This window comes from Alteromonas sp. CI.11.F.A3, from assembly GCF_032925565.1.
GTDB lineage: Bacteria > Pseudomonadota > Gammaproteobacteria > Enterobacterales > Alteromonadaceae > Alteromonas.
In genome coordinates, this window is sequence record NZ_CP136708.1 from 3285200 (window position 1) to 3746572 (window position 461373).

Sequence of the window (461373 nt, forward strand, 5' to 3'; positions counted from 1 at the left end):
AGATAGCAGTTTAATTCCCGAACTAGCATGGGCAACCAATAAAGATTGGACCTATGGTGGCGGTTTGTTTCATATTAATTGTGACTATCGCCTAATGGTGGATAATCTGATGGATCTCACCCACGAAACCTATGTACATGCCTCAAGCATTGGCCAAAAAGAAATAGACGAAGCGCCGGTTTCTACAAAAGTGGAAGGCAACCAAGTAGTAACTAGTCGCTTTATGGATGATGTGTATGCACCGCCTTTTTGGCAAAACGCCCTTCGCGCTAATGACTTGGCCGATGACGTAAAAGTGGACCGCTGGCAAATCTGCCGTTTCGATTTACCTAGCCATATTATGATTGAAGTGGGTGTGGCTCACGCAGGCTTAGGCGGATATCACGCCCCACAAGCATTCAAAGCCAGCAGTATAGTAGTTGATTTTATTACGCCGGAAAGCGACACATCAATTTGGTATTTCTGGGGTATGGCGCGTAACTTTAAACCCCAAGATCAAAAATTAACGGATTCTATTAGTGAAGGTCAAGGGGTGATTTTCTCTGAAGATTTAGAAGTATTAGAGAAACAGCAGCAAAACCTGCTGCTGCATCCTGATCGCAAATTGCTGAAGCTAGATATTGATGCAGGCGGCGTAAAGGCGCGACGGTTAATTGATCGAGCTATTAAACAAGAACAACTCCTTGCTCCCAAAGCACCTTAAAAACTGGAGAATTCTGTAGCATGATTAAAATGCCAGATATGGTTTATGCAGCGCTTGAATATACTTATTACCGTGCGTTTGCTTTAAGGCGCGTCAACAGGGTGAAGATTTGCAATAAAATAGTCTAAATGTAAAAACATCGGGAAAGCAATAATGCCAGCCCCGATGTTTTATCAAATAACCTGAATTGTGTTTAGATAATTGGTTTTACTGCCCAAGTTTATTTTTGCAAGGTAAAACGATCTAGGTCGTTAGCGATAGTAATATCACCCTTATAGAATTCAGCTACTTCATTGGTGTATTTTTCAAATTCAGCAGGTGTCACTAAACCAGGTGCCATATGCGTTACCACTAATTTTTTGACTTTAGCCTTGGTAGCTAATTGACCCACATCAGCCGGTACTAAATGATGTTTAGACAAATGTTGCTGCATGTGGCCAAGAGCTTTGGCTGGCATCATCGGGTTCATGCGTTTTACCAAATTTACTGTATGTTCAACGTCCATCATTTCACTAATCAATAGATCAACGTTCTGTGAGAGCAATTCAACAGCTTCACTCGGCCCAGTATCACCGGTATACACAACGCTATAGTCAGTCAATTCGAACTTAAATGATAGGGCTTGAAATTTATCATACTCCTCGCTGCCTTTTGGCCAGCTGTAATGACTATTGCGGATAACACTGAGGTTAAATCCATCAAAATCAATGCGTGAACCATCTGTTACTTCTACCACTTTAACATGACTACTTGGCGGCGGGGGCACTTGACCAGGTACTCCATAGTGGCCTAATGCGCCATAGGTCATATAAGCAAATATCCCATCTACGGTTTGTTTTGTGCCCGGAGGCCCGTAAATAGTTAATTCACTTTTAGTTTCAGTTTGCCAGCGTAAACTCAAAATAGCAGGAAGTCCGCCAGTGTGGTCAAAATGAAGATGGCTTAAAAAAATTGCATCAACCTTTTTAATATTCAAGCCAACTTTAGCTAACTGTCCAGCGGTCCCGTCGCCCGCATCGACTAAATAGGTCTTTCCATTAACTAACAAAGCATTTGCTGGTTGTGAGTGAGTCGCATTAGGAATAGGTCCAGCCATTGTACCCAGAGTTATCCATTCATTTTTTGTATTTGTTTCGCTGGCCGCCAAAACATGACTAAAAATACTCGCACCAATAAGTGTACTAACAATAATTTTCGACAGCTTCATTAATTTATCCTCTAATAATTCCTATTTATAGGTCCTGCAAATGGCGCTTCTTTCACCGCCATAATAATTAGTTAAATGCTAAAGCTCACAAACCTCAACACTTATTTAACACTTCATTAACTATACGTTACAAGGAACTATCGTGATAATTGATTTTATAGATACAATTAAGCTGTTATTGAAATACTTTTGAACTATTTACTATCAGTTTTCATGATAGTTAAAATCAGATTAATCCATTTTTAATATATACAAATATACAACATGCTTTTAACATAAACCTTTAACCAGCCTACTTAGTGTTAGTACTTGAATTCTGCATTACTCTAGAAAACAATCGTGTAATGTATGTAATAAAGGGTATTGAGGCTTAGTAAAAACATTTGGATATACCTTTATGTCGACTCACCTCGCTGATGTAAACCCAACAAATAATCAAGCCTCTGCTAAACACGGCATTATTCTTATTCTGGCAGCTATCATGCCGCCAATGGCAATTATTACTCTAATTCCTATTTTGCCTCTATTGATGAAAGAGTTTTCTGATGTTCAAGGATCAGCGTTTTTAGTTCCTATCGCCCTGACTATTCCAGCCCTATGTGTTGCGTTATTTTCGCCTTTAGCAGGCTGGATTTCAGATAAGATGGGTAGAAAGCCAGTATTGATATCAGCACTTTTGATTTACGCGATTATTGGTTTAGTACCTTATTTTCTAACCAACCTAACACAGATTATTATCGCAAGAGTTATATTGGGTATTGCGGAAGCGGCTATAATGACAGTAGCAACCGCGCTAATTGCTGACTATTTCAAAGGTAAAGCGCGGCAACGTTGGGTATCTATCCAAATAGCGTGTGTAAGTTTAAGTGCTATTGTACTGATTGCTATAGGTGGGCTATTAGGTGAATTTTTTGGCTCTCGGGGACCGTTCTTACTTTATCTGCTTGCCATTCCAATCGCACTATGTGCCGCTTTTATCCTTTATGAACCAATAAAAAGCCATGAGAAAGTCAGTTTAGATACGCCCAAAGTACCTTGGTCACGTGTTTTACCCTTACTGTTTATTACACTTTTTGTGGGTGTTGTCTTCTACACTATTATGGTTAAACTTGGAGCGATTTTAGCGTTAGCAAGTGAAGTATCACCTGCAATAATTGGTGGAATAGGAGCTGCAGCGAACATTGGCATGGCTTTAGGTTCAATGGCATTTGGTAAATTTAAAGGAGCTTCTGGCCCTAGGTTGATTAGCATCGGTTTAACATTATCGGCCATTGGTTATATAGGTGCCGCTTTCTCGACAGCGCTAATATTCACCTGCATAGCCATCTTTGTAGCCTCTTTCGGTTTTGGCATGTTATTACCTACCATGCTGAACTGGATACTTAGTGTGCTACCTAGAAATGTCTTAGGACGGGGGACTGGCCTGTGGACTGGCGCATTTTTCTTAGGGCAATTTACCGCGCCTATCATAGCTACTGCTTTGGAAAGCAAAGTAGGCGGACTCGAAAACGTATTAATAGTATATGCAGGTTTATCAATTATCGGTGTTGTCATGGCTTTAACTAAAATAAAAGGCGCTAAAGGATTGGTTAACCACTAATCCTATTTGAAACGATAGGCAAATAGCACACACTCATGATGACATAATCAATGTAATGACTGTGCACCCCATTGATGGGGGTTTGCCTGACACGATGTCCAATTAACGGTATCAGAATGAATAGTTCTGCCATAAGCGCCTTACGTCTTTGTTAGGATCATTCATTACCTTAGACTTTATATTGAATTGCATTGTCGCTCGAACATCCTGACTATATGAGGGCCAGTCGACGCTATCAGTTTTCGCAAAATGTAACCATTGGGTCTGCATGAAGTGAGTCAGAGAATCAGGCGGCTGGGTACCTACAAAATCTTTTGCTTCTTGACTATCAAGGGTGTTAAAGGTAAACGGAACATCAACAAAATGTGCCGCCCCCAAACGTCCATTGTAAGCAGGTGACTGCCATGCGAAATTATATTTCCACACCGGATTACCTTTAAGCGATAACCGCTCGGCAATATGTAATGCTGGCATTCGGAAAGTATAGTCTGACTGAGCCTGTGCATAGATATCACCAAACGAAACATTGCCAGCTTTCCCGTAAACTTCAGACGCTGCGCAACCAAGGTGTAAATCTTTCAGAAACAAGGATAACTCATCTTCTGTAATCCTATCAATTGTGCCATCTGGCACCAAATATAAACGTGATTCTTGATCTGTACTTCCCACGATAACCGGTATAGATGCATCGCCGTTATTCATTAAATCAGCCATAGGCGATATTTGAATAACATCACCATCAATAACCGGAAGAAAAGCCGTACCGCCCCATGACAACATCCCCCATTGAGTGCGATCTGTTATGGCATTTCCCATATCAACTACGCCAGTAACAAGTTGTGACAAGGGAATGTTAGAAATACCTGACATTGTGGCTTTTACATTATGTTGCTTTGCAAACGCAGTAGTTACTTTAGTCGCTTGCGTTCTGGTCATCGCTTGCATTGGCGGGCTTTGCATAATGGCTTTATGATATAGGCCGCTGGCTTTGGGGCTACCAAGCAAAATCGCTACGCTACCCGCTCCGGCTGATTGCCCAAACAAGGTTACCTGTCTAGGGTCACCTCCAAAATCTTGAATGTTATCTCTCACCCAGCGCAAAGCGAGAATTTGATCAAGAATCCCCCTATTGTCGGGCGCACCTTTTAGGTGCATAAACCCATCGACTCCAACCCGATAATTGACGGTTACCACCACTACGCCTTGCTCTGCAAAGCGACGCCCATCGTATACTCGCTCAGCTGCATCTTCGCGAATAAACGCCCCTCCAGGAATCCAAACCATAACAGGCACTTTATTGTCTGCTTGCATCGCAGATAGTGGCGCCCATACATTGACGGTAAGATCCCCTACACGACCGACTAATTCCACTTTTGTACCCCGCCCCGGCTGAGGAACAGGCGGTGTAATGGCAGTCGCATCCAAGGTTTCTTTCCAAGGTTCTATTGCTATAGGCGCCTGAAAACGTCGCTTTTTGGTGAAAGGGTTTTTAGCGTAGGGCACGCCATAGAAAATCCCCACCTTGTTAACGAGCTTCCCCTTTATTTGTCCTAGTTTAGTCTCTGCGATTAGTGAATTGTTAGCTTTCATAATCGAACCTGCCAATGTATTTGAACAAAATAGAATGAGAACGATAAATATACTTTTAATAAAAATGTGTTTCATAGATGCTCCATGGACTAGTAGCGGACATGACAGCTGACGAGTAGGTTAGAACGTTCTGAACAATTATATTGAAAGTATGCCTGAATTAGCACTACGGATCGGTAAAAGATTGAATAAAAACTGGTCGCAATATGTAATTCACATCCCGATAAAATTATGACAAAACAGACATCTATATCTAAGGAGCGAACTCCAGTGCGAAGGTGGCAACACTACCACCAACATAACGTCTGAAATGACTAAACCACTTCGGGTGTTTTTTAAAGATCCTAACTGTTATTGCAACAGTCAGGATGACGGGCGGTTAACTACTGCGCTAACCTAGATATTTGATCCAATCGCCCTGCCAATGGATCATTTTTTATCACTACTCCGTGGCTATTAAACTCAATCAGCTTTTCATCATTGGGTTTGAATTGCGGAAAGCGAGTTTTCTCAAGCGATGGGTTACCCGCTTTGGCAAAATTCACCCAAGCCTCATGCATCACCTCGGATAGCTGTTTGTCTGCCTCGCTAAAAGCATCTGCGTAACGTGCCTCTCCTGTACCAAAAACAAAAGGGATTTCACTAGCATGGTAAGCACCATCTACTTTGCCTTCTAAACTGGTAGGTACATAAGTAAAACGATAAAACCAGGTTGCTTGTCCATTGGCACTCGTTTGCCGCGCGATAAAACGAGCGGGCTCTAAAAAGCTTCGGTCACCAAAGATCATTGAGCCTAAAAACGCCCTATCCAACTGCTCATCTTTCATTGGCACAAAAGGTTGATAAGCCGCTAAAAATGTTTCTTGGTTTGTCGCTTCCGCTAAGGTCTTCTCTGCTATCATGGCGGCGCCAATGGCATTAAAATCCTTAAGAAAACCCCACTCGAAGTCATTACTACCAATAAAAATTGGGATAGCCACTTGATGGCCAGCCTTAAAGCCGGTTTCGTCATCTTCAACTACCACCTTGCCATCGATGATGGGTCCACTGTATGTAGGTGAATTCATAGTAGCCATGTTTAAATCACTGAGTACTTTTTCGGCTGGTAACGCTCGTAACTCCGCAAGCGCACTTTGCCCTTCGCTTTCGATCCCCACACTTTTTGCGAATGTTACTCCAACTTGTTCAGCAGAAGGTTTCCCCTCTTTATTCGGCTTATCTAGATAAACCACTGAGCCAATGGAATTACTTCGACCACCGCCAGATTGCATGATCGCTTTATGAAACAGTCCCTTTGCTTGTGGCGAAAGCATCATAACGTTTACTGAACGTCCTCCAGCAGACTCGCCAAATAAGGTCACGTTATTTTCATCCCCGCCAAATTGCTTAATATTATTTTTTACCCACTTAAGGGCCGCAATTTGATCCATAAAACCATAATTACCTAATGGCGAATCAGGATTTTCTTCACTTAGTGCTGGATGTGCAAAAAAGCCAAAGCGACCTAGTCGATAATTGAAACTAACAAACACAACACCCGATTCAGCAAACTTTTGACCGTTATAAACTGCGGGAGACCCGCCACCATTTACAAAACCACCGCCATGGATCCACACCATAACTGGGAGTTTTGTATCACCTTGTATTTTTGGGGTCCACACATTTAAATATAAACAGTCTTCACTTACCGGCTCACCTAGAGGTGCCGCGTCTCCGGGAAAAGGGATTTGCAAACAATCGTTACTAAAATGCGTTGTATCTCTAGTATCCTGCCACGTACTGACTGCTTGTGGCGGTTGCCAACGTAACTCTGCAACAGGTGCTTGTGCATAAGGGATGCCTAAAAACGCAGTTATTGGCTGTGCCTTAGTACCCACCAATTTACCTTTAACCAAACCGGACTCGGTCTGTACAACCAGTGGTTCGGCTATAGCCACACCCGTTTTTTTAGCATCACAGGCTAACAAGCTAAAGATTAAACACAGTAAAATAACCACGCGCTTTGCATTCTGATACAACATGTTATGTTCTCCAACGAGACTGTCCATAAATAAAGAGGTACTGATAAAGCATAAATCACCTTAGTTGCACCCGATTTGTTACATTTTAATTGAATAGCAATATCTACCTATTCTCTAAACACGTTATGGCTTAACCTTGATAGTTTCTTTCAGGGTAAATTGAGCACTTTGTAAGATCTCCCGTGACGACTTGCCAATTCTGATGACATATTCCCCAGCCTCAGCTAACCAAACATCTTGTTGTTTCGAAAAGGATGTTAGATCCCGAGCATTGAGTTCAAATTGTATAAGCTCAGATTCACCAGGCTGCAGTAATTGGGTTTTAGCGAAAGCCCGCAATTCACTCTCAGGCTTAACTAACTCACTCTGCGGCGCTGAAACATAGAGTTGTACAACTTCTTTGCCTGCTAACTTACCGGTATTTTTTACCCTAACTTTGGCAATCACCTTATCTGTGAATACATTGTTATCCAGCGTAATATCGGAATAACCAAAGTCGCTATAAGACAGTCCAAAACCAAAAGAAAACGCAACCTCTTTATTTTGGGTATTAAAATACCGATATCCCACCCAAATGCCATCATCGTAAGTCACTTCTGCAGGAACAGTTTGGGTAAAACCCGACGGCTTAATGTTAGGGTCAAGAACGGTACCGGGAAATGCCTTGGCTGCGGGATAATCTTTTAAGTCTACGGGCCAAGTATCGGTCAATTTTCCTGATGGATTAGTTTTACCCATTAAAATATCCACAATGGCATTTCCGGCTTCTTGTCCGGGTTGATGAGCAAGTAAAATGGCGTCGACTTTATCTTGCCAACTAGCAGTTTCAATTACACCGCCAACATTTAAAATAACAATGACAGGTTTATCTTGCTGGTGAAAAGCCTCTGATACTAACCCTAACATCTGAGTTTCTTGCTTGGTCAAATAGAAGTCAGCTTCAGGGCGATCGATAAACTCCCCTGAACTACGCCCTAAGGTAACGACTGCAGCATTATAGTGTTTGGCAGACGCTTTGAGGCGCTCAGGATCAAGCTTAAATTCGATTAATGCAGGCTTAGGCATAAAAGCCGCTAATGGGTTGGTTGAAACAGGTCGCTTGGCATTTTCACTTTCGATATGAGCTTTATAGGCACTTGCAAGGCCAGCTTGAGAGTTAACTCCTGCGTGTTGCAGCCCCTCTTCTAATGATACGACATAGGCTTCATTCACGTCACCACTGCCGGTTCCACCGATAAGGACATCAAAAGAATGATTGCCATACAAAGCCAACGACATGCTACTTTTAAACGGTAGTACTTCACCTTTATTTTTGAGTAATACCATACCTTCTGCAGCGGCAGTTCTAGCCAATTGAGCATGCTTGTTCAAATTGGGAGCATTACTATATTCATACCGACTAAAAGCAGGACTGGCCAATACAAGTTGAAGTATATTTTTCACATTACGATCTAGTATTTTTTCATCTAAGGCTCCGCTTTTAATGGCTCCAATGATCATGCCTTCTTGATGGTCCATACCCGGCATTAACAAATCGTTACCCGCTTGCATTTGTAACGTAGCATCTTTGCCGCCAAACCAATCGGTCATCACTACACCGTTAAAACCCCATTGCTCCCGCAATACTTCAGTTAAAAGGCGAGAACTTTCAGACGTATACTCCCCATTTATTTTGTTGTACGACGACATCACCGTCCAAGGATGGCTTTCTTTGATGGCAATTTCAAAACCCCGTAAGTAGATTTCTCGCAATGCACGCTCATCCACTTTTACGTTAATAGAATCACGGTTCCATTCGTGATTATTCGCCACAAAATGTTTGATTGACGTCCCTACACCTTTGGATTGCACGCCATTTACCATGGCTGCCGCCATCTTGCCGCTCAGTAAAGGGTCTTCTGAGTAATATTCAAAGTTTCTGCCCCCCAAGGCAAAACGATGAATGTTCAGCGCTGGTGCTAACAGTACATCCACCCCGTACTCTTTTGCTTCATCGCCGACGGCTCGGCCAATTTGCTTGACCAGCTCTGTGTTCCAAGATGAGCTGAGTGAATTGGCTATAGGAAAAGCAGTGGCGAAGTAAGATTTATCCTTATCTTCCTCACGATGTGGCGCAATTCTTAGTCCAGCCGGACCGTCAGCTAAGACTATTGATGGAATGCCTAAGCGAGGTATAGCAAAAGTTGTACCTGCGGCTCCTGGCACCTTATCTTTAGTCTCACCAACATTTGGACCACCATCGCCCAAATCCATGCCAGTACCACGGATCAGTTTGACTTTTTCCTGCAAACTCAAAGCTTGAATAACCTCATCTAATGAGTCAACTCCAAGAGTGGCTGCCGACACAGCCGTAGCAGGTAATATTGCCATGAAAGTAGCAACAAATAACGGAAAGAAAACAGGGCGCAGCCCTGTCATTTCAGAGAGATTTAAACGCATATTTTTTATCATTTCACCTATCCATGCAGGTTTTATTTCTGCATATAACTCATTAAGTTAATCAATTATCTTGGCGACCTTAAAAACAAAGCCCGTAAAGTGAGTTACGCGCCATGTTTTTAATTTAAATTCTTAGAACTCCAAACCAAAACGCACACCCGCGGTACGAGGGTCGGTGATATTTACTGTACCATCGACAAAGCCCGGAACAGGGGAATAACTGGCGTTTGCGATTGTCACTTCATCTTCAATGTTTTTAATAAAGGCTTGTACATACCAATCACCTTCTGATGAATGATAAGTCACTGAAACATCAGTTTTAGTAAATGAAGGTTGCACAAAATTCTGCGCTGTTCCAACGGCTAAAATGGAATACTCATCGCTATAGCGAGTAGACAAATCAAATTTGACCTCAGCGCCACTTTCCAGATCGAAAACATGTTGATAGCCAATTATCGCGGTATATTCTGGCGAGCGATTTAACTTTTCACCTTTTAAGTTTGTCGTTAAATCGACTTGATAGTCGGTATACTCAGCATCTAACCAAGTTAATGCGATATTCAATTTATCACTTGCTGTGATGTAATAACGTGCCTCTACTTCAAGCCCATTTATTTCGGCCGCCCCAGCATTTGTGGTCACTTGACATGTACCGCCACAAATATCCGATAAATTACTTAGCTGCATATTTTTATAGTCGTAATTAAATAGATTGATAAAGGTACGTAAACCATTATCTAAATCCATTTTTAAACCAATTTCATAAGCCGTAATAGTTTCGGGTTCATAGTAAAGGGCTGACTCTAGAATCGGATTGAAACAATCTGGGGTGCCTTCAATACAGCCATCGTTAAATCCACCCGCTTTGTAACCGGTGGATACTATGCCATACAACAGAAAATCATCATTAATGTCATAATCTAATCCTACTTTCCAGGTTGTTTCACTGTACTCAACTTCTGCGTTATTTAACGAATCAGGAATAGGATTAGTATCAGGGTCAAAGGTGAAATCTAAAGGCTCATCTAGTGTGAAATGATTAATCGCCGCACCAACACGAGATTTTTCATCGTCTGTGTATCTTGCGCCCAAGGTCAATCTTAAATTGGTATCTAAATTAAATGTACCTTGGCCAAATATGGCCAATGATTCTGATATGACCGGACCTTGAGGGAAGCCAAACACTGCCCCATCTGTACCTGGCTCGCCAAAGATCAAGTACTCTATATATGACTCTTCTTCAAAAGCATAAATGCCCCCCTGTAAATTCATAAAATCGTTCACATAAGTAAAGCGCAATTCATTGGAAGTTTGTTCATAGTCACCGGTAAACCTTTGTGGACCCGCTATATCGATAATACCAAAAGGTAAAACTAGCCCCCCATCATAGGTTTGGATGCTCTTATCTCTGCGCTCAAACTCTCGATATGAGCCAAGGTACGTCATGGTCAGCTCACTATTAATCGCCCAGTTGAGCTCGGTCATGACGCCCCAAGTCGAACCTCCGTAATCAGCTTGTTGTGTGTCTACCCAACCAATGGTTCTTAGCTCGTCTGAGCTTTTCTGGTTTCCGCTATAAACAGGTCCATTAGCAGGTATGGTAGATGGGTCTAACACATCGAAGAAATTAGATAATTTAACTGTATTACGCCCAGTACCATCTAATCTTGAATAATCACCTCTAACCAAAACGTTAACATTGTCGTTCAGCTCAAAAAAACCACTTAAACGGGCCGATAAAGCATCTTTTCCTGAACCGAGTTCGAATGGCGAGTCGGGGTTTTTGTTTAAATAAGTATCGCGTTTATCCCAATTTACCGCAGCACGGAGTGCAGCCGTATCAGATATGGGCAGATTAATCATTGCTGTAGCTTGTCGACGTGCAAAATCTCCTATCGCTCCATCAAACGAACCATACATTTCATCTAAAGTAGGTTTAGCCGAGATAACATTGACAATACCTGCCGTGGCATTACGGCCATATAGTGTCCCCTGAGGCCCTCTTAATATTTCAATTTGATCTAAATCGAAGAATGCAATTTCTTGTGCTTGCGATCGTGCGATATAAATTCCGTCCTGAAGAAAAGAAGCAGAAGGATCGCCTTTTTCAGTATTATCGGTACTTGAAACACCACGAATGGTTATCTGCAAACCGTTAGAACCGGCTCGGTCAATTGAAATGTTAGGAGCAAGATCTTGCAAGTTGGTCGGATCGCTAATACCTGCATCGGTCAATGCTTTTGAAGACAAAGCGGTCACCGCGACAGCAGTATTTGCTAGGTCTTTACCACTGCGGGTTGAGGAAACGATTATAACCTCAACATCTTCAGACGTATTTGATTGTGCTTGTTGAGCGTAAGACATCGGAGTTAAGGCAATAAAAGAAGCGCAAGCGCTTGAAACAGCGGTACTTAACAGTGTTTTTTTATAGTTTTTCATACATTTTCCCAGTAGTTATTCTTTCACACAAAAATCTACTCTATCAATGACTAAGTGCGAGCGGGTTAGCGGTGAATCAGTTGATGAATATTTTTATTGACCTTCTTGAGTCAGTTTTTACTAAGAACTTCAGATCCGTAGCATGGTAATTGCAACGACTAATTTTTAACTTTCAGTAAAAAAATGTAATTGATTACATTTTAAAACTCAAACCCATTTACATAATGAAAACAACTAATCAAAAAAATTAACAAAGGACAAAATAAATATTAACCCATAAATAACAATAACTTATAGGATTAATAAACAGAAAAAATGGATAAAAATAATTTTTAAAATCCAACATCTTAAATTTGGATACATTATATCTACAGAACAAATACTTAAATTTGTAACCGATTACAAATTACATAAAATCAAATTGACGGGTATAATGGGCAAGTAATATTAATTAAAGCGAAGTAGAATATGGCCAATATTAAAGACGTCGCCGCATTGGCAGGCGTATCTGTGGCAACTGTGTCGAGGTATTTCAGCTCGCCAGAAAAAGTGTCAAAAAAGAACATCACGAAAGTCGCAACTGCAATAGAGCAACTGAATTACGAACCCAACTTATTGGCTCGGAACTTCTCCCAATCACGATCTTACTCAGTCTTGGTTATCGCTCCTCTTGTAAATCACTTTTTGCTAGACGTCATTCATGGGATCCAAGAAGTGGCTCGTGTTAAAGGTTTTACCATACTATTAGTGGACGCCATTGAGCCGCAACAGGCCAAAGATAAATATTACAGAATGCTGGAAACCAGATTAGTTGAAGGTATTATTGATTTTAATGCGCATATAAAAGATGACAAAAAGCAAAGTGCAGGTTTACAGAATATCGTGACTTTGTGTGATTATAATGAAAACAGCGCCACACCTATTATTGCAGTAGATGATGTAAAAGCGGCCGAGAATTCCGTTAACTATCTGCTATCACTGGGGCACCAGAATATAGGCTGTTTAACGGGTTTAGATTTTGTTCATGCCACTCATCATCGTAAATTGGGGTATCAAAATGCGCTAACCAAAGCCGGTATCCCATTATCAGACAAGCTGATTATTAATGGCGATTTTTCCTTTGCCAGTGGTATCAATGCGGCCAAAGAATTTGCCAGAATGAAACCCCGCCCTACCGCTATATTTAGTATGAGTGACGAAATGGCGATTGGTCTTATACAAGGGCTTAAAGCACAAGGACTGCAAATACCAGAAGATATTTCAGTCACGGGTTTCGACGATATCGAGTTCGCCAAATATTGCGACCCACCGCTAACAACCATTAGGCAACCTGCCAAAGAGCTAGGCGCTAGTGGGATGAGAACTCTGTGCAACCTAATTGAAGATAATTATGATCAAGAAAGCATATTAACCGCGTATTTTTTGCCAACAGATTTAATCGTGCGAGGCAGTACCGCAGCTTTAAAAGTGAAATAGAACATTTCCGCCCATCGGGTTTGTTAGGTTATTGGTTTGGATAAAGCAGTGGTTAGCCGAGCTCTCAAACAGTTATTGGCACATCAACAGGTGGTTTATGACAAAGTATTTGAAATCGCCCTTGAAAGAGAAAATTATTGTTAAGTGGTATTTCTCATAAAGAATGAAATGTGCTTATTAAGGTATTACTCAAACTCAACAACAATGTGAAACAGGTTACCAACTATATCCCCCAAGTTTGAGTGTTAATTCGGGCAGTAAGCCGCTAATTAATCGAGCATAGAAAGTTTTTCTGCCGATGCCATTAATTGTATATATTCTGCGTTGTGCCATTCAAGAACACCAACTTTGTATGCATCTGTGGTTTGCACCCGAGTCAACCATGCATCAATTTGCGGGTAATCAGCCCACATACTTTTAAGCTGTAATTGTTCTAAACGCTCAATATAAGGTAAAAAAGCAAAGTCGACGAGACTAATATCAGAATTCAATATCCAGTGGTTACTTTCAAGAGCACTGGCTAAATCTTTTAGTAATTTTTTGTAAGCATAAATAGCCAAATTTAGACGGGGAGATTCAGTGCCATTGGTGACCATATCCCGCATCAGAACTTTACGAGCAGGGTCAGGAATATTAGCCAAAAACGACTCTAATGCGTCATCTGTTGTATAACGTTTTAATATTTGTTGACGAAAGGCAAGGCAAAAGCTAATAACCGCAATTTGCTCATGTAACCCTGCATCTAATCGGGTCAACCATACCCTCAATTCCGCTTTTTTAACTGGGCATTCGGGCATTAAAGGCGCTTCTGAAAATACTTCTTCAAGGTAATAACAGATAACATTTGATTCGGTAATTATGTGGCCATCGTCGACCAATACTGGAATGACCGCTTTCGGGTTTATTTTTAAAAATTCCGGGGTGAATTGTTCCCCTGCACGCAAATTCACATGCACACTATGGTAAGTCAATTGTTTGTACGCTAGCACTAGGCGCACTTTCTGAGCACAGACAGACATGTCATTGTGGTAAAGCTCTATCATGTTATTTTCGACTTATTTTAGAAAGTATAATTCAAGATTACCTTATGCCAACTGCAGCTAAAATTGGCTTTATAAGATACTAACTATTGGCATTGCTGATAGGTACTATGAAAATAGACGAATAGTGTTAGTGAACCAAATTCGCTATGCTCGTACTTTAGTAAAGTAAGCATTTTATGGTCCAAGCATTAACCCTCTGGGAGTTTCAGAATGAGTAATATAGTTCTTTATATGTCGCCAGGCAGTTGTGCTCGTGTGAGTGCCATTGTGTTAGAAGAATTAGAACTTGAATTTGAAACTCGTGTTGTGCGTTTTATGAAAGGTGAGCATAAATCTCCTGAATTTAAACTGAAAAATCCTAAAGGAAAAGTCCCTGCGCTTATCTACAAGGGCCAGACGCTTACTGAAAATGTCGCCATTATTACCTATTTGAATCAACTACATGGTCAACTGTTACCTGCAACTAACAATGCCCTAGACTTTGCAAAACAGATTGCCGATCTGTGTTTTTGTTCTGCAACACTGCACCCTTTGGTCACACGTATAAGAATGCCAGGATTTTTTGCAGGCGACGACAATGCAAAGACAGTGCAAGACATTGCCTTTAATGCCATGGATGAGTTTTTTCACCTAATTGATAACCAGTTAGCTGATCGGCAATGGTGGTATCAAGATCAATGGTCAGCTATGGATGCCTATCTTTTTTGGTGTTTTTGGCGTGTTCAAGGGGCTGGTTACCCTGTTGAAAAGTTTGCTCATTACTGCGCTCATGCGCAAAGAATGGAACAACGACCCGCTGTAAAAAGGGCAATTGCCCGTGATGATGAAGCGATTAAGATTTTGGAAAACGAAGGTTTGCTGTTTACACCCAAAAAGATTTTTCGTTAATTCATTTTATTTAAAAGGAAAATGTTATGGCTACTAGGCCCGCACCAAGAAATTTAGTTGTGATCAACAGCCGATATATCACACCTAATATGTTACGTATTACCTTAGGCGGCGAGGAGATGAGTGACTTTCCCGCAGATCAAGACAGCGCTTACGTGAAGTTAATTTTTCCAAGGGCCGATGGCGGTCGTCCTATGATGAGAACCTACACCGTTCGTAGCCAAACAGAGAATTCGATTGATGTTGATTTTGCTTTGCATGAAGCGAAAGGCCCAGCCTCTTCATGGGCAGTAAGTGCTAAAGTCGGCGATAAGATTATTGTTGGCGGGCCTGGTCCTAAAAAACTGCTTAACCAAGATGCAGATTGGGTAATTATCTGTGGTGATATGACAGCCTTACCGGCTATTAGTGTCAATCTTGCAATATTACCAAAAGACACAAAAGGTTATGCAGTTCTAGAAGTAGTTGATGATGCTGATATACAAGATCTCGTGCATCCTGACAATGTGCAATTAATTTGGGTTGTTAATAAACCCAGCGCTAATACGGAAGTTTTGCCTTTACTTGAACGCATCAAATCATTGCCTTCATTTGAAGGTAATTTATCCGTATGGGTTGCCTGTGAATTCAACACCATGAAAGCAATTCGTAAGTATTTGCGCAACACCTTTGAACTGCCTAAAAGTCATTTTTATACCTCAAGTTATTGGAAACTCGGCGTCTCTGAAGATGAGCATAAAATTGCAAAAAGGGAAGACAACGGATCCTAAGTGTAGGATCCAAACCTATCTATTAATACGACTTGCAGAGGCTATTCGTTTGACTCAAAAAAGTGAACCTCGATGCACTAAATTTTTCGATAAATTAGTCAAACTTAAATAAGTTGGCTACTGTTTTGAATTAACGACTGCATGTTGCTGGCTCTGAAATCTTCTAATTTTTTTACTAGTGCATTGTTTGCTAACGTTAATCATTTGGGTATTTCAATGGGATTAAGCCACCAAAATCCCATAACACTAAAAGCTATAAGTCTATCGTTAGCGTACTTGTTAATGCCCTTGAGCAACAAGGTGTAAATTGGTCATTTTTAGCTTTTTCTTCGCTAGATAAAAACTCATCTCTATGGTCGGGAACGCCATCTGTTACAGCGGTTAAACAAGCGCCACATATTCCCATTTCACAGGACATATCGATCTCAACACCAGCATCTTCAATGGCTTCTAGCGCTGTTTGATCGGATGCTACATCTATCTCTAAACCAGAACGACTTAAAATGAGTTTAAAAGGTATATCCCCAGTGTGTGACTCTTTAGGTTCAACTTTAAAAATTTCTTTATGTAGGTTTTGCTCATTCCATGAATGTGACTTCGCAATATCAAATATATAATCCATGTAGCCGACTGGCCCACATGTATACAAATGGGTATTTTCGGTAAAGTTTTTCAATGCCTGATTGATTGTCGCCGTATTGTTTTCCTCTTCATCTGAAAAAGAAAAAAACACCTTGGAGGCAAACGAACAAGTGGATAGTTGCTGATAAAAAGCGGTTTCAGATTTCGAACGTGTTCGATAGTGGAGTTCGAAATCTATGCCATGACTATCAAGTTCTATTGCCATTGACATAATAGGGGTAATTCCAATACCACCAGCAAAAAGTAACACTTTCTTACTTTGAACGTTGAGCGGGAACAGGTTCCGTGGTTCAGAAATAATCAGTTTATCTCCTACCGCAAGCTCATTATGCATTCTAATTGAGCCGCCCCGCGAGTTAGCATCCTTTAACACTGCAATTTTATAAAAAGCTTCAGCTTGTGGATGATTAATCAGAGAATAATGACGCAGCAGATTTTCCCCAAGGTGCACATCAATATGACTACCTGTTTCAAAAACGGGTAATTTCCCACCATCTTCACGCACCAACTCAAAGCTAGAAATATTAGGGGTCTCTTGCGTTTTCTTCTGAATAACAACTTCAAACATAATTTTCCTCGGTCTACATATTTTGCCTAAAGCAAACTAGATAAATACAACCTAATTGGTTTTTGTGCGGTTTAGCTCAGTTTTGATGACATTATCTAATGCCAATGCTCCTTGGCCTGAGAAGATGAAGTAAAAATACTCAAAACAGAACATGATTGTTTGCTCTCCCTCATTGACTACAGGGGACAAATCTTTTGTTGTATGAAACATAAAGTCGGTAACGGCCAGATAGCAAAAACGGTACGGGTACGCCATCCCAACAATATACGTAGCCCGCCAACGAATACTTACACGCCTGCAAATCCGGCTAAACTAAACCGTGCCAATGGACCTTGATGATGGATGGCCCCCTGCACGGTAATGAGACAGTTTCTGCGAGACGTGCTGATATCTATGCGTCTTCTAAAGGGATATTTTCCTCGGCTAACATAGCTTCAATTCTTCTACGAACTTGGACCGCTGGTTTATCTGCCCCCACTAAGAGTTCTCGTTGTTGAGTTACGGCGTAATCTAGTCTTTTTTCTACCGCATTGATGGCAATTTGATCCTGGCCTCTAATTTTTTGATCAGCGACAAGTTGGAATTGATCTAAATCTTTATCCCCTAATCTGAAATTGCGTGTGGAAAAACCAAAGTAGTGAGTGGTCTTGTCTGTTTCTGGGGTTGCGCCGTGGAGAATCATCAGTGTACCCAACTCCTTTGGAACCTCACTTTTACCAGGGACAGCTGTAACAATAGGTAAACTTGTTGACATAAATTCTGGACCAAAGAAGTCACTTTTTATCATGAAATCACAGAGCCCTTCGAATTCTGCTTCTGGACCAAATACCATCTTGAAATAATCGTTCCAAGGTGCTTTGCCATTTCGCGTTATGCGATAACTTCTTTCTCGCTCTTCTGTGTTAATAGGTATATCGGCCATCGCATCTTTACCTGATATGTGGTGATGCACATAAGGAAGGTGGGTAAGATCCATTAAGTTATCGACTAATAATTGCGAGCGACCTTCTAGGTGAAAGTAATTTTCGGAATGAAATTCCCACCCAGGCTGGTCTAATCCAAAATCTTCATATGGAGGAATTAAATCAATATCACATTTATCTTCATCACCCATCCAAATCCAACAGATTGGACCTTTCTCGACAATTTTGTATACCGGCTGACAAATTCTACCTGTGACTTTGGGCTGTGAAGGAATTTGAATACAATCGCCATTATCAGCAAATTTAAAGCCGTGATAGCCACATACAATGGCGTCACCTTCAAGTCGCCCTTGAACTAAAGGCAAATAGCGGTGTGGACATAAGCCATACATAGCAACAGGGGTGCCATCTTCCTTACGATACATCACAACAGGTTTGTTCAACATGGTACGTTCCATTGGCTCCCGAGTTATCTCTGTTGAAAACGCCGCCATATACCAACGATTAGTCACGATTGAACTTTTATATTTAAATGGATACATAATTTAATATTCCTCTATTCAATACTTTTAGTAAGCTTTGTTTACCCTGTTGTTTAGTAACGTCAAGACTTCGTACATCTTGTCTTCTATGACTTGTTCTGAAAACTATCAGTATAAAAAAAACTAAATACGCGTTCTAAGCGCAGCGCTTAAAACCTTACTATTTTTAATGCCTTTACGATTCTGATGTAATATATCAGCGCCTATTAAGACTCACCAATCCTTATCAACGCTAGTTGGTATCGGTAAATTCGATGGTATTATAAGCAATAAAAAATAACGCCCCAAAAAACCAAAAAACATTTTGAATTCATAATCTTAATTTCATTTTTAATATTTGAATCCACTGGTTGATTGACGGCAAAGCTCCTTTAAAATAGATTGGTATCATCTTTTGGTAGCGATAAAAATGATGGTGATGTGTGAATGCGCTTTAAAGGACTGGATTTAAATTTGTTAGTTGCGTTAGATGCACTTATTACTGAGCGCAACATTACCCGAGCAGGTGAGCGTATTAATATGAGCCAATCAGGAATGAGCTCAGCGGTATCTCGGTTACGCCAATATTTTGATGACGATCTATTTGTTCTTGTAGGTAGAGAACTTGTACCCACTTCTTTAGCTGAGACACTGGAAAAGCCAGTACGCCGCATCCTTATAGAAATGGAAAACACCATCATCAATCGTCAAAAATTTGACCCTAAAAGTGCGGATCGTAGTTTTAATATTAGCGCATCTGAATTAACTACCATGGTGTTAATGCCAAAGGTCATTAGTCGATTAGCTGAAGAAGCACCCAATATTCGCTTAGAGTTATCAACAATAGGTAACATTGAGCTGCTTGATAAAGGTGATATTGATTTAATGATAATCCCTCGTCAGTTTACCTTAGAAGGTCACCCCTACGACGAAATTTATCAGGAGGACTACAAGTGTATTTGCTGGCAAGAGAACATATCTATTGGTGACAAAATCACCTTTGAGGATTATCAATCGGCTGGTCATGTTGCAGTGAGCTATGGGAAAAATCACTCTCCAGCTTTTGATGGTTGGTTTATGAGTAATTATGGTATCAAACGCAAGGTCGAAATTACCACATCAAACTTGCTCGCACCGCCACTACTTGTCATAGGAACGCAGCGAATTGCCACTGTTCATAGCCGGCTAGCACAGTTTGTGAGCCAATCACTTCCCATCAAAATTATGGACCCTCCAATTGAAATTCCGGCGTTAATGCAAACCATGCAATATCATCGAAGTCGTGAAAATGATGCAGGGTTAAACTGGTTAAGACAATTGATTATTGATATAGCAAAAACAATTTAATGTTGTATCTCTTCGAACACATTTTTAGTACGTAAAAAAACCCCGATAATCGGGGTTTTTTACAAACAGGCTTATAGTCCAATTTTAATGCTAAGAATTCGCGGCTAACATTTATTGCGACTCTCTTGCGCCGGTCCTAATAGAAGTTTGCTCTTAAACGAAGCCCAAAGGTACGAGGTGGATTATGAATAGCGTACGTTAGCCCTCGGTTGTTGACATTTGAGTTAGCCACAAATAACTCATCGGTCACATTGCGAACAAACACAGATATAGCCCAGTTAATATCGCCTGAGGTAGACATAAGCGTGGCATCTAGGTCTAGCGTTGTATAAGACTTTGCTTCTGTCGCATCGACAAATAAGAAATTAGTTTCTTGCTCAGAACGATGAGAAACCTGTGCAGTCAAAGACAAATAATGTTCGTCAAACTCAATATTATGGTTTATTGCCATGCCAGCACCGAAATCAGGAGAATATAATAAGCTTTCTCCAGAACAATCATAGCTTTCGATTGCACCTGTTACACCTGTTGATGCACATCCAAACCGACCTTGTCCAGGGTCCGATACCAGCGTCAGCGAGTCGTAGGTCGAATCTAGGAATTGAGCATTGCCGCTTATCGTGGTGTCAACGCCGACTCTCCAAATCATATCTACATCTAAACCTTGAATGGTTGAGTCACCATTAGCAATCGGAAACGACGATGCGCTATCTAATGTAGTGAAATAAGTAACTTGCTGCCCATCATACTTCCAGTGAAATGCTTCTAAGTTAAGTTGAAGGGTGTTGTCTAAAAACCGATTTTTCGAACCTATTGTAAATGCATCAATATACTCTGGATCATAGGTAGGCGATACAGCAGATAAATCGACGCCACCTGCGCGATAACCCGTTTCGAAAGTTGCGTACAATAAATTGTCTTCGGCCACGTCATACTCTAGGCCAATTCGGTATGTTGTTTCGCTGTAGTCTAAGTCTGCCTCTATGAATCCCTCCCCCACATTTACCATTGTGCCTATTTGAGGAGTGATACCTCCTGGGATTGTTAAGTTATATGATGGAGGAGGCCCCATGCCGGGTATTGTCGCAACTGAGTCTGGTGCAATTAATCCTTCATTCACAAAGTACGCTATGAACTCATCCCGATCAGAAATGATAGGGTGAGCTGGCATAGCACCAGAGGCACACCCGTTACCAAAGCTTGCTGGCGGTGTTAGGAAGTTGCCGCTAGACGGCGCACCACCACAGAAGGTAACAAACGTATCGCTAATACCCTCAACGTACTTTTTATCTTCCGTGTATCGCAAACCTAGATTTATACGAAACGTTTCCGATATGTCATATGTTCCCTGACCAAATATAGCCCATGAGTCGCCACCATTTTCATAGTTTTGGATTGGCGAAGCATAGTTCTGCGCGAACACACCACTGGTTTGAATTTCTTCGTCAAAATAGAATGCGCCTAAAATACCATTAAAGGGACCTTCGAAATCAGTTGTAAAGCGGGTCTCTATACTCGTTTGCTCGTTTTCTTCACTCGTTTTAGCGGGTGCAAAGCCAGGACCAATAAATGTGTACTCTTGGTCTGATTTTCTGTACGCGGGGATCACACTTAATGTACCTAATTCAGTCGTGTAATTTAATTCAACCATTAAGCCTGAAAATGAAAGATCCTGACCTAAGTCGTCAATATTTAAAGGTTTGTATGGTGCAAACGATGGTGTGTGCAGCACACCCGTTCGAATGTCGTTAGCTTCATCTGAGGTAGGGCCAGAATAAAGAGCAATTCCTGAAGGAGTAAAATCAGTTAGACTGCCAGAGTCATTACTAAACGTACCTATCAGGTCACCGCCTTGGCCTATCCCTGAATTTTCAGAATAATCTGCGGCAAAACGAATGTTAAAATCATCAGTAGGTTCATAGTAAACTTGAGCTCGAACAGCAAACGTATCGGCATCGTTAGTGCCATCGTCAGAGTAACCATCGCGTTGTAACGAGTTAATTGATAATCTGAGCGCTGCATCATCGCCAATCGGTGCATTGTAAGCGCCTTGGAAACCTAATCTTGAATAATTGCCTACTTCAACTTGAGCGTAACCTGAGGTTTCACGTAACTGAGGCTTTACAGGGATGTAATTAACAACACCGCCCGTTGCGTTACGTCCATATAGGGTACCTTGAGGCCCTTTTAGAATCTCAACCCGTTCCAAATCGAAAAGCGCTTGTCCCGCAGCACCACTAGAACGCCCTAGATAGACCCCATCGACGTTCTGCGCAACGGCGGCATCTGTTAAAGGGTTGACTGTCAACGCCCCTACCCCACGTACAAAAATACTTGTCAGTGGGCCACCACCAGGACTTATCCCTAATGAAGGAGAAAGCCTGCCTAGGTCTTGTCCAGAATCAAGACCTTGACGAGTCAGTGAATCCTGATTAACCGCTAACATTGGTACAGCCGCGTCCTGTAACGACTCAGATTTGCGTTGAGCCGTGACCATAATTGTTTCAATGGCAGCGCTTTTGTCAGCCTCTACTTCTTGGTTTGCAGTCTCTTGAGCTGCAGCTTGAAGTGATAGTGCTGAAAATGCCAGAAGCGGAAAATATAACGATAGTTTTTTTAGTTTCATGTGACGTCCCCAATAATTATTGCTGTGCCAAACTCGTATATGTAGTGTTCGATGCTATAAAACAGTCTGATGTTAAAATTTAATAGCAAACGTGGTGTTTATTTAACGTTTTTGTTTCATACGATTAACATAGGGCAAATGTAGGAATTGATAAAATCGAATATTTTGATATTAACTATCTATGTAGGCGATACCACTATCCCTTAGTCGAAGTGGCATTTTGCTCAATCAGGCAATGTGTATGGCTGTCGTAAGCTCTACTATGACTTAGAAGATATTGGAGAAAAGTTCGGCATCAATGGTGTTCGCTAACTGAAGAAGTAAAAAGAGGCAATAGCCCAAGTCGTCTCTCGAAAGCGCATTATCTTAGGCATGGACAAGCAAGTGATGGCAGTTGTGAAATACAGTGATTATTAGGTAAGAAAAGCACTTAAGTCTGGAGTGCTACCGCTTCCTATAATAGTTGATTATCGTGTTATCCGATTTGAGGTAATTAATCAAGATTATCTGACAGATGGATTCGTTTTGCAGTGCTTACAAAGGCGTATTTTAAGTCGGTAATAATAGCGTTCCTAGATACATTAAATCGGCTTAATCCATTTCTCACATACAAGTTAGTTATAGTGTTTGAATTAGCTATTTAGTGGCATTGATACCTATTAAATATAAATAATTGAATAACAACACCCGAACACTACAGCTTCAAATGCTGACTAAACTGCACGAATAAAATAGGGCATCATTCTACGCAGCAAACGACTGCAAGCATCGATATATGTTATTTTTGAAAAGGTGAACAAGATAGGCTCTCTTCATTTGTGCGACCTACTCAACCAAGAGAAATCCTTCATGACAAAATACCTAGGTTGGCTTTAGAGAAAAATTGCTCTTGAGTGGAACATCAAAGTCAGATTTAGAGGTCGTCATTAGGTATTACCTTAGCTCAATTAAAACCTAAAACAAATTAACGCCTTTGCACCACTGTAGAAAATAACACTATACGTGACATAAAATGAGCCAAAAAGGCACTTGTCCTTTTTGGCATTAATATAGCCGCCTTAAATTGGCTGAGCCAAGGCCATCATTGATTCGCGCATAATTTGTGTATGCTCTTGCTTATCGCCGCCCTCTATTTCAATTTGTGCTAATCGAGCCGAATTTTCCACCACCATACGACAACGTTCCCAACGACGATCTTGAAATGTGGCGAGTGCTTTTTCCAGGCTCACATTTTTGGATAATTCTTCTGCTAAGACAATGGCACTTTCAATACCAATGCAAGCACCAGATGCTAGGTGAGGCGTGGTTGCATGTACCGTATCACCAATAAGTACGATACGATTCTTATACCAAGGAGCAGGCACAAGTAATTTCCCTATAGCACGAAAATCAATCAGTGAATCTTCGTTCATCATATCTTTAAATTGCTGAATGATTGGGGCGGGAAAAGTCGCCATTAAGGCTTTAAGCTTCTCTAAGAAATCAGCGGGCTCAACGTGTTGACGTTCTTTTTTGTCTTCAGTCAAAAATAGATACATTTCGTCCTTGGACATAGGGTTTACCCCTACTTTCAAATGAGGTCCGACCCACATCATAGTGTTTTTTACTTCTGGAAGACGAGGTAGTACCGCACGCCAAATTCCTTGCCCTACATATTTAGGCTCTTCAGCTTCGGGGAATTGAGTCTTACGTACTTGGGAAAACATGCCATCTGCGCCAATCACTAAGTCATAGCTTTGTGATGTACCATCGGCAAAGGTAACGTCTACACCATTCTCTGTCTGAGTCATTTCAGTGAAGGTGCAACCGAGCTTAACATTGGAGCCTGACTGTCGGGTTTTTTCTGCTAGTATTTTTGCCAGAGCTGGACGCATAATGGCCCCCGAATTAGGAATATCTGGATCACCAATCACTGGCGTAGGAATATGAGCCAAATGCACGCCATGGGGAGCGTGTATATCCAGACCATTATGGGCACTGCCCACTTTTAAAAAGTCCTCTAATATACCTAGCGTTTTAAAAGCCCGTAATGTGGCACCACCTATGCTGATACCCGCACCATCTGTTCGCCAATTAGGATCAATTTCAACTAAATCGACCTCGATATCATTTTTACGTAGCTCAATGGCAGCAGACATACCTGAAAAACCACCACCAACAATCAAAACTTTATTCACACATGGGCTCATGATTTGAACTCCTCTATTATTCTCAGGTCAACCCACATGTCATTGCAGGCGTTAACCTCGACCTCTATCTTTGCTAACGATTGGCCCTCACAAGCCCCCTGAATACACAGACCATTTTCTATATCAAACAGAGCTCCATGGGCGGCACAAACAATGTATTTGCAAGCGGCATCTAAATACTGATGCCGCTTCCAAGGCAAAGACGTACTGCCGTAGTGCGGACAGACATCTGAATAGGCATATACCATCCCCCCCTTTCGCACCACAAACAAGCTATCTTGACCTGTGCAACCAGGGTCAAATCCTCTGGCCTGTCCATCGGCAATATCAACAATATTACCTAAGCGTACTCTACTCATTTGACTTAGGACGCTTTAGACGGAGGTGGACCGCCTGGCGCCCACTTCTCTTCATAGTGCAATAAAAATACTTGAGAGTTATCTGCACCAGGCATGGCTTCACGTGCAACCCATTGATCGTCATGTAAGTCCATGTCTGCGTCATACTCAACATTGCAACCAAAGGGGCTTTTAAAATACCAAAACCAATTAGAGCCAAAGATGTGACGACCTGGTCCCCAGAAACTCTGGTAACCTTTTTCAACCAAGGCATTGCCTGCCTGTGCGACTTCTGTTGGGCCACTCATATGAAAAGTAAAATGCTCGACACCTTGCATGTGCGGCGGAGTATTTAAAAAGAATAAGGTATGATGGTCATTTGTGCCGGCAGGGCGCATAAATGGCCCCATATGTTTAAATCGGTCGGTAGTCACAAAGCCAAGGCGTTCAGCGAAAAAGGCTTCAGCTTTAACAGCATCAGGCACAAAATAAACCACATGAGACAAGCTTCGAGGTTTAGCCACAAACTCTTTGCTGACACCTGTTTCATTCACTCCTCGTTGAGGCGGTGCACCCGGTGCATTAATGGTTTCAGCTGGCAAGTCGAGGGCTTGACGAATAGTCACTTGAAACCCTAATACGAATCCCATGTCATCCATCGTTTCGATGCTGCCATCATCCAAGGTTTTGACTTCTCTATCTTTTGACAACTCGGCCTTTATTGCATCCACTGTTGCATTATCAGCAACACCATAAAGGGTCTTACGCAGCATAGAGCCGGTGCTAAGAGCTTCGGGAAGTGAGGCGTTATCTTTGCTGTGAATTTCAATGCCTGTGCCATCAAGGGCGACAAAGTTGACATCATCTAGCTGTGTTAGTCCATAATCGAGGGCGAACTGCTTACACGCGGTGACATCGTCGACAGCAAAAATAAGTTTGTCTGGTCCGATAATATTCATAATAGGACTCCTACTTTTCTTTTAATTCGTTAAAGGTTTCAGCCACCCAATCAGCGATGTAAGAACCCGCATTCGAACTGTTATCAAAACTTGAATGCTGCACGCCACCTTCACGTTCGGTAAATATTTTAAGTTCGCGTTTAGGGCTATTAACTAATTGCTCGTAGGTGCGCTCGGCCCATTTAAGGGGGATTTGCGAATCCTTCAAGCCATGAGTAACTAAAAAAGGCACTTTAATTTTTTCAATCTGACCATCAAGATGCACGTTTTCAGCAATATTCATGAAGTCATCCATATCTTTGGCGCCCCACACCCATTGGACATGTGCCCAATAATGGGGAACGGGGAAGTCACCTTCTTTCTCTAGGCGACGCTTTTGCACATCACGCCAGTCATGGTTAGCGCCCCAAATACAACCTAGGGCAAGTCTAGGTTCGTTGGCAACCGCACGAGGACAGTAATAACCGCCCAAAGACACCCCTTCCATACCAATTCGGTTGCTATCCACGTCTTCTTGTTGTTCTAGCCAATCGACCACTGGGCTGGCCCAATGTTCAGTATCATAACGAGCATGAAAACCTTGTAATTTTAACGCTTCACCTGTGCCGGGCTGATCCAAAATTAATGATGACACGCCGCGCTCAGCTAACCATGCGGGTAACCCCACGCGATATTTCATTTCTTTAGATGAATCAAGACCGTTAACTTGAATAAGGAGGGGCGCCGGGCATTCTACTCCCTCAGCTTTCACATAGAGTGCTGACAGGTGTTTTCCTTCATAAGGGATTTCAACACGCACACAATTTTCTTTACCAAGCTCAATAGACTTTTGGAAAAGCTCAAGTGAATGTTTATAAAGTTCTGTTCTGCCAGGGGCTCCATGAGCTTGAATACGCTCACAGGTAATAAGGTAGGTTGCTGCACGATTATATTTATAGCCTGCTGATAAGGTGCGCCCTTTAGCCAAATCTTCTTCTGCTAAGCCGCAAAGTTTATCAGCCATCTTGGCCCAGGTGTCTCTAAAGGCTTGCACTCCTTCTTTATCTGGTGATTTTGCAGCGTCTTGTAACGGACCACACATTTCTTCGATCTCACCGATGCGTGCGCCCATTTCTATGGCTAAATTGACTGATAAATTCCATACGTAGTTTGTTGGAAAGTACTTAAACATAATTTTTCCTCAATTTTGGAGATTCAAAATGAATGCTCAAAATTTCAAATGTTATGATTTTTCGATTAATGCAACGGCTCTGCAAAAGCCCGCAGATGCGTGTTTAATTTTGTAAGGGAAACAATTAATTAAAAATCCCGTTGACGGTAAAGTCTCTAAATTACTGAGTTTTTCCATTTGCCCATAGCCGATATCTCGGCCTGCTTTATGGCCTTCCCAGATAATAGAAGCATCGCCAGATTCGGCAAATCTCTCACGGGTGTATTTAAAGGGGGCGTCCCAACTCCATGCGTCTGTACCCACCACTTTTACGCCACGTTCTAATAAGTACATGGTTGCTTCACGGCCCATGCCCACCCCTGCATCAAGATAACCAGGCTGCCCAAACAGTTCACCTGCGCGAGTATTGACCACCACTATGTCTAATGGCTGCAACTCATGCCCAATGCGTGTTAACTCTTCTTCCACATCTTTGGCAGTGATAATGTAGCCATCTGCTAAATGCCTAAAGTCCAATTTCACACCTGGCTGAAAACACCATTCAAGAGGTAATTCATCGATACCAAAAGCTGGTTTTCCTCCGTCGGTTGTTGATGCGTAGTGCCAAGGTGCATCCATATGTGTACCGCTATGAGTGGTTATATCCAAGCGTTCCGCAGCCCATGCTTCATCTCCCGGCATTTGTGCTTTAGTTAGGCCGGGAAACATGGCGCCCATTTCTGGCCAGCCCTCTTGATGATCGGTATATTCAATTTTGGGTAATAGAGGCGGAGGATCGGTATAAGGGTTATTGTCTAGGGTGACGGACAAGTCGACAATGGTAAAATTTCTTGGGTTAAACATTATTGGTTCTCACTTTTATTACTGGCTGTAACGCGCTGTTCGATAGCACCAAATAGACTGTTACCGTTAGTATCAAAGACATTAAACTCAACCACTTCATCTTGTTGCATAAAAGGCGTTTGTGGCGCGCCGTGCTGGATCATTTCTTTTGCGCGAAGTTCAGAAATGCAGGCTTGTCCTTTAGATGGGTCAGCATTTGATACTGTACCTGAGCCAAAAACTGTGCCCGCATTAATCGGACGGGTTTGTGCCACATGAGCAATCAGTTCATGAAAACCAAAGTGCATCTCTTGCCCATCAGGTTGGCCAAATGCTTCACTATTGCGGGTTACTTGTAAGGGCAAGCACACACGACCATTCTGCCAATGCTCGCCAAGTTCATCTGGGGTTAGTGCAATAGGAGCAAACGCCGTAGCCCCTTTTGCTTGCACAAATCCAAAGCCTGTTTTCATTTCACGTGGGCCAAGGGCTCGATAACTAATATCGTTAAGCAGCACCACTAGGCGAATCTTCGAAAGCGCTTCTTGGGCAGAACACCCCATTGGAATGGCATCCACAATCACACCAAATTCACCTTCAAAATCGATACCGTGTTTTAAATCTGCGACCACTATGTCATCTCTGGCGCCAAGAAAGCTGTCACCAGCACCTTGATACACCAACGGAAATTTGTCTGCGTCAGCGATAGGGTCAAGATGAAATGCTTGCTGCATTAAATGACCATGATTGAGAAAAAGGGAACCATCTAGCCATTGCCAAGCTCTAGGTAGAGGAGCAAGAACAGATTGCCCAGCAAACACCGCCGCACTTTTTGCTTCGCCATTATTAAGACTTTGATACCTTGCGGTTAAAGCCTCACAGCAGCTTGACCAATTTTCTAGAGCCGACTGCATTGTTGCTGCAATGTCACTCACATCCACATAAAGGGCCTGATCGTGTGAAACGATAATTAGTTTGCCATCTGGATGGTCAGTTTTTAGCGATGCTAATTTCATAGATTAGACCCAGTTAAAATTGTTAAAAATTAATCAATTAAATTGAGTTTCAATGTTAATATTTTATTTGCAATTCAAAAAATTGAATGTTTAGATGGAAACCATCAGAAAACTGGATACCTAAAGTTCTCAAAATATTTTACAACTGAATGTCTGGTGAATGGCTTGGCTTGGCTTTTCTATGAGAAAATAATATGCGATTTGAACAACTTGACCTTAATTTACTTGTAGCCTTAGATATATTGCTTGAAGAGCAAAATATCACCCGTAGTGCAGAACGATTACACCTATCCCAGTCTGCAACCAGTGGCATCTTGTCTAGACTAAGAGCCTTTTTTGAAGATGACTTACTGGTACAGATTGGCAAAAAGATGCAGCCAACACCTTTTGCTTTAGAACTGCAGGAACCAATTGCTGGTGTACTCGCCACTGTGCGCGGCTCTATCATTGGTAAAAAAGCCAACAATCCTGAGCAAAGTGAACGTCACTTCAAGATCGTGGCTACTGATTATGTTGTGCAGGTATTGCTCCGACATGTTGTAGTGGCGGTCGCAAAATTGGCACCTAATGTCACCTTTGAGTTTATGTCACCTTTTGCCCATGAAATAAATGTCCTCTCCAAAGGTGGCGCGGACATGACAATTGCCCCTGAAGTTGCCATGTTAGATATATATTCATGTGCACCACTAACTACTGATGAATTGGTGTGTATTGCAGATATTAATAATAAACTGGTCGATGATGTTTTGACTTTAGAGCAATTTAGTTCTTTGGGCCACGTATCTGTTGGTTATGCCCGTACTAGCCACTTGAGTATTGAACATTGGTTGTTCGAACAAATGGAAATAACTCGTCGAGTCGAGATACTTACGAATGACTTTTCAACCATGATTTATACCTTGCTAAATACCAACCGTATTGCCATTTTGCCTCAGCACTTTGCCGAAACGCATGCCCAGCGTGAATTCTTCAAAATTGTTAAATTACCTTTTGAAACACCTCCGCTAAAAGAAATTATGATGTGGCACCCCACCTTAGAAAATGATCCTATGCACCGTTGGCTAAGGCAAAAGATCATCGAAAGTGCGGCTAAATTTAATTAGTAGTAACTAAAAACGGAATGATTCATGTAATTCTGCTTCGTCCGCTAATTTATTCATAGGTATGGCAATGTCAGCTGGCAGTTTATTATTGGTCTCAATGCCATCTAAGAAGTACCAGCACACAAGCCACCACGCCACCAAATATTGCCACTGACCTGCTTCAACATAAAACCTAAGATTTTACGTTGAAGCTCAAGTTCCTTAAAATTGTCCAGTATCTTCATCAAGCCTAATAGCTTATGCACTGGGCGCATTTGAATAGTAAAAGATTGAATACTTATTAAAGGCCTGTCACCGCGTTTTCTGCCGCTAACATGGCATCCACTTTTCTTCGTGCCTGAATTGCTGCTTTATCAGCACCAACTATTAACTCTCTTTGAAATAGCGCTGCTTGATCTATTCTTTTTTCCATATCTTCAATGGCATCAACATCTTGTTGGCGCACTTGCATTTCAGAATCATATTGGAATTTATCTAATGTTTTATCACCTTGTCTAAAATTACGAGTAGAAAAACCAAAATAGTGGGTGGTTGTTTCAGTTTCAGGAGTCAGTCCATGCAATATGGCCATATGACCCAACTCTTTAGGCACACCATCTCTACCAGGTATTTTGGTGATAGAAGGGATGCTTGTTTTGACTAGTTCTGGGCCATAAAAATCGCTCAAGTGAACAAAGTCAGCTAACCCCTTATACTCAGCTTTTTTTCCATAAATCGTTTCTAAGAAGGGGTTCCACGGCATTTTTCCCTTTCTGAGCACTCGGTAACTTTCATCACGCTCTAAGGTCTCCATAGGAATTTTTTTCAAGGTATCCCCCCCTTTACCCAATTGCTGATGTATGTAGGGCAAATGGGTTAGATCCATTAAATTATCGACCAATAATTGCGAGCGGCCTTCAACATGAAAGTAATTTTCCGAACTGTAATATGAGTCTGAATTATCTAATCCAATGTCATGATAGGGAGGGATTAAGTTAGTATCACACTTTTCGAGGTCCCCCATCCAAATCCAGCAAATTGGCCCTCGCTCTTCTAAAGGGTAAACTGGCTGGCAAAAATTACGGGGAACCGTATCTTGTGAGGGAATTTCAATACAATCGCCGTTATCGGCAAACTTAAAGCCATGATAACCACATACAATGTTATCTCCTTCAACCCGACCTTTTACTAACGAAAAATAACGGTGCGGACATAAGCCATACATGGCGACCGGAGTACCATCTTGTTTACGGTACATCACAACTGGCTTGCTTAAAAACGTGCGTTCTATTGGTTCACGGGATATCTCGTTAGAAAAAGCGGCCATATACCAACGGTTTCGTACGATAGATGTTTTGTATTTAAATGGGTACATAATGTCAATAATCCTATCTTATTATTCATTAACTTAGAGTTCATGCTCTGCCCAAAGTCGACGATTCAAATCCGAACCCACATTGTTTACTAGTGGTTCAAATGTATATTGCTGATATACCAAACATGCATTAAAAAGTTATTAATGGGCTATAATTGTTATTATTTTGTAACTTAGTGTAGTCTCTATATTACGGAGAATATATACTTTAAGGCCCCACATTTCGGCTAAATACTCTCATTATGGACTTACTTGGTGATGTACTTTGCTCATTAAATGTGTTTTCGCATTCAATTGGCACCTTTAGGTTAGCCCCCGCGATACATTTACATTTATCTGCGCTGCCAACCAATTTTGCCTATGTGTTTTCCAATATCGACAGAGACTTTTGGATCGAAGTTGACGGTAGCGAACCCTGCCATTTACAAACGGGTGACTCAATCTTAATTCTAGGTGGTAGAGCACACCGCTTTGGTGTTTCGTTAGACAGTGAACCGCAGTGTTTTGAAGAGATATGGGCAGCCAATGAACTGCCAAAATTTGGAGAAATTCGGAATAAACCAATGGATCTTAAAGTTGGCGATATCCAGAATTCTGTTTCTCTTCTTTCTTTGGCATTTACAGTAGATGAACCGGAGCAAAACTCACTATTGAAATTGCTGCCTCCCTATATTCTGATCCCCAAGGGAAATCAGCTCGATACATGGATAGCCGCAGCATACACTTTTTGCCAACGGGAACTTACTCACAACACGCCAGGTTTCAGCGCAACAGCAATGAATATCACTAATTTGATTTTTGGTGAGTTTATTCGCTCTTATCTAAACTCCGCAGATTTAACCCAAATGAGTTGGATGCGAGGATTATCTGACCCGCGAATTGGCGAAGCGCTAGCAATAATGCATACACGCAGTGAAGAACAATTAAGCGTCAGTATAATTGCCAAAGAAGTAGGCATGTCTCGAGCGAGTTTTGCGCGAATATTTAAAGACTTAGTAGGACAAACACCCATCGATTATCTGATTGATTGTCGTATGCAAAAGGCGGCACAGTTTTTACAGGTAGGCAAAGTTCCAATTGGCAAAATTAGCGAGATGATTGGTTACAATTCTGAACGGGCATTTAGGCAAGCTTTTATCAAGCGCACTGGTTTGTCACCCAGTCGTTATCGTAAACAAACACTCCAGATTTAAAGCCGTAATACTTCGTATAGACCGAGGTCAGATAAAGCTTAATAAACTTAGCTCAAATAATCAGGGACCCCATGTTGATTACATGAACCTTCTAGACAAGAGAAACTATTGAGCTTTAAGCGGCAACCGGACGGGCAAGGTTTACATTTAGACATATACCTGTTCTGCCCTCTTTACAATTGCGACAGCGGCCACTGACGATATTAAAGGGTACTGAAACCTAGTCACCGGGCTAAATAAATTCGACATCTCGCCCCATTTCAAGTACCCCTCCGGTAATTTCATGGCCTAAAACCAATCCAGAACAAGCATAATCTAGCCGCTTGACCTTCAAAAGGTCACTAAAAGCCTAACAATGTAAATATAAAAGAAATGGTTAATCTATAACTGTGCTCAATATTTATCAAATTCCACGCTCAACTGTTTTAAATAGCTAAACGGTGAGCGATCGCTTCTGAACCGACTATATCTCAAACACCATCGCTCACACTTATCAAATAGAGCGTTAGCGCTTGGTTACCATTCGGTTTTGAACGCACCATAAGTGACCGATTTACCTTCGGTATCCTCTTTGACAATATTGTTACGTTGACGGCCAAGGTAAGTAATTTCAGCTTCCATTACATCGCCTTCTTTAAGCCATGCTCCGCCAAAATTTGCAGCATTACCTGGAGGCGAGCCCATAATGAACAGATCACCAGGTAATAACCGAAGACGCTCGGATGCATGGGAAAGCACTTGACTTGGACCGAAGATCATATCTTCTGCAGGCCAATCTTGACGCTTCTCACCATTAACATTTAATCTAATTTGCATTTTGTTGCGATCGACAAATTCTTTTGGCACAGCAAAAGGACCAAATGGCTTGAAGTTAGGCTGGAATTTACTGACCCAATCAAAGTTAAATTTGATATCGGCACGTTTAAATTCATCAACCGTACCTATATCGTTAACCATTACGTATGCAGCGATCATATCTTCGGCATTTTCTGGTTTTACATAACGCTCACCTTTACCAAGGATAAATCCAAGCTCTAATTCCCAATCAGGTTGCTGACCGATTAAAGGCAAGGGAACGTCTTCATTCGCTCCACATAAAGAAGAATGTAAACCGGTAAAAAAGAAAGGAGTACCTTCGCGGCCACGACGATCTACTTCAGCGTAGTTACGTTTAAAGAAAGCTTCATCGTCTTCACCCGGTAAACGCTTGTCCTGATTGAATTTGTTGAAAGTCATCATTTCTGCAACATGTTGACGGTAGTTAGACGCTGCGCAAATGAAGTTGGGATGGGCTAACACAGGTAAAATGTTCAATTCTGTAAACGATTTTGCTGGACGATCTTGTTTCGCCGCTACTTCTTTCAACCAAACTAGGGCATTGTCCCAATCGTCAAAGATGGCATGGGTGTCTACATAACGGTCAGATACATCTAACACATCACCATTTGGCAAAACTAAACCTGGGAAAGCGGCTTCGCCTTCTACTTGGTAAGTACCAATACCAAAGGTTCCTTCGACTAAGCCCGTTACTGGGTTGATATTTTCTGGCTCTACTGCGGGCTTTACGTCGCCCATCATAAATTTACTCATTATTTATACCTCTATTCTGATATTTGTGTAGTGAAATGGCGATTATTCAAAATAGCGATCAGGTGGCTCAGAACTCCACACATCCATTTCCACTTCAGCAATATTATGCACCCGTGAACCATCACTAGCTTTTAAGCGATCGGTGTCAGAAAAAGTTTCAAAACGATTGCGATCTGGGTCGCGCCATACATCAAAAATATGACTACCATGGGGGTGACGGCCAACGCCCCAAACCAATTCGTATTCTTTAGATTCTAAATAACGATGGGTCATAAACTGGGCTTCAAAGTCTTGCGCTTCAAAACTAATATGGTGACAAGCCGCTTCACCGGTTTGACTTTGCATAAGGGCAATAACATGGTGATCCACCAGCTCTTCACCGCGGTCAAGACGACAAAAACCCACAATCTGTGCCTGGGGTTGTCCAGGAATGTGATACACATCACTAGGGATCAAACCCAACACATCTTTATACCAAGGCAAACTTTGGCCAAAACTCGGAATAAATAAACCTACATGACCTAAGCGAAAAAGTTTTGCTGGAGCCATAGGTCGTTTTGGCTCAAAACGTTCTTCACGGGTATATTGTCCCGGTGCATTCATAACAAGCTGGCCATAAGCTGGCTCTGCAGCCACTCGCTCAATGCCATAAACCAGATCAATTTTGAAACCGTTAGGGTCGGTTAATGTCACTCCGATACCGCCGCCTGGTGTGCTTAGTGCTTGAATGGGACTGGCACCGTGCTCGCTAATAGCGCTTTCAAGATCATCTTTACTGTCTACTTCAAACGCCAAGCCTACAAAACTCGCTTTATCGGCTTTTTCAGCGACATAAGCAAAAGCGTCTCCACCGCCGGTTCGCATAATCAAGTGTTGTTCATTACATTCTACGGTAAGCAAACCGAAGTCCTGAGCAAACGCTTCGGTTTGCACTAAATCAGGTACCTTAAACTTCACATTGTGAAGGCTTTTAATACGCATATACGGGTACTCCTTTTTGAATTTGATATTCTGCTTGAGTCAGTTAAGGGGTGACAACACTCCCCTTTAATGTCTGCCCAATCCAGCATTGGCAATAATATAAAGCCCCAACCTATCAGCGTCCAATGACAAATTACCCACTTAGGTATTCGTAATGCTTATAGGTCAAAAAACTATACGTTCGCGATTTATTTAGGTGTAATCAAACTTTCGGTACTAATCCCAATAGATCTGCTGCGTTCAAACCAAGTATCTTGGCTTTATCGTTTTCAGCTAGCTGATCATGAAATTCCACTGGGTTGGGTTCAGCCATATCAAATGGATAATCACTACCAAGACATAAACGATCAGAACCGTGGCTGCGCACTAGAGAATCTAGCTGCTCTTTGTCAAATACTAGGGTGTCGAACCATAGTTTGCGCAGATAACTTGAAGGCAAGTGCTTACAATGCTCACTGCAATCAGGACGGGCACGCCAACCGTGATCCATACGCCCCCAATACCCAGGAACATAACCACCACCATGTGCAACACAGATTTTTAATTCTGGATAACGATCCAACACTCCGCCAAAAATTAAATGGCCTACGGCAAGTGTGGACTCCAATGGATTACCAATTAGATTGTTAAAATAATACTCTTTCATGCGGTGTGCTTGGGTAAAACCCAGTGGATGTATAAACAATAAGATGCCAAGTTCTTCAGCTGCAGCAAAAAAAGGCTGCAACTCTTCATGATGTAAATCTTTGCCGTTTACATTGGTGCTTATCTCAATACCACGCAGATCCAATTCTTGGGCGCAGCGTCTCATTTCTGAGATCGCCATGGCAATGTTTTGCATTGGGACTGTACCCATACCCACAAATCTTTCTGGATTAGAAGCGACCGCTTCAGCAATACCATTATTCACTGCTTGTGAAGCAGCCAAACCAGTTTCATCGTCAGTATAATAAAAATACTGGCCGGGATTGGGCGATATCACTTGAACATCAACACCCAGTCTATCCATATCTGCAATACGTAAATCGATATTATTTAGGGTTGCGCCTATGGTACAAAATTGGGCCTTATTGACCTCGTTAGACTTGTCACTAGAAAATTCGTGGATACCTGGTGGTGGCCCAGGGTATTTAGATTGCACAATTTGATCTGCCGCTTTCACATTAAGGTGGCAATGAATATCCACCACTAAATGTTGCCCTTTTTTACTTACCGAAATTAAATTTTTACCTGTACAGCAATCAGCACTCATAAACGAAACCTAATAAAACAATATTTTTTAACGACAAATTTATGTGCAATATCCAACATACACACGACTCATATTTGTTATACCTATTTCACTTTTCAGAAATAAAAACAAAGTGTGGTATTTAACTCAACTAGAGGACATTAAATTTGCCTAACAATGGTCAATACCCTCAGTCCACAAACAGCAAAATCTTGGTGCATCACCATTTTTAACTAAGTACACAACCGCCTAATGGGCGGACACTCTACTCTCCCTCTAAAACCTATCAGCGTCCAATCACAATTAACCTTGTAAGCTATAAGTGGGGCTGATAGATTTATCACACATAACTTGATGAGTTAGATTTACCCATGCGATTTGACGGATTGGATTTAAACCTCCTAGTTGCTCTTGAAGCATTAATAGAAGAACGAAATGTATCAGCGGCAGCTCGACGTATACATTTAAGTCAACCTGCTGTCACCGGAGCCCTAAAACGCTTACGGGAATATTTCAACGATGAACTATTAGAACAAAGCGGGCGCCGCATGTTTCTTACTCCTAAGGCCGAAGCACTAGCTAGCCCTGTTCGCAGAGCACTGTTTCAGATAAGAGGTGAAATCACCCGGGCTGGCAGTTTTGATCCAACCACTACATCCCGACATTTTGTGATTTCAGCTTCTGATTACGCCTATACAATTTTACTCGCCAAGGTTATAGCCAAGGCCTCAACGCTCGCTCCCTTTGTCACCTTTGAAATCATGCCACCTAACGAACAAGTAAATGAACGTTTCGAACGTGCTGAAATTGATCTTTTAGTAACCGTCGATAAGTTCGCCTTACAGGGACACACATTTACTGAACTGTGGCGGGACGAAGAGGTCATTATTAGCTGTCAAAAAGCGGGCTTCGATAAAATTGATGAAGATACTTTTTTTGCTTGTGGACACGCCGTTGCTACCTTTGGACTTGAGCACAGGGCCTCTATTGCAGACAAACATGTAGATCAAAAAGGCAGGAAAAGACGGGTTGAGGTGCAGTTGCCGGAATTTGGCGCACTTTGCCAAGGAATAGTGGGAACCAAACGTTTGGCTACTATGCATCGTCGTTATGCCCTGCACTATGCTAAATTATACCCCATCAAACTTCACCAGACTTGGGAGCACTTTCCTGAAATCATTGAAGGTATGCAATGGCATAAAGTCAGAGATATGGACCCTGGCTTACTTTGGTTGCGAGGCCTACTAGAAGACGGCGGAAAAAATATCGACTAGCATCCTTCCCAGGCTAGATTCCAGTGTTGAAAGTACATCGAAGCCTCACTTAAAAAGTAATGAAAGCAACTTTGTTTAAACGCCCCTAATCGATGATTAAAACCAAAGGCACTCAATTACTTGCATAATTTATTTTGTGGGACTTTATGCCAAGCATTTAGTCACTTTTTGCCATTCCAGCCCTGTAGTTATATATTGACGGGTAGTAAAATCTTTATCTCAGGAGCCGATCATGATCTCACTGACAACAGCCTACATTTTTTTTGGGTTGGAGAACTCCACTGGGGATTGGCACATATGTTTGACATGATAAACGCCGCCAGGTTACAAGTCGGGTTACATGGTATTGGGCATATGGTGTCAGCGACTCAACAAGTCATTGAATATGCCAATGAACGTTTTCAACGTCGTAATGCCTTTTTTATAGACAAAGATCCCACGGCAGTGGCGATAAAACAACATCCAGCAATCAATATTTAGATAAAAAGAAAAAGACGGGGCAATACTACTTTGATTACCTATTACCTATTACCTATGGCCGGAAATACCAATAAATATACAGCCATGCTCATTGGTTTACACCATTTCGCTTTTTAAAAAATTCAATATTCAAAATGAATTCCTTGTAAAAAAAGCGAGGAGTACCATCCTCGCTAGTGCTAACTCAGCTCTCAACAACGCTAGAATACAATGCATGTTTCAGCACTTTACCACCGCCATTACGAGGCAATGCCTCTAACACAACAAGTGATTTAGGTACCTTATATTTAGCAATATGCGCTGTTAAATAATGCATTAAGCCGTCGTGATCTAAAGCGTTTATGTTCGTTTGACAAACAATGAATAGACAGCCTACTTCGCCCCATTTCTCGTCAGGCACACCAATCATGGCGCATTCCAATACATGCGGATGTTTTAAAGCGATAGCTTCAACCTCTGCGGGATAAACATTTTCTCCCCCAGAAATAAACATGTCTTTTTTTCTGTCAACGATACGGTAACAACCTAGAGAATTTTGCACCGCAATATCGCCTGTTTCGAACCAGCCATCAGCAGTAAAGCTGTTTTCAAACAAGGTCTCTTTCCCCCAATAACCAATAAACAGATTAGGTCCTTTTAACTGCACTTCCCCTAGCTCCCCAACTTTTATTGTCTTCCCCTGAGCGTCGTGCAAGCGTATCGATATTCTTGGAGGGTTGATACCAACACAACCCGCATTTTTGTCTATCAAATCAAGTTTATGCGGCATACCTAGCACGCTACCTGCCTCACTCATGCCATAACCATCGACAATAGCAATGCCATCATTGAGCCATCGTCTGATCTGTACTTCTGGATGTGGTGCACCACCGGTCAGCAACGCCTTTAAATTTTTCAACCTTGAGGGATCAAAAGAACTAACTTGGCGAAGCGAATTAGCCATTTGCGGTATACAAAAATAATGGGTAATATTTAAAATAGGATCAGAAAGCCTATCTAAGGTACGCTCAGGTATAAACCCATCAGAGATAACCAGCTTTCCGCCGTTGTATAACACTGGACGCACCGACGAAATTAAACCTATGATGTGAAACATAGGCGATTCGTTCAAAAATGCACTGTGCTGATCCACTTCATATAATAACGTTGAATTCAAAATCGTTTCCATCAACGATGCTTCAGTATGAATAGCCCCTTTGGGCTGCCCCGTGGTTCCAGAGCTATACAAAATTAAGCAAGCTGCATCGTTATCAAACTCTAGAGCATCATCAACAACAAGGTTTTCAGTATCCTCAATGAGGTTTCCAATAGGCTCAAAAGCAATGCCTATCTCCGCCGCTTTATCGTCACCGAAAACAATAGTAGGTTCACAATCTGCAAGTAAACTTTCTATTTCAAATAACGCCAGCCGCCAGTTCAAGGGCACAAAAATGGCCTTAGCTCGAGCGCAAGCAAAATGTAAGGCAATCACTTCTGCACGATTCTTACTAATACAGGCAACTCTATCACCGCGCTTAATGCCCCGTTTCAGCAAATAAGACGCAAACTTACCGACGAGTTGGTTAAATTCGCTGAAGCTCCATGCGCGAACAAAAGTAAGGTCATGTACCGCTAAGCTGTCAGGTCGAAATTTTGCCTGGTATGTCAGAAAGTCCATCGTGACTAAACTCCGTTATGCATCTTGTTTATTTTTGTCATAAGCCCCTAAACCAGGCTTATAAGACTTATCATCAATGAATTGTTTAATGCCTTCTTTACGCCCTTCATTATCAAAGCTATTAGCTGCTTCTTGCGCTCTAATCAAATAGTCTTCGGCATTATCGTAAGTCATTTCTTTCACGCGGCGAATCGCGTCTTTGGTCGCTTTAAGGGCTACCGGATTTTTCTCTAGTAAGACTTTACAGACAGCTTCAACTCGCGCTTTAAGCTGCTCTGCAGGCAAGGCTTCATTGATCAAGCCCCACTCAACTGCTGTGGTCCCATCGATATTTTCGCCCATCATGGCGTGATACATAGCTTTGCGCAGCGGCATCAAATCAGCCACAACTTTACTGGCTCCACCACCTGGTAATATGCCCCAATTAATTTCACTTAAACCGAAGGTTGCATCTTCAGCGGCAAATGCCAAATCACAGCCAAACAAAGGTCCATAACCACCACCAAAACACCAGCCGTTTACCATGGCTACAGTAGGTTTTTGATACCAACGCAAACTACGCCACCAACCATAAGCTTCACGTTGAGCTTGACGTGTAGCACCTAAACCTTTGCCTTCGTTTTCACGAAAGTACTCTTTTAAATCCATACCTGCAGACCAAGAAGTGCCCTCACCTGTTAGCACTACTACACCTACATCATCACGAAATTCCAATTCGTCTAATACACGCTGCATCTGTCGATTTAATTTTGGACTCATACAATTTCGTTTTTCAGGACGATTAAATTTCACCCAAGCGACATTATTCTCTACCACACATGCTACGGTTTCTTGTTCAGTTCTTTCTGTACTCACAGGACTTCCTCTCATATAAATTAATTTGTTTCAAAATGTTTAGGAGTATTTCACCCCTTCTTAGACTAAATAGGGTAATGACCCGGCTGAGTTTCAACCGTGATCCAACGTAATTCACTAAATTGGTCAATGCCGGATTTGCCTCCAAAACGGCCATAACCAGAAGCACCCACCCCACCAAAAGGCATTTGAGCTTCATCGTGCACAGTAGGGCCATTCACATGACAAATACCGCTGTTGATTTGTGCAGCCACGGTCATTCCTCTGGCCACGTCTTGGGTAAATACTGCAGCACTGAGGCCATAAATAGAGTCATTGGCAATATCAATAGCTTGTTGCTCGTCCTTTGCTCGGATAATAGCGACCACAGGCCCAAAACTCTCTTCACTGTATATCGCCATTTCTTTAGTGACCTTGTCCAATACCGTAGCTTGCATCAATATAGAGGTACTGGTGCCGCCGACTAAAATGTCTGCGCCTTTTGCTACAGCGTCTTCAATCAAACTATTAACCTTAGTTACAGTTTTTTCGTCTACTACTGCGCCTAATGGCGTTTTACCTTCACGGGGATCACCAGTGGCCATGGTTTGTACCTTTTGTCTAAACAGTTCACCAAATTGCTCGGCAACTTCATCAACCACGATCAGGCGCTCAGTGGACATACAAATTTGTCCTTGATTCATAAACGCACCAAAAGCAGCGGCTTTGACGGCCTCATCTAGATTGGCATCGGCCAGCACTAACATAGGAGCTTTACCCCCTAATTCGAGTAAACAAGGCTTCAGATTTTCCGCAGCCCGTTTAGCAATAATGCGTCCCACAGAGGTGGAGCCTGTAAAATTAATTCGTTTAATAATAGGGTGATCAACTAGCGCACCCACCACATCAGCCGCATCTTCAGGGGCGTTAGTCACTATATTCACAGTGCCCTCAGGGAAACCTGCTTCAGACAGAGCTTCAATAATCAATGAGTGAGTTTGCGGACAAATTTCCGAGGCCTTTAAAATAACCGCATTGCCACATGCTAAAGCAGTTGAAATAGCACGAACGCCTAATATAATCGGGGCATTCCAAGGTGCAATACCCAAAATCACCCCCACTGGAACTCGCTGTGCCATAGCCAGACAACCGGGCTTATCAGAGGGAATAACCTCTCCACTAATTTGTGTCGTTAATGAAGCCGCTTCGCGCAACATAGATACGGCCAAACCTAAGTTAAACATTGCCCAACCGGCAGTTGAGCCAGTTTCGTTCATCATGGCTTCAACAAATGCGTCTTGACGAGATTCAAGAGCGACAGCAGCAGCGTTAAGTACTGCACGTCTACCATTAGGCCCCACTGCAGACCAAAGATTAAAACCTGCCTGGGCTTTTACAGCTATAGGGTGAATATCAGTACTTCTCATTGCTAGAGCTTCACTAGCAACCGCGCCTGTAAGTGGATTAATTCGACTGAATTTCATAAAAACGTCTCTTTGTTTAAGTTGATGTCAAATAGGTTGAACTTGGCGCTTGTTAAAGTGAAACCTGATTACCTACATTGTTTTGTCGTCTCGCAATAAGAACGACTGCGGCGGCGGCCACTAAAGCACCTGCTCCCATGGCAATAGATACACCTTGCAAGCCCACGCCAGCAGTAAATAAATAACCAGCAATAATCGGGCTTAATGCTGCGCCACCTCGGCCAAAACCGATAACTACGCCTGTACCACTCGCCCGCACATCAGAAGGGAATGATTGCGCCATTAGTGCATACAACCCCACTACCCCTGCGTTAGTAAAAAATCCGGTAGCGGCAGAAATCCAAGCCAAGCTGCTTAAAGACTCATAACCAAGTCCAAAGGCCGAAACCATAAAAAATGATATAACCAGTACAGTTACCAATAGGTTGCGTAATTTAATTTTGCTGGATAATAAGCCCAACAAAATGGCACCTACGGCTCCGCCTACATTGGCCCAAACCAACACCTGTCCAGCCTGAGATGCTTCAAACCCCATATCAACTACAAATTTAGGGATCCATTTCAAGATAAAATAAAAGGTCATAATTTGCGTAAAATAAGCAAGTAACAGTAACAAAGTAAGTCCCCTAAGTTTTTCAGAAGCTAAAATCCTGAAACTTGACTGCTTGACTGTTTGAACTTGAGGGGGCAGCTCGTTAATTGCTGCAGCTCCCATTTTTAAGAGAATTTTGTTTAGGCGCTTGAGTGCATTAGGTGGCCGTTTGTTAGATAAATACTCAACAGACTCAGGTAACAGGAAGGCGACAACGAACAAAAATAGCCCACTCACTATTCCACCAAATATAAATATTGCCCGCCATGTTTGAGTTTCGAGTAATACTGATACAACACTCCCACCAATAATGGCCCCAATGGGGTAACCCGTAGCCATCAAAATTACACAGAAATGCCGAAAACGTTGATTAGCGAATTCGGCAACCATGGCATTCGTTGAAGCCAACATGCCACCAATACCCAAACCTGTTAAAAAACGCACTATAAGAAGCTGATTGACAGTCGTTACATAAGCCGCAAGAAACATTCCCAGTGTCATTAACAATAAACAAAACTGAATAGTTGGCTTTCTCCCAAAACGGTCAGCGGCGCCTCCTAACAATACAGAGCCGACGGCCATGCCAAACATTTCCATGGCTAAAACGATCCCTAGCTGAGCTCGATTAATGCCCCACTCCTGCGCAATGCCAGGTGAAGCAAAACTAATGGCCAAAACATCAAATCCATCTAACGCATTAAGAGCGATACAAATCACCACAGCTATGATTTGCAGGCTGCTCATAGGTGATGTATTAATAATACTGGCTGGACTTTTGTTCATTTATAACAGTCTCTTAGGTGAATCAATGTTATCCAATAGCCTAGTTGCACATCTAACGCTTGTGTCACTGAGGTAATAATGAATAACGTGCTGTAAATAAATACATACTAAGAATGTTAATATTTTGTTGAAAAATCTTAAATGGCATAAGACGACTAATTTACATGCAAATAATGACAATGATTATTTTTTGCACACAAATCGTATCCGATTAGAAAATAGAATCTGGGCTAGACAATAGTGGAGAACAAACGTTATTTACCAAACAATTGATTCTTAAAAATCGATCATCAAAGATAGTAAGCAAAAAAACTTCTTAATATTGAATATTTCAATAATCCTACGAATTACGCTGGGATTACTTTGCGTTCGGGTTTAATGCAAAACGTTTTACGATGAATATCGAAGCAAGATTCAAAATAGTTAAATGCAATAATAAAAATTAATGTTCATTCATTGCTAACTGTCTTTTATATTTTATTCATCAAGATTGCGATTAAAATTATCACGATATTGACGTGGGGAAAGGCCAGTCCAGCCTCGGAAGGCGCGAGTAAATACAGCAGGATCAGAAAAGCCGACTTTTTCAGCCACCTCTTTAATAGGCAAAGAATATAGGGTCAATAAACTGGTGGATTTGTCGCGCCGCACAATATCTTTAATCTCTTGGAATGACGCTCCCTCATCTTTTAACCGGCGCATAACAGTACGGGTTGTCATATACAACTGTTTCGCCACGTCCTCAATTGAGGTATTGCCATTGCTGATTGTGCTTTTCAATATACGTTTCACTTGAGCAGATACACTATAGTCGGCTTTATATTGGCGAAATAACTCTAAGGGGCAATGATGCATAAAAGATTTAAGTGAGCCTTCGTTCTGCTTCACTGGGCGAGACAAGTACTGAGTGGGAAATGCTATACTAAGCGTACTGCAATCAAATTTATGACGACCCGGAAATAAATAACTGTATTCTCTGGCATGTTGCGGACTAGGATAATTAAAACAAGTCTCAGTCAACGGCAAGGAATCAGCAATTAACCAAGATGCATAGCGATGCCAAGCCAACAAACATATTTCTGCAAATAAATGACCAGAATCCACCGCTGGAGTAACCCTATTAACAGATAGCATAGTATTTTCTGGCCTAATATCTAAACTAATAAATTCAAATCGAGTAACTAGATTGTAAAATCGCGCGCCTAATTCCAACGCTTTTTGTAAGGTGGGTTGATTGACGGTTAGCTTACCCATCATATAATATGTTCCGAGCTCTAATCGGGCCGGCGATAGACCCATACTTTCTTCTTGCGAATTATCCCAGCAGGCTTTTTGAAAGGCCGATAAGTATTCCGTTTTAACCCGAGTATCTGGTTTGTCGATCACTTCCTTAGCAATATTAGCCGAAGTGAGTAAGCCGTCACCATCTAATCCAATCTTATTAGCTAAGTGATACAAGGCGCTTATATAGTGATTACAAGCAGTCCCATATTCGCCTTTATTATGCATAAACACCTCTTAAAAACTCATAGATAGGAAAAATCGATAATAAAGGATATGTTAGCGATTTCCTCTAAAGGTTTTAATTTAAAAAATTTCCTTTCAGCATAGCCTTTTGCACTTAGCCAAATTGCAACTAACACATTCCAACCACCGGTAGAAAACAATTGAGTTATACCAATAGGAGGGCTTTTCATAACCCGAACGCTCACCACTAGATTTAAGTAAAACCTAAAGTTTGGAAATCTAATTTTTGCTCAATAACAATAAAAGCACACACTACCACAACTCTAGGCATTAAATTTACCATGTCATTATATATCAATTTTTTAGTCACTTTTGGCAATATAAGTTAGCACTCACGTTGTTAACATGAAGTTAACAATGATACATGGGATTAACATCTTGTTGTATTCATCAATGTATAATTATTAACAGGAGACCTTCCGTGATGCTATTTTTTACGACTTTATCTACCAACACTAGTCACCCTCGCCAAAGCAAATTAGCCAAATCAGCAGAGTCATCGAAGCATAGCTTCAATGTATTTAATACGAGTGTGATCGCTGCATCGATTGGTTTTGCGTGTATGGCGAACACTGCCTTTGCTCAAGAAGTTGAGCCATCAGAGGAAATACTGACAGATGGTCAATTAGAGGTCATTACAGTGAATGCCAGACGCCGACAAGAAAGTTTGCAAGATACTCCTATTGCAGTATCAGCATTCTCTGCAAAGGAATTGGAGAGGCGTGGAATAGAAAGTACCCAAGATTTAGATAGAGTGACTCCCAGTTTACAATTTGCAACAAGTGGACAATTATCAGGGAACAATTCAGCTGCTGTTGTGTTTATACGAGGTATTGGCCAGCTCGATCCCACTTCTTCGGTTGATCCTGGAGTCGGTATTTATGTCGACGATGTATACATGGGCCGTTCAGCTGGTGGCGCGATGGACTTTAAAGATATTGCCAGTGTTGAAGTTTTACGGGGTCCTCAAGGTACCTTATTTGGGCGCAACACTATTGGCGGCGCGGTGCTAGTGCGAAGTGCTGATCCCTCTGACGATTTTGGGGGTAAAGCGCGGGTTCGTATAGGCGAAGACAACTTAAAAGAAGGCTTTGTTGCGGTGGATTTACCCATTAGTGATGAGTTATTAACACGCTTCTCAGCAGGTATGAGAAAACGTGATGGTTACGTGACCCGTGAATTTGATGGACAAGATTTAGGTAATGATGATACCTACACCTTGAATGGCACTGTTTTATACCAACCCAGCGATAAATTCAAAATGACAATTAGGGGAGACTTTACTGAAGAGGACGAAAATGGTTCACCCTTTGTTTTTGCAGGAGTGAATGAATCGGCGCCAGTCGCCGCCATTGTCAGTGTTGCCGCAGGTTGTCCTGGCGCAACCATTCCTTTTGCGCCCTTAGTTCCCGGCGATCCGCGCTTTGGCGCACCGAATGTACCCAATATTGATGATCCTCGGTGTGCGAATGATTTCCAATACAAAGGTGAATACACCAACGGTGGTAATGCCCCAGTTGAGAGTACATTAACCGCTTGGGGATTATCAGCAGCTTTAGAATGGGAACTTAATAAACAATTTATCGTTAAATCGATTTCCGCTTATCGCTCAACCGAGTGGACAGGGATCCGTGATGCTGATAATACACAGCTTGAATTAATTACCACTGATGTGGCCAGTGATTCAGAGCAATTTTCACAAGAATTCCAAGTACTGTTCGAGAGTGACAAGGTCTCTGGCATAACTGGGTTATATTATTTTGATGAAAGTAGCGACGATAGATTATCTATTTTTCTAGGGTTTCCGCCATCCCCCCCGGTTATTGGATCGCTATTAAATGGTGGCCCTGCCACCCGAGACTTACAAGTGATTCACTTAGAAACTGAAAGTTATGCCATATTTTCTGAATGGGCTTATCCCCTCAGTGACGACCTGAGCTTTTCAGCAGGCTTACGCTATACGGAAGATGATAAGCGCTTTCAGGGAACCATTATGAATCTGTTCCCCTCAACCGCGCCTGATCCATCTCCATTGCCTACTTTGGCTACTAGTGAAGGAGGGCCTTTATTTATTTTTGATGAACTTTTTTCCGATACCTATTCAGCTACCACAGGTTCAGCATCGGTACGCTACAAGTTACAAGACAATATAAACACCTATTTAAGTTACAGCAGCAGTTTTAAATCCGGTGGTTTTAATAGCCGCTACAATGCACCAACACCAGATAATCTACCTATTTCTTTTGGTGAGGAAGAAGTGAGTTCGTGGGAAGTAGGTATTAAGGCTGATGTGACAAAAAATCTGCGTATTAATGCCGCAGCATTCATGTCGGAATATAAAGACATTCAGCTGATATTTCGTCAAGGCGTGGTACCGCTGTTATTCAACGCTGGTTCGGCCTCCATTGATGGTTTCGAGCTCGAGTTTACTTATATTCCTAGCGGCAATTTAATGATTGAAGGCGGCTTTAGTTACTTAAATGACAAAATCGATAGCGTGACTGATATTGATGGTGCCGCAGCGACTATTACACCGGATAATTCATTGCCACTCACCCCAGAATTACAAGGAAATATCGGCGCATCATACGCGGTAGAGGTGGGCAATAATTATGAGCTCACCACAAGAATTGATGTTTCCTATACCGATAGTCAGTATTTTGACTCGAGTAATACTGAGATTGTGGCGCAAAGTGACGCCGTGACCTATGTTACCGCCTCAATGAAACTCGATAATTTAGTCGGTTATTGGGATGTCACTTTAGGTATTAACAACCTAACTGATGAGCGTTTTCTGGAACAAGGCAATGCGTCTTTAGCAACTTTAGGTTATGCGGAAGTGATTTACGCCAGACCAAGAAATTGGTTTTTGTCTTTCTCTACCGAGTTTTAAGATATTGGCACAACGTTTAACCACTAATTAAACGATCCCCCACACACACTTTTTTAACACAAGACTTACACCACTAACATGAAGGGGTGCTGATAATTGCTTTTTGAACGTAGCAATAATGTTCGTGGATGAAAGTTTATAATGGCGCCCCTAACTATCCAATACAAGGGGCTATTTGAGAGAACTTAACCAGACTATAAAAGTGAGAAAACCATGATCCTACGTACGATTAAAGTTGTTGCAATTGGAGCATTAATATCTGGGTTAGCAGCGTGTAACTCTTCAGACGATGATCCACTACCAGTACCGCCTCCTGTGGCAGAGCCAGAACCATTACCACAACTTTCGGCAGCTGTTGGCGCAGCGTTTTCGGGTAACTGTAACGACTTGACAGCAAACCTAAGTGAGCTAGAAAATACTGAAATTACATCTAGTAGCGAGGTAGCTGCCGGTGAATTAACGGTAGCAGGCAATGACATAGCAGCTCATTGTTTAGTTACTGGGAATATGCACCAGCGAGTAAGTTCAGTTGATGGTAACGCCTATGCTATTGGCTTTGAGATGCGTTTACCCATCGATTGGAATGGCCGTTTCTACCATCAGGCGAATGGCGGAATTGACGGTAGAGCCTCTACAGCTATTGGTGGGGGAGGTCCAGGAGGCTTGACTAATGCACTTTATCAGGGCTTTGCAGTCTTAAGTTCTGACGCTGGGCATAGCGGCTCATTAGGGCCTACTTTTGGGGTGGATCCCATTGCTCGATTAGATTACGGTTATACTGCAGTAGAAAAATTAACCCCAATGGCTAAACAGTTGATTTCCCTTGCCTATGGTAAAGGCCCTGATCGTTCTTATTTTGGTGGTTGTTCTAATGGTGGGCGTCATACTTTTAATACCTTTGCACGGATGCCTAACGAATATGATGGCTACTTAGCAGGAGCACCTGGTTTCAGGTTACCTTATGCAGCCATTGCCAATATATTTGGCGCCCAACAATACCACTCTGTTGCCACTGATCCTGACGATCTTTCAACTGGCTTCACCGAAGATGAGCGCGGTATGGTCGCAGCAGCAGCCTTGGTGAAATGTGATGACCTTGACGGAGTGAATGATGGTCAAATTCACGCCTTTGAAGCCTGCCAAGAAATTTTCTCCTTAGACGATGTGCCAACGTGTATAGGTGATCGGGATGGAAGCTGTTTAAGTGCCGCCCAGAAAACAGCAATAGCGCCTATATTTAGTGGCGCCGTTACAAGCACAGGTGAAGAATTCTACGCGCCATTCCCGTTTGATACCGGTATTGCCACAGGAGGCTATGCTCAATGGGAGTTTGATATACCCACAACGCGAGATACAGGAGCGGTTGCCTTTATTTGGGGCGTGCCGGTAGCTGACCCGGCAACCTTTGATGATACCGACTTTGGTTTAAATGGCTCTATTGATGACATGATCACCAGTGTTGAGTCTACAGACGATATTTATACAGAAGCCGCTAACAGTTTTATGATCCCACCGAATAATGGTGAAGAACTATCTGCGGTACGTGAACGTGGTGCCAAGATTATGGTTTATCATGGAATGAGTGATCCGATTTTTTCACCTTTGGATACTGTTAATTGGTACAAGAACCTCAGTGCAAATAATAACGATGACGCAACAGACTTTGCACGTTTGTATATGATACCTGGGATGGGACACTGCTCTGGTGGGCCTGCGGTTGATCAAGTCGACTTATTGACTCCATTGGTAGCCTGGGTCGAAAATGGAACTGCGCCTGACAATCTAGTTGCGACGGCGCGCGGAGCAGGTAATGTAGGTGGTGAAAATGGCGATGTTCCTGCTGATTGGTCTGTAGATCGCTCACGTCCACTATGTCAATATCCGCTAGTTGCACACTACGATAGCAATAGCAGTGGCGATGTTGAGCTGGCTGCCAGCTTTAGTTGTCAGTAGACTAATATTCCATTCAATATAAGGGGCAGATGAAATGAGTCTGCCTCTTTTTTCGTTGAAAATAATCTACTAGAAGGACATTTTACAAAAGTATGCTTGCCAAATATATGTCTATCTAGGCTGGCTCGTTTAGGACTAGCAAGCTATTGTAGACACGTCCAACGAAGAAAATTGTCAAAGTGGTAGTGCTAGCTCACTACTTTATGCTGATTGTTATTATTCAGAATCCTGATTATTTAATACAGTAATGCTGTGCCAGCCTGCCATACCAATTGCAGGCATAAAAGAGGTAAAGCCGGCCAAGATAATTAGTATCCCACTAAGTGGGCGTACCAATTCCGCGGCTAGTGGCCCATTAAAACTCTTCAGTATCAATTTCCACTTGAGTTGCCGCGGGATAACGAGGACCATTGATCTTTTTATAATCAAAGACGTTATCTAATAAGGCTAGCTGTTTCTCGGATAAACTAATCTTACTGGCCGCTATATTTTCGGATAGATGAGATAATTGAGTCGTTCCAGGGATTGGAATAACGTGGTTACCTTGATGTAATAACCAGGCCAAACTCAGCTGCGCCATAGAGCAATTCAACGTTAAACTCATGTCTGAAATGTGGCTTAATAACTCTTGGTTAAGTTTGGCTTGTTCCGGCTGAAAGCGCGGCATACCTTTACGGATATCACCTTGCACCAAAGAGTTTGAATCTTGCACTTGGCCACTTAAAAACCCTCGACCCAAGGGAGAAAATGCCACGAAGGCAACATCTAGCTCTTGGCAGGTATTTAGTACCGCAATCTCGGGGTTACGTGTCCACAAGGAATATTCGGTTTGTAAAGCAGCAATAGGATGCACTTGATGGGCTTTACGTAAAGTGACGGCAGAGACTTCAGATAAACCAATGGCCTTGATCTTACCTTCTGTCACCAGCAGTGCTAACTCCCCCACGCTGTCTTCAATAGGTACATTTTTGTCCCAGCGATGTAAATAATAAAGGTCAATCACATCGGTTTGCAGATTTCTTAAGGACTGTTCAATAGTCGCTCTTATTGTGGCAGGGCGACCATCAATCACGCGTTTGCCATCCACACCTGTCATGCCACACTTACTGGCCAAAAAGAATTTGTTCCTATGGGATTTTAATGCTTTCCCAAGTAGCTTTTCGTTATTACCAAATCCATAAAGGGCAGCAGTGTCAAAGTGATCCACGCCTAAATCAATTGCTTGATGTAAAAATTGAATTGCCTCTTTTTCAGAAGGAGGCGTACCATAGGCATGGCTCAAATTCATGCAGCCCAAGCCAATTGGTTTGAGTTTTTTGTCGGCAATACTGCGCAGTGACATGGTTAGATTCCTGTTTGTTAACTGTTAAGCTGCTGTTCTAAATCGTGCAACACCTTATAACAAGCCAATACTTGACCAACGCTTGAATTAGGCTCACGGCCTTCTTTAATTGCACTAAAAAACTCACGATCTTGCAATTCAATACCGTCCATAGATACATCCACTTTTGATACATCTATGACAGTGCCTTTACCATCCTCTAAATCATCGTAACGGGCAATGTAGGTACCGTTGTCACAGATATAGCGGAAGAAGGTGCCCAGCGGACCATCGTTATTAAATGATAATGACAAAGTACAAATCGCCCCATTTTCAGCTTGCAACTGAATCGACATATCCAGCGCTATGCCTAACTCAGGATGAATTGGCCCTTGTACTGCATTGGCTTTAACAATTTTGCTGCCAGCCTGATATGCAAATAAGTCCACGGTATGAGCGGCATGGTGCCATAACAAATGATCGGTCCAAGAACGGGCTTCCCCTTTGGCATTGATATTTTTACGACGGAAAAAATAAGTTTGCACATCCATTTGTTGGATATTGAGTTCACCAGCGGTAATTTTTTGATTAACCCACTGATGGGAAGGATTAAAACGACGAGTATGACCCACCATGCACGTTAAGCCGGTTTCTTGTTGGGTTTTGACTACCGCTTGAGAGTCAGCCCAGCTATCAGCCAAGGGGATTTCAACTTGTACATGTTTGCCCGCTTGCATACAAAGAATAGATTGCTCAGCATGTTGCTGGGTAGGCGTGCATAGAATGACTGCATCAGCTTCTATTTTTAATGCCTCTTCTAAGCTGGTAAAAGTTTGTGCAATACCGTATTCATCAGCGACTTTTTGAGTCTTGTCTGGTGTGCGGCCTACTAAGGCGACGACTTCAACACCGTCGATATTTTTTATACCGTTTAAATGTTTTATACCAAAGGCACCTGGGCCTACTACTATTACTTTCATGTTAACTCTCCAAATCTATTTATTTTCTAACACCAGGTGGCCAACAGCCGTGTTTGAGGCGGGTACATGATAAAAGCGCTGTTTTACGTCAACATTGTCATTCAAAGCACCACGCATAATAAGCCACATGATTAACTCTATGCCTTCAGAACCTGCCAAATTGATGTAATCAAGATGGGGTTTTAAAGCTAGATTTTCAGGGTCATTCACAATGTCATCTAAAAATGCATTATCAAATTCTTTATTAATTAAACCAGCTCGTGGGCCTTGTAATTGGTGGCTCATCCCGCCCGTCCCCCAAATTTGTACATTTAGGTTTTCATCGAAACTTTCTACCGCTTTACGCAATGCTTTACCTAGGTTGTAGCAACGTTGACCTGATGGTGTAGGGTAAAGCACCACATTCACAGCAATGGGAATGACTTTACAAGGCCAGTTTTCTGGCTGTCCAAACATGAGTGACAATGGCACAGTTAATCCATGGTCAACATCTAAGGTATTCACTACTGTTAAATCAAAATCATCTTGGATTACCGACTGCGCAATGTGGGAAGCAAATTCAGGATGACCCTGAACATTAGGTACTGGACGCGGCCCCCAGCCTTCATCGGCAGGTTTAAATTCTTCGCCCGTTGCTATAGCGAAAGTCGGTACCAAATTAGAATCGAAGGCGGTAGCATGGTCGTTATAAACAAGTAAAACCACATCAGGTTTTTGTATTTTTATCCATTCTTTAGCGTATTCATAACCATCAAAAAGAGGTTTCCAATAGTCATTTTGTGTCAAACCATTATCGATAGCGGCCCCAATAGCTGGTACATGAGATGTCGCCACACCTGCTTTAATTTTAGCCATTGTTAACTATCCTTCTGTAGTGTGTTGCTGCTATCGGGAACTCGTCCACCTGACAACATCATTTGCGCATATTCTTCTTGCGTCATACCAGTCATCGTTGATGCTGCAGCTTGAAAACTAATACCGTCACTTGAAAATATTTTTGCCAGAAAATAGATATTGCCTCCATGGCTCATCATTTGATTATAATCTCGCGCCATGACCGCTTCTTTTTGTGCTTCACTCATTGGCCATTCATCAAGATAGGCTTTTTCATTCTGCTTGAATTTTTCGCGATTAGGCGCTTTCATTAATGACATACAAAACTGGTTTAAATGAAACCCTAAACGTGCCATATCGGCATCAAATATGGTGGTACCCGGCACATTTTTATAAGGTTTATCGATAGCCATCTGTGTTCCTTATTTCGACCAATACAAACGCATTGGATTATCGATTAATAGCTTTTGCTGTAACTCAGCAGTGGGTGCAAAAAGTGGGATCATGTCCACTAATTTACCGTCATCTGGCATATGACTTTTCATATTTGGATGAGGCCAGTCAGTCCCCCATAAAACACGGTCGGGGAAGTGTTCAACCACTTTACGAGCAAAAGGCACAACGTCTAGATAATTGTTGTCAGGACCTACAATAGAGATGCGTTCAGGACAACTGACCTTCGACCATACATTGTCATTTTCTTGCATAAATTTTAGGAATAATGCGAAGTCTTCACCATCTACAGGTTTACTCACATCTGGACGCCCCATATGATCAACGACTAAGGTGGTAGGCAAACTCGTAAAGAAGTCATATAGCTCAGGTAAATCTTGACTTTCAAAGTAGATCACTATGTGCCAATCTCGGCTAACAATTCGATCGGCAATTCGCTTTAAGGAATCAAAAGGCAGTGCATCAACTAAACGTTTTACGAAATTAAAGCGTACACCTCGCACACCAGCTGCGTGCAATTTATCAAGCTCAGCTTCTGTAATATCTTCTTTTATAGTCGCTACGCCGCGGGCCAAACCATTTGAGGCTTCTAAGGCATCAACCAAAGCACTATTATCAGCCCCATGGCATGTCGCCTGTACTATTACATTGCGGCTAAACCCTAAATATTGTCGTAGGTCCCAAAGTTGCTGCTTTGATGCATCACATGGGGTGTACTTACGCTCAGGAGCAAAACCAAATTCACTACCTGGACCAAATACATGACAATGAGCGTCAACTGCACCTGCGGGTACCTGAAAACTAGGTTTTGACGGTGATTGATGCCAGTGCAGCCAATTGGCATCCATTACAAATTCACTCACAATCCCATCCCCTTTAATTTTTTATCTAACCCCGGATACACTCGACGGGCATTACCTGAATATATTTGTGTACGTTGTGCTTCAGTCAGATTTAAACCGTCTACATAACGTTTGGTATCATCAAAATAGTGACCCGTTTCTGGATCTATGCCACGTACGGCACCTATCATTTCTGAACCAAACAATATATTTTTAAGGTCGATAACTTTAAACAGCAAATCGATGCCCGGCTGATGATAAACACAGGTATCAAAATACACGTTATTCATTACATGTTCTCGCAAAGGTGGCTGTTTAAGCATATCCGCTAAGCCACGATAACGGCCCCAATGGTATGGTACAGCGCCGCCACCATGAGGAATAATAAAACGTAATTCTGGGAAATCTTTGAATAAATTTCCTTCCAAGAACTGCATAAATGCTGTGGTATCGGCATTCATGTAATGAGCACCTGTAGCATGAAAATTAGCATTACATGAACCTGATACATGGATCATTGCTGGCACATCTAACTCAACCATTTTTTCGTAAAACGGATACCAACTAGGGTCTGTTAATGGTGCCGAATTCCAATGCCCACCAGATGGATCTGGGTTCAAATTACAACCGACGAAACCTTTTTCAGTCACGCAACGTTCTAATTCTTCGATTGAGTTTTTAATGGGAACACCTACCGATTGTGGCAATTGGCAAACACCAATAAAGCGTTCAGGGTACAAATCAACAACTCGTGCAATTAAATCATTACAAGCACTGGTCCATTGCTTAGATACAGCTTCGTCACCAATATGATGAGCCATAGCAGACGCTCTCGGCGAAAAGATTGTCATGTCTAAACCGCGTTCATCAAGCAATTTAATTTGATTCTTTTCTATGCTCTCACGGATTTGGTCATCGCTAATAAACGGTACTTCAGGTAATGCTTTACCTGCTTTAAACGCCTTAATTTGAGCTTCACGAAAAAGCTGTAACGGCTCTGGCGCTGTTGTGTAATGGCCGTGGCAATCAATGATCATATTATATTCCTTTTGATTCGGGGACTGGTTTGTTTCTCCGAAATAACATTAATAATTAGCAGCCATGGCTTGCTAATTTGCGATGGCTAACTAATTCGCCATGGCTTGCTAATTCACCATGGCTTCGCCACGCATCAACAACCGGGCGGTACGTAATAAAGCGGCGCGATGAATTGTAAAGTGATTGATGTTGGCACTGCCGCTCACTTCCATTTCTACATTAAATTGACCAGTAGGATGTTCGACTACTATTTCTACGCTGCCATCGGCAAAGTTTTGTTGTAATAAATCGTGGACAACAGTGCCCTTCAGCACACAGGCAGTAGCGACACTGACCGATCCTAAGACACCTATAGCATCATGTACCCTGTGGGGAATAAAGCTTCGAGTATTCAGTAAACCACCATGTAAAGGTTTAGAAATTAGAGTCATTTTGGGAACGGTTTTTTTACTGACATCACCTAAATTCATTAACTCCCCCGCTTGTAAACGGATAGCTTCAATTTTTTCTTTGAGGCTTTGATCGGACTCTAATTCAGCGGGCGATTCATGCCCTAACAAACCAAAATCACCGGCCTTGAGCAATACCACTGGCATGCCATTATCGATACAAGTCACAGCAATATCATTTATCAGGTCTTGGCTATTACCACTCGGGAACAAGCTGCCACAACTAGAACCTGCAATATCCAAAAAGTCGATTAATATTGGTGCACTAGCACCGGGAACGCCGTCTATTTTAGCTTCGCCGGTATAGGTCACTTTACCTTGTGGGGTTTGTACTCGTGTCACTGCATTAGAACCGGTATTGAGCATATGAATACGCACATCGGTATAGTTGTCTTTAGCTGCCACTAAACCTTGCTCTATGGCAAAAGGACCGACTCCGGCAAGAATATTCCCGCAATTTTGCGCGTCACTGACCTGAGCTTTATCCACCATCACTTGAAGAAACAAATAATCCACATCTGCATCGGCGCGAGTTGATTTACTCACAATAGCCACTTTGCTGGTAAGAGGATGACCGCCTCCCAAACCATCAATTTGGCGATCATCTGGTGAGCCCATTAGACTCAGTAATAGTGGGTCGCGTAAAGCAGGCTCAGCAGGCAAGTCTGAGGCAAGAAAATACAAGCCCTTAGACGTGCCACCACGCATGATGTAACAGGGGACAACTTGTCGGTCATGGTTTACATGCATCACTATTGCTCATCGAACTTAACGTATACCAAACCTTTGGCAGCAAGACGTTCACGCATGTTATAGATATCTAGGCCTAACTCCCCCTTTTCAAATCGCAGTCGTTTCGACTCTTCATTGGCAATGCGTTGCTCTACTTTCGACATGACACTCTCTGCTTCTTCCCGTTGCACCACAACCACGCCATCTTCATCGGCAACAATCATGTCGCCAGGACGGATATAAGCCCCAGCGCAAGTCATAGGTACGTTGACATTGGCAATGGTTTCTTTAACACAACCTTGGGAGAAAATGGCTTTTGACCAGACAGGGAAATTCATCTCTGTAAGGGTGGCAGTGTCACGCACTCCTCCTTCTATGATCAAACCGAGTACCCCACGCGCTTTAAGGGAGGTCGCTAATAAATCGCCAAAAAAACCATCAACACTAGGGCTGGTTGGTTTAACTACTAGTACATCACCTGGTTGACATTGTTCAACCGCAACATGGATCATCCAGTTATCACCAGGTGCGACTTCGCAGGTGATTGCTGGGCCGGCAATTTTAGCTGGTTTATAAATAGGTCGCATATATTCAGACAAGAGGCCTTTTCGCCCTTGCGCCTCGTGCACTGTAGCGACTTCAGCACCTTGATACTTAGCCACCACTGTGTTGTCTGGACGAGGAATATCAGTTACACAAATTGCCATAAATTCACCTAGAAAAGTCATTTAACGATAATGAGTATGGCCCAAGCCTACGCACAAATAACTTTAGAAAGCTGTCTTAGGCCATTAATTTTTTCTATAATGAAATGATTACTCTGTTAAAAGTTTTTAAGTATCTTTATATGCACATCAATACACGGCATTTACTTTGCGCCCTAAAGATAAAGGAATTTGGCACTTTGAGTGAGGCTGCTAGTCAAATCCATTTGACTCAATCTGCTCTCACCCAAGGTATTAATAAGTTAGAATCTGGGCTTGGTCATACACTTTTTAATCGCTCCCATGCAGGTATGCAACCTACTGAAGTCGGTGAGCTATTTTTGTTGCGTATAGAGCGTGCCTTTGAACACTTACACGAATTTGTCAGCATTTTATTTGCCAACGACAAAGCGAAACGCCAAACTTTTATACGCGCAATCACTAGTCGGCAACTGACAGCATTGCTCCACGTTGTAGAATTACAAAGTTATACCGCCGCCGCTCAATACTTAGGTTTGTCGCAACCTACTTTGCACCGCACCATCAAAGACCTTGAACAGTTTTGTGAACAAGCTTTATTGCAACGCTCTCCAACTGGCGTAGAACCCACTTGGCGCGCCAAACAACTGCGGCGTTACGCCAGTTTGTTTTTTGCAGAATTACAGCAAGGCATCGACGAAATGCATGAGTTTAATGGTCAAGTAAACGGTTCATTGCGCATAGGTAGTTTGCCTTTGGCTCGATCAGAGATTGTTCCCTTAGCAGTTTTACAGCTTAATGATGAGTTCCCCGAAGCGAGTATATCTATTGTAGATGGCCCCTACGGCGAGCAATTTAATAGCTTGTTACATGGGCAACTAGATTTAATAGTGGGTGCCCTACGCTCCCCCAGTCCAGATACCATGCAGCGCCAGTTGTTTAAGGATCAACTCAGTATAGTAGTGAAAGCTAATCATCCGCTGGTAACGCGCCAATCCATCACAGCAACCGAATTACAACAGTTCGATTGGGTAGCGCCAGCTAAAAGCACACCAGCACGTCATGTATTCAGCCAGATTTTTGTGAGCAGAGGCTTAGCGCCGCCATCCCATGTGATTGAATGTAGCTCTTTAGTAGCGGTGCGTGGCATTTTGCTTAACAGCGAACGCGCAGCTTTGTTACCCGCCCGACAAGTAGAAGTGGAAGTCCGCGCTGGCTTGCTTGCTGTTTGCCCTATGACTTTACCTGATACAGATAGAGAGATAGGCTTAACTATGCGTAAAAATTGGCAGCCAACGAAAATGCAAAGTAGATTTTTAGAGATTATTCAAATGATTGTAAAAAACTCTTAAAGTGTCCTGGTGCTTCTCGAAGTCATTACATTTAACCGTTGGTGATGTTTAAAGTTGCTCAATTAATGCTTTCTATGGTTTTCACATGGAGTTCTTAAGGTAAAGGTGTGAGCTCGCCAATTTGGGGGACCCACGAAACTGTAGGTGCCTTTTTACAGGTTATCTGCGCTTACTTTTTGATTATTTGGTTCAACTTTATCCATGTTTATATCCTTGTCTTTTATCAAATTACACTTGATGTGAAGAGCAAGCCATCTCGCGGTGTCATAGTCGGTAGTACCCTACGAAGCAACGAAATACTTGTCTTTAAGACAAACATGACATGTTTGATCAAAATTTCCGTATCGGATTCGAAAAAATAATTAGACGAGTTTTTGAATTTATATAGGTAAGTTGGTGAGCGGTTTTACATGCTTCTCTGCCTTTTTGTGACAGAGTTCTGTGACAGAGTATATTCTTAACCAAGAATCAAATACAACGAAGCCCCATAAATACGGGGCTTTTTGTTTATTTGGCGGAGAGAGAGGGATTCGAACCCTCGTTAGGTTTAACCCTAAACACACTTTCCAGGCGTGCGCCTTCAGCCACTCAGCCACCTCTCCAAATTTTGTGCTATCTGCAATGAATGCAAACAGCGAATTACTGCTAAGGCGATTAGTAAGTATTCACGCTATAAACTCTATGCGGCGAACAATTAACCTTGAGCGCGCGTATAGTAGGTAAAGCGAGTGCCTTTATCAAGACGTTGCGTAAAAAAACACGCTAACTGCTGATTTATTACTCGCCTTTACCTTATTAAACGTTATAGCCCGCCTTTTGCTTTCAATTCTTCCGAAAAATTGAGCATACGGTCGAGTGGGATTAAAGCGCCCTCACGCAGGCTGTCGTCAACGAATATCTCATGGCCTTCATACGTTACCCCTAAAGAAGCTTTTATCGCCTCAAGGCCGTTCATGGCCATCCACGGGCAATGGGCACAGCTCTTACACGTCGCCCCGTTTCCACCTGTAGGTGCTTCAATAAACGTTTTGTTTGGCGTGAGTTGCTGCATTTTATAAAAAATGCCTTTATCGGTCGCCACAATGAAGGTGTCATTATCCATGGTTTGCGACGCTTTAATTAGCTGGCTGGTTGAGCCTACTGCGTCTGCCATGTCTACCACACTGGCGGGTGATTCAGGGTGAACCAATACCGCTGCATTAGGGTATAGCGCTTTCATGTCAGCCAGCTTCTGTGCTGAGAACTCATCATGAACAATACATTCGCCCTGCCACATCAACATTTCTGCGCCAGTTTGTTTGGCAATGTACGAACCTAAGTGACGATCAGGGCCCCAAATAATTTTTTTGCCTTGGCTATCTAGGTGCTCAACAATCTCTAACGCAATACTAGAGGTTACCACCCAGTCGGCACGAGCTTTAACCGCGGCAGAGGTATTGGCGTATACCACAACAGTATGATCGGGGTGTGCATCACAAAACGCACTGAATTCTTCGATAGGACAACCGATATCTAGTGAACAGGTTGCTTCTAGTGTAGGCATTAGCACGGTTTTTTCTGGGCTAAGAATTTTTGCCGTCTCACCCATGAAGCGAACGCCCGCCACGATAAGGGTTTGTTCTGCTGCATCACGACCAAAGCGCGCCATTTCTAGCGAATCAGCCACACAACCACCAGTCTCTTCAGCTAATGCCTGAATTTCAGGATCGGTATAGTAATGCGCAACCAGCACAGCGTTTCGCTGTTTAAGCAAAGATTTAATCTCAGCTTTAAGCGCCGCTCTACGGGCATCTGATAATGGCTGTGGTTTAGCGGGAAAAGGATACTCTACCTGTTCCACTCGAAAGGCTACTGACATTGACCTACATCTCGGTTGTGACAAGGCCGTGGATTATACCCGACTGTCATAAAAAATACATACTACTTAGTTAAGGATGATTGACTAATTTTCAACCATGCCATCCTAAAAATCTGAGTTATAGATAAAAGAATTTGCCGTAAAGCGATTACGCGAATTGATATGAATTGATATGAATTGATATGAATTGATATTTAGTTAGTCGTCGCGAATCTGATAAAGCGGAGGAATTTAACTTGTATATTTCGCGCTGTAGCGAGCTTAACTTAGTATGATAATCGGTATAAGGGATTCGTGAAGATAACGATTCTTGAATTTGAGGCTTGGTAGAAAGCACTATAAGAAATGATGGTGGGTCGTGCTGGATTCGAACCAGCGACCAATTGATTAAAAGTCAACTGCTCTACCAGCTGAGCTAACGACCCATCAAATAACACATTTACTACTCACACATTCACAAGTGAAGCGGTGAGCAAACAAGCTGTTGGTATTAGCTTGATTGTACTTCGCTTTCAAATGATGGTGGGTCGTGCTGGATTCGAACCAGCGACCAATTGATTAAAAGTCAACTGCTCTACCAGCTGAGCTAACGACCCGTCATTTGGAGCCAGGAGAAGAATTGGTGGGTCGTGCTGGATTCGAACCAGCGACCAATTGATTAAAAGTCAACTGCTCTACCAGCTGAGCTAACGACCCAATCTTTCCTGTTGTTGCCTGTGTCTTGGCAACGGCGGCATATAATACTCAGATTTTTTTCTGACGCAACCCAAAAGGCGTTTTTATTTTGATTTTTGTAGTAAAAAGCATTCAACCGCTCAAAATCAACACAAATCGCGCATAATTCCTACCACAAAACCTGCATTAAACTTTTTTTGACCGAAAAATTACTACCGAATTAAGTCTAAAAAAATGCGTGTTTTTTGGAATTTCTTTGAAAATATACTCATAAATATTGTGACTGGTTCAGTACAACAGAGGTATAAAATTTCAAAAGGGCGAAAAAAAACCTCTCGTTACGAGAGGTTTTTTCATTATAGATTATTTAATCTAGATTCCGCTAATCGCTTTGCAGAAGAATTAGGGTATTCACTTATTACTTGCTGAAAGAAATTTCGTGCCCCGCTACTGTCGCCGGTACGTTCGGCAATGACACCTAACTTTAATAAAGCATCTGGACGTTTCACTGAATCAGAGAAACGGTTAGATACGATATTAAATTGCTCGATAGCGTCATCCCATTGCTGTTTGTTAAACAACAGCTGACCAAGCCAGTAGTGCGCATTTGGCGCATATTCGCTATTTGGAAACCGTTGTATGAACGACTGAAAAGCAGGAATTGCTTTATCGTACTCACGAGATTTCAAAATAAGATTAACAGCACTGTCGTACGCTTCGTCCTCACCCTCTTGTGGGGATGATGAGCCTGTAGAGGGGGTAACCCCTGCAGAATTACTTAGCGAGGCGCCAGCGCCACCAGCGTTAGCTAAACCGCCTTGTTTAAGTGCCTCAACACGCTTATCTATCTCAAGGTACAGTTCACGTTGACGTTCTAGCACCTTTTCCAGCTCGTTGGTGTTAACTTCAACAGACCCTCGCAATTGGTCAACTTCGTTTTGCATGCTGTCCAATTGGGTTTGTAAGCGGTGCTGCATTTCAGTCCGGCTTTTCACAATACGCTCTAAAACAGCAATTCGCTGTTCAAGGTTGCTGCCACCATTGGCATCAACCACTGGCGCCTGTGCAAAGGCCGAACTTGAAATAGCAAAGGCGGCACACAAGGTGACGCCTGCTTTAATAGATTTAATTGCTGTAAAAGCCATTATCGGTAAACAACCACTCCGCGACGATTTTGCGCGAATGCATATTCAGTTGAACCCATTACCGCAGACTTTTCTTCACCGTATGAAACAACCATAATTTGGCTACTGCTTACACCAGCGTTCATTAGGTAAGTTTCAACAGATTGTGCACGGCGCTCACCAAGTGCAATGTTATATTCTGGCGTACCACGGCTATCAGTGTGACCTTCAATAGTCACTTTCATGCTTGGGTTTTTCACCAAAAATGCTGCGTGTTTATCAAGCAAACGTTGGAATTCTGGTTTGATGCTAGCGCGGTCAAAATCGAAGTAAACGGTTTGTTCGTTTTTCAACGCTTCCATTTCTTGTTGAACCATTTCTTCTGAGCGCTTCATGCGTTGAGCAGCTTCTGCTTCTACGCGCTGAGCTTCAGCTTGGCGAGCATCTTGCTCTGCTTGTGCTTGTTCTTGTGCAAGACGATTACGCTCAGCAGCTAGCTCTTCTTCGCTAGGGCCAGACGAACAGGCCATCATGGTCACCACTGGCAAGGCGATAATGAAGCTCTTCATTAATTTATTCATTTGCATCCTACTAATCCTTAAATGTTATTGTTTGATATTTCAATTGTTAGAACAAAAATGGTGACCAACTTGGCGATTTCACTTGCCCATCGGCTGCTGGTAATCTGGCTTTAAAGCGCCCATCAAGTGAAACAAGTGAAAGTACTTGTGTCCCCTCATGAAGGGTACTGTAAATAATCATACTACCGTTCGGCGCTACACTTGGAGACTCATCCAAAAAGGTTCTTGTTAGTACCTGAGGAGAACCACCGTCTAACGCTTGCTTAGCAATATGGTAGTTTCCATTGGTTTGATTAACCACTACCATTTGCTTACCGTCGGGCGTTAATGTAGCACCCAAGTTCTGTTCGCCTACAAAAGTAACGCGTCTTACTTTTCTAGAACTTAAATTTACGCTATATATCTGGGGTTTACCACCCCGTTCAGAGCTAAAAATCAAACCACTACCATCGGGTAGCCATGAAGGCTCTGTATCAATAGCACGGTTGCGCGTTACTCTGGTCAAATTTTTCGTCGCAAGATCCATTACATAGATCTCTGGGTTCCCATCTTTCGACAAAACCATTGCAAGTTGCTTGCCATCTGGTGAAAACGCAGGACTTCCGTTAATTCCAGGGAAATCGGTAACCGTTGTACGTTTACTCGTGTAAATATCTTGTATAAATATTTGAGGTCTACGATTTTCAAAACTCACATAAGCTAGCTTTTCTCCGTCTGGCGACCAAACTGGAGACATTAATGGCTCTGGTGAAGACAACAAACGCGTCTCGTTTTCGCCGTCATAGTCAGCAATGACTAGCTGGTATGGTTTTTCGTACGCATCTCTGTCACGTACAATAACATAAGCAATACGTGTTAAGAATGCACCGCGTACACCTGTCAATTTCTCGTACACTACATCACTAATGCGATGTGCATATTGTCTGAAATCTCTAGGGCTAATAATAGACTGGCGCGCCGCAATAACGTGTTCGTTACTCACGACTAACTCACCATTTTTTAATACCTGAGACTGGCCGCCGTCTAGCTGGCCCTTTAATACATCGACCAATTGGTAAGAGACTAAATATTTATCCGCGCCTTCAGGTTTAATACTACCTACCAAAACAGTATCTACGCCAAGTGACGCCCACGCAGCGTAGTTAACCTCATCAGCAGTTTCAGGCATCTGTGGCATTTTACTTGTTGCAACAGGGCTAAATTTACCACTGCGCATTAGGTCAGCCATGATGACTTCAGAAATATCGCCAGGCAGCGCACCTGTACCCTTCCACTTAAACGGTACTACGCCAATAGGTCGAGCGCTGTTTATACCTTCAGTGATCACAATTTCTAACGTCGCGAACACCTTGGCACTAAATACCATCGCGATGGCGGCTATCCATAAACCTGTTTTTTTCATTGCACTACAGTTCCACTTTTAAGTTAATATCTTTTAATTGCTCATAGACGTCGGCCGCATCCGATACCGGCAGCTCTTCTGCACGGCGTACGGCACTTTCAGCGGCTCTGCACAAGGCATCATGCCCGCCTAAGATACGTATGCTAGTCACATAACCTGTGGTAGCCAATTTGATATTCAATCTACATACCTTACCTTTGAAGCTGTCATCGTCGTACAAGTTCCGTTTTATCGTTTGCTGAATTAACGCGGTATAGCGCTCTACTTCAGTCAGAACTTGTGCACGCCTTCGCTGTTGCTGAGCCGCTTGCTCTTGCGCAAGTTGCTCTTGCATAATTCTCTCCATCTCAGCATTTTCAGCCGCTTCTTTCTTTTTACGTTCTGCATCCGCTTTCGCTTTTGCTTCACGTTCTTTACGTTGTTGTTCCTTTTGCGCAGCTAACTGCTCGAGCTCTTTTTGACGTTTGAACTCTGCTTCTTCAGCTTGCTTTTTTTCTCTAGCTCGCTTCGCTTCTGCAGCCCTTTGACGTTTTGCGGCAGCAGCCTGCGCTTCTTTTTTCTTTCTTTTCGCTTCTACCTCTCTGGCTTGAGCCTCAGCTTGCGCCTGCTCTCGCTTTGTATCCGCGATGGCTTGCGCGTCAATAAAGGTGGCTTCAATAACTGGGGCACTCGTCGCCGTTGTAGGCAAAGGAGAAGGAGAAAAGCTGACGCTAATTAGCAACACTGCAGCTACACCTACGTGCAGTGCGATAGATTTATAAATGCCAACAGAACTTGCAGTCATCAATAAACCTACTCTGGCTCAACAGGATCTGTCATTAAACCTACAGAAGGCACACCTGCGCCTTGCAATAACACCATAAGTTGAATGACTTCATTATAAGCAACTTGCCCATCACCTTTTACTACCACTGGGGTATTAGGATCTTTTTGTAGCTGAGCTTGTACTAGGGCTGCTAAGTCTTCTTGCGCCAGTGGCGACTCCTGGTCGTCTCCCACATTAAGAAAGTAGCGGCCTTTAACGTCTACTGACGCAATAATAGGTGGATTATCTTCTTGTTCGATAGGGTTCGCACTCGCTTTAGGTAAATCGACTTTAACCCCTTGCGAAATAAGCGGAGCCGTTACCATAAAGATAATCAGTAGCACCAACATCACATCGATGTAGGGCACTACGTTAATTTCAGAAACCGGCCTACGGCGTTTTCTTACATACATAATTATTCCTCTCTCACCAGTGAGCTAAGCTCGCATCTATATTAGCATTTAAGCTTGCGGTTGCTGCGCTTGTCCAGATACCGCCTGACGATGAAGAATGGCAGAAAACTCTTCCATAAAGTTACCGTAGCTGTTTTCAAGCTTTTCAACTTGGTGACTAAAACGGTTATACGCAATAACCGCAGGAATGGCCGCAAATAAACCAATTGCCGTTGCGATAAGGGCTTCAGCAATACCTGGTGCAACCATGGCTAGCGTAGCTTGTTGTACTTCACCTAATGCGATAAAAGCGTTCATGATCCCCCAAACCGTACCAAATAGGCCGATATACGGGCTAATAGAACCGGCTGTTGCTAAAAACGGGAGACGACTTTCTAATTCTTCCACTTGGCGAGACATAGTTACGCGCATTGAACGGTAAGTACCGTCTACAATGGCATTGGTACCGGTATTTGATTTGCGTAAGCGGACAAACTCTTTGAAGCCAGCACAAAAAATAGTGCCAATACCTGATAAGTTAGGGCGAGCAGAAAGCTCTTGATATAGTCGATTTAAATCAGCGCCCGACCAAAACTTGTCTTCAAATTGACGCATCTCTTCTCGTGCACTTGAAAGCGCTTTACTACGCTGGAAAATAAATGTCCAAGACGCAATTGATACGCCTAACAAAAGCAACATAACAAGTTGAACAATAAAGCTGGCCTGCAAAAATAGGCCGATAAAAGTAAGATCAGATGACACGCGTTATTTCCCCTAACAGTGTACGTGGTAGTCGTCTAGGCTTCATAGTATCTAGACTGACACAAGCAACTTGAATATCAGCAGATACTAAAGTTACATCTTGTATATTTTTAATGGTTTGATGAAACGTCATACTCGCCCCTTTCAATTCTACAACCTGCGTTTCAATACTCAACAGGTCATTGAATCGAGCAGGCGCATAGTTATGCATTTCAACGCGTTTGACGACAAAAGCCACCGATTGTTCCATTAATATATCTTGTTCGAAGCCAAGGGCTCTAAGCCACTCAGTTCTTGCCCTCTCCATAAACTTGAGGTAGTTGGCATAATAAACAATACCTCCCGCATCAGTATCTTCGTAATACACTCTTACCTGATGTAAATGCATAAATATTCTTTCACCGTCAATAAAATTAATCGTTAACCTTGATTATCCATTGCATAATCTTCTTTCACAATTTAAAAATCCCACCTTGCATGCCGCACTTTTAGAAGGATTTAATGATTAAATGATAAACCATTAACACCATAGCAACACATTAGTTTTTCTAAGGCTAAAAAACAATTTTACTCAATTGTAAGAAATCAAACTAAGCCTATAATACGCAGCATCAGTCCTACAGAGCGTAATGGTGTATCACACGGTTATGCAAGAGTTTTTCTCCTGTTAGACATGAGTTCCCTGGATTTATTTCCTTTAACACTTGTTGTTTTGGCCCGTTCATTGAGCGGGCTTTTTTTTGCCTGAAGGAAAGTGATGGGAAGTAGTGAATAAAGTAAACTCAGCATGAGCGAACATAAGTTTGCTCATGCAAAAAAACACTTAGCTTCTAAACTGAAGGGGTAAAGCCAAAATGAAGATACGCTCGTTGCGACACTATTCGTCCACGCGGCGTGCGCTGTAAGAAACCTTGCTGAATAAGAAAGGGTTCAATCACATCTTCAATGGTTTCTTTCTCTTCACCAATTGCTGCTGCTAAATTGTCTAGCCCTACTGGGCCACCATCAAATTTCTCTATGATGGCACAAAGCAATTTCCGATCCATATAATCGAAGCCTTCTTTATCTACATCTAGCATATCCAATGCCTTTGCAGCGGTTTCAACGCCAACCGTACCATCAGATTTAATTTCTGCGTAATCTCGAACTCGTCTTAATAGCCTGTTGGCAATACGCGGTGTACCTCTAGAGCGACGTGCAATTTCTTGTGCCCCTTCTGGGCTCATATCTAAATTCAAGTAACTCGCACTACGAGCAACAATGGTGGTGAGATCTTTAACCGAATAAAACTCTAGACGTTGAACTATGCCAAAACGGTCTCTCAATGGCGATGTAAGCGAACCTGCACGGGTTGTAGCCCCGACTAAGGTGAAAGGTGGCAAGTCTAGCTTAATAGAACGGGCTGCTGGCCCTTCGCCTATCATGATGTCTAATTGATAGTCTTCCATGGCCGGATACAGAATTTCTTCTACAACAGGGCTTAAACGATGGATTTCATCAATAAAAAGAACATCGTTACGCTCAAGATTTGTAAGCAGTGCCGCTAGGTCTCCGGCTTTTTCAAGTACAGGCCCTGAGGTGGTTTTAATACTTACATCCATCTCGTTCGCCACAATATTTGCTAGCGTAGTTTTCCCTAGCCCTGGCGGACCAAATATGAGTAAGTGATCGAGGGCATCGTCACGCTTTCTAGCAGCCTGAATGAAGATTTCCATCTGCTCACACACATGAGGCTGGCCTGTATAATCATCAAGCATTTTAGGGCGAATAGCACGGTCGATAACTTCATCTTCGGTACTCGCATCGGGCGTAATCAGTCTATCAGCTTCTATCATTAGGGCTCTGCTTTAAAGTAAATCGGCAACGTAGGTCTATCGTTCTTGGCAAATTTTGGCTTCAGCTTAATTTCAGCCTTAAATTAACAAGGTTCAAATGGCAGCTTTTAAAGCTTCACGAATAAGCGACTCGCTTTCCATGCCTTCTTTATACACACTATCGATAAGTTTGCTTGCCTGAGCTGGCTTATAACCTAGTGCCACCAGCGCACTCTGGGCATCTTCTCGTGTGTCGTTTACTTCCACCAAGGTATTGGTATTCAGTAAGTCGCCACTTGGCGGTGGAATAGCGATACTTTGTACTTTGCCAAATTTCGCCAATCTGTCTTTTAACTCAACAACTAACCTTTCTGCTGTTTTCTTGCCAATGCCCGGCAAGCTCACTAATGCAGAAACGTCGGCATTTTGAACCGCAGACAAAAACTGACCTGCAGACATACCCGATAATATAGTTAGCCCTAGTTTAGGACCAACGCCATTGGCTTTTATGAGTTCACGGAACAAGCCTCGTTCCATTTTATCGGCAAACCCGAACAGTAATTGCGCGTCTTCTCGCACTACAAAATGGGTATACACAACGACTTCTTCACCCACAGCAGGTAGTTGATAGAAGCTCGTCATTGGCATATGAATTTCATAGCCTACCCCGTTTGCATCTACCAAAATTTCTGGGGGCTGCTTTTCGGCCAATGTACCGCGAATACGTCCAATCATGACTGCTCTCTTACATGGTATTTTCCCAATGTAGGGAAATAAAACAAATAGGAAGGTTCTACTGTTTATAAAAAAGTGGTTACAAAAAGTGGCTACAAAAACGCATGCAATTTGTAGGCGAGCAAAGCAATTAGCGTAAACGGCCTCGCACGGTTTTGCGTGCTTGCCCAGCCATATTAATCAGGCTTTGCTCGGTATGGGCATGACATAGCGCCACAGCTAGGGCATCAGCAGCGTCAGCTTGAGGTGTACCACTTAAACTCAATAAATGCTTCACCATGTGCTGCACTTGCGTTTTATCTGCACTACCCTTGCCTACTACTGCCTGTTTAATTTGCCTAGCCGAATATTCTGCTACTGGCAATTCACCTTGAGTGGCTGCCACAATCGCGGCACCGCGGGCTTGCCCTAACTTTAAGGCAGAGTCGGGATTTTTTGCCATAAACACTTGCTCAATAGCAAATTGCGCAGGGTTGTACTGACGAATAATATCGCTAATACCGGTATAGATATTGTCAAGCCTCGACGGTAAATCTGCCGTTCCTACGCGAATACAACCACTCGCCACATACACAAGTTTACCCTGCTTACGCTCAATAACGCCGTAGCCTGTAACCCTAGAACCTGGATCTATACCCAGTATAACCATTAAGGTACGTTTGGTACAAACATTGATACCGCCTCTTTGTTTGAAGGCGACCAAAGTCGCGCTAATGCTTGTGCTTTATCTACCCACTCGTACTGTAAATGTTCAGTAAGCACCAACGGCAAGGAACTGTCTACTTGAAGAGAAAAAACGTGTTCGGTGTTAAACCGTGTTCCGGGGGGATATCGATGCAGCCAGCGGCTGCGAATTTCGTATTGGTTTTGTCTATTGTGATTAAACATTTCAATAGACAACTGTTTGGCGTCAATCCCTGTTTCTTCCGCCACTTCTCGGTACGCGGTTTCAATAGGGAGTTCACCGTCTTCCATTGCGCCAGTGACCGACTGCCAAAATTCAGGGTCATCATTACGTTGCAGCAATAGTACCTTGTGATGCTGATCGTACAGCACCACAAGGACTGACTCGGGCTTTTTATAAGCCATCGTTTACGACGGCTTTTTTACCGTTGCAATCGCCAACTCTTCCAACTGTTTTGGATTCGCAGGGCTTGGCGCAGATGTTAATGGGCATGCCGCTGTGGTGGTTTTAGGGAATGCCATTACATCGCGAATTGACGTCGCGCCAGTCATTAGCATCACTAAGCGGTCTAAACCGAACGCTAAACCTGCGTGAGGCGGCGCACCAAAGCGTAAGGCTTCAAGTAAGAAGCCAAACTTGTTCTTCGCTTCTTCTTCATCTATACCCAAAATGTCAAATACGGCAGATTGCATTTCTTCGTTGTGAATACGTACTGAACCACCACCAAGCTCGCAACCGTTTAATACCATGTCGTAAGCATCAGACAATGCACCAACAGGGTTGGCTTTAAGCTCTTCTGCGGTTAAGCCGCGAGGCGCAGTAAACGGATGGTGTATAGCATGAAGCTGTCCGTCGAATTCTTCGAACATTGGGAAGTCGACAACCCACAACGGCTTCCACTCACCTTCTAATAACTCAAAGTCTTCACCCAGTTTAAGGCGAAGTGCGCCCATGGCTTCGGTAACTACTGTGTTAGTGTCGGCACCAAATAACAAGATGTCGCCAGCTTGCGCGCCAGTGCGCTGCAAAATACCGTCGGTAATGTCTTCACTTAAGAACTTAAGAATAGGTGATTGTAAACCTTCTTGGCCCGGTGCCATTTCGTTTACTTTCATCCACGCTAAGCCTTTCGCGCCGTAAATGCCTACGAACTTGGTGTACTCGTCAATTTGCTTACGAGACATGCTCGCACCGCCTGGTACACGAATAGCAGCAACACGACCTTTAGGATCGTTAGCAGGGCCACTGAATACTTTAAACTCAACAGTTTCAAGTAAGTCAGCAATATCGGTAAGCTCTAACGGGTTACGTAAATCAGGTTTATCGCTACCAAAACGCCTCATTGCTTCGGCGTAGGTCATGCGTGGGAAGTCGCCTAAATCTACGTCCAACATGGTGTTGAATAAATCGCGGATCATGCTTTCAGTAATAGCCATTACGCCATCGGCATCTAAAAACGTAGTTTCGATATCGATTTGGGTAAATTCTGGTTGGCGATCGGCACGTAAATCTTCATCACGGAAGCACTTTACAATTTGGTAGTATCTGTCCATGCCAGACATCATCAGCAATTGCTTAAACAACTGCGGCGATTGTGGCAGTGCAAAGAACTCGCCTTTATGGGTGCGGCTAGGTACTAAGTAATCACGAGCACCTTCAGGTGTCGCTTTGGTCAAAATAGGCGTTTCAATATCTAGAAAGCCTTCGCCTTCTAAGAAACGACGTACTGCACCGGTTACTTTAGCGCGAAACTGTAAGCGCTGGCTCATAACAGGGCGACGTAAATCAAGGTAACGGTAGCGTAAACGCTGCTCTTCAGAGTTCTCTTGGTTCCAATCAAGCGGCAGCGCATCAGAGCGATTGATGATTTCTAGGCCTGTGCCTAAAATCTCGATTTCGCCGGTACGCATATCTTTATTGATTTGGCCTTCAGGGCGAGCACGCACTTTACCGGTTAGCTTAACGCAAAATTCACCGCGAAGTTTATTCGCTACGCTTAATACCTCTGGTAAATCAGGGTCGAATACCACTTGAACGATACCTTCGCGGTCTCGTAAGTCGATGAAGATTACGCCACCTAAGTCACGGCGTTTGTTTACCCAACCACACAGGGTGATTTCTTGCCCAATGTATGATGAATCGATGTTCCCACAGTAATCTGTGCGCATGGTCGTTGACCCCTGATATTCTTATCTTGCGTTACACGATGGTAGGCAAACCCTTGAACCTGCTTGCCATTACTCTACAATGAGGCGCTCGCGCCCCTTGCCATCATGCACTATGTGTTAAATTAAGGTCGCATAGTATAAACAAATGCGCAGTAAAGCCCAATGACAAATACAAACAATCCTGCAGTAACTAAATTATCAACTTCTTCGGCGCTACCCAAGGTATTTATTGGCTTGCCGCAATGGCAGCATAGTCATTGGCCAAAAACCTGGTTTGCTAGTTACCCAAAAAGTGACAATCAACTGGTTCATTACGCCAAGGAGTGCAATACGGTTGAGGGAAATACGACCTTTTATTCTCTTCCACATGCTGATGCGGTCGCTCGCTGGGAACAATCAGTAGGTAGCGACTTTTCATTTACGTTTAAATTCAATCAGCAAATTACCCACGTTCATCAATTACTGCATTGCGAGGATGAAGTGAATGAACAATTAAACATTCTTGCGCCGCTGGGGCAAAAATTAGGTGTAATGCTGCTACAACTTCCTGCAAGCTTTGGCCCTGAAAAACTAGAACGGCTGACGACGTTTTTAAGCTTTTTACCACCCCATATTACCGTTGCGGTAGAAGTAAGACATTTAGCTTTCTTTGCTAAAGGAAATGAAGAAAAGCAGTTAAACCAATTATTAATTGAGCACAAGGCTAACCGCATTATTATGGATACCCGCGCGTTATTTACCGGCCCTGTTTCAAGGGAAGATACAAGCTCTAGCGACAGTGCGCTTTTACGTGAGGTGCGGAACAAAAAACCTAGAGTGCCAGTGAATGTGATTGCCACTGCGACTAACCCTATTGTTCGTTTTGTAGGGAATGATAATGATGAAGATAATATTGCGTGTTTAACGCCTTGGGTGAACAAAGTTCATCAATGGCGGCTAGAAGGGAAAAGCCCTTATTTTTTCTGTCATAGACCAGATAACAAAGATGCCCCATGGTTAGCGCAACAATTTATTGATTTGTATAATCAGAAATTTCATGAAGTGGCAATACCGAACCTAGCGTTGAAGCAACAACCAAATCAAAACACGTTATTTTGACAGTCAATACCGCACGACGCACTCTCCTAATCGGATTGCTTTTTACTCACATCAATATAAAAATAGGCTAGTGCTTATACATCTGTTCGTATAGACTCCGCCTCCCAGAGTACAGCAATACTCTCGCCCTCTAAGTAAGCGGAAAAATAATGAAAGCATCACAGCATGTGCATGAGGCCTTACGGCTAAAGGCATTGAAAGATTTAAACGTACTTGATACTCCTCCTGATATCCAATTAGATGCGATTACAAAGGCAACGCAAGAGTATTTTGGCTGTAAGATTTGCTTAGTGAGCTTAATTGCTGAAGACCGTCAGTGGTTTAAATCTCGTCAATGTTTAGATGTGTCAGAAACCCCGCGGAATATCTCTTTTTGTACGTATGCTATTGCAGAAGAAGAGTACTTAATCGTGCCAAATGCATTAGAAGATAATCGTTTTTCGAATAATGAACTAGTACAAGGCGCTCCTTTTATACGCGCTTATGCAGGCGCCATTTTACGTTCTCTCGATGGTTATGAGCTAGGTACATTATGTGTAATTCATGACTCTCCCAGAGCATTTAGTGCAGAAGATATCGATAAACTACGTGAGTTTGCCAAGCTTGCAGAAGCGGTGCTAAACAAAAATATCGTTGAGGATATCTAACCCAATAAATAAAGCACCTGATTGGGTGATTTATTGGCTTGGGACAATACGGCTAAATTTGCTTTATGAAGAATATCAAAACGTGTTGCCATAGCTGTGCTAGTAGCAAAATCAGTATCGACAATATGCGAATGTGAACGTTGTATATTTAGGTTAGTGTTTGAGAGCACTTTTAGCGCAGAAGAAAAACGATTGTTTAGCGCTCCTACATCGGCTCTTAAATCACTCACTGTCTCTAACGCTTTATCTACTTTGTTTAGAGTATCGGTATTTACTTGGCTATTCTCTTGCTCATCAGCATCATATAAACCAACCTTACTATTTAAATTTGCTGATATTTGTAGTGTACTAGAAGGCGTCGCTATACGCAGTGCTGTATTATTTTGAGAAAGGCTGACGTCTCCGGTTAATATATTTGCCGTCGTACTTCCCAAACCTAGAACATTATTTACTGTCGTACTGATAAGGCTGGCATTTACCCCTTTACTACCAACTAATTCGACTGCTTTTTCAATAAAGGTCTGCCCACTATCTGAAGAAACACTTAGGCTCCGCTCACCTGATGCGTCATCAGCTGTCAATAACACTTCCCCAACATTAAACGCTGCAGCCATCGTAACATCGTCACTATTTATAATATTACTACCACTGTGTTCAGCCGACATAGAAAGGTTATCTAAACCAAGACTTTTTAAGTTAAGGCCCTCCCCTTCAAGCATTAAATCTACGCGGATATGCCGCTCCCCATTAGCACTTATGCCAAAATCTCTACGGTATGTTCCATCGAGTAAGTTTTCTCCAGCGAACGTAGTATTTTGCGCGATACGTTCAACTTCGCCTAAGGCGCTGGCAATTTCTTTATCGATAGCCGACACATCTGAGTCTGAAAATATACCGTTTTGCGATTTAATAGATAGCTGTCTAACACGCAACAAATGTTGAGAAACTTCATCTAAACTTGCGTCTACGGTTTGCGTCAGTGCAATACCGCTGTTTGCATTATCGGCAGCTTGGAACAAACCGAAAGATTGACTGGATAGCCGCTGGCTTATCAAAAGACCAGCTGCATCATCGCCCGCGCTATTTATCCGTTTACCCGACGATAGTTGTTCGAAAGTTGCATTTAAATTCGTAGTTGCTTCACCAAGGTGAAACGTCGCTTTTTGCGACAGAACGTTATTATGTAAAAACATAGGACTAACCCATATACATATATCGTGTAACAAAGAATAGAAGAGGTTTGTAAGCAACGCTTGTCGCAAATACAAAATTTATTCGAAAGGATAATGCAGTAAAATGGTTGGTGGTCGAGCTGTGGGTTAGTATCTGTATGTTCGAGACCGTCGCCGTCGAACATACAGGTCAACATTATTAAACGAGTTTTTTATCTAAAATCACTGGCATCTAGATCATGCTTCTTCATCAACTTATGCATATCGGTACGGTTACGTCCGGCAAGTTCCGCCGCGCGGGTTACGTTGCCATCAGTCATTTTCAAAAGCTTGTTCAAATACTGTTGCTCAAAAGCATCTCTGGCTTCGGTTAACGTTGGCCAACTTTGCTTAGTGGCTGACAGCGCTTGCTCTACAAGATGCAGTGGCACTACTGGTGTTTGTGTTAAAGCAACACATTGCTCAACCACGTTTACCAATTGACGCACGTTTCCTGGCCAGGATGATTTCACTAACAACTGCATTGCATCATCTGAAAACTGACTCACGTTAACACCATGACGCTGGGCACTTTGCTGCAATAGTGAACGCGCCAGCAAAGGAATATCTTCACTTCGCACTTTCAACGATGGAAGCTTTAAGTTCACCACATTTAGGCGGTAGTATAAGTCTTCCCTGAAAGTGCCCTCTTCCATTTCTTTGAGCAAGTCTTTGTGAGTAGCCGAGATGATACGAACATCAATATCAACATGCTTACTGCTGCCTACAGGTCTAATTTGACGCTCTTGTAACGCACGCAGTAGTTTCACTTGTAATGTCATTGGCATATCGCCAATTTCATCTAAAAATAATGTCCCGCCATCGGCTTCACGAAATAGACCAGGGTGAGCGGCTACCGCACCAGTAAAGGCACCTTTCGCATGTCCGAATAATTCTGATTCAAGTAAGTTTTCTGGCAGTGCGCCACAGTTAATGGCAACAAACGGTTTGTCACGTCTGTCACTGGCCTGATGCATTGCATTAGCTAATAACTCTTTACCTGTACCACTGGCTCCGCTAATAAGTACACTGACTTCTCGTTGCGCAATTCTGTACGCTTGATCGAGTACATTGAGCATATCTTGAGAACGGGTAACAATACTTTTCGCCCATTCACCGGGCTGAGCCGCTTGTGACTGACTTAATGCTTTTTGTAATAAAGTACGCAGCTCATCATGGTCGACTGGCTTGGGTAGAAAACCAAAGACACCACGCTGAGTGGCTGCAACCGCGTCCGAAATTGTGCCGTGGGCGGTCATCAAAATTACGGGAATATCTTTTCGAATGCCCATGATTTCTTCAAATAAACTTAACCCATCAAGGCCAGGCATACGCAAATCACTGAGTACCACGTCAAAAGCATCATTTTGAAGCTTTCTTAACGCCGCATTACCATCTTCAACCGCAGTAACTTGATAACCCTCGCCTTCTAAGCGGATAGTTAAGAGGCGAAGTAAACTTTTATCATCATCAACCAACAATAAATGGGGTTTGTTCTTGCTACTTTCACTCATTGTTAGTTGTTCCTGTTTTTATCCATAAGTGTTGCTTCAATTTGGAGTAGTTCTTCTAGTTTTTTCTGCTGAGCTTTAAGCTCGGCATACAGCTTTTGTAATTCTTGACCTCGATGGGTATTTTCTTTACTTAATACACTCAACGCAGACTCAAGTTCCATTAATTGTTTGTTTGGGTTACTTACCACAACTTCAATGACCAACGCAGCGGCGTCGGTAAATTCAGGCATTAAATCATCTATAGAAAGTTGGGCACGTAGCCTATCTTGATACGGGGTATCGCTGGATAAGGATAAAAGGTAAGCGTGAATTTTGTCTTTTTTTGATTGACCAAGCGCTGTTAACTGCGCTTTGCGTTCAATCCAAGGCGTGGCATCAGCTTCAAGCCAAACTTCCAACCAGTAAGCCATGTCGCAATTGTAATCAAAATTTTCAGGTTCTGAAGTGAACAGGCAAATATCGTCGTTTACAGCCACTTCAATCATCTGGGGTGGTTGAACTTCAATTTTCTGTTCGATTGGCTGCTTAGACAACACACTGCAACCCGACATCATCGTCAGGGCCAGTATCATACAACTTATTCTCATTTTATTTTTCCTGTTGAGGAATCGTCACCCTAAAGCACACATCAGCGTAATCGACATCGACAACTTGTACGTCGCCATGCATCAGTCGCGCGCAATCCGCAACAATCGATAAGCCTAATCCTGTGCCTATAACATTATCATTTCTCGGCTCTGCGCCACGGGTGAAAGGTTCAAACAGTGTTGCAACCGACTCTTTGGCAATCCGCTTGCCTCGATTTGCAACGTCCAATATAGCAAAGTTATTATCTAAATATATATGTACATTAATGGGTCGCCCTACAGCACCATGTGCTACTGCGTTAGACACCAAATTGTCGAGTATCCGCCTGAATAACTCTTCGTCAGCCCAAATATGCTTACTATCAACCGATACCGTCACTTCACGTTCTTGTAACGCTAGGGCGTAATCCCCCAAACATGCATCAACCAACTTCTTCGCATCAGTATTAACGATGTCGGGCTGAGCTTGCTGTAACAACAAGTTATAATCGAGTAGTTTTTCGATTAGTGTGTTCAGTCTTTGCGTACTTGCGCTAAGTAGCGACAATACTTCACGTTGAGGGTCATTCAAATCGCCCACAACATTTTCCGACAATAAACTACATCCTTCTTTAATACTGGCTAACGGGGTTTTCAACTCGTGAGCAGCATGGCGCAATAAAGCAGTGCGTATATGCTCTAATTGACCAAGACGATCGTACAGCCAATGCAGATCTTTCTCCACATCTATTAATTCTCGCGGCGCTTGGCGAGACAAAGGGGGAAGATCACCTTGCTGATGCGCCACTATACGAATTATCTGCTTTAATTTATTAACTGGATTAACAATCAGTTGGCTTCCTAAAAGGATAAGCAGCAAGGAGACACTTACCAACATCGCCGTAGACCACGCTTGCTTTGCTTGCATCGCGTTTAAGTCATCTTGCTGCACTTTGACCCGTTCGGAAATAGCAAGCTCCACGTCATCTCGAAGCTGTGAAACACTTCGTGCTACGTTAGCAAGGTACGCATTGAGTAAAAGTTGATCTTCAATTAAGCGGTAATCAGACAGGTCGCCTAATTGTTCTGACAACCTTTCGCAGGTTCCCTGAACAGATAAGGCTTGGCAAAGGTTATCAGCGGCCACCGCGAATTGATCGAGTGCGTTATCGGATAAGGTGGCAACTTTCTCGGTTCGAATAACCGCGTATTGACGAATACTTCGCTCTAAGTCAACAACAGCGCCATCCAGGCGCTGCATATCGCCCACAACATCAACCACGTATCGGGTTTCCAACGTGGTCATTTGCCCTACTTTGGCTAAGTCGCTTTGGCTTTGCCACAACAACGCAATCAAGGGGATTAACGCCAGCACGAAGCTACCTAGCGTCAGTTGACGTAATGAGCCTAGCTGAACCAGCCGTTCACCAAATGAAAATTTCTCAATCAGAGTGGTATTCCTTCAAACAAGCACCGGCAGGCGCATCTGCTAGGCTATTATATATATTGTTCGCTAACGACAGCTATTCACTGACCGCAGATTTTGCATTTCCTGGTGTCAGTTTACTTTTTGCTAATTCGGCTTCAGTTAATTTGCCATCTTCATTGTCGTCAATTAACCCAAAATTACGCAATAGTTCGGTGTGACGAACCGCTTCTTTCAGCGAAATCAAACCGTCTTTATTCGTGTCTAACTGCTGCATTAACGTTTTTGCAGGTGACGCGTGCGCTTCAACTACCGAAATAGCTTGTATCGCCGCGATGGTAAGTAAAATCAGAAAAACCTTCTCTAGTCGTTTCATCATGAATCCTCCGCATTACTGCTTGTTTATAAATCCCTTAAACTAACTTCGATAACTCTGTTAACTCTGATTGGATAAGCTAAAATTGAGCCAAAAATACAATTTAATTATATATCAAATATTTACAACAAATAAATCGACTCACCTCCTGTACATTGTATCTAGAAACAGACACAGTTACATGAACTCCTGTAATTGTGTCTATTAGCCTAATAAGGCTCTAAATTAAAATAGTTTGTTGAATCAGTTCGTTATGACAGCGTAATAAAAAGCCCGATGCATAAGCTATGCTACCTACCCTCACTATTATTGACATTGCCAATTATAAACTGTTTTGGTGACAGAATAAGGTCATCCATAGGAATGGGTTTGCTAAACATAAAACCTTGAATATAGTCACAACCGTGTTCTATCAAATAATGCCATTGGGTTTCATTTTCGATACCTTCGGCACATACGCTAAGTGAAAGGCGTTTGGCCAAATCGATAATAGCGCCGGTTACTAAGCGGCTCCTTTCCGACGTTTCAAGCTCATGTACAAACTGCTTATCAATTTTTAAGGTATCGATGCTTATCTGGGTTAAATAGCTTAGTGAAGAGTAACCCGTACCAAAATCATCTAGGGCAATGGCGCATCCCATGTTGCTCATGCGTTTAAAGAATTTATTTGATGACGCAAAATTCTCTAAGTAAGCAGACTCGGTTACCTCGAATTCTACGTATTCAGGATTTACATTGTGGCGTGTGAAAATCTCATAGATATTGTCAAACAGGTTACTATCACGAAGGTCGTGGCCTGATAAATTCACTGACACACGAAAACGATGGGGAAGCCACTCCCTTAATTTGGGTAGATCAATACAGACTTTTTCAATTACCCAACGTGTAATGGCAGATATTTTACCGCCTTGTTCCGCTATAGGAATAAACTCATTAGGCATAACCAAACCATATTCCGGGTGTTGCCACCTAAGCAGTCCCTCTAAGCCGATAACCTTCCCTTCGTGATCGACTTTAACTTGGTAATACACCATAAACTCATCGTTCTTTAACCCTTGCTCTATGGCATTCGCTAAATGGAATTTACGCTTGTGCGATTCCACCATATCAGGTGTAAATATGGTAAAGCTTCCACGCCCCTTGGCTTTAGAGCGATACATCGCAAGATCTGCATTGCTCATTAATTCGCTTAAATCATAGTCGGCGTCTATGGCACGCGCTACGCCCACACTAACGCCAACAGACAGTGACAGCCCACGCAATTCAAAAGGACTAGTAAAGGCATCAATTAATCGACCGGCCATATTTTCAAGGCTGGTATCTCGCGTTTCCCGATCGGGTAATACTAAAAATTCATCGCCTCCTAATCGGGCTACCAAGTCCCCTTCTCGTAACAGAGTGCTCACCCTATCTGCCACTTCTATCAATATCAGGTCACCGGTCTCATGGCCTAGTGAATCATTTATGCCTTTAAACCCATCTAAATCGAAAAACAAAAGAGCAAGATCATCATCATTCCTTCGCGCTCGGGCTAGCTCTAACCGCAAGTTATCAAGCACAAATTGCCTATTAGGTAACCCGGTTAGGCTGTCATAGTTAGCCAATCGAATCATGGTTTCTTGTTGATCGACCAAGGTTTGATTTTGTTCATGATTGATAAGTAGTTCAACCTCTATCATTTCTAACAAAAGGTTGATGTTTTCTCCCAACTCCCCTATTTCATCTCTTGAAGTAAGGTTTTGTCGCAAGGCGTAATCTTTGGTGTCTGTGACCTGTTTGGTGAAAAAACTTAACTCACTTAAAGGGCGAAATACACGACGAATGAAAAACAATGTGCCAATAATGCTTATTACCCACAGCACAAAGATAATAGGTACTACATTCAGTAGTAAGCCTTTAACACTTCCCGAAAGTGGTGCCTTTGCATCCACGAAGAGTATCAAGAAACCATCTGGCTTTTGCGAAGAGCCTATTACTCGTCGTGCCATAATGACGTCATTTTCTATGGATACCCCTTCAGTTAAAGCAAATGGGTCAAGGGTATTTAGAAAAGGCTCATTCAGTCTATTAGCAGATGGGCCTTCTTCTTCTAATAAAAGGGTAAAATTACTGTCGTAGATTCTTGCTGAAATAACATGTTCATGCTCCTTTAACAGGATTAAGACATTTGAAAGAGAGTAGGCTTTTTGGGCATTTAACAACATAGCTGGCGCTACATTTTTTACTACGCCATTGGCAAGAGAAACCGCATGAGAATGTGCTAAATTGAGATATAGCGCTTTATGTTCTAATACTGCAAACCACAACACCGCGGCAGCCATTACAGACATAGACAAGGTAACGACAATACTAATTGGGGCCTTTATAGACTTAAACACACCCACTTCCTCTAACACCACCCGCGTAATAGATTGCAATCATGTTTTCAATAAATCTTACGTAGTCATCATAACCTCAAGTGCACCTGAGACCATGGAAATTCATGATTTATTTATAGCATTATTTTTCACTAATTACCTGTGTAACAAGCACTTTTTTCGATATTAATAACGCGAGAGTGTGTTAAGTATTGCTTTAATTCTCTGGCGAAACGCGCAGTTTAGCTTTAATAAAATGGGAATGCGGCACATGCAATAAGTCTGATATACGCCGAATGGTATGCTCTTCAATAGGGGCAAGTTGATTATCTGCAAATGCAATTGCCCATAAACCCTCAAGAATGTCCCGCTTTTGTTCAGCTTCACAGGTTTGATTAATTATCTTGGTAAACTGTACTAAATCCACAGCTTCTTCTGCTGAGGTTCGGCCTTCTTCCATCAGTAATTTTAGTTCATCATCAGAAAGCGCAAATTGTTTATACAAGTGCGTTTTGTAAGCATTGAGCTCACTGTTGGTGACATTAGCGTCAGCCCTCATTATTTCACTTAACAACGCAGCAGTGGCAAGTTCGACAGTATGTTTCTGCTGCGCTTCTGATTCTTTCGTTTCGAAAAGCTGTAATAAAGATTTAAGCATTAGGCGCTCCAAATAAACAACGAAGCTATTGCATAACATATCCAACCTTTCAAAGTGGGAATATACGGCAAATCGTTGGCATTTTTAGTCTAGTGGTAGTTATTCAACGGCTGTATCGAGCAAACAGTTTATTTTTCTCCCGCCTTTTTCAAACCACACTTTACTACTTAACGCTCTGATGAGGCCTAACCCTCTTCCGAATGAGTCATTACTTTCGGGGCTGGCTTTCTGTTCCCACTCAAATCCGTTCCCGCTGTCTTCTATAGAAAGAAAGACGGTTTCTTTCGCCGGATCCGACTCGATATTAATAATAATCGTCCCTTCATCTAAGGCACTCAGTAACTTTTCTCGCTGCTCATAATATAATTGAAAGCCTTCTGGCGAATGCTTTAGACGTGAGTCCATGTTCAAAATGCCGTGTTCTAAGGCGTTGCTGAACATTTCTGAAACCACCGTAAAGAGCACTGAGCGAACATGTTCAATGCCGCTACATTGAGAAGTTTGATGGAGCATACGGGTTTGAATGTCGGACTGCTTTAAATGTTTGGCACTTAAGGTGATAGTGATATTTAACGGAATATCGTCGGTAGCTCGATAAGGCTGAACCCCTTCCAAGGACTGACTTTTGAAAATAACCACTGACACATCGTCTTCAAAACTAGGTGTAGCCGAAAATGCTTTAGCGTGATTAAAAATTCCTTCGGCAGTGATATCAGTGGCATCAGCACACCATTGTTCTATCCCCTCTTCGGTTAACATATTTCCCTCTGCATCAACCGCTTCTGTCAATCCATCGGAATAGACAATTAACTTGTCATTCGCCAACATCTCAAAAATTTCGCACTCACTGTCAAATTCGTGTTGCTCAAGAATACCTAGCGCCATATGAGGGGAAGAAATAGTTTTAATAAATTTCCGCTTGTCTGACACCACCAACATTTGTGGCATACCACCTTGCCAAAGGGTAATACGAGAACCATCAGAGCCAACTTCGCCGATAACCGCAGCCATAAACATATCGCTGGGTAAAAATCGCAGAAGTATTTTATTAAACTCTGTCGCCATTTCATTTACCGACAACCCTTTTAAAGACATCTCTTGAAATGCACGCGTTACCGGCAGTGCACCTATGGCTGATGCCAATCCATGCCCGGTAAAATCTCCTACTAAAAAATATAAACCACCACTTGGGCTGGCTTCACATACAAATACATCACCATTAAATGTTTCTGCAGGCGTTAATGCGTGATCAAAATATTTAAGAACGTGGCTTTTATTAACAATGGCATGACTGAAAATATGCTCAACAATGGCATGCTCTCTTGCTACCCGTTGTTGATAAAACCTAAGCTCTTCATTTTGCTGTTCTATATGGGCACTTAAGTTGCGAATTTTTTCGTGCGCGCGAATTTTGGCGGTGAGAATATGTTTGTCGAAAGGTTTGGTGGCAAAGTCATTCCCCCCAACCTCTAAACACTTCACTAGACTTTCTTTGTCATCCAATGCTGTGATAAATAAAATTGGTAAGTATCGGCCGCCGGCTAACGTTCTAATTTTCGGTGCAACCTCAAAACCGCTCATACCTGGCATTACCACATCAAGTAGCACTAAATCGGGTATCGCATGCTCTACTATCGCTAACGCATCGTTGCCACTCGAAGCCTCAACGCAATCGGTGAACCCAGCTTCGCTTAACATGCTAACTAACATAGTGCGGTTAATTGGCTCATCATCAACGATAAGAATTTTCATTTAATTTTAGCGCCCTGTGGCTTGCTTGCTACTGCGTCTCAACGAATAATAAATTTTTTGTCAAAGCGCGATATTTTTAGTATTCGCTCTACGGGCGGTCGGCTATTCTCAATACTAAATGTCAGCGGCCTTTGTGATAGAACTTTTTGCATATTTAGCAACATACCTAAGGCTGAACTGTCCATGTATTCTGTTTTAGCCAAGTCTACGGTGATGTGTTTCACGTCAGAGTCTAAATCTTGATAGGCTGAGCGAAAGGCTTCCACTTTGCTAAAATCAAACTTTTCGCCCATCTCTATAATTAAAGTCTGTTGTTCATTAACCTTGTCCGTTGATACATTCACTCAATGACTCCTTCTGCGTTGACTACACTGGTTGCTTTATTATCTAGTGACAAACACAGCGTATAATTAGGCATTACTGAATTTATTCTAGCGCAGATATTTCAGCCTGCCATGCTACAATTGTAGATAAGCCTAAATAAGGCTCGTTTAACGCACAGGAAAAATAATCAGAGGATAAAATGCAAGATTGGCAAGATGCACTGCTGGTATACAGTACCGATACAGGTAAAGTTAAACCTTCGCCTAAAGAAGCAAAGCGTTCCACTTCCGACGATGGTATTGTTCGCATACACAGAGAAACAAAAGGCCGCAAAGGGAAAGGCGTGTCTATAATTAAAGGGCTTGATTTAGCCCCCGATGCGTTAAAGAAGCTAGGCACTGAATTAAAAAAGAAGTGTGGCTGTGGTGGCGCGGTTAAAGATGGACAAATTGAAGTTCAAACGGATGACCGCGAGAAGTTAAAAGCTTTACTGCAGGATAAGGGCTTTAGCGCTAAAATTGCTGGGGGTTAATTCACCCCCTTACTTTCCTTGAAAATACCAAAAAGAGAACGGAATGGAAAAGCTGTCAATTTCTGATTTACATATCATATTAGTTGAACCCTCTGATACGCAGAGGAAGATTATTACTACCCTATTGTTGAAAGAAAAGGTAAAGGAAATTGATCCTGTTAGTACCCTTTCTGAAGCTATTTCGGCGGTAAAAGCGCACGGTGCAGACCTGATTGTTAGCGCGATGTATTTCGAAGACGGCACAGCATTAGATTTGATCAAGTTCATTAAAGAAAATGACGATTTTAAATCTATTCCATTCATGTTGGTCTCAAGTGAGAACAGAATAAGCAAGTTGGAAGAATTCAAACAAGCGGGCGTTTCAGCTATCCTCCCTAAGCCTTTCGAGCCTCTTCATCTGTCTCGCGCGCTTAATGCTAGCCTTGATTTAATCAATCACGACGAACTTGAACTCGAGCTATTCGATATACACGATGTTAGGGTTCTGCTTGTTGACGACAGTAAATTAGCGCGTAATCACATTCGTCGTGTACTTGAAGGTATGGGACTACAGCGCATTAAAGAAGCTGAAAATGGCGCAATGGCACTTACCTTTATAAAGGATGAAGCCTTTGATTTAGTGGTTACCGATTACAACATGCCAGAAATGGATGGCCGAGAACTTTCTGAGTTTATCCGTTTCAACCCCGAAACTACGCATATTCCTATCATCATGGTAACGTCTGAAGCAGCCGACAGTGCTCATATGGCCAATATTCAACAGACCGGCGTGAACGCGTTATGTGATAAGCCATTCGAACCTACAGAAGTTCGACAAATGCTCGCGGCCTTATTAGGTAACTAAGGTAACAAGTTTTCTAAAAATCACACCATATTGCCTAAAGCAGTAAGCTCACACTATGTCAGTGACTTGCTGCTTTAAACTGAATTCACAATTCACCTACCCCTTCTACCAACATCTATCAAGCCCCCTCCCCTATAAATATTAAAAGCAATGTAAAAACAGGTTGACACCGACAGGCTGTACGCATAAAGTCAGGCGTATGAAACAGAATAATATACATGCAGTAGCTATCTTTTTTGCGTTTATGCTCTTTAAATAGGGAGGCGCAGCTACATGCATAAAAACCTCCCTCAAGGGAGGTTTTTTTTTAGCTAATACGATAAGTGGAAAACTATGTCTGATAACGCCTTAGATGCTGTAAGAGAGCGCATAACATCTTTAGATAGCGAACTTCTAACCTTGTTGGCCGAGCGCCGTGTGCTTACCAATGAAGTCGCTGAAACTAAAATTAAGCACCATATTCCAGTTCGGGATCAGAAACGTGAAGAGCAACTGCTTGTTCGCCTAATTAAAGAAGGTAAGGACGCAGGTCTTGACCCTCACTACGTTACCCAGATATTTCATGTCATCATTGAAGACTCGGTGTTAAACCAGCAAGCAATGCTTGCAGAACGCGCCAATCCGGGTAGTACACTTCCTCTTAATCGTGTGGCTTTCTTGGGCGATAAGGGCTCTTACTCGTACCTTGCTACCCAGAAATACTTTTCTAGACGCCCCGGTGAATTACTAGAAATAGGTTGTCAGAGCTTTAGCGAAATTATTCAGAAAGTGGAGAATGCAGAAGCCGACTACGCCGTTCTGCCTATTGAAAATACAACGTCAGGCAGTATTAATGAAGTGTATGACCAACTTCAACATACTCACTTGAGCATTATTGGCGAACTTACACACCCTATTCGTCATACTTTGCTTGTTGGTGCAGACACGACGGTAGATAAAATTAAAACCGTGTACGCGCATCCACAAGTATTCACACAATGCAGCCACTTCCTAGCTGAGCTTGGCAACATTGAAGTGAAAACCATGGACAGCACGTCTTCGGCTATGTTGACCGTGAGTGAGTTACAGCGAGATGATATTGCAGCTATTGGCAGTGAGGCTGGTGGAAACCTTTATGGTCTTACTGCAATAAAAAGTAACTTGGCCAACCAAAAAGAAAACCATAGCCGTTTCATTGTGGTTGCACGTAAAGCGGTAGTGGTACCACTTCAAGTTCCGGCTAAGACTACATTAGTAATGTCTACGGTTCAAAAGCCTGGCGCGTTAGTTGAAGCGCTTTTGGTACTAAGTGAAAACAACATTAATATGACAAAATTAGAGTCTCGTCCTATTCCTGGTAACCCTTGGGAAGAAATGTTTTACATTGATGTGAAAGGCAATGTGGAAGATGGACCTGTGCAAAATGCCATTGAAGCCCTTCGAAACATCACCCGCTATATTAAAATATTAGGCTGCTATCCTAGCGAAGAAATCAGCCCTACAAAAGTAGCGGCAGCCAGTGCATTAGCGGAGTAACGCAGCACTCGTATTCAACTTAACACCACGCACCTCATGACTTTTGTTATTGATGGTGCGTGTCTCTTTATTCTCTATTATTTACCCGTTATCGCTACACTTTATATCTATCGACTTGAGACTGCATTGCCTGAGCAACTTCAGACAAGGATTGCGTCCTTTTTGAAATGAAATCGACTTCGTGTTCTATCTTCTCAGACATTGTAGAAATTTCGAGAATATTTTGATTCACACTGTCGGTTACGGTCGCTTGCTCTTGTGTTGCTGCGGCTACCGTATCTGCCATGCCTTGTACTTGCTCAATCACCTGCATAAGCTCCTTCATTGCAGTGGCAAGTAAATCAAACAAATGTATTCCACCATCCGCCGTTGTTTTGGCTTTTTCCATTTCAAGCACTGAAAGTTCAGACGACTTAATCATACTGTTTACAATGCCGCCGATTTTGTCAGTACTTGATTGCGAGCGAGTAGCTAGCGCTCTCACTTCGTCGGCCACTACGGAAAAGCCCCGCCCTGCTTCGCCAGCTCTCGCCGCTTCTATCGCAGCATTTAACGCAAGTAAGTTAGTTTGATCGGCTATAGAAGTAATATCGCCTAATAAGTCATTGATACTGCCAACTTCAGTATTAAGTGCGTTAATAACTTCACTAGAGCGTGAAAGCAAATCCACCATGAGCTGAACATTGTTAGAGGCTAAATCAGAACGTTCTATATTTTCCTTAAGCCCACTCATGGCCATCTCACCTTGGTCGCGCGTGTCCACCGTAGTTCGAGCAACGTCTGAAACCGATACCGAAAGCTCCTCTACGGAGGACGCAACACTACTACTTTGCTCTCTTTGGGAATGGACAGCAGTCAGACTTTCACCAACCGTTTCAGTAAATTCCACGGTAGTTTGTGTAAGTACTTTCGCATCAGCCTTAAACTGTTTCACCAATACATGTATCTGGTCAATGAACGCATTAAAAGGAGAGATAACATCGTTAATTTCAGCAATTGGCGATGCTTCTAGTCTAGTAGTTAGGTCACCAGAACCATTAGCTAAATCATCACATGCAGATTTTAATTTCGTAAGGGGAGAAACCAACACATTAGCAAGTCGAAGAGCTACGGCTATTGAAACGACAATTAATACACACGCTATGGATAAAACCGTAAGTAGTAGGGTGCGTTGCAGCTTGGTTAGCGGTAAGAGGGCTTCTTCTACATCAATTTCAGCTAACAGTGCGTAGGTATAACTTCCTAATTCTATAGGGCTATAATAGGAATACACTTCAACACCACGATAATCTTCAACAGTGGTAAAGCCAGTTTTAGCGTCAAATGCTTTTTTCACTGAGGGGGACTCAACTTTTTGGATGCCAACACTAGTGCCTGCTCTTTGAGCATTGGTCGCTACAGACGGGTAGCGTTGTTGAATAGCATCACTATACCCCTCTGGGTCCTCAACAAAAAAACGGCTTTCTGTCACTAACAGAGATTCAGGTGAAACTAGATAAGTTTCCCCCGAATCGCCAAATCCTCTCGCCTTCCAATCAGAGTCGTGGGTAAGAATATTGCTGACAACATCCAGCGGAATTTGAAAAACGAGTATGCCTAATAAATTGCCGTTAGTATCTACAATTTGGGAGCCAAAGAAACCCGCCATTGCGTCATAAGAAGGCAAATAGCTGGTCAACTCACTCATAACAACTTCATCGGAGGCAGTACTTTGCATAGCCAACCTGTACGCTTCACCAATACCCGTATCAGCGTAAGGCCCTGACTTTAAGCTTGTCGCAAAGTCGAGCTCTTTAAAAACGCTGTACACGATATTGCCAGAATCTGGATCGACAATAAAAATATCGTAGTAGTTAAAAGTTTGAAGGAAGCTGCGAATTTCTTCATGGTACTGCTCATGAATATCAGCGTATGTCGTACCGTTATTTAAACTCACTAAGGTGTCTTTTTCACCAATGTTATAAGTTGAGCCTGCAATAAAGTCGTACTGTAGCTTCTTCGTAACTAAGGGTAAGCTTTGATATAATTTTTCTACGTTGAGTAAAGGCTGGTTATTACGTTGTTCATATAAATCTGCGAAAGCGACAGAGTAGTAGTTACTTAACTTTTCACTTTGCTCGCTACTATAAGCATCTAATTCCGCATTATATTGATTGAAAGCCTGATTAAATTTTGGTGTGGACTGGGTGATAATTGATGATTCAGAAAAATTGCTTATCTGCTTACTCACGAAATCGACGTAATCTATAAACGCTTCTTTAGTCTGCACATTCTGCAACACTAACTTATCTTCTGCGGCTTGTTCTAATGCGCTTTTCGAAAGGTTGTTTGCTGTCCAATAAGTAGCAAACGCGAGTATTATTATGACCCCTATAGTAAGCATAGTTGTCGATAAAAGAAGGCGGAATTTTAGAGACATTGATTAATCCGTTAACGTTTTGGGAGGAGTCGCGTCAAATTTAAAGACTAAACATAGAAGACAAATATCAATTCATCCTCTCAACTATAGTCTAGATTTTTGCTTACCAGTAACGTTCACGTTTAAATCAAAATATCTCTTTTAAAAATGGCTACACCTTCAAATCAACTACTTTTAAACGTTTTTGCGAATCAAGGCTTTCTTAGTAATTTGCCATCGTCAGCTTTCAATAACAGTTGTTTACTATCAACTAGGCATGTTTTTGCATAGCTGCCAAACCAGTTCCCTATGGTGAGAAACTGTTTAATGAACGCTTTTTTATCACCCTTTTCCAACACGTTTAAGGCTAGGCCGAAACGGTCATAGAAACGGCGGAGCAAGGCAAAGTTTTCGGGGTTATTGAAAATAATATCGGCATACAACTCGGGGGCTTGTGCGAACAATCGCCCAACCATTGCTAACTCTAACCGATAGATAGGCGAGCTAAACATGGTGAGGGATTCAAGATCTGGATTTTCTCCACGCAAATGCTCACCATACACGAAGGTGTTGAAGTGGCGCATTACCTGAATATAAGCCATGGATTTATCATGCTCTTCGGCGGTACTGTTGTGAATAGTTGCCCCCCAAATTCGCATTTGATCGATAAGCCAGCCATAAGCGCTCTCATTACGCCCCTCACACACCACCACGACTTGCTTGATCATACCTGGTGCATCAGGACCAAACATAGGGTGCAAGCCAACGACGGGCCCCTTATGCACTGCCATCATGGCTTCAATCGGCTTAACCTTAATACTCGTGATATCAGCTAGAATACAGCTTTCGGGTAGCATAGAGAGCTGACCTATCACCTGTTCAGTAAGGTTAATAGGCACCGCTACCACAGCTAATGCCGCGGTTGAAAGCACGTCCGCTGCGTGGCCACGTTCCCAGTCTTCTCTCTCTACTACAGAAACAGAGTAACCGCTTCGCTCGAACAAGCTTACGAATATTTTACCTAATGCACCTGCTCCACCAATGACCACAATGGTACCAGCGTCAGCATTAACCCCTAGGTATCGATTATTTTGCGTATGATATGACTCGCGCATGATGCGACGAAGTAAATCTTCTGTAAGATCAGGAGAAACGCCTACCGCTTCGGCCTGCGCTCGTCGTGAAGCAATGAGTTCTTTTTCTCTAGAAGGTACGTATACAGGCATGCCAGCTTCGGCTTTTACCTGACCCACTTTTGTAGTGAGTGCATTACGTTTAGCGAGAAGTTCAACGAGCTGGGTATCCAGCTCGTCTATTCCTTCACGCAGCGTATCTAATTGCTGCGAATGCGAAAAATCGGCCATTTAGTATGTCCCTCAAATCAAATGGCACTGGCTACCTTACCGTTTAGGCAACATCGGTGCGCTTATTTTGACGTAAGGGTAGCACAGTTATTAATTTATCTCTGGTTTGGGCAATAAGCGATTCTGTTGTTTCCCAGTCAATACAGCCGTCGGTTATAGACACACCGTATTCCATTTCGCTTAGCTTTTTACCATCAGACTTTTGGTTACCGGCCTTTAAGTGGCTTTCTAACATCACGCCAATAATAGACTGGTTACCTTCTAGTATTTGATTTACTACGTTTTGTGCAACCAATGGCTGACGACGGTAGTCTTTTGAAGAATTAGCATGGCTACAATCGACCACTAAACCTGCTGTTAGCCCTGCTTCTTGCATTTCAACTTCACACTCAGATACACACACCGAATCGTAATTTGGTTGTTTGCCGCCACGTAGAATAATATGGCCATCAGGATTACCACTGGTGGCAATAACACTCACTTGACCTTGCTTATTAATACCCATGAAGCGATGACCTGATGCTGCTGACTTAAGTGCATTTAGGGCTATGTCTAAGCTGCCATCAGTACCATTTTTAAAGCCTACAGGCATTGAAAGGCCGCTGGCCATTTCACGGTGAGTTTGTGACTCAGAAGTACGAGCACCAATTGCGGACCAGCTGAATAGTTCTGCTAAGTACTGAGGACTAATTGGATCTAGCGCTTCAGTCGCTACCGGAAGTTCGAGTTCGGCCAACCAAATTAGTAGTTCACGGGCTTTACGCAGGCCAGCTTCAATATCAAATGTGTCGTTAATATGAGGGTCGTTAATTAACCCCTTCCAACCGGTGGTGGTGCGCGGCTTTTCAAAGTAAACACGCATCACAATGAATAAGGTATCTTTGCACGATTCGTGCAGCTCTTTTAACTTAAGCGCGTATTCTTTAGCTGCTTCCACATCGTGGATAGAGCATGGCCCGCATACTACCAACATACGATGGTCGCGGCGGTGAATGATATCAGAAACAATTTTGCGAGAATCTGAAATGGCAGCAAGTGCTTTTTCTGAGGCAGGCAACTCAGCACTTAATGCTTCTGGCGTAATAAGTACATCTTCTGCACTTACGTGGATATTATTTACAGTGTCCTTGATCATGGGGCTCTCTTAACTACTAAAAAACGGAAAAAATGAAACGTCAAAAGAGTTATATTTTCGCGTGTAAACTTATATGTACAACAGGCATTTTCTAATTTTCTTTAACGTCATTGACTTTTTAACAACAAACGAATAAGCAAGCAAGCATTAACGTATAATACTTTGCTTTAAGTTAAAGAAAAACGATTTTCATATGACGATTGGTTAAGTTCACGCCTATTTAGTTTACTTTTCAACCAAAGGTGAGTGTTAGCTTTTCGGCGTGTAGCCCTTCTTAAATATGTTAGGTTTCCAGCCCCAATGTAGCGAACCTAGACGAATAAACACGGTTGTTAGTAATGAGCCCAAAATACACCATGCATAGGGCGCATCTAACGTAAACAAGGCGGCATATGCCAAGCCTCCAGAAAGACATGCTGTAGCATAAAGGTCGCCACGCATTACCAATGGAACCTCTCGACAGATGACATCCCTTAGTAAACCGCCAAATATCCCTGTGGTCATGCCCATAGTTAGTGCCACTATCATACCTGTGCCTTCTATCAGCGCTTTTTCCATGCCCATGATGTTAAAGATGGCAAGCCCTGCTGCATCCATCAAAATAAAGTAATAGTTAGATAGTGGAGGTAGATAACGTATGGATAAAACAGTGAGTACTACTGCGCCATAGGCAGAATATAAATAAGAAGGCGTTTCCACCCAAAAAATAGGTTGGGTAAGCAATAAATCTCTAATGGTTCCTCCGCCTAAGGCAGTGACACAGGCCACTACAACCACGCCAAAGCCATTGATACTTTTTTCATGCCCCATTAGTGCGCCCGATACCGCAAAAAACGCCACACCAAATAGACCTAAAAATAAAAAGTAATCCGCCGTCATCCTTGTCTCACTTGCGTATGTGTCTTGAGTTTTATTCTGAAAATAGTCGAGTACAGATCGTTAATTTACAAATTTCGTGGCAGTATTATTTTTTTCACACATGCAAACCTATCTTTTACATGAAATTTATACTTATTTTATTATTTGTTATTACAAGTGCTACCGCCTGCGCCGCACAACGCGATTATACTTTTCCCAGTAAAATAAACGCTGCCGAACACTACGTTTTCTATTCCCATGGTTATATCGTAGAAGGTGACGACCCAACACCCATACACCCTCGGTGGGGGGTATATAATTTTCCGAGTATTCAAAAAGCACTTGATGACGCTAGCTATACTTTAATAGCACACCACAGACCAAAGGGCGTAAGCCCAATCGACTGCGCTAAACGCCTTACCGGAGAAGTTAAACAACTTATCACTTTTGGTGTACCACCAGAAAACATTACCCTTACCGGCTTTTCCCGCGGTGGCGCTATTACTATATTGGCGGTAAACGAGTTAAAAAACGCTAAGGTCAATGTCGTGATTTTAGCGGGCTGTGCAGGATTAATTAATCGAAAACGCGATATTCAGTTATACGGCCGCGTGCTTTCAATTTATGAAACCTCTGATGATGTTGGCTCGTGCAACCTGTTAGAAGCACGCAGCCCTATGCTTAAAGAATTCAAAGAGATAGCCATTTCAACTGGCAAAGAGCACGGCGCGTTTTATCGCCCCGTAGACGAATGGCTTGTACCGTTGAAACAATGGATTAATAGTTCAATCAGCGAGCCTGAAATTAACGAGGACGAATAACCGCTAGACGACACAGGTTGCGTTACTGTTGCTGACGACTACCATAGAGCCAATCTAACCCCTGTATGGCGGTAGTGGGAAATGCAGTAGCGTGGGTGGCCTCATCAATGAGTTTAAACTTGAGATTTATGTGCCGCTTACTCTGTTGCGTTATTTTTTGAGCCAGCTGTTGTGCACCTTCAACCATATCTTCCCTTTCACCATATTCAGGGCGCTCTAACGCTCCCACTGCAAGATAAACGTTTACAGGTGTTTTGGCGGGTACAATTGCTTCAGACAAAATAGCATTGTCGCGAAACCACACCGATGGGCTACCAATAATGTAACTACTAAACATATTTGGGCGAGTAAAAAGCACATAAGCACTAAATAGCCCGCCTAAGGAATTTCCGACTAACGTTTTAGGCATTCCCTCCACGCGATAGTTATTCGAAATATAGGTAAATACTGTGTCATTAATAAAGTCAGCATGATGCGCTGCTTTGCCAGTTTCAAGCTTCCAGTCTTCATCAAGGTAAGGGGTATAGTCACGAACACGACTTGCGGCCCCCTTAGACCCTTTCGAGTAGGATATGGCTACTATAATTGCCTGCTCCATTACACCACTGTTCATAGGAAATCGTGTTACTCCTGACACAACCTGAAATGCATAAGAGCCGTCCAACAAATAAATCACTGGGTAAGATGCTGTCGTATTAGCTCGGTAGCTTTTCGGCAACTTGATAAAAATGGGGTAAGTACGGTCAGTGTTTTTATCTTGAAGTTCTACAACTGTACTTCTAGGTATTTTGAATTCAACGTTAGCATTAGCTATGGCACTGAAGGCTAACACCATTAATACCCAGAAATAACGCGACAGCATATGGCCACTCATTGTTTTAATTAATTATTTTGAACATATTATATCGCAAAGACGCATTGAGCAATTATGCCAGCGCGGAGGGATGCGGTGTAGGTGCTGATGACCTTCCAGCGCAGGACGCGCTGGCAGAGCCCCCCCACGGATGGGTTTACGCCGAGTCATCGGCATCTTCCTTCAACTCACCTAACATGGCTGTGAAGTGCGACCGGAGGGATGCGGTGTAGGTGCTGATGACCTTCCAGCGCAGGACGCGCTGGCAGAGCCCCTATGGATGGGTTTATGCCGCATTACTTCATGGTACGGGTCAGCGTTTATAGGAGAGGGAGTCGCCCCCATCAGAAGCCTTCCACAGCATGGAGCTATTGCGAAAACTCCATAGATGAATTCACGCCGCGTTTCACGTGGGCTTCTACTGGCGACTAATATTAATATTCAACGGTGAGCCTTATCCGGCTGTTCAGAAGGAAGGGCTTTGTGCGCCTCTGAAACTCTCTACAGCATGGATGCTGTAGCGAAGCCCCCATGGATGGGTTTACGGCGAGTCAGGGAGCCCAACACCACATCCCTCTCCATACTCAATGCCGTGGGAAGAATATGTCCTTGGGGTTTATGACCTTCCAGCGCAGGACGCGCTGGCAGAGCCCCCATGGACGGGTTTACGGCGTGTCATAAACCCCAAGGACATGTTCTTCGTCCACAAAAAAGCCCGCTAATAAGCGGGCTCTTTCGAAGTTAACAATAACGCAAGGATTAGTAATCTTAGTTAAGCTTTTCTTTGATACGTGCAGATTTACCTGAACGTTCACGAAGATAGTAAAGCTTAGCACGACGAACCGCACCGCGGCGTTTAACTTCAATTGAAGAGATAGCCGGGCTGTGTGTTTGGAACACACGCTCAACGCCTTCGCCGCTAGAAATCTTACGTACGGTAAAAGACGAGTGCAGACCACGGTTACGCTTAGCGATAACAACACCTTCATAAGCCTGAAGACGCTCTTTGTCACCTTCGGTAACGCGAACTTTAACAACTACTGTGTCACCCGGGCCAAACCCTGGAACATCAGATTTAAGCTGTGCTTGCTCAATTTTCTTGATGATATCTTGACTGACTTTGCTCATCATATCCTCTCGTCCTAGTTAACTGTCATCTCGCTGCAACTGCGTTTGGAATATTTCCAATAACCGCTGCTGCTCCTCAGTCAGAGCTAGGTGATTTAACAAATCAGGGCGACGCAGTAAGGTTCTACCCAAAGACTGCATTAATCGCCACTGCCTAATTTTTTCATGATCACCACTTAACAACACGTCAGGTACCGATTGACCATCTAGTACTTCTGGCCGCGTATAATGCGGACAATCCAGAAGACCATCGGTAAAGGAATCTTCAACTGCTGAAGCTTTATGCCCCAACACGCCGGGAACTAATCTAGCAACTGCGTCCATTAAGACCATTGCCGGCAGTTCACCGCCACTTAGAACGTAATCACCAATGGAGACTTCTTCATCTACATGGCTTTCGATTACGCGCTCATCAATTCCTTCATATCGACCACAGATTAAAATCGTACGGTCAATTCCAGCAAGACGTTGAACGCCTGCTTGGTCAAGGGGTTTCCCTTGGGGTGATAAGTAGATCACGCTACTGTTTTCGCCACCAACTTTCTTGGCAGCTTGTATTGCGTCGGTAAGCGGTTTAACCATCATCAGCATGCCGGGTCCGCCACCATAGGGGCGATCGTCAACTGTGCGATGGCGGTCATGGGTAAAGTCGCGGGGGTTAAAGGTATCAACCGATAATTTTCCAGACTTAACAGCCCTGCCGATTACACCCTGTTGGGTAAATGGCGCGAACATATCTGGAAACAGGCTAACCACCCCGAACCATTTTTCCGGAGTCACTTAAAACCCCGGATCCCAGTCAACTTTAATGACCTTCGCTTCCCGATCAACCTCTTGTACAACGTCGTCGAACACAAAAGGTATTAATCTTTCTTTTTGACCAAAAGCATCGCCTACATTAGCTTTAACGTGAACCACGTCATTGGCACCTGTATTAAATACTTCTTTCACCACACCTAAGTCGTAACCTTGCGTAGTTACCACTTTCATGCCAGTGAGCTCGCGCCAATAAATGCCATCGTCCCCTAAATCGGGAAGTTGCGAAGCGCTAATGTTTATATCCAAGTTTTTGATGCGTTCTGCATCATCTCGGTTATCCACACCAACAATCTTTGCTACCAGGCCTTTACCATGCGTTCGCCATTGGTCAATTTGGTATTCGTTTTTTTCGCCAAGGAACCAAGGCAAGTACTCAAAAATACCTTCTGGTGTTTGTGTATAGCTGTTGATTTTGACCCAACCTTTTACACCGTAAGGTGCACCGATTTTGCCAACAACCACAATGTCAGACGCTAAACTCATCTATACTCACCAGTTAATTGCAGCTTACGCTGCAGATTTTTTAGCTTCTTTTACCAAGCTAGTTACGCGCTCAGATAAGCTCGCGCCAACACCAACCCAGTAATCAACACGTTCTAGGTCAACGCGTAAACGCTCTGCTTGACCTTGTGCTGTTGGGTTGAAGAAACCAACGTTTTCAATAAAACGACCGTTTCTTGCACGACGGCTATCAGCCACCACTAGTTGATAAAATGGACGCTTTTTCGCGCCACCACGCTGTAAACGAATAGTAACCATAAATGCCTCAAACTCGTTGTAGCGTTACCGTTAACTTAAGCCTTCTTTCGACGCCTATAAATTGAGCGCCTAAGAGAAGGCCGCCGAATTATACGGATATGGGCTGTGAATGCAAGTATAAATGCGGGTTAAATAGGGATTATGCATCCCTATTTATTATTTATTGGCTATTAGTGTGGAAGGAGTAAAATTTTCGCTTGCTTATAAGGCCTGAGCTTCTCCTAAACGATAGAGTAAAATAGCCGCTTTATGCATGTTTTGCGCAAAGGTAGACATGTCGGCCACTTCATCTTTTGTATGTCCTCCATCGCCCATTAAGCCTAGGCCATCAATGGCCATGTCTACATGATCTGCAGCAAATGAAATATCTGCGGCACCAGCGTTTCTTGGATTAACCGGCGCTACAGGGCCATAACCTAAAGATTTACTTACATCGCTATACATCTTTAACAGTGCATAGTTTTCATCGGTAGGTGCCATTGGCGGATACCCATCGGCAAAGGTTAATGTCGCAGAGGTATGCGCTAGGTTATTCGAAGCCACTTCCTGCATAACCTTTTTAGCTTTTGCCAACTCGTCAGCGGTTAATGTTCGAATGCCGCCTTTCACGGTCACTTCTTTTGCCACCACATTGGTTTTACCAAAGCCTTGTACAATAGAATTCTCTGGCTGTACTTCAACTTCAGTACCACCCGCTATTAACCCAGGGTTGAAGGTAATATTACCAACGCCCGCTAACTGTTCGCGAAAACTATTTAAAATACGAGCCGTTTCAAAAATAGCGCCGTAGCCCACATTGTCGGTGAATATTTGTGATGAATGCGCAGGCTTGCCTGTTACATCTAACTGCCACCCTATTGAACCACGTCGTGCGACCACCGCTGTTTTAATATCGCCATCTGCATCTTCAAACCCCAGCGCGATATCGGCCCATATTGCTGCATCAACCAAGGCTTTCTTAGATAGTGAAAGTGGGCGGCCGCTACTTTCTTCATCGCCTGTCATCACTACTTTAATACTGATTTTATCAAGCAAATCTAAGGCTTTCAGCGCTTGCAGTGCCGCAATAATAATCACATCACCGCCTTTCATATCGGTGATGCCAGGCCCAGCAATATGGGTGTCATCAACTACGCTGTAGTTTTGGAATGCATCATCTTTGGCAAACACCGTATCTAAATGGCCTATCATCAGAATCTTTGGCCCTGAATTTCCATAGCTAGCCACTAAGTGCCCAGCACGATTAAATTCACTTCCATCAACCCACTGGGTATCAAACCCCATTGCATCGAACTCGGCTTGATAAATAGCCCCTACTTTTTTGACTCCGTCGAAATTCATGGTGCCACTATTGATATTCACGGTTTTTTCTAACAGCGCTTGGGATTGGGTGAGGTTATCATTAATGTGCTTTGTAATTTTCTGCTCGGTGGCAGTATCAGCCATACTGGTTTGGCTAAACATGAATACCATGCCAACAAACAGGGTGTTGAATTTAATTCTTTTAATCATGAATTTTCTCTTATTTATTATCATTTAAGACTTGAATAGACACAGGAAGAATAATGAGAGTAAAACGGGCGTTCTGTAATGTCTAGTGAGATGAAAAAAGTGAATATTAGTGAATAGTGTTTTTTATAGTAGCCGCTAAAAATACGTAAACAGTGTTGCGACATGGGCCCAAGTTGACCCATGTCATAAGAGAATTTTATAGCTGTAGTTTATCAACCTAACTGAGCCAAGGTCACATTCGCATCGTTATAATCCAGGGCAATAAATCGATAACCTGATTCATTTTTTAATATTAAGCTGGGAAAACCCTGGGCGCCAATAGCTTGCCCCATGCTTATTTCTTCCATCAGTGTTTGTTGGGTTTCTGCGCTGTTTAACTCTTTTTCGAATTGCTCTGGGTTTAATCCTAACTCGCTGGCCAGTTCAATCAACGTAGTATCATTAGACGGATTCATAGCGTGAAGATAGTACCCTTCTTGTATCGCTTCGATCATCGTCTCTTCTTTACTGGCATCTTGTTTTCTAGCAGCAATCACCGCACGGCATGACGGATAAGTTGAGCGTCGTGGCTCGCATTTTTCCCAAAAATCAAAGTTGAATATGGTACCCGGCACCCGCTGCATGATGGTTTTCCAATATCCGCTGATTGCAGCTTGCATAGCACTTGGCATGGGTTCGTTAGAATCAGGCGCTAACCCGCCTAATACATATTGCACCTCTATGTGGTTTGGCAGGTTTTGTTTTATCGTGTTCCATACTGGTACAAACGCCCAGCACCAACTGCACATGGGGTCATGTACGTAGTAGAGAATAGATTTACTACTCTGCTGTGTTACTTGTTGTCTGGGCTGTCGCACTGGCTTTTCCAAAACACTCTCCTACATTTAATTAACAAATAACTTTTTAATACTTCACAAGTGAAGATTTTTGGATTACCTTAAACAAAAGCCTTATAGACGTCTAACCATCTAAACACCTAAACGTACAAAGCATAAATTAAATTTTAAGGTATGTTCAATGAAACCAGAAACCATTGCATTACACGCAGGCTATACTAGCGAAGAAACGACTAAAGCAGCAACTACACCTATCTATCAAACAACATCATTCACCTTTGATAATACGCAACATGGCGCTGATTTGTTCGACCTTAAGGTGCCGGGGTATATCTACAGTAGAATAATGAACCCCACCAATGCAGTGTTAGAGCAGCGTTTAACTGAATTAGAAGGTGGTGTTGGGGCATTAGCGGTAGCCTCCGGCATGGCCGCTATTCGCTATGCAATTGAAGCTATCGCAGAAGTCGGTAGCAATATTGTGAGTGTTGGGCAGTTATACGGCGGCACCTATAACCTTTTTGCGCATACTTTTCCTCGCCAGGGTATCCAAACTACCTTCGTACAAGCAAATGACTTCGACGGCCTTGCTGCCGCTATCGATGAAAATACCAAAGCCGTATTTTGCGAGTCTATTGGCAACCCTGCAGGAAACGTTGTTGATATTAAACGTTGGGCCGATATTGCACATGCCGCAGGCGTGCCGTTAATTGTTGATAACACGGTTGCCACCCCTATTCTTTGCAAGGTGTTCGATCATGGTGCCGACATCGCTATCCACTCGTTAACCAAATATATCGGCGGTCACGGTACTACCGTGGGCGGCATTATTGTTGATTCAGGAAACTTTGATTGGGCTGCCCAGTCAGAAAGATTCAGTATGCTAACCACTCCCGATCCAAGTTACCACGGTGTTACCTACACAGAAGCCCTTGGTCCAGCCGCGTATATTGGCCGTTGCCGCGTAGTACCTTTGCGTAACACAGGAGCTGCACTTTCAGCACAAAGTGCGTTTAATATTATGCAAGGGTTAGAAACCTTATCGTTACGGATGGAGCGCCACTGCGAAAACGCAGAAAAAGTGGCTGCGTTTCTTGAAAAGCACCCTTCCGTGAATTGGGTTAACTATGCGGCTCTGCCTGATAGTGAGCACTTCGACACCTGCCAACGCATTTGTGGCGGTAAAGCCGCTGGCATTATCAGCTTTGGTATTAAGGGTGGATTACCAGCGGGCGCTAAATTTATCGATGCCCTTCAGCTTATATTACGCTTAGTAAATATTGGAGATGCTAAGTCTTTAGCGTGTCATCCTGCTAGTACAACGCACCGACAATTAAACGCTGAAGAACTTGCATCTGCTGGGGTGAGTGAAGATATGGTTCGTATTTCGGTAGGTATTGAACATATTGACGATATTGTAGCTGACATCGAACAAGCCCTTATTGCTAGTCAAAGCTAAGCGCTTAAAGTTGCTAAGCTTTGCTCTTTAAAGCGCTTGATTACATTTAGGTACGTCGGGGTTCCAGGTTATAATTGGAACCCCAGACCTTTGTTTTTTACTTTGAACCCAGCCGTTTTCTACTTTTGGTTTTTCTTTTCTAAAATCTTTTCTTTTTTGCTATTTCTTTGCAACTTCCGGCTTCTCTTACAAATTTTTAATCCGGCTTGCGTAAGTCAGGCACACATCAGAGCGAGTAAGGCTCCACCCACCTGATTTACTGCAACTGTAGTCGCATGAATAAATCAACTTTTCCTAATTCAGCGTATAGTCATAACGATTAATTGTTCTCGGCTTCTGTTCGAACGCATCGGTAGCGCAAATTAAATACGGTTTTCCGTAACGTCGCTTTACCCTGTTGAAAATTTAAAAGAGGTTATTTTGGCAACACCGTTAAATGAAGTGTCAACAAAACAAGTACTGCAGTGGATAGGTTCACACTTAAGCCAATACAAAAAACGTGTCGCTGGGGCCATTACCGCCTTGTTTACTGCCGCTATAGCATGGTTAATGTTAGGACAAGGCATTAAATACGCTATCGATAGCGGCTTTGTAGAAAGCGCTTCTGAAACCTTAAACCAGGCCACGGTTATTGTACTGGTAATAACGCTAATTGCCTGCATTGCGACCTATGCCCGCTTTTATTTGATGACATGGTTAGGCGAGAGAGTCAGTGCCGATATTAGAAATCAGGTTTACTCTCATTTGCTCTCACTTCCCCCTTCATTTTTTGCAGAGCTTAGAACCGGTGAGGTTATTTCACGCTTCACTAGCGACACTACGGTAATTCAAACCGTGGTAGGCATGAGTCTTTCTATGACGCTTCGCTCGGTAGTAACATTTATTGGCGCGTTAGTATTGATGGGTATATCTAGCCCCCTACTTACTTTTTGCGTCATCATCGCTGTACCTGCTGTACTCGTACCCATAAAAGTTTTGGCACCACAAGTACGCAAGTTCGCTAAAATCAGCCAAGATAAGGTGGCAGATTTAGGTTCTCACATAGATGAAAGCCTGCATGAAATTATGACGGTTCAAGCGTATACCGCAGAAGACAAAGAACGCGCTCACTTTTCATCAAGAGTTGAGTCGGCGATGGATGCAGCTAAACACCGCATCCATTATCGATCTTTATTGATTGGCTGCATTATGTGCTTAAGCATGACAGCGATAATATTTATTGCGTGGGTAGGCGCACGCCAAGTATTAGAAGGCCAAATGACCGTAGGGGAATTATCCGCCTTTCTATTTTATGCAGTGATGGCAGGTGGCAGTATTGCTACTGTGAGTGAAGTGATTGGTGAAGTGCAGCGAGGCGTAGGCGCTAGTGAACGCCTTTATCAGCTACTGAATGCAACATCAGACGTGACTTCGCTGTCTGAACATTCAGCTTCATCGCAAATACCTCAGGTAGCGCCTGCTATTGTGTTTAAAGATATGAGCTTTGGCTATCCTGGTACTAAGCCATTATTTAACCATCTAAACTTAAATATTAAAGCCGGTGAGAACCTTGCTTTGGTAGGGGCAAGTGGTGCAGGAAAGTCATCGCTATTCCAATTACTTATGCGTTTTTACGACCCAACTAACGGTGAAATTACGTTTGATGACACGCCCATTATGGGCATGCCGCTACGCTGCTTGCGCCAACATATCGCTATTGTTACCCAAGAGCCTGTGGTATTCGCCAGTAGCGTAATGGAAAATATTCGCTACGGCAGCCCCAAGGCAAGTGACGATGAAGTCATTAGTGCGGCCAAAAAAGCTTTCGCCCATGAATTTATCGATAATCTAGAAAATCGCTATCACACTCAGTTGGGTGAGCGTGGCATCAAGCTTTCTGGCGGGCAGAAGCAACGTATCGCCATAGCCCGTGCAATATTGGCAAATCGCCCTATCTTACTTTTAGATGAAGCAACAAGTGCGCTAGATGCTATGAGTGAACGTATGGTCCAACAGGCAATGAATCGTTTAATGGAAGGCAAGACCAGTATTGTTATCGCACATCGCCTTGCCACCGTTCAGCATGCTGATCGCATTGTGGTAATGGATAAAGGCAAAATTGTCAGTATCGGAACGCATGCACAATTAATGAAAAGCGATACCCTGTACAGGGAATACGCTGAACTGCAATTGCTTAGCTAAGCTGCCTATGGTGCTATAACACTAGAATTTTGCTTGGGTTAAGTGGCAAAAAAAAGAACGCGAAAACAGTCACTAATTATCGTTATTAGAAAAATATAAAACTAAAAGATTTCGGAAAAAAAATGACAAATATGATCTCCCGATACGCGAGGGTATCGGCGTGCTGTGTAGTATTGGCACTTACAAGTGTACCGGCTTACAGCCAATTTATGGGTGACAAACAGGCTAAGTTAGTTGTGACTGAGCCTGTCTCTTTCATGTATGAAACCCGAAAAGTGGAAGCTGTGGGCAGTGCCGAGGCACTTCGCTCCATTGCACTTTACCCCGCCGTTGCCGATGAAGTCATCGAAGTCAATTTTGTTCCTGGCCAACTTGTTGAAGCTGGAAAAGTTTTAGTAAAGCTAGATAATCGTCGCCAGAAGAATGCCGTTAAGCGTGCTGAGCTAACATTAAAGGATGCACAGCGTACGCTTGATAGACTTATCACTAGCCATGCCCAAGGCGCAGTGCCTATCAGTGAACTTGACCTTGCACGCACCCAGCGTGACCTAGCCGAAGTGGCTTTGGAAGAGGCTATTGTCGACTTAGATGACCGTTTTATAAAAGCACCTTTTGACGGCGTTGTCGGCATTACTGACATCGAAGTAGGCGACAGAATAAACGAGCAAACGTTAATTACTACGCTTGACCATAGAAGTAAGCTTTACATTAACTTCAAAGCCCCAGAAGCGGCATTACCTGTGCTGATGAATGCGCCGGATGTGACGTTAGAGCCATGGAGCGATCGCGAAGTGGCCATTAAAGCCGAAATTGCTCAAATTGATTCGCGCATTAACGAAGCAGATCGTACCTTGCGAGCCCGCGCACTGTTAGACAACTCAGCAGACAAATTTCGCCCTGGCATGAGCTTTCGAGTGAATTTAAGCATTAAAGGCGACCGCTATGCCGCCATTCCAGAAGCCGCATTATTATGGGGTGCCACTGGCGCATACATTTGGCTTGCAGAGTCTGGAAAAGCGAAACGCGTTGATGTGAATGTTCATCAACGCTTGCGCGGCGCAATTTTAGTGTCTGGCGCCATTAGCGAAGGCGACACGTTAATTGCTGAAGGTGTGCAACGCCTTCGAAATGGACAAGCGATTACAACGGAATTGGTTGGGGGCCCCGCCAATGAGTAACGCGCCGGTAACCAATGACCTTCCCTCCTTATCAATTCGACGACCGGTACTCATTGTTGTTCTTAACTTACTTATTGCAATTGCCGGTTTATCGGCACTAAGTGCACTAGAAGTTCGAGAACTTCCCGATGTAGATACGCCAAGAATTACTGTTACTGCCACTTACCCTGGTGCATCACCGGAAACCGTAGATGCAGAGGTTACCAGTCGCTTAGAAGGTGCGGTAGCTCGTGTTAGTGGCGTAAAAAACATTTCCGCACAAAGCGAAGAAAATTCAGCACGTATAAGGGTAGAGTTTCGCGCTGGCGTTGACTTAGAAGATGCCGCTAACGAAACCCGAGAGTCGGTGAGCCGCGTTCAGCGACAGCTACCGGATAACGTAGAAGAACTAGCGATTATTCGCGCAGACAGTGATGCGCAAGCGGTGGTAAGCCTTGCCATTTCAAGCGACACCCTAGACATGGAAACCTTAACTGAGCGTGTTGATACAGATGTGGCTCCGCTTTTTTTGAGCATTCCAGGGGTAGCCGATGTCAGCATGAGTGGCGACAGAGAACGTGTACTTAGGGTGTCCGTTGACCCACTTCGTTTAACCAGCTTTGGGTTATCGATGGCCGAAATTGCCAGCGCATTATCGCTAGCCCCTTTCGATGTGCCCGCAGGGAGCATTCAATCTTCCGACCAAGCCTTAATTGTTCGCGCAGATGCTACATCAGTCAGCGCTGAAGATGTAGGTAATATTGTCGTTTCAGGTGATATACGAATCAGCGACGTCGCCAGTGTGTATTTTGGTCCTGCCGACTCCAGCAGTATGGTTCGCCTTGATGGTCGCCCTGTTATTGGTTTAGGCGTTATCCGCCAAGCCAGTTCAAACACCATTGAAATTTCAGATGAAGTGCTTTCTATGGTGAAAGACTTAGACAAACGCTTTACGGATATGAAGATTGTAGTGACATCTGACGATGCTGAATTTATTCGAGATTCGGTAAAAGAAGTGGTGGTGTCGCTGAGCCTTACCGTGGCGTTAGTTGTTCTCACCTTACTCGTGTTTATTGGCTCTTGGCGCGCCACTATTGTGCCTGCCCTGAGTATTCCGGTCTCACTAGCAGGCGCACTAGGTATTATTTGGGCCATGGGCTTTTCGGTGAACATTCTAACCTTACTGGCATTAGTACTTGCCACAGGCATGATTGTTGATGACGCCATTGTAGTATCTGAAAATATTCAGCGCAGAAGAGCCATGGGACTTGGTCCTCGGGCAGCTGCGGTTATTGGTACTCGTGAAGTATTCTTCGCGGTTATTGCTACCACGGCAGTATTAGCCTCGGTGTTTATACCCATCGCATTCCTGCCATCTACCGCAGGACGCTTATTCAGAGAATTCGGCGGCGTGTTAGCTGGGGCAGTCATTATTTCGTCGTTTGTTGCTTTATCGTTAGTACCTGCGCTTACCGCGAGGCTGTCAAAAAAGCAATCTACCAAATCGGGCTTTTTCGATGCCACCTTTGGCCGCTTCGGTCACGCCTGTTTACGCCTGTATCAAAAGTCACTGGTGTTCGCGCTAAAATACGCATGGGCGGTAGGCATACTAAGCTTATTGGCTGGCGGTGGTGCGTACTTGCTGGCAAAGAATATTGATAATGAGTTAATGCCAAGTGAAGATAGAGGCACAATTCGTATATTTGCCCGCGGACCTGATGGTGCAGGCTTGAACTTCATGGACCGTCAGGCCGAGAAGATGGAAGAAATGCTATTCCCTTATGTGGAAAACGGCACCATCGACTCAATTTATACGGTGGTGGGCCAATGGGATCCTAATATTGTATTTATTACGGTTCCGCTTAAGCATTGGGATGATCGCGACAAGTCATTACAAGATATCGTGGGTGAAATTCGCCCTGGCTTGCAAGCCATTCCAGGTGCGCCGGGCAATGCCTTTGGCGGAAACAGCCTTAACTTACGTGGCCAAGGTGGTGGTCTAGAACTGGCACTCACTGGCGATACTTATGAAAATATTCATAAAGCTGCGCTAGCTTTTGCTATCGAGATAGAAAATGCCTTACCTGAAGTAGGTAGACCGCAAATTAGCTACGACCCTACGCAACCTCAAATGCGAGTTAATATTGACAGACGTCGTGCAGAGGAATTAGGTGTGCCACTGCCTGATATTGCCAGTGCCCTTCGTGCTGCGGTAAACGGTGATGATATTGCTGATTTAAACGTGGGTGACCAAGCCATTCCTATTATGTTGCAAACCAATAATAGAAATTCTATTAACCCATCTGACCTTACTAATCTGTATGTGAAAAGCAGTACCGGCAACCTAGTGCCATTATCCAGTGTCGCATTTATTACTGAAGAAGGTGTAGCCGCTGAACTTGAACGCCAAGCACAGCGCCGTGCAATTAATATCGAGATGGATTTGCCGGAAGACTTAGCGTTAAGTGATGTAGTAGACCGCATTCGTGAACTTGGCAACGAAACGCTACCCGATGGCATGGGATTAGTATTCCTAGGGGAAGCACAAACCTATGAAGAAACGTCTAAGCAAGTCGCCCTCACCTACGTACTCGCGTTTATCATTGTACTGCTAGTATTAGCAGCGCAGTTTGAAAGTGTGAATTCAGCCGTTGTGGTTATGTTAACGGTACCTTTCGGTATTGCTGCGGCTATTTATGCCCTGTACCTAACCAGTACAAGCATTAACATTTACTCGCAAATTGGCTTGGTAATGTTAATAGGGCTATTGGCGAAAAATGCCATCTTACTTATTGAGTTTGCCGATCAATTACGCGACAAAGGCTATAGCGTTTACGATGCTATTATAGAAGCGGGTCGCGTGCGTCTTCGCCCAATCATGATGACATTGGTGTCCACTATCCTTGGCGGCTTGCCACTGATACTTTCAACAGGCGCAGGCGCTGAAGCGAGAAATGCGATTGGCTGGGTTGTGTTTGGTGGACTAGGTATTGCGGTGGTCTTTACCTTATATCTAACGCCAGTGCTATATCTTGCATTAGCACGATTTACTAAACCTCGCGCCGATGAAAGTCAGCGGTTGGAAGGAGAGATGCGAGACGCGGAACTGCGCGAAGAAGCCAGTATAAGCTAAGGCCTACCTAGAAGGCGTAAATACCCGCTTACTTCTTTCTGCCTGCAGTATTTTTCTTTAAAGCCTCGTTTTAAACGAGGCTTTTTTTATGCTTCAGTAGTAGATATAAGCTGCGCTATTTAGTTGGCATCATCATTATAACTATCGTCAACCCTGTACTTCCACCACTGATAGTAAAAAGTTATCAGCCTGATAGTTAAAGCGTCGCATAAAATAGTTCATTCATGCCCATCTCGCTGTTTATTTCATTTCCTAGCTCTTACAATCCGCGCGAATAAAAATTGCTGTTAGGAACTGACACCATGTTAGACGTGGCACTTATTGTCATCGCCATTCTTGCACTACTGTGCGTTATCTTTGAAGACCTCATTCATGTAGACAAAGCCAAGACCACCCTTTTGCTAGGCACTATTTCTTGGTTACTACTATTTATATTTTCCTCTTCTATTTCTCAGACTGAGCACATTAACAACGCGTTAATGAGTAACCTTACCGAGATTTCCACATTGTGGTTGTTTTTGGTGGCAGCGATGACCTTCGTGGCGTATTTAAATCGAAAAGGGTTAATTGAAAATGTAATGAATATTGTGATGCCAGAGAAAATTAGCTTGAAAGCATTACTGTTCTTTACTGCTATTTTCAGTTTTTGCTTCTCCTCATTAGCCGATAACATTACGGCAACTCTGGTATCAATTGCGTTAGTGCTATCTTTGGGCTTGCCATTAAAACAGACTATCCGCTTTTCCGTTTTGGTGGTATTCGCCGTCAACTCAGGTGGGGTTTCATTGATTACCGGCGATGTCACAACGCTGATGATTTTCCTGCAACACAAAGTGTCTATTACCGAACTTCTCATGCTGATTGGCCCATCGTTTGTCACCGTGATATTGCTAGCTGCATTACTGAGTATTGGTATTACTGGGGAAGTAAGAATTAAGAAACAGCGAAATGATATCGCAACGGTGGATTATATTATTGCCGCCATATTTCTTGCTACCATACTATTTACACTGGCCGCCAACGTCATATTTTCCATTCCGCCGGTACTGAGCTTTTTAACCGGTATGGCGGTTATGTTTATGGTGGCAACGCTCTACGGGAAACATAACGATAACGACCCCATACTCGACTACATTCGGTACATTGAATTCGATACCCTGCTGTTTTTCTTAGGTGTGCTTCTGCTTGTAGGCATGTTGGAACATATTCACGCCCTTAACGGCTTTATGTATTTATACGATTCACTGCCTGTGAGTCTGGCCAATTATCTAATGGGGATAATGTCTTCCATGATAGATAACGTACCGTTAACCGCAGCGTTATTAAAAGCTGAAATTACAATGACGACTCCCGAGTGGTTATCGTTTACTTACGCGGTAGGGGTAGGCGGTTCTTTATTAGTAATAGGATCTGCAGCAGGTATTGTAGCCATGAGTAAAGTGGAAGGGTTAACGTTTGCTACCTTCCTACGTTACTCTGGCCTATTACTACTTGCTTATAGTGTTGGCTACGCCATGGTATTACTATTAGCTAATGCGCTGTACTAGCAAAGCCAAGTACTGAAATCATTATTCAGCGACCTCATGCTTTACTAGCTATATTTAGTAACTTGTTTTGCCGTTCATCTAGCGAAGGGCTGGGCGATTGCCGAAGCTCTAGGCAGCTATCTAAGCTCTAGGCAGTGTCTACGCTCTAGGCCATGTTCAAGCTCTAGGCAGTTAGTGCGGCGCTTGGCTATTAACCTGATTAGGCAGCGTACTGCTGCCTGCTATCAATGCCTTTGCCAACAGTTTGTGGGTAAGTACCGATAACAGCTCTGTTTCTGCTTCACTTCGCTCTCCATCAACGCCAGTGATTGCCATGGCAACCTCTAGGGTTTTTTCTGCGTTAAAAGACAGGTCATCTTTCAGCGCCCGCATGAACTCGAGTTCGTCGCCAGTATCAATAGCTTGTCTAGTCTGATAAATCGTATCGTTCAAGAAAGCTTCTCGGCAAATTGGGCTCTGCCAGTCTAGTTCTTCAACCATGGAATTGAGATAATCTTGTTCAGATAACGTTACCATACCGTCTACTTGGTATAACAATACCGACAATTTGATAAGTGCTTGATTAAAGGTTTGTTGCTGTGAAAGTTGCATAGTTTCATCCTCTTCGTGCCATACGCATTGGCACCACTACTTGCCCGCATCCTGCTAGGCAGTTTATTGTTTTTCACGAGAGTATTAATGTTGCTCCTGCTCGTTGACAGCTATATTACGCCACCATGAACAATTAAGTTCAATGTGTGAATTAAATGTAAAATAACTGTTTTTTATTATAGTCTTTTCTTTGCGAGATCCAAGTAAACTTGCGTATAAGAACCCCGAAATAAGTGTAAATACAAATGTAAAAACCAATATAATAAATAGAGCCGCTAGCGCAGCCCTAGGGTGATATCGTTAATGTAGAAGTTGCCTGTAAACGTTTTGTCATTTTCACCATGAGGATCGAGGGCAAAAAATTGCTTTTCTTGATCAGCAAGCGCTTGATACCCACCAATCACTTGATACATCCATACCTCACGATCAAACGCTAACGCTTTTTCTTCATAATAGGTTAACGCTGTTTTCGGTTGGCCCGAATCAATAACCTCACAGAAGAAGTCTTCAATGGCCAACTGTAATTCATCCTTTTCAAGAGATACCGTAGATTGAGCAGTTACATCGATATCTTGTTGTGCTTCAGCATCGTCATGTTTGGTAGCACGTTGATGAATATGCGTAAGCGAGGACACAATCTCTTGGTAATCGTTCTCGTGCTCGACATTATTAACGTCGGGCGCAGCGGCACTCATCACGCTGTTCGATTGATTAAACAGTACTGGCACTTGAGTCAAGTTAGTGTAATTACCCGGCGCAAAGTCAGGGTGTTGCTCCATGTGTAGCAAGTAGCCCTTAAGCAAGCGAGTACGACCTTGGAATTCTCGAAACCGGCCAAGTAAATCTATCAAGCGCGCTTGCACAACCGAGAGTTCTTGCGCGGCTTTTGAAAAGCGTTGCTGCAACGACACCACCAGCAAATGGCGGAGTTCGCGATTTGAACCCGCTATTTCACTTAATTCATCGAAGCGGAAACACTCTAATTGAGAAAGCAAGTCAGTCACCTGCCCTTGCGCTAATTCGTTTTCACGAATTTTGGCATCTACCGACGACACATAACCAAACTCATTAGTAATGCGCCCGAACAACACTCGTACACTGTTCGACAGGGATTCAGACAGTTGATACACATGCTCGGTTAAATCGCTCATATGCGCAGCAGATTCGTTGTATTTATTGTAATGCAGGGCTTCTTTGTAATGCTCTGCTAAGGTTTTTAAACTCGCGAGCGACGCACCGATATTGGCATTAATGGTGCGGTTTCTTTCATCTTGTAAGCTACCTTCTAGTAACGTACGCACTGCACTTTTAAGTCGTAATTCACTTTGCGATTCTGGGCGCCAAAGCACACCAAGCTGTACCAATTGCTCTAATACCTTAGGGCTATGGTTTTGCTCATCAACCGTGCCGTTGATATAAACCTGCATGATAAGGTCGCTGTGCTTACCCAATGCATTTAGTAAGCGAGCGCCTGTTTGAATAAGCGCTTGGCTCATAACAAACTACCCTGGGTAATAGCAGCATCAGCTTGCTCAGATAAACTTAACGCTTCTGTTTCATCAATAAAACGCAGCATTTCATACAAGTGCTCTACTTTACCGGTGGCAAGGTAAATCTGCTTTTCTGGGTTTGGCTTAGTTAAGTACCCCATTTCGGTTAAGCGTTTAAATACCTGCTTTAACTGGCCATCCAAATTCACGCTGGTAGAACCAAACATGCGGTAACGAGAAATTTTCTCTAGTTGCTCGGCATACGCAGGGGTATCTTCAATAGTAGTTTGCAGTTCGTTTAAGCGAATAGCATTGCCCATTGTCACCGGCATATCAGACTCATTGGCTTGTTGTACTAACAACAACCATTCCACAAGTGGTACAAGATTCGACGCAGTATCCTGAAACTGTTGGGTTAGAATTTTTCGCTCAGCCTCACCAATGGTTAAGTAACTGGCAAAAAAAACATCGCCTTCTGCCGTGCTTGAAAGTGTGCGGTTTAGCAATGCTAAATGAGGCTCTAATTGCTGAGCTTTCTCACGGTTTTTCAAAAAGCGCCATGCTTCCTCGTCAGTAACCTGACAAATAAACGTCCCTTGCAATAGTGCGCTTAACACGCGGCCTTGTTCAGTCATCATGATAATGTCTCCTGGCTAGCGTTCCCTTTATCTTGTGCTTTTTTGGCCTGTAGGCGAGCAGCAATACCACTGGTTCTAGGCTGAACCACCTGCAACTGACGGGTGACTTTGTCAATAAGGTAGCGATTCTCAAACAAAGTCAGTACTTCCGATTCAGGATTCGGGAATGCGCCTACAACACTAATGTTATTGTTCTGACAGGCATCGAAAATTTTCTTCACGTTGCTTTGATGCAGTGTACCCAACTCATCAATGGGCCAGTGCACGGTTGCTTCTGCATCGCCTCGCAATAAACGGGTAAAGGCCAGTAAGAACTTACATAAAATAAGATAAGCCATACCATGACTAGACGATTCATTTAACTGGCGATCGGTTCTAATAACCAAATCGCTCTTGCCTTCACGTAAATGAAGTTCGATATCAAGCAATTTACTGATGCCACCAGTAAGTGCAGCGCGGCCTAAAATGTCTAGCACACGACGCATACTTAGCCCGTACTCTTCTTCAGGCAAGGTATTTGCGCCCTCTTCCATCCAGTGCTCGTACAGCTTTCTAAACTGCTCTAGTTCTGGCCAAAATTCTAGCTCGCTAATGCGAGAGCGAATCTTCACCGCAGAATCAGATACACCATCTAGGAACAATTCACCGTCGACCTCTTGGGTAATCCGACGGCTTTGCGACACAATGCGCTTATCTATATCTGCAAGTACAAAGTAGTACTGAGACAAATCGGCACCGAATATTCTGCCTTGCTCACGTAAGCCTTGTAGTTTCTGCGGCACTATTACATTTAGCAACTGTGATAAGTGAGATACCATACGGCGATGATCGAAGCTCTTTACCCCGTGGGCGTTAATAGTGGCGCATTCTTCACGTGCGCGTTCCCAGGTATCAGACAGCCCAGTTCCAGCTTGCGCTGCAATTAGCTGATCGAACCTTTCTACATAAGCACGAATATCGCTATAAAGGGTGTCTCGTTCTTGCAAGTGCCCTTGTACTTCAGAAATACGCTGGTTCACACTGACATCGTCATGCTTAATTTCAGTAAACTCTTTTGCGGCTTGCAGGGTAAGCTTACTGAGTGATTTGCTTAACGTACGAACTTGTTCTAATTGATCTGTTGCAGTTTTAAGCTTAGTTTCAAGTGAAGCTTGTTGTTCTTGCAATTGTTCACGGGTTGTTTTGTACTCGCTTTGCTTTTGCGCCAAACCACGTTCAGATTCCCCTAACGATTTCCGCGCTTTTGCTAGTTCGTCTTGCCATACCACCTTTTGTTTGGTGAAAATGGTAGCGTACCAACGTTCGTAGTCAGCCACTTTATGGCGGTGGGTTTCGGTGCGGTTTATATCTTCTTTCAGCTTATTAATTTGCTTCTTAAGTTGGCCTATTTCATCGATGTCCACACCGCGATTATTCAGCTCATTTTCAAGCCACTTTTGCATATCTTCACGGTCGCGAGCAGCATTCGCTTTTGCCTGCTGCATGTCTTTATCAATTTGCGCAATACGCCCAGTGCTGTCGGCGATAAGTTGTTGCCAATGGAAGCTATGCTCTGTTTCCGACTCTCGCTGCTGATCTTTTATTTCGTCACGGCTAAGTTCATATTGAGCTTTGGCTTGCTTTTGGGCTTGAAGATTAGCTTCAAGTTTTGTTTTCGCCTTTTGCTTGCGCGCTGAAAGCGCCTGCTGGTATTCGCTTAACAAGCTGTCGCGGTCTTGTTGCGCGCGCTTACGGCTAGCTTCAGCACTTTTCACTGCATTGTCTTTTTGCGTCATCGACAATTCAGCGTTGCGCACATCTTCATTGGCTTTAGCTAAACGCGTTTCGCATTCATTTTGCGCAGCTAGTGATGCGGCTTGACGAGTTTCAGCTAACTGAAGCTGTTGCTTTAAGGCTTGTTCAGTTTGCGCGTATTCGGGCGTTTCAAGCTCTGAGAGGGCCAGATTGATACCCATTAGCGAAGTACTTGCTTTCTCGCTATCCGACTTAGCGTCCGATTTAGCGTCTTCGGCAGCTTTAGTCACGCTAGGGCTTAAGTCGTTTCGGTCTAACAATTCAGGGCGAAGTACTTTACCTAGCGATAACTCCCAATCATCAACATTGGCACGTAAGAACTCTAGCAGTGAGCCCTCACCTGGGTACAGCAAGCCATTGATTTTTGAAACTGCACTTTCTTCTTTTTGAAAGGCAACCCGCGCTTTATCAAGGGCGTTTGAAGCATCTTGCCTAAACTGCACCGCTTTACTATGGGCTTGCTGAGTTTGTCGGTACGCCGCTCGAGCCGCATCTTCGTTAACCGACGCTTCTTTTGTGGCAGCATCAAGCAAATCTAATTGCGACTGCTCAAATTCGTTGTAACCCGCGTTAGATAGCGAGGCCTTTAGTTCAGCTTCAGCTACTTTAAGCTCACCAGAGGCGGTTTGAAAATTGGCTTGTAGGGTGCTGAGCTGGCCCGCGTAATCATCGCGAATGCGGGCAATGGCTTCGTGTTCTTGTTGGGTTTGTTCTGCTTTGGTTTCCGCTGCCTCTTGCCTTGCCGCTGACAGTGACTCTAACGAGAGTGACAACTTATCGCCTAACTCAGCCAATCGTTTGTTATAGGCTGATTCTATATCTTGGTGTTTTTCGGTAAGTAGTAGATAGCGGCTGTCGGCTAATTCACGGGCGTTTTGCCATTGCGCTAAATTAGCAACGTCTTCTTTTAACTGGTCGATATTCTGGTCTTGCCATTTATCGAATTCACGTTCGACGGTATCCAGTTCACTAGTGTATTTTTCAACATCGGCACGGGCAGACGAAATAACTTGGTTAAGATGATCCCGCGTATCGTGCCACTGACTATCAGTTTGTTTACGCTGGAAGGTATTCTCGTCTAATTCGTTTTTAGTGGTATCAACACGAGTGGATAAGTGCACTTTATCTAGCTCAAAGCTGTGCTTTAAATTAGCTAATAGTTGCTCAGTGCTACTTAATGCCATATCGGCTTGTTCAAGTTTGCTGAACTCAGGGCGAATATTGTCGAACTGTTTAATTAACTGGCACTCTTTAATCCAGTCATCAACACGATTCCGGCTTAAGCCTGATGTAGGCGGTGTTACGCCATCTTCTTCCAAAATAGCGGCAATCATGGCTTTGATGGTTTCCATCTTGCCTTCTTTTGAATGCACCGCTTTTGCAAGTTTTTCAATATGACGCATATGCTTGCTTGGCTCGCACAGGCTGAATATTTTGGCGTAACCCAATAGTTCTCGACCGTTACCGCTTTGGTTCAAGACACCATGATCGTTTTGTACGATAGCGCGGAAATCTTTGGTGTTCAGTAAACTGGTTACCATCACGTTATTGCGTTTCATTGCCCGAGCAAGTTCTGCACTGCTTACGCTCACATGCTTACCACTTTTTTGCTTAATTAAGTAATCGTCAATATCGAACGGTTTACCCACTAAGCGATAGTTAACGCCCGTGCCATTAGAGCTTAAAACCGCTTGGCATATATCACCGTCGGCGCGAGCATACTCATAAATAATAAAGCTAGATAAACGAGGTAAGTACCAACGCTCAAAACTGTCACGAGTAGCAGGAACTACACGACTAGGATATTCGCCGTAAAAAACTGGAATGAGCCGCTGCAAAGTCGTTTTACCCGATGCATTCGTACCACAGATGTTGGTATGCCCATCAAGCTTTAATTCAACCACACCCGGCAAATGGGTATCGATGAGAACAATACGTTTTAAGCCTGCCATTCAGTATCCTATTATTTTGAGTCTTTGCATGTAGCCTGCATAAGCTACTACCACTTTAATCAACCGTCTTTTTCATTCCATTTCCAACAAACTATTGCTGTCCTTAGACACGCTTGTTAAATGGATAATTAGCCGGTCAGTGTATTATGAATTGAATGATTTGCACAGACGGGAAAAGGGTTTGTGGCGTGCCAGGGTAAATGAATGCTGTTTTTTTATTCAAAGGTTGCACAATATTCATATCCGCTTTGTATCATAGGGCAAAGGCGGGCAAGAAGTGAGCATACCTATAGGGAGATAAATGCGTTATTGCATAAAGTACTTACTCGAATACTCTCGCGGTTTGTGCGTTAAATCCATGTTTCGCCAACCAGTCAAACCCTTCTGATGCAGTTTCAAAGTGGCGTGTTGACCCTTTTTGTTTTTCTAAATCAATCATACGGTCAAGTTGATAAGTTTTTAATGCGTTGTCTTTATAGACTCTCGCGGTATGGGTCATGTTATTTGCTTCAGCCCATACAAGCATTTCGTTGATTACAGGCTCAGCATCAGGTGTTGATAACGCCCACTCATCAAAATAAACTAAATGTGCCCATGGAGCGTGGCTTATCATTCGACCAGTATTTTTAAATGCTTGACTAAAATTTTCAGTAATAATTGCGTCCCACGCACCTTTTACATGGATGATGACAATATTATTGTCTCGTCTAATAACATAATGTTTGTTCTTCATTTTAACTAAGCACTCGCTCGTTTATCAGAAGCTTACGTTAAGTATAGATGACTGTTATTTATATGCTTTATCTTTCACATAACTTTTATATTACTTTCTTCTGGCGCCTTGTCTTACCTATAACGTACAAATTTACTCCTGTAGTGCCCCCTACCTTAAGCATAATTTATAGGCGCAAAAAAGGGGCTATTAACTAGCCCCTTCCAATTACTGCTTACCGAATTAAATACTCATAAAGCAGTATGACTATTTTATCGCGCCCTCTAGACGAAGCGATATTATTGGTTCAATAGCACAGATACCGATTCTGGCGCGGTGAAAGAAACACTATAGCTTGGTGCCATATCTCCCGATGCTTGATTGAGAATATTATCAAAACGCAGTACGGCATTGTTCGACTTTTCAGCCACGTAAACATGCCCATTGCTAAGCATCAAATCGACTGGGTTGCCTAACAGGCTTAACGGACCAGAGATAGAGACCGACATATCCGTTAGGCCACTTGCATTTCCAGCGCCTGGAATAACATAAAGCTTTCCATCGGTGGCATCAGCAGCACTACCCACATCAGAAATGACCAATGAATCGCTTTGCGCATCGTAGTCGATACCATGAATATTCGTAGGCGCGGTAACAGCCGTTCCCGACATTGCAGGCGTAATTAATCGGTCTTCACCATCAATAGTGTCCATACCGCTATTAAGTTTACGCACCACATCTTCAAATACGGCCACTGTACCGTTAGTCAGCGCTAAGAATGCTTGGTCTGTTGCTGCATCATAGTCAACATCCCACGGGCTAGCGCCGTTAAATGCCGTCAGCGAAAGCAACGGAGCAACATTACCTGCAGCACATGTTGAGAAGATACGAACACCTGGTGCGGTGGCATCTATATCGGCAACAAAAATAAGATTATCGTTTGATGAAACATCAATACCTTTAGGTGCAACAAGCCCTGTGCTATCACCGCTAATTTCATGGTCGTAAGACGTATTGTACATGCCGTCATCACGGGTAGTTTTAAGACGGTTTACTACCAATATGCCACCTGTACTGGTTGCCGTATCATCAAAGGTAATATACCCGTCGCCCACTGCGGTATAAGTTGCACTCTCAATACTAATAGTGCTATCGAAGCTAGCTAATTCACTGCTTAACGTGGCGCTATAGTGCATAACACCGCCGGTGGTATCGCCAGCTGTTCCAGGGTTACTGGTTACACTAATTCCCTTGATGGGCATGGTAGACAGACCATTGTCAGACGCGTCCATTTGCATTTCAACATCTGTTAATTCAGCAATTGATTCAGGTTTGCTGGTAGAGGTAACAAGGTCAGGGGCAATGTCGCCACTCTCACCACTAAATATGTTGGTGAAAACAAGAATAGCGTCATTGGATTTTTCGGCGACGCGCAGGGTAGAACCGGTAAGTGCAATATCAACTGGATTACCTAATACCGTTGATACACCGCTAATAGTTCTGGTAGGTACGGTAGCGCCATCGGCAGTGGCTGCACTGGCGAGCACAAATAGTTGACCATCGTCAGCTACGGCAGCATCACCAACATCCGATACCACTAATCTGTCTGACATAGGCTCGTAAACGATACCGTGGGCGTTTACAGAAATCTGATTTCCATCACTATCTGATGGCACGATAGTACGAGTCACCGTCGGGGCAAATTCGGAGGCTATCACATCATCATATACCGCTATGGTGCCATCGGTTAATGCCACGAATAACCTGTCGGCCTCTTCATCAAATGCCACATCCCAAGGTTGGGCTGCGGTTACTATTTCCGCTAGCGGCGCCACATCGCCGGCAGCTTGACTACCAAAAATACTAATACGCATACCAGTAAAGTCGGCCGCGAAGATGATGCCGGTCTTATTAGCAAATGCAATGCCTTTCGGGTTAGTTAACCCTGTATTTGCTCCACTAATGTCTGTGTCAGTATTAGTAGAATACATGCCTGATGTGCGGCTAGATAACGAACATAAAGTGCGTAACAAGGGCGTGTCGCTGTCTCCAGCCTGAACTAAGCTACCAGTTTGGGTGTAAACAATACCTTCGTTTGCCCCCGTAGTTAAGGTGTTAAGGGTATTCGCGTTTTGATCGACCAAGCTAACGGTGCCACTATTGCTCTCACCGTTATTGGCAATAAAAAATTGGCCTTGAGGCAAGCCTGGTGCGCCATTGCTACCATCGGCGCCATCCATACCATCAACGCCGTCTATACCATCTTTTCCGCTGTCGCCATTACAACCAGATAACAGCATGGCCACCGCCACAGAAATAGCCGTTAATTTAAGTGTGTTTGATGTTGTTTTTACTATTTTCATGCAGTGTAACTCCATTATACGTGCTCTCAGATTAAGTAGACGCGTGAAACTGCTTACGTCCTGTCACTTAAACCAAACGACTCACCTATAGAATTAGATGCAAGAAAATAAAAAAAGCCTCATTTCGTTAAATGAGGCTCTTAAATATGACCCATCCTAAATAGCGTTGACACTTTTCAAACTTAATTTGGAGAGTGCAATGAAACCAAATAGTAAAAGAACTCAACGTGATTATTCACTCGCTTTTAAACTGGCAGTTGTAGACCAAGTTGAAAAAGGCGAATTCACATATAAACAAGCGCAAGATCACTACGGAATCCAGGGGTGTTCAACTGTTTTAGTTTGGCTTCGTAAGTATGGTCGTTTAGATTGGATGAATGGAACACCGAAGTTTCTAAAGCGAGGCCACGTCGTGGATAAACCTAAAACAGAACTCACTCCCGAACAGCGAATTAAAGCGTTGGAGAAAGAGCTTGCTGATACGAAAATGAAAGCTGATTTCTTTGAAGCGGTCGTAAATGTCCTTGAAAGTGACTATGGAGTTAGCGTTGTAAAAAAGCGCAAAAGAAAGTCATCCAGGAAAAAGTGATATACGGGGTTTCCGTTTCTAAAGCTTGTCGTTACCTGAACATATCTCGGCAAGCCTACTACCAACACTGTGCTCGCTCCCTTAAGCGCGAAGCGCATGAGGATAGAGTTATTCAATTTGTCCGACAGGAGCGAATGACTCAGCCTCGTATCGGAGCTCGGAAGCTTAAGTATCTGCTTGCTAAGGTGAAGATAAATATTGGCAGAGACCACCTCTTTAATTTACTGAGAGAAAAACGACTACTGGTGCCGACAAAGCGCGCCTATCACAAAACAACGAACAGTCATCATCGGTTCCGTTGTCATCCCAACCTTATCAAAGCGGGTTTTAAAGCAGACAAGCCTAATCAGCTATGGGTAGCGGACATTACATACTTACCGACGCGAAGTGGAGAGAGTTACCTAAGTCTCATTACTGATGCTTATTCACGGAAGATTGTGGGCTATCAGGTTGACGATAATATGAGAACTGAATCAGTTAAGAAGGCGTTCACACTAGCACTTAAACAAAAAACGACAAATGAAAAGCTTGTACATCATTCTGATAGAGGCATACAGTATTGCTCTGAAGAGTATCAAAAACTCCACAACAAGTATAACGTCCAATGCTCCATGACAGATGGTTACGACTGCTATCAAAATGCTCTTGCAGAGCGAATAAATGGTATTCTGAAAAACGAATACTTGCTTACAAAACCTCGTAATTTAGAGGAGGCGAGAAAGATGGTCGCCGAATCCGTAGCAATCTATAATGACAGGCGGCCACATATGGCTCTAAAATACAAAACGCCCGATGAAATACATCGGGCGTTTTAACCGAAATAAGTGTCAACTTATTCTAGGACAAGTCAATATCATCAATTTTAAAGGCTATCTTGGAGGGAACATACCACCACCGCCGCCGAAGCCACCAGGGCCTCCGCCGCCACCAAATCCACCTGGACCGCCCGGCCCACCTGGAGGCATCATGCCTTTCATCTGGCGCATCATTTTCTTCATGCCGCCACCAGACATTTTTTTCATCATTTTTTGCATTTGAGTAAACTGCTTAAGTAAACGGTTTACATCTTGAATCTGGGTGCCAGAACCTGCAGCAATACGACGTTTGCGAGATCCCTTGATAATATCAGGGCGAGAACGTTCAGCGGGGGTCATCGAATTAATGATGGCTTCCATCTGATTGAACTGCTTGTCGTTGGCTTGCTCTTTGATTTTTTCAGACATACCGCCCATACCCGGCAGTTTGTCCATCATTCCCATCATGCCGCCCATGTTCTTCATTTGCTCAAGCTGATCTTTGAAATCTTGCAGATCGAAGCCCTTGCCTTTTTGAACTTTCTTGGCCAGTTTTTCCGCTTTATTGCGGTCTACCTTACGCTCTACTTCTTCAATTAAGCTGAGTACATCACCCATGCCTAAAATACGAGAAGCGATACGCTCTGGGTGGAAAGGCTCTAATGCATCGACTTTCTCGCCCATACCGATAAACTTAATAGGTTTACCTGTAATATGACGAACCGAAAGAGCTGCACCGCCTCTAGCATCACCATCGGCTTTCGTTAAGATAACACCGGTTAATGGTAGTGCATCGTTGAAAGCTTTTGCTGTGTTTGCCGCATCTTGACCTGTCATGGCATCTACCACGAATAAGGTTTCAATGGGCTTCACTGCAGCGTGTAAGTCTTTAATCTCGTCCATCATGTCGTTATCGACATGCAAACGACCCGCGGTATCTACAAGCAGTACATCAAAGAAATTTTTCTTCGCTTCATCGATGGCCCCTTCAACAATGTGAATAGGCGTTTGCAAAATAGTTGACGGGTGAAAAGATACATTCACTTCGCTGGCAAGGGTTTCCAATTGTTTGATCGCCGCTGGGCGATAAACATCGGCACTTACTACCATAACCTTTTTCTTTTCGCGTTCAGTTAGGTATTTAGCAAGTTTAGCCACTGAGGTGGTTTTACCCGCCCCTTGAAGGCCTGCCATTAAAATAACCGCAGGAGGCTGAGTGGCCAAGTTTAGCTTTTCATTAGCTTCACCCATCACCGCTTCTAGCTCAGACTGAACAATCTTAATAAAGATTTGACCAGGCTTGAGGCTCTTGGTGACTTCAGTCCCAACTGCACGCTCTTTAACTTGTGCAACGAAGGATTTAATAACCGGTAATGCAACATCCGCTTCAAGTAACGCCATGCGCACTTCGCGAAGCGTTTCTTTAATGTTGTCTTCTGTAAGACGCCCCTTACCACTGACATTTCGTAATGTCTGGCCTAAGCGTTCTGATAAATTTTCAAACATAGTATGAAACTTCTATTTATTTCAGACGTAATGCGCCTATTGTAACGTAAAAGGGCAACTTAACGTACCGTCTAGTGAAGGAAATTTATATCCTTTATTTACTACTCACGCATACAAGCTTGCCATGAGCCACCATTAAACTAATTCAAGTCGTTATTGTCTCACCTCGTAAGCTTGCATGCGAGTAAATTAAACGAACTCGATTGCTCCAATACATGGTACTTGCATAAAGAAAAACAAGGAGATGGTTGAATTTAAGCCCAACTTCCAGTATCAATACCGCCAGTATTGGTGATTAACACCATTTTTTACAGGAAACATCATGAACACCGCTTTCGCCATTGCCGCCGCCGCACTTTATGCTATGGCCGCTATTGTTTTACTTGGCAAATTTGTACATCAGGAAGGCCCAAACAAACGCTTAGGCCTAGGCATTGCTAGCTTAGGTGTTATCGCGCACATTGCGTTTCTGCTTAACGTTATTATGGTGGCGCCAGGGCAAGACATGAGTATTACCAATGTGCTGTCATTAGTGGCCTGGATAATCACCACCGCCATGCTGATTTTTGCCCGCGCTATTCCTAATCTTATTTTGCTTCCGGTAGTATTTGGGTTTGCTAGCTTATCGGTATTAGCTTCGCGGTTTATTCCTGTGTCCTATATTATGCATATAGAGTTGCAACCCGGGCTTGTGGTGCATATCAGCTTATCTTTATTTGCCTACTGCACTTTAGTTATAGCCTTTCTCTATGCCTTGCAGATGTCGTACATTACTTACCGATTAAAGCAAAAAGGCGCTACGCTACTCCATTCGTCTTTGCCGCCGCTAATGTTAGTAGAAGGTATTTTGTTCAAACTTTTGCTGGCGGGTACCTGTTTGTTATCGGTGTCGTTACTGAGCGGGTTTGTTTTCTTAGACGATATGTTTAATAAGACTTATGCGCATAAAACCGTGCTATCAAGTGCAGCTTTGGTGGTGTATTTAATATTGTTGGTAGGTCAAAAGCTTCGCGGATGGCGCGGTAAACAAGTGATATTTATGACAGTACTCGGTGTTATCTTACTGTCACTTGCATACTTCGGTAGTAAATTGGTTCGAGAAATATTGCTATAAATCGCCATTTATCCAAATGAATTAACCAAATTTACGTGCACACCTTGCGTATGCTGCGTATATTGCACATGTAGACCCAATTTCAAATTATAGTATTTGAACATCAATAAATGATAGGAACCCAATAGTTGGACGACATATCTACGAGTACGCTGTTTATCGCGCTCGGCGTACTCATATTACTTTCTGCGTATTTCTCTAGTTCTGAAACAGGCATGATGTCGATAAACCGATATCGCCTTAAGCACCTGCAAAACGAAGGCAATAAATCAGCTCAACGCGTTCAAAAACTTCTTGATCGCCCAGACAGGCTAATAGGTCTTATTTTAATAGGTAACAACCTTGTCAATATTGCCGCCTCATCGTTAGCGACAATAATTTGTATTCGCTTGTTTGGCGATTACTGGGGCTTGTTTGCAGCCACCTTTGGCTTAACTTTAATTTTGCTTATTTTCGCAGAAGTCACCCCAAAGACATTAGCTGCACTTTATCCTGAAAAAGTGGCCTTCCCAAGTTCAGTAATATTATTACCCTTGCTAACCATTCTTTACCCGTTTGTCGCTTTTATTAATGGCATCACCAATGGCATTTTAGCGCTGCTTAAAATTAGCCCTGCAGACGGCAATGACGACTCTTTAAGTCGCGAAGAATTACGTACCGTTGTTTACGAAGCGGGAAGCCTTATTCCCAAAAAACACCAAGATATGTTGGTGAGTATTTTGGATTTAGAGAGCGTAACAGCGGAAGATATTATGGTGCCAAGAGCTGAAATTGTTGCCATAGATATTAACGATGAATGGAAGCGAATTCAGAAGCACCTTACTCACGCTCAACATACCCGTGTGTTACTTTACCGCGATAGCATTGATGATGCGGTAGGGTTCGTACATGTGCGCGATGCACTACGCTTGTTGTCAAAAGATCAGTTCACTAAGTCAAGTCTGCTTCGTGCGGTAAGAGAAATATACTACACGCCAGAATCTACGCCATTACATACGTTGATGTATAAGTTCCAAGCAGAAAAAGAACGTATCGCGCTCGTTGTCGACGAGTATGGCGATATTATGGGCTTGGTTACATTAGAGGATATTCTTGAAGAAATCATCGGTGACTTCACCACCAGCATGGTGCCTGATCACAGTAAAGAAGCACACGTTCAGCAAGATGGCTCTGTATTGGTAGACGGCAGTGCTAATATTCGTGACCTGAACAAAGAAATGGATTGGAACTTGCCTACTGAAGGCCCGAAAACATTGAATGGGTTATTGCTAGAGTATTTAGAAGAGATTCCAGAGAACAAAGTGAGTGTTCGATTGGCAGGTTACCCGTTAGAGATTGTGGATATTACAGAAAACATGATCAAAACGGTTCGCATTATGCCGGAGTACTTCAACGCACCCCAGTCTGGCGCTTCAGACTAGATTTTATCTACTGCTTTTTGAGCACGTTTGGCAAGCACTTGCGCTTTTGCAGCCGCAACCTTGTCAGACAACGTAGACAATTTTGTAATAATGTCCTGCATCTCCTCGTCTTCGCGCAAATCTGCTTCCGCCATGTGCGACTGCAATGAACGCTTGAGGAGTTCAGGAATAGATTTGCTGGTCATTCCCCACCCTGCTTTCGAATAAACTTTGACACTCTCAATATTTATTATCGGTCAAAAACAAAACTTCTGAAGCAAAATTCACAAATAAATCTTTAGTCTAATGTAACCATGGTTGTTCAAGCCAGATACACCACGTGCATTGACCTTTTATCGCCATTTAAACCTTCAGCCTTGGTAATGCGTTACCAAGGTGCCTTTTTGTGTTCTGAGCGAGTATCGAATGACGGCAATGGAGGCTGTAGCGAATAAACTGGTTGTATAAGACTGGCACAATGCGTCAACCAAATAGCTGACTAATGGCATGTGGCTAACCACTAATATTCGTTTGAGGGGTTGTTTAGAATTCACAGCACTGTGAATGCGCGCCGATAAATAATCGCTAACCAATTCCGCCGAACCATCTGGAATAATATCTTCATTCACTTCGACTTTATCAGCGACGATATCGAGGGAGACCATATCAAGGGTCTGACGCGTTCTGCGATAAGGGCTGATTAGCGCCAAATCCACGGCGTTATCAGGACAATAATTCGCACACAACCACTGCGTAGCGGCCGACGATTGCTGTCTACCAACTTGAGTGAGCTGCCGACTTTTGTCATCCAAACGCGGTGCTTCTGCCTCTCCGTGGCGCATGATAAATAAAAAAATGTCGTCGTTGCTACTTTGACCTGACATAACATTACGCATACTATGTTTTAAGTGCAGTTACGATAACAGAGTGCTTTAATTACGCATAGCACAAAACCTAAATAGTGGTTATTAAACTGTATTATTTCATTTCAGGGATTGTGAGCAGTTCGTGGTTTTCCTGACAATTTTGTCTTGAGTTATTACAATGAGATCATGTGACTAACGTTCAAAAGTTTGATAACGCATACCATCTTACCTTGCCTAACGGTCTAAGGGTTATGTTATGCCATGAGCCACAATCCAGCACCTCCTATGTTTCTATGGCGGTTCGTGCGGGTCATTTTTACGATCCAAACGAATGTCAGGGGCTAGCCCATTTACTAGAACACATGCTTTTTATGGGAAGTCGACATTTTCCAAACCCAAATAGTATCAATGGATTCATCGAGCAACATGGCGGTAATATTAACGCGTGGACAGGCACTGAATATGCGAATTATCATTATCAGTGTGACGGTTCTGCGATTGCCCAAACCCTGCCGGCCTTTGCCGATATGTTGCGCCAGCCCATCTTAAATGAAACCGCGCTAACAAATGAAATCAAATCCATTGATGCAGAGTTTCAGTTTAAAATTAAAGACGACTTACGCCGGCTTTATCAAATTCACAAAGAAACGTGTAATCCTGCTCACCCCTTCTCCAAATTTTCTGTTGGCAATGCTGATATATTTTCAAAACACGAAGTTAGCAGCCTTCGCGAGGCATTAAGAGCTCTGCACAAACAGTATTATTGTGGACGCAATATGTGTTTGTGTATTTCAAGTCCGGTTCCCATTGCTCAGTTAGAAGCGTTGATAACACAGAGCTTTTCAAGTTTTGAGGCTGGCGCGTTAGCCAGTGATTCTTGGCCTGCGCTTTATTCCTCTTCTCAGCTTGGTATTCAAATTAATATCAAACCGCTACAAACAGCGCGGCGAATGATAGTAACCTTTGCATTGCCTGGTATTCACAACGATATCGATACCAAACCGCTAAATTATATTAGTCATTTACTTGGCGATGAAGGCGAAGGCAGTTTACTTGCCTACTTAAAGAGCCAAAACTGGGCGGTAAATCTAATTGCTGGTTCGGGTATTGAAGGCGACAAATTCAAAGACTTCAATATTAGCTTTCAGCTAACAGAGCTTGGGTTAGCAAACCAACACCATGTGGTAATGGCACTATTTAGTTACTTAGAATTGGTTAAGCTCTCTATTAATGATTCATGGCGATTCGAAGAGAAAGCACAACTTACCGCACTAGCACTAGAATATGAAGAAAACGTTAAGCCGCTAACGATGGTTAGCGAATTTGCTCAGCATCAATTTTTATTCACTCCGGAGCAACTAAGAAAGCTTCGCACGAGTATTGGTAGCTACGATGGCGCAGTTATGAAAGAGGCCTTGTCGTTCTTTACGCCGTTTAATATTCGATTAAAAGTAATCTCTCCGGATGTAGAAACCGACAGAAGCTGCGCATATTACAATGCAAGATACCGTGTTCAGCCTATTGCTGAAGAACAATTGAACGCCTTTGCGTCACCAATAACGATTGAAGCATTATCACTGCCCCCTCCGAACCCCTATTTGGGGGAAAGCTATGCGTTAGTATTACCCGAAACAGGATTCGATAACCCTACACAACTGGTTGATAAAGACGGTGTGCGCTTTTGGTTTGCGCAAGACCAACAGTTTTTTAGCCCCAAGGGCGACATTTATGTCTCGTTTGATATGGTGCATTTTTCTGATTCTTTAACCGCGGTTGCTGCTAAGCGAATTTGGTTAAGTGCATTAAATGACTACCTGCAAGCCAAGTATTACCGCGCCGAAATTGCGGGTCTGCATTATCGAATTTATGGCCACCAAGCTGGCTTTACACTGCATACCCGAGGCTTTACCAATCAGCAGATGTTATTAGCAGAGCAGTTACTAGAAGCGGTCTTATCGTTTAAACCATCAGAGTTTAATTTTCAGCATTACAAACAAATGCAGCTTCAGAATTTACAGAACTCATTGTTAAACAAACCAACTAACCGCTTGTTCTCTAGGTTGAGTGTGTTGATACAGCGTAATACTCAAGCCCCAATAGAATTACTGCAAGCCGTAGCCAACACATCTTATGAAGATATGATTAAAGTGCGTGACACTGCATTTGACGATTATTTCATAGAAAGCTTTGTGCATGGCAATTGGGCCAGCAAGCAAGCAATGGAGTTCGCAAACACTATTGATCGTAAATGTGATAACACCAGCGGTGCACCTTTGTCTCGCGCGGTATCAAAACTACCCGTTGGCGAAGCTTTTTATCATCAAGTCAGTTGTGAGCACGACGATGCGGCTGTTGTGCTGTATTTACAAGCCCCCACTGCAGGCCTTCACGACACTGCACTTTGTATGGTGTTAGAGCAAATGTTGGCGGCACCATTTTTCAATGCGCTTCGAACAGAACAGCAGTTGGGCTACATTGTCGGAACTGGCTATGTTCCCCACAATCAACACCCTGGGATGGCATTTTATGTGCAAAGCCCTAATAACAATGCCAAAACGCTGCTTGATGCCATGACCGTATTTCTGTTTCAGCAGTTAGAAGAAATCGAGTTTTATCGTTTTTATTGGTCTACCATCAAACAGAATTTATTAAAGCAACTAGAAGAGCGTGACCTTAATTTGTCGATGAAGTCGCAAAGACTATGGATAAGCTTAGGTACGCAAGATTTAAGCTTTAACAGAAATACACAACTTGCTGAGTGTATTAGTGCGTTGAGTTTTGAAGATATACAAAGTTACGCTCATCAACTTGCCAAGCGAGAGCGTTGCGGAGAGTTGATTCTATTTGCAGAAGGTAAGTATGAAAAACTAGAAACGCCAAAGCACAGAACCATAAATGGAATTTCTGAGTTTAAATCCCAAATTCCTTATTACTAGCAAAAGATGGTTAACAATTGAACCATCACCCTCCTATAACTAAAAATCGCTTGTAGAGCCCGCGTTATTTCGGCATATTTATTATTCTGGCTGTTAGGGACGCGGCCAGCCTAACTATAAATTATAATGATAAGGCGTAATGCCAAAGGTGTGTAGGTGCGCTCAACCCTAGCTTACTCAGTTATAGTCATATGGCTTCAACTGCTCGGAGTCATTTTCTCCGATGCGGCGGCCATAGAAGTTGCTGATTTACAATTTACTGAGTTAGATAATCGAGATGGGTTATCTAGTACCGTTGTCCTCGACATTGCCGAAGACGACAAGGGATACATATGGCTTGCGACAATGAATGGCTTGAATCGTTATTCAGGCTATGACATCAAACAGTACCACCCTTCTGATATAGACCCTAATGCACTTCCCAGCGGCTTTATTCAAAAATTATTAGTTGATTCAGAGGGGACACTTTGGATAGCAACACATTCTGGATTGGCTAAATACCAACCTGAAACAGATGATTTTAAAACATTCTCTAGTGAAAACACCGCCATAAAACTTGATTTAATTACCACCATCAGCGAGTCAACAAACGGCGATATACTTTTTACTGATTCAAAATTCCTTTACTCACTATCAAGAGATGAAGAAAAAGTTAGAGTCGTTACGAAAGCTTTTGACGCGCCAAGTAATATAAAGGTTGTATTTGATGAGAGTTCTAAAATATGGATTGGTTCGAATGAAGCTGGCGCTAAAATTTTTGATAAATCGGACTATCAAATATATAACTTGGATAAAGTAAATCCATGGGGAATAGATATTTCATTTGGGGCTTTACGTGACATTATTGTCATCGAAGGTAATTATTGGTTGGCTACTGACAGAGGCGTTTTCATTTTAGGAAACAGGGGCAATTTAATTCGCTCTATTGATAAAGAACTGTTGTCGAAAAAGCATGATTTAAATGTACTCAGTATCGAGAGAGTTTCTGATTCAGCTTGGATTGGAACAGATGCAGGGCTCTTTATTGTCCATGAAAACATAGACGCACCGGCAAAAATTACCACATCTAGCCTAACCCATGTGGATGCATCCACGGAAAATGTAACTGGATTAAATCAAAATCTTATCTTTAATCTTCAGAAAGACGGTACTGGAGGTGTATGGTTAGGTACACTTCAAGGAGCCTTTCGATTCCACAAAAATTACTCTGAGGTTAAATTTCACCCCAGTTTTAAAGAAAACAATTCCGATAAGCCGATTGAAGCTACGATTTGGGGTTTAGCTCAAAACTCTGAAGGTGAAATTTTATTTGCATCTCAAAACCGGGGTGTTGGCGCTTTACATGAAGTAACAGGAAAGCTCTCTTACTTAACAAAACATCCTAAACCACAAGAAAGTACAACCTTCTGGGATTTAGCCGTAGATCAAAATAATACTTATTGGGTAGCCTCCTCTGATGGTCTTCTAGCTTACAGAAGAGAAGGCAATAACCTTCATCTCGTTAATCATTTTTTTGAAGGGCAATTCATAGATTATATACACCAAGATACAAACTCTCTCTGGGTGTGGTTAGACGAAGATGGCCTGTATTCAATTGATTTAAAAAAATCCAGCAATCAGTCTTATGAGTCACTGGTTACAAAACGAAGAGTAGAGTCTAATTCGACTTTTCACCTACCGATCTTTACAGATTCTAATAATCGAGTTTGGCTTCGCCATAAAGACGGTGTCCTAATATACAGCGCTAAGAGCGATCAAGTTGAACAGGAGCTCGGTAAACAAAGTGGTATAAATTCACTAGTTTATAGCGTTTATGAGACATCGGATGCTCTATGGCTAACTACTCGTTCAGACGGCGTCGTAAAGTTAAACAAAAATACTTTTGAAGTTATTCAAAAACAGAGTAGAGATGGTGGTGACGGATATATTTTCTCTTCTGTAGGAATAATGGATTCTATCTGGTATGCAGATAGTGCAGGCGTACATCAGATTGAGCTCCCCTCTCTTCAAGAAGTCACAACGATATCAAATGCACAGTTAGAATTTAACTCCCTTGGTGAAAGCGCGATTTTAGCGACATCGGAGGGGGATATTTATTTCGGTGGTAATAAAGGCTTTAATAAAATTGCTAAATCATCCTCTAACTTTGACCATCAAGTAAAAACATTATCACCAGAACTTTTTGGGTTCAGCGTATTTGGCCAACCCAAATTTAATGGTCAAGAACTACTCAACACTGAAAATGGCCTAGTCGAAAATAACGTCTCTAAAGTAGAAAATATAACTTATGATCAAGTAAAAGTACTAGAGTACTTTGAGTCGAGATTTAGCGTTTCATTTGGTCTTATCAACCCCGTCTACCCCGATGAAGTATACTATCGATACCGCCTGAAAGGTTTAGATAATATTTGGGTTTACAACAGCAAAAATAGAAAAGCTCAGTTCAATAATATCTCGTTCGGTAATTATCTATTTGAAGTTCAAGCCAGAGAATCAGGCAAAAGCTGGTCAGATAGTCGAACTCTTGAGCTGAAAATATCCAGACCCCCTTGGTTGCATTCAGTCGCATTAGTTTTTTATGCACTAATACTTACCATTGTTTTGGCCTTTATCATTCGACAGTACCAATTACGTAAATCGAATCAACTTTCCATACGTGAATCAGAAGAGCGACTCAAACTTACTTTATGGAGCTCTGGTGACGAACTATGGGATTGGGACGTATATCGAGGCCAAGTATATCGAGCAAACACATGGGGTACGTTAGACTTCCCGCAAGACGATATAAGAACCACGGGCGCCTACGACGCTAATATTCATCCTAATGATATTGGTCGCGTTAGAGATGCATTACGCAGCCATTTAGAAGGCAAGAGTGACTTCTATGAGCTTGCCTATCGCGCTAAAACTTTTAAAAACCAATGGATATGGTTACTAGATCGCGGAAAAGTGGTTGAACGGGATCATAACCAGCAGCCGGTTCGAATGACCGGAACCTTGAAGAATATTAACCACCTAAAAGAAGCCGAAGAACAGCTAAACCTGTTTAAGCGCTCAATTGAAAATATCTCTGAGGGTGTTTTCATTACTACCACCCAGTTCAAATTTATTTCAGTGAATAACGCTTACTGTAGCTATACAGGTGAAACTAGAGAACAAGCCCTTGCGAGCTACCTGCATTTCCATTTGTATCCCGATGCGTTTACAGAAGAGATTAAAAAGACACTGAAAACCAAAGGTAATTGGTCGGGTGAAGTAGAATCAGTTCGCGTTAATGGTGAACGTTACGAAATGGAACTAAACATAGATGCAGTACACGATGACGACGGAAAGATAAGTCATTTCGTGGGTGTATTTAGCGACATCACCTCACGTAAGAGTACCGAAAAAGAATTACTTAAACTGGCTAATATCGACCCACTCACTGAGCTTCCTAACCGCTCGTTCTACCAAGCAAGTCATCAGAACTTAGTCCGTAAAGGGGCTCCTCACACTTTGCTGTGTTTAGACATGGACAACTTCAAGAAGATAAATGACTCGCTAGGCCACCAAACTGGCGACATCTTAATTAAACAAATTGCCAAACGCCTACAACGTATTACGGGTAAAAATGCTACATGTTACCGACTTGGTGGCGATGAGTTCAGTGTCTTAATGGAAGATAGTGCAGATATTCATACTGTCACCCATTATGCACAAAACTTACTCGATACCCTTGCTCGCCCGTTCATTATCAATAAGCAAGAGTTTGTGTTGGGCGCAAGCCTAGGGATAGCTTTTTTCCCTGACGACGGTAATACGCCACAAGAGATGCTAAAAAATGCCGACACCGCCATGTACTTTGCAAAAAATAATGGTGGTAATAGCTATCAATTCTTCAGCGGTGAAATGAACCAAAATGCAGTTCGTCAGTTGCAAATCGAAAACTTAATTCGCCAAGGTATTAAAGACGACTTATTTACGGTTTACTACCAACCAAAAGTTGATATCGCTTCTGGTAAACTGGTGAGTATGGAAGCGTTAGTGCGCTTTGAACACCCTCAGAAAGGCATAGTGAGTCCTGGGCAATTTATTCCCCTTGCTGAGCAAACAGGTCAGATCATCGAAATTGGTGAACAGGTATTACGTAAAGCCTGTATAGATACCAAACGCTGGGTCTCTCAAGGCTTATTTACCGGTCGCGTAGCCGTGAATATCTCTGTTAAGCAATTCGAACTTCCAGATTTAGACGACAGAATTAACCGTATTTTAAGTGAAGTTGGCCTATCCCCACTTCATTTAGAGTGTGAAATTACCGAAGGGACTTTAATGGAAGACCCTGAAAATGGTCTTCGGATGATGAGCCGCCTGAGAGAGCGCGGTATACACCTTGCCCTTGATGATTTTGGTACTGGGTACTCTTCCTTGGCCTATCTGAAGCGATTCCCACTCAATACGCTTAAAATAGATAAGGCCTTTATTGACGATATCGCTAAAAGTAGCGTAGACCGTCATATGGCAGCAGCAATAATTAATATCGCCCACAACCTAGGCTTAAAAGTAGTGGCTGAAGGGGTTGAGGAAGAAGAGCAGCTTAATATTTTACGTCGCTATGATTGCGAAATGCTACAGGGCTTTTTATACAGCCGCCCGCTTAATGCTGAGCGTTTTGAAAAATTACTTACCGAAAATCAAAAACTTCACAACCTGCTCGGCCATTCAAACATCTGACTATTTTTTGGCGCTTACTACTTTTGACTAATTCAAGTGTCAAAAAATGCACCAAAAACAATTTTAAACCATTAAAATCAACAACTTAAAAAGTTGGCACATCTCTCGCAATATCTTCTGTAACCGGTAAACATCCTTTCTATCGGTTTTGTTTGTTCGTTCTTAAAATAAAAAAATCAGAGGAATATTAAAATGTTAAAAGAGTATGCTGTTGCATTAGTACTATCTACCGCTACCCCTGTTGCTGCTGATAACCAAGAAGGCGCTAAGCAAGCCCCTGAGCAGCAAAAAGAGTCTGTAACCCAACCTCAAAACTACCGCCCTAAAAGTGGTAATGGCTATGGTGTAGGCTTATAATAGCCTCGAAGAATTCCAAAAAAGAGAGCATAGACTCTCTTTTTTTATACCTGAAATTCAGCTTTGCGCCGAATGCATAGGCTTAACGAGGGATAGGAAGGGGTTATTCTTGCTTTAAAAGCTTCAAAGGCTTTAAGCGCTTCAAACATAACTGGGCTTCTATAGCCTTTCTGTAGCTGTTTAAGCTTCTACCATTAGATTATTAAACCCCACAGCCCTGCGCCAATGTATATGTCTGGCAATACCGAACAAAGGGAATACAAAAGGCCCTATCACTAACGCAAGCGCTGCCCAATACTTAGCATTCATTCCCCACTTCACAGCCTCAACATAAAAGAAAACACTACTTAATAGGCTTATCGAAATTAAAACAAACAAAAAGCACTCCTACTTCGCCCATCATTTAAGAGAATTAAAAACTCTTTTAAATACAACGCCAAAATTTTGACTGGGATTTTTTAAACTGCGGGATTGTACTGAAAATTGACTAGTAAACCAGCAAAATTAATCATTACATACAAAAAAGCCGGGAACCCTTAATTTTTCAGGAGCCCGGCTATTTATCTATCGCTTACATATTAGTAAAAGGTGCTGTTCTCTTCAGCCATTTTCACCAATACATCTGCAGGTGCGAATTTATCACCCACGGTGCTAGCGTAATGATTCAAACGCTCAACAACATGTTTAATTCCCAACGTGTCCATGTAACGGAAAGGACCACCTAGGAACGGTGGGAATCCGATGCCAAAGATAGCACCAATGTCACCATCACGGGCATTGCGAATAACACTCTCATCTAAACAGCGAGCGGCTTCATTAAGCATCATAAGCACGCAGCGTTCAGCCACTTCTTTTTCACTCAATTTAGTTGACGGTGTTAAGCCTAGAAGTGAGTAGATACTTTCATCCACTTCTTTACCTGGCTTCTTGCCTTCGTAGCTGTAAAAACCTTTTTGGTTCTTTTTACCTTTACGACCATCAGCCAGTACTTTATCGAAAGCAGATGGCGCCGTAAAACGCTCTCCAAAGGCTTCTACTAGGAAAGGAATGATCTTAGTACCAACATCAATACCAACCTCATCAAGCAACTTCACAGGACCTACAGGGAAGCCAAACTTAACGAGAGACTTATCGATATGCTCGATAGGCTCACCAGCAAGAATTAAGCTAGCCGCTTCATTCATGTAAGGCGCTAAAATGCGGTTAACGTAGAAGCCTGCGCCATCTTTAACAACGACGGGTGTTTTACCCTGCTTTTTCGCAAATTCAACAGTAGATGAAATAACTTGATCCGACGTAGTTTCATGAGCGATAACTTCCGCCAATGGCATTTTATCTACAGGTGAAAAGTAGTGAAGGCCAATCACGTTTTCAGGACGAGCCGCTTTGGCAGCAATTTGGGTAATTGGAATAGAAGAAGTGTTAGAGGCAAAGATGGTGTTCTCTTTGCAATTTTCTTCAATATCCGCGACCATTTTTTGCTTAAGATCTAAATCTTCAAATACCGCTTCAACTACAATATCGGTATCTTGATAGCCGCTATAGTCTAAGGTGCCAGTGATAAGCGACAGTTGCTTTTGCATTTCGCTACTACGCATGAAGCGCTTTTTCACTTTCTTATTTAAAATGTCGTAGCTGTATTTCATTGCGTTAGCAATGCCTTCAGGGCGAACATCTTTAATACGCACAGGCACGCCAGCTTTGGTAGAGGTTACGAATGCAATACCGCCGCCCATTAATCCGCCGCCTAGTACGCCAACTTTTTCCATCTTCTGTGGCGCTACACCTTCAATACCATTTTCTTTTTTCATGTCGGTAGTCGCGAAGAAAATTTGACGTAATTGGAAAGATTCTGGCGTCATCACCAACTTTCCGAATGCTTCAGCTTCGGCTTTGAGGCCAGCTTCAATGCCATCGCGCATGCCAGTTTCGATAACATCAATGATGTAACCTGGCGCAGGATAGTTACCTTTAGTTTTTGCAAACGTCGCTTCGCGCGCTTTTTTGAACATCATGCCGCGGCCTGGGCCGGTATTTTCAAGCATTTTGTCCATTACGCTTTTTTGCGGCGCTTCACGCTCAGGCTTGCGCTTAAGGGCAAACTGTTCAGCCACGTTAAGCAACACGCTTTGCGGTACAACATCATCAACAATGCCGTACTTTTTAGCTTGCTTCGCGCGGGCTGGCGCACCAGTAAGCATCATTTTCATGGCTTGCTGTATACCAATTAAACGAGGTAATCGTTGTGTACCACCACTGCCAGGCAATAAGCCAAGCTGAACTTCAGGCAAACCCACCTGAGTGCTTGGTGAATCGGTACAAATTCGATAATGACATGCTAGGGCAAGCTCTAAACCACCACCAAGCGCAGGGCCATTTATGGCGGCAACAAAAGTTGCTTTCATGCGCTCGATACGGTCAAAAATAGCTTGGCCGCCTGCTGCAATCGTTGTGGCGTCTTCTGCGGTATTACATTCCGCAAGCATGCTAATATCGGCACCGGCTACAAACGAGTTTGCTTTGCCACTCGTTAGCACAACACCTTTAATACTGGTATCTGCATCAATGTCATCCAGCATGGCAGATATTTCATCGCCAAAAGCTGCTTTTAGCGTATTCATAGACTCACCTGGTACATCCATGGTGAGTATGGCTACGCCATTGTCTTGTTTAGTTAACGTAAAGGCACCTGATGTTGCTTGAACGTCATTTGTCATTGTTGTGTCCTGACTCATATTATTCTGTCTCCACAATCATAGCTGCACCTAAACCACCCGCTGCACAAGCGGTTAGTAGACCAGTACCACCACCTCGGCGATTAAGCTCGTTAAGCATTTGAGTAATCATTCGCGTACCTGTCGCCGCAAACGGGTGACCATAAGCAATAGAACTTCCCATTACGTTAAATTTGTCCATATCAATTTCACCGGTCGCTTTCGCGCGGCCAAGTTTTTCTTGGGCAAATTTATCGCTGGCAAACATCTTCACATTAGAAAGGGTTTGCGCCGCAAAGGCTTCGTGCATTTCGATAAGCGTAATATCATTTAATGTCATGCCTGCACGGTCTAGTGCGATTGGGGTAGCGTAAGAAGGCCCCATTAACATGTCTTCCCAAACGTCGATGGCAGAGAATGCGTAACTTTTTAGGTAACCTAATGGCTTATAACCCAGCTCTTTCGCACGGCTTTCAGTCATCATAATAACGGCTGAAGCACCATCAGTTAGTGGGGTGGCGTTAGCTGCCGTTACCGTACCGTATTTTTTATCAAAAACAGGACGAAGTTTTGCGTAGCCTTCAAGCTTTGAATCGAAACGTACGTTATTATCTCGAGATAACGCGCCTTTATACGGTTCTGCATAAGCGGTCATCACTTCACTATCTAGCTTACCTTCTTCCCAGCTTTGCGCCGCAAAACTGTGTGAACGATGCGCTAGTGCATCTTGTTCTTCACGTGAGATATGGTGCGATTTCGCCATTTGCTCAGCAGTTTGTCCCATAGATAAACCAGTTGAGTATTCTGCAACGGCTGGCGGCACAGGGGCCAGATCTTTAAGGCCTAAACGCTTAAAGATATTAAACTTCTGACCCAAGGTTTTGGTTTTTTGAAGATCCACCAATGCGCGAGCTAGGTTTTTAGATACACCAATTGGCGATACAGACGTAGAGTCAGCACCACCAGCAATACCTACCTGAACGTGGCCAGCCATCATACTTTCGGCAATATTCACAGTGGACTGGAAACTAGTGGCACATGCGCGAGATACGCTGTAGGCGTCTGTGTGCACGTTCATGCCAGTACCCAATACAATTTCACGGGCAATATTTGGGGCTTCAGGCATTTGAACAACTTGACCGTAGACAACCTGATCAACCCATTCTTTTTGTATACCATGGCGTACGAGCAGTTCGTTAACGACCATTTTACCTAAATCGACAGCGGGAACGCCGTGAAAATATGTCGCCATTTTTGCAAACGGAGTACGTAACCCCGCCACAATGGCGATGCGATCACCCTCGCGGGTAGTAACAGATTGTCTTGTTGACATAATGCACCTAAAATAATGACCACGTGAAATAAGTGGTCTGACCTGTAATAAACCCAATTTTTACAAACAATGAACAAAATAGCAAATTATCAACGTTCACGAACAGTTTTCAGCCTATTTGTTTCGAATAAGCGTCGCCTATCTGAAAATTAGATGTTTTTAACGACTTGAACTAGACGACAAGGGAACCATATAAGAAAAACATAGTCTGTTTTATGCCAATTTATCTACTCGCGACACACATTTGGGCGAGTTAATTGGTTTACTTTTCCTGATAACTAGAATTTCAACGGAATAATTGCATTATGGCAGCGGAACAATTTCAGCAACTGCAGAAGTATTTAGATCAGCAAATTATTGGTCAAAGTGCACTTACGAAAAGCCTTCTTATTGCGCTTTTAGCCGATGGTCACCTATTAGTAGAAGGGCCTCCAGGTTTAGCTAAAACACGAGCAATCAACGCGCTTGCCAATGGTATCGACGGCGACTTTCATCGCGTTCAATTTACCCCAGATTTATTACCTGCTGATTTAACCGGCACGGATATCTACCGCCCTGAAACGGGTGAATTTGTTTTTCAAAAAGGCCCACTATTTCATAACTTAGTTCTGGCCGATGAAATTAACCGTGCACCTGCTAAAGTTCAATCAGCGCTGTTAGAAGCCATGGCTGAGCGCCAAATAACGGTTGGTAGTAAGACCTACCCGCTTCCACCATTGTTCTTGGTTATGGCTACACAGAATCCGCTTGAACAAGAAGGCACGTACCCATTACCAGAAGCACAGCTCGATCGCTTCTTAATGCACGTTGATATTGATTACCCAGACGCAGAAACAGAGTTAGAAATTTTGCGATTAACCCGTGGTGAAGCACTATCAGTACCGCCAGTAACACCGCCTAAATTAACTCAGCAAGATATATTCTCTTCACGTAAAGAAGCGCTCGCGCTTCATATGGCGCCTGAGCTTGAGCAATATTTGGTGCAATTGGTTATGGCCACCAGACAACCCGCTAAGTTTGACGCCAACCTTGCTGAGTGGATCGCCATGGGTACTAGCCCTCGCGCTACCATCAGCTTAGACCGTTGCGCACGTGCACACGCTTGGTTAAGTGGACGAGATTTTGTTGGCCCTGATGATATTCAAGCGGTTGTACATAACGTACTTCGTCATCGTATTATTTTGTCTTATCACGCAGAAGCGCAAGGCATTACCATGAACGATGTACTGAACCAGATTGTTGCTACTGTTGCTGTTCCATAAACGATGAGTGATGTTCATTCGCAGTTAGCGTTACTGCAAACCAACGGTGTTAATTTGTCTACTGCTGAACTATTGCGTTATCAGCAGTTAGCGAAGCTATTTAGCCTTGCGCCTAAGCGTTCTCCTCAAGCCCGTCTTGCCGGTAGCTATTTGACCAAGCATAAAGGTCGAGGCATGGAGTTTGACGAAGCTAGGCACTACCAACCAGGCGACGACATTCGAGCAATCGATTGGCGCGTTACCGCCCGTACCGGTAAAACCCACACTAAAATATATCGTGAAGAGCGAGAACGCCCCGTATTTTTGTTTTGCGACTTTTCGCCATCAATGATGTTCGGAACACGGTTACTGACTAAATCTATGCAGGTTGCTCACATCTGTTCACTGATAAGTTGGTCTGCAGCAGCCCATGGCGATAAAGTAGGCGCGTTGCTGTTTAACCAAAAACAGCACAAAGAAGTGAAACCCCTTGCTCGTAAGCGGGCTGTTTTGCACATTTGTCACGAGTTGATGGATTTGCATGCCACCAGCCATGAGCAACTGGCGAGCACTGAGGCCGATACTCAAGCTTTTGCAGACGCATGTGCTCGACTTCGTCGTTTAGCTCGCCCAGGTAGCCTCGTGTATCTACTTTCTGATTTTCAGCATTTAGGTAGTGCAGCCCAGCAACACTTAAGTCAGCTTTCACGCCATTGTGAAGTGAGAGCAATTATAGTTGACGATCCTATTGAACATACCTTGCCCCAAACACGCTCCATTCAACGGGTAAGTGTTTCTGATGGCATTAATCAACAACGATGGTTATTAGGCGATAGAAAAGAAGAAGACACCTATCAACGTTGGCGTGAACAACAAAACAGTGCAATGGAACAATCACTTAAACAAGCAAATATTTCTCGCTACCACATTTCTGCGGGACTGCCTCTTGATACCCAAATTCAAGGCATGCAACAGGAGCGCTTTTGATGCAAACAGCCCAAGGTATGCCGCAAACCGATCCTCTTGCACAGCTTAAAGATATACATGTTCCAAACAATGTAGACGTTTGGCCTCTGGACTGGGGCTGGTGGTGCTTAATTGCGTTATTCTTAGCTGGTGCGATAAGCCTCATTGCCTATCTTGTCAAAAAGCATAAATTCAATAAGCCCCGTCGCGATGCACTAAAACTGCTCGGAAGTATCTCATCGGCAGATGAAAACTGGCCTATGCAAATCAACAACGTACTAAAACGTACCGCCGTGACCTATTTCAAACCACAAGAAGTAGCAGGGCTTTACGGAAACAGTTGGCATGAGTTTCTATTGAAAACGCTGCCAGACAGACACAAAAATACTATGAGCGATTCATTATCAACACTGCATTCGCAGCAGTACGCGCCCAAATGCGATAACAAACATTTTGATGAATGCAGTAAAGCAGCCAACGCGTGGGTGAAGCACTTTAAAGTGACCTCCCCTTCGAAAAGTAAGAGAAAGCAGGCTTCACAAAAACCTTCACCGCTTGATCAGCAAAAAAGTCAGGAGGCAACCCATGCTTGATTTCGCATGGTGGTGGGCTTTGTTCCTACTCCCCCTCCCTCTACTTGTTCGATACTTAATGCCAGCGAAGCCGCAACATGTGATGGCTGCCTTACAGGTGCCTGCGTTAAGACCGGGTATTCAAGACACTCCCTCACCGCTTAAAAGCAGCAAAATTCCGGTCCTAATTGCATCGCTAATTTGGCTCTGCGTGGTTATTGCAGCAGCCCGGCCTCAGTGGCTAGGTGAGCCAATCAGCATTCCAAGTGAAGGCCGAGAGATGATGTTGGCGGTAGATTTATCCGGCAGTATGAAAATTGACGACATGGAATTAAATGGCAGACAAGTGAATCGACTGACCATGACAAAGTCTGTGCTGTACGATTTTATCCAGCGCCGCGTGGGTGACCGTTTAGGCTTAATATTGTTTGCCGATACCGCTTATCTTCAAGCACCACTCACCTATGACAGAGATACGGTTTCTACTTTACTAAGCGAATCTGTGATTGGTTTGGTGGGAGAACAAACTGCAATTGGTGATGCCATTGGCTTAGCGGTTAAACGGTTTGATGCAAAAGATGAATCAAACAACGTGCTCATTTTGCTTACCGATGGACAAAATACCGCAGGTTTCATTACCCCTGAGCAAGCAAAAGAGTTGGCAGTAAATAAAAAAGTGAAGGTTTACACTATTGGCGTAGGCGCAGATAAAATGCTTATTCAGAGTTTCTTTGGTAGTCGACAGGTGAATCCTTCTCAAGAGCTAGACGAAGACATGCTAAGTGACCTTGCTACTTCTACCGGTGGACAATACTTCCGCGCTAGAGATGTAAAAGAGCTAGAAGCCATTTACGCAAAGTTAGACGCACTAGAACCTATACAAGGTGAAGCGAGAAAAATGCGGCCGCTAACAGCCCTCTTCTACTTTCCATTGGCGGTAGCCTTTGCTTTATCTGCCTTATGGGCATTGATAATGATTGGAAGTACATTGTTTAAATCACTGTCACGGTCTCACGTTCCATTGAGCGACAAAAAGGAAAGTGTGTAATGGAAGACTTTATTACCAATTTCCACTTTTTGCGACCTGAGTGGTTTATAGCGCTGATACCCGCACTTATTCTTTATATAGCCCTTAAGCGAAATACGTCGAAAAAGTCGGGCTGGCAATCGGTTATTCCCTCACATTTATATCAGCATATGGTGGTAGGGAAATTTACGAAAGGGCAGAAGCCTCCATTCTGGTTGCTTGCATTAGGATGGTTGCTTGGTGTTGTTGCCCTAGCTGGGCCCACATGGGAGCGCCTTCCCCAACCGGTTTATCAACTGAAAATGGGCCATGTCATAGTGATGGACATGTCGTTGTCGATGCGCGCTACTGACATTACCCCAGACCGACTTACTCGAGCCAAATACAAAGCCATTGATCTTGTAAACCAAATAGGTGAAGGCGAAATGGGTTTGGTGGCTTATGCGGGTGATGCATTTGTAGTGAGCCCGCTTACCCAAGATGCCGCTAACATAACGACACTCTTACCCAGTTTGTCACCCGAAATTATGCCTGTCCCTGGCAGCGACCCATTGTTAGGTGTTGAAACCGCTGCTGAGTTGTTAACGAACGCGGGTTACAGTAAAGGTATGATTTACTGGATAACCGATGGTGTCGATTTACGCCAACAACAAGAACTACAAGAATACGTTGCTGACATGCCTTTTACGTTGAACGCTCTTGCTGTAGGAACAGATGACGGTGCTCCTATCAGGCAAATAACTGGTGAATTACTAAAAGATAGAAGTGGCGCTATTGTGATACCTAAACTTAATAGCAGTGCAGTAAATGCAGTTGTCCGTGCTAGCGGCGGTAAATTTAGTGAAATTACCACCAATGATGACGATATTACTTCACTCGCTTCCTTGTCGTTACTCGATAGAGACGGTGAATCAGAGGAAGATGCGAGTAATGCAGAAGGCGACCAATGGCGCGAGTTTGGCCCCTACCTTTTATTGGCTCTGCTTCCGCTAATGGCGCTTGGATTTAGGCGCGGATTAGTGTTTGCTGTTATAGCGGCTATCTATATGCCGATGAGCAGTGAATCAGTGATGGCGCAATCTGTTACCCAAGAGACGCCGTCAGAGAGTTCGACGTCCTCCTCTGTATCTTGGTGGAAAAAGCCATTTTTAAATGCCAATCAAGAAGGCTTGGCAAACTACTCAGATAAGGCCTTTGATCAAGCCGCGACTACATTTGAAGACCCTGCTTGGCGAGGTGCGGCGCATTACAAGGCTGGTGACTACGAACAAGCACTGGCCGCTTATCAACAACAAGGTGGTATTGAAGGTTTGTATAACCAAGGCAATACACTGGCTCGTTTAGGCAAGCTAGATGAAGCCATCGCCAAATATGATGAAGTACTAAAGCAAGACCCTAACTATCAAGATGCTGCAGCAAATAAAGCCTTATTGGAACAATTGAAACAGCAGCAAGAAGAACAGGAACAGCAAAACCAAGAAAACCAGCAATCAAATGACAGTGAAAACCAACAAGATTCTGGCGAAGGTGAAAATCAAGAAGGTAGCGACAATAGTAATCAAGATAGCCAAAATAATGATGGTTCAAACAGTGAAAATACATCTGAAGAAAATGGTGAGCAGAACGCATCTGATAACCAGAATGCTAACGATGAAAATGCCAGTCAAAGTGATCCCCAGTCTTCACAAAATGAAGGGGGTGAACAAGATGATAGCCAGAACCAAAATGCGTCGGATGCGCAAGATGGTGCCAACGGTGAAGAAAACGATAAAGAAGACGCAGGTGCCCCGCAAAATACTGGGAATGAAGAAGGTACTGATGAAGCCCAGCAAGAAAGTGATGCCGCCATGGCGCAAGCTGGCGAGATGACAGATGCTGAAAAAGAACAACAGCAACGTCTTGAAAATTTAATGCGCAGAGTACCAGATGACCCCGCGTTCTTACTAAAACGAAAAATGCAATTAGAAGCGCAAAAGCGCCAAAGACAACGCATGCCTTCAAATCGGAGTGATTGGTAGATGAAAGCAATTTTATTCACTACAACCCTTTTCTTACTTTTACGCAGCATGGTTGTGCTGGCAGATGTGACTTCAGTTGAAGCCACCATAGATAAAAATCCGGTCATGCTTGATGAGGCTATTCGGTTAACCGTTGTGGCTAATGGTGGCGCAGACCGTGAGTCTTTTGATAGTTCAATATTACTAAAAGACTTCGTTGTTGGCAGAACGTCGGTGAGCAGTCAAACATCTATTGTGAACTTCGATACCAAGAAAACCACCACCTGGACTACCACCTTGTTTCCGCGTAAAGAAGGTACCTTCACCATTCCTGCTATTAGCATAGAAGGTAAGCAATCTGCGCCAATGTCGGTGAATGTTATTCCCGTTCAACAATCTGAGAACGTCGCCCGCGATTACTTCGTGACTACTGATATTGATTTAAAAGAAGCTTACTTAAACCAACAACTTTTTTACACCATAAAGCTGCATCTTGCGACGAATATCGAGCGCGGCAGCTTGCAATCGCCCACCATGCAAAATGCAGAAATAAAGCAGTTAGGTGACGATAAGCAATATACCGATATTGTAAATGGTCGACGTTACCAAATTATTGAACGCCAATTTGCCATTGTGCCTCAAGCGTCTGGCGAATTTACCATTAAAGGCCCGGTTTTTACTGCCGAAGTTGCTGCTGCAAATACCAACCAGCGTTTCGGGTTATTTAATAGAACTCAGCAAGTTAATCGTGTTGGGCCCGATATTACGGTAAATATTAAACCCATCCCTGCTGGTATTGACTACCCATGGTTACCCTCTGAAATGGCGCGGGTTGATGAAGAATGGCCTCAAGGTGACGCCTTTGTAGTTGGAGAGCCGATCACTCGCGTGGTAACGCTAACCGCACTAGGTGTAGTGGAAGAACAGTTACCAGAAATACCAGAGTTCTATCCTCCTCACTTTAAGTTGTATCCAGATCAATCCTCTACCACCACGGTAGAAAAAGACAGCACCTTGATTGCACAGCGTAAGAGTTCTCTTGCGGTAATTCCAACCCAAGCAGGCAGCTTTGTATTACCGGAAGTGACTATCCCTTGGTTTAATACCTTAACCGAGCAGACAGAGTATGCGACTATCCCAGCCCGCACGGTCACTGTTCAACCAGCTACAGCTGCCACGTCGCCCACTCAGCCAGTTTTCGACAATCAAGGGGCTAATAGCGCGACTTCAGTGCTTGCTAATCAACCCGGCCAAAATGAAAATGGTAGCGAGCTAAATAGTGAACCAAAAAGTGGATTAGCTAATAGCAGTGAAGCACAAGCTCCCCATTACTTAACTTGGCTATTTGCAGGGCTTTGGGCCCTCACGGTAATCGGTTGGGTAGTGACTTATCTAATCCAAAGAAAGCAAAAACCAAATTATACGGCGACTTCCGCCAATACTGTTTTAGTAGCGAATTCGGGTGATGAAACGGCGGCCTTTAAATCATTAATGGCGTCAGTAAAAGCGAGTAATACAGCGGCAATTGCTCCAGCATTACAAACTTGGTTGAAGTGTTTATATCCCCACCACAAAGGGTTTATAAATCCGTCTGACCACGACGCAACTAGCGAGATCCAGCTTCATTTGAATGCATTGCAGCAAACACGGTTTAGCCAGTCAAAAAGTGATTGGAAATCTGAATCAATGCAAAGCGCGATTAAAAACGCCAGAGATGCTTGGTTAAAAAACAAGAAGTCTGGTAAAAATACATTAACTAATTTGTACCCCTCTACCTAGATACTGCGCAAAGGAAAGGCGCTTTACTTGGACTGCTTGGCACGAGTAACTTGAAAAAGAAGCATTAACTCGTGCCAGGGGTACGAATTTAAAGATAAAGCTAAAAATTAGACGGTAGCAATACTACCGCGACCACCTAACCAGGAGAATTCATGAAAGCACCACTACTCACGTTATCCCCCATTGCTATTGCAATGCTTGGGCTAATGGCTTGTTCACCCGCACCTGAAACAAGCCAAACCACTCAACAACCGCCGCCAGCAGTAGAAACTGAAAGCCAAACTGATTCAGCACGAGTTAATGCTTTTTTTGAACGCACTTTCGAAGAAGATCTTAAAAGCTCGCCTATGTTTCAAAGCTACCTAGGCATTAAGTGGGACTATGATAAGTGGAATGATGTTTCAGAAGAGCAAAAAGAAAAAGACATTGCCAAAGCAAAAAATCGCCTTGAAACTATTGAAAGTTTCGATACGACTAAGCTGAGCGAGCAAGAAAAATTAAGCCTTCGTTTGTATAAATTGGGTATTGAAAGAGATCTAGCTAACGATGAATTTCGTCATCACAGCTATGTAGTACACCAATTTCGTGCCGCCCATACCCAAGTGCCTAGTTTCTTAATTAATATTCATGGTGTAAAAAGCAAAGAAGACGCCCAAGCCTACATTAGCCGTTTAGACAATGTGAGCGAGTATTTCAAACAAGTTATCGAGCAGATGAAGCTACGTGAGCAAGCAGGCGTATTTCCCCCAGCTTGGGCTTATGAGCAAATGATTGCTGCATCACAAAATGTAGTTACTGGCGCGCCCTTTGATACCAGTGATACACCTTCAACCATTTGGGAAGACTTCAACGCCAAGGTAGATAGCCTTGAGCTTGATGATGTAGAGAAAACCACCCTACTTGGTGAAGCAAAAGCCGCGCTAGTCACGTCAGTAATGCCGGCTTACAAAGACTTTATACAAGAATTAGAACATCAGAAAACCATTACCCCTGAAGGTGACGGTGTATGGCGCTTGCCTGATGGCGACAAGTGGTATCAAAACCGCTTAAACTGGTTTACTACCACCGATTTAACCGCTGATGAAGTGCATCAGATAGGCCTTGATAATGTTGAGCGTATCCATGCTGCTATGCGCGACATTATGAAAAAGGTGGAGTTTGAGGGTACGTTGCAAGAATTCTTCGTTTTCATGCGTGAAGATGAGCAATTTTATCTTCCAGCAACCGAAGCCGGACGTCAGCAATACTTAGATGACGCCACGAAAGCTATTGATGATATGCGCGAAGCACTGCCAGATTACTTCGGTATTCTTCCTAAAGCCCCTATGGTGGTTAAACGTGTTGAGGCGTTTCGTGAGCAATCAGCAGGAAAAGCTTTTTACCAAAGCCCTGCGCAAGATGGCAGCCGCCCAGGTACCTACTACGCAAACCTTTACGACATGAGCGCAATGCCAACCTATCAACTAGAGGCTTTGGCTTACCATGAAGGTATTCCAGGCCACCATATGCAGCGCGCAATAGCACAAGAACTCGAAGGCGTACCTCAGTTCCAAAAATTCCTAAGCTTTACGGCTTACACCGAGGGTTGGGGACTGTATACCGAAGAGCTTGCTAAAGATATGGGCTTCTATCAAGACCCTTACTCTGATTTTGGTCGACTCGCGATGGAACTATGGCGTGCATGCCGATTGGTTGTTGATACCGGTATTCATGCTAAGAAGTGGAGCCGTGAAGAAGCTGTAACCTATTTAGTTGAAAATACCCCTAACCCTAAATACGATGCGCAAAAAGCCATTGAGCGTTATATCGCTATGCCAGGTCAAGCAACAGCCTATATGATAGGTAAGCTTAAAATCATGGAACTGAGAGAAAAGGCCATGACTGAGTTAGGTGATAACTTTGACTGGGCCGGTTTCCATGATGAAGTGCTTAAGCACGGTCCTGTTCCACTTTCAATCTTAGAAGAAAATATTAATACCTGGATAGCCAGTAAGAAAGCTAGCTAGTAGTTCACTTTAGAATTAAACGGGTTCTGTTATTGAACACGGTCGTTATTGAAGTCATTATTGAAGCCGTTATCTACGCGATTTAATAATCACCAGTTATGAAACTTAAAGCAGCCTTAAGGATAAACCTTCCGGCTGCTTTTTTGTGTCATAATTAATAAAATTAAAAAAATGTCGGATTTTTTATGTTTGCACGAAATAGATCTGGAAGCAGTCGGGTCTTATCCAACATGAAAGCAAAACACAAACGATACGAAGCGCTCGTCAATGCGTTTCATGCAGATATATTTCGCTATGCATACTGGCTGGTTAAAGACCGCTCGGTTGCGGAAGATATTGTGCAAGAAACCTTTTTAAGAGCATGGCGCTCACTCGACTCACTCAACGATGAGAAGGCGGCCAAGTCATGGTTAATTACCATATTGCGCCGTGAAAATGCTCGTCGTTTCGAACGTAAGCAATTCGATACTGTCGATATTGATGATGTGTCGGTGCATGATGAAACCCAAGATGCAGAAGGCGATGTGCAGGACAGAGAACTGCATCGTCTGTTAGGTGGGCTAAGCGACGAATACCGAGAGCCCCTTGTTTTACAACTTATATTTGGGTTTAGCGGTGATGAAATATCACAGCAACTGAATTTGAATAAAAATACCGTAATGACACGATTATTCCGAGCTAGAAACCAATTGAGAGAGGCGTTAGAAAGGCAAAATGAACAGAGAGGTCAGGCAAATGGATGAATTAGAATTTAGGCGTCGAATTTACGCCGATCCAGAAACCACTGACAGTGATGTTATCGCCGCAGCGAAAGCTGATGAAAGCAAACGCAAGTTCTGGAACGAACAAAAGCAATTCGATAAGCAGTTAAAACAAGCTGTAAAAGTAGATGTGCCTGAAGATTTAAAGCACAAGCTTATTTGGCAGCAATCTGCGAATGAATTTGCAAGCTACCAGAAGCGAAGTCGCTGGTATGTGGCTATGGCCGCAAGTATTGCCTTTACCGTGGGAATAGGTTTTACCATGTGGTATCACCAACCTGTCAGTATTGGCGGGCAAGCACTTGCGCACATGCAATACGCAGAGACTGAGCGAGCGCATACATTACTGCCTGTAGATTTAGATCAAGTTAATGCAAAACTAGCCAGCTTTGGTGGCACCTTCACAGACATGATTGGTGATGTTGAAGTGGTTAACTACTGCCACTTAAGTACAGTAAGAAGCTTGCATCTTATTGTTGATACCCCGCAAGGCAAGATGTCAGTGTTTATCGTGCCCGAGCGCAGTGATGTAAGAGTACCGGCTGAGTTCGAAGATAAGCAATACCATGGCGAAAGCATAAAAATGCATCACGCTAATATTATGGTGGTGGGTAATAAAGGTGCTGACTTAACTGAAATGAAAAAAGCCGTTACTAACAGAATTCACTTTTCTGCTTAGTTTTTCTGTAATAGCTTTGGCTTTATTGGCTTTAGCTCCATGACTATTAGTTCAATGGCTTAACGGAATTCTGTATACCCATTTCAAATCGGCCCTAGCGGCCGATTTTTTATACTTATGTATAAGATAAAATAGCGTTGCATCAGGTAGAGATATGTAAACACCGAGCCGTTTACTTTATACTATCGTCTAATAAAAATAACATCTGGTTTCGTTTTCGCTGTCTTGATTTCACTCTTGCAGTAATAAGAAAACGCGTATTCCCTTATGAATAAACGCTTTAGCTGTGCGGTTTCACCTCTTTTCTACTTCTTTTTTCAGAAGTCTCGCCTCTATCTTTTCGCAGTGCTGCTCTCTCTTATTTCAGTTAATTCGGTGGCTAATAATTATCAATGCGAAGAAGAAAGATTTCGTCAATTAGGCAACCTCGTTAACACCATTATGTATATGTGGAATCGCCCTTCTGGGCTAAGTGATGATGAGATTACAAAATTAATCTTAGCAAGCGACATTCAGCAGGATTCGTCAGAGATTGGCAAGGTAATCAAAACTGTTCTTTATCACTTAGATGGTTCTTTATCTACATCAGATTCGAAAATTCCCCTAGATTTAGCTGAGGAAGCATCGCCAGCTGATTGGGCGTATCTTAAGAACATTAATGTAAGCCGGTATGTTGCATTAAAAGCCGTTTTTATTATGTATAAAACTGCAAATGCTCATTCAGATACGAGTGAACGTCTACAGTATAGTATTCCCCTACTCTATTCGCTTAAACAAGAAGCCTTAAAAACGGCGGATCATCACGCGGTTGCTATAGCGAGTATTTGGCTTGCTATGGAATACTCCGAAATAAACCAAATGAAAGCGGTTGTGGAAATCGAATATGCACTACCTTTTTTAAAACATATTGACATAGAGAACGGTCTAGAGACGGCACTTAATAAAAGAATGGCGCACTCATGGCTCGCCGATGCCTATACCAACCTTAATGATTACAGTCGCGCTGTCATTCATCAGGAGTTTGTCATAGAAGATAGCAAGGAACACGACATTGCTACGTCATATGTCTACATTGGAGTAATCAATAGTCTAAGCCACTTACAGCGATTTGATGATGCTCTCACAATGGTGGATGAAGCAGAGCAAGTTTCTATAACAAATCAAAGTGCTCCACAAACTCTATTTAGTCTATGGTTGAAGGTAAGTGTTTTTTTACACCGAGATGAGCCGAACGATCGTGAGGAAATAATAGCGCTGACCAAAAATCTATCTCACTTTGAAGGCATTACTTTTCCAACTAATATAAACCTATTACCCGTACTATCCGCACTTAAGACAACTTATTTGGCACTTGAAGGCAGTGACGCTGAATTTAAAAAGGCGATGAGCACGTTAACTTCAGATTTTAACTCGCAAGCAAAGCACTCTTCTTACAGCACATCAATTTTGTTGGGTAAGCATGCTCATCTTAGCAAGCTATATAAATTAAGAGGTGATTTTAAGAATGCGCTTCTCCACCAACATAAATACGATTTGATTAAAAGCCAACCAAATGGATCGTATGCCCACTTAGATGAATTAAATACCGAATCCCCGTTGCAACGAGACATTACCATTACCAAGTTGCAAGAAATGGCACGGTTAAAAGACAAGCAAACCTTAAAGTTAAAAGCGGAGCGATTTCAAGCGCTCTCGTTTGCATTGGTTGCCGTAATGTCGACGTTTCTACTTTTCTGGTTTTGGCGTCGACAACGCTCTCGCGCTCAGGCCAGCGAAATTGATGATCTAACCGGCGCCCTATATCGACGTGTCATGTTTAAAGAAATAGCAAAACCCATGTCTAGTAAGCTTTCATCTTGTTTAGTACTTATCGACCTAGACCACTTTAAAAAGATTAATGACAGATACGGTCATGTAGTAGGTGATGAAGTGCTAACAATATTTGGGCAAGTTGTTCGCCAGCGTATAAGAAAAACAGATAAATTTTGCCGCTACGGCGGGGAAGAATTCTTATTGTATTTACACGATACAACAGAAAAAAACGCAAACGCCTTACTTGAAGACATAAAAATATCGCTAGAGAGCCATCAAAACTGGAAAAATACTGAAGCGTCCTTCAATGCCAGCTTTTCTGCAGGCGTCATTCAGGTAAAAGCAGAGCGAAACATTAGTAAAATTATAAAAGCATGCGATAACTTACTCTACCGTGCTAAAAGTACAGGTAGAGGTAAGATAGAAACCATGTCATTCCCCGCTTATTTAAACGAAAACATTTAAAACTCGCTTGATTTGTGAACCGATTAGCCTGTTATAGTCAGAAAACTTTATCGGGGCATGTACGTACACAATATACTCAAGGTTAATGACTTACGTAGAGAGTCTTTGCTATTGATGGTAGCATGACATGAAAAAAACATAGGGAATTTATATGGCTACGGGTACGATCATTTCATTGGGGCTCTATTTTGCTGTCATGCTGGGTATCGGTCTTTTCGCTTACCGTCAGACAGACACGAACGTAGAAGGCTACATGTTAGGTGGCCGTCAACTCGGTCCCGCTGTCACTGCGCTTTCAGCTGGTGCATCAGATATGAGTGGGTGGATGCTCATGGGTCTCCCTGGTGCAATGTACGTTTCAGGGCTTTCCGCCGCATGGATAGCCGTTGGTCTTGTCCTTGGTGCATTAGCCAATTACATTTTAGTGGCACCTCGTTTAAGGGTTTATACCGAGGTGGCTAATAACTCTATTACCCTCCCCGATTATTTTGAAAATCGCTTTGCTGACAATTCTCGCTTACTTCGCGTGATTGCTTCTGTGGTGATTGTTATTTTCTTCACCCTTTATACTTCGTCTGGCGTCGTCGCTGGTGGAAAGCTGTTTGAGACCTCGTTTGGCCTTTCCTACGAAACTGGCTTATATGTAACTGCAGGCGTAGTGGTTGCTTACACATTGGTAGGTGGCTTTATGGCGGTGAGCATGACTGACTTTGTGCAAGGCTGTATTATGTTTATATCGCTGATACTTGTGCCTGCCGTGGTCATTACCGAATTAGGTGGTGTAGGCGCTTCTATTGCTGCACTCGATACTATCAACCCTGCCCTATTCAATGCCTTTATGGATGCGTCTACCAATGAGGCTATTTCGGTAATTGGTATCATATCCCTGATGTCTTGGGGGGTGGGTTATTTCGGACAGCCACATATCATCGTACGCTTTATGGCAATCCGGTCGGTAGAAGATATTCCTACTGCACGCAGAATTGGTATGAGCTGGATGATTGTTTCTATCATTGGCGCGCTAATGACAGGCTTGTTTGGTCTTGCTTATGTTACGGGCAATGGAAATAACATCGACCCTGAAACTGTCTTCATTTACTTATCTCAAATTCTATTCCACCCGCTAATTGGTGGCTTCTTGCTAGCCGCTATTCTCGCGGCCATCATGAGTACTATTTCATCTCAGCTATTAGTGACATCAAGCTCGTTAACTAGCGATTTCTATCAAACCTTTGTAAGACGTGATGCGTCTGATAAAGAATTGGTCATTGCCGGCCGCGTTAGCGTAGTGGCGGTCGCCCTTGTTGCTATCTTCTTAGCCTACGACAGAGACAGCAGTATTCTAGATTTAGTGAGTAATGCATGGGCTGGTTTTGGTGCGGCATTCGGTCCACTCGTATTGTTTAGCTTGTTCAAACGAGAAATGACTCGTCGTGCAGCCCTTGGCGGCATGATTGTGGGCGCAGTAACGGTATTGCTTTGGATTTACCTACCGGTGACAATTAACGGAGAATCGTTAGGTAGCTGGATGTATGAAATTGTTCCAGGGTTCATTCTATCTAGTCTGACCATTCTAGTACTGAGCAAATCAGGTACGCCCCGTGAAGGAGTGCTTGAAACCTTTGATGTCTTTCAAAAGAAACTTGAATCGCATAAGTAACCGATAGATAGTTATTTAAAGCCCCGTTTTACGGGGCTTTTTTGTAAGTTTCATTTCTTAATTGCTGCACTATTTTCCGATAGTTTGAGTATGCAGTAGGTGCGACTAATGCCTTAAATTTCGTCGCTTATGCAAAAATTGTATGACAGTTTTATTTCTTGGCATAAGAGAGGTATTTTAAATAGCTAAATCGCATACTACATTAGTGAATAAATGTGTTACTGTTCTATGCATAAAAATAACTCGTATATAACTTTATCTTATATAACATAAATCGGACTCGAAAATGACTGCAAGTATCCCGTCTGTTACGCATCTGAAACAACTCGAAGCCGAGAGCATTCAAATTTTCCGTGAAGTTGCTGCGGAATTTGATAATCCGGTCATGCTTTACTCTGTCGGAAAAGACTCTTCGGTGTTGTTACATTTAGCGCGCAAAGCTTTTGCCCCAGGTAAAATTCCATTTCCTTTGCTTCACGTAGACACTACGTGGAAATTCCAAGAAATGATTGAGTTTCGTGACCAGCAAGCTAAGAAGCATGGTTTCGATCTGCTAGTACACATTAATGAAGAAGGTGTTGAGCAAGGTGTTGGTCCATTCTCGCATGGTTCAGCAAAGCACACTGACATCATGAAAACGGCCGCACTTAAGCAAGCGTTAAACAAGTACAAGTTTGATGCAGCCTTTGGTGGTGCACGTCGGGACGAAGAAAAATCTCGTGCAAAAGAGCGTGTTTATTCGTTCCGTGATAGCAACCACCGTTGGGATCCTAAAAACCAACGTCCTGAGCTTTGGAACATTTACAACTCACAAGTTAACCCAGGTGAAAGCATTCGTGTATTCCCTATGTCTAACTGGACTGAGCTTGATATCTGGCAGTACATCTACCTAGAGAACATCGACATTCCTCAGCTTTACTTGTCGAAACCTCGCCCTGTGGTTGAGCGTGATGGTGTATTGATTATGGTTGATGACGAGCGTATGCCAATGAACGAAGGAGAAACGCCTGAAATGCGTTCAGTACGTTTCCGTACCCTTGGTTGTTACCCATTAACAGGTGCTGTTGAATCGACTGCGGCTACCTTGCCAGAAGTTATTCAAGAAATGCTACTGACCAAAACTTCCGAGCGTCAAGGCCGCGTGATTGATCACGATAGCTCTGGCTCTATGGAGAAGAAGAAAATGGAAGGGTATTTCTAATGGCCACCGACAACGTTGTTTGGCACAAGCATGAGGTGAATAAAACCACCCGCGCTGCAAAGCTGAATCAATCGCCTCGCGTGTTCTGGCTTACCGGCCTAAGTGGTTCTGGTAAGTCTACTCTGGCCAACTTGCTTGAGAAGAAACTTCACGAGCAAGCCAAGCACACTTACCTATTAGACGGTGATAACGTGCGTCATGGCTTATGTGGCGACTTGGGCTTTAGCGATAAAGACCGTGTAGAAAATATTCGCAGAATCAGTGAAGTTGCAAAACTGTTTGTTGATTCTGGCACGCTGGTTTTAACAGCGTTCATCTCTCCTTTTAAAGCGGATCGCGACTACTGTCGTGGCCTTTTAGAAGACGGCGAATTCGTTGAAGTGTTTATCGACACACCTATCGAAGTGTGCGAAAAGCGCGATCCAAAAGGGCTTTATAAGAAAGCGCGTAGCGGTGAGATTAAAGATTTCACTGGTATCGACTCTGCTTATGAAGCACCGGAAAAGCCTGAGATACATTTAACGTATCAAGATGAACCTGCAGAGCAAACTGCTGAACGCTTATATGCGTTACTGCAAGAAAAAGGACTTGTGTAATGGCCCAGGCTAATACAATGACTAATACACTGGCACAGACCATTCTTCGCATTGCTAAAGAAGCAGGCGATAAAATAATGGCGATTTACGATAAAGATTTCGCCATTTATGAAAAACAAGATACCAGCCCGTTAACCGAAGCTGACTTAGCGGCGCATAACGTAATTGTTGATGCCCTCGAAAAAGAATCTGACCTTCCTATTTTATCGGAAGAATCGGCAGATATTTCATGGGATGAGCGTAAGCAATGGCAATCTTACTGGCTTGTCGACCCACTAGATGGCACGAAAGAATTCATCAAAAAGAATGGTGAGTTCACAGTAAATATTGCGTTGATTGAAGACGGCAAACCTACGATGGGTGTAGTGTACGCACCAGCACTTAACAAAAGTTATGTAGGCATTGTGGGTGAAGGCGCATGGACTGAAGTAGACGGCGAATTTACTGCTATATCTGCACGTAAGCACGATGGTGCTGAAGTATGGAAGATAGTAGGTAGCCGTTCTCACCAAAGCCCTGAAATTCAAAATCTACTGTCTCAATTAGAGGGTGAAACTGAATTAGTGGCCATGGGAAGTTCATTGAAGTTATGCCTAGTGGCTGAAGGTGAAGCTCACCTTTATCCTCGTTTAGGCCCTACTTCTGAATGGGACACAGGCGCAGCCCATGCTGTAGCCCTAGCTGCAGGTGCAAATGTGACTGTGCTAGACCCTAACGATCCGTTAAATGACAACGCCGACGCTCTTACTTACAACCAAAAAGAGTCTGTGTTAAACCCCTTTTTCCTTGTGAGCGCATAACATGAACAACGAAAACAATTTATTAAAGCAAGACATACTGTCTTACCTTGAGCAGCACGAACAAAAAGACATGCTACGTTTCCTTACATGCGGAAGTGTAGATGACGGTAAAAGTACCCTAATCGGTCGCTTACTTCATGATTCTAAAATGATTTATGAAGACCAACTTGCTGCGATTACTAAAGACAGCAAAAAATCAGGTACTACTGGTGAGAAAGTCGATTTAGCCTTATTGGTTGATGGCCTTCAATCAGAGCGTGAGCAAGGTATTACGATTGACGTAGCATACCGTTACTTCTCTACCGACAAGCGTAAGTTTATTATTGCTGATACTCCAGGGCATGAACAGTACACACGTAACATGGTAACTGGCGCATCTACTTGCGACCTTGCCATCATTCTTGTCGATGCTCGCGGCGGTGTAAAAGTACAGACTAAACGTCACTCATTCCTAGTATCTTTGTTAGGCATTAAGCACGTTATTGTTGCTATCAACAAAATGGACTTAATGGATTACTCTGAAGAAGTGTACAACCAGATCAAGCAAGACTATCTGAAGTTTTCCGAGCAATTGGATATTCCAGATATTCAATTCGTACCACTTTCTGCACTTGAAGGTGACAACGTAGTAAACGTGAGCGAACACACACCATGGTTCGATGGCATTCCGCTTATGCAAATGCTAGAGAACACGAAAATTGGTGAGGACGATAATCATGATGATTTCCGTTTCCCTGTTCAATACGTTAATCGTCCTAACCTAGATTTTCGTGGGTTTGCCGGTACGGTTGTATCTGGTCAAATTGAACCAGGCGATGAAGTCACAGCCCTTCCTTCTGGAAAAACGTCGAAAGTAAAATCGATTGTGACTTTTGAAGGTGATCAAGAGCGTGCTTATGTACCTCAAGCGGTTACCCTTACACTGGAAGATGAAATTGATATTTCACGTGGCGACATGATTGTAAAATCAGGCAACTTGCCACTACTTTCTACTCAATTTAAAACGCATTTGGTATGGATGGACGAAGAGCCACTTATGCCAAACAAGCAGTTCTTGTTTAAGTTTGCGACCAAGTCAACGACAGGTGTTGTGTCTCATATCGATAACCAAATTGATGTGAACACCCTTGAAGAAAAAGATGCGATGCACCTTAACTTGAATGAAATTGGTGTGGTAGATGTGAAATTTACCCAAACCGTAGCGTGCGACCCATACAAGCGTAACCGCCCTACGGGTTCTTTCATCGTTATTGATCGCATGACTAACAGTACTGTTGGTGCTGGTATGATCATTGATGAACTTGCTAAAGATGCACAACACGCTTCTCCAGACTTCTCAGAGTTTGAATTAGAGTTTAATGCGCTAGTACGTAAGCACTTCCCTCATTGGAGCGCTGTGGACATTAGCAAGCTGTAAAAGCAGGACTGGAAAATATATGGATATTAACCAGTTTATCGTGCTGGCGATTTTCGCCAGCACGATTTTTGCGCTGATTTTTTCAAATCAGCGCCCGTCTACTGTTTTTTCAGGCGCCGTGTTATTACTATTGGTTTCACAACAATTGTCACTTGATGACATTTTGTTGAACCTAACCAACAAAGGGTTAATCACCCTTGTCTTGCTGCTGCTCGTCAGTAGTGCAATAGACAAAACTGCGTTAATAAAGCGTATTGGTAGAAAACTCGTGAGTACAAGCTTCTCTAAGTCGTATTGGAAACTGTTTTCACTCACCTTTGTGTCATCCGCGCTGTTAAACAATACCGCTATAGTGGCCAGCCTTATAGGGCCCATTAAACAAAACCAATACCACCCTGCCTCCCGCTTACTTATTCCGCTTTCTTATGCTGCCATACTCGGTGGAACAGTTACCTTAATTGGTACCTCGACTAACCTGATTGTAGATAGCTTTTTACAAGAACATGGCCACCCTGGTTTTAACTTTTTTGACTTCACCTTATACGGTTTAGTCGCAGGTTTAAGCTGTGGTGTACTCATGTTTGTGCTTACGCCATTACTGCCTAATATTGCAAACAAGAATGACAACTACCAAGAGTACATGGTTGAAGCGAAGGTAAATGTAGGTTCAGAGCTCATTGGCAAAACCGTTGAGCAAAACCACCTTCGTAACTTACCTGAGTTATTTTTGGTTGAAGTGGTTCGCGACGGGAATCTAATTTCTCCCGTTGGTCCTGACTTAGTGATTGCAGAAAACGATAAACTTATCTTTACTGGCAATGTGCAAAAACTTGATAACTTAAGCCACATAAAAGGGTTAACCACCTTTGCAGAAACCGACGGCATTTTGCGAGAAAGCTTAACCGAAGTGGTGGTAGCAAACCGCGCTCAAATTATCGGACAAACCATTAAAAACCTCGGTTTTAGAGCATTGTTCGATTCGGCCGTAGTGGCTATTCGCCGTGACGGCGAACAGCTGTCAGGTAAGTTGGGTGAAATAAAACTGAAAGCAGGTGATTTTCTATTACTTGCCGCTGGGCCAGATTTCAACACTCGACAAAATTTAAGCAAGAACTTCTTTATATTGTCTGAGCAAAAAATCTCTCGTCCGTTAACTAACCGGCAAGAATGGATAACCTTAGGCGGGTTTCTAACTGTGGTGACGTTAGCCGCGGCTGATATTATTTCACTCGCGATGGGTCTGCTATTTTTAGCTGCCGTATTGATTGGTTCTAAGGTAACAAACAACGGTGAGATGAAGCGAAATTTACCGCTCAACCTAATTATCGTGATTGTTGGAGCATTAAGCTTAGCCACGTCGTTAGAGTCTTCAGGGGTTATTGCCATTTCTACTGCGCAGTTAATTCCGTATTTGGCCGACACCGACTGGTTTATTGCGTTAATCGTGGTGTATTTGACTACCTTACTGTTAACGGAATTTGTGACCAATAACGCAGCTGCTGCGCTTATGTTCCCTTTTGCTTATGGACTGGTTGAAATCATAGGCGCACCGCTTATGCCATTCGCATTGGCCGTTGCCTTTGCGGCAAGTGCTAGCTTTATATCGCCGTTTGGATACCAAACTAACTTATTGGTATTTAATGCCGCTAATTATAAATTTAGCCACTTTATTCGAATAGGGTTACCTATCTCGTTACTGTATAGCGCTATCGTGCTCTGCTTATTGAACTTAACGTATCTAAGTCATTAACAGGTAAGCACGCGATTGACGAGGTATAGTCGTCATTAAAGGGCCAGTATTTATCCAATACTGGCCTTTTTTATATTTGCGGCATTACTGTAAGCACAAATAAGTCCCTCTACTACGCATTCGACACAAGTTTTTACTAAAAACAGGTACAGTTCTTTAAGCAGCGCCTGTACTTAGCTTCGCTATATCAGTAACCTAAACAAAACTAATATAATATTTTATCTCGGAGCAACGGATGCATTCAGTATCAAACCCCTTTCAAGCGTGTAACGATATATTCTTTCGGCCTAATGGCGTATTTAAAGCTGTTGGTGAAAAAAACAACTGGAGTTGGTTTCCTTTTATTATTGTTATGATGATAACGTTGGCGTCTCAATATTTGTACGTAAACTTCGTTGATATTGAATGGTTTGCAAATATTAACATTGCCGCTCAAGATGCAATGAGTCCGGCAGAAGAAGACCAAATGCGCGCCTTCTTCACTAGAAACACCCTCATGCTTTCCCAGTTAATAGGTGCATTCTTTGCACTTACCGTGGTGAACGCTATTTTTGCCGTTTATTTAAATTTAACAACACGCAGTGACGACAGTCATGTTTTCGGCTTTACGGATTGGTATGGCTTTACGTGGTGGGTATCTATGCCTTACGTGGTAACGGGTCTTATTGCTGCTGCACTTATTATGTTTGCGGGCGATCACCAAATATCCCCTGCCATACTTGCTCCCCTGTCACTTTCTTACATACTAGGTATTGAAATGACATCACCATGGTTCGCGTTTGCCCAAGCTATTCGCGTTGAGTTGTTTTGGACTATCTACCTTACGATGGTAGGCATCACTCAATGGACCTCATTCTCTACGAAAAAGGCAGCAATTATTGCTTCCGCTCCCTACGCTGTGATTTACGGTATTTGGGGTGTTTTCGCACTTATTTAAGCTCTACACCATTTTCAATTCACTTCTTACACCTAAGCTTGGTGTAGGAAGTGAGTTCAAACCGTCGTTATGTCGAAAAGCGGTAACTGAATAGAAGGTTTTGCTCCCGGCCTCAAAGGCCTAAAGTACTCGCTATTGTTATAGAAATTTTCATCTTGTTCTTCGTACCACCCTGGTACACCTAGCAAAGGAATAGGTTTTAGTAGCGGAGATTTGTTAAACGCATCAAGCTCAGTGATACGTTTCACCAATGATTTGTCTACCTCTTCGCGTTGCTGCCATTGATTCATACCACTAAACCCTTTAGGCACACTCACTGCCAACCACTTCCCCGTAAGCCCGATAAAAGGCGAAAGCATCATTTCAAGGTTTGCATGCCCGAAAATAAAGGGGGTTATGTGGGTTCCCCACTCGTGCCTATGGGTTAAAAAGCTATCCTGCCATTGATGTTGGGCTAACATATTCAGCAACATGTTTGATTTATAAGCATCCCCTTCTTCCAGCGCGAGTACCACGCCGCATTCATCAAAGTGCGTAATACGATTTCGCCGCTCAGTTCTTGGGTGTGTGCCATGGTGTGCAATATCTTGCATATGCAGGGTATTCAATAACGCTTTTGTGGCGGGAAATTGAATCCAGATAAGCGCATTGAACAAATCATGCCAGCTATTTTCACGAGTGGGTATACTGTTGTCGCTCGCGATTATTTCTTCATAGTAACGACTGTGGTTTGGGTCACTTTGCTTATCAAGATCCCCTTGCGCTACAAACACAGGGCCCTGCCATTGGGGCTGAAATGCTTCACGTAAATGGTTAATCCTTGCAGCGCTAGGAAAAACAGTGTCGTCTAATAACATGAATTCATTCAACAGTGTATGTACTGGTAAAGACGCATTATCTTGAATATGGTGTTTACACCAAGGAGTAACAGGTATTGGCATACTTAATATTGGTTCATCTTAAGGTTTTCTCTATACTGGGCGGTATTGTAGAGCAAACAGAGACTAACAATGAAAAAAATGTTTTTGCCCTTGCTGGTAACTGCCGTATCAGCGGTAAGTGCTTGCAGCCCCAATAACGCGCCTGAAAATGCGCTTGATAACGACTTAGCCCAATCTGAAACTCAAAAAACGAATATCGCGACTAACTTCGACTCAGTTTACGCCAGCATTTCAGATGCAGATATTCGCGAACCATTAAAAATACTGTCATCTGACGAATTTGAAGGCCGCTTGCCCACCACCATCGGTGAAACAAAAACGCTGGATTATCTCACTCGAGAATTTGAAAAAGCAGGGTTGTCACCGGGTAACGGCGATAGCTACCTTCAGAAAGTAGCATTAATGGAAATTAGCGCTAACCCTGAAATGACCATGACGATTGGTGACAATAGCTTTTCGTATAAAGAAGACATGGTTGCGTCATCTAAGCGCGAGCAAGAAACCGTATCACTTGAGAATTCAGAACTGGTATTTGTTGGCTACGGTGTTAACGCACCTGAATACGACTGGAACGATTATGAAGGCTTAGATGTTACCGGCAAAACCGTAGTGATATTGGTGAACGACCCAGGTTTCGAAAACCCTGAGAGCGGAAAGTTCCAAGGCACGACGATGACCTACTATGGCCGCTGGAGTTACAAGTATGAAGAAGCTAGCCGTCAAGGCGCTGCTGGCGCGCTAATTGTTCACGAAACCGCCCCAGCCTCTTACGGTTGGTCAGTAGTAGCGAATAGCTGGAGTGGCCCACAGTATGGGTTAGTATCTAAAGACAAAGGTGCTAGTCGTGTTGCTGTTGAAGGTTGGTTAACGCTAAGCGCCGCTGAAAAAGTGTTCGCAGATGCAGGCTTTAATTTTCAAGAAGAAAAGAACCAAGCCAAGCTTGGGCCTTATCATAAAGCAATGGATATTAATGCATCAGTAACCGTGCAAAACACGTTTAAAAAATCTGAAAGTCACAATGTTATTGCCACGCTACCTGGTTCAGAGCTACCAAACGAGCATGTTATTTACACCGCGCACTGGGATCATTTAGGAAAAGATGAAACCAAAGAAGGCGACAATATTTACAATGGTGCACACGATAACGCCACAGGAAGCGCTGCTATTTTGGCAATGGCTAAAGCCTACGCTAACTTAGATATTGCGCCGAAGCGTTCTGTATCGTTTTTAATAGTAACAGCCGAAGAACAAGGTTTGTTGGGCAGTAAATACTATGCAGACAACGCCGTTATCCCATTGGAAGATACGGTGGCCAATATCAATATGGATGCCATGAACGTACTTGGGAAGACTAAGAACGTTGCCGTGGTAGGTATGGGTAAGTCAGACTTAGAAGATTACCTTAAAACTGCTGCTGATAAACAAGGTAGAACCCTCACTCAGGAAGACCGCCCGGAAGCAGGTTATTACTATCGCTCTGACCACTTCAGCTTTGCGAAAAAAGGCGTGCCTGCACTTTATGCAGAAGGGGGTAATGAGCCTGCTGACGAGGCAACGGCTAAATACCGTAAACGCATGAATGTAATTGTCACGGGCTGTTATCACCAAGTGTGTGACCAATACCGTGACGATTGGGATTTAAGCGGCATTGTACAAGACACCCAATTATTGTTCGATGTAGGTTTTAACGTTGCTAACGCTAAGCAGTGGCCAGCCTGGAAAGAAACCAGCGAGTTTCAGCGTAATAATTGAGTTTTAGACTCAGATAACACAAACATGTAATAAAAATAAGCCCTGTTAAAACAGGGCTTATTTATTGCTATTTATTGCTAATTATTGCTAATAACAATGCGCGTTATATCGTGCTTCTTACATGAACAACCCTTTAAGTTCTTCAGCCCCAAAGGTCGCTATTTCAAACGCAATCAAGATAATAATTATCCATTCCAAGAACGATGAATGTTTATGATTTAATTCTTCTGCCAGCATCTCGAACAGCTCATGAATAACATTTAGCTTGTTTGAAAGCACATCTACCCTAGGGCGAATATCTAAATATCGCGCCGTGGCATTATAAGCATGTTCATATTCGGGGTATTCCCAAAAGAACTCTGGCGTATCAAGCAACCCGTAATGCAAAAAGATGTCACTTTTGGTACTAAACAAGTGCCCACGTATTTTTGCCAACGCGGGGCGACGTAACGTTATCTTGCCCGTTTCGGCCAACGCTTTCGGCAAATACGCATAGCGAGTAATCGTATCTTGCGCTTTATGCTCGTATTCATTGAGCTTAATTGACTGGGCTAACCCATGGCTGATTGATAGCCGAAGTAATGGATCGTCAATCGATAGGGTTATTAGGTCCCGTTGCAGCCTAAGCACATCGCTTGTAAACGCAAATTGTAGATGCTCTTGGTGAATACCAGACAATAATTTAGGGCTCACCTGTAACCTATTTAATAAGGCAACACGCTCTTCTTCTACCACGCCCCAAAAAACCACCACACCATACTCGAAAAGCCAAGCTTCACCGCCTGTCACTTCAATGTGCATGGCATCACGATAGCGCGAACCCTGAACACTTGCGTCCATTTGAAGGCTATCTACATCAGGAATAACATATACCGAAACTCGGTCGTTTGAAAATTGCATACCCTTTACCAGGTGTTGAAAAAACCGGCAGATTATGCGCTCAAAGGAGGTAAAGAGATACAAATATAAATTATTTATTATCAGTAAGTTATAAAATATATTTTGATATAGATATAGTGAGATAAAACTGCATTCTGCCTACTATTTGCACTACCTTTTTTCTGTTGCACCTACTAACAGCTAAACTTTCACCCAAGAACCACGAGTTTTGGAATAACAATTTCCATTTTCTCATCATATTGTACTTGCAATTTCCTGTCAGACTGGCACATTCAAGGCATGCGAAAGCGCGATTAAAAAAAACAACAATACCTTCGCCAACTCGTTCGCGAGTACCCGACAGAAAAAACCTCAATTATTTTTCAACAAGTGAACAGAGAGAATCCGTTTTATGTGTGGTATTTTCGGTATCCTTGATATCAAAACCGATGTGTCTGAACTCAGAACCCAAGCCCTCGAATTAACAAAATTATTGCGCCACCGTGGCCCTGACTGGTCGGGAATCTGGAATAATGACAATACCATTCTTTGTCACGAAAGATTGGCTATTGTTGATGTGGACACTGGCGCTCAGCCGCTTATCAGCCAAAATGGCAAACAAGTTTTAGCCGTAAATGGCGAAATTTATAATCATAAGCAACTCGCTGATGATTTAGCAGAACCTTATCCGTTTAAAACTCGCTCAGATTGCGAAGTTATTCTTCCGCTTTTTCAACAAAAAGGTGTGAGCTTTGTTGATGAATTAGAAGGCATGTTCTCGTTTGTTCTTTATGACGACGAACAAGATGCTTATCTAATTGCTCGCGACCATATGGGTATTATCCCTCTATACACAGGTTACGATGAGCACGGCAACTTCTACGTTGCTTCAGAAATGAAAGCGTTGGCCCCGATTTGTAAAACCATCAGCGAATTTCCTCCAGGGCATTACCTGTGGAGTAAAGACGGTCAAATCACGAAGTATTACAAGCGTGATTGGATGGAATACGATGCAGTAAAAGACAACACCACTAACCTTGACGATTTACGTGTAGCGTTTGAAAAATCAGTGAAGTCTCACATGATGTCAGACGTACCATACGCAGTATTATTATCAGGCGGTTTGGACTCATCATTAGTCTCTGCAATTGCAGCTAAGTATGTTGCAAAACGTGTTGAAGACGAAGATAAAACAGAAGCTTGGTGGCCTCGCCTGCATAGCTTCGCGGTAGGTCTTGAAGGCGCACCAGATTTGAAAGCTGCTAAGAAAGTGGCCGATATGATTGGTACTGTACACCACGAAATTCACTTCACTATTCAAGAAGGGCTTGATGCCATTCGTGACGTGATTTTCCACCTAGAAACCTACGATACCACTACCATTCGTGCGGCAACGCCAATGTACCTAATGACCCGTAAGATTAAAGCCATGGGTATTAAGATGGTATTGTCTGGTGAAGGTGCTGACGAAATTTTTGGTGGGTACTTATACTTCCACAAAGCGCCAAATGCGAAAGAGTTCCACGAAGAAACGGTACGTAAACTAGATCGTCTTCACTTGTTCGATTGTGCTCGTGCGAACAAGGCAACTTCAGCGTGGGGTGTTGAAGCCCGTGTTCCATTCCTAGATAAAAACTTTATCGACGTGGCCATGCGCTTAAACCCACAAGATAAAATGTGTCTTGATGGTAAAATGGAAAAATGGATTTTACGTAAAGCGTTCGACAATGGCGATACCCTGCCTGCCGAAGTGCTATGGCGTCAAAAAGAACAGTTCGGTGATGGCGTAGGCTATTCTTGGATTGATTCTATCCGTGATTTCGTAGAGAACGAAGTATCTGACCAACAATTTGCTTCTGCAGAGTTCCGCTTCCCAGTGAACACACCAGATACCAAAGAAGGTTACTACTACCGTACTATCTTCGAAGGTTATTTCCCTCAAGAAAGTGCGGCACGTTGTGTACCTAGTGGCAAATCTATTGCCTGCAGTACGGTTGAAGCGCTTGAGTGGGATGAAAGCTTTAAGAACAATGCCGATCCTTCAGGTCGTTCAATGAAAGACGTGCACTCTGGTGCCTCTGACTAATTCTAGTCACCTGAACTTTTAAATAAAAAACGCGGCTCTTGCCGCGTTTTTTTATGAGTTCTATATATGTTCTGTAAGGGCTGTAGAAAAAGTCTAGAGCGAATTGTAAGCCCTACTCTACTGATCAATTACGTACCAAAGCCGCTCATCGGCTAACGGCGTTTCAGGCGGTAATAAGGGGTTATCAAGCGTATAGATTCGTCTGTTTTTGATGTCTAACTGCTCTAAAATGGCTTCATTCGAAGATTTAAATAACGCTTCAAAAGAACCGTCTTCAATAGCGCGATTCAACCCTGTCTCAATTAGCCGTGCTAGTGTTGGGTTACTCTTATTAACGAAATAATACATGGCCGTAGGGTAGTAAACTGCCATATTAGGTTCTAACTTAAGCGATGCCGAACGCCCTTCTAGTTCAGCAGATACCTCAATGACCGAACGAGGAAAGAAATCGCTCTTGTTTTGAAGCAATAGTGAATAGGCATCTTTAAAATTAGTAACCGTGGCGACATTAAAACCATTGGCTTGCAGTATTTTAGTATCTGGCCATTCTTCACCTTGAAGTGGAGTGAAGTTCATTAACTCATTTTTTGATGAAATGCGCGCAAAGTCTGCTTCCCTATCTGCATTGATTACAAATACTCGAAGGCCAATAAGCCCCTTCGCAATAGGAATTCGAATGGGTAGAAGATCTTTTTCACGTTGACTATCCGTCATGCTCCACACCACATTTACTTCGCGGTTTTCACGTAGTTGACGCAAAGCTTTTCCCGACAAAAGAATACGATCAGAGGGTAATAGCTCGTAATTCACACCGGTCTTATCAAGGGCTAGTTTAAGCAAGGCTATGGGATATTCGGCGCGAGCATCAGTATCGTCTAACGGTTTGGGATAGTTAATTGTCCATAATGCAGCGACACTTTGTGTGGTGATAAGTAACGAACACAAAAACAGTATCGTTTTTACATATTTCAACGCCATTATCGAACTCCTTTGCTCACGCTTATGTAGTTTATTCTATACCAATATATTTATGAGTTTGTAAAGATAGTCGCCAATTACGGGCTATGCATGTTTGTACTGCAAGTTGGGTTGCTCGTGGCTGCTGACTTATCGGCTGCAAACAAACCTGTTTGCCTGCCAATGAAGATACATCTGCTAGCAGCGCATCTAACTCATCAATGTGTTTTTGCATGGCAATAGGGTGTTTTATTTCATTCGCACGCTCAAGGGCGCTTAACAAAACCGGCATCCCCCCTTTCATATTAATCTTAGGTGATACCGTCACGTAAGTCCTATCGTCGCACTGCACCTCGTAAGTACCACTTGTTTCTATTTGCGTGGAAAAGCCATTGTCATGCAACAGTGTGGTAACTGGGCGCAAGTCATACATACAGGGTTCCCCCCCCGTGATAACCACATGTTTTGCCACATAACCTTGTTCAGAAAACAGCGACAACAACTTGTTTTCATCGATTTCAAAAAAATGCTCAGACTCGTTGGTCTTATCAATAACTTGTTGTGCCGTGGTTACCAAGGCGTTATCCAGCGTCCAGGTATGTTTGGTATCACACCATGGGCAACCCACAGGACATCCTTGTAAGCGAACAAAGATAGACGGGATACCGGTATGTGCCCCTTCTCCTTGGATGGTTTCGAACATTTCATTGATGTTCAGCGTGATTAATTTCGACAAAATGTCACCCTTTAACGATTGTATGTTTCGATTTTACCAAGGATCACATAAAATTCGGGCATAATTTCTCAAAACTTTAAAACTATGTCAGAAAACGTTGTTGTTATCTATTCAGGTGGAATGGACTCATTCACTGTTTTACATAAAGCCTTACGTGATGGTAAGACCGTTCACGCCCTTTCTTTTGATTATGGTCAGCGCCATAAAAAAGAATTAGATTATGCGGCAGCGGTGTGTAAATCGTTAAATGTGCCTCACAAAATTGTGGATATTAGCGCTATTAATAGCTTAATAGGTGGCTCATCACTAACCTCTGATATCGATGTACCAGAAGGGCATTACGAAGAGCCCAGCATGAAGCAAACCGTTGTGCCTAATCGTAATATGATTTTACTGTCGTTAGCGGTGGGTTATGCGGTAAGTTTAGAAGCAAATGAAGTGTATTACGGCGCTCATTCGGGCGATCATGCTATTTACCCAGACTGTCGCCCTGAGTTTGTAGAAAAAATGAGTGATGTTTGTCGCATTGCTAACTACACCCCTGTTGAAATTGTGACGCCTTATATTAAAGACAGTAAAACGGCAATTTTAACTGACGGGTTAAAAATGGGCTTAGACTACGGCGAAACATGGACATGTTACAACGGAAGAGAGAAAGCGTGTGGTAAATGCGGTGCCTGTGAAGAGCGCTTAGAAGCTTTCAGAGAAAATCACTGTACTGACCCACTTAGCTACGAATAATCGATTTGGCGCCTACTCAGGCGCCTTTTAGCTTATGCACCATTATGCGTAATGAGTGGCTTATCGCCACCGAAATAAAAGCGCTACACCCAAGTGCTCCCCCAATCCCTTCTAGTAGCGGCAGTAGCGTCATAAAAATGATGGCAAAGCATAACGACGAAATCGTGAGCAAGTAATACGAAAACCGATGCGGTGCACTCATACCTACAAAACTTCCCCCGAAAAATACGGTTGCCCAAAATTCAGCGGTTTCTGATGAACGACTTTCGATCATTAGCACGTTCTCGATAAGTAGCACTGAAAAGTAAAATAAAATTGTGAGTAAACTGGACGCTCGAATTACATTAAACCTTCGCAGCTTCGCTAACCGGTAGGTGGTGAATGCACCGGCAAGGGTAATTAAAACAACTAATAACGCCGTCAAAACAACGCCCTTAGAAGAATAAGGCTACTGACTGCGGTAAATGCAATAGCCCCTAGCCGACCACCAAAACCTTCGAATATATTGCGTGTAAGGGTATATACCCCAGCCCCTACAACAGAAATAAATACTAGCGCTTCCCACCCAGTAATAATGGCACTTGAACACATACCCGCGAAGGCTCCAGCATAAATAGCAGCTTGTGGGTGATTGCCATACTTTTTAGGCCAATGCCAAAAACTGCCAACCAAACCAGTAAAGGCGGCAGCCAATACCACGGGTACATCAAAATGATGATGCAGTGAAAAGCACAAATACGTTCCGAAAAAGAACGACACTAATTTAACTAGAAAGAAAATAAACCATTCCTTTTGGGTGAAACGAAAAACGCCCTGTTTTCACAAGGCGTTTTCATACAGTATTTGATTTGCGCGTACCTACTTTTGACTTTCGCCTATAAAGTAAGTGAGTTCCTTAATGCAGTGTCGTAACACGGGATTTAATCGCGTGTTCTTACCATTCATTACAAACAAATCATGGCTAAAGTTATACAAGCTGCCATTGGCAATAGGCACTAACCCTAGCGCTGCGCCCTGCTCTTTGGCCATGTAGTCTGGCAATAAACCGATATACTCACCCGTCATAATGGCAGACATTGCGGCATCGAAAGAGTCTGAAAAGGTTTGAATGGCAAGACGAGACTCATTATCAATGTAGTTTGCCGATGATAAACCAGAAATACCAATGGCCGGATAATCTTCAATTTTTATATTTTCAGGCAACGCAGTATCACGGTATTTCGCTAACGGGTGTGTAGGTGAACAATACAAACGCCCATCTGTGGTGATCCCGATAGGATGGAAAGTCACAGATTCGGGTTTTACCATATCGTAAGTCGATACCACCAAATGGCATTCTCCGGATAAGGCAACATGCTCTACTTCATTATATAAACGGGTTTGGATATTAACGTGAATATCATCAAACTTTTTCATGGTACTTTTAACCGCTTTACTCACTGCTAAATGCATTGAAAGCGGCAGGCCAGCCATAAGCACTAGCGTAATGTGACCTGAGTAGTCGTCGTGTAATGATTTCAAATTAAACACAAAATTATCGAAGGCGTTAAAAATACGCTTGGTTTCCTGAAAAACCACTTCGCCTTCTTTCGTCATTTGAAAGCCACCACGACCCCGGTGGCATAATACTAAATCGAGACGTTCTTCAAGCTTCTTAATTGCAGCACTGATATTAGGACGTTGCATACGCAACACGGGTTCTGCAGCAGTAAAACCATTACAACTTGCTACTGCATAAAACACGCGTAACAACTTAATATCCGACTCTTGAAGACGATTCAGCATAAAGGCACCATTATAGGTATAGTTATAGATACTTAAGTATCAACTATATGCAACTGGCGCCCTGATTACAACGACAATTTAAGGCGAATTTCTGCACTAAACAAACTGTTATAAACGACTGAAACAAAATTGCTGAGATTGTTTTACCATCAAGAACGTTTAGTTGGTTTATTAAGACAGTGCAACAACCTGTTTGCGAAGTGCTTCAACATCATCTCTTAATGAAGCCGCCTTTTCGAATTCAAGCTCTCTGGCATATTCAAACATCTGCTTTTCAAGCTCGGAAATTTGCTCCATTAACTCTGTCGCACTTGCTGCTTTCTTCTGTTTCTTCTTCTCTTCTACTTTGCGAAGCCTTACTTTGCCGGAGGCAGGATGAGCACCTTCGCCCAAATCCATAATATCGGTAATCGGCTTATTCAAACGCATCGGCGTTATATTATTAGCCTTGTTGTACTCAACCTGTTTTTCACGGCGGCGTTCAGTTTCATCCATGGCTTTTTTCATAGACTTGGTGATTTTATCGCCATATAAAATGGCGCGCCCGTTAATATGACGTGCGGCTCGACCTATGGTTTGAATAAGTGAGCGCTCGGCTCGCAAAAAGCCTTCTTTGTCGGCATCTAAAATCGCCACCAAAGAAACTTCAGGCATATCTAAGCCTTCACGAAGCAGGTTAATCCCCACCAGTACATCGAACTTACCAATACGCAAGTCGCGAATTATCTCAATGCGTTCTACCGTGTCGATATCGGAATGCAAATACCGTACTTTAACGCCATGCTCATTTAAGTATTCACTTAAATCTTCGGCCATACGCTTAGTGAGCGTAGTAATAAGTACCCTTTCATCAAGCGCCACTCGCTTGTGAATTTCCGATAATACGTCATCCACTTGGGTAGCGACGGGGCGCACTTCAATGATGGGGTCTAATAACCCTGTTGGGCGCACCACTTGCTCTACAATATCACCATGGGTCTTTTTAAGTTCGTACTCACCGGGAGTGGCCGATACGTATACCGTTTGTGGGCAAATTTGCTCAAATTCTTCGAATTTAAGTGGGCGGTTATCTAGTGCTGATGGTAAACGGAACCCATATTCCACCAAGGTTTCTTTTCTAGAGCGATCCCCTTTATACATGGCACCAATTTGAGAAACCGTTACGTGGGATTCATCAATGAACATAAGACCATCAGCAGGAAAGTAATCTAATAAGGTTGGGGGCGGCTCGCCAGGTGCGCGACCCGATAGATAACGAGAATAGTTTTCTATACCCGAGCAATAACCGAGCTCCATCATCATCTCAATATCAAATTGAGTACGTTGAGAAATTCGCTGTTCTTCTATTAGTTTGTTAATTTCTAGCAGCTGCGCCTTTCTAGACTTCAACTCCCCCTTTATATGCTCAATGGCATCAAGGATTTTTTCTCTTGGGGTAACATAGTGAGTTTTCGGAAATACCGTTGCCCGCACAACTGATTTGTCGACTGCGCCTGTTAGCGGATCGAACAAACTAATTTTATCTATCTCATCGTCAAATAGCTCAACGCGCACTGCTTGTTTTTCTGAGTCTGCAGGGAAGATATCAATCACATCGCCGCGCACGCGAAACGTACCCCGTTCGAAGGCTAAATCGTTGCGCTTATATTGAAGCTCGGCAAGTCTGCGCAAAATATCGCGCTGATCCATGGTATCGCCCTGTCGCAAATGCAAAAGCATTTTCATATACGACTCGGGATCACCCAAACCATAAATAGCAGACACACTGGCGACAATCACAACATCTCGGCGCTCCATCAATGCTTTTGTGGCAGACAAACGCATTTGCTCAATGTGATCGTTTATCGAAGCATCTTTCTCAATAAACGTATCGGTACTGGGTACGTATGCTTCAGGCTGATAGTAGTCATAATAAGAAACAAAATACTCAACCGCATTGTTAGGGAAAAAATCTTTCATCTCCCCGTATAACTGTGCCGCCAAGGTTTTGTTATGCGCCATAATCAGCGTTGGCCTTTGAACTTCACTAATAACATTCGCCATGGTAAAAGTTTTACCCGAACCGGTAACCCCTAACAGGGTTTGCGCTGCTAGGCCACTTTCTAACCCATCAACTAGGGTTTCTATAGCAGCAGGTTGATCGCCGGCTGGCTTGTAGCTTGAATGAAGTTCAAAACCTTTACTCATTAATCAAATACCTTATTTACCTTGCCACCTAAGTAGCATGTTGTTCCTGTTTAAATACCGAGAGCGAATTTTTGAATACGACAAAAGACACGGTTGCCATGGCAATATTTGCCACTACCGTTCCCCAATACAATCCGGTTAAACCGAAAATGTAGCTTCCCGCAATACTTATTGGCACAAAAAATACAAACAATCTGATAACACTCAAAGCCAATGCACTCAAGGGGCGGTGCATCGCATTTAACGAAGAATTCGTTAAAATAATAATACCCTGCATGCCATAACCTAAAGGCACTATCATCAAAAACAATTGAATGAGGCGGCTAACCTCGGGTTCACTGGTAAAGGCTACGGCAATCCAGCCAGAACACACCCACATAACAACAAATACGAATAACTGCCAAAAAAGCACAAATTTTAACGACACCATATAAGCGCTATGCACTCTGTCGAATCTATTTGCACCAACGTTTTGGCTAATAAAGGGTGGCAATGTCATAGAAAGTGCAAGTACCACAATACTGGCAATAGACTCCATTCTGCTGCCTACTCCCCACGCCGCCACAGCTTCAGCACCATAACCGGCCACCACCGCGGTCATTACACCACCGGCTATTGGCGTAAGCATATTAGCCCCAGCGGCTGGCAGGCCTATTTTTAATATATCCCCGCTAATTGCTTTTAGCTCTAGTAATGAAAGTAACCGAGGCAGAATTAGATTTCGTTTAAGCGCCAACAAATAAAGTATCCACGCAGCGCCCACCATCCACGCTAATAGCGTAGCCAGCGCAGCGCCTTGAATGCCCATTGCGGGAACCGGACCTGCACCAAAAATAAACAAAGGGTCGAGCAGTGCATTTAAACCACCTACGGTTGCCATGACAATACTTGGGGTTCGGGTATCGCCACAGGCTCTTAGTACACTGTTACCCACCATTGGTAGCGACAGAAAAATACTCGATGCGTACCATAAGGCCATATAGTCCCTTATATAAGGTAATAAGCTTGGCGAGGCATTCAGCAATGTAAATATAGGTTCAATGGTGAAGTAACCAATTAACGCCAACGTACCCACCAATAAGGCAGAAAGCATTAGTGAACCAGTCGCGTAATTCTTTGACTCGCTCAATTCGCCACTGCCTTGCAGTTTGCCAATAATAGCCGACGTGCCAATGCCTAACCCAATATTCAAACTAATAACGGTAAAGGTGACGGGAAAGGTAAAACTAATGGCAGCCAAAGGTTCTGTACCTAATAAACTGACAAAGAAGGTATCGATTAACCCGAAGCTCATCATCATGACCATGCCCAGTATCATAGGTATTGTCATGCGTTTTAGGGTAGAAGGAATATCACCGTTTAAAAGATTCGCGGTTCGGCTCGGGGACTCGTCTGTTTTCACAAACCCTCTCAATAGTTGATTGGTAGAAATAACTGGCGCTAATAAATAAGTGGCTATCGTAAATAACTAAACTTGCCTTACAACAAGAAGCTGACAGTAGTCTATGTGAGACTGACCACATTGGCTATGTTAAATCGACCAAGCTAAGTTTGGGCTAGATCAGGTGCCGGTTTTCACACCAGCGCATTGTTAAAATTAATACTATTGACTAATTTACACGTTTTAACGTGAACATTGGCGAAGATGTCACTGACAACGCTTTTTTAATAGCTAACGCTTGAAGGCTTATCAACTTAGTTTATGAAATAAGCCAATTTAGTGTAATGACAATTTCATTACGGCTAGATTGCGCTTTTAAGACAGTCTATCGGTCGATTACACCTAAGTTGCCGTAGAAGCTACACCACACAAAATGTAAAATTTATGTAAACCTTTCATTTCTTACTGTTATATCGTTGAAAAAGTAACTGATAGTCGACGAATTAACACACAAGATATTTTTTGTCCAACAGATCTATTAAGATCTTAACTAGAGATCTAGCATAAACAAGTAAATCATTGATATAATTCTGTTTTTAGTAAAAACAGGTTAGTGGAGCTTACGATCATGACCACGATGATCTTACCAATTTATCCTCAAGTTAATAACTATCAACATAGTTATCCACAGAATTAGTGGATAAGTAGCTCTACCCCAGCAATTACGCCCTATGCTGGGTAACCCCTTCCTAATTATGTAAGTGAAGACTAACCTTGAGATACTAAGCCGTAGGTTACATATTTATTAAACACTGTACACAATACCAGTATACAAAACATTTTTTATTCTATTTTATTATATAGGTTTCGTATTTTGCTACTCCAAAAAACGAGTCGCTGTTCGTTAATATTCACTCCTTCGATAATACAGTTAAATACGGCGATACGAATACTCGCTCAGTAATTAAGCATCACTTTCTTGGTTTTGGTGCAAATTTGAGCACAAAACCCCTGAAAAGCTATTTTTTGACCACTTAGCATAAAAAATTGATTAAGGTTGTTGACAGAAACCCAGATGCTCTTTAATATTCCGCCCCGTTGAAAAGCAGGTCCCCTTTAGCTCAGTTGGTTAGAGCGACGGACTGTTAATCCGCAGGTCCCCCGTTCGAATCGGGGAAGGGGAGCCAACTTTTCATCGACAACTTTAAGTGCAATTCCCCCTTAGCTCAGTTGGTTAGAGCGACGGACTGTTAATCCGCAGGTCCCCCGTTCGAATCGGGGAGGGGGAGCCACTTGGTTGGCTCATTACCGCTTTATACTCCTTCTATTATCTCATACGTTTTTTTCTTCCCGAAATAGCTTATATATTCATTAAATAACCCTAATTCAATCAAGTTGTTAATCTGCGCCTAAAAAGCGATAATAGACAAATTATTCCTGTTTCAATTTCGAGTACGGCCATTATGCCGAGACTCAACTAATTCCTCGTAGGAATTGCGATTTTCATGACTGAATTTTTATTACTATTAATTGGTACCGTATTAGTTAATAACTTCGTGCTGGTGAAGTTTCTTGGCTTATGCCCTTTTATGGGTGTGTCGAGCAAACTCGAAACCGCCATGGGCATGTCTATGGCCACCACGTTTGTGTTAACGCTAGCCTCGGCCACAAGCTACTTAGTAGAGACTTATCTACTTGCGCCCTTAGGTATTGGCTACTTACGAACATTGGCGTTTATTTTAGTGATTGCTGTTGTGGTTCAGTTCACCGAGATGGTGGTGCATAAAACCAGCCCTACCCTTTACCGCTTATTAGGTATTTTCCTTCCTCTTATTACCACCAATTGCGCTGTGCTTGGTGTTGCTTTGCTGAACCTTACCGAGCAGCATAACTTCATGGAAAGCCTTATTTATGGCTTTGGGGCGGCTGTGGGGTTTTCCTTAGTGCTTGTTCTATTTGCGGCCATGCGAGAACGTTTAGCTGCTGCCGATGTGCCTGTTTCATTTAAAGGGGCATCGATTGCAATGATAACGGCGGGTCTTATGTCATTGGCATTTATGGGCTTTAGCGGTTTGGTGAAAGTATAATGACCATGACATACGCCATCATCGCATTAGGCGCGCTTGCGCTTCTCTTCGGTTTAATTTTAGGTTATGCCAGTATTCGATTTAAGGTGGAAGGCGACCCATTGGTTGATCAAATCGATGAAATATTGCCCCAAACTCAATGTGGACAATGTGGCTACCCTGGTTGCAAACCCTATGCAGAAGCCATTGCTAATGGTGATGAAATTAATAAATGCCCCCCAGGTGGTGAGTCGACCATAAAAAAACTTGCCGATTTGATGGGGGTAGAACCAAAACCTCTCGATGCGGCTCACGGCGAAGAAGATACGAAAAAAGTCGCCTTCATTCGAGAAGACGAATGTATTGGTTGTACCAAGTGTATTCAAGCATGCCCCGTTGACGCCATATTAGGTGCAGCAAAGCATATGCATACAGTGATTGTCGAAGAATGTACGGGCTGCGATTTATGTGTAGATCCCTGCCCAGTAGACTGTATCGATATGGTGCCTGTTACACCAACCACAGCAACATGGAAGTGGGATTTTTCCTCATCACCTAAAGGTGACATTCCAATTAAAATGGTGTCGTAAGCGTTGAACTACCCAGATTTTGATAACATTATTGAACGCCTAAATTCAGGGAAACTCTTTTCGTTCCCAGGCGGCGTGCACCCTGATGATAAAAAGAGACTGTCGAACAAGGCCGCTATTGTGCAGCCAACAATGCCAGATCTGCTTACATTGCCCATACGTCAACATGTAGGTTCAGAAGGTATATGCTGCGTTAATGTAGGTGACTATGTTTATAAAGGCCAAGCGCTATCTAATGCTACAACACCCTATGCTGTGCCAGTGCATGCGCCCACCTCGGGGCATATCGTTGCTATAGCACCTCACGTGGTTGCTCATCCTAGTGGTCTTACGGAAATGTGCGTTAGCATTAAGCCCGATGATAAAGAGACGTGGGGCGAGCTATCACCTTTAGCTGATTATACTGCGGTAGATAAAAATACGATTGTAGATGCCATCTGCCAAGCCGGCATTTCTGGCATGGGAGGCGCAGGCTTTCCTACCCATATTAAAACCGCCACCAGTAAGCCCGTTGAGTTTTTAGTGCTAAACGGCGTTGAGTGCGAACCTTACATTACTGCAGATGATCGCCTTATGCGCGAACACGCGTGGCAGATTCGCCAAGGCTTAGACATTTTAGCGCATATCATTGAGCCTAAAGCGATTGTTATTGCTGTTGAAGATAACAAGCCAGAAGCAATTCAAGCACTTAACATTGCCTGCCAAGATAAAGACGCCTATCGGGTAGTGCCCATTGAAACAAAATACCCTGCTGGCGGTGAGAAACAATTAATTCAAGTTATCACAGGCCGCGAAGTACCCCGTAATGGTCTACCGGCAGACATTGGCGTCATGATGTTTAACGTTGGGACCTGCTTTGCCATTGCCGACGCTATTTTACATGGCAAGCCACTTATTGAACGTATTGTCACAGTAACCGGCGATGCCGTTGCTAAGCCTGCCAATTTTCGCACGCTACTTGGCACACCGGTAAAGCATTTGCTCGACGAAGCCAATTACCAAGTTAAAAAGCAAACGTCCCCAAAAGTGATTATGGGTGGCCCCATGATGGGCTTTGCCTTAGCAGATGCCACCATACCCGTGGTAAAAACCACAAACTGCTTACTAGTACCTAGTAAAAAAGAATTAGTAGACGATAACGCCGAACGCCCGTGTATTCGTTGTAGTGCGTGTGCTGACGCATGCCCTGCCTCGTTGTTACCACAACAAATGTTTTGGCACGCCAAAGCGAAAGAATACGACAAAGCTGAAGAGTATGACCTTTTCGACTGTATTGAATGCGGCGCGTGCGCTTATGTATGCCCTAGTGAAATACCTTTGGTGCATTATTATCGCCAAGCTAAATCAGAAATTCGATTACAACGAGACGAAAAGAACAAAGCGGAAAAAGCGAAACAACGTTTTGAAGCACGAAATGAGCGCCTAGAACGAGAAAAAGAAGAGCGTGAAGCGAAACACCGCCGCGCTAAAGAAGCACGACTCGCCGCGAAGAGTAATGCTAATAGCGGATCTACATCGACGGCTCCTTCCACAGAGCAAAATAGCTCTAAAGATAAAGTCGCGGCTGCATTAGCCCGAGCCAAAGCGAAAAAAGCCGCCCTCCAGAGCGCTAATTCTGACGAAACAAGCGTGGCTGACGCAAAACCTGCATCCCCAAGTACCACAGCTAGCGCAGGTACTTCCGCAAGCTCACCTGCTGATGATAAAAAAGCCCAGGTAGCCGCCGCCATAGCACGAGCTAAGGCGAAAAAGGCTCAGAAGCTTAGCGAATCAACAGCTGATGCCCCTAAAGCTACTGTCGATTTATCTAAATCTCAAATGACAGCGCAGGTAGAACAACACGCCCCTGAACGCCCAATTGACACCAAAAGCGAAAATACAAATACGCCTGCCGACGACAAGAAAGCACAAGTTGCCGCTGCTATAGCGCGAGCAAAAGCGAAAAAAGCAGCTCGTCAACTACAAGGTGAAAGTAGCACCGAGGTAGTTGCAAACGAATTACCACAAAGTCAGCCAAAAGAAGACGGTTCTGACACAGCTTCATCAACGCAGTCGCAAGATGAGAAAAAAGCCCGGGTAGCCGCAGCAATTGCTAAAGCGAAAGCTAAAAAAGCAGAATTACAAAAACAGCAGAAGCGTGGCGATTTAGAAACACCTAAAATAGCCTCAACAGATGCTGAAGCTACTATTGAGCCCAAGGCTGACCTTATCAATACACAAAGCGAAAAGCCGCTTGATAAGCTAAGCAGTAGCGCTGACAGGGTTGAAAAAGAAGCAAACAGCGAAACCAGTAGCAACGCTGATGACAAGAAAGCCCGAATAGCCGCGGCGGTAGCTAAGGCAAAAGCGAAAAAACGGTTAGCTGAATCTCAGAATCCTCAAGCAGACGACGTGGCCACTGCTAATCAAAATATTGAGGCTGAGCAACAAAAGGTAACAGAGAACGCAGAGCCATCTGCACCTACCCACGAGGCCAAGCAAAGCGCTCCACAGTCAGTAACATCTGAAGAGGCAAACAGTCCTGCCCTTGAGAAAAAGCGCCGTATTGCCGCAGCGGTCGCTAAGGCTAAAGCTAAAAAAGCAGCTGCAGAAAGTGAGAACAATCAATCATGAAGTTAACCTTATCTAGTTCTCCCTATCAAAGAGTGAAGCGCGATACTGGCCAAGTTATGCGCTTAGTCATTTACGCCATGGTGCCAGGAATTATTGCCCAAACCGTATTTTTTGGATGGGGTACACTCATTCAAGCCTTTTTAGCGGTAGCCAGTGCACTGGTTTTTGAAGGGGTTATTTTATGGTTACGTAAACGTCCTATCGAGCGTACGTTAACCGACTACTCTGCCATATTAACCGGCCTGCTAATTGCCATTAGTATTCCCCCTACCCTGCCATGGTGGATGACGATTACAGGCGTATTTTTCGCCATTGCCGTCACCAAACAAGTGTACGGCGGTTTAGGGTTTAACATTTTCAATCCAGCGATGATTGGCTATGTAGTGCTATTAATCTCGTTCCCTGCGGCCATGAGTTTATGGTTGCCACCCCAGCACCTAGCAAGCTTAACACCTAGCTTCTTAGACTCTGCAGCACTTATATTTACCGACTTTTCTACCACCGGCTACGATGTTACCCAGTTGCGTACTGTGGCTGGCGGGGTTGCAGACGGAGTAACAATGGCCACACCGCTCGACACGTTGAAGACTGATTTAACCTTGGGCATTACTTACTCAGAATCATTGCTTAGACCTATTTTTTCCACTGGGCTATTTCAATCTGCCGGTGCAGGCTGGGGATGGGTAAGCTTAAGTTATCTACTTGGCGGCCTGTGGCTTGTACGATTAAAAGTGATTAGCTGGCACATTCCAGGCAGCATGCTGGCGTCTGTAGCGGCGTTTTCATTATTGCTTTATATGGTTGATGCCGATCATTATGCATCGCCGCTTTTTCATTTAATTAATGGCGCAGTGATAGTAGGTGCATTCTTTATTGCCACCGATCCGGTATCAGCTTCTACCACCCCCAAAGGGCGTATTATCTATGGCGCAGCCATTGGCTTTTGGGTGGTTATCATTCGAGTTTTCGGCGGTTACCCAGACGCCATTGCTTTTGCAGTCATTATCATGAACATGGTAGTGCCGCTGATTGATTACTATACCCGCCCCCGCACATACGGGCATCAGGTTACCAAAAAAGCAAGGCGAGTAGAGTAAATGGTAAAAGAGACGCTAATAAAAAATGGTTTGATGTTAAGCGCGTTTGCGATAGTCGGTACTGCGCTCATCGCCCTTACCTACAACGGTACGGCCGATCGCATTGCACAACAACAAAAGCAAAAATTGCTTAGCATATTAAATGAAGTGGTGCCGCATGAGTTACATGACAATGAGCTCTATGCCGATTGCACTTCAGTAGTAAGTTCGAATTTAGGTACGCAAGAGCCTCATACGGCCTATCGTGCACGGATAAACGGCGAACCGGCAGCCCTAGCCATTGAAGCTACAGCACCAGATGGTTATAGCGGTGATATTGCGCTAGTCATTGGGGTAGATACGCAAATGAATGTGCTAGGTGTTCGTGTGTTGGAACACAAAGAAACCCCAGGGTTGGGTGATAAAATTGAATTGGCAATCAGCGACTGGATAACCTCATTCACCGGAAAACACTTCTCGGTAAGTGCCCTACCAGTATGGCAAGTGAAGAAAGACGGCGGCGAGTTCGATCAATTCACTGGCGCTACAATAACGCCACGAGCAGTAGTGAGTGCTGTGAAAAATGCACTCCTGTATGTGCAAGACAATCAACAAACCTTATTTTCTGCCCCTAACTTGTGCGGTATCGAAAATGACCTATTACCAACTAATGAGGTGTTAAGCGAATGACAGATTATCGCGACCTTACCCTCCAAGGTATTTGGAAGAACAACCCTGCGCTAGTTCAACTTCTCGGCCTATGCCCGTTGCTAGCGGTTACTGCCACCTTCATCAATGGATTAGGATTAGGCTTAGCCACTACCCTTGTATTAATTGGCAGCAACGTCACCGTTTCATTGGTGCGAAATATCGTTCGTAACGAAATTCGAATTCCCGTATTTGTTATGATTATTGCCGCCTTCGTGACGATAGTACAGCTGCTCATGAACGCCTTTACCTACGAGTTATACCTTGCGTTGGGTATCTTCATCCCGTTAATTGTTACCAACTGCGCCATCATCGGTAGAGCGGAAGCCTTTGCCTCTAAAAACAGTGCTGGCGCATCAGCCTACGATGGCCTAGTGATGGGCTTAGGATTCACCTTCGTACTTGTAGTGCTTGGTGGTATGCGCGAAATTTTAGGGAATGGAACTTTGTTCGTGGGTGCCGACAGACTATTTGGAAGCATTGCGAGTAATTGGACACTCACCTTATTTGAAACCGACTCCCCTTTCTTATTGGCCATATTGCCACCCGGTGCGTTTTTAGGCATGGGCCTTCTAATTGCCTTTAAGAACATGATTGATGCTCGAATTGCTGCCCGGGAGACCACAGTAAAAGAAAAGGCCACTCGCGCACGGGTTACCGCTGAAGCATAACGAAATCTAAGTGGTTAGTAGCTAGCGGCTAGCGGCTAGTGAAAAAGAAAATCACCAAGCCCGAGTGGAAAAAGAATAAGCGAAGTAAACATGAATAATACAAAAAGACGTGAAATCTTAACCCGACTTCGGGATGCTAACCCTCACCCTACCACTGAGCTTAATTTCTCCACGCCCTTTGAGTTGTTGGTCGCGGTCACCTTGTCAGCGCAATCAACCGATGTAGGCGTAAACAAAGCCACAGATAAATTATTTCCAATTGCGAATACCGCACAGTCCATATCTGCGCTTGGTGAAGATGGGCTAAAAGAATATATAAAAACCATTGGCTTGTTTAACTCAAAAGCCAAAAATGTACACCGACTAAGTGAAATCTTAGTTGAAAAGTACGATGGCGAAGTACCCGAAAGCCGCGAAGCCTTAGAAGCCCTCCCTGGCGTTGGCCGTAAAACAGCTAACGTAGTACTTAATACCGCATTTGGCTGGCCTACGATTGCTGTAGACACCCATATTTACCGCGTAAGCAACCGCACTAAACTTGCTATGGGTAAAACCGTTGAGAAAGTGGAAGAGAAGCTTCTAAAAGTTGTACCAGCAGAGTTCAAAGTCGATGTTCACCACTGGTTGATTCTACACGGCCGCTATACCTGCATTGCCCGCAAACCTCGTTGTGGAAGCTGCATTATTGAAGACTTGTGTGAGTTTAAGGATAAGACTGAGTATGCTGAATAGCTAAAACAAGGTGCTTAACCTGCTAGCGTCAGCTAACTAAGAGCTAGCTGGCCCCCTTGCGAAGAGTCTCTTGCCAAAAGCGTCTATCACAATACTACCTACCTGTTAGAAAATTCCCCGTCTGAATAGTGTTACTAGTCAACGCCTTAGATTCCGATTAAACTCCTATCTAAAACTAAAAGTCTGCACATCGTTGTAAGCCAATATAGAAATCATTAGGAATTATTTATCATCGTTTTATTGATTACTGCTGTTATTGTAGGATTGATGATTATTTTATCGACTAAGCGGCGTCGTATGCTATTGAGTCGATTAATCTTTGATTTTGTTAATCGTACAGAAGCTAAGTTAGCAAGATTGTATTGTGGCAGTCGCTCAATTGATGGGCTTGAGGTGTTCTATCATAGCAATACAAAACATTTCTCTAATGATAAGCCTGTACTGGTGCTCTTACACGGTTTCAGTGCTGATAAGTATGTGTGGAATCGTTTTGCCAAAAGATTCTCTTCTCAATATCACCTAGTTATTCCTGACCTTAAAGGCCATGGCCAAACTGCTTACCACCCCGATGATGATTATTCTGTTCCCAGCCAATGCCAGATGTTATTGGCACTATTAGATCAATTAAACATTAAGCACTTCAGCATAGTGGGTAATTCTATGGGCGGAATGATGGCGGCTAAACTATTTGATGAAATGCCTAAGCGAATTGAAAAAGCAGTATTGATCGACCCAGCAGGCGCTAAGTCACCATTTGCTCAGAATATGATAGACAATAAATTTAACCCTTTCGACCATGAAGTTGAACAGGATTTTTTTGAATTCTATGATTTAATCATGGCTAAACCACCATTTATCCCAAAGTTTATTTTGCGCGCACTCGCATGGGAATATATTAATAAGCGAGCGCAATATACCCACATGTTCCATCAATTTTTCAACTTGCGGGATTTTTACTCTCGTGATTACCAATTCGATTATCCTGAGTCGATGCTGATATGGGGGCTTAACGATAAGCTGTTACCGGTAGACGATTTTACCCACTGGAAATTGATGCTCAATTCAAACACACTTATTTATGAAGATCTTGGCCATATGCCTATGGTGGAAGATGTGAAACGTGTATCTAAAGATATTTTAAGCTTTTTAAATAAACATTAAATAAGCAATAAAAAGGTTAGTAAAAGATAGCTTATTTGCAACGAATGCCTAGCCAAGTTAACGGCATTTAAAAAGTAAAAAGCCCTAATACTAAAACAGTATGTAGGGCTTTGATTTTTAGGTTTTACTTCTAAAGAAAACTAATCTCTAGTCTTCTTTCTTTTCACTGTTCGTGTCGTCTTTGTACTTATCAAACCACGCTAAAATATATCCAACTTTACGTGCTAAGTTAGAAGGTTTAGCTGCGATACCATGATAAGCCCCTTGAATACGCACCAGTGCGCTATCTACACCTTGTAAGCGTAATGCACCATAATATTGTTCGCTTTCAGACATAGGAGTACGTACATCTAATTCACCGGTGAGCACCATGGTAGGCGTTGTTACATTGCCCACTAATGATAACGGCGAACGGTTCCAATATTGCTCGTAATCGTTCCAAGGTAAGTCTGTAAACCAATACTTGCTCATATACGCATAGATATCAGATGTACCAATCATACTTGTCCAGTTTATAACGGGTTTCGCCACTACAGAGGCTTTGAAACGGTCGGTCTTTCCGATGATCCAAGAGGTCAGCGTCCCCCCGCCAGAACCGCCAGTAACAAATAAGTTAGACTCATCCACATAACCTTTGGCAATAGCGGCATCCACCATATCCATAAGGTCGTCATAATCTTGTGATGGATAATTTTTATCAATTAAATTAGCGAACTCTTCACCTTGAGAAGTAGACCCACGAGGGTTGCCATATAAAACAACATAACCAGCAGCAGCCATTAATTGTATTTCTGTTGAGTAACTGGGGCCATACGCAGTGTGAGGCCCGCCATGTATTTCTAAAATTAGCGGGTATTTTTTCTTAGGGTCAAAGTTAGGAGGGGTAACCAACCAAGCTTGTAAGTCTCTATTATCTACACTGCTTTTTAGTTCCAACAATTCTGGTTTATTCACTGTTATGTGATCAAACACATCACCATTTAAATCAGTCAGTTGTTTAACCTTCCCTTTACTGGTCACTATTGCAAGATCAGCAGGGCGATCGCCCATTGAAGCGGTATAAACAACACTGCCTTTAGGAGTTACATCGTAATCGCCCGATGTGTACGGCCTACCTAAACTAGTGCCACCTAAATCACTTGTTTTCGTTGAAATTTTACCTGACAAACTAACATAGGCGACACTTTTCTTACCCATATCATCATAGCTAAAATATACCCCTTTACCGTTGTCAGCCCACTTAATTGCACCGACAGAGCGGTCTAGCTCACTAGTCAGGTTTTCGATGCCCGTGCCATCTGAATTCATTACATATAAATGGCTTAGCTGATTTGATTTTCCATTATCTTCATTACCAACAAAGGCAATTTTATTACCGTTAGGGCTTAAATGAGGGCTTCGTTCAGGGCCACTCATATCGGTTAATCTAGTCACCTTTGACGTTTTTACATCAATGCTAAACAGATCGCTATTAAGCATATCGAAATCAGCTTCGTCGCTGGTGTTGGCAGAGATAACGATCTGTTGACCATTGTCAGACCATGCAATGGTGCCGGCGTGGTCATGTTCCCCAGAAGTAATTTGTCTTGGCGTTCCGCCAATGGTTGGCACAACATATATTTGCATGTTGCCGGGGCGTTTCATTCCCACGCCGTCTCGTTGGAAATTGGTTTGGTCGATATACTGTGGGGTTTCTGCCCACTTAGCGCCTTTAGGCTTAAAATCTAAATTAAATAACGGTTTGGCTTTAGTGGGTGTAAACATAGCAAAAGCTAAATATTTACCGTCTGGTGAAAAACTCATACCGCTCGGGCGCATTGCGACATCGGTTACGCGAGTTGTGCTATTTGATGCTAAATCTTTTAGATAAACTTGAACCTTACCTTCTTTACTTGAAAGGTAAGCCATTTTAGCGCCATCAGGTGAAAACACAGGATTAAAGTGGTTTTTACTGTCAGAAAGAATAGGCAGATGAGCACTTCCATCTAAGGCTATTGTCCACAGATTCCGTCGCATTGAATCAGTCATAATATCCATGCTACGACGCTCGTACACAACATGCTTGCCATCGGGAGTAACAACAGGATTAGCCGCGTACTCAAGATTAAATACGTCTTTTAAAGACAAAGTATTGTTTGCCGATTCGTCTGCCAACGCTGAATGGGTAGTAAATAATGTACCTATGACTAGTGTTAACGCCGACTTGATTAAATATTTCTTATTCATGGCTCGTTTGCTCTAATTGTTTTAAATCGATAAATAGAATGACTATTGAAGGTTTAACATAGCTTATATAACGGTAGAAATACCTTACATTTGATGTAAAAAGTAGTATTTATAGGTTGAATTTCATATTCTGGTCGCGCTCATGGTTTTCTTTTTTTAGCTAAGCGACAATGGCTGTAAACGGCAGCATCTTCTACGCGCGCAACCGCGCTCATTGCTTTATGGCCTAAATCGCTAAAAATAGAAAAAAAAGCTTAAATAATAAAAACAATTTTGGGGTACGTTGCAGTTACTATATGAATTCGGCCCTAATAACAGTCTCAATGGAGAATACATGCATCAACTTAGACGCCTCACTTTTAGCGCTATAGTAGTTTTTTTTAGTTGTCCGATACTGGCCGCTTCTAATGTGATAACAAGCGAACAAAAACAAACTGCTAACAATTTAATAGACACCGCACTTAAAAGCGACCTAGGCATGGAAATCGTGACATCGCTGACAACAGAAATAGGCCCTCGATTGGGAGGCTCTGAAGCTGAGAAGCGCGCGAGAGACTGGGGAGTAAAGTTAGGTGAACGTTTGGGATTCGACAACGTCAGTATCGAACCATTTACGATGCCTTTTTGGGATAGAGGTCATTTACACATATCGCTGACCTCGCCTTATCAACAGGATTTATACGGCACCGCTTTAGGTGGTGGTGCGCCATCAAAAGAAAGTATTGACGCCGATGTAGTATATTTTAGAGATATTCACGCGTTATCAGATATTAAGGATGGCAGCCTTAGCGGAAAAATTGCTTTTGTTGATGGCGACAAAATGGTTAAAAGCCAAACCGGCGCAGGTTATGGCCAAGCCAATCAACGTCGAAGAATTGGCTGGCAACATGCGCAGCGTGGTGGGGCTAGCGCATTAGTGGTTCGCTCTGTCGGCTCAGACTCACATAGATTCCCACACTCAGGGATGATGAGTAAAGACGGTGATAAATGGGCAGATATTCCCGTTATCGCTATCTCAAATCCTGACGCAGATCACCTTCGCCGCTTACACGGTTTAAGCAAGCCTATAAGTCTTTCATTGCATTCAGAATCAAAATGGAAAGGCGAAGTGAACAGCGGAAATGTTATTCTCGATTTAGTAGGAAGTGAGAAGCCTGAAGAAATCGTACTTATTGGTGGCCACTTAGACAGCTGGGATTTAGGCACTGGCGCGGTTGACGATGGTGCAGGCGTTGCTATCACTACCGCAGCGGCAGCGTTAATTGCGAACTTGCCTACTCGCCCCAAGCGTACAATTCGGGTGGTAATGTTTGGTGCAGAAGAAGTGGGGTTACTTGGTGCATTCGCCTATGCGAAACAACATGATGCGAATTTACAAAACCATGTTTTGGCAACCGAATCTGACTTTGGTGCGCAAACCATTTGGCAGTTAGTATCGAACGTCAATCCAGAAGCTACGTTATTGATGGATGAAGTAGCAAAAATACTATCGCCTCTTGGCATAGTGAGAGGAGGAGCGGATGTACCTGGCGGTGGCCCGGATATCATTCCCTTAGCTAAAAAAGGCGTACCGACTATTCGATTAAACCAAAATGGGCAGGATTATTTCGATTTGCATCATACGCCGGATGATACGCTTGATAAGATTGATCCCAATGAATTAGCACAAAATATTGCCGCTTATGCCGCGAGTATATATTTAATTGCTGATTCAGATGTGGTGTTAAAGCCTTAAAATGATAACGGCGGGCTAGGACCGGAGAACTTTCCTCCCCGCTGTTTCCCCTTCCCTTTCACAAAGAGAATAAAAATAAACCTTGCCAATTACTCGAAAACTTAACAACAAACGAGTCAGGCAAAAGTCCGTCATTTTAGCGCTTACCCAGCTTTTTCAACAATCTTTCCCGTCTACCGGTATAAACTTCATACCCATCGTAATCTGATGAAGCTAGCGCTAACGCCTTGTCCACTTGTTCTAATGCCGCTTCAAATTGTCCTGATTGCTCGTATCCATATGCCAGACCATTGTAAGCATCCGGTGCACTAGGGTAGCGCGCTATACCGTACTTAAATAATTTAATAGCTTCATCGAAATCTTGCTTTGTTACGAAATGATAACCTAATTCTCTTATTACCCATTCTGCAGCTTCAACCCTTTCGCCTCGCTGCTGTGATAGCGCTTCGTAATACTTTTCAATAGAGCTTACATCACCGTTATAGTCTTTAGGGCGCATATACTCTGAATAAAATAAGCTGTAATACGCTTTAAAACTAGCAGCATTAGTCACAAGGTTATGAGGAACGTCACGAAATACATCGTTATGCCAACGTAATCCCTGAGGCTTGTTTTTACGAATATCTGAAATCATGCCATCATAATAAGGGCGCATAGGTGCACCTTCATTGCCAATAGCGGTATAAAGGTAATGATCGAGCTTTTTACTATTCTTGAAGAACTCAACCGTCGTCTTTGCCGTTGCGCCATTTGCCCACCATACCGCAGCACTGTAAGTTAAGGCGGCATTGAACAGTTCGGGCTCTTGCTGCATAGCATACAATGAGAAAGCGCCTGCAGCCGATGCACCTGCAATAACTCGAAAATCATGCACGCGATACTTACTTTCCACCATTGGCATCAGCTCTGAAGTGATAAATTGCAAAAATTTAGCACCACCGCCTCCATAACCCACAGGGCCATTGGGATCTTTATTTACGTTAGGATACAAATCCCGCAGTCGGTCGGTATTTTCGATCGCCACCACAATAACTTCTGGCGCCGCCCGCTGAGATTGCAAACTTTCTAGAACCGCATTCAGCATAACCAAAGTACCGACACCATCAAGTCGATAGATAATGGGGTATTTTTTATCAGGGTTTTCAGCATAGTTTTTAGGGAGCTGAACAACCACAGTCCGCTCTTCTGATAAAACCTTCGATGTTAGCTTTTCGGTAATTAGGGTGTAACTGGGATTATCTAATTCACCCTCTACAGATGCACCTTGAGCATAGGTAATTGGGCTTACCAATAGTAAAAACAAACATAGAATCTTTATTCGTTGCAGCGCCATGAAAGTTAAGCCCTTTTAATGCGTTATGAGAATTTATACGATTTAACTACGTTATCACAAAATCAAGGGGGGGGACGGGAAAGGGTGCAGAAATAACGCAGAAATGAAAGTAGATAAACCCACGCGTGCGACTTTTCATTTAAGCAAACTAGCCATTTGAGCTACTTGCAAATAAATGATGAATCATTAATCTATCTATTAAGTGAACAAAACAGTGAGTGTTAAGCATGATACCTGAATTAATTTTTTTACTGCCCTTGGCCTTGATGATAGCCGCTTTTTTTTACGCTAAGCAGCACCGTAAAGCTTCAAAAAAATCTTGATAAGGTAGACTGTGATGGAGAAATGCTTGGGCTTGACTGTTTAAATCCTAATACTGTAAAGCTTGGCTCTTCACGCTTGGCGCTTAAAAGAGCTAGCACTGAAACCATAAGCAAAGTCATATTGTTTACTAAGGCTAAGCGTTTTTACTAGGCCCTTATTTAACGCTCTCACACAGCACATTTTCACTAAGCGCCTAACCAGCGCGCGGATGCTTCGATTTAGCTTTATGTCGATACATTCGTTTGTCAGCGAGAGATATACATTCAGAAGGTAAGTTAGTTTCTAGGCTGGTTGCAATCCCAAAGCTAACACCCGCATCACGCCATTGCTGGCTAAGCTCCATTGAAACATTCGATACTACTGATAAGGCGCTATCAGCCACGTTTCGAGTTTCACTGGTCGAATCGGCTTGCAATACGCCCACAAATTCATCGCCTCCTGAGCGAAAGATATCTCCCAAAGAGTAAAACGATTGTTGTAACAGGCTCGCCGTCTTAATAATAAGTTTGTCGCCTTCATCATGGCCGTATTTATCGTTAATGGCCTTTAAACCATCTAAGTCGATGTAAATAATAACGTAGTAATCATCTAAGGCTTCAATGCATTCTGTTAGAGAAAATCTGTTACCAAGCTGTGTCATTGAGTCTATGCGAGACAAGTACTGGTTTCGATTGAACTCCTTTTGCGTCAATTTAAACCACTCGGTTAAGCACAACAAAATACATAAGCAATCTAGCGACAATGCAAATATAACAACCGATTCGGGGTACGCTAGCTCACCAAAATACTGGCTGTGAGCAGCAATGTAGTAGCCAAGTGATGCACTGTAGAGTAGATTGCCTGCCAAGAAATATTTCGCGCGGAAATCTTGCTGTCTAATCATGCTCACACCCACCGCTATGGTCACCACTATCCAGAACATAGCCAATAAGTGAGATAGCAAATATGCGATCGTGAATGGCATGAACCACATGCCAACGCCTAACACGACGCTCACAACACTTAAGACGTTAAGAAATTTAAACAATTTTTTGTGGTCAGTTTTGCACTCAAATAAATCAGAGACAAACTGTGCGGCACAGGCAATAGCGAAAGGAAAAAGTAGCATTCCCCAATAACTGGTATTAAATGGGAAATGAACGATATCTCCTAGCATTCCAGAAGCTGCTGCCCAACCAATAGCATGAAAACCCAAATAGCCTGCACAGGTTAACGCTACTCTTTTCCTCGTCCCAGAATAGATGAGCAAGGCCAGCAACGACAAAATGAACATGGTGGTAATGCCAGCTATGGAAATACCGTTATTAAATTTTTGGAAGCGATAAAACTCTGCACTGTCTAACAAGGTAATGGAAACTGGCGTAGGAAACTGCTTGGCGTTAATAAACAGCCATAATTCTACCCGTTCATTCACCACAACGGTTTGCACCGTCACGGCTTGAAAATGAAGTACCGGCGGTGTGCTGTCATCAAGAAGTTGAGAGAATACTTGCGTGCTAGGTTCAGGCTGAATAGACGACGAGTATGATGCTAAGCCAACATCAATGAAGTTGGCATTGACGACAACGAAATACTGCCCTTTTTGTGGAATATCTAAGACAACTTTGGTGAAGTAACTTCCCGACATCCCACCCAGTGATGGAACAACCGCGGCGCTTTCATAAGCCTCTTTTAGAATTGCTAGCTTATCCTTTGATTCGACACTTGATGTATCAAAAATATAATCAAATTCGTGCCACAGATTAGCATCAGCAATTATGCGCTTATCATCAACGACTGATATAGGTTCCTGACCGAATACGGGGAATACCGCCAGTAAAAGGAGAAAATACAAAACACCCAAATGAAAGTAAGAAAGCAAAATCGAACCTTGTCTGCAGGTAAAAGGGCAACAAAAATGTTACTTGTCCTGTATCAAGCATAAACCTGCTTTCTCAGAATACATAATATAAAAGAGGAAATTTACTTTTTATACGCAATATTCTGTAAGGCAATAGCGACACACGAGCTCTTAACACAGTATTAATTTTGCTTCAGCCTGCTTACTAGCTAAGCGTAAATACTTTCAACCGTGGTATTAAGCAACCAACGTAAAAATACTTTAGTATCTTTGTTGTTGTGAAATTGAACTGACTTTTGACACTCTGTATCGGTGAAAACAACGTTGAAGTTATTTACTGAGATTGTCGAAATAGGGGGAAGTGTACGGAGCGAAGCGCCGTTAATAGTATGAGACATATAATTTTTCTTTGTATAATAATGTTGCTAGTTTTTTATTCGTTTTAAAATTCCTTTCAAAATTCTGTTCTTATCAAACCAAAAATAAATAAAAATATTAGTATTGCACAATTAAAAAAGGCTAAGTAGAAACTTAGCCTTTTGTCGTTGTATTTTAAAGTTCTACTTAAAGAACAACAACGTTTGCAGCTTGAAGGCCTTTTTGACCTTGTTCTACGCTGAAGCTTACCGCTTGGCCTTCAGAAAGAGTTTTGAAGCCGTCAGAAGCGATTGAACGGAAATGTACGAATACATCTTTACCGCCACCGTCTTGAGTAAGAAAACCAAAACCTTTATCTTCGTTGAACCATTTAACTGTGCCGTTTACTGTATCAGACATGTTTGTAACCTTATATATTTGAAGTAATTGGTGAAATTCACCGGATAGCAATAGATTTAACTTACTAGTAACGCAAATGTATATCTATTAAAACTTCGATAAAACTGAAGAATAAAAGGGTACAACGCAGTAGTAGAAAAAGCTTTTAATTATCTAAAGCGGGCATAATGTACATCTTTCAGTCAGGTAAGTCTACCTAAATCGCTATTTATTTCTCTTATCGTGCACCACATTGCTGTAAGGCTTCTCCTACAATTGCTCACATACCTTAGCCACCGTGCCCTTCCCCGCATACACCATCAATTGGCGGCGCAATCACAACTGACAACTTACATACGTATGTTGATAGGAATGCCCCTTTATATTAGCTAGGCTCATGTTCTTGTTGCGCTAACGCGCTTAGAAATCACAACACGAGTAGAGGCTGTATGTCACAACATTATTCAGTAAACGAGAAAGTGGCGATTGTTACCGGCGGCGGTAAAGGTCTGGGTAAGTCCCTTACCCTAAGACTACTTCAAGAAGGTATGAAGGTCGCTATTTGCGGAAGAACCGCTGCCACTATTAATGAAACAGTAGCAGAGTTTGAAGCCCAATTCGGTAAGCGTATTTATGGCCAAGTTTGCGATATTAGTGATGCATCTGCGGTAAGCCACTTTATACAGGAAGTACATTCGCAGTTCGGCGATATTCAAGTATTGGTAAATAACAGTGGCTTTGGCAAAGAAACTTTAATTTGTGAGACCAGCGAAAGCGACTGGGATGACGTTATGGATACCAACGTTAAAGGTACATTTTTGATGTGCAAAAACGTGGTGCCCAATATGATTAAGCAAAAAGAAGGGTACGTGGTAAATATTGCCTCACAAGCTGCGCTTAACGGCTATGCCAATGCAGGCGTCTATTGCGCGTCAAAATTTGCCATGGTGGGGCTAGGTAAAGCCCTTCAGGAAGAAGTGCGTGAGTACGGCATTCATGTTCATTCACTCAACCCTGCGCTTATTCAATCCCAAAAAACGCCAAAGGATGACATTGATTCAGGGCTTATTCAAAATGATGATCTTGCTGATATGCTCGTTTATTTACTACAGCAACCTCGTCGTCTTAAAATAGACAATATTGGAATGTGGGGCTTTTAACTATCCTTTTTTGCTAGCGGTTTACCGATAGGCGCTTGCAGCCATTGTATTTGCGCCTTAGTGTCTCATTCCTTTCACATACCCATAGTAAACTGATATATATGATGTCCTTAGAAGGACGGGGAGAATCGAATGAGAATGCTACATACCATGCTTCGTGTTGAGGATCTTGATGCGTCTTTGCACTTCTACACTAACTTGATGGGCATGAAGCTGCTAAGAAAGTCTGAAAACCAAGCTTATGAATACACGCTCGCTTTCGTGGGTTACGGTGAAGAAACTAACACTACCGTACTTGAACTCACCTATAACTGGGGTGACAACACCTATGAAAAAGGCACAGCTTACGGCCACATCGCCATCGAAGTAGACGATATTTATCAGTTCTGCGAAACCCTTGAACAAAATGGCTGTGATGTATACCGTAAGCCAGGTCCTGTTAAGGGCGGCTCTACTGTCATCGCTTTTGTTCGCGACCCAGATGGCTATGCCATTGAACTTATCCAAACAAAACAATAAGTCTCTATTTTAAAATACAGCGGCCCTATTAATAAGGATATTGCCCTACCATGCTAAAAATTCGTCACGCTCTACTTACTTTCTCGCTTTCTATCTCGATTTTTGCAAGCCCAGTACTATTGGCGAAAGACTTCGATGTTATTGCTCATAGGGGCGCGTCAGGTTATCTGCCTGAGCACACATTAGAAGCCGCCACGCTTGCTTTTGCCATGAACCCTGACTTTATTGAGCAAGATGCGGTTATTACTAAAGATGGGATTGCCGTGGTCTTGCACGACATACATTTAGAAACAGTAACCAACGTCGAGCAAGTATTTCCAGAGCGTGCACGTAAAGATGGTCGCTTTTACGCCTTAGATTTCACGTTAGCTGAGCTTCGTACTCTGCAAGTACACGAACGAGCGAACAGCAAGGGCGAACAAGTTTTTACAAAACGCTATACAGGGAATACGGCAAATTTTACCGTGGCAACCTTAGAAGAGCACTACGAGCTTATTACTCAGCTCAATCGAGAGTTTAATACCGATGTAGGGGTATATACGGAAGTAAAATCACCAGCGTGGCATAACGAACAAGGAGTAGATGCAAGCCAGATTGTGATTGCATCACTGACACGATTTAATCTTGCCAATAAAGACGCCAATAGTTACTTGCAGTGTTTTGACTTCGATGAAATAAAGCGCATTAGAAAAGACTTAAACTATGCGGGCAAAGTGGTCATGCTAATGGGTGAAAACAGTTGGGGCGAATCAACCACAGACTACGATTGGATCAAAAGTGAAGCAGGCATGAAAGAAGTGGCAAACTATGCTGACGGTTTAGGCCCTTGGTTAGGTCAACTACTAGACCCACAAGCGATGAAAGCAGGTAAATTAGTACCCGCATCGTGGGTTGAGTATGCCCATTCAGAAGGTTTCATTATTCATCCCTACACGTTCCGCCAAGATGCCCTTCCGCCAGGCATGACAGCAGAACAGCTTCTTACTACCCTTAAACACGTGGTGAACGTAGACGGCGTATTTACCGACCATGTGCCGCCGGTAAAAGCCTGGCTTGAGGCTCAAGGCGAATAGCAACAACAAGTAGATTATTCACTTCACAAAAAAAGCGGCTATTAAGCCGCTTTTTTATAGATTTCATTTAGGTTTTATATAACCCTAAGATTTAGATAAACGCACGACTACCCGCCTATTTTGTGCTCGTGATTCTCGGGTATCGTTATTTGCGATATGACGCTTCTCGCCGTGTCCCGTCAGTTGAATTCTGTCATCGGGCACGCCAATGGTCGTTAAGTAGCTTTTTACTTCATTGGCTCGGCGTATAGATAATTGTTCGTTGTTCCATCGCCCGCCATAACTATCGGTATAGCCATCAAGCAAGACTAACTCTAAATCGCTATCTTCTTTTAGGTATTCCCCAATCATTGTTAGGCGCTTTTGAGAATACTTTGTCAGTTCGGTACTGTTTTTCTGATACGACAACACCGTATAGGCAATATCGTCGAAGTTGTAAGGCAATAAGTTAGACACACACTTAACGAAGTCTCTATACACCATCGAAAAATTACTGGCGTTTAATGCAACACTCACTTTATCGTATTCGTTGTACCAGTCTTGATAATAAATGGTGGGCCAGAAACCTTTTTCGAGTTCACTTAGCATAGTCCATGCAGCGTCTTGTGGAAGGTCGCCATTATATTGCGTGCGCAATGTCATATCGGCGATGGTTTTAGGCGCAACACCTGGCATCCACTTTGGCGGTACAGAATAAACAGCAGCTACATCGAAGCGGTTAGGCAATAAATGCATATCTAGCTCAAATTCCATATTAAGCCGTTTAGAAGCCACGCTTGTAAACATGGCATCGCCGTAGCCGGGTAAAGGATGGTTCAATGTACATTGCAAACGCGATGCATCAACCACTTCCCAGTTTGACGTTTCTACCGTAGCAGAATACTGACGCATAGCACCGCTTGCGACCGTAGTAAAAAACAACGGAATAAGTAAACCGAATTTACGCTTCACAACTATACCCACTCAACTGATAAACCATACCTAACAAAAAGGCGCTTACAGAATATATCGTCCTTAGTGTAGAAAAGTTTAGCCTTCTATACCATTAATACCATCAATTATGCCCCTCATTTCAGGTTTCTTACGCCCCACATTGAAATTCAGGCTGGATACCGTGGGTTATCCTTGCCATAATCCCAGCACTTTTTGTAGCATTTTTATGTTGATACAGCTTTGTTACGTAACCAAAGAACCTGCTAAGAGAAACTATGTCTGAGTTGCACCACTCCCTTCCTCATCGTTTTAGGGGCTACTTCCCTGTTGTTATCGACGTTGAAACCGCCGGTTTTAACGCTGGGACCGATGCCTTACTTGAAATTGCTGCCGTAACGGTAAAAATGGAAGAAGATGGCCTGATTTATCCCGACCAAACTTTTCATTACCATGTAGACCCTTTTGAAGGCGCGAACTTAGAACCTGCAGCGCTAGAGTTTAACGGTATCGACCCTCACTGTGCCCTGCGCGGTGCCATTGAAGAAAGTGAAGCAATGAAGTCGTTGTGCAAAGGTATTCGTAAAGCGCAAAAAGATGCGGATTGCCAGCGCTCGGTGATTGTGGCGCATAATGCCACTTTCGATCAAAGCTTCGTGAACGCAGCCATAGCTCGCTGCAACATTAAGCGCACGCCTTTCCATCCGTTTGTATCATTTGATACCACCAGCCTTGCCGGTTTAACGTTAGGCCAAACTGTTTTGGTTAAAGCCTGCAGAGCGGCAGGCATTGAGTTCGATCAAAAAGAAGCCCACAGCGCATTATACGATGCGCAAAAAACCACGGAGCTTTTTTGCTTTATGGTAAATCGCTATAAAGCACTGGGCGGCTGGCCCTTAGCAGGTGAACCTATCTGCCCTGATGAGCCTTGCTGATATGCAACGCCTGAAATGCTGCCTTAGCGGCAAGCGCTTCAAATTAAAATCTATTCAATAGAAAAAAACAGCGCCGAATGGCGCTGTTTTAGTATTGGATAAACGGATTTGCATAAAGCCTGTTTAACAAGCCGAAATGCCTATTTTAAAGGCTTTTGTAGATACTTTCGGCCTATTATAACTTGTCAGCTTCTGCTGCAAGGTACTTAGCCACGCCTTCTGGTGAAGCATCCATACCCGCTTTCCCTTGTGTCCAACCCGCTGGGCAAACTTCGCCATGGTCTTGGTGGAATGCAAGCGCATCAACCATACGAAGCATTTCATCTACATTGCGGCCTAGTGGAAGGTCGTTAATCACTTGGTGACGGACCTGGCCTTCTTCATCAATCAGGAAAGACCCCCTAAATGCCACGCCATCTTCAGGGTGTTCTACATCATATGCCTGGCAGATTTCATGTTTTACATCGGCCACCAAGGTGTATTTTACTGGGCCAATGCCACCTTCGTTTACTGGCGTATTTCGCCATGCGTTATGAGAAAACTGTGAATCGATAGAAACCCCAATCACTTCTACGCCGCGTTTTTTAAATTCTTCAAAACGCTTATCAAAAGCAATAAGTTCAGATGGGCAAACAAAGGTGAAATCTAGCGGGTAGAAAAAAAGTACCGCTTTTTTGCCTTTGATGGTTTCAGAGAGTGAAAATGAATCAACTATTTCACCCGAACCTAATACTGCAGCAGCGGTAAAATCCGGCGCTGGACGACCAACTAATACACTCATGAATATCTCCAATTTTTTAAAATATTTAATAATTAGTAAAACGTCTTATTAATGGGCGTTTTCTATTTCCTTTATTGGTACTTTATCTTATATAACAAGCGGTAAAGCACTGTACTTTCGCTAATTCTTCATGATTTATTCACTCATCGTACCAAAGGCCACCCTTCTTGATGATTTCTTGAGTGTGAATACGACTAAATCTCACTTGCATTAGAATGAAATAGCAATTATTATCATTTACAGACTTATTTGGAGTGTTTTATGTTTGTATGTATGTGTTACGGCGTTACCGATAAAAGCATACGCGCCGCAGTACAAGGTAATGGCGTAGGCAACATGCGTGAATTGCGTGAACATATGGAACTGGGTTCCCAGTGTGGCAAGTGCATCCAAATGGCACAACAGATTATCGATCAAACTATCATCGATGATTCTATGTTTAAAAACGTAGGCTAGTTCTTCCCTTTTTTCCTAGGCATTTTCCTAGTTTCTCCTTCCTACGTTCTATCCAGAATTTATCTGATCTTCTATTTCAATTAACTTGTGTGTCGTTAATCAACACTGTATTCCAACCCTAAATAATAGAAAGCACCATTAATTCCCCCTGGCGATGTTGGCGGATATAAAGCCCCTACTTCCCCACTGAATGGATTGCTATCAGGTTTTGTATCAAATAAATTTTGCACACCTAGCGTAAATCGCCACGACGGTGAAAAAAACCATGCTACTTGCGCATCTGCCGTTAGCGTGTCGCTTCCAAAAATATCCATTCCCGCTGAAGCATCTAGATGGTCTTCGTAGTATTTACCGTAGTAGTTTGCCCGCCACGTAAAATTAACGTCGCCAATGTACTGTTCTAGCGTCAAACTGCCTCTGTGTGCTGGCAAGTTATCTTCTAGCATTCTAATGCGCTGTGTTGTCAGGTTTGGCATTAAGGTTATCTCACCATCAACCATAGTGGGATATAAGGTCACCCGCTCTACTTGTGTGTCTGTCCAATTGTAAGCTAACAACAATGTCTGCTTCCAATCTTGTACCATGAAGTCATAGTGAACCACTAAATCGACACCTTGGGTTTGGGTATCAAAGTCATTGGTGAAAAATTTGGCGGCGTTGTATTTCGCCGCATCGTCTCGGCCCTTCGCACTAAGCACTTGGATGTCTGCGTCACTAAGCGGTATGGCCGACGTGGTACTGATCCTGTCCATTAAACGGATATTGAAATAGTCGAGGGTTGCGAAAAAGGTATCACTTACGTGCATCACCACACCTAAACTAAAATTGACCGATTCCTCTGGAGTGAGCGGTGTTGCACCTAGCTGTTGCGATATCAAATCAGTGGGCGGCAATGTGGCTTGGTCTTCTAGTCCATTTGCGCTGTAAGCAGTGGTAACATTAATCACGTTACTTTGCCCTACCGTCGGCGCCTTAAACCCCGTATTGATAGAGCCTCGAAGGGCAAATAAGTCGTTAACCTTATATCGCGTACTTAGCTTTCCATCAAAGGTAGAGCCAAAATCAGTAAAGTGTTCAACGCGGGTGGCTACACCAAACTGCCATGCTTCACTTAAGAAAAACTCCAAATCTATGTACACCGCCCAATTGCTTCTACTCCAGTGCCCTGCAGATTGAGGCTGGTAACCAGGAAATCCGTTAGAACCAATGCTGAACCCTTGCGACGCCCCCGTGGTGGGGTCAAAAGCAAGCGAGCCTGCGGCATAAGAGGCATCATCGCCGGCTTTTTGAAAGTAAGTTTCTCTGCGCCACTCTGCGCCCATAGCAATACTAATTGGCTCTTCAAATACAGATTGAATTAGCTTTGCGAAATCAAGATTAAACGTACGCTCTACTTGGCTCACAGAGCCCGGTGTAAAAGAGAGCGGAGAGTCTGGCCCTAGCGAAGGGTTAACTGTACCCGATAGCCGATAAGCAATATCTGAATACCCTACACTAGCACTCAAATCCATTGCCCAGCCATTGTCTAATTCCGTTTTAACTCCAGCAAATACTGAGGCATCAGTAATTGTGCCACCAAATTGTGGGGTAAACCCACCAGGAAACCACTCGTTAAAGGCAAAGCAATTCGCACCAAGTGCGGTGGTGTTATCGGCAATACGCAAATAATCGGGGTTATCCAATACATTGGTATCATCAAGGAAAATAGTGGGGCAGCTAATCCCCTGCCCTATACCGTCTAAATCCCCAACTAATAAGCGACTTTCGCCCGTTTCTTCGTTCGTTTCAGAAAAGACGCCTTCTCGGGTTTGTGGGTTGCGATAGTAAAAACCACCACTTATTTCTCGATGTGCATAAGTTGCTAGCGCGTATCCTTCGTAGTTAGGCGCAATATCCCACCCCGCATTTACCGACATTTTCATGTCTTCGTTAACATCTAGTGCCCCCCAAATTTGCGCGGGGCTACTTATAAATGTGTTGCCTGCGTCGATGAGGCCTTGGGCATCATCACGCTGAACAGAGCGTGATGTGCCTTGTTGCTGTCGATATTCTACCGTGGCGTTCAAGAAGCCGTTTTCACCTAAACGAAAACCTTTATTAGCCTGTATCTGAAATAACTCACCATCACCTTCAGAATAGGTACCCGTTTTAAGTGCGATGCTGCCACCTGAATCACTATCATCAAGTACAAAGTTAATCACGCCGGCAATGGCATCTGAACCGTATTGTGCCGCAGCCCCATCTCGTAAAACTTCAATTTGCTTTAATGCATAAGCTGGGATAACCGAAATATCCGGCCCCTGTGCGCCATCAGATAAGCCACCGCCAAGAAAGGTAATGACTGCCGAGCGATGTCTGCGTTTACCGTTCACGAGCAGCAACGTGTGATCTGACGCCATACCTCGTAAATTAGCAGGTCGCACTAAACTGGTAGCATCATTAATAGGCTGATCGTTTACGTTTAAAGATGGCACCATAGTACTTAGCATCGACAAGGCATCGCTGTTGCCTTGTGAACGCAATGATTCTGAGCCAATAATATCTAGTGGCACGGGCGAGTCGACCGCACTACGAGGAGAGTTTCTCGTGCCTACAACGGCGATGCGCTCAAGCGTATTACTCGTGTCTTCTTCTTGAACCTTCTCTTCACCCTCGTCCTTTCTATTTTGAGCAACCACATCACTGCGAGAACGAATACTGACTTGCCCAGCACTGTCGGTTACTACGGCAAGCTCGGTGCCATCAAGCAATTTTGATAAAGCTTCGTTAAGGGTGAAGTTGCCCTCTAAAGAATTGGTTTTAACCGTTTGCGCTAAGTCGAAAGGAAATAAGAGTGTGGTATTAGCTTGCTTTGCTAGTTCTGTTAGCGCGTCATCGGCATCTTGGGCTGGAATTGAAAACTGAAAGGCCGTTTGATTAGACTGCTTTATTGGGCTTGGCGCATTTTCTTGTTTGCTCCGTTGACCGGCTTGAGACTCGGGCTCTTGGGCGTATGTGCCTTGAATGGGACCAGCACAAACGGCTAACACAAGGCATATACTTGCCTTGCGCACACTGTTATAGCTGCGCACTACTGCACGAGAAAAATTGGCCGAACGCAAATGATGCAAGATAAGAAATCGTACTTATTATTTGTTTTATTATATTGTCACAATAGTTAAGCTTATGCCAAGTAATGCAAGCGCATTGCTTTTATAAGACAAACACTAACCTTAAAGCATGCCTTTGACCATCAATCGCGAGTTATCTGCGAATTAGCCCTTTAATGCCCCTGCAGTGGCCCCCTACACTAGGCTTAAACTAGCTTCGGGAAACCGATAACTGAATACTGGTATCAGAAACTTTCTCGTATTCAATGTTAAAGCTGTTTTTCAGTGCCGCTAGCAAGCCATCAATATCACCCACTTTAAAGTAGCCAGCAACACGGCGACTTTTAAGTGACTCGTCAGAAATCTGAAAATGTACTTGTGTATATCTGCCAATTTCAGCAAGCACGGCTTCTAAGCGCTCGCCTTTAAACACAATCATGCCTTGCTGCCATGCTAAGTCATCGTCGATATCATTTTGCGATAAGCTTTCACGGGCATCAACATCGCCTTTAACTGTGGCTTTTTCACCCGCAAACATAAGCAGGCCTTCACCTTCAACGGGTGTTTTGGAAAACAATGATTGGTTACTACTGAATGCACTGAACCTGTCTTTAACTAATACTTTTCCGTCAGTTACCACTAACTCAAAGGCATTATCGTCAACATATTGCATGTTAAACGCAGTACCCACCGCTGTAACCGTGTTATTTCCCGCGGTTACGGTGAAAGGGCGCGTGGTATCGTGCGCAACTTCAAAATGCGCTTCGCCTTTTAGCAAGACAATATTTCGCACATCGTCAGAAAAATCGACGGTGACCCGCGAGTTTGTGTTTAACAGTAATGTGGAACCATCAGAAAGCACAAGATTTCTTTGTTCACCAATACCGGTTTCAATTTTTTCAGACATGTGCGCCACTGCATTTGGCTCTTCAAGCCAAACACGGTCAACCACAACTCCTACCGCAATAGCCATCACTAAAAATGCGGCTGCTGCGCTCATGCGAGCTTGAGTAACGATACCCACGCGTCGTTTATTGCGATTATGGGCCTTGGTTTCGGTTTTGTTCTGATGACGAGGAAACAATCCACTTAACTCGTTAAGTACTGACATGTCATCCCACAAGCTTGCGGCCTCCATCAGTGCCTTACGATGATTTGGACTTTCGGCAAGCCACGCATCTAGCTGTGTTTTTTCGTCTTCGCTAAGTTCACGATCGAGACGGCTTATCCATAAGCAGGCTTGCTCTTGGATATCTTCTTTGCTGGAAAACTGACGAATATTGTTCATGTTAACTACGGCTTATGTCCTGAGTCGCATTACGAGATGTGCGCACGGGGGCGTCATCTTTAGATAGCTCGGCTAAATATTTCGAGCACAACATTAATCCTTTAGCGACATGCTTTTCTACCGTACTCTCGCTTAAACCAACGAGTTCTGCGATGTCTTTTTGGCGCATGCCATATACTTTTTTAAGTAGAAATACCCGCTTAACATCCGCAGACAACGTATCCGTTGCTCGGCAAAAGTGGATGAAGCGTTCCTTACTTTCTACATTTTTTTCTAAGCTATAACCCACCAGTTCGTGGGGTAAAATGTCCATGTCATCAATAGGCTGATTATTTTTATTTTCAGCTCTGGCAACATGGTTTAATGCTAAGTTACGTGCTGTTTTCAGCATGTATGTGCGTTCAAAACGAATCTCTTGATTCATCTCAGCTTCATAACTTTTTATGAATGCTTCTTGAACGATGTCTTCTATATCGTCGGCACCCACAATAGTACTCACCGCACGCATTAGCTTTGCGCGATATTTTAAGAAGGATTCGGTGACTGTCGACTTTCTGGTCATATTAAAATTTTGCAGGTGTTTCAAATTGCTTACAGTTATTGAACCATCATGCCAATTAATTGGTCTTCTTGCACGATGAAATCTTATATTTTTAGCATTTAGAGAAATAAAAGGAGGCGAACGCCTCCTTTTACCTGGTTTCCGTTTTTAGAAAGTGTAAACACCTCTCAGGTAATAGAAACCGCCATTGATGCCGATGGGAGACGTAGTCGGATACAATGAACCTGCAATACCTGCATACTGCGTGTTTTCATCTGGGTACTCATCAAACGCGTTTTTCGCACCCACGGTTACAGTCAGCTCTTCTGTGAAGTTATAAGCCATTTCCAAATCAATCGTGATTTCAGACCCTACTTTATCGATAGGTAGTGCTGAATCTAGGTGATCTTCATAGATGCTACCGAAATAGTTAAGGCGAGCTAGGAAGCGCCAGTCACCATTGGTATGGTTAGCTGTTGCACTGTAGCGTACTGCCGGAAGGTTATCTTCCAACATGCGGATACGTTCAGCTGAAATATTATCAGATGCTCTATCTACTTCAGTAGACGTCCAGTTATACGCTAGCGAGAACTTAGTTTCGCCTTCAAACATGTCCATGCTGTAGTTAGCTACAACATCAAGACCTTCGGTAGTCGTATCGAAGTCATTAGTGAAGAAGCTAATTTCAGTGAAGCTAGACGCATCGTTGATGCCCTGATCTAGCAAAATCGCAATATCTTCATCAGTAAGCGCAATACCTGAAGCAGTACTGATTCGGTCAGTCAATTCGATGTTGTAGTAATCAGCTGTAATGAACAAACCGTTATCAAAGTCTGCTACTACACCAAACGTGATACTTTCAGATTCTTCCGGAGTAAGCTGCTCACCACCTTTAAGTTGTGATACTGGATCGGTAGGCGGAAGCGTAGCGCGGTCGATAAGCTTGCCATCAGTACCAAACGCTGTGGTTACGTTACGAACGTTGCTTTGACCCAATGTAGGCGCTTTAAAGCCTGTTGAGAAAGCACCACGGAAGGCGATGTTTTCAAGTGCTTGCCAGCGGAACGCCACTTTACCTTTGGTAGTATCACCAAAGTCTGAATAATCTTCGTAACGAATAGCACCCGCTAACATGAAGGTTTCAGTAATGTACGCTTCTGCATCTACGTAGAACGCGATGTTATGACGCGACACTAGGCCTTGGCTGTTTGCCGCTAAGCCAGGGAAACCATTCGAGCCAATACCAAAACCTTGTGAAGCTAGTGGACCAATTTCGTAAGATGCGGTATCACCAGCAAAACTCTCGTAGCTTTCATGACGGTATTGGAAACCACTTGCTACAAATAACGGCTCATATAAGCCAATTTCGAAAGGTTTAGTGAAATCTACGTCAAGGGTTTGCTCTGACTGCGTGTAACGACCAGGGCTAAACTCGAAGGGCGTATCGGGACCTAATGATGGGTTGATAGTGTTGCTGATAATAAAATCAACTTCGTTTTCACCCAAGTTCAAGCTTACATCGTAAGTGATGTCGTTCGCTAACTCGCCACGGGTTCCAAATACCAATGACATATCGGTAACCGTTCCACCAAAGCGCGGTGTAAAACCACCTGGTAAAATTTCGTTGAACGCGAAGCAATCAGGGTTATTTGCCACTTCATTGATGTAACGTTCGTTAGTTAACACGTTGTCACCAGGCATGATGTCGGTGGGACAGTTGCCTGACAAGTCATCAGTTAAGTCACCTACCAACAAAGAGCCATCATCAGCCGCGTAAACACCGCCACGCGTGTGCGGGTTACGGTAGTAGAAACCACCTTCCACTTCACGCTCAGCGAAGTTACCAAACATATAGGCTTCTGCGGTATCACTTAGCTCTAACCCTAGGTTAGCAAAAAGTTTGTAGTCGTGTTTAATTTCAGGAGAACCCCAAATTTGCGCAGGGTCGGCAACAAAGGTATTTCCACCAGCCACTAGGCCTGCGGCATCATCACGCTGAACACTGCGAGAAGTATCATCGGCAGTACGGTATTCTGCAGAAAGGTTAATGAAACCTTTGTCAGATAAAGGCATACCAATATTACCAGACAGCTGAATCATGTCGCCGTCCCCTTCATAATACGAGCCGTAGCGTGCTTCAAATGAGCCGCCTTCTGACGCATCGTTTAATACGAAGTTAATAACACCCGCAATGGCGTCTGAACCATACTGCGCCGCAGCACCGTCACGTAATACTTCAATTTGTTTCAAAGCTGCTGCTGGAATAACCGAGATATCCGGGCCTTGTGCACCATCAGACAAGCCACCACCTAAGAATGTGATAACAGCAGAACGGTGACGTCGCTTACCGTTTACTAGCACTAAGGTGTGATCTGACGCCATACCACGAAGGTTAGCAGGACGAACTAGGGTAGATGCATCATTAATAGGTTGATCGTTAACGTTAAACGACGGAACAACCGTTTGCATCATAGAGACGACATCGGTGGCACCCTGATTTTTAAATTCTTCATCAGAGATAATATCGATAGGTACTGCAGATTCAGCGACAGAACGTGGTGCTGCGCGTGAACCTACGATAGCGATTTGTTCATAATCTTCTGCGCTCGCTTCTGCAGCATCGGCCGCTTCTTGGGCATGTACTGGCGCAATGGCCATAACAGAAAATGCCGCTGACGCAGCAAGTACGCCTCGAACGTGTTTGGTCAATAAAGACAAAGATGTATTCATAGTGGTTTCCCGGATTTTCTCCCTGTCACCTCTACGCTTTCATGAACGTAATAAGTGCAGCGAGTGATAGTTATTTTATACCTTTAACACTGACCATATACTTGTCAGCACCCGCTTTTTATAAGATGTAAGCTCCTATAAAACAAACATTTTTGCACAAAATAATTATTTATTTTCAGACCATAGAGGATTTTGTTTTCTGGTCTGTCTATTAGTATTTACGGGAATTGAAAGTGGTGTGATTTTGCGGGTTTTTAATCAAAAAAGCCGGCTAATTGCCGGCTTTCTAATCTTATTTTTCAGTCTTGTGTTTCTCTGCCGTTTCTTTAATTAACGGCTGCAATTCGTTTTGTTGAAACATTTCCATAATAATATCACAACCACCTACTAACTCGCCGTCTACCCATAATTGTGGGAAAGTTGGCCAGTTCGCATACTTTGGTAATTCAGCGCGAATATCTGGGTTTTGCAAAATGTCTACATACGCAAACGGTTCACCACAGCCCATTAGTGCTTGTGATGCTTGTGAAGAAAAACCACAACTTGGCAGTTTAGGAGAACCCTTCATATATAAAAGAATAGGGTTTTCTTCAATTTGTTGCTTAATTCTGTCTACGGTGGATTGTGTTTCAGTGTTATCCATCAGGTCCTCTCAGCGGAAAAGTTATTCCCTATAAGTGGGAATGAGCGTGTAGAATTCAAGGGTAATATTATCATAGTTTCTTGTAGGGGTTTATACTCACCGCATCTGAAAAAGGTATTTATATAACCTGTGATGCTCACACCAATTGTGGATGGCAATAATCTCATATAGCCTAGTCGCATTGGTAAGATGAAAGTGATCTTATATCTTACGCTGATATTACTTACTATCAGTACCCTAGTTTCTATCGTTTGCGACGTGGCTGATACGCATCATCAGCGAGCATTCACGATATAGGGATTTACAGGGCAATTATTATAACTAGACAAGATTTTAGAATTTTCATAAATTTGTCATTGAGTTATACAAATTTGCCCCTACATCTACAACATGCTTTTGCTATTATAAAATAAGCATCTTAGATAAAGTATTTATACAGGCTCGTTGAACAGGCATTACGAGCTTAAATTAACGTTGTTTAAAAACATTAAACCAACACGGAGACCGATATGGCTTTTGAATTACCAGCATTACCATACGAAAAAAATGCACTTGAACCGCATATTTCTTCTGAAACGCTGGACTATCACTACGGCAAGCATCACGCTACTTACGTAACTAAATTAAACGGTTTAGTTGAAGGTACTGATTTGGAAAGCAAAAGCCTAGAAGAGATCATCAAGTCTTCTGAAGGTGGCGTTTTCAACAATGCAGCACAAGTTTGGAACCACACGTTCTACTGGAACTGCTTAAGCCCAAATGGCGGCGGCGAACCTACTGGTGCACTTGCTGACGCAATCAATGCAAAATGGGGCTCATTCGCTGACTTCCAAGCTGCATTCAACGACAAAGCAGTGAACAACTTTGGATCTAGCTGGACTTGGTTAGTGAAAGCTACTGACGGTTCTCTAGACATCGTAAATACAAGTAACGCTGAAACACCAATTTCTGGTGACGAGCTTACGCCTGTATTGACTGTTGACCTTTGGGAACACGCTTACTACATCGATTACCGTAACGTGCGTCCTAAGTACCTAGAAAACTTCTGGGCACTTGCTAACTGGGAATTTGCTAGCGCGAACTTCGCGTAATCATTTTCAGATAAATTTTAAAAACCCGCTTGTGCGGGTTTTTTTATGCCCATCATTAAATAATATACAGACTTTTAAGTAATACTAATGGGTGTATTTGACTCTATTTAAACGAAAAAATTCCATTTTTCGTTAGACCAAACATTTCACATCTATACAAAAGTTTACTATGATTTTTGTTTCCTATTTCTAAATACCAACTAAGCTGAAATTACGGGCAACCGTTTTTTTAAGAGGTATTTATGGGTATTTTCGAACATTACCAAAACCGATACGAAGAACGAAAGCAGGAAGAGTTTACCATTGAGGAGTTCCTTGAGATTTGCAAGGACGATGCAGCAGCATACGCAAATGCGGCTGAACGATTGCTAAGTGCCATTGGCGAGCCTCAAATGATAGACACCGCGACGGACCCCGCACTGAGTCGCATATTTTCAAACCGCGTTATATCTCGCTACCCCGCGTTTGATGAATTTTATGGTATGGAAGAAGCTATTGAACAAATAGTCTCTTACCTAAAACATGCCGCACAGGGGTTAGAAGAAAAGAAACAAATTCTCTATTTACTTGGGCCTGTAGGGGGAGGTAAATCGTCGTTAGCTGAGCGTTTAAAAGAGCTTATGCAACACGTACCGATTTATACCATTAAAGGCTCTCCGGTAAACGACCATCCATTTTGCTTATTTGACGCCAAAGAAGACGGCCATTTACTTGAGCAAGAATATGGCATTCCCAAACGCTACTTAAAGACCATTATGTCGCCCTGGGCGCGCAAGCGCTTGCATGAATACAATGGTGACATCACGAAATTCAAAGTAGTGCGTGTTTACCCTTCTGTGCTCGATCAAGTGGGTATTGCGAAAACTGAGCCTGGCGATGAGAACAACCAAGATATTTCAGCCTTGGTAGGTAAGGTAGATATTCGCCGGTTAGAGCAATACGCACAAAATGACCCAGATGCCTACAGCTACTCGGGCTCACTGTGTAAAACGAATCAGGGGTTGATGGAGTTTGTGGAAATGTTCAAGGCGCCAATCAAAGTGCTACATCCGCTGCTTACTGCCACCCAAGAAGGCAATTATAACCCTACCGAAGGCTTTTCAGCGTTACCTTTTGATGGCCTGATTTTAGCTCACTCAAATGAATCAGAGTGGCAAACATTTAGAAACAACAAGAACAATGAAGCCTTTCTAGACCGAGTCTATATTGTAAAAGTGCCTTACTGTTTGCGAGTAAGTGAAGAAATTCATATCTACCGTAAATTGCTAGATAGCAGTGAACTTAAAGGGGCACCGTGCGCGCCAGATACCCTTGAATGCTTAGCTCAATTTACCGTGCTTTCAAGATTGAAAGAACCAGAAAACTCAAGTTTATTCTCAAAAATGCGGGTGTACGATGGCGAAAGTTTAAAAGACACCGACCCTAAAGCCAAGTCGTATCAAGAATACCGAGACTATGCCGGCGTAGATGAAGGCATGGAAGGGCTATCCACCCGCTTTGCCTTTAAAATATTATCCCGAGTGTTTAACTTCGATCATCAAGAAGTGGCTGCCAACCCTGTCCATTTGTTCTACGTGCTTGAAAGACAGATTGAGCGTGAGCAATTTCCACCTGATTTAAGTGAGCAATATTTAGAATTTTTAAAAGGCTACCTCATACCAAAATATGTTGAGTTTATCGGTAAAGAAATTCAAACCGCGTATTTGGAATCTTACTCAGAATACGGGCAGAATCTTTTTGACCGCTATGTCACCTATGCAGATTTTTGGATCCAAGATCAAGAATATCGCGACCCTGAAACCGGTCAACTTTTTGACCGCGCGTCGCTAAACGCTGAACTTGAAAAAACCGAAAAGCCTGCGGGAATTAGCAACCCTAAAGACTTCCGTAATGAGATAGTGAATTTCGTACTTCGCGCACGGGCCAACAATGGCGGTAAAAACCCATCGTGGACGAGTTATGAAAAATTACGCACTGTGATTGAAAAGAAAATGTTTTCCAACACGGAAGATTTGCTGCCAGTTATTTCGTTCAATACCAAAGGGTCGGCCGACGAACAGAAAAAGCATGACGACTTTGTGAATCGAATGACGGAAAAAGGCTATACACAAAAGCAAGTCAGACTATTGTGTGAGTGGTATTTACGAGTTCGTAAAGCCTCATAATGGGCTATTTACTCGTGGTTCACCCTATGACAAGCAGGTGGTTATGGCGCATTTCATCGACCGAAGACTTAACAGTAAAGGCAAAAGCACGGTAAACAGACAGCGCTTTATTAAACGCTATAAACAACAGATAAAGCGTGCTGTTACCGATGCCGTTGGTAAACGTTCTGTTACCGACCTAGACTCGGGCGAGCAGGTAAGTATTCCTACTCGCGATATTTCCGAACCTGTATTTCACACAGGAAAAGGAGGCAAGCGGGACATCGTCCACCCCGGTAATGATCAATTCATAGCAGGCGATAAAATTGACCGCCCACCCGGTGGTGCGGGGCAAGGTTCTGGTGATGGTGAAGCCGGCAATAGCGGCGAGGGAGAAGACGAATTTGTTTTTTCCATATCAAAAGACGAATACTTGGATATTTTGTTCGACGATTTGGCACTGCCTAATTTAAAGAAAAATCAGTTTGATAAAGTGATTCAACATGAAACCTATCGTGCTGGGTATCAGACTGACGGTGTGCCGAGTAATTTAGACATTGTTCGGTCTTTAAAGGGGTCGGTAGCAAGACGGATAGCGTTAACCGGTTCTACTCGTAAGCGTATTAGAGAGTTAGAAGAACAGTTAGCCTTGTTAATTGCTGCGCCTTCTGACAATGCGCTTGCCATTGAAGAAATTGAAAAAGAACTCGCACTACTTAAGGCCAAAGTCGCTAAAGTCCCTTTTATCGACACCTTCGATTTACGTTTCAAAAACTACGATAAGCGCCCTATCCCCACAAGCAAAGCAGTAATGTTTTGTTTAATGGATGTTTCAGGCTCTATGGATCAAGCGACCAAAGATGTGGCCAAGCGCTTTTATATTCTATTGTATTTATTTTTGACCCGTACCTACGAAAATGTAGAGGTGGTGTACATCCGCCACCATACTCAAGCGAAAGAAGTCGACGAGCAAGAGTTTTTCTATTCTCAAGAAACCGGCGGCACTATTGTTTCTAGCGCACTAAAGCTAATGGATGAAATTGTGCGAGAAAGGTTTAGCGACGGTAATTGGAATATCTACGCGGCCCAGGCGTCAGATGGGGATAACTGGGCCGATGATTCACCTTTATGTAGCTCACTTTTAGTCAACAATCTATTACCCGCCACCCGTTACTTTGCCTATATTGAAATAACCGAACGCCAACACCAAACCCTTTGGCGAGAATACGAAAAGGTAAGTCAGTCTTATGACAACTTAGTATGTAAGCACATTCAAACACCGGATGATATTTACCCTGTATTCAGAGAAATATTTAAGCGTACTGAGCAGTTAAGTACGCAAGGAGGTTAGCCCATGTCTTTAAGTGAAGCGCGTCAAAAACATAAATTAGATGATGGCCCAGATTGGACGTTTTCGTTACTGACCGAATATGAAACTGAAATAGACCGCATTGCTAAAGATTTTAAGCTAGACACTTACCCTAACCAAATTGAGGTTATTACCGCTGAACAAATGATGGACGCGTATGCCAGTATAGGTATGCCACTAAACTATACCCATTGGTCGTTTGGTAAAAAGTTTATTCAAACTGAACAACAGTACCGCAGAGGTCAAATGGGATTGGCCTATGAAATTGTGATTAATTCCGACCCTTGCATCGCGTACTTAATGGAAGAAAATACCATTACTATGCAAGCGCTAGTGATGGCCCATGCATGCTATGGTCACAACTCATTTTTTAAAGGTAACTATCTTTTTCAAACTTGGACAGACGCCAGCTCTATTATCGACTACTTGGTATTTGCCAAGAAGTATATTTCCAAATGTGAGCAAAAACACGGCGTAGAGGAAGTGGAAAATATCTTAGATTCTTGTCACGCTTTAATGAATTACGGCGTGGATAGATATAAAAGACCCCAAAAGATATCGCTTCAGGAAGAGAAAACGCGTCAAGAAGAACGTGCTCGCTATTTGCAATCACAAGTTAATGAGCTGTGGCGCACCTTGCCGAACAATCCTAAAAGCCAAGACACGGATATTCTACGCTTCCCTTCAGAGCCGCAAGAAAACTTGCTGTACTTCATTGAAAAAAATGCCCCTTTGTTAGAGCCTTGGCAGCGTGAACTTGTTCGTATTGTGAGAAAAGTATCACAGTACTTTTACCCACAAAAACAAACCCAAGTGATGAATGAAGGCTGGGCCTGTTTTTGGCACTACCATATTTTAAATAAAATGTATGACGAGCGCTTAGTGAGCGACCGTTTTATGATGGAGTTTTTGCACAGTCATTCCAGTGTGGTGATGCAGCCCGATTACAACAGCCCCTACTATTCGGGCATTAACCCTTATGCGCTAGGGTTCTCCATGTTTATGGATATCAAACGGGTGTGCCAATCCCCCACCAAAGAAGACTATGAATACTTACCGACTATCGCAGGAAAAGATTGGCTTGAAACCGTACATTTCGCTATGCATAACTTTAAAGATGAGAGTTTTATCAGTCAGTTTTTATCACCTAAGTTAATGCGAGATTTTAAATTATTTGCCTTGGAGGACGACGCGAGCAATTCCTATGTGAGTGTGAGCGCTATTCATGATGAGAACGGCTATCGTACTATTAGAGAAAAACTCTCTGCCCAATATAATTTAAGTAATTTAGAACCTAATATTCAGGTATATAACGTTGATGTAAGAGGTGATAGATCTTTGACACTTCGCTACGTACCTCAACATGGCATTCCGTTAGGAAACTCCAAAGGTGAGGTTATGCGTCATCTTCATAGATTGTGGAAGTTTGATGTAAGGCTTGAGCAAGAAAACAGTGCAGGCCTTCCTACCCTACTGGCCGAGTGCCGAACCAGTAAGTAATTGTACTTTGCGCCTTCTGGTACGCGGGGGCGCCAGTTAAATGCACACTCTTACTTCCAACTTCTAGAGCCTAACGCGCTAAGGCGTTAACGAGCAAATACAACCGTATGAGTATGTTAGGCATTCAATGTTTTAATCGCCTGGTTGGGCTTAGGCTCGTCAAGAAAGCCATTTTCAGAGGCGTAGAGAAACGCGTCGTCGATGCTTTCCACATGAAAGCTAACGTAGTCTTTGGCGCGTTCGGGCAACATTTTGGCCAATTGATAGCGTTTGACTGGGTTGGTTTGATACACATAGAAAGACGCTTTCACGCCATTTTCATAACACCATACTCCGTATTGAGTGAAGTTTTCCATGGCGTCAAAAGTGGTTAAATCCCACTTATCTAACAACACGATATGTAGCCAGCGCATGTTAAACCTTGAGGCAACCTCTTGCTTAACATCCGCAATATAGCTATTTGATATCTCAGTAGACCACTGACCCTTTAATTCACTAATCAGCGTAGAACCGGTAATTTCTATACTGTAAGCCGCATGGGGAAACTTTTTATTACACACCATATCAGAGCGTAAATTCATGCAAGCACTCCTTTATTAGTACAAAACTACTAACGTCGACACCTGTGCTAGCCTTGTACTAGACCTGCAATAATGTTCTTTATTACAACAAGGTGTCTATTGTCTTCGTACTAGTATTACTTTACGTCTAATTCAGTATAGCTACATATTGCAAGTAAAGTAGTTTTAGACGAAAGCTTTAATAAAACAAGCTTTAAACGGTGAAGGCTTTTTACATAAGTTGCTTGCGCTTACAGAAAAACAAGGAGACCGCCCCTATTGCTGAGAACACCGCGGCGGTGGCAAAGGTTTCATAAGCATTGGCGCCTTGGTTCCATTGTTGACCTGCCATGTAATTACCAAATGCGCCACCAAACCCAAAGGCCACACTAATATAGATAGCTTGGCCTCGGCTGTGGAATGCCGGTGGTAAAAACTGGTGAATAAAGTGTACCGATACCGCATGGGTTAATCCGAAGCTTAACGCATGAATCACTTGGCTTAGTAATATCACCGCCATGCTATCGGCCGCTGCCGCTAACGCATACCAACGCAGTGCTGTTAATAGCAAACTGGCAAACAGCAAATTCCATACGCCAAAACGTGCAGTTAAACGACTGGCAATAAGAAAAATAACCACTTCTACCAATACACCTAGGGCGATGAATAAACCCGTTTGCTGACCGCTGTAGCCAAGGTCGCGCATGTACAGTGCAAAGAAACCATAATAAGCACCGAAACTAATTTGTAAGCATATTGAGGCAAAGATAAAAACCACAAAAGGGCGCTGTTTGGCATACTGCCAAATGCTTCCAACAGCGGTGTGTTTCTCGGCACTCGCTTTCGGGGCTTGAATAAATAGCGTGGTCACGAACAAGAGCAATAACACGCCCACACTCACGATGACCGGTGTTTCAGTAGAAAAGCTGTCTAAGGCCTTACCCACGCCTACGGTTAAGCAGATAAAGCCGATACTTCCCCACAACCTAATAAGCCCATAGCTGGCTTTAGTTCCCACTACAGACTTCATAGTAATAACCTCTAACTGAGGTAAAACCGCAGTCCAGAACATCATCATTAAGCCAAAGGAAAGGGTAAGCCCCCAAAAACCTTCAAATAAGAATACCGAACAAAAGGTGGCTACCGTAAGAAAGCTACCTAGGCGCAATACACTTACCGCATTACCTTTTTTATCGGCAATGCCCGCCCACAATCCAGGCCCTAAAATACGGGCAAGGGTTATCACTGCGAAAAGCTCCCCTATTTCAGCAGAGCTAAAACCACGACCATCGAGAAATATACCCAAGTAAGGGACTAAAACGCCTAGTTGACCAAAGTACAGCCAATAAGTTAACGCGAGGACAATGAGTGATTTATGGTTAGCAAAAGGCAATTTAGCGAATGGCACTGCACAACTCCGTATGCGATAGCGCCACAAGTAAGATTACTTGTGGCGTATGAGGGGATGAATTGGGTTGTTACTATTTTTACTGACGCGCTGTTTATTAGCGCTTAACTAGCGTTTTCTTATCGTTTAGTCAGCCTGACCCGCGATGGGGGCAGTCGTCGATACCACAGAAGCATTTTGTGCACGGTGACGTAAGTAATGATCCATTAATACAATGGCCATCATCGCTTCAGCAATAGGCACTGCGCGAATACCCACGCAAGGGTCGTGACGACCTTTGGTGATAATTTCAATTTCTTCGCCTTGCTTATTGATGGTTTTGCCTGGCACCGAAATACTTGAGGTTGGCTTAAGTGCCATATGCACTTCAAGATCTTGTCCTGTTGAAATACCGCCTAATACGCCACCAGCATGGTTTGATAGGAAACCTTCGGGTGAAAGTGTGTCACGGTGCTCACTGCCTTTTTGGTTTATAACCTCAAAGCCATCGCCAATTTCTACGCCTTTAACCGCGTTAATACCCATCATAGCGTGTGCTATGTCGGCATCTAATCTATCGAATACTGGCTCGCCCAACCCCACTGGAACGTTTTTAACCACGACTGAAACCTTAGCGCCAATGCTATCGCCAGATTTCTTTAGCTCGCGCATGTATTCATCTAGTGCTTCAAGTTTGCTTTCATCGGGGCAAAAGAAAGGGTTGGTGTTCGTTACTGTATGGTCAACGTTTTCAACGCTAATAGGCCCTAATTGAGAAAGGTACCCATGTACTTCAACGCCATGTACTTCTTTTAAATATTTTTTAGCAATACCACCAGCAGCAACACGTACCGCAGTTTCACGGGCAGAAGAGCGACCACCACCGCGATAATCACGTGAACCATACTTTTGATCGTAGGTGTAATCAGCATGACCAGGACGGAAACGATCAGCAATATTTGAGTAATCTTGGCTACGTTGGTCTTTGTTTTTAATCAATAAACCAATACTGGTACCCGTGGTTTTTCCTTCAAACACGCCAGACAAAATCTGCACTTCATCATCTTCACGACGGGCAGTGGTATAACGGGATGTACCAGGCTTACGTCTGTCTAAATCGCCCTGTAAATCAGCTTCACTTAACGTGAGGCCTGGAGGGCAACCATCAACAACACCACCAATAGCGATACCGTGGCTTTCTCCAAATGTGGTAACGGTGAAGAGTTTTCCAAAGCTGTTGCCTGACATAATCTAGAATTAATCCTTGCTGTTAAAATAGTTTTTTAATGTTGTGTTGTTTACGGCAAATATCCCCTGCCCGCCATTTTCAAAGCTAAGCCAAATGACTTCAAGGCCTGGGAAGCGAGTGTCCATGTGCACTTCGCTGTTACCTACTTCAATGAACAACCAGCCGTTGTCGGTTAAATATTGTGGTGCTTTACGCAGCATAATATCCACAAGTTCTAACCCGTCATCACCGGCCGCTAATGCGAGCTCCGGCTCATGATGATATTCATCAGGTAAGTCGGCCATGTCTTCAGCATCAACATAAGGTGGGTTTGATACAATTAAATCGTACTTCTGCCCGGTTAAATTAGTAAATAAATCAGAATGAATGGGGTAAACACGGTGACTGAGTTGATGCTCTTGAATATTAATATCAGCCACTTCAAGGGCATCTTCGCTTATATCTACCGCATCAACCTGGGAGTCGGGGTACGCATGCGCAAGCGCAATCGCAATACAGCCACCACCAGTACACATATCTAAAATATGCGACGGCGCTTCTTTAACGAAGGGCTCAAAATTATTTTGAATCAGTTCTGCAAACGGAGAGCGAGGAATAAGCACGCGCTCATCTACGTAAAAAGGCATACCGCAAAACCAAGCTTCGTTAGTAATGTAAGGCAGTGGCATACGAGTTTGAACTCGTTTTAAAACAAGCTCAGCAATTTTTTCCCGCTCACTTTTTGTAAGTCGTGATGACAACATACTGTCGCCAACATGCTCAGACAACGAATGCGGCAAGTGCAGCGCTTGCATGGTAAGACTTAATGCTTCATCCCAAGCGTTATCGGTACCATGACCAAAATAGAGGGCGGCGTCGTTAAATCGACTGGTAGCCCACCGAATCATATCAAGTATGCTGTGTAAATCTTCGATGGCTTCTTCTAAGTAAAACTTGTCGGTCATAAGAGCTTGGGTACATCAGGAATATGAAAGCTGGTATCATACCCAAAGATAACGCCTGCGCCCACGTTAATTTGCACATCGGTTCATAATGAAAGCATTTAAAAAAGAACTAAAAGCCATGATAAAAGGCACTGAGAAGCCAAAAGTGATTGAAGATACCTTCTCATTTGCTGATGCTGTGCAAGGCGTAAAGCCCATGGAGCAGGACAAGATTGTACCGAATAAGAAAGTTGCTCTAGAAAAGAAAAAGCAACTGGCAGGAGTTAAACACCTTAAAGGCAGTAAACAAGTAGCGGCGAGTTTCAGTTTTTCAGATATGTACCAAGCCGTACTTCCACAAGAAGGCCCTATGCGGTATTGCCGAGATGGCGTGCCAACGCACGTATTAAAGCAGCTTAGACGAGGAGACTATTCCCCTGAGTTTTTGCTCGATTTACATGGCATGACCCGAGAAATGGCAAAAACCGAAATAGCCTCATTGATTTATACCGCCCGCAAAGAGTCGGTAGACTGTGTTTCTATAATGCACGGGTTTGGGCAAGGCGTTTTAAAAAACGCGCTTCCTCACTACTTAATACAGCATCCCCACGTGAATGCATTCCACCAAGCACCCCTTGAATACGGCGGACAAGCAGCATTGCTTGTTTTACTAGACGTGCCCACGCCAGAATATAAGCGATAGCAAACTTAATCCTGTTTACTGAGGCTTCTTGACCTAAGCGACAATGCTCATGGGTAAAGCCCTGCTTACTTATCAAGCTCTGCGCTGTTGTGCATAAACATGTATGTGTAAAACACGCCCATTCCAATAATAATACTGATACCTAAAAGCGAGCCCCATACAACGGGATCTGAAATCATACTTAGTAACATAGTGTTTCTCCTCACAGGGTTAGTAAGTTAATGATAGCGATTTCTTGACGAGGGTTTATGATCTGGATCAAGTCCGAAATACGGTAAATAGAAGGGTTATAGAGAAGTTGATCGAGATCAATATAGAAATAAATTAAAAATAATTCAAAATGACATTGCAAATCATTCTCATTTGCAATACATTGTACATGCCTGTTCGACGTAGGTTAAAAACGGTCTTGGCTTAGCGTCGTAAGGGGAACAGACGCCCGTCTGTTCCCCTATTTTTTTGTCTGTTACTTTTTCGTTTTATCAATAATAAAACGCACGCATAATCCTTTTTCTTTTCGGTTTTGAATCACTAAGTGGCCATTATGTGCATCGGTAATTTCTCGGCATAGCGCCAACCCTAGTCCACTTCCATTCGCCTTAGTGGAATAAAAAGGAACCAGCGCATTTGTCATTACGCTATCCGTCATGCCTTTTCCACTATCGAGTACTTCTATAATAACTTGAGAGGCCGTTTGCTTGATAACGAGCTCCACATTCTGTGGGTTTCCTCCCGACTCATGGGCATTTTTAAGCAAGTTAATTAATAGCTGTTCTACTTGGACTGCATCGGCTTTCACCTCGACAGCCTCTGGCATAGTTAACTTGAAATCGCATTGATTGCTGAGTTGCGCCGTTATTTTATCCCAATCAATCGTTGTCAAAACTGGTGGAGGCAATTTCGCAAACCTTCCATACCCTTGAACAAATTGATTTAAATGGGCAATACGCTCTTCAATAGTGTGGAACACCCGCACCAGACGAGTATCACCATTTTGCTGCCCTACAATTTGCCCGCTATGTAACAGGCTGGAAATAGGCCCTAAGGAATTATTTAGCTCGTGACTAATCACCCTTATTACTTTTTTCCAAACCGACACTTCTTGTCGGTTAAGCTCCCGAGTCATTTGCTTAAGAATATACAATCGATGAGTTTGGTTATTGAGCAAGAAGGTTCCGGTAGCCATATGCCACGTTTGAATACCGCTGGCATCCTGAGGCAAGGTGAATAGGCCTTCTCGGTTTTCTAACAAAACATCTTTCAGCGTGTCTGGTTTATTTTTGAGTAACGTGCCAAGGGTGTAACCCTCTAAGCTTCTGCTACCCATGCTTTTCTCGCCCAAACTGTTAGCACCTACCCCATTGGCACTATTTGCCTGTAAGTCACTATCCTCCATCTTACTTGTTGGGTGGAAGAACTCGCACGCTTGGCGGTTACTCAGTACTACATGCATCTGGTCGTTTACTAATAATAAAACGTCAGGCGAACTATGCAGCACTTTGTCTAGCATTAGCTCTCGTTGATACAACCACTGTTTTTCTCGGCGAAGGGTTTCTGCGGTATCGTTATAAAGCTGGCATAAGGTTTCAAACTCGTCCCCCGTTTTACAAGCCAGTGTTGATGAAAACTCACCGTCTTTAAAATTGAGCAAGCCTATTTCAAGGGCATCCAATTGATTAGTTATTTGTGACGTACAGATTTTCACTGCCATTGCGCACAGGCACAAAGATGCGGTAGCAAGTAGGACTTTTTGAACAACCGACAGGTCGCTTAAATACAACATAGGCGCCATGCCTATTGCCGTAGCGCAAAGCGCTGCTACCAGAAGTTTAGTTTTAATTAACCTCACGATTTATAATCAATTCCGTATTTATCTAGTCTGCGGTAAAGGGCTTGCCTTGATAACCCCAAGTACCTTGCGACTTTAGATATTGTGCCGTTAAATTCTGTAAGCGCCGCCTCTATCTCTAACTTGCTGGGTTCTTTTCCTCCTCTGTCCTCGGTATTCGAATCACCCTTCGCACAGGGTAAACCGAAGTCTTCAGCATCAAGGGTACCATCTGGGTGCAAAATACTAACTCGTCGACACACATTCTCAAGCTCACGCACATTTCCTGGCCATGCATAGGCTTGCAGCGCTTGTTGACCCGTTAAGCTAATGTCTCGACCTGGCAGGAAATGCTTTGCTAAAGCCAACACATCATCTCCTCGCTCATTGAGCGGCGGCACATTAATTTCGATAACATTTAAACGATAAAACAAGTCCTCGCGGAATGCGCCGTTGGCGATATCGCGAGTTAAATCAGAATTGGTAGCCGATATAATTCTTACATCTGTTTTTTGTGTTTTCACCGAGCCCAGTTTCTCAAATTCACCGGTTTGCAATACACGCAGTAATTTGACTTGGCCCGACAAAGGCAAATTGCCAATTTCATCTAAAAACAAAGTGCCTTGGTTGGCGGCTTCAAAACGGCCAATTCGCGTTTTATTAGCACTGGTAAACGCCCCTACTTCTGCGCCAAATAGCTCGGCTTCAATAAGCTCTTGAGGAAGGGCTCCCGCGTTTACCTTCACAAAGGCAGACTGATTAAGGGGGGATTGAGACTGAATGAGTTCAGCAATCTTTTCCTTTCCGCTACCATTAGGTCCAGTAATAAGTACCGGCACATCTGATTTAGCCACCTGCACCGACATATCTACCACCCGCTGCATGGCTGCACTTTCGTACACTAATCCAATACTTACTGCTGCCTGGCGAGTATTGTCAAAATTTGCCGCTTGTTGCTTCAACACTTTATTTTGGCTAGCGGCCTGGCCTAGCGCTACTAGGTTTTTAATAGTAGTAATCAGCTTGCTGTCATCCCAAGGCTTTGGAATGTAGTCTGCCGCGCCCGCTTTCACTAACTCTACAGCTTGCTCTAACTCCGTCCACGCTGTAATGAGAATAATGGGTAATAACGGGTTTAGCTCACGAAGTGCGAAGAAGAGATCGCGTCCTTCTTCGCCAGAGGTCGTATCTGCACTAAAATTCATATCTTGCAGCACTAGCCCGATAGCTTGGTAATTGACTATCTGCAGCGCTGCTTTTGGCGTGGTGGCTGTCACCACATCGTAACCATGAATTTCTAGCAATAATGACAACGCCTCTAATACGGCTGCGTTGTCATCAACAATTAACACTTTTGTCATGTCTTCACTTCTTCAATACGACTTATATGCTACGGGTAGCAATACTGGGTGAAATATTAGCGGCTCGCATAGCAGGAAAAATGACGGCAAGTATACTCATTGCAAAAATGAACACGGCGGTACCCACGATGAATTCCGGCTCTAAAGATGCAATCGAATAGGATTTCATCATCACATTACCTAGAACCACTGCCGCTATTCCCCCTATCAGTAAGCCCGCTATACATACCATGGTATTTTCGACTAAAAAATATCTTACGATAGCAGACTTTCTTGCCCCTAATGCGCGCCGAGTACCAATTTGTTTTGTTCGTTTACTAATATTGAACTGGGTTAAGCCAAATATGCCAAGAGCGGTCACCAGTAAAAGAATAACAACCAGTACTATCAACATACGCATCATGAGCACATCAGTAGCGTCATAGTTTTCTTTGGTTTTATCTAATCCATCGACATTAATGATGACCCGTTTATCGTAAATATCCAACATGTTCTGTTCAATATTCGCCATGACGTTAGCTCGTTCAGTTTTATCTGTTCGAACGAGAATATGTTGATAACTTTGCACATCCATAAACGGCACAATAGCGGTGGTTTTGTCTCGCATACCATTAGGCCACGGGCTTTTCATTGTTCCCACAATACCGATAATTTCAAGGGGCCTATTTTTAAGATAAACCGTCTCGCCCAACGCATTACCATCAGGGAATAAGGCTTTGGCGAGAGCGTGAGAGACAATAATTGTATTAGGGCCGCTACCGGTGAAGTCATTACCAACTATTACCTCTTCAGGCCTAAAGTTACGCCCTTCAATGAGCTTGATACCGAAGGTATTTAAGCCATGGTCATCCATGTAATAGTAAGGCACGTTGATAGATTTAGACTGCTCTGGAGATGGTTTTAAACGCACTGATGATGATGAACCACCGCCTGATAAGGGCACCGCTTGAATTAAACTGGCGTCGATTACGCCAGGAAGGTTTCTTATCATGGTTTCATCGAGTTCGGCTTGTTGACTGAGAGTGCGGTCTTTTCCAAACGTCATAACCGACAAACTAAAGATTTCCTTCTCTGGGAACCCTGTATCTTCGCGAAGATACGAAACATGATCATTAATCATAAATGCGGCATTGCTAACGATCGCCATAGTGAGCGCTATTTGAAGTAATAAAAGCAAGGCGCCAATTTTAGAGCGGCGTATTGCATTGAAGATTGGTTTAATGTCTAACATAGCCTGCTCCCTATTGGCTTTTTAAGTAAATTGCGGGTTGTGTTCTGCACACTAACCAAGCTGGGTACAATCCGGCTAAGAAACTGGCCACAAGTGCAATCAATGGCGCAGCTAGCAACATTGAGACATCCATAGTTGCTAAGTCATCGTAATAGCTGTTGGTCACGCGAATTCCCCATAACCCAATTTGCGCAATCACAATACCTAACAAGCCTCCGGCTAGCCCAATTACTGATACTTCTACGATATGCTGGGCAAATATATGACGCTTGCTGGCGCCTAGCGCCCTTCGGACACCCACCTCTGGCGCCCGCTTTAAAAACTTCGCCAGTAGTAACCCTAAAATGTTGGACACACACACTAATAGGAACATAAAACTCAACCCCACCAGAATACGGTTATCTTCAGATACCACTGAGTTGTACTCCAGCCATTCCGTCACGTTTCTAAGCTTGTATTCCAACGCTTCTCGGTTAAATCGCCCTTTTTCTCTTTGATCTTCCATATAGGTCATTAGGAAATTGGCGAATTGCTGCTTCTCTTCTTCCGTGTTCAGTTGAACCCAAAATTGAAGCCACACGTGCTCTGATTGCATTAAATCTTGATAGTTCTTAAGCGCCTCATGCTTCCAGCCGTTTAAGTTTCCCCAGGTGGTAACTTCTTCTAACGCACCAATACCGAAAGGAATATAGAGCTGTTCAGAGGAATTAAATGCTCCATTGTTCACGTCGTAATACTTGACGTGGTGCTCCCAATTCGCTGTGACACCCACAATTCTGTAGCTATTGTTATCAAGGTAAATATGTTGGCCAACCGAGTCTTTGCCTGCAAATAACCTATTATTTATTTTTTCTGATATCACTACTACGTATTCGTGGGTGTCTTGCGAATTTAAAGACCAAGGTGCCCCATAAATAAAAGGTCGGTCGAAGATAGTGAAAAACTCTCTATTCACCAATCGGGCGGGCTCCATAGTAGGTTTCACGTCAGGCGAATTAAGGTGCACAGAGAAGCCACTTCTAAAGCTCGGCGACTTAGGTACGGGAATATCTGCGTTGTACAGATTCACGGCATCCTGATAAGTCAGTTGATACGGTAGGTTGTCGGATGAATGCCACTCATTGCCATCGTCCATAATATTCAACTGCGGATAAAAAATAGCGCCGCTTTTGTGGGGAATGGGGTCCATCGACATCATGTGATAAACCGACAGACTTGTCATAGTCAGCCCAATGCCAATGGCAATGGCAAAAACCATCAAAAAGCTAATGACGGGCGTGCGTTTAATGCTTCGCCAACTTAAATCGATATAATGGAGGAACATATTATACTCCTGACGCAACAAAGGTTTCATTGTCGCGGGTAGCCGCTACTGTCGGTTTACCTTGATACAACGTAAAGTCGGCTAACTGCCCGTCTACCACTTGAATATTTCTAGGCGCTCGGCGGGCCAATTCTGCATCATGTGTTACCATCACAATTGTTGCGCCATTTTTGTTTATTTCTTCTAGAAGCTCCATGACTTGTCGTGCCATAAGGCTGTCCAAATTTCCCGTAGGTTCATCGGCAAGTAAGAAACGAGGCTTGCCCGCAAGAGCTCGTGCGATTGCAACACGCTGCTGTTGCCCGCCGGATAACTGTTGTGGTAAATGTTTCGCTCGGCTGGCTAGTCCAACTTGCTCTAAACATTGCTCAATTCTAATTTTACGTTCTTTCGCTGCAATGCCTCGATAACGAAGGGGGACTTCGACATTTTCATATAAGTTCAAATCAGGTATTAAATTAAACCCCTGAAATATATACCCTATTTTTTGGTTTCTTAAGTCGGCAGTTTCATTGTCAGATAGCCCGCCGATATCGACACCATCTAATGTATATTGGCCGGTGGTAAACGGCTCGAGCAAACCAGCTATGTTCAGAAACGTTGTTTTCCCAGAACCAGAGGGCCCGGTAACTGCGATGAACTCCCCTTCATTAACGGTTAAGGAAAAATCCCTTAGTGCATGGGTTTGTACGCTGTTCGTTTGGTATATTTTGCTTACGTTAGTCATGGTTAACATTGCTATTTATCCTTTTTATTAGCGCAGAAGTACTGTAGCCGCTTGATTAAACTGTTCGTAATTTGAAACTATTATTTTGTCGCCTTCTTGCAGCCCGCTGAGAATTTCCACTTCTCGAATACTGGTCGCACCAACCTGAATGTCGATTCGCTCTGCAAGGTCGCCGGTAACTAAATAAGCTGTGGTGCCACCGGCTTGAAGGAAGCTCCCACGGTCTACCTTAAGTACATCACTTTTGTTCTCCAACAGTATTCGTGCTGACACCTGTTGGTTCTGACGAATTGAATGCACGCTATTTTCAGGAAAGCGCACCCTAGCCGTAACTTGTCTATCGACAACTTCTGGGGATATTGAAACGAGTGTGCCAGTCACTTTTTGGACACCCACTTTTAACTCAACACTCATCCCTAATCCCAGCTCATTTGCGTAGCTCTCAGCAACGTTGAGTTCAGCTTCATAAGCTGTTAAATCTACCAATTTCATTAATGGCTCATTTTTGGCCACAAGTGCGTTCGGCTGAATTAGCACGTTCCCCACCACACCAGACACGCTAGCTCTAATAGTTAAATCGGCAAGTTGGCGGGTAAGGTCATCAACAACTAAAGCTTGCCTGGCGACCTTCTCTTTCGTGGTCTTAAGCTCAAAAGCTAACGTATCTGTTGCTAATTCAATTTCGCTAATGGCGTGCTTATAAGTCACTTCTGCCTTGGCTAGATTATCTAGAGCCTCTTCTAAATCTATCTGGCTAATAAGGTGGTCTTTAATAGACAGCTTTGCTCTTTTTTCTTCTCGCTGAGCAGCGACCAATTCAACGTTGGCAATATCAGCTTGTTTATTTAATAAAAGTGCCTGTCTACGTACATCGAGCTCTTGCCTAGCAAGCTCACTTTGCAAACTTGCTAGCGCAGATTGCTCTTGCTTCATAGTATTCTGCAACTCAGGAGAATCGACTATTGCTACAATATCCCCGTATTCTACCGAATCACCGGGCTTAACTTTTAATAGGACATAGCCTTGCTCAGGGCTATATAGCTGAGGAGCGTTTGAAGCGATTATTCTGCCTGTTGTGACGATATCCCTAATCAGCTCGCCTTTCGTTACTACACTGAACTTTAGCGAATCACGGCTGCTAGATATTCCAGCGTTGGAGCTGGAAAAAAGAAAAAAATATCCGAAGACACCCACTATCACGAGTACCGCTAATACCGCTAAGACACCCACCCATTTTTTTGGCGATGGCTGCGTTACAACAACGGTATCTTGGTTACTGGTATCCTGAATCATAAGGCATCCTCATGACTTACGGACTCAAAATTAGCGAGCAACACCACAATGATAAAGATAATAATGGGCAGACTGATAAAGTGAAAAAGCAACATGTTCATCTAATTTTTGTTGGCGGTATAAACTAGTACTACGAATAACGTGCCAAAAATTAACTACATGATTAGCAATGATTTTTTAAAATCTTGAGTAGTTAATGTGTCCGAACGGACACTTTTTATTGTCCGATTTTTTTGGCCGGACGGGTTTGGAGAATTAGGGGATGGATATCAGGAAAATCACTGGGTGTTACTTAAAGACTGGTATCAACTTGCCTCAATACCCATTGATGCTAAATAAGATACAAAGATTGGGATAGAGTATTCGGATTTAGCCGACTAATTGATATCTCTTTCCAGTTTTTCGTTTTACCAGCGACAAGCTTATCTTGCTGGAGAAATTACTCTCTATAGTGCTTACAATTTCAGACCAATCTGTTTGTGTTAAACCTGTACGCGATAAAATAGGCTCGCAGTTTTGCGGGATAGCACCTTTGACGTTACTTCTTAGTTGCCTACCTGTTTGATCCACCAGGTTCAAATAATCCTCTAATCGAAAAGGTAATCCTCTTAATTTACTATTTTGTGAATCACCAATAAATGGAAGTAGCTCTGGGGGTTGTTTATTCACTTTCGCCTTTGCTATACGACGACTCACACTGGTATACATTGCCTTTTCTGGTGTCTTCGCTTTACCAACTCTAATGGGATTCAAGTCAACATAGGCCATACAAGCCAATAACGCTGATTCATCTAACAGAGCTTGAGACTTAAATCGTCCTTCCCAAAAACGACCTGTGCATTCGTCTTCCTTGTTTGCTTTCCTAGCAATAAACTCATTAAGAAGCCGCATAAACCAACTGATATCGTACAAACGCTTTCTATAAATTTCCACGCAAGAAAATACCGTTTTTATTTGTGCTTCAGAAAGATTAGGCCTCTGATCTCTATTCATAAATTGACGAGTAAGCAAAGTTCCATTGTGAAGCGTATGCCACCGGCTTAGTACTTCTTCAGGGCTCATTGCAAGCGCAAGATTCTTATCAATGCGTAATACCGTATGGGTATGATTGCTCATTACTGCATAAGCGCAAACATCGATTGCAAAAACACTGGCGAGCTTAAGCAATCGGTTCTCTACCCATTGCCTTCTGTGCTCGTAGCTCTTTCCACTGAATCTGTCTTTACCGCATAGGAATGCTCTACGAACACAACGAGAAACGCAATGATAGTATGGAGTCTCATCTAAACATATTAGTGACTTACGAGGACGCGGCATGCTTAAGTTTTGGTGTGGGTATTTGATGTTTATAGTGGATTAATCTGCCAGAGGAGAAAACTGAACCTTGGGTTAGTTTTCTCCTCTGTTCCGAATCAATTGACTAAGGTGTGCGTTTTATCAAACAAACCTTGGACATCCATGATATGTCCAAGGTTCTTAAAACGGTGGGTGTCTATGTTTTAGTAGTGGGTGTCCACAAATCTATCTTTCAGTAGGTGGATGTCCATAAATCTAAAGCTCAAAAACTTAGCTAAAAAGCTTCATGAACCAGCCTTTGCTTAGCTCTTCTTCACAGGTTTTAAGCTGGGTGGCGTAGCGTAGCGATCTTGCTTTCACTTTAGATGCCACTTTCTTAAGCCAAGGTTTACGGTCGTAACTTCTACGCTTATAGCCCCCCCAGCCTTCGTGGTAATTTAAATATTGGGCATAAGCATCCCACTTTGAAATGCCATTTACTTTTTGCGATTTATAAATAAACCAACCCATAAAGTCGATGGCATCTTCGAAATCATCGCGATCAGCGCCGCTGTTATCGGTTTCGCGCATATAGTCAGCCCATGTGGGTGTCTTAGCTTGCGAATAGCCATAGGCGGAACTAACTCTGCCCCAAGGGACTAGGCCGAAAAATACATAATCACGAGGAGGCAATGCATCGTGGCGAAAAGAACTTTCTTGATACATCATTGCCATCGGCACATGAATGGGTACCCCCCATTTATCACGTGCGTCGGCTGCTGCATCGTACCAATCATCTTTTTCAAAGAAGATTTCGCACAAATTACTGCTGTCTTTCGGCGGTGTTGTAGCGCACCCAGCGATAAATAGCGGAAAAAGCACGACCAAACTTGATAAAAAAATGAACAACGGTTTGAACTTTTGATGCATAGCTTGTCTTAACTTATGTTCTAGTAAAATGTGTGTTTCCCTGGAACCTTCTACGCCTGATTTCTATCAGGCGTTTTTTTTTGCTAGCGGTTCATTGAAATAATCACGAATGAAACTGTCGAAGTCTTTCGTATCAGCCACTTCCACATCAGCTTGCGCTGCTAAAGACGTCTCAGCGGCATCTACAAACATAGCTTCCGTAGTTTGCTGATAATCGAACCCTTTCATCTGCTCTTGATACCATGCGGCTAGCTCTAGGCCGTAAACACCGTTATCTTTATCATGTTTTAGCAGTTCCTCTAAAAGAACACCTGAAGGGGTTAACGCAGGGTTTGCAACTTTCTTCGTCTCTGCAGCAACTGCGTCACTGTATCGGGTGGTATCATTTGCCAAGTCGAGTATTTTCGCTACTTGTTCAAACTCTTCAAACAATGATGAAGCCCACGCTGTTAGTGTTGTTTCCTGATTGTCACGAGTAAGCGCTAATTGAGGCTTTCTCCCCTCTAACACTACCCGGTTCATGTTTTCTTTCGCTTCATTTAGCTGAGCTTCGTCTAATTCAGCACTAGGCTTCAACAAGCACGTCAACAAAAACACATCAAGAAAATCGAATTGCGTTTGGCTAATACCAATGGGCGAAAATGGGTTTACATCTAACGCACGCACTTCAATGTAGCTGATGCCGCGCTTAACCAGCGCGTCGGTAGGCTTTTCCATAGACTGCGTAGGTTGCTTTGGACGAATTGGCGAGTACAGCTCGTTCTCAATCTGTAAAATATTACGACTGAGCTGCTGATAATTACCACCATCGCCAGCAGCAAAGCTACTAAAGCGATTTGATGGCGTATCCATAGCACCACGAAGCAAACGAACGTAGTTGTCTAACTGGTTGTAACAAATTTTAAGTGAAGACTGCTCTGCACTGGTATAGCCCAAGTCACTCATTCTCAATGACGTGGCATACGGCATGTAATACGTACCCTTGCCTACTTTTTCGAATGGTAATGCATGTTCTTTTCCTTTCAAAAACGAACCACACAATGCAGGTGAGGCACCGTATAAATAAGGAATTATCCAGCAGTAACGACGGTAATTCCTGATTAAAGAAAAGTAGTCGGCTGAAGTCTGATCTTGGCTATGGTCAGTACCGTTAAGCTCAGCCCAAAGTTTCCAGAAATCATCAGAAAAAGAAAAGTTAAAATGTACGCCAGCAATCGCCTGCATCATGCTGCCATAGCGGTTTTTTAACCCAATTCGATATACTCGCTTCATTTTGCCGATATTAGATTCGCCAAAATAAGCAATAGGAATATGCGCTTCATCTTCGATAAAACACGGCATGCTGAGTGGCCAAATTTGCTCATCGCCAATGTTATCAATGGTGTACTTATGAACATCTTGTAACTGCGTAATAGTTTTAGCGGCGCTACTTTCAGGCGGCGTAATAAACTCTAACAACGACTCTGAAAAATCTGTGGTTATCGTGTCGTGTGTTAGCGCAGAGCCTAACGCCTTTGGATGAGGCTCTTGCGACAGAGCACCGTTTGGCTTAATGCGTAACGCTTCACGCTCAACACCACGCTTTATTTGCGTAAGTGCCGTTAAAAATTCAGGTGATTTAAGCGAAGCCAAACGCTCGTTGAAACACGTTGAGTTTACAGTCAATGTTCATATCCATGGATGAGTTGTTCCCCTCAAAATGGGGAACAACGTATTAAATTCAAGTCAATATTACCAATGACTTGCTATCAGATACTCAGTTTATCTTTTCTCGACTATTGGTATCTACCGATAATTCGATGATCGGCATATTTAACGACTCTAATTGCTCTAGAATCGCTTCTTTATCGCCAACAACGATAACTTGCAACGCATCTGTCGACAAATATTGCTTAGCCAGTGCGTTTATCTCGTCTTTGCTGATGCTATTAATTATCTCAATTTGCTCGTTTCGGTACCCTTTTTCAAGGCCATAACTTTGCAACTGGCGAAGAAAGCGCGCTTTGCTATTGGGGGTTTCAAATTCTAACGCATCACTCAACGTAAATGCATTGCGCATAAATTGAATTTCCTCGTCAGTCGCCCCTTTGTCGATGTACTGATTTATTTCTTTAAAAACTTCAGTAATGCCCTGGGCAGTATTCGCCGCCGTTAAATCAGTTCCAACTTCAAACCAACCTAAGGTTTTACCTCCCATGAACGCACTATTCGCACCATAGGTAATGCCTTTATCTTCTCGCAAATTCAGGTTTATTCGGCTGTTAAAGCCTCCACCTAAGGGGAAATTCACTAAACGAGATTTAAAGTAATCGCCAGTTGCATCAAAAGGTAGGCTACGTTTAACAATATAAACCACCGACTGCACTGCACTGGGGCTATCGACCAAAAACACTTGGTTCTTATCGTAAGTAGGGAAAGCATCATAATCTTCAAAGGTATAAGACTCACCCTTCCAATTCGACATAAAATCTAATGCATCTACCACCGCATCAGAACTCATATTACCCACGACTACCGCACTTGCTTTACTCGGTGAATAATACTGATTATAAAACTGCTTCACATCGTCAAGTGTGATGGACTGAACGGTTTCAATGGTGCCTTCATCAGGAAGGCTTACACGATTATCGGCACCAAACAATACTAAATCTCGCGCACGTCGAGCCAAACTTGACGGCGTTTTCGCTTGCTGCTGCAAGCCTTGCAACACCCGCTCTTTCATTCGAATGAAATCACTTTCTGCAAAAGCAGGATTAAAGAACTTCTCTTTTAGTAATGCCAAAGTTGGCATTAGGTTTTTAGTTAACGTAGACACATATACCTGTGAGTATCGGCCTGCTGCACTAAAGCGAATTGAACTGCCTAATTTAGCTAACTCGTTCGCTAATTCTTCATTTGTGTAGTTTTGTGTAGATTCATTCATCATTAATGCGGTGAGATACGCAGTACCTGCTTTACCCTCAGCATCTAGCAACATACCACCATCCATACTGATGGTAAGGGCTACCGTAGGCGTTTCACTCATCGTGACGCCAAGTACATTCACACCATTTGCTAGTTCACGCTCCCAATAATCCGGCACTGTGACTACAGGAGCCTCACCGGCTTTCGGTTGTACGGTTCTATCGAAACTAGATGGTGAAGACGTATATTCATGATTGTCTGGTTTTGTTTCGGGCTGCGTTTCAGGCAGTGTTCGAACCGGGCGTTCAAACGTGGGCTCCGCAGCCTGCAGTTGCGGCTGGCCTTTAGGCACAATACTCAACACCACACTATTAGCGCCTTTGATATATTTCTTATAGACACGCATCACGTCTTCAGCGGTCACAGAATTGTACCGTGCGATATCTTCAGACACTAAATCTGGAGTTTGATAAAAAGTTTCATTAGCCGCAAGCGCAGTCACTTTACCGGCTACGCTTTGTAGGCCAAATACGGTAGAGGCTTCTATACTGCCTTTGGTTCGCGCTAAATCGTCAGGTTTAACACCGCGGGTTTCGAATTCAGCCAGAGTGGCTTCTATTACCTTTTGAAGCTCATCCAGTGACTGCACCTTTGCTGGATTAGCCAAGGCAATTAATTGAAATTCACAGGCAAGTTCCCGGCATGGGTGTGACACGACAGCTTGGACAGCCATGCCTTCTTTTACTAAATTTTTATAAAATAAAGACGTTTTGCCGCCGCCTAGAATGTCAGAGAGTACATCTAACGGTGCTTCATCAGGGTGACGTGCATATACCGTAGGGAAAGTGATTTGTAGTAAGGGTAAGTGTACCTTATCTTCTAACGTCATATAGCGCGTTTCAGATAAGGTTACTGGCTGAGGCTCAGGATCTTTTACCTCAGGCCCCTTTGGAATATCACCGAAGTATTGGGCTATTAACTTCTTAGTTTTTGCCGCGTCTATGTCACCACCTATGGTTAACACCGCATTGTTAGGCCCATACCAGCGTTTAAAAAAGGCTTTAAGGTCGTTTACATTAACCCGGTCTAAGTCTTCAACATAACCAATGGTCATCCAAGAATAGGGGTGACCTTCTGGATACATGGCTTCGCCATTTAGCTCGTGTCTTAGCCCGTAAGGCTGGTTATCTACTCGCTGAGCACGCTCGTTCTTAACCGTTTCACGTTGGTTTTCGAATTTGGTTTGATTTACCGCTTCAAGCAAATACCCCATGCGATCTGCTTCAAGCCACAACACTTTTTCAAGCTGGTTGGCAGGCACAGTTTCGTAATAATTGGTTCTGTCGGTATTTGTCGAGCCGTTTAAACTGCCACCGGCTTCTGTAATCACCTTAAAATGCTGTTCATCTGCTACATGTTTCGAGCCTTGAAACATCATATGCTCAAAAAAGTGTGCAAAACCAGACTTACCCACTTCTTCTCGGGCAGAGCCTACGTGGTACGTCACATCCACATGAACGAGGGGATCTGAATGGTCTTCGTGGAGAATAACCGTTAATCCATTACTGAGCGTGTACTTTTCGTAGGGGATAGTAACTGCGGAGCTATCGGCGGGGATATCTACGTTTGCCCGTTGGCATCCGTTAAGTACGCTAATAGCAAAAACTGCAACAATAAGGCGAAACGCCAAACTTCCTGACATGCTGGATCCTTCTAGGTGGCCTCGCTTTTGTAATACATTTAACTCGCATCACACTAGCGTCTATAATAATACAACCGTTGAGACAATGGCCTGGGGCATACGTTTCATCGAAGACTACCAGACTTTTTAACGCTTTACTTGCTCTGACTTGCTATCATTGTATTAATTTATAAAATTCTGAAATACACTGACAGTGAACACAGTACAGAAACGTAGTTAAAGGAACTTATATGGAACAGCCCGCAACAGTCTTAGATTTTGAATTTGGCATGTCTCAACTAAGTGGTAATAAAACACTGTTGTTAACCTTATTAAATAAGTTTTCGGATGAATATCGCTCAGCAAACGATGATTTACAGCGATTAGTGAAAGAAGGTAATTTCGACGACGCATATTCTTTAATTCACACGCTAAAAGGTGTGGCAGGTAACTTAGGGTTATTTGCGTTGCATCACGCCAGTAAGCCGGTTGAAGCAAGTGTTAGAAACGACAAATGCCTTCCCGATGACTACGCCAGCTTTTCTGCTCTCGTTGATGAAACCATAGCGGCTGTTGATGCACTATCGGCAGCGCCTGAGCCCGCAGCGCCTGAAGCAACTAGCGCCGTGGCGGCACAAGCTCGCGATCAATTTATTGCCGCATTAAAAGCCAGTGAATTCATTTCCCAGTCAACGCTTGATGAGTGGCTAAGTGTGCTTTCACTTCCTGCTGAAACGAAGCAAGAAATTGAAGAGGCGGTAGACGAACTAGACTACGACGAAGCCATTAAATTGCTTGAAAAAGCCTAAGTGAACGAAATTCCTATCTTAGTTGACGATAACGATGTGCTTATCGTCAACAAGCCTTCCGGCATCGCCATGCATGACAGTGCAAATATTGCGGATACTGCTAAGACAGAAAATGCCAAGAGCACTGGGGCTGGTAAAAATATAAGAACCGGTGAAAGCGCAGACTCCGGCAGTCTCAGAAACATAGACAGCAACATAGACACCCATACATTAGGTATTGTCAGCCTACTTAGGAAACAAACCGGTTATAGCCAGCTTCATCTTTGTCATCGCTTAGATACCGGCACGTCCGGCTGTTTGTGTTTAGCCAAAAATGCACAGACAGCAGCACTTATTGGTGATTCCTTTGAGACACGCCAAGTCAGTAAGTACTACCTTGCTATTAGTGCCGACAAGCCGAAAAAGAAACAAGGTACTATTGTCGGTGATATGAAAAACCGCCGCGGCGGCCAGTTCATGTTGCTTAAAAGCAAAGATAACCCTGCAGTCACTCAATTTTTTAGTCAGTCAGCCAAACCTGGCTATCGCGGTTTTATCGTAAAACCGCTTACGGGCAAAACCCATCAAATTCGAGTCGCCCTTAAAAGTGTTGGCGCAGCCATACTTGGTGACACACTTTATAGTGGCGCACCATCCGATAGATTGCATTTGCACGCCGGCTGGTTAAGCATTCCCCTACCCTCTCGCACTATTTCAGTGAAAGCTCCCATATTAGAAGGTGATTTATTCACTGACAGTGAAGTGGCGACCTGGTTAGCTGAATTGCCTGAACCAGATACTTTCAACTGGCCCGAGATCGCCCCTTCTTTACTACAGTTAGTTAGCAAGGCTTGATGTAAGAAATGAAAGGTGAAAAGGCAAAGCAAGGCGTGCAGGAAACAGAAAACGTTAAGGCTGAGCAGATCGCGATAAAAAAAAACCACATTGCAGGCAGCGGCGCTATTGGCTCTTTACTCGCAGGAGCTGCCGAAAAACAAACCATGCCTTACGCGCTTTACCCAAGAAGCCTTGTATCTCAAGTTGATAAATCTGGTTTTCAGAAACCTAGCCTTAAGCAACATAATAGTGAGCAACCAAAAACTGAGACACCCACACCCTATTTCGTAGGAGCTAAAACTGAGACACCCACTCCATACTTTGTAGAATGGATTGATGGTAGCGCATACCCCGTTACGCAAATATGCAGTACCAAACCTCACCTTTCTGATAACGACATTCTAGTGCTGCCTTTAAAGGTACACCAACTAAAAGACGCGCTTATTCAATGGTTGCCATTTTTAGGGAGTAACACGCCAGTTGTGCTTTTACATAATGGTATGGGTGGGTATGAAATTGCGAAATCGATATTGCCGCCAAGCCAACCATTGCTGCTTGCTACCACCAGCCATGGGGCGATGAAGCGCACTGCTACTCAGGTGATCTATACCGGCGAGGGCGCCACTCAAGTGGGTATTGCCCCTCATTTGCTTTCGCACGAACAATCAGCCATGCCTGAGTGGGCGAAAAGTGTGTGTCACACTTTGCATGCGCTGCTTCCACCAGTGAATTACCAAGCTGATATCATGCAGGCGTTGTGGGCCAAGCTTGCTATCAATGTGGTGATAAACCCATTAACAGCGCTGAATAATATAACCAATAGTCATATTGCTGGTGAGCAGTTTGCTAATGAACGCAAAACGCTTTGTGAAGAATTTGCTCAAGTGGCAAATGCATGTGGTCAGTGCTTTGATGCGATTGAAATTGAACAGCAGGTAGTTAAAGTCGCAGAACTTACAGGCAATAACTACTCCAGTATGCACCAAGACGTGCTACACCATCGACAAACCGAAATTGAAGCCATTAATGGGTATATTGTCAAAATGGCACAAAAAAAGGGTATTGAAGTTCCCCTCAACACCCTTCTTACCAAGCAGGTCACTGCGCGTTTACGATAAACGGCGCGAGCCTGTTATTTGTCTTCCCTACTTATTCCTCTTCAGCGCCTTTCGACACTTCCGGTTTCATATGCGGGAATAAAATCACGTCTTTAATCGTTGGGCTGTCAGTAAAAAGCATGGCCAAACGGTCAATACCAATACCTTCACCTGCCGTAGGCGGTAAACCATACTCTAACGCACGAATGTAATCTTCGTCGTAGTGCATTGCTTCATCATCACCAGCATCTTTCTCTTCAACTTGTTTAGAGAAACGCTTAGCTTGATCTTCAGAGTCATTCAACTCGCTGAAGCCGTTTGCTAGCTCACGGCCGCCAACGAAGAATTCAAACCTGTCGGTAATGAACGGGTTGTCATCGTTACGACGTGCAAGTGGCGATACTTCCCACGGGTATTCAGTAATAAACGTAGGCTGTTCAAGTTTCTCTTCCGCTGTAGCTTCGAAGATTTCACATAGGTATTTACCAGCGCCCCAAATACCATCAACTTCAGGCTCTTTAATATGCAACTGTTTAGCCATCGCTTTAAGTGCATCAAGGTTAGCTTCTGGGTCGCGAATAGCGGCTTCATTCGCTTCAGGCCAGTATTTCAAAATGGCGTTGCCCATACTTAAGCGCTCAAACGGCTTGCCAAAGTCGTACTGTACTTCTGAAACTACGTTACCGTCGGTATCTTTAGTCGTGTTAGTAATAACACTAGAACCAAGAATATCTTCGGCAAGGGTACGCAACATGTCTTCGGTTAAGTTCATCAGATCGTTGAAATCAGCATAGGCCTGATAAAATTCCAACATGGTGAACTCTGGATTATGACGCGTAGAAAGCCCTTCGTTACGGAAGTTTCGGTTAATTTCGAACACACGCTCGAAACCACCTACCACCAAGCGCTTCAAGTAAAGCTCAGGGGCAATTCGCAAATACATATCAATGTCTAATGCATTGTGATGAGTTACAAACGGTTTAGCCGTCGCACCACCTGGAATCACCTGCAGCATTGGCGTTTCTACTTCAAGAAAGTCACGCTTAGTTAGGTAGTTACGAATACCATTTACAATCTTACTTCTGATCATAAAGGTTTTGCGGGTTTGTTCGCTAGTAATAAGGTCAACGTAGCGCTGACGATATTTAGTTTCTTGGTCGCTTAGGCCATGGAACTTCTCAGGTAGAGGACGCAGTGCTTTCGTTAGCAATGCATACTCTTCCATGTTCACATATAAATCGCCTTTACCCGACTTATGCAGAACACCAGCAACACCAATAATGTCACCAATATCTAGCGCACCGTACTGTGCTTTAAGCGCTTTTTGCGTATCTTTATCGGCGTATGCTTGAATGCGACCTGTCATGTCTTGAAGCAACATGAAAGGGCCACGCTTAGCCATAATACGGCCAGCAATGCTGACTTTGTTACCCTGCTCTTGCAAGGTTTCTTTATCTAGTTCACCGAACTTGCCTTGAAGTTCATCAGCATAGTTTTCACGACGGAAGCTGTTTGGGAAGCCATTTGCACGGCACTGCTCACGAATTGCGCTTAGTTTTGCTCGGCGCTCAGCAATTAATTTATTTTCGTCGGTTTGTTGGTCAGTCATAACCTATTCACTTTCGTTGTTCGGATTACAGCCCTGATTTAAGGCTGGCTTCGATAAATTTATCCAGGCCACCATCTAGCACGGCCTGAGTGTTGCGTGTCTCCACGCCAGTACGCAAATCTTTAATGCGAGAGTCGTCTAACACGTATGAACGAATTTGACTTCCCCACCCGATATCGGACTTGCTGTCTTCCATCGCTTGTTTCTCAGCGTTTTGCTTTTGAAGCTCGTACTCGTAGAGTTTAGCTTTCAGCTGCTTCATCGCCTGATCTTTGTTTTTGTGTTGCGAGCGGTCGTTCTGACACTGCACTACAATACCTGTAGGTTCGTGGGTAATACGCACCGCTGAATCGGTTCTGTTTACGTGCTGACCACCCGCGCCCGAAGCGCGGTAAGTATCAATACGTAAATCTGAAGGGTCGATATCAATATCGATATCGTCATCCACTTCAGGGTAAACAAACGCTGATGAAAACGACGTATGACGGCGGTTGCCTGAGTCAAATGGCGACTTACGCACTAAGCGATGCACGCCCGTTTCGGTACGTAACCAACCAAAAGCGTACTCACCTGCAATACGCAAGGTAGCACTCTTAATACCCGCTACGTCGCCATCAGATACTTCAATAAGTTCGGTTTTGAAGCCGTGAGCCTCCCCCCAACGAAGGTACATACGAAGGAGCATATTCGCCCAGTCTTGCGCTTCTGTACCGCCAGAGCCAGATTGAATATCAATATAACAATCGTTGGCATCGTTAGGCTGTGAGAACATGCGGCGAAACTCAAGCTTTTCAAGTTGCTCAAGTAGGCCTTCTAGTTCATTGTTGGCCTCATCGAAGGTTTCTTCATCTTCTGCTTCAACGGCGAGTTCAAGCAAACCTTCAACGTCTTCGGTGCCCTGCTCAAGGTTGTGAATGGTTTCTACAACCAGCTCTAAGGCCACCTTTTCTTTGCCTAACGCTTGTGCGCGTTCTGGCTCGTTCCATACCTCTGAGCTTTCGAGCTCTCGGTTAACTTCTTCTAAGCGCTCTGACTTTGCATCAAAGTCAAAGGTACCCCCTAAGCGCGTCGGTGCGCTCGCGGATATCTTTTATCGCATTGGTAACGGGGTTTACTTCAAACATAGTCCGCTTATCAACTGTAAAATAAGACCGCGGATAGTACCGAATTTGGACGAAATTTGATAGGGGTTAACGAAATAAAAGGCAGCTTAAAGAGCCGACTAAAAATCGGCCTAGCGTTTAATTATCTTCACTATTTCGCACATGTTGAAAGCCCACCCAGCCCGCCATTGCGCTTGCACTGGTTAAGAAGGTGCCCCACGCCCAATCAATCACTGTGATAAACAGCGTAAAACCTTCAACAATACTGTAGTTAGTTAGGTTATAAGCACCGTAACTGGCGAGCCCAAGCAGTGCTCCATCAATACCTGCGTAATAAAGTGGTTTGTCTCTGTTCGCCACTACAGCTAATACAAAGACGACAAACCCATACATTAAGTAGAACACCACCCAAGGCCAGGTAATATAGCTTTCTCGCAATAAGCTCGCCATTTCGGTGGTATACCAGTCACGGGCTATCCAGCCTAGCCATAGGGCATCAAGTACACCAAAGCACAATAAAATGGCCAATATCGAAAGAGCTATACTGGAAGAAAACATTATGATTTTTTGAAGCATGAACTCGCGTTCCATTCATAAACATGCGCAGATTATCAGTTTGTCATGTCTATGAATAAAATAGCAATATGTAAAATTTGTATACTGACGAGACTAGTTCAATTTCACTGCAAGGTAAGTGACTTGCCCTTGGGAAGATTGAGGCAGAAAATATAAACCGCCAGATAAAAAGTACTGAGTATCATGTATTTTTACTGGCAGCGCACCTTCAGGAAGAGCATCGTAGTGCTTGCCTGCTTGATATTCACCACTGTCTGCTCGCGACCATTCGACAGGGGCTTTCACTACGATATACTCACCATCCATTCGTTTGTAATACACCCCCTCCACAACATAGTAGGTTTGCCCATCGACAAAAATGGTGTCGGGATGATCAGGTAAGGTATGAATGATGACCCCTGCAGGCGGATACACTACAGTAAAATCGCTGCCTATTTTGCGATAATAAACACCATTTCTATATCGATAGTCTATGCCATGGTGACGAATGAAGGCAGCGTCTTTAGGTAAGTGCCTTACTCTATGTCCTGGCTCATATCGCGGGGATGCTAGCACTGCAACAGCAACCCCCGCCGCAATGCCCGCACCTATACTTAATGCTGCATTTCCACCGTGAAAGCCACCGCGTGCACCGCCACCATGTAGCGACACCGCACATGCGCTTAGTAAAGTAATAGAGCATACAATGGGTATTAAGCGTAAATTCGTAAGTAAATTCATAAAGTATTACTCCCAACAAATTAAGAGTATGGCGACAATGCCGTGTACTTAGTTATATGGGGGTATAGACCAATACAAGAATAGATCTTCTTATACCTTTACCTAAACTTTACGTGGCTTACGCCATTTACTCACTAGTTCCAGACATGGCGATATCAACAGCACTTTTACCCATGGTTTGTTCACCCACATATTTGGGGTCGAATGCCGTTCTAGAAAATATCTTTCTAACCAATGGCTCGAAGTGTGAAAGTGGTTTTGTAGGGTAGTCAGGGTCGAATGATGATTGATCCCACTTTTCACAAAAATCTACACAGGCTTGATACCAAGGGTGGTCTTTTAAATACTCTCGTTCATTCGGATCGCCACCTAAAAAATGGGCGTAATACACGTTTTGAAATAATCCATGCTGATTAATAATCCAAGTCACTTCAGGTCGCACATAGGGGCGTAAAATCGATGCCGCGTATTGCGAGTGATTGTGCGGCGCTAAGTCATCACCAAGATCATGAATAAGTGCCGCTACAATCATTTCCTCATCAGCGCCATCGGCTTCAGCGCGGGTTGCTGATTGCAGTGAGTGTCCAAGTCGTGAAACCTGATAGCCTGATAAGGTGTTCTCTAAATTTTTCAGCGCTTCCAATATTCTATCGGGCAAGCCTTTCGCGTATTCATCTTCATGTTTGGTAAGAAACAAATACTCTTCTTTTGTTCCGTCTTTCATCTGGCGAAATTGAACAGTTTCCATCACTTAACCTCTCATTTTTGCTGTTTCTGCTGTGGCCTTGGTATTCGCTATTTCAAACTCACCGTGAGTACTTGTTGTTTCAACCGCATCGTTGGTATGCATAGAACCTTGCCTTCTTTTAAGCGCATTGTATCGGCCTTTTGGTGCATCAATATCTATGTAAGCGCCTTGCAGGTGACGACGCCCTTCACTAGGGTCAAACCCTGTGCGCCCGTGTAACACACGGGTGTTATGAAACATCTGCAATTGACCGGGCTCTAATCTGAAACGCCACTCATATTCAGGCGAACACAACAACTGTCCCAGACGTTTACGGGCACGATGAAATATAACCATTTCTTCATCTTGTAATAGCGGCAAATAGTCGAGTCGCGGGCTATAAGCGATCCCCGTAATTCTGCCGCTAGGGTCAGATTCAATCATGGTACGTCTTTCTATCAGATCAACATCGTTGTCATAATAACGGTAACGAACAGGTACCTTGCAAAGCAATGCGAAACCCTCGGGATCTTCCTTTTTCAACTGCTCAAGCACCGACAAACTATCAACCAGTGTGGACAAGCCTTCTGTCGTTTGGTTTTCTAAACAATGCAGAAGTTGAATACCCGGCATGGGGTTTCGGTAAGGGTTATCGGTATGCGGCCCTAAAGGCACTGAACGATAAGCAAGATCGTTAGAGTTTGGACGGGTGAAAACCTCGAAGTGTTTACCAAAGTTAGTTTCTCTCACATGGCCAAATAAATTTGCTACTTCTAATACCGCGTCTGATTCAGTAGGCACGTTATCAACAATTAGCGCCCCGTAGGTTAAGAATATTTCTATTCCTTTCATTAACCCCGCTTCCGATTTCAACGTGGCTAAATCAATATGAAATAACGATTTGTCCACATCGCTTTTCCACGGAATATCGTTAGGCGCGCCATCCCAAACGTCGAAGTCGGCAGCGAACTCATTCAAATCGTACTCACCAGAATACCCGTCACTGAACGTTAGGTTAGCAAGCGTATTGTGCTTCTTTTCTACCTTAATAAGCGACACATTTTCATCTAACTGATGTGGGTCGAAAAAGCGTTGCTTGGTGGTTTTATCAAGGTTTTCTGAATCTTGGCAACGCTCACGAAGCCATAACGCGGGTAAAGGATAGTGTTGTCCATTTACAGTCGCTGACACAGAAGCATTCGCTTCGTTGATAATATAGTCTATTTGCTGCACGAGAATCTCCCTTAAAAATCAATAGGAGAAGTATCAAGTAATCGTGGTTTATATTACAGTAGCAAAGCCTTATAGCTAACATGCAAATTAGTAATGATGAAAGAATCTGAGCTACCTACACTTAACGGCTTATTGTGTTTTGAAGCTACAGTACGACATGGCTCTATGACATTAGCAGCTGAAGATCTTGGTATTACACAACCGCTGGTGTCTCAAAGAATTCGTGCACTGGAAGATGTGGTAGGTGGTATCTTAATTGATCGTAGTAAGAAACCCGTTACACCTACGGTTGAAGGGCTTAAGTATTACAACGAGTTAAGAGGCTCTACATCATCTATTCTGCGTGCTACCAATAACGCACGAGAAGATTTTCGTGAAACAAAAACTAAAATTTCTATTAGCGCCTATTTTGGTTTTGCCTTTCATTGGATAATGCCTAGGCTACAGCGATTACAACAAGCTTTTCCTGATTATCTTTTCGAAATCCAACCAACCAACAGTTTAAGTGACCTTACCACTGCACATGCAGATATATTATTTCACTTTTCATCAAAGATTGGTAAATATCAGTTTGAAACGATGTTAATCCCTGAGATAGTTTTCCCCGTCTGCTCACCTGAATTCGCAGCCAAATACCACTTAAAAAGCGGCCAACTACTCAGTGATTTGAGAAACCTCCCGCTACTACACAAGGACGTAGATGATTCCCGTTGGCTAAATTGGCAACGGTGGGCCCAAGCATTAAGCGTTAAGCCTTCCACAAGCCCTATTTCTTTTCGGTATAACAATTACCCTCTTATTGTTGAAGCCGCCATTGGCGGGCACGGCCTCTGCTTAGGATGGGAAGGGTTAATAAACCCTTTTATTGAAGAAGGTAAACTTATTGAATTAGGGCCGCGATTAAAATCTGAAACTCGGGGATATCAGATTTGTTCAGATCAATACGCAAACTTTGCCATAGGTAATGTAATAAAGTGGTTTATTAAAGAAGTGGAGCAAGACTAGATTACAAAGGGCTAGGTTACAAAAGACTAGATTGATAAAAATGTAGAGGCGACGATGACTCGCCTCCTCGCCTCAGCACTACTTTATAGAACCTGTGCTGTCATCTTCATTGTTAATTCAGCGGTTTGTTTACCTAAATTTTTAAGTTGTTTGATGGTTTTCTCATCGGTAACTACCCCACTGTCGTCCATCAAGGTATTTACTTTTGCCACAGCAAGTTGTGCAGGTAACACCGTTACACCAATGTTTGCCAACAGCATACGCAGAACCACTAGCACTCTCATTCCACCCAAACCGCCGGCAGATGCAGCCATAATACCTGCCGTTTTACCTCTGAAAGCCTGCATAGGTTTATCACCTTCTTCCATGCGAGTGGCCCAATCTATGGCATTTTTAAGCAATGCAGGATAACTCGAATTGTACTCTGGAGAAGCAATTAAGAAACCATCATGCTCAGTTAACAGTTGCTTGAAGGCTCTCGCATTTTCTGGAACGCCAGATGCACGCTCTTCATCTTCATTAAAGATAGGCATTGGGTAGTCGGCTAGATTTACAACAGTCACTTTGGCACCCGACTCCCGTGCTCCTTCAGCAGCAACCGTGAGTATTGCTTGGTTAAATGAGCCGTTCCGTGTGCTGCCAGAAAAAGCGAGTAACTTCGTCATAATTTAAATTCCTTTGTTAGTACTATTCAAATGTTTATGCCATACAAACTCGATGCATTGTAGCGAATCACCCTACTACACTATTGAGCAAGAATGTGAGCAAAAAAATGCGAACAATAAGCCGGCTATTTAAACACTGACGCAAATCAGCAACCCAAATCTATGAATAAACATGCCCTAAGTTAGGTAATAATATTTAAATAAAGCAATACCTTAATCATAATTAACGCTTTTATAGTATTGTTACTATACTTACCTGAATTGCTAGTGCATTTTAAATTTCACGAAAATTCACGCACGGCTTAATACGGTTATACACTACGATAAATCTCACATTTTTCGTAGTCATCTTCGTTAAATGGATTTATAAAATAATACATGGCGTACTTTTTTCAGTCACTGCAGTCGAGAATAATTCTCCTCATCGTTATGGTTGCATTACCAGGGTGGGTTGGCGTTTTTTATGACTCATACGTTGAAAGAGAACACGCTATAGAAGCTGCCATAAGCCAATCCGTAAATACCGCCAAGGCCACCTCAAAATTCCAGTCTACACTGATTGATAAAACACGTGTTTTTCTGCAAAACCTTGCCAGTTTCGACGCGGTTCAAAAGCCAAACTCTGAAGCATGCAGTGCTTTTCTTGCCAACGTACTTAAGGTAAATAGTAACTATATTAATTTAGGGGCCCCAAGGGCTGATGGCGAGCTACTGTGTAATGCACGTCCCATCAATACCCCAATAAATGTCTCCGACCGTCCTTATATTCAAGAGGCGCTAGCCGCGCGAGATTTTTCCATCGGTGAGTTTCAAATAGACCGAGCGACTAATCTTACTAGTGTGAATTTTGCTTACCCGGTAATGAATGCTACAAACGAAACTGTGGTGGCGTTAGTGGTAGCGGTTATCTCACTAGAATGGTGGAGTGAAGCGCTCTCAGAGTCTCATTTACCCAATAATACCGTTGCTTACATCACCGATAGCGAGAATAAGATTGTTGCTGCATATCCAACCAACAACAACCTGTTAGGAACACTATTAAGCACCTCTAGCACTGCAATAGATAACTCGAATACCGCATCTGATAATAGCGCCGTTATTTCCAATGACCCTTATCAACGGGTATATGTAAAACGCCCTTTATTTGAAGATGGTCAGCAAATCAATATTACGGTGGGCATTCCTCTTAAACAAACACTTGAAGTCATTAATGAGCGATTGATTAAAACGGCCGGAATACTGACCGCCATAGTAGTACTACTTGTAGGTGTCTCAGTATGGGGCGTGCGAAGAAATGTATTAAAGCCGATACGCACATTACTTCAATCTACTAAAGCCCTTGCTGAAGGCAAAGACGTATGCGATGCACCTTTACATGGTAGCGTTGAGTTAGTGAAGCTACAGCAACGCTTCACCTCGATGGCAAAAACACGGCTAGAGGCAGAAAAGCGACTTATCGATAGCCAGGCTTCTTTGCTAGAAAGTAAGAATACCTTAGCAAGTCATATCGAAAATACCCCCTTAGGGTGCATTACTTGGGATACTCAGCTTATCTGTACCGATTGGAATAAATCGGCAGAAAATATTTTTGGCTATAAAAAAGAAGAAGCGATTGGCAAACATGCTTCAGATCTCATTATACCTTTAGAACGTCGAGGTGAAATAAACGACGCATTCGCTCAGCTCATTAAGAAAAAGGCGCCAAAGCGAAAAATAAATAAAAACGTGACTAAATTACGCCTCCCTATAATCTGCGAATGGTATAGCACCCCTATTCTTGACCTAGCAGGTAACGTAATAAGCGTAACCTCGTTAGTTCAAGACATAACCAAGAACAAACATTTAGAAGAAAAACTAAAACTATCTGCAAGTGTATTTTCTCACGCAAGAGAAGGCATATTCATCACAGATAGCAGCGCAAACATTATAGATGTGAACAAAACCTTCGTTGATATAACAGGCTATAAGCGAAACGAAGTGTTAGGCAAAAAACCTAATATGTTTAAGTCGGGAAAGCAGTCTCCTGAATTCTACCGTCACCTATGGGCGTCTATTATAAGCAAAGGTTATTGGGCTGGAGAGATTTGGAACAAACGTAAAAATCATGAGGTTTACGCCCAACTATTAACTGTTAGCGCAGTCAATGATGATGAAGGCAATGTTAAAAATTACATTGCTATATTTAGCGACATTTCGGAAGCCAAAGAGCAGCAATACAAATTAGAGCATATGGCACATTATGATGTGTTAACTAATTTGCCTAACCGCTCGTTGCTTGCCGAGCGACTAGATAGAGCCCTGTCTCAATGTAAGTCCGATAAAGGGTTTGTGGCAGTGGCGCTGCTCGATTTAGATGGTTTTAAAGAAATAAATGATAACTTTGGTCATAGTGTGGGCGACGAACTCCTTGTGATCTTGGCTCATCGTTTAAAAGGAACATTGCGAGAGAGTGATACTATTTCACGCTTTGGAGGTGACGAGTTTGTTGCGGTATTAGCAAACCTAAAACAACCACAAGATTTTGCTGCCATTATTAAGAATATGCTGAGAGTAGCATCTGAACCGGTAAAAATTGGTGAGCACCAACTTAAAGTATCTGCCAGTATTGGCGTGACACTTTACCCTGCAGATGACACTGATGCTGATCAACTTATCCGCCACGCCGACCAAGCGATGTATGTGGCAAAACAGAAGGGCAAAAATTGCTATCACCTTTTTGATATAGAGTCTGAAGACGCTATAAAAGCACGCCATGAAATACTCCAGAGCATAACCACAGCCCTTCATAACAGAGAGTTTGTGCTTTACTACCAGCCAAAAGTGAATATGCGCACCGGAGAAATTATTGGTGCAGAGGCCCTTATTCGCTGGGAACATCCCGTTAAAGGCATACTTTCACCTGCAGCCTTTTTACCTTTTATTGAAAATCACCAACTCAGTATAGATATTGGTGAATGGGTTATCGAAGAGTCATTGCAGCAATATAATCGCTGGCAGCAATTAGGGGTTCATATTCCCATTAGTGTGAATATTTCTGCGTTGCAGATACAGCAAAGAAACTTTCCTATTCGCTTATCTCGTTTGTTGTCCAAAGTACCTAACGTTCCCCCTGAAGCGTTTCAGTTAGAAGTCTTAGAAACCAGTAAGCTAGGTGATATTAAAAAAGTCGCGGAAATTATGGACGATTGCGTAAAGCTAGGAGTTACTTTTGCCATTGATGACTTTGGAACGGGTTATTCCTCGCTCACTTACTTAAGACGATTACCTGCAAAAGTCATCAAGGTAGACCAAACTTTTGTGCGTGATATGTTAATCGACCCAGAAGACAGAACCATTGTAGTAGGGGTAATAGCGCTTGCTAAATCGTTTAATCGCAGTGTTATTGCTGAAGGGGTAGAAACTATTGCCCATGGCACATCGTTGTTAAATTTGGGCTGCGAGCTGGCACAAGGATACGGTATTGCTAGGCCTATGCCCGCCAAAGACATGCCTGATTGGATAGCACATTGGTCTACTAAAACCGAATGGAAATCCCCTGCCCCGCAGCTCCTCAACAGTGAGGCATAAAAAAGGCCGACACGAATGTCAGCCTCTTAAAATAGCAACATAGACATCGCATACTGAATACTTGTATTAGAATCAGATGCCGATAACGCCTACGCGATCTACATTACATTTTTTCCAATGTTTCGATACCAAGCAGATTTAAGCCTTGGCTTAACGTGCTCGCTACAAGCGCTGACAAGGCCAAACGACTGTCTCGTACTTCCAGCTCAATACCGTCTTTTAGCATTGGACAAGCCTCGTAGAAGCTCATGAAGGCACTAGCTAGTTCGTACAAATAAGTACACAACACGTGAGGCGTTGCATCACGTGATACCAAGCCTACCACCTCTTCAAATTGTAATAACAGTACCGACAATGCGTGTTCTTGTTTTTCAACAATATTGATATCTACTGGCATAGTTTCAATGGCAACACCGGCTTTTCTAAATAAGCTTTTAACCCGCGTGTAAGCGTATTGCAAATACGGGGCGGTATTACCTTCAAAGCTCAACATGGTGTCCCAGTTAAACATGTAGTCAGTAGTACGGTTTTTACTTAAATCAGCATACTTAACTGCGCCAATACCTACTTTACGGGCAACTTCCGCTAACTCTTCTTCAGATAAATCATTGTCACGTTCGGCAATTAATTTACCTGCACGCTCTACCGCTTCATCTAATAGCTCAACCAATTTAACCGTACCGCCAGTACGGGTTTTAAATGGCTTTCCGTCACTGCCTAACATCATACCGAATGGGCAATGCTCGTAGGTTTGAGTGGTTTCCATAAAGCCTGCTTTACGGCCCACAATTTCGGTTTGCTTGAAATGTAGCGCTTGGCGAGCGTCGGTAAGAATTAGGGTTCTATCGGCGTTTAACGTGCCGCTGCGATAGCGCATAGCCGCTAAATCTGTGGTCGCATATAAATAACCGCCACCAGATTTTTGCACAATATAGACTGCTGGATTGCCTTCTTTATCGGCCAATTCAGGAATGAAAACCACTTGAGCGCCTTGGTCTTCTACCGCAATCTCTTTTGCTTTTAACTCACTAATTACGTTAGCTAAGTCGTGGTTATAGGCCGACTCACCCATGATATCTTCGCGAGTTAAGCTTACGTTTAGTTTTTTATAAACGTCTTCAGAGTGTGCAATAGACACATCAATGAACTTTTCCCATAAGCTTAGGCATTTTTCATCACCGCCTTGAAGCTTAACGACGTATTCACGTGCACGATCGGCAAAGCCTTCTTCGTCGTCGAAACGTACTTTTGCTTCACGGTAGAAATCTTCCAAGTCAGACAATGCCGTTTCAGCCACTTCTTGTTCAAGTTTGTCTGACAAATGCGCCAACAACATACCAAACTGCGTACCCCAATCACCCATGTGATTTTGGCGAATGACCTTGTGGCCTAAAAACTCTAATACTTTCACCACAGCGTCACCAATAATGGTGGTACGTAAATGCCCTACGTGCATTTCTTTCGCTAGGTTTGGTGAAGAGTAATCTACCACTACGGTTTGTACTGGCGATTTTGCAACCCCAATGCGTGGATCGTTTAGGGCCAATTCACACTGATTTGCCAACCACTCATTGTTCAAATGAACATTGATGAAACCTGGGCCGGCCACTTCTAATTTACTGGCCACATCATCAAGCTTTACAATCTCAACAATCTTTTCTGCAATATCGCGAGGCTTTTGTCTAAGCTGTTTCGCCAACGCCATTGCGCCATTGAATTGATATTCACCAAATTCAGGACGAGCACTGCGCGATACAGGAATAGGTGCGTTTTCAACACCCATTGTTTCTAAAGCTTCACTAAATCGATTAATTAATAATGCATGTATATTCATAGTTATTCTTTATCTTAATTTTCGCGCGTGTTTTTAAATTCGATGTCTGGGTAACGTTCTTGCGACAACTGTAAGTTCACTCTAGTAGGGGCGATATACGTAAGGTTATCGCCACCATCTAGTGCAAGGTTTTGCTCACCCTTGCGGCGGAACTCATCCAGCTTTTTCTCGTCTTTACAGTACACCCATCGGGCAGTGTTTACGTTAATGTGCTCGTACAATGCATCAACATTGTATTCTGCCTTCAAACGGGCGACGACCACGTCAAACTGAAGTACACCTACCGCACCTACAATGAGGTCATTATTGGCAAGCGGCCTAAATACCTGAACCGCACCTTCTTCTGAAAGCTGGATAAGGCCTTTTAGCAATTGCTTCTGTTTTAGCGGGTCGCGTAATCGAATACGTTTAAATAATTCTGGTGCAAAGTTAGGGATACCACTGAAGCGATAGTTATCACCTGAGGTAAAAGTATCACCAATTCGAATGGTCCCGTGGTTGTGCAGGCCAATAATATCTCCTGCATACGCCTCTTCTAGCAAGGCTCTATCGCCGGCTAAAAAGGTTAAAGCATCGGAAATACGTACATCTTTGCCAAGTCGTGAGTGACGCATTTTCATGCCCTTCTCATACTTGCCCGATACAATACGGCAAAATGCGATACGGTCACGGTGTTTAGGATCCATATTCGCCTGAATTTTGAATACAAAACCGCTGAACTTGGTATCTGTTGATTCAACTGGGCTTTCATCAGTCTCACGGCCTTGTGGCGCGGGAGCCCATTCAACCATGCCATCAAGCATATGGTCGACACCAAAGTTACCCAATGCAGTACCAAAAAATACTGGGGTAAGCTGGCCGTCTAAAAAGAGCTCTTTATCAAAGTCGTTTGATGCACCGCGAACAAGTTCTAGCTCATCACGCAAGGTTTCAGCCAGGTCGCTACCAATGGCATCTTCAAGCTCAGGGTTATCTAGCCCTTTTAAAATACGAACGTCTTGGATGGTGTGCCCATGCCCACTTTGGTACAAAATGGTTTCGTCACGATAAAGGTGATAAACCCCTTTAAAGCTTTTCCCGCAACCGATTGGCCAGGTAATTGGCGCGCAAAGAATATCGAGTTCGCTCTCAACTTCGTCCATTACTTCTAGTGGATCGCGTATATCGCGGTCGAGCTTATTCATAAAGGTTAGGATAGGCGTATCACGTAAACGGGTAACTTCCATCAATTTACGGGTTCTATCCTCTACCCCTTTCGCAGCATCGATAACCATTAAGCAAGAATCTACTGCGGTAAGCGTACGGTAGGTATCTTCCGAGAAATCTTCGTGTCCGGGCGTATCCAGTAAGTTAACCAGATGGTCGTTGTAAGGAAATTGCATTACAGAGGTAGTTACAGATATACCACGCTCTTTTTCCATCTCCATCCAATCTGACTTCGCATGTTGGCCAGACTTTTTACCTTTTACCGTACCTGCGGTTTGCAGGGCGTTTCCGAACAACAGTACTTTTTCAGTAATGGTGGTTTTACCCGCATCTGGATGCGAGATAATAGCGAACGTTCTTCGCTTATTGATTTCGTTTAGAAAATCGGCATTTGCCATGAAAAATCGGTCCCGTTTCGTACCCGTAATGGTACTTCAGTCTTGAGTATTTACTCGCTTTGCTTAGTGTCGTTCTTACAGTCGTACTAACTTGTGCTACGTGCTTTTGCTAACTGCTTTTGCACACAAGATAACGAAGGGACGCCAAGCATCACGCCTTCCCCTTTAAAGCCTTATTTGGCACCCAAAAAGTGGAAAGCATTGAGGGAGTATAAAAATGCCGCTTATTATACATTTGTGGCAGCTAAAAACACGCTCTGCTGACGTTTTTCTATTAACTCACCGTTAAATATTCTCTGATGGATAAATTCGTGATTTCAGAGATGAAAATAGTGCTGGCAAAAGAGCTGCTAAAAGAGGCGAAAAGAGGCGAGAAGAGAGCCAATTAAAGACATAGTAGCGGGATTAGTGATAGGGCTGAAAAGAGCGCTGTTAAAGCTGTGGTGAAAGTGTTTTTTTAGGCAGAGATAACTGCCGTGATGAGAGAGCTAAAGAAAAGATTTCATAACCTCATATTCTCTAAAACTCAGAATTTTTTAATCTCATGATCTATTGATAGCAAAACGGGCGGCTCAACACCTTGCTATTATGTTGCGCCGCCGTTCTTTTTAATATTTAACCTTTTAAAACGCTAACGATTTAACAAACTCAAGCTTAAGCTGTGCGCGCATCTAAGGAACCACTGAATCGAGTTGCTACCAGCGCTGCTAAACAAATCACGCCACCCACCCAGGCGGTATCTCGTAATTCCATGCCTTCAACAATTGCACCACCTAACACTGAACCCAGTGCAATGCCAATATTGAACGCAGCAATATTTAACCCTGATGCCACATCTACCGCATTTGGGGTGTATCGCTCGGCTAATTTCACCACATATACTTGCAAGCCAGGTACATTACCAAAGGCAAATGCGCCCCACACCAATACGGTTAATACAGCACCTATTTGGGTGTTCATGGTAAATGTTAGGGTAAATAGTATGAGCGCGAGAGCAGTAAAAATAATAGTAAGCGCTTTTATGGGCCCTTTCTTATCGGCAAGTTTACCGCCATAAATATTACCAATGGCCACAGACACTCCGTAAACCAGCATGATAATGCTTACCGCAGAAGGCGCAAAACCGCTCTCTTGCTGTAATATAGGGGCTAAATAGGTGAATGCGGTAAAAGTGCCGCCGTAGCCTAATATGGTCATCAGATACACTAACAATAAACGGGGCTGCACTAACACCTTAATTTGATCTTTTAGTGTGGCAGGTTTCGCCTGCTTCAAATTGTTCGGCACTAAAAATGCGCTGCCAATTAATGCTAAAAAACCTAATGCAGATACCACTAAAAAGGTGGCTCGCCAGCCAAAGGTTTGGCCAATCCACGTACCTAATGGCACGCCTGTTACCAGTGCAACGGTTAAACCAGTAAACATAATGGCAATAGCACTGGCTTCTTTGTCTTTACTTACCAAACCTGTGGCAATGGTAGAACCGATAGAGAAGAACACGCCATGGGCAAGCCCTGTTAAAATGCGTGCCATGATCAAGCTCTCATAACTGGGGGCTTGCCATGCCAGTAAGTTGCCACCGACAAACAGTGCCATTAGCGTTAACAGCACGTGTTTTCTATTCCATTTTCCGGTTAACGCAGTTAACACCGGCGCACCAATGGCCACGCCAAGGGCGTATAAGCTAACCAGTAAACCCGCGCTAGGCAGTGAAACACCTAAATCGGCAGCAATAGTAGGAACTAAACCAACAATAACAAATTCAGTGGTGCCTATAGCAAACGCACTGAGGGTTAACGCAAACAATGCAATGGGCATTTTTATCCTCAAAAAGTAAGTTTCAGTGCGTGCATTGTGCAGATTGTTTTCGTTGCGAAAAACAGCAATAATAACAAAATACCTTTGTGATTATTGATAAAGTAAAAGCTAAATGAGCGTAAGTGCTAAAACCGAAGATATAGAAGCGTTTGTTGTCGTAGTAGATGCAGGCAGCTTTTCTCGCGCCGCTGAATTGCTGGGCCAGCAGGTAGCAAAAGTTTCTCGCGCTGTGGCGCGTTTAGAAGGCGTGCTTAATGTTACCCTACTTAACCGTACCACCCGCCGACTGGAGCTAACCGAAGAAGGTGTAGTCTACCTACAGTACGCCCGCGACAGTGTGAACTTACTAGAAAAAGGCGAAGAAGCGTTACGGCTGCTAAACCAAAAACCTTCTGGGTTATTAAGAGTAGATGCTGCAAGCCCTTTTGTGCTGCATCAGTTAACCCCATTAATAGGTGGATTCCGTGAGGCATATCCAGAGATAAAACTCGATATCACCAGTCACGATAATATTATTGATTTGCTTGAACACAAAACTGATATTGCCATTCGGATTGGCGCCTTAAACGATTCTAATTTGCATGCCAAAACCTTGGGGCGAAGTGCACTTCATTTGGTGGCGAGCCCAGCCTATTTAGCAAGTTCTAATATTGATGTGTCTATAACGTCATTGGGCGAACATCGACTCATTGGCTTTTCCAGTGGCGCTAGCTTGAACCGCTGGCCTTTATCAGAAGAGGTAAAACTTAATTTCGATTTAAAAGCATCCAGCGGGGAAACCATCAGGCAGCTTTGTTTAGCAGATCAAGGCATTGCCCTACTGTCGCACTTTATGGTGGCAGACGATTTAGAAAACGGTAAACTTGTCAGCGTATTAGGCGAGCACTTACTTACACCAAACAATCGAGAGCCCGTGCAAGCGGTGTACTACCGAAACAGTGCAGTGTCGTCACGTATCTCGGCTTTTTTAGATTTTATACAGCCACGTCTCAAGCTGTAGCGACTTGTTTATTGGCCCAGTTTATTTGGTTTGACCAGGCACCTTGGATATCAATTTCTTTAGTGCCGACTTTGGCAACGCGTTGAGGGTAAGTGCACAAAGCATTACAGTGGCGCCAACAATCACCATGGGCAGCAAGGTTTCACCTAGTAACAGTACCGAGCTTACGTAACCAATGATTGGCGTAAGCGTGCTAATAAGTACGATGCGCTCAGGCGGAAGCTTAGGCCCTGCAGACACCATAAGACCAAAACCCAACCCAGTAGCGATTGGTCCAATGTAAGATAGTGACAACCAACCTCGCGCCCCGTATTCAGCAAAGTTGGGGACACCCTCAATAGCACAGGCAATTGCTAGCATTACTACTCCAGCCAATGCAAATTGCCAGAACACCGCATCAATAACACTACCATGCCATTTGTGAAATGAAACACGCCTTATCGACACGGCCCACAATCCCGAAGCTAATAGCATGCCAAACAAAGGTAACCAAGCACCAGGCTGGCCCGACGCGAATAATATTAAGCCAACGCCAATTGTAGAGATACTCGTCAGTAAAAAACGTTTTGCTGCAGGTCGCTGTCGATACCACACGGTATCAATCACCAGCATCCACAGTGGTGTGGTGTAAATTAAAATACTCGCGGTACCGGCAGGAATGTACTGCAGGCAAACCGTGATTAACCCCATAGAGCCAATGAACTGCACCAAGGCTACCGTAAAGATAACCGCGCGATCGGGCCGTGAAAAAGTAGGTAATCGTTTTTTGGTGATAAACACAAACAAGGCGATAACAGGCAAGGCAAATAATAACCTAAGTGTCACCATCCAATACGCACTTACGGAATCTAAACCTAGCTTCATTGCTGGCCAACTTAAGCCTAAGCACAACACTGAAACAAACAGCATTTTAATGCCTTTTGCTTGAACTGACGGAGGAGGCAACGCAGAAGACATATTCAATACCTATAAAATGAAAAAGCATGCGCTATTTCACAAAAAATAAGACAGTAAGTGACATTTCACTTAGCCGCGCAATATACGCGAATAACCTGAAACCGGATATAGACCTTAACGACGTAATTAGGCGCCTTATCGCGCATAAAGGACAAGGGAAATAAAGGTTAAACTAAGGTAATAATATTGCCACAGACAATAGTTTGCGTTGCCCTTGTTGAATGGGCGTAACACTATGACTGTACAAATCAGGCCGAAAGAAATAAACACGGTTAAATAAGTTAAAAATAACCTTGTCGGCACAAAACACCCCACCTACTTTTGGCTGCTTTAATACCACATTAAACTTATAGTATTTCCCTTCGCTTACAGGGTCGTTATGTCTCATTACCCGATGACCTTCAGGATAGGTCACAAGATTAATGGCAAACCGTTTAAATCGCACAATCTCCCGATTGATAACCTTTGGCATTTATCCTCTTTAGTTAGTTTTTAACAACGTAAACATTGAATGTTATTGTCTCAGAGAACAGGAGTAGACTGATAGTGCGCGGGTAGATCGAGAAGGTATAACTTGTGCGATTGCGTGTTTAGTTTAGCTTCTTGGGTTTAAAGCGAGGCTTTCATTATTTTAGCATCTTCTTTGCCGTTAGCGGTTTGATAATAGCTTTTTCTTACTTCGATATGCTCAAAACCGGTATGTTCGTAAAGGTTGATTGCCCCAATATTACTGGCGCGAACCTCTAACCACATTGAGGTCATTTCGTTGTGCTGGGCGTGTTGTTTTACGTACTCCACTAAAGCCCGCCCTATCCCTTCTTGGCGACAACGCTTATCTACCGCAATATCCATCAAGGTAGCTTCATCAACCACTTCAAGTACCAATGCGTATCCCACTACTTGATCATCTTTTATAGCAAGGGCACCGAAATAGGGAGCCGTAGTGCAATCAGCAAACGTTGCAAAAGACCAAGGTTTAAATTGGGAGGCTTCGTGAATACCGTGGGCTTGCGCTAAAGCACTTTGACAACTTGTATCTGAAACTAATTGGATATGCAAAATAGGTCAACCGAGTGAGGGAATTTAACGTGCTTCTGGCGATTTTACATTGTTGGGCAAAGCACAAAGCATTTTCCACAGCTGCTTTTGCATCGCTGCCGTCAGTAAGTGAGGCGCTGACGGTATAACAATGCCACCGTTAGTTACTGCTACGTCTTGCCCTAGCTTCACCTGAGTACTGGTGAAGGGTAATTGAAGATAAGCGAGCGCAACATCTAAATCTTGCAGCCACTGCTTGCCCTGTAAGCGCTGTGCTTGGGTTAATTCAACCATAGCAGGTGTATTTATCGAAGCAGGGTTGGACAACACATTCGATAATTGGCTGGATGATTGGCTCGAAGCATTAACAGACTTCGCTTTTGGTGCACTCTTGCTTGCAGCGCTATCTGCGTTACTACCTACCGAGCGCGGTGTCGCTGACGACGAATCACTAGCGTTCGGGCTGGTAGCTTTTGTTTGGCCAGAGGCTTTGGTTGAATCTGATGATACTTGAGCACGAAGTTGTGCCAACCGGCTTTGCTTTTCTTCATTAGAAGGCATGGCCGGTGAATGATTGCTGGTCGTTGCAAAAGAAACATTAGCAGAGGGCTTATTCTCAACATCAGTCGCAACCGAGTTCGTGTTTTCAACTTGCAGCGATGACTGGTTCACCCAGACAGGGATCCCCATTTCTTGCAACACAGCACGCTGAAAAGTAGAAAGCGACATAAAAATCCAACCTCGTTTAATTACTTAACATTGTATAGCAACGCGATTAAAAATGGCAACGCGAATAAAAATGGCAGATACAGAATGACTAACTTGCTGAGTTTAACTTAGCTTAAGAAGAATAAATAATGATAAAAATTGAATTTAGAAAACAAGAAGGGAAAGTGGCAGGGGTGGAGGGACTCGAACCCCCAACCATCGGTTTTGGAGACCGCTGTTCTACCAATTCGAACTACACCCCTAGCGCGCTGTGCATTATACGGATGACATATAAAAGGTAAAGCATTTTTCTACTACCTTATGCACTACCGCTTATTAAACAAACAAAGCGCTGTGAAAACAAACAAAAAGCGTATTTTAGCCAGCGTTTTGCTTGGTTGCCTCAAGCGCAGCCAGCCATAAATCGTTAGTTACGTTAACGATTTCCATGTGAAGTTGAACTTGCGATAAGACCTCATCTTCATCTTTACCTACTTCTTTTGCATAGGCGATGGCTAATGCCTGTGTTTGCGCTTCACTCATTGCGTTTATCTTTGCACACCCAGCCACATCGAAATAGCGATTACCCATGGCTGAGTATTCCCAGTCAACAATGAAAGGCGTTGAGTCACGTACCACATGATGAGCAAGTAGGTCGTTGTGACACAGCACATAGTCTTCTGTGCTACCTTCACTTTTCACTAAACTTGCCCGAAGTTGGATAGCGCGGTCGAAAAGCGCATCGCCTTCTTTCAATCCAGCGGAGTGCATATAGTGCAACCAACGAGAAAATAAATTGAGAGGTCTAGCGGTGATAGGCAGGGCGTGGACACGGGCAAGTACTGATGCCAACGCTTCGGGAGAACGAATACTGGGATGAGGATCAGTTTCCTCCTCCCATTGCTCTACCCAAATTAATTCATCATCGCTTAACCAAATAGGCTTTGGTGCAATGCCTCGCTCAGCAAGTTGCTGTTGCAATACAAATTGATGGAATCTGTCGATGCCGCTAAATGCATCTTCCCCCACCCATTTGACAGCAAACCCACGATTATCATCTTTAAGATGATACACCTGATTCACTATGCCAGCGGGGTGACGTTCCACTGTAGCTGAATCAGATAAATTAAGTGCTTCTTTCAAAAGCGGAATGATAGTTTCCGGTTTCATCTTGCTTATTCCATTGCGCTAACCATTGTAGATACCCAAAAATCGAGAATCCTACATACCCAAGGAACAAGCATGCTGATAATGCCATCCCCACTTGAAAGTATAGAAAGGCGGAGGCCAAATTAATAAAGAACCAGTAAATCCAATTTTGTAAAACTTTATGCGCCACCATAAAAGTGGTAATTACACTCAAAAGATGGATACTCGCATCGAGTAGTAGATGATCACTATTAAATTGGGAAGTGACTAATTTAGATAATCCCCACGCACAGCACAACAGCACAGGGACTATTGTAAGATGTATCCATAGCGGCCATGAACGCACTGGCTTTTCTGTGCCTTCATCCCCACCTTTCGTCCATTGATAGTAACCGTAGCCCGCCATTATCATATAGAAAAAATTCAGCATGGATTGAAACGGTAACGTCACCTGCCAAAACAGCCAGGTATAGATAGCCGTGCTGGCGAAGGCACAAAGCCAACACCAGCTATTCTGTTTTGCCGCAAGCAGCACATAGGCAATGGCAAGCACTACAGCCAACCATTCCAGTTTTGATGTGGCCGCTATCTGCGACAAAAATTCAGTGAAAAATGCACTCATGCTTCAGTTTTTCTGGCTTGCTTATTCGCCTGCATAGCATCGTAGTTTAGAAACTTCGCCACGAAAATAGCCTGTCCAACTTCTTCATGAGTGCGCTGCATTTCCTTACCAAGAATAGACATCACATGTCCGTAATCACCGGATACTTGCGTGCTGGTAGAAGTAGTCAATACACCAATATCACCGTAGCTATTCAAGCGATCAATAAATTGCTGAATAGGCTCAATATATTCACCTACTAATGGGTATAACGATAGCTCAACCATGACTTGCATAGCATACTCCTAGAATTGGTATTTAACGGTAACACCGAACTGTCGGCCATTACCTAATTGATAATAAGGTTCTGCAAACGCATACTCATCACGAGGGTCATTGCTAAACCCACCAAAACCTCTGGTGTAATACTCATTATCGAAGGCATTTTTAACCCACAGGCTGGTTTGCCAGTTATCAGAAAACCATACTATTTCACTGTTTACTAGTGTTGTCGAAGGGGCTTCTACGTCATGCCCATCAGAAAAACGGTAGCTATCTTTGAAATCAATATCAATGCGCCAAAGCACATCATCAGTAATGGATAGCTCACTAAATAAGTTAGCCGTGTATTCAGGTGCTTGTGCTTGGCGCTGTTTTTCAATCACAGTGCCATCGGTAAGCGTATAATCTTCAAAAGTTGCATCTAGGTAGCCCAAACTCATGTTCATGGTCCAGTTTTCATCTACCAGCCAACTTAACTCTAGCTCAGCACCTTTGTTAGTGCCTATATCTGCATTGTCTATAATGTCGATAAAATCAGCGGTACCATCTTCGCGTATTTGAACATCAAAATTACTTACTTGCGTATCGTCCCTGTCCATATAGAAAAGGGCGGCTCGCATGGTAACTTCAGGCACCAATAAAGGCCCTTTTACACCAAGCTCGTAGTTCCAGTTATATTCTTCATCAAAGAATCGCTGCTCATCTGATACGCGTTCGTCAGGGTTATACCCTGCCCCTTTGTAGCCGCGAGAAATACTGGCGTAGTAAAAGTGGTTTTCACCTGTGTATTGCAATGCCACTTTACCGCCAGTCATCGTAGTATCATGACTACTTTCAAGGCCATTGTTATCTGAGTAATCAAAACCGTAGTTTTCGACACGTAACCCTGCCACTAACGTTAGGCTAGTGGTAAGTGTAGATTCAGTCTGTAAATATACCGCCTTGGTGGTGGGTTCATACACACTGGTAAAATCACCTGAAGCATAGGTGTATTCACGTAGCAAATCTTCTTCACTGGTTTTATAAAAAGCGCCAAGTGTCCAAGCAGTGGCACCATTGAATAACGCAGCACTGTCTGAAGATACAAACCTTACTTCTGCGGTTTGTGTGTCTACATCACGAAAATAAGCGTCAAATGAGGTATAGCCGAAAGGGTGAAAACCTTCGTAAGTCCAATCTTCGTCATATCCGTAACCGATATTATGGGAAGCGTGGGTGGCAATTAAAATAAAGTCACCGCCATTAGTGCTGGTGGTAGCTCGAGCACTCACCGCATGAGTTTGATGAGTGTCAAAACCTGGCTCATCAGATAACGTCTGATTATTGTTATCTAGCGAAAACGCATCATAACCATTGTCGATGTCATACCAACGATACGTCAGCGCCAAAGTGCTTCTTTCGTCGATATTCCCAGCAACACTTATGCGCGCTGCGGTTTCATCAAGATTATTCGTATCATCACGTTTTTGCTCGGCGCCGTCACTGTTAACTACGGTATTTTCTACAAAACCATCACTGCGGTTATGCATTAGTGCAACGCGATAACCCCAGTCCTGATTGATATCGTTGCCGGTAGCAGCTTCCACTCGATAACTGTCTTTATTGCCCGCTCTAAATTCGACGTAATCAGGGCCATCTGAACCGACTGCATTGCTGGAAAGCTTTACTGCCCCAGCCAATGCGCCAGAACCAAATAACGTGGCTTGAGGACCGCGATATACTTCTAATTGCTGGGTATCAAATAACAGCCCTGCTGCCGCTAAACCTGAGAAATCAAATTCATCCATAATAAAGCTAACAGACGGGTTAATAGGCTCTACAAATTGACTACGTTCACCGATACCGCGAATTTGAACAAAGCGGCCGCGAGAAGCGCCTGCGGCGAAGTTCACGTTCGGCACACTGTTCAGCACACTATCAATATGGGTAGGCTGGCGACTGCTTAAGCGCGTAGCGCTCATAACGGTAGCACTTGCACTTAGTTGGTCTAATACAGTTTCGCGAAAGTCTCCGCTAACGACAATACGTTCAACGTCTTCAAGTTGTGTTTCTTGCTGAGTAGTTTGTGCGCTAACTGAAAGCGATGCGGCAAGTAAAGAAAGACAAAATATAGGTTTTTGCATGGGATCTCTTATTCTTTTTTAAGAAAAAAGATCCGGGTGTACGGCAGGTGATACGACTATGTGGTCAACCATCCCTACGCCGGCATTATCCGGATCAGGTGTAAGGGTTCTCACAGTGATGATGTGAATCTCAGTCCGCGGTACGGACACCCCTTGGTATATGCGTTCGGTTTGAATACCAAATACAGCGAGGAGTCTACCAGTTACGCCAAAACCGTCAAGATATTAAACGGTTAACTTGACGTAACAATAGGCACGCTATTCGTGTTATGTAAGCTTATTTTTGTTCTTCTAATTCAAGATTAAGCTTTCGCACTTCTTCGTTAGTTTGAGACACTAGCGCCTCAAGGGTTTTACCATGGGCTGCAGGTTGACGTGATTCTGGGTCTACTTTAACGAAGACAATATCATCGGCGAAACAGATGGTTTTTTTAGTGGCTTTATTGCGCACTAGACAACTTACCGTAATCGACGTTCTACCCACGGCTTTAGTCTCAAGACCAAACTCAACAATATCACCTTGCAGTGCAGGAGACTCAAAACTAATTTCCCCAATATGTTTGGTTACCAAACAATTGGTTTCTAATTGGCAAATTGCCCAAATAGCAGCCTCTTCATCAATCCATTCAAGCGCGCGGCCGCCAAATAAAGAGTTGGCATAATTTAAGTCGTTTGGCATCACTAGACGCCGAGAAAGAAAGCGCATTCGAATTCCTTTAGATAAGTAGTTACTATAAGCAGAGAAAGTCTTAATTATACCGAAAAAACTCACCTATGGCGCCACCGGAATTAACTCAATGGTTGTTTAACCCTATTTATTCGCAAGCACGACATACTGAGCATCGTCGTCTACTCGTGCTTTCTGGTGAATACGAGTGGGTAAATAAGAATTTAACGTCTATTTTAAGCGATATTCCCTCCACACTTATCGTCAAAGAAGTAGGCGCTCAGAACTCACTGCTCCGTAAACATTTGTTAGGTAATGAATGCGATATCGGGGTGGTACATGCCCATCAAGGGTTCAACCCTGGAAACCTCATGGCCATTGCTGGCACCATTCGATGGGGTGGGTGTCTTATTTTATGCTGCCCTACGCTCGACTCTTGGCATTTGCACACCCGCCCTAGTCACCTGTCACATGGTTTTACTGCATCACCAAGCCTGTATATAAAAAGACTTGTCGCAAGACTAAAAAACGATGCACATGTAGCCATTTGGAGTTCCAACAACTGCCATATTCCTGATTGGGTAGCTGGTGATACCGTAGATTCGTTAAACCGGCTAAACCCGGTTACCTCTGAGAGCTCTATCAATCAGGTACTATCAGAAAACGCACACGCAACACAGCCATTAGATGGTGAGGAAACCCGTAGGCCACAGTTCAAATCAGTTGAACAGCAGGCGGCATTTGATTGCCTGACAAACAGATGGTCGCAAGGTAATCGTAAAGCTGTCATCACAGCGCCTAGAGGCAGAGGAAAGTCTGCGCTTTTAGGGATGTTTGTTGCATCAAGGCTTAAAAAGGGCGAAAAAATAGTAATCACTAGCGCCATTCGTGAAAACACGAGCACCCTTTTCAAGCATATTCGCATAGGCATAGGAATAGGAATAGACATAGAGTCATCAAATTCAGAGAAAAAGGCACAAGGAAGCCTGGCTGCTGATTGCGGTACTGATTCTAATGGTACTACTAATTTTAATAGTACTACTGATGCCAATGGTAGTACTGATGATGAGTCAGGTATTGCTGGAACTGTCACTAAAGTGGCTTTTGCTATTGAGGATTTTGTTAGTGAAGCAGTCTCTCATCAAACTTCAGAGAGTGAGAAAAGTGGATCTGCACAGTGGCTTGCGCCAGATAACTCAACGCTTATCAATGGTGACTATGACTTACTTATTATTGACGAAGCAGCGTCCTTCCCCTTACCTGTACTTAAGTTATTAATTGGCGCTCATGATAACTATGTGATCAGCACGACATTGCAGGGATACGAAGGAAGTGGACAAGGCTTTATGCAACGTATGCTACCGGCTTTTAACGCTGAAGGCGCTTTGCACCTTTCATTGAGCACACCGCTGCGATGGATACAGAACGATAAACTAGAAAGCCTCATACATATTATTTGCTTATTTGAAGGAACAGAGTCATTTAATACCTTTAGTGGAGCACCGCCAGAAATACTGCGAGAACTAAGGCAAGAACTACGGCAAAAATTACAACAAAAAGCACCGTCAGATAAATTTAGCGGTGACTACAGGATAGGTTTGGTGTCTGCATTGTCGGAACACGAATTACATTGTGTGATGCAACTGTTAGCCACTGCACACTATCAAACCACTCCTGACGACTTCATGCGGCTTTGTGACAGCCCAGATATCGTATTGTTTACCCAATGGGTCGACTCTCGTTTAATCGCTGCAGCAATAATAAATTGTGAAGGCGGCGAGCCTTTAGCAGATGTACGTGAAGGAATTGCAGATGGTTCCCGCCGCCCTAAAGGCCATTTAGGGGCGCAGAGGCTTACACTACTCACGGCAAACCCCTCCACTGCATCATATCGGTACTGGAGAATAAACCGCATAGCAGTTGCTCCTCATCTACAAGGCCAAGGGCTAGGTAGAGGCCTGGTAAGCTTTATTAACGAGCAAGCCTCTGCACAAAACATAGATGCACTGACTAGCTCTTATGGCGCTTCTGACAAGCTTAATCACTTTTGGCAGCAATGCGGATTTACGCTTGTGGATATGGGGGAAAAACCTAATAAAGCAAGCGGTGAAACCAGTGCATTGGTTGTAAAAAGTATCTCTGAACGCTTCGGTTCACAACAAGAAGTATTGTTATGCTTGTTTACCCATAGCCAAGCAACCGACATTGTTCCTATGAGTAAGCTTCCAACCATCACTCGAAATACACTAATAAAAAAACTAAATCAGTTCGTTGATGCGACTAGACCATTAAACCAAGTTAGCTTAGCAATAAACGCATTGGCTGCAGAGGTTTCTGTGTCCACCCAGAGTGCTAAGCATACTGAAAGAGCTACTAAAGCGTGCACGAGTGAAACGGATGAAGTCACGCCTGAACTTCTTTTGTTACTGACTAATTCCCCGCTACCTTCAAATAAGCTTATAAAGCTTTTAGGCGTGAATGGTCGTAAATCATTAACTGAGTCATTAAGAAAAAAGATAGGCAATATGTTGGCTTCTACAACAATATAAACCTGGGTCTATTTTTAGCAAAAAAAAGACCTCCAAATGGAGGCCTTTTTATTTATCGGTATAACTACTAAATGTTAATACCGCGGTTTTTAGCCTTCTCTTTAATGTAAGGCTCCCAAGCCGCCGCATTACGACGTAGCGAGCGATCTTTCTTCGCTTCTTGGATGTGCTTATAAGCTTCTCTGAAGTCGCCTGCATAGAAGTTCGCTTCCATAAGTGTGAAGTGAACTTTACCAGGGTTTTCTACACCACGCTCTAATGCATTGTTTAATGCTTTAATCGCGCCTTTGTAATCTTCAGCAACTAGCAACAAGGTACCTTGCTTTCTGTAATGCTCAGGGTCTGAACTCTTCGCAGCAGCTTTAGCGTAAAGCGTAGCAGCCTTGTCATAGTTTTTAGCCTGGTGATATGCGTTAGCAATGCTAGCTAGCATATCTGCATCTTCTTCTAGCAAACCAGATTTAACGTGTTTTTCCAAAATTTGAGCAGCTTTAAAAGGCATGCCGTTAGTTTGGAATAACTGAGATAACGTTTTAATCTCGTTTACTTTCTTAAGGTAGCCTTGGATGTAAGCCATCTCAAACGTAGATAAGCCCTTCTCGAAGTCTTCTACTGAAAGGTAGAAGAAGCCAAGCTGAGTCCACCAGCGAGGTTCCTCAGGGAAATTGCGAACTAATTCTTCTGCAACTGCCACTGTTTGAGGAAACATCTTACGCTCGTAGTATGACGTTAGCTTTAACACATAAGGGTTTTTGTTCGGCTCATCATACAAAGCTATCGCTCTGTCAGCTGGCTCAATCATCTTATCTAATTGGCCTGCTTCATAATAAGCTTGCGCTAAACGGGTATAAACGTCTGCATCTTCTTTACACGTAAAGTCCATCCACGCGTTATACCATTTAATCGCATCAGTATATTTGTTCTCTTGCATGTTCAAATCACCTAATAACTTAAGTGTTTGAGAATGCTCAAGGTCATTCAATACTTTAGGTTCTACAGACTGGTTTAAATAACCAAGTGCTTTAGAACCTTTACCTTCTTGTGCAGCTAATAAGTTACCAATAAAGCGATTTACATACGCAGCATCGAAGTCTTCAGAAGGGTCAATTTCATATAAAATGTTTAACGCTTCATCAACTTGATCTTCGTTGTAAAATTCAAATGCTTTTTGAACTTTTTTACCTGTACGCTCGCCTACTAAGGTTGTTTTGGCTTTTTCGTAACCAGGGCACATAACAGGTGAAGACTGCGCTAGTGCAGCTGGTGCAGAAAACACTGCACCGGCACCAAGCACTAAAGCAAATGCAGACATTTTGAATTTATTTTTCATCATGATCATTGCTCCAGTTTAAAGTCTAGCTGTACGAACATGCCAGTCTGCTTAACAGCTTTGCCGTCAACAATCTTAGGCTTGTATTTCCACTTACGTAATGCACGTCGTGCCTCACGGTCGAATACACGCTTAGGTTCAGCTTCAATTACTTCGATATCGTCTACACCACCAATTTCATTAATAGTGAAAGACAATCTTACCCAACCTTCACGGCCATCACGGGCTGCGTCAGGTGGATATTTCGGATCGATACGAACGATTGGAGTAGCATCGCCATCGCGCTGCATAGCGCCGACACCACCAATGTTTACACCAACACCACCAGTATCAATAGCTGGGATTGCTAGGCTAAAGCCATCTGCATCCGGTTCAGCTGCTTCTGGCTCAACAAGCTCCATTTTAGGAGGCTGCTGAGGCGGAGGTGGAGGTGGAGGCGGAACACGTTGACGCGTTTGCGTCTGATCGTCTGGTTCCTGCATCACAATATCGATTACCGGTGCTTCAGGTACTTCGTCCGCCGGTCTGGCTGAGTTTTCAATCAACTTAGCCATAAGTACGAACAGGGCAAATGCAACACCAGCACCTAACAATATAGATACAATTATACGTAACATCTTAACCCCTTGCCGCTACCGAGACACGGTTAACGCCTGCAGCTTTAACCTGGTCCATTATTTCCACTACCAAACCATGCTTGGCCTTAACATCAGCCTGAATGATTACATAGTCAGTTGGCTGCTCGGTAAGCAGTCGTTCAATATTCGCTCTAACGCTGTCCGGCGCTACTTCACGTTTATCTAACCAAACGCTCCCATCTTCTGTAACTGCTATGAAGATGTTCGCGTTCTTGTGAAGAACCGCCTGGCTCGCGTCGGGCTTATTAACTTCAATCCCTGCTTCTTTAACGAAAACAGTGGTAACGATAAAGAAGATCAGCATGATAAACACGATATCCAACATGGGTGTCATGTCAATCTGTGCGTCTTCTTCCTCGATTCTGACTTTTCGAGCCATAATATCTCTCTCTAATGATGTGGCAGGCTATCAACTAACCCTTCGCGTGCCAGCTTCACTTTCGCTTCGAGACGAGAACTGATGAACAGTCCAGAAAGCGCGGCTACCATTCCCGCCATAGTCGGGATTGTTGCCATGGAGATACCAGCTGCCATTAATCGTGCATTGCTGGTGCCTTGTGTCGCCATCGTCTCGAAAACACCGATCATACCGGTTACTGTTCCCAGTAGCCCGATTAACGGACACATTGCAATAATGGTGCGAATAATCAGCATTCTAGCGTTCAGATCATCTGACGCCTGAGAAATCCACGCGTCACGGATTCTATGCGCATACCAAGATGTGGTATCTGCTCGGGCATCCCAATTTTTGATGATGTTTTTCTTCACCGTTGGGAAGACCGAGGTTAAATACCAATAACGCTCAATCATTAAAACCCACATGAGAAAGAGCGCGGCAGCAACGAAATAAAGCACGTCACCGCCGGTAGCGATAAAATCCCTGACCGATTCAAATAATCCAATCAGGTAATTCATTCTACACTCTCTCCGACTCTGAATGAGCTGCTACGATACCCGCAGTTTGCTCATCAAGAATGTGGATGATTGATTTGCTACGTGAAGCTACGATGCTGTGAGTAAGAATCAGTGGCAATGCCGCGATAATACCTTGAGCCGTAGTTACAAGCGCCATAGAGATACTACCAGCCATCATACGAGGGTCGCCTGTACCGAACAATGTGATTGTTTGGAACGTCGCGATCATACCTAGTACTGTACCTAGTAGACCTAGTAGAGGTGCAATTGCTGCGAAGATCTTAATTACGTTAATGCCGCTTTCGATACGTGGAAGTTCACGTAGGATAGCTTCATCAAGTTTAAGTTCTAAGTTTTCAGCATCAGCAGCTTTGTTCTCTTGATAAACTTTCAAGATGCGACCTAGAGGGTTGCCATCTGAAGGGTTACCTGGGTTTTTAAGCTGTGAACGCATTTTACCAGCAACTACTGTAAGCGTGATTAGCTTGTAAAGACCGATAAGTAGACCAATCGCTAGCATTACAGTGATTGTGTAACCTACTACACCACCTGCATGATAACGCTCAGACATAGTCGCTTTTTGCTTCAACAGACCAAGGATAGCGCCTTGAGATGGGTCAGCGTAGAAAGGAACCATACCTGAAGTCGCAGCGATTAAATCGTCAGCTGAACTTACAAAGTGTCCGTCTGGTTGGCGACCAAGAGGCTGAACGATTTCGTTTTCAGCATCATAAGTTAGGTAGCCATCTTCGCCTACAAGGTTGAAAGTACCGATACGAACAACTTCTTGCTGTGAAGAACCGCCATCAAGGTTAACAACTTCTGTAGTGAAACGAACTGTTTCGCCACCTTCAGTCATTTCTTTCTGTAGAGCAAACCATAGGTCTTCTAGTTCTTGAATGTTAGGAAGACCTTTAGAGTCTTCTGCCATTCCAGCTAGGAACTCACCACGGCCTGGGAATTGAGCACTAACGATTGATGTAGCAACACGGCCGTAAGCTTCAGAAGACGCTTGACGAACCACACCGAACATCTCACCAAGCGTACCAGTTGCCTGATCTAGCTCAGCTGCTTTCTCGTTTAGCGTTACTTCGTTGTCAGAGAATTGTTGTTGAAGACGGTCGCCACGACCTTGTTCAGCTTTCAATTCAGATTCTGCTTTGCGAAGAAGCGCTTGCTTGTCTGCACGAGCAGATTGGAATTCTGCTTCACGCTGTTTGTTGATACGTGTTTCAGAAACACGGTTATCCTGAACTTGGTCTAGAAGTTCTTTAAGGCTCTTTGCTTCCTGAGCCTGAGCTCCGGTTGCTACAACCGCAAGAGTGGCAGCGGTTAAAAGAGATTTGAATACTGGTTTCATTAACAATTACTCCGCTGCACTAATTGGTAGTTTGATCAGGTCCGCAGGAATGACGTTATTAGCCATTTTAACTGCGTCAACAACTGAAGACACATACTCGTCTCCAAGCTGTTCCCATGCGCGGCTTTCATTGTTCCATGCCCAAGCGTTTTCTTGGTCAAGAGACAATGCCACTAGTGCAGTACGACCTAGGTTAAAGAAGTCAACAGTCACTTCAGTGCCGTTGCTATCGATAGTACCTTGGTAAGAGTTAATCTTAGTGCCGTACTCAACTTCAACCAAGTATGCTTCGATTACTTGGCGGAACTGTTCTGAAACAGTTACGTTAGAGTTAGACATAACATCACGTAAACGCTGTACACGCTCTAGACGCTCATCTAAGTGAATAGGACGGTCAAGTTTGATGAATTTCTCAAGACTATCGATCATGCGGAACATAAGAGGAACGATGCCCTGCTTAGTTTGCTCGATGCTGTCAATCTGACGTTGCAAAGAGTCAATTCCACGTTGTTGATCTGCTACAAGACTCGCAATGTAGTCATTGTATATTTTGAGGTTTTCTGTCTCATCTACTGTTTGACGGTATTCAACCAGTAATTCTTGAGACTGTTCAAACAACGTGTTGATTTTTTCCTGAGATTTCGCTGCAGCCGCGTGGATTTTCGCTTCTTCTTTATGAAGGTCATCAAGCGTATCTGCAGAGACTGCACTACCTGTTAGTGCGAAAGCACCGATAACAGTAGAAGCAATAAGAGTTCTCTTGCTCATTTTGGACATAGTTCCCAACCAAATTTCTTATTTGAATCCTCGCCGATAAAGGAAAACAGTTCGGGCAAGGGGCGTATTAAACTTTTACAATTATGTTTTAGGAATGTAGTACGGACCTTAGCTTCCAGTACTACGAACGTATTATACTCACACGGATTACAGCACTGAGTCAAGTAACACCCTGTTTACACCAAGTAGATTTTTCATCATCTGTTTAATATACGTTCGAATTCTCCTGCAGAATTCATTCCAACGTACAAATAACTGGCAAATACGGGGTTATTTTTTTGTCTATCAGCAAAAATATACCCTGTTTTTACTTGGCTTTAGGCCACCCTATCAGGGTGTATCGAGGTTTTTAGCGAAAGGTGTTAAATAAGTAACACTCAGGATATGTTTTACATCAAAAAAGCATTTAGTGTTAAATTCAGGTGATCACGCTTCGGTGGTCTTACCATTTGGTCCGAAAATTAAAGCAAACCGATCTAGCGGAAGTTCCATTTTGGTGCAAGATGTAGAGTATAAACCTATCTACGCCCATTATTGAGCCTTATCATTTCACACCCGCTTCAAAATCAACCAACCGATGCGCTTTAGATGTGCGTTATAACTCTTTAAATTCTGTAGCACTTTTAGGTATCCCATTTCTGAGAATTTTTAGTTATGTGGAAATCTTATTTAAGATCCCCAGAACTTAGAAACAACCTCGCAACGAGATTCTATTATTTATCTTTTTCATTCGCGCACGATTTATTGGCGTATGGGTTTTGATTTGGTAATAATACGAATGCCTTAAACAATAAAACAACTAATCAAAATTATTTATGAATCAATCACCGAAATACAATTGTCTGATTAATGATAAGCCAATATGGGTTTTTGATAACCTTTGCACAGTAGATGAAACAAGTACTATTTTTAAAGGGTTAGAGATAAGCGCTTTTAAACGAAATGAAGTTGCTCGCCCAGATACCGCTCAGTTCCGACATTGGGCCGTCTCTCTTTCTGAAGAGCAAATTAACGGCTTAGCCGTGTATCAACGTGCTATTCGCCAAATTAGTCATACTACTGGTAAACAGTATCGTGCTTATCGTGGATACGTTAACTATGCATCCTATGGTGATATGCTTTTTACTCACACTGATTGCTTGCCTGAAGCGGATGAACTCACTGTGTTGGTATTCCTATGCCCGGAGTGGGATATCGAGTGGGGTGGAGAAACTTTATTTTACAACGAAGATGATGATTGTGAATTCGCATGTACTCCAAAACCAGGACGTACTGTCATATTTCATGGGGCGATCAAACATGTAGGCAGACCACCCAATCGAATCTGCTATACATCTAGATACACATTAGCCTTCAAATTAGAACTAGCCTAATCTTTAGTTATGACTCAGGTACTATATCAAATGCGACCGTTAATCTTTGAGTATCTGAGTAAATTGGGTTAGTTCCGTGCCACATGTAAGATGGAAAAAACACAACATTTCCGGCTATAGGCTTAATGGCGAAATCTTCTAACATTTCGACACCCTTAATATCTGGGCGCCCGAAGACCAGCCAACCGTTGCCATTTTCCCTTACTTCATCGGGCACATCAACGTAAAGTACACCGCTCAACCATCCTTCAGAATGATAATGCGACTTGTGAAACCCCGCCTTTCTCAACCTAACTGACCAACTCCCAATAAACCGCAAGTTAGAGTGAATACGAGAGAGAAAAGGGTGTTTTTTTTGCGTTGAAAGAGAGCACACAAACGACTCTGCTCTATTTTTAAGGGCAGACTTAAGGGTTTGAATTAAATGATGTTCACTGTCTAGTAGGTTTTCAAATGTTTGAGTGCCATTCCTGAGCGACTGCCCTATGGGGTGTTGAGTACTGCTATGCAATGTATTTAAATATTCCGCCAACTCACCGATAAAAGATGTGTTTTCTTCAGAACCTTCCAATAGTGATGTAACATTAATAAAATCCTGATACTGACATAATGTTTGATATTTTATCTCATCACCATTTGCTTTATAGGCAGTGGATAACAGCGTCCAGTAGCCTTGATTCAAAGGAGCAATTCGACATACTAATTCGAGCACGCTGATAGCTTCTTTAGCTCGGTCGAGGCTCAACAACGAATAGCTTTTTTCGATAAGTAATGGCAGTGACTCAGCACTTTTGGTGTTAGGAAGGCTATTTATAACATTGAGCGCTTCTTGGAATTGACCAAGTCCCCTTAAAGCGTTAGATAAACTAGCTACTGCTGCAATTTGGATGGTCGGGTCTTGCTTCGCAACAAGCTTTTCTAACCAGAGTTTAGCTTTTTCAAAGTCATCGACCTTGAGCATTAATTCCGCATAAGCCATTACTAAACCGGGTTGTTCGGTAGATAATACTTTTTCTAAAAGGGCAAAAGGATTATTAACATTTTGTATCCAAGCAAAATGTGCATACTCCTTGTGAAGCGTGACATTCAAAGGATATTTTGACAGCCCTTGTTCATATACTTCAAATGACTCTTTATGGGTGCCTTTAAGCGCTAATATAGCCGCAAGATTCTGGTATATTTCTGCACCAGCAACTCCAGTATCCAAGGCGCGTTGGTAACAAATGAGCGCTTCGTCTTGTTGCCCAATCCTACGTTTAATGTTACCTAAATTATTGAGCGCCTTTATGTTTGACGGGTCTATTTCTAATATTTGTACTAAATATTTTTCTGCTTCTACGTTCTGTCCTTCCTGACTCAAAATAGACGACAGCATTAACAACAAATCTAACTTTAACGGGTGAGCCTTTATTAATTCCCGTACATTTTTTTCGGCTTCGGCATAACGTTCTTCAGCAAAAAATGTCCTTGCCAAATTATATTTATAATCATAACTCTTTGAGTTTATTTTGTTGGCTTTGCTAAATAACATTAGCGCCTTTTTATTCTGACCCGCCTCAAGTAAGAGATTTCCGAAACTATTCATCAAATCACACGCACTAGGAAAGCGCTTTAGCCCTTTTTCGTAAGCTTTCGTTGCTTCATTGACGAAACCCAACTTACGCAAAGCACTTGCTTGTAACTGAGGCACAACTGCATCTACACGGAGCAGTGTTGGATTTAATTTAATCATATCCAACACCACATTGTATTCGCATTTATTATACGCCTGAATAAGTTGAGGAATGATTATAGAGGGCGAGTTTTGCATTACTTATAAAGTCTCCGATCTAGTGTCGCTAAGCTGCCATATTGGGAAGACCATTTACTATATATCTCCATTAGGGCTTTAATGTCAGTACGTTCTTCTATAGATAGATGCGGATTCCATATATCTAGGATCAATACCGCTCTTTTTTCATCGGCCCCGTTTTCTGCGCTATGTTTATAGCTATCATCAAATAGAAGCGCCTCTTTGTCTGGTGTCCAATACTCTCGCTCACCAGCGGCTTCTATGTATGATAATTCATTAACTAACAGGGGAATATGAAGCGTCCACTTAATATTGGAGATACCAAAATGCGGTGGTATTTTAGTTTTTGCATCAAGTACAGAAATAACGATCTCTGGGGCATGATCTGGGCAATCGGCTAATAAGGGCGAGCTTAATAACGCTTTAATTTCTTCAGGTAACGATTCCCCATCAGGAGTCAACTTGCCACCTTTCATTAAATGCAACGAACTCCAGTTTTTCGCTAGCTCAAGCCATTCCTGTGTATCCGGCACTTTATCTATATCGTGTATGTATTGTTCATTCGCATTTGAAACACACGATAAAAAATAGCCTTTATGATGTGAAACTTGCTGAATAAAATCACGCAGGTATTCAACGGAATCTACTGATGGAAATGGGCTAGATGGCAACTCGGGGACAAACAGAAAACTAGGTGACTGGTGCTGCTTGTCAAAAACTTTTTGAGATACTCCACACAGCGCGTTTACTGACTCTTGAATTCTTTTTGTCGCGCATATCGATTTTGTTTTGATAATAAGATCACGACGTGCCAAATTTGCGGCATTATGTATGTGAGTAGCTTGCGACTTCGTGATGGGAAGTTCTTCAGAGGGCGCTAAAAAATTTGGTGACTGCTGATACAGACGACGATATTCCGCCAGAGCAGTGTCATAAAGGCCGTCTTGAACTAGATTGGCAATGTGAGCGAGTATTGTGTCTATTTTGCTTTTTTTCTGATTCATAAAAGTGGGAAGCATTTTGCCTCCCATTTTAAACTAAATTGGCCGTTAATTACATATCACCGCCACTTGTTTCTGTGCCGCGCTGCATACGAGTCCAACCCTCTCGACCTGCCTCACGCATTTGTTCTCTTTCTTCTGCCGAATAGCAAACACGCTGCATGCGATTGGAGCCAATCTTCTTTTCCATCTTACACTTCATACCATCATCTGTAGCGTTACTATCAGACTTAGCATATTGAGAAGATTCGTTACTCGTTGAGCCACATGCTCCAAGCGTTAACGCTAGACCTACAACTAGACATACTTGATTTAGCTTTTTCATCCCTATTCCCTTTTTTTTAGTGATTGCCATATAAGAATTTACCATAATTTGTTTTATGTTCTCTAATCCATTTTGTAACTAACCATTTATTTTCTTTTCGGGTCGATTCTCCAGCATGATAACTGTTGGTCAGAACATTTCCCTTGTCATCACTGTTATTGAAAACAAGCATGTTTCCTTTATTAGGAGATACCCGCATACCTAATTTGGGGAACGTGGTATTGCCACCTTCATCAACAGTATTTAAATAAATAATTGCAGTTTTTGTTCTTTGTCCACCATCTTCGAAAGTCTTAGCATCTTGTAATCTATTCAATGCATCATAATGGGGTTTGTACTCTTGGCCTGGCACATACCTAAGTAAATTCAACGCCTCACCTTCACAACAACGTGTCTTAGTTGCTTTGGCAACAAGCTTATCAATTTTTCGCGTTAGCCAGTCACAGTGCTCAGGCGAAATAATAGCAACGTAACTGGTCCTAACTTTGTCTATTCGGCCTTGACCTGTAATGGGGTCAACCACCATGGACGGTTGTAATAATGCACTGAACTTAATGACAAGGTAATTACATTCAAAATCCGACAACGTATTCTCAAACAAACTTATAGGAAGCTCTTCGTTTAGTGTAGTCGGCAATGGCAACGGCTCGAACAGTTTACTCTCCAAACCCTGAGCTACTTTATCGTTATTCGATTCACATACTTTGCCATTTACAAATTCGTCGAGTTTCAGTTGGTTGAATATATTTGGTGCGATATTTTTTACTTTGTTCGCTATAAAAGAAAACTCACTACTGCTTTGCTCTAAATATGACAAAATAACTAAATATGCTTCAATTACACCTTTCTCGCCCAGAGCCACTAAGCTTTTCGCTACACTATTCGATTCTGTAATTAGATCGCAAAAATAAGCTATCAATAATTTGTGATATTGAACAATTGGATTTTCAACGCATGAGAGGCTTTCTAAATATTGAACTGATTCAATAGGCTTAGAATGAGACATATAGTATGCATAATCTAACGCGGCATTTACATCCCCCGCTTCACCGGCTTGCTTGAGAAAACCCATAGCCATAGAGGTATCGTTAGCCGCATGTGCTTCATTTGCTTTCGTGATCAATTGTTGAACATTCATAACGTGTACACCATATAGCAAAAAAGCCTCCGAAGAGGCTTTTTAAAGATTCAAACTACACTTTATATTAGAAGTTTACATTCAAACGTGTGTAGAAGAATTGTCCAGGAATTTCATACATAGACGGGTCAAAGCTGTTAGCAAACGTCGAGTAAGAAACTTCAGGGTCTGTATCAAATAAGTTGTTAACACCTAGCGTGATACGAAGGTTATCGTTAACCGCGTAACCTAATGACACATCGTGATAAGCCATATCGTCAAGCTCGTTGTAGCTAGTTCCACCAACTTCAAGACTTGGGTCGCTACACAACTGTTGGTCAAGTACATCACCGTCAATTGAACAAAGTTCAGTAGTATGACCGATGAAGCGAACTAACCAGTTTGCTGTGAAATCTTCGTAGCTCCACGTTACCGCTAAGTTAGTACGAAGACGTGGAACAACATCACGGTCGCCCGCTAAGCCAGCATCGTTAAACTCGGCAGTTGTGTTTGTTACTGGGTCGATAACGATAGTTGTACGTTCATCAACATACGTACCATCCCAGTTCACTCGGAAATCACCGTAATCAGTTTCGAAATTATACGCAACGTTATAATCGAAGCCTGAAGTAGTTTGTCCACCTAGGTTTACCGCACCGTTGAACAAGTCAACAACGTTACCGCCTGCACCACGAGTAATTAGTGAACATAAGTTCACACCAGTTTCCGCACATGCAGCAAGAATCGTTTGCGCACCAACAGTTGAAACCGCGTTATCTACTTCAATATCAAATACGTCAAACGTGATTGATAGGCCATCAATTTGCTCTGGAGAGTATACAAGTCCGTAAGTAAAGCTTTCAGCTTCTTCAGCTTGAAGGTCTGCATTTCCACCAACAGTGGTACGGATTTGTGTATTCGGTTGCTCATAGTTTGCAGGTATGCCAGCACATCCAGGTAAGTCTGGGTTGGCTGCTTCACCGCCGTTACATGGATCAGTAAGCGGAGCAAAGCTATCACTGTTACCGGAGAACAATTCATCTAGAGATGGCGCACGGAATGCTTCAGACCACGTACCACGAACAATTAAGTCGTCGTTAACACGCCACTTAAGGCCTACTTTAGAGTTTGTAGTGTCGCCGAAGTTGCTGTAGTCCGAGTAACGTGTAGCAAGTTCAAGGTCTAACTGTTCAACAAATTCAAGATCTGAAAGAAGTGGAATAGCTAGCTCTAGGTATACTTCTTCAACACTGAATGAACCTTCAGTTGGTTGACGCGCATTACCCGAAGTAATACCTGCTGCAATAATTGCATCTGGCTGGTCGTAACCTTCTTGCCAGCGCTTTTCGTACCCAGCAGCAAATGCTAAATAGCCTGCTGGTAATTCAAGTATTTCGCCCGAGATGTTTGCAGAGTAACTTTCTAGCGATGTGCTCTGCTCATCTTGTGCAGTGAAAGTAATGTAATCAAGCATTTCTTGCGTGATTGTACCTTCGCCAAGAGCAGTAGAACCACCAAATAGGTTTAGCGGAGTACAGTCGCCAGTACAGTTTGCAGGATCACCGATTGCAAGAGCAACGCGGTCCATGTTTAAAAGACCATCTGTTAACTGGTTTTGAGTGATATCAGCATAAGTGTAGTTTGCATCCCAGTAGAACTCTCTGTCTGCAAACTCAAGAACACCGTCAAATCCACCATTAAACTGGAATTGGTCAACGTTCTGTTTGAAGCTACGGAATCCGGCTTCCATCATACGACGACCAAATAAGAACATTTCACGTGCGTTTGGATCTGCATCTAGGACTGATTGGTCTGTAGAAATATCAACACCATATGGGTTGTATGGGTTATCAGCAGAAAGCGTGAAGCCTGAATCACCAAATGCCGTTCCGATAAATAATGGCGTAGGTGCTAAGGCCTGCTCTGATTTACGGTTACCGTAGAAACCAGTTACATTTACACTTAGGTTATCAGTTAATTCATAACGCGCCTGCGAGTAAATATTTGTTCTTTCTTGAGGCGTTGATAAGTAGTTGAATGGAGCAAAGTTGAAACGGCTATCAGGCTCAACCCATGGTTCTAAACCACCTGCATTATTACCTTGTTCATTGTATCCAACATCAGCTTGGTCAAAAGTCCAAAAACGACCTTGAGGCGGCGCAGATGAACCACCGAAACCTTCTGGCGTACCAAAAGTTGGAACTGAAGAAATAGCACGGTCACCAGCTAGTGTTGCTTCTTCTTCTACATAACTAACGTTGAAGTAAACGTTACCTTTGTCATTCGCAGCACCAAAACCAATATCCCACTGTTCTTTGTTACCGTCGCCTTCATCGTATTGGCCGATATAGCCAGAAGCATGAACGCCTTCGAAATCTTGACGAGTAATGATGTTTACAACACCGGCAACCGCGTCAGAACCATATACCGCTGAAGCACCATCTTTAAGTACTTCAATACGCTCGATGATTGATGCTGGGATGTTGTTTAGATCAACTGAGCCCGTTAGGCCTGGAGACCAACGCTTACCATTTACAAGAACAAGAGTACGGTTTGAACCTATACCACGAATGTTAATAGTCGTTGTACCATTACCACCGTTGTTGTTGTTGGTGTTGATTGCTGAACCAGCAGATGGGATTGCTTGAAGAACATCACCGATTGAAGTAATACCGAATTTTTCGATATCTACACGTGACATAACCGTTACTGGGTTAGCACCTTCAATGTCTGTACGACGGATACGAGAACCAGTTACTTCGATTTTTTCAACAGAATCGGCTGCTTCTTCGGCTTCTTGTGCAGCAACTGCACCAGAAAAACTTATTGTTGAAACCGCGCCGAACGCGCAGGCCAACCTAACTGACTTAGCCAGCTTAGAATTTGTAAACATGTGTTGTCTCCCTGGACCACTAAAGCTCGTTTAGTGTGTATTTCTAAAATCGTTTATAACGAATTATTATTAGTAAGGTCAAAGCCTCACTAAGATAATAAACACAACATGAGTAAACGGTCAACTGAGATCGGGAGGGGAATAATTAAAAGTTCAATTTTTTTCGTTTATTTTTCCTTTTTCTGTAAATGTTTACTTACAATTTACATATCAAACACATTTTACTGTTTACTTTTCGGCCAATTCAGTTGAGGCGACTTATTATCACGATAAGAAACGGAAATTAGGTTAAAAGACTTTTTACCTACGTTTATAGATTTCCGTATAGTTCTAGAAATGGTTTTGGAACCCTGGAACTATTTGTGTTAATTGCATTTAACGGTTGCCTAATTTGAGACATGCTCGCAGTTTTCACAACTGTGGACTTTTTATGAAAATATGTGTGATTGTTTTGGTAATTTAGACCAATTGAATCAAATACTCTGTGGAGCACTAATTCAGGTTCTGCCTTCAACGCTTCGAGTTCAACTACCTCTATTTTAATAATCGTTTGTAGTTGCTCTATTGCTTTATTGTCCATTTGAATCGCTCGTTTAACTGAGAGAATGTCAAAAGACCAATGCAAATTGCTGCTAAAAAAGGTTTTGTAGATTGACCATGCATTTTCAAGCTCGTTTCGCCTAGTCGCGATAAATTTAGCGTTAGGAAAGACTCGCTGTACCATCAATGCACTATGACTGTTGTTTAAACTTTTATTTACGCATACGCTTTCTGTACATCCTAACTCTCTTGCGATCCGCTCGTACTCTTTTGCAATTGCATTTAGTTCAACGCTTTGACAATTGAGTATGGTGTCTAAATCGTAAGCTGAATTTTTCTTTTTAAGGACTGTGTCACAGGCAATAGTAAATGCATCCGTTTCACCGACTGAGTTAACAGCTTTATCAGAGCACAAAATATTGTTCAACAAGGTGGTACCAGAACGGGGCAGTCCCATTATAAATACTGGCGTGAAAGTATTCGATGTAAAGCTACTCTGCTCAGTATCTTTTAATACTTTGGTAATTTTTGTGTAGTTCGCATCTATGTTAAAAGGCTTTGTGGGGGCATTTGAGCTTGTGATTTGCCTCATAGCATTTGCTGATTTCTCGTAAAAAGCGAACGCACTTTTCTCATCACCATTTAACCAGTTTACATTTCCCATAGCGTTTAGAAAGCAAGCTTTAGATACACAGTTAGACAACTGATTAAATTTTTCCGTTTGCGCACTAATGAAATTTTGAAAATCAGGTTGAGTGATCACATTTTGCAGAGTTGATAGCATGTGCCACGCTTCGCCCGCTAATGGTGCTGTCTTAACTACCTTTTTAAGTAATGTTTCCGCTTCTTCAAGTAGCCCTTTTTGATAAGCAAGTACACCAGTGATATGAAGTGCTGCAACTGATGTCGGAGCCTTGTTCGCCCACTGTTTTGCGCTCTGGTATGCACCATCATCTTTACCACAATCGGCTAGCATACCAATTTGCTTTGCTATTGTCGTATCATCACACTTTGATTGATCTAGCATATGTAAACACTTAACAGCTAAATCATAACATCCAACTGTCATTGCCAAACGCGCTACTCCTAACCAGTTTTCTTTGAGTTCTAACTCAGTATTCAAAAAGCCGGTAATTAAAGAAACAACCAATGTTTGGTCCATTGCTCGCGTCGCATGTACTAATTTCTGTAGTTCTAGTTTCATAAGCCTAAATAAAAGCCCAGCATGAGCTGGGCTTTTTCATTACTCAATTATTAAAATGTAACTTCAACACTAAAACGCACGTAACGAGGCGTTTGGAAAGAAGTTGGTAGGCCATAACTAGGGTTAGATTCACCGCGAGCAATATAGCCAAATGGAGCAAATTGTTCGCCGTCTTCATATCCTGATAGTCGTTCATTAACTTCATTCAATTGTGTTGCTTCATCATTATTGAACACATTGAAGATATCAGCACGAAGAGCAATATCAGCTTCTTCAAGTTCTATCAAATATTTAGCGCTTAAATCAAGGTTCCAAACATTTGGTGTTCTACCTTGAGAGCCACGAGGAGCAATCTCACCTTCATAAACGAATGATTCTGCATCATATAGAGACGCAAACACATCAGTTGGGTGGTAACCAAATGAGCTTAGTGGGCGACCTGATGTCCAACGGAAATTAGCGCCTAACGAGAAATTTTCTGTTAATTGATACGCACCATTTAATTTAAATGAGTGGCGACGATCATTAGGAAGATTACCAGAAGCTCCGTCCGTTAACCCTGGTTGATCAAAGTTAGTTGTTAATCCAGAATCGTCCTGATCATTGTCTGAACGAACGAAACCTTCATTGTTACCCCAACTATGGCTCCACGTATAGGTAAAGCTCATCATCCACACGTCATCCCATGCACGGTCGACAGTGAAATCAACAGAGGCATATTGGCGCTCCGCTTCAGGATAACCTAGCATATCTGCAGGAATAGTATATGTTCCAAAAGGAACTGGACCGTCGCCATCTGGATCAGTAGTGATTGTTACATCGTTGCCCGGGTTGGTTAGCACGTAGTAGTGGAAGCCAGAGTCACACATAGTACAAGAGGAACCAAACTCTTGCTCAATAAACTCGTTAAAGCCTGCATCAATGGCAATGTCTTCTAGTGAGCTACCAAGGTCACGGTAAGTGGCTTTAACACCAAAGCTCCATGATTCATTAAGTACTTGCTCGTAACCAAGTATAAATTCATCTTGATACATTGGGTCTAAATCGGCATTAACCGTTTCTGTTGTGCTTTTAAGTGTGCCATCAGAGTATACCGTCATGCCACCAACCTCATCACCTAGTACTGGTGTGAAATCAGCATTAATTGACTCTACTTCATAGTACTGACGAGTATAAAGTTCATCACCCGCTAAACGAATGTTTGTATTTGTCGCAACTGGAAGGTAGTAACGACCATAGTTGGCAAAAATTTTGCTTTCGCCATCACCTTTAACGTCCCAACTAAGCCCTAGACGAGGAGCCCACTGGTCAGTAACGTCAACAAATTTATCACCTGCTTTGTTGTAGTTTTCAAAGCTCTCATTACGCAAGCCGATACGTGCTGTAATATTATCAGTTACGGTCCAAGTATCTTCGATATAGTACGCGAAGCTTTTCGTTTCAAAATCGCCTTGGTTTATGTAGTACTCTTGACGAACTAAGCAATCTTCGTTTCCTGCTTCATCAAGATTAGCACCACAGTTTTCATAGCGATAGGCTACACCACCCGCTCTTTGAGTATTTTCAGACGCTTCTAGATCTTCGTTATCCACACCAAATTTCAATACGTGGTCAGCATTGACATACCATTCAACATCAAAACGAATAGCGGTACGCTTATCTTCTTGAATAGAAGGTGTAGCTAAACCGTATGCGCCGTATTCGACGTTTGTAAATCTGTCGAAAATAACAGGAGCATCACCAAGCGGATTACTTCCATCATTTAAATTACTGTAGCTTGTTTCGTTAATTGAGTATTGGGTGCTAATAGTAATATCATCGGTAATAATACCTGTGTACTGAATACCCCAAGTTTTACCACCGCGCTCTAGTGTATAATTACCTAAAGAGTTTCCTATTTCATCCGAATCAGGGCTGTATAAGAACTTTTCAGATTCAAGCTCTTCGGTATTGTCCCATGCTGTAATTTCTAGGATGTGCTCTGGCGTAATGTACCAGTCGAGCTTTGCACTTAGTAATGTATCGTTACCTTCACGATCATAAATTACTGCAGTATCACCATAATCTCTTTGACGAAGTTTTTGGTTAATTAAACCGAAAAAGAAAAGCTTATCTTCAACAAGTGCGCCGCTAGCCCACAAGTTTACATTTGTTTCACTGCGCTCATCTTCTTTGAATACTTCATAATAAGCTGTTCCTGCTTCGTCAGCATCAGCCTGGGTTCTATAAAAGACGTCGGGGCTATGTGCTCTTAACGCAGCTGGCTCATAGTAAGCGCTCGCGCCCCACTTAAATTCGTTGCTACCACTTTTCGTTCTTGCGTTAATAACACCGCCCGTAGAACGGCCATATTCAGCAGAGTAGCCACCTGTCTTCACTTCAAACGATTCATACATTTCAAATGGAAGTTCTGATCCACCAAGACCGTTTCTGAAGTTAGTTACGTTAATACCATTTACGTAATAAACGTTTTCACCTACAGATGAACCACCAAAGGATGCATAGTTCCCGAAGTCGGAATCACCAGATACCGTACCTGGCGCTAAAAGTGCGACAGAAGCGATATCACGTGGTACAGGAACTTTTGCAATGAAATCTTGGTCTACATAAAGCTGTGATTCGCTTGAAGTAACATCAATATTCGAAATTGACGTTCCGCTTACTGAAATTCGCTCAATATCCCCAGACTCTAGAGCCACATCTAAGTTGGTTCTTCCTGATGGACGCACTGTAAATTGCTTTTCTTGAGCAACGGTAAACCCTGCTTTTTGAGCTGAAAGGCTGTATTGGCCTGGTGGTAACAATGGAAAAGTGAATCGGCCATCTGAATCTGTCACCACACTACGTGTTAGACCTGTTTCAAGGTTGATAATTGTGACTTCAACATCACCAAGTAATTGATTAGTACTTGCAGATACAGAAGTACCAACAATAGTACCTTTTGACTCTTGTGCGAATGAAGGTGCAGCAACACCTAAAGACGCTGCCACAGCTAATGCTGTGAGCGTTTTATTATTTATCATGTGTTTCCCCGGCTTTATATTCACCCTTCAACGGTAACTGAAAGTTATCGATGAGAGCAGACTTTTAAATTTTATTAAACTAACCATTAAAACTTTCTAAACGATTGTTTTTTATACGGATTTTTATGATTATCCGAAAGGATAATTGACATATGCAAAGGGGGCAAATCAAGTGTAAAGTGGATTTTTGTCGACGAGCGACAGTGCAGTGAAGTAGGGAAATCACACGTGAGCTAGTGTGTTAATTGGCTTTGCGGGATATTTAAAGAGTTCCCCATTTGCGACGAATTGCATTCATCGCAAATGCAGAAATGTCGCATTTTTCGTCTATTGTAAGTAAAATCCTAAGCTGCGTTTTACCGATTCAGGCAATTCTGGAAGTGAACTTTTTGGCAAAAGGAACGTAGCCATGTTGAAAAAGTCTAAAAACACCCTGTTTGATTCAGTCGTTTTCTTCAAATAATGATGGCCAGATGACCCTCCAGTTCCTATTTTAGTTCCCAGCATTCGTTGCACCATCATGGCATGGCGATAACGCCACAACGTTAACTGTTCATCTATTTCTGTTAGTGCAGTAATAAGCTGGAACGGCAGATTAAAAACAGGCTCTTCTGAATACTGCTTTATAAATAAAGCTGACAATAATGCTTCATGAGACAAGCGGAATTTCCCCTGATTAAGAAGCCCTTCATAGGTATCATGGTTAAACAGCCCGTCAAAGTTCTCTCTGGTCGATTGCCAGTCTTTAAGCTCTTGTCGGCGTTCTACTTCAGACAGAAACGCATTTTTTTCAATGGTTTCTTTGTCATCGTTTAGCATTTCATCTGTTGCTTTTCGGTAGTAATCCCAAAAATGAAAATCCTCGGTTTTAAGCAATGGCATACGTGCCAACCACTTATCCACTAACTCGAACAAGCTTGGCTTTTCTTCTAACGCTTCCAGTAGGCTGCGATCATCATCACTTAAACGGTTATAAAAGCTTTGTTTATCGAAATCGATACGGTATTCCCTTTTAAGGCCCAACGAAATTTCAAGCTGCTTAAACTGAATACTTTGGAAGCCTGAAGCGGGAACCAAATAGTCTCTGAAGGAAAGAAACTGTTGTGGGGTCATGGTTTCCATAATGCCAATTTGGTCGTTCATCAGCTTTTGAATTTGAATAACGCGATGTAGCCTATGTACTACCGAAGTGAGTTGCTGATCTTTTACTGATGCTTGATTAAATGTATCGATAACCGCATTGAGTTCGTGCAGAAGTTGCTTAAACCATAGTTCATACACTTGGTGCACTACGATAAATAGCATTTCTTCATGGGCAGGTTCGCCGTACTTAGTACTTTGAAGCTTTTGTGCGCCAAGTATTTTATCTAACGCTAGGTAATCACCGTAATAGCAGGGTTCTATATTTTTTTTCATGCCGATTGTTCTTATCGTCGTTATGCACAGAAGGAAATTCTAACATCGCTAACTCGACATCGACAAAATACAGGCTATAAATTATCTAGGGGCGTTATTAAAAATATACACACCCATAAAAAATAACATCGCGTTAAAATTTAAATTAGGGCACAAATATGAAGCTTGATGATGACATTCATAATTATTACGAACATCTTGTACTGCAACGTGTAACAGAACTTGGACTCGACAATACTAAAAGTCCTGATTATTTAGCTGACTTATGCTGCTTGGCACTTAACCAAGTTCCTCCGCGCTACATTCGCTACGAAGTCGATATGGCTTTTTACCTTCCCCAGAGTGAACGGAACCAAATGGAAATGAATGTTACGTATGCTATCGATAATGCGATGAAGTATTTAAACGATACAGATAAAACATCGGTAAGCGAGAAGGCAGAGTAATGCCAAACACAGTTGTGTAAGTTAAAAATACGGTTGTGGGACTAAAATACGGGGGAGTAAATTGGGTGGCGGGCTCCCAGCCACATCCCGGCACATGAGTCGTCTGCTGCGGCTGCTCCCTTCCAGGCCTGACCGAGTTCACAGAGTATCATTGCGGGAGGACCAAAAGCCCACCATAGAAAGCGAATAAAATGCTAACAGGCGTCAGCAGTCTTAAGCGCGGGGCGCATTATGACTACTTGCCCGATAAGTTTCAACCCTTTAACGAAAATCTCTCTTCTGCAATAATGTTTGCCACACGATTTGTGGCTGCTTTTTGGGCATCAGCACGGGTATAAATCTCTTTTAGCGTAGTGCCAATGTCTTCGATATGCTTGCGCAGCGCCGCATTAGAGCTTTGTTCCATACGCTGATGGAAGATATCGATAATACCCCCTGCATTAATCACATAGTCAGGCGCATACAAAATGCCACGTTCAACTAACATATCGCCAATTTCTTCACGTGCGAGTTGATTGTTTGCCGCACCAGCAATGACCTTAGCTTTAATCGTAGGCAATGTTTGGTCATTAATGGCCGCGCCCAATGCACAAGGCGCTAGTACATCAACGTCTAGACCTAGAATATCTTCAGGCGCAACTGCTGTAGCGCCAAGTTCTGCTACCGCCTTTTCAACACCTTCGGGGAAAATATCAGCTACATACAGTTTTGCACCCGCTGCGTGAAGGTGTGACGCTAGTCGATAACCAACATGCCCCATACCTTGAATTGCTACGCTTACGCCCTCTAAGCTGCGATTTAACCCGTGCTCTACGCTGGCCTTTAAGCCAACAAACACACCATAAGCGGTAGATGGTGCTGGATTACCGTCTGGCTGTTCGTCAGCGTAATGATATTGCGCATTTACCCCAGCAATGTAGTCAGATTGAGTCGCCATGGTTTGTAAATCGGTAACTGAAATGCCCGAGTCTTCTGCGGTAAAATATTTGCCGCCCAATGAATCAACAAATTTCCCCATAGCTTCCATCATTGCCGGCGTTTTTTGTTTGCGAGGATCGCCGATAATCACTGACTTACCACCGCCTAATGCGATATTGGCCATGGCGGCTTTGTAGGTCATTCCTTTAGAAAGGCGGAGTACATCGGTTAGTGCTTCTGCACTACTTACATAGGGCCACATTCTACAACCACCCAATGCAGGGCCTAGGTTTGTATTATGAATGGCAATAATGGCACTTAAGCCTGCTTCTTTATCGTGATAAAAAGCGACATGCTCGTGATTATCAAACTCTATGTGATCGAAAACCGACATACTTTCCCTATTAATAATGTGATGGATTTTGCCCAAGTGTAGCCCAACCACCAGAGGACACGCCTTGCTAAGTTATTAACCCACTCTCGTAAAGTGAAATACACAAAGTATGAATACTATTTTTCTAGGATATCTATCCTAGAATTTATTTTTCTATATAATAAACATCATAAAAACGACGGAAGCTGCGTTCAATGAAATTAGATAAATTCGATCGTGAGATTTTACGAGTACTTCAACAAGATGCCACTGTCTCTATGGCTGAGTTGAGTCAGAAGGTGGGGCTTTCCCATACCCCATGTTGGCGACGAGTAAAAAGGATGGAAGCCGATGGCATTATCATCGGTAAAGTTACCTTATTAAACAGTAAAAAGTTGAACCTTGGGGTGTCGGTTTTTATTTATGTCACCCTTAAAAATCATGATGGTGACTCCCTTACCGATTTTGAAAATGCAGTACAAAGTATTGATGAAATTGTTGAGTGCCACACCACCAGCGGCGAGAAAGACTATTTGCTCAAAGTGATTGTGGAAAGTATTGAAGAATATGAATTTTTACTGAAAACGAAGCTTACTCATCTTCCCTTGGTTGATCATGTCAGCTCCACCTTCGCGTTAAAACAAGTGAAGAACACCACAGAGCTGCCTATCAAACGACAGTAGGTTTCATTGAAACCTACGCCCTGCTGCCTATCGACTGCCCTTCTTTCTTACTTTATTAAAACACGCTATCAATCTGGTTCTCAGGCAGGGCTTTTTCAAAAGCAGGTAGTGCATTGCAGTTATCTGTTATTTTCTGAATAAGCGGATATCGTGTCATATCCACATTAAAGCGATGCGCGTTATACACTTGTGGAACTAAACACAAATCAGCCATGGTCACGTCAAAGTCAAAGCAATACTTCCCCGCTTGGGTTTGTAGCCGCTTTTCAATGGCATCGAAGCTCAGCGTTATCCAATGCGCTGCCCATTTATTCACACTTTCTTGTTCAGCACTATACTCACTTTTAAGTTGATTAAGTACACGTAGGTTACTTAGAGGTTGGGTGTCACAGGCAATATCTTGAGCCAGCGCCCTTACCCTTGCCCGCTCTGTCTTATGCGATGGTATTAAGTGATACGGAGAGGGAAAACGTTCATCTAAGTATTCGATAATGGCTAAAGACTGATTAAGAATAATATCTTCATCATCGTCAACCAAAGTGGGCACTAGCTGAGCGGGGTTTAACTGCTTATAGGGTGCAATGTGCTGCTGGCCACCTTCATTCACAAGGTGCACTGGCATATATTGGTACTCTACACCTTTTAAATTAAGTGCAATTCTTACTCTGTAAGACGCCGTTGAGCGCCAATAACCATATAAAGTTAAACTCATAACTCACCGCCGCCTTACGTGTGTGTTGTGCTACTTATTATAAACATAGCGTAATTTGCAAAGGGCGGCGCATGCCCGCCTCCTCTGCTTGCATTAAATGGGTTTAGCTTAAAGGCTTAACCTGCTGCTCGATGGCACCGAAAATACTTTGCCCGTTACTATCAAACATTTCTATTCTAATTCGATCGCCAAATTGCATAAACGGTGTAGAGGGCTTACCGTCTCTGATGGTTTCAATCATGCGCACTTCAGCAATACACGAGTAGCCAAGCCCCCCCTCAGCGATGGCTGAGCCATGGTCAGTACCTTGTTTGTTCGATACGGTACCGGAACCAATAATGGTACCAGCGCCTAAATTACGACTCTTAGCAGCATGTGACACCAGCTTTGCGAAGCTAAATGTCATGTCTTCGCCTGCTTGTGGTTTACCAAACAACTCGCCGTTGTAGGTGGAACGAAGCGGTAAATGCACTTTTTCTTGCTCCCACGCATCCCCGAGTTCATCAGGCGTTACCGCCACGGGTGAAAAGCTAGAGGCCGGTTTTGACTGGAAGAACCCAAACCCTTTCGCCAACTCGCCTGGAATTAACCCTCTTAGGGATACATCATTCACAAGCATCACTAATCTAATGCGCTCTGCCGCTTGAGCATCAGTACAGGCCATAGGAATATCGTCGGTGACAACCGCGACCTCACCTTCAAAATCAATACCCCACTCATCGCTGGGCAAAATAATATCATCACGGGGACCGATAAAATCGTCAGATCCCCCTTGATACATGAGTGGGTCACTCCAGAAACTTTCAGGAATTTCAGCGCCTCGTGCTTTTCTTACTAGCTCAACATGGTTCACATACGCACTGCCATCAGCCCATTGATAAGCGCGCGGTAAAGGCGATTCACAGCGGGTAGCATCAAACTCAATACTGTCTATTACCCCATTATTAAGTTGTTCGTAGCGCATATGTAGCTGTGGCGCAGTGACCTGCCAGCTATCCAGTGCTTGTTGCATAGTGTGAGCAATATCTTCTACTGAACAGGTACGCGTTAAATCTTTAGATACCAACATCAAACGGCCGTCTCGGCTATCGTTCTTATAAGTAGCTAGTTTCATAAATTGGATCCTTACTGTGATCAGCGCTTTTGCGTATGTAACATTTATTATTCTTTATGCATCACCCGCATCAAGATGAAAAGTCGGGAGCACACGACAATAATTTTCACTGTAAGCTTGGTTGTACAAAAAAAGGCGGCACTTCCTATTGAAGTACCGCCCTTATTGGTTAAGCAAGGCAACGTAAATTTAACGAAACAGTGAAACCTACATTTTTATTGATGCTTTATTTATACCGTACTCACGTAATTTATTCGCAATCGCGGTATGACTTAATCCCAACTTTCTCGCCAATTGACGAGTACTAGGGTAGAAAGGATAAAGCCGCTTCAGTAAATCTTTTTCAAATTTCTTCACTTCATCGTCTAACGTACCTTCAAAGTTTTCGTCAATAAAGGTCACACTAGGAGCACAACTAGGAAGCTGGATATCTTCTTTGGTTATTTCCTTGCCGTCTAGCAAAGACAGCGCTCTGAACAACGCATTTTGCAACTGACGGACATTGCCCGGCCAAGGATATTGTTGCAGAAAATCAACGCAGGACTTACTCAATTTAGCCGGCCTACGGCCTAACTTTGTGCTGTGCTGCGCAATAAAGGATTCTGCTAGAGGTACAATATCGTGGCGGCGTTCTTTTAACGATGGCATCACTAAGCTCAGAACATTTAAGCGGTAATATAATTCTTTTCGAAAACGCCCTTCTTCTACTAGTTGCCCTAGGTCGCGACAAGTAGTGCAAATGAATCGAACATCTACCGTAACAGGTTCTGCATCGCCTACTCGCCTAAACTCGCCATCTTCCAATACCCGGAGCAGTTTAGCTTGTAGCTGAGAACTCATATCTGCAATTTCATCAAGCAGCAGCGTACCGCCTCTCGCTTGTTCTAGCAGCCCTTCTTTAGCATTCGGTTGATTGAAAGCACCTTGTGCGTAACCAAATAATTCGGTTTCCGCCACACTGTCAGGTAGTGATGCACAATTGAGCGCTAAAAAAGCCCCCTCACTGCGGCGACTTGATTGATGACACGCGCGGGCAATCATTTCTTTACCTGTGCCTGTTTCACCGAAAATAAGCACTGGTGCATCAAGATCAGCAATACGCTTAGCTTCACTTACTACGCGTTTCATGGCCTGAGATTCCACTACGAATCTATCAAAGCTGTCAGTGGGAGATTGATGAAACACACTAAACTGTTGGCCTAAGCGCATTTCCGATTTTAAAATGACCACTGCTCCGGCCATAATAATGTTGTTGTCACCGTCAGGTACTGTGATGGGTAACATGTCAGCTACATAGTCTTGTTGGATAAACTTTACTTTAGAAGACTGAGCTCGAGGCAGCTTGCCATCCATCCAGCGAGTGAAGTTAAAGCCCTTCACTACTTCACCTATTTCTACGCCTTCAACATCGTGGGCACTTTGTTCTAACCCAGAGGTTACCGCTTCATTGCACAATAAGATTTGTCCACGAGCATCAATGGAAAATACCGGATCGGGAAGCGTGCGCAGTATGGCAGAAAGCTGGGTTTTCTCTCTTTCACTTGGCATAAAATGCGTAGTTTTCACATCAGAAATACCGTCAATGCGACGAATTTTCGGCATTAAATGCTGGAAGTCTGCAAATTCAATATTGGGAAAATTAAGAAAAATTTTACCTGTCTCATCAATCTCAATACCTCTTAGATCGATTTCATGGGTAACGAGGATATCCAACACATCTTGAGTAATACCCAGTCTGTCCTGACAACTGATTTCTAATCGCATGGGTGTGACTTCACATCTCTTGTAAACTTATATGTACACAATATCACACTTTTACAAAAAGATAACAAGTTAATTATGTCAAATTATCACCTTGGAAGACTGGTATTTAAAGCGGTTCCGCGCAACGTGAGGTGTGAAAACGTTTCCCCCAAACACGCCACGCTGTAACATAATGTTAACTTAAGCCTGCTTTTTGGCGTCAAATAAGGCCGGATATAGCCCAAGCCCTTTCGCTTTATTCACTAGGCTCATAATATCCATATCAGCCAACTCGAACAGATAATCAAAGTCAGGAAGTACGTAATACAAGGGCTGCATGATATCAATTCTATAGGGTGTGCGTAACGCATCTGTCGCTGTAAGCGGTTTTCTGATTGCCTCGTTGCTATCTAATGCATAAAGCGTTTCACCCGGGGAAGACAATATACCACCGCCATAAATTTCCAGTTTTTCTGGGTTTGCTTTACTTCGAACTAACCCAAACTCAACCGTGAACCAATAAAGTCGTGCTAGATAGATTCGGTCTTCTTTGCTCGCCGCTAAGCCGAGTTTTCCGTAGGTATGAGTAAAGTGCGCGAAAGCAGGATTCGTTAGCAAAGGACAATGACCGAAAACCTCATGAAAAATATCCGGCTCTTGTAGGTAATCAAATTCATCTTTCGAGCGAATGAAGGTTGCAACAGGAAATTGCTTGTTGGCTAATAATCTAAAAAATTCACCAAAATTGATGAGGGCGGGAACTTCGGCGGTTTTCCACCCGGTTTGTGCTAACAGTACTTTATCGATATCCGGTAGCTGAGGGATGCGATCATCAGGCAGTGCCAGTAACGACAACCCTTCCATATATTGTTCGCAGGCCCGGGTTTTCAATAACGGAAGTTGCCTCGCGTACAAGGCTGCCCAGATTTGATTTTCTTCTTCTGACCAGCTTATAACGCCTTTGCTGTCTGAGGTTTTTGATTGATAAACGCTAGATTTTGCCATAACTACTTTCGACATATTCAGTGACTGACTTCTGCCAAATAGTCTAATGAAAAGCGCGCTAACAGGAAGTGTTTACCTATTCTTGTTACGCGGCCAAGCCGTAACAACTTATTTACAAACACACTTAACTCGATGCTTTACATATAAAAAACCGCTCTTAAAAAAGAGCGGTTTTGGTTTTATCGGGGAGTTGCTAGCGAATGTGTTTCAAAGACACTTAACTATAATCTACTGATTTCTCGGTTAAGCTCAAATTCTCTTGAGGTCACATACGTTTCCATCTTGCGTAGTCGTATTTCAGATTTTTGAAAGCGATTACGAATATCGTGAAAAGCCTGTTTAGGTGGCTCACCAGCCTGCCAAACTTTGGTTTTCACTTCGACCTTATGACGACTATTGCTTGATGGAGAACTTGTGTTTTTCCATCCCTTGCCGCGACTTTGATGTACAGTGGTTTGTTCTTCTGGAGCGTCACCTAAAGGCTTCTTATCCAAAATGAACCAGCCCGCTATGTAAGCAACAAACATGAATGGACCCGCAAGTAAGAAAAAGCCTGTCACCGCTAGAATTCGCACCAACCATGTTTCTAAACCAAAGTAGTGCGCAATTCCTGAACATACACCCGCTATTCTTGCGTTGTCTGTATCTCGGTATAACTGCTTGCCGTTTCTCATGCGCGATTCCTCCACTCTGGAGCTTCGCTATCTAAAATAGCTTCAAGGGTTTGAATTCTGTCACTCATTTTTTCAGCTTGTTCAGCAAGTGATTGTAGTGAAGCTTGTTCTTCAACACTCAAACCTTGATTAACTTGTTTTTTACTTCGGTAATGCAAAATTAACCAAATCGGCGCCACAAAAATCATAAAGATGACTAAGGGCATTACCAACATTGCAATGATACCTTCATCCATTGTAAATACCTCCAATAAACCCCGATTAGCCTGCCTAGTGCACTAACACTAAAAATCTAATGCTTCAGCAGGCTACCTATAATTATTATTCTGATGTTGAAGATGAACTTGTGTCACCTTTCACTCTTGCTTTAAGCGCAGCTAGCTCTTCGTCTATCTTATCGCCAGTTTCTAATTCTGCAAATTCATCATTTAAGGTTTTCTTACCTAGGTCGTAAGCATCTACCTGCGACTCTAAATCGTCAATCTTACGCTCGTATTGTTCAAAGCGCCCCATTGCTGAATCTACTTTTGTGCTATCTAACGTGCGTTTCACTTCTAAGCGTGAACTCGCTGTTTTCTGACGCATAATAATCGTTTTTTGACGACTCTTCGCATCAGCTAGCTTGTCTTGAAGCTGACCAATTTCATCCTGAAGCTTGCTAATTTGCTGTTCAACAACCGTTAGCTCGTTATTCAATGTTTCAGCAGCTTCTGCTGATTTCTTTTTTTCTTGCAATGCTGCGCGGGCTAAATCATCACGGTCTTTACTTAATGCAAGTTCCGCTTTCGCCTGCCAATCGTTAGCGTCTGCTTCATATTTATTAATTTGGCTTACAATTTCCTTTTTGTTCGCCAAAGTTTTAGCCGATGCTGAGCGCACCTCTACTAATGTGTCTTCCATTTCCTGAATAATCAACCGGACCATTTTCTCCGGATCTTCCGCTTTATCTAAAAGCGCATTAATATTCGAATTCACAATGTCAGTGAAACGCGAGAAGATACCCATAATAATTACCTCATAGTCGAAAACTGGTTGTACCAAGATAAACTTGTAATAAGACTATTCAATATGCTTGCCAGTTTTTCAAATTACCCTAACTTGATAATTTTAAAAGATATTCGTTTAGTTTAAATAATGCTCGAACAACAAGTTTTTTTACTCTACACTATTAATTGGTCGAAATGACTAATATTTGAGGGATTTAATGAGTAGGTATCGTCAGCAGGATAATTTGCTAGGCCAAGCGAATAGTTTTTTAGAAGTGCTTGAGCAAATTTCACAAATAGCACCACTAGATAAACCCGTATTGGTTATTGGTGAGCGCGGAACCGGTAAAGAGCTTATTGCAGCACGTTTACACTTTCTGTCTAAGCGCTGGGATCAAAATTACGTCAAACTCAATTGTGCCGCACTTAACGAAAGCTTATTGGAAAGTGAGTTATTTGGTTATGAAGCAGGCGCATTTACTGGCGCAGCAAAACGCCGAGAAGGACGTTTTGAGATTGCCCACAATGGCACCTTGTTTCTTGATGAGCTGGCGAACACGTCTGGTTTAATCCAAGAAAAGTTATTGCGGGTAGTGGAATACGGCGAATTTGAACGGGTAGGCGGTAATAAAACCGTTAAAACCGATGTACGCTTGGTAGCGGCTACAAATGAAGATTTACCTGCATTGGCTGACGCGGGCGAATTTCGTGCTGACTTACTCGACAGGCTCGCTTTCGATGTTATTACCATCCCTCCTTTAAGAGAGCGACGTGATGATATCATGATGCTTGCTGAGAACTTTGCCATTAGCATGGCAAGAGAAATGGAAATGGAGCTTTTTAGCGGCTTTACTGAAAAAGCAAAACGCACCTTGCTTGATTATGATTGGCCAGGGAATATTCGAGAGCTTAAAAACGTGGTTGAACGTGCGGTTTATAGAACGAACAACCCACATTTGCCCGTACACGATATTGTTCTAGACCCGTTTGAATCTTTATTTAGACCCACCTCTCGTATCAAAACAAACGACAGAACCTCGAGTACGTCTGAAGCCGAGTCGACGTTAGCTTCCAATACAGTGCCGTCCAATACAGTAGCGGCCAATGTAGAGAACATCGCTAAAAATAACGCCAACAATAGTGAAGCTGCTGCGAATTCACCCTCGGCGGTGTTACCCTCGTTAAAACCCGATACGGTAGAATACCCAATTGATTTAAAAGACCGCTCTCAGCAATACGAAATTGATATGATTAAGCAAGCGTTATCCGACAGCCAATTCAACCAGAAAAAGACTGCTGAGAAACTTAGTCTCACTTATCATCAACTTCGAGGTTATCTAAAAAAATACAACCTGTTAGACTCTTCACCTGAATCGATGGAGTGCTAACTAAATGCCCGTAAAACCGCTTTTTTATGCTGCCTTTACTGTTGTTATGGTAATGCTGGTAGCTGCCTGTTCAAAACAAGATGAACATGCATTTTATAATAGCGGTTTAGTGTATTGCTCTGAAAGCAACCCCGTTACCTTTAACCCTCAGTTAGATACGTCTAGCACCACAACCGATGCGTCATCGCATCAATTGTATGACAGATTGCTAGATTTCGATCCAGATTCTGGCCGTATTATACCTAGTGTGGCCAGTAGCTGGTTAGTGTCTGATGATGGCTTAACCTACACTTTTCAACTGAGAAAAGACGTAGAGTTTCATACCACCAGCTATTTCACCCCTAGCCGAAATTTCAATGCTGATGATGTCATTTTTAGCATTGATAGATGGCGACTTACCTCGCACCCATACCATTACGTGTCTGGCGGGCGTTACCCGTATTTTGAAAGTTTGGGGCTTGCTCAAAATATCGCTTCAGTTGAGCGGTTAAATGGATACCGAGTAGAGATAAATTTAAAACGTCGAGACAGTTCTTTTTTAGCTAACTTAGCTACTGACTTTTCGGTGATGTTGTCACAAGAGTACGGTGAAGCGTTGTTACAACAAGGCTTGCCCAATCGAATTGACCAATACCCTATTGGTACAGGCCCATTCAAATTCGAAAACTACCGTAAAGATCACTACATTCGCTACCAGCGTCACCAAACCTATTGGGGTGAACAAGATAATGCTGAACGCTTAATTTATGACATCACGCCGAAGAGCTCATTACGTTTGGCTAAGCTAATGACTGGTGAATGTGACGCTACGGCTTTTCCTGCCCAAACGGAATTGGAAATTATCCGTTCCCGTGACGATTTATTACTGGCTGAAAAGCCAGGTTTGAATGTAGGCTTTTGGGCATTTAATACCCAGCGTCCTCCGTTCGACAACCCTGATGTTAGGCGTGCACTAGCCGCGGCTATCGACAAAAACACCTTATTAGAAGCGGTCTACTTCGACAGTGCTACCCGCGCAAAAACACTGCTACCCGCCGCTAGCTGGGCCTTTCAAAATGATGCAGATGATACAGCTTACAATCCTGTGCTAGCGAGAAAGCTACTTGAAAATGCGGGCGTGGAGCCTGGGTTTACTATGACCATATGGGCTATGCCCATTGAACGTGCTTATAATCCTAATGCCGCTAAGATGGCAGAGCTTATTCAACGATATTTACGTGAGGTGGGCGTAACTGCCACTATAGTTAGCTACGACTGGGCTACATTTAGACGTCACTTGCAAGAGGGGCTTCATGATTCGGTCTTAATAGGCTGGTCTGCCGATAATGGCGATCCTGATAACTTTTATCGACCATTGCTTAGTTGTGGCGCCATTCCCTCTGGTACTAATCGCGCGATGTGGTGTGATAGCGATTATGACGAACTTTTAGATAAAGCTTTGCAAACAGAAGATCTTGAAGCACGTCGCTTAATCTATCAACAAGTGAATAGACTTCTGTACGAACGGTTGCCATTGGTGCCTATTGCTCACGCATATCGTTATCAAGCCTATAGAAATGAACTTGAGGGCATGACCATTAACCCCTTTGGCGGCGTTAGATTTGGCGGAGTAGGTAAATCACTGTGATTCAAATATTATCGCGATACGGTGTGTTATTTATCTTAACCCTTTTGGTATTAACCGCCATGTCATTCTCGTTGGTGTATCTGTTTCCCGGTGATGTACTAGAAAACCTTACCGGCATTGTGCCGCAGAATGAGATTCAGCGTGAGGCGCTTATGCGCCAATTTCGCCTAGACCAACCCTATATAGTACAGTTTTTTTACTATTTATCGTCGTTACTACAAGGTGATTGGGGTTACAGCCTAGCGTCAGGATTGCCCCTTCGAGAAGAAATTGGCATCGCCATGCCCGCCACTATCGAGCTAAGCACTTATGCGATGCTGATGGCGCTTTTCATTGGCATCCCATTGGGATATTACGCAGGGCTGAAAAGTTACTCTACTACCGACCACACCATTAATGCTTTAAGCATTACCACCTATTCGTTTCCTGTTTTTTGGTTGGCACTTATTCTAATCCTGTTTTTTAGCTTACACCTTGATATTGCGCCTTTGTCGGGTCGGATTAGTTTATTGTTCGATATTGAACCCGTTACCGGCTTCGTGCTTATTGATATTATGCTGGCAGAGGGTATTGACCATGGGCTAGCCTACCGTGATGCTATTTCACATCTTGCATTGCCTACGCTGGCAATTGGGGCAATAACAACCGCTTCAATGGTGCGAATTACGCGTCGCTCGGTTATTGATGTTATTCACCGCCCGTATATTGTGGCTGCGCGCTCTAGAGGTGTGTCTGAATGGCAGATTTTCTTTAGGCATGTATTACGTAACGCGTTGCTGCCTATTTTGCCTTTAATGGCAATCCAAATTACCACGCTCATCACCAATGCCATGATAGTAGAAACCTTATTTTCATGGCCAGGGATTGGTAGCTGGTTAATTCAAGCAATTTATCAACGAGACTTCCCTGCGCTTCGAGTAGGAATGTTGGCGGTATCAACCCTCGTTATTACGTTAACTATTATGGTCGACTTGTTTAATCGCATTATCGATCCTAGCCGAGAAAAGTACGAACGTGCCACAGTTTAGTTTATACGAAGAGGAGTTTCATCCATCTCCCTGGCAACGCACTTGGGCAGCTTTCCGTGGCAGCCACATTGCCATTGTTGGTCTTATTTTGCTTGGCTTCTTTATCATCTTTTCGCTGTTCGCACCGGTGGTGTCGCCCTACAACCCTGCGGAACAGAATATCGATGCGTTACTTATTCCCCCTAGTTGGGAAAGCAGCGGCTCAATAACCCATTTATTTGGCACCGATCCCCTCGGCCGAGATGTTTTCTCTCGTATTATTTACGGCTGTCGCACTACGTTAGGATCTGGATTTCTAATGGTAGTGCTAGCCATGCTGATTGGCGTAAGCATAGGTACATTTGCAGGCATGCTGCGGGGCGTGCGTTCAAGTATTGTGAACCACTTACTGGATGCTTTAATGGCTATTCCAACCCTGTTGATTGCTATTATTATCGTGGCGATTCTTGGAACAGGGTTGGTCAATAGCATGTGGGCTATTACCCTTGCGCTCATTCCACAGTTTGTTCACCGCACGCGCACATTTGTTCGCGCTGAAATGAAAAAAGAATACATTATGGCGTCGAAATTAGACGGCGCAAATAGATGGCACTTGTTCGTGCATTCTATTCTTCCTAACATGACAGAAATGCTTGTGGTACAAGGTACTGTGGCACTATCGATTGCGGTGATTGATGTATCTGCACTAGGCTTTTTAAACTTAGGGGCACAATCACCACTTGCCGAGCTTGGGGCTATTTTGGGCGATGGTCTTGATGTGGCCTACCTAGCACCTTGGAATGTGGCATTGCCTGGCATTGCCATTTTTTTATTGGTGTTGTCGATAAATATTGTGGGGGACGGCCTTCGTTCTGCACTCAGAAAAAGAGTGAGCCACTAATATGCCAATGTTAGATATTAAAAATTTAACCTTAGAAATGGTGGCTGGCGACACAACGATTAAAGCCCTCGATAAAGTCAATTTAACCGTTAATACAGGTGAAATTCGAGCGCTTGTCGGCGAGTCTGGCTCCGGAAAAAGCCTAATAGTGTCTGCCATATGTGGCGCCCTGCCCTCGCAGTGGAGAATGACTGCAGATCGCATGAGTTGGAAAGGCGAGAACTTACTGAGCATGTCAAAATATCAACGCCGAGAAGTAATGCGCCGAGATATTGCCGTTGTATTTCAAAACCCTCAAACTAGCTTAGACCCCTCTGCCACATTAGGTGAACAGCTAGTAGAAAGTATTCCTGATGAATTTGTAGAAGGTTACTGGTTTTGGCAGCGTGCTCAGCATAGAAAGCGTATTGCCATAAGTACAGTACACAAGGTAGGTATAAAACAACACAAGCATTATTTAAATGCTTATCCTCACCAAATTCCAAGCGATATAGGCCAAAAGTTCATGATTGCCATGGCCTTGGTGTCTCAGCCAAAACTATTGATTGCTGATGATCCCACACGAGGGATGGAGCCAACCACAAAAACGCAAATTCTTAAGTTATTTACGCGTTTAAACCAAACCCGTTCGTTAAGTATTTTATTCGTAAGCCATGACTTGTTAGCGATTGCCAGTATGTCGCACTCTATGACGGTGCTCTACGCGGGACAGACTGTAGAATCGGGTAAAATGAAACATATTAAGAAACGCCCGCTTCACCCTTACACTAAGGCGCTGCTAGATAGTGCGCCAAGCTTCAGGAAAGATTTGCCGCCCAAATCACAACTCCCTACGCTGGGAGGCTCTATTCCTACATTGCAGCATTTGCCAATTGGGTGCCGATTAGGTCCACGCTGCCCACGCGCTCAGCGTGCCTGTGTCTCTAGGCCTGCAGTGAGGCATATTCACGACCATACCTATAACTGCCACTTCCCACTGCATATGGAGAAGTTATGACAGATATCATGCAGGTAGATGGATTAACGTTTAGACATAACGATAAGAAACGTTGGTTAAAGAAGCCGGAAATATTTGAACTAGGCCCTATCGACTTGACTGTGCAACGCGGCGAAACTATCGCAATTATTGGTGAAAACCGCGCGGGTAAATCATTGTTAGCAAAATTATTGGTAGGCGCTATTCCTGCTGATGAAGGGGTTATTGAACTAAATAACCACAAATATTTGGCGAAATATAACCAGCACAACAATCAACAAAAACGTACTCATGATATTCGCATGATATTGCAACACAGCAGTGAATCAATGAACCCTTCTGTGCCTGTGGGTAAAGTACTCGACGAACCCCTTCGCTTAAATACAGATTTAACGGAAGCGGAACGTAAATCTCTTATTGAAGAAATGCTGACAAAAGTGGGCTTGTTACGCGAGCATTATTATTTCTATCGTCATATGTTATCTGATGGCCAACAGCAGCGTGTATCCCTCGCTCGCGCCATTATATTGAAACCGAAAGTACTTATTGCCGATGAGCCGTTTGCAGCCTTAGACCCGTCTATACGCTCTCAAACGGTAAATCTTATTTTGAAGCTACAACAAGAAATGGGGTTGGCGTTTATTTTCATTAGCCATAACTTGGGAATAGTTCGACATATCGCCGATCGGGTTATTGTGATGGAAAATGGCAATATTGTAGAAGAAGGGAAAACCGAAACAATTTTTCGTTGGCCGGAGCATACGATTACTAAAAAGCTCATTTTGGCCTACCAGTCGTTAATTACGAGCAATACTATCAGTTAGCTAAGATTAATTTAAAGATGCTTGGTAATTTAAAGGTGCTTGGTAATTTAAAGGTGCTTGGTAATTGATTTGAAGCTACCCTTGAAACGATTTTGACGTTACCTTATGCAGCGATTCTGACGTCATTTTTTATAACGCTTTTTACATTGTGCTTTATGCAAAAACAAAAAATGCGGCCTAGTGAAGAGGCCGCATTTTGCTTTTTATATAAGCGAGTTTACTACTCCTCGCCCTGTCGCCAATTAAATAAATTGGCCAACGTATTAGCCTACTAGCGCCAGCAAGATACCCGCGGCAACTGCTGATCCAAGTACTCCAGCTACATTCGGCCCCATGGCATGCATAAGTAGAAAGTTATGAGGGTTAGCTTCAAGTCCAACCTTATTCACAACCCTTGCAGCCATTGGTACTGCCGATACACCAGCGGCACCAATCAGTGGGTTTATCTTTCCACCACTCATACGGCTCATTAACTTAGCCATTAACACGCCAGTTGCAGTACCAATAGCGAACGCTACTGCACCTAAACCAAGAATACCCAAGGTTTCAACGGTTAAGAATTTGTCTGCAGATAGCTTTGAACCTACTGCTAGCCCTAAGAAAATAGTAACAATGTTAATCAGCTCGTTTTGTGCTGTTTTGCTAAGCCTATCTACTACACCACACTCTTTCAGTAAGTTACCAAAGCAAAACATACCCACTAGAGGCGTTGCTGAAGGCAAAAACAAGATAGTTAGGAATAGTGTAGCCAGTGGAAAGATAATCTTCTCACGTTGCGATACAGGGCGTAATTGCGCCATTTCTATGGTGCGTTCTTCTTTGCTGGTTAACGCTTTCATAATTGGAGGCTGAATAATAGGTACCAGCGCCATGTATGAATAAGCTGCTACCGCAATTGCACCTAATAAATCGGGCGCTAATCGAGAGGCTAGAAAGATAGCCGTAGGGCCATCAGCACCACCAATAATAGCAATCGCGCTGGCATCTTTGAGAGTGAACTCAAAACCAGGGATCATGTTGAGTGCAATAGCACCGAACAAGGTCGCAAAAATACCAAACTGCGCTGCGGCTCCTAACAACAACATTCTAGGATTAGCAATTAGGGCACTGAAGTCCGTCATTGCGCCCACGCCCATAAAGATAAGCAGCGGAAAAACCCCAGTGTCTATACCGATAGCATAAATGTAATGGAGTAATCCTCCCGCTTCTGAAAATCCTGCTAATGGGATATTGGTTAACAATGCACCAAACCCAATAGGGATTAACAACAGCGGTTCAAACTTTTTCACAATCGCTAAGAATAGCAACAGGAAACCTACTGCCATCATGATTAACTGGCCTGACTCAAAATGCGCCAGTGCAGTGCTGTCCCACAGCACCATCAACTTATCCATGAATTACCCCAGCGCAATAAGTGGTTGAGCACTGGCTACGGCATCGCCTTCACCCACAAGTACTTCACTAACGGTACCGGAAACAGCAGAGCGAATTTCAGTTTCCATTTTCATGGCTTCTAAAATAATCACCACATCACCTTCATTCACTACATCGCCAGCACGCACAAGTATTTTGAACACATTACCGGCTAACGGTGCGTTAATGCTTTGTGCACTTTCATTACTGGATGAGGATGCCGGCTGAGCCGCTGGCGCTGCTGTAGATGGCTGACTTGGGGTTATGCTAGATAACTCCCCTGATGCTGCTACTTCAACATGGTATACCTTGCCTTCAACTTTTACATCGTATGCCGCTGGTGCGCCGGTAGCTGAAACAGGCGTAGCCGCTGGTGCACTTGATGCTACATCAGCTTCAGTGCCAGGCGCAGGTTCAAATGCGTCAGGGTTGCCCCGATTCTCAAGGAACTTCAGACCAATTTGTGGGAACAAAGCATAGGTAAGCACATCGTCAATCTTAGCATCTGATAGCGTAATACTTTTCTCTGATGCTAACTTAGTCAGCTCTGTTTCAAGGCTGTCTAGTTCAGGCGCAATATTATCTGCCGGACGACAGGTAATGGGTTGCCCACCATCTAGCACACGGTCTTGCAATTCTTTGTTCACTGGTGCAGCCGTAGCACCATATTCGCCCTTAAGGACACCCGCCGTTTCTTTGGTGATGCTCTTATAACGCTCACCAGTAAGTACGTTTAATACAGACTGCGTACCCACAATTTGTGACGTTGGAGTAACCAAAGGAATAAAGCCTAAATCTTCACGTACGCGAGGAATTTCTTTTAGTACTTCTTCAAACTTATCTTCAGCGCCTTGCTCTTTTAACTGGCTTTCCATGTTGGTCAACATGCCGCCAGGCACTTGAGCTAGTAAGATACGGGCATCAACCCCTTTCAAGCTACCTTCAAATTTACTGTATTTTTTGCGCACGCCGCGGAAGTAGCTAGCGATTTCTTCGAGATCCGGTAATGACATACCCGTATCTCGTTCTGTGCCCTCAACAATAGACACCATGGTTTCAGTTGCGGTGTGACCATACGTCATACTCATTGAAGAGATGGCTGTATCAAGCATGTCGATGCCAGCATCAATGGCTTTTTGGTAAGTTGCCGTGCTTAAGCCTGTAGTGGCATGACACTGCATAGCAATAGGCACATTGACGGTTTCTTTCAAACCCGTTATTAGGGCTTCACAGTCGTAAGGCTTTAACAGCCCCGCCATATCTTTTACGCAAATAGAGTGAACACCCATATCTTCAAGTTGCTTGGCCATATCTAGCCAAAGCTGAAGGTTGTGCACTGGGCTCACGGTGTAAGAGATTGTACCTTGCGCATGAGCACCGCTGTCGACGGTGGCTTTAATCGCCGTTTTCAGATTACGCATATCGTTCATGGCGTCGAAGATACGAAATACATCAACCCCATTTTCATGTGCACGCTCAACAAAGCGTGTCACTACATCATCAGCGTAATGGCGATAGCCTAATAAATTTTGACCACGCAACAACATCTGTTGCTTCGTGTTTGGCATTGCCGCTTTAAGCTGGCGAATGCGATCCCAAGGATCTTCCCCTAAATAGCGAATACAGGAATCAAATGTCGCCCCGCCCCAAGATTCAACAGACCAAAAACCTGCTTTATCAAGTTTTTCGGCAATAGGCAGCATATCTTCTATACGCATACGCGTAGCAAGCAGCGATTGATGGGCATCACGCAAGACTAGCTCGGTTAAGGCCAGTGGCTTAGACATGGTAACTCCTGAATGATTTGTTTAATTAATTTTTATTGGTTTGACGATGAGTATGAACAGCAGCGGTGATAGCAGCAACAACGTTACCATCGACACCAGCTTGAACCGCTTTTCTTCGGGGTGCAGCGTACTGCGGTGCGGCTTCGCCCGGAAATGCTTCACAAAACTTTGCAATTAGGTGAATTCCAACGATTAACAATGCTAAGAATGAAAAAACAAATACCATTCCTATTAGCATCAGTGAGCCGGCTTCAAGCAGCAAACTGCTAACTGATTCTGATCCCATGGCGAACCCTCAAATATTTTGATGAGGAATAAGTATCACGCTCATTTATAAAACACAACCAGAAAAGCGCCAGCAATGCATAAAACCAGCCATTTATGCGAAAACTATCAAAAATTCATGCTTTTTATGCATTATGTCTAAATATTTTTTCAAACTCTTCAGGAAAGGAAAAACGAAATACACTCATTGGAAGAGGTATAACGAGAAAACCCGATAAGAGAAGTGTAAGTGGGTATTTATATTAACAAGGTGGGAAAGTTAAGCAGCGAAAGCAGTTAACCAAAACGGTACTGCGCTGACCTTTCAAAGCCTAAAGCTTAACGAGTCAGGGCTTAAAAAGCTAATTATACAGAAAGAAACTAAATGTCAGGCATAAAAAAACCCACCAGATGGTGGGTTTTCTTATATGGCGCGTGTGGAAGGATTCGAACCTCCGACCGCCTGGTTCGTAGCCAGGTACTCTATCCAGCTGAGCTACACACGCGTAAACTTTTTTACTTTAAGGTGTTATCCCCAAAGGTGACGCATTTAAAAGAAGTGGCGCGTGTGGAAGGATTCGAACCTCCGACCGCCTGGTTCGTAGCCAGGTACTCTATCCAGCTGAGCTACACACGCGCAATAAAACTTTTGTTGACCGTCACACCATCAACGAACAATGGCGGAGAGGGAGGGATTCGAACCCTCGATACCAGTATTAGGTATGGTTCCTTAGCAGGGAACTGGTTTCAGCCACTCACCCACCTCTCCTTAAGTGGTGCCGCATTTTACGGATTCACTGGCCGGAGTCAAACCTTTTTTAGATAAAAATGTTTACTCGCTGTCATTTTGTACGATTCGTACAAAAAACCTGTGTTTTGGTTAGGTTATAATCAAATTTTAGCGGGTTAATTTAAGATTGCACGCAGTAATGCGAAATGAACTTTTTTAAGAAATATCGAAAAATATCGAAAAACATCTAAATTTTTTTGAAATTAATTTTAAAAAAGGCCCAAAAACAAAAAAGGCCAGCATGAGCTGACCGATTTTTGTGCAGAAATTTGATTACTCAGCCGTTCCAGGTTGTCCACCTTTCTCAGCTTGAATTCTCATATAAATCTCTTCACGGTGCACAGAAACTTCTTTCGGTGCATTCACACCAATTCGGACCTGATTCCCTTTAACACCTAGAACAGTGACAGTTACATCATCACCAACCATAAGTGTTTCACCAACTCGACGAGTCAAAATAAGCATTCGCTTGCTCCTGTTCCTTAATACTGAACATATCCTTAATTACTCCGCCACTCATCGGCACGACCCGACAGTAGCAACAGTGATTCCATGTTTCTGTGTCACTTCAAAAACTCACTGCAAGTTTCAGATTTGATTATAGCTTATCTTCTAACCAAGCGTTAACTGAATCTAACGCTGTGCCTAGACACTCTGGCTTATCGCCACCCGCTTGAGCCATATCAGGGCGACCTCCTCCCTTTCCGCCAACTTGCGCAGCGATAAAGTTAACCAGTTCTCCTGCTTTCACTTTACCGGTAAGGTTTTTCGTCACCCCAGTGATAAGATTCACCTTATCTTCACTTGCCACACCTAGTACTACGATGCCTTCGCCAATTCGGTTTTTAATATCATCCATCATTGAACGCAGTGATTTCGCTTCAACACCTTCTAACTTAGCTATAAGTACTTTTACACCATTTATTTCAATAGCGTTACTAAGCATATCAGCACCTTGCTGACTCGCCAGTTTTTGTGTCGCAGAAGTGAGTGATTTTTCTAGTTCTTTAGTATGAGTCTGTACCGCAGCCACACGTTCAACCAAGTTTTGCGTGTCAGTTTTTAACAAACTAGACAGCTCTGTCAGCGTGGCTTGCTGGTCTTGAACATAATATAGCGCCTGCTCACCGGTAATCGCTTCAATACGGCGTACACCTGATGCTATGCCCGCTTCGCTGGTAATTTTAAACAAACCAATATCGCCAGTACGGTTAACATGGGTTCCACCACATAGCTCTACAGAGAAAGGCCCCATAGTCACTACACGTACTTTCTCATCGTACTTTTCACCGAATAACGCCATTGCGCCTGATGCTTTGGCTTCATCTAAGTCCATCAGTTGGGTTTTTAACTCATGGTTAGCTCGAATTTCTTCGTTAACTCTACGCTCAACCTGAATAAGCTGCGCGGGTGTTACTGCTTCAAAGTGAGAGAAGTCAAAACGCATACGCTGCGCTTCTACTAACGACCCTTTTTGCGTGACATGATCACCTAAGGTTTCGCGAAGTGCAGCGTGAAGTAAATGAGTCGCACTATGGTTTTTCTTCACAGCATCACGGTTTGAATTATCGATAGCAGATGTAACTCGATCACCTTTTGTGATGGTGCCTTTTACTTTTCCTTTGTGAGCGAAAGCATTACCCATTTTTTGAGTATCGGTAACGATAAACTCACCATTCGCAACACGAAGTACCCCTTTGTCACCCGACTGACCACCGCTTTCAGCGTAGAAAGGCGTTTGGTCTAATACCACTACCCCTTCTTGTCCGTCTTCTAAACGCTCACAAAAGGCGTTATCTGCAATAAGCTCTACAATGTTTGCTTCGCCTTCTACATCGCTGTATCCCGTGAAAGATGTCGTATGGTCAACCGCAAGCGTGTTGTTGTAGTCAGCACCAAAGTTACTGGCTTGTTGCGCACGAGCACGCTGTGCCTGCATAGCACTTTCAAACCCTTCCACATCGATTTTAAGGTCGTGTTCACGGGCAACATCGTTGGTGAGGTCGGTAGGGAAACCGTAAGTGTCATAAAGCTTAAACACCACGTCACCTGGAATAGTGTCACCTTCAAGAGTTTCTAGCGTGTCGTTTAGCATTGCCATACCACGGGCTAGAGTTTTGCTAAACTGCTCTTCTTCTACTCGTAGTACTTTTTCAACTACCGGTAGTTGGTCTACAAGCTCTGGATAAGCTTCGCCCATTTCTTTGCTAAGTGCTGAAGCCAGTTTGTAGAAGAAAATATCGCTGGCACCTAACTGGTAACCATGACGTACAGCACGGCGAATAATACGACGAAGTACATAGCCTCTGCCTTCGTTAGATGGCATCACACCATCACAAATTAAGAAGCTACAAGAACGAATGTGGTCAGCAATAACACGTAAAGATTTATTCTCTAAATCTTCAGTGCCTACAATTGTCGCCGCCGCTTGAATAAGGTTTTGGAACAAATCAATTTCGTAGTTGCTGTGCACGTTTTGCAAGATAGCTGAAATACGCTCAAGCCCCATACCGGTATCGATAGAAGGCTTAGGCAATGGCTCCATCGTGCCATCAGCTTGCTTGTTGTACTGCATGAATACCAGGTTCCAGATTTCGATGAAACGATCACCGTCTTCTTCTGGTGTTCCTGGAGGTCCGCCCCAAATATGGGCACCGTGGTCGTAGAATATTTCTGAACACGGACCACATGGCCCTGTATCACCCATAGACCAGAAATTATCTGATGTACTGATGCGGATAATCTTCTCTTTGGGTACACCAATATGGTTTTCCCAAATATCAAAGGCTTCATCGTCTTCCGAATATACGGTAACCAGGAGTTTTTCTTTTGGTAGGCCAATTTCTGATGTTAAGAAATTCCACGCAAACTCAATGGCTTCTTTTTTAAAGTAATCACCAAAGCTGAAGTTACCTAGCATTTCAAAGAAAGTATGGTGACGGGCAGTATAACCAACGTTTTCTAAATCGTTATGCTTACCACCAGCACGAACACAGCGCTGAGAAGAAACCGCACGGGTGTAGCTGCGTTTTTCCGCACCTAAAAACGTATCTTTAAACTGGTTCATTCCCGCGTTAGTAAAAAGAAGGGTTGGATCATCTGCTGGTACGAGAGACGAGCTAGCCACAGGCTGGTGACCATGACTCTTGAAATAATCTTTAAACTTTTGGCGTAAGTCAGCAGTTGATAATGTCATTGAAAACCTAACTTCCTTAATACATTGAATGAGAATGTGCGAGATTGATGCTACTGGCCGATTAATCGTTAGATTAACTTTTCTAAGATTAACCTACTAATAACCGCCTAGTTGTTTATGCATTTCATACCCTCGCACGGATGTGCGCAACAATACCATGGTTAGCGCTTTTTTGTTAAGCCCATAGCCTGCTCTAGCATTATAAATAAGCCCTTTTATACCCGTTATAAAGGGCATAAATGAATTTTATGCGATTTTTATTCACCCTTAACGGCAAATTCGATGTGTTCGCTATAGAAACCACGGTATTGAAGAAACTGCTTTTGCTTCATCAGCAGCTTGAAATCGGTTTCTTGAAACGGGCCGAACTTTTTATCTTTAACCCATTTCGCTTTTTCGAACCAATCAGGTTCTATTTCATCAAGGGCACGTTCAGCCGCAATTTCATCAACACCGTATTGCTGTAAATCAAGTTTGATTTTTCTAGGGCCAGAGCCCTTCATATACAAAGCGCGGGCACGACTTTCAGCAAAGCGTTCATCACTTTGAATATCAGCTTCTCGAAAGGCTTCCAGCACGGGCATAAAAGCCTCACTTTCAATGCCTTTTTGGGAAAGCTTGCGGCAAACTTCTGAAAAGCTATGCTCTCGTCGTGCAAGCATGCGGGTAATCGCGTCGGTAATGAATTTTCTGTCAAATTCTGACATTTTATTAATCGAAACCTTCTTAAAATACTTTTCAATCTCGTTATATTACTATTAATGGTAATCTTTAGCGTCGTTGAACGAAAGTGAATAAAGTAAACGTGAGCATGGAATATAAGGTAAAAGTTGTCAGTGCGGTGTCGGATATTCCCCAAGCTATATGGGATGACCTTGCTAGAGGCGAAGGCCCTTTCTTACGTTACGACTTTTTAAATGCGTTAGAACAAAGTGGATGCTGCAATGAAGCTTCTGGTTGGATACCGCAACATCTTGTCATTGAAAAAGCTGCTGTAGCTGACCAATGCCATGCAAATGACCGAGCGCCTCTATCTGACCAATCGCTTATAACTGAACAAGCCCTTGCAAATGATCAAGCCTCGTCTAACGAAGAAGCATTCTCTGCATCAGATGAAAGTACGGTAATCGCCATTATTCCCGGTTATTTAAAAACCCACAGCTATGGCGAATACGTGTTTGACCATTCATGGGCCAATGCATACCACCAGCATGGTATTCCTTATTATCCGAAGTGGATTGCCGCAATCCCCTTTACGCCCGTTACCGGATCACGAATATTAACCCGTGAAGAGGCATCATTTAACGAAGCGCTTATAACGCTCATTTCTGATACCGTGCAATCGATTGGCGAAGAAACCGTCTCTTCCTGCCATTGGCTATTTACCGATGCCCGCACGCAAAGAATCCTCGGCAATAACTCAGATTTGCTCACTCGATACGCTGTTCAATTTCAATGGCATAATTATCAATACACCAATTTCGACAGCTTTTTAAATGCGCTAACGTCGCGCAAACGTCGTGACATGAAAAAAACACAACGAAAGCTGGTTGAACAAGGCATTCACTACCGCCATTTATGTGGGAATGAAATCACCGATGAGGTACTCGATTTCTTCTTGCAGTGCTACCAAGCAACGTATTTAAAACGTAGCGGCCACACAGGCTATTTGAATGAGGCATTTTTTCATCAGTTGCGCGATACCATGGCCAACAATATGCTTATTATCACTGCGTTTAAGCATGATTGCCTGATGGCCAGCGCGTTGTTTTTTTATGATGACTCGGGGTTATATGGCAGATACTGGGGGGCATTAGAGGAAGTCAGCGGACTACATTTTGCGTGTTGTTACTTTGAAGGCATTGCGTTTGCGATAGAGAAAAAGCTTCCACTTTTTAACCCTGGCACTCAAGGCGAGCATAAGATTCTCCGGGGGTTTGAACCTATTTACTGCCAGTCGCAACATCAATTGTTTTCGGCCCCCTTTCATGATGCTGTAGCGTCATTTTTACAACAAGAATCAGAACATATTGTTGCGTATTTCAATCAAGCCCAAGATGTTTTACCTTTTAATAACGATATAACACCTACCCTTAAAACGACAAACACCCCTAACCCTTTGTTAGCGGTGAATAATCATAATGAGAAAACGATATGAAACAAAAACTACTCGCGCTAGCCATAGCAGCATCGCTAGGCTTAGCAGGCTGTGGTCAGCCAGAACAAAATAAACAACAAGCTGCTGACAAGATGGCAATGGAAGAAGAGCAAGGTCAAGCTGAACTAGGTTCATTTGGCGTAGACTTATCTGCCCGAAACGAAGCCGTTAAACCTGGCGACGACTTCTTCATGTACGCTGGCGGTACCTGGTACGACAATTATGAGCTTCCTGCCGATAAAACCCGATTCGGTGCCTTCACTGCCCTTGCTGAGCGCAGTGAAGAGCAGGTCAAAAATATTATTGACGGGTTAATGGAAAAAGAAGACTTGAACGCTGATGAACAGCTAGTTCATGATTTTTTCGTGTCTTATATGGATGTCGAAACCCTTAACGAAAAAGGGCTTACACCGATTTCTGATGTGCTGTCATCTATTGATGCTATTGCGTCAACCAAAGACTTAACTGAAGTATTTGGTAAAAGTTGGCTCACCGGTGCGAGTTCTCCTATTGATACTGGCATGTGGTACAACCGTTTAGATCCGAATGAGTACCAGCTTAGCGTTGGTGTGGGCGGCCTTAGTTTACCTGATCGCGATTACTACATTAGCGATCATGAAAGGTTCGTGAAAATTCGTGAAGCTTACTTGGCGCACATCGAACAAATGTTGAACTTTGCGGGCGTAGAAAATGCGGCTGAACAAGCTGCCACCATTCTTAAGCTTGAAACTGAGATAGCAAACATTCAGTGGCCTCGTGAGAAACGTCGCGACCGCGACCTTACATTAAATCAAATTGAGCGCAGCAAACTTACTGATGCTTATCCTCAATTTGATTGGGACACATTTTTAGCCCAAACCGGCTTTAAAGCGCCTGAACTTAACATCACCCAGCCTGAACCCATCAATGATGTTATTGATATTATCAATGAAACCAGCCTTGATGATTGGAAGGCTTACTTGACTTACCACACCATTAAAAACAATGCAGGCTTACTATCAGAAGATATTTATCTGGCCAACTTTGACTTTTATGGCACAACGTTAAGTGGTCAGCAGGAGCCTCGCCCTCGCTGGAAGCGTGCCGTAAGCCAAATGGCTGGTACTGAGTCTTTAGGGTTTGCCATTGGTAAGATATACGTTACTGAGTATTTCCCTGAAAGTTCGAAAGCACAAATGGCCGAGTTGGTTGAAAATTTACGTACGGCACTGAACGAACGTATCGATAACCTAGATTGGATGAGTGAAGACACCAAAGTTAATGCGAAAGAAAAGCTGATGGCGTTTCGCCCTAAGATTGGCTACCCAGACAAATGGCAATCTTTCGATGGCTTAACCATCAACAGTGATGACTTGCTAGGAAACGTGCGTAATCTTAGAGAGTTTTTCAAAGCTGAAGGTATTGCGAAAGAGCTAGAAAAAACCGACCGTGAGCGTTGGGGCATGACGCCACAACGTGTTAACGCGTATTACAACAGTTCGTTTAACGAAATTGTTTTCCCTGCCGCTATTCTTCAGCCGCCGTTTTTCGATCCTAATGCTGATGCTGCAGTAAACTATGGTGCAATTGGCGCTGTTATTGGCCATGAAATGGGTCATGGTTTTGACGATCAGGGTTCTAAGTCTGATGCTAACGGTATTCAGCGTAACTGGTGGACTGACGAAGACCGCGCTGCATTTGAGAAAAAAGCCGATATGCTGGCCGAGCAATACAACCAATACGAGCCGATTGAAGGTAACTTCGTTAATGGTCGTAACAGCTTAGGCGAAAACATTGGTGATGTAGGTGGTTTGTCTATGGCTTATCATGCTTACAAACTAAGCTTAAATGGTGAAGAAGCGCCGGTTATTGATGGCCTAACTGGCGATCAACGTTTCTTCCTTGCATGGGCGCAAGTGTGGCGTGAAAAGCGTACTGAGGAAAGCATGTTGAACCAGCTACGTGGTGGAACGCATGCTCCAGGTCGTTACCGTGCGCAAGCACCACGAAACCACGATGCTTGGTACGAAGCTTTTAACGTTCAACCTGGCGATGATTTGTATCTTGAGCCAGAAGAACGAGTTCGTATTTGGTAATGTTAGTGGATACCCATGCGGACGCTTTGTCCGTGTGGGCTTCTTTGATGACAATATTTGTATTTGCAGCTTTTATAGTTAAAGGCTTTTAACCCCACACTCCCGACTACCACGCCGCTTTTATTGATATTGTGATAGCACCAATCGTACATAACGCTTCACCGCGTTACTCGTCCTAATCACATTTTCCTTATTATTTTGCTTTTCACCTTCAAGGGCATTGCGTAACCAAAAACCATCTATCATAGCTGCGGTAGACAACGCTGCCTCTTTGGCATGCTCCCTAGGAATAAGGTTTGCAAAACTATAGGTTAAGTTACTTTCTAACCGTTTGTGGTTTATTCGTTGAAGACGGTGTAAGCCTTTATTGTGCAATGATAACGCCCAAAAATTCAGCCATGTATTGGTGGCTGAGGATTCTTGCTGTTCACCGGAAAAATTGCTTTCAATAATGGCGTCTAAGCGCTCTAAATGGCTGCTAAAACTACCCTGCAGTTTCAACTTTTCAAGCAGGTATCGCATAGCGGCTTCAATTAGCCCCTGTTTATCACCAAAATAATGGCTAATAATACCGGTTGAAAGACCCGCTTGTTTACTAATCAAACTAATGGTGGCGCTGTGAAACCCGTGCTCAGCTATGACCACCAAGGTGGCATCGATTAGCTGCTGCTTTCGAATGGGCTCCATTCCTACTTTAGGCATGTAACTGCTCCATACCGTATGAGCCGCTGCAACGCACTTTTCATGTACGTTGCAACAACCCGTCTTACAGTGAATTAAAACGTTAAACGTGCATTGATGGCGACTGCGCGTGGCGCACCTATCCAAAATGCGTTAGGGGCGATGGTAGAAGCATAATCCTCATCTAGCACATTGTTTACGGTTAGGCGAACTTCAAGCTCTTCCATGCCTTGACCTATATTGCTAATGTATCCACCAATATAAAGGTCGCTAACCAAATAGTCATCTACTTCAGCGGTATTGTAAATATCGATGAAACGAGAGTCGACATACTTTGTCGATATACCGGCGAAATAATTGTTTTTACTCCAATCTAGGCTAATAACTGCCATGGTATCTGGCGTACCTATCACCATATTCCCTTTTACTGCTACCAATGAAGATTCAGAGTTTGTGGTATCTGCAATAGCGGCTTGGGCATTGGCTAGTGAGTCGTACTGGGTACCTGTGCCACCAATGGTTTCAATGTATTCCGATTCACTTAATGTTAGCGAGGTAAATACAGTAAGGTTGTCGGTAATCGCAAAGTCAGCAGACATTTCAAAACCGCTAGACTCAATCCCCCCTACATTTCGATATCCACCTGCCGCGGCTTCTAAAAAGTCGATACCGCTAGCAGTTTCATTGCTGGTGAATTGAATGCGGTTATTAAACTCAATGGTGTAGTAAGTAATATTGGCATTGAATTTAGCGCTTGAATAACGAAGACCTACATCAATATTCTCTGCAGTTTCTGGTTCAATAAAGCGCAAGTCCGTATCGTCACGCTCAAGTTGTGCGTCTTTTATTGATGCGAAGTTTTCACCGTAGCCAGCGAACAGTTCCAAGCCATCTATGGCGATAGGTGCTACAAAGCCAGCAGAAAATAGCGTGTCTGAATCAGAATTAACGTCAAGGTTATTAGCGCTGTCGAAGTTGTCGTTCTTAGCAATATCAACATTAAAGCGCTTAGCGCCTAGACGTACTTTCGCTATTCCAAAATCAATTTCGTCTTCTACGTAATACATTAAGGTATCAATAGGGAAACTGCGATCATACTGCACCCAGTAAGGCGAGTTATTAAAATCGTAACCAATCGCCGAATCAGTGATTTTGTGCCAATCTCGGTATTCATCACGCTCATAATCTTCCCACCACAATCCAAAGCGAAGCGTATTATCGAACTCGCCTAACTTGGCATACCAGATGCCATCTGCATTAAAACCAAGGCGCTCTTTGTTGTAATGTGTGTGTCGGTACGAGCCAACTGGAATTGCACCTTGTTCGTGACAGCTTGGGTCGTACTCGGCCCCTGCCCCGCCATAAGGAAAGGTAATTGAACTTGCACAGCCAGCAATAGGAGAAAGCTGCATGCCATCGCGGTCTACAAAGTAGATATTGCCAAGTGCACTACCACCATAGACCGTGTTTCCGTTGACCAACTCTGAGTGACCGTCAGCGCCGTCATCTTTTACGTCTACAAGATACGGTGGCACCCAATCACCACGTCCTTCGTTTTCGTGATAATAGACACTTGTCGACATATCGACGGCGCCAATAGAAAACTCTGCTTTCAAGTAAGCTAATAGATTTTCACGTAAAGTAGACCAGCCACGACGATAAGATTGGTCTTGGTAGGGGATACCGGTCCATTCACTGGTGAGCTGATCCCAGTCAGGGTTTTGCGCATATTGCTCTAGGCTATAAATTCGTTGGTAGTTTTCTTCATGGGTATCGTCATATGACACATAGCCGGTTAGCGCAACGTCTTCCACCATAGAGGTTACTTTCAACGCCAGGTGATCACGGGTATTTTCAGCCACTTGATCCATGAAGTCGCTGCTTTCTTGTGTAGATAGACTGATCCACGCGTACGTATCTTTTAAGATTTCGCCGGTGTCATAACGCACATAGTATTTTGAAGCATCAAACTCCCCCGCCGTCACGCTCGCGACAAAGCCTTCTTCATCGCTCGGATTAATAGTCGTAAAGTTTAGCGTACCGCCTAGCGCTTCATGAGAGCGAGAGGCAATATCAGACGTACCTTGTGATACTTCTATGGTTTGTAGGTTTTCAGTATCAATATAGCGGTTTGCTTTAGCACCGCCGCCATAGTTCGAGTTGCCGTTGGCAATACCATCTACCGTCATACCGATTTGCTGTTCATTAAGGTTAACTTGAAAACCACGAATAACAATAGAAGTAGACCAATCATCGGCCCCAAAGGTATCACCTTCGTTAATTAGCACACCCGGTAAGTTATCTACCACGGCAAGCACACTGCTTAAATTTGCTTGCTGTTTTTGCATGTCGTCAGAAGCCGCGTTATTGGCGTATGACACACTTCGCCCAACAACCGTAATTTCTTCTATTTCGGTAGATTTATTTTCCGTAACAGCTTCTGCATGGCTATTTGAAACACCTGATAATCCGGCAAGTACACTAAGTGCAATAAGATGGTAACGCGTCATGTGTATGTTTCCCTTTTTAATAGTTTGAGTATTTTTCACCCAATCAGCTTAAAAAGCGGATGTGACAGTTACGTTAAGTTAAATTGAACATTCAATTAATAAAAAATGACAGATTATGAAAAAAGCACCAAAAAAAAGCCCTTCGCGAGAAGGGCTTTTATTAAATACACTTAATTATCATAAAGTTAAGATTGCGATACAGCGTTAAAATTAACTTCTTGATTCGGTGATTCCGTCACTTTTTTTTTCGCATAAAGTAATGCGTCGTGCAAGTTATCGTAAATAACGATACCTGGATGGTTAACACAGATGCTCTCTAGCACTTCGTTCACCGCGGCATTAGCACCGCAAATCACTAGTTGTCTACCTGCCGCCATAGCATCCACAGTTACCGTTTCTACCGCCATTGCCGCAGACACATCCACAGTAGGCACACGGGTGAAATCTAAGATCATCACCTTAGAACCTGCTTTTACGTTGTCTCTTACATGGTGACCTACATCAGCAGCGGCACCAAAACTTAACGGACCGCCGAAGCTGAAGATAGAGACCTTGCCTTTTAGCGACTCAAGTAACGCATTTTCTTCCGGGTCGTTAAGCGACTCAGGAATTTTACGAAGCTCTTCAAGTTGTAAGTGAGCAACTTGACGGACGTAAGCTAACGCAGCAAATACCACGCCCACACCCACAGCAGTGATTAGGTCAACAAACACAGTAAGTGCAAGTACTAGGATCATTAAACCGAAATCCCAGCGAGGACCTTTGTGAGCGCGCTTTAAGTAGCTCCAATCAATAATGTCTAAACCGACTTTAACCAAAATACCGGCTAGTACAGCATGAGGGATTTTCGCCGCAAGTGGGCTAAGACCCAACACAATCGCAAGTAATACCAATGCGTGGACCATACCCGAAATACGGTCTTTACCACCGCTGCGAATATTTACAACCGTTCGCATGGTGGCACCAGCCCCAGCAATACCGCCAATGAAACCCGCTACAGTGTTACCAATACCCTGACCGATTAGCTCTCTATTGCTATCGTGGCGGGTACGGGTCATGTTGTCGGCAACCAATGAGGTCAATAAACTATCGATAGCACCTAGAATCGCAAGAATAAACGCAGCTTCTAAGATTAATAATGCTGTACCTTGCTCGAATACTGGCATTTGGATGCTAGGTAAACCTGTTGGGATCTGACCTAAGATAGGCACAGATAACGCTAAGCTTGCAAGCGTACCGATGATAAGTGCTGCTAGCGCACCCGGTACATATTTACCTAATGATGCTGGCCATTTGTAGGCAATAATTAGTGTACCAATACCTAAACCTAGGGTGGCAAAATTAATATCTGCAAGCGCAGTTGGTAAATAACTTAATGCACCAATAGTACCGCCTGGAGGCTCATGCCCTAAAAGACGACCTAATTGTAGAATAATAATAATGGCACCTATACCCGACATAAAGCCCGATATAACAGGGTATGGTACTAGCCGGATGTATTCTCCAACCTTTAAGAAGCCGAAGATAATCTGAAAAATACCGGCAAGTATAACTGCGGTAAAGATCAAGCTTGCATCACCAGATAGGCTAGCAAACAAACCGGCTAATACCACCACCATAGGCCCAGTTGGCCCAGAAATTTGTGACGGCGTACCACCAAACAATGCGGCGAAGAACCCTACCGCAATGGCGCCATAAAGACCGGCCATCGGGCCAAGTCCTGAGGCTACCCCTAGCGCCAAGGCTAGCGGTAAAGCAACAATACCGGCGGTTAAACCACCGGTAATGTCACCCCGTAAATTACTTACATTTAACTTAAACATGGAATGTTTCCTAAGTTCTTAACGCGCAAAAGTGCTTAGCGTGCAAGCTGCGCTTCTGCGTGAGATTGATCCATTACCTCAAACTCACCAGACTCGCTGTTGTAGCACAACACTTCGCCACTACCTATATTATAAACCCAACCATGAAGAGTAACTTGTTTGTTCGCAATTTTTGCGGCAACAGCAGGATGTGTACGTAAATGCTGAATTTGCTGTACCACGTTTTCTTTTGTTACATCTTCTAAATGATCGTGGGTTAGTTCAGAACAACCACTACGCTCTTTAACAACTTCAGTCGCAGCGCGACAATGGCCTAGCCACTCTTTAACATGAGGCAATGAAGCGAGCCCTTCAGGCTTTAACGCACCTTTCATTGCGCCACAATCTGTGTGCCCGCAAACAACGATATGCGTAACGCCCAGTGCTGCAACAGCAAATTCGATTGAGGCGGTCATACCACCTGTTTGGTTGCTATGCGGAGGCACGATGTTGCCTGCGTTACGACAGATAAACAGTTCGCCTGGTTCGGTTTGCGTCACCAAATTAGGATCGATACGAGAGTCTGAACACGTGATGAAAAGCACTTCTGGGTTCTGACCATTCGCCAGCTTTTGGAAGGCCGCTTTTTTCCCCGGATAAACTTCCTTCTGGAATTTAGCAACACCCGAAATTACGTGATCCATAAATTTCTCCATTAAATAATAATTATTGTCTTTTACTGTCGACACCAGTGTCGCCTGATAGATTAATAGTTTAATATACTAGTTCGTGATAGCTCTTAACTATCACGCTATTTGAATTATAAAATTAAGGCGACGTAATCACCATGTTACTGAACGGTAAAACTCCATCGATTAACCAAATTCGTTATTTTGTTGCGGTAGCTAAATACCTAAGCTTTCGGCAAGCGGCCACGAGCCTAGGTATTAGCCAGCCTACTTTAACGAGTCAAATTAATACCCTTGAAACGAGTTTGGACTTAGTGTTATTTGAACGTTCAAGAACTGGCACCTTATTATCGCCCCAAGGCAAAGCACTTTTCGAAGCGGCCGAAGAAGTACTTCAAGCAAATCACCGTTTCAATGAAATTGCGCGGGACCTGGCTGAAGGTGAAGTGGTTACCTTCCGCCTTGGTATTCCCCCTACTCTTGGCCCTTATTTGTTGCCCCATATTTTGCCTGAGTTACATCAGCGCAAGCCGGGACTACGTTTCTACGTGCGAGAAGCTGCACCGCAGGCGCTACAACATGGATTGCTGCATGGCGAGTACGATTTAATTATCTCACCACTTTCCAGTGAATATTCGCAGCTAATAACCGAGCCGTTATTTAACGAACCCCTTAAATTTGTTGTGCCCTCCGATCACCATCTTGCTGGTAATGCCTTTGTGCGCCCTGAACAAATAGCTGGAGAAAAAGTACTTACCTTAGAAGATAGACACCATTTTCATCATCAAGTGCAACATATTTGCGACGAAATTGGCGCAAACCTGCAACGGGACTACGAAGGAACAAGCTTAGATACACTGCGACAAATGGTAGTAATGGGTATGGGGGTAGCATTTTTGCCGGGGCTATATATACATTCAGAGTTGCATCACCCCGAGGCACTTCATGTTTGTGAAATAGAAGGTATGCCCATTGAAAGACAGCACTCCTTAGCGTGGAGAAATACCGCACCAGGACGCAAAACCTTTAGAGAAATTACTTCTGTGATCAGGGATATTATCGGTAACCGACTTTCAACCGCGGTAGATGTCATTCACGGTTAATCACGTGTTTACGTTTCTACACTTATCGCAATTTACCTAATTAGCATGGCAAAACTGATTAAAAATAATGGTATATTTACGTTAATACATGAGCAACATTCATAAATTATGATTGAACGTCAGCATCTTAAGATTATTAACGCTATCCATAAACACGGCACCATGACGGAAGCAGCCAAGTCCTTGTTTGTTACTCAGTCTGCACTTAGTCATTCGATGAAAAAACTAGAAGCGAGCTTTTCGTTGCCGCTTTGGCAAAAAGAAGGTCGAACATTAGTGCTGACTCAAGCAGGTAAAAGCTTGGTGGGTTTATCTCAACGTGTACTGCCTCAATTCGAGCACACCGAAGCACAGCTTCGCCGTATGGCAGAAGGGAAGCAAGGTATATTGCGTATTGGGATGGAATGCCACCCTTGTTTCGAATGGTTGCTAAAAGTAGTTGCGCCTTTTTTAAAGGCCTTCCCCGATGTAGACGTTGATGTAAGACGAGCATTTTCATTCGGTGGCTTACAAGCCTTACACGGCTACGACATTGATTTATTACTCACACCCGATCCATTACATGTAGATGCGATTAATTACACCGGCGTATTAGATTACGAACAAGTATTAGTAATGCACAAAGAACATCCTTTGGCTAAATGTGCCTATATCAAGCCTTCGCAATTGGCCAATGAAGTGGTGATCACCTATCCGGTAGAAACCAATAGACTGGATATTTTTTCAGGGTTTCTTACTCCTGCTGGTGCAAGCGTAAAACAACACAGAACCATTGAAACCACAGAAATTATTTTGCAAATGGTGGCAGCTGGGCGCGGTGTTACCGCATTACCGAAATGGCTAGTTGAAGAAGCGAAAGAATCTGATGTGTTAACGTATAAGCCCTTAGGTGAAAAGGGCTTACAAAAAACCTTATATTTGGGCCACCGAAAAGAGGTTGACCCAATTGGGTTTGTTGACGAATTTATCTCGTTGGCCAAGGCAACCGTGTTGCCTAAATGAACAGATAGCCGCGTTTACATTTTAAACTGCCCTCCCCATCCATTTAACCCTATAGATACGCCTCTAAGCTGAGTGGCCTCAACGGCCATGGAGACCCATATACACCATGGCTACTCAGTTTACTAAAAGGCCGCTAGGGTTTATGCCATTCCAGCAATAAATTATTTGCGGGCATCTTATGAATTTCCCGTAACACTAAGTCTCGGCTCCACTCAGTCAGTTCACTAATATCACGGTAGCCACCATATCCACGCTCGATAAGTGACTCATGGAATGCCTTATTACTTTCAGAGGAAAACTCTCCGCCGATAGTAAAAGGGCCATATTGACAGAAAATCCCACCTGAAGGTAAGTATTCACTTACTGATTTCATCAGCTGTTCTGCTTCATGACGTTGCATAATGTGAGCGGTATTAGCACTGTAAATACCTTGTATCGATAACGCTGGAAAGGCGTCTTTACCTATTGTGAGCGATACAGGCTTTGAAACGTTAGGTAATGCAGCTTCTTCTAGCCACGCCGTAATACCCTCATGGTAATCAGGCTGATCACTACAGTACCATTGTAAATGTGGCAAGTTTTCAGCAAAGTAAACGGCATGCTGCCCTGTACCACTGCCAATTTCTAACACACCTTTACAATTAGCAAACGTACGATTAAGTACAGCTAAAATAGGCGCTTTATTATTTTCGCTCGCTTGGCTAAACGGCTTCGTAGATGATTCTGTCATATTAGTAAGCCTTCAGCGTTAGTCATGTAAATTAGGCCCCAACCATTTCTCAGCTTCTTCCAATGTCCATCCTTTGCGGGTGGCATAGTCTTCTACTTGGTCTTTTTGAATTTTTGCCACGGCGAAATACTTGGCTTGAGGGTGGGAGAAATACCAACCGGACACTGCGGCACCTGGCCACATAGCAAAGCTTTCAGTCAATTTCATGCCCGTATGTTGCTCTGCCGATAATAAATCCCAAATAAGCTGCTTTTCAGTGTGTTCTGGACACGCTGCATAACCTGGCGCCGGTCGAATACCTTGGTATTTTTCACGAATAAGGTCGTCATTGGTTAAGTTTTCACTTTCCGCATAGCCCCAATACACTTTACGTACTTGTTCATGCAGGTATTCAGCAAAGGCTTCGGCTAACCTATCGGCCACGGCTTTTACCATAATACCGTTGTAGTCATCCCCAGCTTTAATGAAGCTATCGGCTAGCTCATCTTCACCTATTCCGCCTGTCACCGCGAAAGCACCGATATAATCATTAATACCTGATGATTTCTCGGCAACATAATCGGCTAAGCAATAGTTAGCGAATTTATCTTTTAAGGTTTGCTGACGAAGATGATGCGCTACCCCTTGTACGTCTGAGCGAGACTCATCGGTATACACTTCAATATCATCATCTACCCTATTAGCAGGAAATAACCCAATAACACCTTTAGCGGCCAATGAATTATTAGCGATAATGTTATCAAGCATTTCATTTGCGTCGGCAAATAAGGACTTTGCTTCTTCCCCTACCACATCATCTTCTAGAATTCGTGGGTACTTGCCGGCCAAAGACCAAGTCAGGAAGAACGGTGTCCAATCGATATACGGACGCAAGGTAGCGATATCTACATCCACCGGTGTTACCCCTAATTTCTTAGGTGTTACGGGCGCCTCTGTAAAATCTGGTGTGAACGCATTGGCGCGTGCTTGGGCTAGGGTAACTGGCTTGCTGCGCGGTTTTTTACGGGCGTGTTGGTCACGTACTTTGTCGTATTCTTTTGCCAGTTCTTCGGCATAAATATCTCGAGAGCCACGGTTAAGCAGCTTTTGACACACGCCAACTGCGCGACTTGCATTAGGTACATACACCACAGGGGCATGATAATTTTGTTCTATCTTAACTGCCGTGTGTGCTTTGGAAGTAGTTGCACCGCCAATTAAAAGCGGTAAGTCGAAGCCTTGACGCTCCATCTCTTTGGCTACATGCACCATTTCATCAAGTGAAGGCGTAATAAGGCCAGAGAGCCCAATCATGTCTACGTTTTCATCTTTCGCCACTTGCAAGATAGTAGCTGCAGGTACCATCACCCCGAGATCAATCACTTCGAAGTTATTACATTGCAATACAACGCCTACAATGTTTTTACCAATGTCGTGAACGTCGCCTTTCACGGTGGCAAGCAATATTTTGCCATTGCTCTTAGTGCCATCGGATTTTTCGGCTTCAATGTAAGGCTGTAAGTGGGCCACGGCCTTTTTCATTACCCGCGCCGACTTTACAACCTGAGGCAAGAACATTTTGCCTTCACCAAACAAGTCGCCAACAATGTTCATGCCGTCCATTAACGGCCCTTCAATTACATGTAGCGGGCGCTCGGCCTGCAAACGAGCTTCTTCAGTATCATCAATAATGTAATCAGTAATACCTTTTACCAGCGCATGAGCCAAACGCTTATTAACGTCTTGCTCTCGCCAGCTTAAATCTTCTTTTGCCGCCGCTTTACCGTCGCCTTGATAGTTAGGGGCGATATCAAGCAAGCGTTCAGTAGAGTCGCTACGACGATTTAGAATGACATCTTCTACCGCTTCACGAAGTTCTTTTGGTATTTCATCATAAACTTCAAGCTGCCCCGCATTCACGATAGCCATGTCCATACCGGCACGAATGGCGTGGTATAAAAACACCGAATGCATCGCTTCGCGTACGGGGTTATTGCCCCTAAACGAGAACGAAATATTAGAAAGGCCACCGGAAATATGTGCATAAGGGCAAAGCTCACGAATTTTCGCTGTGGCTTCAATAAAATCTACGGCGTAGTTATCGTGCTCTTCTATACCCGTTGCTACCGCAAAAATATTCGGGTCGAAGATAATATCTTCAGGTGGAAAACCGATAGATTCTGTCAGCAGTTTATAACTGCGCTGGCATATCTCAACTTTACGCGCTTGGGTATCTGCCTGCCCCGTTTCATCAAACGCCATCACTACCGTGGCAGCACCATAAAGTTTGATTTTCTTGGCTTGGGTAAGAAAGCTTTCTTCACCCTCTTTAAGGCTGATTGAGTTTACAATCGCCTTGCCTTGCACACATTTTAGCCCGGCTTCAATCACTTCCCATTTTGATGAGTCAATCATAATAGGCACCCGACTGATATCAGGCTCAGAAGCAATCAAGTTCAAAAAGGTAACCATGGCCTGCTTGGAATCAAGCATGGCCTCGTCCATATTGATATCGATGATTTGCGCGCCGCTTTCAACTTGCTGGCGGGCAACATCAAGGGCAGTTTCATAATCGCCTTCAAGAATAAGACGTTTGAAGCGTGCTGAACCGGTAACGTTAGTACGTTCACCAATATTAATAAATGTAGAAAATTGTGCGCTCACGCTGCCTCCTAATGTACAAACGGCTCAAGGCCAGACAAACGCATTTTAGGTTCGAACTTAGGCACCGTTCTTGGTGCTATGCTGCTTACCGCATCGGCAATAGCACGAATATGTTCTGGCGTACTGCCACAGCAACCGCCAACAATATTCACTAAACCCGACTCTGCCCATTCTTTGATATGTTCGGCCATTTCAGGCGCTTCTAAATCGTATTCGCCAAATTCGTTAGGTAAACCTGCATTGGGGTGAGCAGATACAAGGCACTCGCTAATCGTTGAGACTTCTTCAACATATTGGCGTAATAAGTCAGGCCCTAATGCGCAATTTAGGCCAAACGAAAATGGGCTAATGTGGCGCATTGAATAATAAAAGGCTTCTGAGGTTTGTCCTGAGAGCGTTCTGCCTGATGCGTCGGTAATGGTGCCTGAAATCATCACAGGCAAATACTTACCTAGTTTTTCGAATACGGTTTCCACGGCAAAAGCCGCCGCTTTAGCATTTAGCGTATCGAAAATGGTTTCAAGCATAATCAAATCTACGCCGCCTTCAATTAACGCTTCGGTAGACTCTGTGTACGCTTCTACTAAGGCATCGAAAGTCACGTTGCGCTTACCTGGGTCGTTAACATCAGGAGAGATAGACGCTGTACGATTAGTTGGGCCTAATACACCTGCGACAAACCTTGGTTTATCTGGCGTTTTTGCCGTGAACTCATCGGCTGCTTTTTTGGCTAATTTGGCTGCGGCAATGTTGATGTCTCTTGATTGCGCTTCCATGTCGTAATCGGCCATGGCGATGGTAGTGGCGTTGAAGGTATTGGTTTCAACAATATCAGCGCCTGCTTCAAAATAATCGCAGTGAATTTGATAAATAATATCTGGCTGTGTAATGGCTAAAAGGTCGTTATTACCCTTCACGTCACAATGCCAGTCCGCAAACTGAGTGCCACGGTAATCTTCTTCTTCCAGCTTGTGTTGCTGGATCATGGTGCCCATTGCACCATCTAATACGAGAATACGTTGTTGTGCAGCGCTTAGCAGTGTTGCTTGCGCGCTAGAAACTGGATGTTGACTCACGCGTTACCTCTTTGGCTGTGATTTTTCAGCTAACTGATTTAAGTCATACGGCGTTGTTTGGTAAACATAGTAGTTTAACCAGTTTGTGAAGAACAGACTCCCGTGGGAGCGCCATCTAACGATAGGCGATTTGTTCGGGTCGTTATCCGTAAAATAATTTTTTGGTATGGCGGGGGTTTGCCCAGCTTTGACGTCCCTAAAATACTCATCTTTAAGGGTATCAGCATCATATTCTGGATGCCCTGTAACGAAAACCATGCGTTTGTCTTCCGAGGCAACAATATAGGCGCCTACTTCTTCAGATTCCGCCACCACATGCAGTCCATCTACACTATTATAATTCGCGGTATCGATATGCCCATAACGAGAATGAGGCGCATAGAATACAGGGTCGAAGCCACGTAATAATTCATTATGTGGGTCGTTTACTTTGTGCTCGAACACACCTGAGAATTTTTCTTTGCGAAGCGTGCGAGTAAAGTTATAAAAGTGATACATGGCAGCATGTGCAGCCCAGCATAAATACAGCGTGGAGTTAACGTGACGCTGTGCCCATTCCAAAATGGTGGTCATGGTATCCCAGTACTTTACGTCTTCGTATTTTAGTAAAGCGAGAGGTGCGCCAGTCACGATAAGGCCATCGTACTTTTTGTCTGCCACTTGCGAAAAGTCGTGGTAGAAAGCATCCATGTGAGACTGAGGGGTATTTTTGGGCGCCTGACTATCAATGCGAATAAAATCCACATCAATTTGTAGTGGCGTGTTGGAGAGTAACCTCAACAGCTGTACTTCAGTCTCAATTTTATTAGGCATCAAGTTTAAGATACCAACTTTAAGAGGACGTATATCCTGATTCGCCGCCCTATTGCTCTCCATGGTGAAGATATTTTCGCCCAACAACACATTCTGCGCAGGCAGTTGTTCTGGTATACGAATTGGCATAGAAGGCTCCAGTCATAATTACTATGACTGTATTGTGGCAATTAACACAGAGATGTCAACATCTTTACGTCTAGACGTCTAAACGGACGTTTAACAGTGTTATTGAGAAGGGGATTGTTTGTGCACCATAAACAACATTTCTGCTTCGGCACGGGGAATATCACAGGCCTCCATCACTTCTTCGATACTAGCGCCTTGCTTTACTAACTCGGCGGCACGCTGATAAAGCCGGAGTGAGGGATCTTGAAGTTTTACTTCGCGGATTTGGTTTTCGAAATCGTTTTGCTTGGCTTGAAGGGCTTGCAGATGGCGCGTCACCACTAAACTTCTCGTTTGCGCTTCATTTTGTTGATGACCAAAATCTCGGATTTGAGTATCCATGTCATCGGTTCTGCGCGTTACAAGCTCTTGCAGTTCAACTAACGCCGCATGTGTTTTTCGCTCTTTAAACGTCAACCATATTGCAAAAATAACCAGTGCTATAACAAACACAAGCAATATAAGTTCGTTAATTGTTGGAGCAATAAACTGCAGATCCATATGCGAAGAAGCCTTAATTCGTACCTATATAAAACGGAAATAAAAAAGGCAGATAACCCAGTTACCTGCCCTTTAGACGTGTAGGCTGACTAAATTGAACTTAGTTCATCCCACTCTTCGTCACTTAAAAGTTTGTTTAAATCCACTAGGATAAGAAGCTCACCGTCTCGGTTGCTAACACCCTGGATAAACTTAGCACTTTCTTCAGTACCCACGTTTGGCGCACTGTCAATTTCAGACGAGCGAAGGTAAACCACTTCAGCCACGCTATCAACAAGTATACCCACGACTTGCTCATCAGATTCGATGATCACAATACGGGTATTATCCGTTATTTCTGTTGGTGGTAATCCAAAACGCGCACGTGTATCAATGACCGTAACAACATTACCACGTAGGTTAATGATACCTAATACGTAGTCAGGTGCGCCGGGTACAGGTGCAATTTCAGTGTAACGCAATACTTCTTGCACTTGCATTACGTTAATACCGTATGTTTCTTCACCTAAGCGGTATGTCACCCATTGAAGGACTTCATCGTTACTATCGGTGGTATTACTGTTCGTTCTTTCGTCGCTCATGAACCTGGCTCCCAATACTCGGCGTCTGGTCGTTACTGCCTAAGCCTTTGTTAAGCATAGATATTAATTCGTTAACGTCAATTAACGCGCACATTTTCTCTTTAACCATCCCCGCTAACCAGGGACGCTTACCGGTAGACTCACGCCATTTGACGTCAGCTTTTGCCAAGGTGACCGTGTTAACCAGTTTCTCACTGGCCAATCCCCACGAACTATCCCCTAACATAATAAGATATCGGTAGTTCAATGACTCTGCGAGACTCTCATCATACTTTTCTGGCATGACCCACCTTGCAGAATCTACAACGCTAAGCTTCTCTTCGCGATGTATCATTACCCCCATAAACCAATCTGGTTTACCAAATAAAGGGCCTATCTTTTCAATCTGATGAATACCACCTAGGGTGGTTAATGGCACCGCTAATGTTAACCCTGCCACTTCAAAAAATAATGCCTGAAAATTATTTTCGAGGCTGTCGACCAACAATCCTTTTTCAACTGATTGCCCCTCTTCTGAAGAGGCCTCGACTGACTCAGCAGTCTCATTATCTATTTCATTGTAGTCGCTTTTTTCGTATTGCGTAGTTTCTTCGACATCTTTGCCTGTGCTAGATGACACCGCTTCAATGATGGCTTCTTCAACCACGATTTGTTCAGTGGCAGGTGCTTCATCAATTGTGGCTTCTTCGGCTAACGTTTGTACTGCCTGCTCAAGCAATTTTGCCGTTCGCGCAGTGACGTCTGCCGGATCATCTGGCTCTTTTAATAGGCTATCGAGATAAGCCTCTACAACGTCTTCCCGTGCAAAAGGTCCTTGATTGCTCATCTAACTTTACTTCTCCAAAACCTCAAGTAACTTGCTATAAGCCGTTACCCCTCGGGTTTTCGGGTATGCTGCGGAAATTGGCAACTGTACTAAACTCGCATCTCTAAAATGCGTATCTACGGGAATTACACCTTGCCAAACCCGCTCTCCATAATCGCTCATTAAACGCTTTCTTGATTCAAGTGCCGCGTTCGTGCGTTTGTCGAACATAGTAGGAATAATCACAGTGTCAAAAGACTTTTGAAGAGAGCGCCCCATTATTTCCATGGTGCGTATCATTCTGTCTAAGCCTTTCAGTGCCAAATACTCTGTTTGTGTCGGCACTATCACTTTATTACATGCTGCCAATGCGTTGACCATAAGTACACCAAGTACTGGCGGACAATCAATAATGACAACATCAAATTCATGCTCTACTTTGGCCAGCGCTTTTTTTAGCACTAAGCCCATTCCTTGCTCACTACCCATCGTTCTGTCTAATGTGGCTAACGCCATGGTAGCGGGCAAAACGTACAAATTATCTAGCTTAGTTGGACACAAACAGTCCATGACCATATCGGCAGTGATATCAGAAGACTTAATAAAAATGTCGTAGACAGATTGACTGAGTAACTCTGCGTCTATGCCGAAATAGTAACTAAGTGAGGCGTGGGGGTCGGTATCAACCATCAATACCCGCTTCCCGCGCTGAGCTAACAAACCACCTAAGGTTACTGTCGTTGTTGTTTTACCAACTCCGCCTTTCTGGTTTGCAACTGTCCACACCTTCATCGTTTTAATTCCCAGCTTATATTTACTTGGGTTGTTGTTCATTTACAGACAACACTGCCGCTGCGCTTAGGCTATTTCATTTCGGTTAAGATACAGCTGCTCATGTCATCTATATCAATACTGTTAACCGATATGTTTGCAACAGCTACCGCTTGAGGCATGCCATAAACAACACATGAATCCTGATCTTGCGCCCAAATGGTAGCACCATTGTCTTTCATCAAACGGCAGCCTTCTCGCCCATCTGCGCCCATACCAGTTAATATAATACCCAATAAATCGCCACCATAAGCTTTGGCCAGCGAACCGAAGGTTAAATCAACACTCGGCTTATAATTTATTTTATCAGACGGGTTAGCGTCGGTAATTACTACTTTCTTATGAGAGCCTGCACCCTCTATCAACATTTGTTTGCCACCGGGGGCTAAATAAGCGCACCCTGGTTTCAATATGTCTCCATGTTCAGCTTCTTTCACCGCAATATTGCAATGAGAATTTAGTCGCTGTGCAAACGCGTTAGTAAAAGTGCCAGGCATATGTTGCACCAACACAATTGGATAAGGAAAATCTGTCGGCAGTGCTACCAATATCTTCTGCAATGCCACGGGGCCACCCGTAGAGGCACCAATTGCTAAACACTTATACCTTTTACCAGAAGCCTTAATCGAGGAAACGGTAGGCTGCCTCGTGGCATCTTTCCTTCCGGTCAGTAGATTAGAGCTCTTGAAAAACGCTGGTTTCGGCGCGTTATCAGGAAACTTCCTACTTTCAATTCGCTTTAATACAGGGCGTTTGATACCAACACCACGCCGTGCAATTAATCTTACTTTTGTACAGAGCAGTCGTGCTGCATCTTTACGGTCTTGGGCGATATCTTCGAATTTCTTTGGCAAAAAATCTAATGCACCGGCTTCTAACGCATCTAGTGTCGCTTGTGCACCATGGTGCGTAAGAGACGAAAACATCAAAATAGGCACAGGCCGCTTTTCCATAATGGCCTTTACCGCTGAAATGCCATCCATTACCGGCATTTCCACATCCATTGTGACTACATCGGGTAGCAGTGTATCTATTTTATCTAGTGCATCTTGCCCGTTACGAGCTTCGCCAATAACTTCAAGTTCTCTATCTTCGTCGAGAATTTCACGAACTCGACGACGATAAAAAGTAGAATCGTCCACGACCAGGACTTTAAAGACCATGGATGTAAATTTCCTATGTGTTCCGCCGTATTACTTTAAAGGCTTCCGAGCATAACGCTTCAATAAGCTAGGAACATCTAAGATGAGTGCAATTCCACCGTCGGATGTGATAGTGGCTCCCGCCATACCTGGCGTTCCCTGTAATAAGGCATCTAATGGTTTTATCACCACTTCTTCTTGGCCTATTAGCGCATCAACAACAAAACCAACTTGCTGAGTGCCTATTTGAACCACGACGACGTGACCTTTTTCTTTGATTATATTTTTAGGTCCGCGGATCAACCATTCTCCAAGGAAGAACAGTGGTATCGCTTTAGAACGAACTATCATGGTTAATTGGCCATCAACCGTATTGGTTTTCTTGATGTCCATATTGATAATTTCGTTGACCGCACCTAACGGTAACGCGAACGTTTGTTTGCCAACCACAATCATTAGGGTAGGTAATATCGCAAGCGTAAGTGGAACTTTAATATCGAGTCGCGTGCCTTTCCCAAGGTGAGAATCAATACTAATGGTACCGTTAAGCTGGTTAATTTTTGTTTTAACCACATCCATGCCTACACCACGGCCCGAGATATCACTTATCTCAGTTTTCGTAGAGAAACCTGGTGCAAAAATAAGATTAAACGCTTCAACATCAGACATACGCGCAGCCGCATCGGCGTCTAAAACACCTCGACTTATCGCAATCTCTTTCAGTTTTTCCGCATCCATGCCCTTACCGTCATCTTCAATGGTAAGTAGGATATGATCACCTTCTTGAGAAGCCGCTAATCTCACGGTCCCCATTCGGGATTTACCTGTAGCAGCACGGTCATCTGGCATTTCAATACCATGATCCACTGAGTTTCTCACTAAGTGAACCAACGGATCGGCCAATGCTTCTACCAGGTTTTTATCTAAATCTGTCTCTTCACCTTCCAACTCTAAGGTGATTTCTTTTTTCAAACTACGTGCTAAGTCTCGAACAACGCGAGGGAAGCGGCCAAACACTTTCTTAATTGGCTGCATGCGGGTTTTCATAACCGCACCCTGCAAATCGCCCGTTACCACATCAAGGTTAGCAATTGCCTTAGACATACTTTCGTCTGCATTGTTTATTCCTAAACTCAGCAAACGATTTCGTACTAATACTAACTCACCGACCATATTCATAATTTGGTCTAGGCGCTTGGTATCAACACGTACTGTGGTTTCTGCTTGAGGAGGTGCTGGGGTTGCTTTTTTGTCGTCTTTCTTAGCCGCGGCTTTAGCAGGCTCTGGCGCCTTTTTAGCTGCTGGACTAGGCGCTGGCGCTTTTGCGGCAGGCGTTGATTTAGCTGGCGTACTAGCGGCAGATTGCTCTGCTTTAGCCTTCTGAATTGCTTCTGTCGCCTTTTTATCTACAGGCGGAGTATTTGCTGCTGGTTCAGCGCCTTGCGCTGTAGGCCCTTGGCCTGAACCATGTAACTGGTCAAGTAGTGCTTCAAACTCATCGTCGGTAATTTCTTCACCGCTAGGCGCTGACGCTTTTGGCGCAGCTACAGGCGCGGATTCTTCTTCTTTGAATTTACCTTTGCCATGCAATTCGTCTAACAGCGCTTCAAATTCGTCGTCGGTAATATCATCACCTGAACCAGCGGTAGCGGGTGCAGCCGCTTTTTGTTCTGCTTTAGGCGCAGATTTACCTGGGGCGTTTGAACCATGAAGTTCATCAAGTAAAGCTTCAAATTCATCTTCAGAAATTTCATCGATGCCGCCATCGCTGCTGGCAGCAGGCGCTTCAGGTACGGGCGCTTCTTCCAACGCAAATTCTTCCTCGACAACTTCGGCAGCGGGGGCTTCAGCCGCATCACTACTGTCACCAAAGATATTTTCGTCTGGGGTTTCTGGGGTGCTTAACTTATGCAGCAAATCAACTAACTTTGCGTCTGCAGGTACTAGCGGCTCTTGCGCTTTAACACGCTCAAACATATCTACTACTACATCGGTGGCCTGAAGAATGGTGTCCATCAATTCAGGCGTTAGAGTACGTTGTCCGTTTCGCATTACATCGAAAACGTTTTCTGCACCGTGGCAAATTTCAACTAATTCAGTAAGCGACAAAAAGCCGGCGCCACCTTTTACGGTATGGTAACCCCGGAAGATAGCATTAAGTAAATCTCCATCTTCAGGATTATTTTCCAGATCAACGAGCTGTTCTTGTAATTGTTCAAGGATCTCCCCAGCTTCAACTAGAAAGTCCTGTAATATATCCTCGTCAACATCAAACGCCATGCGCCCGCTCCCCTAAAAACCTAAGCTAGACAAAAGATCATCTACGTCATCTTGGCCAGATACCACATCATCGCGTTGGTCTGCATCAATAATTGGACCTTCGGCTTCGACACCATCAATCTTGTTAACTTTTTCGACTTTCGCTTCAGATGGCTTGTCTTGCTCTGACTGTTCGGGTTCACCGAACATCGTCAGCATATTAACTAAGCTATCTTCCACTTCTTTTACGAGTTCAATCACTCTGCGAATAACTTGACCGGTAAGATCTTGATAACCTTGTGCCATTAACACTTCGGTAAGCAATGATGTAAGCTTAGACGATTGTTTCGATCCGTCTTCTAGCAATTCGTCTAAATCTGCGCATAAAACTTTGAATTCACCCAACTCAAGTTGACGATTCATCAGTTTTTTCCATTCCGGCATAATTTTTTCGATGCGTGTAGAAAGCACTTCCGCAATTGGCATGCACTCTTCAACAGCATCCATAGTGGTATTGGCCGCTTTTTCCGTCTCTTCGATAACGTACATCAGTCGCGTCTGCGCATCAGGAATGTCATCAACGGTTAAATTTTTAATACGTTCATCGATTTGGAAATTATTTAACGAATCATGAAGTTGACGCGTTAATTTACCAACTTCAGCAAAGAGCTCAATGGACTCTTTCATCGAAACGGCTTCTAAGACGGCGTTCGCTGATGCGTTATCGCCCTCTTCAAGATACGCTACCAATTTTTTGGCTTCTTCGAGCGTTATAGAGACACTTTCATTTGTCGACATCCAGTAAACCTCATTTCTCTGGTGAGCGTCTGGATCAACCTAAACGTTCGAAGATTTTGTCTAATTTCTCTTTCAACGTAGCGGCAGTGAAAGGTTTTACAACATAACCGTTTACACCAGCTTGCGCTGCGGCAACGATTTGTTCTTTCTTCGCTTCTGCTGTCACCATAAGAACCGGTAGGTGCTTCAACTTATCGTCGGCACGTATAGCGCGTAATAAGTCGATACCTTGCATACCTGGCATATTCCAATCTGTTACAACAAAGTCAAAATCACCTTGTTGTAGCATAGGCAGCGCGGTGTTACCGTCGTCCGCTTCCTGGATATTGGCAAAACCCAAATCTTTTAGCAGGTTCTTTATGATACGTCTCATGGTAGAAAAATCGTCAACCACGAGAATTTTCATACTTTTATCCAAAATAGCCTCCAATGAGGGGTTAATTGTTATTAATTTCTATTCTTCGTCAACTTGCCACGATTTCATTCGTGATTTGAGTTTTAACATGGCCTGACTATGAATCTGACTCACTCGCGATTCACTAACATCAAGAACTTCCCCTATTTCTCTAAGGTTCAGTTCTTCATCATAGTATAAAGAAAGTACAATCGCTTCCCGTTCGGGTAATGTAGTAATAGCATGTGCTAGCGCTTTTTGGAAAGCCCCTTGCATCAAATCTTCTAACGGTGCGTCGCTGCCTCGGTTTTTTTCTGTAGAAATAACATCTTCAGAAACACCTAGGTCCTCAATACCCACCAATTTCCCAGCATTCACTTCGTTAAGCATTTGATGATAATCTTGCATACTGACATTCATTTTAGCTGCAATATCAACATCTCGCGCGTCTCGGCCTGTTTCACCTTCAACTTGAGAGATTGCTTCGGTGATTGCTCTTCCGTTTTTATGAACAGAGCGAGGCGTCCAATCACCTTTTCTTATTTCATCAAGCATGGCGCCGCGAATACGAATACCTGCAAAGGTTTCGAAACTTGCACCTTTGGAACCGTCAAAATTTCGTGCAGCTTCTAGCAGTCCAATCATACCTGACTGGATTAAATCATCGACAAGAACACTGGCTGGTAATCTCGCCATTAAGTGGTGTGCTATTCGCTTCACCAGCGAAGCGTGACGCTCAACTAATTGTGACTTGTCCGTTTGCTGTTGATAAGCGGCTGCTTTGCTATTCAACGCTGACTTCCTACTGCTTTATCTGCTACTAGTTGTTCAATAAAAAATTCTAAATGACCACCTGGTTGCGCAGGAATAGGCCATGATGCTGCTTTGGCTGCTAGCTGGCTAATTGCCAAGGCTGCCGGCGAACTTGGGTAAGCATCTACAATTGACGTTTGTTTACGTACTGCTTTGCGTATGTTCTCGTCAAAAGGAACTGTTGCTACCAATTCTAGCGCAACATCTAAGAATCGCCCTGTTACTTTAGATAATTTACTGAAAAGCTCCTGACCTTCTCTAACATCGCGGACCATGTTGGCGACCACTTTGAAGCGAAAAACACCGTGCTCTCGGTTAAGAATTTTAATTAACGCATAGGCATCAGTGAGTGAAGTGGGCTCATCGCACACTACCACCATAATATCTTGAGAGGCTTTGGAGAAACTTAGCACCATATCGGAAATACCTGCTGCGGTATCCACAATAAGTACATCAATGGGCGAGCGCAATTCGCTAAAAGCTCTAATGAGCCCTGCATGCTGCGTTGGTGATAGCTCTGCCATTGATTGAGAGCCTGATGTGGCTGGTGCTATTTTTATACCGTGAGGGCCCGTAACGAGTACATCGTCCAAGGTACACTCACCAGATAATACGTGAGAGAGGTTTTTCTCTACGCGCAATCCTAGCATTACATCCACATTGGCCAGACCTAAGTCTGCATCCAATACCATTACCCGCTTTCCCTGCTTTGCCATAGCAATAGCTGTGTTTAGCGTAATATTTGTCTTACCAACGCCACCTTTACCTCCGGTGACGGCGATAACTTTGATTAATCGTGATTGCTTCATTTTTCGTAAGCTACTCGCTTGATCATCAATCATACTGCTCGTGCTGTTTTAACCACATTGTTACTAGTAGTATGATTCAAACCGTACTTTTTATAAAGCTTTGCAGCAGCAGATACTAAAGATTTTGCTTCTGCAATCTTAATGTCTTCAGGAACTTTCTGTCCATCTGTTACATAACTGACAGGTAACTGGTACTCCACCGCAGCGCTAAGCACTTCGCCTAGAGAGTAGCACTCATCAAGCTTTGTAAAGATACAACCGCTAAGTTCCACCCCTTCGTACGCATCTATAATACGTTGCAACGCAGCATATTGGGTATTCGCTTGCGCTACTAGGTATTTTTTTACTGGCTGCATTTGGCCGTTATCAAATTGATTTATCTGTTTAATTAATCGACTATCTCGCTGACTAAAGCCTGCCGTATCAATTAACACTAGTCTCTTATGGCGTAATTGAAACAATAAATCTGATAATTCTTCACTACTTTGCGCTTTACGCACCGTGCAACCAATAATTTTTCCATATGTGGCTAATTGCTCAAACGCTGCAATACGGTAGGTATCTATCGTAATCATGGCAACGGAGTCAGCACCGTATTTCTGTGCATAGCGGGCAGCCAATTTCGCTACTGTGGTAGTTTTACCTGTTCCGGTAGGACCCACTAACGCTACTGCGCCCTTTTGCGTAAGTATATCGTTACCTGTCACATTAATGCGATTAGCCAATAGGTTTAGAAGATACACCCAGGCGTCACGTTCGTTGTAATGCGACGGCGTATAACTAATCAGTTGCTCTGCCAGTGATTGGCTTAACCCCATATCGGTTAAACGCTGAATTAAGTAATGGTGTACAGGCTGCTGACGACGACTTTTTGCTTCCATCAAATCGGCAACTTGGTATTGAAGTACATTTCGTAGTGACGCCAATTCCTCTTTAATCTGCGATAACTCGTCAGATTTAGCAGCACTACTATTATCAAGGCTTTCATTTAGGCTAGACGCCTGATGGCTTGGGAATTCTGAGGTGTGCTGGCTTGCTTCTACATCGTCGATAAAGGCTTCTGAAAAGTCTAAGTGCGAAGCAATTTGATTAGCATGCTGAGCATTGGCACTGGGGGCTGGCGCTGAAGTTGGGCTTTGAATACTGCCACCATGTTGTTTTTCCAACAGTGCTTTTAAGCTGTCTGGACCATCATCACCGATGATTTCACTAAGACTAGGAACCGCTGCTTTCGCTTGTCCTTGTGCACTAGGTGCAGGCTTTTTAATCGACAGTTTAGCTTCTGGCTCTTTATCGTAAGCGGCTACCAGTTCGATACCGTCAGCAAGCTTTCGGTTTGACATGATAACGGCATCACTGCCTAATTCCGCTTTAACTTGGCTTAAAGCTTCTCGCATATCTTTGCCAAAGAAACGTCTGATTTTCATTGAAAACTCTCCAATCACCCAGTGTCAGATTATTGACCGACCGAACTGACTATTTTTATCTGCTTATCGTCGGGTACTTCCTGATAGGAAAGTACATGTAAACCCGCGACCGAATACTTTAAGAAGCGAGATAGTACGGGGCGCAACATACCGGAAGTGAGAAGTACCGCAGGCTCACCTTCTAATTCTTGTTGCTGACTAGCTTGCTGCAATGATTTTTGCAGCTTATCGGCCAGTCCTGGTTCAATACCAGCGCCATCTTCGCCACCTGCTTGTAATGACTGGTGCAACATCTGTTCCAACTCTGGCGCCAAGGTTATGACGGGTATCTCTTTAGCCCCTTGGGTAATTTCTTGAGTGATGAGACGTTTAAGCGCAATACGTACCGCAGACACCAGTACATCTGGGTCTTGGCTACGTGGGCCATACTCACTCAAGGTTTGTACAATAGTACGCATGTCGCGAATAGGCACCCCTTCAAATAACAAGGTTTGCAGCACTTTAACGATGGTGCTTAGCGGCAGAATATCAGGCACTAATCCTTCAACTAATTTAGGATGCTGCTTAGCTAGCATGTCTAATAGCTGCTGAGCTTCTTCATGCCCAAGTAGTTGGTAGGCGTTGTTTGTCAGCAATTGACTTAAGTGAGTAGCAACCACAGTAGCTGCATCAACCACGGTATAACCTAGGGTTTGCGCGTGCTCACGCTTATTCGGTTTGATCCATACCGCGTCTAAGCCAAAGGCAGGGTCTTTGGTAGCACGGCCTTCCAATTTTCCAAATACTTGACCCGGATTAATCGCAAGTTCTTCATCATGACTTATCTGTGCATCACCAATGGTTACGCCCAACATGGCAATAGTATAAAGGTTAGGCTCTAAATCTAGATTATCGCGAATGTGTACGGGGGGAATAAGAAAGCCCAGTTCTTGAGACAGCTTCTTACGCACTCCTTTAATACGAGTGAGCAGTTCTCCGCCCTGGGACTTATCTACCAAGGGTATTAATCTATACCCTACTTCTAAGCCTATGGTGTCTACATGCTGTACATCGTCCCATCCAAGCTCTTTTATTTCAGGCGCTACCGTGTCATCTTTCACTATATTCGCTGGGGTTTTAGGCTTTTCTGCTTCGCGTTTAGCGGCAACACCCTGCCAGTAAGCGTAACCGGCTATAAGCACTGAAAAACCAATAAAGGCCAAATGAGGCATGCCGGGAATTATCCCCATTACGAACAGCACACCAGAAGCAATATAAAGGGCTTGGCTATTACCCAATTGACTACGAATTTCTTTACCCATTTCTTGGGTTTCGTTTTCTCGGGTAACAATAATTGCGGTAGCAACAGACAGTAACAGCGATGGAATTTGTGCCACTAAACCGTCACCAATGGTTAATATGGTGTACACCTCAATAGCATTTCCAAAGCTTAGCCCGTGTTGAATCATGCCGATAAAAAGGCCGCCCACAATATTAATCAGCATGATGAATAGGCCCGCGACCGCATCACCTTTCACAAATTTTGACGCACCGTCCATCGAACCGTAGAAATCTGCTTCGGCGGTTATTTCTTCACGGCGAGCACGCGCCTGATCTTGGTCGATATAGCCCGCATTCAAGTCGGCATCAATCGCCATTTGCTTACCTGGCATAGCATCAAGCGTAAAGCGTGCACTTACTTCTGAAATACGCCCTGCACCGGCGGTGACCACTTTAAAGTTGATAATGAGCAAGATAGCAAAGACCACCACACCCACCGCATAGTTACCGCCAATGACCACAGCACCAAAGGCTTCGATAACCTTACCCGCAGCATCGCCCCCTTCATGCCCGTACAGTAATACCACACGGGTAGAGGCCACATTTAGGGCTAATCGCAGTACAGTAGCAATCAATAATACGAGGGGGAAAATACCGAAATCAACCGGCTTTTGGGTGAGTACTGCCACCAAAATAATGACTAAAGACAGCGCAATATTAAAGCTGAACAATACGTCGAGTAGGAATGGCGGCATGGGAAGAATAACCATGCCCATAATGGCAAGAAGAACAATGGGAGCGCCTAAGCCACTGGTAATGTTCTGCAGCTGACTTTTATCGAATCGCTGAAGGTAACCGGATAACTGCATTGCAGGGAGTCTCTCTATCGGAAAATTGACGCTTAACGCTATCTTTCAATGAGTATTACAACTACCGTGCCAGCTTTATACAAAACCGATTAAACATAAGTGGGAGGGCTGCAATTCTCAGCACTACAATAAAGATTGTCTCGTTATAAGCCTTTGCTCAAGCTCCGATTCAGACACATATTTGAGGGCTGCTCTCTGCTTGAGTTAGGCTCTAATTCAAGCAGAGAGCAGCGCGCTAGCGGCGCAGCTCTGGTGGTATGGGTAAGTCACGTTTAAGCGGCTTGGGACGTTTTCCTTTGCCTGCCCTGTGTGCTTTCAATTGATAAACGTGAGCTAATACTTGTGCTACTGCCATAAACAAGGCGTTAGGGACTTCACCGTCAATTTCAGTCGAGTAGTAAACGGCGCGGGCTAGCATGGGTGATGGAATAAGCGGCACATCGTTGGCGGTGGCTATTTTACGAATATGCATGGCTAATTCATCGGTGCCTTTTGCCACAACTACAGGGGCGCGGTTACCACTGTCATCATACTTTATAGCGACAGAATAATGGGTTGGGTTGGTCACCACCACATCAGCCTGAGGGACTTCTTGCATCATCCGCTTTGTGGCAGCTTGATACTGCAAGCGACGAATGCGCCCTTTTACTAAAGGATCACCTTCAGAGTTTTTACGCTCGTCTTTCACCTCTTGTTTAGTCATCTTTATTTCTTTGTTGTGCTTATACATTTGATAAGGCACATCAATAAGCGCAATAGGTATCATGCCGCAAACCAACATGATAAAAGCCCATTTCAGCATATCTAACGCGTGAAAAATATTGCCCGGGTAAAGCTCTAAATCCAGATGCAGTGCTTCGTCTTCAAAAAACAGCAATGCACCTAACGCCATCCCAACGATGACAACCACTTTGGCGATAGATTTGATTAACTCAACCAAGCCATTCATACCAAACATGCGCTTAAACCCACTAAGCGGGCTCATTTTAGAGCCTTTAAATTTGGCACCTTCCCAAGTGAAGTTGTAGCCGCCTAACGCAATAGAGCCGTATATTCCGGCTAGCATGGCCACCGTCATATACAGTAGAACCGGTACACTTACCGTAGAAATGGCTTCGCCCCATGCACCAAACATATGCGTGGTATCGTAAGTTTCATCTCGTGATAAAACGAACATGCGCTGAGTAAGCTTAAATACCGATTCGGCAATCCAGCCCCCAACGAACAAAAACATAAAAGCGCTGACCACCAACACTAAGGTTGTCGATAATTCGCGAGATCGGGCTATCTGCCCTTTTTTTCGGGTGTCTTCGAGTTTTTTCCCCGTGGGGTCTTCTGTTTTTTCGCTAGAATCTGAATCAGCCATGTATCACCTGACTTATCTTCATGGGCAAATCCTAAGAAGTTGACACATAAACTGCTCTGCTCGCAGCCACTGGGTTTCAAAATGCGCGGTAAAGTTATCTAGGGTTATCCAGATGATGAGCAAGCCCATCACCTGTGCAATAGAAAAGCCAATACTGAAAATATTAAGCTGAGGCGCCGCTTTGGTCATAACGCCAAACGCTAAATTTACAATAAGCAGAGAAACAATGGGCGCCAACGATAGCGTAATAGCAGAGATAAACATCCAACCGCCCCAATGAGCGATTTCCCTAAACTGCTCCCCTGTCCACCATGCCTCCCCGATTGGGAACGCATGAAAGCTTAATACAATCATGTGGATCATAGCTAGATGCCCGTCTAACGTCCAAAACAGCAAGGTAGCCAGAATTAAGTAAAACTGACCTACGGCCGGAACATTAATACCATTGACGGGGTCTACAATTGAAGCGAACCCTAAACCCGTTTGCATAGCAATAATTTGCCCTGCCAGCACAAAAGTATTTAGCACCATCATGGAAATAAACCCGATAGCTACGCCTATTAACAGCTGCTGAATACCAAGAATAAAGGTGCCTAGATTCACTAAATCATCAACAGGAGCAGGCGGCACTACTGGCATAATAATAAGGGTCAGCATAATGCCTAGCAGAGCACGAACTTGCGGGGGTATAGATTGTGCACTTAAGCCAATCATTGCCACAAACAGGCCACTGATACGCATAAAAGGCAGCATTAAATCAGCAAGAAACTGATTGATGGTAGCCAATTCGACAACCATGTTAACCGACAACCTGAGGAATCATTTCTACCATGTGGAAAGTGAAATCCATTAACTTTTGCACCAACCAGTTGCCTCCCCAACTAAGGGCTAACAAGGTAACAAGTAATCGCGGCAAGAAACTCATGGTCTGTTCATTAATTGAGGTTGCAGCCTGAAACACAGCAACCACCAGCCCGACTATAAGGCTTGGAACAATAACCGCAGACACCAGAACGATAACCATAAACATGGCTTCGCGGAGTATTTCAACAAAGACTTCTGGTGACATAAGCCCTCCTACACACCCATACCGAAACTGGTAGCCAGTGTGCCAAATATGAGATTCCAACCATCAACTAACACAAATAACATGAGCTTAAATGGCAAAGAAACAATCATGGGTGACAGCATCATCATACCCATAGCCATCAATATTGACGCCACAACAAGGTCGATAATAAGAAAGGGAATAAACAGCATAAACCCAATTTGAAATGCAGTTTTAAGCTCGCTGGTGACAAAGGCAGGAATGAGAATCGTCATTGGCACTTCTTCCGTGTCAGCATACTTTCCTTCATCGCCAGCAATCCGCACAAAGGTTTCTAAGTCTTTCACCCGAGTTTGCGACAGCATAAAGGCACGCATTGGGCCTTTAGCTTGCTCGATGGCATCCAAACTTGTCATTTGCTCTGACAAATACGGCTGCAAGGCGCGCTCGTTAATTTCTTCAAACACCGGCGCCATAATAAACATAGAGAGAAACAAACTTACCCCAACCAAAATTTGGTTAGAAGGAGATTGCTGCAAACCAATCGCTTGGCGCAAAATCGATAACACCACGATGATACGGGTGAACGAAGTCATCATCATGATGAATGCAGGAATAAGACTGAGCGCTGTCATAATAAACAGCGCTTGTAACGTCATGGTGTAATCTTGCGAGCCGTCGTCGTTAGTCACCACAGTTACTGCTGAAATACCTTGTTGGGCCAATGCAGGCTCAGCAATCACCCAAGAAGCTAACACTACAAAAAATGCGGTCCAAAACTTACGCATCGTTTTTATCTTCCTTTATTGAGGGGTTCAGCTTTCCTGCCATGGCGGCAACCAGCTTTTGTTTAAATGCGTCACCGCTACCTTGCTGCCCATTTGCTACTGGCGTTTCTAAGTGCTTCTCAAGTTTACTTAAATGGGAAATATTATGGCTGGTCACGCCCACAAGGTGCTGTTCGTCGCCCACCTGAATAACCATAATTTTTTCTTTAGTGCCTGCCACCATACTGGCGACTACCTTCATTTGGCCACCACCCATGGTACCGACATTAAATCGACGCATAAGGTAAGCAAGCGCAAAAATAATTCCAACCACTAAAAGAAGTGATAGAAAAATTGACACTACAGAGGTGGGGTTAGTGATTGATTGGGTAGATTGCGCATTCACTACTTGCGAAAATATAAGGGGCAGCATTGCGCAACCCCTTGCTATGTAAGAAGATTTATCGAAGCTTCTTGATTCTCTCGATTTGACTAATAACATCCGTTAACCGAATACCGAATTTATCGTTGACCACTACTACTTCACCATGAGCAATCAACGTGCCATTTACCAATACATCTAATGGTTCACCAGCAACTCGGTCCAGCTCCACCACAGATCCCTGATTCAACTGTAGCAGATTTCGGATACTTATTTGACTACGCCCTACTTCCATCGAGATAGTAACTGGAATATCCAAAATGGTATCCAGCTTCTTTTTCTCTTCTTGGGTTATGGGTGTGTCGTCGGTTAATTCGTCGAGTTCTGCAACCTGAACATCATCGTTTTCCTGATCGTCAGCTTCAGAATCGGCTTGCTCCGCCATGGCGGCAGCCCAATCGTCCATACCGTCTTCACTCATGGGATATTCCCCTCACCTTACAGGTCTTCTTCGAGTACTTGCAGCTCGGCATCATTATCTATAATGCGCCCGCCGCGGGTTAATAATTGTAGCTCAGACTTCACAGAAGTCGGTCTTGCAATCTTTTCTACTATCTTCAGAGCTAAGTTATCGCGCGAACGACCTAGTTTAGCTCTGAACGTCGGTAAATCTTCAATTAGCACCGTAATGGTTTCTGGCATTTCCACAGGAATAATTTCACCTGGTTTAAATTCCATGACTTGGCGTAACGACACATCTACATCGAGCATGTGAGTAGTTAGTGCCACTTTTACGTCCATGATTTCATCGCGAAGTGCTTTACTCCAACGTAAATCAGTGTCTTCTTTATCGCTTTGCACACCCGCATCTAGCAATTCGCGGATAGGCTCAAGCATTGAGTATGGAAGTGACACGTGGAAATCGCCACCACCACCATCAAGCTCTATATGAAACGAGCTTATCACCACTACTTCAGTGGGGCTCACAATGTTCGCCATCGCAGGGTTTACTTCTGAGTCTAAATACTCAAAAGACACGTCCATGACTGGCGCCCACGCTTCCTTGTAATCTTCAAAAATAATCTTGAGCAGCATTTGAATAATACGCCGCTCTGTTGGCGTAAATTCGCGCCCTTCAATTTTTGCATGGTAGCGGCCATCACCCCCAAAGAAGTTATCTACCAGAATGAAAACCAAACGGGCTTCCATGGTGATAAGGCCAGTACCTTTAAGTGGGCGAAACCGCACCATGTTCAAGCTAGTGGGTACAAACAAGGTATGAATGTATTCACCAAACTTAATCATTTGAATACCGTTAATTGACACTTCCGCAGAGCGGCGCATCATATTGAACAAACTCACCCGCATATGACGGGCAAAGCGTTCATTAACGATTTCAAGTGTAGGCATACGCCCACGAACAATCCTATCCTGTGAGGAGAAGTCGTACTCTAGCGTAGAAGCATCGGAATCAGCATCGCTAACCTCGTCTTCTTCTACATCGTCTACCCCGTGTAGGAGGGCATCGATTTCATCTTGAGATAATAAATCACTCACAGTTATCTACCTGTTATTGCATCACAAAACCAGTGAAGAGCACACGCTCAACCACATCACTTCCCGCGATGTCTTTAAGCACTTTTTGTACTTCAGTCACCGCTTGTTCACGCAGTTCAATTTTTCCTGCTTCAGTCACCAAATCATCGGCATTTGATGTACTAAAGACTTGCAGTAAAGTGCCTTCAATAAGCGGTATGTGGGTTTTAGCCAACTCTTCGTTGTCTGAGCCCCGCACTAGAAGCTGCACTTTAATTTGTACTAATCGGTCTCGACCTGTGCCCGGAACGTTAAAAACGAAAGGGCGTGGCATAGCAACGTACAAGGCGGTACCTACTTCAGCGCTTCCACCTGGAGCCGCTGCTTCAGTGGCTGCTTGCTCGTCGGTTTCGGCAAGTTGCTCTGCAGCAACAGGCTCATCACCACCAGCGAATAAAAGAAAATAGGCTGCTGCACCACCGCCAACTAACACCACGGCGATAATAATAATCAGCATCATTTTGCCTTTCTTTTTACCACCTTCTTCAATCTGTAACTCTTCTTCAGCCATGTCTAATCCGTCAATATCCCACGAGGAACTCGTATTATCAGGCTTACGACGCAAATGGCAACGTAAGCCTGCATAAATTTGCAGTTCTTATAGCAGATAGCACAATTGTACATCAACCCTACTTAAGTCTTTGCCTTTGCTATCTACCTACTAAGCGTAATAGTCTATACCGCCTTTCGCTTCCCTCGTGACAGATTGCTCTATCACCGTGGAGCCCTCGTCGAACTCACCGTCGGTATCTTGGCTAGCTACACCGTTACCTGCAAGTTGCTGGCCACTTCCATCACCATTTTGTGACGAATTATCTTTACGAACTTCTGATTCGCCTAAATTAATGCCTTGCTCTGCTAGCATATCTTTTAGCCTTGGCATGGCATCGGCTAGTGCATCTTTAGCATATTGCGACTGCACAATGAAACTTACACTGGCTGCATCGCCAGATACATTCACACGCACCTGCATGCTGCCTAGTTCAGGCGGGTCGAGCCTAATTTCTGCCATACTGTTTCGCGCATTCACCATCCAGCGAATTTTCTCATGCAGCTGCTGCTGGCCTTCGGGCTTCAAAATATTAACCGGTTTGTCAGCACCATCAAATTGAAGCTGAGTTTTGGTTGACTCTGCTCGAACTTGGTTATTTTCATTCATGTGAGAATCGATACTGACTAGCTCACTTTGCAATACTTGATGCGCGCTTTGTTGGGTACCGTTTACCAATTGCATAAACTGCCCAGCTAGCACATCAGTTTGCCCCGCAACATTCTGCATTTGAGTTTGTGTTAACCCTGCTTCAGAGGCTGCATCGGCTACAAGTGCCGAAAGATCTATTCCTGGCTCACGCCCTTGAGCGACTTGTTGCTGAAACTCGTTAATGCCAGCAATTAGATTCGATTTAACCGCTTGTTGCTGGGCTGCGGTGGTCGCGGTAGGCAAAGATGCTGCTACCCGCTCGGCAAATGCTTCCGTCGCCTTTTGTGCACTTTCTGGTGACATCATCGCGAGTGACTGCAGCAAAGATTCACCCTGACTATCGGTAAGTATATCGCTAGCTTCGGTAGAGACTGTATCGATAGCTTTATTATTCGTTTGCGTTGATGCAGAAGATTGGCTTGAAACACCATTGGCTAGCGCTGCATTTAGCGCCTCTTTCGTGTCAGTTTGCCCAGCTATTTGCATTTGCTCTTGAAGAAGACTTAACACTAACGCTTCATCGGCACTTAAAGCTTGTTTATCTACTGCTTCTTGTTCAGCTAAGAATGCTTGCTCTGCATTTTGCGCCAGAGCATCAGAGCTTTCTTCACCATTCTCGCTAGCATTACCTAAAAACTGCGCAAGCAGGTTAGCTAAGGGATCAGCATTTTCCGACTGCCCTGCATCGACGTCGCTTGTTGCAGCGTTGTCATTTGCTTTAGCCAATAGCGCAGCGGTGAGTGCTTTTACTGCTTCTAAGGTTTCATTACTAAGCCCTTCGCCCGCACCTTGACCAAGTTCGTCACCGGTTTGTCCCTCAAGCAAGCTCATTAGATAGGCCGTTACTTCCGTTGCTGAACTAGCATCAACATCGTCCGGAAGACTCGTTGCGCTTAAAGCACCGTTTGTCTCTGCATCGCTTTCGTTGCTACCGTTATTTGATGCCAGTGCACTTAGTACGTCATCGCTCACTAACTCATCACCCGCTAGCAAAGCTTGTGCTAATTGCTTCGCGGCTAATTCGGCATCTTCTATCTCGCCAGCGTCTGATAAATCATCAATACTGGTATCGGCCGTAGCCTCGGCATCTGAAGAAACCTCAGCATCACTAGAAGCGCCCATCATAGAGGTGACATACTCAACCCAGTCTGTGGAGACTTCGCTATCCCCGTTTCCAATACTCGATAACTCTTCGGGTGGTAAGTCGATATGGCCGCCAAAGAAGTCCTTTTTAGTTTCACCGTTATTTAGGCCATCGTCTTTGCCGTCTTTCTTCGCATCAGCGTCGATTCGTCGTGCCTGCGCATCAGCAATGTCTGTCATTGCCGATTCATCAGTGCCTTCGTCAGGTGAGGTTACATCCCCCACTTCGCCTTTACTGCCTGTTTGCTCTGCTTGATCGCCATTTTGCGCTTGCGCTTCATCATCTTTCACCGGCGGTAAATCAACATTTCCGGCCTCTGGGTCAACCGAGCGGTTATTAGCTGACTTCTTTTCGATTGCAGGGTTCGCACTGTCGTTTACCGAGGCACTTGCGTGTCGCGATGAATGAGTTCTATTTTGGGCGTCGAGTGACTTTGCACTCGCTTCTTTTGCCTGAATATAAGCAGCTTCAAACGCTTTGTTATTCTGCGATGAATCTTCTGTACCCATGCCAGCTTCTACGGCTTTTGCCGTTGATGAGGCCGAGAAAGGCAATGCGGCAATGTCTGTTTTTTGTGCGGCAACTTGTTGCATCATATTTTTACCGTCCTGCTATGACTTTGTAAGTCAGAACTATGAAAACCCAGATTGAATCGTTTGGCCTCTACAACCCCAGTGTCCGTGGGCTGTAGGCCGACATTCAGCTTAGGAAAGCTGCCATATCGTTATTCAAATTAGGCGTATAAACACATTAATGATTAACGAATTTGCAAAGAGTGTTCCACTGTGGAGGTTAAACGACGAGGTATTTAAAAAATCGAAAGGATTGAAAGACTTGGGGTGAATGAAAAATTAGAGAAACTGACTAGAAAAAGGTTTTTCCACTTCTAAAAAATTTCTGCATGGCAAATTCGTCCATCATAGCTTGTTCTGCCCTCGCTTCTTTTGCCACTTTAGCTAAATGACGTTTATTAAGTAACAACTCTACTGCTTTTACTTTTTGCTGCTGCTTTAGCCAAAGCTGTTTACGCTGATCGGCGGCCATATTCGCTTGTGCAATGACATTCATTTGCTGCTCGCAGGCCTTATCTAATTTGCCTACAAACGACAAATGCTGTTGATAATGGGTAGCAGTTACACCCGCTTTGCCGGTTTGCTGAATGCCCTTTAAGTAATCAATTCTATATTGCTCAAGGCTGGTGAGCTTTTGTTTCTGTTGCATCACATTCTGCTGTGCTTGTTGGAACATTTGCGCAATGCGTTGCTCTCTTTCTCGTTCAAATTCAGCGAGGCGTTCTAATTGTTTAGACATAATTGATTACCCTTGCCCTAGGCCTTTCGCTAATGCCGCCATGCCTTCTAGACATTCATCGTAAGGCAATACGTTCTTCATGCCTTGTTGCAGGAATGCATTAATTGCAGGCTCTGCACGAATGGCTAAATCGATACGAGGATCTGAACCTTTGGCATAAGCACCAATGGATATAAGATCTTGGTTTTGTTTATAGTTTGAATAAACTTGTCTTACTCTTCGTGCCATCTGTTGATGTTCATCGCTGACCACCATCGGCATAACACGGCTGATAGAGGCTTCAATATCGATGGCGGGGTAATGACCACTGTCGGCGAGAGTCCGTGATAGCACAACGTGACCATCTAAAATAGCCCGTGCGGCATCGGCAATGGGATCTTGTAAATCGTCACCTTCGGTAAGTACCGTGTAAAAGGCAGTAATAGACCCTTGCTTCTCACTACCGTTACCCGCCCTTTCTACCAATGCAGGTAATCGGGCAAATACCGAAGGCGGATACCCTTTTGTGGCGGGAGGCTCTCCCACCGCTAATGCAATTTCACGTTGCGCCATGGCATAGCGAGTTAAAGAATCGATAAGCAGTAAAACTTTTAAGCCCTGATCACGAAAGTATTCAGCAATGGTGACTGCCGTTTCGCAGCCCTTTAAGCGCATTAATGGTGAAGTATCAGCCGGTGCTGCTACCACTACCGCACGTGCGCGCTCTTCTTCGGTTAAGATATCGTGGATGAACTCTTTTACTTCTCGGCCCCGTTCTCCCACCAAGCCAACCACAACCACATCGGCTTCGCAGCCACGGGTCATCATACCGAGTAAAACACTTTTCCCCACGCCACTACCTGCAAAAAGCCCCATGCGTTGACCTACGCCAACGGTATTTAGTGCATTAATAGCGCGAACACCCACATCCATAGGCTGAGTAATGGCACGGCGAATTAACGGGTTAATAGGGGGGCGCGTAGTAGGTACGCGGGTTTCAGTTTGAATTTCGCCAAGCCCATCTAGCGGGTTGCCATTACCGTCAACCACACGACCCAACAGCCCCATGCCAACGGCAAGGCCACTTTGTCGGTTGAGCGGCATTACCCGACTTCCGGGTACTATGCCCCGCACTGCTTCGGTGGGCATGAGATAAGTAATATCGGCGCCAAACCCCACCACTTCGGCCTCAATTTCGCCTTCAATGGTTTGCACAAGGCACTGACTACCGACTGGTAGTTGGCACCCAACAGCTTCTAGGGTAAGGCCTATGCCTCTGACAAGTTTACCTGCCGCCACAATAGGCGGTGATGACACTTGTTTCTGCAAGCTGTCAAAATGGGCATGCCAAGGGCTAGTCATCTGATAACCCCTGATTAACCATAAATTTGTCGATGACATCGCGACAGCGGCGTTCTATTGAAACATCTACAGCGTTTTGTTCAGTCGCAATATCACAGCCACCTCGCTCCATAGTAGGCGCTTCAATGAACTGCCAATCTTTCTCTTTTAACGTAGCTTCGGAATAATGTTCGGTAACTAGCGCTATATCATCCGGATGCATATGAATTTGATACCGAGTTTGATTAACCGGCAGAGCTTTCATTCCTTCGCTAAGCGCTTGTAAAATCACTTGCTCGTTTGACGTAATTTCGGTTTTGATTACAGATTTAGCAAGAGTAACTGCAAGCTTAACCAGCTGATCGCGGGTTTCGTCGTTAGCTTGTGATAATGGCGTATGAAGTTTTTCAATAAGTTGCTGCCAAACTTCAACTTGCGAGGAAATTAAGCCCTTACCTTCTTCTAATCCTTGCTCAAGCCCCTCAGCATGTCCAGACTCACGACCTTCATTAAGTCCTAGCGCTAGGCCTTCGGCTTTCCCTTCTTCAAAACCTTGCGCTTTGCCTTGTCCGTAGCCTTCATCGTGAGCAGCTTGTCTAATAGCTTCGATTTCTTGTGCAGTAGGAGGAAGGATTTCAGCCTCTTCCTCTTCTGGTGGCTCGTATTTCCAATCTGAACGGAAATTTAGCGCGTTGGTTTTATCTTTATCTTGTGGCTTTTCGGGCTGTTCAACGAAGGGCAAATCCCAAGGTTTTGCATCGCTTAATTCGTCGTCGCTGAAGCCTTTATTTGATGACATCAATCTACCCAGGTAACGTTCATGAGGCCTTTAGCAAACTAGCGCAAAGGCCTATTTTAACCACAATAGCGAATAAATAATGAAGGGTTATAAGAACTCTTCACCGCCTCCGCCGCCCAGCATAATTTCACCTGAATCGGAAAGTCTTCTGGCAACAGAGAGAATTTCTTTCTGTGCAGTTTCAACTTCAGATATACGTACAGGTCCCAAGGCTTCAAGGTCGTCGTTAAGCATTTCTGCCGCACGCTTCGACATGTTTTTCATAATCTTGTTCTTAAGCTCTTCGTCCGCACCTTTAATCGACTTAAGCAGCGCATCTTGTTGCACTTCGCGCAAGATAGCTTGAATACCTTTGTCGTCTACATCGACTAAGTTGTCGAATACGAACATGAGATCTTGAATTTGCTGACTCATTTCTTCGTCTTGTTCACGGATAGCATCCATCAACTGACCTTCAATAGCGGTATCAAGGTAGTTCATGATGTTCGCAGCAGATTTCAGGCCGCCCATTTTAGCCGCTTGCGTACCCGCTTGACCGGCGAACTGTTTCTCCATGATTTCGTTAAGCTCTTGCAGTGCAGCAGGCTGAACTTCTTCAAGGTTCGCAATACGCATAAGTAAGTCTAAGCGTACTTTTTCTGGGAACTGTGCCAATATTTCGGCACTCTGTTCTGGCTCTAAGTACGACAATACAATAGTTTGAATCTGAGGGTGTTCGTTTCGGATGATACTGGCTACTTGCTTCGAGTCCATCCACTTCAACGAATCGAGACCTTTCGCCCCACTTCCCATCAGAATTTGGTCAATTAAGTTAGCCGCTTTATCTTCACCTAATGCAGCGGTAAGGGCTCGCTTAACAAAGTCTTGGCTTTGGAAGCCGATAGTACTGTAGTTTTGAATCTCTTCAATAAAGTGTTTATGCACAGACGTAATTTTTGTCTGTGTCATATCATCTACTTTTGCCATCTCAGAGCCCAGCTTTTGAACTTGCTTTGGCTCAAGATGTTTTAAAATTTGTGCAGCGTCTTCTTCAGACAAACTCAGAAGCAAGATAGCGGCTTTTTCAACCCCTTCTAACTTACTGACGTCATAGGACGCTTCTTCAGTAGTGGCAAGTTCTTCAGCCATAATACGCTCTCACTTACTCATCTTGCATCAGCCAGCCCTTAACAACCTGGGCTGACAATTCAGGTTCGTTCGCAACCAGTGCACGAACCGCTTTTAATACGTCTTCATCTTTATGTAAATCTGGCAGCATTAGTGAGCCATCTGCCGCAAAGCCCACTTGACCTTCATCGAAATCAGTAGATAGCATACTAATGGTTTCGTCACCAAGATCCAGGCCTTCGTCTGCATCAAAGTCATCCGCTTCTTTCGACTCATCTGGGTTAATCAAGCGACGTAGCATTGGTCTTATCACAAAGATGATAAGCACGATAATAACCAAACCACCAATAACTAGCTTAAGTATAGGCAAAAATGCAGGCTGTTCCCATATTGGCGCATCTTCAACAATACCATCATCCATACGGGTGAAAGGCACACTCACGACTTCTAACGAATCGCCACGGGTCACGTCAAACCCAACACCACCTTGTAGCAGACGGCGAATGTTTAGCAAGGCTTCTTGATTACGAGGCTCTGCCGAGGTAGTGCCATCTTCACCAGTAACTTGAAGATAGTCTACCGCCACCGATACGCTTAACCTGCGGATTACGCCACTTTGTTTTTTGGTATGACTAATGGTGGTGTCCAGCTCGTAGTTTCGAGTAGAGACTTTCGATGTGCTGCCTGGCAACGTAGCTTGTGCACCTGCTTCTGGATTTTCAGGAATATTTGAGTCTAACGGAGGTTGGTTAGTTAGCGCACCAGGAATACCCATGGCACCACCACCCACGCTATTTTGTTCGTTGATCATTTCGCTACGAACAGCAGGTAAATCAGGGTTATAACTGCGCTGAGTTTGCTCAAGCGCAGTAAAATCCATACTGACATCCGCTTGCGCGGTGTAATTACCGATGCCTAGAACTGGAATAAGAATAGCATCAATTTTTTCAAGGTATTCTTGTTCACGCTGCCTTTCAATTTCATATTCTTTTCTTGCTCGAGCGCTTAGTGAGTCTTGTGAACCCGAATTTAGTAACCGGCCATTGCTATCGGTAACCGTTACCGCAGAAGGCTCCATGTTTTGTACCGCTGACGCCACGATATCGATAACTGAGTCAACTTCCTCTCCTGCAATCACTTTGCCGCGCTTGGCGGTTAGTACTACAGTAGCCGAGGCTTTTTTCTCACGGCGAGCAAACACATTTTCTTTTGGCATCGCCAATAGAACCCGAGCTTTTTGTATACTTGAGATATCTTCAATAGTCGCAGCGATTTGTTGCTCACGGGCGTGTTTCAAGCGTTCCATCTCTACCCGCTGACTTACACCGAATCCCATGTCCTGCATGATAATATCGGTTCCAGCATCAGAAGAGCCGGTTAAGCCCTGACGCGTCATGCCTAAACGTATAGTTTGAAATTCGTCGCTTCGAACGTATACCGTATTTCCCTCTAAACGATATTCAATTTGGTTAGCGTCCATGTAATCCAAGGTTTCAATAAGCTCTTGGGTTTCCATTTTTGCTAACGGACGAAAATCAGGCTCTTGCGCCCAAATTAGTATGAAGACTGCAATGGCGACACAAATGACAAGCACTACCACTAACGCCATTTGGCGCATCATGTCTGCACTGCCTAAGGTATCCATGAATCCTGATTTATTCTCAGGCTCGCTATCGTTCCCCATGGAAGGGTCGTTAACGGTTAAATTTGTGCCTGTTGCTTCAGCCATGACTTACTCCAACTACACCGGCATGTTCATAATGGTTTTATAAGCTTCAAGTACCTTGTTACGTACTTGCACTGTGGCCTCAAAAGCTATGCCTGCTTTTTCTTTAGTTAGCATAACTTCGGCAAGGCTTAGTGACTTATCACCCATTTCAAACCGCTGCTGTAAATCTTTAGATTCTAATTGCATACCATTAACCCCATCTACCGCTTGCTTAAGCATGGTAGAGAACTCGTTGGCCGAGGGATTAATCTCGTTTGATGGTTGAAGTTCGTTTGCAGGCATACGAGTTTGCCCAATCATGCTTTGCATTTCTTGGTACAAACTATTGGCTTTAACGTCCATAACCACTCCTTCGAATGTCGGTGGGGAATTGCCGCTTAACGACAATGCGCTTTAATTACTTATGTTTAACTATAAGCAAGCGGCAAGCCAACTTTAAAAACCATTTAAAAGCAATAGGTTATAGCGTTTTTTAAGGGAGTTGCCAATTTTATGACAGAGAGGAAAAAATAGCGTCAAGAAAGTGAATAGACGTAAGATTATGTAAATACGCGATGCAAAATGCTTAATGGCAGCGCAGAAGGTATACCGCGTTTCCGTGACGCCCGGTCCAAGCAAGTATAAATACAAGCGCAACTGCAAGCACAATACGAAAAGCACCGCAGCTAAAGCATTAAAAATAAGGGGCTAACCGCCCCTCTTTATTACCAAGCTAGTTTAAGATGTTAGGCCGGTAATTCAATCCCATCTTCACGCATTCTGGCTAACTTATAGCGTAAGGTTCGAGGGCTAATACCTAGCTTTTCAGCTACATCTTTACGCTTACCGTTGCACAGGGTAAGTGTATCAAGAATAATTTGATGCTCCTGCTGGCGAAGCTCCGAGCCTAAGCGACTATTGTCTTCTGGCTCATCCTGCTTTACTTCCATCTCCTCATGCACGGCCATATCAATCATCAAGTCACCAGACTCTATACTGCCGTCTTCACACAGTATAAGCGCCCGCTGAATAACGTTTTCAAGCTCTCGCACGTTACCTGGCCATGTGTATTGCGCCAACTTATTTCGTGCCGCTGCACTGAGACGTACATTACCTAAACCTTGCACACTCGTGTGACGATTAATAAGGTGTTCAGCGAGCGGTACAATATCACCTGGACGTTCCGCGAGCGGACGCCATGTAATAGGAAACACATTTAAACGGTAATATAAATCTTCTCGGAAGTTTCCAAGCTCTACCGCTTTACGTAAATCTCGGTTACTGGTTGCAATAACCCGCACATCTAATTTAATTGTTTTACGACCACCAAGCCGCTCTACTTCACGCTCTTGAATAACACGAAGTAGTTTCGCCTGAAGCGCTAAATCCATTTCGGTAATTTCATCTAATAATAGCGTTCCGCCCTGGGCTTGTTCAAACTTACCTGGGCAAGCTTGAACAGCGCCAGTAAACGCGCCTTTTTCATAACCAAATAAGGTAGCTTCAAGCATGTTTTCAGGAATAGCTGCGCAGTTAATGGCCACAAAAGGTGCATCTGCGCGAGAAGACTGGTCGTGTATATAGCGAGAAAGTACTTCCTTACCAGAACCACTTGGCCCAAGCACCATTACGGTCGCTTCTGACTTCGCCACTTTTCTTGATAATTCGAGTAATTTTAAACTTGAAGGGTCAGCTACTATAGGCGTGCAAGATTCTACTTTTTGAGCAGGCGCATAGCGTCCAACAAGATTAAGTAGCACTTCAGGGGCGAATGGTTTGGACAAATAATCAGTAGCCCCATCTCGCATGGCCTGCACGGCGTCATCAATGGTGGCATACGCTGTCATTAATAACACCGGAAGTTGAGGGTATTTCGTCTTGATGCTTTTTAGTAAAGCAAGCCCACTCATTTCACCCATTTGGATATCACTTACCACAAGATCTATCTTTCTCCCCGCTAATACCATTAGCGCAGCCTCGGCACAGTCGGCATCCACAACATCGTAATCGCCTAGTAATAAGGTGTCGTACAACGCTTCGCGTAATCCAGCATCGTCTTCCACGATAAGAATAGTTGTTTTAGACATTTCTAATTCTCCTAGCAATTAAGCGACATTTGAGTGAGGCTTATTGTGTTGCCCGATAGCATGAGTATTACAAGGTAATGAAAGCGTAAAGCAGGCACCACCTTCATTAAGATTTACCACGCTAAGCGAGCCGTTATGTGCTTTAGCTACCGATTTCACCACGGCTAACCCCAGCCCTGTGCCATGGGTTTTGGTGGTAAAAAACGGCTCGAATATTTTATTGATTAAGGTATTTGGTACACCAGGCCCCTTATCATTAACGCAAAGCAGTACGCTATCTTCATGTACTACCGCATTAATCGACACCGTGTAACCCTTGGGCGTAACCTGACTCGCATTTTGGATAAGGTTCAACACAGCACCTTGTAGCGCAGTGAGGTTGCCCGTGATAAGTGCATCGGTTGAATCGAAGCCATTAAAAGTAATTTTTTGTGCATGCTGCGCGGTGATAGTTTGCGCGTTGGGCTCAATAGCTTCTCGCAAACTGGCAAGCGATAAGGTATTCACCACTTGTTGCTCGCCGGATTTGGCAAACAGCAGCATGTCATTAACTTGGCTTTCTAACTCTTTAAGCCTGTCTGTCATCTTTCGAGCAAATTGCTCAGATGCATGTTGCGGTAAATCTTTTCGCGTTAAATTAGCGGCATAGAGCATAGCTGCTGATAAAGGCGTGCGAATCTGATGCGCAAGCGATGCCACCATTTTGCCTAATGAAGATAAACGCTGCATATGACTGACACTGGCTTGAAGCCGACGGGTTTCCGTCAAGTCTGTAATTACAATAAGCTGCCCTGGCTCGTCTTCTAGTGGCGTTATAGAAAGTTTAACGCGACGACCATCTACCAATGACACTTCATGACCATCGTCTGCACGCGGGTTAAATGAGCGAGAAATGATGCTACGCCATACTTGTTCTTCTAGCGGCTCGCCCAGTAATGCTTTAGCTAAATCATTGGCTTGACGTACAACCCCTTTGCCGTCAATAACGATGACGCCTGCAGGCATGACTTGAAGCAAGTTCTCCAAACGACTGGCTTGGCGACGAAGTGAACTGACTTCTGCTTCACTCACATACGACGGTGTTGCAGCCTCAAGCGCATGCTCGACACTAGGCACATCGTAAGATGATGTGAATTGTTCAGAAGATGAAGTACTGCTGTCGTGTGTGCTATCAAAAATCATATGGCTCTCGTCAATTTAAAGACGGTTTGTGTATATGATTTTACATTGCAGAAGGCATGCCAGTTTTTTAGATTATACTTATCAGGTAGTTACAGTAAATTCAGAAAGAAATTTAACGTCAATTACCTGACGTTAAACTTCTTCCATACGCTGAATATCGTACTTACGCATTTTCTCAACAAGGGTGGTTCTGCGCATTCCTAGCTTATCTGCAGCGCGAGCGACAACCCATTCTTGTTGTTCTAAGGCTTGGCGAATGAGGGTAATTTCAAGTTCAGATAAGTATTCTTTTAGATTAACCCCTTCCTCAGGCAACGCAGAGGAAAGCGGCAAACTGCTTTCTTCCTCAGGTTCATCAAAGTGTTCTTGAGAGGCTGATTCAGCAAAAAGTGCATTAAAGGCATCTCGCTCTAGCAATTCTTCAGGGTAATCTGGTTCGTACGCTTGAATTTCACCGTACTGGTATTTCTCTGGAAGGTCGGCCACATCAACGATTTGACCTGGATATAAAATACTTAAACGCTCAACAAGGTTTGATAGCTCTCGTACGTTACCTGCCCAGTTATGCTCCATCAACGATGCAATGGCGCGCTCAGTGAAACGTACGCTTTCTACACCATCACCTTGAATACGACTATTGAGTTCTTGCAATAGCAAAGGAATGTCATCTTTGCGTTGACGCAGTGCAGGGCTATCGATAGGGAACACATTTAAGCGGTAATAGAGATCTTCACGAAACTTATCTTCTTTGATCATAGTTTCTAGATGACGATGGGTAGCCGCAATAATACGAACATTGCACTGTAGAGGCTTACTGCCACCTACTCGCTCATAAATACGCTCTTGCAGCACCCGAAGCAGTTTGACTTGCATCTGCAACGGCATGTCGCCAATTTCATCTAGAAATAATGTTCCGCCTTCGGCTAACTCAAAACGGCCTTTACGAGCACTTATCGCACCGGTAAACGCGCCTTTTTCGTGACCAAACAATTCACTTTCAAGAAGCTCGCCGGGAATAGCACCGCAGTTAACCGGGATAAAAGGGCCATCTTTACGTTCTGACAAGAAATGTACATTACGTGCCACCACTTCTTTACCTGTACCAGATTCACCCAAAATTAGCACTGTAGCCTCTGTTGGAGCTACTTGCTCTACTAAACGGCGTACTATCTGAATCTCGTCGCTTTTACCCACCAAACTTCTAAACAGCCGAGTTTTAGAACCACCAGCGCGTGTTTTACCCGGCTTTCTGCGGCTATATTCTTGGCATCGGTGAATTGATTGCGTAAGTACTGGGTAAGTAAGCGGTAAAGTGATCACGCTGACTAAATTGCACGACGCGGCCACTTCGCCATTTGAATGTAAAATGGCAACGAATGGTATGTGTGGAAAACGAGCAACCAGTGAATTTATCACTGACGGCGACGCGTACTCAATAAGCACCGCATCTGCGCCCTTTTCTTTCAGGTAACTTTCACAGTCAGAAAGCCCTCGTGACTGACACGACTCTCCCAAAAAGGTGACTATGGTTTCTAAGCTATGAATTAGTTCCTGGCTATCACTAACCAGCAAAATATCCTTCATCAAATCCCCGAGAACGCTTTGTTATTATTTACAGTTTAGCGCATTTGTAAATTGTAACGACAAAAGATCGCAGCGCAACTGGTGTTTTCGGAAATGTAGCAATAAAAAAAGCAGGTTTCCCTGCTTCTTTCGAATAACTCACTCAAATTTAATGTTTAACTGAGCAACGCCAAAACCTGCCCTTGCTGCTGATTAGCTTGGGCTTGAACCGTTAAAGCCGCTTGTCCTTGCACATCATTTGCCGCTTGTTGAGAGCTTGCTTGAGCGTAATCTAAATCTTGAATTCGGCTACGCGCTTCTGCCGTGTTTACATTGGATTGGGTTAAATTTCGAGCAGTACTAGCCAAACTATTTTGCGTAGCGCCTAAATCGCCACGTGCACCACCTAAAATTTCAATCGCTTCGTCGGTAGCGTTTAACGCATCATCAACACTGCTACCAGAGGTTAAATCGATAGAAAGAACGTCTGATAGCTGGCTGCCAATATCTTGGGTTTTAACGTCAACTGAATTGCCAGCATTCGCCCCAACTTGAAAACTCAACGCGCCATTGTCAGACAACAAGGGTTTACCTGCAAAATTGGTTTGCTCAATGGTAAAGCTAATATTTTCTTGAAGCTGTGATATTTCAGATTGCAGCGCTTGACGGTCGCCGTCGCTTAAAATGCCATTACCTGACTGAATAGTAAGTTCGCGTATACGATTCACATCATCGTTGATGTTACTCAACCCGCCTTCAGCGACTTGAGCTAACGATATGCCGTCATAAACGTTGTTCACAGCCTGACGATTGCCTTCAACCTCAGAGGTTAAACGGTCAATAATTTGCTGGGCAGCGGCGCCGTCTGATGCGCTATTAATTTCTTTTCCGGACGCAAGTTTTTCCAAAAGCGTATTTTGCTTTTCTTGTACTTGCTGAAGAAGCGAACTGCCGATGTCAGAATCAACTTTCAACATTTTAACCTCCGGTTAAGTGTTAATTGTGGTAATTAGTTCAGTAATTATACAGCATTTTCGTAAACCCAAGTACCCCACTACATTATTAATAAGTATACATTGCCATACTCATATATGGATTAGCGTGCTAAATTTGTGTTTAAAAGCGAAAAATAGCGAATAGGAACTGTTAAAAACTAATGGTTTATGGCATTCGCGCCGACACATGATATATTTATTTTCATAATGATAAAAATAGCGAGCGAGACATGTTCGACGGTAAATCAATACTGATAACAGGTGGCACTGGGTCTTTTGGCCACAAATACACAGAAACCTTGTTGTCTCGTTACAAACCAAAACGCTTAATCATCTACTCTCGAGATGAACTCAAGCAATACGAAATGCAGCAAAAGTTTAATGCACCTTGCATGCGATATTTCATTGGTGATGTCCGTGATAAAGACAGGCTAACTCGTGCTATGCAAGGCGTTGATTACGTTATACACGCTGCCGCAATGAAACAAGTTCCAGCCGCAGAGTACAACCCTACCGAATGTATTCGTACCAATATAGATGGCGCAGAAAATGTTATAAATGCCGCCATTGATAACGGTGTGAGTAAAGTCATTGCATTATCCACCGACAAAGCGGCTAACCCAGTAAATCTCTACGGTGCAACCAAATTGGCGTCAGATAAATTGTTTGTTGCAGCCAATAATATGGTTGGCGGTAAGAAACCTCGATTCTCAGTGGTTCGCTATGGCAATGTGGTGGGTTCAAGAGGGTCAGTAGTGCCCTTTTTCAACAAGTTAATTGATGAAGGTAGCGACCATATCCCCATTACCCATCAGGATATGACGCGCTTCTGGATAACCCTTCAGCAAGGCGTTGATTTTGTATTGAAAAACTTCGCTCGTATGCTTGGCGGGGAGATTTTTGTTCCTAAAATCCCCTCTATTCGCATTACCGAATTAGCAAAAGCGATGGCACCTAACTTACCGATAAAGATTATTGGTATACGACCCGGTGAAAAACTACACGAAATGATGTGCCCCGGCGATATGGCATTTCACACTTATGAATTTGACGATCATTTCGTGATTGCGCCGGCTATTAAATTCTTTCACCGCAGCAATAATTTTACTAGCAATGCCCTTGATGAAAAAGGTAGGCCAGTAGCAGAAGGTTTCGAATATATTTCAGACACAAATCCCTCGTTTTTAACTGTCGATGAGATAATTCAGTTTAACGAGGAATCTGAGGCATGATCCCTTATGGTCGTCAGCATTTAGACGACGATGATATTGAGGCAGTAGTGTCAGCCCTAAAATCTGATTGGCTGACACAGGGCCCGATGGTGCCAAAATTCGAACAAGCGATGGCCAGTTATTGCAATGCCAACCATGCAGTGGCAACCAACAGCGCCACTTCTGCATTACATCTTGCCTGTTTGGCACTAAATGTGGGGCTAGGCGATTGTGTATGGACATCCCCAAACTCGTTTGTCGCATCGGCAAACTGCGCGCTTTACTGTGGTGCAGATGTGGATTTTGTTGATATTGATCTTACCACCGGCAACATGTGCATGAGCGCGCTTGCTGAAAAACTTGAAGTGGCAGAACGCAACAACACGCTACCCAAAGTACTGATACCCGTTCATTTTGCAGGGCAGTCTTGCGACATGGCTGAACTAGCGAAACTTGCAACCCGGTATCAATTTCGAATAATCGAAGATGCTTCACATGCGGTAGGTGCTCGCTATAACGATAAATATGTAGGAAGTTGCGAATTTTCAGATATTTGTATCTTTAGTTTTCATCCCGTCAAAATTATTACCACAATGGAAGGTGGTATGGCGCTTACTAACAACGAAGACCTGTACAATCAAATGGCGCTGCAACGAAGTCATGGTGTATCTGCCGATCCGGCTTTATTCACCGAACCTTCCCACGGCCCTTGGTATTATCAACAGCACACGTTGGGTTTCAACTACCGCATGAATGATGTAGAAGCGGCACTAGGTCTAAGCCAACTTACAAAATTGTCCCAGTTTGTAGAGAGGCGTAATCAACATGCTAAGCGCTACAATCAATTATTTTCTGAAATGCGCGCGGCGTTCGCCGGTAGTCAGGTTGAATTAGCGCCTCTAATGGTCGAAGAAGATTGCTACAGCAGCTATCATCTTTACGTAGTGCGCTTCATTGGTATTGATGACGCTCAGCATCGCGATGCAATAACGTTCCTGCGAGAACAAGGTGTTGTAGGGCATGTTCACTATATTCCGATTTACCTGCAGCCTTATTATCAAGCCTTAGGCTTTAGGAAGGGCTATTGCCCAAATGCCGAAACCTACTACTCGCAAGCCATTACCCTTCCACTATTTCCAAGCCTTACGCCTTCACAAATTTCATTTGTGGCCGATAAAGTCAAAGAAGCACGCTTACTCGTCGCTTAAAAAATGCTGCGAGTAAAAACTACCAAGCCATAATGCAAGCAAAGGTATAGAGCACGTATCAATGAATATAGCCATTATTCCAGCCCGAGGCGGAAGTAAGCGCATTCCTCGAAAGAATATCAAGTTATTTCGGGGCAAGCCTATTATTGCCTATTCGATAGAAGCTGCCCTTAGCAGTATTGCTATAGATAAAGTCGTGGTCTCCACTGACGACGAAGAAATTGCCGACATTGCTATGCAATATGGTGCAGAAGTGCCTTTCTTAAGAGAAGTTTCACTGGCAGACGATAAAACAGGCACTACGCCGGTAATTCGCAGTGCGCTTGAATCGTTAGTCGCGCTCGGATGGAATGTTGATGTATGTGCGTGTTTGTATGCCACTGCTCCTTTTTTAACAGGTACGTTGATTAACGATGCAGTTCACCGGCTCCAGCAAGACAATGCTGAGTTTGTTTTTACGGTAAATCAATTTTCTTTTCCCATTCAACGGGCACTTTTGCAATCTGAGCTTGGTGAAGTGATGCCATTCAACCCTGAAACTATTGGTAAGCGATCACAAGACTTACCAGACACCTTTCATGATGCTGGACAGCTATACGTTGCTAATGCCAACACATGGTTGGATAAAACCAAGCGCGTATTTTCACCTCAATCTCGCATGATTAAACTCCCATCACACCTTGTTCAAGACATCGATACTCCCGAAGACTGGAAGCGTGCAGAAGTCTTGTATAAAGTACTTAAAGAGATGGGTGAATGCTAAAAGTCGTTTTTCGAGTTGATGCTTCAATTGCTATTGGAGCCGGCCACGTTATGCGTTGCCTTACTTTAGCGCACGCACTTCGTGGCAAGGCCTATTGCGAATTTGTTGTCAGTAAAAGCGGGGCTGCACTTTCATTTAAGATAGAAAATGCTGGGTATAATATTCATGTTATTGATGACATTAACAATGACCCAGCGCAACACGCGACAAATACGTTAGCAGTAATATCGCCTGAAACCGACTTGATCATTATCGACCACTATAGCTTGGACAAGCGCTACGAAACGCTTTTATACAACCACGATTTGAATGTAATGGTTATTGATGATCTTGCCGATAGAAAACACCATTGCGACCTTTTGTTAGATGGGAATTTATTGCCCGACTATCGTTCACGATACGATGGCCTTGTATCGAATAACTGCACTATGCTTTTAGGGCCACAGTTCGCGTTATTAAGAGAAGAGTTTTACGCGCCTGTACAAACAAAAAGACCCAAACACCTACCCAATATCGCACTTAAAACCAACGAGAAACAAAAAAGAAAGCGTATTCTGGTTTGCTTTGGGGGTACAGATCCGCAAAATGTAACCGATAAAACCCTATCAGCGATAAGTAAGATAGACGCGACCTTTGTTGACGTTGATGTTGTTATTGGTAGCCAGCATGAGAATTATGCTCAGATTGTTTCAAAAGTGGCGCAATTTTCTACTATGACATTGCACGTAGATACCACGCGAATGGCTATCTTGATGCAGCAAGCGACAATAATGATTGGTGCGGGTGGCAGTATGCACTGGGAACGCTGTGTATCTGCCCTACCAGGCATAATCATCACTCTCGCTGCTAACCAGGTTGCGACGACAAAATACCTATCAGAGCTGGGGGCGTGTGAATGGCTAGGGGAAAGCGACTCAGTAACAGAAGAAACAATTAAGCGTTCCGTAATAGCATTGTTAAATGATTCATCAACTCAGCAATGCATGTCTCAAATAGCATCGCAGCTTGTACCTAAAGATGGCGGGGTTGATGCAGTGGTTGATGCGATAATAGCAAAAATGATTCAAATAAAAGGCGAGTCGTTGTTAAACAGTAGAACATTAAGAGAGGAAGGCTAACGTGGATACATTTTCAATTGGTCACCATACCATTGGTGACACACAGCCCCCTTTTATTATTGCGGAATTATCCGGTAATCATAACCAAGATCTTGATGTTGCATTGGCCATGGTAGACGCCGCTGCAGAAGCTGGTGTACATGCATTAAAGTTGCAGACTTACACTGCGGATACCATGACATTAGATATTGCTACTGGCGAGTTCTATATTGATGATGAGAATAGCCTGTGGCACGGTTCGTCGTTGTATCAGCTATATGAAAAAGCGTTTACGCCATGGGAGTGGCATAACGCTATTTTTGAACGAGCGAAAGAAAAAGGGATGGTTGCCTTTAGCACGCCGTTCGATCTTACTTCAGTCGCATTTCTAGAAAGTCTAGAAGTACCTTGTTATAAAATAGCCTCATTTGAAAATACTGACCACGCGCTCATTGCTGCTGTGGCTAGAACGGGCAAACCCGTTATTGTCTCTACGGGTATGGCGAGTTTGACAGAAATTTCAGAAGCGGTAGATGTATTACGTAACAATGGCTGCGAGAATTACGTGCTACTTAAATGTACTAGTCAATACCCTGCCGACCCAGTAAACGCTAACTTAATGACCTTGCCCCATTTAAAAGCCATGTTCGGATGCCACGTGGGACTATCTGATCACACCACTGGTATAGGGGTAGCCATTGCAGCTGCCGCACTAGGCGCGAGTGTAATTGAAAAACATTTCGTTATTGATAGAAATGCCGGCGGCGTGGACGCGGCATTTTCTTTAGAACCTAAAGAATTTAAACAGCTAGTAGAAGAAAGTCAGCGCGCGCGCATTGCAGTAGGGGAAGTTAATTACGGCTGTACCGAGGCAGAGGTGAATTCACGGGTACACAGGCGTTCGCTTTATATCGCTAACGATTTGAAGGCCGGTGATGTTTTAACCCCCACAAACTTGCGTTCAATTAGACCAGGCCTTGGTTTGCCAGTTAAAAACTTGCCCATGTTGTTAGGGAAGCCTGTCAAACAAGACGTGGCAAAGGGTACCCCAATGAGCTGGGACCTTATTTAATCCCATGACGCATATTCCCGAAACACCTAAACAAGCAGCATCTAAACCAGCAGCGCCTCTTTCAAAAGCAACTAGCGCAAAAACTAAAACTTCGCCTAGTAGTCAGTTTATACCATTGAACGAGACACACCTTGAAACGGTGCTTGGGTGGCGTAACTTACCGCACATACGCGAAAACATGCACTCTACTGATGAGATAAGCTGGCAACAGCACCTTAGTTGGTTTGAAACACTTAAAAACAACGCGGAAAAGCAGTTCTTCGTCTTTATGCAAAACGAGCGCCCTATTGGTGTATTAAATTTCACTTCAATGGGCGCTATTGAGAATAACCCTGAACTAACAACGCCCTGCATAGAATGGGGATGTTATATTGGTGAGGACAATGTGTGGCCGGGGTCAGGGTTGCTATTAGAAATTGCCGCACTCGATTATGCATTGATTAATAAAAATGCAGCGGCCTTATATGCCGAGGTGCTGTCGTCCAACCAATCCGTGCTTAAAATGCACAAGTTGTTTCAATACGAAGCACTTGAAGATCGAATAGACGAAAAACCAAAGAAAAAAGACGGCACTACTGTTACGGTTAAACGCTTTTTATACCAACAAAAGCAGTGGCTTACCAAACGGGAAAAAGTGCTTTCAATGTTACCAAAGCAAATTGGCGCAGCGGCACAGCATATACACTTTGCTAAACCTTAAACCATTAATAATGAACGAGACCAATGAGCGATTTAAACAGAACTGAGTTAGCGCAAACTATTTTAGATACCATGTCCAATGTAGCGGTTATTGCAGATTGTACGCTCATCGATACCATTACTGATGAAACCGTACTGCTTCAAAGCGGTTTAGATTCACTAGGATTTGCCATGTTAGTGGCGCAGCTTGAAGAAGACTTAGGTATAGATCCATTTAGTGAAATGCAGCTAGCGGTGTACCCGCGCACCTTTGGCGAGTTTACCGCGCTTTATGCAAGTGCATTAGAAGGCTAACAGGGTGTTATCGCTGCTTGAGCAGGTCTCAAATTTTACCGGTGTTGCACTGGTTCACAATACCAAAGCAGATAGCAGCGGTAATGATGACGCTCAAGCTATTCAATGCACCACTTACGAAACCCTAATTGTCGAAGCCAAAGCATTACGCGCTAAGGGAAACTTGCCTTGCCAGGCGGTACTTTCTTTTGAAAATCTAACCACCTTTGTAACCTACTTATTAGCCTATGAAAGCGTGGTGGCAAATTTATATCTACAACCTGAAGTTCCGCTTGCCCTCCCTAATAAAAGCAACGCTAATAAGAGTAGCGCTAGCACGCCAGATAGCGCAGATAAAAACACAGCTGCAACCGTGTGGCATTTACCAACGTCGGGCACAACAGGCACGCCGAAATGGATTGCTCATACTAGCGCAAGTTTATGCCGCGCGATTAAACAAGGACAGCAGCATCAGCAAACCCGCTGGGCATTATGCTACCAACCTTTTCGCTACGCGGGCTTGCAAGTACTCTTACAAAGTCTGCTTAATGGTGCCACGTTAGTAGATTGCACCACCGCCGATACCACAAAAAAAGTAGACATTATTAGGCGCGAAAAAGTAAATGCGATTTCCGCCACGCCCACCCTTTGGCGTCAATTTTTATTAAGCAGTGCTTTTTCAGATAGCTCGCCTCCTTTCACTATTGAGAAGATAACTCTTGGGGGAGAAATTACCGATGCCCCCTTGTTGGCCCTATTAGCCAGCCAATTTCCGAACGCGAAAATTATGCATGTATATGCTTCAACCGAAGCTGGTGTAGGGTTTGCGGTTACTGATAGTCAGCCTGGTTTCCCAAAACAATGGTTAACTACCGGCGTGAATGAGAATAGCTTAAAAGTGGATAGCGAAGATGTGCTTTGGATCAAGGCTAATGCAGCGCAAAATACTGAATTAAAAAAGATAAATAACACCATTGTAGAGGTTGATTCAGAAGGCTACGTAAACACAAATGATGTAGTTATGATTAAAGACAATCGAGTTTACTTTAAAGGCAGAGCAAATGGTGCCATTAACGTCGGTGGGCAAAAAGTGCACCCCGAGCATGTAGAACAAGTGCTTTTACAATCGCCATTAGTGTCACAAGCTCGAGTCTACGCGAAGAAAAGCAGTATCATGGGGCAACTTGTTGTGGCCGATGTTGTGCTTTCTGCTAGCAAAGACATTGAGACAAAACCCACGATAGCGTTACTGCTACATTGTAAAAAGCATCTTGCCCGATTCGAAATGCCTACAAAAATTAACGTTACTGATAGCATAGCCATCAACGCATCAGGCAAGATAGGCAGAACACAGCAAGCGTCAGCAGAGTAAATTTATGCCACAACCAACATCAAATAAGAAACTAGTGATTGTAACCGGCGCGAGTCGAGGATTAGGCCTTGCAATATGCCACTTATTGGAAGCAGATAACTACCAAGTGGTGGCGATTTCACGGGCAAGCAGTCCCGCCCTTGATGCATTGTGCAGTCGCAATGATGTTACCCATATTCCGTTTGATTTAGGGAACCTTGATTCACTTCACGAACTGACTAAATCAATAGTGAAAACACATGGTAGACCTTATGCGCTTATTAATAATGCCGCCGTAGGTTTTGATGGTGTGTTGGCCACTATGCATAACAGCGAGATAAATACACTGCTGAATGTGAATGTTCAGGCGCCCATTTTACTGACCAAATATTTGTCTCGCGCCATGCTACTAAACCGCACGGGGCGAATTATCAATATTTCTTCAATTATTGCTAACACCGGATTTAATGGTTTGAGCGTCTACGCTGCCAGTAAATCGGCGCTTGAAGGATTTACTCGCTCCCTTGCACGGGAAGTTGGAAAAGCTGGCATAACAGTGAATTGCGTAGCCCCTGGCTACATGCAAACGGATATGACAGATAGCCTTACTGGCGATAAGCTTGAAGCAGTGAAACGCCGTAGCCCTTTAGGCACGCTTGCCACGCCTGAAGATGCGGCGGGCGCGGTATTGTATTTATTAAGTGATAGCGCAAAATCAATTACCGGTACAACCATAACCGTTGACGCTGGCAGCACGGCTTAATTAAATAGCTTAGCTAGTTGGCTTAACACAATATGCCTTAAGTATTACGCTTATCTATTAGGCTTAAACATCTGGCTTAAATATTTGGCTTAGCAGGCAACGTCATAAGAGCGTTTTATTATCTATTAATGTTAGTCACGTACTCGATACGGATAGCGATACGGATAGGACACCCATTGGCATTGGCGAGAGCTTAGCGAGAACGCATTACTATGCAGAGCAATATTAATACCTCACAACCAGTATACGTAGCACCAGCCAACCCAGCAGGAAGGGCACTTGCGAGTGCGCTAACGGCTGAGGGGTACAACGTATGCGGGCTAGCTGATAACTTAAAGCAAGCCGATGGAATAATAAACTCACACGCTCAATCAAAACCTGATGCTATCGTTATTATTTGCAACGGCCCCTACACGCATAATGTTGCCAAAGGGCTTATGGCAAGAGGGTTTGCCCCCCACCAGCTTTACACTTCGTTTAAAGAAGATGTCGACACCACAGCGCCAACGTCAAGCTCTGGCGCAAACAGTCACTCGAACACTCATTCGAACATTCACCCGTATAAAACGCCGATAAGCGAAAAATTTAAGTCATTTCGATTTAGGTTATTATCGTCCACCATTAAGGTATTAAGAAGCATAGTGCCGCAACGGGGCTATGTGTATTACGCGGAGCAGTTTTTTGATACCAATATGCTGTTAGCGTACCGACAACACCGCAGACAATACCCTGATGAACCTTGGTTGATAGGCAGAAATATCAAGCAAGATTTAACCATGCTGGATGCCGATAATCATCTACTACGCTTATTTTCGCTTCTCGGGCTTTGGAAAATGGTACGTGCTAAAAAGATGGTGGTAGATCATGAGTTCACCGGGAATACCTTCACCCTTTTTAGAGAATTTATTCCTGTTGTACAGCTATGGCATGGGTTACCTTATAAAGCGTTGAGCGGGAATATTCATTACCCTGATATTTGCGATGATGCCTTCATCTCTAGTTCATCATGGTTTAATGAACACATCTTTCCCACTATTTTTAGGGCCAAACGCTATTTAGATTTCGGATACCCTCGAAATGATGTGTTTAGTCAATCACCTGAAGCGCGAGACTGGATAAACGCTGAGCCTCTTAGCACATTGACTCATATTCAAAATACCACAGGTAGTATTGTTGTTTACGCCCCCACCTACCGCGACTGGGGGGATAACGATTACCCGTTAGATTTAGATAAGATAAACGCGTGGTGTGAGAATAATAAACGCTCTTTTGTTTTAAAATTTCACCCGTTTATTTCACGTCAATTTGGGGATGCCATGGCACTGCCTGATAGTGAAAATGTTCAAGCGCTTCCTTCCCATCCTCATATTTATTTATACCCTAGTGGAAAGAATATCTACCCTTGGCTGGCCGATGCAGAAACCTTGGTTACTGACTATTCCTCAATCGCGTATGACTTTTTATTAGCGGATAAACCGATTATTTATTTTCAATATGACAAGCAGGATTATCTGAAATTACGTGGAAATACATTGGTGAGCGACAGTGATTTTATTGCGGGGGAAGTGGCAGAAGATGTGGATAGTATGCTCGTCTGCCTTAGTAGGCAAACCTCGGCAACATTAACCCTACAAAAAGCGCTTAAGCACAAGTTCAACATCCAGTCTCAACAATCTGCATCAATGATTGTATCTTACATACGTGAATGAAGGTAGGCTATAACCCAGTATCACATGATAGGGTCGGCAAGCTTTATCGTTCTAATACGTGGTTCTTTATCGATGTACTTATAAACTGTCTCCAACCCTTGAAGGTTATTACACGCAGTAAAATTCCAAACATGTGAGTCTGCTGCATCTTTCCATGTGCTCATTAATGGCTGAACGCACACGACGTCTATATTGGGAAACATACGAGCGCATGTGAATAGAGCCGTTGTATGATAGCTAATTATAGTCGCAGGCACTTCTTCTCTCTTTGAAAGCTCATTCTCTATTGGCTTATCGAAGCGTTTAACAGTAATCCCCAACGCTTTAATCTTACTTAAAAGCAGCTCACTCTCTATCCGGTGAGGAACATAGACTATCGCTTTTCCTATAAATTCCAGTGCGGTCTTTGCAATCAAATCTACGTACTTTTCAAGTGTAATGTAACCTACAGTCACCGCTCCGACGCCTAGGATAAAAGCCTGCTCTTGGTTTAATTTTTTATCGGTTCTTTTAAGATGTAAAAGAGGATTTTTAACGACAGAAAGCCATGGCAGCGACGCTAAATTAAACATCGTAAATAGCGATAGAGTTGATAATTCTTTTGTCTTTATTCCTAATTTTTCCCGAGTTTGTTCGGCTAATTTTCGCCTCTCGTCGTCGCTATCAAAGGGAAAATCAAAAAATTTCTGATGCGTAAAGAGATACTCATAAAATATCACGGTAGCATTACCATCATCCATGAGAACCGTATTTTCAGCTTGTAAAGTACAGACAATATCGCGCTGCCATTGTTGGCGTATCGCACTAAAAAAAACGTTTGTATAGCCAGTTTGGATAAAGGACTGTATGAACCTACCATAAGCTTCTATACGTTCAGATATATTACCGTCAACCCGGGGCACTTCGAAAAGCTGTGTTGGGTTAAGCTCAACTAGCCTAGCTTGTAACTGTTGATAAGTATCAACACGATTGCAGTCGTTTATTATTACATCGTAACTGTCTATCTTATAAACCGCGATAGCATCCATGATGTTGTAAACTTGAGAAGGTGTATCTACGATAAAAAGTGTTCGCATTAATTACCCTAAGCGCGTTTGCTAAACAAAAATTCGGCGAACTCAAAATCAAGCTTGTCATCAATATCAACCGAATGAGATGGCTCCATAACATAAGCGTAGCTATCTGGAAGATTAAAGAAGCTTTTATCAGTTTCAATGGTCGACATTTTAGCAATATAAATTGCACCATTTAAACGGAAATATGAAGGTAAATCCTGGCTTCGAATACCTACAACGTCATCTCGAATGAACGAACTCATACTCTTGTCTTCATTCAATGTGTTCGACCAAAGAGGGGAATGCTCACATTCAGTAACCGATACCACCGAGGTCGCGTTCTTTTCTTCAAACAAACGAAATGCTCCCTCAATATCTTCTTTTGTTCTCAAAGGCGAGGTAGGTTGAAGTAAAATCACACCCTCATATGGTTTGTCAGATATTTTTGCTTCTGCAATAGCATGGAATAATACATCCATTGAACTGGCTGTGTCCGATGCTAGCGCTAGAGGCCGGTCAATTATTGTTACATATTCACTGTATTGCTTAGCAACGTTTTTAACTTTGGTATCATCAGTAGTAACAACTATATCTATGTCGATACCAGCAGTAATAGCAGACTCTATTGTCCAAGCTATTAGTGGTTTCCCATTGATGACACGATGATTTTTACCTGGTAATCGCTTACTCCCGGCCCTTGCAGGGATAACAGCTAGGTAGCATGGTTTACAATTCACTGAATGCTTCCATCACAAACTGTTGCGCTTTTTTAAAATCACCTAGGCGACCTATATCTAACCAGTCTTCACTTATTTCATAATAGGTTACTTGGGAATTAGCCTCAATTAACCGGGTAACAATTGTAGGTACATCCACCCTTACCCCTTTATCAAGTGCACCAATAACATTAGGTTCCATCACGTATATTCCGGCGTTAACCAAGTATTGATTCGTAGGCTTCTCGATAATGTTAGTTACGGCACCATCACTGGTATTTACCACACCGAAGGGGACTTGCTGCTCGTACCCTCTTAAACACATGGTCATACTTGCTTCTGAAGTTTCATGGTGTGCTAGCAATGATAAAAAATCTAAATTGGTTAATAGATCACCGTTCATCAATATGAGCGGCAAATTGATTTCTTCTTCTGGTAGTAGAGATAAGGCCCCACCTGTGCCTAAAGGCTCTTTCTCATCGATATAACTAATTTGAATATCCCGTTCATGCCCATCGCCAAAATAATCTTTTATGGTATCGGCCATGTAATGAGTAGAAATATAGAATCGCCAGAAACCAGCCTCAACAAAACGCTCTAGAATGATTTCTAATATCGGTTTATCACCTACATTTAGCATAGGTTTAGGGCAAGTATCGGTAAGCGGCTTAAGTCGTGTTCCAAAGCCTCCCGCCATGAGACAAACAGGATTATCGATACGAGGTTTTTTTAACAGTTCATATAGAAATGAGATACCCACTACTTGCTGATTTTCATCAACAATTGGTAGTTGAAGTAAATCAGTCCTTTCCATAAAAGACAGCAGTCTTAATCGGCTCCACGCTTTAGTTGCGTAACGTGGTTTTGTATTCATTACACTTGATACACGAGAATTAAGATCTATTTGTCTAATTAACGCTCGACGTATATCACCATCGGTCAACGTGCCTAAGAGTATATTGTTTTCATCTACCACGACAAGGATGCGCTTTGCACCGTGGTCTAACTTTTTAACTGCATCCACCAGCGATATACTGGGCTGGACTAGCAAGTCTCTCCAATTAAACTTCTTATTCATCTCATCACCGCTGTGTTACTTACCAGGTTTAGCAGGGCACCCTTTTACACACGAAAAAGGCTGAATGTTATTAACGACTACCGCACCCGCAGCGATTATCGAATCGTGGCCAATGCTCACACCTTGAATTAAGGTAGAAGAAGCGCCGACATACACATGTTCGCCAACTTTCACGTCACCGCACAACGTCGCATTAGGGGCAATATGGCTGTGTGCCGACACATGAGTATCATGATCTACACTAGCGCACGTATTGATAATAACGTTATCGGCACATACTGCATTTGCTTGAACTATTGCTCCGGCCATTACCTGGGCTCCTTCACCGAGACAGGCTGAGGGCGAAACACTGGAAAATGGATGGATAAGTGTTTTAAACTGAAACCCTCTTTTTTTAAAAAACATATAAAGTGATTTTCGGGTGTCGCTATTAGGTATACTTCCTAAGCCTAGGACTAAATCTACTTCATTAGATGAAAAACGGGTTAAAAAGTCGCTTTCACAGATCAATGGTAATCCGCTCCATACCGTTTGGTTCGGTGCTTTATCTACGACCGCAATACAGGTGAAATTCCGCTGCAAAAGTATATCAAGCAAAACCCCTGCATGCCCACCGGCACCAATAAGTGCTATTGGCTTTTGAACTGACATACCGGTTCCATAGCATCGTAGTTTCGAGACGCAGTTTGTCCAATAAAGCTCCAATATTCGCTGGCACAAATGCCTATTGGACTTCTAGCAGTGGTGAGGTTTTCTTGAGTAAATAAAGCCCCTTCACTAATTTCTTGCTTAGCTACAATTCTCTGCCTTGCAATTTTTTTTGTTTCAAACTCGTTAGGCTGAGGGAATTTAACAGTGCGCCCCAATGACACCTCGGTCTCTCTGATCATTGAAACCATGTCACAGAGCTCTTTTGGCTCTAGAGAACATAAATGATCAGGCCCCTCCATCTCGCGCGACAGTGTAAAGTGTTTTTCGATACAAACAGCGCCTAAAGCTACAGCAGTAGATGGTGTAACGACGGACAACGTGTGGTCACTAAACCCAACACTGACATCAAATGTTGTCGCAAGCTGAGCCATACTTTTCAGATTTGCCTGATATAACGGCGTTGGGTATTCGCTTGTACAGTGGAGTAAGGTTACATCAGAAAGCTTTTCATTAGCATTCAAAGCTGTAGCACGATAATGCATAATTTCTTGTTCAGATGAAGGCGGAGTCGCATTGCCACGGCTATATTGGATAAACGCTAGCGCAAAATCAATATCCCCTAAAGTCGCCATACCAGAGGATATTATCATTGGTTTACCCACTTTCGCTGCGTGCCACAACAGCAGTGCATTTCGTATCTCACCTGAAGGTATTTTAATAAACGGCATATCAAACTGCGAAAGAAATGCTAGGCTTTGTACGTCGAAGGCCGTTGACATGAAAGCAATTTCTTTTTGTTTACAATATTCATAAAGCGCTAAATGCGCTTCTTTGGAAAGCTCAAGTTTAGCTAACATGGCGTGCTGACCGTCATCTACTCCGGTATTTCTAACTTGATATTTGGCTTTTGGCGTTGCTTTAGTTACCAACGCACTCGCATCAAATGTTTGAAATTTGACTGCATCTGCTTGAGCTTCTACCGCAACATCAATCAATTGCTTTGCCAATGCAATATCACCATTATGATTCACTCCTGCTTCAGCAATAACATACGTCTTACCTGTTTTCATCATATCTAAATCTCTTTGTGTAAAGGGTAGCCCTGCTGCGCAAGTGATAAATTAAAGTGGCTTTGCATTAACGCATTCGATTTTGCGAACTGGGCGTGTATTACACGCTGCCTTTCACTTTCTATGTGTAAGTTCGACGAAGTAAAAATACGCCTGATAATATAGGGATCAATATATTCTTGAAGGTACTTTCGAATATAAAACCTTGAGCGTGGTTGACGGGTAAACCGCTTTGGACCTAGTGAATTGAACCGGCTTGGAATGATATAATTTAACAGTCGCAAAAGTGAAAGTGTTTGGCGAGATAAACTCACATTTTCATGTTCAGAAGATATAGTAGAGAGTGGTCTGTCTGTGTCTAATTGCATCCATTGAAATAACCTCTCAATTTCATTTTCCGGAGCCTGCTTTAGTAATTCGTACGTCTGAATATATACGTTGCTTTGACCAAACAACTCGCAATATAACGAAGCCACCTTAAAATAATCGAGATAAACTAGATTAAGCCCAACACGATAAGGGTAATCTAAAGACAGAAAATCTTCTAATTTCCACGTTCCACCTTCTTGAATGTATTGGGCGTAAAGCGACTTAATAAGTGATAACTGCTCTCTAATATAGAAAATAACTTTCGCGTTCGGGAAGCATTGCTTTAAACGGTTTGCAATTCTAACTAATCCATCTGAATTGAAAGCGGAATCGCCTAGTAAATGCTCCCAAGAGATAACCACTTTCCTCTGATTGGATTGGGACACAATTTTTAAAACCTGCTGAACAACAAATTCAGGGTCAAAATCTAAATCATGGGCAGCCACCAAATGTAGCCCCCAATCACTCAGCTTATAGCTATTCCCTATCTGTAATAAAGAAGGCTCATCTTTATATACGTGAGTTTGCATCCACGTGGTTGCTGTTTTCGGATACCCCACGTGAATGAATAACTCAATGTCATCTATAGTTAGCATTACCAGCGCTGCCGAAGGATTACAAAAGCCTCTGCTGCATCAACAAACGCTTGTGAACCTCTTAATATTTCAAGCGCTTCTACAGCCTTAAAGCTTCTAGGGAAAGGGTGGGCATGCATTTCAGACCCATAGCATTTTAAAATTTGGTGCTTTTGCTCAATAAACTCAGATGTGTCCACATACATATTGGGTTGAAACTGCGTATTTAGCGGACTCAGTCCGTAATCGGTTTCAGATAATGTTTCATAACAGATTATTGATGAAACGTAAGGCGCTCTGAATGTTTTCGTTACTGAAATAATGGCCTGATATACAACTTTATGATCACTATGAACATCAAACGCATAGGGTAAATATATTGTATCTGGCTTAATAGACTCTAACGTATCTTTTAACGCATTAAGTAACTGCCCCATTGGAACATTATCTAGGCCAGCAGGCTGAAAGCCTAAGTTGATAACAGAGTTAAAGTCATACAATTGAGCAACTTGCTTTATTGTATCCTCCCTCTGTTTTTTTTGTTCCGACGTATACGAGTCGCTGACGCTCATATCGGTAACAATACACCAATGCACTTCATGCCCTAATGCCTTGTGCTTTAAGAGTGTTCCGCCACACCCTAAACTTTCATCATCAGGGTGAGGAGCGAAAACCATCACTTTTTTGTTCATTTATAAATGCCTCTATCAAACTGCTGTTGCACTAAACTGATAACAACGTCTTGAGATGCATTAGATAAACAAGGGTATAATGGGATGGATACGTTTTTATTGAAAGCCGATTGTGCGTTAGGATAAATCGACAGGTCGTTAACCCAACTCGTTACCGGTTTGACCATTTCTACTTGCGATCCTAGTGACATTATCAATTCATCTGCTTTATTCACTGAAATTACGTAACGATACCACACCCTATTTTCAAGGTTACCCACACAGTATTTTGCCAGCGGGTTATTGCCAAGGTAACGACTAGCTAAATGCTTTCGGCTTTTTAATAACTCGTTCGCACCATTCACCTTACTTAACGCTAAAACAGCATTAAATTCATCAGGCTTAACGTTTAGACAAAACCCATCAGGCTTCTCAGAATACCCTACTCTACGCGCCTTTAGTTGCTCGTGAGCCTCTTCATCATTAAGCAACAGTACGCCCATCTCTACAGCACCAAATAGCTTGGTGGCATAGAATGATTGAATCGCTACGTCACCTTGAATATCAGGGTGATTATCATCATTTAGCGCAAAGCCATGGGAACAATCTTCTATAACAAATAGCCCGTTGGCTCTTAATTCAGTAATAGCAGCGGGGATCCCAAAGGTATTTACAGCAATGACAACATGCGCCTTGTGGCTATTTGCTAAAGAAACGGCGTGTGAAACATCAATATTACAAGTATTAGATTCTATCTCACAAGGGAGCACATTCGCGCCAAGAGATAATACGGTATTGCAAATTGCGCTGCAGGAGTAAACGGGAACAATTATGTTATCGCCATGCTTAACGCCCGCGGCGATTAACGCTAAACGCAGTGCCATTGAGCCGGAGGATACGGCTAGCGCATAGGGTTTGTCATAATATTGCACACAAGCGTCTTCAAAAGAAGCCACTGCTTTGCCCATCGTATAAAACTCAGTATCAACAACCTCGTGCAAAGCACGCTTATCCGAGTGGGAAAAATTGATCACATTATGAAGGATCACGTTATTTTCTCTTCTTCTATTTTTGTTTTTAATGAATTAAAGGTTCTGATCATCACATCGTTAGAGAAAAAAGTACTCGGCTCAGCTGAACCCACCAGATGTATATTGTTAAACGTATCTGTAATTTCATCACATAATTTGCGGGCGTTGGATAGAGCTCCTACCCGCTTAATTGGAAAACCATTAAGTACCTGTGTTTCATGGCTACCAATCACTTTCGTATCTGCTGATACTATTCTCATCTCTACAAGTTGACGAAAAATTTCAGCTTCATTAAGACTAGGGTTCTGTGCTCGTTCGCCAATCACTTCAACGGTACATCTGTACAATTTTTTCTTATCTATTCTTCCAGCGAAATTTTCGTAGAGGGTTACTCGATAGGGGTCAACGTGGGTATCAAAACAATTCACGTAGTGACAAGGCGTTAAATAAGGAGTGTCGAACACAAAATGGAAAAGCTTAATTTTAGTTCGTTGATAGTAGCTGGAAAATTTTTCACTACTTTGATGTGAAACCAAAGGAAGTAGTGTTTCAATCGGCGCAGACCAAATCACCTGATTACAGATAAAAGTTGAGCCATTATCGAAAATTAATTTTTTAATTTTATGGTTATCAACTTCAAATCCAACGGTCTTTTTCCCATGAAGAAATTTAACCCCTAGTTGGTCTAACTGCCTTTTTAAAAGTGCTATCCAATCGCTTACTCCCTTTCCGTTTGACGTGTAGAACGCAGTTGGAATTTTTTTTCCCTGAGGGTGTATTCGTGAATCAGCTAAGCGGGTATTTGGGGAAGCACTGCCACCATGTTGGGATAAACGGTCTAAAGCAAAATATCGCTGAACTTCTGGTTCAAGCTTTTCAGCCTCGCATGGAATAAATTTTTCTAGGCTAGGTAAAAAAACATGGTTAGTAAGATACTTACCGAACCTGAAACGATAATCATCTACACAATTTACTTCTTTTTCGGGAAGTTTCACGTTGTCATCGAGGTCATCATAGGTAGAACGGCTTAAAATATTATGATGGTTTTCGTCTAACTGACCATCGTAATAATTTCCGCCATTAATCCGCGTAATTTTTTGCCAAGCATCGTTTTCATATAGTGCGCCAAATAACCACTCATCTAATTCATCAATCATGGTTTCAGCGGGAATGTGGGTACCGATGTCAAAGCTTAAGCTGCCTATTTCATGGGAGACGCCAAGTAGACCGCCAAGATTAGGGCTAGCTTCAATAACGATGACATCATGTTTAGGGTGCGCTTTTTTTAAAGTAAATGCAGCAACGATACCACCGATACCGCCCCCTACAATTGCAATTACAGACATTATTATTCTCGACTAGAAATTCTTAATTAAAAGGTAATTTGTTTGGCGAACACTTTTTTCTTTATCGGCAGTTCCATTAAAATCTTCAATACACGAGCGGCCATTAACCCATCACCATATAAGCTTTGATTCGGATTTAATTGCCCTCGAAATGTTTCATCGTACAACGCGGTTTGTATCGCTTTTTCTACAGCATCTTCGTTACTTTCACAAAATATAACGTTGCCTGAATGTTCTCGACCGCGCTGCCGCTCACCTATATTAATAGCAGGCAAGCCTAGATAATCTGCTTCATGAAACGCAAGCGATGAGTTACCCATTAATAAGTCAGCATGTCGGAGCAAATTTATAAATGCATCTCTTGATAGGTTTTTATATACCTGAACACCTTCGAGTCCATTTATAAACTTCACGATTTCAAAAGAACCAGGGTCCGAATTAGGGACACCAATAATCACCTGTAGTCCAGCTTCAATCGCTTTTTGAACACCGGCGCTAATTTCTATTTTGGCAATGGCAAAATCACCATTTAATGGGTGATGGATAAATACAGCATAGGGAGATTCAGTATTTAGTTCAGTGGCTCTTCTTAATTCATCACGAGACAGGTGAGATGTTAAACGCAACCTATCGACACCGCCGCTTCCGACAGTGTGCACTCTCCAAGCCTCTTCACCCAATTTTAAAATTCTCTCGCTATGAGAAGAGGTCATCGTTAAATGAAGATGACTTAACTTTGTTGTTGCATGCCTTGACTGCTCATCAACATTCCCCCCTTCCGGGTTGGTACTGTCACCCCCAGCGAGATGAACAATGGGCACGTTCATATAGTTGCCTACCATAGCAGCAACCAGCGGCTCTTCACGGTCTCCTAACACTAAAAGAAGATCTGGTGAGTTCTCAGCAACCGCTTCCCCGAGGCCTTTCATCAATAATGAGCATGATAAGACTCTATTTGTGACGTCGTCCTGTTCGATGGTGGTTTCAATTCGTGAGCAGATAGTAAAACCATCTTGTTCAATTTCTTTGACTGAGTAATTATGAAGTGATGTAAGGTGCGCTCCAGTGACAACCACCGATACATCAAAATAAGCAGAATTATGCATTTCCTTTAACAGCGGGTACATGAGGTCATACTCACTGCGAATACCCGTAACTGCCATTACAGAAATGCATTGGTTGCTCTCGTCTAGTAAACCAAGACTCTCATTTTTCATAGTGGAAAACCCAGTGACGTGAATACGTTTCGCCAAGTAAGGGGCTTTGCATTAGGCCAATATCAATCGACTCATCTACAATATTTTTAACACTATTCTCGCAAGGGAAACAAAGAATTTTTGCGCCTTTTTGACTGGAAATTTGAGATTCAAATTCATGTTCATTTAGGGCCTTAGCACTATTATGAGAAACATCACCATAGGCTGGAACTGTGCCTAGCATTTTACCACCGGGCTTTAATACTCGTTTGAATTCTTGAATTCGCTTATCTAACGAACGCATCGAGTTGTACCCTAGAACATGCCAAGCGTTAATAAATGAAAAACTATTATCTTTAAAGGGTAATACGTCTGAATTTATATTGAAAAGTTCGGCTTCAAGCGACTCATCTTCTAATATCTGCTGGTTGATTTCTATCACCGCATCTGAAATTTCTATTCCCGTTACTTTATGACCGCGTCTTAGCATAACCCGCATATTCGCCCCACCACCAAAGCCATAATCCAATACAGAAGGATGGGCCTCCACGCTGGTGTACCTATTTAATAACGTGACAAATGTACTGTCAGGGTATTTAAGTAGAGATTGCTTTTGCTGGTAAAGTTTATCCCACACAGATTCATTCACATTATGACTCATAATGGTACTCTCCTGGTTTATGTAGATAATCTATTATCGACTCAATTTCGTCTTGCATTAACCAGTCTAGTATTGATAAGCCTGATGCTTTCTCTCGGTGCATTTGATGATAAGTATTAAGTTCATTGTTGAGAAAGCGTAGCGTAAGGTTATTTGCTTGAAAATCGTCATGCGCCAAATACGCTTTCGCGCCAACCCCAGACAAATAAATAGCACATTGAGTTTGTAGACAGGTATCTACTACTAGTTGATTTTTTTTGCTACTCACATTCAACTCAGACAATAGTACTAATTTATTTTTTATTAAAAAAATAGAACGAAAATAATTAATTAGCGCAAAGTTGATATTATGCAAGCTTCCTTCTGTATCATTAATACGCTGTGCAATATCGTCAAAGTAGCGTTTAAAAAAAGGGGCTTTTCCATAACTACTTCTGATACTTTGTATATGCTTTTTTTTCCACTTACTGTCTATCGGCTGCTTTTGCTCAATAGTGTCTTTTAAGCTTCCTGATACTGGTACAGTAAGCCACAGCGGTCCGTTGTTAGAATTAATTTGATTTCTATTTTGCACACCATTTTTCTGGTATTGCACATTATCCATCAAGACGAAAGTATCCGCTAAAGCCATCTTCCTGAAATAGGGAGCCCAAGGTAGATATTGACTTTGGTGCATGGCAAGGACCGTATTGCTCAACGTCAAACTCTCCACAAACTACCCCCTCACCGAACTAGGTAAATTCACTAACCGTTTAGCCAGCCACTCAGTGTTATCTAAGGGGCCTCGAATAGATTTAGCGTACATAGGAAGAAAGTGCATAGGCGTCCATACAGGGCGGAGCATGATGCCAGCATCATTACTCGATGACAGTAGCAAGTTTCTTTGGTTTTCGTCTTTGCAAATAACTGCATTTAACCAATAGTTGGATACACAGCCTTCTGGCTCCTTCACAAAGGTATAAGGTCCTTCAGAAAAGAAATCTTCGTAAATTGACGCTAATTCACGTTTGTTTGTTATAAATTTTTCTAATTGTGCGAGTTGCGCGCACCCCAAAGCGGCATTCAAATTTGGCATTCGAAAATTGCAGGCAACGTCATCGTGGAAAAATTCAAATCTATGCGGGACTTTTGCGGTAGTAGTAAAATGTTTTATCTTTTTATATGCCATTTCACTTTTACACAAGATGGCGCCACCGCCTCCTGTAGTGATAATTTTATTACCATTGAAACTCAAGGCGCCGTATTGGCCAAACGTACCCAAAGACTTGCCTTTAAATGAAGAGCCTAAACTTTCAGCCGAATCCTCTACTAGTGCAATACCCCATGTTTCGCATATTTTAGCCAATGCATCTATTTCAGCGGGGTGCCCAAAGGTATGCATTGGAACTACCGCTTTCACAACTTGTTCAGTTTTCTTGTATATACACTGCCCGTCTAGATAATCACAATGCGTACTCAAAAATGTTGAAAGTGAATTAGGGCACATTCCCAACGTCTTCATACTGACATCCACGAACGCAGCTTCGCCTCCCAACCAGTGAATGGCATTGCAAGTCGCTACAAACGTTAAAGACTGTGTAACAACAATATCATTAGCCCGAACGCCGGCTAAATAAAGTGCGGTTTGAAGTGCAGCAGTACCGTTTACAACGGCAACACTATAAGGAGCTTGGCAAAAAGCGGCCAGTTCACTTTCGAACGCGTCAACATAAGCACCAACACTTGAAACAAAAGTTGAATCTATTGTCTCGGTGATATTATTCTTCTCGTCGCCACCGAAAAAAGGAGCATGAAGAGGAATATTATCGTTAGTGTTGAAAACGTCTCTTATGAAATTAATAAGCGTATTGTGCATATAAGTTTTTACTTGTTGTACCGGTCGGTTTTATATTGAGACAGGTTTTTGGGGTTCGAAAACCAAGATACGGTTTGCGTTAATCCCTCATCAATCGATGTAGAAGGTGCAAAGCCCGTGAGTTTTTTTAACTTCGCATTATTACCCCACAATCTAAAGACCTCAGAGGTTTTAGGCCTTAGCCGAGCATTGTCAATCTCAAACACAACCGAACTGTTCATAATGTCACGTATTTTATTTAAGGTGGCTTCGACAGAAATTTCGTAGTTAGTACTTATATTAACTACCTCACCTACCGCCGCTTCGCACTGACTAAGTTGCCAAAAACCTTCACAGGTATCTAATACGTAATTGAAATCACGTGTAGGGCTAACATCCCCCAATTTAATCCTATCAACCCCAGAGGCAATCTGACTAATAATGGTAGGAATAACTGCTCGCGCTGACTGCCTTGGACCGTAGGTATTGAAAGGTCGAGCAATAATCACCGGCAGGTCAAAAGCATTAAAATAACTGGTAGCAATGGCATCTGCGCCAATTTTCGAAGCACTATAAGGTGATTGCGCTTGAAGCGGATGATCTTCATCAATAGGAACATATTGTGCGGTTCCATATACCTCACTTGTAGAGGTTTGTATGAAGCGTTTTATACCATGGCGTTTTGCAGCCTGGCACATATTGAGTGTGCCCGTTACATTCGTGTCAACATAACTATTTGGAGCACTATAAGAATAAGGAATAGCGATTAGCGCAGCTAAATGAAATACGATATCAATAGATTCACAAATGGTGTCACAAAAATGAGGGTCTCTTACATCTCCAAATACAATCTCGAGATTGTCTTCAGTTTTTTTTCCTTCCAACCAACCTTGAGAGTTAAAAGAGTTGTATTGACACAAGGCCCTAACTTCACAACCTTTAGACAATAATAATTCTGTAAGGTGTGACCCGATAAAACCATCAGCCCCCGTAACCAATACCTTCATAACATTAACCATTCCATTTATCAGGCGATAATATGCAAAAAATCACTTATCTAATAATTATAATATAATCGTATTTATTGGCGCTTCTGAGCGCTAACACTTACAAACTCTTTTTCAGTCTTGACGCGAACCACAAGCAGTTCTTCTGTTAGCCTAGGTCGATACGATAGCCTATCTCCAAAAGCCAAAATTAATGCATCTTCTCTAAGTAATTCAGGGGTTAGCAACAGAAAATCTTGCGTTTCATATACAGTATAGTGCTGTAAGGCTTCTGTTACCGCTTTTAGGCCATCAACCCTGTTATTCTGATAAACAATGAGTTTCGGAATGACGATAAAATCTTCAATAGCAGAATATAAAGCATTTACACTATGGTGAATTTGATCAAACTCAGGAGGAATAATACTAATACCAACATCTGGGTTAACGCATGCTAGGCTAAGCAAAACTTTTCTACTTTTACTCTTATTTGGTAGCAAACTGGACAGAGAGTTAACGATGTAAATTGCATCTTGATCTAGTTCGACAGTAGGAATACCAAATTCAATACGCCTCCCCTCAAGACCATAAATTTCGCTCAGTTTTATTTTCTGTATATCACACCATTTTTCCAGAGCATGAATTTTCGAGCTAGGTGAAATATTGATTTCTATGGAATGACTTTCAGAAAGAGTCTTCAAATAAATATTTCTACGTAAACCGTAAAAACTCCCGGAACCATCTAGGCCTATTTCATCATTTCCCATGACGGACATGATATCTTCAAGGTACCTTCCCCAGCTTCCTACTATCGTAGTTCCCACTTCTATCAATAAATCATCATCACCGATATTAAGAAGCTTGCTTAACACACTGTTTATATAATTTAGTGTTCCGTTAAGCAAAAAAAACAAAATCGATTTTTTTCTAAATAGAGACGATACTAGCAAATCTCTTTGCTGTGAAATGACTTGGTCGATATCTTCGCGCGTTTTCAACTCTTGTTTCAGCAAGTGTAAAAGGGATAACAATTCCTCTGATAGAGACTCATTACTAAATCTTTTGCTAAACTGCTGGTTAAATTCTTCTCTATCTACAGGTGCAAATGCCGTGAGACTTATCGTATCTATTAACTCTTTTTTTAACTCAGCCGTTGATAGCACCAATACATCGTCACTTTTAAGCCCTATAGCACCATTAATCTTGGCCCCATCACTTAAATTATAAACACTAGAATGGGTGCTGATGAGAGACTGTTCAATGACAGCTTTGGACACTTTAAATTCAAATTTAGAATTAACCCACGGTCGTAGATTTCCGGGAACCAAAATTGATGTATTATTGCGACCTGCGTAATCGTAAAGTTCTTGACCATTATCCTGATAGTACCCTGACATTTTCGAGTGATGGTAATTAGGATCTTTAAAACCTAAATCAATGCCGAATAAATATATCTGTTGAAACCCCAATGTAGTAATTAGGTCTACCACAAAGTTCGAAACTGTAGGATAAGCGTGATTTAAATGCGCAAACATTTTCTGATTATGAAGCTCAGCACATGCCACCGTAGAGGCTTCGCCTTGTTTAAATGCAAGTAGAGTACTGCCATAGAGTCGCATGGTATCGGGATGGACCCCGTTGCAGCTTATTAATCGTATTTTTTGCAAATACTCACTATCTTGTATCCGAGTAGCCCAATCATGAGTTGCTCTGTTCATCTCAATTTCAGCGTGAAAGTCGGGCGTAATTCCGTTGCGATGAAGTGACTGCAAAGCGGTACCGCATGAAATTATCACCACATTGTCTTTTTCACTTTTCAATACATCTAATAGATTATCCAAAGAAGGACCATTACCTACTATAAAAATAGGCACTTCTTTCAAACCTGCCGATATTTTAGAACTCGCATTATTTAATAAGAAAGGAGTTTCTCTTTCGATGGCGACACGTGTGTGAGCAAGTCCATACTTTGCATTGTCAAAGTAATCCCCCATCGCAATGATGACTTGAAGTTGCTCTCTCATTTGAGAGATGGCAGCAACTAACCTTTCATTGTAATACCCCTGATAAAAATAGGTATTAGCTAGGACATATGGACCTACCGATTGAAATTGCACCAATAAATCGTCGGTTAGATTAGTTCCATCATCTCCTACATTCAAATACAAACGCTTATCACCGTCGTCAAAACAATGAAGAATTTCATCCCAATTTACAGTGAATAGTGACGCATAGAAAAAGTCTTTATTTGGTTCGCAAATGAACAATTTATCTACGCTATGATTATCGATTAACTCGTTAAGGGAATAGCCCGCACCTAACCCAAAGAAGATTAATGAGCGTACGCTTGTCGGTAACGTCCCTTTTACTTCATCTAAGCCACTCATAATAGATTCGCATTCAGACACCAATCTATAATGAAGGTAATTGCGAAGTTTTATTCCTTTGTATCCTAGGATTAAGCCATCTTTATTAGGGTGTTGTTCAAAAAGCGAAAAGCTATCTTTTCCGTCTTGGCTGGGGGAATAATCGTAAAAAAGAGCACCTGTTGATTCGTAGCAGAGATTTGTTTCACCCGATTCATTTGCCACAGGCATCCAAATGCGAGGGATGTAATTTAAAAACTCTTTGTATAAGTCAGGGAAGTACTTCGCAAGCGCTGCTAAATTTTCTTTCTTTTTGCTGTGGTCTAGATACTGGTCGCTCCAACTCCCACTTTCAATATGCAATGTCCATGGAGGAACATAATCAACTAATGACGACTTTATTGAACGATTTGGAACCCAGCTTGCCATCTCTTCCCACTTATGGGATCTGAGGAAGCGTTCTAGATTATCAAATAATGGGCTGTTTAAATGCTTATAAATCACCATTCCCTGCACAGCAAGGTTTTGATTAAGCTCTTCTACATTGTTATATAACTCACTTGCGTCTTTGCCAATTTGTAGAAATAGAGCAATGTTAAATTCATTAGCTTTGCGTAATATGGACTTCCAATTGATAGCTGATAATGATGAAGCAAAATAGTCTTCGTTTGGTTCATAAATAACAATGTATTTGTATTTACGACCTTCTATCAAATCAGACAAATAATAGCCGAGCCCCAACCCTAAAATCACCAGCAAATCTGCACTCTGCAAGCATACTCCCCCCCCTGAAACATCAATGATTGAGGAGCGTGAAATTGCTTCTTTTATGTGATTTTTGCTTTCTTGTTCTGGGTTTAATCCATAAAGAACATTTCCGCTAAGGTAATCGATAATATTAATATTACCCAGCCGATTACAAAATACCGTGGCGGAACGAGAGCGATTAGACGTTAAAGAAGGGAGTAGGTTAGGAATATAACGCTTGAAAGCTTCGACACCTTCGTGATTCCGCCGTTGGATTAGTTTTGCAGCCTCCATTTCAATTTGTTGCTGCTTTTGCTCGTTTTCATCAATATGAAATTGAATTTTGTTTAGCATGATTATTTATATTTCTTTAATGCTGCCCGCCCACGAGAATATTGAACGGCTTCGTCTTTAGCACTATCTAGCAAACCACGCGCCAATTTCTCCAATTTATTATTTATCTCTAACTCTTTAGCAGCGAAAGCTTTTTCTACTTCAGCGTCCATTTGCTTCAGCGCCCGCCTGATTACACGGTCGCGTAATTGAACCAAAGATCTAAAATTTTCAGTAGGAATGGGGGCGTCAGAAGGCACCAAACAGGCAGCTAATTTTTCATTAACTACCTGTAAGAATAAAGGAGTGAGTTCGTGATTAAAAATAACCTGGTTCACATAGCTTGACGATTTTGACGCTGAGCTTCAAAGGCCTCTTGCTTTGCAGTTTCAGGAATTTGAACCCACGCGTCTCGAATAGGTGTTAATAGGCTAGACACTTCATCAAGTAACTTCAAGTCGTTATTTACATGCGCATCATTTAAACGCTGAATCATATAGTCATATAGATTAAACATGTTCTGCGCTACTTCACCGCCAATTTCAAGATCTAACGTGTCACGCAAGTGCATGAGGATAGCGCTTGTTTTAGAGATAAAGTCTGCTTTGGTAATAAGATCTTTTCTTTCCATTGCACCTTTAGCATAGGCGATTCGATCTAACGCGCCTTGCAGTAGCATGAGTGTAAGCTTATGCGGATCCGCAGACGCTATATCTTGTTTTAGGTTACCTTTGCGGTAAGCGTTAATGCCTTTAAGTGCCATAAAATCTCCGAAAACTTCTTAGCCTAGTGAAGCAAGTAGTGCCGAACTAGTCTGGTTTAGCTGAGCAACAGTTTGGTCTAAGTTCAGATACTTATCACGAAGTATTTCTTCATAGCTAAGCATTCTTAATTCCAATGTCTCTCGCTCGTCGTACAAATCATCTCTATCGTCTTTGGCCGCAGTTTCGCGCAAACTAATTAAGCCACTGTACGAGGTATATTGGTTAGCAAAATCATAAAGCCTCACCGCAATACCTTCATCGTCATCAGTAAATAGTGATGCTATTTCATCAAAATTATCTTCAAGAGCATCAGCTAGACGATCTTCACCTGAGCCCAATCCATAGTCTGTTGTGCCAATTTCTAGTTTACCGTCGTCATCAAATTCGATACCTAATTGGAACAAGCCCCCCAACGCAGATGCGCTGTTACTGTCACCAACTATACTGGCCAAACCGGATTGAATTCCGCGTAATAACGAATCTCCAGCCAATGCGCCATCATCTTCTAATTCTGACTCACCGTATTTAGTTAGCAGGCCTATTTCGTCAATCAAACTATTATAGTTTTCTACGAAATCACGAATTTTTTTATCTAGGCCTTCTTTGTCGTAACCAATTTCCAATTTGGTAGAAAGAAAATCACCGACGGCGTCTTTAGGCGAAATTTCATTGACTTCAAAAGACACGTTTTGAATGGTGTTTTCAAACTCATTAGATTCACTTTCAACCGCAATACCGTCTATATAAGCAATCGCATTTTGTGCAGATTCAATATTCGCAGGGTCGATGCTACCTGCACCACCTGTGGTGGAAAGCCTATCTAACTCCGCGTTACCATTATCATTGGTGATAACCAAATCGTTACCAGTACCTGTTTCGCTAGAGCTAAACACTAAACGAGGGCCGGCAGCTGTACCGGTATCGATAATGTTGGCAGTTACGCCGAAGTTATCATCTGCGTTATTAATTTTTTCTCTGAGCGCGGTTAATGAAGTACCAGCAGTAATATCGATGGTAAAACTGTCACTTCCGCCCACATCAAACGTAAGTGAACCAGTACCTGACGTGAGTACTGGATCTGAACTGGCAGTAAACGCGCCATCATCGGTAGTAATTCGGCTGCCCTGGGCTAATTGCTCAACCACAATATCGTAAGAACCACGAAGGGCTGAATTAGATGCTTCTGCAGAAAGTACATCGTCATCTTCAGAAGGGTTGGTAATAGTGGGTTCACGACCATTGATGTCGTTATCGCTTCGTAAATCATCAACCGCATCTTTAAAATCAGAAAATTTGGATTTAATCTGACCTAAGCCTGAGATTTCAGCTTCAATCTGTTCTTCTTTCGCATTCAACCGGTCTTCTTTGGGCTGACGCTCAGCGGTAAGAAGCTGTTGAACTAGGTCGTCAAGTGCTAAACCTGAACCTACACCTAATGATTGAATTGTCATACTTTACCTCGTTAAACACGGTTGTTAAACACGGTTGCTAGACGCGATTATTAATAAATACCCCTACACTGTCGCCTACATCTTGCTGCAAATCTTGAATACGTTCAGCAAGCGCTAATACTTCTTCAGAGGGTATTTGTCTTATTACATCACCAGACTCAGAATCTTTTACCGTAACAACCGAGCGCTTAGTTTCGTCATCAATAGAAAACGCCAAATTCCTATTTTGCGTTTGCAAGAATGATTCAACTTCTTGAACTGCGTTCTCTAGCGAAGCTTGATTCTCTGCTTCTGATACTTTATCGGCTGAAGGGTTAGAACCTTGAGCCAAATTTTGTACACTAGACACACCGTTTTTTAGCGCCGTATTTGTTCCACTACTGTTTGCTTGCTGTTGGCCAGCACTATTATTTTCACTGTCGTTGCTCGCTTTCCCTGAGCTCTCGTTTGGCGCCACTTTAGACACCGTTGCGGATTCAGAAGCTAATGCAAAAGCTTGACCAGTTTGATTATTTACAATTTCCACTTATTTCACCCCCCTTTTGAAACGACAAAACGGGCCCTTGCAAGTAAGCAAGCACCCGTTACATTCCAACTAAGGTATTAAATTATAGCTTATCCGAGCAAAGATAGCGCAGTTTGAGGGCGCTGGTTTGCTTGACTTAGTACAGAAATAGATGCCTGCTGAATAATCTGATTACGTGTTAGATCTGCAGTTTCAGATGCAAAATCGGTATCACGAATCTGAGAACGTGCAGATGACAGGTTCTCACTGATATTGCTCAAGTTACGAATAGTTGATTGGAAACGGTTTTGAAGCGCACCCAGGTCAGCTCGAACTCCCCCAATACCTGATATCGCAGCGTCTACATCAGATAGAAGCGCAGACGCGCCATCTGCTGTGGCAACACTGTTGGTAGTAATACCCAACCCAGTTGCACTAAAGCCGCTGATAGAACCAAGATTAGTTGAAGATAGGTTCACAGAAATAGTTTGGCCAGCATTTGCACCTACTAAAAATTTAGCAGAGAAATTACCGTCCAAAATTTTCACGCTTCCGAATTGAGTATCGGTCGCGATGCGCGAAATTTCAGTTCTAAGCGCAGACACTTCTTTTTGAAGTGCTAAGCGATCAGCTGAAGAGTTAATACCATTTTGTGATTGAACTGCTAATTGGCGAATACGCTGTAAGCTAGACGTTACTTCGCCAAGCGCACCTTCAGCAGTTTGTGACAATGAGATAGCATCGTTCGCATTACGAACAGCTTGGTTCAAACCTTCAACTTGAGACGTTAGACGGTCAGAAATTTGAAGACCAGCAGCATCATCAGCCGCACTGTTGATACGAAACCCAGATGACAATCTCTCAAATGACGTGTTCAATTTATCACTCACGTCAAAAAGCTGACGTTGAGCGTTAATTGATGACACATTAGTATTTACAAATAAAGACATTAGATTACCTCCTAGGGATTCAATGATGCCTGTGCTATCATTAAATCCTTCCAGTTCAAATTAGCTGGGTCACTACTCCCGACTAACTTCCTCTTGCAAAGTAAATTACATTACCCCTCAACAATAGGTATCGGCCAAGTCTTTAGCTTCTTTAGTTTTTTTTTGTCTTTTTTTTAAAATAAAACAAAAAAATAATTAAGTCACTGAGTTTTAAGGATTTAATACCCTTCGATTTTTGTGAATTTTTATCTTTCCGGCCACTAAAGCGACACAAATGCTAATCTATTTATGATTAATCGATTCACATTCTGGCTGGCAACATTTGCTTTTAACGGTATTGCGGCATCATTAGGTTTAACAATGATTCGTAGATTGGAAACATTAAGTGAATACACTTGGCATAGAAGGTGCATTTGAATTTGTGAATCATTAATTTTGCTCAAGTTAATGATTTCAGTTTGGCAGGGTGTTTCGGCTTAGAATAAAAAAAGGCCGAGACATTAAATCTCGGCCAATCTGCTCACGTTAGGAGATTGAGCAAATACTGTTTCAGTCGGCTGGCAGGGTTTTAGTAGGATAAACTGGCCTCTCAACCAACACTTCTACACTCTCAGTCCTGTTAGTCGGCGCTTTCTCAAAGGGGGCGGCCTTAAATGGCCGCCATTCCTTCATTAGGGGATGGCCTCTCAACTCCTTCCCAATTAAAACGCCTTATTTACTTCTTACCCTAGTAGTGACAATGCCGCTTGTGGACGTTGGTTCGCCTGGGCAAGAATAGTTGTACTTGCTTGTTGAAGAATCTGGTTACGGCTCAACTCTGCCGTTTCGGTGGCAAAATCTGTATCTTTAATTCGTGATCTTGCCGCAGATACATTTTCAGAAATATTACTCAAGTTTCTGATGGTAGATTGGAAGCGGTTTTGAAGCGCACCCAAGTCTGCACGCAGGCCACCTATTGCAGATATCGCATTATCTACTGAACCAAGCAATGCTGATGCATTCGTTTCTGTTAATACATCATTATTCCCACCGGTAATTCCTAAGCCTGTCGCACTAAAGCCATCAATGCCTGCACGGCCTAACGCTTGTGTAGACAAGTTAACAGAAATCGTTTGCCCTGCGTTGGCGCCTACCAAGAAACGAGCTGAAAATGCACCAGATAGTACGTCTACGCCAGCAAACTGGGTTGTGGTAGCAATACGTGAAATTTCAGTACGAAGTGCCGACACTTCTTTTTGAAGCGCTAGTCTATCCGCAGAAGAGTTAATACCATTTTGCGATTGGATAGCCAGGGTACGAATTCGCTGCAAAGCTGTGGTGGTTTCTTGCATTGCACCTTCAGCGGTTTGCGATAATGAAATCGCATCGTTTGCATTACGTACCGCTTGGTTTAGACCTTGAACTTGCGAGGTCATACGGTCAGTAATTTGCAGACCCGCTGCATCATCAGCGGCACTGTTAATTCTAAAACCAGATGATAAACGTTCAAATGCAGTATCTAAGTTGTTGCCTGTTGAGAACAACTGGCGCTGCGCATTAAGCGATGACACATTAGTATTTACGAATAGACTCATGAGAGGTCTCCTAACAGTTTAAGTTTTGCGCTATTGATTTTATTATTTGCGCGAGTTAATTAAATATTTTGGCATAGCTTGTGCTTCACATAATTGTCAGGATTTTATTCTGACGCTTTAACGGGTCACTCCCGGTGAAGCTTGTTATACAGAGAAGGAAACTTCTCTTTTGCTGACTGTCGGGTTTGTTGTTCCAGACCTCAAACCTCTCACTACCTCCTGGCTTCATTCTCGCCAGTCAGCAGCCCAATCAGCAAACTTAACTCTTTATCGACTTACCTCACCATTTCCTTTAGAACTTTATGAAAATGATTTTTCTGATTTTAAGCTATTGATCTCCTGACAATATCTAAAACCAAGTAGTCAACTAACACTCGTCAAAACCTCTTAAACTTATTGCTTTTATTATTCGTTTTAGGCTTTAAAGAGAGGAAGTAATGTTTACCTTCCCTTTGTTATAGTTATCGTACCGGACTGCCGTTTACTTTAGGTTTTTTTGATCTTTTTGAAAAAACCTTTTATTTCAATATTTTAATTCGCAGAAATAAAAAAAGGCCGATTAAAAAATCGGCCTTTTTAAATTTAATTCACTGTAGAACAGCTGAGGTTAAAGGTTCACTACCTCCTGGCCCCATTCTCTCACTATTAACGACTGGGGTATTAACCTAGAAGCTGAAGTGCTGCCTGTGGACGCTGATTCGCCTGAGACAACACAGTAGTGCTCGCCTGCTGTAGAATCTGGTTACGAGTCAAGTTAGCTGTTTCAGTAGCAAAATCGGTATCTTTGATTTGTGAACGTGCTGCTGATACGTTTTCAGAAATGTTACTAAGGTTACGAATCGTTGACTGGAAACGGTTTTGAAGCGCACCTAAGTCGGCACGAAGACCACCCACAGCTGAAATAGCGTTATCTACGCTAGCTAACATGCTTGATGCATTTTCACTGGTTAGTACGTTATTTGTACCGCCAGTAATTCCTAAACCTGTAGCACTGAAACCATCTACACCAGCGTTTGACAACGGGGTAGTTGAAAGATTTACAGAAATCGTTTGGCCAGCATTTGCACCTACCAAGAACTTGGCAGAGAAGTCACCTGACAATATATTTACACCAGCAAACTGAGTTGTGGTTGAAATACGCGATATTTCAGTTCTTAGTGCAGATACTTCTTTTTGAAGTGCTACACGGTCAGCAGAGCTGTTGATACCGTTTTGTGATTGGATTGCTAGTGTACGAATACGTTGAAGAGAAGTAGTCGTTTCAGACAACGCACCTTCAGCGGTTTGCGATAGTGAGATCGCATCGTTAGCGTTACGTACCGCTTGGTTTAGACCTTGAACTTGTGAAGTCATTCGGTCGGTGATTTGTAGACCTGCGGCGTCATCTGCAGCACTGTTTATACGGAAACCCGAAGACAGACGCTCAAAAGACGTACCCAAAGAATTGCTTACATCAAATAATTGACGCTGAGCATTCAATGAGGAAACATTGGTATTGACGAACATAGACATAAAGTCTCTCCTACACTCTCAGTCCAGCGTGAGCTGGCTGCCGGGGATCCGGCTATTACAATTTTAATAGTCACCAATACCTGAGGGGTAATGATGAACTGGCTCTCTCAGTGTTTGTATCGACATAACCGCAGTTCCCTTTAGAATTATTTACAAAAATTGCCGTAGTGCGGTATAAAATTGCCGTCTACGATTACATAACAGTCGGTTTTTAAAAGAGTATTAGCGTGAATATAAATTTGAAGATTAACGCGGTTGACCGAGTTTCATCTGAAGGTGAGCACTGCGCGTTTACTGATTTAATCGAAAATCCCTTCGACATTAGTCGTAAGTCACTACTGAGCTGCTATCGACGGGGCGTAAATCATATAAGCCCAGATGGTGTTGTGATTGTCTGTAAAGTGAATATTGATACTGGGGCAAAAACTTACCAACGACTGGCACTACCCGCCTGGGATTTACGCGATCCAAAATTTTGTTTTGATGGACGAAAGTTAATCATCACAGCCTACGCTAAGCACAAAGACGTAAATACCGGTGCGATAACCACTAAAATGGTGAGTTACTTTTCTACCACCGGTGAGTCTTGGTCAACACCCCACTTTTTCGGACATTCAGGTTGGTGGCTTTGGCGCTTAACATGGAACAAGGGAAAGGCTTATGGGTTTGCCTATAATCGTAAAAATCAAAGGATTGATTTATTTGAAGGCAACCCACTCAAACAACTTTACCTTCAAAAGAAAGGCGCTATGTCTTTTGAAGAACACAAATTTGGCTATCCGAATGAAAGCCATATATTGTTTGATGATGCTGATAGAGCGACGGCGATTGTACGCCGAGATGCAGATAGCTTCAGCGCCAAATTAGGCTTTTCATCACCGCCTTACACGAATTGGAAATGGCATGATTTGAAACATTATATTGGCGGACCGGTTATGCTATCACTAACAGAAAATAGCTATGTGGTAGCAGGTAGAAATTGGGATGGTAAAAATCTGACAACGGCAATTTGGTTACTTTCATTAACTGATTATTCGCTGAAACTTCTGATTACCTTACCGAGTAAAGGAGACAATAGTTACCCAGGCTTGGTATGGCAAGACGACACTTTGTATGTCTCTTACTATTCAGATCATATCGATAATAAAACCCGAGTATACCTTGCCACACTATCGGGGATGAATACCTTACTAGATGAAGTTGAACAAGGATAAATTAGATACTTGCGGGAATGTCGCTAGCGCCGCACTGAGTGCAGTTTCTTGTTTGGCAAATTCCGTAGAGGCTTCTGCATAATCAACATCTTGGATTGATGAGCGAGATGCCTTTGCCGCAATTTCCATATCAAGATTACTTTCGTAAGTGGATTCAGCGATATTTAAGCGACTACCTATAGAGGCGCGTTCGAGAGATATTTTTTCTAGCCCATTATCTAACCCTACTAACGAATCGGCAATAGCCTCTTGCAGCGCACTATCATCAATGGTGCTGTCCATGAGTATGGTTTGAATTTCATGAAGCGATTGGGCCATACTCTTTTTCTCAGGCGCATCCAAAGAAAAATTAATGGTATCGCCAACGGCTGCACTCGCTTCAAACTGCATGCCTTTGATAGTAAATGGGCTACCGGATGTATAATCAACCGTTCCCACAACAGCACCGGTGCCAGTATTGGTTAGCTGTGCTTCTCCCGATGCCAAAAACTCTACTTGATAGTCATTATTAGCACTGGTTACAGGGTCATAATTCTTGTTGAAAAAGGTATCGAACGTACCTTGTTCTTTTACCACTGTGTTTTGTAAGTCCGCGACTGTACTGCCGGTTACAGAAAAATCAAAACGTGATAGTACGTTCTCAAAAACCTCATAACCGTTGCTGGTAGATTGTATTTTTGAGCTAGACGATAGCTGAATAAAACTTACACCAGCATCACCTGAAAACGTGATGGCATTTCCTGATGAGGCGGGGTTATAGGTAAAGGCTTGGTTTGCAGATTGATAACCTGCATACATATAATTTCCATCGGCGTCTTGGGTATTCATTAAGTCGAAAATCTCCAACTTAATTTGTTCTAACTCAGCCCCAATGGCGCGTTTATCAGGGTCGTCAAGAATGCCTGAGCCCGCTTGAACAACTAATGTTCTAGCGCGATTAATCGAATTGGTAATATTTGTAAGCACTGCTTCTTGCTGTTCTAGAGAACCTGTTACCAAATCATTATTTCGTTGAAACTGCGTCAGCCCATCAAGCTCTTCGGTCAAGCGCAATACTTTTGCAGCGCCCACTGGGTCGTCTGCCGGCGTAAGGATCCGTTTTCCCGTTGCTAACTGCTCTTGTGTTTTAGCCAACCCTTCTTGGTTTTCCATAATGGAGCGAATGCTTTGGTCGTAAATTTGACTCGTTGATATACGCATAATCTGTTACCTCGCTGCACTTAGAATAGTATCGAACAACTCTTGCGCTGTGCTTAAAATTCGTGCTGCGGCAGAATAAGACTGCTGAAACTTGACTAGGTTTGCCGCCTCTTCATCTAGGCTTACCCCAGATACTGACTCAAACCAATTTTCTGATTGAGTTTTCATTGCTTCTGCTGAAGTCAAAGAAATGTCAGCCATGGCTGCGTCTTCACCAATCCGCCCTACCATAGATGCATAAGCATCTTGAAAGGTACGTTGCTGATTGGTTGATTCACTACTCACTTGCACTAAGTTCTCGTTTTGCAAAGCTGCAATTTCAAGTGCATTACTGTTGTCGTTAAAACCATCGGTATTGTAACTAATCGTAAAACTATCACCCGCTTTAGGTACGCCATCTAAACTAATGTCATAACCTGGGTAGTCATCTAATGATGAAAATGCAGCAGGCCAAGCAGGACCGCTGCCGTTGCTTTGTGCCTGAGCGAGTAAATTGCTTAAATTAGTGGCGCCGGTCACATTGGTAATGACATTAGGCGGCGTTTCTCCATCTAGCACTTGGTAGCTATCTTCGGCGGTAAAGACAATTTGAGCTGGGGCGCCAAACGTACCGCTAGGTGAGCTAGCTAAATCATGTATACCACCTGCACCATCAAATGCAGATTGTTCAGTACCACCGCCGACTTCAGTGTTTGTAATTGTTACCCCACTCACATTGGCGCTACCTAAATTCGTGGCATCCGCTTGTGCCCTTACTGGCGCGGCGAACGCGAGATCTTCAGGTCTGTTTGTGGCTAACTCAATGGAAGATGCAATCGTTTTAGTCGGCTGCATCAAAAACTCATCCCCTACCGCATAGGTTGAAGCCCCACCAAATTCTACTTCAATACCGCCGGGTAACTCATTAAACCCACTAGTAACACTGTAGTTTGAAAAGACAATATCATTTCCAGAGCCGTCTTTTTGCGGGGTTCCATCAGGATTTAAAAAAGTAATTTCTATTTCGCTGGGAACACCTGCCGCTACAGCAGTTACCTCTATTTGATAATCGGCATCAGTCAGTTCTGCCCCTTTACCTGCGATAAGTTGACCAACAACCTGATAATCCCCGCTGGTATCCTGTGTTTCTAAACCTCTAAACGTAGGGATGTCAAAAATATTGCCGCCCAATTGGCCGTCTAAATCCATCCCGAGTTTGTTTTGGGTATTAACTGCATCGGCAAAAGTGACAGCAAGTTGGCCCACATCGCGCATAGCAGTGCCAAGCACTTCATTTCTGTAACGAAATAACCCGCCTAGGCTGCCACCTAAGTCACTTTCAACAACACGAACCGTAGTATCGTTCTTCGTTTGAGAACCAAAATCTGTTTCTAACTTTAGCTCTTTGCTAGTTGAATCTGCACTGGTACTTATTTCAAATAAATTAAACGCACCATTATCTAATATGAGTGATTCGCCAGTGGTCAAATTTACGGTAATCGCTCCGTTTTGACTCTGACTCTCTTTCACATTGATAGCCATAATCGAGGCGAGTTCTTCAACAGCGGCATCTCGTTTATTCATCAATGCACTGGGTTCGTCGCTGGTGTTATTCCCTTTGGCAATGACAATATTTTTGTTTAGTTCGCCAATAGAGCTAATCAAGCTATTGGTTCTGTTAACCAACGACGTGACTTCAAGATTAAACTCTTCTTCCTTTTCAACCATGTAATCTGACAGGGTTTTCATACGCTGATACAGCGATTCTGACTTTCCTAATACCTGTTCACGAGAGGCCAAGTTAGTAGGGTCGTCTGAGGCAGTTTGGACTGCTGCAAAATAATCACTAATGCCTTTAGAAAGGGAGTTCGCTTCACTCGCAAGTAGGTTATCAATTGCTGACGTTTTGGAAGAAAAGGCCTCTAGTTCACCCACCGAAGTTATATCGCGGCGAAGCTGGTTTTGCGCAAATACGTTAATAATTCGTTCTGTATTACCGATTTCAACACCAAATACATCACTATTAACAAGCTCGGTTCGTTCGCGTACGTACCCAGGCGTATTTACATTGGCAATATTATTACTGGTCGTTTGTAAAAGCTTACTACTGGCGTTTACACCACTGGTGGCTAGGGAAAATAAATCAACTGCGCTCATATATTAAACCCCTCTTCTTACGGCATTAAGCCGTTAAGCCTATCGCTGTTGTAAACGGCCATAATTTTACTGGCATAATTAGGATCCGTAGCATATCCAGCGCTTTGTAGCTCACGGGTATAGCTGTGGGCATCTGAGGCTTGTTCTACAGCTTGCTGATAACGGGGCTGAGTGACGATAAAGCGCCCGTAATCATGAACTGCCTCTTCTAATGATGCATAAGAACGAAATGCTGCTTTTTGCTTTTGTGGAATGCCGCTATTAAATTCAAGTGTATCGACAACTGCTTGGCTGCCTTCCCACTGCGCATTCGCTTTTATACCAAAAAGATTGTGCGAACTTTCGCCATCCGCGTTATGAATAACAAACTTACCCCAACCCGTTTCAACCGCAGCCTGCGCAATAATAGCTTTAGCATCCATACCGTACTTTTCAGCCACTTGTTCAGCATAGGGGCGTAAGGTTTCAACAAAGTCTTCAGGGCTATCGAACATGCTGTCTTTAGTGGCCGATTGCACACCTTTAGATTCAGAAGCCAGCACAGTTTCTTGGGCTTGCTCTGTGGCAATAACACGGTCACGGTTGAGCGAGCTCAAGTTGCCGTCACTGCGAATTACGCTGGCAGGTAAATAACTGTCTTCAGATTGACCCATTTGTTTTACGATAATATCAGCTAATCCCAAACCGCCGCCTGACGTTAAATCAGTTGCAAGTTGTTGGTCGTGCATATCGCGATAGAACTTAACTTGTTGAGAATTGAATGGGCTATTTTCATCGGCAAGGGCGTCTTGTGCTTTACGCATAGACTTCAGCATCATTTGCACAAATATGGCTTCAAATTGCTCTGCCGCTTCTTGCAATACACTTTCATCACCCGAAGCAATGGCCTCGCGCATTTTGTTGATACTGCCAAGATCGTGGACATTGCGTGCCATATCGAGCTGATTTTTTGAGCTGAATGCTTCCATTAGATGATCACCAATTCACCATGAAGTGCACCGGCCTGTCTTAATGCTTCTAAAATCGCCATTAAATCACCAGGTGCAGCACCTACTTCGTTGACGGCTCGCACTAGCTGATCGAGTGTCACCCCAGGCTCAAAAGAAAACATGCGACTGTCTGATAAATCCACATCTACAATCGACTGTGTGGTTACAACCGTTTCACCATCCGCAAACGCGTTGGGTTGAGTAACCTGTTGGTTTTCTGAAATTGTCACGGTTAACCCGCCATGGGTAATAGCGGCAGGCAGTAAACGTACGTCTCGACCAATTACAATCGTACCGGTACGACTATTGATAACAACCCGCGCAGGCGCATCAGCCGGCGTGAATTCAAAATTTTCTAGTGTGGCCAAAAAGCCCACTCGCTGACCAACATCTCTTGGCGCGGACACACGTACTGACGCGGCATCAATGGGCGTTGCTATGGAATAGCCTTTTTCTGGCTGTGCACCTAATCGCTCGTTTATCACATCAGCTAACGCCTTTGCTGTTGAAAAATCAGGGTAATGCAAGTTCAGTGTTAATGAATCGCCATTAGCAAAACCGCTTGGTACGGTTTGCTCAACCATGGCACCGTTTGGAATACGACCTACAGTCGGTGTATTCACCACAATACGTGAACCATCACCGCCTTGAGCACCAAAACCACTCACAACCAAACTACCTTGCGCTACGGCGTACACTTTGCCATCTACACCGCGAAGAAACGTTTGTAGAAGCGTGCCGCCTTGCAAACTACTCGCTTCGCCTACTGACGACACGGTAATATCAATGGTTTGCCCTGGCTTAGTAAAAGCAGGCAATTCTGCGTGAACAGCCACGGCTGCCACGTTTTTAATTTTAGGTTTGGTATTGGAGTCTAAGCTAATACCAAAATTACTTAACATGGTACGGAAGCTTTGCTCGGTGAAAGGGCTTTGCTCACCGGTGCCCGGTAGGCCAACCACTAAACCGTAACCTACCAATTGGTTGCTTCTCACCCCTTGGATACTCGCCAAGTCTTTGATGCGTTGCGCATTAGCATTGCTAGACAACACCAATGTAAATGCGATAAGTACCACTGAAAACAAACGCATAATGATTCTCCTAGCCCCGCTTAAAGCGGCCACCATGATGATGTAAAAAACTTCGTGAGCCAGCCTTTCTCTTGCGAACTGGCAAAAGAACCGGTACCGCTATATTGAATTCTGGCGTTTGCTATTTTTGTAGATAGCACTTCATTTTCGGGGCTAATGTCAGATAAGCGAATAATGCCGGTTAAACGAATATATTCGTCGCCATGATTTAAGGTAAGCCACTTTTCGCCGCGAATAACCAAATTGTCATTGGGTAGCACTTCCACTACGGTTACCGATATATTTCCCGATAGACTATTGCTTTGGTTTGTTGCTGCATCGCCGGCAAAGTCGTTTGAAGAACTTACACCGAGCTGAACAGATTGCCCGCCAATATTTAGCGCTTGCCCGCCTAAACCGGTAATTGTGTCTAAATCTACTGTGGTGTCTTTTGATGTCGACGTACCGGCTGATTTACTTGCATTAGTATTTTCACTTAACGTGATAGTAATAATGTCGCCCACCCTTCTGGCCGTCATATCTGAATATAAGCTGTTGGCCATATACGAGCGGAACAACGAACCATCTTCTACAATCTTCTCGCGAGGGTAATCTGGTACCACAGGAGCAAACGACGGATCATTAGCTTGTACCGGTGGCTGGTTAGTGCTTGCGCAACCTGCCAAAATTGCGACTGAAAGAAAGAGTCCGAGAATTCGCATAACATTACTCACTAAAGTTGCTGAATGACTTGCCCAAGCATCTGATCCACCGACGAAATCACTTTGGAGTTCATTTCGTACAAACGCTGGCTTTCAATCAAATTAACCAGCTCTTCGGTCACATTCACGTTAGAGGTTTCTAACGTACCTTGTGCAATAGTGCCTATACCTTGAAGGCCTGGAACACCCTGAATAGGCGCGCCGCTTGATGCGGTTTCAACGTAAAGGTTCTGCCCAATAGGCTGTAGGCCAGTTGGGTTGATAAAGTCTGATAGGTTCATTTGCCCTAGCACTTGCGGTTCTGCTTGACCACGAATTGACACGCTAATTTCACCGTCTTGTGAAATGGTAATTTGCTGCGCATCCTCTGGAATAGCCACTTCAGGTTGTAATAAAAAGCCAGCGCCAGAAGTCACTATTTGACCTTGGTCATTCATTGAAAACTGACCATTTCTTGAATACGCAATGGTGCCATCAGGCTGTAATATTTCGAAATAACCGCGCCCTTGAATAGACATATCCAATGCATTATCAGTGGTTAGCAAGTTACCTTGGGTATGCGCTTTTTGCGTTGATACCACTTTTGAACCAGAACCTAACATAAGGCCAGACGGTAATTCAGTATCAGCTGATGAACGGCCACCAGGTTGGTTTATATTTTGATAAAGCAAGTCTTCAAAGATTGCTCTGTCTTTTTTAAAGCCTACCGTTGATGCGTTAGCCAGGTTGTTCGATACCACCGCGACATCTGTTTGCGCGGCATCAAGACCTGTTTTACTTATCCACAATGCTGGGTGCATGGCGACCTCCTAACCTTTTAAGTTCGTATAACGAAATTGTTAACTAATCTATAGAATGCGTAGTAACTGGTTGCCGCGAGAATCTAGCTCGTCAGCTTGCTTCATCATCTTCACTTGAAGCTCGTAGTGGCGCTGAAGGCTTATCATGTTGACCATTTCATCAACGGCATTTACGTTCGAGCCTTCCAACATGCCAGACATCACTTTCACACCAGCGTTTGCTGGCGCTACCGTGCCGTCTTCCATTCTAAATAAACCATCAGTGCCACGTTCCATATCGGCATAGTTCGGTTTAACCAATTTCAGCCGGCCAACATCTTCAATCACATTTGCTGGTGCGCCAAGCTGTCTCATTGACAAGGTGCCGTCCATACCAATATCTAGGTTATCCAGTGGTACAGGAAGAAAGATTGGACCGTTATCACCTAAAACCGGGCGATTGTGCACATCTGTCAAAATACCGTCGTCACCCAACTTAAAGTTACCGTCACGAGAATAAGCTTCTTGGCCATTGTCGTCTTGAACGGCAAACCAGCCATCGCCTTGGATAGCAACGTCTAAATCACGACCCGTTTGAATCATAGGGCCCGATTCATAGTTGTTTGACGGACTTTCGGTCATTGAAAAAACGCGAGACGGCAAACCTTCGCCGTAGGCAGGCATTGACCTTGCCTGTTCTAACTGAGCTCTAAACCCGGTTGTTTGCGCGTTAGCCAAGTTATTGGCACGAAGCCCAGTACCTAGAAGGTCTTGAGATGCACCGCTGGCAGCAATGTAGAGAAGTTTGTCCATGACTGACTTTTGACTCTGGTTAAACCATATACAGGTTTTGCAATCCCAGTGCCAACATGCACAAATAGAAGTGGATACAAAAAAACCGCAACAAAGTTGCGGTTTTTTTTAGTTAAACATCACTGTTTATCGGATGTTCAGGATAGTCTGGTTAAGTGAGTTGTTCACTTCAAGTGCTCGAGAGTTAGCCTGGAAGTTCCGCTGTGCAATAATCATATCGATAAGCTCAGTGGTTAGGTTTACGTTAGCTTGCTCTAGCGCTGATGAGTTAATCTCACCAAACGTACCGGTAGTTGCTTCACCCGCTAATGCTTCACCAGAGAGAATACTTTCTTTCCACTCAGTGCTGCTTTGCTGGGTTAAGCCCTGCTCATTGGCAAATCTCACTAACGCCACACGTACGATAGGCTCAGACGTACCGTTTGAAAACGTCGCTCGAACCAAACCATCTGGGCCAATATCAATACCTGTTAATCGACCAACTGGCAAACCATCTTGCTCTAATGACGTAACTTCGAATGCCGATGCGTATTGTGTAGGCTCAACAGTAGTCGCATTTGAAGGGTCTAAGTTGAAATCGATACCAATTTGCTGCGTCGCATCCGCGCCGTTTGATAAAGCAGAACCAAGCGCTTCAGTCGTTAGTTTATAATCGGTAGTTTGAATGCCATCTGGTGATTCAATTCCAATAAAGTCACCACCTTGAGAAAACACAAGTTTAGCTGCTGTAACACCGTTACCTGTGTTAGTACCCAACGAGTTTACCGCTGTAGTAGGGTCGGAATCAGTACCGGTAGAATTCACTAAATCAGTAAGTTGATCGTCTACCGCTGTCGCCACATACCATTCATTGTCTGCCGCCACATCTTTAACGAAGTAATAAGTCATCACATGGCTGTCGCCTAATGAGTCGTAAACTGTTACCGAGGTTGCCGCATTGTAGGTAAGTGGATCTTGTGGGTCAAATGCTGCTGGATCTAACCCCTGATCACCTGCAGGTAAGTTCATACGGATATCAACTTCTGAGGTTTGTGCTGGAGAACCTGATGAATCTGGGATTTGTACTGGCTCTGTAGTACTTAATGCAACCGATGAGCTGGTAGAGTCTGAGTTAACGGGGAAACCTAAAAGTAAGTCGCCGTTACTGTTAACCACATAATTGTCATCATCTAACTTGAATTGACCGGCACGGGTAAACGAGAAGTCTCGTGAGGTTTCATCAGGAACCGTGGCAAAGAAACCATTACCAGTAATCGCTAAATCAAGTGCAGTATTGGTAAACTGTAAGCTACCTTGTGAAAACTGCTGAGCTACATCTTGTGTCAAAACACCGTCGCCCACCTTGGTTTTACTTCCAGCCAATAATGATGTGGCGTACACGTCGCCGAATTCAGCTCGAGACTCTTTAAAGCCAACAGTATTCACGTTTGCGATGTTATTCGCGGTTACATCTAAATCTTTTTGTGCGGCAGCTACGCCACTTAGTGCAATATTAAAAGACATGCTTCTTTCTCCTGCTAACTGCCGATTTGAATAACGTCGTCAAGACTAATGCTGACTTCGCCATCTAAATTTAAAATTACGCCCTGACCACTACCGGCCAAGCTAACACTTCCTACATGACGATTAATGGCAGTATTCAATTGAACGCCTTCACCGTTTAATTCGCCTGTAGCACTGATTACATAGTCGCCCGCTGGCATATCATTGCCTTGGGTATCTTTGCCATCCCATTCAAACTGAATGTTGCCAGCGGCTTGTGTGCCAGCATCAATGGTCTTAATCACTTCACCGTATTGATTTTCAACGGTTATCGTCATGTTTTGGACGCTTTGCTCATTAACCACAACACCCGATACCCCAGCAGCGTCGCTAGACATATGCCCTACGTTGCCCTGCACTAACACGTTCTGACCTATTAAGCTGGATGCTTGCAATGCCTGGTTAGATGTCATCGAGGCGGCGAATGACTCGAACTTATCATTCAACTGAGAAATACCGTCAGCCATAGTGAATGATGTCATTTGCGCTACCATCTGATCGTTATCTACTGGTTTAGTAGGATCCTGATTCGCTAATTGCTCGGTTAACATGGCAAAAAAGTCTTCTTGCGAAAGCTGCTGCTCTGTTCCATCGACAACCGGAACCGTCTCTTCTTGCCAGTAGAGTTCGTTGTTCAGGCCAGTGGTGTTGTTAATTGTGGTCACAGTATTTTCCTCACATTACCTATGCGGCAACTTATTGCCCTTGTCCTAGCTGCAGTACCCGACGGAATATCCGTTTGGTGGTATCAGCAACCTGAACGTTGGTTTCATAGGCTTTTGACGCCGACATCATATTTGCCATTTCTTCAACGATGTTTACGTTCGGCTTATAAATATAACCCTCTTCGTCAGCCATTGGGTTATGCGGAGCATACTCAACTTGCAAAGGCGCATCGCTTTCTACAATTCCCTTAACTTCAACACCCACACCCTTGCTTTGATCGCCCATGGCTCGCTGTAACTCAGCGGCAAACACAGGATGTCTTGCACGGTACGTTTCGTCATAACTACTGCTTACCGAGTTCGCGTTAGCAATGTTACTCGCGGTGGTGTTTAAACGAACATTTTCAGCTTCCATACCGGTACTGGAAATTGACATCACATTAAATAAGCTCATGATTACTGGCCTCCAGAACTAAGGGCTTTTTTCATACCTTTAACTTTACTATTAATAAACTCAAGTGTGGCTTGATAGCGTAAACCGTTATCTAAAAAGCGGTTACGTTCTGCCTGTACTTCTACCGTATTGCCGTCTCCGGTATCCGGTTGAGTGGGTATGCGGTATTGCATTTCAAAATTTGATGCTACCGACGATATATCGCCACCTATGTGTTTATCGTGTGTTCTTGCTAAGCTACCACCACCTAATTTGTGCTGCCCTTCTTGGGCGCTCATGGCTGACTCCATCGCTTTATTAAAGTCGATGTCTTTAGCTTTATAACCAGGGGTATTGGCGTTCGCTAGGTTTCCAGAAATGACTTCCATTCTGTCGGTGCGTATTGCTAACGCCGACTGATGAAACCCGACTAACTTGTCGAGATTAATGGCCATATTGAAAACTCCTAGCTGCGAAATTCCAAAAATACGTCGTGAATAAAGAATGACGAATTAACTATTATAGAATTTTACTAGCAAGGCAGATGCCAACCTGAAGATTGGCACTGTATAAAAAAGAGGGATGAACCGGTGAAAACCTGAACTATTACATAAAATTCAGTACGTTATATGGTTATTTCTTTTGGTAGTACAAGCCAGGATTACATTTGATCATGGCATATGTATCGCTTGCCGCACTGATAGATTCAGACGCGCCAAGGAAAAGGACACCGGCAGGTTGCAGCTGTCCGGCAATTTGTTGCAGTATCTTTTGTTTCACATCTGCCGAAAAATAAATCAGCACATTGCGGCAAAAAACGATGTCAAAGCGGCCAAGTGCTGCATAGGAGGTTAACAAATTCAAACTTCTGAATGAAACCATGTTGCGCACTTCTGGCTTAACCTGCATTTGCCCACTTTCATGAGGCTGGAAAAACATAGCCCTGCGTTGTGGCGATAACCCTCTCGCTAGCGAAAGTTCATCATATAGCCCTTGGCTACACTTATTTAGCATTTCAGAAGAAAGGTCAGTGGCTATAATTTCAACCCCTTGCCTAAGCAATCCTGGTCGCTGTTTTTGAAACTCTAGAATGGACATAGCAATAGAGTAAGGCTCTTGTCCAGACGAACAAGCTGCACTCCAAATTCTAAGCTTTTGATTTTTCGTTGCTAGTTGAGGAAGTAAATCGCGTTGTAGCAACTCAAATGGATAGGTATCTCTAAACCACAATGTTTCATTTGTGGTCATCGCATCGATGACGCTTTGTAAAAGGTTACGATCGTAACCCTTTACCACTACATCAATAAGCGCATCAGTATTGTCATAGTCATGCTTATATAACAAAGACGCAAGCCTGCTTCTTACAAGGTATTGCTTGTTTTCCCCGAGTACTATTCCACATTGTTTCTCGAGGAAGTGCCGAAACTTTTCATAGCTTGCCGGCGACACATTTTTATTATCCAACCCCTACCGCTCCGTTATTCACAATCCGTCATTAACCACTTCTGAACTGCTGTCGCTAGTTCATCGGGGTGAAATTTCGCAATAAAGTCATCCGCTCCCACTTTCTGAACCATGGCTTGATTGAATACGCCACTCAAAGAAGTGTGAAGTACAACATGAAGCTTCTGAAGTTCTGGTGTATTTTTGATTTCCGCCGTAAGGGTGTAACCGTCCATCTCTGGCATTTCTATGTCAGACACTAGCACCCCAATTCGCTTGGTAATATCACCATATTCTTCAGCGATTTCCTTCAAGCGGTTTAACGCTTCTAAACCATTCTTTGCCAGCTCAATTTCTAACCCAAGTGAGGTTAGCGCTTTTTTGACCTGGTTTCTTGCCACGGCTGAGTCGTCTGCAATGAAGATAATTTTGTCTTCTTTACCTTCCGTAGAAAGCCCTTCAGCAACATCGGCGCTTACTTCTGCATTAAGCGGTGAAATTTCATTGAGGATTTTTTCTACGTCGAGAATTTCAATTAATTCGTTTTCTACTTCAGTAACAGCGGTTAAATAACTCGCTCGGCCGGTCCCTTGAGGAGGCGGCATGATGGCATCCCAGTTGGTATTAATAATGCGCTCTACAGCGCCCACTAAAAAACCTTGTACAGAACGGTTGTATTCAGCAATAACGATAAACGCGTTTGATAAATCTTCAATACGCTTACCCCCCGTCGCCATGCTTAAATCGATTACAGAAATAGTTTGCCCACGAATATGTGCTATTCCGCGAACTAGCGAGTTCAACTTCGGCATTGAAGTCAGTGGTGGACACTGGAGCACTTCACGTACTTTAAACACGTTTATACCAAAGCGTTGACGGCCATTAAGCCTGAACAACAATAACTCAAGACGGTTTTGACCAACTAATTGGGTTCGTTGGTTAACCGAGTCTAAAATTCCCGACATATCTCACCTCTTTTTAATACTGGGCATGATCATTGCCTTCACTAAAGAGAATAGACAATATCACTAAATGTATGCAGGTCAAACGACAGAAAAATGACGGTTTCGCTGCATGTACAACTTAATCACGGACGTACGCAAGTTATTGTCTCAACCTAATTTGTCTTATAAGCATAGACAATAACTCAGTAAGTGAACACGAAAAGTGACTATGAAAAATTTAAAAAACGTAAAATCTTGGCTTACAGGAGTTCGTCTGCCACTTTTCACTGTTGTGGTGGCCGTTGCTTTAGCGCCTTACAGTTACGCTGAAACAATGCACGATGTAGTGAATAAGGGCGCAGAAGAATACCTGTTGTCGGCGCTTAGTATACACGATGAAAACACCGATATTGCTGTGAGCATTGCTGAAGTAGACGAAAGAATTAATATTCCTCAGTGCCCCACAGGATTTCAATTTCATGCGTCTGATGAATCGTTGAACCAATCGTATGTTTCGGTGCGGGTAAGTTGTGGAAATAATGATTGGTACTTGTTTACCAGTGCCCAAGTCACGAGAACGAAAGAAATTGTGGTTACATCTGGCGCGGTTAGCCCGGGCACCGTGCTCTCTGCGTCTAATTTAACGCTGGCATCGGTAGATATAAAGCGCCTTCGTTATAGTGCTTTTACCGATGTAGATGCATTAATTGGCGCTCGAATGAAGCGTCGAATTGTTGATGGCCAAGCTGTGCAATCCAATATGCTATGCTTTGTGTGCAAAGGCGATAGAATTACCATTCGCGCATCACTTGGTGGAATGGCGGTTAAAACATCAGGAATAGCACAGCAAGATGGTGTTATTGGCGATACCATAAAGGTACTCAATGCCAGTAGCCAAAAGCCTGTCATAGCGGAAGTCGCCAGCGCTCAAGAAGTCGTGGTACACTTGTAGTTCAGCGTGCTAAAAAACTACGTTTTCGTTGTATAAAAGCCTAAAGAAAAGAAGGCTTGTGCCGATAACTTATACAGAGGCGAAAAGGTAGTGGAGAAATATTATGGCAATTAACAATGTAAACAATGGGTTACCAAAAACTCCCGTTGATAATACTAAAATTTCGCAACAGAATCAGACACAGCAGTCGCAACAGCAACAAGCGACTTCTAACAATGCTTCTGTTGCTCAAGCACCACGACAAGATTCAGTATCTTTGACTCAGTCTGCACAACAGTTGAATCAAGTTCAGAAAAAAGGTTCTGAAGCGCCTGTTAATCAGGAAAAAGTCGACCGTCTTAAAAAAGCGGTTTCCAGTGGTGAATACCGAGTAAACCCGGAAGTGTTAGCGAATAAAATCGCTAAGCTTGAGGGTGAGATCTTTGGCCGCAAATAATTAGGTTTTTATGACTAGTCATCTTTATTCAGCATTATCACAACAGGTCGCTAATTTAGAGGGCCTGTGCTTGTTGCTGGAAAAAGAATTACATTTGATTAGCTCACGAGATGCAGAAACCTTGATGAGTCTGTTAGAAGATAAGTCTGCACTATTAGAGTCTATTCAGGCTGCCGACCAAAAAGTCGAGGCCTTATATCGTCAAACTACAGACGAAACAATTAGTGCAGATGAACAAGGGTTAATGGATAAAGCGAAAAGTCTGTTAGAAGACTGTAAGTATAAAACCCAAATTAATCAGAAAGCCGTAGAGCAAGGACAGCTTCGCCTCACACACTTACGGAATCTGATGTTGGAAGTTCGCGCTAAAGAGTCGTTAACCTACGATAAGAAAGGCAAGCCAAATGCTGGCCGTTTAGGTTCAGGTATTAGCGCCTAAATAATGCACTCGTCACAAAATGTCAAAATAAGAATACAAAAAAGCGCGTTTAATACGCGCTTTTTTGTGAGTGCTATTTAGCCATACATCTAAATACTTAGTAGTATTTAATGTCTTTGATTCTTTGTGGCTTCGCAGTCGTCAAATAAATGTCGTAAACGCGATGCATATCTAGTTCAAGTTCGGTGGCATAGGTATCTTCACCCACGGGGTAACTTTTTATTACCCTAGCCCCTCTAATGACTCCCTCGACAGAAGCCCGTAAGGTTTCATTATCCACCACAAGGCTAGACAGTGATTGATTACCTTCAATACGTTGTCCGTACACCTGCTCTGCAAGTTCTCTGTAAGCCTCTAGTTTTGACGCTTTGATTGCCATCAAGGTTTTCACCGTTTCGCTATCACCCCGTTGCGACATAATAGGGGCATAGCCTACAGCACTTAGCACAGGGTAACTGTCTGGCTCAACCGTCTCCCATTCCACATGTTTATCTACAAATAAACTGCATCCTGGCAAACCTGACAGGGCAGCGAATAATGCCGCTATCATCCATGCTCGGCAACTTACCAATTTCTTAAAAAACACCATCAGAGAAACCTCATTCTCAATTTTTCTATTAATGGATAAGCAATGTTTACGCCTAAATTTTAAATTTGAAACATTGGCATCTATTTCGCTTATATAAAATAGAGTAAAAATAGACACAAAAACTTAAAAAGAAACTGTTTTAAAAGAACACTGACCTAAATTAACTGATGTAGTGCTCCTTATCGCACTGCAACAAAAGGACAAGACTGTGCTTGGCATACGAACATTCGCTAAATTGTTTTTAGTTAGCATCTCTTCTGTTAAAAGAAGATATCAAGCTAGATACGCCAATGTCGCCTTTTTCATGGCGCTGTTTTGCCTTGCTACAGTAACGATAGGGCAAAGCCATGCCGCCTGGTATGAAGCCAAAGGCCAAGCCGTCATTGTAAATGGCAATAAAGAAAAAGCGCGTAGAGACGCCACTGAAGAAGCCCTAAAACAAGCTTTGTTATTCGCAGGTGCCTCGATAAGCAGTGTTCAGCAACTCACAAATGGGTTACTTGAAAGTGAAGATATTACCATTAGTAGTACAGGTGAAGTGGATCATCTCGAGCTTACTGATGAAGTGTGGCACAAGGATTATGTTACCGTAAGCGTCAGGGCAGATATCTTTCCTGCGGCAAAACAATGCACCGCAGTTAAGTACGATAAGAATATTGCCACCAGTTACTTTATGGTGGAGAACCGCAATCATTTGGTTGAAGGAAAGATACCTAACTTTTCAGAAGCAGTGACAAGAAAACTAGCGACCGAAATGTCGTCGCAGGCGCAGAATTTAAATTTAGCGTACATTGCTCCGCACACCACACGATGGGGAGTTAATGGGCTTGAAGAAAATGTGCGTGCATTGTCACAACAATCAAATGCACAGTTTGTTTTAATTGGTAGCATTAGTGACGTTAGTGTCGAAAGACAACGACCCTCTTCGTTTGCGTTCTGGAAGGAAGAAAAAGCCACCCGATACTTTTCGCTAAGCATTAAGGTTTTCGACGGTATTAATAGTGGCTTGCTGCTACAGAAAGATTACATTACTGAAGCCAAGTGGCCTTTTGACAGATTTGCTGATGTAGACGAATTTTCATCGATCTTTTGGCGAACAGAATACGGTAATGCAATTAAAAAGCAGATGCAGCAGTTAACCGCAGATATCAACGAGACTATTGCTTGCCAGCCAATGACTGGCCGAGTACTTAATGTTGCTGGTTCGCATATTTCAGTATCATTGGGGCGCGATAATGGCATAAAGAACGGTGATGAACTTTTTGTCTATCAAACCAGTGAGATTATCGACAGACACGGCAAGGCCTATTTGCAGTACCATATTTATCCTGGTGCATTTGTTGTCGAAAATGCCTATGGCAATACCGCCAGACTGATTCATAAAGACAGTGGCATTATTGCGAATATCCAAGAGAGTGATTTCGTTATTAAACGGTAACCGTAATAATTCTCTTCTACGTAGTACTTGGTTTCACATTTCCCCCATGCTATACCTATACTCAGGTATGAATATCTATATATAAATACAGGAGCACCGTCTATAAGGTGCTTATACTTTCGTATAATAAATAATTAAAAAAATAAATCATGACCCTTTCGATATTTGCGTCAAACTGCTTCGTAGTTTTAGCTCTTATGTTGACAGGACAGCAAATGAAGGATCATCTGTCTATAGAGTTCCCCGTTTTAGAAATGGAAGTAAAAACACGTTTTGGGGATGATAAAGCTCTAAATGTCAAAGCGTTAGAAGAAAAACTAAGTCAGCTAAACAATCTTTCAGTATCCACTCAGTTAGAAGGTGTGAACCGCTTCTTTGACGAGCATATTCAGTACGCCACCGATGATATTGTTTTCAAACAAAAGGACTACTGGGCTACCCCCGCCGAGCTTTTTGGCCATTCCCGTGGAGATTGTGAAGATTACGCCATTGCAAAATATATAGCTCTGCTACACTTAGGCATTGATAGTACTAAACTTCGCTTAATTTATGTTAAAGCAAAGATTGGTAGAAGCCGCGTAACGCAAGCTCATATGGTATTAGGTTATTACGAAACTCCGTCTTCAGATCCCTTGGTCTTAGACAGCCTTGTTTCTGAAATATTGCCTGGTTCACAACGAACCGATCTCATGCCTGTATTTAGCTTTAATGACGCTGGCATTTGGTCGCCTGGCAAAACCAAGCAGGTTTCCACTTCTACCAGTAGACTATCTCGGTGGCGCAACGTTATTGAGCGCATGAAAAGTGAGGGAATAAAAAGACAATCCTGAGGAGTCTATGTCAATAACAAGAGAGTTGTGGCTTGCCATTATAGCCGTTGTCCTTGTTGCCATTGTGGGGAGTGTATCCATTCACGGCGCAACAACAAAAGGCTATGTAGAAGAGCAGCTTTATTCTAAAAACCTCGATAATGCTAACATGCTGGCACTTACGCTAAGTGGTTTAGAAAAAGACGCTGATACACTAGATTTATTTATCATGTCCCAGTTTGATGTGGGGCACTATGCGTCAATAACACTGCAAAAGCCTGATGGCGAAATCATCTCAAGCCATACTCACACCACACAGCTAGATGAACAAACACCGGCTTGGTTTGCTTCATTGTTTAGTCCGAATGTCGAACCAGGCGTAGCTCAAGTCTCTGAAGGATGGGGCCAGTACGGTGTTGTTAATGTTCAAACCGATACTAGCTTTGCTGTGGCCTCTATGTGGAAAGCCACACTCCGGTTAATATTGGGGTTGTCTCTTGTGGGCACGGTGGCAGGTCTTATCGGTGCGTGGTTTTTACGCCTTATTATGCGCCCTCTCGACCAAGTTGTTGAGCAGGCTGAGTCTTTCAGCCAAATGCAGTTTGTTCAAGTAAGTGAACCACGAACCTTAGAATTAAAACGCGTAGTTAAAGCCATGAACTTCCTTGCACGTAATTCCCAACGAATTATGGATGAGGAAAATACACGTCTTGATCTTCTTCGCCACAAAACTCAGTTTGATGTTGAATCTGAATTAGCCAACCGCGACTATTTTATCTCTATTCTTAAAGGCCAGTTGGCATTTAGAGATACCGAAGGTGTGAATTGTATATTTTTTCTGAGGGTCGTGGGGGGCCGAGAAGCCTTTCTTCGCTCGGGGCCAGAAAACCGTAGAAAGCGACTTTTGCAATTTATCGCCAGTGTGAATGAATGCCTAGCACAGCACCATCATCACTACACCGATAGCAGAGTTGCTCGAATGCAGAAAAATGAAATTGCCATACTACTAACGGAAGCTCATGACGTAGTGACAATTGCTGAAGCACTTCATGGTGCCTGCTTATCTGAACTGTCTGAGCCTGGCGACCCGAAATTGTATCAGTCTGTTGTGCGGCTTCGCCCTGAAGATGATGCTTCATCGGCATTAATGCGCCTCGATACATTACTTGATGACGCTGAAGATAGAAGGATGAGTGACCCATATTTAGAAGGCTCTCTCGACACCTCTATTTCGCTAGTGGAAGAAAACCGTTGGAATAAACTCCTTAAGGAAGGTATTGCTAATCAAGCGGTAGAGACATTTAACTTTCCGGTATTAGATGCTGAAAGAAAACTAGTTCATTATCAAAGCTGGGCGGGAATTGAAATAGATAATGACTTGAGAAAAAGTGGCTATTATACCCACTGGGCGAGGTATTTGGGCTTACTGCCAGCGTTAGAGCTAGCGACCATCAGCCACTTATTCTCTTATATTAGCAAAACTCGAACTAAGGCAAAGTTTGCCTTTCTATGCTCTGAGCAGTTTTTGCTTGATCAAGAAACTTTAGCGCAACTGTATTTTCAAGTGAAAATGAACGAAAGTATTGCCCCACAACTTAACTTCGAAGTAAGGGAATCTACGGCGGCTCGCTTCCCTCACGAGTTCGAATCATTTTGCTCTACGCTGAAAGCGAAAGGGTGCGGCATCGGATTAAAACGGGTTGGAGAATCATTTTCTCAATTAATGAATGTGCAAGAAATTGGACTCGATTATGTGGTTATTGATTCTGCCTTTATGGCGGATATAGATCACAACCCTGCGAATCATGCCTTTATTAGAGGCTTCTGCTCACTCGCTCATACGTTTGGCATTCATGTTTACGCTGACGGTGTGAAAACAAATAACACTAAAGAGCTATTTGTCGAATTAGGTGTTGATGGCGTGGTATCACATATTGAAGTTATAGAGCACCTTTTAAATGACTAAACTCGCCAAGAGACAGTAACAGCCCAATTCTGTCTTTTGCGTTTAACTTCTTTAAAAGCGAGCCAACATGCTCTTTAATTGTTCTTTCTGTGAGCTCAAGATTTCGCGCAATTTCTTTGTTGCTTAGCCCGTCAAGAATTCCCGTTAGTACATCTTTTTCCCGCGCCGTTAATGTCGCGATTTCAGGTACTTTTACTTTTAAACTCAGCGTGGTCGCAACAGCTGACGTTGTATTCACATAAAGCTCATTGGGTACCCAAATTCCGCCTTCTTTTAGCACACGGCTAACCGATTCAAAGAGAGATGGTTGGCCTAGTGCATGACAGTACGCCCTTGCGCCCAATAATAACGCAGTCTGCATTTCCGGCCTATCGTAATGATATGTCAATAAAACAACATTTCGACACTTCCCACTAGCGGCAATAATATTTTCACGCCAATTTTTATGAAATGTCGACACCCAAATACTGTCTTCTTTCCCGCAACGTATATTTTCAATATCAGAAAACTCAACCCAATCTATTGCGTCAACATCAAGGGCCTTTTGGGATGTAATCATAATGTAATGCTTCATCTATCGCTCCCTAAGTGCAGATGACGTAACGGTGAAAAGTGGAGACAGAATGTAATTCAACACCGTCTTTTTGCCAGTCAAGATATCTACCTGAACAATCATGCCTGGCATGATATCTAGCGGTGCATCAGCAATGGTTCTCTTGGTTTCTAGACGGACTAGGAAGTACGTCTCATCTTTCTCATTGGTAATTGCATCAGCGCTTATATGCTTTACTTCAGCATCCATACCACCATATATAGTGAAATCATAAGCGCTAAATTTTAAGATGGCTTTTTGCCCACCTCGAATGAACGCAATATCTTTAGGGGAAACCTTCGCTTCTACAATAAGTTGGTCGTCTTGAGGAATGAGCTCAATGACCGCACTTCCCGGTGTAATCACTCCACCAACGGTGTTAATTAGTAGACGCTGAACCGTGCCATTAATTGGCGACCTGAGTTCAGCTTGCGAGACTACATCTTCTAACGTGGTTTGCGATTGTTGAAGGGTTGCCATTTCACCCACCGCATCGGTTAATTCTTGATTCCACCGATTGATGAGTTTTAGCCTACTTTCTTCTTTACTAATAACCTCTTCTTCGATGGTGGAAAGGCCTCGTTCGATAGCCACTTGTGACATGGCTATGTTTCCTTCAAGTTCTACAATTTGTCGCTCTAATCGTAAAATTTCAATTTCAGACACCGCACCAGAAGCCAACAAGGGTTTGGTAACGCCTAATTCTTTTTCAGTTAACGAAAGCACACTCTTGTATTGATATAGATTAGCTCTTTCTTGTTCAACATCTTGTTTGCGTTGTTGTATGCGACTATCTGAGCCTGCTGCTACTTCATTTAATTCAGCAAGATTTGAATCAAAAAGCTTTCTTTCGTTTTCAACAATTTTAGGAGCTTGTTCAACTAAATCGGGCGAGAAAGCTAAACGAGTATTGTGCGTTAACGCTGAAAGGCGCTGCACCTTGGCGGCAAGGGCGGCAAATTGTGTTGTATTCTCTTCTAAACTTGAAATGTAGCGCGTAGGGTCGACACGAAGTAATACCTCGCCTTTTTGTACCTGTTGGCCTTCATTCACCAATATATCTTGAACGATACCACCATCATATGATTGGAGGATTTGCAGCTGTTGCGAAGGGATCACTTTCCCTTCCCCTTTAGCAACCTCGTCTATCTCTGCAAAATACGCCCAAATTAGCAATATGAGCAAGGCCACTGCTACGCTGTACAAAAGCCGTTTAGCTTTTGCAGGAGTTTGCATGATTCTGGCCCATTCAGCTTCAAGTACCCAATCTTGACCCGAGGGGGGCGCTAGCCAACCTCTAACTAGCTTATGTAGTATACTATTTTTGTCGTCACTTTTAGTTTTCACTGTGCCGTCCTTTGCTTAGCGGGTACCGGCTTAAACTGAGGTAGAACGTCCTCTTTTTTACCATCAGCAATTATTTTTCCGTTTTCGATAACAATGACTCTGTCGACCAAATCCAGCAACGTAGTGCGGTGGGTATTGAGGATAAATGTTTTTCCTTTGATCGCTTCTCGAATAGTTTCTTTCATCATGGCTTCATTCGCTGAATCCATAGCGGAAGTAGGTTCGTCCATAATGAACATCGCGGGGTTGTAAATCAGTGCACGGGCCAGTGAAACAGATTGGCGTTGCCCACCTGACAATTGCTTCCCACCTTCCCCAACTTGCTGTTCAAAACCGTTTCCGTGACTATTAACGACTTTCGCTAAGCCGCATTGCTTAGCGATTTCCCATAGCCTCTCGTCATCTACCCCTCGGTGTGCCGGCAATATACTTTCTTTTAGCGTGCCAGAGAAAAGATTCACATCTTGCGGTACATAGCCTATGTTTTGCCTAAGAAGAACAGGATCGTATTGATTCATGTCAATCTCATCGAGTAACACTTGACCCGATTCGGCTTTATAGAACCCCATCAGTAAACGATTCAATGTAGATTTACCGCAGCCATTCTTCCCCAGAATGGCAACGTGCTCACCTTGCTTAATTGAAAAATTGATATCTTTAAGTGCCAAGACGTTTTCATTAGGGTAGCGAAAACAAAGCTGCTTAATATCAAGGTTTCCGCTTAACTGGCTGGCGTTTTTAACCTGCTTGTTGTCACCACCTTCTGATGGCAGTGACATGATATCGTCTAACGCATTTTTCGCAGTTTCAGCTTGATGATACTGAGCTAAAAGCGCAGCAGCTTGAGATACAGGCCCCATAGCCCGACTTGAAAGTAAGTACGCCGCTATCAGCCCACCTTGGGTAATTTCACCTTCAATAATAAGGTACACACCGGTAAGAATTATCACTACACCAACAGATTGTTGAATCCATAGTGCAGAGTTGTTAACCGACATAGAAACCAAGCGTAATTTAGCATTCACTTTGGCCAAGAAGATGGTTTGCTTTTCCCATGCACTTTGCGTTCGGCTCTGATATCCAAAGGCTTTTAAATCTTCAAGGGCAGTAACACTTTCAGTAATTAATGAACTTTTTCTGGCGCTAATCTCCATCGACTCTTCAGACAATGAGCGCATGACTCGCTGTGCTTTTAGGGCATATAGAAAGAGAATGACCGTGCCCAATAAAATAGGGATGATGAGATAGATATCTATCATCGCGATGATAAACACAAACAGTAAACCAAATGGCAAATCAACCAAGGCGACCAAGGTCAGTGAGCCAAAGAAGTGACGAATACTCTCAAAAGATTGCAGGCTATTAATAAACGCACCACTTTTGGCGGGCCTATTGGTTAAATCGATTGAAAGTACTTTTTCCATAATCTTTGCAGACATGGTGACATCTAAGCGACTAGCGGCAAGCTCTACAAAATATTGTCTTAGGACACGTAAGAGAAAATCTGCCGCTAATACTAAAAGCACACCGATGGCTAGTGCCCACAATGTCTCCATTGCCGCGTTGGGCACCACACGATCATATACATTCATCACAAACAGCGGGAGTGCTATCGATAACAGGCTAATGAATATTGATGCCAGTAGAACATCACGATATAAGTCATAGGCAGATTTCACTGATGACCAAAGCCAATGACCGACAGGGCTTTTTTCAACCTTGCCAGATGACGTTTCAGATTGGGAAACCGGACGTGCGAAAATTATGTAGCCGGTGAACTGGGAGGCGACTTTTTCACGTTCTACCGATACCACAGCGGTGTCTAACTCTGGGTAGGACACTTTCGCACTATCATCGGTTAATTCGTGTAAGACGCAGGCTTGTCTGCCTTCCATAATTAACACGGCAGGGAGCAAAGCATCGTTAATCTGCGTAATGTCTCTTTTTGCAGTACGACTTGCTAAACCAGCACGTTGGGCGGCACGCTCGAAGCCCGTGGGAGATAACTCACCATTATCTAGCGGCAAACCACTGAGTAGGCTTACTCGAGAAACCGAAATATTATGTGCTCGACAAATAATCATCAAGCAATCCATCAGCACGCCACCTTGATTTTCCAAATAAGACAGCGCACCATTTTCTCCCTGAACCATTAACCCTCCACGTCCTTTGCGAATTAAAGCTGGATTATCGTCGCTTCAATTCGACGATTTTTTGCATTTGCGGCTATTGATTCTTCATCAACTAAAGGCCGCGTTTCGCCATAGCCTACCGAGGTAATGCGACGGCTATCTATGCCAGTAGATTCAATTAATAAAGCGGCAACAGCACTTGCTCGTTGTTCTGAAAGGCGTTGGTTATATGCTGCATCTCCGTCTAACGAGGCATGTCCGTGAATAATAACGCCGGCATTATCATGCTTTTCCAGCGCATCAATAACTTGAGAAAGTGATGAAACATACTCAGGCGAAATTTTGGATGAATTTGATGCAAAAGATATGTTGATACTAAATGACGCTAAAACTTGTGCATCGTCTAAGGTGAAATCAGCAGCACTGGCTTGGGGTGTCATGGCTTGAGGCTCAGGTGTGCTTGCTTCACAGCCAAAATCATCCACCAAAGCACCGGGGGCGGAATTAACGCAATCGTCCCATAGATCGACTATGCCGTCTGAATCCGAATCTCGCTTTAAGATATTGCGCTCATCATCTAACGATGTACGGGTAGCTGGGCACACGTGATTGGGATCGTAACGAAGCTCTTTTTCTGCTAATTCACTTACACTTGCTACACCATTTCTACTCACACCCAACGCTTTAACCAAAACGCCCGACGCAGCCAGTAGCCGTGCCCTCGCTTTTTCTAATGTATAGGTGGCTTGTACATAAGCTCTGCTCGACTCGTAATACTCATTTTCTGAATCAAGCAAATCAAGAAGTGAACGTTCGCCGATGGTGAACTGATCCATATACGCCGATTTAACTCTGTCGGAAGACAATCTGTGTGCATTTAATGAAGGGAGTTGCTCGCTAATATTTTGAATATCGTTACGAGCAATTTGAATTGTTTGGCGCATATCAACACAGGCTTTATCTCTTAAATCCTTTGCTAAATCTACCTGTGACAACGCTTGCCTAATTGCCGCCCTATCTGCACCACCGTTGTAGATATTGTACGAAAAGTTAACCCCAACACTGGCCTCTGAAATAGTGTTGTTTAATGCTGCTTCATCTCGAGTTTGCGCCCCATAACTGGCGGTGAGGTTAATTTGTGGATGGTAACGACTTCTCGCGCTATCAATAGCGAAACGCTGTGCGTCAATATTATAAATTGTGGCATTGAAAGACGGATTGGTTTCATACGCTGCTAACAAGATAGACTCAATATCCATTTTAACCGATTCAGGCATAGCCTCAGAAAGAGACACCTCGGCTAATGCTTCTGCAGGTTTTTCACCTACTAGTCGTAAAAACCTAGCAGTGACATCGTGAAGGTTAGACAGCTCAGTTAATACATTTGACTCTGACAGCGAAAGCCTACCGCTAATTTGTTCTAAGTCCGCTCTTCTGCCCACACCAGCTATTACACTTTCTTCGATTTGTTTGAAGACGTCCACATGCGTAATTAAGTTTTTTTCAGCTAATGAGAGTAACTCTCGATATAGCTGCACATCCAAATATGCTAATGACGTATCAAGTGATTTTTGTTCAATTTCGCCCATCAATTCATAGTAGCGAACTACCTGAGCTTGCTTGAATCTACTTACTTCACTAGAAGTAAAAAAACCATCGTAAAGTAATTGCGTTAATCTAATTTCAGCAGTGTGACCTGCGTAATCTTGGTCTAATCCATAATTTCTTTCGGTATAGGCACTAGAAGCTAGAACGTCAATAGAAGGCAAATAACCTGATTTGGCAATGTCGACATCTTTCATGGCAATTTGCAGTTGTCTCCAACTTGCCTGAATTTCAGGGTTTGAATTTATAGATTTACTTACGTATTGCTCCAAAGAAGCATTGCGCATTACAGGTGAAGACTCTTGCGCTGACAAGGAAAGAGTGACTAATCCGAGTGCCCCAAAAATTAGCATTTTACTCATACTTACAGTACTCATATATGTTATTAAAATCAGAAGTGAAATTTGTCTTAATCTGAACAAAGCCTAGTAGTAAAACTGAATTTTTGCCAAGTGACGAAAGTCTAATTCTTGCTTAAAATTAATAAATTAGGGGGAAATACCTAGAAATTCGACGAAGGTATACCAGTACCTGTACCACGGTCCGGTAACCAATTTCATTTTCGCTGCTAGTCTTAATTTAAAGAGTTTCAGTGATATATGAAAAGGGTTCAAAATGGCCGATGTAATTGTTGTAGAAGTAAATGGTAAAGTTTTGGTAGAGCGCCCAGAAACGGGTGAGCAATTTGCAGCCAGTGAAAACACGACCTTATTGGAAGGAGACAGCCTTACTATCCCCGATGGCAGTACAGTGCTTGTCAGTATTGATGGCATTGTGAGAGAGTTACCTGCCGGCCAAACTGTTACTTTCCCTCTTCAATTAACCTTTTCAGATGTTGACAGCGATGATGAATTTGCTGTTTTCGACGACAGCCTCGAAGATCTTAATGCATTGCTTGATCAAACGGGAGATAGTCAGGATCTCGACCAAGATTTTCTAGACGTACTTGCTGGCGATGATGATATTTTAGAGTCGTTAGAAGCAACCGCTGCTGGTTTAGATGGTGGCGGCGGTGCAGGAGGCAGTAACTTTGTTCGAGTAGACAGAATCAACGAAAGTGTAGATCCCGTCGCTTTTGAATTCGAGCAAGGCGCCAACGATAACGAAGAAATCACGTCAGAACAGTTTGGTGACGGCGGTGACGAAGCCACAGACATTACCATTACACTCGACGCTATTCCTCTTAATAACGATGCTACCCCCACCTTATCGGGTAATACTGACGCGACGCCAGGTTCTACCGTCACCCTAACAGTGACTGACAGCGCGGGTAACGTACAAACGCTTACGACCACCGTGCAAGCTGACGGCACCTTCTCTGTTGATGTGCCAGTTGAATTAGCGGAAGGTGAATATTCTGTTGAAGCCACGGTTACTGATGCCGCAGGCAATACTGCCACCGATGCCAATACCGGTGAAATTGATACTACCGCACCGGTAATTTCGTTAGATGCACAAGGCACTGACAACGACACTACGCCTACGCTCTCAGGCACCACTGATGCCGCGCCAGGCTCGACTATTACTCTCACGGTGACAGACAGTGCGGGTAACGTACAAACGCTTACGACCACCGTGCAAGCTGACGGCACCTTCTCTGTTGATGTGCCAGTTGAATTAGCGGAAGGTGAATATTCTGTTGAAGCCAGCGTTACCGATGCGGCAGGCAATACAGCCACCGATGCCAATACCGGTGAAATTGATACTACCGCACCGGTAATTTCGTTAGATGCACAAGGCACTGACAACGACACTACGCCTACGCTCTCAGGCACCACTGATGCCGCGCCAGGCTCGACTATTACTCTCACGGTGACAGACAGTGCGGGTAACGTACAAACGCTTACGACCACCGTGCAAGCTGACGGCACCTTCTCTGTTGATGTGCCAGTTGAATTAGCGGAAGGTGAATATTCTGTTGAAGCCAGCGTTACCGATGCGGCAGGCAATACAGCCACCGATGCCAATACCGGTGAAATTGATACTACCGCACCGGTAATTTCGTTAGATGCACAAGGCACTGACAACGACACTACGCCTACGCTCTCAGGCACCACTGATGCCGCGCCAGGCTCGACTGTTATCTTAACGGTGACAGACAGTGCCGGTAACGTACAAACGCTTACCACCACTGTGCAAGCTGACGGCACCTTCTTTGTGGATGTGCCAGTTGAATTAGCGGAAGGTGAATATTCTGTTGAAGCCAGCGTTACCGATGCGGCAGGCAATACAGCCACCGATGCCAATACCGGTGAAATTGATACTACCGCACCGGTAATTTCGTTAGATACACAAGGCACTGACAACGACACTACGCCTACGCTTTCAGGTACGACTGATGCCGCGCCTGGTTCGACCGTGACCCTAACAGTGACTGACAGTGCCGGTAACGTACAAACGCTTACCACCACCGTGCAAGCTGACGGCACGTTTTCAGTAGATGTGCCTGCTGCATTAGCGGAAGGTGAATACTCTGTTGAAGCCACGGTTACTGATGCCGCAGGCAATACTGCCACCGATGCCAATACCGGTGAAATTGATACTACCGCACCGGTAATTTCGTTAGATGCACAAGGCACTGACAACGACACTACGCCTACGCTCTCAGGCACCACTGATGCCGCGCCGGGATCTACTATTACTCTCACGGTGACAGACAGTGCGGGTAACGTACAAACGCTTACCACCACCGTGCAAGCTGACGGCACGTTTTCAGTAGATGTGCCTGCTGCATTAGCGGAAGGTGAATACTCTGTTGAAGCCACGGTTACTGATGCCGCAGGCAATACTGCCACCGATGCCAATACCGGTGAAATTGATACTACCGCACCGGTAATTTCGTTAGATGCACAAGGCACTGACAACGACACTACGCCTACGCTCTCAGGCACCACTGATGCCGCGCCGGGATCTACTATTACTCTCACGGTGACAGACAGTGCGGGTAACGTACAAACGCTTACCACCACCGTGCAAGCTGACGGCACGTTTTCAGTAGATGTGCCTGCTGCATTAGCGGAAGGTGAATACTCTGTTGAAGCCACGGTTACTGATGCCGCAGGCAATACTGCCACCGATGCCAATACCGGTGAAATTGATACTACCGCACCGGTAATTTCGTTAGATGCACAAGGCACTGACAACGACACTACGCCTACGCTCTCAGGCACCACTGATGCCGCGCCGGGATCTACTATTACTCTCACGGTGACAGACAGTGCGGGTAACGTACAAACGCTTACCACCACCGTGCAAGCTGACGGCACGTTTTCAGTAGATGTGCCTGCTGCATTAGCGGAAGGTGAATACTCTGTTGAAGCCACGGTTACTGATGCCGCAGGCAATACTGCCACCGATGCCAATACCGGTGAAATTGATACTACCGCACCGGTAATTTCGTTAGATGCACAAGGCACTGACAACGACACTACGCCTACGCTCTCAGGCACCACTGATGCCGCGCCGGGATCTACTATTACTCTCACGGTGACAGACAGTGCGGGTAACGTACAAACGCTTACCACCACCATGCAAGCTGACGGCACGTTTTCAGTAGATGTGCCTGCTGCATTAGCGGAAGGTGAATACTCTGTTGAAGCCACGGTTACTGATGCCGCAGGCAATACTGCCACCGATGCCAATACCGGTGAAATTGATACTACCGCACCGGTAATTTCGTTAGATGCACAAAGCACTGACAACGACACTACGCCTACGCTCTCAGGCACCACTGATGCCGCGCCAGGCTCGACTGTTATCTTAACGGTGACAGACAGTGCCGGTAACGTACAAACGCTTACCACCACCGTTCAAGCAGATGGTTCATTTTCAATAGATGTGCCAGTTGAATTAGCGGAAGGTGATTATTCCGTTGAAGCCAGCGTTACCGATGCGGCAGGCAATACAGCCAGTACCGAAGAACAGGGCGCTATCGACGTGACTGCGCCAACCATCTCATTAAACGACCCTGGAATAAATGGCGATGTTACACCTACGCTTTCTGGTTTAACTGATGCCGTACCCGGAAGCACAATAACGCTTACCGTTACTGATAGTGCAGGCGTTACTCAGACCTTTACCACCACCGTACTAGCCGACGGTACTTTTGCCGTTGAAGTTCCAAATGCTGTGGCTGAGGGTACATACAGCGTAACTGCCGAAGTGACAGATAACGCAGGCAATACGGCGCAAGCAACAACGAGCGGCGATTACGATTCTACTAGTCCGTCGACTACCGTAAATCAACCTGCGCCAACGAACGATACTACGCCAAACGTTTCTGGTGAAACCGATGCCCCTCCTGGCAGTGAACTCGTCATTGTTGTTACAGATAGCGAGGGTAACGAACAAACAATCGTCACTACAGTGGGCGCTGACGGCACATTCAGCGAAGATATACCAGCGGAGCTTAGCGAAGGTGAGTACACGGTTGACGTTACTGTTACGATACCAGCAGGTAATAGTTCTACCACCACAGTAACAGGTGAAATAGACACCACAGCGCCAGTGATCAGCCTTGAACCCATTGGTTCAACGAATGATGACACACCAGTTATTAATGGCGACACTGATGCAGAACCAGGTGCGGTAGTAACGCTAGATATAGTGCATTCAGATGGCACTACGCAAACCATTACTGCAATTGTGCAAGAAGACGGTAGCTTTAGTGCTGAAGTTCCGCAAGCACTCGCAAACGGCGACTTTACTGTTACCGCTACCGTGTCTGACGTGGCGGGCAACACCTCTTCAACATCTCTCGATGCGGTTATTAATACCCAAGGCCCTAGTATTGTTATTGAAACTGGCTCGCCTACCAACGGTAGTGAAGGCATAGGGGGATCATCGGATGCACCTAATTCAGAGGTAGTGGTAGTTATCACCGATAGCGACGGCAACAGCCAGACAATACCGGGGTCTACAGATGAGAATGGCGATTTCAACGTCGTCTTCCCCCCTGGATTTGAAGAGGGTGAATACGACATTGAAGTGACGGTGACAGACGAAAATGGTAATAGCTCCACTGCCACAGCTACTACCGCGCTTGATACTACCCTACCTGTGGTGAATATCGATCCGCAAACGGATACTAACGACACAACACCTACTATCTCGGGTAATACAGATTTACCAGCGGGCAGCGAGGTTGTTATAACCGTAACCGATAGTGAGGGTAATACGCAAACCGTCACCGCGGTTGTGGATGAAAACGGGAATTTCAGCGCCGATGTGGGTGAAGCTCTGGCGGAAGGAAGCTACGAAGTTTCTGTCGAAGCAACTGATGCTGCAGGCAATACAACTACCGCAGTCGACAACAGTGGCAATATAGACACTGCGGCACCAGTACTTACTCTAGACCCACAAATCGACGGCAGCGACACTACGCCAACCATTTCTGGTTCTACCGATTTACCGTCTGGTACAGCAGTAACTATTGTGGTTAGCGACAGCGCGGGCAACGCGCAAACCATCGATGCAATCGTTGATGATAACGGTAATTTTAGCGTCGACGTGCAAACGCCGCTTACTGAGGGTGAATATACCGTTGAAGCCAATGCTACAGACGATGCAGGCAATACAACTACCGTTACTGAAGATGGCGGCAACATTGATACCCAAGCACCTACCATTTCTCTAGAGCCACTTGGCACAGGTAACGACACTACACCTTCAATTAGCGGTTCGACGAACTTAGAAGCAGGCAGCACAGTTACACTTACCGTTACCGACAGTGCAGGAAACAGCCAAACCTTTGCAGCCACTGTAGATGCTAACGGTGAGTTTAGCGCGGACGTTCCTGTTGAACTCGCAGATGGTGACTATACTGTCGAAGCAACAGCTACCGATGCTGCGGGAAATAGTGCATCTGCGTCTCAATCAGGTGCCGTGGATACCAATGCACCAGACCTAACCCTTAACCCATTAGGTGATGACAACGACACCACGCCTACTGTTGCTGGTTCTACCGATTTACCAACTGGCAGCACTGTCACACTGTCAGTTACCGACGCGCTTGGCAATACACAAACTTTCGCGGCGACGGTAGACGGTTCGGGTAACTTTAGTGTAGATGTGCCCAATCCATTAGCGGAAGGTGAATATAGCGTAACGGCTACGGCAACCGATGTAAACGGCAATACCGCAACGGCAACAGAAACTGGCGGCAATATCGATATCACGTCACCGCTAATTAACTTAGATGCCCAAGACAATACTAATGATACTACGCCAACCATTTCCGGTAACACAGATCAGGCACCAGGGAGCAGTGTTTCAATCACAGTTACTGACAGTGCAGGAAATACACAGACTTTTGTTGCCGTAGTCGAGAGTGACGGCACCTTTGCTGTTGATGTGCCCGCAGAGCTTGCCGACGGCGACTTTACCGTCACCGCCACCGTCACTGACGATGCGGGCAACCAAGATTCTGCATCAACGCAAGGCAATATTGATACTGCGGCACCAACGCTTACTCTCGATCCACAAGACGTGGGCAACGATACTACACCACTTATTAGCGGAACGACTGATTTACCACAAGGTAGTACGGTTACACTAATCGTTACGGATAGCTTAGGTAATCAGCAAACCATTGAGACCCTTGTTGATGAAAACGGAGGCTTCAGCGCAGAAGTACCTAGTACGTTGGCAGAAGGTGACTACACGGTTTCAGCAACTGCAGTGGATGACAATGGCAATACCGCGAGTGTAACCGAAAATGGTGGCAGCATTGATACGACGGCGCCATCGCTTTCCCTTGACGCTGTGGGTTCTGGCAACGATACCACACCGACTTTATCGGGCAGCATAGATCTGCCTGAAGGAAGTATTGTCTCGCTAACGGTCGTTGATAGCGCAGGCAACACGCAAACTATCAACACCTTGGTCGATGCTAATGGCAATTTTTCTGTGGACGCACCACAAGAACTGGCTGATGGCAACTTTACGGTTACTGCTACGGCAGAAGACGCTGCAGGTAATGAAGTGACCGACAGCACGACAGGTAACATCAACACGAATGCACCAACGTTAGTGCTAGATGAACAAGGCCAAACTAACGACAATACGCCTACGATCTCAGGTTCAACCAGCTTACCTGAAGGCAGTGAAGTAACGTTAACCGTAACGGATAGCGCTGGTAATACACAGACTATTACTGCAACAGCGGGCACAGACGGAAGCTTCACTGCTGATGTTGCGTCACCACTACCTGATGGCGCTTATACAGTCACCGCCAGTGCGACCGACGGTGATGGCAATACGACAACGGTGACCGATAATTTCAGCACCATTGACACTACCGCGCCAGTGCTAACCCTTGAAAACCCTGGCAGCACCGGTGATACAACGCCTACGCTTTCAGGCACTACTGACCTTCCTGAAGGAAGCACGGTCACGCTTGTCGTGACTGATAGCGCTGGAAACACGCAAACTGTTAATGCCTTGGTCGATGCAAATGGTAGCTTTAATGTAGATGTGCCAAACGCATTAGCCGACGGCGACTTCACGGTTACCGCCAGTGCAGCTGACAGTGCAGGAAATACCGCAAATGCCAATACAACAGGCAATGTAGATAGCCAAGCACCACTGTTAACCCTTGACACGCAAAGCTCTACCAGCGACGTAAGCCCAACTATCTCAGGTACTACTGATGTTACTCCCGGCACACTTGTCACCATTACCGTTGTGGATGCCAATGGTGACTCGCAAAGCTTCCAAGTTACCGTGGAAGCAGATGGAACATTCAGCGCGGACGTGCCTAACGCATTGGCCGAGGGCGACTTCACCGTTACGGCAACAGTAAGCGATGCGCAAGGTAACACCGCGTCTGCAAACGAGACAAATGGAAACATTGATACACAAGCGCCTGTTGTTAGCGTCAATCCGTTAGATTCAGGTAATGACACTACACCGACTATTTCAGGTAATACAGATTTACCCGAAGGTGCTGTCGTGGTGATAACCGTAACCGACAGCAATGGCGACACGCAAATCATCAACGCATTGGTTGATGCAGAAGGCAACTTCGCTACAGAAGTATTGTCTTCACTGCCAGAAGGCGACTACAGCGTAGAGGTTACTGCAACAGATGATGCTGGTAATTCAACAACTGCATTTGAAGACGGTGGCAATATTGACACCACCGCCCCTGTGCTTACGCTAAATCCGCAAGGCACAAGCAACGATGAAACGCCTAACATATCGGGCAGCACTGATTTAGCACCAGGAAGCACGGTAACATTAACCGTCACTGATAGTGCAGGCAATACGCAAACCTTTGATGCAATTGTGGACGCGAATGGTTCATTCAGCGCGGATGTACCAAACGCTATATCAGATGGCAGCTACACGGTGACAGCAAGTGCCTCAGACGATGCAGGCAATACAACCACCACCTCTGATACCGGTACGGTAGATACTAGCGCTCCTGCGCTGACGCTAGAGGCTCAAGCTACAGTTAGCGATACTACTCCAACCATATCGGGTACGACTGACCTACCCGCCGGTTCAACCGTTACGCTTTCCGTCATTGACAGTGCAGGCAACACGCAAAGCTTTACTGCACTAGTTGATGCGAGCGGTAACTTTAGTGCTGACGTCCCCGCGCCTCTTGCCGAGGGCGATTACTCAGTAACAGCTACCGCTACTGACAGCAACAGTAATAGCGCTTCTGTCACTGATAATGACGGTATCGTCGATACCGTTGCTCCGGTTATCTCGCTAGATACACTGGGTTCAAATAACGATACTACGCCTACCATTTCGGGGACTACGGACCTGGCAGTAGGCGAGAGCGTTACGCTTTCGATTACCGACAGTGCAGGAAATACCCAAACCGTTACGGCAACGGTTGATGCAAACGGCGACTTCAGTGTGGATGTGCCAGATGCAGTGACCGAAGGTGACTATAACGTTACCGCTACGGCTACCGACGATGCAGGCAACAGTGCGTCAGCCAATGCAGCGGGCACAATTGACACCACAGCGCCCACCTTAACGTTAGACCCTCAGGGGCTAGGCAATGACACAACACCAACCATATCGGGTAGCACTGATCTAGCTGAAGGTAGCGTTGTATCCTTGGTTATCACGGATAGTACAGGCAACATTCAAACGGTCACGGCAACGGTTGATGCTGCAGGAAACTTTACGGTGGACCTACCCATTGCACTGGCTGAAGGTTCGTACAGTGTTGAAGCAACAGCCACTGATGAAGCAGGTAACAGCACATCGATACTTGATAATTCAGGCGCCATCGACACAACACCACCTGAGCTAAACTTAGATGAATTAGCGCCTGAGAATAACCTAACGCCAACTATTTCTGGCACCACAAACCTTCCTGCTGGCGCCATTGTTACCCTAACGGTGGTCGACAGTGCCGGTAATACGCAAACCTTTGCGGCAACGGTACAAACCGACGGCAGTTTTGCAGCAAATATACCTTCACCATTAGCTGAAGGAGACTATACGGTCTCCGCTGCGGCTCAAGATCCGGCGGGCAACCAAGGTTCCGATTCTGAAACGGGCGGTAGCGTAGATACCACTGCACCCGTTATTAACCTAGATCCATTTGGTACAGGAAACGATACCACGCCAACGATTAGCGGTAGCACAGACTTGGACGCAGGCAGTACAGTGACTATCACGGTGACTGACAGTACAGGTACTCAGCAGTCATTTAATGCAACCGTAGATGCTAACGGCGACTTCAGTGCAGATGTGCCTAACCCTATGGTTGATGGAGATTTTGACGTCACTGCAACCACTACCGATGAAGCGGGCAATACCGCTACAGATACAGTAAGTGGCAATATAAACTCAGCAGCGCCGACCTTATCGCTTGAACCATTAGGATCAGACAACGACACCACGCCGACCATTTCAGGTAATACCGATTTAGCGCCAGGTAGCACCGTAACGCTAACCGTATCCGACAGTGCTGGAAACACACAAACATTCACCGCAACAGTACAAGGTGATGGTAGCTTTACGGCCGATGTACCTGCAGGCTTACCTGAAGGTGACTATTCTGTTAATGCGACAGCCACAGATGGTGCTGGTAACAGTGCATCGGTGACTGAAAATGGGGGTAACATCGATACAACGGCCCCATCAATCACCATTGATGCACTAGGGCTTGATAGTGATGCAACGCCGTCTATCTCTGGTACCACAGATCTCAATGCCGGCGATACGGTTAGCATTAGCGTAACGGACAGCGCTGGAAATACCCAGACATTCACAACAACCGTTCTAAACGATGGTACTTACCGTGCTGATGTACCTGCTGATTTAGCGGAAGGTGGTTTCAGCGTAACCGTCACAGCTACTGACGGTGCGGGTAATTCTGCATCGGCAATAGATAACAACGGTGTCATAGATACTGCAGCGCCAACACTATCGTTAGACGCACAAAGTTTAACCAACGATGCCACGCCGACTATTTCGGGAACCACAGACTTGGCTTCGGGCAACACAGTTAGCATTAGCGTGACTGACAGCCAGGGCAATACGCAAACCTTCACCGGCACAGTTCAAGCGAACGGTAGTTTTAGCGCTGATGTGCCGTTTGACCTTGCACAAGGTGATTACTCAGTAGAAGTAACGGCGATTGATGATGCGGGTAATCAAAACACAGCAATTGACAACAACGGTACTGTCGACACCATCCCGCCTGTTATCAACTTAAACCCTGTGGCCAACGGCAATGACGCTACGCCAGGATTAAGCGGTACTACCGACCTTCCAGAAGGAGCAACCATAACGCTGGTTGTCACCGATGCAGCAGGTAACGTACAAAATCTTACCGCTACGGTTGATGCGGATGGCGCTTTCTCTGTTGAACTACCCAGCGCGCTCGTTGATGGCGATTACGATGTAACAGCCAGTGCGAGTGATGCTGCGGGCAATAGCACGACTATCACTGATAGCGGCAATATCAATACGAGCGCCCCGGACATTACGCTAGATACCCTTGGCCAAACAAACGACGCTACGCCTCTCATCTCAGGCACAACTAACGCCCCAGTTGGTGCCACCGTCACCTTAACAGTGACAGATAGTGCAGGAGCAGTACAAACCTTTACTGCAACAGTACAAGGTGATGGCACCTTTAGCGCTAGCGTACCTGCTGATTTGGCCGAAGGTAGCTACACCGTTGTCGCAGAGGTAACTGACGGCGCGGGTAATTCAGGCTCTGACTCGGAAACTAGTGGTGTGGTAGATACCACGTCACCGGCTATTGACGTGGCAGACCCAGGTATAGAAAATGATGCAACGCCAACAATTACTGGCACAACAGACCAGTCGGCTGGAAACACGGTTTCAATTACGGTCACAGATAATGCTGGCAATGTACAAACCTTATCAGCAATAGTACAAAGCGATGGTTCTTTTAGTGTAGAAGTACCAGTCTCGCTAGCGGAAGGTAGCTACACAGTTCAAGCTACGGCTGTTGATGAAGCTGGCAATACAGCGTCCGACGCAGAAACAGGCGTTATCGACACCCTTTCACCTATTATTTCGCTGGACGAGCCTGGCACAATTAGCGACTCAATCCCAACCATTAGCGGTACCGTAGATTTGCCTCAAGGCTCTACAGTACAGATAACCGTTGTTGATAGTGCCGGTAATACCCAGGTGTTCTCTGCATTGGTTGCTGCAGGCGGCGCATTTTCAGCCGACGTACCAGCGGCGATGGCTGAAGGTAATTTTACAGTCTCTGCAACCGCCACCGATGCAGCAAACAACAGTACATCAGATAATGAAGTAGGCGTTGTTGATACGCTTGTACCTACACTTAATATGGATGTTGCAGATACCACTAACGACGTTACGCCGCTAATTACAGGTACAACCGATGAACCAGCAGGTTCTGTGGTTACTATTTTGGTAACGGATAGTGCTGGTGCGACCCAGACCTTGAGTGCAGTTGTACAGGCCGATGGGTCTTTCTCAATCTCTCCAGGTACTGATTTAGCTGAAGGCAACTTCACGGTAAGCGCTACAATCAGCGATGAAGCAGGCAATACCGCGGCAGCGAGTGATGCTGGAAGCATAGACACTACCTCCCCGTTGTTGACGTTAACCCCACTTAAAGAAGGCAATGACACAACACCTACCCTATCGGGAAGCACAAACCTCGCACAAGGTAGTGAAGTGACCCTTGTGATTACTGACAACGCAGGAAATGCTCAAACCATCACTGCCACTGTTGATGTAAATGGAAACTTTACTGTGAATGTGCCCGCGCCTTTAGCTGAAGGTCCATACAGCGTTGAGGCAACCGCTACCGATGACGCAGGTAATAGCACTAATCTTGTAGACAATTCGGGAAATATTGATACAACAGCCCCTACCCTATCGTTAGATACACTGGCCTCAGACAGCGACACAACGCCTACAATATCCGGCAATACTGATCTGCCTGCAGGCGCGACAGTAACGATTACGGTTACAGATAACGCAGGTGTAAGCCAAACCTTCGATGCTACCGTTCAGGGTGACGGCAGTTTCTCGGCCGATGTGCCAAGCCCCATGGCTGAAGGAGGGTATACCGTTACCGCCGTTGCCCAAGACCCAGCAGGTAATGAGACGACTGCCACTGAAACAAACGGTAGCGTAGACACTACCGCGCCGACGATCAATTTAGATGCACAAGGCACAGGTAACGATACAACGCCAACAATTACTGGCAGCACCGACTTGAGCCCTGGCAGTTCAGTGAACATAACCGTCACCGACAGCGCAGGAGCAGAACAGACATTTACGGCTATTGTCGATAGCAACGGAGACTTCAGCGCCGATGTGCCTAATGCAATGGCAGACGGTAACTTCAATGTTAGCGCTACCGCCACTGATGCCGCTGGAAACTCAGCATCTGATACTACCAGCGGAAATATTGACACCAGCGTACCGAACCTAAACCTGGACTCGCTTGGTACAGGAAACGACACAACGCCAACAATTTCTGGAACTACAGATATTCCGCCAGGCAGCACAGTATCCATTAGCGTTACTGATAACGCTGGTAATACACAAACCTTTGACGCAATTGTTCAAGCCAATGGGACCTTCACTGTAGATGTGCCAACAGCCTTATCTGAAGGTAATTATTCTGTTACTGCAGCTGCGACAGATGGTGCGGGCAATACGGCAACTGCAAACGATAATGGCGGCATTATCGATACTACCGCGCCTGCTGCCCCTGCTGTTGATGCAGGTAACGGTACTGAAATTACGGGTACTGCGGAAGCAGGCGCAACCGTGAATGTTGACGTAGACGGAGACGGCACGCCAGACTTCACCGTCATCGCGGATGGCGATGGCAATTGGTCAGTAGCACCAACTACACCGCTGGCCGATGGTGTGGTGATTACGGCTACGGCCACTGATGGAGCAGGCAATGTCAGCGAGCCTGTATCTGATACGGTAGACGCTGTTGCGCCAATGGTTGCCTTCGATGACTTAACGACTAACGACACCACACCTGCACTTACTGGCTCGGTAGACGACCCATCGGCCACCGTCGTCGTTACCATTAACGGTATAGAGTATACCGCGATTAACAATGGCGATGGCAGCTGGACCCTGGCGGATGATATCGTCGCCACACTGGCTGAAGGTAGCTATAACGCTACGGTCACTGCCACTGATGCCGATGGTAACAACGGAACCAACTCTGGTACTGTGGTCATTGATACCACTGCTCCAGCAGCACCTACCGTCGACGCAGGTAACGGTACTGAGATTACGGGTACTGCGGAAGCAGGCGCAACCGTGAATGTTGACGTAGACGGAGACGGCACGCCAGACTTCACCGTCATCGCGGATGGCGATGGCAATTGGTCAGTAACACCAACTACACCGCTAGCCGATGGTGCGGTAGTTACGGCAACAGTTACCGATGAAGCGGGCAATACGAGTGCACCAGCGTCAGCTACGGTAGACGCTGTTGCGCCAGTCGTTGCAATCAACAACTTAACCACTAATGACACCACACCAGCGCTTACCGGTACGGTTGACGACCCAACAGCCACGGTGGTCGTTACCATTAACGGTATTGACTACACCGCCACCAACAACGGTAATGGCACGTGGACACTGGCTGACAATGCAGTGGCTGCACTTGCAGATGGTAGTTATACCGCTACCGTTACTGCCACTGATGCCGATGGCAATGTGGGTTCAAATTCAGGAACGGTAGTTATTGATACTACACCACCTGCAATCCCTACTGTGGATGCAGGCAACGGCACCGAAATTACCGGTACCGCCGAAGCGGGCAGCGAGGTCAATGTTGATATAGACGGTGATGGTATCCCTGATTTCACCGTCACAGCAGACGGCGACGGCAATTGGAGCATTACACCTGATACACCGCTTGCCGATGGCGTAATCGTGACCGTAACGGCGACCGACGCAGCGGGTAACATTAGCAACCCAGCCACTGACACGGTTGATGCGGCCGCGCCAGTCGTTGACTTCAACGACTTAACAACCAATGACACCACTCCAGCGCTTACTGGTTCGGTTAACGACCCAACAGCCACGGTGGTCATTACCATTAACGGTATTGACTACCCCGCCACCAACAACGGTAACGGCACGTGGACGCTGGCTAATGACGCAGTAGCCACGCTCGCCGAAGGCAGCTATACCGCAACCGTTACCGCAACCGACCCGGAAGGTAACGTAAGCACCAACACAGGCACTGTCATCGTTGATACCACAGCACCAACAGCGCCAACTGTTGATGCCGGTAACGGTACTGAGATCACAGGCACTGCGGAAGCTGACGCAACCGTAAATGTAGATATAGACGGCGATGGCACGCCAGACTACACCGTTGTCGCTGATGGCGATGGCAACTGGAGCGTTACGCCTGATACTCCGCTTGCCGATGGCGTTGTGGTTACCGCAACAGCCACTGATGAAGCGGGCAATACCAGCGCACCTGCGTCTGATACCGTAGATGCTATAGCGCCGGTAGTGGCAATTAATGATTTAACCACCAACGATACGACGCCAGCGCTGACAGGTACGGTCGATGATGCGACAGCGACCGTTGTGGTCACCATTGACGGGAATGACTACACCGCCACTAATAACGGTAACGGCACGTGGACACTGGCTAATGACGCAGTAGCCACCCTCGCCGAAGGCAACTATACCGCAACCGTTACCGCAACCGACCCTGACGGTAACGTCAGCACTAACACAGGCACTGTCATCGTTGATACCACAGCACCAACAGCGCCAACTGTTGATGCCGGTAACGGTACTGAGATCACAGGCACTGCGGAAGCTGACGCAACCGTAAATGTAGATATAGACGGCGATGGCACGCCAGACTACACCGTTGTCGCTGATGGCGATGGCAACTGGAGCGTTACGCCTGATACTCCGCTTGCCGATGGCGTTGTGGTTACCGCAACAGCCACTGATGAAGCGGGCAATACCAGCGCACCTGCGTCTGATACCGTAGATGCTATAGCGCCGGTAGTGGCAATTAATGATTTAACCACCAACGATACGACGCCAGCGCTGACAGGTACGGTTGATGATGCGACAGCGACCGTTGTGGTCACCATTGACGGGAATGACTACACCGCCACTAATAACGGTAATGGCACGTGGACCCTGGCTAATGACGCAGTAGCCACCCTCGCCGAAGGCAACTATACCGCAATCGTTACCGCAACCGACCCTGACGGTAACGTCAGCACTAACACAGGCACTGTCATCGTTGATACCACAGCACCAACAGCGCCAACTGTTGATGCCGGTAACGGTACTGAGATCACAGGCACTGCGGAAGCTGACGCAACCGTAAATGTAGATATAGACGGCGATGGCACGCCAGACTACACCGTTGTCGCTGATGGCGATGGCAACTGGAGCGTTACGCCTGATACTCCGCTTGCCGATGGCGTTGTGGTTACCGCAACAGCCACTGATGAAGCGGGCAATACCAGCGCACCTGCGTCTGATACCGTAGATGCTATAGCGCCGGTAGTGGCAATTAATGATTTAACCACCAACGATACGACGCCAGCGCTGACAGGTACGGTCGATGATGCGACAGCGACCGTTGTGGTCACCATTGACGGGAATGACTACACCGCCACTAATAACGGTAACGGCACGTGGACACTGGCTAATGACGCAGTAGCCACCCTCGCCGAAGGCAACTATACCGCAACCGTTACCGCAACCGACCCTGACGGTAACGTCAGCACTAACACAGGCACTGTCATCGTTGATACCACAGCACCAACAGCGCCAACTGTTGATGCCGGTAACGGTACTGAGATCACAGGCACTGCGGAAGCTGACGCAACCGTAAATGTAGATATAGACGGCGATGGCACGCCAGACTACACCGTTGTCGCTGATGGCGATGGCAACTGGAGCGTTACGCCTGATACTCCGCTTGCCGATGGCGTTGTGGTTACCGCAACAGCCACTGATGAAGCGGGCAATACCAGCGCACCTGCGTCTGATACCGTAGATGCTATAGCGCCGGTAGTGGCAATTAATGATTTAACCACCAACGATACGACGCCAGCGCTGACAGGTACGGTTGATGATGCGACAGCGACCGTTGTGGTCACCATTGACGGGAATGACTACACCGCCACTAATAACGGTAATGGCACGTGGACACTGGCTAATGACGCAGTAGCCACCCTCGCCGAAGGCAGCTACCCAACGTCAGTGACTGCAACAGACGCCGCGGGTAACACGGTGACCAACACAGGTACCGTAGTGGTTGATACCACTGCGCCTACGGTAGCCATAAACGATCTGACCACCAACGACACCACGCCAGAGCTTACCGGTACGGTAAACGACCCCAATGCGGTTGTGGTAGTAACCATTGACGGCAATGAATACACCGCTACCAACAATGGTAACGGCACCTGGACACTAGCTGACAATATTGTCGCCTTGCTTGCTGAAGGTAATTACACGGCAACGGTTACCGCTACAGATGCCGTGGGTAATTCTGACTCAGCTACAGGTTCAATTGTTATCGATACCAGTATTGATGAAAACAATAATGGTCAAACGGTAACGTTCGACAGTATCTCAAACGACTCTGGGGTGGCTGGAGACTTTATAACCAGCGACAGCACGCTAATTTTCAATGGAACAGTTGACCTTGGTGATAATACTACTCTGACTGTCATTATTGATGGCACGTCCTATACCTTTGGCACTGACCCTGAACTCACCATTGATGGAAGCGGCAACTGGAGCCTGGATCTAACAGGTACAACGCTACCAGCGGGTACCTATTCGGTAGTGGCAACAGTTACAGATGAAGCAGGTAACTCGGCAAGCACGGCAAGTCAAAATGTTGTCGTACAGGCCATTGATGCAATAAACGACGGTAACGCTGTTGATATGGGCGAGCCTGTGGTCACGGTCAATCCACCTGAAACCACCAGCAACGTAGATGTTATCGGCTTAGCTGAGTCTACAGGCGGTGTTGATGCGAGTGCATCCTTTACCGTTTCCCCTAACCATGTAGGTGAAGTGTTAGTAGAGGTTGACCAAATAGCACTGGTTGCTGTTGCCGATGCCTACATTGTCGAGGTGTATGATGAGAGCGGTCAGCTTGTTTACCAAGGAGTAAGCGCAGATTCACAACTTGCAGATGTCGGTGGATTAGACATTTTTGATGTTACCGGCGACGAGACCATTTCGTTCACGTTAGCAGGCCTTGATGCTGGCAACTACAGTGTGGTGGTCCGCAATGATGAGAACTTACTTGAAGACTTGTTAGACAACGACAACAGTAACGATGTTGACCTTGATGAGCTTGGTACAGCTGGCGTTGTACTTGGGCCAGACAATCAGGCGGTAGTTCTTGATACTATTGAAGCAACTTTAAATACCGGCGTTTTAGGTATTCCACTGGGTACGGTTGGCACCCAGGTAAGGGGAGTACTAGAGACACTTCTGGATACGACTACAGTCATCGGCGCAGGTCAGCTTGTTAATTTACTCACCGCCCCTCTTGATGCAATTGGCTTAACTGGTTTCCTTGATGACATTTTAAGTGTTGTTGCCGATGCGTTGCTTAGCAATACCTTAACCCTTTTACAAGACACTGACATTACCACCACGTTAACAGAATACACCTACACGGGAGATTTAGTGGCCCAAGGCAACCTAATTGACGGTGATATTAGTGGTGTAGGCGCAGACACTATCTTAGACGGCGCGCAAGTGACGCTTGTTACCAATGCATCTGGTGATAGCGTTGCTGTTCCTGCTACAGGTACAGTTACTATTCAAGGTAATTATGGCGTACTAGAAATTGCTGCAGACGGTACGTACACCTATACCGCCGATGGCGACCGCAGCGCAATTGGGCAAGATGAAGTGTTTAACTATACTTTATCAGATGGTGAAACCTCGGATATCGCGGCGCTTACCATCACTATATCTGGCAGCGACTTCCCGCCAGTAGTAGCCCAAACCGATAACAATGACATGGAACTGGGCGCACAAACTGCCATTGTGAATGCGCCAGTTACCGACAGCGACTTCCAAGTTATAGGCTTAGCAGAAAGCTCACCAGCGGCAGGTTCGCCAGAGGCTAGTACAACGCTTACCGTTGACGCTGGTTTCTTTGGCGAAGTGGTAGTCGAGGTCAGTCAAACAGCGTTAGTCGCAGTCGCTGATGCGTATCGTGTTGATATTATTGATGCAAGTGGCAACGTGGTCGCCACAGCGATGACACCAGATAACCCGTTAATAGGTGATGTGGCTGGTGTAAACCTCATTGGAGTTACTGGTGACGATACGCTAGTGGCGAAATTCTCTGGGCTACCTGCCGGCGAATACACTGTGGTTATTCGCAATGATGAAAGTGCTCTTGAGACTTTATTTGATCAAAATAATGACGGCTCAATTACGTTAACGGAATTAGGCGATGGCGGCGTAGTTTTAGGTGCAGAAAACCAAGAGGTAGTGTTAACTGCTGTTGAAGACGCACTGAATGGCACTAATGCGAGTGTATTAAATGGGCTTGGTTTAGGTACGGTTGTACGCACCTTCATTCTAGAGCCAGCTTTAGGTGCAACAGAGACAATAGGTGCCGGCGACTTGGTCAGCACTATTACTAATGGTCTAAACGGTCTCGGGTTAAGTCTTCTTGCAGATAGTGTGTTAGATGCTGTCGCAGCGGCATTGCTAAGCAATACACTTACCTTGCTTCAGTCTACCGATATAACTTCAACACTTACTGAATACGCGTTTGAAGGTAGCACTACAACGTCGGGTAATGTTATTGATGCCGCGAATGCAGGCGACGTAGCAGATAGCATTGCTGAGGGCGGCGTAGTTACGCACGTTACTCACTCCAATGGAGAGTCGGTGACCGTATTAGGCACTGGTTTATCTGGCATTACCATTGAGGGTGACTATGGCGACTTGACTATCTTTGAAGACGGTAGCTACACCTATATAGCTAACGGCGTACGTGACGGCTTGGGTAGTACGGATAGCTTCAGCTACACCATTTCAGATGGGACTAACACCTCTACGGCTAACCTCAACTTTAACCTTTCAGGGCAAGGGGTATCTGCGGACTCAGCGCGGGCAGAGCTGACCTATGATTTTGCTAGCAGCACAGGTTATGCTGAAGCAGATGCGCTTGAATACTCATGGCTGATTGGCGCCCTTGGTATCGTTATTCCTACCTCTGTAGATACTCAAAGCAACTCATTTACTGTAGCAACTGATACTACGATGGATCTTACTTTAACCGTGGATGGCGGAGACCTATTATCATTAGGCTCAGGACTGGACCTATTCATTGAGCGAGACAATAACGGCACATGGGAAGTTGTTGAAACCTTCTCCAGTGACCAGTTGATAGGTCTGCTTGGCCTCGACGGAAATGGTAGCTTTACTTCATTTGGTCTTACAGCAGGTGAATACCGAGTTACCATGGACGTGGATACAGGCTTAGCCAGTGCGCTTGGAGGTGTCAGTGTTGATTTGAGCTCTACCGTTCATTTCCTAGACCAATTTGTTGTCAGCGAAGTACAAACCGCGATCGGTAATTTGTTCGAAAATGATGTGCTATTTGACCCAACATTCGATGTAACTGTATCTACTGATGGAACAAACTTCCAAGACGCTACGGGTGGCATTACGTTAGTCGGTGATTACGGCACGCTGCAAATTGACGAAACGGGCGCGTACACTTATACCCCGGACAACACGCAAGCCGTATTTGGTGGAACCTTAACAGATACCTTTACTTACCGTATTGAGTATCCAAATGGTACTGTCGAACAGGCTGAGTTTAACGTGTTTGTGACGGCATCTGGTGAAGGTGTAGCAGTAGCTGAAACAAGTAACTCAGCTGAAACTATGGCAAATAGTTCATCGGAGTCGGTAAGTGCATCACAAAGCTCAGAAACGGAAGCTACTGATGAACCCAAAGCGCCTAACGTTATTGAATTTAGTGGGCAGACTGAACAAACCGTCGAGTTAAACACTGATTCTCAAGTAGTGACATCTGAGAGCACATTGCCGGAAGATATAATTACCCTTCCAGAGGAAAACGATATTGTTACCATCGGGCTGGAAACCGAAGTCACGATTGATACCGTAGATCTTGAGCTTCCACCAGAAGATTTGATTTTACCGTCGATAGAGTCTATTCCTTCTGATTCTGAAAGCAATAGCACATCGGTAGCTGAGTCTGGCCAGGTGTCTGGTGATACTTCTAAAGAGAGTGACAGTAGTATTGGCATTGCCACTCCAACGGAGTCAGATGTGCTAAAAACAGCAATCGATAAATTCCCAACAACGGATATTTAATGTAAAAGAAGCTTAACGATAAAGGCCTTGATACATCTGTATCAGGGCCTTTTTTTTAGAAAGCTGCGAAACTCACCGCTTACAACGTCTAATTATTCTGTACAACAAACAAACAGGTAAATTTTAAAACATATACCATGAAACCTTCGGCACCTCATTGATTAATCAAAAGGTTTCGTATTTGATGGAACTACGTATAATAGCTTCTCACAACGTTATGTCCCCATAGTTTAATGGATAAAACAAGGCCCTCCTAAGGCTTAGATGTTGGTTCGATTCCAGCTGGGGACGCCACTACGCTTAACCGCAATCACGGAATGTATTCCTATCTGGTGCTATTTCCCAAGATAATTGTCCAATATCTCTTGCCACTCGTCCGTCTCTATTACTCTAAGTAACGCGGTATTAATTTTTTCTCTTTGGGCACTGTTTTCTGGTAGTGCAATAGCATAATCCTGACGTTCAATCACTTCAGGTAAAATAAGAATACTGTCACCAAAGTTGTTGTTAGTTAAGTACTGTAAAATGGGCTTATCGTAAACCAATGCATCGAGCTTGCCTGATGCCAATTGCGACAAACCCTCTTCAACGCTTTCAAGCCGCTTAAATCCGATATTTTCTTTTTGTAAAAATGCGCTACTTGCAGAGTTTGCCAAGGTGCCCACCCGCACGTTAGGTAAGTCCTCAAGCCCTTCAACACTTGAAGATAGCTGACTTACGGTAAGGCTTGTGGCAATGGCTGCGGTAAAGCTACTGATTAAAATAATGGCTGCGAACATCCAAATGAAGCCGATTACCCTCCCCCCAAAGGTAACAGGGGCCTTATCGCCATACCCTACTGTGGTCATTGTCACCGCCGCCCACCAAAAGCTAGCACCAAGGCCTTGTTGCGTTGAGCCGCCAAACATCTCAGTGTTGCGCTTTCTTTCAAATAGCCACAATAACGCTCCTACCGCTAGTAGCAAGCCGCACAAAGCTGATAGAGCAACTAAAAATTCCCAGCTGAAAAAACCTTTAACGGCTGACATCCACCGATTTCCTTCGCTAGGCACGGCGATAGCTAATCCCGTAGTATAAAAGGGGTGCGTAAAATCAATAACCGATTCTCGTTGCGCATTGACGGTAAGCGCAGCAACAGACGCATCAAAACGACCGCTTTCTACTCCCGCCACCAGCTCAACCAAAGAGGCTTCGGTCAACGCATAATCAGTAGCCGTTAATTCTGCAATTTGCTCCCAAAGCGCAATACTTATACCTTCAAAAGAACCATCCTCGTTTTTGATGACAAACGGCGGTGCGACCTTCGTAGCAATCACCTGTTTTATTTCATTATCATTGGTTTGCGCCATACTTGGCATCGTGACACTTAAGTAAAACACTAAGATTGTGATTATTCGACACATTGTTTTCATACTTGTCCCTGTGATTTGTTTACTTTTAAACTGCGTTTAAGCCACGTTCATTAATAGTAACCCATCGTCAAATTAGCTACGTATAAGATTCAGTCGCCAATAATTAAAAAACTATCTCGACTTCGGCTTTTAAAATGATGCTACTTTTAGGATAAACCCATGGTATACGAGAGTAGAATATTCAACAAACAGCCCCATATTGAATCTTAGTAAAACAGTGCTTATTTAGGTCAACGTTGAAAAGTAGTATTGGCGTAGCGAATACATTCATGAAAATAACGCTTCGCTGAGTGTGGGAGAAAACTATGACTGATTTTGAAAAAAATGATGATTTACATTCGTTCTTTGCTGAGATGCAGGATGTAAAACCCATTAAACCTTCAAATAAAGCGTTATTGCATGATACAGAGAGTGCGATAGCTGAAAAAAAGAGGCGCGCTGCAAGTCAACGCAGTGAAAGGGAAAAGTTGAAAAGCCCGCTAAGTCTAGAAGGGGTAACACCTGTAAAGCCTGACGATTTCATTTTATTCCAACAACCAGGTATTCAAGATGGTGTGTTCAAAAAATTACGCATGGGTAAATACCCATTAGAAGAAACCCTTTCTTTAAATGGCATGACGATTGAGCAAAGTAGAGATGCACTATACAAAGCGATAACCGACTCACATAAACGAGGTGTGAGGGCATTATTGATTAAGCACGGCAAGGGTGAAGAGAGTAAACCTTTTCCTGCTTATAAGAAAAGTTTTGTTAATCACTGGTTGCTTGAATTAGAAGAGGTTATTGCCTACCACACGGCGCAACCTATGCACGGCGGATTTGCAGCTACGTATGTATTATTGAAGAAACATCCAGATCAGAAATTGATCAACAGAGAGAAAAATAGGAAAGGCTAATAGCGCAAGATTTATAAAATGAATTGGTAAAGCTGAGTGATTAACGCCAGTATCTGAAAACAGATACTGGCGTTAGAATTTCACTTTCAGACTACTTAACTGAAGACTGCACAACTAGCGTTGAAGTAACGTCGGCAGATTTAGCTGAACTGCTGAAAACAGCAGTAACAAACATCAGCACAACCGCTATGGCTACTCCGGTTAAGCCAAACCCTTTTGATGAACGATTCATTCGTCGTCTCTTGTTATCAACACCAACAATATTTTCTGTTGGTACAACCCTTAAAACAAACTCCTGTAACCAGTCTGCAATCCCTGCATTGCACTACAATAGATCAGTGACTTATCGAAGACAAGCCCTCAGTACAAATTTTTGACACTTTGCCAATCTATTGACACGCTTCACGCTCATTTAAGTGAAAAAGTAGAGATAAGAACATCTTACCTCTACTAAGCTTAAGCGCGTTTTTATCCTATAAAACGACGTGCATTTCTAAAGATACGCATCCATGCACCATCTTCTTGCCAATCGTCTGGACGCCATGAGTTAGCCACCGCTCTAAACACACGTTCAGGGTGCGGCATCATAATAGTGCTGCGTCCGTCACTAGAGGTTAGCCCAGTGATACCTTCAGGCGAACCATTCGGGTTAGCTGGGTACTGCATAGTGGGTTGGCCGTAGTTATCTACATAACGAAGTGCCACTTGCGATGCTACAGACGAAAGCGCGCTGTCGCTTGCAAACTCTGCTTGGCCTTCACCGTGCGATACTGCAATTGGCATGCGCGAACCGGCCATGTCTTGCAACAACACAGAAGCAGACTTAGTCACTTCTACCATGGCAACACGGGCTTCGAAACGTGCCGATTGGTTAGCAACAAAGTGCGGCCAATGTTCAGTACCAGGAATAAGTGACTTCAAGTTAGACAGCATTTGGCAGCCGTTACAAACCCCTAGACTAAAGGTACTGTTACGGTCGAAGAAGGCAGCGAATTGATCCCGTGCAAGCTCGTTGAACAAGATTGATTTCGCCCACCCTTCACCGGCTCCAAGTACATCACCGTAAGAAAAACCACCACAAGCAGCTAAACCGGCGAAGTCATCAAGAGTGACTTTACCGGCTAAGATATCGCTCATGTGTACATCAACAGCGTTAAAACCAGCGCGGTTAAATGCAGCAGCCATTTCAAGGTGCGAGTTTACGCCTTGTTCACGCAAAATGGCGACGTTAGGTTGCACACCTTTCGCGATATATGGCGCAGCAATATCTTCATTTACGTCGTACGTAAGCGCAGCATGTAGGCCAGGATCGGCGGCATCTTGCTTAGCGGCATGTTCTTGTTCAGCACATACAGGGTTATCGCGAAGCTTTTGCATCGCCAAGGTGGTTTGTGCCCACGTAGTACGCATGGCTACGCGACTATCGTTCAGCACGGCCACGTTATCACGAGTAAATTCGATAGTGTCGGTGGTATTTAACGTACCGATGTAATGACTAACATCAGTTAAATCAAAAGACGCGAGTACAGCGTTAACTTGCTCGATGTCTTTGTCTAACACTTGAAGTACGCCACCAAGCTCTTCGTTAAACAACACAGATAAGTCTGAACTCGCTTCTGAACCTGAAATGCCATCTAGCGCAACACTTACACCGGTTTTACCGGCAAAGGCCATTTCGGCTACCGTGGTAAATAGTCCACCATCAGAACGGTCGTGGTAAGCCACTACCAGTTGTTTCTCTATTAGCGTTTGTACCGCATTAAAGAAGGCTTTCAAACGCTGCGCAGAAACCACATCGGCAGGTGCATCACCTAATTGCTCGTACACTTGTGAAAGACAACTCGCGCCAAGGCGGTTCTTGCCTTCACCTAAATCGATTAGCAATAGTTGGCTGTCACCCTTATCGGTGCGAAGCTCTGGTGTTACCGTTTTACGAATATCTTTTACGGCACCGAAAGCAGAAATCACTAACGATAACGGTGATGTTACCGCTTTCTCTTCGCCTTCCTCTTGCCATGCGGTTTTCATCGACATGGAGTCTTTGCCTACCGGAATGGTTAATCCCAATTCAGGGCAAAGCTCTTCACCTACGGCTTTTACTGCTTCATACAAACCAGCATCTTCACCGGGGTGTCCTGCGGCGGCCATCCAGTTTGCTGAAAGCTTAATACGGGTTAAATCACCAATATTTGCTGCAGCAATGTTGGTTAACGCTTCACCTACCGCTAAACGCGCTGACGCACCATGAGATAACAAGGCAACCGGGGTTCTCTCACCCATCGCCATGGCTTCACCGTGGTAAGTATCAAAAGCAGTGGCAGTAACCGCTACATCGGCCACAGGTACTTGCCAAGGGCCAACCATTTGGTCGCGGTTAACCAAGCCTGTTACCGAGCGATCGCCAATGGTAATTAGGAAGGTTTTTTCCGCCACAGTAGGTAGCGATAATATGCGTGTTGCTGCGTCAGCTAGTGTTATGTCGCTTTCATTAAAACCAGTGGTTTCTAATGGCTTGCTGGTAACGTCGCGATGCATTTTAGGCGGCTTGCCAAGTAACACATCAAGGGGCATGTCTATAGGCTGGTTATCGAATTGGCTGTCGTTTACATTCAATTCTTGTTCAGCAGTGGCTTCCCCTACTACGGCGTAAGGTGCGCGCTCACGGGCACAAATCGCTTCAAATACCGACATATTTTCTGGCGCTACCGACATCACGTAACGTTCTTGTGATTCGTTACACCATAATTCTAGTGGTGTCATACCCGGTTCGTCAGACAATACGTTACGCAGTTCAAACTTACCGCCACGACCGCCATCGTTAACTAACTCAGGCAGTGCGTTTGATAAACCACCCGCGCCCACATCGTGAATAAACTGAATGGGGTTGTCATCGCCTAACTGCCAGCACGCATCAATAACTTCTTGGCAACGACGTTCCATTTCTGGGTTTTCACGCTGTACCGAAGCAAAGTCCAGATCTTCATTTGACTGACCTGATGCCATGGAAGAGGCAGCGCCTCCACCAAGGCCGATATTCATTGCAGGGCCGCCAAGCACGATAAGTTTGGCACCTACGGTAATTTCGCCTTTTTCAATATGTTCACGGCGAATATTACCTAAACCACCCGCAAGCATAATAGGCTTGTGGTAACCACGTACTTCGACACCATTGAAGCTATTTACTTCTTGCTCGTAGGTACGGAAGTAACCAAGCAAATTCGGACGACCAAATTCGTTGTTAAATGCTGCGCCACCTAGCGGGCCATCTAGCATAATATCTAGCGCGCTTACGATACGTTGTGGCTTACCGTAGTCTTTTTCCCACGGCTGTTCTAACCCTGGAATACGTAAGTTAGACACGCTGAAACCACCTAAACCTGCTTTAGGCTTAGAGCCACGACCGGTAGCACCTTCATCACGAATTTCACCACCAGAACCTGTTGCGGCGCCTGGGAAAGGCGAAATAGCGGTTGGGTGGTTATGGGTTTCCACCTTCATCAGAATATCGATATTCTCATGATGGTATTCGTATTGGTGTGTTTGTGGATTCGGGAAGAAACGCCCAGCTTCCCAGCCTGACATCACCGCAGCGTTATCTTTATAGGCCGAGTAAACATGATCGGGTAACACTTCAAATGTGTTCTTGATCATTTTGAACAAAGATTTGTCTTGGTCTTCACCGTCGATTGTCCAACTGGCATTGAAAATCTTATGGCGGCAATGTTCAGAGTTTGCTTGTGCAAACATGTAAAGCTCTACATCGGTAGGATTACGCGCCAAACGCGTAAAGCTTTCGAATAAATACTCTATTTCATCATCAGCCAGTGCTAAACCAAGCTGGATATTGGCATCAACCAGTGCTTGCTTGCCATCTTCTAGTATCGCTACTGAAGTAAAGGTTTTCGCCGTGGTTTGTGCAAACAATACTTCTGCCGCCGCAGTATCAGGAAAAACAGTTTCCGTCATGCGGTCATGCAAATGCGCCGCAACAAGACTATAGTCAGCATCGCTAAGCGATTGCTCTGCTTCTATATAAAAAGCACAGCCTCGCTCTATACGATTAATCGTGTTCAGACTACAATTGTTTGCGATATCAGTTGCTTTGGTAGACCAAGGAGAGATTGTTCCTGGTCGGGGTGTTACCACGAAGAGGTTGCCAGTTGGCGTTTGGGTTTGTCGGGCAGGCCCGTAGGTAAGCAGCTTTTTAAGTATTTCTAATTGCTGCTGCGAAAGTCCACCTTTTGAATCGATAAGGTGAATATATTCGCTATATAGGTTTTTCACCTTAATGCCGGATTGACCCAGCTTTGCAATCAGTTTAGTTTGGTGAAACTCTGATAGTGCGGGAGCGCCTCGAAGGACCAACATATTGCTTTACCTGGTTGTTCAGAAACAACGACCATCAATGGGACGCGTTGCCTCTGTAATTGATGAATATTTCGGCGCGGATTATAGAGGATTTATACTCTATTGGTAACCTTCAACATAGGCTATGTTGCAGTTTTTTTTCCCAAGACCCAATTTACAACAATAAGAAAAGGTTTATGCCGTTACAACAATACAAAAAGCGATTAAAAACATCTTTTTTTATCGCATTATGCTTTTTCGCTACAAGTTGTGGCTCTCCTACCGTTCCGAACGCTTTGTTATCACTAATAGAGCGTGGTTCGATAAAAGTGGGCACGCTTTACGGTGCTGCTACTTATTATAATGGCGCCGAAGGTCCACAAGGTTTTGAATATGAATTACTTGCCGGCTTTTCAGATTATGTCGGGGTAACGCTCGACTTATATCCTTTCTACAGTTACGACGCCATGCTAGAGCAACTTGCCGAAGGCAACCTTGATATTGTCGCCACGGGTGATGCAGTTACCGATGCCTTACTGATGCGCTTTACTTACGGGCCAGCATATCAAACCGTTGCTCAACACTTAGTATACCGCGCGGGTACCACAAGACCTCGTGAACTCGATAGCCTTGTGGACCCTGTCGTTGCTGTGTCAGGTAGCAGTCAAGCGCAGCTACTTGCAGTATTAAACGGCTCAAGTGAATCGCTATTAGTTACCACTGAAGATTCTGATGCCGAAGAGTTGCTACAAAAAGTGGCGACGGGCGATATTGCTTACACCCTTGCCGATAGTAACCGACTTGCCCTGCAACGAAGACGTCACCCCAATTTGGCCGTCGGATTAACCGTACGAGAAGAAATGCCGATGGCATGGGCACTAAACCCTGAATTAGACGATTCCATTAAAGCTGCCATTATTGAATATTTTGGTACCGTGCATCAATCAGGCTGGTTTACCGTATTAGAAGAAAAGTATTTTGGTCACATTAGGCAATTTGACTACGTTGATAGTAGAGCATTTAATCAATCTGCCGAATCGCTGTTAAAAGATTATAAAAGTATGTTTCAGCAATATGCTGGAGATTTAGATTGGCGCTTATTGGCGGCGATGAGTTACCAAGAAAGCCACTGGGATCCTGATGCAATTTCTCGCACGGGCGTCCGCGGTTTAATGATGCTGACCATGGACACGGCCAATGATTGGGATGTAGAAGATCGTACCGACGCAGAACAAAGCATTCGCGGAGGTTCTCGCTACTTCGCCAGCTTGTTAGGAAGAATTCCTGCACGAATTGGCGATCCAGATAGAACTTGGATGGCAATGGCGGCGTATAACCTTGGTCTAGGGCATTTAGAAGATGCCCGAATTCTAACAGAGCGTCAGGGTGGCAATCCTGATCTCTGGGTAGACGTTAAACAACGACTTCCACAACTAAGGCAAAAGAAGTACTACAGAACAACACGTTATGGGTACGCACGGGGCGATGAAGCGCTTCAGTATGTGGATAATATTCGTCGATATTACGACAGTTTACTTTGGCTAGACGAACAAGGAAGAATTTAGCTAACGCCATATTGAATTTTGTCATTATGGTGTCATCTAAGATCAGTACCATCGAATGTAGCTCGCTTTATCGGCTGGTTAAGGCATAAATGCAGAAACGATGAAATGACAATATGCCTTATTCAATTTCCCAATTTGTATTAACAAGGAGGGCAAAATGAAAAGAAACAAATTATTTAGGAAAGGAATAAAATTGAAAAATAATAATAGACGTAGAGTGATGCTAAAAAGAATGCATCAAAAAGTACTACAACGCCGCAAGCTGTTTGTCACCAGTGAAATGTTTACTCAGCTGACCCGCAATGCTTAAGCGCCGCCTGTTTGGCTTTTTTATCTAACTTTATCTGTGCTCGACGACGTTTAAAAAATGCTGAAATTTTATCAGCACAGTCGTCGGCCAACACCCCTGGTATTACATCAACCTGATGATTAAGTGATGGATGGTTCAAAATATTCATCACTGACCCTGCCGCCCCTGTTTTAGCATCGCTGGCACCAAATACCACTCGCTTAATTCTGGCGTGAACCAACATTCCGGCACACATCGAACATGGCTCTAACGTGACATAAAGCGTAGCATCGGTAGTACGGTAGTTTTGTAAGTGCTTTGCCGCCATTCTTACCGCATTCATTTCTGCGTGAGCGGAAGGATCGCTATCTGTGATAGGCGTATTCCACCCTTCACCAATCAACTCACCATTATGTACAACACAGGCACCTACCGGCACCTCTCCCATTGCTTCTGCTTTATCCGCTAGGCTGAGGGCGTGCTGCATCCACTTTGTATGCTTTACCATGCGTTTAGAATTGTTAATTTCGTCATTCATTCGTTAATTTAACTAATTTTTCGTGAATTAGATTTTCACCAGCATAATTCAATAAATACAAATTACTATAAACCTTTGATTAATAGTGAATTTACAACAATGGCAGTCATCTTGCTATCTTTGGTATAGATATACTTACGAATTACAGAGCGCTAACGTAAATATCTGCATGTCCATTCGCTTATTCTATATGAAGTAGGCAAAAAGCTTTAATGCATAGTTACGTATTTATTTACACTTTTTTCCGAACAAGCGTATATATAAGCGCTATAGTAACGAAAAAAGTATGTTTAGCGTAGTCGCTTTGTAAGCTTGGTTTGTAGGAAAGAAAATTATTTTTCACCTACACTGAATGCAGAACAATTTAAAACAAACTGAAGGGAAAGTACCATGAATCTGACCGCTATTTTTATTGTTGCTATTATCGCTTGGGCCATTGTGAGTATCACAGGCTCATCAAAAACTAAAAAATCAAATAAGGCGTCAGATAAAGCAGCAGAAGCTTATCAAGCTGAAATTGCTTCACTCAAGGAACGGGTTTCTGTGCTTGAAAAAATTGTTACCGATGAAAAATACGATCTGAAAAAGCAGTTTGCGGACTTAGAAAAAGATAAGGTTGCATAAGCTTTTTTGTTAAACACTTTTTCTAAGTGATTGTTTCTGAATGCTTTCACTTGCTGTCAATCATCAAGAGCGGTCTTAAGCATTTTACGAGCGGCTAGCTGCCTTCCAGTAATTTCCTCTCAGCGCGTTCTACGCGCCGAGGTTTGCCGGCAATAACGAGCACATCATGGGGCTGTAGCACAGCTTCATGATCGGGGTCTTTTACTTCAGTACCATTTCTTCTTAATCCACGCACATTCACCCGCATTCTGGCAAAGTCGATATCTTTAATTTTTTTACCCATACATGCTGCATGCTCTGACAGCACTACAGCATGAATAAATTCAAGTTTATCCTCAGTGCCATAGCTTATTTCTGTGGTTTCCCCTGGGTAAAATCCATGCAAGTGATCGTATCGCCCTTTTCGTTCCGCGCGAACACGCTTTAAAATTCGAGACATGGGCACACCGGCGTAATGCAGTACTTGAGAAATAAGCATCAAACTACCTTCTTGCAACTCGGGTACGACTTGATTTGCCCCCGCAGAATATAAACCATCTAACTGATAGTCTCGCTTAGTTCGCACCATCACATCGGCGGTGTTATCTATTTGATGGGTGCCACTAATAACTTGTTTTGCTTTATCAGGTTGGTCAAAGGTGACTAAGATAAGCTTGGCTTTTTCAACATTGGCGCTACTAAGAATATCTTTTTGACTGGCATCGCCAAACAGCACTGGCTCACCTGCATTTCTACTTTCATGCACACGAACCGGGTCCATATCAATCGCTATAAATGCAATGCCTTCCATCTTCAGCATGCGAGCTACCGATTGCCCCACCCTGCCAAAGCCACAAATCACAACATGGTTGGTTAAATCGTTATCCACTATTAACGTATTGTGCGCATTGTCTTCACTCTTATTGGCCACAATACGCTTTGCAAATACTAAACTGTTGTTCATTAACCAAGGCGTTAGCGCCATGCTCAATACGCCCATGCTGACAATAAGAGAAGATTGCCCAGTGGTCAGCACACCATAAGTGGTCGCCAATGCAGCAATAACGAAACTAAACTCGCCAATCTGACATAACTTAATACCCGCCGACCATGCATCCAGAGGATTTGTTTTCACAAACGCAGCGGCCACCCTTACCATAAGAATTTTGATAATCATCAGCCCAACAACGCCAAGAACAATGGTAAAGAAGTTACTCCACAACACGTTTATATCGAGCTGCATACCAACGGTAACGAAAAACAATCCCATCAAAATATCGCGAAAGGGGCGTATATCGGCTTCTAGTTGGTATTTGTACTGACTTTCACCCAACATCATTCCCGCAAGAAAGGCACCCAATGCCATAGACAACCCAAAGTAATAAGTTAGGCCACCAGCCAATAGCGCGATTAAAATTGTGGTAAGAACAAAGAGCTCATCGGTTCGGGTTTTAGCCACTTCTCTAAAGACCCAGGGTAACACCCACTTACCTACCGACATTAAAAACGCAATGACGAATATACCTTTTAGCAAAGCCTCGCCTAAGGCAAATGCAATGCTGACCTCGCCACTTTGAGCAAGCAAAGGAATAGCAATAAGGAAAGGAACAACAGCAAGATCTTGGAACAACAGAATACTCACAGCCAGCTGGGTTCTTCTATTATTGAGAATCCCCATTTCAGTTGCTTGTTTGATGACAATTGCTGTTGAGCTTAGTGCTAAAGCGCCACCTATAATAATAGAGGCACTAATGGGTAACCCGAAAAGATATGGAATACTGGTAAATACCGCGGTGGTCAGCAGCATTTGACCAACCCCAACACCAAACACTAATGCACGCATGGCCACTAACTTTGGCAGGGAAAATTCCAGCCCTAGTGAGAAGAGCAAAAAAACGATGCCGGTTTCAGCCAGCAAATGCATTTCTTGAGGGTGAGCGAAAAGCGCGAAAAGCTGAGGACCCGCTAATATACCTGCAAATAAATACGCTAAAATTGGCGGTAAATGGATGCGCTTAAAAATAGCCACGCTACAAACGGCAATAAACATTAACGCAATTACGTTCAAAAAACCGGCACTCACTTCACATCTCCCTACCGTTAATTTGAGGCTTCAATGTTCCACGCTGATTAAAATTTGCGCTCACCTGAATTAAAATACGACTGAACTTCAAAGTATTACAGCAGCCCTAGCAACCCTACATTTTTATTAGCCTATATCGCAAAGCAATATTGCAGGAATTGGCATTAAGCTTGCTAATACCTATTAACAAATTAGCATAAGCGGCAAATTTTGACACTTTCCACTTATGTATATTTTTCCGTATTGCTAAAGGGGCATTTCCGTGGATTTCTCTACTACTATCTACGATAGCACACAACATGACAATTTTTATCCTCCTGCTAGCACGGGTCAGGCGTTATCTGCCAGTGAAATAACCTCCTTCATCAGCGAGATTTTGTCTACGCTGGAATTGGAAAAGCTTGGTGAAATTTACTTTCGCCAATTGAATGGTTTTTTCTCATTGGCCGGTTTAAGCTTATCGGATTTAGACACCCGTTGGGTATACGGAAATGCCAAACTATCGTCAACACTTGTGGCGATACCATTGCCAGGTGTTACCTCTCAGAAAGGTAAACTCGCAACTGCGCATTATTATTTCGCAGTACCGCTTTCCCTCTCTGAACGAAATGCACTAGAGCAACTTCATGAACTATTTGCTAAACAAGTCGCTCAAGCACAATCTTTTTTACGCCTACACCAGATGACGACTAAAGACGTGCTAACTGGCTTGGGAAATCGCTCAGGCTTCGATCAGGCACTAGTACGTCAGTTAGGGTGGGCTCAGCGTCACGAGGAAGGCTTTTCATTACTTGTCATAGACTTAGATAATTTCAAATCGGTTAATGATGGCCACGGTCACCGAGAAGGTGATAATGTTTTAGTCCATGTAGCGTCTCAGTTACAACACGTACTAAGAGATGAAGATGAAGCATTTCGATTTGGTGGCGACGAGTTCTGCTGCCTTTTAGATTGCCAAACACAATTTCAGTTAGAATGTGCCGCATCGCGTATTCAGCTTAGTATTAACCAATCAAGTTATTTAAGACGCATGAATGTATCGTGCAGTTTAGGTGGCGCTATTTACCGTGAGGGTGACGATACCGGTAAGCTTTTTGACCGCGCCGATGCTGCGTTATACAAAGTGAAGCAATCTGGTAAAAATAGCTACTTAGCCGCTTAAACCACCCGCTCATATAGGTTTAGTGAATCAAGTATCCTGCGTAGCGTTTTTTAACTGTGAGCGTTTTTTCACTATGAGCGTTTTTAATAATGTTGGCGGAAATTAGCGACAGTGCTTCAGTAAAAATAACGCTAGTACCACAGTGGTTATTGCAGCGTAGAGAGGACACCTCTTACGTATATTAGGTATAATAAATATATCTAAGTAAGTAAGCATCTTTTGGCACGGCTGCCATGAAGTAACAGCTTACTTTTGCCCACTGGCAAATATTTTCCGGCTCCGACACCTTATTACTCACAAAGATAGACTTTAGTCTACACCCACTATTTCAACAGCTAACGTCGGTGGCATGGTTTCCAAGATAACGACTTTTCGATTTACTACCAACGCCACCGCCTCTTCATCTAAAAAGAGTATAGGCGCCTCGGCTCTTTCCCACGTAGGAACCTTCCACTGTTTAAACCAATCTTTAAGTATCTTCGATACCTGTGCGCCTTTTGGCTTTACACGTAGTCCCTTCACGCCCATTTTAATGGTTACTGCGCCCGATAGCTTATTCGTCACTCTTAGCGTTAGGGGTTCTCTCAACCAAAACAATTCGGTGTCGACGCTATCTTTTACATCAAGGCTATGCGGTATCTGGCTGTTTAGTTTTAATAACCAATAAAGGTCGCTATTAAACCTTGCTACTTTTCCCCAAGAAAACGACACTTCAGGCGCAGCATCTTGTTTCGCCAATAGCATATTTTCTATTTGCGCTAATTGTGCTTGAGAGGGATGCAACACCGATTGCTTTGAAAACCATTGGCGCAATACGGCTCGTTGCCAGTTTTTAGACAAGGTAAGCAGCTCAGCGCCTTTTAACTGAGTATCTGTCACTAAGCACTGACTAAGATATATTTCAGCCTGCTCTGTTACTAAGGCCGTTTGCTCGGCACATAGCTGGGCACTTCTTAGTGCAGTTTTTGACAATTGAGGCCATCGCTCAGATAACGCTGGGACAATCTGATTGCGAAGGAAATTACGATCATAGCGATCATCGGCATTTGACTCATCATTGACCCACTGCAAATCAAGGCGATTCGCGGCATCAACAATATCGGTTTTCTGAAGTGCTAACATGGGACGAAGGGTAAGTACCCCATTTCGCCATTGTTGCGCTCCCATGCCTGACAGCCCTTGTGGCCCCGCACCGCGCTTTAACTGCAACAGTACGGTTTCTAGCTGATCTTCAGCATGTTGACCTAAAAGAAGCACGCCATTGTTCGCATGGCAAAACTCATGTAGCACCTTATAGCGGGCGTCTCTGGCTTCAGATTCAAGGCTCTTACGAGCGCCATTATCAACGGCGACGTGATAATGGTTAAGCGGAATTGTTAATTTGTCACATTCAGATTGGCAATGGCGTAGCCACGTATCGGCATTATCGCTCAACCCATGGTGTACATGAACGGCGTGGACAGCCGTAGAAGTTTGCTCGCGAAAGGCATGCAGGACATGCAGCAGTAAGGAGGAATCCACCCCTCCGCTGTAAGCAACAACGAGAAGAGGTGGCGCTTCAAATGATGTGTTAGCAAGTGAGGTAGTGATAGACTCACAGATGTGATTTACAATCTCACTCACTTGCTATGCCCATTCTATACACTCACTGTACTAGTTTCTTCTAGCTTTCTGCGTTTACCTAGCAGTAGCCGAAAGACATAAGACGTTGATAACGTTCTTCCATTAAGTCAGCCGTGTCTAAGGTTTTAAGTTGACTCAACTGCTGTTTAAGTACCGCTTTTAAGTTCGCAGCCATGCTAGTGTGGTCACGATGAGCGCCACCTAGTGGCTCTTCAACAATACTATTAATAAGCCCAAGCTCTTTAATCTGGCCTGCACTTACACCCATTGCTTCTGCGGCTAATGGCGCTTTTTCTGCACTTTTCCACAAAATAGACGCACAACCTTCAGGGGAAATAACCGAGTAAGTTGAATATTGCAGCATGTTCACACGATCGCCAACACCAATCGCAAGCGCGCCGCCTGAACCACCTTCACCAATAACGGTACAAATAATTGGCACCGTAAGTTCAGCCATTTCAAACAAGTTTTTCGCAATGGCTTCACTTTGTCCGCGCTCTTCCGCGCCCACACCTGGGTAAGCCCCTGGCGTATCGATGAAAGTAATGATTGGCAAATTGAAACGCTCTGCCATTTTCATCAAACGCAGTGCTTTACGGTAACCTTCAGGTTTAGGCATACCAAAGTTACGCTTAATTTTTTCGTTGGTGTCGCGCCCTTTTTGATGCCCAATCACCATCACAGGTTGGCCATCTAACATAGCTGGTCCGCCAAGAATGGCTTTGTCATCAGCGAAAGCTCTATCACCTGCCAACTCGTCAAAGTCGGTAAAAATACGCGGGATGTAGTCTAGCGTATAAGGGCGCATAGGGTGACGGGCAAGTTGCGATACTTGCCACGCGCCTAAGTCAGAAAAAATCTTTTTTGTTAGCTCTGCGCTTTTACCGCGCAGCTTGTTAATATCTTCTTCAATACCAACATCGAATTCACCGCCTTGATTCACTAACCTAAGCTCTTCAATTTTTGCTTCTAATTCGGCTATCGGCTGTTCAAAGTCCAAAAACTGTATACTCATTGTATGTCCTATTCGTACTGCGCTTGTCAATGCCAACGCGAGATAGTCAATCTATCGAACTCTACCCACTAATGGTAGAGGATTGAAACGGCTTTTTCTCCCAAACATTGCTTGAGATCGTGCAAAAGTTGATCTTCTGGTGTAACGAACCACCTTGCACCACACGTAATTAGTGCTTCTGCATCGGGATGCGTTACTAATAAATGCACCGGACAACTTCCGCCTTTATAGGCCTGCAAGATAGATTGCATTTGATTAATCTTTTTCGGTTCAAGCAACTGGGTTTCAACATTTAACGCCAATGCTCTCGCGTTTTTCTCCCGTGCCTGAACAATGTCCATTACATCACGGGCGGTGATTGTATTGCCCCCAGAGAAATCATCAAAGCTGACCTGTCCCTTTATGAGCAATATTCTGTCAGTTTCTAGCATAGATTCATACTGTTCGAAGGTATCTGGGAAAAAACGAGCGTCTATTCGCGCACTTTTATCATCAAGTGTGACAATAGCCCAACGTCTTCCTCGCTTATTGGTCATTACCCTAACCCCAAGCACTAAGCCAACAGCATTTGCCATTTGTTCTTTGCCTGTGGGTTTTAAGTCGACCAGCCTTCCATCAGTGTAATGCCTAATTTCTTCGACGTATTGGTTTATAGGATGACCTGTAAGGTATAAACCTAAGGTATCTTTTTCACCTTCTAACCATACTTTTTCTGGCCATAGTGGCACATCAGCAAAAGCTTGTTCTACTTCATCAGGCTCAGTGGTTAGCAAACCAAACATGTCTGACTGTCCAAACGATTCCGCTTTAGCGTGCTGCCCCGCAGCTGCGATAGCATCGGGTAAAGATGCCATGAGTGCAGCCCGGTGAGGGCCTAGATTATCCAGCGCACCCGCGAGTACTAGTTTTTCCAGCACTCGTTTATTAACACGCTTAATATCAATTTTTGCACAAAAATCGAACAAATCTTTAAACGCACCTTGGTTTTCTCTGGCTTCGATAATGGCTTCAATGGGACCTTCACCTACCCCTTTAATAGCGCCAATACCGTATACAATTCTGCCTTTCTCATCGACGGTGAATTTATGCTTACCCGCATTTAAGTCTGGGGGCAATAACTCAAGACCCATTCGACTGCATTCATCAACCAAGGTAACAATTTTATCGGTATTATCCATATCGGCCGACATTACCGCGGCCATGAATTCAGCAGGATAATGGGCTTTTAACCATAAGGTTTGATAAGACACCAGGGCGTAAGCAGCAGAGTGAGATTTGTTAAACCCGTAGCCGGCGAATTTTTCTACCAAGTCGAAAATTTTCATTGCCAAATCTGGGTCGATGTTGTTGTTCTTCGACCCTTCAGCAAACGCGCCACGTTGCTTAGCCATTTCTTCTGGCTTTTTCTTACCCATAGCACGACGTAACAAATCGGCGCCACCTAGGGAGTAGCCCGCCATTTCCTGCGCAATCTGCATTACCTGTTCTTGGTACAAGATAATGCCGTAGGTAGGCTCTAGAATTTCTTGCAAGCATTCGTGCTGGTATTCAGCATCGGGATAAGAAATAGCTTCACGGCCATGCTTACGGTCGATGAAGTTATCTACCATGCCCGATTGCAAAGGTCCCGGTCTAAACAAGGCTACCAAGGCGATAATATCTTCAAAGCTATCTGGCTTAAGGCGTTTTATTAGCTCTTTCATACCGCGAGATTCCAACTGGAACACCGCGGTAGTTTCTGCATTTAGCAGAGTGCGGAAGCTTTTTGCATCCGCTAAAGGAATAGAGGTGATATCAATGTCGATACCCTTCCCTTCCTTCACCATATCAATGGCCCACTGGATAATGGTTAGGGTACGTAACCCCAGGAAGTCGAACTTAACCAGCCCTGCAGTTTCAACATCGTTTTTATCGAATTGAGTAACCGGGTTATTACCTTCATCGTCGCAGTATAGCGGCGCAAAATCGGTAATAGTGGTTGGCGCAATAACTACACCACCAGCATGTTTACCGGCATTTCGCGTTACCCCTTCTAAAATATGCGCCATGTCGATAAGGTCTTTAACCTCTTCGTCTTGGTCGTACACTTCGGGTAAACGAGGCTCGGCGGCAAACGCTTTTTCAAGGGTCATGCCTGGGTCAGGTGGAATAAGCTTTGAAATACGATCGACAAAACCGTAAGGGTGACCTAGTACACGGCCCACATCGCGCACCACGGCTTTTGCCGCCATGGTACCAAAGGTAATAATCTGCGATACCGCCTGACGGCCATAAAGTTCAGCCACGTGATCGATAACTTCATCACGTCTATCCATACAGAAATCGACATCGAAATCCGGCATTGATACCCGCTCAGGGTTAAGGAATCGTTCGAAGAGCAAGTCGAATTCAAGGGGATCAAGGTCGGTAATATCTAATGCATAAGCCACTAAAGAGCCCGCACCAGAACCACGACCAGGGCCTACTGGAATGTTGTTATCCTTACTCCACTGGATGAATTCCATTACGATAAGGAAGTAGCCAGGGAAACCCATTTGGTTGATTACTTCTAACTCGATACGGAGCCTGTCATCGTACTCGGGGCGTTTTTCTGCACGTACTTGCTCATCAGGAAACAGAAACGCTAACCGGCGCTCAAGTCCTTCTTCCGACACTTTGACCAAGAAATCTTCAGTGGTCATGCCACCAGTAGGAAACTGGGGCAAAAAGTATTCGTCTAATCGTACTGTAACGTTGCATCGCTTAGCGATTTCAACCGTATTTTCTATGGCCTCAGGGATATCACTGAAGAGCTCCACCATTTCTTCGCTGGTACGAAGATATTGCTGGTCGCTGTATCGTTTAGGACGGCGAGTATCATCTAGGGTGTAGCCATCATGAATACACACTCGTATTTCGTGCGCGTCGTAACCTTCTTTATTAATGAAGCACACTTCATTGGTTGCTACTACTGGCAAGCCTTCTCGCTCGGCACATTCTACCGCGCGGTGTAAGTAATCTTCTTCACCAGGGCGACCAGTGCGAATAAGCTCAAGATAAAAACGGTCTTGGAAATGGGTTTTATAGAAGGCCAACGATTCTGCCAACAAGCTGGTGTTGTTTTTAGTCAGGGCTACGCCAACATCACCTAACTGAGCACCGGAAAGTATGATTACGCCTTCAGCATGTTCAATAAGCCAATCTTGATCGATAACTGCTCTATGCGCAACGTGACCTCGCAAGTAGGCTTTAGAAATAAGAACCGTAATGTTCTTATAGCCCTCGTTATTCATCGCAAGCAAGGTAAGACGGAACGGCTCATCGCCAAAGGCTTCATTGGTCACCCAGAAATCGGTACCAATAATAGGTTTAATGCCAAGCCCATGTGCACCAGAATAAAACTTTACCAAACCACACATATTCATTTGGTCGGTAATCGCCACAGCAGGCATGTTGTACTCAGACACTTTGCCAAGTATGGGCTTAACCTTATTAAGCCCATCCATCATGGAATAATCGCTGTGTACGCGTAAATGAATAAAAGGCGAGGACATAATTATTGAATCTCTTGTAGTAGTGCCTTAACTGGTTTAAAGCTTTTGCGATAACCATCAATCACGCCATGGGTGGCGAGTGCTTCAAAATGCGCTTTTGTAGGATAACCTTTATGGCCAGCAAAACCATATTCAGGATGCAATTCATCCAGTGCCAGCATATCGTTATCACGTTCTACTTTGGCAATGATGGATGCGGCAGAAATTTCAGCGTGTAAGCTATCGCCTTTAACCACAGCTTCTGCAGCGTAAGCCCAATCAGGTAAGCGATTGCCATCAACCCGAACAAAGTCTGGCGTTACCGCTAAACCTTCCACAGCACGCTTCATTGCTAACATGGTAGCATGGAGAATATTAAGGGTGTCGATTTCTTCTGGTGTGGCGCGCCCTATATGCCAATAAAGCGCTTTCGCTTTAATTTCAGCGGCTAACGCTACCCGTTTTTTTTCGCTGAGCTTTTTAGAGTCGGTTAACCCTACTATGGGGTTGGCAGGGTCGAGTATAACGGCGGCGGTTACCACATCCCCAACAAGTGGGCCTCTACCAACTTCATCTACGCCGGCTATTAACTTATGCAAACAATTCCTCCACTACAGCTTGTGCTGCTGTTTTATCAGCATTGCATTTTAGCGTATGGTGGAGGTCGGTGAAACGGGAAATTAAGTCAGTGTTGTCACTGCCAAAATAAGTTAGGGCTTGCTGGCTTAATGTGTCAGGGTTGACGTCGTCTTGAAGCAGTTCCGGTACCAACGCTTCATTAGCCAATAAATTGGGTAAGGCGAAAAAAGGCGCTTTATACAAACGCTGCATAATTTTGTAGGTTATTGGCGAAAGCTTATACGCCACTACCATAGGCCGTTTACACAGCATGGCTTCTAATGTAGCCGTGCCTGAGGCGAGCAATATGACATCACTGGCAATCATGGCGTAGCGAGACGTCCCCTCAGTAACGTGAATAGGTAGCCTTTGAGTTGCGTTGTTAGCCTCGTTCAACATGCTATTAATTTGTTCTAGACGATGCGCATTGGCAGCGGGGATCACAAATTCAATATCCGGTCTTTGCGCGGCAATTTTTTCCATCGTCTCAATAAAAATAGGCAGAAGCGTATCGACTTCACCACGACGAGAACCTGGTAGTACCGCCAAAACTGCTTTATCGATAGGTAGATTGAGTGTTTTGCGAGACGCTTGTTGGTCAGGCGTTAGCGCTATGCTATCTGCCATAGTGTGACCAACAAAGGTATAGGGCACATCGTACTTGTCATAAACTTGCTGCTCGAAAGGGAATAAACCCAGCACTCGGCCTGCGGCCTTCGCAATTTTATGCACCCGCTTTTCACGCCACGCCCAAATAGTCGGGCTAACGTAATGAATGGTTTTAATACCCTTCGATTTAAGTTCTTTTTCTACCCGTAGATTAAAATCAGGGGCATCTATGCCAACAAAAATATCAGGCGGGTTTTCAGAGAAGTATGCGAGCAGCGCTTTTTTGACTTTTAAAATAGCGGGTAGATGGGACAGTACTTCAACTAAGCCCATTACAGATAAGGTTTCCATATCAAATAAACTATGAAAACCTTGAGCCTGCATATTAGGCCCGCCTATCCCCTCAATAATTGCATCAGGGTATAGGCGTTTTAATTCGCCAACCATACCAGCTGCGAGTACATCGCCTGATGGCTCGCCTGCCACCATGGCGATACGCAAAGGTTTACTCATGATAGCGGGCTCATATTATCTGATGATGCCGCGCTCTGCGTTCTTTAGAAACGCAGTCATTAGTGCAACACCGTTAGAACCTGCTTCTTGCGAAGAAAGAATCTCTACCGCTTCAGCCACCGTATTACCTTCACGGTAAATGACTTTATAAGCACGTTTGATGGCCATTATTTCATCTTTATCGAAACCACGACGTCGCAAACCTTCAGAGTTGATGCCCTGAGGAATATTTTTAGTGCCGCTCACCATCACAAAAGGAGGCGTATCGCGAAGAATAATACCGCCGGCACCTAAGAACGCATGTGCACCCACTTTACAAAATTGGTGAATGCCAACCGCACCGCCCACAATAACGAAATCATCAATGTGAACATGCCCAGCAACAGCCACATTATTGGCTAAAATAATGTCATTCCCTAACACGCAATCATGGGCAATGTGTGAATTCACCATAAACAAGCATCGTGAACCAATAATAGTTTCACTGTTATCTTGAATGGTGCCACGATGCACAGTTACGCCTTCACGGAACTCGTTGTCATCACCAATAATTAGATTTGTGGGTTCACCAGCATATTTTTTGTCTTGGCAATCTTCACCAATAGATGAAAATTGATAGAAAGTATTATTCTTGCCAATGCGGGTGGTGCCGCGAACGACCACATGAGACTTCAATACACAGCCATCGCCAATCGTCACATCATCATCAATCACACAAAATGGACCAATAGTGACGTTTTCGCCAATAGATGCTTTATCTGAAATTACCGCAGTAGGATGGATCACGTTAGGTCATCTCTCTCATTGCACACATAAACTCTGCAACACATACATTTTCGCCATCAACAGTTGCAACACCTTTAAACTTCCAGATGCCCCGTCTTTCTTTTACTAAGGCAACATCAAACTCTAGTTTGTCTCCAGGTACAACAGGACGCTTAAATCGAGCGTTGTCAATTCCTGCATATAAATACAATTTATCATTTTGGCCCATGGTCTTAAAACCAAGAACGCCCGCGGCTTGTGCCATGGCTTCTAGAATCAGCACGCCTGGAAATATAGGGCGGCCTGGGAAGTGCCCGGTAAAGCAAGGCTCGTTAAAAGTGATATTTTTATATGCTTTAATTGATTCACCCAGAACGTAGTCTGTTACTCGATCAACCAACAGGAACGGGTATCTGTGAGGAAGTAACGACAGAATTTCCTGGATTTCTATGGTATTGAGTGAAGTGGTCAAAAACTATCTCCTATAGTGCAAGCATGACCTAAAAACTGTTTCATGGTCACAAACTCGCCGTAAATTACTAAAACGGCGGCAACCATACGCTGTTAGGCGCAAAAAACAAATCAGACCAACCCCTTTCGGGCGTTGGTCTGTTGAAATTAGCGACAAACTGTAAGCATTACTGCCTTAGTTTACTTTGCTAACCTGCTCTAATACTTGCTCTGACATGTCGTATTGTTCTTTTACGAAAGGCGTTGCCGTTGCGTTAAGTACAATGTCATAACCTTGTTTAGCGGCAACTGAATCAATTGCTTGCTTGATAAGGCTGAATAATTTGTTTTGTTCTTCGTTGCTACGACGCTGAATGTTTTGCTTAAGCGGTTGCGCTTTTTCTGCTAACTCTTCACGTACAGCCAACATTTTTTGCTCAAGTTCTTTCTTTTCTTGAGCGCTCATTGTTGCTGCGTCGCGTTGAAGACGTTCTGCGAAGAACTGACCATCACGTTGAAGTTGATTAACTTCTTCGATGCGGTCTTTAAACTCCACCTGAATGGCGTTTTGGATTTCAGCAGCCTGAGGCATAGCTTGAAAAATGCCCTGAACATCAACAACAGCAATTTTTTGCTCTGCCATTACAGAAGTACTAACTAGTGCGCTACCAAGCATTGCACCTGCAACAATATGTTTAACCAACTGTTTCAAAAGGAACTCCTTTTATCCATCTTTTTATCTGGGTGCCTAGGGCCCCGTTTAATATTTTAGAATGTTTGACCGATATTAAAGGTGAAGAATTTAGCATCATCACCATCACGTTCTTGAATAGCTCTTGAGAAGCTAAATACCATCGGTCCCATTGGTGAAATCCATTGTACCGAAATACCAGCAGAACTACGATACAGTGACCAATCAGAATAGTCTATCAATGAACCATACTGAGTACTAGATTGACTAAAGTCTTTGTATTGGTCGTAATCGAACTCAGTATCCCACACGTTGCCCACATCCACAAATAGACTGGTTCGTACCGAGTTATCCATATCTGCTTCCACAAAAGGTGTGGGAACAATTAACTCAAGACCACCTAATGCCATCGCGTTACCACCAAGGCTGCGGCTTGATAATGTAATTACATCATCAATAGGGTCGGTTGGGTACACTTCGCCATCAGGGCCGGTTAAAGAGCCACTTGGTGAGCGAATGATACCACGCGGGCCTACGGTGTTGTTTTCAAATCCACGAAGTGAATCCGAACCACCTGCGGTAAAGTTTTCGGTAAATGGCAATATTTGCTCGTTACCATCTACATCACCATAGCCGTTACCGTAACCCAATCTAATTCTTGCAAGTACTGACCAACGCTGATTTCTAGACAGTGGGAAATACCACTTCCCATCAAACAAGGTTTTGAAGTAGTTCACATCTGAATTAGGTGTAGTGATACTAAATGAGGCACGCTGTGACGAGCCAGCCGTAGGGAATAAACCACGGTTTAATGTACTACGACTCCAACTTACGCTGGCAAGATAGCTATGGTATTTAATGGGCGCATCAGGATCATCTCCGTCAAGGAACTGGTTATAAAACTGTTCCGTTTGCTCATAATAACCACGGTTATAAAGCTCTACGTTGCTGTACGTTAGCCCGAAGTTGATTCGGTTAAATTCATTTATCGGATAACCGACATTTGCACCTACAGACCACTGCTTAGAGTTGTACTGGATAACGTTAAAGTCTGAGCCATCAAATTCACTATACCCTAGTGAACCACCTAAGCTTATGCCATCAATAGTAAAATACGGGTCGTTATACGTGATTTGTGCTGAACGTTGATAAGAAACCGTACTTAAGTTCAAGCCTACACGCTTACCTGTACCCAGGAAGTTATCTTGCTGGATACCCGCTTGAAGGCTTAACTTGGTTTGGTCACCGTAACCGATACCTGCGTTAAATGAACCAGAAGGTTGCTCTTTAACGTTGAAGTTAACGTCTACTTGATCGTCTTGGCCTGGAATTCGAATGGTTTCAAACTCAACCTCTTCCATATACGTCAAACGAGATAATTGGTTCTTGGATGACTCAAGTAAGTTATTTGATAACCATGTACCTTCCATCTGGCTTACGTTCTGACGTAACACGTTATCAGCAGTAACCACGTTACCGTTGAACTTAATACGTTTAACGTAGATACGTTTGCCAGGGTCAACTGACAGTGTCAGCTTAACCGTTTTATCTTCATCGTTGATGTTTGGTACTGTTGTCACGGTTGGATAAGCATAACCAAATCGCCCAAGGTACTTACTAATAAACTCTTCTGTGTAAGTCACTTCAGCTTGGTTATAAAGCTCACCTGGCGTAAGTGGTAGTACACGCTGAATATATTCTTCATGCCCAAGCACATCACCCACTAGTTCCACTTCTGAAATAGTGTATTGCTCGCCTTCACTTACGTTCATTGCAACGTAAATGCCCGACTTTTCAGGGGTCATAGATACTTGCGTAGAATCTACATTGAAGCGAAGGTAACCACGATCTAAATAGTGGTTACGTAGTGATTCCATATCACCTTGCAACGTTTGTTGCTGATAGCGAGTTTCCGACAAGAAATCCCACCATGGTGTATCGAACTGCAACTCAAACTGATCCATCAACTCAGCATCAGTAAAAATCTCATTACCAACGATGTTGATCTGTTGAATTTTAGCCGCGTCACCTTCTTCGAAAAGTAATTTCAAATCGACACGATTTCGAGGAAGCGGGGTAATAATCGCTGTAACGTCAGCGTTATATTTACCAATGCTGTAAAAGAAATCTTTCAAGCCGTTTTCGATTGACGTTAGAACGGTCTTATCTAAAGGCTCACCTAATCGTACGCCATTGCCGTCTAAGCTTTCTTGGAGTTGCTCATCTTTAATATCATCGTTGCCCTCAAAAATAATGTTACTTATTGTGGGGCGTTCGGCTACGCGTACTACCAATGTGTTGCCGTCACGCAGAATTTCGACATTTTCGAAATGCGTTGATGAGTACAGAGAACGGATAAGCTGAGTTACCCGGAAGGTATTTAGCTCATCACCAACCTGAACTGGCAAATAGGTTAAGGCTGCACCTAGTGCAACTCGCTGTAGACCTTCTACTCGAATGTCTTCTACAACGAATTCACTATTCTGCGCCGCAGCATTGGCAAAGCTAGCACTGGAAAAAATGGCTCCGGCTGCTACTAACTGTTTTAACTTCATCTATTTTTCTTTTCCTGGCCGCGTTTTATGTTAGCTGTTTTATGTTTCCTGACTTTCATCAGGCTATGCGAGCAATATCGTTCATAATAGCGATACCCATTATCATAAACAGAAGCACGCCACCGATTCTGTAACCCCACTCCTGTACCGCATCAGGCACAGGCTTGCCGGTAAGCCATTCCACGATGTAAAACATCAGGTGACCACCATCTAGCATGGGCAAGGGTAGTAAATTAATTATGCCTAAATTAACACTGATTAAGGCAAGAAAGCTCAAAAAGTAAGCCAAGCCGTAACCGGCACTGGTTCCTGCTCCTTGAGCGATGGATATAGGCCCACTTAAATTTTTCACCGACACATCGCCGGTAACCAATTTGCCTATCATCTCAACACTGAGTGTCATTAAGCGCCACGTTTTGTCTAGCGCTCTTCCAACTGCCTCTACTATGCCATATTGATGGGTAAACACATACCCTTCAGGCCAAGCTTCAAACGTTGGGCTAACCCCTAAATACCCAGTTTGCCCTTCTGGTGTATCGCGGCGCGCTATCGTTGCACGCAGTTGCTGGGGTTGTCCATCCCTTTCAATCGACAATACAACCGAAGCTCCGGGGCTTGCAACAATCACATCAACTAAGGCCTGCCATGTGGTTAATTCATCACCGTTTAAAGCGAGTAACTTATCACCTGGCTGCAAACCAGCCTCTTGTGCTGCACTGCCCTCTCCAACAAAACCCACTTCTAAAGTTGGATTAGGGCGAAAAGGGGTTATTCCTAGACTGCTTAAAGGAGACTCGCTATCAGGGTCAAAGTTCCAACCCTCAAGTGTAAATGTTACTTCTTTTTCTGTTTTATCTTGGGTCAAGACCGTCACTAACGCTGATTCTTGACCAATATAAGACACCACTTCAAGGTTCACCGCTTCCCAGTCTGGGGTACTACGGGAGCCTACTTTAATGACTTCATCGCCTTTCTCAATACCAGCTTGAGCTGCAATACTTTCAGGCTCAATATTGCCAATAACGGGTTTTACGGTTTGAAGCCCTACTAAGTACATCAACCACAATGCAAACACAGCAAAAATAAAATTCACGCCAGGCCCAGCAAAAATAATGGCCATGCGCTGTAATACCGGCTTATGGTTAAACGCTTTGTGTTCTAATTCTGGGGGCACATCATCGATACGCCCATCAAGCATGCGTACATAGCCACCAAGCGGGATCATAGCAATCACGTACTCAGTGCCTGTTTTACTGGTTTTACGCCAAAGCGGCTTGCCAAAACCAATAGAAAAACGCTCAACTTGCACACCGCAGCGCCGCGCTATATAGAAGTGGCCCCACTCATGTACCGCCACTAAAATACCTAGCGCGACAATAAATGCACCTAAGCTCCATAAAAATCCTAACACGTGAACTTACCTCTAATGACTTGGCCTGCAACCTCGCGGGCAGCAGTATCCTGTTCAAGGATTTGTTGGATAGATGAAACGGTTACCGGTTCCATTTTGTTTAGGGTTTCTTCATTAACCACCGCTATATCCATAAACCCTATTTTTCCCTCTAGGAAAGAGGCAACCGCTATTTCATTAGCCGCATTTAAACGGGTGGTGGCTGCTTGCCCTTCTCGGCATGCCTCAATAGCAAGCTTCAAATTTGGATAGCGCGTGAAACATGGCGTTTCAAAACTAAAGTTGGCCATATCAGAAAAATCTAACGGCTTCACACCAGCATCAATACGAGAAGGATAGGCAAGGCCATAGGCGATTGGTGTACGCATGTCTGGATTACCCAGCTGCGCAATAACCGAACCATCTATATATTGCACCATTGAATGAATAAAACTTTGTGGATGAACCACTACTTGAATGTCGTCTGGCGATGCACCAAATAACCAGCAAGCTTCAATAAACTCAAGCCCTTTGTTCATCATAGTGGCCGAATCTATCGTGATTTTACGCCCCATAGACCAGTTAGGGTGGCTACTCGCTTCATCAATCGTAATAGCATTGAAGGAACTTAAATCGCGTTCCCTGAAGGGACCTCCTGAGCCTGTTAGCAAAATCTTGCTAATACCCGACTTTTCTAATTCCCCATACTCGTAGCCTTGAGGGAGGCATTGAAAGATAGCGTTATGCTCACTGTCTATAGGTAAAATTTCAGCACCGCTTTGTGTAGCAGCATCAATAAATAACGCACCAGACATCACTAGCGCTTCTTTATTTGCTAGTAAAACCTTTTTGCCCGCTTTCACTGCCGCTAATGTGGGAAGCAAACCTGCCGCCCCTACTATGGCTGCCATCACGGTATCGACTTCGGCTGCACAAGATACGTCTTCTAATGCTTTAGCGCCGCAAAGTATTTCAGCGGAAATGTTGTATTCTGTCGCCAGCGCACAAGCCTCTTTGTACCTAGTTTCATCAGCTACCACAACGAATCGAGGAGAACACTTTTGCGCTTGCTGCATAAGCAATTCAAGCTGACCATTGCCGGTGATAGCAAAGGTGCGATATTTTTCAGGGTGGCGATTAATAACATCGAGGGTATTGCAACCAATAGAGCCGGTTGCCCCTAAAACAGTAACGGTTTGCATCACGCCATCCACGTTACATAACAGAATGCAAAGACTGGGAATGCAGCGGTTAAGCTATCTATTCTGTCTAAAACCCCGCCGTGTCCAGGCAAGATTTTTCCACTGTCTTTAATGCCAGCGCAGCGTTTTAGCATGCTTTCGTTTAGGTCACCTAATGCTGAAACCGCTACGGTAACGCCACCAATAATGAGGTGTAACCAAATACGAGAAGGCTCAACTTGGTAGTGCAATGCAGCAAAAGCGATAATGGCAAATGAAGCAGCGATGCCACCTAAAAGACCTTCTAAGCTTTTACCCGGAGAAACATTAGGACGGAGCTTATGGCGACCAAATTTAACGCCAACGAAGAAAGCACCTATATCTGCCGCCCACACAATACCTAACACGTAGAAGATAAGTGATGCGCCATAAAAGGGGTCGACATCGTGCAAACTGGTACGAAGGGCAATCACCGCCACCCAAGTTGGAATTAATGTCAGTAGGCCGAACACGGTACGTACACTGCGGCTTTCACGCCAAAACTTAGTATATTTAGGATAGGCTAATACCATGAATAGAGACACTATCCACCACACTACCGCTACACCTAAAATACCGTGATATAAATCGTGAAGCTGGCCTTGATACCAAATAACGCTGGTATCGACAATAAAAGATAAGCTGATGCAGATAGCGAATGCTGCTGCCATAAAGAGTATTTTTTTAGGGCGCTCACATATGCCGGACATATTAGCCCATTCATAAGCCCCTATGGCAACCACACCGGAAATCGCAATTTCAAACCAGAAGATAGGCAGAAACAGTATGGAAAATAGCGCCAAAGGCGCGAGAATTAACGCTGTTATTATTCTTTGTTTTAGCATAATTGGCTCTCGGCTCCTGTGCTCAGGCCTGCCCTGATGCCTGCCTGCATAGAGTTAGCTGCTGGCAGTATCAATTTGTTCACCGGTAAGACCGAATCGTCGTTGGCGAACATTAAAATCATCTACGGCTAATTGAAAAACATCTTCATTGAAGTCTGGCCATAGCACATCGGTAAAATATAATTCGGCGTACGCACACTGCCATAATAAAAAGTTGCTGATTCGGTGTTCACCACCTGTGCGTATAAGAAGATCGAGTTCAGGAAGGCTTGCTGTAGAGGTATGTTGATTAAAAACTTCCTCATTAATGTCTTGAAGTGACATTTCGCCTTGCTTAACTTTTTCAGCCACTTCTTTCGCGGCATTAACAATGTCCCATCTGCCGCCGTAATTGGCTGCAATATTAAGGACAAGATCGTTATTGCCAGAAGTCATTTCTTCCGCTTTGCGGATTTTTCCAACTAACTTGCTATCAAAAGCGCTTAAATCGCCTATAACTTTTAAGCGAACGCCATTTTTATGGAGTCGTTTGGCTTCACTGTTTAATACTAAATTGAAC

The 461373-nt window shown here is 43.6% G+C and carries 368 protein-coding genes, 11 tRNA genes, 1 other RNA gene and 1 riboswitch (2 of these 381 only partly in view); of the genes, 114 read left to right on the forward strand and 266 right to left on the reverse strand.

The annotated features are described in order from the left end of the window. Positions 1-703: the 3' portion of an aromatic ring-hydroxylating dioxygenase subunit alpha gene (locus R1T43_RS14220; RefSeq protein WP_317350000.1), read on the forward strand. 356 nt of this gene lie to the left of the window's left edge; only the last 703 of its 1059 coding nucleotides appear in the window; its start codon lies off the left edge, out of view; it ends in the stop codon at positions 701-703. Positions 704-923: 220 nt separating this feature from the next. Here the strand turns inward: R1T43_RS14220 and R1T43_RS14225 are convergent, their stop codons facing one another. After that, positions 924-1910, reverse strand: coding sequence for an MBL fold metallo-hydrolase (locus tag R1T43_RS14225; protein ID WP_211069552.1), 987 nt, complete (start codon positions 1908-1910; stop codon positions 924-926). A gap of 397 nt (positions 1911-2307) precedes the next feature. Between R1T43_RS14225 and R1T43_RS14230 the strand changes: the two genes are divergently transcribed. Next, entirely contained in the window at positions 2308-3510 is a 1203-nt protein-coding gene (locus tag R1T43_RS14230) for an MFS transporter (protein ID WP_317350005.1), read from the forward strand. Between the two features lie 111 nt (positions 3511-3621). Here the strand turns inward: R1T43_RS14230 and R1T43_RS14235 are convergent, their stop codons facing one another. The 4 genes from R1T43_RS14235 to R1T43_RS14250 all read right to left on the reverse strand — a co-directional run bounded on the left by R1T43_RS14235 (position 3622) and on the right by R1T43_RS14250 (position 11999). Continuing rightward, positions 3622-5100, reverse strand: coding sequence for a carboxylesterase/lipase family protein (locus R1T43_RS14235; protein WP_317350008.1), 1479 nt, complete (start codon positions 5098-5100; stop codon positions 3622-3624). A 383-nt stretch (positions 5101-5483) separates the two neighbouring features. Next, complete coding sequence (locus tag R1T43_RS14240) at positions 5484-7121, reverse strand: carboxylesterase/lipase family protein (protein ID WP_317350010.1); 1638 nt, start codon at positions 7119-7121, stop codon at positions 5484-5486. 123 nt (positions 7122-7244) lie between these two features. Further along, on the reverse strand, positions 7245-9572 hold the full coding sequence (locus tag R1T43_RS14245; RefSeq protein ID WP_317350011.1) for a glycoside hydrolase family 3 C-terminal domain-containing protein: 2328 nt from the start codon (positions 9570-9572) through the stop codon (positions 7245-7247). A 120-nt stretch (positions 9573-9692) separates the two neighbouring features. Next, on the reverse strand, positions 9693-11999 hold the full coding sequence (locus tag R1T43_RS14250) for a TonB-dependent receptor (protein WP_317350014.1): 2307 nt from the start codon (positions 11997-11999) through the stop codon (positions 9693-9695). A 468-nt stretch (positions 12000-12467) separates the two neighbouring features. Here R1T43_RS14250 and R1T43_RS14255 point away from each other — a divergent pair, with 468 nt between their 5' ends. Then, a complete protein-coding gene (locus R1T43_RS14255) occupies positions 12468-13475 on the forward strand; it encodes a LacI family DNA-binding transcriptional regulator (RefSeq protein WP_317350016.1) in 1008 nt (335 codons plus the stop codon). A 269-nt stretch (positions 13476-13744) separates the two neighbouring features. Here the strand turns inward: R1T43_RS14255 and R1T43_RS14260 are convergent, their stop codons facing one another. After that, entirely contained in the window at positions 13745-14518 is a 774-nt protein-coding gene (locus R1T43_RS14260) for a glutathione S-transferase family protein (RefSeq protein ID WP_317350018.1), read from the reverse strand. A gap of 267 nt (positions 14519-14785) precedes the next feature. Here R1T43_RS14260 and R1T43_RS14265 point away from each other — a divergent pair, with 267 nt between their 5' ends. After that, positions 14786-15406, forward strand: coding sequence for a glutathione S-transferase family protein (locus tag R1T43_RS14265; RefSeq protein ID WP_317350020.1), 621 nt, complete (start codon positions 14786-14788; stop codon positions 15404-15406). A 26-nt stretch (positions 15407-15432) separates the two neighbouring features. Further along, a complete protein-coding gene (locus R1T43_RS14270; RefSeq protein ID WP_317350023.1) occupies positions 15433-16176 on the forward strand; it encodes a siderophore-interacting protein in 744 nt (247 codons plus the stop codon). A 253-nt stretch (positions 16177-16429) separates the two neighbouring features. Here the strand turns inward: R1T43_RS14270 and R1T43_RS14275 are convergent, their stop codons facing one another. Beyond that, positions 16430-17386, reverse strand: coding sequence for a PDR/VanB family oxidoreductase (locus tag R1T43_RS14275; RefSeq protein ID WP_211069557.1), 957 nt, complete (start codon positions 17384-17386; stop codon positions 16430-16432). Between the two features lie 391 nt (positions 17387-17777). Further along, positions 17778-18821 carry an aromatic ring-hydroxylating dioxygenase subunit alpha gene (locus R1T43_RS14280; protein WP_317350025.1) on the reverse strand — a complete coding sequence of 348 codons (1044 nt, stop codon included), beginning with the start codon at positions 18819-18821 and terminating at the stop codon, positions 17778-17780. 456 nt (positions 18822-19277) lie between these two features. Here R1T43_RS14280 and R1T43_RS14285 point away from each other — a divergent pair, with 456 nt between their 5' ends. Further along, entirely contained in the window at positions 19278-20177 is a 900-nt protein-coding gene (locus R1T43_RS14285) for a LysR family transcriptional regulator (protein ID WP_317350027.1), read from the forward strand. Positions 20178-20313: 136 nt separating this feature from the next. Here the strand turns inward: R1T43_RS14285 and R1T43_RS14290 are convergent, their stop codons facing one another. The 7 genes from R1T43_RS14290 to R1T43_RS14320 all read right to left on the reverse strand — a co-directional run bounded on the left by R1T43_RS14290 (position 20314) and on the right by R1T43_RS14320 (position 29298). Then, positions 20314-22803 (reverse strand): TonB-dependent receptor, encoded by a 2490-nt coding sequence (locus tag R1T43_RS14290; RefSeq protein WP_317350030.1) that lies wholly within the window; start codon positions 22801-22803, stop codon positions 20314-20316. Positions 22804-23861: 1058 nt separating this feature from the next. Beyond that, a complete protein-coding gene (locus tag R1T43_RS14295; protein ID WP_317350032.1) occupies positions 23862-24980 on the reverse strand; it encodes an FAD-dependent oxidoreductase in 1119 nt (372 codons plus the stop codon). Between the two features lie 8 nt (positions 24981-24988). Continuing rightward, positions 24989-25351 (reverse strand): Rieske (2Fe-2S) protein, encoded by a 363-nt coding sequence (locus R1T43_RS14300; RefSeq protein WP_317350034.1) that lies wholly within the window; start codon positions 25349-25351, stop codon positions 24989-24991. Between the two features lie 5 nt (positions 25352-25356). After that, positions 25357-26289, reverse strand: coding sequence for a VOC family protein (locus R1T43_RS14305; protein WP_317350036.1), 933 nt, complete (start codon positions 26287-26289; stop codon positions 25357-25359). Between the two features lie 10 nt (positions 26290-26299). Beyond that, complete coding sequence (locus R1T43_RS14310) at positions 26300-27460, reverse strand: alpha/beta hydrolase family protein (RefSeq protein ID WP_317350039.1); 1161 nt, start codon at positions 27458-27460, stop codon at positions 26300-26302. A gap of 51 nt (positions 27461-27511) precedes the next feature. After that, positions 27512-28303, reverse strand: coding sequence for a cyclase family protein (locus tag R1T43_RS14315; protein ID WP_317350041.1), 792 nt, complete (start codon positions 28301-28303; stop codon positions 27512-27514). After that, positions 28303-29298, reverse strand: coding sequence for a fumarylacetoacetate hydrolase family protein (locus tag R1T43_RS14320; RefSeq protein WP_317350045.1), 996 nt, complete (start codon positions 29296-29298; stop codon positions 28303-28305). The genes R1T43_RS14315 and R1T43_RS14320 overlap by 1 nt, the downstream gene beginning before the upstream one ends. A 194-nt stretch (positions 29299-29492) precedes the next feature. Between R1T43_RS14320 and R1T43_RS14325 the strand changes: the two genes are divergently transcribed. Next, on the forward strand, positions 29493-30401 hold the full coding sequence (locus R1T43_RS14325; RefSeq protein ID WP_317350048.1) for a LysR family transcriptional regulator: 909 nt from the start codon (positions 29493-29495) through the stop codon (positions 30399-30401). Between the two features lie 280 nt (positions 30402-30681). Here the strand turns inward: R1T43_RS14325 and R1T43_RS14330 are convergent, their stop codons facing one another. Beyond that, on the reverse strand, positions 30682-31755 hold the full coding sequence (locus tag R1T43_RS14330) for an aromatic ring-hydroxylating dioxygenase subunit alpha (RefSeq protein WP_317350049.1): 1074 nt from the start codon (positions 31753-31755) through the stop codon (positions 30682-30684). 242 nt (positions 31756-31997) lie between these two features. Between R1T43_RS14330 and R1T43_RS14335 the strand changes: the two genes are divergently transcribed. Next, complete coding sequence (locus R1T43_RS14335) at positions 31998-32948, forward strand: AraC family transcriptional regulator (RefSeq protein ID WP_317350052.1); 951 nt, start codon at positions 31998-32000, stop codon at positions 32946-32948. A gap of 516 nt (positions 32949-33464) precedes the next feature. Here R1T43_RS14335 and R1T43_RS14340 read toward each other — a convergent pair. The 3 genes from R1T43_RS14340 to R1T43_RS14350 all read right to left on the reverse strand — a co-directional run bounded on the left by R1T43_RS14340 (position 33465) and on the right by R1T43_RS14350 (position 36771). Next, positions 33465-34538 carry a fumarylacetoacetate hydrolase family protein gene (locus R1T43_RS14340; protein ID WP_317350054.1) on the reverse strand — a complete coding sequence of 358 codons (1074 nt, stop codon included), beginning with the start codon at positions 34536-34538 and terminating at the stop codon, positions 33465-33467. Positions 34539-34580: 42 nt separating this feature from the next. Further along, positions 34581-35519: a VOC family protein gene (locus R1T43_RS14345; protein WP_317350057.1), complete on the reverse strand. Its 939-nt coding sequence runs from the start codon at positions 35517-35519 to the stop codon at positions 34581-34583. Between the two features lie 202 nt (positions 35520-35721). Then, positions 35722-36771 carry an amidohydrolase family protein gene (locus R1T43_RS14350; RefSeq protein ID WP_317350060.1) on the reverse strand — a complete coding sequence of 350 codons (1050 nt, stop codon included), beginning with the start codon at positions 36769-36771 and terminating at the stop codon, positions 35722-35724. 350 nt (positions 36772-37121) lie between these two features. Between R1T43_RS14350 and R1T43_RS14355 the strand changes: the two genes are divergently transcribed. Both R1T43_RS14355 and R1T43_RS14360 read left to right on the forward strand, forming a co-directional pair. Next, a complete protein-coding gene (locus R1T43_RS14355; RefSeq protein WP_211069574.1) occupies positions 37122-38024 on the forward strand; it encodes a LysR family transcriptional regulator in 903 nt (300 codons plus the stop codon). Positions 38025-38321: 297 nt separating this feature from the next. Then, a complete protein-coding gene (locus R1T43_RS14360; RefSeq protein WP_317350066.1) occupies positions 38322-38504 on the forward strand; it encodes a hypothetical protein in 183 nt (60 codons plus the stop codon). Positions 38505-38688: 184 nt separating this feature from the next. On the opposite strand, the gene R1T43_RS14365 is transcribed toward R1T43_RS14360, so the two are convergent. From R1T43_RS14365 to R1T43_RS14385, 5 genes are all read right to left on the reverse strand, one after another. After that, the gene (locus R1T43_RS14365; RefSeq protein ID WP_317350069.1) at positions 38689-40161 is read right to left on the reverse strand and encodes an AMP-binding protein; all 1473 of its coding nucleotides are present in this window, start codon (positions 40159-40161) and stop codon (positions 38689-38691) included. 15 nt (positions 40162-40176) lie between these two features. Further along, a complete protein-coding gene (locus R1T43_RS14370; protein WP_317350072.1) occupies positions 40177-41016 on the reverse strand; it encodes a p-hydroxycinnamoyl CoA hydratase/lyase in 840 nt (279 codons plus the stop codon). A 65-nt stretch (positions 41017-41081) separates the two neighbouring features. Beyond that, positions 41082-42479 carry an aldehyde dehydrogenase gene (locus R1T43_RS14375; RefSeq protein ID WP_317350074.1) on the reverse strand — a complete coding sequence of 466 codons (1398 nt, stop codon included), beginning with the start codon at positions 42477-42479 and terminating at the stop codon, positions 41082-41084. A gap of 52 nt (positions 42480-42531) precedes the next feature. Continuing rightward, the gene (locus tag R1T43_RS14380; RefSeq protein WP_317350076.1) at positions 42532-43854 is read right to left on the reverse strand and encodes an MFS transporter; all 1323 of its coding nucleotides are present in this window, start codon (positions 43852-43854) and stop codon (positions 42532-42534) included. 477 nt (positions 43855-44331) lie between these two features. Continuing rightward, the gene (locus R1T43_RS14385) at positions 44332-45363 is read right to left on the reverse strand and encodes an AraC family transcriptional regulator (protein WP_317350079.1); all 1032 of its coding nucleotides are present in this window, start codon (positions 45361-45363) and stop codon (positions 44332-44334) included. Positions 45364-45805: 442 nt separating this feature from the next. Here R1T43_RS14385 and R1T43_RS14390 point away from each other — a divergent pair, with 442 nt between their 5' ends. Further along, positions 45806-48274, forward strand: coding sequence for a TonB-dependent receptor (locus R1T43_RS14390; protein WP_317355848.1), 2469 nt, complete (start codon positions 45806-45808; stop codon positions 48272-48274). Between the two features lie 213 nt (positions 48275-48487). Next, positions 48488-50227, forward strand: coding sequence for a tannase/feruloyl esterase family alpha/beta hydrolase (locus R1T43_RS14395; RefSeq protein WP_317350081.1), 1740 nt, complete (start codon positions 48488-48490; stop codon positions 50225-50227). Between the two features lie 355 nt (positions 50228-50582). On the opposite strand, the gene R1T43_RS14400 is transcribed toward R1T43_RS14395, so the two are convergent. The 8 genes from R1T43_RS14400 to R1T43_RS14435 form a co-directional block, all read right to left on the reverse strand. Next, a complete protein-coding gene (locus R1T43_RS14400) occupies positions 50583-51569 on the reverse strand; it encodes an aldo/keto reductase (protein WP_317350084.1) in 987 nt (328 codons plus the stop codon). A gap of 17 nt (positions 51570-51586) precedes the next feature. Then, positions 51587-52528: a Gfo/Idh/MocA family oxidoreductase gene (locus tag R1T43_RS14405; protein WP_317350087.1), complete on the reverse strand. Its 942-nt coding sequence runs from the start codon at positions 52526-52528 to the stop codon at positions 51587-51589. A gap of 15 nt (positions 52529-52543) precedes the next feature. Beyond that, on the reverse strand, positions 52544-53383 hold the full coding sequence (locus R1T43_RS14410; RefSeq protein ID WP_317350090.1) for a class III extradiol dioxygenase subunit beta: 840 nt from the start codon (positions 53381-53383) through the stop codon (positions 52544-52546). A 2-nt stretch (positions 53384-53385) separates the two neighbouring features. Then, the gene (gene ligA, locus R1T43_RS14415) at positions 53386-53775 is read right to left on the reverse strand and encodes a protocatechuate 4,5-dioxygenase subunit alpha (RefSeq protein ID WP_211069578.1); all 390 of its coding nucleotides are present in this window, start codon (positions 53773-53775) and stop codon (positions 53386-53388) included. Positions 53776-53784: 9 nt separating this feature from the next. Beyond that, a complete protein-coding gene (locus R1T43_RS14420) occupies positions 53785-54678 on the reverse strand; it encodes an amidohydrolase family protein (protein WP_317350094.1) in 894 nt (297 codons plus the stop codon). Then, positions 54675-55694: an amidohydrolase family protein gene (locus tag R1T43_RS14425; protein WP_211069579.1), complete on the reverse strand. Its 1020-nt coding sequence runs from the start codon at positions 55692-55694 to the stop codon at positions 54675-54677. Before R1T43_RS14425 ends, R1T43_RS14420 begins: the two co-directional genes overlap by 4 nt. A gap of 108 nt (positions 55695-55802) precedes the next feature. Continuing rightward, complete coding sequence (locus R1T43_RS14430) at positions 55803-56894, reverse strand: 4-oxalomesaconate tautomerase (protein ID WP_317350098.1); 1092 nt, start codon at positions 56892-56894, stop codon at positions 55803-55805. A 2-nt stretch (positions 56895-56896) separates the two neighbouring features. Continuing rightward, complete coding sequence (locus R1T43_RS14435) at positions 56897-57583, reverse strand: 4-carboxy-4-hydroxy-2-oxoadipate aldolase/oxaloacetate decarboxylase (RefSeq protein ID WP_211069581.1); 687 nt, start codon at positions 57581-57583, stop codon at positions 56897-56899. 197 nt (positions 57584-57780) lie between these two features. Between R1T43_RS14435 and R1T43_RS14440 the strand changes: the two genes are divergently transcribed. Beyond that, positions 57781-58911, forward strand: a complete 1131-nt coding sequence (locus R1T43_RS14440) for a LysR family transcriptional regulator (protein ID WP_317350102.1) — start codon at positions 57781-57783, stop codon at positions 58909-58911. A 512-nt stretch (positions 58912-59423) separates the two neighbouring features. Here R1T43_RS14440 and R1T43_RS14445 read toward each other — a convergent pair. The 17 genes from R1T43_RS14445 to aspS form a co-directional block, all read right to left on the reverse strand. Next, positions 59424-59513: transfer RNA gene (locus tag R1T43_RS14445), tRNA-Ser, on the reverse strand. A gap of 200 nt (positions 59514-59713) precedes the next feature. Then, positions 59714-60769, reverse strand: a complete 1056-nt coding sequence (gene nadA, locus R1T43_RS14450) for a quinolinate synthase NadA (RefSeq protein ID WP_317350104.1) — start codon at positions 60767-60769, stop codon at positions 59714-59716. Between the two features lie 349 nt (positions 60770-61118). Continuing rightward, positions 61119-61194 (reverse strand) — tRNA-Lys (locus R1T43_RS14455). Positions 61195-61289: 95 nt separating this feature from the next. Continuing rightward, positions 61290-61365: transfer RNA gene (locus R1T43_RS14460), tRNA-Lys, on the reverse strand. Positions 61366-61389: 24 nt separating this feature from the next. After that, positions 61390-61465 (reverse strand) — tRNA-Lys (locus R1T43_RS14465). A 335-nt stretch (positions 61466-61800) separates the two neighbouring features. Then, positions 61801-62589, reverse strand: coding sequence for a tol-pal system protein YbgF (gene ybgF, locus R1T43_RS14470; protein WP_317350107.1), 789 nt, complete (start codon positions 62587-62589; stop codon positions 61801-61803). After that, complete coding sequence (gene pal / locus R1T43_RS14475) at positions 62589-63155, reverse strand: peptidoglycan-associated lipoprotein Pal (RefSeq protein WP_057792951.1); 567 nt, start codon at positions 63153-63155, stop codon at positions 62589-62591. The genes ybgF and pal overlap by 1 nt, the downstream gene beginning before the upstream one ends. 40 nt (positions 63156-63195) lie before the next feature. Beyond that, positions 63196-64551 (reverse strand): Tol-Pal system beta propeller repeat protein TolB, encoded by a 1356-nt coding sequence (gene tolB, locus R1T43_RS14480; protein WP_410548977.1) that lies wholly within the window; start codon positions 64549-64551, stop codon positions 63196-63198. 4 nt (positions 64552-64555) lie between these two features. After that, positions 64556-65335: a cell envelope integrity protein TolA gene (tolA, locus tag R1T43_RS14485; RefSeq protein ID WP_317350110.1), complete on the reverse strand. Its 780-nt coding sequence runs from the start codon at positions 65333-65335 to the stop codon at positions 64556-64558. An 8-nt stretch (positions 65336-65343) separates the two neighbouring features. Continuing rightward, positions 65344-65769 carry a protein TolR gene (gene tolR, locus R1T43_RS14490; protein WP_057792958.1) on the reverse strand — a complete coding sequence of 142 codons (426 nt, stop codon included), beginning with the start codon at positions 65767-65769 and terminating at the stop codon, positions 65344-65346. Positions 65770-65817: 48 nt separating this feature from the next. After that, complete coding sequence (gene tolQ / locus R1T43_RS14495) at positions 65818-66510, reverse strand: protein TolQ (protein WP_211069626.1); 693 nt, start codon at positions 66508-66510, stop codon at positions 65818-65820. Beyond that, complete coding sequence (gene ybgC / locus R1T43_RS14500) at positions 66500-66898, reverse strand: tol-pal system-associated acyl-CoA thioesterase (RefSeq protein WP_211069627.1); 399 nt, start codon at positions 66896-66898, stop codon at positions 66500-66502. Before ybgC ends, tolQ begins: the two co-directional genes overlap by 11 nt. 442 nt (positions 66899-67340) lie before the next feature. Further along, complete coding sequence (gene ruvB / locus R1T43_RS14505) at positions 67341-68345, reverse strand: Holliday junction branch migration DNA helicase RuvB (RefSeq protein ID WP_057792964.1); 1005 nt, start codon at positions 68343-68345, stop codon at positions 67341-67343. 93 nt (positions 68346-68438) lie between these two features. Further along, positions 68439-69059, reverse strand: a complete 621-nt coding sequence (gene ruvA, locus R1T43_RS14510; RefSeq protein ID WP_013784875.1) for a Holliday junction branch migration protein RuvA — start codon at positions 69057-69059, stop codon at positions 68439-68441. Between the two features lie 130 nt (positions 69060-69189). After that, positions 69190-69708, reverse strand: coding sequence for a crossover junction endodeoxyribonuclease RuvC (gene ruvC / locus R1T43_RS14515; protein ID WP_211069628.1), 519 nt, complete (start codon positions 69706-69708; stop codon positions 69190-69192). Then, positions 69708-70148, reverse strand: a complete 441-nt coding sequence (gene nudB, locus R1T43_RS14520) for a dihydroneopterin triphosphate diphosphatase (protein ID WP_211069629.1) — start codon at positions 70146-70148, stop codon at positions 69708-69710. The genes ruvC and nudB overlap by 1 nt, the downstream gene beginning before the upstream one ends. A 3-nt stretch (positions 70149-70151) precedes the next feature. Beyond that, the gene (gene aspS, locus R1T43_RS14525; RefSeq protein ID WP_317350117.1) at positions 70152-71912 is read right to left on the reverse strand and encodes an aspartate--tRNA ligase; all 1761 of its coding nucleotides are present in this window, start codon (positions 71910-71912) and stop codon (positions 70152-70154) included. A gap of 162 nt (positions 71913-72074) precedes the next feature. On the opposite strand from aspS, the gene R1T43_RS14530 reads away from it, so the two are divergent. Beyond that, positions 72075-73010 carry a DUF72 domain-containing protein gene (locus tag R1T43_RS14530; protein WP_317350118.1) on the forward strand — a complete coding sequence of 312 codons (936 nt, stop codon included), beginning with the start codon at positions 72075-72077 and terminating at the stop codon, positions 73008-73010. A gap of 149 nt (positions 73011-73159) precedes the next feature. After that, positions 73160-73657: a GAF domain-containing protein gene (locus R1T43_RS14535; RefSeq protein ID WP_317350120.1), complete on the forward strand. Its 498-nt coding sequence runs from the start codon at positions 73160-73162 to the stop codon at positions 73655-73657. Here the strand turns inward: R1T43_RS14535 and R1T43_RS14540 are convergent. The 9 genes from R1T43_RS14540 to R1T43_RS14580 all read right to left on the reverse strand — a co-directional run bounded on the left by R1T43_RS14540 (position 73654) and on the right by R1T43_RS14580 (position 83861). Further along, a complete protein-coding gene (locus R1T43_RS14540; RefSeq protein WP_317350122.1) occupies positions 73654-74850 on the reverse strand; it encodes a flagellin in 1197 nt (398 codons plus the stop codon). The genes R1T43_RS14535 and R1T43_RS14540 overlap by 4 nt on opposite strands. A gap of 191 nt (positions 74851-75041) precedes the next feature. Next, entirely contained in the window at positions 75042-76382 is a 1341-nt protein-coding gene (locus R1T43_RS14545) for a sigma 54-interacting transcriptional regulator (RefSeq protein WP_317350124.1), read from the reverse strand. Positions 76383-76384: 2 nt separating this feature from the next. After that, a complete protein-coding gene (locus tag R1T43_RS14550; protein ID WP_211069633.1) occupies positions 76385-76969 on the reverse strand; it encodes a hypothetical protein in 585 nt (194 codons plus the stop codon). 1 nt (position 76970) lies between these two features. After that, positions 76971-78368, reverse strand: coding sequence for a sensor histidine kinase (locus tag R1T43_RS14555; RefSeq protein WP_211069698.1), 1398 nt, complete (start codon positions 78366-78368; stop codon positions 76971-76973). A gap of 103 nt (positions 78369-78471) precedes the next feature. Further along, positions 78472-78753, reverse strand: coding sequence for a calcium-binding protein (locus R1T43_RS14560; protein ID WP_231518523.1), 282 nt, complete (start codon positions 78751-78753; stop codon positions 78472-78474). Between the two features lie 287 nt (positions 78754-79040). Continuing rightward, positions 79041-81128, reverse strand: coding sequence for an EAL domain-containing protein (locus R1T43_RS14565; protein WP_317350127.1), 2088 nt, complete (start codon positions 81126-81128; stop codon positions 79041-79043). Between the two features lie 196 nt (positions 81129-81324). Then, entirely contained in the window at positions 81325-81765 is a 441-nt protein-coding gene (locus R1T43_RS14570; RefSeq protein WP_211069635.1) for a TerB family tellurite resistance protein, read from the reverse strand. Positions 81766-81864: 99 nt separating this feature from the next. Next, the gene (locus R1T43_RS14575; protein ID WP_317350130.1) at positions 81865-83517 is read right to left on the reverse strand and encodes a fused response regulator/phosphatase; all 1653 of its coding nucleotides are present in this window, start codon (positions 83515-83517) and stop codon (positions 81865-81867) included. A gap of 38 nt (positions 83518-83555) precedes the next feature. Continuing rightward, the gene (locus tag R1T43_RS14580) at positions 83556-83861 is read right to left on the reverse strand and encodes an STAS domain-containing protein (protein ID WP_057792986.1); all 306 of its coding nucleotides are present in this window, start codon (positions 83859-83861) and stop codon (positions 83556-83558) included. Between the two features lie 179 nt (positions 83862-84040). Here R1T43_RS14580 and yciH point away from each other — a divergent pair, with 179 nt between their 5' ends. The 3 genes from yciH to pheA all read left to right on the forward strand — a co-directional run bounded on the left by yciH (position 84041) and on the right by pheA (position 86732). Then, positions 84041-84373: a stress response translation initiation inhibitor YciH gene (gene yciH, locus R1T43_RS14585; protein ID WP_057792988.1), complete on the forward strand. Its 333-nt coding sequence runs from the start codon at positions 84041-84043 to the stop codon at positions 84371-84373. A gap of 43 nt (positions 84374-84416) precedes the next feature. Next, complete coding sequence (locus tag R1T43_RS14590) at positions 84417-85217, forward strand: response regulator (protein WP_211069637.1); 801 nt, start codon at positions 84417-84419, stop codon at positions 85215-85217. Positions 85218-85550: 333 nt separating this feature from the next. Continuing rightward, positions 85551-86732, forward strand: coding sequence for a prephenate dehydratase (gene pheA, locus R1T43_RS14595; protein ID WP_057792992.1), 1182 nt, complete (start codon positions 85551-85553; stop codon positions 86730-86732). 94 nt (positions 86733-86826) lie between these two features. Here the strand turns inward: pheA and R1T43_RS14600 are convergent, their stop codons facing one another. From R1T43_RS14600 to R1T43_RS14615, 4 genes are all read right to left on the reverse strand, one after another. Further along, positions 86827-89151 carry a methyl-accepting chemotaxis protein gene (locus R1T43_RS14600; RefSeq protein WP_317350135.1) on the reverse strand — a complete coding sequence of 775 codons (2325 nt, stop codon included), beginning with the start codon at positions 89149-89151 and terminating at the stop codon, positions 86827-86829. Between the two features lie 191 nt (positions 89152-89342). Beyond that, positions 89343-90494: a bifunctional chorismate mutase/prephenate dehydrogenase gene (tyrA, locus tag R1T43_RS14605; protein ID WP_317350137.1), complete on the reverse strand. Its 1152-nt coding sequence runs from the start codon at positions 90492-90494 to the stop codon at positions 89343-89345. A 43-nt stretch (positions 90495-90537) separates the two neighbouring features. Then, complete coding sequence (locus tag R1T43_RS14610; RefSeq protein ID WP_211069641.1) at positions 90538-91629, reverse strand: 3-deoxy-7-phosphoheptulonate synthase; 1092 nt, start codon at positions 91627-91629, stop codon at positions 90538-90540. Positions 91630-91878: 249 nt separating this feature from the next. After that, entirely contained in the window at positions 91879-92508 is a 630-nt protein-coding gene (locus R1T43_RS14615) for a trimeric intracellular cation channel family protein (protein ID WP_211069642.1), read from the reverse strand. Positions 92509-92627: 119 nt separating this feature from the next. Here R1T43_RS14615 and R1T43_RS14620 point away from each other — a divergent pair, with 119 nt between their 5' ends. Continuing rightward, positions 92628-93308, forward strand: coding sequence for an alpha/beta hydrolase (locus R1T43_RS14620; protein ID WP_317350138.1), 681 nt, complete (start codon positions 92628-92630; stop codon positions 93306-93308). 22 nt (positions 93309-93330) lie between these two features. Here the strand turns inward: R1T43_RS14620 and R1T43_RS14625 are convergent, their stop codons facing one another. The 7 genes from R1T43_RS14625 to R1T43_RS14655 form a co-directional block, all read right to left on the reverse strand. Then, positions 93331-94170 carry an alpha/beta hydrolase gene (locus R1T43_RS14625; RefSeq protein ID WP_317350140.1) on the reverse strand — a complete coding sequence of 280 codons (840 nt, stop codon included), beginning with the start codon at positions 94168-94170 and terminating at the stop codon, positions 93331-93333. 759 nt (positions 94171-94929) lie between these two features. Continuing rightward, complete coding sequence (rplS, locus tag R1T43_RS14630) at positions 94930-95289, reverse strand: 50S ribosomal protein L19 (RefSeq protein ID WP_013784897.1); 360 nt, start codon at positions 95287-95289, stop codon at positions 94930-94932. A gap of 18 nt (positions 95290-95307) precedes the next feature. Beyond that, on the reverse strand, positions 95308-96069 hold the full coding sequence (trmD, locus tag R1T43_RS14635) for a tRNA (guanosine(37)-N1)-methyltransferase TrmD (RefSeq protein ID WP_082819710.1): 762 nt from the start codon (positions 96067-96069) through the stop codon (positions 95308-95310). Next, entirely contained in the window at positions 96070-96591 is a 522-nt protein-coding gene (gene rimM / locus R1T43_RS14640; protein ID WP_317350144.1) for a ribosome maturation factor RimM, read from the reverse strand. 24 nt (positions 96592-96615) lie between these two features. After that, a complete protein-coding gene (gene rpsP / locus R1T43_RS14645) occupies positions 96616-96867 on the reverse strand; it encodes a 30S ribosomal protein S16 (protein ID WP_013784900.1) in 252 nt (83 codons plus the stop codon). 201 nt (positions 96868-97068) lie between these two features. After that, complete coding sequence (locus R1T43_RS14650) at positions 97069-98379, reverse strand: M20/M25/M40 family metallo-hydrolase (RefSeq protein ID WP_410548978.1); 1311 nt, start codon at positions 98377-98379, stop codon at positions 97069-97071. A 212-nt stretch (positions 98380-98591) separates the two neighbouring features. After that, positions 98592-99248, reverse strand: coding sequence for a DsbA family protein (locus tag R1T43_RS14655; RefSeq protein WP_317350147.1), 657 nt, complete (start codon positions 99246-99248; stop codon positions 98592-98594). A 148-nt stretch (positions 99249-99396) separates the two neighbouring features. Between R1T43_RS14655 and R1T43_RS14660 the strand changes: the two genes are divergently transcribed. The 5 genes from R1T43_RS14660 to nhaD all read left to right on the forward strand — a co-directional run bounded on the left by R1T43_RS14660 (position 99397) and on the right by nhaD (position 108692). After that, positions 99397-100674 (forward strand): O-acetylhomoserine aminocarboxypropyltransferase/cysteine synthase family protein, encoded by a 1278-nt coding sequence (locus tag R1T43_RS14660; RefSeq protein ID WP_317350149.1) that lies wholly within the window; start codon positions 99397-99399, stop codon positions 100672-100674. Positions 100675-101094: 420 nt separating this feature from the next. After that, a complete protein-coding gene (locus R1T43_RS14665) occupies positions 101095-102855 on the forward strand; it encodes an ABC transporter transmembrane domain-containing protein (RefSeq protein ID WP_317350150.1) in 1761 nt (586 codons plus the stop codon). A gap of 131 nt (positions 102856-102986) precedes the next feature. Next, positions 102987-104033 carry an efflux RND transporter periplasmic adaptor subunit gene (locus R1T43_RS14670; RefSeq protein WP_410549023.1) on the forward strand — a complete coding sequence of 349 codons (1047 nt, stop codon included), beginning with the start codon at positions 102987-102989 and terminating at the stop codon, positions 104031-104033. Beyond that, complete coding sequence (locus R1T43_RS14675) at positions 104026-107145, forward strand: efflux RND transporter permease subunit (protein WP_317350153.1); 3120 nt, start codon at positions 104026-104028, stop codon at positions 107143-107145. The genes R1T43_RS14670 and R1T43_RS14675 overlap by 8 nt, the downstream gene beginning before the upstream one ends. Before the next feature lie 302 nt (positions 107146-107447). Next, positions 107448-108692 (forward strand): sodium:proton antiporter NhaD, encoded by a 1245-nt coding sequence (gene nhaD, locus R1T43_RS14680; protein WP_317350154.1) that lies wholly within the window; start codon positions 107448-107450, stop codon positions 108690-108692. A 171-nt stretch (positions 108693-108863) separates the two neighbouring features. Here the strand turns inward: nhaD and R1T43_RS14685 are convergent, their stop codons facing one another. The 6 genes from R1T43_RS14685 to R1T43_RS14710 all read right to left on the reverse strand — a co-directional run bounded on the left by R1T43_RS14685 (position 108864) and on the right by R1T43_RS14710 (position 118232). Beyond that, complete coding sequence (locus R1T43_RS14685; protein ID WP_211069651.1) at positions 108864-109283, reverse strand: TerB family tellurite resistance protein; 420 nt, start codon at positions 109281-109283, stop codon at positions 108864-108866. A 275-nt stretch (positions 109284-109558) separates the two neighbouring features. After that, positions 109559-110779 carry a phosphoenolpyruvate carboxylase gene (locus R1T43_RS14690; RefSeq protein WP_211069652.1) on the reverse strand — a complete coding sequence of 407 codons (1221 nt, stop codon included), beginning with the start codon at positions 110777-110779 and terminating at the stop codon, positions 109559-109561. After that, positions 110776-111411 carry a condensin complex protein MksE gene (locus R1T43_RS14695; RefSeq protein ID WP_013784910.1) on the reverse strand — a complete coding sequence of 212 codons (636 nt, stop codon included), beginning with the start codon at positions 111409-111411 and terminating at the stop codon, positions 110776-110778. Before R1T43_RS14695 ends, R1T43_RS14690 begins: the two co-directional genes overlap by 4 nt. Beyond that, positions 111408-115157, reverse strand: a complete 3750-nt coding sequence (locus R1T43_RS14700) for an ATP-binding protein (protein WP_317350157.1) — start codon at positions 115155-115157, stop codon at positions 111408-111410. The genes R1T43_RS14695 and R1T43_RS14700 overlap by 4 nt, the downstream gene beginning before the upstream one ends. A 322-nt stretch (positions 115158-115479) precedes the next feature. Beyond that, entirely contained in the window at positions 115480-115890 is a 411-nt protein-coding gene (locus tag R1T43_RS14705) for a hypothetical protein (protein WP_211069654.1), read from the reverse strand. A 278-nt stretch (positions 115891-116168) separates the two neighbouring features. Beyond that, positions 116169-118232, reverse strand: coding sequence for a hypothetical protein (locus R1T43_RS14710; protein WP_317350159.1), 2064 nt, complete (start codon positions 118230-118232; stop codon positions 116169-116171). 199 nt (positions 118233-118431) lie between these two features. On the opposite strand from R1T43_RS14710, the gene R1T43_RS14715 reads away from it, so the two are divergent. Next, a protein-coding gene (locus R1T43_RS14715) for an IS3 family transposase (RefSeq protein WP_410548979.1) occupies positions 118432-119636 on the forward strand; the annotation gives its coding sequence in 2 pieces (ribosomal slippage) (positions 118432-118804 and positions 118804-119636; 1206 coding nt in all). A 54-nt stretch (positions 119637-119690) separates the two neighbouring features. On the opposite strand, the gene ffh is transcribed toward R1T43_RS14715, so the two are convergent. After that, entirely contained in the window at positions 119691-121121 is a 1431-nt protein-coding gene (ffh, locus tag R1T43_RS14720; RefSeq protein ID WP_211069656.1) for a signal recognition particle protein, read from the reverse strand. A gap of 322 nt (positions 121122-121443) precedes the next feature. Here ffh and R1T43_RS14725 point away from each other — a divergent pair, with 322 nt between their 5' ends. Continuing rightward, positions 121444-122235 carry an inner membrane protein YpjD gene (locus R1T43_RS14725; protein ID WP_317350163.1) on the forward strand — a complete coding sequence of 264 codons (792 nt, stop codon included), beginning with the start codon at positions 121444-121446 and terminating at the stop codon, positions 122233-122235. A gap of 128 nt (positions 122236-122363) precedes the next feature. Next, on the forward strand, positions 122364-123656 hold the full coding sequence (locus tag R1T43_RS14730; protein ID WP_057793021.1) for an HlyC/CorC family transporter: 1293 nt from the start codon (positions 122364-122366) through the stop codon (positions 123654-123656). Here the strand turns inward: R1T43_RS14730 and R1T43_RS14735 are convergent. After that, entirely contained in the window at positions 123653-123841 is a 189-nt protein-coding gene (locus R1T43_RS14735; RefSeq protein ID WP_013784916.1) for a hypothetical protein, read from the reverse strand. The genes R1T43_RS14730 and R1T43_RS14735 overlap by 4 nt on opposite strands. 165 nt (positions 123842-124006) lie before the next feature. Continuing rightward, positions 124007-124519: a phosphohistidine phosphatase SixA gene (gene sixA / locus R1T43_RS14740; RefSeq protein WP_231518498.1), complete on the reverse strand. Its 513-nt coding sequence runs from the start codon at positions 124517-124519 to the stop codon at positions 124007-124009. 170 nt (positions 124520-124689) lie between these two features. On the opposite strand from sixA, the gene R1T43_RS14745 reads away from it, so the two are divergent. The 3 genes from R1T43_RS14745 to R1T43_RS14755 all read left to right on the forward strand — a co-directional run bounded on the left by R1T43_RS14745 (position 124690) and on the right by R1T43_RS14755 (position 132504). Next, positions 124690-127437: an insulinase family protein gene (locus R1T43_RS14745; protein ID WP_317350165.1), complete on the forward strand. Its 2748-nt coding sequence runs from the start codon at positions 124690-124692 to the stop codon at positions 127435-127437. 156 nt (positions 127438-127593) lie between these two features. Next, positions 127594-132147, forward strand: coding sequence for an EAL domain-containing protein (locus R1T43_RS14750; RefSeq protein WP_317350167.1), 4554 nt, complete (start codon positions 127594-127596; stop codon positions 132145-132147). 192 nt (positions 132148-132339) lie between these two features. Continuing rightward, complete coding sequence (locus R1T43_RS14755) at positions 132340-132504, forward strand: hypothetical protein (protein WP_317350169.1); 165 nt, start codon at positions 132340-132342, stop codon at positions 132502-132504. 180 nt (positions 132505-132684) lie between these two features. On the opposite strand, the gene R1T43_RS14760 is transcribed toward R1T43_RS14755, so the two are convergent. From R1T43_RS14760 to fadI, 3 genes are all read right to left on the reverse strand, one after another. Further along, the gene (locus R1T43_RS14760) at positions 132685-132882 is read right to left on the reverse strand and encodes a hypothetical protein (protein ID WP_211069659.1); all 198 of its coding nucleotides are present in this window, start codon (positions 132880-132882) and stop codon (positions 132685-132687) included. Between the two features lie 200 nt (positions 132883-133082). Continuing rightward, on the reverse strand, positions 133083-135221 hold the full coding sequence (gene fadJ, locus R1T43_RS14765; protein ID WP_317350172.1) for a fatty acid oxidation complex subunit alpha FadJ: 2139 nt from the start codon (positions 135219-135221) through the stop codon (positions 133083-133085). Positions 135222-135240: 19 nt separating this feature from the next. Then, positions 135241-136551 carry an acetyl-CoA C-acyltransferase FadI gene (fadI, locus tag R1T43_RS14770; RefSeq protein WP_013784923.1) on the reverse strand — a complete coding sequence of 437 codons (1311 nt, stop codon included), beginning with the start codon at positions 136549-136551 and terminating at the stop codon, positions 135241-135243. A gap of 305 nt (positions 136552-136856) precedes the next feature. On the opposite strand from fadI, the gene R1T43_RS14775 reads away from it, so the two are divergent. The 17 genes from R1T43_RS14775 to R1T43_RS14855 all read left to right on the forward strand — a co-directional run bounded on the left by R1T43_RS14775 (position 136857) and on the right by R1T43_RS14855 (position 158217). Beyond that, the gene (locus tag R1T43_RS14775; RefSeq protein ID WP_057793039.1) at positions 136857-137813 is read left to right on the forward strand and encodes an AAA family ATPase; all 957 of its coding nucleotides are present in this window, start codon (positions 136857-136859) and stop codon (positions 137811-137813) included. A 3-nt stretch (positions 137814-137816) separates the two neighbouring features. Continuing rightward, positions 137817-138779 carry a DUF58 domain-containing protein gene (locus R1T43_RS14780; RefSeq protein ID WP_211069661.1) on the forward strand — a complete coding sequence of 321 codons (963 nt, stop codon included), beginning with the start codon at positions 137817-137819 and terminating at the stop codon, positions 138777-138779. Continuing rightward, entirely contained in the window at positions 138779-139351 is a 573-nt protein-coding gene (locus R1T43_RS14785) for a DUF4381 domain-containing protein (protein ID WP_317350178.1), read from the forward strand. Before R1T43_RS14780 ends, R1T43_RS14785 begins: the two co-directional genes overlap by 1 nt. Continuing rightward, positions 139344-140378 carry a VWA domain-containing protein gene (locus tag R1T43_RS14790; RefSeq protein WP_317350180.1) on the forward strand — a complete coding sequence of 345 codons (1035 nt, stop codon included), beginning with the start codon at positions 139344-139346 and terminating at the stop codon, positions 140376-140378. Before R1T43_RS14785 ends, R1T43_RS14790 begins: the two co-directional genes overlap by 8 nt. Continuing rightward, positions 140378-142375 (forward strand): vWA domain-containing protein, encoded by a 1998-nt coding sequence (locus tag R1T43_RS14795; RefSeq protein ID WP_317350182.1) that lies wholly within the window; start codon positions 140378-140380, stop codon positions 142373-142375. The genes R1T43_RS14790 and R1T43_RS14795 overlap by 1 nt, the downstream gene beginning before the upstream one ends. After that, entirely contained in the window at positions 142376-144133 is a 1758-nt protein-coding gene (locus R1T43_RS14800; protein WP_317350183.1) for a BatD family protein, read from the forward strand. Between the two features lie 152 nt (positions 144134-144285). Further along, complete coding sequence (locus R1T43_RS14805) at positions 144286-146139, forward strand: DUF885 domain-containing protein (protein WP_211069666.1); 1854 nt, start codon at positions 144286-144288, stop codon at positions 146137-146139. A 185-nt stretch (positions 146140-146324) separates the two neighbouring features. Next, complete coding sequence (locus R1T43_RS14810) at positions 146325-146882, forward strand: sigma-70 family RNA polymerase sigma factor (RefSeq protein WP_129737289.1); 558 nt, start codon at positions 146325-146327, stop codon at positions 146880-146882. Continuing rightward, positions 146854-147579, forward strand: coding sequence for a DUF3379 family protein (locus R1T43_RS14815; protein ID WP_317350185.1), 726 nt, complete (start codon positions 146854-146856; stop codon positions 147577-147579). The genes R1T43_RS14810 and R1T43_RS14815 overlap by 29 nt, the downstream gene beginning before the upstream one ends. A 267-nt stretch (positions 147580-147846) precedes the next feature. Further along, complete coding sequence (locus R1T43_RS14820) at positions 147847-149856, forward strand: GGDEF domain-containing protein (protein ID WP_317350187.1); 2010 nt, start codon at positions 147847-147849, stop codon at positions 149854-149856. A gap of 151 nt (positions 149857-150007) precedes the next feature. Further along, positions 150008-151516 carry a sodium/proline symporter PutP gene (putP, locus tag R1T43_RS14825; protein ID WP_211069669.1) on the forward strand — a complete coding sequence of 503 codons (1509 nt, stop codon included), beginning with the start codon at positions 150008-150010 and terminating at the stop codon, positions 151514-151516. 286 nt (positions 151517-151802) lie between these two features. Next, a complete protein-coding gene (cysD, locus tag R1T43_RS14830) occupies positions 151803-152717 on the forward strand; it encodes a sulfate adenylyltransferase subunit CysD (protein WP_013784935.1) in 915 nt (304 codons plus the stop codon). After that, complete coding sequence (gene cysC, locus R1T43_RS14835) at positions 152717-153313, forward strand: adenylyl-sulfate kinase (RefSeq protein ID WP_057793062.1); 597 nt, start codon at positions 152717-152719, stop codon at positions 153311-153313. The genes cysD and cysC overlap by 1 nt, the downstream gene beginning before the upstream one ends. 17 nt (positions 153314-153330) lie before the next feature. After that, a complete protein-coding gene (cysQ, locus tag R1T43_RS14840; RefSeq protein ID WP_317350192.1) occupies positions 153331-154113 on the forward strand; it encodes a 3'(2'),5'-bisphosphate nucleotidase CysQ in 783 nt (260 codons plus the stop codon). Position 154114: 1 nt separating this feature from the next. Further along, positions 154115-155530, forward strand: coding sequence for a sulfate adenylyltransferase subunit CysN (cysN, locus tag R1T43_RS14845; protein WP_013784938.1), 1416 nt, complete (start codon positions 154115-154117; stop codon positions 155528-155530). Positions 155531-155549: 19 nt separating this feature from the next. Then, positions 155550-157280: an SLC13 family permease gene (locus R1T43_RS14850; protein ID WP_317350193.1), complete on the forward strand. Its 1731-nt coding sequence runs from the start codon at positions 155550-155552 to the stop codon at positions 157278-157280. A gap of 235 nt (positions 157281-157515) precedes the next feature. Then, positions 157516-158217 carry a YIP1 family protein gene (locus R1T43_RS14855; RefSeq protein WP_211071268.1) on the forward strand — a complete coding sequence of 234 codons (702 nt, stop codon included), beginning with the start codon at positions 157516-157518 and terminating at the stop codon, positions 158215-158217. 56 nt (positions 158218-158273) lie between these two features. On the opposite strand, the gene R1T43_RS14860 is transcribed toward R1T43_RS14855, so the two are convergent. Beyond that, the gene (locus R1T43_RS14860) at positions 158274-159158 is read right to left on the reverse strand and encodes a DUF3025 domain-containing protein (RefSeq protein WP_317350196.1); all 885 of its coding nucleotides are present in this window, start codon (positions 159156-159158) and stop codon (positions 158274-158276) included. Positions 159159-159227: 69 nt separating this feature from the next. Between R1T43_RS14860 and R1T43_RS14865 the strand changes: the two genes are divergently transcribed. After that, on the forward strand, positions 159228-160910 hold the full coding sequence (locus R1T43_RS14865; RefSeq protein ID WP_317350197.1) for a M28 family metallopeptidase: 1683 nt from the start codon (positions 159228-159230) through the stop codon (positions 160908-160910). Positions 160911-161027: 117 nt separating this feature from the next. On the opposite strand, the gene R1T43_RS14870 is transcribed toward R1T43_RS14865, so the two are convergent. Beyond that, positions 161028-161810: an RMD1 family protein gene (locus R1T43_RS14870; protein ID WP_013784943.1), complete on the reverse strand. Its 783-nt coding sequence runs from the start codon at positions 161808-161810 to the stop codon at positions 161028-161030. A 391-nt stretch (positions 161811-162201) separates the two neighbouring features. On the opposite strand from R1T43_RS14870, the gene asnB reads away from it, so the two are divergent. Further along, positions 162202-163875 carry an asparagine synthase B gene (gene asnB, locus R1T43_RS14875; protein WP_057793070.1) on the forward strand — a complete coding sequence of 558 codons (1674 nt, stop codon included), beginning with the start codon at positions 162202-162204 and terminating at the stop codon, positions 163873-163875. 117 nt (positions 163876-163992) lie between these two features. On the opposite strand, the gene R1T43_RS14880 is transcribed toward asnB, so the two are convergent. Continuing rightward, positions 163993-164853: an amino acid ABC transporter substrate-binding protein gene (locus tag R1T43_RS14880; RefSeq protein WP_317350199.1), complete on the reverse strand. Its 861-nt coding sequence runs from the start codon at positions 164851-164853 to the stop codon at positions 163993-163995. 31 nt (positions 164854-164884) lie between these two features. Further along, the gene (gene queE / locus R1T43_RS14885; protein ID WP_317355859.1) at positions 164885-165535 is read right to left on the reverse strand and encodes a 7-carboxy-7-deazaguanine synthase QueE; all 651 of its coding nucleotides are present in this window, start codon (positions 165533-165535) and stop codon (positions 164885-164887) included. 117 nt (positions 165536-165652) lie between these two features. Here queE and queC point away from each other — a divergent pair, with 117 nt between their 5' ends. Then, positions 165653-166309 carry a 7-cyano-7-deazaguanine synthase QueC gene (queC, locus tag R1T43_RS14890; RefSeq protein ID WP_013784947.1) on the forward strand — a complete coding sequence of 219 codons (657 nt, stop codon included), beginning with the start codon at positions 165653-165655 and terminating at the stop codon, positions 166307-166309. Positions 166310-166325: 16 nt separating this feature from the next. Here queC and R1T43_RS14895 read toward each other — a convergent pair whose 3' ends face one another. From R1T43_RS14895 to R1T43_RS14915, 5 genes are all read right to left on the reverse strand, one after another. Then, the gene (locus R1T43_RS14895; protein ID WP_317350200.1) at positions 166326-166733 is read right to left on the reverse strand and encodes a hypothetical protein; all 408 of its coding nucleotides are present in this window, start codon (positions 166731-166733) and stop codon (positions 166326-166328) included. Continuing rightward, entirely contained in the window at positions 166730-167068 is a 339-nt protein-coding gene (locus tag R1T43_RS14900) for a hypothetical protein (RefSeq protein WP_231518478.1), read from the reverse strand. The genes R1T43_RS14895 and R1T43_RS14900 overlap by 4 nt, the downstream gene beginning before the upstream one ends. 99 nt (positions 167069-167167) lie before the next feature. Then, positions 167168-168094 carry a LysR family transcriptional regulator gene (locus R1T43_RS14905; protein ID WP_057793076.1) on the reverse strand — a complete coding sequence of 309 codons (927 nt, stop codon included), beginning with the start codon at positions 168092-168094 and terminating at the stop codon, positions 167168-167170. 171 nt (positions 168095-168265) lie between these two features. Next, positions 168266-170281, reverse strand: a complete 2016-nt coding sequence (uvrB, locus tag R1T43_RS14910; RefSeq protein WP_062086974.1) for an excinuclease ABC subunit UvrB — start codon at positions 170279-170281, stop codon at positions 168266-168268. A 28-nt stretch (positions 170282-170309) separates the two neighbouring features. Next, entirely contained in the window at positions 170310-171683 is a 1374-nt protein-coding gene (locus R1T43_RS14915) for an MATE family efflux transporter (protein ID WP_410548980.1), read from the reverse strand. Positions 171684-172772: 1089 nt separating this feature from the next. Here R1T43_RS14915 and R1T43_RS14920 point away from each other — a divergent pair. The 10 genes from R1T43_RS14920 (at position 172773) to R1T43_RS14965 (ending at position 181279) form a co-directional block, all read left to right on the forward strand. Next, a tRNA-Asn gene (locus R1T43_RS14920) sits at positions 172773-172849 on the forward strand. Positions 172850-172877: 28 nt separating this feature from the next. After that, positions 172878-172954: transfer RNA gene (locus R1T43_RS14925), tRNA-Asn, on the forward strand. A 213-nt stretch (positions 172955-173167) separates the two neighbouring features. Next, a complete protein-coding gene (gene rsxA, locus R1T43_RS14930; RefSeq protein WP_013784953.1) occupies positions 173168-173749 on the forward strand; it encodes an electron transport complex subunit RsxA in 582 nt (193 codons plus the stop codon). Beyond that, a complete protein-coding gene (gene rsxB, locus R1T43_RS14935) occupies positions 173749-174318 on the forward strand; it encodes an electron transport complex subunit RsxB (protein ID WP_013784954.1) in 570 nt (189 codons plus the stop codon). The genes rsxA and rsxB overlap by 1 nt, the downstream gene beginning before the upstream one ends. 3 nt (positions 174319-174321) lie before the next feature. Continuing rightward, the gene (rsxC, locus tag R1T43_RS14940) at positions 174322-176931 is read left to right on the forward strand and encodes an electron transport complex subunit RsxC (RefSeq protein WP_317350205.1); all 2610 of its coding nucleotides are present in this window, start codon (positions 174322-174324) and stop codon (positions 176929-176931) included. Further along, positions 176928-178028, forward strand: a complete 1101-nt coding sequence (gene rsxD, locus R1T43_RS14945; RefSeq protein WP_317350207.1) for an electron transport complex subunit RsxD — start codon at positions 176928-176930, stop codon at positions 178026-178028. The genes rsxC and rsxD overlap by 4 nt, the downstream gene beginning before the upstream one ends. Beyond that, complete coding sequence (gene rsxG, locus R1T43_RS14950; RefSeq protein ID WP_057793087.1) at positions 178029-178697, forward strand: electron transport complex subunit RsxG; 669 nt, start codon at positions 178029-178031, stop codon at positions 178695-178697. After that, positions 178694-179386: an electron transport complex subunit E gene (locus R1T43_RS14955; protein WP_057793088.1), complete on the forward strand. Its 693-nt coding sequence runs from the start codon at positions 178694-178696 to the stop codon at positions 179384-179386. Before rsxG ends, R1T43_RS14955 begins: the two co-directional genes overlap by 4 nt. A gap of 90 nt (positions 179387-179476) precedes the next feature. Further along, the gene (gene nth, locus R1T43_RS14960; protein ID WP_317350210.1) at positions 179477-180118 is read left to right on the forward strand and encodes an endonuclease III; all 642 of its coding nucleotides are present in this window, start codon (positions 179477-179479) and stop codon (positions 180116-180118) included. Between the two features lie 297 nt (positions 180119-180415). Further along, a complete protein-coding gene (locus R1T43_RS14965; protein ID WP_317355865.1) occupies positions 180416-181279 on the forward strand; it encodes an alpha/beta hydrolase in 864 nt (287 codons plus the stop codon). 147 nt (positions 181280-181426) lie between these two features. Here R1T43_RS14965 and R1T43_RS14970 read toward each other — a convergent pair whose 3' ends face one another. Continuing rightward, on the reverse strand, positions 181427-183505 hold the full coding sequence (locus tag R1T43_RS14970; RefSeq protein ID WP_317350212.1) for a S9 family peptidase: 2079 nt from the start codon (positions 183503-183505) through the stop codon (positions 181427-181429). Positions 183506-183839: 334 nt separating this feature from the next. On the opposite strand from R1T43_RS14970, the gene R1T43_RS14975 reads away from it, so the two are divergent. Continuing rightward, complete coding sequence (locus R1T43_RS14975) at positions 183840-185240, forward strand: M20/M25/M40 family metallo-hydrolase (RefSeq protein ID WP_317350214.1); 1401 nt, start codon at positions 183840-183842, stop codon at positions 185238-185240. A gap of 136 nt (positions 185241-185376) precedes the next feature. Here the strand turns inward: R1T43_RS14975 and R1T43_RS14980 are convergent, their stop codons facing one another. From R1T43_RS14980 to R1T43_RS14995, 4 genes are all read right to left on the reverse strand, one after another. Continuing rightward, positions 185377-186543 (reverse strand): alpha/beta hydrolase-fold protein, encoded by a 1167-nt coding sequence (locus tag R1T43_RS14980; protein ID WP_317350216.1) that lies wholly within the window; start codon positions 186541-186543, stop codon positions 185377-185379. Between the two features lie 547 nt (positions 186544-187090). Next, positions 187091-188758 (reverse strand): diguanylate cyclase, encoded by a 1668-nt coding sequence (locus tag R1T43_RS14985; protein WP_317350217.1) that lies wholly within the window; start codon positions 188756-188758, stop codon positions 187091-187093. A gap of 188 nt (positions 188759-188946) precedes the next feature. After that, on the reverse strand, positions 188947-189135 hold the full coding sequence (locus R1T43_RS14990; RefSeq protein WP_129737243.1) for a hypothetical protein: 189 nt from the start codon (positions 189133-189135) through the stop codon (positions 188947-188949). Between the two features lie 166 nt (positions 189136-189301). Further along, on the reverse strand, positions 189302-189514 hold the full coding sequence (locus R1T43_RS14995; RefSeq protein ID WP_013784966.1) for a cold-shock protein: 213 nt from the start codon (positions 189512-189514) through the stop codon (positions 189302-189304). A 428-nt stretch (positions 189515-189942) separates the two neighbouring features. Here R1T43_RS14995 and R1T43_RS15000 point away from each other — a divergent pair, with 428 nt between their 5' ends. The 3 genes from R1T43_RS15000 (at position 189943) to glpQ (ending at position 192245) form a co-directional block, all read left to right on the forward strand. Continuing rightward, the gene (locus tag R1T43_RS15000) at positions 189943-190653 is read left to right on the forward strand and encodes an SDR family oxidoreductase (RefSeq protein WP_317350224.1); all 711 of its coding nucleotides are present in this window, start codon (positions 189943-189945) and stop codon (positions 190651-190653) included. 132 nt (positions 190654-190785) lie between these two features. Continuing rightward, complete coding sequence (gloA, locus tag R1T43_RS15005) at positions 190786-191172, forward strand: lactoylglutathione lyase (protein WP_211071250.1); 387 nt, start codon at positions 190786-190788, stop codon at positions 191170-191172. A gap of 50 nt (positions 191173-191222) precedes the next feature. Continuing rightward, the gene (glpQ, locus tag R1T43_RS15010; RefSeq protein ID WP_317350226.1) at positions 191223-192245 is read left to right on the forward strand and encodes a glycerophosphodiester phosphodiesterase; all 1023 of its coding nucleotides are present in this window, start codon (positions 191223-191225) and stop codon (positions 192243-192245) included. Positions 192246-192329: 84 nt separating this feature from the next. Here the strand turns inward: glpQ and R1T43_RS15015 are convergent, their stop codons facing one another. Then, positions 192330-193136: a flagellar protein MotY gene (locus R1T43_RS15015; RefSeq protein ID WP_049791830.1), complete on the reverse strand. Its 807-nt coding sequence runs from the start codon at positions 193134-193136 to the stop codon at positions 192330-192332. Between the two features lie 317 nt (positions 193137-193453). On the opposite strand from R1T43_RS15015, the gene rnt reads away from it, so the two are divergent. Beyond that, complete coding sequence (gene rnt / locus R1T43_RS15020; RefSeq protein ID WP_211071248.1) at positions 193454-194110, forward strand: ribonuclease T; 657 nt, start codon at positions 193454-193456, stop codon at positions 194108-194110. Between the two features lie 175 nt (positions 194111-194285). On the opposite strand, the gene R1T43_RS15025 is transcribed toward rnt, so the two are convergent. Then, on the reverse strand, positions 194286-194891 hold the full coding sequence (locus R1T43_RS15025) for a peroxiredoxin C (protein ID WP_317350228.1): 606 nt from the start codon (positions 194889-194891) through the stop codon (positions 194286-194288). Between the two features lie 261 nt (positions 194892-195152). On the opposite strand from R1T43_RS15025, the gene R1T43_RS15030 reads away from it, so the two are divergent. After that, a complete protein-coding gene (locus R1T43_RS15030; RefSeq protein ID WP_013784972.1) occupies positions 195153-195347 on the forward strand; it encodes a bacterioferritin-associated ferredoxin in 195 nt (64 codons plus the stop codon). Positions 195348-195442: 95 nt separating this feature from the next. Here R1T43_RS15030 and R1T43_RS15035 read toward each other — a convergent pair whose 3' ends face one another. From R1T43_RS15035 to R1T43_RS15055, 5 genes are all read right to left on the reverse strand, one after another. Further along, the gene (locus R1T43_RS15035; protein ID WP_317355870.1) at positions 195443-198277 is read right to left on the reverse strand and encodes a TonB-dependent receptor; all 2835 of its coding nucleotides are present in this window, start codon (positions 198275-198277) and stop codon (positions 195443-195445) included. Positions 198278-198647: 370 nt separating this feature from the next. Next, positions 198648-199724: a FecR family protein gene (locus tag R1T43_RS15040; RefSeq protein WP_211071245.1), complete on the reverse strand. Its 1077-nt coding sequence runs from the start codon at positions 199722-199724 to the stop codon at positions 198648-198650. A gap of 1 nt (position 199725) precedes the next feature. Continuing rightward, positions 199726-200286: an RNA polymerase sigma factor gene (locus R1T43_RS15045; RefSeq protein WP_013784975.1), complete on the reverse strand. Its 561-nt coding sequence runs from the start codon at positions 200284-200286 to the stop codon at positions 199726-199728. Between the two features lie 147 nt (positions 200287-200433). Beyond that, complete coding sequence (locus R1T43_RS15050) at positions 200434-202995, reverse strand: TonB-dependent receptor (RefSeq protein WP_317350232.1); 2562 nt, start codon at positions 202993-202995, stop codon at positions 200434-200436. Between the two features lie 292 nt (positions 202996-203287). Then, positions 203288-203638, reverse strand: coding sequence for a Grx4 family monothiol glutaredoxin (locus R1T43_RS15055; RefSeq protein WP_317350234.1), 351 nt, complete (start codon positions 203636-203638; stop codon positions 203288-203290). Between the two features lie 509 nt (positions 203639-204147). Between R1T43_RS15055 and sodB the strand changes: the two genes are divergently transcribed. From sodB to R1T43_RS15075, 4 genes are all read left to right on the forward strand, one after another. Continuing rightward, on the forward strand, positions 204148-204729 hold the full coding sequence (sodB, locus tag R1T43_RS15060; RefSeq protein ID WP_211071243.1) for a superoxide dismutase [Fe]: 582 nt from the start codon (positions 204148-204150) through the stop codon (positions 204727-204729). A 242-nt stretch (positions 204730-204971) separates the two neighbouring features. Continuing rightward, positions 204972-206894, forward strand: a complete 1923-nt coding sequence (locus R1T43_RS15065) for a PrkA family serine protein kinase (RefSeq protein WP_317350235.1) — start codon at positions 204972-204974, stop codon at positions 206892-206894. A gap of 43 nt (positions 206895-206937) precedes the next feature. Next, positions 206938-208224: a YeaH/YhbH family protein gene (locus tag R1T43_RS15070; RefSeq protein ID WP_317355873.1), complete on the forward strand. Its 1287-nt coding sequence runs from the start codon at positions 206938-206940 to the stop codon at positions 208222-208224. Positions 208225-208227: 3 nt separating this feature from the next. Next, positions 208228-209742 (forward strand): SpoVR family protein, encoded by a 1515-nt coding sequence (locus R1T43_RS15075; RefSeq protein WP_317350236.1) that lies wholly within the window; start codon positions 208228-208230, stop codon positions 209740-209742. Between the two features lie 116 nt (positions 209743-209858). Here R1T43_RS15075 and R1T43_RS15080 read toward each other — a convergent pair whose 3' ends face one another. The 4 genes from R1T43_RS15080 to prmB all read right to left on the reverse strand — a co-directional run bounded on the left by R1T43_RS15080 (position 209859) and on the right by prmB (position 213882). After that, positions 209859-210323, reverse strand: coding sequence for a hypothetical protein (locus R1T43_RS15080; protein WP_317350237.1), 465 nt, complete (start codon positions 210321-210323; stop codon positions 209859-209861). A 211-nt stretch (positions 210324-210534) separates the two neighbouring features. After that, positions 210535-211710: an MFS transporter gene (locus R1T43_RS15085; protein ID WP_317350238.1), complete on the reverse strand. Its 1176-nt coding sequence runs from the start codon at positions 211708-211710 to the stop codon at positions 210535-210537. Positions 211711-211836: 126 nt separating this feature from the next. Beyond that, positions 211837-212937: a chorismate synthase gene (aroC, locus tag R1T43_RS15090; protein WP_305444896.1), complete on the reverse strand. Its 1101-nt coding sequence runs from the start codon at positions 212935-212937 to the stop codon at positions 211837-211839. Positions 212938-212946: 9 nt separating this feature from the next. After that, a complete protein-coding gene (gene prmB, locus R1T43_RS15095) occupies positions 212947-213882 on the reverse strand; it encodes a 50S ribosomal protein L3 N(5)-glutamine methyltransferase (RefSeq protein WP_211071238.1) in 936 nt (311 codons plus the stop codon). 88 nt (positions 213883-213970) lie between these two features. On the opposite strand from prmB, the gene smrB reads away from it, so the two are divergent. Beyond that, complete coding sequence (gene smrB, locus R1T43_RS15100; RefSeq protein ID WP_317350239.1) at positions 213971-214564, forward strand: endonuclease SmrB; 594 nt, start codon at positions 213971-213973, stop codon at positions 214562-214564. 65 nt (positions 214565-214629) lie between these two features. Here smrB and R1T43_RS15105 read toward each other — a convergent pair whose 3' ends face one another. From R1T43_RS15105 to R1T43_RS15155, 11 genes are all read right to left on the reverse strand, one after another. Next, complete coding sequence (locus tag R1T43_RS15105; protein WP_082604951.1) at positions 214630-214755, reverse strand: DUF3149 domain-containing protein; 126 nt, start codon at positions 214753-214755, stop codon at positions 214630-214632. Between the two features lie 275 nt (positions 214756-215030). After that, a complete protein-coding gene (locus tag R1T43_RS15110) occupies positions 215031-216413 on the reverse strand; it encodes a sensor histidine kinase (RefSeq protein WP_317350240.1) in 1383 nt (460 codons plus the stop codon). Further along, positions 216410-217753: a sigma-54 dependent transcriptional regulator gene (locus R1T43_RS15115; RefSeq protein ID WP_317350241.1), complete on the reverse strand. Its 1344-nt coding sequence runs from the start codon at positions 217751-217753 to the stop codon at positions 216410-216412. The genes R1T43_RS15110 and R1T43_RS15115 overlap by 4 nt, the downstream gene beginning before the upstream one ends. A gap of 22 nt (positions 217754-217775) precedes the next feature. Beyond that, entirely contained in the window at positions 217776-218984 is a 1209-nt protein-coding gene (locus tag R1T43_RS15120) for an ABC transporter permease (protein ID WP_317350242.1), read from the reverse strand. Between the two features lie 10 nt (positions 218985-218994). Beyond that, complete coding sequence (locus tag R1T43_RS15125) at positions 218995-220308, reverse strand: ABC transporter permease (RefSeq protein WP_317350243.1); 1314 nt, start codon at positions 220306-220308, stop codon at positions 218995-218997. 1 nt (position 220309) lies between these two features. Further along, positions 220310-221044 (reverse strand): ABC transporter ATP-binding protein, encoded by a 735-nt coding sequence (locus R1T43_RS15130; RefSeq protein ID WP_317350244.1) that lies wholly within the window; start codon positions 221042-221044, stop codon positions 220310-220312. A gap of 18 nt (positions 221045-221062) precedes the next feature. Then, positions 221063-222328 (reverse strand): efflux RND transporter periplasmic adaptor subunit, encoded by a 1266-nt coding sequence (locus R1T43_RS15135; RefSeq protein WP_317350245.1) that lies wholly within the window; start codon positions 222326-222328, stop codon positions 221063-221065. A gap of 369 nt (positions 222329-222697) precedes the next feature. Then, complete coding sequence (locus R1T43_RS15140; protein WP_317350246.1) at positions 222698-223645, reverse strand: transposase; 948 nt, start codon at positions 223643-223645, stop codon at positions 222698-222700. 249 nt (positions 223646-223894) lie between these two features. Next, complete coding sequence (locus R1T43_RS15145) at positions 223895-224533, reverse strand: hypothetical protein (RefSeq protein WP_211071230.1); 639 nt, start codon at positions 224531-224533, stop codon at positions 223895-223897. Positions 224534-224599: 66 nt separating this feature from the next. Further along, entirely contained in the window at positions 224600-226198 is a 1599-nt protein-coding gene (gene gshA / locus R1T43_RS15150) for a glutamate--cysteine ligase (protein ID WP_317350247.1), read from the reverse strand. 91 nt (positions 226199-226289) lie between these two features. Then, positions 226290-229139 carry a pitrilysin family protein gene (locus R1T43_RS15155; RefSeq protein ID WP_317350248.1) on the reverse strand — a complete coding sequence of 950 codons (2850 nt, stop codon included), beginning with the start codon at positions 229137-229139 and terminating at the stop codon, positions 226290-226292. A 230-nt stretch (positions 229140-229369) separates the two neighbouring features. Here R1T43_RS15155 and R1T43_RS15160 point away from each other — a divergent pair, with 230 nt between their 5' ends. Genes R1T43_RS15160 through R1T43_RS15170 form a run of 3 tightly spaced genes read left to right on the forward strand, consistent with a single transcriptional unit; the run spans position 229370 to position 231861 of the window. Continuing rightward, on the forward strand, positions 229370-229927 hold the full coding sequence (locus R1T43_RS15160; RefSeq protein ID WP_317350249.1) for an Hpt domain-containing protein: 558 nt from the start codon (positions 229370-229372) through the stop codon (positions 229925-229927). Further along, complete coding sequence (locus tag R1T43_RS15165) at positions 229928-230761, forward strand: pseudouridine synthase (protein WP_317350250.1); 834 nt, start codon at positions 229928-229930, stop codon at positions 230759-230761. An 8-nt stretch (positions 230762-230769) separates the two neighbouring features. Then, on the forward strand, positions 230770-231861 hold the full coding sequence (locus R1T43_RS15170) for a 2-dehydropantoate 2-reductase (RefSeq protein ID WP_317350251.1): 1092 nt from the start codon (positions 230770-230772) through the stop codon (positions 231859-231861). Positions 231862-231892: 31 nt separating this feature from the next. Here the strand turns inward: R1T43_RS15170 and lysS are convergent, their stop codons facing one another. The 6 genes from lysS to R1T43_RS15200 form a co-directional block, all read right to left on the reverse strand. Then, a complete protein-coding gene (lysS, locus tag R1T43_RS15175; RefSeq protein ID WP_317350252.1) occupies positions 231893-233449 on the reverse strand; it encodes a lysine--tRNA ligase in 1557 nt (518 codons plus the stop codon). 25 nt (positions 233450-233474) lie between these two features. Continuing rightward, positions 233475-234573 (reverse strand): peptide chain release factor 2 gene (gene prfB, locus R1T43_RS15180; RefSeq protein ID WP_317350253.1). Its coding sequence is split into 2 segments (ribosomal slippage): positions 233475-234497 and positions 234499-234573, totalling 1098 coding nucleotides; the frame shifts between segments, so codons are not numbered across the junction. 117 nt (positions 234574-234690) lie between these two features. Then, a complete protein-coding gene (locus R1T43_RS15185; RefSeq protein WP_317350254.1) occupies positions 234691-235128 on the reverse strand; it encodes a DUF2177 family protein in 438 nt (145 codons plus the stop codon). A gap of 93 nt (positions 235129-235221) precedes the next feature. Then, positions 235222-235848, reverse strand: a complete 627-nt coding sequence (locus R1T43_RS15190; RefSeq protein ID WP_317350255.1) for a DUF6515 family protein — start codon at positions 235846-235848, stop codon at positions 235222-235224. Between the two features lie 127 nt (positions 235849-235975). Beyond that, positions 235976-236596: an HD domain-containing protein gene (locus R1T43_RS15195; RefSeq protein WP_317350256.1), complete on the reverse strand. Its 621-nt coding sequence runs from the start codon at positions 236594-236596 to the stop codon at positions 235976-235978. A gap of 3 nt (positions 236597-236599) precedes the next feature. After that, positions 236600-237808: a TauD/TfdA family dioxygenase gene (locus R1T43_RS15200; protein ID WP_317350257.1), complete on the reverse strand. Its 1209-nt coding sequence runs from the start codon at positions 237806-237808 to the stop codon at positions 236600-236602. Between the two features lie 93 nt (positions 237809-237901). On the opposite strand from R1T43_RS15200, the gene R1T43_RS15205 reads away from it, so the two are divergent. After that, positions 237902-238813 carry a LysR family transcriptional regulator gene (locus R1T43_RS15205; protein WP_247670785.1) on the forward strand — a complete coding sequence of 304 codons (912 nt, stop codon included), beginning with the start codon at positions 237902-237904 and terminating at the stop codon, positions 238811-238813. A gap of 83 nt (positions 238814-238896) precedes the next feature. Here R1T43_RS15205 and R1T43_RS15210 read toward each other — a convergent pair whose 3' ends face one another. Continuing rightward, positions 238897-239478 (reverse strand): NADPH-dependent FMN reductase, encoded by a 582-nt coding sequence (locus R1T43_RS15210; RefSeq protein ID WP_211071219.1) that lies wholly within the window; start codon positions 239476-239478, stop codon positions 238897-238899. A 378-nt stretch (positions 239479-239856) separates the two neighbouring features. Between R1T43_RS15210 and R1T43_RS15215 the strand changes: the two genes are divergently transcribed. Continuing rightward, positions 239857-243045: an EAL domain-containing protein gene (locus tag R1T43_RS15215; RefSeq protein ID WP_317350258.1), complete on the forward strand. Its 3189-nt coding sequence runs from the start codon at positions 239857-239859 to the stop codon at positions 243043-243045. A gap of 103 nt (positions 243046-243148) precedes the next feature. Here the strand turns inward: R1T43_RS15215 and argS are convergent, their stop codons facing one another. From argS to R1T43_RS15230, 3 genes are all read right to left on the reverse strand, one after another. Beyond that, positions 243149-244879: an arginine--tRNA ligase gene (gene argS / locus R1T43_RS15220; RefSeq protein ID WP_317350259.1), complete on the reverse strand. Its 1731-nt coding sequence runs from the start codon at positions 244877-244879 to the stop codon at positions 243149-243151. A gap of 14 nt (positions 244880-244893) precedes the next feature. Beyond that, positions 244894-246483: a peptide chain release factor 3 gene (gene prfC, locus R1T43_RS15225; protein ID WP_159529530.1), complete on the reverse strand. Its 1590-nt coding sequence runs from the start codon at positions 246481-246483 to the stop codon at positions 244894-244896. 654 nt (positions 246484-247137) lie between these two features. Next, complete coding sequence (locus R1T43_RS15230) at positions 247138-248301, reverse strand: MFS transporter (protein ID WP_317350260.1); 1164 nt, start codon at positions 248299-248301, stop codon at positions 247138-247140. A 112-nt stretch (positions 248302-248413) separates the two neighbouring features. Here R1T43_RS15230 and R1T43_RS15235 point away from each other — a divergent pair, with 112 nt between their 5' ends. After that, positions 248414-249301: a LysR family transcriptional regulator gene (locus R1T43_RS15235; protein WP_317350261.1), complete on the forward strand. Its 888-nt coding sequence runs from the start codon at positions 248414-248416 to the stop codon at positions 249299-249301. A gap of 21 nt (positions 249302-249322) precedes the next feature. Here R1T43_RS15235 and R1T43_RS15240 read toward each other — a convergent pair whose 3' ends face one another. The 10 genes from R1T43_RS15240 to R1T43_RS15285 all read right to left on the reverse strand — a co-directional run bounded on the left by R1T43_RS15240 (position 249323) and on the right by R1T43_RS15285 (position 256865). Then, complete coding sequence (locus R1T43_RS15240; protein ID WP_211071214.1) at positions 249323-250258, reverse strand: DMT family transporter; 936 nt, start codon at positions 250256-250258, stop codon at positions 249323-249325. A 172-nt stretch (positions 250259-250430) separates the two neighbouring features. Further along, positions 250431-250730 (reverse strand): 2OG-Fe(II) oxygenase, encoded by a 300-nt coding sequence (locus tag R1T43_RS15245; RefSeq protein ID WP_211071213.1) that lies wholly within the window; start codon positions 250728-250730, stop codon positions 250431-250433. 137 nt (positions 250731-250867) lie between these two features. Next, positions 250868-251317 (reverse strand): ribosomal protein S18-alanine N-acetyltransferase, encoded by a 450-nt coding sequence (gene rimI / locus R1T43_RS15250; RefSeq protein ID WP_317350262.1) that lies wholly within the window; start codon positions 251315-251317, stop codon positions 250868-250870. A 24-nt stretch (positions 251318-251341) separates the two neighbouring features. Next, a complete protein-coding gene (locus tag R1T43_RS15255; RefSeq protein ID WP_317350263.1) occupies positions 251342-252025 on the reverse strand; it encodes a hypothetical protein in 684 nt (227 codons plus the stop codon). A 165-nt stretch (positions 252026-252190) separates the two neighbouring features. After that, positions 252191-252267: transfer RNA gene (locus R1T43_RS15260), tRNA-Trp, on the reverse strand. Positions 252268-252382: 115 nt separating this feature from the next. Then, positions 252383-253174, reverse strand: coding sequence for a phosphotransferase (locus tag R1T43_RS15265; protein ID WP_211071210.1), 792 nt, complete (start codon positions 253172-253174; stop codon positions 252383-252385). Then, positions 253131-253775 carry a nicotinamide riboside transporter PnuC gene (pnuC, locus tag R1T43_RS15270; protein WP_317350264.1) on the reverse strand — a complete coding sequence of 215 codons (645 nt, stop codon included), beginning with the start codon at positions 253773-253775 and terminating at the stop codon, positions 253131-253133. Before pnuC ends, R1T43_RS15265 begins: the two co-directional genes overlap by 44 nt. Then, on the reverse strand, positions 253772-254050 hold the full coding sequence (locus R1T43_RS15275; protein ID WP_211071208.1) for a YkoF family thiamine/hydroxymethylpyrimidine-binding protein: 279 nt from the start codon (positions 254048-254050) through the stop codon (positions 253772-253774). The genes pnuC and R1T43_RS15275 overlap by 4 nt, the downstream gene beginning before the upstream one ends. A gap of 9 nt (positions 254051-254059) precedes the next feature. Further along, a complete protein-coding gene (locus R1T43_RS15280; protein ID WP_317350265.1) occupies positions 254060-256159 on the reverse strand; it encodes a TonB-dependent receptor in 2100 nt (699 codons plus the stop codon). Between the two features lie 54 nt (positions 256160-256213). Then, positions 256214-256323, reverse strand: a riboswitch (TPP riboswitch). Between the two features lie 113 nt (positions 256324-256436). Then, a complete protein-coding gene (locus R1T43_RS15285; protein WP_013785028.1) occupies positions 256437-256865 on the reverse strand; it encodes an acyl-CoA thioesterase in 429 nt (142 codons plus the stop codon). A gap of 68 nt (positions 256866-256933) precedes the next feature. Between R1T43_RS15285 and R1T43_RS15290 the strand changes: the two genes are divergently transcribed. Further along, the gene (locus R1T43_RS15290) at positions 256934-259375 is read left to right on the forward strand and encodes a GNAT family N-acetyltransferase (RefSeq protein ID WP_317350266.1); all 2442 of its coding nucleotides are present in this window, start codon (positions 256934-256936) and stop codon (positions 259373-259375) included. A 67-nt stretch (positions 259376-259442) separates the two neighbouring features. On the opposite strand, the gene R1T43_RS15295 is transcribed toward R1T43_RS15290, so the two are convergent. From R1T43_RS15295 to R1T43_RS15320, 6 genes are read right to left on the reverse strand one after another with little or no spacing between them, the layout of a single operon-like run. Beyond that, positions 259443-260708 carry a tetratricopeptide repeat protein gene (locus tag R1T43_RS15295; protein WP_211071205.1) on the reverse strand — a complete coding sequence of 422 codons (1266 nt, stop codon included), beginning with the start codon at positions 260706-260708 and terminating at the stop codon, positions 259443-259445. Positions 260709-260710: 2 nt separating this feature from the next. Beyond that, positions 260711-261322: an energy transducer TonB gene (locus R1T43_RS15300; RefSeq protein ID WP_211071204.1), complete on the reverse strand. Its 612-nt coding sequence runs from the start codon at positions 261320-261322 to the stop codon at positions 260711-260713. A 1-nt stretch (position 261323) separates the two neighbouring features. Next, the gene (locus R1T43_RS15305) at positions 261324-261722 is read right to left on the reverse strand and encodes an ExbD/TolR family protein (RefSeq protein ID WP_013785032.1); all 399 of its coding nucleotides are present in this window, start codon (positions 261720-261722) and stop codon (positions 261324-261326) included. Positions 261723-261733: 11 nt separating this feature from the next. Further along, positions 261734-262258: a MotA/TolQ/ExbB proton channel family protein gene (locus R1T43_RS15310; protein ID WP_211071203.1), complete on the reverse strand. Its 525-nt coding sequence runs from the start codon at positions 262256-262258 to the stop codon at positions 261734-261736. A 1-nt stretch (position 262259) separates the two neighbouring features. Continuing rightward, positions 262260-263618 carry a MotA/TolQ/ExbB proton channel family protein gene (locus R1T43_RS15315; protein WP_211071202.1) on the reverse strand — a complete coding sequence of 453 codons (1359 nt, stop codon included), beginning with the start codon at positions 263616-263618 and terminating at the stop codon, positions 262260-262262. A 6-nt stretch (positions 263619-263624) separates the two neighbouring features. After that, a complete protein-coding gene (locus R1T43_RS15320) occupies positions 263625-264386 on the reverse strand; it encodes a DUF3450 domain-containing protein (protein ID WP_211071201.1) in 762 nt (253 codons plus the stop codon). A gap of 824 nt (positions 264387-265210) precedes the next feature. On the opposite strand from R1T43_RS15320, the gene R1T43_RS15325 reads away from it, so the two are divergent. Further along, the gene (locus tag R1T43_RS15325) at positions 265211-265768 is read left to right on the forward strand and encodes a 2OG-Fe(II) oxygenase (protein WP_317350267.1); all 558 of its coding nucleotides are present in this window, start codon (positions 265211-265213) and stop codon (positions 265766-265768) included. Between the two features lie 7 nt (positions 265769-265775). Here the strand turns inward: R1T43_RS15325 and R1T43_RS15330 are convergent, their stop codons facing one another. The 8 genes from R1T43_RS15330 to R1T43_RS15365 form a co-directional block, all read right to left on the reverse strand. After that, a complete protein-coding gene (locus R1T43_RS15330; protein WP_317350268.1) occupies positions 265776-267500 on the reverse strand; it encodes a putative 2OG-Fe(II) oxygenase in 1725 nt (574 codons plus the stop codon). A 77-nt stretch (positions 267501-267577) separates the two neighbouring features. Beyond that, positions 267578-268579 (reverse strand): aspartyl/asparaginyl beta-hydroxylase domain-containing protein, encoded by a 1002-nt coding sequence (locus tag R1T43_RS15335; protein ID WP_317350269.1) that lies wholly within the window; start codon positions 268577-268579, stop codon positions 267578-267580. Between the two features lie 34 nt (positions 268580-268613). After that, positions 268614-268886, reverse strand: coding sequence for a hypothetical protein (locus R1T43_RS15340; RefSeq protein ID WP_126871944.1), 273 nt, complete (start codon positions 268884-268886; stop codon positions 268614-268616). A 16-nt stretch (positions 268887-268902) separates the two neighbouring features. After that, complete coding sequence (locus R1T43_RS15345) at positions 268903-270024, reverse strand: 2OG-Fe(II) oxygenase (RefSeq protein WP_317350270.1); 1122 nt, start codon at positions 270022-270024, stop codon at positions 268903-268905. A gap of 67 nt (positions 270025-270091) precedes the next feature. Continuing rightward, entirely contained in the window at positions 270092-272896 is a 2805-nt protein-coding gene (locus R1T43_RS15350) for a TonB-dependent receptor (protein ID WP_317350271.1), read from the reverse strand. Between the two features lie 310 nt (positions 272897-273206). Further along, a complete protein-coding gene (locus tag R1T43_RS15355) occupies positions 273207-274640 on the reverse strand; it encodes a sulfotransferase (RefSeq protein ID WP_317350272.1) in 1434 nt (477 codons plus the stop codon). A gap of 50 nt (positions 274641-274690) precedes the next feature. Beyond that, positions 274691-277663, reverse strand: coding sequence for a TonB-dependent receptor (locus R1T43_RS15360; protein WP_211071194.1), 2973 nt, complete (start codon positions 277661-277663; stop codon positions 274691-274693). Between the two features lie 327 nt (positions 277664-277990). Beyond that, the gene (locus R1T43_RS15365) at positions 277991-279079 is read right to left on the reverse strand and encodes a tryptophan 2,3-dioxygenase family protein (protein ID WP_317350273.1); all 1089 of its coding nucleotides are present in this window, start codon (positions 279077-279079) and stop codon (positions 277991-277993) included. A 158-nt stretch (positions 279080-279237) separates the two neighbouring features. Between R1T43_RS15365 and R1T43_RS15370 the strand changes: the two genes are divergently transcribed. Further along, the gene (locus R1T43_RS15370; RefSeq protein WP_057793221.1) at positions 279238-279525 is read left to right on the forward strand and encodes a late competence development ComFB family protein; all 288 of its coding nucleotides are present in this window, start codon (positions 279238-279240) and stop codon (positions 279523-279525) included. Positions 279526-279596: 71 nt separating this feature from the next. Here R1T43_RS15370 and ffs read toward each other — a convergent pair. Next, positions 279597-279693, reverse strand: an RNA gene (gene ffs / locus R1T43_RS15375) — signal recognition particle sRNA small type. Between the two features lie 85 nt (positions 279694-279778). Then, positions 279779-280837 (reverse strand): Glu/Leu/Phe/Val dehydrogenase, encoded by a 1059-nt coding sequence (locus R1T43_RS15380; protein WP_211071191.1) that lies wholly within the window; start codon positions 280835-280837, stop codon positions 279779-279781. Positions 280838-281031: 194 nt separating this feature from the next. On the opposite strand from R1T43_RS15380, the gene R1T43_RS15385 reads away from it, so the two are divergent. After that, positions 281032-281499 carry an Lrp/AsnC family transcriptional regulator gene (locus tag R1T43_RS15385; protein WP_013785046.1) on the forward strand — a complete coding sequence of 156 codons (468 nt, stop codon included), beginning with the start codon at positions 281032-281034 and terminating at the stop codon, positions 281497-281499. A gap of 55 nt (positions 281500-281554) precedes the next feature. On the opposite strand, the gene maiA is transcribed toward R1T43_RS15385, so the two are convergent. The 7 genes from maiA to pspA form a co-directional block, all read right to left on the reverse strand. After that, positions 281555-282211 (reverse strand): maleylacetoacetate isomerase, encoded by a 657-nt coding sequence (gene maiA / locus R1T43_RS15390; protein WP_317350274.1) that lies wholly within the window; start codon positions 282209-282211, stop codon positions 281555-281557. A 103-nt stretch (positions 282212-282314) separates the two neighbouring features. Further along, positions 282315-283325 carry a fumarylacetoacetate hydrolase family protein gene (locus R1T43_RS15395; RefSeq protein WP_317350275.1) on the reverse strand — a complete coding sequence of 337 codons (1011 nt, stop codon included), beginning with the start codon at positions 283323-283325 and terminating at the stop codon, positions 282315-282317. A gap of 207 nt (positions 283326-283532) precedes the next feature. Then, positions 283533-285089, reverse strand: a complete 1557-nt coding sequence (gene tyrR, locus R1T43_RS15400; protein WP_057793227.1) for a transcriptional regulator TyrR — start codon at positions 285087-285089, stop codon at positions 283533-283535. A 180-nt stretch (positions 285090-285269) separates the two neighbouring features. Further along, positions 285270-286073: a phenylalanine 4-monooxygenase gene (phhA, locus tag R1T43_RS15405; protein ID WP_317355876.1), complete on the reverse strand. Its 804-nt coding sequence runs from the start codon at positions 286071-286073 to the stop codon at positions 285270-285272. Positions 286074-286294: 221 nt separating this feature from the next. Beyond that, a complete protein-coding gene (pspC, locus tag R1T43_RS15410) occupies positions 286295-286747 on the reverse strand; it encodes an envelope stress response membrane protein PspC (protein WP_211071188.1) in 453 nt (150 codons plus the stop codon). Then, the gene (gene pspB, locus R1T43_RS15415) at positions 286744-286983 is read right to left on the reverse strand and encodes an envelope stress response membrane protein PspB (protein ID WP_013785052.1); all 240 of its coding nucleotides are present in this window, start codon (positions 286981-286983) and stop codon (positions 286744-286746) included. The genes pspC and pspB overlap by 4 nt, the downstream gene beginning before the upstream one ends. 85 nt (positions 286984-287068) lie before the next feature. Continuing rightward, positions 287069-287752 (reverse strand): phage shock protein PspA, encoded by a 684-nt coding sequence (gene pspA / locus R1T43_RS15420; protein WP_211071187.1) that lies wholly within the window; start codon positions 287750-287752, stop codon positions 287069-287071. Positions 287753-287951: 199 nt separating this feature from the next. On the opposite strand from pspA, the gene pspF reads away from it, so the two are divergent. Genes pspF through R1T43_RS15450 form a run of 6 tightly spaced genes read left to right on the forward strand, consistent with a single transcriptional unit; the run spans position 287952 to position 294456 of the window. Continuing rightward, positions 287952-289121 (forward strand): phage shock protein operon transcriptional activator, encoded by a 1170-nt coding sequence (gene pspF, locus R1T43_RS15425; RefSeq protein ID WP_317350276.1) that lies wholly within the window; start codon positions 287952-287954, stop codon positions 289119-289121. A 4-nt stretch (positions 289122-289125) separates the two neighbouring features. After that, on the forward strand, positions 289126-290748 hold the full coding sequence (locus R1T43_RS15430) for an ABC transporter substrate-binding protein (RefSeq protein ID WP_317350277.1): 1623 nt from the start codon (positions 289126-289128) through the stop codon (positions 290746-290748). Continuing rightward, positions 290745-291776: an ABC transporter permease gene (locus tag R1T43_RS15435; RefSeq protein WP_057793236.1), complete on the forward strand. Its 1032-nt coding sequence runs from the start codon at positions 290745-290747 to the stop codon at positions 291774-291776. Before R1T43_RS15430 ends, R1T43_RS15435 begins: the two co-directional genes overlap by 4 nt. After that, positions 291763-292656 carry an ABC transporter permease subunit gene (locus R1T43_RS15440; protein WP_317350278.1) on the forward strand — a complete coding sequence of 298 codons (894 nt, stop codon included), beginning with the start codon at positions 291763-291765 and terminating at the stop codon, positions 292654-292656. Before R1T43_RS15435 ends, R1T43_RS15440 begins: the two co-directional genes overlap by 14 nt. Before the next feature lies 1 nt (position 292657). Beyond that, positions 292658-293653, forward strand: coding sequence for an oligopeptide/dipeptide ABC transporter ATP-binding protein (locus R1T43_RS15445; RefSeq protein ID WP_317350279.1), 996 nt, complete (start codon positions 292658-292660; stop codon positions 293651-293653). Continuing rightward, complete coding sequence (locus R1T43_RS15450; protein WP_317350280.1) at positions 293650-294456, forward strand: ATP-binding cassette domain-containing protein; 807 nt, start codon at positions 293650-293652, stop codon at positions 294454-294456. The genes R1T43_RS15445 and R1T43_RS15450 overlap by 4 nt, the downstream gene beginning before the upstream one ends. Before the next feature lie 263 nt (positions 294457-294719). On the opposite strand, the gene R1T43_RS15455 is transcribed toward R1T43_RS15450, so the two are convergent. From R1T43_RS15455 to R1T43_RS15495, 9 genes are all read right to left on the reverse strand, one after another. Further along, complete coding sequence (locus tag R1T43_RS15455) at positions 294720-295850, reverse strand: sodium ion-translocating decarboxylase subunit beta (RefSeq protein ID WP_057793242.1); 1131 nt, start codon at positions 295848-295850, stop codon at positions 294720-294722. A 3-nt stretch (positions 295851-295853) separates the two neighbouring features. Continuing rightward, positions 295854-297656, reverse strand: a complete 1803-nt coding sequence (gene oadA, locus R1T43_RS15460; RefSeq protein ID WP_317350281.1) for a sodium-extruding oxaloacetate decarboxylase subunit alpha — start codon at positions 297654-297656, stop codon at positions 295854-295856. A 25-nt stretch (positions 297657-297681) separates the two neighbouring features. Further along, a complete protein-coding gene (locus R1T43_RS15465; RefSeq protein WP_317350282.1) occupies positions 297682-297942 on the reverse strand; it encodes an OadG family protein in 261 nt (86 codons plus the stop codon). Positions 297943-298349: 407 nt separating this feature from the next. Next, positions 298350-298426 (reverse strand) — tRNA-Arg (locus R1T43_RS15470). 54 nt (positions 298427-298480) lie between these two features. Next, positions 298481-298557, reverse strand: a tRNA-Arg gene (locus R1T43_RS15475). A gap of 41 nt (positions 298558-298598) precedes the next feature. Continuing rightward, positions 298599-298689 (reverse strand) — tRNA-Ser (locus R1T43_RS15480). 294 nt (positions 298690-298983) lie between these two features. Continuing rightward, positions 298984-299175: a carbon storage regulator CsrA gene (csrA, locus tag R1T43_RS15485; protein ID WP_013785064.1), complete on the reverse strand. Its 192-nt coding sequence runs from the start codon at positions 299173-299175 to the stop codon at positions 298984-298986. Positions 299176-299308: 133 nt separating this feature from the next. Beyond that, a complete protein-coding gene (gene alaS / locus R1T43_RS15490; RefSeq protein ID WP_317350283.1) occupies positions 299309-301906 on the reverse strand; it encodes an alanine--tRNA ligase in 2598 nt (865 codons plus the stop codon). Between the two features lie 257 nt (positions 301907-302163). Further along, entirely contained in the window at positions 302164-302613 is a 450-nt protein-coding gene (locus R1T43_RS15495) for a regulatory protein RecX (protein WP_211071179.1), read from the reverse strand. An 83-nt stretch (positions 302614-302696) separates the two neighbouring features. On the opposite strand from R1T43_RS15495, the gene R1T43_RS15500 reads away from it, so the two are divergent. Both R1T43_RS15500 and R1T43_RS15505 read left to right on the forward strand, forming a co-directional pair. Continuing rightward, on the forward strand, positions 302697-304064 hold the full coding sequence (locus R1T43_RS15500; protein ID WP_317350284.1) for a GNAT family N-acetyltransferase: 1368 nt from the start codon (positions 302697-302699) through the stop codon (positions 304062-304064). Then, the gene (locus tag R1T43_RS15505; RefSeq protein WP_211071178.1) at positions 304061-306139 is read left to right on the forward strand and encodes a M13 family metallopeptidase; all 2079 of its coding nucleotides are present in this window, start codon (positions 304061-304063) and stop codon (positions 306137-306139) included. Before R1T43_RS15500 ends, R1T43_RS15505 begins: the two co-directional genes overlap by 4 nt. Positions 306140-306259: 120 nt before the next feature. Here R1T43_RS15505 and betI read toward each other — a convergent pair whose 3' ends face one another. The 4 genes from betI to R1T43_RS15525 form a co-directional block, all read right to left on the reverse strand. Beyond that, positions 306260-306841, reverse strand: a complete 582-nt coding sequence (gene betI / locus R1T43_RS15510) for a transcriptional regulator BetI (protein WP_317350285.1) — start codon at positions 306839-306841, stop codon at positions 306260-306262. 74 nt (positions 306842-306915) lie between these two features. Then, positions 306916-309330, reverse strand: a complete 2415-nt coding sequence (locus tag R1T43_RS15515; RefSeq protein ID WP_317350286.1) for a TonB-dependent receptor domain-containing protein — start codon at positions 309328-309330, stop codon at positions 306916-306918. 185 nt (positions 309331-309515) lie between these two features. Then, positions 309516-311153, reverse strand: a complete 1638-nt coding sequence (locus R1T43_RS15520; RefSeq protein ID WP_317350287.1) for a SulP family inorganic anion transporter — start codon at positions 311151-311153, stop codon at positions 309516-309518. A 35-nt stretch (positions 311154-311188) separates the two neighbouring features. Continuing rightward, on the reverse strand, positions 311189-311836 hold the full coding sequence (locus R1T43_RS15525; RefSeq protein ID WP_211071174.1) for a carbonic anhydrase: 648 nt from the start codon (positions 311834-311836) through the stop codon (positions 311189-311191). A 143-nt stretch (positions 311837-311979) separates the two neighbouring features. Here R1T43_RS15525 and R1T43_RS15530 point away from each other — a divergent pair, with 143 nt between their 5' ends. Both R1T43_RS15530 and R1T43_RS15535 read left to right on the forward strand, forming a co-directional pair. Then, the gene (locus R1T43_RS15530) at positions 311980-312924 is read left to right on the forward strand and encodes a hydrogen peroxide-inducible genes activator (protein WP_317350288.1); all 945 of its coding nucleotides are present in this window, start codon (positions 311980-311982) and stop codon (positions 312922-312924) included. 108 nt (positions 312925-313032) lie between these two features. After that, on the forward strand, positions 313033-313926 hold the full coding sequence (locus R1T43_RS15535; protein ID WP_211071172.1) for a LysR family transcriptional regulator: 894 nt from the start codon (positions 313033-313035) through the stop codon (positions 313924-313926). Between the two features lie 133 nt (positions 313927-314059). Here the strand turns inward: R1T43_RS15535 and R1T43_RS15540 are convergent, their stop codons facing one another. From R1T43_RS15540 to R1T43_RS15710, 35 genes are all read right to left on the reverse strand, one after another. After that, positions 314060-314656 carry a DUF938 domain-containing protein gene (locus R1T43_RS15540; RefSeq protein ID WP_317350289.1) on the reverse strand — a complete coding sequence of 199 codons (597 nt, stop codon included), beginning with the start codon at positions 314654-314656 and terminating at the stop codon, positions 314060-314062. A gap of 18 nt (positions 314657-314674) precedes the next feature. Then, positions 314675-317299 carry a methionine synthase gene (gene metH / locus R1T43_RS15545; protein ID WP_317350290.1) on the reverse strand — a complete coding sequence of 875 codons (2625 nt, stop codon included), beginning with the start codon at positions 317297-317299 and terminating at the stop codon, positions 314675-314677. 8 nt (positions 317300-317307) lie between these two features. Further along, entirely contained in the window at positions 317308-318375 is a 1068-nt protein-coding gene (locus R1T43_RS15550) for a homocysteine S-methyltransferase family protein (protein ID WP_317350291.1), read from the reverse strand. A 3-nt stretch (positions 318376-318378) separates the two neighbouring features. After that, a complete protein-coding gene (gene metA, locus R1T43_RS15555) occupies positions 318379-319317 on the reverse strand; it encodes a homoserine O-succinyltransferase MetA (protein WP_057793277.1) in 939 nt (312 codons plus the stop codon). Between the two features lie 99 nt (positions 319318-319416). Beyond that, entirely contained in the window at positions 319417-319857 is a 441-nt protein-coding gene (locus R1T43_RS15560; RefSeq protein ID WP_317350292.1) for a DUF2802 domain-containing protein, read from the reverse strand. Positions 319858-319946: 89 nt separating this feature from the next. Continuing rightward, positions 319947-320438: a chemotaxis protein CheW gene (locus tag R1T43_RS15565; RefSeq protein ID WP_013785082.1), complete on the reverse strand. Its 492-nt coding sequence runs from the start codon at positions 320436-320438 to the stop codon at positions 319947-319949. Then, a complete protein-coding gene (locus tag R1T43_RS15570) occupies positions 320413-321264 on the reverse strand; it encodes a chemotaxis protein CheW (protein WP_317350293.1) in 852 nt (283 codons plus the stop codon). The genes R1T43_RS15565 and R1T43_RS15570 overlap by 26 nt, the downstream gene beginning before the upstream one ends. A gap of 6 nt (positions 321265-321270) precedes the next feature. Continuing rightward, entirely contained in the window at positions 321271-322035 is a 765-nt protein-coding gene (locus tag R1T43_RS15575; RefSeq protein ID WP_317350294.1) for a ParA family protein, read from the reverse strand. A 71-nt stretch (positions 322036-322106) separates the two neighbouring features. Further along, positions 322107-323237, reverse strand: a complete 1131-nt coding sequence (locus R1T43_RS15580; RefSeq protein ID WP_211071166.1) for a chemotaxis response regulator protein-glutamate methylesterase — start codon at positions 323235-323237, stop codon at positions 322107-322109. A gap of 30 nt (positions 323238-323267) precedes the next feature. Further along, a complete protein-coding gene (locus tag R1T43_RS15585; protein WP_317350295.1) occupies positions 323268-325496 on the reverse strand; it encodes a chemotaxis protein CheA in 2229 nt (742 codons plus the stop codon). Positions 325497-325508: 12 nt separating this feature from the next. Continuing rightward, on the reverse strand, positions 325509-326273 hold the full coding sequence (locus R1T43_RS15590) for a protein phosphatase CheZ (protein ID WP_057793290.1): 765 nt from the start codon (positions 326271-326273) through the stop codon (positions 325509-325511). A gap of 34 nt (positions 326274-326307) precedes the next feature. Next, the gene (gene cheY, locus R1T43_RS15595) at positions 326308-326691 is read right to left on the reverse strand and encodes a chemotaxis response regulator CheY (protein ID WP_013785088.1); all 384 of its coding nucleotides are present in this window, start codon (positions 326689-326691) and stop codon (positions 326308-326310) included. Positions 326692-326727: 36 nt separating this feature from the next. Continuing rightward, positions 326728-327459 carry an RNA polymerase sigma factor FliA gene (locus tag R1T43_RS15600; RefSeq protein WP_013785089.1) on the reverse strand — a complete coding sequence of 244 codons (732 nt, stop codon included), beginning with the start codon at positions 327457-327459 and terminating at the stop codon, positions 326728-326730. Next, positions 327456-328322, reverse strand: a complete 867-nt coding sequence (locus R1T43_RS15605) for a MinD/ParA family protein (protein WP_317350296.1) — start codon at positions 328320-328322, stop codon at positions 327456-327458. Before R1T43_RS15605 ends, R1T43_RS15600 begins: the two co-directional genes overlap by 4 nt. Continuing rightward, positions 328319-329716: a flagellar biosynthesis protein FlhF gene (gene flhF, locus R1T43_RS15610; protein ID WP_211071163.1), complete on the reverse strand. Its 1398-nt coding sequence runs from the start codon at positions 329714-329716 to the stop codon at positions 328319-328321. The genes R1T43_RS15605 and flhF overlap by 4 nt, the downstream gene beginning before the upstream one ends. Positions 329717-329745: 29 nt before the next feature. Then, a complete protein-coding gene (gene flhA, locus R1T43_RS15615) occupies positions 329746-331845 on the reverse strand; it encodes a flagellar biosynthesis protein FlhA (RefSeq protein WP_013785092.1) in 2100 nt (699 codons plus the stop codon). 235 nt (positions 331846-332080) lie between these two features. After that, positions 332081-333211 (reverse strand): flagellar biosynthesis protein FlhB, encoded by a 1131-nt coding sequence (flhB, locus tag R1T43_RS15620; RefSeq protein WP_211071162.1) that lies wholly within the window; start codon positions 333209-333211, stop codon positions 332081-332083. Positions 333212-333229: 18 nt separating this feature from the next. Continuing rightward, positions 333230-334009, reverse strand: coding sequence for a flagellar biosynthetic protein FliR (gene fliR, locus R1T43_RS15625; protein ID WP_211071161.1), 780 nt, complete (start codon positions 334007-334009; stop codon positions 333230-333232). Between the two features lies 1 nt (position 334010). Further along, positions 334011-334280 (reverse strand): flagellar biosynthesis protein FliQ, encoded by a 270-nt coding sequence (gene fliQ, locus R1T43_RS15630; RefSeq protein WP_013785095.1) that lies wholly within the window; start codon positions 334278-334280, stop codon positions 334011-334013. An 8-nt stretch (positions 334281-334288) separates the two neighbouring features. Then, positions 334289-335047, reverse strand: coding sequence for a flagellar type III secretion system pore protein FliP (fliP, locus tag R1T43_RS15635; protein ID WP_057793300.1), 759 nt, complete (start codon positions 335045-335047; stop codon positions 334289-334291). Further along, on the reverse strand, positions 335040-335459 hold the full coding sequence (gene fliO, locus R1T43_RS15640; protein ID WP_211071160.1) for a flagellar biosynthetic protein FliO: 420 nt from the start codon (positions 335457-335459) through the stop codon (positions 335040-335042). Before fliO ends, fliP begins: the two co-directional genes overlap by 8 nt. 28 nt (positions 335460-335487) lie before the next feature. Further along, positions 335488-335889: a flagellar motor switch protein FliN gene (gene fliN, locus R1T43_RS15645; protein WP_013785098.1), complete on the reverse strand. Its 402-nt coding sequence runs from the start codon at positions 335887-335889 to the stop codon at positions 335488-335490. 17 nt (positions 335890-335906) lie between these two features. Continuing rightward, positions 335907-336965, reverse strand: coding sequence for a flagellar motor switch protein FliM (gene fliM / locus R1T43_RS15650; RefSeq protein WP_211071159.1), 1059 nt, complete (start codon positions 336963-336965; stop codon positions 335907-335909). 13 nt (positions 336966-336978) lie between these two features. Then, positions 336979-337515: a flagellar basal body-associated protein FliL gene (fliL, locus tag R1T43_RS15655; RefSeq protein WP_317355879.1), complete on the reverse strand. Its 537-nt coding sequence runs from the start codon at positions 337513-337515 to the stop codon at positions 336979-336981. 150 nt (positions 337516-337665) lie between these two features. After that, positions 337666-339945 carry a flagellar hook-length control protein FliK gene (locus tag R1T43_RS15660; RefSeq protein ID WP_317350297.1) on the reverse strand — a complete coding sequence of 760 codons (2280 nt, stop codon included), beginning with the start codon at positions 339943-339945 and terminating at the stop codon, positions 337666-337668. Positions 339946-340213: 268 nt separating this feature from the next. Continuing rightward, the gene (gene fliJ / locus R1T43_RS15665) at positions 340214-340660 is read right to left on the reverse strand and encodes a flagellar export protein FliJ (protein WP_317350298.1); all 447 of its coding nucleotides are present in this window, start codon (positions 340658-340660) and stop codon (positions 340214-340216) included. A 6-nt stretch (positions 340661-340666) separates the two neighbouring features. After that, entirely contained in the window at positions 340667-342001 is a 1335-nt protein-coding gene (fliI, locus tag R1T43_RS15670) for a flagellar protein export ATPase FliI (RefSeq protein WP_211071157.1), read from the reverse strand. Beyond that, positions 341994-342779: a flagellar assembly protein FliH gene (gene fliH, locus R1T43_RS15675; protein WP_211071156.1), complete on the reverse strand. Its 786-nt coding sequence runs from the start codon at positions 342777-342779 to the stop codon at positions 341994-341996. The genes fliI and fliH overlap by 8 nt, the downstream gene beginning before the upstream one ends. Positions 342780-342866: 87 nt before the next feature. Beyond that, positions 342867-343907 (reverse strand): flagellar motor switch protein FliG, encoded by a 1041-nt coding sequence (gene fliG / locus R1T43_RS15680; RefSeq protein WP_013785105.1) that lies wholly within the window; start codon positions 343905-343907, stop codon positions 342867-342869. Between the two features lie 13 nt (positions 343908-343920). Beyond that, complete coding sequence (gene fliF, locus R1T43_RS15685) at positions 343921-345615, reverse strand: flagellar basal-body MS-ring/collar protein FliF (RefSeq protein WP_317350299.1); 1695 nt, start codon at positions 345613-345615, stop codon at positions 343921-343923. Positions 345616-345627: 12 nt separating this feature from the next. Further along, positions 345628-345957: a flagellar hook-basal body complex protein FliE gene (gene fliE, locus R1T43_RS15690; protein ID WP_013785107.1), complete on the reverse strand. Its 330-nt coding sequence runs from the start codon at positions 345955-345957 to the stop codon at positions 345628-345630. Positions 345958-346340: 383 nt separating this feature from the next. Then, positions 346341-347681 carry a sigma-54 dependent transcriptional regulator gene (locus R1T43_RS15695; RefSeq protein ID WP_317350300.1) on the reverse strand — a complete coding sequence of 447 codons (1341 nt, stop codon included), beginning with the start codon at positions 347679-347681 and terminating at the stop codon, positions 346341-346343. A gap of 18 nt (positions 347682-347699) precedes the next feature. Next, entirely contained in the window at positions 347700-348863 is a 1164-nt protein-coding gene (locus tag R1T43_RS15700) for a sensor histidine kinase (RefSeq protein WP_317350301.1), read from the reverse strand. 132 nt (positions 348864-348995) lie between these two features. After that, positions 348996-350447, reverse strand: a complete 1452-nt coding sequence (locus tag R1T43_RS15705) for a sigma-54 dependent transcriptional regulator (RefSeq protein ID WP_211071152.1) — start codon at positions 350445-350447, stop codon at positions 348996-348998. A gap of 155 nt (positions 350448-350602) precedes the next feature. Next, positions 350603-351403, reverse strand: coding sequence for a flagellin (locus tag R1T43_RS15710; RefSeq protein WP_211071151.1), 801 nt, complete (start codon positions 351401-351403; stop codon positions 350603-350605). Between the two features lie 248 nt (positions 351404-351651). On the opposite strand from R1T43_RS15710, the gene pseB reads away from it, so the two are divergent. The 10 genes from pseB to R1T43_RS15760 all read left to right on the forward strand — a co-directional run bounded on the left by pseB (position 351652) and on the right by R1T43_RS15760 (position 361567). Then, positions 351652-352653 (forward strand): UDP-N-acetylglucosamine 4,6-dehydratase (inverting), encoded by a 1002-nt coding sequence (gene pseB, locus R1T43_RS15715; RefSeq protein ID WP_211071150.1) that lies wholly within the window; start codon positions 351652-351654, stop codon positions 352651-352653. Then, positions 352650-353840, forward strand: coding sequence for a UDP-4-amino-4,6-dideoxy-N-acetyl-beta-L-altrosamine transaminase (pseC, locus tag R1T43_RS15720; RefSeq protein WP_317350302.1), 1191 nt, complete (start codon positions 352650-352652; stop codon positions 353838-353840). The genes pseB and pseC overlap by 4 nt, the downstream gene beginning before the upstream one ends. A gap of 61 nt (positions 353841-353901) precedes the next feature. Continuing rightward, complete coding sequence (gene pseF / locus R1T43_RS15725; RefSeq protein ID WP_317350303.1) at positions 353902-354603, forward strand: pseudaminic acid cytidylyltransferase; 702 nt, start codon at positions 353902-353904, stop codon at positions 354601-354603. Next, entirely contained in the window at positions 354597-355721 is a 1125-nt protein-coding gene (gene pseG, locus R1T43_RS15730) for a UDP-2,4-diacetamido-2,4,6-trideoxy-beta-L-altropyranose hydrolase (RefSeq protein WP_317350304.1), read from the forward strand. The genes pseF and pseG overlap by 7 nt, the downstream gene beginning before the upstream one ends. A 1-nt stretch (position 355722) precedes the next feature. After that, positions 355723-356772, forward strand: coding sequence for a pseudaminic acid synthase (pseI, locus tag R1T43_RS15735; RefSeq protein ID WP_211071146.1), 1050 nt, complete (start codon positions 355723-355725; stop codon positions 356770-356772). A gap of 4 nt (positions 356773-356776) precedes the next feature. Next, complete coding sequence (gene pseH, locus R1T43_RS15740) at positions 356777-357472, forward strand: UDP-4-amino-4,6-dideoxy-N-acetyl-beta-L-altrosamine N-acetyltransferase (RefSeq protein WP_317350305.1); 696 nt, start codon at positions 356777-356779, stop codon at positions 357470-357472. 23 nt (positions 357473-357495) lie between these two features. Next, a complete protein-coding gene (locus R1T43_RS15745; RefSeq protein WP_211071144.1) occupies positions 357496-357765 on the forward strand; it encodes a phosphopantetheine-binding protein in 270 nt (89 codons plus the stop codon). A gap of 4 nt (positions 357766-357769) precedes the next feature. Next, positions 357770-359116, forward strand: a complete 1347-nt coding sequence (locus tag R1T43_RS15750) for a fatty acid--CoA ligase family protein (protein ID WP_317350306.1) — start codon at positions 357770-357772, stop codon at positions 359114-359116. 4 nt (positions 359117-359120) lie between these two features. Further along, the gene (locus R1T43_RS15755) at positions 359121-359858 is read left to right on the forward strand and encodes an SDR family NAD(P)-dependent oxidoreductase (protein WP_317350307.1); all 738 of its coding nucleotides are present in this window, start codon (positions 359121-359123) and stop codon (positions 359856-359858) included. A gap of 212 nt (positions 359859-360070) precedes the next feature. Then, positions 360071-361567 carry a CDP-glycerol glycerophosphotransferase family protein gene (locus R1T43_RS15760; RefSeq protein WP_317350308.1) on the forward strand — a complete coding sequence of 499 codons (1497 nt, stop codon included), beginning with the start codon at positions 360071-360073 and terminating at the stop codon, positions 361565-361567. A gap of 20 nt (positions 361568-361587) precedes the next feature. Here R1T43_RS15760 and R1T43_RS15765 read toward each other — a convergent pair whose 3' ends face one another. The 22 genes from R1T43_RS15765 to R1T43_RS15870 all read right to left on the reverse strand — a co-directional run bounded on the left by R1T43_RS15765 (position 361588) and on the right by R1T43_RS15870 (position 385008). Next, on the reverse strand, positions 361588-362643 hold the full coding sequence (locus tag R1T43_RS15765) for a hypothetical protein (protein ID WP_317350309.1): 1056 nt from the start codon (positions 362641-362643) through the stop codon (positions 361588-361590). Positions 362644-362651: 8 nt separating this feature from the next. Further along, positions 362652-363359, reverse strand: coding sequence for an acylneuraminate cytidylyltransferase family protein (locus R1T43_RS15770; protein WP_317350310.1), 708 nt, complete (start codon positions 363357-363359; stop codon positions 362652-362654). Then, the gene (locus R1T43_RS15775) at positions 363349-364416 is read right to left on the reverse strand and encodes a nucleotidyltransferase family protein (protein ID WP_317350311.1); all 1068 of its coding nucleotides are present in this window, start codon (positions 364414-364416) and stop codon (positions 363349-363351) included. Before R1T43_RS15775 ends, R1T43_RS15770 begins: the two co-directional genes overlap by 11 nt. Before the next feature lie 15 nt (positions 364417-364431). Continuing rightward, positions 364432-365067 (reverse strand): acetyltransferase, encoded by a 636-nt coding sequence (locus R1T43_RS15780; RefSeq protein WP_317350312.1) that lies wholly within the window; start codon positions 365065-365067, stop codon positions 364432-364434. Next, positions 365046-366140, reverse strand: a complete 1095-nt coding sequence (neuB, locus tag R1T43_RS15785) for an N-acetylneuraminate synthase (protein ID WP_317350313.1) — start codon at positions 366138-366140, stop codon at positions 365046-365048. The genes R1T43_RS15780 and neuB overlap by 22 nt, the downstream gene beginning before the upstream one ends. 2 nt (positions 366141-366142) lie before the next feature. Continuing rightward, the gene (locus R1T43_RS15790; RefSeq protein ID WP_317350314.1) at positions 366143-367102 is read right to left on the reverse strand and encodes a sulfotransferase domain-containing protein; all 960 of its coding nucleotides are present in this window, start codon (positions 367100-367102) and stop codon (positions 366143-366145) included. Next, complete coding sequence (locus tag R1T43_RS15795; protein ID WP_317350315.1) at positions 367102-367773, reverse strand: PIG-L family deacetylase; 672 nt, start codon at positions 367771-367773, stop codon at positions 367102-367104. Before R1T43_RS15795 ends, R1T43_RS15790 begins: the two co-directional genes overlap by 1 nt. Further along, positions 367770-368801 carry a DegT/DnrJ/EryC1/StrS family aminotransferase gene (locus R1T43_RS15800; RefSeq protein WP_317350316.1) on the reverse strand — a complete coding sequence of 344 codons (1032 nt, stop codon included), beginning with the start codon at positions 368799-368801 and terminating at the stop codon, positions 367770-367772. Before R1T43_RS15800 ends, R1T43_RS15795 begins: the two co-directional genes overlap by 4 nt. Next, positions 368798-370129: an NAD(P)-binding protein gene (locus tag R1T43_RS15805; protein ID WP_317350317.1), complete on the reverse strand. Its 1332-nt coding sequence runs from the start codon at positions 370127-370129 to the stop codon at positions 368798-368800. The genes R1T43_RS15800 and R1T43_RS15805 overlap by 4 nt, the downstream gene beginning before the upstream one ends. Before the next feature lie 26 nt (positions 370130-370155). Continuing rightward, positions 370156-371346 carry a UDP-N-acetylglucosamine 2-epimerase gene (gene neuC, locus R1T43_RS15810; RefSeq protein WP_317350318.1) on the reverse strand — a complete coding sequence of 397 codons (1191 nt, stop codon included), beginning with the start codon at positions 371344-371346 and terminating at the stop codon, positions 370156-370158. Further along, a complete protein-coding gene (locus tag R1T43_RS15815) occupies positions 371336-371986 on the reverse strand; it encodes a class I SAM-dependent methyltransferase (RefSeq protein WP_317350319.1) in 651 nt (216 codons plus the stop codon). Before R1T43_RS15815 ends, neuC begins: the two co-directional genes overlap by 11 nt. Then, positions 371976-372698, reverse strand: coding sequence for a WbqC family protein (locus tag R1T43_RS15820; protein WP_317350320.1), 723 nt, complete (start codon positions 372696-372698; stop codon positions 371976-371978). Before R1T43_RS15820 ends, R1T43_RS15815 begins: the two co-directional genes overlap by 11 nt. A 3-nt stretch (positions 372699-372701) precedes the next feature. Next, entirely contained in the window at positions 372702-373841 is a 1140-nt protein-coding gene (locus tag R1T43_RS15825; RefSeq protein WP_317350321.1) for a LegC family aminotransferase, read from the reverse strand. Between the two features lie 8 nt (positions 373842-373849). Next, positions 373850-374827, reverse strand: a complete 978-nt coding sequence (locus R1T43_RS15830; protein WP_317350322.1) for an NAD-dependent 4,6-dehydratase LegB — start codon at positions 374825-374827, stop codon at positions 373850-373852. 74 nt (positions 374828-374901) lie between these two features. Beyond that, positions 374902-378273, reverse strand: a complete 3372-nt coding sequence (locus R1T43_RS15835; protein WP_317350323.1) for a 6-hydroxymethylpterin diphosphokinase MptE-like protein — start codon at positions 378271-378273, stop codon at positions 374902-374904. Between the two features lie 2 nt (positions 378274-378275). Further along, positions 378276-378590 carry a hypothetical protein gene (locus tag R1T43_RS15840; protein WP_211071129.1) on the reverse strand — a complete coding sequence of 105 codons (315 nt, stop codon included), beginning with the start codon at positions 378588-378590 and terminating at the stop codon, positions 378276-378278. Next, on the reverse strand, positions 378587-379015 hold the full coding sequence (fliS, locus tag R1T43_RS15845) for a flagellar export chaperone FliS (RefSeq protein WP_013785132.1): 429 nt from the start codon (positions 379013-379015) through the stop codon (positions 378587-378589). Before fliS ends, R1T43_RS15840 begins: the two co-directional genes overlap by 4 nt. An 18-nt stretch (positions 379016-379033) precedes the next feature. Continuing rightward, on the reverse strand, positions 379034-380467 hold the full coding sequence (gene fliD / locus R1T43_RS15850) for a flagellar filament capping protein FliD (protein WP_211071128.1): 1434 nt from the start codon (positions 380465-380467) through the stop codon (positions 379034-379036). A 37-nt stretch (positions 380468-380504) separates the two neighbouring features. Continuing rightward, entirely contained in the window at positions 380505-380993 is a 489-nt protein-coding gene (locus R1T43_RS15855; protein ID WP_211071127.1) for a flagellar protein FlaG, read from the reverse strand. Positions 380994-381082: 89 nt separating this feature from the next. After that, on the reverse strand, positions 381083-381922 hold the full coding sequence (locus R1T43_RS15860) for a flagellin (protein ID WP_211071126.1): 840 nt from the start codon (positions 381920-381922) through the stop codon (positions 381083-381085). 722 nt (positions 381923-382644) lie between these two features. Next, on the reverse strand, positions 382645-383496 hold the full coding sequence (locus R1T43_RS15865; protein WP_317350324.1) for a flagellin: 852 nt from the start codon (positions 383494-383496) through the stop codon (positions 382645-382647). Between the two features lie 660 nt (positions 383497-384156). After that, positions 384157-385008: a flagellin gene (locus tag R1T43_RS15870; RefSeq protein ID WP_317350325.1), complete on the reverse strand. Its 852-nt coding sequence runs from the start codon at positions 385006-385008 to the stop codon at positions 384157-384159. A 227-nt stretch (positions 385009-385235) separates the two neighbouring features. On the opposite strand from R1T43_RS15870, the gene R1T43_RS15875 reads away from it, so the two are divergent. Then, on the forward strand, positions 385236-386222 hold the full coding sequence (locus R1T43_RS15875) for a hypothetical protein (RefSeq protein ID WP_317350326.1): 987 nt from the start codon (positions 385236-385238) through the stop codon (positions 386220-386222). Here R1T43_RS15875 and flgL read toward each other — a convergent pair. The 13 genes from flgL to R1T43_RS15940 form a co-directional block, all read right to left on the reverse strand. Then, a complete protein-coding gene (gene flgL, locus R1T43_RS15880; protein WP_211071124.1) occupies positions 386199-387422 on the reverse strand; it encodes a flagellar hook-associated protein FlgL in 1224 nt (407 codons plus the stop codon). The genes R1T43_RS15875 and flgL overlap by 24 nt on opposite strands. Positions 387423-387428: 6 nt before the next feature. After that, positions 387429-389558 (reverse strand): flagellar hook-associated protein FlgK, encoded by a 2130-nt coding sequence (gene flgK, locus R1T43_RS15885; RefSeq protein WP_317350327.1) that lies wholly within the window; start codon positions 389556-389558, stop codon positions 387429-387431. Positions 389559-389575: 17 nt separating this feature from the next. Further along, entirely contained in the window at positions 389576-390526 is a 951-nt protein-coding gene (gene flgJ, locus R1T43_RS15890) for a flagellar assembly peptidoglycan hydrolase FlgJ (RefSeq protein ID WP_317350328.1), read from the reverse strand. Further along, on the reverse strand, positions 390526-391638 hold the full coding sequence (locus tag R1T43_RS15895) for a flagellar basal body P-ring protein FlgI (protein ID WP_317350329.1): 1113 nt from the start codon (positions 391636-391638) through the stop codon (positions 390526-390528). Before R1T43_RS15895 ends, flgJ begins: the two co-directional genes overlap by 1 nt. A gap of 20 nt (positions 391639-391658) precedes the next feature. Further along, a complete protein-coding gene (gene flgH / locus R1T43_RS15900; protein ID WP_317350330.1) occupies positions 391659-392339 on the reverse strand; it encodes a flagellar basal body L-ring protein FlgH in 681 nt (226 codons plus the stop codon). An 11-nt stretch (positions 392340-392350) separates the two neighbouring features. Continuing rightward, positions 392351-393139 (reverse strand): flagellar basal-body rod protein FlgG, encoded by a 789-nt coding sequence (flgG, locus tag R1T43_RS15905; protein ID WP_013785145.1) that lies wholly within the window; start codon positions 393137-393139, stop codon positions 392351-392353. Positions 393140-393187: 48 nt separating this feature from the next. Further along, on the reverse strand, positions 393188-393931 hold the full coding sequence (locus R1T43_RS15910) for a flagellar basal body rod protein FlgF (RefSeq protein WP_211071120.1): 744 nt from the start codon (positions 393929-393931) through the stop codon (positions 393188-393190). A 126-nt stretch (positions 393932-394057) separates the two neighbouring features. Then, on the reverse strand, positions 394058-395434 hold the full coding sequence (flgE, locus tag R1T43_RS15915; RefSeq protein ID WP_013785147.1) for a flagellar hook protein FlgE: 1377 nt from the start codon (positions 395432-395434) through the stop codon (positions 394058-394060). 14 nt (positions 395435-395448) lie between these two features. Further along, positions 395449-396138 (reverse strand): flagellar hook assembly protein FlgD, encoded by a 690-nt coding sequence (gene flgD, locus R1T43_RS15920; RefSeq protein ID WP_013785148.1) that lies wholly within the window; start codon positions 396136-396138, stop codon positions 395449-395451. Between the two features lie 31 nt (positions 396139-396169). Further along, a complete protein-coding gene (flgC, locus tag R1T43_RS15925; protein WP_013785149.1) occupies positions 396170-396592 on the reverse strand; it encodes a flagellar basal body rod protein FlgC in 423 nt (140 codons plus the stop codon). Positions 396593-396594: 2 nt separating this feature from the next. Continuing rightward, positions 396595-397026, reverse strand: a complete 432-nt coding sequence (flgB, locus tag R1T43_RS15930) for a flagellar basal body rod protein FlgB (RefSeq protein WP_211071119.1) — start codon at positions 397024-397026, stop codon at positions 396595-396597. A 178-nt stretch (positions 397027-397204) separates the two neighbouring features. Further along, positions 397205-398035, reverse strand: coding sequence for a CheR family methyltransferase (locus R1T43_RS15935; RefSeq protein ID WP_208804209.1), 831 nt, complete (start codon positions 398033-398035; stop codon positions 397205-397207). 14 nt (positions 398036-398049) lie between these two features. Further along, positions 398050-398979, reverse strand: a complete 930-nt coding sequence (locus tag R1T43_RS15940; RefSeq protein WP_211071118.1) for a chemotaxis protein CheV — start codon at positions 398977-398979, stop codon at positions 398050-398052. 208 nt (positions 398980-399187) lie between these two features. Here R1T43_RS15940 and flgA point away from each other — a divergent pair, with 208 nt between their 5' ends. From flgA to flgN, 3 genes are all read left to right on the forward strand, one after another. After that, positions 399188-399910 (forward strand): flagellar basal body P-ring formation chaperone FlgA, encoded by a 723-nt coding sequence (gene flgA / locus R1T43_RS15945; protein WP_211071117.1) that lies wholly within the window; start codon positions 399188-399190, stop codon positions 399908-399910. 103 nt (positions 399911-400013) lie between these two features. Beyond that, entirely contained in the window at positions 400014-400346 is a 333-nt protein-coding gene (flgM, locus tag R1T43_RS15950; protein ID WP_208804205.1) for a flagellar biosynthesis anti-sigma factor FlgM, read from the forward strand. A 10-nt stretch (positions 400347-400356) separates the two neighbouring features. Further along, positions 400357-400785: a flagellar export chaperone FlgN gene (gene flgN / locus R1T43_RS15955; RefSeq protein ID WP_211071116.1), complete on the forward strand. Its 429-nt coding sequence runs from the start codon at positions 400357-400359 to the stop codon at positions 400783-400785. Between the two features lie 97 nt (positions 400786-400882). Here the strand turns inward: flgN and R1T43_RS15960 are convergent, their stop codons facing one another. Then, complete coding sequence (locus R1T43_RS15960) at positions 400883-401335, reverse strand: LPP20 family lipoprotein (RefSeq protein WP_317355882.1); 453 nt, start codon at positions 401333-401335, stop codon at positions 400883-400885. Positions 401336-401582: 247 nt separating this feature from the next. Between R1T43_RS15960 and R1T43_RS15965 the strand changes: the two genes are divergently transcribed. The 3 genes from R1T43_RS15965 (at position 401583) to R1T43_RS15975 (ending at position 405587) form a co-directional block, all read left to right on the forward strand. After that, positions 401583-402812, forward strand: coding sequence for a flagellar assembly protein T N-terminal domain-containing protein (locus R1T43_RS15965; protein ID WP_317350331.1), 1230 nt, complete (start codon positions 401583-401585; stop codon positions 402810-402812). A 215-nt stretch (positions 402813-403027) separates the two neighbouring features. Next, on the forward strand, positions 403028-403642 hold the full coding sequence (locus tag R1T43_RS15970) for a transglutaminase-like cysteine peptidase (RefSeq protein WP_317350332.1): 615 nt from the start codon (positions 403028-403030) through the stop codon (positions 403640-403642). 7 nt (positions 403643-403649) lie between these two features. Then, positions 403650-405587 carry a LapD/MoxY N-terminal periplasmic domain-containing protein gene (locus R1T43_RS15975; RefSeq protein ID WP_317350333.1) on the forward strand — a complete coding sequence of 646 codons (1938 nt, stop codon included), beginning with the start codon at positions 403650-403652 and terminating at the stop codon, positions 405585-405587. On the opposite strand, the gene R1T43_RS15980 is transcribed toward R1T43_RS15975, so the two are convergent. Genes R1T43_RS15980 through R1T43_RS15995 form a run of 4 tightly spaced genes read right to left on the reverse strand, consistent with a single transcriptional unit; the run spans position 405562 to position 411625 of the window. Then, positions 405562-406161 (reverse strand): response regulator transcription factor, encoded by a 600-nt coding sequence (locus R1T43_RS15980; RefSeq protein WP_317350334.1) that lies wholly within the window; start codon positions 406159-406161, stop codon positions 405562-405564. The two genes, R1T43_RS15975 and R1T43_RS15980, sit on opposite strands and share 26 nt — an antisense overlap. Further along, positions 406162-407526 (reverse strand): HlyD family type I secretion periplasmic adaptor subunit, encoded by a 1365-nt coding sequence (locus R1T43_RS15985; protein ID WP_317350335.1) that lies wholly within the window; start codon positions 407524-407526, stop codon positions 406162-406164. Next, positions 407523-409679: a type I secretion system permease/ATPase gene (locus R1T43_RS15990; protein ID WP_317350336.1), complete on the reverse strand. Its 2157-nt coding sequence runs from the start codon at positions 409677-409679 to the stop codon at positions 407523-407525. Before R1T43_RS15990 ends, R1T43_RS15985 begins: the two co-directional genes overlap by 4 nt. Positions 409680-409702: 23 nt before the next feature. Continuing rightward, on the reverse strand, positions 409703-411625 hold the full coding sequence (locus tag R1T43_RS15995; protein ID WP_317350337.1) for a TolC family outer membrane protein: 1923 nt from the start codon (positions 411623-411625) through the stop codon (positions 409703-409705). 253 nt (positions 411626-411878) lie between these two features. On the opposite strand from R1T43_RS15995, the gene R1T43_RS16000 reads away from it, so the two are divergent. Then, the gene (locus tag R1T43_RS16000) at positions 411879-432113 is read left to right on the forward strand and encodes a BapA/Bap/LapF family large adhesin (protein WP_317350338.1); all 20235 of its coding nucleotides are present in this window, start codon (positions 411879-411881) and stop codon (positions 432111-432113) included. A gap of 219 nt (positions 432114-432332) precedes the next feature. Next, positions 432333-432407: transfer RNA gene (locus R1T43_RS16005), tRNA-Arg, on the forward strand. 41 nt (positions 432408-432448) lie between these two features. Here R1T43_RS16005 and R1T43_RS16010 read toward each other — a convergent pair. Beyond that, positions 432449-433462, reverse strand: coding sequence for a transporter substrate-binding domain-containing protein (locus R1T43_RS16010; protein ID WP_317350339.1), 1014 nt, complete (start codon positions 433460-433462; stop codon positions 432449-432451). 368 nt (positions 433463-433830) lie between these two features. Here R1T43_RS16010 and smrA point away from each other — a divergent pair, with 368 nt between their 5' ends. Then, complete coding sequence (gene smrA, locus R1T43_RS16015) at positions 433831-434421, forward strand: DNA endonuclease SmrA (RefSeq protein ID WP_317350340.1); 591 nt, start codon at positions 433831-433833, stop codon at positions 434419-434421. Positions 434422-434512: 91 nt separating this feature from the next. Here smrA and R1T43_RS16020 read toward each other — a convergent pair whose 3' ends face one another. Further along, positions 434513-434653 (reverse strand): hypothetical protein, encoded by a 141-nt coding sequence (locus tag R1T43_RS16020; RefSeq protein ID WP_013785166.1) that lies wholly within the window; start codon positions 434651-434653, stop codon positions 434513-434515. 236 nt (positions 434654-434889) lie between these two features. Continuing rightward, positions 434890-438789, reverse strand: coding sequence for a phosphoribosylformylglycinamidine synthase (gene purL / locus R1T43_RS16025; RefSeq protein ID WP_317350341.1), 3900 nt, complete (start codon positions 438787-438789; stop codon positions 434890-434892). Between the two features lie 176 nt (positions 438790-438965). On the opposite strand from purL, the gene mltF reads away from it, so the two are divergent. Beyond that, positions 438966-440333 (forward strand): membrane-bound lytic murein transglycosylase MltF, encoded by a 1368-nt coding sequence (gene mltF / locus R1T43_RS16030; protein ID WP_317350342.1) that lies wholly within the window; start codon positions 438966-438968, stop codon positions 440331-440333. Positions 440334-440617: 284 nt separating this feature from the next. Here the strand turns inward: mltF and tadA are convergent, their stop codons facing one another. Then, positions 440618-441160, reverse strand: coding sequence for a tRNA adenosine(34) deaminase TadA (gene tadA, locus R1T43_RS16035; protein ID WP_317350343.1), 543 nt, complete (start codon positions 441158-441160; stop codon positions 440618-440620). A gap of 390 nt (positions 441161-441550) precedes the next feature. On the opposite strand from tadA, the gene R1T43_RS16040 reads away from it, so the two are divergent. Then, on the forward strand, positions 441551-441784 hold the full coding sequence (locus R1T43_RS16040; protein ID WP_159529251.1) for a hypothetical protein: 234 nt from the start codon (positions 441551-441553) through the stop codon (positions 441782-441784). A 94-nt stretch (positions 441785-441878) separates the two neighbouring features. Here the strand turns inward: R1T43_RS16040 and R1T43_RS16045 are convergent, their stop codons facing one another. Beyond that, entirely contained in the window at positions 441879-443846 is a 1968-nt protein-coding gene (locus R1T43_RS16045; protein ID WP_317350344.1) for a cation:proton antiporter, read from the reverse strand. 262 nt (positions 443847-444108) lie between these two features. Between R1T43_RS16045 and R1T43_RS16050 the strand changes: the two genes are divergently transcribed. Continuing rightward, on the forward strand, positions 444109-445008 hold the full coding sequence (locus R1T43_RS16050) for a GGDEF domain-containing protein (RefSeq protein ID WP_211069707.1): 900 nt from the start codon (positions 444109-444111) through the stop codon (positions 445006-445008). 309 nt (positions 445009-445317) lie between these two features. On the opposite strand, the gene tilS is transcribed toward R1T43_RS16050, so the two are convergent. The 13 genes from tilS to uppS all read right to left on the reverse strand — a co-directional run. Beyond that, entirely contained in the window at positions 445318-446631 is a 1314-nt protein-coding gene (gene tilS, locus R1T43_RS16055; protein ID WP_317350345.1) for a tRNA lysidine(34) synthetase TilS, read from the reverse strand. 58 nt (positions 446632-446689) lie between these two features. Then, positions 446690-447646 (reverse strand): acetyl-CoA carboxylase carboxyl transferase subunit alpha, encoded by a 957-nt coding sequence (accA, locus tag R1T43_RS16060; protein ID WP_211069709.1) that lies wholly within the window; start codon positions 447644-447646, stop codon positions 446690-446692. 68 nt (positions 447647-447714) lie between these two features. Further along, entirely contained in the window at positions 447715-451179 is a 3465-nt protein-coding gene (gene dnaE, locus R1T43_RS16065; RefSeq protein WP_317350346.1) for a DNA polymerase III subunit alpha, read from the reverse strand. Positions 451180-451181: 2 nt separating this feature from the next. Next, positions 451182-451757, reverse strand: a complete 576-nt coding sequence (rnhB, locus tag R1T43_RS16070) for a ribonuclease HII (RefSeq protein WP_317350347.1) — start codon at positions 451755-451757, stop codon at positions 451182-451184. Continuing rightward, the gene (lpxB, locus tag R1T43_RS16075) at positions 451750-452898 is read right to left on the reverse strand and encodes a lipid-A-disaccharide synthase (RefSeq protein ID WP_317350348.1); all 1149 of its coding nucleotides are present in this window, start codon (positions 452896-452898) and stop codon (positions 451750-451752) included. Before lpxB ends, rnhB begins: the two co-directional genes overlap by 8 nt. Before the next feature lie 15 nt (positions 452899-452913). After that, positions 452914-453684 carry an acyl-ACP--UDP-N-acetylglucosamine O-acyltransferase gene (lpxA, locus tag R1T43_RS16080; protein WP_211069713.1) on the reverse strand — a complete coding sequence of 257 codons (771 nt, stop codon included), beginning with the start codon at positions 453682-453684 and terminating at the stop codon, positions 452914-452916. A 1-nt stretch (position 453685) separates the two neighbouring features. Continuing rightward, entirely contained in the window at positions 453686-454135 is a 450-nt protein-coding gene (gene fabZ / locus R1T43_RS16085; RefSeq protein ID WP_013785179.1) for a 3-hydroxyacyl-ACP dehydratase FabZ, read from the reverse strand. A 174-nt stretch (positions 454136-454309) separates the two neighbouring features. Beyond that, positions 454310-454825, reverse strand: coding sequence for an OmpH family outer membrane protein (locus tag R1T43_RS16090; RefSeq protein ID WP_013785180.1), 516 nt, complete (start codon positions 454823-454825; stop codon positions 454310-454312). A 56-nt stretch (positions 454826-454881) separates the two neighbouring features. Continuing rightward, a complete protein-coding gene (gene bamA / locus R1T43_RS16095) occupies positions 454882-457359 on the reverse strand; it encodes an outer membrane protein assembly factor BamA (protein WP_317350349.1) in 2478 nt (825 codons plus the stop codon). A gap of 58 nt (positions 457360-457417) precedes the next feature. Continuing rightward, a complete protein-coding gene (rseP, locus tag R1T43_RS16100; protein ID WP_317350350.1) occupies positions 457418-458770 on the reverse strand; it encodes a sigma E protease regulator RseP in 1353 nt (450 codons plus the stop codon). Next, a complete protein-coding gene (gene ispC / locus R1T43_RS16105) occupies positions 458764-459951 on the reverse strand; it encodes a 1-deoxy-D-xylulose-5-phosphate reductoisomerase (RefSeq protein WP_317350351.1) in 1188 nt (395 codons plus the stop codon). The genes rseP and ispC overlap by 7 nt, the downstream gene beginning before the upstream one ends. After that, complete coding sequence (locus tag R1T43_RS16110; RefSeq protein WP_057793430.1) at positions 459951-460814, reverse strand: phosphatidate cytidylyltransferase; 864 nt, start codon at positions 460812-460814, stop codon at positions 459951-459953. The genes ispC and R1T43_RS16110 overlap by 1 nt, the downstream gene beginning before the upstream one ends. Positions 460815-460868: 54 nt before the next feature. Continuing rightward, positions 460869-461373: the 3' portion of a polyprenyl diphosphate synthase gene (uppS, locus tag R1T43_RS16115; protein WP_211069716.1), read on the reverse strand. Its footprint extends 278 nt past the window's final position; 505 of the gene's 783 nt are visible here — the last part of the coding sequence; its start codon lies beyond the right edge, outside the window; it ends in the stop codon at positions 460869-460871.

What these genes read in the sequence shown, in the direction of transcription:
- pseC (WP_317350302.1), top strand. Translation starts at nt 352,650, where the DNA reads ATGATCCCTTATGGTCGTCAGCATTTAGACGACGATGATATTGAGGCA.
- R1T43_RS14705 (WP_211069654.1), bottom strand. Translation starts at nt 115,890, where the DNA reads ATGAAGAACAAACATTATGTTATTAGACGAGACAATAATATTGTCATC.
- R1T43_RS15075 (WP_317350236.1), top strand. Translation starts at nt 208,228, where the DNA reads ATGTCTTTAAGTGAAGCGCGTCAAAAACATAAATTAGATGATGGCCCA.
- R1T43_RS14670 (WP_410549023.1), top strand. Translation starts at nt 102,987, where the DNA reads ATGATCTCCCGATACGCGAGGGTATCGGCGTGCTGTGTAGTATTGGCA.
- R1T43_RS14590 (WP_211069637.1), top strand. Translation starts at nt 84,417, where the DNA reads ATGGAAAAGCTGTCAATTTCTGATTTACATATCATATTAGTTGAACCC.
- R1T43_RS15105 (WP_082604951.1), bottom strand. Translation starts at nt 214,755, where the DNA reads ATGTTACTAAGTATGATTTCAGATCCCGTTGTATGGGGCTCGCTTTTA.
- R1T43_RS14685 (WP_211069651.1), bottom strand. Translation starts at nt 109,283, where the DNA reads ATGCAACTTTCACAGCAACAAACCTTTAATCAAGCACTTATCAAATTG.
- R1T43_RS15870 (WP_317350325.1), bottom strand. Translation starts at nt 385,008, where the DNA reads ATGTCTATGTTCGTCAATACCAATGTTTCCTCATTGAATGCTCAGCGT.
- phhA (WP_317355876.1), bottom strand. Translation starts at nt 286,073, where the DNA reads ATGGCAAAATCTAGCGTTTATCAATCAAAAACCTCAGACAGCAAAGGC.
- R1T43_RS15055 (WP_317350234.1), bottom strand. Translation starts at nt 203,638, where the DNA reads ATGGATAACACTGAAACACAATCCACCGTAGACAGAATTAAGCAACAA.
- R1T43_RS14870 (WP_013784943.1), bottom strand. Translation starts at nt 161,810, where the DNA reads ATGCAATTTTCAAACGACCGAGTTTCGGTATATGTTATTCCTGATGTA.
- R1T43_RS15305 (WP_013785032.1), bottom strand. Translation starts at nt 261,722, where the DNA reads ATGGCTCGAAAAGTCAGAATCGAGGAAGAAGACGCACAGATTGACATG.
- fadJ (WP_317350172.1), bottom strand. Translation starts at nt 135,221, where the DNA reads ATGACAAATGACGTTCAAGCAACATCAGGTGCCTTTACGTTAACTAAA.
- R1T43_RS14615 (WP_211069642.1), bottom strand. Translation starts at nt 92,508, where the DNA reads ATGACGGCGGATTACTTTTTATTTTTAGGTCTATTTGGTGTGGCGTTT.
- R1T43_RS15360 (WP_211071194.1), bottom strand. Translation starts at nt 277,663, where the DNA reads ATGATAAATAATAAAACGCTCACAGCATTAGCTGTGGCAGCGTCTTTA.
- betI (WP_317350285.1), bottom strand. Translation starts at nt 306,841, where the DNA reads ATGCCTAAAGTAGGAATGGAGCCCATTCGAAAGCAGCAGCTAATCGAT.
- fliL (WP_317355879.1), bottom strand. Translation starts at nt 337,515, where the DNA reads ATGGCTGAAGAAGAGTTACAGATTGAAGAAGGTGGTAAAAAGAAAGGC.
- R1T43_RS14660 (WP_317350149.1), top strand. Translation starts at nt 99,397, where the DNA reads ATGAAACCAGAAACCATTGCATTACACGCAGGCTATACTAGCGAAGAA.
- rsxA (WP_013784953.1), top strand. Translation starts at nt 173,168, where the DNA reads ATGACTGAATTTTTATTACTATTAATTGGTACCGTATTAGTTAATAAC.
- R1T43_RS15605 (WP_317350296.1), bottom strand. Translation starts at nt 328,322, where the DNA reads ATGATTGATGATCAAGCGAGTAGCTTACGAAAAATGAAGCAATCACGA.
- R1T43_RS14235 (WP_317350008.1), bottom strand. Translation starts at nt 5,100, where the DNA reads ATGAAAGCTAACAATTCACTAATCGCAGAGACTAAACTAGGACAAATA.
- R1T43_RS14610 (WP_211069641.1), bottom strand. Translation starts at nt 91,629, where the DNA reads ATGATCAAGGACACTGTAAATAATATCCACGTAAGTGCAGAAGATGTA.
- R1T43_RS15700 (WP_317350301.1), bottom strand. Translation starts at nt 348,863, where the DNA reads ATGATTTTTGATAGCACACACGACAGCAGTACTTCATCTTCTGAACAA.
- R1T43_RS15040 (WP_211071245.1), bottom strand. Translation starts at nt 199,724, where the DNA reads ATGAACAATATTCGTCAGTTTTCCAGCAAAGAAGATATCCAAGAGCAA.
- R1T43_RS14270 (WP_317350023.1), top strand. Translation starts at nt 15,433, where the DNA reads ATGGCTACTAGGCCCGCACCAAGAAATTTAGTTGTGATCAACAGCCGA.
- fliS (WP_013785132.1), bottom strand. Translation starts at nt 379,015, where the DNA reads ATGGCACTTAAAGGCATTAACGCTTACCGCAAAGGTAACCTAAAACAA.
- cysD (WP_013784935.1), top strand. Translation starts at nt 151,803, where the DNA reads ATGACTGCAAGTATCCCGTCTGTTACGCATCTGAAACAACTCGAAGCC.
- flgE (WP_013785147.1), bottom strand. Translation starts at nt 395,434, where the DNA reads ATGTCTTTTAATATTGCACTAAGTGGCGTAGCTGCCGCACAAAAAGAT.
- R1T43_RS15120 (WP_317350242.1), bottom strand. Translation starts at nt 218,984, where the DNA reads ATGTTAGACATTAAACCAATCTTCAATGCAATACGCCGCTCTAAAATT.
- R1T43_RS15355 (WP_317350272.1), bottom strand. Translation starts at nt 274,640, where the DNA reads ATGAAACTAGAACTACAGAAATTAGTACATGCGACGCGAGCAATGGAC.
- tolB (WP_410548977.1), bottom strand. Translation starts at nt 64,551, where the DNA reads ATGAAAAAAACAGGTTTATGGATAGCCGCCATCGCGATGGTATTTAGT.
- R1T43_RS15530 (WP_317350288.1), top strand. Translation starts at nt 311,980, where the DNA reads ATGTTACTGAACGGTAAAACTCCATCGATTAACCAAATTCGTTATTTT.
- pseG (WP_317350304.1), top strand. Translation starts at nt 354,597, where the DNA reads ATGCTAAAAGTCGTTTTTCGAGTTGATGCTTCAATTGCTATTGGAGCC.
- R1T43_RS15775 (WP_317350311.1), bottom strand. Translation starts at nt 364,416, where the DNA reads ATGAATAAGAAGTTTAATTGGAGAGACTTGCTAGTCCAGCCCAGTATA.
- R1T43_RS14775 (WP_057793039.1), top strand. Translation starts at nt 136,857, where the DNA reads ATGGCAGCGGAACAATTTCAGCAACTGCAGAAGTATTTAGATCAGCAA.
- R1T43_RS14435 (WP_211069581.1), bottom strand. Translation starts at nt 57,583, where the DNA reads ATGGCAATTTGTGTAACTGATATTCCTCGTCCAGACAACACAGTGGTG.
- neuB (WP_317350313.1), bottom strand. Translation starts at nt 366,140, where the DNA reads ATGATGAAAACAGGTAAGACGTATGTTATTGCTGAAGCAGGAGTGAAT.
- R1T43_RS15395 (WP_317350275.1), bottom strand. Translation starts at nt 283,325, where the DNA reads ATGAAACTAGCTACTTATAAGAACGATAGCCGAGACGGCCGTTTGATG.
- aroC (WP_305444896.1), bottom strand. Translation starts at nt 212,937, where the DNA reads ATGTCAGGCAACAGCTTTGGAAAACTCTTCACCGTTACCACATTTGGA.
- R1T43_RS14620 (WP_317350138.1), top strand. Translation starts at nt 92,628, where the DNA reads ATGAAATTTATACTTATTTTATTATTTGTTATTACAAGTGCTACCGCC.
- pseF (WP_317350303.1), top strand. Translation starts at nt 353,902, where the DNA reads ATGAATATAGCCATTATTCCAGCCCGAGGCGGAAGTAAGCGCATTCCT.
- R1T43_RS15190 (WP_317350255.1), bottom strand. Translation starts at nt 235,848, where the DNA reads ATGAATTTACTTACGAATTTACGCTTAATACCCATTGTATGCTCTATT.
- R1T43_RS15030 (WP_013784972.1), top strand. Translation starts at nt 195,153, where the DNA reads ATGTTTGTATGTATGTGTTACGGCGTTACCGATAAAAGCATACGCGCC.
- R1T43_RS14320 (WP_317350045.1), bottom strand. Translation starts at nt 29,298, where the DNA reads ATGAAATTAGCATCGCTAAAAACTGACCATCCAGATGGCAAACTAATT.
- R1T43_RS15145 (WP_211071230.1), bottom strand. Translation starts at nt 224,533, where the DNA reads ATGCATCAAAAGTTCAAACCGTTGTTCATTTTTTTATCAAGTTTGGTC.
- R1T43_RS15385 (WP_013785046.1), top strand. Translation starts at nt 281,032, where the DNA reads ATGAAATTAGATAAATTCGATCGTGAGATTTTACGAGTACTTCAACAA.
- flgB (WP_211071119.1), bottom strand. Translation starts at nt 397,026, where the DNA reads ATGGCCATTAATCTCGACAAGTTAGTCGGGTTTCATCAGTCGGCGTTA.
- R1T43_RS14785 (WP_317350178.1), top strand. Translation starts at nt 138,779, where the DNA reads ATGCAAACAGCCCAAGGTATGCCGCAAACCGATCCTCTTGCACAGCTT.
- R1T43_RS14340 (WP_317350054.1), bottom strand. Translation starts at nt 34,538, where the DNA reads ATGAGTAAATTTATGATGGGCGACGTAAAGCCCGCAGTAGAGCCAGAA.
- R1T43_RS14810 (WP_129737289.1), top strand. Translation starts at nt 146,325, where the DNA reads ATGTTTGCACGAAATAGATCTGGAAGCAGTCGGGTCTTATCCAACATG.
- R1T43_RS15140 (WP_317350246.1), bottom strand. Translation starts at nt 223,645, where the DNA reads ATGCCGCGTCCTCGTAAGTCACTAATATGTTTAGATGAGACTCCATAC.
- R1T43_RS15065 (WP_317350235.1), top strand. Translation starts at nt 204,972, where the DNA reads ATGGGTATTTTCGAACATTACCAAAACCGATACGAAGAACGAAAGCAG.
- R1T43_RS14315 (WP_317350041.1), bottom strand. Translation starts at nt 28,303, where the DNA reads ATGTTTAACCCAAGAAATTTTACCATTGTCGACTTGTCCGTCACCCTA.
- R1T43_RS15995 (WP_317350337.1), bottom strand. Translation starts at nt 411,625, where the DNA reads ATGAGTAAAATGCTAATTTTTGGGGCACTCGGATTAGTCACTCTTTCC.
- alaS (WP_317350283.1), bottom strand. Translation starts at nt 301,906, where the DNA reads ATGACATTATCAACTGCTGACTTACGCCAAAAGTTTAAAGATTATTTC.
- R1T43_RS14355 (WP_211069574.1), top strand. Translation starts at nt 37,122, where the DNA reads ATGCGATTTGACGGATTGGATTTAAACCTCCTAGTTGCTCTTGAAGCA.
- R1T43_RS14755 (WP_317350169.1), top strand. Translation starts at nt 132,340, where the DNA reads ATGTTAAAAGAGTATGCTGTTGCATTAGTACTATCTACCGCTACCCCT.
- R1T43_RS14360 (WP_317350066.1), top strand. Translation starts at nt 38,322, where the DNA reads ATGTTTGACATGATAAACGCCGCCAGGTTACAAGTCGGGTTACATGGT.
- R1T43_RS15535 (WP_211071172.1), top strand. Translation starts at nt 313,033, where the DNA reads ATGATTGAACGTCAGCATCTTAAGATTATTAACGCTATCCATAAACAC.
- R1T43_RS15980 (WP_317350334.1), bottom strand. Translation starts at nt 406,161, where the DNA reads ATGAAGCATTACATTATGATTACATCCCAAAAGGCCCTTGATGTTGAC.
- R1T43_RS15970 (WP_317350332.1), top strand. Translation starts at nt 403,028, where the DNA reads ATGAAGGATCATCTGTCTATAGAGTTCCCCGTTTTAGAAATGGAAGTA.
- ffh (WP_211069656.1), bottom strand. Translation starts at nt 121,121, where the DNA reads ATGTTTGAAAATTTATCAGAACGCTTAGGCCAGACATTACGAAATGTC.
- R1T43_RS14400 (WP_317350084.1), bottom strand. Translation starts at nt 51,569, where the DNA reads ATGTCACTGCGCAGTATTGCCGACAAAAAACTCAAACCAATTGGCTTG.
- pspF (WP_317350276.1), top strand. Translation starts at nt 287,952, where the DNA reads ATGAGTAGGTATCGTCAGCAGGATAATTTGCTAGGCCAAGCGAATAGT.
- R1T43_RS15265 (WP_211071210.1), bottom strand. Translation starts at nt 253,174, where the DNA reads ATGAAACCGGAAACTATCATTCCGCTTTTGAAAGAAGCACTTAATTTA.
- R1T43_RS15340 (WP_126871944.1), bottom strand. Translation starts at nt 268,886, where the DNA reads ATGAAAAAGCTAAATCAAGTATGTCTAGTTGTAGGTCTAGCGTTAACG.
- R1T43_RS14815 (WP_317350185.1), top strand. Translation starts at nt 146,854, where the DNA reads ATGAACAGAGAGGTCAGGCAAATGGATGAATTAGAATTTAGGCGTCGA.
- lysS (WP_317350252.1), bottom strand. Translation starts at nt 233,449, where the DNA reads ATGACTGACCAACAAACCGACGAAAATAAATTAATTGCTGAGCGCCGA.
- R1T43_RS15990 (WP_317350336.1), bottom strand. Translation starts at nt 409,679, where the DNA reads ATGGTTCAGGGAGAAAATGGTGCGCTGTCTTATTTGGAAAATCAAGGT.
- R1T43_RS15215 (WP_317350258.1), top strand. Translation starts at nt 239,857, where the DNA reads ATGGCGTACTTTTTTCAGTCACTGCAGTCGAGAATAATTCTCCTCATC.
- R1T43_RS14625 (WP_317350140.1), bottom strand. Translation starts at nt 94,170, where the DNA reads ATGCTGTCGCGTTATTTCTGGGTATTAATGGTGTTAGCCTTCAGTGCC.
- R1T43_RS14300 (WP_317350034.1), bottom strand. Translation starts at nt 25,351, where the DNA reads ATGAGTAGAGTACGCTTAGGTAATATTGTTGATATTGCCGATGGACAG.
- argS (WP_317350259.1), bottom strand. Translation starts at nt 244,879, where the DNA reads ATGAATATACATGCATTATTAATTAATCGATTTAGTGAAGCTTTAGAA.
- R1T43_RS15660 (WP_317350297.1), bottom strand. Translation starts at nt 339,945, where the DNA reads ATGATGCAACAAGTTGCCGCACAAAAAACAGACATTGCCGCATTGCCT.
- R1T43_RS16020 (WP_013785166.1), bottom strand. Translation starts at nt 434,653, where the DNA reads ATGAATCGTTCATCAAAAGGGTTTGGCTTAACCGGAGTAGCCATAGCG.
- R1T43_RS15910 (WP_211071120.1), bottom strand. Translation starts at nt 393,931, where the DNA reads ATGGACAAACTTCTCTACATTGCTGCCAGCGGTGCATCTCAAGACCTT.
- R1T43_RS14230 (WP_317350005.1), top strand. Translation starts at nt 2,308, where the DNA reads ATGTCGACTCACCTCGCTGATGTAAACCCAACAAATAATCAAGCCTCT.
- tyrR (WP_057793227.1), bottom strand. Translation starts at nt 285,089, where the DNA reads ATGCGATTAGAAATCAGTTGTCAGGACAGACTGGGTATTACTCAAGAT.
- R1T43_RS14990 (WP_129737243.1), bottom strand. Translation starts at nt 189,135, where the DNA reads ATGTCTCATACTATTAACGGCGCTTCGCTCCGTACACTTCCCCCTATT.
- R1T43_RS15050 (WP_317350232.1), bottom strand. Translation starts at nt 202,995, where the DNA reads ATGAATACATCTTTGTCTTTATTGACCAAACACGTTCGAGGCGTACTT.
- R1T43_RS14675 (WP_317350153.1), top strand. Translation starts at nt 104,026, where the DNA reads ATGAGTAACGCGCCGGTAACCAATGACCTTCCCTCCTTATCAATTCGA.
- flhB (WP_211071162.1), bottom strand. Translation starts at nt 333,211, where the DNA reads ATGGCTGATTCAGATTCTAGCGAAAAAACAGAAGACCCCACGGGGAAA.
- R1T43_RS15330 (WP_317350268.1), bottom strand. Translation starts at nt 267,500, where the DNA reads ATGATTAAATTAAATCCAACACTGCTCCGTGTAGATGCAGTTGTGCCT.
- R1T43_RS14850 (WP_317350193.1), top strand. Translation starts at nt 155,550, where the DNA reads ATGGATATTAACCAGTTTATCGTGCTGGCGATTTTCGCCAGCACGATT.
- R1T43_RS15445 (WP_317350279.1), top strand. Translation starts at nt 292,658, where the DNA reads ATGCCAATGTTAGATATTAAAAATTTAACCTTAGAAATGGTGGCTGGC.
- ruvB (WP_057792964.1), bottom strand. Translation starts at nt 68,345, where the DNA reads ATGATAGAAGCTGATAGACTGATTACGCCCGATGCGAGTACCGAAGAT.
- R1T43_RS15565 (WP_013785082.1), bottom strand. Translation starts at nt 320,438, where the DNA reads ATGAGCGACGAAAGAACGAACAGTAATACCACCGATAGTAACGATGAA.
- mltF (WP_317350342.1), top strand. Translation starts at nt 438,966, where the DNA reads ATGCCGTTACAACAATACAAAAAGCGATTAAAAACATCTTTTTTTATC.
- R1T43_RS15580 (WP_211071166.1), bottom strand. Translation starts at nt 323,237, where the DNA reads ATGGTCTTTAAAGTCCTGGTCGTGGACGATTCTACTTTTTATCGTCGT.
- R1T43_RS15745 (WP_211071144.1), top strand. Translation starts at nt 357,496, where the DNA reads ATGAGCGATTTAAACAGAACTGAGTTAGCGCAAACTATTTTAGATACC.
- R1T43_RS14395 (WP_317350081.1), top strand. Translation starts at nt 48,488, where the DNA reads ATGATCCTACGTACGATTAAAGTTGTTGCAATTGGAGCATTAATATCT.
- R1T43_RS14570 (WP_211069635.1), bottom strand. Translation starts at nt 81,765, where the DNA reads ATGCTTAAATCTTTATTACAGCTTTTCGAAACGAAAGAATCAGAAGCG.
- R1T43_RS14735 (WP_013784916.1), bottom strand. Translation starts at nt 123,841, where the DNA reads ATGACCAGCAAATCTATTCCTGAACTCCTCAAGCGTTCATTGCAGTCG.
- R1T43_RS15170 (WP_317350251.1), top strand. Translation starts at nt 230,770, where the DNA reads ATGAAAGGTGAAAAGGCAAAGCAAGGCGTGCAGGAAACAGAAAACGTT.
- R1T43_RS15505 (WP_211071178.1), top strand. Translation starts at nt 304,061, where the DNA reads ATGAAACAAAAACTACTCGCGCTAGCCATAGCAGCATCGCTAGGCTTA.
- pseB (WP_211071150.1), top strand. Translation starts at nt 351,652, where the DNA reads ATGTTCGACGGTAAATCAATACTGATAACAGGTGGCACTGGGTCTTTT.
- R1T43_RS14995 (WP_013784966.1), bottom strand. Translation starts at nt 189,514, where the DNA reads ATGTCTGATACAGTAAACGGCACAGTTAAATGGTTCAACGAAGATAAA.
- R1T43_RS14380 (WP_317350076.1), bottom strand. Translation starts at nt 43,854, where the DNA reads ATGAACAAAAGTCCAGCCAGTATTATTAATACATCACCTATGAGCAGC.
- R1T43_RS15335 (WP_317350269.1), bottom strand. Translation starts at nt 268,579, where the DNA reads ATGCTTCCCACTTTTATGAATCAGAAAAAAAGCAAAATAGACACAATA.
- R1T43_RS15835 (WP_317350323.1), bottom strand. Translation starts at nt 378,273, where the DNA reads ATGCTAAACAAAATTCAATTTCATATTGATGAAAACGAGCAAAAGCAG.
- R1T43_RS15130 (WP_317350244.1), bottom strand. Translation starts at nt 221,044, where the DNA reads ATGTTAACCATGACTAACGTAAGCAAAATATACCAAACGAACAGCGTA.
- R1T43_RS14305 (WP_317350036.1), bottom strand. Translation starts at nt 26,289, where the DNA reads ATGAATATTATCGGACCAGACAAACTTATTTTTGCTGTCGACGATGTC.
- pnuC (WP_317350264.1), bottom strand. Translation starts at nt 253,775, where the DNA reads ATGAGTGCATTTTTCACTGAATTTTTGTCGCAGATAGCGGCCACATCA.
- prmB (WP_211071238.1), bottom strand. Translation starts at nt 213,882, where the DNA reads ATGACCGACAAGTTTTACTTAGAAGAAGCCATCGAAGATTTACACAGC.
- R1T43_RS14245 (WP_317350011.1), bottom strand. Translation starts at nt 9,572, where the DNA reads ATGATAAAAAATATGCGTTTAAATCTCTCTGAAATGACAGGGCTGCGC.
- tolA (WP_317350110.1), bottom strand. Translation starts at nt 65,335, where the DNA reads ATGACTGCAAGTTCTGTTGGCATTTATAAATCTATCGCACTGCACGTA.
- R1T43_RS15780 (WP_317350312.1), bottom strand. Translation starts at nt 365,067, where the DNA reads ATGTCAGTTCAAAAGCCAATAGCACTTATTGGTGCCGGTGGGCATGCA.
- aspS (WP_317350117.1), bottom strand. Translation starts at nt 71,912, where the DNA reads ATGCGCACAGATTACTGTGGGAACATCGATTCATCATACATTGGGCAA.
- R1T43_RS15705 (WP_211071152.1), bottom strand. Translation starts at nt 350,447, where the DNA reads ATGAAGGATATTTTGCTGGTTAGTGATAGCCAGGAACTAATTCATAGC.
- R1T43_RS14805 (WP_211069666.1), top strand. Translation starts at nt 144,286, where the DNA reads ATGAAAGCACCACTACTCACGTTATCCCCCATTGCTATTGCAATGCTT.
- R1T43_RS14820 (WP_317350187.1), top strand. Translation starts at nt 147,847, where the DNA reads ATGAATAAACGCTTTAGCTGTGCGGTTTCACCTCTTTTCTACTTCTTT.
- R1T43_RS14975 (WP_317350214.1), top strand. Translation starts at nt 183,840, where the DNA reads ATGCATCAACTTAGACGCCTCACTTTTAGCGCTATAGTAGTTTTTTTT.
- R1T43_RS15195 (WP_317350256.1), bottom strand. Translation starts at nt 236,596, where the DNA reads ATGGAAACTGTTCAATTTCGCCAGATGAAAGACGGAACAAAAGAAGAG.
- R1T43_RS15520 (WP_317350287.1), bottom strand. Translation starts at nt 311,153, where the DNA reads ATGTTTAAGTTAAATGTAAGTAATTTACGGGGTGACATTACCGGTGGT.
- R1T43_RS15310 (WP_211071203.1), bottom strand. Translation starts at nt 262,258, where the DNA reads ATGAATTACCTGATTGGATTATTTGAATCGGTCAGGGATTTTATCGCT.
- R1T43_RS15830 (WP_317350322.1), bottom strand. Translation starts at nt 374,827, where the DNA reads ATGAAGGTATTGGTTACGGGGGCTGATGGTTTTATCGGGTCACACCTT.
- metA (WP_057793277.1), bottom strand. Translation starts at nt 319,317, where the DNA reads ATGCCAATTCGTATACCAGAACAACTGCCTGCGCAGAATGTGTTGTTG.
- R1T43_RS15160 (WP_317350249.1), top strand. Translation starts at nt 229,370, where the DNA reads ATGGAACAGCCCGCAACAGTCTTAGATTTTGAATTTGGCATGTCTCAA.
- maiA (WP_317350274.1), bottom strand. Translation starts at nt 282,211, where the DNA reads ATGAGTTTAACTTTATATGGTTATTGGCGCTCAACGGCGTCTTACAGA.
- R1T43_RS15230 (WP_317350260.1), bottom strand. Translation starts at nt 248,301, where the DNA reads ATGCCCATTGCATTGTTTGCGTTAACCCTCAGTGCGTTTGCTATAGGC.
- fliF (WP_317350299.1), bottom strand. Translation starts at nt 345,615, where the DNA reads ATGGCTGAAGCAACAGGCACAAATTTAACCGTTAACGACCCTTCCATG.
- flgL (WP_211071124.1), bottom strand. Translation starts at nt 387,422, where the DNA reads ATGCGTATATCAACGAGTCAAATTTACGACCAAAGCATTCGCTCCATT.
- R1T43_RS14855 (WP_211071268.1), top strand. Translation starts at nt 157,516, where the DNA reads ATGCATTCAGTATCAAACCCCTTTCAAGCGTGTAACGATATATTCTTT.
- flgN (WP_211071116.1), top strand. Translation starts at nt 400,357, where the DNA reads ATGACTAGTCATCTTTATTCAGCATTATCACAACAGGTCGCTAATTTA.
- R1T43_RS14710 (WP_317350159.1), bottom strand. Translation starts at nt 118,232, where the DNA reads ATGAAAATAGTAAAAACAACATCAAACACACTTAAATTAACGGCTATT.
- dnaE (WP_317350346.1), bottom strand. Translation starts at nt 451,179, where the DNA reads ATGTCCTCGCCTTTTATTCATTTACGCGTACACAGCGATTATTCCATG.
- flhA (WP_013785092.1), bottom strand. Translation starts at nt 331,845, where the DNA reads ATGCAGTTATCCGGTTACCTTCAGCGATTCGATAAAAGTCAGCTGCAG.
- R1T43_RS15560 (WP_317350292.1), bottom strand. Translation starts at nt 319,857, where the DNA reads ATGGATCTGCAGTTTATTGCTCCAACAATTAACGAACTTATATTGCTT.
- asnB (WP_057793070.1), top strand. Translation starts at nt 162,202, where the DNA reads ATGTGTGGTATTTTCGGTATCCTTGATATCAAAACCGATGTGTCTGAA.
- R1T43_RS15805 (WP_317350317.1), bottom strand. Translation starts at nt 370,129, where the DNA reads ATGTCTGTAATTGCAATTGTAGGGGGCGGTATCGGTGGTATCGTTGCT.
- R1T43_RS15515 (WP_317350286.1), bottom strand. Translation starts at nt 309,330, where the DNA reads ATGACGCGTTACCATCTTATTGCACTTAGTGTACTTGCCGGATTATCA.
- glpQ (WP_317350226.1), top strand. Translation starts at nt 191,223, where the DNA reads ATGCTAAAAATTCGTCACGCTCTACTTACTTTCTCGCTTTCTATCTCG.
- accA (WP_211069709.1), bottom strand. Translation starts at nt 447,646, where the DNA reads ATGAGTATACAGTTTTTGGACTTTGAACAGCCGATAGCCGAATTAGAA.
- flgM (WP_208804205.1), top strand. Translation starts at nt 400,014, where the DNA reads ATGGCAATTAACAATGTAAACAATGGGTTACCAAAAACTCCCGTTGAT.
- ybgC (WP_211069627.1), bottom strand. Translation starts at nt 66,898, where the DNA reads ATGCATTTACATCAGGTAAGAGTGTATTACGAAGATACTGATGCGGGA.
- flhF (WP_211071163.1), bottom strand. Translation starts at nt 329,716, where the DNA reads ATGAAAATCAGACGTTTCTTTGGCAAAGATATGCGAGAAGCTTTAAGC.
- rplS (WP_013784897.1), bottom strand. Translation starts at nt 95,289, where the DNA reads ATGAGCAAAGTCAGTCAAGATATCATCAAGAAAATTGAGCAAGCACAG.
- tolR (WP_057792958.1), bottom strand. Translation starts at nt 65,769, where the DNA reads ATGTATGTAAGAAAACGCCGTAGGCCGGTTTCTGAAATTAACGTAGTG.
- R1T43_RS15755 (WP_317350307.1), top strand. Translation starts at nt 359,121, where the DNA reads ATGCCACAACCAACATCAAATAAGAAACTAGTGATTGTAACCGGCGCG.
- sixA (WP_231518498.1), bottom strand. Translation starts at nt 124,519, where the DNA reads ATGTCAGGTCAAAGTAGCAACGACGACATTTTTTTATTTATCATGCGC.
- cysN (WP_013784938.1), top strand. Translation starts at nt 154,115, where the DNA reads ATGAACAACGAAAACAATTTATTAAAGCAAGACATACTGTCTTACCTT.
- nadA (WP_317350104.1), bottom strand. Translation starts at nt 60,769, where the DNA reads ATGTCAGTAGCCTTTCGAGTGGAACAGGTAGAGTATCCTTTTCCCGCT.
- R1T43_RS15015 (WP_049791830.1), bottom strand. Translation starts at nt 193,136, where the DNA reads ATGCGTCAGTATTCTGCTACGGTAGAAACGTCAAACTGGGAAGTGGTT.
- putP (WP_211069669.1), top strand. Translation starts at nt 150,008, where the DNA reads ATGGCTACGGGTACGATCATTTCATTGGGGCTCTATTTTGCTGTCATG.
- R1T43_RS14325 (WP_317350048.1), top strand. Translation starts at nt 29,493, where the DNA reads ATGCGATTTGAACAACTTGACCTTAATTTACTTGTAGCCTTAGATATA.
- R1T43_RS14260 (WP_317350018.1), bottom strand. Translation starts at nt 14,518, where the DNA reads ATGATAGAGCTTTACCACAATGACATGTCTGTCTGTGCTCAGAAAGTG.
- R1T43_RS15710 (WP_211071151.1), bottom strand. Translation starts at nt 351,403, where the DNA reads ATGTTGAAAGTTGATTCTGACATCGGCAGTTCGCTTCTTCAGCAAGTA.
- R1T43_RS15235 (WP_317350261.1), top strand. Translation starts at nt 248,414, where the DNA reads ATGAGCGTAAGTGCTAAAACCGAAGATATAGAAGCGTTTGTTGTCGTA.
- R1T43_RS15380 (WP_211071191.1), bottom strand. Translation starts at nt 280,837, where the DNA reads ATGTCGGTTTTCGATCACATAGAGTTTGATAATCACGAGCATGTCGCT.
- ispC (WP_317350351.1), bottom strand. Translation starts at nt 459,951, where the DNA reads ATGCAAACCGTTACTGTTTTAGGGGCAACCGGCTCTATTGGTTGCAAT.
- R1T43_RS15940 (WP_211071118.1), bottom strand. Translation starts at nt 398,979, where the DNA reads ATGTCGGGAATTTTAGACTCGGTTAACCAACGAACCCAATTAGTTGGT.
- R1T43_RS14535 (WP_317350120.1), top strand. Translation starts at nt 73,160, where the DNA reads ATGAAAGCATCACAGCATGTGCATGAGGCCTTACGGCTAAAGGCATTG.
- R1T43_RS14955 (WP_057793088.1), top strand. Translation starts at nt 178,694, where the DNA reads ATGACAGATTATCGCGACCTTACCCTCCAAGGTATTTGGAAGAACAAC.
- fliQ (WP_013785095.1), bottom strand. Translation starts at nt 334,280, where the DNA reads ATGTCACCAGAAGTCTTTGTTGAAATACTCCGCGAAGCCATGTTTATG.
- fliN (WP_013785098.1), bottom strand. Translation starts at nt 335,889, where the DNA reads ATGAGTGAAGACGGTATGGACGATTGGGCTGCCGCCATGGCGGAGCAA.
- R1T43_RS14700 (WP_317350157.1), bottom strand. Translation starts at nt 115,157, where the DNA reads ATGGCAGGCTTAAAACGTATTGTTCTCATCGATACCCATTTGCCGGGT.
- R1T43_RS14375 (WP_317350074.1), bottom strand. Translation starts at nt 42,479, where the DNA reads ATGAAATTCAGTCGAATTAATCCACTTACAGGCGCGGTTGCTAGTGAA.
- fliI (WP_211071157.1), bottom strand. Translation starts at nt 342,001, where the DNA reads ATGACTAGCCCTTGGCATGCCCATTTTGACAGCTTGCAGAAACAAGTG.
- gloA (WP_211071250.1), top strand. Translation starts at nt 190,786, where the DNA reads ATGAGAATGCTACATACCATGCTTCGTGTTGAGGATCTTGATGCGTCT.
- R1T43_RS15000 (WP_317350224.1), top strand. Translation starts at nt 189,943, where the DNA reads ATGTCACAACATTATTCAGTAAACGAGAAAGTGGCGATTGTTACCGGC.
- R1T43_RS16000 (WP_317350338.1), top strand. Translation starts at nt 411,879, where the DNA reads ATGGCCGATGTAATTGTTGTAGAAGTAAATGGTAAAGTTTTGGTAGAG.
- R1T43_RS15570 (WP_317350293.1), bottom strand. Translation starts at nt 321,264, where the DNA reads ATGAGCAATCAAGGACCTTTTGCACGGGAAGACGTTGTAGAGGCTTAT.
- R1T43_RS14540 (WP_317350122.1), bottom strand. Translation starts at nt 74,850, where the DNA reads ATGTTTTTACATAATAACGTTCTGTCGCAAAAAGCGACGTTTCACCTT.
- rpsP (WP_013784900.1), bottom strand. Translation starts at nt 96,867, where the DNA reads ATGGTTACTATTCGTTTACAGCGTGGTGGCGCGAAAAAGCGTCCATTT.
- R1T43_RS15345 (WP_317350270.1), bottom strand. Translation starts at nt 270,024, where the DNA reads ATGAATGTTCAACAATTGATCACGAAAGCAAATGAAGCACATGCGGCT.
- fliR (WP_211071161.1), bottom strand. Translation starts at nt 334,009, where the DNA reads ATGGTTGTCGAATTGGCTACCATCAATCAGTTTCTTGCTGATTTAATG.
- flgC (WP_013785149.1), bottom strand. Translation starts at nt 396,592, where the DNA reads ATGAGCTTATTTAATGTGATGTCAATTTCCAGTACCGGTATGGAAGCT.
- uvrB (WP_062086974.1), bottom strand. Translation starts at nt 170,281, where the DNA reads ATGAGTAAAGGTTTTGAACTTCATTCAAGCTACAAGCCAGCCGGCGAT.
- flgJ (WP_317350328.1), bottom strand. Translation starts at nt 390,526, where the DNA reads ATGGAAGCATTCAGCTCAAAAAATCAGCTCGATATGGCACGCAATGTC.
- R1T43_RS14290 (WP_317350030.1), bottom strand. Translation starts at nt 22,803, where the DNA reads ATGAAACTAAAAAAACTATCGTTATATTTTCCGCTTCTGGCATTTTCA.
- R1T43_RS15325 (WP_317350267.1), top strand. Translation starts at nt 265,211, where the DNA reads ATGAATCAATCACCGAAATACAATTGTCTGATTAATGATAAGCCAATA.
- R1T43_RS14800 (WP_317350183.1), top strand. Translation starts at nt 142,376, where the DNA reads ATGAAAGCAATTTTATTCACTACAACCCTTTTCTTACTTTTACGCAGC.
- R1T43_RS14690 (WP_211069652.1), bottom strand. Translation starts at nt 110,779, where the DNA reads ATGAGCCAAGCGCTTATTCAAACAGGCGCTCGCTTACTAAATGCATTG.
- csrA (WP_013785064.1), bottom strand. Translation starts at nt 299,175, where the DNA reads ATGCTTATTTTGACTCGTCGAGTTGGTGAAACACTTATGGTTGGTGAT.
- fliD (WP_211071128.1), bottom strand. Translation starts at nt 380,467, where the DNA reads ATGACAATTCAATCATTAGGTGTAGGTTCAGGTTTAGCACTTGACGAC.
- sodB (WP_211071243.1), top strand. Translation starts at nt 204,148, where the DNA reads ATGGCTTTTGAATTACCAGCATTACCATACGAAAAAAATGCACTTGAA.
- R1T43_RS14390 (WP_317355848.1), top strand. Translation starts at nt 45,806, where the DNA reads ATGCTATTTTTTACGACTTTATCTACCAACACTAGTCACCCTCGCCAA.
- rsxG (WP_057793087.1), top strand. Translation starts at nt 178,029, where the DNA reads ATGGTAAAAGAGACGCTAATAAAAAATGGTTTGATGTTAAGCGCGTTT.
- bamA (WP_317350349.1), bottom strand. Translation starts at nt 457,359, where the DNA reads ATGAAGTTAAAACAGTTAGTAGCAGCCGGAGCCATTTTTTCCAGTGCT.
- R1T43_RS14335 (WP_317350052.1), top strand. Translation starts at nt 31,998, where the DNA reads ATGGACTTACTTGGTGATGTACTTTGCTCATTAAATGTGTTTTCGCAT.
- smrA (WP_317350340.1), top strand. Translation starts at nt 433,831, where the DNA reads ATGACTGATTTTGAAAAAAATGATGATTTACATTCGTTCTTTGCTGAG.
- R1T43_RS14905 (WP_057793076.1), bottom strand. Translation starts at nt 168,094, where the DNA reads ATGCTGAATCGTCTTCAAGAGTCGGATATTAAGTTGTTACGCGTGTTT.
- R1T43_RS15895 (WP_317350329.1), bottom strand. Translation starts at nt 391,638, where the DNA reads ATGCGTTTGTTTTCAGTGGTACTTATCGCATTTACATTGGTGTTGTCT.
- R1T43_RS15825 (WP_317350321.1), bottom strand. Translation starts at nt 373,841, where the DNA reads ATGCACAATACGCTTATTAATTTCATAAGAGACGTTTTCAACACTAAC.
- R1T43_RS15795 (WP_317350315.1), bottom strand. Translation starts at nt 367,773, where the DNA reads ATGAACAAAAAAGTGATGGTTTTCGCTCCTCACCCTGATGATGAAAGT.
- R1T43_RS14600 (WP_317350135.1), bottom strand. Translation starts at nt 89,151, where the DNA reads ATGTCTCTAAAATTCCGCCTTCTTTTATCGACAACTATGCTTACTATA.
- R1T43_RS15975 (WP_317350333.1), top strand. Translation starts at nt 403,650, where the DNA reads ATGTCAATAACAAGAGAGTTGTGGCTTGCCATTATAGCCGTTGTCCTT.
- R1T43_RS15960 (WP_317355882.1), bottom strand. Translation starts at nt 401,335, where the DNA reads ATGATAGCGGCATTATTCGCTGCCCTGTCAGGTTTGCCAGGATGCAGT.
- fliH (WP_211071156.1), bottom strand. Translation starts at nt 342,779, where the DNA reads ATGTCATCAAATAAAGGCTTCAGCGACGACGAATTAAGCGATGCAAAA.
- R1T43_RS14725 (WP_317350163.1), top strand. Translation starts at nt 121,444, where the DNA reads ATGAACACCGCTTTCGCCATTGCCGCCGCCGCACTTTATGCTATGGCC.
- cysC (WP_057793062.1), top strand. Translation starts at nt 152,717, where the DNA reads ATGGCCACCGACAACGTTGTTTGGCACAAGCATGAGGTGAATAAAACC.
- R1T43_RS15240 (WP_211071214.1), bottom strand. Translation starts at nt 250,258, where the DNA reads ATGTCTTCTGCGTTGCCTCCTCCGTCAGTTCAAGCAAAAGGCATTAAA.
- R1T43_RS15765 (WP_317350309.1), bottom strand. Translation starts at nt 362,643, where the DNA reads ATGCGAACACTTTTTATCGTAGATACACCTTCTCAAGTTTACAACATC.
- neuC (WP_317350318.1), bottom strand. Translation starts at nt 371,346, where the DNA reads ATGAAAAATGAGAGTCTTGGTTTACTAGACGAGAGCAACCAATGCATT.
- R1T43_RS15760 (WP_317350308.1), top strand. Translation starts at nt 360,071, where the DNA reads ATGCAGAGCAATATTAATACCTCACAACCAGTATACGTAGCACCAGCC.
- R1T43_RS14365 (WP_317350069.1), bottom strand. Translation starts at nt 40,161, where the DNA reads ATGGACTTTCTGACATACCAGGCAAAATTTCGACCTGACAGCTTAGCG.
- R1T43_RS14865 (WP_317350197.1), top strand. Translation starts at nt 159,228, where the DNA reads ATGAAAAAAATGTTTTTGCCCTTGCTGGTAACTGCCGTATCAGCGGTA.
- flgK (WP_317350327.1), bottom strand. Translation starts at nt 389,558, where the DNA reads ATGAGCGCAGTTGATTTATTTTCCCTAGCCACCAGTGGTGTAAACGCC.
- purL (WP_317350341.1), bottom strand. Translation starts at nt 438,789, where the DNA reads ATGTTGGTCCTTCGAGGCGCTCCCGCACTATCAGAGTTTCACCAAACT.
- pspC (WP_211071188.1), bottom strand. Translation starts at nt 286,747, where the DNA reads ATGAGAAACGGCAAGCAGTTATACCGAGATACAGACAACGCAAGAATA.
- oadA (WP_317350281.1), bottom strand. Translation starts at nt 297,656, where the DNA reads ATGTCTAAGCCACTGGCCTTAACCGAGCTAGTCTTGCGTGATGCCCAT.
- R1T43_RS15585 (WP_317350295.1), bottom strand. Translation starts at nt 325,496, where the DNA reads ATGGCGTTTGATGTTGACGAGGATATATTACAGGACTTTCTAGTTGAA.
- yciH (WP_057792988.1), top strand. Translation starts at nt 84,041, where the DNA reads ATGCAAGATTGGCAAGATGCACTGCTGGTATACAGTACCGATACAGGT.
- R1T43_RS14240 (WP_317350010.1), bottom strand. Translation starts at nt 7,121, where the DNA reads ATGTTGTATCAGAATGCAAAGCGCGTGGTTATTTTACTGTGTTTAATC.
- R1T43_RS15320 (WP_211071201.1), bottom strand. Translation starts at nt 264,386, where the DNA reads ATGAGCAAGAGAACTCTTATTGCTTCTACTGTTATCGGTGCTTTCGCA.
- ligA (WP_211069578.1), bottom strand. Translation starts at nt 53,775, where the DNA reads ATGGCTATCGATAAACCTTATAAAAATGTGCCGGGTACCACCATATTT.
- R1T43_RS15025 (WP_317350228.1), bottom strand. Translation starts at nt 194,891, where the DNA reads ATGAGTGTATTAGTTGGTCGTCCAGCGCCGGATTTTACCGCTGCTGCA.
- R1T43_RS14695 (WP_013784910.1), bottom strand. Translation starts at nt 111,411, where the DNA reads ATGATGACTGAACAAGGCCGCGTGTTAAGCGCACTATTGCAAGGGACG.
- R1T43_RS14310 (WP_317350039.1), bottom strand. Translation starts at nt 27,460, where the DNA reads ATGTTTAAGTACTTTCCAACAAACTACGTATGGAATTTATCAGTCAAT.
- pspA (WP_211071187.1), bottom strand. Translation starts at nt 287,752, where the DNA reads ATGGGTATCTTCTCGCGTTTCACTGACATTGTGAATTCGAATATTAAT.
- flgG (WP_013785145.1), bottom strand. Translation starts at nt 393,139, where the DNA reads ATGCACCCAGCATTGTGGATAAGTAAAACAGGTCTTGATGCCGCGCAA.
- fliG (WP_013785105.1), bottom strand. Translation starts at nt 343,907, where the DNA reads ATGGCTGAAGAACTTGCCACTACTGAAGAAGCGTCCTATGACGTCAGT.
- R1T43_RS14560 (WP_231518523.1), bottom strand. Translation starts at nt 78,753, where the DNA reads ATGATGAAACGACTAGAGAAGGTTTTTCTGATTTTACTTACCATCGCG.
- R1T43_RS15430 (WP_317350277.1), top strand. Translation starts at nt 289,126, where the DNA reads ATGCCCGTAAAACCGCTTTTTTATGCTGCCTTTACTGTTGTTATGGTA.
- ybgF (WP_317350107.1), bottom strand. Translation starts at nt 62,589, where the DNA reads ATGGCTTTTACAGCAATTAAATCTATTAAAGCAGGCGTCACCTTGTGT.
- R1T43_RS14550 (WP_211069633.1), bottom strand. Translation starts at nt 76,969, where the DNA reads ATGAGAATAAGTTGTATGATACTGGCCCTGACGATGATGTCGGGTTGC.
- pal (WP_057792951.1), bottom strand. Translation starts at nt 63,155, where the DNA reads ATGCAAATGAATAAATTAATGAAGAGCTTCATTATCGCCTTGCCAGTG.
- nhaD (WP_317350154.1), top strand. Translation starts at nt 107,448, where the DNA reads ATGTTAGACGTGGCACTTATTGTCATCGCCATTCTTGCACTACTGTGC.
- R1T43_RS15070 (WP_317355873.1), top strand. Translation starts at nt 206,938, where the DNA reads ATGGCGCATTTCATCGACCGAAGACTTAACAGTAAAGGCAAAAGCACG.
- R1T43_RS14345 (WP_317350057.1), bottom strand. Translation starts at nt 35,519, where the DNA reads ATGCGTATTAAAAGCCTTCACAATGTGAAGTTTAAGGTACCTGATTTA.
- queC (WP_013784947.1), top strand. Translation starts at nt 165,653, where the DNA reads ATGTCAGAAAACGTTGTTGTTATCTATTCAGGTGGAATGGACTCATTC.
- R1T43_RS15185 (WP_317350254.1), bottom strand. Translation starts at nt 235,128, where the DNA reads ATGCTTCAAAAAATCATAATGTTTTCTTCCAGTATAGCTCTTTCGATA.
- R1T43_RS14790 (WP_317350180.1), top strand. Translation starts at nt 139,344, where the DNA reads ATGCTTGATTTCGCATGGTGGTGGGCTTTGTTCCTACTCCCCCTCCCT.
- fadI (WP_013784923.1), bottom strand. Translation starts at nt 136,551, where the DNA reads ATGTCAACAAGACAATCTGTTACTACCCGCGAGGGTGATCGCATCGCC.
- R1T43_RS15575 (WP_317350294.1), bottom strand. Translation starts at nt 322,035, where the DNA reads ATGAAGGTGTGGACAGTTGCAAACCAGAAAGGCGGAGTTGGTAAAACA.
- R1T43_RS15695 (WP_317350300.1), bottom strand. Translation starts at nt 347,681, where the DNA reads ATGTCTAAAACAACTATTCTTATCGTGGAAGACGATGCTGGATTACGC.
- R1T43_RS15455 (WP_057793242.1), bottom strand. Translation starts at nt 295,850, where the DNA reads ATGGATAAGTTGATGGTGCTGTGGGACAGCACTGCACTGGCGCATTTT.
- flgH (WP_317350330.1), bottom strand. Translation starts at nt 392,339, where the DNA reads ATGCGAATTCTCGGACTCTTTCTTTCAGTCGCAATTTTGGCAGGTTGC.
- R1T43_RS14650 (WP_410548978.1), bottom strand. Translation starts at nt 98,379, where the DNA reads ATGATTAAAAGAATTAAATTCAACACCCTGTTTGTTGGCATGGTATTC.
- R1T43_RS15045 (WP_013784975.1), bottom strand. Translation starts at nt 200,286, where the DNA reads ATGACCAGAAAGTCGACAGTCACCGAATCCTTCTTAAAATATCGCGCA.
- R1T43_RS14350 (WP_317350060.1), bottom strand. Translation starts at nt 36,771, where the DNA reads ATGAGTGCTGATTGCTGTACAGGTAAAAATTTAATTTCGGTAAGTAAA.
- fliE (WP_013785107.1), bottom strand. Translation starts at nt 345,957, where the DNA reads ATGGACGTTAAAGCCAATAGTTTGTACCAAGAAATGCAAAGCATGATT.
- R1T43_RS15285 (WP_013785028.1), bottom strand. Translation starts at nt 256,865, where the DNA reads ATGCGCTTTCTTTCTCGGCGTCTAGTGATGCCAAACGACTTAAATTAT.
- queE (WP_317355859.1), bottom strand. Translation starts at nt 165,535, where the DNA reads ATGTTCGAAACCATCCAAGGAGAAGGGGCACATACCGGTATCCCGTCT.
- R1T43_RS15125 (WP_317350243.1), bottom strand. Translation starts at nt 220,308, where the DNA reads ATGTTCCTCCATTATATCGATTTAAGTTGGCGAAGCATTAAACGCACG.
- R1T43_RS15080 (WP_317350237.1), bottom strand. Translation starts at nt 210,323, where the DNA reads ATGAATTTACGCTCTGATATGGTGTGTAATAAAAAGTTTCCCCATGCG.
- R1T43_RS16110 (WP_057793430.1), bottom strand. Translation starts at nt 460,814, where the DNA reads ATGCTAAAACAAAGAATAATAACAGCGTTAATTCTCGCGCCTTTGGCG.
- R1T43_RS14575 (WP_317350130.1), bottom strand. Translation starts at nt 83,517, where the DNA reads ATGAAAATTCTTATCGTTGATGATGAGCCAATTAACCGCACTATGTTA.
- R1T43_RS16010 (WP_317350339.1), bottom strand. Translation starts at nt 433,462, where the DNA reads ATGGCGCAAACCAATGATAATGAAATAAAACAGGTGATTGCTACGAAG.
- nudB (WP_211069629.1), bottom strand. Translation starts at nt 70,148, where the DNA reads ATGGCTTATAAAAAGCCCGAGTCAGTCCTTGTGGTGCTGTACGATCAG.
- R1T43_RS15315 (WP_211071202.1), bottom strand. Translation starts at nt 263,618, where the DNA reads ATGAAACCAGTATTCAAATCTCTTTTAACCGCTGCCACTCTTGCGGTT.
- R1T43_RS14795 (WP_317350182.1), top strand. Translation starts at nt 140,378, where the DNA reads ATGGAAGACTTTATTACCAATTTCCACTTTTTGCGACCTGAGTGGTTT.
- R1T43_RS15350 (WP_317350271.1), bottom strand. Translation starts at nt 272,896, where the DNA reads ATGTTTACAAATTCTAAGCTGGCTAAGTCAGTTAGGTTGGCCTGCGCG.
- R1T43_RS14405 (WP_317350087.1), bottom strand. Translation starts at nt 52,528, where the DNA reads ATGAAAGTAATAGTAGTAGGCCCAGGTGCCTTTGGTATAAAACATTTA.
- tyrA (WP_317350137.1), bottom strand. Translation starts at nt 90,494, where the DNA reads ATGGCCGATTTTTCGCATTCGCAGCAATTAGATACGCTGCGTGAAGGA.
- pheA (WP_057792992.1), top strand. Translation starts at nt 85,551, where the DNA reads ATGTCTGATAACGCCTTAGATGCTGTAAGAGAGCGCATAACATCTTTA.
- fliO (WP_211071160.1), bottom strand. Translation starts at nt 335,459, where the DNA reads ATGCTGCCCCTTATATTTTCGCAAGTAGTGAATGCGCAATCTACCCAA.
- R1T43_RS15300 (WP_211071204.1), bottom strand. Translation starts at nt 261,322, where the DNA reads ATGTTACGTATAATTGTATCTATATTGTTAGGTGCTGGTGTTGCATTT.
- R1T43_RS15365 (WP_317350273.1), bottom strand. Translation starts at nt 279,079, where the DNA reads ATGAAAAAAAATATAGAACCCTGCTATTACGGTGATTACCTAGCGTTA.
- R1T43_RS14255 (WP_317350016.1), top strand. Translation starts at nt 12,468, where the DNA reads ATGGCCAATATTAAAGACGTCGCCGCATTGGCAGGCGTATCTGTGGCA.
- R1T43_RS15590 (WP_057793290.1), bottom strand. Translation starts at nt 326,273, where the DNA reads ATGTCGACAAATGAAAGTGTCTCTATAACGCTCGAAGAAGCCAAAAAA.
- ruvC (WP_211069628.1), bottom strand. Translation starts at nt 69,708, where the DNA reads ATGGTTATACTGGGTATAGATCCAGGTTCTAGGGTTACAGGCTACGGC.
- R1T43_RS15815 (WP_317350319.1), bottom strand. Translation starts at nt 371,986, where the DNA reads ATGAGTCATAATGTGAATGAATCTGTGTGGGATAAACTTTACCAGCAA.
- R1T43_RS14780 (WP_211069661.1), top strand. Translation starts at nt 137,817, where the DNA reads ATGAGTGATGTTCATTCGCAGTTAGCGTTACTGCAAACCAACGGTGTT.
- R1T43_RS15295 (WP_211071205.1), bottom strand. Translation starts at nt 260,708, where the DNA reads ATGATGAAAAATAAATTCAAAATGTCTGCATTTGCTTTAGTGCTTGGT.
- R1T43_RS15155 (WP_317350248.1), bottom strand. Translation starts at nt 229,139, where the DNA reads ATGTCAGGAAGTTTGGCGTTTCGCCTTATTGTTGCAGTTTTTGCTATT.
- cysQ (WP_317350192.1), top strand. Translation starts at nt 153,331, where the DNA reads ATGACTAATACACTGGCACAGACCATTCTTCGCATTGCTAAAGAAGCA.
- R1T43_RS14425 (WP_211069579.1), bottom strand. Translation starts at nt 55,694, where the DNA reads ATGATCATTGATTGCCACGGCCATTACACAACAGCGCCAGAGCCGTTA.
- pspB (WP_013785052.1), bottom strand. Translation starts at nt 286,983, where the DNA reads ATGGATGAAGGTATCATTGCAATGTTGGTAATGCCCTTAGTCATCTTT.
- R1T43_RS15495 (WP_211071179.1), bottom strand. Translation starts at nt 302,613, where the DNA reads ATGTCAGAATTTGACAGAAAATTCATTACCGACGCGATTACCCGCATG.
- R1T43_RS15280 (WP_317350265.1), bottom strand. Translation starts at nt 256,159, where the DNA reads ATGCAAAAACCTATATTTTGTCTTTCTTTACTTGCCGCATCGCTTTCA.
- R1T43_RS14385 (WP_317350079.1), bottom strand. Translation starts at nt 45,363, where the DNA reads ATGCATAATAAAGGCGAATATGGGACTGCTTGTAATCACTATATAAGC.
- R1T43_RS15370 (WP_057793221.1), top strand. Translation starts at nt 279,238, where the DNA reads ATGAAGCTTGATGATGACATTCATAATTATTACGAACATCTTGTACTG.
- R1T43_RS15210 (WP_211071219.1), bottom strand. Translation starts at nt 239,478, where the DNA reads ATGACGAAGTTACTCGCTTTTTCTGGCAGCACACGGAACGGCTCATTT.
- R1T43_RS14965 (WP_317355865.1), top strand. Translation starts at nt 180,416, where the DNA reads ATGCTATTGAGTCGATTAATCTTTGATTTTGTTAATCGTACAGAAGCT.
- nth (WP_317350210.1), top strand. Translation starts at nt 179,477, where the DNA reads ATGAATAATACAAAAAGACGTGAAATCTTAACCCGACTTCGGGATGCT.
- R1T43_RS14430 (WP_317350098.1), bottom strand. Translation starts at nt 56,894, where the DNA reads ATGCATGTAAACCATGACCGACAAGTTGTCCCCTGTTACATCATGCGT.
- R1T43_RS14225 (WP_211069552.1), bottom strand. Translation starts at nt 1,910, where the DNA reads ATGAAGCTGTCGAAAATTATTGTTAGTACACTTATTGGTGCGAGTATT.
- R1T43_RS14530 (WP_317350118.1), top strand. Translation starts at nt 72,075, where the DNA reads ATGACAAATACAAACAATCCTGCAGTAACTAAATTATCAACTTCTTCG.
- tadA (WP_317350343.1), bottom strand. Translation starts at nt 441,160, where the DNA reads ATGAATGACGAAATTAACAATTCTAAACGCATGGTAAAGCATACAAAG.
- R1T43_RS14880 (WP_317350199.1), bottom strand. Translation starts at nt 164,853, where the DNA reads ATGGCGTTGAAATATGTAAAAACGATACTGTTTTTGTGTTCGTTACTT.
- R1T43_RS15790 (WP_317350314.1), bottom strand. Translation starts at nt 367,102, where the DNA reads ATGCTAACTATAGATGACATTGAGTTATTCATTCACGTGGGGTATCCG.
- R1T43_RS15245 (WP_211071213.1), bottom strand. Translation starts at nt 250,730, where the DNA reads ATGCCAAAGGTTATCAATCGGGAGATTGTGCGATTTAAACGGTTTGCC.
- R1T43_RS15290 (WP_317350266.1), top strand. Translation starts at nt 256,934, where the DNA reads ATGGCGCCACCGGAATTAACTCAATGGTTGTTTAACCCTATTTATTCG.
- R1T43_RS14250 (WP_317350014.1), bottom strand. Translation starts at nt 11,999, where the DNA reads ATGAAAAACTATAAAAAAACACTGTTAAGTACCGCTGTTTCAAGCGCT.
- lpxB (WP_317350348.1), bottom strand. Translation starts at nt 452,898, where the DNA reads ATGAGTAAACCTTTGCGTATCGCCATGGTGGCAGGCGAGCCATCAGGC.
- R1T43_RS15465 (WP_317350282.1), bottom strand. Translation starts at nt 297,942, where the DNA reads ATGGGATCAGAATCAGTTAGCAGTTTGCTGCTTGAAGCCGGCTCACTG.
- prfC (WP_159529530.1), bottom strand. Translation starts at nt 246,483, where the DNA reads ATGGCAAATGCCGATTTTCTAAACGAAATCAATAAGCGAAGAACGTTC.
- pseH (WP_317350305.1), top strand. Translation starts at nt 356,777, where the DNA reads ATGACGCATATTCCCGAAACACCTAAACAAGCAGCATCTAAACCAGCA.
- R1T43_RS15525 (WP_211071174.1), bottom strand. Translation starts at nt 311,836, where the DNA reads ATGGATCACGTAATTTCGGGTGTTGCTAAATTCCAGAAGGAAGTTTAT.
- R1T43_RS15255 (WP_317350263.1), bottom strand. Translation starts at nt 252,025, where the DNA reads ATGTCGCTTTCTACTTTTCAGCGTGCTGTGTTGCAAGAAATGGGGATC.
- R1T43_RS15275 (WP_211071208.1), bottom strand. Translation starts at nt 254,050, where the DNA reads ATGCAAGTCATGGTTGAGCTATCGTTATACCCATTAGTAGGTGAATAT.
- R1T43_RS15450 (WP_317350280.1), top strand. Translation starts at nt 293,650, where the DNA reads ATGACAGATATCATGCAGGTAGATGGATTAACGTTTAGACATAACGAT.
- rimM (WP_317350144.1), bottom strand. Translation starts at nt 96,591, where the DNA reads ATGAGTTTAGCGTCTGACATTGTGGTTGTTGGCAAAATCGGTGCACCT.
- R1T43_RS14330 (WP_317350049.1), bottom strand. Translation starts at nt 31,755, where the DNA reads ATGTACCCATTTAAATACAAAACATCTATCGTACGAAACCGTTGGTAT.
- rnt (WP_211071248.1), top strand. Translation starts at nt 193,454, where the DNA reads ATGTCTGAGTTGCACCACTCCCTTCCTCATCGTTTTAGGGGCTACTTC.
- ruvA (WP_013784875.1), bottom strand. Translation starts at nt 69,059, where the DNA reads ATGATTGGACGTATTCGCGGTACATTGGCCGAAAAGCAGCCCCCAGAA.
- R1T43_RS15135 (WP_317350245.1), bottom strand. Translation starts at nt 222,328, where the DNA reads ATGATTCAGGATACCAGTAACCAAGATACCGTTGTTGTAACGCAGCCA.
- R1T43_RS14860 (WP_317350196.1), bottom strand. Translation starts at nt 159,158, where the DNA reads ATGCCAATACCTGTTACTCCTTGGTGTAAACACCATATTCAAGATAAT.
- smrB (WP_317350239.1), top strand. Translation starts at nt 213,971, where the DNA reads ATGAAAGCATTTAAAAAAGAACTAAAAGCCATGATAAAAGGCACTGAG.
- flgA (WP_211071117.1), top strand. Translation starts at nt 399,188, where the DNA reads ATGAAAAATTTAAAAAACGTAAAATCTTGGCTTACAGGAGTTCGTCTG.
- R1T43_RS14545 (WP_317350124.1), bottom strand. Translation starts at nt 76,382, where the DNA reads ATGAGTGAAAGTAGCAAGAACAAACCCCATTTATTGTTGGTTGATGAT.
- R1T43_RS15540 (WP_317350289.1), bottom strand. Translation starts at nt 314,656, where the DNA reads ATGACAGAATCATCTACGAAGCCGTTTAGCCAAGCGAGCGAAAATAAT.
- R1T43_RS14285 (WP_317350027.1), top strand. Translation starts at nt 19,278, where the DNA reads ATGCGCTTTAAAGGACTGGATTTAAATTTGTTAGTTGCGTTAGATGCA.
- R1T43_RS15865 (WP_317350324.1), bottom strand. Translation starts at nt 383,496, where the DNA reads ATGAGTCTATTCGTAAATACTAATGTGTCATCGCTTAATGCGCAGCGC.
- fliJ (WP_317350298.1), bottom strand. Translation starts at nt 340,660, where the DNA reads ATGTCTAAACAATTAGAACGCCTCGCTGAATTTGAACGAGAAAGAGAG.
- rsxD (WP_317350207.1), top strand. Translation starts at nt 176,928, where the DNA reads ATGAAGTTAACCTTATCTAGTTCTCCCTATCAAAGAGTGAAGCGCGAT.
- R1T43_RS15205 (WP_247670785.1), top strand. Translation starts at nt 237,902, where the DNA reads ATGATGAAAGAATCTGAGCTACCTACACTTAACGGCTTATTGTGTTTT.
- rsxB (WP_013784954.1), top strand. Translation starts at nt 173,749, where the DNA reads ATGACCATGACATACGCCATCATCGCATTAGGCGCGCTTGCGCTTCTC.
- R1T43_RS16040 (WP_159529251.1), top strand. Translation starts at nt 441,551, where the DNA reads ATGAATCTGACCGCTATTTTTATTGTTGCTATTATCGCTTGGGCCATT.
- R1T43_RS14970 (WP_317350212.1), bottom strand. Translation starts at nt 183,505, where the DNA reads ATGAATAAGAAATATTTAATCAAGTCGGCGTTAACACTAGTCATAGGT.
- R1T43_RS15115 (WP_317350241.1), bottom strand. Translation starts at nt 217,753, where the DNA reads ATGACAAAAGTGTTAATTGTTGATGACAACGCAGCCGTATTAGAGGCG.
- R1T43_RS14410 (WP_317350090.1), bottom strand. Translation starts at nt 53,383, where the DNA reads ATGGCTAAAATTAAAGCAGGTGTGGCGACATCTCATGTACCAGCTATT.
- fliP (WP_057793300.1), bottom strand. Translation starts at nt 335,047, where the DNA reads ATGCGTAAGTTTTGGACCGCATTTTTTGTAGTGTTAGCTTCTTGGGTG.
- R1T43_RS14275 (WP_211069557.1), bottom strand. Translation starts at nt 17,386, where the DNA reads ATGTTTGAAGTTGTTATTCAGAAGAAAACGCAAGAGACCCCTAATATT.
- R1T43_RS15860 (WP_211071126.1), bottom strand. Translation starts at nt 381,922, where the DNA reads ATGTCTTTATTTGTAAATACTAATGTGTCATCAATTAACGCTCAACGT.